Origin of the sequence: Sorangium sp. So ce426, assembly GCF_051475585.1 — a bacterium.
GTDB lineage: Bacteria > Myxococcota_A > Polyangia > Polyangiales > Polyangiaceae > Sorangium > Sorangium cellulosum_B.
Genome location: NZ_CP150341.1, coordinates 8,323,704 through 8,785,076, shown reverse-complemented (window position 1 = coordinate 8,785,076; position 461,373 = coordinate 8,323,704). Strand labels below are relative to the sequence as shown.

Annotated in this window: 350 protein-coding genes, 1 other RNA gene and 1 riboswitch (1 of these 352 cut by a window edge); of the genes, 186 read left to right on the top strand and 165 right to left on the bottom strand. The window is 72.0% G+C overall.

Annotation, left to right across the window (positions count from 1 at the left end; genetic code table 11):
- Window positions 1-46 carry the 3' portion of a 16S rRNA (guanine(527)-N(7))-methyltransferase RsmG gene (gene rsmG / locus WMF44_RS32655; RefSeq protein WP_437293960.1) on the top strand. Its footprint begins 674 nt before the window's first position, so the window shows 46 of its 720 coding nt (coding positions 675-720); its start codon lies off the left edge, out of view; its stop codon occupies window positions 44-46.
- 68 nt (window positions 47-114) lie between these two features.
- Here the strand turns inward: rsmG and WMF44_RS32650 are convergent, their stop codons facing one another.
- On the bottom strand, window positions 115-3,195 hold the full coding sequence (locus tag WMF44_RS32650) for an MYXO-CTERM sorting domain-containing protein (protein WP_437293959.1): 3,081 nt from the start codon (window positions 3,193-3,195) through the stop codon (window positions 115-117).
- A gap of 439 nt (window positions 3,196-3,634) precedes the next feature.
- Here WMF44_RS32650 and WMF44_RS32645 point away from each other — a divergent pair, with 439 nt between their 5' ends.
- Window positions 3,635-4,831 (top strand): small-conductance mechanosensitive channel, encoded by a 1,197-nt coding sequence (locus tag WMF44_RS32645; RefSeq protein WP_437293958.1) that lies wholly within the window; start codon window positions 3,635-3,637, stop codon window positions 4,829-4,831.
- On the opposite strand, the gene WMF44_RS32640 is transcribed toward WMF44_RS32645, so the two are convergent.
- The 7 genes from WMF44_RS32640 to WMF44_RS32610 all read right to left on the bottom strand — a co-directional run bounded on the left by WMF44_RS32640 (window position 4,828) and on the right by WMF44_RS32610 (window position 10,999).
- Window positions 4,828-6,120 carry a lactonase family protein gene (locus WMF44_RS32640; protein WP_437293957.1) on the bottom strand — a complete coding sequence of 431 codons (1,293 nt, stop codon included), beginning with the start codon at window positions 6,118-6,120 and terminating at the stop codon, window positions 4,828-4,830. The two genes, WMF44_RS32645 and WMF44_RS32640, sit on opposite strands and share 4 nt — an antisense overlap.
- 156 nt (window positions 6,121-6,276) lie before the next feature.
- Window positions 6,277-6,957, bottom strand: coding sequence for an NrsF family protein (locus tag WMF44_RS32635; protein WP_437293956.1), 681 nt, complete (start codon window positions 6,955-6,957; stop codon window positions 6,277-6,279).
- Entirely contained in the window at window positions 6,947-7,630 is a 684-nt protein-coding gene (locus WMF44_RS32630) for an RNA polymerase sigma factor (RefSeq protein WP_437293955.1), read from the bottom strand. Before WMF44_RS32630 ends, WMF44_RS32635 begins: the two co-directional genes overlap by 11 nt.
- Window positions 7,627-8,577, bottom strand: coding sequence for an HvfC/BufC N-terminal domain-containing protein (locus WMF44_RS32625; protein WP_437293954.1), 951 nt, complete (start codon window positions 8,575-8,577; stop codon window positions 7,627-7,629). Before WMF44_RS32625 ends, WMF44_RS32630 begins: the two co-directional genes overlap by 4 nt.
- Window positions 8,574-9,464 carry a DUF692 domain-containing protein gene (locus WMF44_RS32620; protein ID WP_437293953.1) on the bottom strand — a complete coding sequence of 297 codons (891 nt, stop codon included), beginning with the start codon at window positions 9,462-9,464 and terminating at the stop codon, window positions 8,574-8,576. The genes WMF44_RS32625 and WMF44_RS32620 overlap by 4 nt, the downstream gene beginning before the upstream one ends.
- 31 nt (window positions 9,465-9,495) lie before the next feature.
- A complete protein-coding gene (locus WMF44_RS32615; RefSeq protein ID WP_437293952.1) occupies window positions 9,496-9,924 on the bottom strand; it encodes a hypothetical protein in 429 nt (142 codons plus the stop codon).
- Between the two features lie 235 nt (window positions 9,925-10,159).
- Window positions 10,160-10,999: a hypothetical protein gene (locus tag WMF44_RS32610; RefSeq protein WP_437293951.1), complete on the bottom strand. Its 840-nt coding sequence runs from the start codon at window positions 10,997-10,999 to the stop codon at window positions 10,160-10,162.
- 312 nt (window positions 11,000-11,311) lie between these two features.
- On the opposite strand from WMF44_RS32610, the gene WMF44_RS32605 reads away from it, so the two are divergent.
- Together WMF44_RS32605 and WMF44_RS32600 are read left to right on the top strand one after the other, a co-directional pair.
- Window positions 11,312-11,947: a hypothetical protein gene (locus WMF44_RS32605; protein WP_437293950.1), complete on the top strand. Its 636-nt coding sequence runs from the start codon at window positions 11,312-11,314 to the stop codon at window positions 11,945-11,947.
- Between the two features lie 164 nt (window positions 11,948-12,111).
- A complete protein-coding gene (locus WMF44_RS32600) occupies window positions 12,112-12,480 on the top strand; it encodes a hypothetical protein (protein ID WP_437293949.1) in 369 nt (122 codons plus the stop codon).
- A 122-nt stretch (window positions 12,481-12,602) separates the two neighbouring features.
- Here WMF44_RS32600 and WMF44_RS32595 read toward each other — a convergent pair whose 3' ends face one another.
- From WMF44_RS32595 to abc-f, 3 genes are all read right to left on the bottom strand, one after another.
- Window positions 12,603-12,860, bottom strand: a complete 258-nt coding sequence (locus WMF44_RS32595) for a hypothetical protein (protein ID WP_437293948.1) — start codon at window positions 12,858-12,860, stop codon at window positions 12,603-12,605.
- A gap of 91 nt (window positions 12,861-12,951) precedes the next feature.
- Window positions 12,952-15,519: an ATP-binding protein gene (locus WMF44_RS32590; RefSeq protein WP_437293947.1), complete on the bottom strand. Its 2,568-nt coding sequence runs from the start codon at window positions 15,517-15,519 to the stop codon at window positions 12,952-12,954.
- 122 nt (window positions 15,520-15,641) lie between these two features.
- The gene (gene abc-f, locus WMF44_RS32585; protein ID WP_012238670.1) at window positions 15,642-17,264 is read right to left on the bottom strand and encodes a ribosomal protection-like ABC-F family protein; all 1,623 of its coding nucleotides are present in this window, start codon (window positions 17,262-17,264) and stop codon (window positions 15,642-15,644) included.
- A gap of 282 nt (window positions 17,265-17,546) precedes the next feature.
- Between abc-f and WMF44_RS32580 the strand changes: the two genes are divergently transcribed.
- Entirely contained in the window at window positions 17,547-17,903 is a 357-nt protein-coding gene (locus tag WMF44_RS32580) for a Spx/MgsR family RNA polymerase-binding regulatory protein (protein ID WP_044966189.1), read from the top strand.
- Between the two features lie 3 nt (window positions 17,904-17,906).
- On the opposite strand, the gene WMF44_RS32575 is transcribed toward WMF44_RS32580, so the two are convergent.
- The 4 genes from WMF44_RS32575 to WMF44_RS32560 all read right to left on the bottom strand — a co-directional run bounded on the left by WMF44_RS32575 (window position 17,907) and on the right by WMF44_RS32560 (window position 23,848).
- A complete protein-coding gene (locus tag WMF44_RS32575; RefSeq protein ID WP_437293946.1) occupies window positions 17,907-18,626 on the bottom strand; it encodes a hypothetical protein in 720 nt (239 codons plus the stop codon).
- A 46-nt stretch (window positions 18,627-18,672) separates the two neighbouring features.
- On the bottom strand, window positions 18,673-19,791 hold the full coding sequence (locus WMF44_RS32570) for a hypothetical protein (RefSeq protein WP_437293945.1): 1,119 nt from the start codon (window positions 19,789-19,791) through the stop codon (window positions 18,673-18,675).
- Window positions 19,792-19,848: 57 nt separating this feature from the next.
- Window positions 19,849-21,402, bottom strand: a complete 1,554-nt coding sequence (locus WMF44_RS32565; protein ID WP_437293944.1) for a serine/threonine protein kinase — start codon at window positions 21,400-21,402, stop codon at window positions 19,849-19,851.
- Between the two features lie 382 nt (window positions 21,403-21,784).
- The gene (locus tag WMF44_RS32560) at window positions 21,785-23,848 is read right to left on the bottom strand and encodes a hypothetical protein (RefSeq protein ID WP_437293943.1); all 2,064 of its coding nucleotides are present in this window, start codon (window positions 23,846-23,848) and stop codon (window positions 21,785-21,787) included.
- A 218-nt stretch (window positions 23,849-24,066) separates the two neighbouring features.
- On the opposite strand from WMF44_RS32560, the gene gndA reads away from it, so the two are divergent.
- On the top strand, window positions 24,067-25,599 hold the full coding sequence (gene gndA / locus WMF44_RS32555) for an NADP-dependent phosphogluconate dehydrogenase (protein ID WP_012238664.1): 1,533 nt from the start codon (window positions 24,067-24,069) through the stop codon (window positions 25,597-25,599).
- Between the two features lie 27 nt (window positions 25,600-25,626).
- Here gndA and WMF44_RS32550 read toward each other — a convergent pair whose 3' ends face one another.
- The 3 genes from WMF44_RS32550 to WMF44_RS32540 all read right to left on the bottom strand — a co-directional run bounded on the left by WMF44_RS32550 (window position 25,627) and on the right by WMF44_RS32540 (window position 28,815).
- The gene (locus WMF44_RS32550) at window positions 25,627-26,115 is read right to left on the bottom strand and encodes a hypothetical protein (RefSeq protein WP_437293942.1); all 489 of its coding nucleotides are present in this window, start codon (window positions 26,113-26,115) and stop codon (window positions 25,627-25,629) included.
- Between the two features lie 272 nt (window positions 26,116-26,387).
- On the bottom strand, window positions 26,388-27,530 hold the full coding sequence (locus WMF44_RS32545) for a hypothetical protein (RefSeq protein ID WP_437293941.1): 1,143 nt from the start codon (window positions 27,528-27,530) through the stop codon (window positions 26,388-26,390).
- Between the two features lie 136 nt (window positions 27,531-27,666).
- The gene (locus WMF44_RS32540) at window positions 27,667-28,815 is read right to left on the bottom strand and encodes a hypothetical protein (RefSeq protein WP_437293940.1); all 1,149 of its coding nucleotides are present in this window, start codon (window positions 28,813-28,815) and stop codon (window positions 27,667-27,669) included.
- A gap of 126 nt (window positions 28,816-28,941) precedes the next feature.
- Here WMF44_RS32540 and WMF44_RS32535 point away from each other — a divergent pair, with 126 nt between their 5' ends.
- The gene (locus tag WMF44_RS32535) at window positions 28,942-29,604 is read left to right on the top strand and encodes a hypothetical protein (RefSeq protein WP_437293939.1); all 663 of its coding nucleotides are present in this window, start codon (window positions 28,942-28,944) and stop codon (window positions 29,602-29,604) included.
- 224 nt (window positions 29,605-29,828) lie between these two features.
- Here the strand turns inward: WMF44_RS32535 and WMF44_RS32530 are convergent, their stop codons facing one another.
- Window positions 29,829-30,443, bottom strand: a complete 615-nt coding sequence (locus WMF44_RS32530) for a hypothetical protein (protein WP_437293938.1) — start codon at window positions 30,441-30,443, stop codon at window positions 29,829-29,831.
- A 100-nt stretch (window positions 30,444-30,543) separates the two neighbouring features.
- Window positions 30,544-33,045, bottom strand: a complete 2,502-nt coding sequence (locus WMF44_RS32525) for a M1 family aminopeptidase (RefSeq protein ID WP_437293937.1) — start codon at window positions 33,043-33,045, stop codon at window positions 30,544-30,546.
- 125 nt (window positions 33,046-33,170) lie between these two features.
- Between WMF44_RS32525 and WMF44_RS32520 the strand changes: the two genes are divergently transcribed.
- From WMF44_RS32520 to WMF44_RS32510, 3 genes are all read left to right on the top strand, one after another.
- On the top strand, window positions 33,171-33,374 hold the full coding sequence (locus tag WMF44_RS32520) for a hypothetical protein (protein ID WP_437293936.1): 204 nt from the start codon (window positions 33,171-33,173) through the stop codon (window positions 33,372-33,374).
- A 194-nt stretch (window positions 33,375-33,568) separates the two neighbouring features.
- Window positions 33,569-34,831 (top strand): hypothetical protein, encoded by a 1,263-nt coding sequence (locus WMF44_RS32515; RefSeq protein ID WP_437293935.1) that lies wholly within the window; start codon window positions 33,569-33,571, stop codon window positions 34,829-34,831.
- Between the two features lie 20 nt (window positions 34,832-34,851).
- The gene (locus tag WMF44_RS32510) at window positions 34,852-36,318 is read left to right on the top strand and encodes an OmpA family protein (RefSeq protein WP_437293934.1); all 1,467 of its coding nucleotides are present in this window, start codon (window positions 34,852-34,854) and stop codon (window positions 36,316-36,318) included.
- A gap of 110 nt (window positions 36,319-36,428) precedes the next feature.
- Here WMF44_RS32510 and WMF44_RS32505 read toward each other — a convergent pair whose 3' ends face one another.
- The 5 genes from WMF44_RS32505 to WMF44_RS32485 all read right to left on the bottom strand — a co-directional run bounded on the left by WMF44_RS32505 (window position 36,429) and on the right by WMF44_RS32485 (window position 43,071).
- Complete coding sequence (locus WMF44_RS32505) at window positions 36,429-37,466, bottom strand: hypothetical protein (RefSeq protein WP_437293933.1); 1,038 nt, start codon at window positions 37,464-37,466, stop codon at window positions 36,429-36,431.
- Complete coding sequence (locus tag WMF44_RS32500) at window positions 37,444-38,964, bottom strand: protein kinase domain-containing protein (protein WP_437293932.1); 1,521 nt, start codon at window positions 38,962-38,964, stop codon at window positions 37,444-37,446. Before WMF44_RS32500 ends, WMF44_RS32505 begins: the two co-directional genes overlap by 23 nt.
- A gap of 111 nt (window positions 38,965-39,075) precedes the next feature.
- Window positions 39,076-40,107 (bottom strand): TOMM precursor leader peptide-binding protein, encoded by a 1,032-nt coding sequence (locus WMF44_RS32495; protein ID WP_437293931.1) that lies wholly within the window; start codon window positions 40,105-40,107, stop codon window positions 39,076-39,078.
- Window positions 40,108-40,138: 31 nt separating this feature from the next.
- Complete coding sequence (locus tag WMF44_RS32490) at window positions 40,139-40,912, bottom strand: SagB/ThcOx family dehydrogenase (protein ID WP_437293930.1); 774 nt, start codon at window positions 40,910-40,912, stop codon at window positions 40,139-40,141.
- 11 nt (window positions 40,913-40,923) lie between these two features.
- The gene (locus WMF44_RS32485; protein ID WP_437293929.1) at window positions 40,924-43,071 is read right to left on the bottom strand and encodes a TOMM precursor leader peptide-binding protein; all 2,148 of its coding nucleotides are present in this window, start codon (window positions 43,069-43,071) and stop codon (window positions 40,924-40,926) included.
- Between the two features lie 1,075 nt (window positions 43,072-44,146).
- On the opposite strand from WMF44_RS32485, the gene WMF44_RS32480 reads away from it, so the two are divergent.
- Window positions 44,147-46,024 carry an amidohydrolase family protein gene (locus WMF44_RS32480; RefSeq protein WP_437293928.1) on the top strand — a complete coding sequence of 626 codons (1,878 nt, stop codon included), beginning with the start codon at window positions 44,147-44,149 and terminating at the stop codon, window positions 46,022-46,024.
- A gap of 54 nt (window positions 46,025-46,078) precedes the next feature.
- Here the strand turns inward: WMF44_RS32480 and WMF44_RS32475 are convergent, their stop codons facing one another.
- Entirely contained in the window at window positions 46,079-47,167 is a 1,089-nt protein-coding gene (locus WMF44_RS32475; protein ID WP_437293927.1) for a serine/threonine-protein kinase, read from the bottom strand.
- An 888-nt stretch (window positions 47,168-48,055) separates the two neighbouring features.
- On the opposite strand from WMF44_RS32475, the gene WMF44_RS32470 reads away from it, so the two are divergent.
- The 3 genes from WMF44_RS32470 (at window position 48,056) to WMF44_RS32460 (ending at window position 51,456) form a co-directional block, all read left to right on the top strand.
- Entirely contained in the window at window positions 48,056-49,333 is a 1,278-nt protein-coding gene (locus tag WMF44_RS32470) for a hypothetical protein (protein WP_437293926.1), read from the top strand.
- Window positions 49,334-49,524: 191 nt separating this feature from the next.
- A complete protein-coding gene (locus tag WMF44_RS32465) occupies window positions 49,525-50,160 on the top strand; it encodes an MBL fold metallo-hydrolase (RefSeq protein ID WP_437293925.1) in 636 nt (211 codons plus the stop codon).
- Between the two features lie 177 nt (window positions 50,161-50,337).
- On the top strand, window positions 50,338-51,456 hold the full coding sequence (locus WMF44_RS32460; RefSeq protein ID WP_437293924.1) for a branched-chain amino acid aminotransferase: 1,119 nt from the start codon (window positions 50,338-50,340) through the stop codon (window positions 51,454-51,456).
- A gap of 192 nt (window positions 51,457-51,648) precedes the next feature.
- On the opposite strand, the gene WMF44_RS32455 is transcribed toward WMF44_RS32460, so the two are convergent.
- The 7 genes from WMF44_RS32455 to WMF44_RS32425 form a co-directional block, all read right to left on the bottom strand.
- Window positions 51,649-53,043 carry a sigma-54-dependent transcriptional regulator gene (locus WMF44_RS32455; RefSeq protein ID WP_437293923.1) on the bottom strand — a complete coding sequence of 465 codons (1,395 nt, stop codon included), beginning with the start codon at window positions 53,041-53,043 and terminating at the stop codon, window positions 51,649-51,651.
- Between the two features lie 173 nt (window positions 53,044-53,216).
- On the bottom strand, window positions 53,217-53,648 hold the full coding sequence (locus WMF44_RS32450) for a response regulator (RefSeq protein ID WP_437293922.1): 432 nt from the start codon (window positions 53,646-53,648) through the stop codon (window positions 53,217-53,219).
- Between the two features lie 72 nt (window positions 53,649-53,720).
- Window positions 53,721-55,322, bottom strand: a complete 1,602-nt coding sequence (locus WMF44_RS32445; protein ID WP_437293921.1) for a protoglobin domain-containing protein — start codon at window positions 55,320-55,322, stop codon at window positions 53,721-53,723.
- A 14-nt stretch (window positions 55,323-55,336) separates the two neighbouring features.
- The gene (locus WMF44_RS32440; protein WP_437293920.1) at window positions 55,337-55,873 is read right to left on the bottom strand and encodes an adenylyl-sulfate kinase; all 537 of its coding nucleotides are present in this window, start codon (window positions 55,871-55,873) and stop codon (window positions 55,337-55,339) included.
- Window positions 55,870-56,985, bottom strand: a complete 1,116-nt coding sequence (locus tag WMF44_RS32435; RefSeq protein WP_437293919.1) for an aminoglycoside phosphotransferase family protein — start codon at window positions 56,983-56,985, stop codon at window positions 55,870-55,872. Before WMF44_RS32435 ends, WMF44_RS32440 begins: the two co-directional genes overlap by 4 nt.
- A 305-nt stretch (window positions 56,986-57,290) precedes the next feature.
- Window positions 57,291-58,382: a D-xylose ABC transporter substrate-binding protein gene (gene xylF, locus WMF44_RS32430; protein WP_437293918.1), complete on the bottom strand. Its 1,092-nt coding sequence runs from the start codon at window positions 58,380-58,382 to the stop codon at window positions 57,291-57,293.
- A 77-nt stretch (window positions 58,383-58,459) separates the two neighbouring features.
- Window positions 58,460-60,124, bottom strand: coding sequence for a glycoside hydrolase 5 family protein (locus tag WMF44_RS32425; RefSeq protein WP_437293917.1), 1,665 nt, complete (start codon window positions 60,122-60,124; stop codon window positions 58,460-58,462).
- Window positions 60,125-60,488: 364 nt separating this feature from the next.
- Here WMF44_RS32425 and WMF44_RS32420 point away from each other — a divergent pair, with 364 nt between their 5' ends.
- Entirely contained in the window at window positions 60,489-61,601 is a 1,113-nt protein-coding gene (locus tag WMF44_RS32420) for a sterol desaturase family protein (protein ID WP_437293916.1), read from the top strand.
- A 37-nt stretch (window positions 61,602-61,638) separates the two neighbouring features.
- On the opposite strand, the gene WMF44_RS32415 is transcribed toward WMF44_RS32420, so the two are convergent.
- Window positions 61,639-65,592 (bottom strand): protein kinase domain-containing protein, encoded by a 3,954-nt coding sequence (locus WMF44_RS32415; protein ID WP_437293915.1) that lies wholly within the window; start codon window positions 65,590-65,592, stop codon window positions 61,639-61,641.
- A gap of 1,523 nt (window positions 65,593-67,115) precedes the next feature.
- On the opposite strand from WMF44_RS32415, the gene WMF44_RS32410 reads away from it, so the two are divergent.
- From WMF44_RS32410 to WMF44_RS32390, 5 genes are all read left to right on the top strand, one after another.
- A complete protein-coding gene (locus WMF44_RS32410) occupies window positions 67,116-68,594 on the top strand; it encodes an amidase (RefSeq protein ID WP_437301639.1) in 1,479 nt (492 codons plus the stop codon).
- A 210-nt stretch (window positions 68,595-68,804) separates the two neighbouring features.
- A complete protein-coding gene (locus WMF44_RS32405; RefSeq protein WP_437293914.1) occupies window positions 68,805-69,467 on the top strand; it encodes a hypothetical protein in 663 nt (220 codons plus the stop codon).
- Window positions 69,468-69,747: 280 nt separating this feature from the next.
- Complete coding sequence (locus WMF44_RS32400; RefSeq protein ID WP_437293913.1) at window positions 69,748-70,869, top strand: ADP-ribosylglycohydrolase family protein; 1,122 nt, start codon at window positions 69,748-69,750, stop codon at window positions 70,867-70,869.
- A gap of 134 nt (window positions 70,870-71,003) precedes the next feature.
- Window positions 71,004-72,419 carry an AAA family ATPase gene (locus tag WMF44_RS32395; RefSeq protein ID WP_437293912.1) on the top strand — a complete coding sequence of 472 codons (1,416 nt, stop codon included), beginning with the start codon at window positions 71,004-71,006 and terminating at the stop codon, window positions 72,417-72,419.
- Entirely contained in the window at window positions 72,379-73,173 is a 795-nt protein-coding gene (locus tag WMF44_RS32390; RefSeq protein ID WP_437293911.1) for an HNH endonuclease, read from the top strand. Before WMF44_RS32395 ends, WMF44_RS32390 begins: the two co-directional genes overlap by 41 nt.
- Here the strand turns inward: WMF44_RS32390 and WMF44_RS32385 are convergent.
- Window positions 73,088-75,511, bottom strand: a complete 2,424-nt coding sequence (locus WMF44_RS32385) for an NACHT domain-containing protein (protein ID WP_437293910.1) — start codon at window positions 75,509-75,511, stop codon at window positions 73,088-73,090. The genes WMF44_RS32390 and WMF44_RS32385 overlap by 86 nt on opposite strands.
- Window positions 75,512-75,658: 147 nt before the next feature.
- On the opposite strand from WMF44_RS32385, the gene WMF44_RS32380 reads away from it, so the two are divergent.
- The gene (locus WMF44_RS32380; RefSeq protein ID WP_437293909.1) at window positions 75,659-76,543 is read left to right on the top strand and encodes a helix-turn-helix domain-containing protein; all 885 of its coding nucleotides are present in this window, start codon (window positions 75,659-75,661) and stop codon (window positions 76,541-76,543) included.
- A 99-nt stretch (window positions 76,544-76,642) separates the two neighbouring features.
- Complete coding sequence (locus tag WMF44_RS32375) at window positions 76,643-77,137, top strand: VOC family protein (RefSeq protein ID WP_437293908.1); 495 nt, start codon at window positions 76,643-76,645, stop codon at window positions 77,135-77,137.
- Between the two features lie 62 nt (window positions 77,138-77,199).
- Here WMF44_RS32375 and WMF44_RS32370 read toward each other — a convergent pair whose 3' ends face one another.
- On the bottom strand, window positions 77,200-77,808 hold the full coding sequence (locus WMF44_RS32370) for a response regulator (protein WP_437301638.1): 609 nt from the start codon (window positions 77,806-77,808) through the stop codon (window positions 77,200-77,202).
- Window positions 77,809-78,944: 1,136 nt separating this feature from the next.
- Here WMF44_RS32370 and WMF44_RS32365 point away from each other — a divergent pair.
- The 3 genes from WMF44_RS32365 to WMF44_RS32355 all read left to right on the top strand — a co-directional run bounded on the left by WMF44_RS32365 (window position 78,945) and on the right by WMF44_RS32355 (window position 81,048).
- Window positions 78,945-79,868, top strand: coding sequence for an undecaprenyl-diphosphate phosphatase (locus WMF44_RS32365; RefSeq protein WP_437293907.1), 924 nt, complete (start codon window positions 78,945-78,947; stop codon window positions 79,866-79,868).
- 457 nt (window positions 79,869-80,325) lie between these two features.
- On the top strand, window positions 80,326-80,754 hold the full coding sequence (locus WMF44_RS32360) for an RNA recognition motif domain-containing protein (RefSeq protein WP_437293906.1): 429 nt from the start codon (window positions 80,326-80,328) through the stop codon (window positions 80,752-80,754).
- Between the two features lie 108 nt (window positions 80,755-80,862).
- The gene (locus tag WMF44_RS32355) at window positions 80,863-81,048 is read left to right on the top strand and encodes a hypothetical protein (RefSeq protein ID WP_437293905.1); all 186 of its coding nucleotides are present in this window, start codon (window positions 80,863-80,865) and stop codon (window positions 81,046-81,048) included.
- Window positions 81,049-81,130: 82 nt separating this feature from the next.
- Here the strand turns inward: WMF44_RS32355 and WMF44_RS32350 are convergent, their stop codons facing one another.
- Window positions 81,131-81,532, bottom strand: coding sequence for a hypothetical protein (locus WMF44_RS32350; protein ID WP_437293904.1), 402 nt, complete (start codon window positions 81,530-81,532; stop codon window positions 81,131-81,133).
- Between the two features lie 348 nt (window positions 81,533-81,880).
- On the opposite strand from WMF44_RS32350, the gene WMF44_RS32345 reads away from it, so the two are divergent.
- The 4 genes from WMF44_RS32345 to WMF44_RS32330 all read left to right on the top strand — a co-directional run bounded on the left by WMF44_RS32345 (window position 81,881) and on the right by WMF44_RS32330 (window position 88,016).
- Entirely contained in the window at window positions 81,881-82,954 is a 1,074-nt protein-coding gene (locus WMF44_RS32345; protein WP_437293903.1) for a DUF72 domain-containing protein, read from the top strand.
- Between the two features lie 48 nt (window positions 82,955-83,002).
- The gene (locus WMF44_RS32340) at window positions 83,003-86,251 is read left to right on the top strand and encodes a hypothetical protein (RefSeq protein ID WP_437293902.1); all 3,249 of its coding nucleotides are present in this window, start codon (window positions 83,003-83,005) and stop codon (window positions 86,249-86,251) included.
- Window positions 86,252-86,320: 69 nt separating this feature from the next.
- The gene (locus WMF44_RS32335; protein WP_437293901.1) at window positions 86,321-87,424 is read left to right on the top strand and encodes a deoxyhypusine synthase family protein; all 1,104 of its coding nucleotides are present in this window, start codon (window positions 86,321-86,323) and stop codon (window positions 87,422-87,424) included.
- A gap of 25 nt (window positions 87,425-87,449) precedes the next feature.
- The gene (locus WMF44_RS32330) at window positions 87,450-88,016 is read left to right on the top strand and encodes a hypothetical protein (RefSeq protein WP_437293900.1); all 567 of its coding nucleotides are present in this window, start codon (window positions 87,450-87,452) and stop codon (window positions 88,014-88,016) included.
- Here the strand turns inward: WMF44_RS32330 and WMF44_RS32325 are convergent.
- Genes WMF44_RS32325 through WMF44_RS32310 form a run of 4 tightly spaced genes read right to left on the bottom strand, consistent with a single transcriptional unit; the run spans window position 88,013 to window position 92,002 of the window.
- Window positions 88,013-89,173, bottom strand: a complete 1,161-nt coding sequence (locus WMF44_RS32325; RefSeq protein WP_437293899.1) for a homogentisate 1,2-dioxygenase — start codon at window positions 89,171-89,173, stop codon at window positions 88,013-88,015. The genes WMF44_RS32330 and WMF44_RS32325 overlap by 4 nt on opposite strands.
- Complete coding sequence (locus WMF44_RS32320; protein WP_437293898.1) at window positions 89,173-90,324, bottom strand: 4-hydroxyphenylpyruvate dioxygenase family protein; 1,152 nt, start codon at window positions 90,322-90,324, stop codon at window positions 89,173-89,175. Before WMF44_RS32320 ends, WMF44_RS32325 begins: the two co-directional genes overlap by 1 nt.
- Window positions 90,325-90,362: 38 nt before the next feature.
- Window positions 90,363-91,028 (bottom strand): maleylacetoacetate isomerase, encoded by a 666-nt coding sequence (gene maiA / locus WMF44_RS32315; RefSeq protein WP_437293897.1) that lies wholly within the window; start codon window positions 91,026-91,028, stop codon window positions 90,363-90,365.
- On the bottom strand, window positions 91,025-92,002 hold the full coding sequence (locus WMF44_RS32310) for a fumarylacetoacetate hydrolase family protein (protein ID WP_437293896.1): 978 nt from the start codon (window positions 92,000-92,002) through the stop codon (window positions 91,025-91,027). The genes maiA and WMF44_RS32310 overlap by 4 nt, the downstream gene beginning before the upstream one ends.
- Before the next feature lie 136 nt (window positions 92,003-92,138).
- Here WMF44_RS32310 and WMF44_RS32305 point away from each other — a divergent pair, with 136 nt between their 5' ends.
- The gene (locus tag WMF44_RS32305) at window positions 92,139-94,604 is read left to right on the top strand and encodes a substrate-binding domain-containing protein (RefSeq protein WP_437293895.1); all 2,466 of its coding nucleotides are present in this window, start codon (window positions 92,139-92,141) and stop codon (window positions 94,602-94,604) included.
- A 42-nt stretch (window positions 94,605-94,646) separates the two neighbouring features.
- Here the strand turns inward: WMF44_RS32305 and WMF44_RS32300 are convergent, their stop codons facing one another.
- The 3 genes from WMF44_RS32300 to WMF44_RS32290 form a co-directional block, all read right to left on the bottom strand.
- Window positions 94,647-95,000, bottom strand: coding sequence for a DUF1801 domain-containing protein (locus WMF44_RS32300; protein WP_437293894.1), 354 nt, complete (start codon window positions 94,998-95,000; stop codon window positions 94,647-94,649).
- A 172-nt stretch (window positions 95,001-95,172) separates the two neighbouring features.
- On the bottom strand, window positions 95,173-95,955 hold the full coding sequence (locus tag WMF44_RS32295; protein WP_437293893.1) for a dienelactone hydrolase family protein: 783 nt from the start codon (window positions 95,953-95,955) through the stop codon (window positions 95,173-95,175).
- Window positions 95,956-96,078: 123 nt separating this feature from the next.
- On the bottom strand, window positions 96,079-97,485 hold the full coding sequence (locus WMF44_RS32290) for an NAD-dependent succinate-semialdehyde dehydrogenase (RefSeq protein ID WP_437293892.1): 1,407 nt from the start codon (window positions 97,483-97,485) through the stop codon (window positions 96,079-96,081).
- Between the two features lie 446 nt (window positions 97,486-97,931).
- Between WMF44_RS32290 and WMF44_RS32285 the strand changes: the two genes are divergently transcribed.
- Complete coding sequence (locus WMF44_RS32285) at window positions 97,932-98,777, top strand: hypothetical protein (RefSeq protein WP_437293891.1); 846 nt, start codon at window positions 97,932-97,934, stop codon at window positions 98,775-98,777.
- Complete coding sequence (locus tag WMF44_RS32280; protein ID WP_437293890.1) at window positions 98,774-99,523, top strand: metallophosphoesterase family protein; 750 nt, start codon at window positions 98,774-98,776, stop codon at window positions 99,521-99,523. Before WMF44_RS32285 ends, WMF44_RS32280 begins: the two co-directional genes overlap by 4 nt.
- 70 nt (window positions 99,524-99,593) lie before the next feature.
- Here the strand turns inward: WMF44_RS32280 and WMF44_RS32275 are convergent, their stop codons facing one another.
- The 3 genes from WMF44_RS32275 to WMF44_RS32265 all read right to left on the bottom strand — a co-directional run bounded on the left by WMF44_RS32275 (window position 99,594) and on the right by WMF44_RS32265 (window position 103,472).
- Window positions 99,594-101,180 (bottom strand): DUF6119 family protein, encoded by a 1,587-nt coding sequence (locus WMF44_RS32275; protein WP_437293889.1) that lies wholly within the window; start codon window positions 101,178-101,180, stop codon window positions 99,594-99,596.
- A gap of 385 nt (window positions 101,181-101,565) precedes the next feature.
- Window positions 101,566-103,068: a sigma 54-interacting transcriptional regulator gene (locus WMF44_RS32270; protein ID WP_437293888.1), complete on the bottom strand. Its 1,503-nt coding sequence runs from the start codon at window positions 103,066-103,068 to the stop codon at window positions 101,566-101,568.
- A 92-nt stretch (window positions 103,069-103,160) separates the two neighbouring features.
- The gene (locus WMF44_RS32265; RefSeq protein WP_437293887.1) at window positions 103,161-103,472 is read right to left on the bottom strand and encodes a response regulator transcription factor; all 312 of its coding nucleotides are present in this window, start codon (window positions 103,470-103,472) and stop codon (window positions 103,161-103,163) included.
- Between the two features lie 302 nt (window positions 103,473-103,774).
- On the opposite strand from WMF44_RS32265, the gene WMF44_RS32260 reads away from it, so the two are divergent.
- On the top strand, window positions 103,775-104,425 hold the full coding sequence (locus WMF44_RS32260; RefSeq protein ID WP_437293886.1) for an iron-containing redox enzyme family protein: 651 nt from the start codon (window positions 103,775-103,777) through the stop codon (window positions 104,423-104,425).
- A gap of 32 nt (window positions 104,426-104,457) precedes the next feature.
- Here the strand turns inward: WMF44_RS32260 and WMF44_RS32255 are convergent, their stop codons facing one another.
- The gene (locus tag WMF44_RS32255; protein WP_437301703.1) at window positions 104,458-104,631 is read right to left on the bottom strand and encodes a hypothetical protein; all 174 of its coding nucleotides are present in this window, start codon (window positions 104,629-104,631) and stop codon (window positions 104,458-104,460) included.
- On the opposite strand from WMF44_RS32255, the gene WMF44_RS32250 reads away from it, so the two are divergent.
- From WMF44_RS32250 to WMF44_RS32220, 7 genes are all read left to right on the top strand, one after another.
- Complete coding sequence (locus tag WMF44_RS32250) at window positions 104,596-105,309, top strand: GNAT family N-acyltransferase (RefSeq protein WP_437301637.1); 714 nt, start codon at window positions 104,596-104,598, stop codon at window positions 105,307-105,309. The genes WMF44_RS32255 and WMF44_RS32250 overlap by 36 nt on opposite strands.
- A gap of 38 nt (window positions 105,310-105,347) precedes the next feature.
- Window positions 105,348-106,442 carry a helix-turn-helix transcriptional regulator gene (locus tag WMF44_RS32245; protein ID WP_437293885.1) on the top strand — a complete coding sequence of 365 codons (1,095 nt, stop codon included), beginning with the start codon at window positions 105,348-105,350 and terminating at the stop codon, window positions 106,440-106,442.
- 168 nt (window positions 106,443-106,610) lie between these two features.
- Window positions 106,611-107,741, top strand: a complete 1,131-nt coding sequence (locus WMF44_RS32240) for a metallophosphoesterase family protein (protein ID WP_437293884.1) — start codon at window positions 106,611-106,613, stop codon at window positions 107,739-107,741.
- Window positions 107,738-111,481, top strand: coding sequence for an AAA family ATPase (locus WMF44_RS32235; protein ID WP_437293883.1), 3,744 nt, complete (start codon window positions 107,738-107,740; stop codon window positions 111,479-111,481). Before WMF44_RS32240 ends, WMF44_RS32235 begins: the two co-directional genes overlap by 4 nt.
- Window positions 111,482-111,718: 237 nt before the next feature.
- Window positions 111,719-112,507, top strand: a complete 789-nt coding sequence (locus WMF44_RS32230; RefSeq protein ID WP_437293882.1) for a hypothetical protein — start codon at window positions 111,719-111,721, stop codon at window positions 112,505-112,507.
- A gap of 4 nt (window positions 112,508-112,511) precedes the next feature.
- A complete protein-coding gene (locus WMF44_RS32225; RefSeq protein ID WP_437293881.1) occupies window positions 112,512-115,844 on the top strand; it encodes a helicase HerA domain-containing protein in 3,333 nt (1,110 codons plus the stop codon).
- Between the two features lie 83 nt (window positions 115,845-115,927).
- Entirely contained in the window at window positions 115,928-119,809 is a 3,882-nt protein-coding gene (locus WMF44_RS32220; RefSeq protein WP_437293880.1) for an effector-associated domain EAD1-containing protein, read from the top strand.
- A 131-nt stretch (window positions 119,810-119,940) separates the two neighbouring features.
- Here WMF44_RS32220 and WMF44_RS32215 read toward each other — a convergent pair whose 3' ends face one another.
- The 8 genes from WMF44_RS32215 to WMF44_RS32180 all read right to left on the bottom strand — a co-directional run bounded on the left by WMF44_RS32215 (window position 119,941) and on the right by WMF44_RS32180 (window position 127,227).
- Entirely contained in the window at window positions 119,941-120,777 is an 837-nt protein-coding gene (locus WMF44_RS32215) for a CHAT domain-containing protein (RefSeq protein ID WP_437293879.1), read from the bottom strand.
- Between the two features lie 102 nt (window positions 120,778-120,879).
- Window positions 120,880-121,701, bottom strand: coding sequence for an alpha/beta hydrolase (locus tag WMF44_RS32210; protein WP_437293878.1), 822 nt, complete (start codon window positions 121,699-121,701; stop codon window positions 120,880-120,882).
- Window positions 121,702-121,837: 136 nt separating this feature from the next.
- A complete protein-coding gene (locus WMF44_RS32205; protein ID WP_437293877.1) occupies window positions 121,838-122,653 on the bottom strand; it encodes a metallophosphoesterase family protein in 816 nt (271 codons plus the stop codon).
- A 133-nt stretch (window positions 122,654-122,786) separates the two neighbouring features.
- Entirely contained in the window at window positions 122,787-123,158 is a 372-nt protein-coding gene (locus tag WMF44_RS32200; RefSeq protein WP_437293876.1) for a hypothetical protein, read from the bottom strand.
- A 76-nt stretch (window positions 123,159-123,234) separates the two neighbouring features.
- Window positions 123,235-123,615 (bottom strand): hypothetical protein, encoded by a 381-nt coding sequence (locus WMF44_RS32195; protein WP_437293875.1) that lies wholly within the window; start codon window positions 123,613-123,615, stop codon window positions 123,235-123,237.
- A 274-nt stretch (window positions 123,616-123,889) separates the two neighbouring features.
- Window positions 123,890-124,357 (bottom strand): peroxiredoxin, encoded by a 468-nt coding sequence (locus tag WMF44_RS32190; RefSeq protein WP_437293874.1) that lies wholly within the window; start codon window positions 124,355-124,357, stop codon window positions 123,890-123,892.
- Window positions 124,358-124,486: 129 nt separating this feature from the next.
- Window positions 124,487-125,695 carry a serine/threonine protein kinase gene (locus tag WMF44_RS32185; RefSeq protein WP_437293873.1) on the bottom strand — a complete coding sequence of 403 codons (1,209 nt, stop codon included), beginning with the start codon at window positions 125,693-125,695 and terminating at the stop codon, window positions 124,487-124,489.
- Window positions 125,696-125,796: 101 nt separating this feature from the next.
- Window positions 125,797-127,227, bottom strand: coding sequence for a hypothetical protein (locus WMF44_RS32180; protein WP_437293872.1), 1,431 nt, complete (start codon window positions 127,225-127,227; stop codon window positions 125,797-125,799).
- A 129-nt stretch (window positions 127,228-127,356) separates the two neighbouring features.
- Between WMF44_RS32180 and WMF44_RS32175 the strand changes: the two genes are divergently transcribed.
- A complete protein-coding gene (locus WMF44_RS32175; RefSeq protein WP_437293871.1) occupies window positions 127,357-128,091 on the top strand; it encodes a hypothetical protein in 735 nt (244 codons plus the stop codon).
- Window positions 128,092-128,264: 173 nt separating this feature from the next.
- On the opposite strand, the gene WMF44_RS32170 is transcribed toward WMF44_RS32175, so the two are convergent.
- The 4 genes from WMF44_RS32170 to recA all read right to left on the bottom strand — a co-directional run bounded on the left by WMF44_RS32170 (window position 128,265) and on the right by recA (window position 132,313).
- A complete protein-coding gene (locus WMF44_RS32170) occupies window positions 128,265-129,236 on the bottom strand; it encodes an HDIG domain-containing metalloprotein (RefSeq protein ID WP_437293870.1) in 972 nt (323 codons plus the stop codon).
- 214 nt (window positions 129,237-129,450) lie between these two features.
- Window positions 129,451-130,311, bottom strand: coding sequence for a hypothetical protein (locus WMF44_RS32165; RefSeq protein ID WP_437293869.1), 861 nt, complete (start codon window positions 130,309-130,311; stop codon window positions 129,451-129,453).
- A 297-nt stretch (window positions 130,312-130,608) separates the two neighbouring features.
- Window positions 130,609-131,118, bottom strand: coding sequence for a SixA phosphatase family protein (locus WMF44_RS32160; RefSeq protein WP_437293868.1), 510 nt, complete (start codon window positions 131,116-131,118; stop codon window positions 130,609-130,611).
- A gap of 19 nt (window positions 131,119-131,137) precedes the next feature.
- The gene (recA, locus tag WMF44_RS32155; protein ID WP_437293867.1) at window positions 131,138-132,313 is read right to left on the bottom strand and encodes a recombinase RecA; all 1,176 of its coding nucleotides are present in this window, start codon (window positions 132,311-132,313) and stop codon (window positions 131,138-131,140) included.
- 292 nt (window positions 132,314-132,605) lie between these two features.
- Between recA and WMF44_RS32150 the strand changes: the two genes are divergently transcribed.
- Entirely contained in the window at window positions 132,606-133,910 is a 1,305-nt protein-coding gene (locus tag WMF44_RS32150) for a serine/threonine-protein kinase (RefSeq protein ID WP_437293866.1), read from the top strand.
- A gap of 40 nt (window positions 133,911-133,950) precedes the next feature.
- Here the strand turns inward: WMF44_RS32150 and WMF44_RS32145 are convergent, their stop codons facing one another.
- From WMF44_RS32145 to WMF44_RS32135, 3 genes are all read right to left on the bottom strand, one after another.
- A complete protein-coding gene (locus WMF44_RS32145; RefSeq protein WP_437293865.1) occupies window positions 133,951-136,071 on the bottom strand; it encodes an ATP-binding domain-containing protein in 2,121 nt (706 codons plus the stop codon).
- A 95-nt stretch (window positions 136,072-136,166) separates the two neighbouring features.
- Window positions 136,167-136,781 carry a TetR/AcrR family transcriptional regulator gene (locus WMF44_RS32140; RefSeq protein WP_437293864.1) on the bottom strand — a complete coding sequence of 205 codons (615 nt, stop codon included), beginning with the start codon at window positions 136,779-136,781 and terminating at the stop codon, window positions 136,167-136,169.
- Between the two features lie 73 nt (window positions 136,782-136,854).
- On the bottom strand, window positions 136,855-137,589 hold the full coding sequence (locus WMF44_RS32135; RefSeq protein ID WP_437293863.1) for a tyrosine-protein phosphatase: 735 nt from the start codon (window positions 137,587-137,589) through the stop codon (window positions 136,855-136,857).
- Window positions 137,590-137,660: 71 nt separating this feature from the next.
- Here WMF44_RS32135 and WMF44_RS32130 point away from each other — a divergent pair, with 71 nt between their 5' ends.
- Window positions 137,661-138,200 carry a hypothetical protein gene (locus WMF44_RS32130; RefSeq protein ID WP_437293862.1) on the top strand — a complete coding sequence of 180 codons (540 nt, stop codon included), beginning with the start codon at window positions 137,661-137,663 and terminating at the stop codon, window positions 138,198-138,200.
- 151 nt (window positions 138,201-138,351) lie between these two features.
- Window positions 138,352-139,494: an ArsA family ATPase gene (locus tag WMF44_RS32125; RefSeq protein ID WP_437293861.1), complete on the top strand. Its 1,143-nt coding sequence runs from the start codon at window positions 138,352-138,354 to the stop codon at window positions 139,492-139,494.
- 86 nt (window positions 139,495-139,580) lie between these two features.
- Here the strand turns inward: WMF44_RS32125 and der are convergent, their stop codons facing one another.
- Window positions 139,581-141,323, bottom strand: coding sequence for a ribosome biogenesis GTPase Der (gene der / locus WMF44_RS32120; protein WP_437293860.1), 1,743 nt, complete (start codon window positions 141,321-141,323; stop codon window positions 139,581-139,583).
- Entirely contained in the window at window positions 141,320-142,252 is a 933-nt protein-coding gene (era, locus tag WMF44_RS32115; RefSeq protein ID WP_437293859.1) for a GTPase Era, read from the bottom strand. Before era ends, der begins: the two co-directional genes overlap by 4 nt.
- 603 nt (window positions 142,253-142,855) lie before the next feature.
- On the opposite strand from era, the gene WMF44_RS32110 reads away from it, so the two are divergent.
- Both WMF44_RS32110 and WMF44_RS32105 read left to right on the top strand, forming a co-directional pair.
- Complete coding sequence (locus tag WMF44_RS32110) at window positions 142,856-145,438, top strand: glycosyltransferase family 39 protein (RefSeq protein ID WP_437293858.1); 2,583 nt, start codon at window positions 142,856-142,858, stop codon at window positions 145,436-145,438.
- A gap of 130 nt (window positions 145,439-145,568) precedes the next feature.
- On the top strand, window positions 145,569-146,069 hold the full coding sequence (locus WMF44_RS32105; RefSeq protein ID WP_437293857.1) for a TIGR02266 family protein: 501 nt from the start codon (window positions 145,569-145,571) through the stop codon (window positions 146,067-146,069).
- 85 nt (window positions 146,070-146,154) lie between these two features.
- Here WMF44_RS32105 and WMF44_RS32100 read toward each other — a convergent pair whose 3' ends face one another.
- Window positions 146,155-147,138 (bottom strand): zf-HC2 domain-containing protein, encoded by a 984-nt coding sequence (locus WMF44_RS32100; protein ID WP_437293856.1) that lies wholly within the window; start codon window positions 147,136-147,138, stop codon window positions 146,155-146,157.
- A gap of 19 nt (window positions 147,139-147,157) precedes the next feature.
- Complete coding sequence (locus WMF44_RS32095) at window positions 147,158-147,778, bottom strand: RNA polymerase sigma factor (RefSeq protein ID WP_437293855.1); 621 nt, start codon at window positions 147,776-147,778, stop codon at window positions 147,158-147,160.
- Window positions 147,779-148,169: 391 nt separating this feature from the next.
- Between WMF44_RS32095 and WMF44_RS32090 the strand changes: the two genes are divergently transcribed.
- The 10 genes from WMF44_RS32090 to WMF44_RS32045 all read left to right on the top strand — a co-directional run bounded on the left by WMF44_RS32090 (window position 148,170) and on the right by WMF44_RS32045 (window position 162,534).
- Entirely contained in the window at window positions 148,170-149,075 is a 906-nt protein-coding gene (locus WMF44_RS32090; RefSeq protein WP_437293854.1) for a hypothetical protein, read from the top strand.
- Between the two features lie 26 nt (window positions 149,076-149,101).
- On the top strand, window positions 149,102-151,510 hold the full coding sequence (locus tag WMF44_RS32085) for a tetratricopeptide repeat protein (RefSeq protein WP_437293853.1): 2,409 nt from the start codon (window positions 149,102-149,104) through the stop codon (window positions 151,508-151,510).
- Entirely contained in the window at window positions 151,507-155,808 is a 4,302-nt protein-coding gene (locus tag WMF44_RS32080) for a tetratricopeptide repeat protein (RefSeq protein WP_437293852.1), read from the top strand. The genes WMF44_RS32085 and WMF44_RS32080 overlap by 4 nt, the downstream gene beginning before the upstream one ends.
- Window positions 155,805-157,157, top strand: a complete 1,353-nt coding sequence (locus WMF44_RS32075; protein ID WP_437293851.1) for a tetratricopeptide repeat protein — start codon at window positions 155,805-155,807, stop codon at window positions 157,155-157,157. The genes WMF44_RS32080 and WMF44_RS32075 overlap by 4 nt, the downstream gene beginning before the upstream one ends.
- 8 nt (window positions 157,158-157,165) lie before the next feature.
- Window positions 157,166-157,420, top strand: a complete 255-nt coding sequence (locus tag WMF44_RS32070) for a hypothetical protein (RefSeq protein ID WP_437293850.1) — start codon at window positions 157,166-157,168, stop codon at window positions 157,418-157,420.
- Window positions 157,421-157,429: 9 nt separating this feature from the next.
- The gene (locus tag WMF44_RS32065) at window positions 157,430-158,068 is read left to right on the top strand and encodes a hypothetical protein (RefSeq protein ID WP_437293849.1); all 639 of its coding nucleotides are present in this window, start codon (window positions 157,430-157,432) and stop codon (window positions 158,066-158,068) included.
- A 190-nt stretch (window positions 158,069-158,258) separates the two neighbouring features.
- Complete coding sequence (locus tag WMF44_RS32060; RefSeq protein ID WP_437293848.1) at window positions 158,259-159,704, top strand: AgmX/PglI C-terminal domain-containing protein; 1,446 nt, start codon at window positions 158,259-158,261, stop codon at window positions 159,702-159,704.
- A gap of 213 nt (window positions 159,705-159,917) precedes the next feature.
- Window positions 159,918-160,493, top strand: coding sequence for a hypothetical protein (locus tag WMF44_RS32055; protein ID WP_012238568.1), 576 nt, complete (start codon window positions 159,918-159,920; stop codon window positions 160,491-160,493).
- Between the two features lie 95 nt (window positions 160,494-160,588).
- The gene (locus tag WMF44_RS32050; RefSeq protein WP_437293847.1) at window positions 160,589-161,941 is read left to right on the top strand and encodes a hypothetical protein; all 1,353 of its coding nucleotides are present in this window, start codon (window positions 160,589-160,591) and stop codon (window positions 161,939-161,941) included.
- Window positions 161,941-162,534 (top strand): polysaccharide biosynthesis/export family protein, encoded by a 594-nt coding sequence (locus tag WMF44_RS32045; RefSeq protein WP_437293846.1) that lies wholly within the window; start codon window positions 161,941-161,943, stop codon window positions 162,532-162,534. The genes WMF44_RS32050 and WMF44_RS32045 overlap by 1 nt, the downstream gene beginning before the upstream one ends.
- 49 nt (window positions 162,535-162,583) lie before the next feature.
- Here the strand turns inward: WMF44_RS32045 and WMF44_RS32040 are convergent, their stop codons facing one another.
- Window positions 162,584-163,483, bottom strand: a complete 900-nt coding sequence (locus WMF44_RS32040; RefSeq protein WP_437293845.1) for a PPC domain-containing DNA-binding protein — start codon at window positions 163,481-163,483, stop codon at window positions 162,584-162,586.
- Window positions 163,480-165,501, bottom strand: coding sequence for an OmpA family protein (locus tag WMF44_RS32035; protein ID WP_437293844.1), 2,022 nt, complete (start codon window positions 165,499-165,501; stop codon window positions 163,480-163,482). Before WMF44_RS32035 ends, WMF44_RS32040 begins: the two co-directional genes overlap by 4 nt.
- 185 nt (window positions 165,502-165,686) lie before the next feature.
- Here WMF44_RS32035 and WMF44_RS32030 point away from each other — a divergent pair, with 185 nt between their 5' ends.
- The 3 genes from WMF44_RS32030 (at window position 165,687) to WMF44_RS32020 (ending at window position 168,241) form a co-directional block, all read left to right on the top strand.
- A complete protein-coding gene (locus WMF44_RS32030) occupies window positions 165,687-166,346 on the top strand; it encodes a Maf family protein (RefSeq protein WP_437293843.1) in 660 nt (219 codons plus the stop codon).
- Complete coding sequence (locus tag WMF44_RS32025; protein WP_437293842.1) at window positions 166,343-167,893, top strand: hypothetical protein; 1,551 nt, start codon at window positions 166,343-166,345, stop codon at window positions 167,891-167,893. The genes WMF44_RS32030 and WMF44_RS32025 overlap by 4 nt, the downstream gene beginning before the upstream one ends.
- An 84-nt stretch (window positions 167,894-167,977) precedes the next feature.
- On the top strand, window positions 167,978-168,241 hold the full coding sequence (locus WMF44_RS32020) for a hypothetical protein (protein ID WP_012238561.1): 264 nt from the start codon (window positions 167,978-167,980) through the stop codon (window positions 168,239-168,241).
- Here WMF44_RS32020 and WMF44_RS32015 read toward each other — a convergent pair.
- Window positions 168,222-169,280 (bottom strand): RluA family pseudouridine synthase, encoded by a 1,059-nt coding sequence (locus tag WMF44_RS32015; RefSeq protein ID WP_437293841.1) that lies wholly within the window; start codon window positions 169,278-169,280, stop codon window positions 168,222-168,224. The genes WMF44_RS32020 and WMF44_RS32015 overlap by 20 nt on opposite strands.
- Window positions 169,281-169,345: 65 nt before the next feature.
- The gene (locus WMF44_RS32010) at window positions 169,346-169,906 is read right to left on the bottom strand and encodes an SMI1/KNR4 family protein (RefSeq protein WP_437293840.1); all 561 of its coding nucleotides are present in this window, start codon (window positions 169,904-169,906) and stop codon (window positions 169,346-169,348) included.
- A 737-nt stretch (window positions 169,907-170,643) separates the two neighbouring features.
- Here WMF44_RS32010 and WMF44_RS32005 point away from each other — a divergent pair.
- Entirely contained in the window at window positions 170,644-172,593 is a 1,950-nt protein-coding gene (locus tag WMF44_RS32005; RefSeq protein ID WP_437293839.1) for a MopE-related protein, read from the top strand.
- Between the two features lie 80 nt (window positions 172,594-172,673).
- On the top strand, window positions 172,674-173,201 hold the full coding sequence (gene sixA, locus WMF44_RS32000) for a phosphohistidine phosphatase SixA (protein ID WP_437293838.1): 528 nt from the start codon (window positions 172,674-172,676) through the stop codon (window positions 173,199-173,201).
- Between the two features lie 24 nt (window positions 173,202-173,225).
- On the opposite strand, the gene WMF44_RS31995 is transcribed toward sixA, so the two are convergent.
- Window positions 173,226-174,260, bottom strand: a complete 1,035-nt coding sequence (locus tag WMF44_RS31995) for an AAA family ATPase (protein ID WP_437293837.1) — start codon at window positions 174,258-174,260, stop codon at window positions 173,226-173,228.
- Window positions 174,261-174,390: 130 nt separating this feature from the next.
- Here WMF44_RS31995 and WMF44_RS31990 point away from each other — a divergent pair, with 130 nt between their 5' ends.
- Complete coding sequence (locus WMF44_RS31990; protein ID WP_437293836.1) at window positions 174,391-175,935, top strand: flavohemoglobin expression-modulating QEGLA motif protein; 1,545 nt, start codon at window positions 174,391-174,393, stop codon at window positions 175,933-175,935.
- A gap of 60 nt (window positions 175,936-175,995) precedes the next feature.
- On the opposite strand, the gene WMF44_RS31985 is transcribed toward WMF44_RS31990, so the two are convergent.
- Together WMF44_RS31985 and WMF44_RS31980 are read right to left on the bottom strand one after the other, a co-directional pair.
- Window positions 175,996-176,844, bottom strand: coding sequence for an RNA polymerase sigma factor (locus tag WMF44_RS31985; protein WP_437293835.1), 849 nt, complete (start codon window positions 176,842-176,844; stop codon window positions 175,996-175,998).
- 191 nt (window positions 176,845-177,035) lie between these two features.
- Window positions 177,036-177,827 carry an enoyl-CoA hydratase/isomerase family protein gene (locus WMF44_RS31980; protein WP_437293834.1) on the bottom strand — a complete coding sequence of 264 codons (792 nt, stop codon included), beginning with the start codon at window positions 177,825-177,827 and terminating at the stop codon, window positions 177,036-177,038.
- Between the two features lie 84 nt (window positions 177,828-177,911).
- Between WMF44_RS31980 and WMF44_RS31975 the strand changes: the two genes are divergently transcribed.
- The 5 genes from WMF44_RS31975 to WMF44_RS31955 all read left to right on the top strand — a co-directional run bounded on the left by WMF44_RS31975 (window position 177,912) and on the right by WMF44_RS31955 (window position 183,951).
- Window positions 177,912-178,178: a phosphopantetheine-binding protein gene (locus WMF44_RS31975; RefSeq protein ID WP_044969499.1), complete on the top strand. Its 267-nt coding sequence runs from the start codon at window positions 177,912-177,914 to the stop codon at window positions 178,176-178,178.
- 25 nt (window positions 178,179-178,203) lie between these two features.
- Window positions 178,204-180,516, top strand: a complete 2,313-nt coding sequence (locus WMF44_RS31970) for a beta-ketoacyl synthase N-terminal-like domain-containing protein (RefSeq protein WP_437293833.1) — start codon at window positions 178,204-178,206, stop codon at window positions 180,514-180,516.
- The gene (locus WMF44_RS31965) at window positions 180,513-181,436 is read left to right on the top strand and encodes a hypothetical protein (RefSeq protein WP_437293832.1); all 924 of its coding nucleotides are present in this window, start codon (window positions 180,513-180,515) and stop codon (window positions 181,434-181,436) included. Before WMF44_RS31970 ends, WMF44_RS31965 begins: the two co-directional genes overlap by 4 nt.
- On the top strand, window positions 181,433-183,343 hold the full coding sequence (locus WMF44_RS31960; protein ID WP_437293831.1) for a beta-ketoacyl synthase N-terminal-like domain-containing protein: 1,911 nt from the start codon (window positions 181,433-181,435) through the stop codon (window positions 183,341-183,343). Before WMF44_RS31965 ends, WMF44_RS31960 begins: the two co-directional genes overlap by 4 nt.
- 122 nt (window positions 183,344-183,465) lie before the next feature.
- Window positions 183,466-183,951 (top strand): hypothetical protein, encoded by a 486-nt coding sequence (locus WMF44_RS31955; RefSeq protein WP_437293830.1) that lies wholly within the window; start codon window positions 183,466-183,468, stop codon window positions 183,949-183,951.
- 5 nt (window positions 183,952-183,956) lie between these two features.
- Here WMF44_RS31955 and WMF44_RS31950 read toward each other — a convergent pair whose 3' ends face one another.
- From WMF44_RS31950 to asnS, 4 genes are all read right to left on the bottom strand, one after another.
- Window positions 183,957-184,871, bottom strand: a complete 915-nt coding sequence (locus WMF44_RS31950) for a patatin-like phospholipase family protein (protein WP_437293829.1) — start codon at window positions 184,869-184,871, stop codon at window positions 183,957-183,959.
- Between the two features lie 41 nt (window positions 184,872-184,912).
- The gene (locus WMF44_RS31945; RefSeq protein ID WP_437293828.1) at window positions 184,913-185,539 is read right to left on the bottom strand and encodes a hypothetical protein; all 627 of its coding nucleotides are present in this window, start codon (window positions 185,537-185,539) and stop codon (window positions 184,913-184,915) included.
- Between the two features lie 100 nt (window positions 185,540-185,639).
- Window positions 185,640-186,377, bottom strand: coding sequence for a class II glutamine amidotransferase (locus tag WMF44_RS31940; RefSeq protein ID WP_231864318.1), 738 nt, complete (start codon window positions 186,375-186,377; stop codon window positions 185,640-185,642).
- Window positions 186,378-186,955: 578 nt separating this feature from the next.
- Window positions 186,956-188,296: an asparagine--tRNA ligase gene (gene asnS, locus WMF44_RS31935; protein ID WP_437293827.1), complete on the bottom strand. Its 1,341-nt coding sequence runs from the start codon at window positions 188,294-188,296 to the stop codon at window positions 186,956-186,958.
- A gap of 64 nt (window positions 188,297-188,360) precedes the next feature.
- Between asnS and WMF44_RS31930 the strand changes: the two genes are divergently transcribed.
- Window positions 188,361-189,200, top strand: a complete 840-nt coding sequence (locus tag WMF44_RS31930) for a PDZ domain-containing protein (RefSeq protein ID WP_437293826.1) — start codon at window positions 188,361-188,363, stop codon at window positions 189,198-189,200.
- 15 nt (window positions 189,201-189,215) lie between these two features.
- Entirely contained in the window at window positions 189,216-189,743 is a 528-nt protein-coding gene (locus WMF44_RS31925; protein WP_437293825.1) for a TrmH family RNA methyltransferase, read from the top strand.
- 42 nt (window positions 189,744-189,785) lie between these two features.
- Here the strand turns inward: WMF44_RS31925 and WMF44_RS31920 are convergent, their stop codons facing one another.
- The 3 genes from WMF44_RS31920 to groES all read right to left on the bottom strand — a co-directional run bounded on the left by WMF44_RS31920 (window position 189,786) and on the right by groES (window position 192,400).
- Window positions 189,786-190,319, bottom strand: a complete 534-nt coding sequence (locus WMF44_RS31920; protein WP_012238541.1) for a GNAT family N-acetyltransferase — start codon at window positions 190,317-190,319, stop codon at window positions 189,786-189,788.
- A 128-nt stretch (window positions 190,320-190,447) separates the two neighbouring features.
- Window positions 190,448-192,076 (bottom strand): chaperonin GroEL, encoded by a 1,629-nt coding sequence (groL, locus tag WMF44_RS31915; protein WP_437293824.1) that lies wholly within the window; start codon window positions 192,074-192,076, stop codon window positions 190,448-190,450.
- A gap of 33 nt (window positions 192,077-192,109) precedes the next feature.
- Entirely contained in the window at window positions 192,110-192,400 is a 291-nt protein-coding gene (gene groES / locus WMF44_RS31910; RefSeq protein ID WP_012238539.1) for a co-chaperone GroES, read from the bottom strand.
- 506 nt (window positions 192,401-192,906) lie between these two features.
- Between groES and WMF44_RS31905 the strand changes: the two genes are divergently transcribed.
- The 11 genes from WMF44_RS31905 to WMF44_RS31855 all read left to right on the top strand — a co-directional run bounded on the left by WMF44_RS31905 (window position 192,907) and on the right by WMF44_RS31855 (window position 208,118).
- Window positions 192,907-193,458: a hypothetical protein gene (locus WMF44_RS31905; protein ID WP_437293823.1), complete on the top strand. Its 552-nt coding sequence runs from the start codon at window positions 192,907-192,909 to the stop codon at window positions 193,456-193,458.
- Window positions 193,458-194,123, top strand: a complete 666-nt coding sequence (locus WMF44_RS31900) for a hypothetical protein (protein ID WP_437293822.1) — start codon at window positions 193,458-193,460, stop codon at window positions 194,121-194,123. Before WMF44_RS31905 ends, WMF44_RS31900 begins: the two co-directional genes overlap by 1 nt.
- A gap of 155 nt (window positions 194,124-194,278) precedes the next feature.
- Entirely contained in the window at window positions 194,279-195,115 is an 837-nt protein-coding gene (locus WMF44_RS31895; protein ID WP_437293821.1) for a response regulator transcription factor, read from the top strand.
- A gap of 335 nt (window positions 195,116-195,450) precedes the next feature.
- Window positions 195,451-197,391: a hypothetical protein gene (locus tag WMF44_RS31890; protein WP_437293820.1), complete on the top strand. Its 1,941-nt coding sequence runs from the start codon at window positions 195,451-195,453 to the stop codon at window positions 197,389-197,391.
- 72 nt (window positions 197,392-197,463) lie between these two features.
- Window positions 197,464-198,468 (top strand): AAA family ATPase, encoded by a 1,005-nt coding sequence (locus tag WMF44_RS31885; protein ID WP_437293819.1) that lies wholly within the window; start codon window positions 197,464-197,466, stop codon window positions 198,466-198,468.
- 18 nt (window positions 198,469-198,486) lie between these two features.
- On the top strand, window positions 198,487-199,440 hold the full coding sequence (locus tag WMF44_RS31880) for a DUF58 domain-containing protein (RefSeq protein ID WP_437293818.1): 954 nt from the start codon (window positions 198,487-198,489) through the stop codon (window positions 199,438-199,440).
- A 2-nt stretch (window positions 199,441-199,442) separates the two neighbouring features.
- A complete protein-coding gene (locus WMF44_RS31875) occupies window positions 199,443-201,350 on the top strand; it encodes a vWA domain-containing protein (RefSeq protein ID WP_437293817.1) in 1,908 nt (635 codons plus the stop codon).
- Window positions 201,347-204,169 (top strand): VWA domain-containing protein, encoded by a 2,823-nt coding sequence (locus WMF44_RS31870; RefSeq protein ID WP_437293816.1) that lies wholly within the window; start codon window positions 201,347-201,349, stop codon window positions 204,167-204,169. Before WMF44_RS31875 ends, WMF44_RS31870 begins: the two co-directional genes overlap by 4 nt.
- A 117-nt stretch (window positions 204,170-204,286) precedes the next feature.
- The gene (locus WMF44_RS31865) at window positions 204,287-205,336 is read left to right on the top strand and encodes a homocysteine S-methyltransferase family protein (RefSeq protein WP_437293815.1); all 1,050 of its coding nucleotides are present in this window, start codon (window positions 204,287-204,289) and stop codon (window positions 205,334-205,336) included.
- Window positions 205,337-205,409: 73 nt separating this feature from the next.
- Window positions 205,410-206,741: a glutamate--cysteine ligase gene (locus WMF44_RS31860; RefSeq protein ID WP_437293814.1), complete on the top strand. Its 1,332-nt coding sequence runs from the start codon at window positions 205,410-205,412 to the stop codon at window positions 206,739-206,741.
- A gap of 63 nt (window positions 206,742-206,804) precedes the next feature.
- Window positions 206,805-208,118 (top strand): hemolysin family protein, encoded by a 1,314-nt coding sequence (locus WMF44_RS31855; protein ID WP_437293813.1) that lies wholly within the window; start codon window positions 206,805-206,807, stop codon window positions 208,116-208,118.
- A gap of 1,709 nt (window positions 208,119-209,827) precedes the next feature.
- Here the strand turns inward: WMF44_RS31855 and WMF44_RS31850 are convergent.
- Entirely contained in the window at window positions 209,828-211,744 is a 1,917-nt protein-coding gene (locus WMF44_RS31850) for a HEAT repeat domain-containing protein (RefSeq protein ID WP_437293812.1), read from the bottom strand.
- Between the two features lie 795 nt (window positions 211,745-212,539).
- Between WMF44_RS31850 and ltrA the strand changes: the two genes are divergently transcribed.
- From ltrA to WMF44_RS31820, 6 genes are all read left to right on the top strand, one after another.
- On the top strand, window positions 212,540-213,838 hold the full coding sequence (gene ltrA / locus WMF44_RS31845; RefSeq protein WP_437293811.1) for a group II intron reverse transcriptase/maturase: 1,299 nt from the start codon (window positions 212,540-212,542) through the stop codon (window positions 213,836-213,838).
- 122 nt (window positions 213,839-213,960) lie between these two features.
- Window positions 213,961-214,905, top strand: a complete 945-nt coding sequence (locus tag WMF44_RS31840; protein ID WP_437293810.1) for an XdhC family protein — start codon at window positions 213,961-213,963, stop codon at window positions 214,903-214,905.
- Entirely contained in the window at window positions 214,902-215,540 is a 639-nt protein-coding gene (locus tag WMF44_RS31835; protein ID WP_437293809.1) for a nucleotidyltransferase family protein, read from the top strand. Before WMF44_RS31840 ends, WMF44_RS31835 begins: the two co-directional genes overlap by 4 nt.
- Window positions 215,541-215,643: 103 nt before the next feature.
- A complete protein-coding gene (locus WMF44_RS31830) occupies window positions 215,644-217,992 on the top strand; it encodes a xanthine dehydrogenase family protein molybdopterin-binding subunit (protein WP_437293808.1) in 2,349 nt (782 codons plus the stop codon).
- Complete coding sequence (locus WMF44_RS31825) at window positions 217,989-218,471, top strand: (2Fe-2S)-binding protein (protein WP_437293807.1); 483 nt, start codon at window positions 217,989-217,991, stop codon at window positions 218,469-218,471. The genes WMF44_RS31830 and WMF44_RS31825 overlap by 4 nt, the downstream gene beginning before the upstream one ends.
- Complete coding sequence (locus WMF44_RS31820) at window positions 218,468-219,373, top strand: FAD binding domain-containing protein (protein ID WP_437293806.1); 906 nt, start codon at window positions 218,468-218,470, stop codon at window positions 219,371-219,373. Before WMF44_RS31825 ends, WMF44_RS31820 begins: the two co-directional genes overlap by 4 nt.
- Here the strand turns inward: WMF44_RS31820 and WMF44_RS31815 are convergent, their stop codons facing one another.
- A complete protein-coding gene (locus tag WMF44_RS31815) occupies window positions 219,374-219,577 on the bottom strand; it encodes a hypothetical protein (protein ID WP_437293805.1) in 204 nt (67 codons plus the stop codon).
- A gap of 478 nt (window positions 219,578-220,055) precedes the next feature.
- On the opposite strand from WMF44_RS31815, the gene WMF44_RS31810 reads away from it, so the two are divergent.
- Window positions 220,056-222,437 carry a TonB-dependent receptor family protein gene (locus WMF44_RS31810; RefSeq protein ID WP_437293804.1) on the top strand — a complete coding sequence of 794 codons (2,382 nt, stop codon included), beginning with the start codon at window positions 220,056-220,058 and terminating at the stop codon, window positions 222,435-222,437.
- 54 nt (window positions 222,438-222,491) lie between these two features.
- Here the strand turns inward: WMF44_RS31810 and WMF44_RS31805 are convergent, their stop codons facing one another.
- The 6 genes from WMF44_RS31805 to hisF form a co-directional block, all read right to left on the bottom strand.
- Window positions 222,492-223,979 (bottom strand): HTTM domain-containing protein, encoded by a 1,488-nt coding sequence (locus tag WMF44_RS31805; RefSeq protein WP_437293803.1) that lies wholly within the window; start codon window positions 223,977-223,979, stop codon window positions 222,492-222,494.
- A complete protein-coding gene (locus WMF44_RS31800) occupies window positions 223,966-225,417 on the bottom strand; it encodes an imelysin family protein (protein WP_437293802.1) in 1,452 nt (483 codons plus the stop codon). The genes WMF44_RS31805 and WMF44_RS31800 overlap by 14 nt, the downstream gene beginning before the upstream one ends.
- Before the next feature lie 184 nt (window positions 225,418-225,601).
- Window positions 225,602-227,287, bottom strand: a complete 1,686-nt coding sequence (locus tag WMF44_RS31795; RefSeq protein ID WP_437293801.1) for a hypothetical protein — start codon at window positions 227,285-227,287, stop codon at window positions 225,602-225,604.
- Window positions 227,288-227,522: 235 nt separating this feature from the next.
- On the bottom strand, window positions 227,523-227,906 hold the full coding sequence (locus tag WMF44_RS31790) for a TerB family tellurite resistance protein (RefSeq protein ID WP_437293800.1): 384 nt from the start codon (window positions 227,904-227,906) through the stop codon (window positions 227,523-227,525).
- A gap of 170 nt (window positions 227,907-228,076) precedes the next feature.
- Window positions 228,077-230,497, bottom strand: coding sequence for a hypothetical protein (locus tag WMF44_RS31785; RefSeq protein WP_437293799.1), 2,421 nt, complete (start codon window positions 230,495-230,497; stop codon window positions 228,077-228,079).
- Window positions 230,494-231,306 (bottom strand): imidazole glycerol phosphate synthase subunit HisF, encoded by an 813-nt coding sequence (gene hisF, locus WMF44_RS31780; protein WP_437293798.1) that lies wholly within the window; start codon window positions 231,304-231,306, stop codon window positions 230,494-230,496. The genes WMF44_RS31785 and hisF overlap by 4 nt, the downstream gene beginning before the upstream one ends.
- A gap of 203 nt (window positions 231,307-231,509) precedes the next feature.
- Here hisF and WMF44_RS31775 point away from each other — a divergent pair, with 203 nt between their 5' ends.
- The gene (locus WMF44_RS31775) at window positions 231,510-233,525 is read left to right on the top strand and encodes a zinc-ribbon domain-containing protein (protein WP_437293797.1); all 2,016 of its coding nucleotides are present in this window, start codon (window positions 231,510-231,512) and stop codon (window positions 233,523-233,525) included.
- The gene (locus WMF44_RS31770) at window positions 233,522-234,787 is read left to right on the top strand and encodes a hypothetical protein (protein ID WP_437293796.1); all 1,266 of its coding nucleotides are present in this window, start codon (window positions 233,522-233,524) and stop codon (window positions 234,785-234,787) included. Before WMF44_RS31775 ends, WMF44_RS31770 begins: the two co-directional genes overlap by 4 nt.
- 91 nt (window positions 234,788-234,878) lie before the next feature.
- Here the strand turns inward: WMF44_RS31770 and WMF44_RS31765 are convergent, their stop codons facing one another.
- The gene (locus WMF44_RS31765) at window positions 234,879-237,107 is read right to left on the bottom strand and encodes an alkaline phosphatase D family protein (protein WP_437293795.1); all 2,229 of its coding nucleotides are present in this window, start codon (window positions 237,105-237,107) and stop codon (window positions 234,879-234,881) included.
- 225 nt (window positions 237,108-237,332) lie between these two features.
- On the opposite strand from WMF44_RS31765, the gene WMF44_RS31760 reads away from it, so the two are divergent.
- The 4 genes from WMF44_RS31760 (at window position 237,333) to WMF44_RS31745 (ending at window position 241,679) form a co-directional block, all read left to right on the top strand.
- Window positions 237,333-238,766 carry a DUF6986 family protein gene (locus WMF44_RS31760; RefSeq protein WP_437293794.1) on the top strand — a complete coding sequence of 478 codons (1,434 nt, stop codon included), beginning with the start codon at window positions 237,333-237,335 and terminating at the stop codon, window positions 238,764-238,766.
- 56 nt (window positions 238,767-238,822) lie between these two features.
- Entirely contained in the window at window positions 238,823-239,164 is a 342-nt protein-coding gene (gene uraH, locus WMF44_RS31755; RefSeq protein WP_012238509.1) for a hydroxyisourate hydrolase, read from the top strand.
- Window positions 239,165-239,403: 239 nt separating this feature from the next.
- Window positions 239,404-240,630 carry a formylglycine-generating enzyme family protein gene (locus WMF44_RS31750; RefSeq protein ID WP_437293793.1) on the top strand — a complete coding sequence of 409 codons (1,227 nt, stop codon included), beginning with the start codon at window positions 239,404-239,406 and terminating at the stop codon, window positions 240,628-240,630.
- 611 nt (window positions 240,631-241,241) lie between these two features.
- On the top strand, window positions 241,242-241,679 hold the full coding sequence (locus tag WMF44_RS31745; protein ID WP_437293792.1) for a CHRD domain-containing protein: 438 nt from the start codon (window positions 241,242-241,244) through the stop codon (window positions 241,677-241,679).
- A gap of 97 nt (window positions 241,680-241,776) precedes the next feature.
- On the opposite strand, the gene WMF44_RS31740 is transcribed toward WMF44_RS31745, so the two are convergent.
- From WMF44_RS31740 to WMF44_RS31730, 3 genes are all read right to left on the bottom strand, one after another.
- Complete coding sequence (locus WMF44_RS31740; RefSeq protein WP_437293791.1) at window positions 241,777-243,330, bottom strand: allantoicase; 1,554 nt, start codon at window positions 243,328-243,330, stop codon at window positions 241,777-241,779.
- On the bottom strand, window positions 243,309-244,664 hold the full coding sequence (allB, locus tag WMF44_RS31735; protein WP_437293790.1) for an allantoinase AllB: 1,356 nt from the start codon (window positions 244,662-244,664) through the stop codon (window positions 243,309-243,311). The genes WMF44_RS31740 and allB overlap by 22 nt, the downstream gene beginning before the upstream one ends.
- Window positions 244,665-244,750: 86 nt before the next feature.
- Window positions 244,751-245,632 carry an MBL fold metallo-hydrolase gene (locus tag WMF44_RS31730; protein WP_437293789.1) on the bottom strand — a complete coding sequence of 294 codons (882 nt, stop codon included), beginning with the start codon at window positions 245,630-245,632 and terminating at the stop codon, window positions 244,751-244,753.
- A 364-nt stretch (window positions 245,633-245,996) separates the two neighbouring features.
- On the opposite strand from WMF44_RS31730, the gene WMF44_RS31725 reads away from it, so the two are divergent.
- The gene (locus WMF44_RS31725; RefSeq protein WP_437293788.1) at window positions 245,997-246,821 is read left to right on the top strand and encodes a DUF3025 domain-containing protein; all 825 of its coding nucleotides are present in this window, start codon (window positions 245,997-245,999) and stop codon (window positions 246,819-246,821) included.
- Between the two features lie 85 nt (window positions 246,822-246,906).
- Here the strand turns inward: WMF44_RS31725 and WMF44_RS31720 are convergent, their stop codons facing one another.
- Together WMF44_RS31720 and metH are read right to left on the bottom strand one after the other, a co-directional pair.
- Window positions 246,907-247,713: a class I SAM-dependent methyltransferase gene (locus tag WMF44_RS31720; RefSeq protein WP_437293787.1), complete on the bottom strand. Its 807-nt coding sequence runs from the start codon at window positions 247,711-247,713 to the stop codon at window positions 246,907-246,909.
- Window positions 247,714-247,831: 118 nt separating this feature from the next.
- On the bottom strand, window positions 247,832-251,611 hold the full coding sequence (gene metH / locus WMF44_RS31715) for a methionine synthase (protein WP_437293786.1): 3,780 nt from the start codon (window positions 251,609-251,611) through the stop codon (window positions 247,832-247,834).
- Between the two features lie 276 nt (window positions 251,612-251,887).
- Here metH and erpA point away from each other — a divergent pair, with 276 nt between their 5' ends.
- A complete protein-coding gene (gene erpA / locus WMF44_RS31710) occupies window positions 251,888-252,211 on the top strand; it encodes an iron-sulfur cluster insertion protein ErpA (RefSeq protein ID WP_437293785.1) in 324 nt (107 codons plus the stop codon).
- Window positions 252,212-252,667: 456 nt separating this feature from the next.
- A complete protein-coding gene (locus WMF44_RS31705) occupies window positions 252,668-253,519 on the top strand; it encodes a sigma-70 family RNA polymerase sigma factor (RefSeq protein ID WP_012238497.1) in 852 nt (283 codons plus the stop codon).
- A 66-nt stretch (window positions 253,520-253,585) separates the two neighbouring features.
- Here WMF44_RS31705 and rnpB read toward each other — a convergent pair.
- Window positions 253,586-254,050: RNase P RNA component class A (gene rnpB / locus WMF44_RS31700), an RNA gene on the bottom strand.
- A gap of 195 nt (window positions 254,051-254,245) precedes the next feature.
- Entirely contained in the window at window positions 254,246-255,103 is an 858-nt protein-coding gene (gene proC / locus WMF44_RS31695; RefSeq protein WP_437293784.1) for a pyrroline-5-carboxylate reductase, read from the bottom strand.
- Window positions 255,104-255,377: 274 nt separating this feature from the next.
- Between proC and WMF44_RS31690 the strand changes: the two genes are divergently transcribed.
- Window positions 255,378-256,862 (top strand): Do family serine endopeptidase, encoded by a 1,485-nt coding sequence (locus WMF44_RS31690; RefSeq protein ID WP_437293783.1) that lies wholly within the window; start codon window positions 255,378-255,380, stop codon window positions 256,860-256,862.
- Between the two features lie 159 nt (window positions 256,863-257,021).
- On the opposite strand, the gene WMF44_RS31685 is transcribed toward WMF44_RS31690, so the two are convergent.
- Window positions 257,022-258,251: a lysylphosphatidylglycerol synthase transmembrane domain-containing protein gene (locus WMF44_RS31685; protein ID WP_437293782.1), complete on the bottom strand. Its 1,230-nt coding sequence runs from the start codon at window positions 258,249-258,251 to the stop codon at window positions 257,022-257,024.
- Between the two features lie 315 nt (window positions 258,252-258,566).
- Between WMF44_RS31685 and WMF44_RS31680 the strand changes: the two genes are divergently transcribed.
- Window positions 258,567-259,691 carry a 6-phosphofructokinase gene (locus tag WMF44_RS31680; protein ID WP_437293781.1) on the top strand — a complete coding sequence of 375 codons (1,125 nt, stop codon included), beginning with the start codon at window positions 258,567-258,569 and terminating at the stop codon, window positions 259,689-259,691.
- A 230-nt stretch (window positions 259,692-259,921) separates the two neighbouring features.
- A complete protein-coding gene (locus WMF44_RS31675) occupies window positions 259,922-263,152 on the top strand; it encodes a response regulator (protein ID WP_437293780.1) in 3,231 nt (1,076 codons plus the stop codon).
- Window positions 263,153-263,186: 34 nt separating this feature from the next.
- Here WMF44_RS31675 and cdd read toward each other — a convergent pair whose 3' ends face one another.
- Entirely contained in the window at window positions 263,187-263,651 is a 465-nt protein-coding gene (gene cdd / locus WMF44_RS31670; RefSeq protein ID WP_437293779.1) for a cytidine deaminase, read from the bottom strand.
- A complete protein-coding gene (locus tag WMF44_RS31665) occupies window positions 263,648-264,499 on the bottom strand; it encodes a purine-nucleoside phosphorylase (protein WP_437293778.1) in 852 nt (283 codons plus the stop codon). The genes cdd and WMF44_RS31665 overlap by 4 nt, the downstream gene beginning before the upstream one ends.
- A 107-nt stretch (window positions 264,500-264,606) precedes the next feature.
- On the opposite strand from WMF44_RS31665, the gene WMF44_RS31660 reads away from it, so the two are divergent.
- From WMF44_RS31660 to WMF44_RS31650, 3 genes are all read left to right on the top strand, one after another.
- On the top strand, window positions 264,607-264,987 hold the full coding sequence (locus WMF44_RS31660) for a hypothetical protein (RefSeq protein ID WP_437293777.1): 381 nt from the start codon (window positions 264,607-264,609) through the stop codon (window positions 264,985-264,987).
- Between the two features lie 334 nt (window positions 264,988-265,321).
- Window positions 265,322-266,263: an RNA polymerase sigma factor gene (locus tag WMF44_RS31655; protein WP_437293776.1), complete on the top strand. Its 942-nt coding sequence runs from the start codon at window positions 265,322-265,324 to the stop codon at window positions 266,261-266,263.
- Entirely contained in the window at window positions 266,260-267,534 is a 1,275-nt protein-coding gene (locus WMF44_RS31650) for a FecR domain-containing protein (RefSeq protein ID WP_437293775.1), read from the top strand. Before WMF44_RS31655 ends, WMF44_RS31650 begins: the two co-directional genes overlap by 4 nt.
- An 8-nt stretch (window positions 267,535-267,542) precedes the next feature.
- Here WMF44_RS31650 and WMF44_RS31645 read toward each other — a convergent pair whose 3' ends face one another.
- On the bottom strand, window positions 267,543-267,848 hold the full coding sequence (locus WMF44_RS31645; RefSeq protein WP_012238486.1) for a PilZ domain-containing protein: 306 nt from the start codon (window positions 267,846-267,848) through the stop codon (window positions 267,543-267,545).
- 73 nt (window positions 267,849-267,921) lie between these two features.
- On the opposite strand from WMF44_RS31645, the gene WMF44_RS31640 reads away from it, so the two are divergent.
- Window positions 267,922-269,121 (top strand): hypothetical protein, encoded by a 1,200-nt coding sequence (locus WMF44_RS31640; protein WP_437293774.1) that lies wholly within the window; start codon window positions 267,922-267,924, stop codon window positions 269,119-269,121.
- A gap of 61 nt (window positions 269,122-269,182) precedes the next feature.
- Here the strand turns inward: WMF44_RS31640 and WMF44_RS31635 are convergent, their stop codons facing one another.
- The 3 genes from WMF44_RS31635 to WMF44_RS31625 form a co-directional block, all read right to left on the bottom strand.
- Window positions 269,183-269,746: a hemerythrin domain-containing protein gene (locus WMF44_RS31635; RefSeq protein ID WP_437293773.1), complete on the bottom strand. Its 564-nt coding sequence runs from the start codon at window positions 269,744-269,746 to the stop codon at window positions 269,183-269,185.
- A 175-nt stretch (window positions 269,747-269,921) separates the two neighbouring features.
- Window positions 269,922-272,102, bottom strand: coding sequence for a hypothetical protein (locus WMF44_RS31630; protein ID WP_437293772.1), 2,181 nt, complete (start codon window positions 272,100-272,102; stop codon window positions 269,922-269,924).
- A 111-nt stretch (window positions 272,103-272,213) separates the two neighbouring features.
- The gene (locus tag WMF44_RS31625; RefSeq protein ID WP_437293771.1) at window positions 272,214-272,618 is read right to left on the bottom strand and encodes a PilZ domain-containing protein; all 405 of its coding nucleotides are present in this window, start codon (window positions 272,616-272,618) and stop codon (window positions 272,214-272,216) included.
- A 59-nt stretch (window positions 272,619-272,677) separates the two neighbouring features.
- Here WMF44_RS31625 and WMF44_RS31620 point away from each other — a divergent pair, with 59 nt between their 5' ends.
- The 3 genes from WMF44_RS31620 to WMF44_RS31610 all read left to right on the top strand — a co-directional run bounded on the left by WMF44_RS31620 (window position 272,678) and on the right by WMF44_RS31610 (window position 276,526).
- Complete coding sequence (locus tag WMF44_RS31620) at window positions 272,678-274,426, top strand: class I adenylate-forming enzyme family protein (RefSeq protein WP_437293770.1); 1,749 nt, start codon at window positions 272,678-272,680, stop codon at window positions 274,424-274,426.
- 52 nt (window positions 274,427-274,478) lie between these two features.
- Entirely contained in the window at window positions 274,479-275,579 is a 1,101-nt protein-coding gene (gene dnaJ / locus WMF44_RS31615; protein WP_437293769.1) for a molecular chaperone DnaJ, read from the top strand.
- Between the two features lie 101 nt (window positions 275,580-275,680).
- Window positions 275,681-276,526, top strand: a complete 846-nt coding sequence (locus tag WMF44_RS31610; RefSeq protein ID WP_437293768.1) for a pyruvate, water dikinase regulatory protein — start codon at window positions 275,681-275,683, stop codon at window positions 276,524-276,526.
- 19 nt (window positions 276,527-276,545) lie between these two features.
- Here the strand turns inward: WMF44_RS31610 and larE are convergent, their stop codons facing one another.
- Window positions 276,546-277,406 carry an ATP-dependent sacrificial sulfur transferase LarE gene (gene larE / locus WMF44_RS31605; protein WP_437293767.1) on the bottom strand — a complete coding sequence of 287 codons (861 nt, stop codon included), beginning with the start codon at window positions 277,404-277,406 and terminating at the stop codon, window positions 276,546-276,548.
- 100 nt (window positions 277,407-277,506) lie between these two features.
- On the opposite strand from larE, the gene WMF44_RS31600 reads away from it, so the two are divergent.
- Window positions 277,507-278,331 carry an OmpA family protein gene (locus WMF44_RS31600; protein ID WP_437293766.1) on the top strand — a complete coding sequence of 275 codons (825 nt, stop codon included), beginning with the start codon at window positions 277,507-277,509 and terminating at the stop codon, window positions 278,329-278,331.
- 80 nt (window positions 278,332-278,411) lie between these two features.
- Here the strand turns inward: WMF44_RS31600 and WMF44_RS31595 are convergent, their stop codons facing one another.
- Together WMF44_RS31595 and WMF44_RS31590 are read right to left on the bottom strand one after the other, a co-directional pair.
- Complete coding sequence (locus WMF44_RS31595; protein WP_437293765.1) at window positions 278,412-280,880, bottom strand: fused MFS/spermidine synthase; 2,469 nt, start codon at window positions 280,878-280,880, stop codon at window positions 278,412-278,414.
- A 102-nt stretch (window positions 280,881-280,982) separates the two neighbouring features.
- Complete coding sequence (locus tag WMF44_RS31590) at window positions 280,983-281,534, bottom strand: hypothetical protein (protein ID WP_437293764.1); 552 nt, start codon at window positions 281,532-281,534, stop codon at window positions 280,983-280,985.
- A 108-nt stretch (window positions 281,535-281,642) separates the two neighbouring features.
- On the opposite strand from WMF44_RS31590, the gene WMF44_RS31585 reads away from it, so the two are divergent.
- Window positions 281,643-282,899, top strand: a complete 1,257-nt coding sequence (locus tag WMF44_RS31585; protein ID WP_437293763.1) for a M14 family metallopeptidase — start codon at window positions 281,643-281,645, stop codon at window positions 282,897-282,899.
- A 9-nt stretch (window positions 282,900-282,908) separates the two neighbouring features.
- Here the strand turns inward: WMF44_RS31585 and WMF44_RS31580 are convergent, their stop codons facing one another.
- Entirely contained in the window at window positions 282,909-284,108 is a 1,200-nt protein-coding gene (locus WMF44_RS31580) for an MFS transporter (protein ID WP_437293762.1), read from the bottom strand.
- Between the two features lie 194 nt (window positions 284,109-284,302).
- The gene (locus WMF44_RS31575; protein WP_437293761.1) at window positions 284,303-284,893 is read right to left on the bottom strand and encodes an N-acetyltransferase family protein; all 591 of its coding nucleotides are present in this window, start codon (window positions 284,891-284,893) and stop codon (window positions 284,303-284,305) included.
- A gap of 32 nt (window positions 284,894-284,925) precedes the next feature.
- Between WMF44_RS31575 and WMF44_RS31570 the strand changes: the two genes are divergently transcribed.
- Window positions 284,926-285,114: a hypothetical protein gene (locus WMF44_RS31570; protein ID WP_437293760.1), complete on the top strand. Its 189-nt coding sequence runs from the start codon at window positions 284,926-284,928 to the stop codon at window positions 285,112-285,114.
- 104 nt (window positions 285,115-285,218) lie between these two features.
- Here the strand turns inward: WMF44_RS31570 and WMF44_RS31565 are convergent, their stop codons facing one another.
- A complete protein-coding gene (locus WMF44_RS31565) occupies window positions 285,219-290,225 on the bottom strand; it encodes a hypothetical protein (protein ID WP_437293759.1) in 5,007 nt (1,668 codons plus the stop codon).
- 511 nt (window positions 290,226-290,736) lie between these two features.
- Between WMF44_RS31565 and WMF44_RS31560 the strand changes: the two genes are divergently transcribed.
- Window positions 290,737-292,812 (top strand): protein kinase domain-containing protein, encoded by a 2,076-nt coding sequence (locus WMF44_RS31560; RefSeq protein WP_437293758.1) that lies wholly within the window; start codon window positions 290,737-290,739, stop codon window positions 292,810-292,812.
- Window positions 292,813-293,001: 189 nt separating this feature from the next.
- Here the strand turns inward: WMF44_RS31560 and WMF44_RS31555 are convergent, their stop codons facing one another.
- A complete protein-coding gene (locus tag WMF44_RS31555) occupies window positions 293,002-294,111 on the bottom strand; it encodes a THUMP domain-containing class I SAM-dependent RNA methyltransferase (protein WP_437293757.1) in 1,110 nt (369 codons plus the stop codon).
- A 321-nt stretch (window positions 294,112-294,432) separates the two neighbouring features.
- Here WMF44_RS31555 and WMF44_RS31550 point away from each other — a divergent pair, with 321 nt between their 5' ends.
- Complete coding sequence (locus tag WMF44_RS31550; protein WP_437293756.1) at window positions 294,433-294,762, top strand: SPW repeat domain-containing protein; 330 nt, start codon at window positions 294,433-294,435, stop codon at window positions 294,760-294,762.
- 186 nt (window positions 294,763-294,948) lie between these two features.
- Entirely contained in the window at window positions 294,949-295,686 is a 738-nt protein-coding gene (locus WMF44_RS31545) for a pyridoxine 5'-phosphate synthase (protein ID WP_437293755.1), read from the top strand.
- Between the two features lie 96 nt (window positions 295,687-295,782).
- Here WMF44_RS31545 and WMF44_RS31540 read toward each other — a convergent pair whose 3' ends face one another.
- The 5 genes from WMF44_RS31540 to WMF44_RS31520 all read right to left on the bottom strand — a co-directional run bounded on the left by WMF44_RS31540 (window position 295,783) and on the right by WMF44_RS31520 (window position 306,984).
- Complete coding sequence (locus tag WMF44_RS31540) at window positions 295,783-301,233, bottom strand: AAA family ATPase (protein WP_437293754.1); 5,451 nt, start codon at window positions 301,231-301,233, stop codon at window positions 295,783-295,785.
- 21 nt (window positions 301,234-301,254) lie between these two features.
- Window positions 301,255-302,718, bottom strand: coding sequence for a hypothetical protein (locus tag WMF44_RS31535; protein ID WP_437293753.1), 1,464 nt, complete (start codon window positions 302,716-302,718; stop codon window positions 301,255-301,257).
- Window positions 302,719-302,887: 169 nt separating this feature from the next.
- A complete protein-coding gene (locus tag WMF44_RS31530; protein ID WP_437293752.1) occupies window positions 302,888-303,973 on the bottom strand; it encodes a hypothetical protein in 1,086 nt (361 codons plus the stop codon).
- An 88-nt stretch (window positions 303,974-304,061) separates the two neighbouring features.
- Window positions 304,062-304,601, bottom strand: a complete 540-nt coding sequence (locus WMF44_RS31525; protein ID WP_437293751.1) for a hypothetical protein — start codon at window positions 304,599-304,601, stop codon at window positions 304,062-304,064.
- Between the two features lie 430 nt (window positions 304,602-305,031).
- On the bottom strand, window positions 305,032-306,984 hold the full coding sequence (locus WMF44_RS31520) for a protein kinase domain-containing protein (protein ID WP_437293750.1): 1,953 nt from the start codon (window positions 306,982-306,984) through the stop codon (window positions 305,032-305,034).
- 182 nt (window positions 306,985-307,166) lie between these two features.
- Between WMF44_RS31520 and WMF44_RS31515 the strand changes: the two genes are divergently transcribed.
- The 7 genes from WMF44_RS31515 (at window position 307,167) to WMF44_RS31485 (ending at window position 316,426) form a co-directional block, all read left to right on the top strand.
- Window positions 307,167-308,822, top strand: coding sequence for a sigma 54-interacting transcriptional regulator (locus WMF44_RS31515; RefSeq protein ID WP_437293749.1), 1,656 nt, complete (start codon window positions 307,167-307,169; stop codon window positions 308,820-308,822).
- Between the two features lie 487 nt (window positions 308,823-309,309).
- Window positions 309,310-310,758: a pectate lyase family protein gene (locus WMF44_RS31510; RefSeq protein ID WP_437293748.1), complete on the top strand. Its 1,449-nt coding sequence runs from the start codon at window positions 309,310-309,312 to the stop codon at window positions 310,756-310,758.
- 159 nt (window positions 310,759-310,917) lie between these two features.
- Window positions 310,918-310,986: riboswitch (guanidine-III (ykkC-III) riboswitch) on the top strand.
- A gap of 21 nt (window positions 310,987-311,007) precedes the next feature.
- Window positions 311,008-311,325 (top strand): quaternary ammonium compound efflux SMR transporter SugE, encoded by a 318-nt coding sequence (gene sugE, locus WMF44_RS31505; RefSeq protein WP_012238459.1) that lies wholly within the window; start codon window positions 311,008-311,010, stop codon window positions 311,323-311,325.
- Between the two features lie 54 nt (window positions 311,326-311,379).
- Window positions 311,380-312,405 carry a dipeptidase gene (locus tag WMF44_RS31500; protein WP_437293747.1) on the top strand — a complete coding sequence of 342 codons (1,026 nt, stop codon included), beginning with the start codon at window positions 311,380-311,382 and terminating at the stop codon, window positions 312,403-312,405.
- A gap of 80 nt (window positions 312,406-312,485) precedes the next feature.
- Window positions 312,486-313,250 (top strand): class I SAM-dependent methyltransferase, encoded by a 765-nt coding sequence (locus WMF44_RS31495; protein ID WP_437293746.1) that lies wholly within the window; start codon window positions 312,486-312,488, stop codon window positions 313,248-313,250.
- A 38-nt stretch (window positions 313,251-313,288) separates the two neighbouring features.
- Window positions 313,289-314,539, top strand: a complete 1,251-nt coding sequence (locus tag WMF44_RS31490; protein ID WP_437293745.1) for an NAD(P)/FAD-dependent oxidoreductase — start codon at window positions 313,289-313,291, stop codon at window positions 314,537-314,539.
- 90 nt (window positions 314,540-314,629) lie between these two features.
- The gene (locus WMF44_RS31485; RefSeq protein WP_437293744.1) at window positions 314,630-316,426 is read left to right on the top strand and encodes a serine/threonine protein kinase; all 1,797 of its coding nucleotides are present in this window, start codon (window positions 314,630-314,632) and stop codon (window positions 316,424-316,426) included.
- Window positions 316,427-316,456: 30 nt separating this feature from the next.
- On the opposite strand, the gene WMF44_RS31480 is transcribed toward WMF44_RS31485, so the two are convergent.
- Genes WMF44_RS31480 through WMF44_RS31470 form a run of 3 tightly spaced genes read right to left on the bottom strand, consistent with a single transcriptional unit; the run spans window position 316,457 to window position 320,396 of the window.
- A complete protein-coding gene (locus WMF44_RS31480; protein ID WP_437293743.1) occupies window positions 316,457-317,326 on the bottom strand; it encodes a hypothetical protein in 870 nt (289 codons plus the stop codon).
- A gap of 2 nt (window positions 317,327-317,328) precedes the next feature.
- Window positions 317,329-318,213 carry a hypothetical protein gene (locus WMF44_RS31475; RefSeq protein WP_437293742.1) on the bottom strand — a complete coding sequence of 295 codons (885 nt, stop codon included), beginning with the start codon at window positions 318,211-318,213 and terminating at the stop codon, window positions 317,329-317,331.
- An 8-nt stretch (window positions 318,214-318,221) separates the two neighbouring features.
- Window positions 318,222-320,396, bottom strand: a complete 2,175-nt coding sequence (locus WMF44_RS31470) for a TonB-dependent receptor (protein WP_437293741.1) — start codon at window positions 320,394-320,396, stop codon at window positions 318,222-318,224.
- Window positions 320,397-320,696: 300 nt separating this feature from the next.
- Between WMF44_RS31470 and WMF44_RS31465 the strand changes: the two genes are divergently transcribed.
- Genes WMF44_RS31465 through WMF44_RS31455 form a run of 3 tightly spaced genes read left to right on the top strand, consistent with a single transcriptional unit; the run spans window position 320,697 to window position 323,487 of the window.
- The gene (locus tag WMF44_RS31465; RefSeq protein ID WP_437293740.1) at window positions 320,697-321,569 is read left to right on the top strand and encodes an MbnP family copper-binding protein; all 873 of its coding nucleotides are present in this window, start codon (window positions 320,697-320,699) and stop codon (window positions 321,567-321,569) included.
- 5 nt (window positions 321,570-321,574) lie between these two features.
- Window positions 321,575-322,795 (top strand): MbnH family di-heme enzyme, encoded by a 1,221-nt coding sequence (locus WMF44_RS31460; protein WP_437293739.1) that lies wholly within the window; start codon window positions 321,575-321,577, stop codon window positions 322,793-322,795.
- Window positions 322,792-323,487, top strand: a complete 696-nt coding sequence (locus WMF44_RS31455) for a hypothetical protein (RefSeq protein WP_437293738.1) — start codon at window positions 322,792-322,794, stop codon at window positions 323,485-323,487. Before WMF44_RS31460 ends, WMF44_RS31455 begins: the two co-directional genes overlap by 4 nt.
- Window positions 323,488-323,535: 48 nt before the next feature.
- Here the strand turns inward: WMF44_RS31455 and WMF44_RS31450 are convergent, their stop codons facing one another.
- Complete coding sequence (locus WMF44_RS31450) at window positions 323,536-324,495, bottom strand: hypothetical protein (protein ID WP_437293737.1); 960 nt, start codon at window positions 324,493-324,495, stop codon at window positions 323,536-323,538.
- Window positions 324,496-324,807: 312 nt separating this feature from the next.
- Between WMF44_RS31450 and WMF44_RS31445 the strand changes: the two genes are divergently transcribed.
- Genes WMF44_RS31445 through WMF44_RS31425 form a run of 5 tightly spaced genes read left to right on the top strand, consistent with a single transcriptional unit; the run spans window position 324,808 to window position 329,662 of the window.
- Window positions 324,808-325,398 (top strand): hypothetical protein, encoded by a 591-nt coding sequence (locus tag WMF44_RS31445; RefSeq protein ID WP_437293736.1) that lies wholly within the window; start codon window positions 324,808-324,810, stop codon window positions 325,396-325,398.
- A 58-nt stretch (window positions 325,399-325,456) separates the two neighbouring features.
- Complete coding sequence (locus WMF44_RS31440; RefSeq protein WP_437293735.1) at window positions 325,457-327,235, top strand: OmpA family protein; 1,779 nt, start codon at window positions 325,457-325,459, stop codon at window positions 327,233-327,235.
- 3 nt (window positions 327,236-327,238) lie between these two features.
- Window positions 327,239-327,760, top strand: coding sequence for a Rab family GTPase (locus tag WMF44_RS31435; protein ID WP_437293734.1), 522 nt, complete (start codon window positions 327,239-327,241; stop codon window positions 327,758-327,760).
- Window positions 327,760-328,899, top strand: coding sequence for an ATP-binding protein (locus WMF44_RS31430; protein ID WP_437293733.1), 1,140 nt, complete (start codon window positions 327,760-327,762; stop codon window positions 328,897-328,899). Before WMF44_RS31435 ends, WMF44_RS31430 begins: the two co-directional genes overlap by 1 nt.
- A gap of 4 nt (window positions 328,900-328,903) precedes the next feature.
- On the top strand, window positions 328,904-329,662 hold the full coding sequence (locus tag WMF44_RS31425) for a response regulator (RefSeq protein ID WP_437293732.1): 759 nt from the start codon (window positions 328,904-328,906) through the stop codon (window positions 329,660-329,662).
- A gap of 64 nt (window positions 329,663-329,726) precedes the next feature.
- On the opposite strand, the gene WMF44_RS31420 is transcribed toward WMF44_RS31425, so the two are convergent.
- The 5 genes from WMF44_RS31420 to WMF44_RS31400 all read right to left on the bottom strand — a co-directional run bounded on the left by WMF44_RS31420 (window position 329,727) and on the right by WMF44_RS31400 (window position 335,241).
- Window positions 329,727-330,515: a high-affinity nickel-transport family protein gene (locus WMF44_RS31420; protein WP_437293731.1), complete on the bottom strand. Its 789-nt coding sequence runs from the start codon at window positions 330,513-330,515 to the stop codon at window positions 329,727-329,729.
- A gap of 117 nt (window positions 330,516-330,632) precedes the next feature.
- Entirely contained in the window at window positions 330,633-330,875 is a 243-nt protein-coding gene (locus WMF44_RS31415; RefSeq protein ID WP_231864310.1) for a hypothetical protein, read from the bottom strand.
- Window positions 330,876-331,029: 154 nt separating this feature from the next.
- Window positions 331,030-333,753, bottom strand: coding sequence for a vWA domain-containing protein (locus WMF44_RS31410; RefSeq protein WP_437293730.1), 2,724 nt, complete (start codon window positions 333,751-333,753; stop codon window positions 331,030-331,032).
- Window positions 333,754-333,967: 214 nt separating this feature from the next.
- Window positions 333,968-334,594 carry a JAB domain-containing protein gene (locus tag WMF44_RS31405; RefSeq protein WP_437293729.1) on the bottom strand — a complete coding sequence of 209 codons (627 nt, stop codon included), beginning with the start codon at window positions 334,592-334,594 and terminating at the stop codon, window positions 333,968-333,970.
- Window positions 334,591-335,241, bottom strand: a complete 651-nt coding sequence (locus tag WMF44_RS31400) for an RNA polymerase sigma factor (protein ID WP_437293728.1) — start codon at window positions 335,239-335,241, stop codon at window positions 334,591-334,593. Before WMF44_RS31400 ends, WMF44_RS31405 begins: the two co-directional genes overlap by 4 nt.
- Window positions 335,242-335,406: 165 nt before the next feature.
- On the opposite strand from WMF44_RS31400, the gene WMF44_RS31395 reads away from it, so the two are divergent.
- Window positions 335,407-335,685 carry a helix-turn-helix domain-containing protein gene (locus tag WMF44_RS31395; RefSeq protein ID WP_437293727.1) on the top strand — a complete coding sequence of 93 codons (279 nt, stop codon included), beginning with the start codon at window positions 335,407-335,409 and terminating at the stop codon, window positions 335,683-335,685.
- Window positions 335,686-336,042: 357 nt separating this feature from the next.
- On the opposite strand, the gene WMF44_RS31390 is transcribed toward WMF44_RS31395, so the two are convergent.
- From WMF44_RS31390 to WMF44_RS31380, 3 genes are all read right to left on the bottom strand, one after another.
- Entirely contained in the window at window positions 336,043-336,672 is a 630-nt protein-coding gene (locus WMF44_RS31390; RefSeq protein ID WP_437293726.1) for a tyrosine-type recombinase/integrase, read from the bottom strand.
- Window positions 336,673-337,127: 455 nt separating this feature from the next.
- Window positions 337,128-338,102 carry a hypothetical protein gene (locus tag WMF44_RS31385; protein ID WP_437293725.1) on the bottom strand — a complete coding sequence of 325 codons (975 nt, stop codon included), beginning with the start codon at window positions 338,100-338,102 and terminating at the stop codon, window positions 337,128-337,130.
- Complete coding sequence (locus WMF44_RS31380; protein ID WP_437293724.1) at window positions 338,099-338,242, bottom strand: hypothetical protein; 144 nt, start codon at window positions 338,240-338,242, stop codon at window positions 338,099-338,101. Before WMF44_RS31380 ends, WMF44_RS31385 begins: the two co-directional genes overlap by 4 nt.
- A 583-nt stretch (window positions 338,243-338,825) precedes the next feature.
- Between WMF44_RS31380 and WMF44_RS31375 the strand changes: the two genes are divergently transcribed.
- The 4 genes from WMF44_RS31375 to WMF44_RS31360 all read left to right on the top strand — a co-directional run bounded on the left by WMF44_RS31375 (window position 338,826) and on the right by WMF44_RS31360 (window position 343,077).
- Window positions 338,826-340,712, top strand: a complete 1,887-nt coding sequence (locus tag WMF44_RS31375) for an N-6 DNA methylase (protein WP_437293723.1) — start codon at window positions 338,826-338,828, stop codon at window positions 340,710-340,712.
- A 298-nt stretch (window positions 340,713-341,010) separates the two neighbouring features.
- On the top strand, window positions 341,011-341,736 hold the full coding sequence (locus WMF44_RS31370; protein ID WP_437293722.1) for a hypothetical protein: 726 nt from the start codon (window positions 341,011-341,013) through the stop codon (window positions 341,734-341,736).
- Entirely contained in the window at window positions 341,726-342,847 is a 1,122-nt protein-coding gene (locus WMF44_RS31365) for a ComEC/Rec2 family competence protein (protein WP_437293721.1), read from the top strand. Before WMF44_RS31370 ends, WMF44_RS31365 begins: the two co-directional genes overlap by 11 nt.
- Complete coding sequence (locus WMF44_RS31360) at window positions 342,844-343,077, top strand: hypothetical protein (protein ID WP_437293720.1); 234 nt, start codon at window positions 342,844-342,846, stop codon at window positions 343,075-343,077. Before WMF44_RS31365 ends, WMF44_RS31360 begins: the two co-directional genes overlap by 4 nt.
- A 136-nt stretch (window positions 343,078-343,213) precedes the next feature.
- On the opposite strand, the gene WMF44_RS31355 is transcribed toward WMF44_RS31360, so the two are convergent.
- The gene (locus WMF44_RS31355; protein WP_129347919.1) at window positions 343,214-343,567 is read right to left on the bottom strand and encodes a hypothetical protein; all 354 of its coding nucleotides are present in this window, start codon (window positions 343,565-343,567) and stop codon (window positions 343,214-343,216) included.
- Entirely contained in the window at window positions 343,554-344,078 is a 525-nt protein-coding gene (locus WMF44_RS31350) for a DUF6036 family nucleotidyltransferase (RefSeq protein WP_129347918.1), read from the bottom strand. Before WMF44_RS31350 ends, WMF44_RS31355 begins: the two co-directional genes overlap by 14 nt.
- A gap of 349 nt (window positions 344,079-344,427) precedes the next feature.
- Between WMF44_RS31350 and WMF44_RS31345 the strand changes: the two genes are divergently transcribed.
- The 3 genes from WMF44_RS31345 to WMF44_RS31335 all read left to right on the top strand — a co-directional run bounded on the left by WMF44_RS31345 (window position 344,428) and on the right by WMF44_RS31335 (window position 345,945).
- On the top strand, window positions 344,428-344,778 hold the full coding sequence (locus WMF44_RS31345; RefSeq protein ID WP_436603504.1) for a hypothetical protein: 351 nt from the start codon (window positions 344,428-344,430) through the stop codon (window positions 344,776-344,778).
- A gap of 466 nt (window positions 344,779-345,244) precedes the next feature.
- Entirely contained in the window at window positions 345,245-345,724 is a 480-nt protein-coding gene (locus WMF44_RS31340) for a type II toxin-antitoxin system VapC family toxin (RefSeq protein ID WP_437293719.1), read from the top strand.
- Window positions 345,721-345,945 carry a hypothetical protein gene (locus WMF44_RS31335; RefSeq protein ID WP_437293718.1) on the top strand — a complete coding sequence of 75 codons (225 nt, stop codon included), beginning with the start codon at window positions 345,721-345,723 and terminating at the stop codon, window positions 345,943-345,945. The genes WMF44_RS31340 and WMF44_RS31335 overlap by 4 nt, the downstream gene beginning before the upstream one ends.
- 493 nt (window positions 345,946-346,438) lie before the next feature.
- Here WMF44_RS31335 and WMF44_RS31330 read toward each other — a convergent pair whose 3' ends face one another.
- Entirely contained in the window at window positions 346,439-347,320 is an 882-nt protein-coding gene (locus tag WMF44_RS31330; protein WP_437293717.1) for a hypothetical protein, read from the bottom strand.
- 800 nt (window positions 347,321-348,120) lie between these two features.
- On the opposite strand from WMF44_RS31330, the gene WMF44_RS31325 reads away from it, so the two are divergent.
- From WMF44_RS31325 to WMF44_RS31305, 5 genes are all read left to right on the top strand, one after another.
- Window positions 348,121-350,637: a SpvB/TcaC N-terminal domain-containing protein gene (locus tag WMF44_RS31325; protein ID WP_437293716.1), complete on the top strand. Its 2,517-nt coding sequence runs from the start codon at window positions 348,121-348,123 to the stop codon at window positions 350,635-350,637.
- On the top strand, window positions 350,574-356,555 hold the full coding sequence (locus WMF44_RS31320; protein ID WP_437293715.1) for a toxin TcdB middle/N-terminal domain-containing protein: 5,982 nt from the start codon (window positions 350,574-350,576) through the stop codon (window positions 356,553-356,555). The genes WMF44_RS31325 and WMF44_RS31320 overlap by 64 nt, the downstream gene beginning before the upstream one ends.
- A gap of 42 nt (window positions 356,556-356,597) precedes the next feature.
- Window positions 356,598-356,855, top strand: a complete 258-nt coding sequence (locus WMF44_RS31315; RefSeq protein ID WP_437293714.1) for a Tox-REase-5 domain-containing protein — start codon at window positions 356,598-356,600, stop codon at window positions 356,853-356,855.
- 14 nt (window positions 356,856-356,869) lie between these two features.
- On the top strand, window positions 356,870-357,397 hold the full coding sequence (locus tag WMF44_RS31310; RefSeq protein ID WP_437293713.1) for an Imm52 family immunity protein: 528 nt from the start codon (window positions 356,870-356,872) through the stop codon (window positions 357,395-357,397).
- A 451-nt stretch (window positions 357,398-357,848) separates the two neighbouring features.
- Entirely contained in the window at window positions 357,849-358,406 is a 558-nt protein-coding gene (locus tag WMF44_RS31305) for an imm11 family protein (RefSeq protein WP_437293712.1), read from the top strand.
- Between the two features lie 123 nt (window positions 358,407-358,529).
- Here the strand turns inward: WMF44_RS31305 and WMF44_RS31300 are convergent, their stop codons facing one another.
- From WMF44_RS31300 to WMF44_RS31285, 4 genes are all read right to left on the bottom strand, one after another.
- Complete coding sequence (locus WMF44_RS31300) at window positions 358,530-362,171, bottom strand: FG-GAP-like repeat-containing protein (RefSeq protein ID WP_437293711.1); 3,642 nt, start codon at window positions 362,169-362,171, stop codon at window positions 358,530-358,532.
- A 148-nt stretch (window positions 362,172-362,319) separates the two neighbouring features.
- Window positions 362,320-363,846, bottom strand: coding sequence for a hypothetical protein (locus tag WMF44_RS31295; protein ID WP_437293710.1), 1,527 nt, complete (start codon window positions 363,844-363,846; stop codon window positions 362,320-362,322).
- Between the two features lie 8 nt (window positions 363,847-363,854).
- A complete protein-coding gene (locus WMF44_RS31290; protein WP_437293709.1) occupies window positions 363,855-366,494 on the bottom strand; it encodes a TonB-dependent receptor domain-containing protein in 2,640 nt (879 codons plus the stop codon).
- Between the two features lie 238 nt (window positions 366,495-366,732).
- On the bottom strand, window positions 366,733-368,547 hold the full coding sequence (locus WMF44_RS31285; protein ID WP_437293708.1) for a protein kinase domain-containing protein: 1,815 nt from the start codon (window positions 368,545-368,547) through the stop codon (window positions 366,733-366,735).
- A gap of 813 nt (window positions 368,548-369,360) precedes the next feature.
- Between WMF44_RS31285 and WMF44_RS31280 the strand changes: the two genes are divergently transcribed.
- Genes WMF44_RS31280 through WMF44_RS31270 form a run of 3 tightly spaced genes read left to right on the top strand, consistent with a single transcriptional unit; the run spans window position 369,361 to window position 373,566 of the window.
- The gene (locus WMF44_RS31280) at window positions 369,361-371,046 is read left to right on the top strand and encodes an FHA domain-containing serine/threonine-protein kinase (protein WP_012238434.1); all 1,686 of its coding nucleotides are present in this window, start codon (window positions 369,361-369,363) and stop codon (window positions 371,044-371,046) included.
- Window positions 371,047-371,061: 15 nt separating this feature from the next.
- Window positions 371,062-371,706 (top strand): hypothetical protein, encoded by a 645-nt coding sequence (locus WMF44_RS31275; RefSeq protein WP_437293707.1) that lies wholly within the window; start codon window positions 371,062-371,064, stop codon window positions 371,704-371,706.
- A 12-nt stretch (window positions 371,707-371,718) separates the two neighbouring features.
- Window positions 371,719-373,566, top strand: coding sequence for a hypothetical protein (locus tag WMF44_RS31270; RefSeq protein WP_437293706.1), 1,848 nt, complete (start codon window positions 371,719-371,721; stop codon window positions 373,564-373,566).
- On the opposite strand, the gene WMF44_RS31265 is transcribed toward WMF44_RS31270, so the two are convergent.
- Window positions 373,523-374,551, bottom strand: a complete 1,029-nt coding sequence (locus tag WMF44_RS31265; RefSeq protein WP_437293705.1) for an FG-GAP repeat domain-containing protein — start codon at window positions 374,549-374,551, stop codon at window positions 373,523-373,525. The two genes, WMF44_RS31270 and WMF44_RS31265, sit on opposite strands and share 44 nt — an antisense overlap.
- 61 nt (window positions 374,552-374,612) lie before the next feature.
- On the opposite strand from WMF44_RS31265, the gene WMF44_RS31260 reads away from it, so the two are divergent.
- From WMF44_RS31260 to rbfA, 7 genes are all read left to right on the top strand, one after another.
- Window positions 374,613-375,797, top strand: coding sequence for a phosphoglycerate dehydrogenase (locus WMF44_RS31260; RefSeq protein ID WP_437293704.1), 1,185 nt, complete (start codon window positions 374,613-374,615; stop codon window positions 375,795-375,797).
- 390 nt (window positions 375,798-376,187) lie between these two features.
- Window positions 376,188-376,832, top strand: a complete 645-nt coding sequence (gene rimP, locus WMF44_RS31255; RefSeq protein ID WP_437293703.1) for a ribosome maturation factor RimP — start codon at window positions 376,188-376,190, stop codon at window positions 376,830-376,832.
- A 30-nt stretch (window positions 376,833-376,862) separates the two neighbouring features.
- Window positions 376,863-378,506 carry a transcription termination factor NusA gene (gene nusA, locus WMF44_RS31250; RefSeq protein ID WP_437293702.1) on the top strand — a complete coding sequence of 548 codons (1,644 nt, stop codon included), beginning with the start codon at window positions 376,863-376,865 and terminating at the stop codon, window positions 378,504-378,506.
- Between the two features lie 39 nt (window positions 378,507-378,545).
- Window positions 378,546-379,685 (top strand): DUF448 domain-containing protein, encoded by a 1,140-nt coding sequence (locus WMF44_RS31245; RefSeq protein ID WP_437293701.1) that lies wholly within the window; start codon window positions 378,546-378,548, stop codon window positions 379,683-379,685.
- 15 nt (window positions 379,686-379,700) lie between these two features.
- Window positions 379,701-382,829 carry a translation initiation factor IF-2 gene (gene infB, locus WMF44_RS31240; RefSeq protein ID WP_437293700.1) on the top strand — a complete coding sequence of 1,043 codons (3,129 nt, stop codon included), beginning with the start codon at window positions 379,701-379,703 and terminating at the stop codon, window positions 382,827-382,829.
- A gap of 10 nt (window positions 382,830-382,839) precedes the next feature.
- Window positions 382,840-383,235 carry a DUF503 domain-containing protein gene (locus WMF44_RS31235; protein WP_437293699.1) on the top strand — a complete coding sequence of 132 codons (396 nt, stop codon included), beginning with the start codon at window positions 382,840-382,842 and terminating at the stop codon, window positions 383,233-383,235.
- Window positions 383,232-383,603 (top strand): 30S ribosome-binding factor RbfA, encoded by a 372-nt coding sequence (gene rbfA, locus WMF44_RS31230; protein WP_437293698.1) that lies wholly within the window; start codon window positions 383,232-383,234, stop codon window positions 383,601-383,603. Before WMF44_RS31235 ends, rbfA begins: the two co-directional genes overlap by 4 nt.
- A gap of 39 nt (window positions 383,604-383,642) precedes the next feature.
- On the opposite strand, the gene aat is transcribed toward rbfA, so the two are convergent.
- The 4 genes from aat to WMF44_RS31210 all read right to left on the bottom strand — a co-directional run bounded on the left by aat (window position 383,643) and on the right by WMF44_RS31210 (window position 389,255).
- Complete coding sequence (aat, locus tag WMF44_RS31225) at window positions 383,643-384,365, bottom strand: leucyl/phenylalanyl-tRNA--protein transferase (protein ID WP_437293697.1); 723 nt, start codon at window positions 384,363-384,365, stop codon at window positions 383,643-383,645.
- A gap of 61 nt (window positions 384,366-384,426) precedes the next feature.
- Entirely contained in the window at window positions 384,427-385,428 is a 1,002-nt protein-coding gene (locus tag WMF44_RS31220) for a glycosyltransferase (RefSeq protein ID WP_437293696.1), read from the bottom strand.
- A gap of 54 nt (window positions 385,429-385,482) precedes the next feature.
- The gene (locus WMF44_RS31215; RefSeq protein ID WP_437293695.1) at window positions 385,483-386,244 is read right to left on the bottom strand and encodes a hypothetical protein; all 762 of its coding nucleotides are present in this window, start codon (window positions 386,242-386,244) and stop codon (window positions 385,483-385,485) included.
- 86 nt (window positions 386,245-386,330) lie between these two features.
- The gene (locus WMF44_RS31210) at window positions 386,331-389,255 is read right to left on the bottom strand and encodes a carboxypeptidase regulatory-like domain-containing protein (protein ID WP_437293694.1); all 2,925 of its coding nucleotides are present in this window, start codon (window positions 389,253-389,255) and stop codon (window positions 386,331-386,333) included.
- Window positions 389,256-389,588: 333 nt separating this feature from the next.
- Between WMF44_RS31210 and WMF44_RS31205 the strand changes: the two genes are divergently transcribed.
- Both WMF44_RS31205 and WMF44_RS31200 read left to right on the top strand, forming a co-directional pair.
- A complete protein-coding gene (locus WMF44_RS31205; RefSeq protein WP_437293693.1) occupies window positions 389,589-391,016 on the top strand; it encodes a sigma-54-dependent transcriptional regulator in 1,428 nt (475 codons plus the stop codon).
- Window positions 391,013-392,020 carry an ABC transporter ATP-binding protein gene (locus WMF44_RS31200; protein ID WP_437293692.1) on the top strand — a complete coding sequence of 336 codons (1,008 nt, stop codon included), beginning with the start codon at window positions 391,013-391,015 and terminating at the stop codon, window positions 392,018-392,020. The genes WMF44_RS31205 and WMF44_RS31200 overlap by 4 nt, the downstream gene beginning before the upstream one ends.
- 209 nt (window positions 392,021-392,229) lie before the next feature.
- Here the strand turns inward: WMF44_RS31200 and glmM are convergent, their stop codons facing one another.
- The 6 genes from glmM to WMF44_RS31170 all read right to left on the bottom strand — a co-directional run bounded on the left by glmM (window position 392,230) and on the right by WMF44_RS31170 (window position 398,753).
- On the bottom strand, window positions 392,230-393,672 hold the full coding sequence (gene glmM, locus WMF44_RS31195; RefSeq protein WP_437293691.1) for a phosphoglucosamine mutase: 1,443 nt from the start codon (window positions 393,670-393,672) through the stop codon (window positions 392,230-392,232).
- Window positions 393,673-393,980: 308 nt separating this feature from the next.
- Entirely contained in the window at window positions 393,981-395,033 is a 1,053-nt protein-coding gene (locus WMF44_RS31190) for an SDR family NAD(P)-dependent oxidoreductase (RefSeq protein WP_437293690.1), read from the bottom strand.
- An 85-nt stretch (window positions 395,034-395,118) separates the two neighbouring features.
- Window positions 395,119-396,441, bottom strand: coding sequence for a bifunctional folylpolyglutamate synthase/dihydrofolate synthase (locus WMF44_RS31185; protein ID WP_437293689.1), 1,323 nt, complete (start codon window positions 396,439-396,441; stop codon window positions 395,119-395,121).
- Window positions 396,438-397,295 (bottom strand): acetyl-CoA carboxylase, carboxyltransferase subunit beta, encoded by an 858-nt coding sequence (gene accD / locus WMF44_RS31180; protein ID WP_437293688.1) that lies wholly within the window; start codon window positions 397,293-397,295, stop codon window positions 396,438-396,440. The genes WMF44_RS31185 and accD overlap by 4 nt, the downstream gene beginning before the upstream one ends.
- 10 nt (window positions 397,296-397,305) lie before the next feature.
- Complete coding sequence (locus WMF44_RS31175; protein ID WP_012238413.1) at window positions 397,306-397,971, bottom strand: CoA transferase subunit B; 666 nt, start codon at window positions 397,969-397,971, stop codon at window positions 397,306-397,308.
- A 23-nt stretch (window positions 397,972-397,994) separates the two neighbouring features.
- Window positions 397,995-398,753 carry a CoA transferase subunit A gene (locus WMF44_RS31170; protein WP_437293687.1) on the bottom strand — a complete coding sequence of 253 codons (759 nt, stop codon included), beginning with the start codon at window positions 398,751-398,753 and terminating at the stop codon, window positions 397,995-397,997.
- A 261-nt stretch (window positions 398,754-399,014) separates the two neighbouring features.
- Between WMF44_RS31170 and WMF44_RS31165 the strand changes: the two genes are divergently transcribed.
- The gene (locus WMF44_RS31165; protein ID WP_437293686.1) at window positions 399,015-400,346 is read left to right on the top strand and encodes a penicillin-insensitive murein endopeptidase; all 1,332 of its coding nucleotides are present in this window, start codon (window positions 399,015-399,017) and stop codon (window positions 400,344-400,346) included.
- A 151-nt stretch (window positions 400,347-400,497) separates the two neighbouring features.
- Window positions 400,498-401,124, top strand: coding sequence for a hypothetical protein (locus WMF44_RS31160; protein ID WP_437293685.1), 627 nt, complete (start codon window positions 400,498-400,500; stop codon window positions 401,122-401,124).
- A gap of 16 nt (window positions 401,125-401,140) precedes the next feature.
- Here the strand turns inward: WMF44_RS31160 and WMF44_RS31155 are convergent, their stop codons facing one another.
- The gene (locus WMF44_RS31155) at window positions 401,141-402,316 is read right to left on the bottom strand and encodes a hypothetical protein (protein ID WP_437293684.1); all 1,176 of its coding nucleotides are present in this window, start codon (window positions 402,314-402,316) and stop codon (window positions 401,141-401,143) included.
- Window positions 402,317-402,358: 42 nt separating this feature from the next.
- Here WMF44_RS31155 and WMF44_RS31150 point away from each other — a divergent pair, with 42 nt between their 5' ends.
- Window positions 402,359-405,220, top strand: coding sequence for an ATP-binding protein (locus tag WMF44_RS31150; RefSeq protein WP_437293683.1), 2,862 nt, complete (start codon window positions 402,359-402,361; stop codon window positions 405,218-405,220).
- Window positions 405,221-405,300: 80 nt separating this feature from the next.
- Window positions 405,301-405,789, top strand: a complete 489-nt coding sequence (locus WMF44_RS31145; RefSeq protein WP_437293682.1) for an acyl-CoA thioesterase — start codon at window positions 405,301-405,303, stop codon at window positions 405,787-405,789.
- Window positions 405,790-405,805: 16 nt separating this feature from the next.
- On the opposite strand, the gene WMF44_RS31140 is transcribed toward WMF44_RS31145, so the two are convergent.
- The 3 genes from WMF44_RS31140 to WMF44_RS31130 form a co-directional block, all read right to left on the bottom strand.
- The gene (locus WMF44_RS31140) at window positions 405,806-406,543 is read right to left on the bottom strand and encodes a M15 family metallopeptidase (protein WP_437293681.1); all 738 of its coding nucleotides are present in this window, start codon (window positions 406,541-406,543) and stop codon (window positions 405,806-405,808) included.
- Window positions 406,544-406,729: 186 nt separating this feature from the next.
- Window positions 406,730-407,125: a VOC family protein gene (locus tag WMF44_RS31135; RefSeq protein ID WP_437293680.1), complete on the bottom strand. Its 396-nt coding sequence runs from the start codon at window positions 407,123-407,125 to the stop codon at window positions 406,730-406,732.
- 39 nt (window positions 407,126-407,164) lie between these two features.
- Window positions 407,165-407,461, bottom strand: a complete 297-nt coding sequence (locus WMF44_RS31130) for a hypothetical protein (RefSeq protein WP_437293679.1) — start codon at window positions 407,459-407,461, stop codon at window positions 407,165-407,167.
- A gap of 555 nt (window positions 407,462-408,016) precedes the next feature.
- Between WMF44_RS31130 and WMF44_RS31125 the strand changes: the two genes are divergently transcribed.
- The 3 genes from WMF44_RS31125 (at window position 408,017) to WMF44_RS31115 (ending at window position 411,808) form a co-directional block, all read left to right on the top strand.
- Window positions 408,017-408,688, top strand: coding sequence for a DUF2378 family protein (locus WMF44_RS31125; protein WP_437301636.1), 672 nt, complete (start codon window positions 408,017-408,019; stop codon window positions 408,686-408,688).
- A 796-nt stretch (window positions 408,689-409,484) separates the two neighbouring features.
- Window positions 409,485-409,931 (top strand): gamma-glutamylcyclotransferase family protein, encoded by a 447-nt coding sequence (locus tag WMF44_RS31120; protein WP_437293678.1) that lies wholly within the window; start codon window positions 409,485-409,487, stop codon window positions 409,929-409,931.
- A 116-nt stretch (window positions 409,932-410,047) separates the two neighbouring features.
- The gene (locus WMF44_RS31115; RefSeq protein WP_437293677.1) at window positions 410,048-411,808 is read left to right on the top strand and encodes an ATP-binding protein; all 1,761 of its coding nucleotides are present in this window, start codon (window positions 410,048-410,050) and stop codon (window positions 411,806-411,808) included.
- A 66-nt stretch (window positions 411,809-411,874) separates the two neighbouring features.
- On the opposite strand, the gene WMF44_RS31110 is transcribed toward WMF44_RS31115, so the two are convergent.
- Window positions 411,875-412,906 carry an isocitrate/isopropylmalate dehydrogenase family protein gene (locus WMF44_RS31110; RefSeq protein ID WP_437293676.1) on the bottom strand — a complete coding sequence of 344 codons (1,032 nt, stop codon included), beginning with the start codon at window positions 412,904-412,906 and terminating at the stop codon, window positions 411,875-411,877.
- 165 nt (window positions 412,907-413,071) lie between these two features.
- On the opposite strand from WMF44_RS31110, the gene WMF44_RS31105 reads away from it, so the two are divergent.
- Window positions 413,072-414,130, top strand: coding sequence for a serine/threonine-protein kinase (locus WMF44_RS31105; RefSeq protein WP_437293675.1), 1,059 nt, complete (start codon window positions 413,072-413,074; stop codon window positions 414,128-414,130).
- A gap of 153 nt (window positions 414,131-414,283) precedes the next feature.
- Here the strand turns inward: WMF44_RS31105 and WMF44_RS31100 are convergent, their stop codons facing one another.
- Window positions 414,284-415,150, bottom strand: a complete 867-nt coding sequence (locus WMF44_RS31100) for an oxygenase MpaB family protein (RefSeq protein WP_437293674.1) — start codon at window positions 415,148-415,150, stop codon at window positions 414,284-414,286.
- Here WMF44_RS31100 and WMF44_RS31095 point away from each other — a divergent pair.
- The 11 genes from WMF44_RS31095 (at window position 415,149) to WMF44_RS31045 (ending at window position 427,632) form a co-directional block, all read left to right on the top strand.
- Window positions 415,149-415,316 carry a hypothetical protein gene (locus WMF44_RS31095; RefSeq protein WP_437293673.1) on the top strand — a complete coding sequence of 56 codons (168 nt, stop codon included), beginning with the start codon at window positions 415,149-415,151 and terminating at the stop codon, window positions 415,314-415,316. The genes WMF44_RS31100 and WMF44_RS31095 overlap by 2 nt on opposite strands.
- Window positions 415,317-415,498: 182 nt before the next feature.
- Window positions 415,499-415,843, top strand: coding sequence for a sigma-70 domain-containing protein (locus tag WMF44_RS31090; protein ID WP_437293672.1), 345 nt, complete (start codon window positions 415,499-415,501; stop codon window positions 415,841-415,843).
- Window positions 415,844-416,103: 260 nt separating this feature from the next.
- Complete coding sequence (hpf, locus tag WMF44_RS31085; RefSeq protein WP_012238397.1) at window positions 416,104-416,472, top strand: ribosome hibernation-promoting factor, HPF/YfiA family; 369 nt, start codon at window positions 416,104-416,106, stop codon at window positions 416,470-416,472.
- A 533-nt stretch (window positions 416,473-417,005) separates the two neighbouring features.
- A complete protein-coding gene (locus WMF44_RS31080) occupies window positions 417,006-417,485 on the top strand; it encodes a PTS sugar transporter subunit IIA (RefSeq protein ID WP_437293671.1) in 480 nt (159 codons plus the stop codon).
- Window positions 417,482-418,786 (top strand): HPr(Ser) kinase/phosphatase, encoded by a 1,305-nt coding sequence (gene hprK, locus WMF44_RS31075; RefSeq protein WP_437293670.1) that lies wholly within the window; start codon window positions 417,482-417,484, stop codon window positions 418,784-418,786. The genes WMF44_RS31080 and hprK overlap by 4 nt, the downstream gene beginning before the upstream one ends.
- Window positions 418,783-419,847 (top strand): RNase adapter RapZ, encoded by a 1,065-nt coding sequence (gene rapZ, locus WMF44_RS31070; protein ID WP_437293669.1) that lies wholly within the window; start codon window positions 418,783-418,785, stop codon window positions 419,845-419,847. Before hprK ends, rapZ begins: the two co-directional genes overlap by 4 nt.
- Window positions 419,844-420,128, top strand: coding sequence for an HPr family phosphocarrier protein (locus tag WMF44_RS31065; RefSeq protein WP_437293668.1), 285 nt, complete (start codon window positions 419,844-419,846; stop codon window positions 420,126-420,128). Before rapZ ends, WMF44_RS31065 begins: the two co-directional genes overlap by 4 nt.
- Window positions 420,125-422,095, top strand: coding sequence for a phosphoenolpyruvate--protein phosphotransferase (gene ptsP / locus WMF44_RS31060; protein WP_437293667.1), 1,971 nt, complete (start codon window positions 420,125-420,127; stop codon window positions 422,093-422,095). The genes WMF44_RS31065 and ptsP overlap by 4 nt, the downstream gene beginning before the upstream one ends.
- Window positions 422,092-424,311: a bifunctional metallophosphatase/5'-nucleotidase gene (locus WMF44_RS31055; RefSeq protein ID WP_437293666.1), complete on the top strand. Its 2,220-nt coding sequence runs from the start codon at window positions 422,092-422,094 to the stop codon at window positions 424,309-424,311. The genes ptsP and WMF44_RS31055 overlap by 4 nt, the downstream gene beginning before the upstream one ends.
- On the top strand, window positions 424,308-425,753 hold the full coding sequence (locus WMF44_RS31050) for a hypothetical protein (protein WP_437293665.1): 1,446 nt from the start codon (window positions 424,308-424,310) through the stop codon (window positions 425,751-425,753). The genes WMF44_RS31055 and WMF44_RS31050 overlap by 4 nt, the downstream gene beginning before the upstream one ends.
- A 73-nt stretch (window positions 425,754-425,826) precedes the next feature.
- Window positions 425,827-427,632, top strand: a complete 1,806-nt coding sequence (locus WMF44_RS31045) for a hypothetical protein (RefSeq protein ID WP_437293664.1) — start codon at window positions 425,827-425,829, stop codon at window positions 427,630-427,632.
- 88 nt (window positions 427,633-427,720) lie between these two features.
- Here WMF44_RS31045 and WMF44_RS31040 read toward each other — a convergent pair whose 3' ends face one another.
- Together WMF44_RS31040 and WMF44_RS31035 are read right to left on the bottom strand one after the other, a co-directional pair.
- Window positions 427,721-428,527, bottom strand: a complete 807-nt coding sequence (locus WMF44_RS31040) for a helix-turn-helix domain-containing protein (RefSeq protein ID WP_437293663.1) — start codon at window positions 428,525-428,527, stop codon at window positions 427,721-427,723.
- Between the two features lie 512 nt (window positions 428,528-429,039).
- Window positions 429,040-430,728 (bottom strand): acyl-CoA dehydrogenase family protein, encoded by a 1,689-nt coding sequence (locus WMF44_RS31035; RefSeq protein WP_437293662.1) that lies wholly within the window; start codon window positions 430,726-430,728, stop codon window positions 429,040-429,042.
- Between the two features lie 297 nt (window positions 430,729-431,025).
- On the opposite strand from WMF44_RS31035, the gene WMF44_RS31030 reads away from it, so the two are divergent.
- The 9 genes from WMF44_RS31030 (at window position 431,026) to WMF44_RS30990 (ending at window position 438,930) form a co-directional block, all read left to right on the top strand.
- The gene (locus WMF44_RS31030) at window positions 431,026-431,505 is read left to right on the top strand and encodes an RrF2 family transcriptional regulator (protein ID WP_049876407.1); all 480 of its coding nucleotides are present in this window, start codon (window positions 431,026-431,028) and stop codon (window positions 431,503-431,505) included.
- 9 nt (window positions 431,506-431,514) lie between these two features.
- Window positions 431,515-432,576 carry a cysteine synthase A gene (gene cysK, locus WMF44_RS31025; RefSeq protein ID WP_437293661.1) on the top strand — a complete coding sequence of 354 codons (1,062 nt, stop codon included), beginning with the start codon at window positions 431,515-431,517 and terminating at the stop codon, window positions 432,574-432,576.
- Window positions 432,573-433,505, top strand: coding sequence for a HesA/MoeB/ThiF family protein (locus tag WMF44_RS31020; protein ID WP_437293660.1), 933 nt, complete (start codon window positions 432,573-432,575; stop codon window positions 433,503-433,505). Before cysK ends, WMF44_RS31020 begins: the two co-directional genes overlap by 4 nt.
- The gene (locus tag WMF44_RS31015) at window positions 433,498-433,776 is read left to right on the top strand and encodes a MoaD/ThiS family protein (RefSeq protein WP_437293659.1); all 279 of its coding nucleotides are present in this window, start codon (window positions 433,498-433,500) and stop codon (window positions 433,774-433,776) included. Before WMF44_RS31020 ends, WMF44_RS31015 begins: the two co-directional genes overlap by 8 nt.
- A 1-nt stretch (window position 433,777) precedes the next feature.
- Window positions 433,778-434,128, top strand: coding sequence for a hypothetical protein (locus tag WMF44_RS31010; protein ID WP_437293658.1), 351 nt, complete (start codon window positions 433,778-433,780; stop codon window positions 434,126-434,128).
- The gene (locus tag WMF44_RS31005; RefSeq protein ID WP_437293657.1) at window positions 434,125-435,075 is read left to right on the top strand and encodes a PLP-dependent cysteine synthase family protein; all 951 of its coding nucleotides are present in this window, start codon (window positions 434,125-434,127) and stop codon (window positions 435,073-435,075) included. The genes WMF44_RS31010 and WMF44_RS31005 overlap by 4 nt, the downstream gene beginning before the upstream one ends.
- The gene (locus WMF44_RS31000; protein ID WP_437293656.1) at window positions 435,069-435,641 is read left to right on the top strand and encodes a Mov34/MPN/PAD-1 family protein; all 573 of its coding nucleotides are present in this window, start codon (window positions 435,069-435,071) and stop codon (window positions 435,639-435,641) included. The genes WMF44_RS31005 and WMF44_RS31000 overlap by 7 nt, the downstream gene beginning before the upstream one ends.
- A gap of 129 nt (window positions 435,642-435,770) precedes the next feature.
- Complete coding sequence (gene sat / locus WMF44_RS30995; protein WP_437293655.1) at window positions 435,771-437,516, top strand: sulfate adenylyltransferase; 1,746 nt, start codon at window positions 435,771-435,773, stop codon at window positions 437,514-437,516.
- Between the two features lie 70 nt (window positions 437,517-437,586).
- Window positions 437,587-438,930, top strand: coding sequence for a hypothetical protein (locus WMF44_RS30990; RefSeq protein WP_437293654.1), 1,344 nt, complete (start codon window positions 437,587-437,589; stop codon window positions 438,928-438,930).
- Between the two features lie 6 nt (window positions 438,931-438,936).
- On the opposite strand, the gene WMF44_RS30985 is transcribed toward WMF44_RS30990, so the two are convergent.
- The 5 genes from WMF44_RS30985 to WMF44_RS30965 all read right to left on the bottom strand — a co-directional run bounded on the left by WMF44_RS30985 (window position 438,937) and on the right by WMF44_RS30965 (window position 445,807).
- Entirely contained in the window at window positions 438,937-440,910 is a 1,974-nt protein-coding gene (locus WMF44_RS30985) for a serine/threonine protein kinase (RefSeq protein WP_437293653.1), read from the bottom strand.
- A gap of 423 nt (window positions 440,911-441,333) precedes the next feature.
- The gene (gene trxA, locus WMF44_RS30980; protein ID WP_012238376.1) at window positions 441,334-441,657 is read right to left on the bottom strand and encodes a thioredoxin; all 324 of its coding nucleotides are present in this window, start codon (window positions 441,655-441,657) and stop codon (window positions 441,334-441,336) included.
- A 223-nt stretch (window positions 441,658-441,880) separates the two neighbouring features.
- Window positions 441,881-442,327, bottom strand: coding sequence for an Rrf2 family transcriptional regulator (locus tag WMF44_RS30975; RefSeq protein WP_437293652.1), 447 nt, complete (start codon window positions 442,325-442,327; stop codon window positions 441,881-441,883).
- A 110-nt stretch (window positions 442,328-442,437) separates the two neighbouring features.
- A complete protein-coding gene (locus WMF44_RS30970) occupies window positions 442,438-444,234 on the bottom strand; it encodes a hypothetical protein (protein ID WP_437293651.1) in 1,797 nt (598 codons plus the stop codon).
- Between the two features lie 112 nt (window positions 444,235-444,346).
- A complete protein-coding gene (locus tag WMF44_RS30965; protein WP_437293650.1) occupies window positions 444,347-445,807 on the bottom strand; it encodes a PLP-dependent aminotransferase family protein in 1,461 nt (486 codons plus the stop codon).
- Between the two features lie 154 nt (window positions 445,808-445,961).
- Here WMF44_RS30965 and yedA point away from each other — a divergent pair, with 154 nt between their 5' ends.
- Complete coding sequence (gene yedA, locus WMF44_RS30960; RefSeq protein WP_437293649.1) at window positions 445,962-447,146, top strand: drug/metabolite exporter YedA; 1,185 nt, start codon at window positions 445,962-445,964, stop codon at window positions 447,144-447,146.
- Between the two features lie 160 nt (window positions 447,147-447,306).
- Window positions 447,307-448,401, top strand: coding sequence for an SMP-30/gluconolactonase/LRE family protein (locus tag WMF44_RS30955; protein WP_437293648.1), 1,095 nt, complete (start codon window positions 447,307-447,309; stop codon window positions 448,399-448,401).
- Between the two features lie 34 nt (window positions 448,402-448,435).
- On the opposite strand, the gene WMF44_RS30950 is transcribed toward WMF44_RS30955, so the two are convergent.
- The gene (locus tag WMF44_RS30950; protein ID WP_437293647.1) at window positions 448,436-448,720 is read right to left on the bottom strand and encodes a hypothetical protein; all 285 of its coding nucleotides are present in this window, start codon (window positions 448,718-448,720) and stop codon (window positions 448,436-448,438) included.
- A 347-nt stretch (window positions 448,721-449,067) separates the two neighbouring features.
- Here WMF44_RS30950 and WMF44_RS30945 point away from each other — a divergent pair, with 347 nt between their 5' ends.
- A complete protein-coding gene (locus tag WMF44_RS30945; RefSeq protein WP_437293646.1) occupies window positions 449,068-451,338 on the top strand; it encodes a hypothetical protein in 2,271 nt (756 codons plus the stop codon).
- A 15-nt stretch (window positions 451,339-451,353) separates the two neighbouring features.
- A complete protein-coding gene (locus tag WMF44_RS30940) occupies window positions 451,354-453,645 on the top strand; it encodes a M20/M25/M40 family metallo-hydrolase (protein ID WP_437293645.1) in 2,292 nt (763 codons plus the stop codon).
- Window positions 453,646-453,745: 100 nt separating this feature from the next.
- On the opposite strand, the gene WMF44_RS30935 is transcribed toward WMF44_RS30940, so the two are convergent.
- The 3 genes from WMF44_RS30935 to WMF44_RS30925 all read right to left on the bottom strand — a co-directional run bounded on the left by WMF44_RS30935 (window position 453,746) and on the right by WMF44_RS30925 (window position 456,551).
- Window positions 453,746-454,558 (bottom strand): fibro-slime domain-containing protein, encoded by an 813-nt coding sequence (locus tag WMF44_RS30935; RefSeq protein ID WP_437293644.1) that lies wholly within the window; start codon window positions 454,556-454,558, stop codon window positions 453,746-453,748.
- 325 nt (window positions 454,559-454,883) lie between these two features.
- Window positions 454,884-455,921, bottom strand: coding sequence for a 1-aminocyclopropane-1-carboxylate deaminase/D-cysteine desulfhydrase (locus WMF44_RS30930; RefSeq protein WP_437293643.1), 1,038 nt, complete (start codon window positions 455,919-455,921; stop codon window positions 454,884-454,886).
- 168 nt (window positions 455,922-456,089) lie between these two features.
- Window positions 456,090-456,551, bottom strand: coding sequence for a PaaI family thioesterase (locus tag WMF44_RS30925; RefSeq protein ID WP_437293642.1), 462 nt, complete (start codon window positions 456,549-456,551; stop codon window positions 456,090-456,092).
- 154 nt (window positions 456,552-456,705) lie between these two features.
- Here WMF44_RS30925 and WMF44_RS30920 point away from each other — a divergent pair, with 154 nt between their 5' ends.
- Both WMF44_RS30920 and WMF44_RS30915 read left to right on the top strand, forming a co-directional pair.
- Window positions 456,706-457,617, top strand: coding sequence for a glutathione S-transferase family protein (locus tag WMF44_RS30920; protein ID WP_437293641.1), 912 nt, complete (start codon window positions 456,706-456,708; stop codon window positions 457,615-457,617).
- 97 nt (window positions 457,618-457,714) lie between these two features.
- Window positions 457,715-459,343, top strand: a complete 1,629-nt coding sequence (locus tag WMF44_RS30915) for a CAP domain-containing protein (RefSeq protein WP_437293640.1) — start codon at window positions 457,715-457,717, stop codon at window positions 459,341-459,343.
- Between the two features lie 29 nt (window positions 459,344-459,372).
- On the opposite strand, the gene WMF44_RS30910 is transcribed toward WMF44_RS30915, so the two are convergent.
- Window positions 459,373-460,062: a hypothetical protein gene (locus WMF44_RS30910; RefSeq protein WP_437293639.1), complete on the bottom strand. Its 690-nt coding sequence runs from the start codon at window positions 460,060-460,062 to the stop codon at window positions 459,373-459,375.
- A 50-nt stretch (window positions 460,063-460,112) separates the two neighbouring features.
- On the bottom strand, window positions 460,113-461,165 hold the full coding sequence (locus WMF44_RS30905) for a GH12 family glycosyl hydrolase domain-containing protein (protein WP_437293638.1): 1,053 nt from the start codon (window positions 461,163-461,165) through the stop codon (window positions 460,113-460,115).
- Window positions 461,166-461,373 lie beyond the last annotated feature (208 nt).

Sequence of the window (461,373 nt, the reverse complement as noted above, 5' to 3'; positions counted from 1 at the left end):
GCTGCGAAAGTCCGGGGAAGAGCCGAAGCGCCATCCCGGGCGGTGATCCCCGGCGGTGTTCCCGGGGCTTCCCGCAGTTCTAACCGGGGCGCCGCGAGCACACGCCTTTGGGGCTCACTCGGAGACCATCGCGCGGGCCTCGCCTTCGAGCGGAGGCTCGCGGCTCCCCTCCCTCGAGAGGGTCGCCCAGAGGCGAACGGCGCGGCCCAGGTACAGCGCAGGGTCGCCGTCGTTCAAGAACGCGCTCAGGCCCACCTCCTGGCGAACGCCGTCCTCCACCTCCCGGAGCCGCACCCATCGCTGCAGGCCGTAGAACGTGAGCAGCTCGCCGGAGGAGGCGTCGTCCACGCCATAGCTCAGGATGCCCTCGGGCGCGCACGCGCTGCAGCGGATGCTGAGCCAGAGATGATACCCTCCCTGGTCGCCCGCGGCGAGCTCGACGGTGGCGCCGGGACCGAGCGCCGCGAACGACGTCGAGCCGCTGCCCACCTCGATCCAGGTCGATCCGCCGTCCCCCTCGGAGGCGGGGTCGCGGGCCGCTTCCGGGCTGGACGCGTCGCCGCAGCCGGCAACGCCGAGCACCACGGCGAGCCCCATGGCGACGCGGGCGCGGCGGCGCGGTGGAAACGGCGCCGTGCGCGCCCGGGCCGGCGCTGGGCGCCGCGGCCGCGACAAGGCGCGCCGCCCCACGGCCAGGCCCAGGAACAGGAGCGCCGTCCACACCGCTGGCGCCGGCGGCGGTCCGCCGGCGGCCCGGCACGAGCAGCCGCCCACCGCGACGAGCCCGCGCGGATCGGTCGCGTCCGATGCCGGTGGGCCGAGCCGCCGGGCGAACACCCGCCGACTCTTGTGCTCCACATCCGGCTCGAACAGCGAATAGACCACGAGCGAAACGCCCCCGCCCAGCGCCGCGATATCAGGCGACCGCTCGCTTCCCGGCTCGGCGGAGACCGCGAAAGGCGCGCTCACGGCGCCGTCCGGCGAGAGCGCGACGCCGTGGACGTCCAGCGAATCTGCCGAGCCCACGGGCTCTTCCCAGACGGTGACGAACCGCTGGCCGTCGAAGGCCAGCTGCACGCTTCGACGCATCGGCCAGGTCCATTGGCACCCCGCGTGCTCGGCGATGCGCAGCGGCTCGGGATCCAGGGCGCCGCCGGCGGCGCTTACCCGGATCATGCCCACCCGCGTGAGGCCGCCGTCCTCCTCGCAGCCACGCCATGCTACAACGAACATCTCGGCGCCGTGGGCCACCGCGAGCTCGGTGACGCGGAACGTGCTCGCGAGATCGACCAGCGCTATCCCGCCGGGATCGAGGATCTCGTCCCCAGGACCAAGCCTCGTCGCACGGATTCCGGGGCTCAGCGCCCCGGGCGACCAGACGAGCAGGCGCTGCGTGCCGTCGAATCCGATCGCGCGGACCTCGTCGACCATGGGGCCGAGGCCATCCCCATCCGAGAGCGCGGTGCGGCGCACCTCGCCCTCGTGGCTCACGCGCACCATCGACCCATCGCTCAGCAGGGCAAACCCAGCCGGGTCCAGGGTGACGGCGAGCCCTCGGTACAGCGTGGCACCACCGAGATCCAGCGGCTCGGGGGACAGGATCTCCAGGGCTGGGGACAGGCGCGTCCCGAACACGTCTGCTTGGTCATCTTCGTGGAACCTGGAAATCCCCACCGAGAGCAGGCTCGAACCGTGCGACAACAGATCCCAGTTCGCCGCCGCGTTCGCAATGCGGGTTCCGCCCTCGTCCACGACGCGGCCGTCCGCCGCGACGCGCGCGGCGAAGAGCGCGTCGCTCTCGCCCACGGCGCGGCCGCGGTCGTCGAGCCACGTGACGACGAATCGCCGGCCGTCGGACGACACCTGGGGTTCCGATTGCGCGTTCGTGCCGCGGCCGAGGCGCAAGGGCGGTGCGTCGAGGAGGGTCCCATCGCTGCTCAGCCGCGCGCCGTGGAGGCCGTTGCGGAACCCGTCCGGGCGATCGTTCTGCCAGATGACCAGAGCGCCCCGCTCCGCGAGCGCGCCGTTCTGCGCCTGCGGTGATACCTGAGTCGGGCCTCCTCCGAGGACCGCACCTGCAGCGCTCAGCCGGCTCACGTGGAGGTAGGCCGGCAGGCCTGCCAGAGCGGAGGAGAGCTCGGGAATGCGCGACCAGAGCACCCTCACGTGCTCGCCGTCGAACGCCGCGTCGTCGAGCACGGGCTCGGAGAGGTCGTCCAGATCGGGCTGGATCAGCGCGCTCGCGGGATCTGCGAGCGTCCCCTGAGGCGTCACACGCCGGGTCCATATCCCTTCCTGACCGGACCAGGCCACATGGTAGTTCGCGCCGTCGAATGCGACCCGCGGGCCCGACGGTGTCCAGGGAAACACCGGAACCGTGTCGACGAGGAAGCCCCCCGGATCGAGGACCTCGCCTGCCACGCTGACGCGGGCCGCGCGGATCTCGCCGTCTTCACGGCTCTCGCCCTGCTGCCAGACCACGAGGTAGCCCGCGCCGCCGAACGCGACGTCGGCTGAGCCGCCCTGGGAGAAGCTGGCGACGACGGCGCTTCCGGGCGGACTCGCGTCGCCGGTCGGGGCGAAGCGCGAAGCGCGGAGCTCGCGAGCGCTGCCGCCCGGCTCGTAGAATGTCTTCCCGACGATCAGAAAAGCGTCCCCGTCCGAGGCGAGCGCGATCTCGCCCAGGGGCTTCGGGCCCAGCGGGACGACGAAGCCTCCCGGATCGAGGACCTCGCCGGCGCTGGTCACCCGCACCGCGCGCACGGTGGGTGTCGCGTCGACGTCGCTGCGCGCCGAGAAGAGCACGAGGAAGCGCTCGCCATCGAAGGCGATCTGCGGGTGATGTCCTGTGCCCAGCGCGAAGCCGAGGGGGTCGGGCACGGCGCCGTCCGCAAGGACGCGCGTTGCGTAGATGGGCTCATCGCGGTCGGGCTCGCCGGTGGTCCAGGCGGCGAGGTAGGCAGCTCCGTCGAAGGCGGCGGCCTTGTAGCGACCGTACCACGCGCTCGGATGGGCCGGGATGACGGGAGCCGGCCCCTCCACCGGCGGACCGAAGGCGAGCTCGGGAGACACGGCCGGCGACTCCAGGGGCGCCGCTGCTGCAGGCGCAGCCGCCAGGAGGAGCGCGAGCACCGCGGCCCAGGCGCCGGAGAGCCAACCCGTGCCGGGAGGCGCGACGATTCGAGATCCGCGCATACACCTTCCTCGCTCGACCGCTCGCCGCGACCGAGGCAGTCGGAGATACGATAGGTTCGCGCAACAGCAGATCGCCCGTGGGACTTTTGTTCTCGGGCGCGACGCTCTCCCTCACTTTTTGTCGGAGATGGTGAGCCTCATGAGCGCTGTGCGCACAGGCATCGGCGGCGCAGAGCTCGCTTGCCTGTGGTGCGCGTAGGTAATGCGGTGCGCGTAACGCGTGAGTAGAACAAGTCGAGCCGGATCGAGGACGTCTCTCCCGAAGCGCTGCAGAGGCGCCTCTCGGCGGTGCAGCGACCCCGACGCGCCCCGAGCCGGCCGTGTGCCGACGCCGCGCGCAGCATCGTCGACCGCAGCGAGAGCCGCAGTCGGCCATGCCCGTGACGATGGCTGAGGGGTTACGCCGGTGCGGCGCTCGTGATACACGTCATGATTGACGATGCGTGCGAAGGTCCGCAAGCTTCCGCTCGTCCTCGGCCTGCTCGCCTTGGTGGCCACGCCGCTCGCCACCCGCCTGCTGGTCCACGGCGACATGCCCGACACGTGGGGCGTGTTCCCACCGCCGAAGAGCCCAGGTGTACCGGGCTTCAGCTGGTTCGTGTTCGGCCTGGGCGTCGCCCTGGCGCTGCTGATCCTCGGCTTCTTGTGCGCACCGCAGCGGTTCGGGTTCGCCGCGCCGGCGGCGACCCGGCCCGCGCGCGTCCGGCCGGTCCCGTTCCCGCCGTGGTGCGCGCCGGGCGCGCTGCTGGCGGTGGCCTCGTGGGCGCTGATGTGGGGCAAGCCGCAGGAGGCGGCGGCGCTGGTGCCGTTCAGCTTCGTGCCGCAGTGGTGGGGCTTCATCCTCGCGCTCGACGGCGTGGTCTATCGCCGCACCGGCGGGGTCTCGCTGGTGTCGCGGCGGCCGGCGGCGGTGCTGGCGATCGCGGTGACCTCGTGCGTGTGCTGGTACTTCTTCGAGTACCTCAATTACTTCACGCGCTCGAACTGGTATTACCCCAACGACGCGATCTTCTCGCGGCGCGGCTACCTGGCGTGGTTCGGCCTGGCCTTCACCACGGTGCTGCCGTCGATCTTCGTGGTCTATCAACTGCTGACGACGATCGCGCCGCTGCGGGCTCGCTTCGAGCGTGGGCCGCAGATCGCGCTGTCGCGCGCGGCGGTCCGGCGGCTGTCGTGGATCGGCCTCTCGTCGCTGGCCGCGCTGGTGCTGTGGCCCGCGCCGCTGTTCCCGCTGCTGTGGTTGAGCCCGCTGCTGGTGCTGGCCGCGGCGGTGTCGCTCGCGGGCGGTTGGACGCCGTTCTCGGCGATCCGCGGCGGCAACTGGGCGCCGGTGGTGTTGATGGGCCTGGCGTGCGCGCTCAACTACCTGGTCGGCGAGATGTGGAATTTCTACAGCACGCCGCGGAACCCCAACTTCTGGAAGTACGACGTGCCCTACGTGAACGTGCTGCACGTGTTCGAGATGCCGCTCCTCGGGTACTTCGGCTATCTGCCGTTCGGCATGTTGTGCTGGGTGTGGTGGATCCACAACGCACATCTCTGCGGCGTCGATCCGGCGATCGACGTGGTCGCAGGGTCCGGGCCGACGCTCGCTCGTCCTCCAGCGCCGGGGTCCGAGAGAGGGCGCTCCGCCTAGCGGTCAGGCAGGGCCACGATCCCGACATAGGTGGGCTCGGGGACCTCGGTGACACGCCCTGTCGGCTCGAGGGCGCCCGTCGCCTCGTCCACGCGAAACGCGACGATGTTGCTCGAGTCCTGGTTCGCGACGAGCATCAGCTTGCCTGTCGGCGCGATCTGGAAATGGCGCGGCGTCATGCCCTGCGTCGAGGCATGGCCGGCGGGCGTGAGCGTGCCCCGCTCGGGATCGACAGCGAAGATGGCGATGCTGTCGTGGCCGCGGTTCGAGCCGTACACGAACCTGCCCGACGGGGACACCTGGACCTCGGCGGCGCTGTTTCCCTTGGTGCTAACGCCGTCGGGCAAGGTCGAGACGGTGGCCAGGGTGGTGAACGTCCCGCGCGACGCATCGTAGCTCAGGGGGGTGATCGAGCCGGCAGACTCGTTGATCACATAGGCGAACCGGCCGTTCGGGTGGAACTCGAGGTGTCGAGGCGTCGTGTCCGCGGGGAGCGAGAGGGCTCTCGGGTCGTTCGGCTCCATCTGGCCCGTTTCCGCGTCGAAGGTGAGCTGCGTTATCTCGTCGAGCCCGAGGTTGGTGACGAACGCAAACCGGTTCGCCGGATCGGTCATGGCGTGGTGCGGCCTCGTCCGGCGACCGAAGGACACGTCGAAGGCCGCCTGGCCGAGCGCGCCGTCCTGGCCCACGGGGAGCACCGCCGCCGTCCCGCCGCCGTAGTTGGCGACGAGGACGAAGCGCCCGGAGCGATCCGTGGACAGGTGGGCTGGGCCCGCGCCCTTCGAGGACGTCCTGTTGATGAGCTCGAGCGTCCCGCCCTGGGGATCGATCCGGAACGCGCTGACGGCGCCTGACAGCTCCCCGTCCACCTCGTTCAGCTCGTTCGCCGCGAAGAGGCGCTGGTGCGCGGGGTCGACGGCGAGGAAGGTCGGGTTCATCTCGGCGTCGAGCGGGCCCTGCACGGCCGAGAGCGCGCCGTCGGCGCCGTCCAGGCGGAAGACGAAGAGGCCCTCGTGACCGCCGACATAGACCACGAACGCGCGTTCGGCCTGCGAGCCGCCGCCCGCGCCGTTGCCGCCCGCGCCGCCGCTGCCGCTCGCGCTGGTGCCGCCTGCGCCGCCGCCAGCCGTGTCGCCGCCGCTCGCGCTGGTGCCGCTCGCGCCGTCGCCCTGGCTCGCGCCGTCACCGCCGCCGGCGGTCACGCCCGTCGTGGCGCCGTTGTTCGCGGCTCCGGATCTGCCGCACCCGAGCCACAGTCCTGCCGCCAGAAAGAGGAGCGCGCGCTGCATCGACCTGGTTTCTCCTGCCTCCCGCGTTAGGCCTGGCCAGCGCCGCGGCGCAAGCGCCACGGCGTGATCTTCGTCGCGGCGCGCCGCGGCAGGTTCGCGGCGTTCACGCCGCCTCGTGGCGAAGGCCGGGGAGGATGCGCGACGCGGCGCGGCGCCTCAGGCTCGCCCGCGCAGCGACCCGGCGGCGGCGCCGAGGAGCGCGCCGAACGCGATCGGGAGGCCGTGGGCGAACGCGATGTGGAGGAGATCGTCGATGTCGCAGTGCGTCCCGATGCCGACCACCACCCCGAGGCCGCACAGGGCCCCGATCGCGGCGCCACGCCACGCCGGCGCCGACAGAAACGAGCGGCGCAGCACGAGCGCCGCCAGCGCGAACGGCAGGACCGCCGTGCCGACGGCGCTGGCGACGCACCGGAGGTGCTGATCCAGCGGCACCGGCGGATCGGCCACGGGCGAAGTCGCGACGGCCGCGGCCAGGAACCCGGCCGGCACCGCGACGACGAGCGTTTGGATCGCCCTCACACCGGCCGGCAGGCCCCGGGCGCGCGGGCTCAGCGCGAGCAGCAGGCCGAGACCGGAGAGCACCGCCGTGACGGCGAGCGGCACGGCGACCCGGAGAGAGGGGAGGTCGTCGCGGAAGCCTTCCCACCAGCTCACGAGCAGGATCCAGCCGAGCCCGGCCAGGAGCGCGCTCCAGGAGCGGCGCTCACGCGTCGGGCGCGTCAGCGACGGCTCGGCCGGCGCCTCGGCCACGACGGGCGGCGGGCGGGCGGCGAGGTGGGCCGCGAAATCGGGGATGTCCTTCAGCCCGCTCGGCAAGTCGCGCTCATTCGACATTGGCACCTCCCCGGACGCTCCCCTGGCCCTTGCCCCGGCGGCGCTCCTCCGCGCCTCCTGGTTCCGCCTCGGGCCGCCGCTTGAGATCGTCGAGCGCCGCCCGCAGCGCCTCGTAGGCGCGGAACGCGCGGAGCTTCACCGCGCTCGTTGTCGTCCCGAGGACCGCCGCGGCGTCCTGCACGCTGAGCCCCTCGTACCGGATGAGGATGAACGCCTCGCGCTGCGACGCCGGCAGGCCCGCCAGCGTCCGCTCCACCGCCCGCGCCGTCTCGGAGGCGATCGCGACCGCCTCGGCGTCCGCGCCGCGCGCGTCGGGCGGCTCCGCGCCCGGATCGCTCGGGAGGCGCTCGGTGCCGCGGTGCTTCTGGGCGCGCGCGTGATCCAGGTAGACGTTGCGCGCGATGGCGTAGGCCCACGGCGCGACGGCGCCGCCGCGGGCGAAGCTCGACCGGGCGCGGTGCATCCGCAGGAACGTCTCCTGCGTCAGGTCGCCCGCGAGCGTCTCCGAGCCGCTCATCCGGGTGAGGTACGCGAGGAGGCGCGCCGCGAGCGCGCGGTGCAGCTCCGGAAACGCGCGCGCGTCGCCGCACGCGTACCGGTCCATCGCTTCGTTCAGGGCGAGCTCATCCATGGCGGTCTTGACGGCATACACCGTCTGCGCGCCGGCGATCATCGCGACGGCCCGAGGAGCGCCCCGCGCTCGGCGAGGTCGCTCAGCAGGGCGGCGGTGCTCTCCAGCACCGGCCCGTCGACCGGGTGTCCCAGCGCGGCGCAGCCCGCGACGACGGCCTCCCCGAGCGCGGCGCCCGCGAGGAGGCGGCCCAGGATCTCGGCCGCGAGCGGCGTGAGCTCGAGGAAGCGCACGTCGTGCGCGGCGTCGCGGTACACGAGCAGGCGGGTGGGCTCGCGGGCCGGCTCGTCGCGCGCCGACGCGTCGCCCTGCAGCCTGTGGACCGCGTGCTCGTAGCGCACGAGCGCGGCGGCCCGCTGGAAGCGCGCCCCCCGGTCGAGCGACAGCGCCTCGCCGAGGGGCCCCGGCGCCTCGTCGCCCGGCGTTCCCGGCGTCTCGTCGCCGAGCGGCCCTGACGCCCCGCCCGCGCCGGCCTCCTCGTCCTGCTCGGCGCACGCCGCCGCGAAGGCGGCCAGCTCGTGGCGCGCGAGATCCGCGAGGTACGCGGGGACCTCCGCATCCCCGGCCCAGCGCGGCGCCGCGAAGCCCACGAACTCGAACGCGACGTCGCGGAGGTAGCGCGACCGGGGCGGCTCCGCCTCGATGAAGCGCGCGACGTCCGCCTCGAACCGCGCGCCGAGCCGCGCCGCGGTCCGCGGGATCCCGGCGCGGATCGCGCCCGTCAGCCCGCGGCGGATGAGGCTCCGGTAGAGCAGCAGCCGCTTCGGCGGGAGCGCCGCCATCGCCTCGAGGTCCGGCCCCTCGAGCCCGGCGCGGGCGAGCCACGCGCGGGGATCGGCCGCGATCGCCTCGCCGTCCGGCGCGATCACGCTCCGCTGGAGCGCCCGCTCCAGCGCCGCGAGCTCCGGCGGCGGCGTGTTCGACGCCTCGCCCGCCTCGCAGGTCTCGCCCGCCTCGCCCGCCTCCCGCACCTCGCGCGCCCCGCTCACGCTCGCGCCTCCCGCGCGGCGAGCCCGCGCCGGTACGCCGCGTCGACCTCGGCGAGCTCGGCGAGCAGCGCGCCGAGCGGCGGCACGTCGTTGTCCCGCTCGAGCACGACCGGCAACGGCCCGGTCCGCGCGACCGCGCGGGCGAGCAGGTCGAGCACCGGGGCGATGGCCGGCGCGCCGTGCGTGTCGACGAGGACCTCCGCGTCGGCGCGCCATTCGTGCCCCGCGACGTGCATCGCGGCCACGCGCTCGGGAGGGATCTTCTCCAGGAACGCGACCGGGTCGAAGCCGTGGTTCCGGGCGTTGACGTAGACGTTGTTCACGTCGAGCAGGAGCCGGCAGCCGGCGCGCTCGAGCACCTCGACGAGGAAGTCGGCCTCGTCGAGCGAGGCGCGGCCCGGGACCAGGTAGTAGGTGATGTTCTCGATCGCCATCGGGCGCTCGAGCCGCTGCTCCGCCTCGCGGATGCGGGCCGCGGCGTGGGCGGCGGCCGCGGACGTGTGCGGGAGCGGCAGCAGGTCGTGGAGGAACGCGCCGTCGACCCCGGAGAAGCAGAGGTGATCGCTGTGGAAGGGGGGATCGAGCCGCTCCAGGAACCCCCCGAGCGCGCGCAGGTAGCCCGCGTCGAGCGGATCGAGCCCGCCGACGGACAGGGTGAGCCCGTGCGTCAGGATCGGGCGGTGCTCCCGGACGCGCTCGATGGCGGCGGGGAAGTAGCCGCCGCGCCGCATGTAGTTCTCGGGGGAGAGCTCGAAGAAGGGGACGGGCAGCGCCGCGTCGCGCGCGTAGCGATCGGGCGCATCGGGCGCGTCGAGCGCCGCGAGCACCTCGTCGAGGAACTCCCATCGGAGCCCGAGGCCGACGCCGGTGAGCGCGCTGCCGGTCATGGGGGTACGGGGAGGGCGCGGGAGGCCGCGATCAGCCGCAGGTGCCCTGGCCGCAGCCCGCGTGGCCGGGCTTCTTCGCGGCGGCGCCCGCCTTCTTGGCGGCGGGCTTGGCCGGGGCGGCGGGGGCCGGGGCCGCGGTGGGCGGCGCGGGCGGCGCGGCCGTGGCCGCCGGGGTGGCCGTGGGGGCGACCTGCGGCGAGGTCGCGGCGGACTGCGCGTCGCTCGGCGGCGCGGGCTCGGCCGGGGCGGCGGGGACGTTCGCGCCCGCGGCGGCGTCGCCGGAGGCGGCCTCGGTCGGCGCGGGCGCCGGCGCGGGCTCGGCCGGGGCGGCGGGGGCGGCCTGCTCGGCGGGGACCTCGCTCGCGTTGACCGGCGCCTGCGCGCCGGCGCAGCCGCTCATCACCATGGCGCCGGCGCTCAGCGCGGCGAGGGTCTCGTAAATGCTCTTCTTCGACAGCATCGTGTGGCTCCTCTGGTTCTCGTCACGTCGGGCCTGCGCCCTGCGTTGTCGTCTCGACGGGCCTGCGCCCACCGTTGTCGTCTCTGACGGGCCTGCGCCCTGCGTTCTCGTCACGTCGGGCCTGCGCCCTCCGGCGGGCGAGGCGTCATCCGGCTTCCGGCGGCTTCCGGACCGCCGTGTCATCTCAGAGCCGCTGCGTCGCCGCAACGGCCCACTTGCGGGCGGCGCCCCGCGCTCACCGCGCGCCGCCGTCCGCTGCCGCCGCCGGCGCCGTGGGGGCCGCGCCGGCGGTCGCTGTCAGCTCGAGCGTCACCATGGCCTCCTTGGCGACCTTGGGCGAGAGCACCTCGAGCGTCTTCTGGGCGAGCTTGCCGAACGCCTCCCGCGGGCGGACGTCGTGCTCGGCGAGCCCCACCGGGAACGGCTTCGCCGTCTTCACGGTGACGCTCGCGGGCCTATCGCCCTCGTACCTGAACGTGGCGACGAGCTCCACGGTCCTCGGGGACTGCCGCTGGTGCAGCAGCAGGTCGCCCGACGCCGTGACGGTCACCGTCCGCTCCGCGCCGGACAGCTTCGAGAGGTCCTTCTCGCCGGAGGTCGAGATCGACCGGATCGCGAACTGGGCCTTCTCGTTCTTCGCGCGGACGTCGTCGGGCGTGTCCTTCGAGATCTCGAGCCAGGTGCGCGCGTGCTGGTTCTGCAGGTCGCTCTTCTTCTCCTCGCCGGGCTTGCCGTCGTCGCCCACGGCGGTCTGGAAGAGCTCGATCGTGGAGAGGTCGACCGTGATGAGGCCCGTCGTCCTCGTGACGTCGGCGGGGTCGACCTGGAGCGTCCCCGCGGCGGCGCCCGCGATCCGCCCGCGGATCTTCTCCTGCGGCGCATCCATCACGAGCTCGACCTTGCTGCCCGCGCGATCGATCGCGAAGGCCGCCGCGGCGGGCGCCTTCGGCTCCGGCGGCTTGAGCTCGGTCGCGGCGGGCGCGAGGCTCGGCTGCTCCCCCTGGCACGCGGCCGCGGCCAGGCCGGCGGCCGCGAGCGCGAGGAGGAGCAAGGTCCCTGTCCGGATCGTCTTCACGCTCGCCTCCTGGATCTCTCGGGTTGTTGCGCGCCCGCGCACGAGGGCGCGCGGCGGTCTCCACTTGAACAGGAAGACCAGCGTCCGGGAAGGGAGATCGAGGTCATCGCCCTCGCTCGCCCGCCCGCTCGGCGTCTCGGTTCCATGAGTCCCATGTCCGAGCTACGTGCGAGCGGCGCCGCGGTTTCGGCGGCGGCCGGCTGCGCGGCGCAAGGCGGAGCCCGCCGGGCCTGGGCTGCACAGCCGCGTGTGGCCTGCGGTGTGCACGAGGCGGTCGTCGAAGACGGAACGAGCCAACCGGAGACAACTGCAATGAGCACGCGACGACTCGCGGCGGCCGCCATGACCGCCGCCGGAATGATGGCGCTCGCCGGCGCGGCGGAGGCGCAGGGCGCGGCGGGCCGGGATCAGCAGGTCCGGCCGACAGGCAACCTCCCTCCGGCGGATCAACCGCTCATCCGGCGCATCCCGGAGCCCACCGTCGCGGTGGAGGGCGGCCTTGGCGTGCTGGGCTTCCTGGGGGGCGCCGCGGGCATCGGGCCGAGCTGGAACGTCCGGGTGACCGGGAGCATGTCGCCCCGCGTGGCCGTCGAGGCCAACTACACCGGCTCGGTGAACGAGCGCGCGATCGTGGGGAAGTCGCTGGTGATGACCTCGCTCGACGCGGGTCTGCGCTACAACATCCTGCGCGCCGACGAGGCGGTCGTGCAGCCGTTCGTCGTCGCGGGCGTTGGCTACGTGGGCTGGGCGGGCCGCGGCGGCGACGCGTTCGCGCTGTCGGTGCCGCTCACCGCGGGCGTGGAGCGGCTCGTCACGCGCAACGTCAAGCTGGGCGCTCGGTTCAACTTCCGCCCTGCGTTCTTCGACGATCTGAGCCTCGGCGGCGCGAGGAGCCAGACGGGCGGCGACACGTGGGCGCTGCTCGCGCACGGCGGCGGCGCGTTTTGACCTGGCCATCGGGTCTCGACCTGGGCCGCGCCTGCGGGACGGGGCGAGCGCGGGCCGGGACCCTGTCGTCCCGTGGACGTGGCGTGGAGTACGCTGCCGCCCGCTCGGGCGGCGACCCGCCTTCGGGGTCCCGCGGCCGGGCTTGATCCACGGAGAACGACGGCATGAACACGCGCAGCCACTCGCCCCGCCGGGGCCTGAGCCTCTTCTTCACGGGGCTCGCGCTCGTCTCGAGCGCCGCTTGTTCCAGCAAGCAGCCGGCGACCCAGGGGACGTCGACGGTCGCGGCGGGCGAGCGGCGGGAGGACGACTGTTCGACTGGGCCGCTCCTGGAGTGTCCCGAGGGCCAGCTCGACGGCTGCGCCAACGGGACCACCACGGAGCATCGATGTGTGGACGCGGGGCGGGGGAGGTGCCTCGATATCCGGGCTGCGCTCGTGAAGTGCCTGGACGGCGAGATCCTGACGCACGACGGCTGCCCCGAGCCGGCCTACATGCAGCGGTGCGCGCCCAGGTCCGCACAGGTGCCTTGAGGTGGCGCGGTCGTCGTCTGAAAAGCTCCGTGGTCGACTCGATTTCTTCTCGCTGTCCGCGGCGCTCACCGGTCGCCCTGGTGTCGCGCCCGCCGGCCGGGCGGATCAACCCTGCTTCCCCGCTACCCCGACGCGCGTGGCGACCTCGGCGCGGAGATCTTCGTCGTCGAGATGATCGGCCCCCCCGCGTACGAGCCGGCGCCGCCTTCGCTGCCCCAGCTATCGACCTCGTCGGGCGGAGTGTCCTCGGGCTCGCCAGAGGGCGTGATCGGCCCGCGGACGCCCGGGACATCCGCCTGCGGAACAGGCCGCTTCTCCTCGCTGACCTCGTGCGCGAGGCGCGGGTCGCCCGGCGGATCGTGCGTCGTATCGACTCCCATGTCTCCTCCTTCCCGAGGGCTCCTGGGACCGGCGCGCTCGATCGTCCACTCCTCCCCTGCGGCGGCTGTCCCGTCTGCCCGCCGCCCTGGCTCACCCCTCGTCGATGACGGGGATCGTGAACCTGAACGTCGTCCCCGCCCCCACGCGGCTCTCCACGTGGATCGTCCCCCCGTGCGCCGCCACGAGCTCCCGGGCGATGGCCAGCCCGAGCCCGGTGCCCTTGTAGCCGTTCCGCTGGCCGCGCCAGAACCGCTCGAAGAGGTGGGGCACCTCGTCCTCCGGGATCCCCGGCCCCGTGTCGGCCACCGAGAAGACGACGTGCTCCTCCCCGCGCTCGCACCGCAGCGTGATCGCCCCCTGGGCGCCCGTCACCTGGAGCGCGTTGCTCAGGAGGTTGGTGAGCACCTGGAGCACCCGATCGCGATCACACGTGACGAGCGGGACGTCGTCGGCCGCCACGACCCCCAGCTGGACCCCCTTCTCCTGGGCCTGCGACTCGAACGTCTCCACCGCCTCCCTGCCGATCTCCCGCGGATCCTGCGGCTGCCGGCGCAGCGCCAGCCGGCCGGCGCGCAGGCTCGCGAGGTCGAGCAGGTCATGGATCAGCCGATCCATCCGGTGCGCGGAGCGCTGGATCGCCTGGATCGCCTTCGTGTCGCCCTTCTCTCCCCGCGTCGCCGCGCGCTTCGTCATCACGGCGGCCGCCGTGAGGATCGCGCTCAGGGGGTTCCTGAGGTCGTGGGACACCGTGGCGAGCACGTTGTCCCGGAGCTCGATCGCGCGCTGCGCCGCCTCGTACAGGCGGGCGTTGTCCGCCGCGAGCGCCGCCCGCTGCGCCAGGTCGTGCGCCACCGCGAGGTCCGCCTCGTCGTAGACCCGGCCGGACCCCGCCGTCGCCAGCGTGATGCAGCCGAAGGTGCGGCCCCGCGCGACGAGCGGGACCACAAGGGCCGACGTGATCCCGAGCGCCCGGACGAACCGCCGGAAGGCGCCGTTCTCGTCGAGCGAGCCGACCAGCGGGTGCGACAGATCCCCGATGAGCTCCGGGCGCTCGCTGCAGAGGGCCCGCTCCAGCAGCGCCACCAGCGGCGGCGGGGGATCCAGCTCGCGGAAGAGCGCCCGCGCCCTCTGGAGCTCCTCCGGGCGCGCGTGGGTCACCGTGATCCCGCGCGACTGCTCGAGGTCCGGGAGCGTCTGGATGACGCACCAGTCCGCCAGCTCGGGGACCGTCAGGTGCCCCACCCGGTCGAGCGTGCCCTGGAAGTCGAGGGTGTCGCTGAGGGCGGCGCTCGCTGCGGCCAGGAAGCGCTCCCCCCGCTCGGCGCGCGTCCGCTCCGTGATGTCGAAGAAGGTCACGACGGCCGCCATCACGCGTCCGACCGGATCCCGGACCGGCGCCGAGCGCACGAGGATCCGCCCCTGCGCGCCGTCGTCGCGGACGATGTCGATCTCCTCGTCGATCACGACCTCGCCGGTCGTGATCGTCCGCGCGAGAGGCCAATCCCGGGCCTCGTACGGCCTGCCCGACCGAGGGTCGGAGCCCCGGCAGACGGCGTATCCATCGATGTTGCGGATGTCGAGGAGGGGCAGCCCGAAGATCGCCCCGGCCTGGGGGTTCGAGAGGAGGATGCGCCCCGTCGGCGGCTCGGCGATGACGAGCCCCGCCGGCATCTGCTCGACCACGGTCGCGAGCAGGGCGCGGGCGTCGTCCGCCTGGCGCCGCGCCGCGCGCTCCTTCGCGACGAGCTGCGCCTGCACGATGATGCCGGTCGCCCGGCTGGTCATCGTGCGCAGCATCAGCGCGTCGTCCTCGGAGAACTCCTCGGCGTTGCGGGAGCCGAGGATCGCGACGCCGATGGAGTGCCCTTCGTGGATCAGCGGCACGCCGTAGACGGCGCGCAGCCCCCTCGCCCGGATCTCCCGCGCGGTCACGGGCAAGCCGCCGGCCGCGGCGTCGAGCGACGTGGGCCCGCGCAGCGCGAGGACCGCGCGGGCGAACTCCCGCGCCGCCTCGAGCGGGGGCCCGGGCAGCGGCCCGTCGTCGATGCCCGCGGTCGCGTGGACCTCGAGGGCGTCACCGTCCCCGAGCAGGACGAGCGCCACGTCCACGGCGGCCGCCGCCTCCCGGGTGGCGCGGAGGAGCGCCTTCAGGAAGGTGTCCAGATCGCTGCTTCCGAGCGCGGCCGTCGAGATGGCGTCGAGCGCCTGGAGCAGGCGCACGCGCGCCGCCTGGTAACGGGACACCGCGTCGGCGATCGCCTCGTCGATCGTCCCGTTCAGCTGGATGAGCTCACGCCCCCCGTCGCCGCCGTCCCGCTCCCAGAGCTCCAGGATCACGGCGCGGAGCGCCGCGTACTCCATCACGACGTCGGCGAGATCGTACCCGTGGGCGAGCCGGCTCAACGCGTGGAGCCCAGGGAGCCCCCGGTGCTTCCGGTCGACCGCCGCCGCCGTGCCCGCGCCGCGCGTGCCCTCGGCGATGTAGGCGAGGATGTCCGGCAGGTGATCGGTCGGCCTCGGCGCCGGCAGCCGCCGCGCCGGGCTGAGCGCCTGGACTCGGTACTTCCAGGCATCCAGGAGCGCGTCGTGGTGGCGCTGGATGAAGTCGGAGAGCCGCTTTGGGTTCGGTCTACCGAGCAGATCCATCGGGGACCTCACGATAGCGCGAATCCTTGAGCGCGTGTTCACCTAGCACCGACTCGAATCGACGAAATCGACGAGAGAGCGCCGCTCCCGGGCGGAGCTTGCTCGCCGCGCGCGACGCGCGACGTCGGCGCGGGTCAGCTCCGGATGCCTGGCGCCTCGTGTCCGCTCTGGGCGACATACTCCAGGTATCCCCCGCCATACACGCGCGGCCCGTCGGGCAGGAGCTCCAGGACGCGGTTGGACAGCGCGGCCAGGAAGCGGCGATCGTGCGAGACGAAAAGCATGGTGCCCTCGAACGAGGAGAGCGCCTCGACGAGCATCTCCTTGGTCGCCATGTCGAGGTGGTTCGTCGGCTCGTCGAGCACGAGGAAGTTCGGCGGATCATAGAGCATGATCGCGAGCACGAGGCGCGCCTTCTCGCCGCCGGACAGGATGCGACAGGGCTTGTCGATGTCGTCGCCGGAGAAGCCGAACGCGCCGGCGAGCGTGCGGAGCGAGCCGATCGAGGCCTGGGGGAAGCTCGCCACGATGGACTCCCAGACGGAGCGGGTCGGGTCGAGGAGCTCCATCGCGTGCTGCGCGAAATACCCCAGCTTCACGCTCGCGCCGACGTTCACGCCGCCTGCGTCCGGGGCGGAGGCCCCCGCGACGAGCTTGAGGAGGGTGGATTTGCCGGCGCCGTTGACGCCCATCACACACCAGCGCTCGCGGCGTCGGATCAGGAGGTCGAATCCGTCGTAGATGGAGCGCCCTCCGTACGACTTCTTCACCCCGCTGAGCCGCGCCACGTCGTCGCCCGAGCGCGGCGCGGGCTTGAACTCGAAGCGGATCGTCCTCCTGCGCTTCGGCGGCTCGACCTTGTCGATCTTCTCCAGCTTCTTCACGCGCGACTGGACCTGCGCCGCCTTGGCGGCCTGGGCCTTGAAGCGCTCGATGAAGCGCATCTCCTTCGCGAGCATCGCCTGCTGGCGCTCGTACTGCGCCTCGGCCTGCTGCTCGTTGATGGCGCGCTGCTGCTCGTAGAACTCGTAGTTGCCGGAGTAGCTGGTGAGCTCGCCGCCGTCGATCTCGATGATCTTGGTGACGATGCGGTTCATGAACTCTCGGTCGTGCGAGGTCATGACGAGCGCCCCTGCATACTGCTTCAGGTACCCTTCGAGCCAGATGATCGACTCGATGTCGAGGTGGTTGGTCGGCTCGTCGAGCAGGAGCGCGTCGGGCCTCATGAGGAGGATGCGGGCGAGCGCGACGCGCATCTTCCACCCGCCCGAGAGGGCGCCCACGTCGCCGTCCATCATGGCCTGGCTGAAGCCGAGCCCGGCGAGGATCTCGCGCGCCTTGGCGTCGAGCGCGTAGCCGCCGAGCTCTTCGTAGCGGGCCTGGGCCTGCCCGAAGCGCTCGATCAAGCTCTCCATCTCATCCATCCGCTCGGGGTCGGCGAGCGCGGCCTCGAGCTCGCGGAGCTCCGCGGCGACGTCGGAGACCGGGCCGGCGCCGTCCATGGTCTCGGCGACGGCGCTCCTGCCCTTCATCTCGCCGACGTCCTGGCTGAAGTAGCCGACGGTGACGCCGCGATCGATGGCGACCTGGCCGCCGTCGGGCGCCTCCTCCTTGGTGATCATCCGGAAGATGGTCGTCTTGCCCGAGCCGTTGGGCCCCACCAGGCCGACCTTCTCGCCGCGGTTCACCGCGGCGGAGGCCTCGAGGAAGAGGATCTGCTTGCCGTGCTGCTTGCTGATGGAGTCGAGACGGATCACGAGGCGCGCTGCCGCTGGGGGCGGCTCCTTTCCGCGCCCCCTATACCAGACGGCCCGTCGCGCGATGCGGCATTTCGTCCGCCGCCGTCGGCGCCGGCGCGCGCCATGCACCGACCGCGGTCAATCGGTGAATTGCTCGTCTCCGGGCGCATTCCAGGCGCATTCCGGGCGCATTGCACAGGAGCCCCTTTTTTTCTCTCCTGCTATGCGCGCGCTTTCCATCTCCTTTTTCATGCTCATCCGGGCTTGATGTCGCGCGGTCGAGGGGGCAGAAGGCGCGGCATGAGCAAGGTCCAGATCCTCTCTTATGCCGGCTGCAGCACCTGCAAGCGAGCGCTGAAGTGGCTCGGCGAGCGCGGCGTCGACGTCGCCGTGCGCCCCATCGTCGATGAGCCGCCGACGGCTGCAGAGCTCGCCCGGTGGGTCCCAGCGAGCGGGCTCTCGGTGCGCCGGTGGCTCAACACGAGCGGGCAGAGCTACCGCGCGCTCGGCAAGGCGCGGGTGGACGCCGCGAGCGACGACGACGTCACGCGGTGGCTCACCGAGGACGGGAAGCTCGTGAAGCGGCCTGTGCTGGTGAAGGGAAACCGGGTGCTCGTGGGCTTCCGCGAGGACGACTACGCCGCGCTGTTCGGCTGAGCCTCAGGGGGCCGAGGTGAAGCGGCCTCCCCGGACCTGGCTCAGCTCGAACGAGCTCTCCGGGTCCAGGTTGTTGTCCGTCGTGCCGTTGCGCGAGCGGCGGATCACGACGTCCACGTCGCAGCTCTCGGGCTCCCGCGAGCTGGTCGCCTCCAGCTCGCCCGCGTCGATGGTGTACGTCCCCGGGTCGCCCCCCACATCGAACGTCTTGGAGAAGATGCAGTCGCCCTTCACGTCGATCACCATGTCGTCCCCGGACGCGCTCGGCGCCCAGGCGATCGTGAGGTCCTCGCCGCGCGGGACTGGCTCTCTGGGCAGCGCCTCGAGGTCGAACGGCTCGGGGAGCGTCCCCACGTTGTTCGTCGCGTCGTCGTCGCCCTCGTCGTCGCGGTCCAGGAGCACCTTGATCTCGGTGCCTCCCGCGCCGACGTTGACGGCGGCCTCGTAGACGCCATCGCTCTCGGCGGACATCGCGACCGCCTCGCCGTCCACGGTCGCCGAGATCCGATCTCCCGCGCTCAGGATGATGTACGTGTTGCTCTCGTCGCCGCCGGCCTTGAGGGTGGCCCGCAGGGTCGTGGACGACGCGCTCTCGGCGATCGCCTCCAGGGTCGCCGAGATCCCCCCGGTCTTGATCTGCTGCGAGTCGAGCGTCTCCGTGCAGCCTGCGAGCAGACCGGAGGCTGCGACCGCGAACATGGCCATCGTGGTCTTCGTGATCATGAGTTGCCCTTTCCTCCCCGCCTCACCCGCCAGGGCGCGGGCTGGTTCACCACTGGCTGCGCACCACGACGCCGCCGCCGGTCGGTCCCGCGAGCAGCGACCAGCTCACCGCGCCTGCGGGGTGGCGGGGCGCGGCGCCGGCCTGCGCGCCGGTGGTCGCGCTGGCCTGCGAACCGGACGAGGAGGGCTCCGTCAGGAAGAGCACGAGCGCCGTGCCGGCCAGCGCCGCCCCGGCGCCGAAGCCGATCGTGCTCACGAGCCCCAGGTCCTTCGCGCGCTTTCCAGCGGCCTTCCCTTCGGCGGTCTTGCATACCGCCCTGCCGGAGCCGACGTCGTCGCAGTCCTCCTCCGCGAGGCGGCTCTCGCTGAGCGCCATCGCTCCCGTCACGCCCCCGGCGATCAGCCCGCCCAGGCCGAGCCCGCCCGCCACGTACGCCAGCACGCGCCGGCCGCTGGTCCCGGCCGGCGCCGGCGTCCGCGACGCGCCCTCGTCGCGCTGCGACGGCGGCAGGGCGGACGGATGGGTGGGCGGCTGATCCGCCGGCGTCGCGGGCGGCGCCTCGGGGAGCTTCACCTCGAGCTCGATCGTCTTCTGCTCCGACTTCTCGATCGTGAACCGCACCTCGTGCGTGGGCCCGCCGGGCGCCCTCGTCGTCACGACGTGCTCGCCCGGGTTGACGGGGAGCGCGATCCCGAGCGAAGGCCCCTCCAGCGTGATGCCGTCGCGCTGGACCAGCGTCCCGGCGGGCGCGTCGGCCGGCAGCGACAGCGTGAGCTGTGGCACGAGCGGCACGAGCGCGTCGCGCTGCTCGAGCACGAGCTTGTAGCGATCGTACTGCTTGAGCTGCTCGGACTCGGACAGGCGGGAGTAGAACGAAAGGAAGTCGTTGTAGCGCGCGACCGCTGTCGCGGTGCGCCCCCACTTGGCCTCGCACTCGGCGAGCGTGAACAGCCGCCCTGCGCGAGGATCGAGCCGGTAGCTCTCGGTGAGGGCAGGGCAGCCGGTCTGGTACTTCCCCGCCAGCATGTCCGCGAGGCCGCGGTTGAAGAGCGACTCGGCCACGGCCACGGCGTCAGGCTGCGCGTTCGCCGGCGCGGTGACAGCAATGCACAGGAGTCCGATCAAGACGGACCCGGGCCAGAAGGTTCGCATCGGAGGTAACATGAGATACCTCCTTTGGGACCGCCCCAGGCAAAAAATCAGCGCGTTGTGGGGCCGCGCTCAGTCTGCCCCGTAGAGCGACTCCCGGGGCTTCGCCGTGGGGGCGGCGGGGGAGGAGGCGGCCGGCGCGATCTTGCGCCAGGCGCCGGGCGGCGGCGCCGGGGTGCGCGGCGGCGCCGGGGCGCGCGGCGCCGGCGAGGCCTTTGCGTTCGCCAGCACTTCGGGATCGATGGCCAGGCCGCCGTCCGCGGGCGGCGCGGAGGCGGAGCTCGCGGGCGGCGCGGAGGCGGAGCTCGCTGGCGGCGCGGAGGCGGAGCTCGCTGGCGCCGCGAGGTCGGTCGAGCTGGGCGTGCCGGCCGCCTCGGGACGGGCGGCGCCCGGAGCGGCATCCGGCGGCGTGGAGGGCGGCGCGACGGCCGCCGCCTGCGCCGCCTGCGCCGCCTGCGCGTGCTCGGCGGGGCCGGGGGCCGGGGACCCGCCCCTGCTGAACGCGGCGAGGGCGATGGCGCTGCCGCCGACCAGCGCGATGGCCGCGACGGCCAGCGCGGATCGGCTCCGCGGCCCCGCGGTGGTGCCGGCGCCGGTGCCGGTGCCGACCCGGGTCTCCACGCCCGTGCTGGACGACTGGGCGGCCACGGGCATCGACGACGCGGGCCCCTGGCTGGCAGGGCTCATCCGCGGGAACGGCGTCTCCAGCACGGCCAGGCGCGACGACCTGACCGTCATGGGGGCGATGTCGAAGACCTCGGCGAGCGCCTCCACCGTGGACGAAGCGGTCGGGAAGCGCGTCCCGGGGTCGCGCGCCGTCGCCTTCGCGAACCACGCGTCGAAGCCCGGGGGCAGCTTCACCCCCTCCTTCTCCGCGCGCACGGAAGGGGGCTCCTGCGGGCCGTGCATCGCGATCACCGCGAACGCCAGCGAGTTACTGTACTCGCGCATGTCGTTCAGCCAGTAGGCCTTGCCGACGAGGGTCGTGTACGCGATCATGCCGAGCGCGAAGAGATCGACCGCCCGCGTGATCGTCTCGCCGCTGAACTGCTCGGGCGCCATGTAGAGCGGCGTCCCGAGGGCGGCGGTGTTCGCCCCTTCGACCGCCGTCTCGGCGACCAGCTTTGCGATGCCGAAGTCAAGCACCTTGATCCGGATCTCGTCGTCGTCGTCGCTCGCCGCGAGGAAGAGGTTCGCGGGCTTCAGATCGCGGTGGACCACGCCGGCCGCGTGCGTTTTGTCCAGGGCGTGCGCCGTCTGGCGCAGGTAGGCGATGGCGTTCTCCGGCGGCAGGCGCCCGCCGCGGCGGATGCGCTTGCTGAGCTCCTCGCCGCGGAGCAGCTCCATCACGAGGAACGGCATGCCGGTGTCCAGGTCGATCCCGGCGTCGAACACCTCGACGATGTGCTCGGTCGCTATGCGCGCGGCGATGCGCGCCTCGAGCTTGAACCGCGCGTGGAACTCGGGGTTCTCGGCGAGGTGCGGGTGCATGACCTTGAGCGCCCGCCGCCGATCCGTCTCGACGTGGACGACCTCGTAGACCGCCCCCATCGCACCCGTCGCGATGCTGCGCACGACGCGGTACCTACCAGCGAACAGCATCCCCTCGTTGAAGTTCAGCGACATAGTCTCACCCGCGTCGAACGAGGTTACACCACCTGGTCGGACGACCGCACTCGTTAACTTGCAGACCTTACAAACTTGTGGGCCGTAAGACTCCCCACATGAAACTCCCCCAATGTAGGGCGCGTTCGTTAGGTCTGCGCACCAGGTAGTACCCTGCGCTGATTGGCGCCGTTCGCGCGGGGCCCCGACCGTCGTCGCAGGTCGTCGCTCGTCGTCGCTCGTCGTCGCGAGAAGATCCCGTGATTCCGTGGCTTACGGGGCTCTGCAGCGGTGAAGCGGCGGATGAGGCGGATGCGGCGCCCGTCCGTTCTGATCGTTTTTCACGACAGACACATCGACATCGTCCGATGCACGGGCGGAGCGCGGGGCGCCGCCTGTCCCGTCAGAGCACGAGCACCGCGAGCAGCCGGGGCCCGTGGAACACGTCGAACCCGCCGATATCGAGCTTGCGACCGATCGTGTAGATCGTCTCGTCTCCGCGTCTGGTCGCGCGGATGCTGGATATGATACCCTGGCCGATCGCCTCCACGTTGTAGGACAGCTCGGTGAGCAGGCGGAGCCGGCTGAGGTACGAAGTCAAGCGGAGCCGGAGCCCCACCGACACGTTGCCGGAGAGCGCGATCATCGTCGCCTCGTCGACCTCGCGCGGGGCGCCGGGGACCGCGGGATCCGCGGAGAAGGCGTAGCGCACCGGGCCGGCGCCGCCGTAGAGGCCGAGATCGCCGAACGGCGCGAGCCGCGGCCACTCGCCGTTGCCCATCCGCACGCTGAAGCCGCCCTGGTAGAACCGCGACGTCACGCTCTGGGCGGGGCTTTGCCGCTCGAAGACATAGACGTCGCCCTCGCCCGCGTCCCGCTCGCGGAGCGCATAGAAGATGCGCGGGAGCTTGTAGTCGATGTACCTGAAGCCCGCGAGCAGCTCCTCGAGGTAGAGGTCGTCCGCGGCCTCCGGGAAGAGCTTCGTCACGTCGAAGCCGACGTCGATCTGGCGGAGCAAGAGCTGGAAGGGCGCGCTGGCGACGGCGCCGGCGTCGCGGTCGGTCGCCGGATCGACGGCGAGCTCGGTCACGTTCCCTGCGGTGAAGCGCGCGATCTTGAGGCTCGTGCTCACGCCGGCGAGGTCGGCGCCGATGTCGAAGACGTCGCTCGCGAGGCCGTTCAGCCCGAGGAGCCTGCCGAGCGAGCCGTCGTACTGGATGTCGCCGCCCGACGAGAACAGCCGGTCGGTCTTGAAGCCGGCGTTGAGGCGCGCGGCGTCGCGCGCGTGGTCGAAGTCGTACGTGAGCAGCGCCCGGCCGCCGACCATGAACACCGGATCGACGTCGTAGGCGAGCCGCCGCGTCCTGCCCCGGTAATCGTTGACGCCTCCGGAGGAGCCCGCGCTCGCGAGCTGGTGGAAGAACAGGAGCTCGACGTCGCCCTTCAGCTTCAGGTGGACGGCGTCGAGGCTGATCGCCCGGCCCTGCTCGAGAAAGCCCTCCTGCGCCTCGAAGCCCGCCGTGTCCTCGAGCGGCGTCCGCGCCGGCGCGGAGAGCGCCTCGGCGCAGGCGGAGAGCGCCGCGCGCTGCTCCTCGAGCACCCTGGAGATCGCCTCCGCGCGCGCCACGGCGGCCCTGTAGCCGGGCTCGTCCCGCGCCACCCGCCGGGCCTGCTTCACGACGTACGGCGCCACGGCGAGCGACTCGATGTGCATCCGCAGGACGAACGACAGCACATGGAGGGCGTCGCGCGCGATCGTCCGGGCGGGCTCCTGCCCCGCGCTCGCCGCGCGGAGCGCGGCGGCGGCGAGCGCGACGTCCCGCTGCGCTCCGGCGAGCGCCCGCCGCCGCGCGCCGGCCCTCGCCTTCGCGGCGGCGATCTCGGGCGTGTCGGGGGCGCCGAGGGGCCTCCCGGCCGAGAGCCGCTCGACGTTCCGCTCCTCGGCGGCGAGCGCCCGCGCGTGCTCGGCGAGCGCCTGCCACGCGGCCGGCAGGCGGCTCACGGCGCTCGCCTCGCGCGACGGCGCCGCGAGCGCCGCGAGCGCGTCGAAGAGGCGCGCGAACGCGGGCGGCGCGCCGCGCTCGCCGCGCGCGCGTCGTCGAAGAGGCGCGCGGGCGAGCGCCTCGTCGAGCTTCGCGCGGTAGAGCTTGGCGAGCGGGACCTCGTGCTCTCCGTCGTAGGGGGGCGTCTTCTCGAGGCGCGCGCGGAGCCGCTCGCCCTCGTCGTCGTCGAGGCGGAGCGCCGCGATCCACGCGTCCCCCGGGGAGTACGGGGTGCTCGAGAGGACCTCGTCGGCGAGCCAGGCCGCTCGCTCCAGATCCGCGGCGCGATCGTCGATGATGGCGCGGCGGGCGTCCTCGTTCGCGAAGGCGCGGGCGGCGCGGGCGTTGTACGTGGCGGGCCCGCAGGCCGAGGCTGCTGCGGAGGCGAGGAGCAGGAGGCCTGCGAGCGCCGGGCCCGGTCGCATCGGCGAGAGCCTACCATGGCGTGCGAGCGCACTGGACGCCGCGCCGCCGGCCTGCTCAGAATGCGCGCCCGTGGCTCCCAGCCGACCCAGCGAGATCGACGGCGCGCGGGCCTGCGGCCTGCGATTCGCGGCTCGCGGCTTGCTGACCCGCCGTCCTGGCCGCGCAGCACAGCGGTCGCTGGCGGCGAAAGAGCCACGTGTGAAGGAGAAGAACCGGGATGAATGATGCCACATCCAGCTGCGACATCGGCATGATCGGGCTGGCCGTCATGGGCGAGAACGTCGCGCTCAACATGGCCGACCACGGGTTCAAGGTGGCCGTGTACAACCGCACGGTGCAGGTCGCGAAGGACTTCGTCGCGAGGAACCCGAGCACGCCCGGCGGCCTGGTCTGCTGCGAGACGCTGAAGGACTTCGTCCGCGCGCTGAAGAAGCCGCGCAAGGCGGTGATCCTGGTCAAGGCCGGTCCGCCGGTGGACATGGTGGTCAAGCAGCTCATCGAGGCGGGCGTGGAGCCGGACGATATCGTCGTCGATCTGGGCAACTCGCTCTGGACCGACACGATCCGCCGGGAGCAGGAGTACGCGAAGCAGTGCAAGTTCTTCGGCTCGGGCGTCTCCGGCGGCGAGGTGGGGGCGCGCTTCGGCCCCTCGCTGATGCCCGGCGGCGATCCCGCGTCCTGGCAGCACCTGGAGCCGATCTGGCGCGCGATCGCCGCCAAGGTCGATCCGGCGACCGGCAAGCCGATCGAGGGCGCGTCCCCCGGCAAGCCGGTGGAGGGCGGGGTCCCCTGCACGGCGTACATCGGGCCGAACGGCGCGGGCCACTACGTGAAGATGGTCCACAACGGCATCGAGTACATCGACATGCAGCTCATCTGCGAAGCGTACACGCTCCTCGACGGGCTGCTCGGGATGTCGAAGGACGAGATGTCCCGGGTCTTCTCCGAGTGGAACAGCGGAGATCTCGACTCGTACCTCATCCAGATCACCGCCGATATCCTCCAGCAGAAGGACCCTGTCCAGAAGGACAAGCCGTTCGTCGATTTCGTCCTCGACACGGCGGGGCAGAAGGGCACGGGCAAGTGGACGAGCAGCAACGCGCTCGACATGGGAATCCCTGCGAACGCCATCGCGGAGGCGGTGTTCGCGCGTTGCCTCTCTGCGCTGAAGGACGAGCGCGTCGAGGCCTCGAAGCACCTCTCTGGCCCGACCCCGACCCCGGTCGCGGACCGGCAGGGGACGATCACGGCGATCCGCGACGCGCTGTATTGCTCGAAGATCTGCGCCTACGCGCAGGGCTTCCAGCTCATGGCGGCGGCGCAGGCGGAGTACAAGTGGACGCTTGATTTCGGCACGATCGCGAGCATCTGGCGCGGCGGCTGCATCATCCGCGCCCGCTTCCTCCAGAAGATCACGGAGGCGTACACGCGCAATCCTGGCCTGACGAACCTGCTGCTCGATCCGTACTTCAACGATCAGATCAAGCAGGGGCAGGCGAACTGGCGCAAGGTGGTGTCGATCGCGGCGCAGAACGGCGTCTGGGCGCCTGCGTTCATGTCGGCCCTGTCGTATTACGATGGGTACCGTGCGGCTCACCTGCCTGCAAACCTGTTGCAGGCGCAGCGAGACTACTTCGGGGCGCACACCTACGAGCGCACGGATCAGCCGCGCGGCAAGTTCTTCCACCTCGACTGGCCGCACCCCTCCCGTCCTCAGCTGGACATCAAGGGCACCGGCGGCGGGCACTGACGCCCCGCGCGACTCCCGTCCCTCGTCTCAGGTGAGGCTGATCCGCGGCCGCAGGTTCTGCTCGCGCAGGAACGGCTCGATGTCGTCGACGATGTCGAGCTGCACCCCCGCCAGGCTCATCGCCGCCGCGATCGTCTGGATCCCCATGCGCCCGAGCTTGTTCATCTCCGGGGGCGGGCGGACGACGATGTGCTCGATCTTGTCGCGCACGTTGAGACCCCACTGGGTCAGGATCATGCGCGCCTCGCTCTCGTACCGCACCATGAGCGTCATGTCGTAGATGAAGAACGCCCGCTCCCCCGGGCGCATGACGCTCACGAGCTTCTGGTACGCGTCGACCGAGATGAACCGCGCGGCCTCACCGGTCGCCACCGTCTCCCGCAAGAGCTGGACGACCATGCCCGCCGGCTGCGTGATCCACACGCCGACGCTCCCGGTGTCGTCGAGCAGGTGAGGCTGCCTGCGGAACGCGAGTCTGCGGTTCGACGGGAGCATCTCTCTAAAGACAATAGCCATTCCGGCCACCGGGGCCCGCCCGCGACGACCGGAAGCGCCCCACCCGCCCGACCGGTCCGGTCGAGCCGAAGCGCGCTGTTGTTTCACACATCACCGGACGAGCTCCTCCCATGGGGTCAACGCTGCGTCATGGTGGTCGCAAAAAACGGATTCGGCCAGAAATGTGTGATCCTGCCGCCTCGGACCCCCCACGGGGACGCTGCACGGCCAGGCGGACGCCGGCGCCCCCGGCGCGGCGCAGCGAGCGGCGAGGGGAAGCGGCGCGCGGCAGCTCAGGCGAACAGCGCGGCGCAGGCCGACCCGATGAGGTTGACGTGCTCGAGCCGGGCGATCCGGGGCTCGACCTGGGAGCCGACGAGGGCGCGCAGCGTCTCCTGCACCCGCGGCGCATAGCGGGGATCGCCCCAGAAGAGGCTGCCCTCCGCGAGGATGCCGACCCCAGGAGGGCTGTCGAGCACGTCGGTGACGGCCGCGAGCCCCGCCGCCACGAGGTCGGCCGAGCGCTGGAGCAGGTCGCCAGCCACCCGCCGCGCCTCGTCCGTGCCCTCGTCGCGGAGCCGCACGAGATCCGCGGAGCTCGTCAGCGGAGCATGGTCCGGACACAGCCGCCCGAAGAGCCGGGGCAGGTAGGCCCCGGACACCGCCTTCTCGAACCGCTGCGCGCCGGGGTTCTCGGAGCTCGCGTCGAGCTCCGCGTCGAACGGCTGGAGGTGCGGAGGGTTGAAGTTTCCGTTCTCGAGGTTGACCGCCATCGGCGCGACGAAGTGACCCGTCTTGAGCTTCGGGATCCGGCCGGCGGGGAGGAACGTGGCCATGTTGGTCCCCGTCCCCACGATGAGCCCGATGAACGCCGCGGGCTGCGACCCGCCGTGCGCGAAGGCACCCCCGAGCAGGCTCGCCACCGTGTCGTTCAGCACCCGGACCGGACCGGGCCGGAGCCTCCGCGCGCCGAGCGCCCGGCCGAGCCGCTCGCCCACGCTGGTGCCCTCGACCCCGGCGACCTGGACGCCCTTGGTCCAGCGGAGCAGCCGCGCGTCGAGCGACGGCAGCGTCTCCGACGGATACGAGAAGCAGTACCCCACCGGCAGGCCGTGCACGGCGCCCAGGCGCTCGACCAGCTCCGCCTGCACGTCGAAGAAGGCGTCGCCCGTGATCTCCGGCCCGCCCGGGAACTTCGCAGGCACGGGCCCGGCGACGATGCGCGACTGGCCTCCCGGCAAGAGCTCCACGATGGCGGCGCGCAGGTTCGTGCCGCCGGCGTCGACCACCACGGCGCGGCCCATCATCCCTCCCGGCGGCGGCGCGAGATAGGCAGGGAGCGCGGCGATCTCGGTGCCGGGCGTGGAGAGGCCGAAGACGACGCGCGCCGCGAGCGTGCGGCGGATGTCCTGGAGCTCGGTGAGCGAGAGCTTCATCGGCGGAATGCTTACCCTCAGGCCCCTGAGAAGGAAATAACTTTGCAAGCGGCGCAAGTGAGGCTGAGCGTGCTTGGCGTCGGCCTCGCCCGGACGGCAAGCGGCCAGCGCCTCGCCGCCGCGATTGCGCTCTGCGTCACCTGGAGGAGGTCGCTGGAGAGCGGTTGTCGTCCACACCGAAGACGACGGGATAGACCACCGTGGCAACGCTCTTGCGGTCTGCGGCGGAGGGGAATCGGAGGCCGCGGAAGACGTCGAGCACGCAGCCGACGACCTTGGCGTCGCGGAGCGGGGGAGCGGGCGACGACGGCGGCGTCGCGCCGGGCGAGGGCAGCGCAATGAGGAGCGGCGCGTCCTCGGGCGGGCGGTCGGCGTCACCCGCGTAGGTGACCTTCCCTTCGCCATCGACGACGAGGTGTACGGGCAGGCGCCCTTGGAGCTTGGGGTTCAGGCGAAGGCCCTTTTCAAAGCAAGCGCGCATCTCGCCGAAGCGCTCCTGGACGACGCTCCGCACGACGTGAGGCGGGATGTGGGCTTTGCCCTTGATCGGGTCATAGGGGTTGCTCTTGCAACGGGCGGCGATGCCCCTCACGGCCTTGGCGTCCTGGTCGAGCTCCCTCTCCAGGCCGGCGCGGGCGACACCTGCCTTCTTGCGGTCGTGAGCGCCGAGCGACGCCTGGAGCTTGCGGGCCGCGGCGCCGGTCCGGGCGAAGCTCTCCCGGATGTCCTTGGCGCCCTGGGCGAGCTCCGGATCGGAGGCCTGGACCGCGGCCGCGCGGGCCCAGAGGTCGAGCCGATCCGCGATCCTTCCGAGCACGTCGGGCGGCGTGTTCAGGTCGGATTGCCGGAGCACCTCGATCATCCGCGAGGCTTTCTGGACCTCCGGGCCGAGCGCCTTGCAGTCGGCCTCGATCGAGCGCGCGGCGCTGCCTTTCCCGGGCAGCGGGATCGGGGCGCGCTCCTTCACGGGCGGTCGGGCGTTCCCAGCGGAGCGGACAGGCGTGCTCGCCTTGTCGGACAGCGGGATCGGGGCGCGCGGCTTGGGGGCCTCGGGCGCGGTGTCGCGGGCGCGCGTGCTCCTGGGCGGGCGCAGGGCGGCGCGCTCCTTCTCCTCGGGCGAGCGCAGGGTGGCGCGCGCCTCGCGGGTCGAGCCCTCCGGGACGGCGCTCGGGGCGGCGACCCTGGCGTGCGTGGGGTCGGCGTCGGCGGCAGGCTCTCTCCGCGGCGCAGCCCCGCAGCCCAGCAGGGCATGAACTCCGACGAGGACGAGCCACGCGCTTCGCATCCGTTCCTCCGAGGTGCGTCCGACGTACGGGCCGCCGTTTTGATACAGTACACCGGTCCGAACATCGCTTGCAGGCGAAACGGCGGGGCCTCCCAGGAGGTGGACAGGCAGCGCAGGGAGTGTGACGTGAACAAGCGCGAGAAGAACGGCCGTGGGGGCGGGAAGGACGATCACGGCAAGGGCGGGGGCGAGCTCGCGGAAGCGGCGCATGCGCTCGAGCGCGAGCTCGTCCGCTTCGAGGAGCTCGCGGAGTCGGCGCGGCGGCTTTCCCTCGACACCCGCAAGGGGATCGAGCGCGCGGCGAAGTCGACGACCGAGGCGGCCGAGGCGCAGCAGCGGGTGAGCATGGCGCTCGGGTCGCTCATCGCGGCGATCGCGGCGGCGCGGGATCGCCACGAGGCGACCGCCACGGCGCTCGCGGCGCGCGGCGAGGAGATCAAGCGGCGGGCGGAGCAGCTCGGGGAGCTGTTCCAGCGCTTCGCGGCGCTCGGGGAGGAGGGGCGGAGCATCAACCAGCTGGTTCAGGAGACCGCGGCGCGCCAGCGGGAGGCGACGACGCCGGAGCAGATCCACGAGGTGGTGGCGGCGATGGACGAGGTGGAAGGGCGCATGGGGCGCCTCGCCGACGAGGCGCGCGCCCTCGCCCAGGCGGCGACGGCCGCGGGGATCGTCGACCTCGCGGAGCAGGCGGACGGGATGCGGCAACAGGTGACCGCGATGCGGAACAAGGTGGGGCTCCTGCGAAAGGGGATGCTGGCGCGGCTGGGCGGGGGGCCCCAGCCAAACTAGGGGGCGAGGCGTCCTCGGTGGGGAAAGGGGGCGAATTACGATTGGAGAGGAACGGCTAGCGCGACAAACGGGTTGAAGCCGCACGCAAACAGCGAGAAGTTGGGACGCCAGAAGACGCCAAAACACGCCAGAAGACGCCAGAATTTATTGTTTTCTTGGCGTCTTCTGGCGTGTTTTGGCGTCTTCTGGCGTCCCATTTTATGCTTGCCAAGCTGATCGGCGTTCTACGCGGACGGCGAGCGGCAGAGCGTGAAGTAATGGTCGAGCGAACGCTCGCCCTTGAACGCCGCGCCGATGGACACGTCCTTCGAGACCCGACGCATGAAATCACGGGTTCCGTTGTAGACGAAGAACTGGAGTCCTTTGCTGTTGGGGACGACCCGGGGCCAGCCGTCAGGTACAGGGCCGTCAGGGACCTGGAAGTAGTCGATCACGATGCCGCCACGCTCCTGCCACGCAGGATTGCCGGCCGTCGGGACCGCGACGAAGAAACCCGGGCCAATCCAGGGACGCGTGGAACCCTCGTTGTAACCGAAGAGCCGCGCGCTGCCGTCCTCGGGCAAGGCAAAACGCTTCTCGAAGAAACGGAATGTGGACGGGAGAGGAAGGCTGTTCCTGCCCTCGTGACGAACCGCCACGCGGCGCGGGGTGCCGTCCGGGACGAAGAAGTCGAGCGTGAGCGGGGGGGCGTGGCTCGCGGCGGCATAGAGCGCCCGCTGATCCACGCGCGTCGTGGTCGACAGGGCGCTGCGGCGCTCCTCGTGCGTCAGGCCATCGAGGTGCTCGGCGATGCGAGCTATCGGGGCGTTCTGGCGAAGAAGTTGGACGAGCTCCGACATGGGCAGCGGAGCATAGCAGCGTTCGGTTACCGCGCAGAGGGCCGGCCTCGCCACGGAGCGAGGCCGGCGGGGGGAGATGGGATGTCGTGGCGAGCGCGCGTCAGAGGCAATGGACGGGAGAGCGCAGCAGATCGGCGGTGGTGTCCGTCACGCCGGCGCCCTCGATCCCCGCGGCGAAGCGGCGGAAAGCCTGCTCGTCACCCCTCGTCAACGTGAACGCCGCGCAGACGGCGGCGGGGTGGGCCGAGCGGGCCGCGGGCGAGCGGAGCACCCGGGCGAGGCCGTCCAGGGCTCCCTGGTTGCCGGCCGCCGTGGGCGCGGCGGAGGCCACCACGGCGCGGAGATCCGCGGCGAGGACGTCGGCGACATCGGTCGCGCCGAGCACGCCGGCGAAGAAGGCGCGAAAGTCCGAGAGGGCAGCCGGGTCGAGCCCGTCCACGTACGTCGCGAGGTGCCGGATCGCGAGCACGCGCGCGCGCACCGAGCTCGCCATCGTCGCGACCCTGCCCCACGCGCGGAGCGCCGCCTCGGGCGGCAGCTTGAACTTGGACAGGTACTGGAGCCGCACGTCGGAGACGCCGCCCGAGGCGAGCCCGGTCTCGAGCGCGGACCAGTCCTCGGCGAACAGCGCTTCGGGGGACACGACGGCGCTGCACGACGCGTAGCTTCCGACGTAGTCGAGGCCGTAGCTGTAAGGCGCTCCAGCGAGGAGGCCGGTGAGCACGCTCGACCACGCGCCGCGGACGCCGGCGTCGAGGCCCGGCGCGCACGCGACGTCGCACGCCGCGGCGAGCGATACCGCCCGGGCCGCCTCGCCGTCGAGGCCCTCGACGAACGCCTCGAACTCCTCGGGCGCGAGCCCCTCGGGCAGGCCGTCCTGGAGCGCGGCGAGCTGGTGCGCGCCGCCCACGTCGAGGAAGCGCGAGACGCCCTCGGGGCCCGCGGGGACGCGGCGCGGGGCGAGCGTCGCGGCGTAGGCCTCGAGATCGCGGTCGGTGCTCAGGAAGACCCACTCGGGGTGGCGGTCCTGCGGATCGACGACGAGCAGCTCGCCCGGGCGCGCGGGCGCGACCTCGACGCGCTCGCCGGGCGTGAGCGTCTGCACGCGGGCCGGGCCGTCGCCGGCCACCCACGCGAGCTCCAGGGGCGCGACGAGCGCGCCCTCCGGGTCGTGCACCGTCACGAACGCCCCGCCGGAGGGCGCGGGGTCGACCGTGAGCCACGGGAGCGCCTTGGCCACGACCGCGCGCCGCGCGCGCGCGGCCGCCTCCGGGCCGAGCGCCGGCGCGAAGGCGTCGAGGAACGCGTCCGTGCCGATGGTCCCGAACCGGCGCTCCTCGAGCACCCCGCGGAGCGCCGACCAGAACGCCTCCTCGCCGGCGAGGCTGCGGATCTGGGTGAGCAGCCAGGCGGCGCGGCCGTAAGGGCCGCTCGTGTACTTCTCGCCCGGCGCGAGCGACGGATCGCGGACGGCGTCGCCGTCCCGGGGGCCGAGCTCGTCGCCGTTCAGCGTCCCCGCGCCGCTCTCGTCCGTGTAGACGCGGACACCCTCCTGCTCGAGCAACGTCGCCATGCCCTCCTTGATCCAGAGGTCGTCCCAGGTCTCCACCGTCACGAGGTCGCCGAACCACTGGTGCGAGAGCTCGTGCGTCGTCAGCAGGAGATCCGAGGCGAGCGCGGGCTGCGTGCTCCGCTCCTCGCGCTGGAAGCTGATGCTCGCGTGCTCGATCCCGCCCACGGAGAAGTCCGGCAGGAGCACGAGCGCGTATTTCTCGAAGGGGTACGGCCCGAGCAGCTCCTCGAAGCGGCCGATGGCGCGCGCGAGCTCGTCCACCATCCTGCCGTGATCGCCCGGCAACCCGCGGCGATGCCACACAGCGATGGGGAGATCGCCCTTCGTCCCGCGCTCGACCTCGAAGTCGCCGATCGCGAACGCCATGAGGTAGGGCGGCAGCGTGTAGGCGGTCTCGTACCGGACGAGGCGGCCCGACGCCCCGAGATCCTCGTCGCCGACGAGATCGCCGTTGGCGATCAGCGCCTCGCCGCCGTCGACGCGCATCGCGATCGAGAAGATGGCCCGGTCCGAGGGCGCGTTGTGGCAAGGCATCCACCGCGACGCGCCGAGCGGCTCCGACACCGTGTAGACGGCGCGCACGGCGACCGGATCGCCCATGCGCGCCGGCACCGCCCGGAGGGCGTCGCCGGAGAGCGCCTCGTAGTCGATCTCGAGCGCGATCGGCGCGCCGCTCATCGCCTCGGGCTCGCTCGAGAGGTCGATCGCGAGCGCCTGGCGCTGCGGATCGAGCGCGTGCGGGAGCGCCCCGCCGCCCTTCCGCCGGACCTCCTTCACCTCGGCGACGGCGCTGTCGAGGACCACCGTCCTCGGGCCGTCTCCGGTGAGCGACAGCGTGAGGCCCAGCGTCGCCACGAGGCGGCTCCGCTCCCAGTCGAACTCGCCCCGGAGGTCGTAACGCTCGACGTCGAACGCGCTCCCCTCGAGCGGCGCCGGGCCCTCGCCCGAGCACGCGGCGGCGAGCGACCCAAGCAGCAGGCAAGCCACACGGAGCGCTCCGGGGCGGTGTTTCTGGAGTGTGCAGTGCATCGCGGTTCCTTCGATCGGAAGAGGGATTCATCTCGCGCGGCCAGGCGCCAGCGCTCGGACCCCCCGAGCCCACGGCGGCGCAGCGACGCGTAACTGACCGCGGGACAGTTACAGAACCCGGGCGCGTGGCCAAGCCAGGTGATCGCGCCGGAGGCCCCGGCGAGCCGCTCGGTGATGAAAAGAAGGGGCGCTCGGTCGCCCGCGTCACGGCCGCTCGTCGCTCCGGGCCGCCGCGCGTGGAGGCCGCGCCTCCGGCGCGCGCGATCGCGCTCTACCGTGCTCTGCCGTGCTCTCCGCGCTTCGTGCGCGCGGGCAGGGAGGAGCGATGATCAGCTGCCCAGTCGGCACGGAGGGTGAGCGCATCGACATCGCACCGACGGTGAGCGCTTCTCCCCCGTCCCGCTCGCGCGCGAACGACGGTGGGGATGCATGGTATTGCAGTCGCGCACCCTTGCGCACTCTGGGCGCGAATCGCCTTTCATTTGTAAGGGTTGCGGCGACCTGTGCGAGGATGCTCCCCGCCATGGCACAACACAAAGATGGGTGCGCGCGGGGGCGCTCGTGGGTCGCGCCCCTGGCTTTGGGCGCGGCGCTCGGCGTCGCGCTCCTTCCGAGGAGCTCGTCCGCTCAGACGTGGACGGGCGGGCGGACGACGCCGGTGCTCGACGAGATCGTCGCGATCGACAGGACCGGGGAGCCGAGGTGGCCCTACGGCGAGGAGGACGTCGCGGGCGACGGCGAGGCCTTCGACGCGCCGGAGCGATCGATCGACTTCCGGTCCGCGTACGCGGTCGCCGCCGCCGGGCGGTTCTGGGTGCGCGGGTACGTGTCGGAGACGACCGCGATCAGCGGGGAGGCGACGCTCTTCGTGTTCATCGACACCGACAGGAACCGGCAGACCGGCGGCACCGCCGCGACGGCGGGGATCGACGACCGGTTCACGAACGACGGGTCGCCGGGCGGCTACGAGGTCGTGCTCGGCGTGAAGGGCGACGGCACGCTCGTGAGGGTCTGGTCCTTCTCCGGGGCGTCGGGGCGGTACGAGCCCGTCGACGTGACGGACGCGCAGGTCGCGACCGAGGCAGGGACGGACATGGACCCCCTGCTGATCAACGACGCGACGCGGGGGTACGCGCAGGCATCCATCGCGCTCGACCTCGTGGGCGTCGGCGTGGCGTGCGAGGCGAACCTGTACTTCCGGTCGGTGAACGACGCGGCGGCGCTCGGGCCGGGCGATCTCGACATCGGCCTCTCCGCGCCGTGCGTGGCCGGCGACGCGGACGGCGACCGCGTGCCCGACGTGATCGTCCCGCCCTCCGGCTGCACGCGCGACGCGGACTGCGCCGGCAGGGGCATCTGCGTGGACGGCGACTGCATCCTGCCGGTGTCGTGCGTCGACGATGTCGACTGCGACGCGGACGAGGACTGCTCCGCGGATTACCGGTGCGTCCCCACGCCCGGGAATACCTGCACGTCGAACGCCCAGTGCGGCGATCTCGTGTGTGCCAGCGGGCAGTGCGGCCCGTGCTCGCCGGGCTCGTCCGAGTGCGGCGCGGGCCTGCGCTGCGCGCCGACCGGGCGCTGCGTCGACGGCGGGGCGTCGAGCGGCGCGGGCGGCCCGGGCGAACCGGATCTCCTGCCGGGTGATGCGGTCCAGGGCGGCGCCTGCGCCTGCGCGGCGGGGCCCGCGCCGTACGGAGGGGGAGCCCTGTCGCTGCTCGCCGCCGGCGGGCTCGCGCTCCGGTTGCGGAGGCGCCCGCGCCGCGGACCCGGAGCCGGCCGATGAAGCCGATGAAGAGGAGAACCATGCGCGCACCGATCCTCGCCGCCATCACCTGCGCCGCCTGCGCGGTCCTCACCGCCGCGACGCCCGCGTCGGCGCAGAGCACGGACATCGACGTCGAGCGCTTCAAGCCGGCCGTCACCCACGACGCCTTCGTCGTCACGGAGGGCTCCGGCGTCCGCGAGCCCGGCGATCCATGGGCGTTCGGGCTGTTCCTGAACTACGCCCGCAACCCGCTGATCGTCGCGACGGGCGACGGCGAGGTGCGCAGCCAGATCGTGAGCGGCCGCCTGGGCGCCGATCTCATGGCGTCGGTCACGATCGCCGAGCCGTTCGCGATCGGCCTCGACATCCCGTTCTTCCTCGCGCAGTCGGGCGAGGGCTCTCCGTCGTTCGCGGGCCTCGGCGACATCCGGCTCGTGCCGAAGCTGCGCCTGCTCGACGACCGCGACTCCATCGGCCTCGGCCTCGTGGCCGAGCTGCGCGTCCCGACGCACACCGGAGACTTCGCGGGCGGCGCGCGCAACGTCGTGTTCTGGCCGCGCATCGTGCTCGATCACCGGTTCGCGCCCGGCCTCAGGTTCGGCGTCAACGCGGGCGTCGCGATCCGCGAGGGGACGACGTACGCGAACGTCGAGGCGGCGAGCGAGCTGACGTACGCCGCGGCGCTCGGCTACCGCTTCGGCGGCATCGACGGGAAGGTCGAGATCGGCGCCGAGGCGAACGGCGGCATCGGCATCGCCGCGGACGACCTGAACGAGGAGGAGACGCCGCTCGAGGCGCTCGGCTACGTGAAGATCAACCCGAGCGAGGAGTGGGAGATCACCGCGGGCCCGGGGATCGGCGCGCTGGCCGGCTACGGCGTGCCGATCTTCCGCGTGTTCGCGGGCGTGAAGTACACGCCGACCTCGCACGACAGGGACCACGACGGCGTCGACGACGAGCGCGACCAGTGCCCCGACGTCCCGGAGGATCGCGACGCCGACTACGACAGCGACGGCTGCCCCGAGGAGGACGCCGACGATGATCACGACGGCGTGCCGAACGCGGACGACGAGTGCCCGGACGAGAAGGAGACGATCAACGGCGTCGAGGACGACGACGGCTGCCCCGACGAGGGCGAGCCGCGGGTCGCGTACGAGGAGGGCCAGTTTGTGATCCGGGACACCATCCGCTTCCGGACCGGTTCGGCCGAGCTCGAGCAGGACTCGTACAGGACCCTGGATCAGGTGGCGCTCGTCATGAAGGCGAACCCCGAGATCGAGCGGCTGCGGGTGGAGGGGCACACCGACGAGACCGGCACGCCCGAGCTGAACCAGGAGCTGAGCGAGCAGCGCGCCGAGACGGTCCGGAAGTACCTGATCCGGAAGGGCGTCAGCCCGGGCCGGCTCACGGCCGAGGGCTTCGGGTCGGACAGGCCGGTGGCCGAGGGCACCGACCCGGCGAGCCTGGCGAAGAACCGCCGCGTGGAGTTCGTGATCGACGAGTGAGGCGCGCTCGCCCGGGAGCGGCGCGTCGCGCCCTCCCGGGCACGGCGGCTGGCCCGTATCGGGGCCGGCCGCCGCCCGCGGCGCGCCGCGGCGCCGGGCGCTGCCAGGCGTCAGAAGCGGCCGTGGATCGCCAGCCCGCCGCCGGCCGTGCCGACGGCAGGCGCGACAACGATCCTCGCCGCCGCGGGCTCCGTGTCGCCGAGCGACGTCACGAACAGCGCGACGCCGGCCGCGAGCCCGACCCCGCCGACGATGAAGCCGGCGGTGGACAGCTTCGCGGCGCTCTTGGCGTCCTCGACCAGCGCCACGCCGCGGGCGTCGCAGAGCGTCTCGGTCCGGCAGTGCTCGTCCTGGGCCCGGTTCCACCGCGAGCTGGCGAGCAGCCCGAAGACCGAGCCGGTCACGACGCCGGCGACGCCGACGCCGCCTGCCACGAAGGCGAGGGTGCGGCGGGTGCCCGCGCCGCTGTCTCCGTCGCCGCCAGCGGTCGGCTGGAGCGGCGCGGCGAGCGGCCCGGGCTGCGCGCCGGGCGGCGGGGTCGCCGCTGTCGCCGCGGGGTCGTCCTCGAGCGGCGGGACCTCCACGGTGACGACCTGGCCGGGGCCGGCGGTCTGCGCCTCGACCGAGAATGGCCTCTTGCCTGGCGCGGTCGCCTCGACGCGGTGCTTGCCCGGATCGACAGGGAGCGGCGCGCCCCACGCGCCGGCGTCGAGGACCGCGCCGTTGCGCTTCACGACGAGGCCGTCCGCCGGCGTGGTCACCGTGATGGCGAGGCGCTCGAGCTTCTTCTCCAGATCGGCCGCGCGGCGGGTCGCCTTCGCCTCGCGGTCCGCCTGGCCGGCCCGGCTCGCCATGTCCGCCGCCTCGCGGAACGCCGCCCAGGCGCTCGCGCTGCGGCCGATCTGCTCGAGGCAGTCCGCCAGGTTCCACTGGGTGCCGTAGCCCGGGTCCAGCCGCTGGCTCGCCGCGAACTTGGGGCACGCCTCGGCGAGCTTGCCCTGCGCGACGAGATCGCGCCCCTCGCGGAAGAGCGCCTCGGCCGCGGCCGCCTGATCCGCGGACGGCTCCGCGCGGGCGACACCCGCGGAGAGCGACAGGAGCGCGGCGACACACCACGCGACGCGGCTATTTCCTCGATGTCTCGTCATCGTCATTCCTCGGGGGCCTCTGGGGCGGCGGCCTGGCCGCAGGCGGCCTCGGCGCGGGCGGTCGAGCGACGGCGCTCGCCGGCGCCGACGCGGCGGCGCGTCCGGTCGCCGCGGCGGAGGGCGGCGCCGCGGGCGTCGACGAGGCCGCGGCCGGCGGATCCACGGGCGTGTCGGCGCGCGGCGGCTCGGCGCTGGCGGACGGCGTCGGCCTGGCCTCGACGCCGGCGGACGGAGGCGGCGGCTCGGTCTCGGCGCGCGCTGGCGGGGCCGGCTCGGCCGAGGGCGTGGGCGCGGCCGGCGGCGCGCTGCGCACAGCGAGGTAGACGCCCGCGCCGCCAGCGAGCGCGGCGGCCAGCACGCCGCCGGCGATCAGGGCGACGGGCGGGCGCGACGCCGGACGCTCGGGGCGGCTCGACAGCCGCACGCTCGTGGCGGGCGCCGTGGCCGACAGCGCATACGGTCCGGATTGCCCGCCCGGCGGGCGCCCCGCGGCCTCGAAGGGCGCGGCCGACGCGCGCGGCGGGGTCAGCGCAGCGCCGAACGGCGCGCTCGAGGCGTGCTGGGGGGCCGAGATGGCGCCGAACGACGCGCGCGACGCGCGCGTGGCGGCGTCGAGCGGCACGAGCATCGCCTCGACGATCGCCTCGCCGCCCGGCAGGAACGCGCGCAGCGCCGCCGCGAGCTCGCCGGCGCTCGCGGTGCGGCCCGCCGGATCGATCACCAGCGCCCGGTGCACCACGCGGGCGACCTCCAGCGGCACCCAGGGCGCGATCTCCTGGATCCAGCGCACCGGGGTCGTGCAGATGGCCAGGACGAGCTCTCCGAGGCCGGTCAGGTGCTCGTTGGGCCGATGGCCCGAGAGGGCGTGGTACAGGCTGATGCCGAGCGACCAGACGTCCGAGCGCGCGTCGATGGCGCCGTTGCCGCGCGCCTGCTCGGGCGACATGTAGAGGGGAGAGCCGAGGAGCGCGCCGCTCTTCGTCATCCCGCCGTTGCCGAGGCTGTTGTCCGTCACCTTGGCGACGCCGAAGTCGAGCACCTTGATCACGCGCTGGCCGCCCTGCTTTTTCGCGAGGAACAGGTTGGCCGGCTTGACGTCGCGGTGGACGATGCCGGCCTCGTGCGCGCGCTCGAGCCCCAGGCACGCCTGCAGCCCGATGCGGAGCGCGAGATCGACAGGGAGCGGGCCGAGCCGCTCGATGAGGGCCTGCACGTCCTCGCCCTCGAGGAACTCCATCGCGATGTACGGCGCGCCGGTCTCGCGGTCGCGCCCGGTGTCGAACACCTGCGCGATGTGCTCCGACTCGACCGCGCCGACCGCGCGCGCCTCGCGCTGGAAGCGGCGGACGAGCTCGTCGTCCGCCGCCTGGCCGAGGATGACCTTCACCGCGACGCGGCGGCCGGTGCCCGCGTGCCGGGCCTCGTAGACGGCGCCCATCCCGCCCTGGCCGAGCAGCCGGAGCATCGTGTAGCGGTCGTCGAGGGTCCGACCGATCATGGCGCGAGGCCCGGGCCATGGGCGCCGGCGGCGGGCGCGTCGGCGATGCGGGAGGCGGCTGGAAGGGGAGGCCTCTTCACGGCCGCAGGCTAGAGCACCCAGAGCCCCGCGTCATCCCTCGCCGCACACCTTGCACCAGGGCAACCTCACGAGCGTGTGGTGCGATGTCTCGAGCGTCGCGAGGTCCTGGATCAGGAACCTGCCCCCGAGCCTGGAGGGCGTGTACGCCGAGAGCACCTTGAGGGCCTCCATCGCCACGAGGTGGCCGAGCAGCTGACCCATCGTGCCGGCGTGCGGCGCGGGATCGGCCAGGGAGCGCGCCGCGAGCGAGGGGCTCAGCGCCTCGGTCGTCGCGCAGATCCGGCACGCCGTCTTCCCCGGGAAGACGAGCGGGCCCAGGACGGCCGTCGTCCCCGCGAGGTGCGAGAAGAGCGTGGCGATCCCTGTGCGATGGCCGAACCGCGCGACGCGCTCCAGCAGCTCCGCGTCGTCGCCGCGCACCGCCGCGACGAGGAGGTGAGGGCGCCCCTCCGGCGAGAGGAGGCCGTCCCCCTCCAGCGCGGCGGAGGAGCTCTCGTCCACCCGGCAGAGCGGCGCGTGCTCGCGGATCAGCGCGGCCACGGCGCCGCGGCGGGGCGCGCCGAGCGCCGCCTCCCCCCGCGCGCGGACCACCGCGACGTCGCGCGTGCCGACGGCGCCGCCGTCGATCAGGCGGAGCGCGGAGACGCCCGCCCCCGCGAGCGCCAGGGCGGCCGAGGCCCCCCAGGGCTCGAGGCCCACCACGAGCACGCGCGCGTTCGCGATCCGCTGCGCCGCCTGCTCCGGGGCCGACGACCACTTGCGGAGGAACTCGCGCTGCCCGTGCAGGCGCTCGCCGGACGGCGCCCCCGCGGGCACCGGCTCGACCAGCCCGCGCGCCTCGAGCAGGTCGAGGAACGCCGTCACGCTCTGCCGCGAGTAGTCCGCGAGCGCCTCGACGAGCGCCTCCCGGTCGCGCGACCCGTCGAGCAGCGGGACCATCCGCTCGACGAACGCGCTCACGTCCAGGCCGGTGAGCTGGAAGGTGCCGAGATCGGAGCGGAGGATGACGCCCATGTCGGTGGGCGTGATGCTGGCCGAGCGGCTGAGTCGAATGCTGGGCATGGTGCTCTCCGACGCTTCTGGTTCAGGCGCGCTAAGGCCCGCTCCGGCCCCCGGCCGGCGCGGGCTGACCGACGCAGACGATGTACATCGTGTCTTCCTCGGCCGGCAGCGCCAGGAAGGCCTTGAGCTCCTCATCGTAAAATCCGCCGATCGCCACCGGGCCGAGGCCCATGGCCGTCGCGACGAGATAGAGGTTCTGGCCCAGGTGCCCTGCGTCCAGCCACAGGAATCGATATCCGCGCTGGCCGTATTTCCACATCGTGCGGAACGGCACCGCGGTGATGATGACCACGACATTGGTGTTCAGGATCATGTCCTGACCCACCGTGAGATCCACGAGCGTTGCGTGCGCGAGGCCTGTCCGGCGGAGCTCGAGCTCGTGCGCCTGGGCGTCGTAGTGGTACAGGCCGTCCGGGACCCCCTCGACGGCCTGCGTCGCGACGTAGATCTCGAGCGGATACCGGCCGCCGGCCGAGGGCGCGGGGCGATCGCAGGTCCACGCTCCGTCGACATTTCGCGCGCCGCGGACGCCGTAGCTCGCGTGAAGGAGCCGCCCGAGCGTCTCGATGGACATCGGCCCGAGAGAGAACTCCCGGTGTGACCGCCGCTGCTCCAGCACCCCGCCGAGCGGGGCGTCGATCGCGAAATCGCGCCCGGGCAGCGGCGTGCGCGCCGCGCCGACGTAGGTCCGGAAGCGGAGCGGCTGGAGATCCCCGTCGAACGGCGGCTCCAGCGGCCGCGACCTCACGTGGGAGGACTGGAGATGATAGAGCCGCGCAACGTCCGCCTCTTTGCTCCTTGCCATGGTGTCCTCTCTCAGGCCATCGGGTGAGGGTCAGGGTTGATGCCGTGGGGGGTCATCGAACGGAGACGCGGATTACCGAGCTGAGCGAGCTGGTGGCCGAAATGGATCTGCTGGAAATCGGGCCCGAGGGCCCGGGCGACACGGAACGGGGTCGCCGCGAGGTCGGGCGACGTCACGTCCACGATCGCGATGCGCAGCCCCGCGGCCTGCACGCGCCGGGTGAGCTCGGACAGCGAGACCTCGTCGGGCTCCTCGAGCTCGGCGGCGGTGACCGTGCCTCCTTCGCGGAGGAAGGCGAAGGCCGCGGCGCGGCGCGCGGGGAGGTAGTATATCGCGTGATCCTCGAGCGTGAGAACGTCCTCCGGACGCTCCGGGACGACGAGCGCCTCGCCCGTCATCAGGCGGAAGACGTAATTGCCTATCTGGCCTTGCTCCAGGATCGCTTTCCTGATCGCGTTGAGGGGGCTCAGGTGGGCGGAGATCGAGACCACCGCGCCGGGCCAGCGCTTGCCGTCGCCGTAACCCACGCACATCACCACGGGGACCGAGATGCCCGCGTCGAGGAGATACAGCTCGATCCGGGCGCCGCGCTCCTCGAGCTGCCGGGCGATCTCGTGCAGCTCGGGGTCGAGCGAGTCATCGGGCAAGATCCGCCGCCCGGGCCGGCGAGCGAGCCACGAGATCATGAAGGCGTCGCGCTCGATGAGCTCGAGCGCGGCCCCCATCGCCGCGCCCTCGAGCGTCGCGCCCGCCGCGAGCCCGTTCGAGGTCACCTGGCAGAAGTGCGCGTCGTGTCCTGCGCAGTAGCCGTAGTAGGTCGGGAGCGCCGGCACATACACGGGCGCGCCCGTGTCCATCCAGCGCCCGAGGGCCCAGTCGATGGGCGCGGCCGGATCGACCCGCGCGTAGCGGAATCCGGGCGTTGCGTACTGCTCCTCGCTGTAGAGACAGAGGCGCTCGGGAGCGATGAAGTCGCTCTTCATCCCGGTTATCGAGGAGCGAAGGAGCTCCTTTCGGTCGACGAACTCGGCGGAGTAACGCTCGACGGCCTCACCGGTCGCCCTGATCAGGGCCTCGACGGCCGTGACGCCCTTCCCGGTGCCGACCTGCGGCTCGCTCGAGCGGTGGGCGTGCGGCGAGCCGTCGGTGTAGTCGCAGAGGAACGCGGTGGCCGTAATGCACGCTTCGGGGGCGAGCGCCGGGCTCGTCGCGTCCAGCGTGAGGCGGTGGACGATGCCCGCCCGCGCGTCGACGACGCCGGCGAGCATCCGCCGGAGCGCCGCGGGGTCGGGTGCGTCGCGTAGGTGGGCGCTCGATCCCCGACGTGCGCTTCCGGTGCGGAGGGCCTCGGCGGCGCCGCCGCAGACCCGGCACCAGGGCATCTGCAAGACGGTGTGGAGCGACGCCTCCGGGTCGACCAGGTTCTGGACGATGAAGCGGCCCGCGAGCCGCGACGCGGCGCGGTTCATCAGCAGATCGAGGGCCGCGAGCGCGACGGCGTGGCCCAGGAACGCCGGCATCGGGGCGAGGTAGGTGCGCGCGCGGCGCTCCGGACGGGCGGCGAGGAGCGACGCGTGAAGCGCGCGATCCGCCTCTCCCTGCGTGCTCACCGCGAGCCTGCGCAGGCGGCAGCAGTCCCAGCACGCGGTCTCGCCCGGCACGACGGCCGGTCCGATCACCGCGTCGAGCCCCTCGAGGTGCGCGCTGAGCGACAGGACGGACGCCGCGTGGGCGAAGCGGGCGACGCCCTGAAGGACGAGCAGATCATCGCCAGAGACGCAGGCGAGGATCAGGTCCCAGCCGGTGTCCTCCTGGACGATCGGGCGATCCGCGGCGGCGAGCAGCGTCCCGGGCGTGATCGCGCAGCCGGGGGCGAGCCGCGACAGGGCGACGGAGAGCGCGCGCGCTCGACCCTTTCCGAGATCCGCCTCGGCGAAGGGGCCGAGATCGTCGGCCGTGACCTCCCTGTCGTCGAGGACGTGGAGCGCGCCGACGCCCAGACACGCGAGCTCGGTGGCCGCGACGGCGCCCCACGGTTCGAGCCCGACGACGAGGACGCGTGATCGCGCGAGCTCCTCGCGCGCTTCCGCCGACGCAGGCGGGGCGGTCCCCTCGAGCGAGGGCGCGGTGATCGCTGAGCTGGGCAGTTGGGTGGCCACGCGAGATCTCCAGGAAAGCGCAGCGCGGCGGCGCCTCGACGAGCGCCGTCCTGCACTTTCGGTAAAGAGGTTCAATTCTGGTGCTCGGGGAGCGGCGCTCCGACAAGCAAAGGAGAGAAGAAGCTCGCAAGCTCACCACGACCGCGCGACGTCGCGCGGTCGTGGTGAGCCGGGGAAGACGGGATGTTGCCTTTCTCGAACTCTCGCGCTCCTCGTCTTCCTCCAGAGCTCTATCGCTCGGCCTCGACGGCCTCAGGGCTAGCTACAGCGGCACCTGCACCCGCCGCACCTGCACCCGCCGCACCTGCACCCGCCGCAGCCACAGCCGCCGCAGCCGCCGCAGCCGCCGCAGCCGCAGTGGTAGTTGGCCGGAGTCGCTGTTGCCATGTCGTCCAGCCTGGCCGACAAATCGTTGATGGCGTTGCGCAGCTCCTTCACGGTCACTTCCAGATCTTTCGGAGAATTGTTTTCGATTTTCGAATCACTCATCGCAGAGCCTCCCACGAGTAGGTGAGGCACGCAAAGGGTCTTCGTCAATACGGTGGCTCGTCGCCGGGCGACGGAAGTTCGGTTGGACTCTCTATCATTCCAGGGCGCTCCGATCCGTGGACAGCACGAGAGATGCCGCCTTCAAAGGAGGGCGTCGCGGGCTCCTTTCTCTCGCTCGCCCCACTCAGGCCGCTCTTCCGGGTGGCCTGGATCGCCGCCGGAGCAGCAGAGAAGGCCGGAACAACATCGAGCGTGACTCCCTGCGCTCCCTCCGTGCGCCCGGGCGGCTGGACTTCCGGGACAGGCCCATCTGTCAAGCTGGCCCGCGATCTGGAGCCGTCCTCCGCTCGGGCCGGAGATGCCCAAGGGCCGTCGGGGACAAAGCGCCTCCCTCGAGCAGCCCGCCTCGATACGAACAATCCTGGATAACGCGGCACGCTGCGGGCGCGCGTGCACCGCGCCGTGCGCGCCGCTCCATTCGATTGCTTTCGTGCGCTGTGTCCGGTACGCGGTCTGCCGCTTCTCGGGTGCTCCTGGCGCCCATCGATAACGGAGTGTCATGCGTCGTACTTCGCTCGGACTGGCGATGGCTCGTCTCGCTTTGTGGTTCGTCGCTGCGTCAACGTGGCTCGCAGGCTGCGGCGTCGCGGAGAGCCCCTCGACGCCCAGCGCGGCCGAGGTGGGGTGTGCGGGCTGCACCGTGCTGAAGGGAGGCATGGTGTTCGACGGCACGCGCGCGGCCAGGGCAACGGTGGTGATCGAGGGCGACAGGGTGAAGCAGGTCGTCTTCGGCGACGCCGAGCCCCGCGTCGAGGCTGGAGGCGGCGAGGTCGTGGACGTCGCTGGCAAGACGGTCCTCCCCGGGCTCATCGATCTCCACGTCCACTCGCTGAGCGTCGCCGGGCCCTATGCTTATTATGACGGCGACCTCCACCTCGAGGACCACACGAAGGCGATGCTCCGGGCGGGCGTCACCTCGTACCTCGACCTCGGCTCATCCCAGCACGTCATCTTCGAGCAGCGATCGCGCATCGACGCCGGCGACCTCCTCGCGCCGCAGCTCTTCGCCGCCGGGCCCCTGCTCACGCCGACCGGAGGGCACCCCTGCTATCAAGGCAGCCCGCCGGGCGACTACTGCGTCTTCATCGACTCGCCCGCCGACGTCGACAAGGCCTTCGAGGCGCTCCTCCCGAGGGCACCCGATTTCATCAAGATCGTGCTCGAGGGGGGCGGATCGCTGCCGCTCCCGCGCCTGACGCGCCCGTCCGTGGCGGCGATCCAGGAGGCCGCCGCGGCCGCGGGCGTCCGGGTGATCGCCCACGCGACGGGGGCCCCGGACATCGAGGCCGCGCTCGACGGCGGCGTGACGCTCTTCGCGCACGTCCCGGACGAGGACCGAATCTCACCGGACCTCGCGCGGAGGATGGCCGCTGCCGGGGCCGTCGTCGTCCCCACGCTCGCGGTGGCGGACGGCCTGTACCGCACGGCTCACGGAGCGCTGACCGAGCTCGACGACCCCGCCCTCGTCGATGACGTGCCGGCCGGCGTGATCGCGGCCCTGCGTGATCCCTCGTTGCTCGCGGAGCTCAGGACGGCGCATTTCCTGGAGCTCGTGAAGCGGCGGCGCGACCATGCGATCGCGAACCTCGTCACCTGCTACCAGGCCGGGGTCACCATCGCCGCCGGCTCCGACGCCGGCAACCCGGGCGTCTTTCACGGGCTGAGCCTGCGCCGCGAGGTCGCGCTCCTCGTCGAGGCCGGGATGCCGCCCCTCGCGGCGCTCGCCGCCGCCACGCGCGCCGCCGCGGACGTGCTCGGGCGGCCCGATCTCGGGCGCCTCGAGCGAGGAGCGCTCGCGGACGTGCTCGTGGTCGACGGCGATCCGCTCGCCGATGTCCGCGCGCTCGAGCGCGTGTCGCGCGTCTACAAGTCGGGCGTCCTGCTCGATCGCGAGGCGCTCGCGTTGCCGCGCAAGACGAGCCTCGCGCGGGAGCCCAGGACGGGCGCCGGCCCCGGCGAGGCGTGCCTCGCCGCGTCGGAGTGCGCGCCCGCGCAGTCGTGCAACCCGGCCCAGGTCTGCGCCGCGACCTGCAGCGCCGCCTCGGACTGCGCGCCGGGGAGCGCGTGTTTCCTCGATGGCGGCTCGTTCACAGGGGGGGCCTGCATCGACGGCGACGGCTGCGATCTCTTCGCGCAGGACTGCGACAACGGCGCCGCCTGCGTGTTCTGGGGCAACGGCTCGACGTCGTGCTGGAACGCGGGCGCGGGCTCGGACGGGCAGCCGTGCGACGCGTCGTTCGCGTGCGCGCCCGGCAGCATCTGCGACCCCTCGAACACCTGCAGAGCGCTCTGCGATCCGCGCGGCGAGCGCGCCGCGCCGTGCCCGGGCGGCGAGCGGTGCGTCGATCACACCGCGCTCGCAGGGCTCCCCGTGGGGACCTGCGAGCCGGCCGGGCGCCGCTGAGCGCGCGACGACGTCAAGCGCCGCTGAGCGCGCGCGCGACGACGCCGCGCGCGCTCAGCGCGACGCGAGCAGCCAGGCGATCACGCTCCCGATCGTGAAGAACACGATGCCCGCGCCGGCGATCACGGCCCGCGACGTCCGCCGCTCGATGAAGCTGGCCGCGGCCCGGAGGCTGGACGGGGCGGCGAGGGCGATGCCGCTCTCGGGCGCGCTCATCTTCTGGATGGCGGCGTCGAGCGCCACGAGCACGGCGCGCGCGTGGGGGAAGCGGTCGTCCGGGTCCTTGGCGAGCAGGCGCATCACGACCGCCTCCAGCGCGGGCGGGACGACGACGCCAGGGGAGCGCTCGGCGATCGGCGGCGGCACGGCCGACCGGTGCTGCGCGAACAGCGCCGACGGCTCGACCGCCGTGAAGGGGTGCTTGCCCGCGAGCATCTCGTAGAGGATGACCCCGAGCGCGTAGAGGTCGGCCCGCCGGTCGACAGAGCGCATGCCGAGCGCCGCCTCGGGCGCCATGTACGCCACCGTGCCGAGCAGCACGCCGGCGTTCGTCAGCGAGCGGCGCGAGCCGTCGTCGGTGATGGAGAACTGCTCGATCGGCACCTTGGCGAGGCCGAAGTCGATGAGCAGGACGCGCTCCTCCGGCCCGTCGAGGACCATGACGTTGAGCGGCTTCACGTCCCTGTGCACGATCCCGAAGTCGTGCGCCGCGTTGAGCGCGCTCGCGAGCTGGCGCGCGATGTTCGCCGCGCGCAGCGGGGGGACGGGGCCCTGGTCGATGAGCTTCCGCAGCGTGATGCCGCGGATGAACTCCATCACCATGAACCACGCGCCGTCGTCGAGCTGGTTGATCTCGTAGACCGCCGCGACGTTCGGGTGGAAGATGTGGCGACCGGCGAGCGCCTCGCGCTCGAAGCGCTCGATGAGCTCCGGCAGCTCCTCGGCGTCCGGGTGGAGCACCTTGACGGCCACGTCCTCGCCGGTCGCGAGCTTCTTTGCCCTGAAGACGGCGGCGATGCCGCCCATCGCGACGAGCTCCTCGAGGCGATAGCGGTGGACGAGCGTGCGCCCGACGAACGTCATCGCGCGCTCTCGCGCCGCGGAGCTCGCCTGGCCTCCCGCGATGAACACGGACTCGCTCATGCGTTCGCGCCTCCAGGCCGAGCCGCGCGCGCGGCGTCGAGGAGGAGGAGGAGGCCGCGGCGCAGGGCACGCACTGCCGCGCCGCGCGCTCCCCCGTGACCGCGCGCCGCGCGGCGGAACAGCGGATCCACCCTGGATGACATCGTACGTTCACACACGCGGCGTCCGGAGGGTAGCGCCCCTCCGCGTCCAGCGCCATCTTCCCGGTTGGGCGCGGGGGCGAGGCGCTCGCGAGGGAGCGGGCGGGCGGCGCCGAGGCTGGAGCTCACGAAGCGCGCGTGAGCCAGGCCTCCCGAGCGGCCTTCGGGAGCTCGCGCCCACCGCCGCGGCCGCACGCGCGCGCTCTCTCTCTCGAGATTCCACCGCTCCGCCGTGATCGTGAGTCGCCGGCCTGCGCCGTCTCCTGCGCTGATGGCGCTGCCTCATCGTGTCTCCGGCCGGGGCGTGCGGAGACCCCTCATCGCCTGTGCCTCACGGCCGCGCGGCGTGGAGCGCCGGCCGCGCGAGGTGCGGAGTCGCGCGCGCGGCCCCGGCGTGGCGAGAGCCCGTTGCGCGCTGGGCGGGGCTCGCCCGTCGCCGGCGGAGCACGACCACTTGTCGGTAGATCCAGCGACATTGCCGGAGCTCCAGCCGCGCGCGCCCGCAGCCGCGCCCGCCCGCGGCGGCCGAACCAGCACGACCACATGCCCGCGCGCGCCGGGGTCGAGCCTGCTGTCCTGCCACGCGCGCCCTCGCCCGCCGCATCGCCGTCATTTGCCCCCGGATCCGCACGAGGCATGCCCGCGCGTGCGCGGACGAATTAGGTTTGAAAACACATCAAGTTCACAGATGCGTTTTTTCGGCAGGCTCGTGTAGCCTGTATGGGTGGAGGTTTCCATGCACAGCACAATGCGTCGCACCGTTCTCCTCGGGCTCGTTTCCGGACTCGCCGTAGCAGCTTGCTCCACGCCTGACGCGTCGAACCTCTTCACTCCCGGCGGGTCCGGTCCGGGGACCACGGCTTCCGCGGGAGGAGGCGAGGGCGGCGCGCCGGGCACGGGGGGCGCGGCGGGCGTGGGCGGCCAGGGGACCGGGGGCGAGCCGGGCGTGGGCGGAGCGACCGCGGGGAGCGGCGGGAGCGGGGGCGTGGGGCCCATCATCGACGAGCCGCCGGTCTGCGGGGACGTTTACGTCGATTGCGACGCGGATGCCGAGAACAGCTGTGAGGTCAACGTGACGAACGACGCCCTCCATTGCGGCACTTGCCCCGTCGACTGCGATGGCACCTGCCGGGACGGCACGTGCATCCGCACCTCGATCCACATCTCGGGCCAGCGGGATCCGCTGTTCCTCGCCGTCGCCAACGGCGTCGTGTTCTGGACCAACGGCGAGCAGGGCATGGTCAGGCAGTGGACGCAGGGCGAAGCCGTCGCGATCAACATCGCCACCGCGCAGGTCCAGCCGGCCGATATCAAGGCCGACGCCACCCACGTCTTCTGGGCCAACCAGGGCGTGGCCGGCGAGAGCGACGGTCAGGTGATGAGGGCGCGGGTCGGCGGCCAGGAGGCGCCGGTGGCGATCGCCGCGGGGCAGCCCGATCCGTTCGGCATCGCGATCGACGAGGAGTTCGTCTACTGGACGAACCGCGAGCGCGGCGGCTCCGTGGTCCGCGCGCGGAAGGACTCGGACGGCAACGGGCCGTTCACCGTCATCTCGGACCGGGGCGGGACGACCCACGCCCTCGCGGTCGACGCGACGCACGTTTACTGGACCGTGCGCGACGAGCGGGGCATGGTGATGTCCGCGCCCAAGGACTCCACGGGCGAAGGCCCGTTCACCACGCTGGCGGCCGATCAAGGCCAGGTGCGCGAGATCGCCGTCGACGCGACGCACGTCTACTGGACGACCAGCAGGACCGGCAACGTGATGCGGGTGGCCAAGACCGGCGGAGAGCCGACGGTGATCGCGAGCGGCCGGGAGAACCCGAGGGGCATCGCCGCCGACGCGACGGGCGTTTACTGGACGGACCCCAACTCACCGAACGTCATGAGGATGCTGCCGAACGGCATCATCGGGGCGGTGGCGGCCGGCGAGCCGTCGCCCTACGGCATCGCCCTCGACGCGACCCGCGTCTACTGGACCAACGGACTCGGAACGAACGGCACCATCGTGAGCGCCCCGAAGTAGCGGCCGCGGGAGCGCGCGCGGGATCGAGCACCCGAGGTCCGCGAGGATCCGAGGTCTCCGCGCGTCCTTCTGCGCCGCGGCGCCGCGCGCTCCGGGCGGCGCGCGGCGGTGGTCGATCGGCGCTCGCGGCGCCGCCTCGGCGACGATGTCGCGCGTGGAGGTCGGGGCTCCGCGTGCTACAAGCTCGCCCTGTGCTGCTCGAGACGTTCTCCGTCGGTCCGCTGGGGTGCAACTGCTCGATCCTCGTCGACCCTGTGAGCAAGGGCGCCGTGGTCATCGACCCCGGGGGCGATTTCGACACGATCCGCGCGCGCGTCGAGCAGGCCGGGGCGAAGGTCGCGGCCATCGTGCACACGCACACCCATATCGATCACGTGGGCGCCACGGCGCCGCTCCAGCGCTGGTCCGGCGCCGCGGCCCGCATTCACGAGGCCGACCGCTTCCTCTACGACATGCTCCCCGTCCAGGCGGCGATGCTCGGCATTGCGCTGCCGGAGCGGTGCGAGGTCGACGGCGATCTGAACGACGGCGCGGTCGTGAAGGCGGGCGGGCTCGATCTGCACGTGCTCCACACGCCGGGGCACACGCCGGGCAGCGTCTCGTTCCTGGTGCTCGCGGAGACGGGCGCCGTCGCGTTCACGGGGGACACCCTGTTCCGGCGCAGCATCGGCCGGACCGATCTGTGGGGCGGCGACTCGCGGGCGATCGTCTCATCCATCCGGGGCAAGCTGCTCACGCTCGATCCGTCGACCCGGGTCGTCACAGGACACGGCCCCTCCACGACGATCGGCGAGGAGCGCGACAGAAATCCCTTTTTGCGGTCGTGACGCGCCGCCCGCTCGCACGCTCGCTTGCGCGCTTGCTTCACCACGTCGCCGCGGTGCTTTCTCGCGAGAAAGTGCTTGCATCCCGCCAGGATTCTTTCGAAAAATGCCGCGCGACGATGACGCGCGTCGGCCCACTCGAGCCGGGTCGACCGCTGTCCGCCGCGGAAGTCGAGCACGATGAGCACTGAAAGCGCGCCTGCCACGAAGGTCGATCTCGAGATCCTAGCCACGCCGCATCCCCTCGGCGACGCGGAGCGCGCGCAGCGCATGCAGAACCCTGGCTTCGGGCGCGTGTTCACGGAGCACATGGTCGTGATCCCGTACGCGGCGGACAGGGGCTGGCTCCGGGGGCAGATCCGGCCGTACGCGCCGATCACGCTCGATCCTGCGGCGATGGTGCTGCATTACGGTCAGGCGATCTTCGAGGGCTTCAAGGCCTATCGGCAGCCGGACGGGCGCATCAAGACGTTCCGGCCGGAGGCGAACGCGCGGCGCTTCAATAGCTCTGCCCGCCGATTGGCGATGCCGGAGATGCCGGTCGATCTGTTCGTCGGCGCGGTCGACGCCCTGATCCGCCAGGATCGCGCATGGGTCCCCTCGCCCGTGGGCGAGAGCCTGTATGTCCGACCGTTGATGTTCGCCACCGAGGCGGCGCTCGGGGTGAGGGCGTCGCGCGACTACGATTTCCTGGTGATCGCGTCGCCTGCGGCCGCGTATTTCCCTCAGGGCGTGAAGCCGGTGACGGTCTGGATCTCGGAGGATTTCGTCCGGGCGGCGCCGGGCGGCACGGGCGCGGCCAAGTTTGCGGGCAACTACGCCGCGAGCCTGCTCGCGCAGATGAACGCCGCTGCCGAGGGCTGCGCGCAGGTGGTCTGGCTCGATGCCGTCCAGCGCAGCGTCGTCGAGGAGATGGGGGGAATGAACATCTTCTTCGTCTACGAGGAGCGGGGGCGCCCCGTGATCGTGACCCCCGAGCTGACAGGCACGCTCCTGCCGGGCATCACCCGCGACAGCATCATCCAGCTCGCCCGGGATTTCGGCTATGCCGCGGAGGAGCGCAGGGTCACCTTCGACGAGTGGCGCGCGGCGGTGCGCGAGGGCCGCATGACCGAGGCGTTCGCGTGCGGGACGGCCGCGGTCATCACGCCCATCGGCGCCGTGAAGTCCCGCGAGGGGACCTTCTCCATCCACAACAACGAGACGGGCCCCGTGGCGGCGCGCTTCCGCGAGGCGCTGCTCGACATCCAGCACGGCCTCGCCCCCGATCGCCACGGCTGGATGCACGACGTGGTCTGAGCCGCTTCGGAGACGGGCCCACCTCGGCGTTTTCGGTGCTCAGCGCACAGGAGTGCGCTTGCGCGCCGAAAACGCCGATCTGGGCCCGTCTCCTGTGCGGGAGACCGCCGCTCTGCTCGGCAGGGTGCAGAGGGAGACCGCCGCTCTGCTGCCGCTCTGCTCTGGATGGTGCAGAGCAGAGCGGAAGCCGCTCTACTCTGCCGCCGGCGGGCGCTTGGACTTCGCCGTCAGGCCGTATTCGTGCAGGCGGTACTGGATGGTGCGTATGCTGATGTCCAGGAGCTCGGCCGCGCGCGTCGTCGAGCCGTTCGTCGCCTCGAGCGTCGACAGGATGGCATAGCGCTCTATCTCCGCCATGGTGGCGCCCGGGATCCGCAGGGCCCCCTTGGCGACCGGCGCCGCGTCGATGGGGAGGTGCTCCGCGTCGATGCGCGCGTCGTCGCACAGGACGACCGCCCGCTCGATCGCGTTCTCGAGCTCCCGCACGTTCCCCGGCCACCGGTGCGCGATGAGCTTCGCCCGGGCCTCGTCGGTGAACCCCTCGATCTTGCGGTGGTTCTCCGCCGCGAACCGGTGCAGGAAGTGGTTCGCCAGCAGCAGCACGTCGGTGTCGCGGATGCGCAGCGGCGGCATGTCGATGTGGACGACGTTGAGCCGGTAGTAGAGGTCCTCCCGGAAGTGGCCCTCCTGCACCGCCGCCGCGAGATCGCGGTTCGTCGCCGCGATGAGCCGCACGTCGACGGTCACGGCGTCGTTCCCGCCGACGCGCTCGAACGTCCTCTCCTGGAGGACGCGGAGCAGCTTCACCTGCGTCGAGGGGGCGATCTCGCCGACCTCGTCGAGGAAGAGCGTCCCGCCGTGCGCCTGCTCGAACCGCCCGATGCGCCGCTTGTCGGCGCCGGTGAACGCGCCGCGCTCGTGGCCGAACAGCTCGCTCTCGAGCAGGGACTCCGCGAGCGCCGCGCAGTGCAGGGTCACGAAGGGCCCCTTGGCGCGCGAGCCCTTCGCGTGGATCGCGCGCGCGAGCTCGCCCTTGCCCGTGCCGCTCTCGCCGGTGATGAGCACCGTCGCCCGCGCGCCGGCCACCTGCCGGGCCATCCGGTAGACCTTCTGCATCGCCGGGCTCGTCCCGATGAGCCCCTCCACGCCCTCGCCCTGGCGCTCTCGCAGCTGCCGGCGGAGGTTCTCCGCCTCGACCCGGAGCGCGCTCCGCTCGAGGGCGCGCTCCAGCGTGAGGAGGAGCGCGTCGAAGTCGACCGGCTTCGTCAGGTAATCCTCGGCCCCCGCCCGCATCGCCAGCACCGCCGAGGTCACGTCCCCGAACGCGGTGACGACGATCACCGGCAGCGCCGGATCCTGCTCGCGCAGCTTCCCGAGCAGCGCCACCCCATCCATCCTCGGCATCTTCAGATCCGTGATGACGACGTCCGGCGGCCGCTCCGCCGCGACCTCGACCGCCTCGACGCCGTCCGCCGCCGCGTCGACGGTATACCCCTCCTGGCGCAGCAGCTTCTCCAGCCCCGAGCGCGCGCTCGCCTCGTCGTCCACGACGAGCACCCTCGAGCTCTGCCTCTTCTCAGCGTTCATATCGTTCCTTCCGAACATACCGTGTCCGCGAGGCGCTGCGACACTCGTTCGGCGGCGGCGCGGCCGCGCGGCTCGAGGGCGCCGGCGGGGAGGGCCGCGCCGGGGCAGCCGACGGGCGCCGCAGCCGTTGCACGCGGGCGCAAGGCGTTCGCCAGGCCTGGCGCGCCCCCTGCTCAGGCCGGGGAGGGGAAGGGGGAGCTCGGCCGGGTCGCGCTGGCGAGCGCGGCGTCCGCGGTGGCGCGGAGCTCGTCGCTCAGGGCGATGTAGTCGATCGGCTTCGTGTGTACAACCGCCGCGGGCTCCAGCCCTCGCCCGAGGCGCGCCACGAGGTCGGGATACCCGGTGAAGAAGAACAGCGGGAGATCGGGCCGGAGCGATCTCGCGTAGCGCGCGACCGCGATTCCATCGGCGTGGGGCATCCGGAAATCGGTCACCAGGATGTCCGGGATCGGACGGCGGGCCAGCCGCGCGATGGCGAGCGCGCCGTCGGTCGCCAGCTCCACCCGGAAGCCGTCCTCTTCGAGCAGGCGCTCGAGGAGGCGAGCGCTCTGCACGTCGTCGTCCACGAGCAGGATCAGCGGTTGTTCGGTGCTGCGCGGTTCCACGCCCGGATCTCTACCAAGTTGCGTGCCAGCCCTCGGGCGCAGGCGCGCGCGGCCACAGGAGAGCGGCGGAGGTCAGCCGGAGCGGCGCAGCGGGAGCGTCACGCGGAAGAGCGTCTTCCCCGGGCGGCTCTGGAACTCGATGGTCCCCTCGTGATCGGTGACGATGCGGTGGGCGATCGCCAGCCCGAGCCCGGTGCCGTTCGGCTTCGTCGAGAAGAAGGGATCGAAGATCGGCGCGTCCGGGCTCGCGATCCCGGGGCCGTCGTCCTCCACCTCGACGACGGCGTGGCGCGGCTGCCGCCGCGCGCGGAGGGTCACCGTGCCGCCTCCGGCCGCGTCCACCGCCTCGATCGCGTTGCGGAGCAGGTTCAAGAGGACCTGCTCGATCTTCGCGGGATCGAGGTCGAGCACGATGTCGGTCGAGGGCAAGTCCACCTTCACCGCGGCCTGCGCGCCGGCGCCGTCCGCCGACGCCGCGACGCGCGCCGCCCGCTCGCAGAGCGGGACGACGGGCGTCGGCCGGAGGTGCAGCGGCTGCGGCCGGGCGAAGTCCAAAAACTCGCTGACGAGCGCCGAGAGGCGGCGGATCTCGTCGCGGACGACCTGGATCGCCTCGAGCGTGTCCGGGTCCTTCAGGCCGGCGCGCGCGAGCCCCCGCTCGAGGAAGGTCACGTGGAGCTGCGCGCCGTTCAGCGGGTTCCTGATCTCGTGCGCGAGGCCGGCCGCGAGGGTCCCCACCGCGGCGAGCTTCTCGCTCTGGCGCACGCGCGCGGCGAGCGCGTTCTCGTCGGTCGTGTCCTGCCCGATCGCGAACAGCACCACCTCGTCGTCGGCCGCGGAAGGGGCGTACGCGAGCTGCCAGCGCAGATCGCGGATCTTGCCGGAGCGCGTGCGCACGATGCTCTCCAGCAGATCGACGCTGGGGCGGCGGCCCGCGGCGACGTCCTCCACGAGCGCGCCGTGATCCGCGCGGATCTCCTCGGGGAGGAGCGCCTCGACGAACGGCGCCCCGAGCACGTCCTCGCGCGCGAGCCCCGTGATCCGCTCCGCTTCCCGGTTGAAGAGCCGCACGATCGCCTGCGCGTCGAGGCCCACGACGAGGACGCGGGCCAGCTCGACCGCGCTCTTGTACCGGTGCTCCGTGCGCGCGAGCGTGCGGCCGACCTCCTCGCGGTCCAGGCGCTCGGTGCGCTGCGCGCGCGCGAGGAAGTCGTCGCGGTACGTCTCGAGCATGATGGCGAGCTCGAGATCGAGCACCTTGCTCACCGCCGCCCTGACCGGGATCACCTCCGCGCCGAGCGCGCCCTGGGCGATCTCGTGGAACGCGAGCCGGATGAGCGTCATCGCCGTGAACATGTACCGCTGGGGGAGGCCGACCCGGACGTGGATCCGCCCGATCTTCGCGCTCTCGTCGAAGTACGCGCCGTCGTAGGGCCCCGTGCAGATGCGCGTCATCCAGCGGACGAGCGATCGCTTGAGCCGCTCCACCTGCTCCTCGCCGGTGAAGACGTCGTGCGCGCCCTCGTGCTCGCGGATGCGATCGTAGAACTCGTCGGCGATGCGGGGGAAGTGCGGCTCCGCGTGCGCGCGGAGCGCGGCGAGCCAGCGCTCGTCCTCCTCGCTGAAGCGGACGTACCGCTTGATCTCGTCGAAGAGCGTCTCCTGCGCGGGCACGGTGACCGTGTCTATCACGGCCCCGCCCCCGCCCCCGCCGAGGCGGACCAGGATCTCGCGCGCTCGAGCAGCGCCGCGAGCGCCGCCTCGTCCTCGCCGCCGCGCGCGACGAGCTCCGGCGCGAGCGGCGCCTCGTAGTCGGCGCCCGCGCCCGGGAGCGCGCCGATCTCCCCGGCGCCGGCCGCGCGGTAGAGCCCCTTCGGGTCGCGCTCCCTGCAGGTCGCCGGCGCGACGTCCACGTAGACCTCGATGAGCCGCGGCGCGAGCGCGCGGGCGCGCTCCCGGTAGGCGCGGCGGTGCGCCGTCGCCGCGACGATCACGATCGGCCCCTGGCGCGCGAGCAGCGCCGCGAGGCGCGCGAGCGTCTCGTAGAAATCGTCGCGAGCGCGCGGGTCGTAGCCGGGCCGCGGGACCAGGGCGTCGCGCACCTCGTCCCCGTCGAGGACGCAGCTCGCCCGCCCCTCGCCGAGCAGCGCCCGGTGCGCCCGCGCGGCCAGCGTGGATTTGCCCGACGACGGGAGCCCCGTGATCCAGACGACCCCGCCGCTCACGCGAAGAGCCCCTCGGCGTCGTCCGGATCGAAGCGCGGGGCGTCGAGGGCGCGCTCCACGAAGGAGAGCAGCGCGTCCCTCGCCCGCGCCGTGACCGCGGGGTACCAAGCTGGGTTCGCCAGCACGAGCGCGCGCCACGCGAGGAACGGCGCCGCCACGTCGAGCAGCCCCGCGGCGCCGCTCGATCCGAGGTAGACCTCCCAGAGCCGCCGCCACAGCGCGCGGAAGCCGCCCTCCCACGCGCCAGGCGCGTCCAGCGCGAAGAAGACGTAGTTGATGGCGAGGCAGGTGACGTCGTCCGCGGGATCGCCCTGCGATCCGCGGCTCGTGTCGAGCAGCGCGAGCCGCGACGACCCGTCGAACACGATGTTGAACGGGTGGAAGTCGCCGTGCGTGCGGGCCAGCCGGTGATCCCGGCCGCGGAGCTTCCATCGCCACGCGACGCAGCGCCGCTCGATGGCCTGGAGCCGCTCGGGCGGCGCGCCGGGCACGTCGTCCGGATAGCCGTCGATGATGCCGAAGATGCCTTCACCGAGGCCCACGAGATCGCGCACCGCGCGGCGGTAGCTGCCCGGCTGGGCGCCGGGCGCCGCGTGGAGCGCGACGAGGTACCTGGCGAGCGCCTCGCAGCGCGCCAGATCCTCGGGGCCCGCGCGGCGCTCGCCGGCGATCCGGCGCAGATCCGTCGCGTAGACCTGCCCTTCCGCGTACGTGGTCAGGAGATAGAACTCGCCGGCGTCGCGCAGCGACACCAGGCGATGGTCGTGGGTCAGCGCGCCGACGTCGACGACCTCGACGTGCGCCGGGATCGATCCCGCGGTGTCGAAGGCGAGCAGCGCCTCCGCCGCCCGATCCGATCGCCGGTCGTGTCCGAACGGGTCCGCCGTCGACGTGTGCAGGACCAGCCGCTGCGTCGAGCCATCCGGCCTCATCACCGTGATCCGGCGGGGGACGCCGTAGCCGGCGGACTTCTCGGTCCGATCGTGGTTCGAGCCGGCATCCGGCCCCAGCGTGGCGATCTCGACGACCTGCGCGCCCGGCACGACGGCCTCGACGAGCTGGCGTATCGGGCGCGAGAGATCGGTCTCGGACAGGGCTGCCTGCGCGCGCATGGTCTCCTCGAGGGGGCGGGGTGAGATCCCGACGGGGTCGCCGGAACCGCGAGAGCGGCAAGAAGCAGGCCGCCCCGCCGATGCGCCGGGCCCTACAGCGCGGGGCCATGGCCGGCGCGCTGCGTCGGCCGGGGCCGGCGGCGGTGGGCGCGGGCAGCGCCGGGCGGGCTCGCAGGACGTGCGTCACCGCGCGAGGCGTGCGCCGTCCCGTGTCGATCGTCGGTGGGTGGAGCGGCGTGGTCTCCCGGCGAGCGACGTGTTCCTGGTGGGGTCGCTCGCCGGGGCTCGGATGTCCCGATGGAGGCCTACTTGGCCGCCGGCCACTGGTCCTTGGGGAGGTCCTTGTAGACGTCCTCGACCTTGTGGAAGCCGTCCGCGATCACCGTCGCGGCGAGGTTGTCCTTGTCCACGGCGACCGGCGTGATGAGCACGCTCGGGACGTCCTTCTTGCCGTTGTTGACCGTCTGCGTCTTCTCGCCGACGGGCTCCTTCTTCGCCAGCTTGACGGCGAGCTCGGCGGCCTTCTCGGCGAGCAGCTTGAGCGGCTTGTAGACGGTCATGCTCTGGGTGCCGGCCGCGATCCGCTGGCAGGCGGCGAGCTCGGCGTCCTGTCCCGAGACGCCGACCTTGCCGGCGAGCTTCTGCTCGCCGAGGGCCTGGACGGCCGCGCCCGCGAGCCCGTCGTTCGACGCGACGACCGCGGTGACGTTGTTGTTGTTCTTGGTGAGGGCGTTCTCGGTGATCTTGAGCCCCTCGACCGGCTGCCAGTCCTTGGCCCACTGGTCCGCCACCGTCTTGATCTCGCCCTTGTCGATGAGCGGCTTCAGGATGTTCATCTGCCCTTCGCGGAAGAGCTTCGCGTTGTTGTCGGTCGGGGAGCCGCCGATGAGGATGTAGTTCCCCTTCGGGAACTTCTTCACGAGGGCATCGGCCTGGAGCTCGCCCACCTTGACGTTGTCGAAGGACACGTAGAGGTCCAGGTCGGAGTCGAGGATCAGCCGGTCGTACGCGATGACGGGCACCTTCTGCTTGTGCGCCGACTCGACGATGGTGGCGGTCGTCTTGGCGTTGTGGGGCACGACCACGAGCACGTCGACGCCCTGCGTGAGCAGGTTCTCCGCTTGCGAGTTCTGGAGGGCGTCGTCGCTGTTCGCGGACTGCACGAGCACCTGGGCGCCGAGCGCCTCGGCCTTCGCCTTGAACAGGTCGCGGTCGCGCTGCCACCGCTCCTCCTTCAGGGTATCCATGGAGAAGCCGATCGTGATCTTGTCTTTCTTCTTCTCCGGGCCCTTGGCTTCCGCACCCTTGGCGGCCGTTGCCTCGGGCTTGTTCGCGCTCGCGCCGCCTTCATCCGGCTTCGAGCAGCCGGCCGAGAACGCGAGCGAGAACAACGCCATGAGAAAGGTGGAGCGACGAATCAAGGTGACCTCCGCGTGAGATGAATGGGATAGGGGCTCTGTGTTGGCCGCCGGCGCTACTGCGTCGAGTTGAGCTGGTCGGCGTAGCTCATGATAAGATTCAAGGTTTCCGTGTCGTCATCGTACACCGAGTACCACCCCTGGAGCTCATGGGGCGGATCGCCGATGTAGTCGTTCCCGAGGAGCCAGTAGTCGTTGCCGTCGTCCGACGGCCTCCCGACCCCGGCCCAGGCCCAGAAGTTGACGCCGGCGAGCTCCGGGTTCTCGACGACGGCGTCGAAGATGGAAGCGTAATACTCGTTCCGCTTGGCGACGGGCGACGAGACCGGCTCGGACTTGTCGTCCCGGGCGAGCCCGAACTCCTCCACGACGATCGGCTTGTTCAGCTCCCTGGCGTGCGCGAGCTGCGCGTCGATGTACCCGTTGCTCTTGGTGATGGCGGCCAGGAGCCCCTTGTCGGCGGCGCTGTCCATCGGCAGCGACGGGTCGTACCACTCCCAGTTCTCGGGCCACACGTGGAAGGTGAGGTAATCGATGCCGGGCACGTCGTGGAACGCCCTGTAATCGCTGTTGGCGTAGTCGCCCCAGTTATAGGACAGGTCGCCCTCCGAGCCGATGGAGACGAGGTGGTTCGGGTCGATGTCCTTGATGAACTTCGCGTTCCTCTCGACCCAGAGCTTGAAGAGCGGGCCCCAGCCCTTGAACGATCGCGGCTCGTTCCCGAGCTGCCACGCCATGATCCCCGGATGGTCCTTGAGCTTCTCGATCAGGACCTTGGCCCGGCTGAAGTAGAACTCCTGGGCCTTCTTGTTGCAGAAGAACAGCGACGAGAGATCCATCTGGTCGGGCCACGGGTTCGTGCTCGGATCGAGCGTGCCCGAGTGAGGGACGGCCCACGCGCCGATGGCCACGGCCTGGCAGTCCTGGCCTGTGCCCTCCTGGAACCGTATCGAGCCGGCGAACGGCACGTGGTGGTCCGCCGCGAGCAGGGCAGCGCCCGTCGTGGGGTGGGTCAGGCCGACCTGGTACGCGCTGAAGTCCTCTCCGCAGGAGAGGGTCGGCTGCTCGTGAGCCCACTTCATGTACTGGGGCATACCGCCGGACCAGTGCCAGAAGTCGTTCAGGGTCATCACCGCCTTCATCCCGCGGCTGTGCATCTCGTCGAGCACCGTCACCAGGTTGTCGGCGAACGCCTCGAGCTGCGCATCGGCGCACGGTTTGTCGGACGATGCCGGAAAGATCCGTTGTGGGCCGTACTGCTGATCGTTCTGCTGCGCCGCGGGGATGTCGCCCTCGCTGAGCGCCATGATCCTGAGGTTCAGGGCGCCGTGGGCCTCGAGGATGTCGAGCTCGGTGCGCAGGCGCTCGCGGCTGATGTAAGGAGCCGACCAGAAGTTCGTGCCCATATACCTGTACGGTTTCCCGTCGAGCGTGAGCTTACTACCTTCGGCGCGGACGTAGCACTTTTCCGGTTGCTGGGCGCAGTCGAGCTCCTGGCCGCCGCCGGTTCCGTCCCCGCCGCCGCCGGTGGCGTCGCTTCCGCCTGTGGCGCCGCTTCCGCCGCCGCCGGTGGCGTCGCTCCCGCCTGTGGCGCCGCTTCCACCGCCGCCGGTGTTGCCGGACCCGCCCGTGCCGCCGGAGGGCGCGGGGTCCGCCGGGTCGGAGGAGGAGCACGCGGCGAGGGAGAGCAAACCCAAAGCGAGCAAGAAGGTCTTCTTCATGGTCGGTTCCTTATGTGGTTCGAGTGTCGTTCCTCACGGATGGCCGAGCCCTGCCGCCCGGAGCGCGCGTCCGGTTCGCAGGGATCTGCCGAGCTGCTGCGCCACCGTCGCGGGGTGGCATCGCCGGCGGCACCGGTGAGCTCCCCCTGATTCCGCGACGATACAAATCTCCGCTCCGGGTGGTCGCTCGCGCGCCGGCGTGGCTCGTGGCAGACCACTTAAACGGTTCAGCGTCAACAGGGAAGAGGTCGGCTGGTGTGGCGCCTCTCGCGTGGTGCGTCTCCGGGCGCGGCGCGGGGGTTCCAGGCTAGACTGGGCGGGCGTGAGCCGAGCCGCCGCGCGGCGGCTCCATGGAGGACGGGGGATGTCGCCGAGCTTGATCCTGTTCGCGGTGCCGGCCTTCTTCGCGCTCATCGGCGTCGAGCTCTGGCTCTGTCGCCGCCGCGGGCGCCGCGACTACCGCTTCTCCGACGCGCTCGCCAACCTCTCGTGCGGGGTCGGGCAGCAGGTCATCGTCTCCGTCGTGAGCGGCGGAGTCCTCGTCCATCTCTTCCTGTTCGAGCGCGCCGCGCTCGCGCGGCTGCCGGAGGGCGCCTTGTGGAGCTGGGCGGCCTGCTTCGTCGCGGTCGACTTCTGCTACTACTGGGCGCACCGCGCGAGCCATCGGGTGAACTTCATGTGGGCCGCGCACGCGGTCCACCACCAGAGCGAGGACTACAACCTCTCGGTCGCGCTGCGCCAGAGCTGGCTCCAGCGGGCCTTGTACTGGCCGTTCTTCTGGCCGCTCGCCGTGCTCGGCTTCCCCACGGGGATGGTCGTCACGACGTATACGCTGAACATCCTCTATCAGTTCTGGATTCACACGCAGCTCGTCGGCCGCCTCGGTCCGCTGGAGTGGGTGCTGAACACGCCATCTCATCACCGCGTGCACCACGGCGTCGACTCCGCGTATCTCGACAGGAACCACGGCGGCGTGCTCATCGTCTGGGATCGGCTGTTCGGCACCTTCTGCGCCGAGGGGGCGGCCCCGCGGTACGGCGTGGTCCAGCCGCTGGCCAGCTTCAGCGCGCTGCGCGCCAACGTCGACCCGTGGCGGAGGCTCGCGCGCATGGCGGCGGCGGAGCCGCGCCTCTCCGGCAAGCTGCTTGTCTGGCTCCGGCCGCCGGAGTGGCGGTCCACCGCGACTGCGCCCGACGGCGGCCCGCTGCGCACCGACCCGGATTACGTCCTTCACGACGTGGCGCGCCCCCGCCGGGCGCGCGCGCTCGCCGCGGCGCTCTTCCTCGCGGCGCTGCTCGGCGCGATCGCGTACCTCCACGCGTCGCCGGCCATGGCCGCGGGCCCGCTGTGGGCGGGGGCGGCCGTCCTCCTCGCGGCGCTCGCGGCGGTCGGAGCGCTGCTCGACGGGCCGAGCCTGCCGGCGCAGGGCGCGGCGGCCGCGAGCTCTCCGAAGGAACTGCCGATCTCGCCGGCGTGAGCCGCCTGTGTACCTCCGTCGTGAAGAGCGACAGACGCTAGACGCCTCGTCGTCCCGTGGAGCCCCCCTCGTCGACCCACGCGCGCGCTAGCTCGAGCGTGCGTGCGTTCTCCTCGACGCGCTGGAGGAACTGCTCGCGCCGCGCGGCGTCGTCGAGCTGGGCGGCGGCATCGAGGAGCCTCGTCCGGGCGTGCGCGATGGCGGTCCGGGCCGCCGGGAGGTCGCCCGCCGCGAACAGCGCCTCGGCGTGGACAAGGCGGGTGAACGCCTCGCCCTCCTCGACCATGCCCAGCCGATCGAGCAGCGCGACAGCCGCGCGCGCCTCGGCGAGCGCCTCGGAGGCCTCGCCGCGCGCGAGCAGGACGGCCGAAAGCGTCGCCCGCGCCAGCACGACGACCGGGCCTATCCTCTCCAGCTGCGCCACGGCGCGCCGGGCCTCGGCCTCGGCGCCGGCGAGATCGCCCGCGCGCATCAGGCACCCGGCGAGGTAGGTGCGCGACGCGCCCGCGAGCCGGCGATCCCCCTGCGCCTCCAGGAACGCGATGGCCTTCCTCAGGGCCTCGCGCGCCTCGTCGAGCGCCCCCAGGCGGCAGAGGGGCGCGCCGAGGGTGCTCCACGCGACCGCCATGCAGCCGTCGAGCCCCATGCGCTCGGCGTCCGCGAGCGCGGCGCGGAGGATGGTCTCCGCCTCGGCGTACGCGCCGAGCTGGTGCTCCTGGAAGCCGAGATCGAGCCGGCAGAAGCAGGCCAGGCGCAGGTTCCCCGCGCGCTCGTGGGAGGCGATCGAGCGCGCGAACAGCGCCCGGCCCGAGCCGTGCCGGCCCGCGTACAGCTCGCGCCAGCCGCGCTCGCGGAGGACGACCCCGCTCACGGCCGGGTCGTCGCAGAAGCGCTCGGCCGCGGCGTCGATGAGCGCCTGGAGCGGCGTGGCGTGCGCGTAGAGGCCGCTGATCGTCAGGTAGAGCGCCGTCCCCGCGGACGCCGCGAGGAGCGGGCCGGTCGCGCCCTCTCCGGTCCAGGCGTCCACGAGATCGCCGCTGAGGCTGGCGAGGCGATCGTGCTGCCCCAGCCGGGCCAGCACGACCGCGGCCTCGCGCACGGCGGCGTACCAGGGCGCGCTGCGCCGGGGCAGCTCCTCCACCGCCATCGTCGCCCAGCGCGCGGCCTCGACGAGCTCGCCGCGCCAGTGGTGCGCCTCGGCCCGGTGCAGGAGGACCTCGCCGCGCGCCTCGCCGCTGATGCCGAGCTCGATGGCGCGCCCGGTCGACGAGAGCACCACGACGAGGTCGTTCGCGGCGAGCGCCTGCGCCGCGGCCTGGTGATAGAACGCGGCGGCGCGCAGCGGCTCGCCGCCCCGATCGAAGTGCTCCGCGATCACCGCGGCCGAGGGCTCGCCCGCGCGCTGGAGCCACTCGCCGGCGAGCCGGTGGCCGAGCGCGCGATCCTGGTCGGTGAGCATCCCGTAAGCCGCCTCGCGCACGAGCGCGTGGCGGAAGACGAGCTCCCGCTCCCCCTCGAACCTCGCCTCGTCGCGCGCGCCGATCCATTCCAGCCGCTCGAGGCGATCGAGGTGATCCGGGAGCCCGGAGACGCCGCCAGGGCCGCCGAGCAGCGCCTCCACCGCGCCTCGCCAGAACACCCGCCCGAAGATGCTCGCCGCGCGCAGCACCTGCCGCGCCGCGCTGTCGAGGCGCTCCAGCCGCGATTGCACCATCGCCAGCACCGTCTCCGGAAGCGCGCCCTGGCTCCCCTCGGACGTCGCCCGGATGAGCTCCTCCAGGTAAAACGCGTTGCCGTCGGCCTGCGCCACGAGCTGCGCCACGGTCTCGGCGCTCACCCCGTCGCCGAGGACCTGCCGCACGAGCCGCGCGCCCGCCCGGGAGCTCAGCTCCTTGAGCCGGAGCTCCTGGAGATCCCTGTGGGCCCAGAGCCCGGGGAACAGCGTGTACACCTCGGGCCGCGCCAGGGCGAGCACCAGGAGGGGCTGGTCCACGAGCCGGCGCAGGGCGTCGTTGATGAACTGGACGGTGGGCAGGTCGCCCCAGTGCAGGTCCTCCAGCACGAGGAGGAGCGGCTGCGTGGCGCACGCGGCGGAGGCGAAATCGAGCCAGGCCCTGCGCATCTGATCGCCCATCAGCGGGGCGTCCTTGCGGGCGGCGCGGAGGGGCGCGCTGTCCTCGTCGGGGAACGGCGTGCCCAGGAGCTCGCCGAGGAACTCCGCCACGCGCTGCGCGTCGGCCGCGCGGACGCGCTCGGTCACCCGCGCGAGCAGCTTCTCCCGGCGCGCCTCGATCGGCTCTCGGTCGCGGATCCCGCACGCGCCCTGGAGGGCCTGCCGCAGCATCCCGAACGGGGCGCCCTTGCGGAGCGGGTCGCCGCGGCCGATCCAGACAGCGACGGGCTCGTCGCGCTGCCGGACGCGGCGGATGATCTCGTAGGCGAGGCGCGACTTGCCGAGCCCCGCCGGCGCGGTGACGAGCACGGCGCGCGCCCGCGACTCCTCGATGCACCCGGCGAGGAGGGCCTCGAGGGTGGCCACCTCCCAGTCGCGCCCGACGCAGGCCGTGGGCTTGCCGAGGAGCATGCGCGCGCCGCGGGCGAGCGGCTCTTCTCCCCGGAGCCACAGGCCCGCCTCGGTCTCGACGACCTCGAAGCGGGCGTCGAGCAGCGCGGCGGTCACCTCGTCGATGGCGATGGGCGCGATGGGCGTCCCGCGTCCTGCCGCCGGCGCGCCCGGGAGCGCCGCCGTGGGCTGCGCCAGCATCCGGACGGCGCGGTCGATCACGTCGCCGACGGGCCGGCCGCCCGTGACCTCCACGCGGCCGGTCGTGAGGACCACCGGCCTGTCCCCGCCGGCGGCGCGGAGCAGGAGCGCGCAGCGGGCCGCCTGCGCTGCCTGATCCGTCGCCACGCCCGCTTCCAGGAGGATCACCAGGATCGACCCGTCCGCCAGGAGCTCCAGGCACGCGCCGAGCGCCTCGATCTCCCGGCGCAGCTCCGGCGACACGACGGCGACCACCGTCTCGGAGTCGGCCCGCCCCGGGGAAGCGGCGAGCCGCGGCCCGGGTCCCATCAGCGCCACCGAGAGCACGCGCCGCTCCTTGTGGGTCAGCGAGGACTGGCGGCGCTGGTTCGAAGGCGGCGGCTGCGACGGCGCGCGCGCCAGCGGCGAGACGCCCATGGCCTCGAGCGCCGCGGCGATCTCCGCGCCGTCGCGGGGGCGGTCGTCCGGGTTTTTGGCGAGCATCCGGGCGCAGAGCGCGTCGAGGGCGGGGGGGACGCCGGGGCAGAGGGAGCTTATCCGCGGCACCTCATCGAGGAGGATCTTCGCGAGGACGGCCATCAGGTGAGCCCCGCAGAAGGCCGGCTGGCCGGTGAGGCACTCGAACAGCACGCAGCCGAGCGCGAAGACGTCGGCGCGCGTGTCGACGTCCTGCCCGCTCCGGGCCTGCTCTGGCGCCATGTACGCCGGGGTCCCGAGGAAGGCGCCTGTCCGCGTGAGCCGCGTGGCGTCGGGGATCCCGGCGATGCCGAAGTCGAGCAGCTTCACGCGCGCGGCGTCGCCGTTCACCAGGAACAGGTTGCTCGGCTTGAGATCGCGGTGAACGATGCCGCGCGCGTGGACCGCCGCGAGCGCGGCGGCGGCGCCCACCGTGAGCGCGATCGCCTCGTCCACGGTGAGCACCCGGCGCTGGAGCCGCTGCTCGAGATCCTCGCCGTCGAGCCACTCCATGGCGAGCCACGGCGCGCCCGAGGCGCCGAGCCCGTGCGCGACGTAGCGCACGATACCTGGGCAGGAGAGCTCCGCGAGCACCCTGGACTCGCGAGAGAGGCGCGATTCGTCGCCGGATTTCTGTTCGTCGAGGCACACCTTGACGGCCACGACCTCGCCCGAGCGCCGATCGACCGCCTGGAAGACAGCCCCCATGCCGCCGGCGCACGCCCGGCCCACGATCTCGAAGCGGCCTCCGAGCACTTCCCCTGGTTGCATCCCCTCGAGTATCGGCGTCCTGGGCCGTGAAAGTCCACGGCGAGCGCCGGGGCTCGCCGCCGAGGCCGACATTGGAGCAGGCGCGCAGCGTCGCCCCCGTGTCCGTGGCCAGCCCCACCGCCGTCGGTCCAGCAGAGGGCGAGGAGCCATGGGACGAATTCTTGTGAAGGATTCTGAGTCCTCTCTCCCCTCAAGGACTGACTCCGTTCCCCGAGACCGGTGTTCCGATCGTCGCAAGCGGCCCAGATCAAGTGACGACTTCTCTGACATGGGGGGACGACGTGTGCCGGTGCGCGCCGCGCGGAGCTTGGCTCTGCAGCATCGCCCCGCCGGGGGCGAAGCCGGGCCGACGTGGACGAGCGTCCGCAGGCTGTGGAGTATGTATAAGGAGGAGGCCCCTTCGATGGGTGCGTGAGCTGTTGATTGGGTGTCGCTTTCCAAGGAGAGCGGAACCCATGGTTCTAAAGAATGCTCTCCCACCCCGGGGGCAGGCCTCCGCTGACCGTCGGCTGGCCGAAGCGCCTTGAACGACGCGTGCCCGCCCCGGGCAGCGGCCGCCTCGACGAGCGTGCCCCTCCGCGCATCGCTGGGCCGCTGGGCGACGCGCAACGCCCCGTGTCAGATGGACGGGACCGACGTCGCCCCGCCCCCGGCGACACCCGCACGCGCCCCGAGCGGTTTGCGCCATGATGATGACTGCCGGTCACAAGGCTGCTCCGTCGCTGCCGGCGAGGCGCCGCCCCGACGGCTGCACGCTGCACGGTGCGTGCCAGCAAGCCGCGGTGCAGCGGCCAGCGGGGCCAGCGCGGCCAGCGCGGCCAGCGCGGCCAGCGTGGCTAGAGCCAGACGTGGAGCACAAGGGAGGCAGCGAGAATCCCAAACTATTCAAAAAATTCGAACATCAACTTGCCACCGAACCCCGACTTGCTATATCTTACATGAAGTATGATGCGCCTAGCTCTCGCATATTCTTCATCTTTGTAGGAGAGCGACCGCATTCGAGGCGCGTTACTTCTGTCTCTGTGTCACCTGCTTGGCTGGTAAAAAGCCACGAAGAATCTTCTGCTCAAGGCCGCTGTACATCCTAGCTAAATTGGCTCTCGACGAACCGTCGAGAGGGTGCGAGCCAGTCGGTTCGCTGGACGGGTTGGTGTTGTCATTGTCACGGGTTGGCGGTTCGTCCGGAGCGACGGGCGCCATCACATGGCCTTGAACGAGCGGAGCGCGACGATTCCATGCCTCGTCGAGCTCTGGTCCGCTGCACTCGTGCGACTCGAGCTCGAGGCTCCGAATCGGCACCCGACGGCGGAGGTTCATCCGGCATAGGGTCGATATCCTGAAGTGAGAGGGAGCAGTCCATCGTGAACAAGAACATTCTGTCTGGCGCTGCCTTGGTAGCAGCCATTTTCGTTGGTATTGCCGCAGGGGCTCCCAGCACCACCTATGGTGCGACCGCCCCCGTCGGCGTTCCCGCTATCGACGTATCTGAGCTGACGATCTCGAAGGTGCAGCTGGCGTACGTGATGCGCCGTTATACGGCGGAGGCGCTGACGAACGCGTATCTCGCGAGGATCGCGCAGTACGAGTCGTCCTACAACGCGTTCACCTCGATGAACCCGAACGCCGTCGCGCAGGCGCGCGAGATCGACAGGAAGCGGAGGATCGGCGTGCCCCTCGGCCCCCTGGCCGGGATCCCCGTTGTCATCAAGGAGTCGATGGATCACGTCGGCTTGCCGTCGACGGCGGGCTGGGCTCCGCTCAGCTCGCAGGTCGCCGGCGGCGTCGATCTGCTCCCCATCAAGAACTCGGTCGTCGTCGATCGGTTGATCGCCGCCGGGGCCATCATCCTCGGGAAGACGAACATCCCGGCCTTCAGCGACGACGGCACCCGGGCGAACAGCAGCTGGGCGGGGCCCACCTACAACGCCGTGGACCCGACCCTGGTGCCCGGGGCGAGCAGCAGCGGCACAGCCACGGCGGTGGCCGGCAACTTCGCCGTGCTCGGCCTCGCGGAGGAGACGGGGGGATCCATCCAGAACCCTGCGGCCGCGCAGAGCCTCGTCGGCATCAAGCCGACGTTCGCGCTCGTCCCCACGGCCGGCGTCGTGCCCCTGGCCGCCAGCACGAGAGACGTGGTGGGCCCCATCGCGCGGACTGTCCGCGACGCCGCCATGGTGATGGATATCCTCGCGGGCTACTCCCCGGAGGACCCCAAGACGAGCCTGTCCAACGGACACCTTCCCGCGGGGGGCTACACGAGCCAGCTGAGCAAGACCGCCCTCTGCGGAAAGCGAATCGGCCTGTACGGCTCGGGGTGGCGCAACGGCGGCCTGTCTCCCGAGACGCAAGCGCTGTACGCGCAAACGATCGAGGAGCTGGAGGACGAAGGCGCGATCGTCGTCGCAGATCCCTTCGCCGGGAGCGGCTTCGCCGATCTGGCCTTGCCCGGTGAGCCCTACGACATGCGAGGGACGGAGTCTGTGGCCTACGACTTCCAGCGCTACCTCAAGGGGGTCAAGGTCGGCGGGAATATCGTCGGCTCGATCGACGGACTGGCGGCCCTCACGGGGATATCTCCGTTCGATCCCGTCGGCGGGCCGCTGTCCTGGTACGTCGACGAGCTCCCCGTGCTGGCCGCCTCGCTGCTCTTCCCCGAGGACGCGCCCGATCTGTCTGGCTTCTGGGCCCTGCGGGACCAGTACGTGAACGTCTTCAATTCCGTGATGGCGACGCACGATCTGGACGGCCTCGCGTTTCCGCAGACCTATGACACGGTGCCGGAGCTGTCAGGCTCGGACACGTATCCCGCGACGACGGAGTCCGCGATCAACATCGCGGGCTTGCCCGGGGTGGTCGTGCCCGCTGGTCAATACAGCGACGGGGCTCCCTTCAGCCTGATCTTCGTCGGCCCTCACTGGAGCGAGGCCGAGCTGCTCGGGTTCGCCTACGATTACGAGCAGGCGACTCAACACAGGATCGAAGCTCAGCTGACCTCGTGGTGAGCTCGCGCCTCGCACCTCCGGCGCTGCCGGGGGTGCGAGGGACGATGCCCCCCAGGGACGCGAGGAAGCCGGCGGCACAACCGGAGGACGGTGCCAGGGCGCCAAGGCGCACGCTGGCACACCCGCGGCACAGGTTGCGTGTTGCACCGTCGTTTTGCCGCGGTTTTGGTCTGCCATCCGGTTGGCGCTGGTCGTGCAATGGTGGACGCCATGACGACGAAGAACGCTTCCATGCTGTTGGTCCTGGCGCCCCTCCTGCTGGCCGCCTGTGACGTGAGCTTCATCGAGGGCGCGATGAACGACGGCGGCGCGAGCGACCCCGCCGATCCGCCGGGCGAGAGCGGCTCGATCGACACTGCGGGCAGCGGCAGCTCCGGGGGCGACGCCGAGCCAGGTGATGCGTTGCCGGCTGTCGCCTTGACGCGCGCTCAGATGGAGGTGCTCTGGGACCGGTACTGGGAGAGCCAGGGTGACGTCGGCGGCAGCAGCAGCGGGTCGGGCGGCGGCCCCGCGCTCGATCCCGATGACCTCTTCCTTCGTGCATCGGATCTCGGTGTCTCGTGCGGCTCCCCGACCACGCATCTCACCTGCGGCGGGCACTGGGCGCTGAGCATCGTGCTGCCCAGCGCCTACCAGCAGGTCGGCGTCTACGATCTCGAGGATCCCGCGCTCGTCAGCTATAGCCACATGAGCGAGACGGGCGAGCCCTACTCTCCGCGGCCGGACGACTGCCCGTGGGGCGGCGGGTCGTTTGGACCGGGCACGCTCGAGATCCTCTCCATCGACGAGGCCGAAGTGCGCTTCCGCCTCAGCGTGGGCTCGCTCTGGGAAACCGATCCCAGCGGCGAGTACACAGCTCCACGCTGCCCCTGAGGCGCAGGCGTCCTGGGGGGGAGGCGCCGCTGCGTTCGCCGCGCTCGCCGGCCTCGCGCTCGCGCGGCGGCGCCGGCGGGCGTAGCCAGCCACGCGCGCGGAGCGCCGAAAGCGCCGAGGAGGGCCCGTTCCGGAGCGGGTTGCCGCGGCTCTCGCGACACGGTGTCGATCAGCCTGTCGAGGGACTGCCAACCTGGCGAGCCGCCACCCTGGCCAGGGCGGGTGAAAGCGCGGCTCTCCGCCGCGCTCTCCGGGCACGGAACGTGAAATACGTGTTCGCATGGCCATCGAGACGATACCCATCGATCGCGAGGACCGCCTCGCCGGCGTCCTCCTCGGGACGGCGGTCGGCGACGCGCTCGGCCTGCCCAGAGAGGGCCTGTCGCGCCGCCGCGCCGCTCGCCTCTTCGGCGCGTCGCCAATCGAGCACCGCTTCGTGCTCGGCCGCGGGATGATCAGCGACGACGCCGAGCACGCGTGCATGACGGCCCAGGCGCTCCTGGCTGCGCCGCGGGACACGGCGCGGTTCGCGCGCGCGCTCGCGTGGCAGCTCCGCGGCTGGCTCGCCTCGCTGCCGGCGGGCGTCGGTTACGCCACCTTGCGGGCGATCCTCAAGCTGTGGCTCGGGTTCTCGCCGGAGCGGAGCGGCGTCTTCTCCGCGGGCAACGGCGCCGCGATGCGCGCGCCGATCCTGGGGGCGGCCCTCGCGCTCACGCCTTCGCGCATCGATTCCATGGTGCGCGCGTCCACGCGCCTCACGCACACCGATCCACGCGCCGAGGAGGGCGCGCGGATCATCGCGCTCGCGGCCGCGTATGCCGCGGTGCGCGCGCCCGAGCAGGTGAACCCGGCCGAGCTGCTCGCGCTGCTCCGCGAGCGCGTCGCGGACGAGGAGCTCCGCCGCAGGCTCGAGCGCGCGGCGGAGCTGCTCGGCCGGCGCGCCTCGGCGGAGGACTTCGCCGCGGCGATAGGCCTCCATCAGGGCGTGAGCGGCTTCATCGTGGACACCGTTCCAGCGGCCCTGTTCTGCTGGCTCGCGCACCCGGGCGATTTCCGCCGCGCGGTGGAGGACGTGATCCTGCTCGGCGGCGACGCCGACAGCACGGGCGCGATCGTCGGCGGCCTCGCGGGCGCGACGGTGGGGGCGCGCGGGATCCCGCGAGCGTGGCTCGACGGGATCGCCGAGTTCCCGCGGTCGATCGCGTGGATGCGGCGGCTCGGCGCGCGGCTCGCGCGGGTGTTCCGGGGCGAACAAGGGGAGGGCGCCGCTGCGGGGGAGGAGCGAACCGCCCGAGCGGAAGGGCCACTCGGCCTCTTCTGGCCGGTATTGCCGCTGCGCAACCTGGTCTTCCTGGCGCTGGCGCTGGGCCACGGATTCCGGCGGATGCTGCCGCCTTACTGAGGTGGGGCGATGGTCGTGGCGGCATTTGCGCTCCCCGTGCCTTCGAGCCCATGCGCCGCTGAGCGGGCGCCCTGGCTTCATGAAGCTGCGCCGGGAAGCGCGCTCTCTGCGGTGCTTCTGGCTATAGTCGGCGGGTGACGAAGCGTCGCACGCAGGCCAAGTCGCCGCCCGTGCCCCCGATGGGGGCGGGCACCGTTGAAGGATCACGGCTCGTCCTCGAGAACGTCCGCTGCTTCGTGCACAGCGAGGTGCCGCTCGGGGCGCAGGTCACGGTCATCATCGGGCAGAACGGCTCCGGCAAGACGAGCATCGTCGAGGCGCTCGCCTCGCTCGCGCCCGGCGACGGCGAGGGGCTCGACCGGTTTCCGCTGCGCCACGGCGGGTCGGCCGGGTCGATCGCGCTCTACGGTGCCGGCCCCGAGCCGATCGCGCGCTGGACCGATGGGGCAGAGCGCTCCCAGCGCGCGCGGCTCCCGCGTGGGCACCACGTCTTCGGTTACGGGCAGTATCGCGCGCTGCGCCCGCCGGTCAGGCCGCGCCAGGCGACCGGGCCCGCGCTCCTCGGTCCGGAGTGGGAGCAGGCGCTGGCCCGGGCGCTCCCGTCGCACCTCGAGGACGCGCTGCGCCGCCCGGCCACGCGCACGCTCGTCGACTTCGACGAGTACCTCTTCCGGGACCTCGCCGCCTACGTCGCGCTCCTGGAGGAGCGCGGCGAGTACGACCCCGCTGCGCGGGTGGTCTGGACGCGGCTCCACGAGTGGCTCGTGGGGCTCGACAGGCGCATCGAAGACGTGGAGATCGTCGAGCAGGAAGGGCGCCGCGTGGCGGCGTTCCGTCGCTCGGGCGTGGCGCTCTCCATCACGGAGCTCTCCGACGGCTACCGCGCGATGCTCTCCGTCGTGCTGGATCTCGCGATCCGCTACGCGCAGCTCTTCTCCGCGCTCGACGACCCGCTCGCGGGCGAGGCCATGGTGGCCATCGACGAGGTCGACCTGAACCTGCACCCGCGCTGGCAGCGGCGGATCATCGACCAGCTCACGGGCCTGTTCCCGCGCACGCGCTTCGTGCTGACCACGCACTCGCCCGCGGTGGTGCAGGCGGCCATCGACGACAGGGAGCGCGAGATCCAGATCCTCGTGCTGGACGAGATGCCGGGCGAGGGCACGACGGTGCGGCTCTTGACGAAGGGTGATCTTGAGCGGCTCGACGGTGCGGAGGTCGACTCGGTGATGGTGGACGACGCTGTCTTCGACGTCCCCTCGCGCCTGTCGCCGACGTACGAGGCGCTGGAGCGGAAGGCCGCGGAGCTCCGGCGGAAGGTCGAGGGCGGCACGGCGACGGCGCGCGACCGGCAGGAGTTGCTCGAGACGCTGGACCAGCTTCAGGGCGTGCTCGCGCGGGAGGAGGAGCGGGAGGGCAAGGGGCCGCTGCTCTCCGAGATCGCGCGGACGCAGATCGCGCTGCTCAGGCGGCTGGATGCGCAGCTTTCCGCGAAGGGAGGGGGACGGCGTGATCCGGCTCCGGCGAAGAGGCGTAAAGCCGCCCGCTGACTGGCGAGAAACGGTCGACGCGGCGTTCCCGGACGCGGCGGCGTTCTGGAAGAAGGCGCGGGCCTTCGAGAGGCTTGCCGAGCAAGGGGCGAAGCGGAAGAAGGGGTTCACCAGCTACGCGCCGGAGGTGCTGCCGGCTGACGAGAAGGGGAAGCCGGAGCTTCCGCCGGTCTGGCGCGCCGATGAGCGGGTGCGGCAAGCGATCGCGGGGATGTCCCACGGATTTTGCGCTTACTGCCAGTCTCCGGTGAGCTCGAATCACCCCGGGACGAAGGGGGAGGAGAAGCCGCCGGGGCAGGTCGAGCACTTCCGGCCCAAGGCGCGCTTTCCCGCGCAGGCGTACGACTGGAAGAACTATTTCATGGCGTGCATGGCGTGCAACGGCGCGAAGCACGACAGGTGGCCGGCCGGCGGGTATGTCCGCCCCGACGAGGGCGACCCGGGCAGCCGCTTCGTGTTCGCGGAGAACGGCGAGATCGCGGCCCGTGAAGGCGATGAGCAGGCGAGGCGCACCGTCGAGGACTTCGGCCTGACGCGTTACTGGCTCACGCAGCACCGGGGAACGGCGATCCAGTGCCATCTCGACTTCGTGAGGAGGTTGATGCGGTGTTCTGGAATCGAGCTTCAGGACGTGCTGATCAAGCGGCCGGTGGCGTTCTCCGAGGCGATCAACCAGAACGTGCGGCGCGTCTGGGCGAGCGGGCGGCGGAAGCGGAAGAAGCCCTCGCGTGGGCGGCCTTGGCGCGGGCGATGAGCGCTTCGAGCTTGGCGCGCTCCTGGGGGTTCCGCTCCGCTTTGCTGAACTGCCGCAGAACCGAAATGGCGCTTGGGTCAGCCGGGGGCATGGCGTCGAGGAAGGCGGAGAAAGCTGCCTCCGAGACCCTGACCAATATCACCACAAAGAGAGCGGCGCACTCGGCCAGCGTGTAGGTCGCCTCTGTCATCTTGTGAAGGACTGGGAACGGACGACGGGTCTGGCTCGGGTCCTTGAGCAATTTGATGATCGCCCTGGTCGCTGGCTCATAGCGCATGTAGGCAAGCGCCATGACGATCGATGCTCTCCCTTCCGTGCTCGTCTTGTCGAGCAGGCGAAGAAGCACCGGTCCAGCAACTTCACCGAGATGGTGAAGCGTCTTGACCTCCGTCGGGCTCGCCGGCGGTACAAGCCGTGCCACGCGCTTCTCGATCTCCTTCCGCAGCGCCTGCCTCACCTCGACGGCGGTCTCTGCGCATTGCGCAGCGAGCATCGTCCCTTCCGCCACGCCCTCGCCGTCCTTGTCGAGAAGCCCGCGGATGATCCGGTCGGCGTGCGTCCCTGGAAAACCGGCTGCGAGGACGATGACCTCATGCCACCACTTGTCTTTGTAGTTGCGCAGAAGCTCGTCGTAAGCGTGCGCGTTCACGAGCTCCATCGCGGCGAGGTACTCCTGGAACGTCAGGTGCGAGAACGCGAACGACCCCGGCGCCCGCTCCACGAGCACGCCGTTGCGGTCGCGGATCTCGGCCACGATCGAGGCGGCTTCCTCTTCCGGGCGGCCGAGATCCGGCAGGTGCGCCGCGAGCCGTCGTACGACCTCCTCCGCGGGCAGCTCCGCCATGCGCGCCCTGTGCATGGAGAGCCCGAGCCGGGCGAGCAGGGCGCGCTTCGCGTGCGCGTCGAGCTTGCCGATGGCGGCGCCCTCCGCGAACTTCGCGCGATCCCACTCGTAGAGCAGGACGTTGGTGATGGCCTCGTAGAGGGCGACCCGCCGCTCCGGGATCCGCTGCCCGAGGAAGCGGTGGACGACGCAGATGACGGAGCAGAGGAGGGGAGTCTCCGCGAGCTTCTCGATCGCCCGGCTCGCCCGCACCCGCTCTTTCAGATCGTCCGCGGCGGCGCGTGCGTCGATCTCGGCCTGTTCACGTGGCTTGTTGAGGCTCAGCTCGGCCGCCAGACACCATCGGTCGATGAAGACGGCGACCTCGTCGCGCGTCATCGGCAGGAGGCGTGCACGCGCAAAGCTCCTGGGTGCGGTCTCACCCCTGCCGGGGGCGGCGACCGGCCTCGTCGTGACGACCACCGAGGTCCCGGGATGTGCGTCGAGCGTCGCCGTGAGCGTTGGCAGCACCTTCCCTGTCACCTCGGCCCGTGCCTCGTCGAGGCCATCGACGAGGAGCAACGCTCGACCGCGTCGGAGCGCCGCTTCCACGAACCAGGGCTCTACGCCGGCCGCGCGAGCGATCCCCTCCGGGCTCGCTGTGGCCTCATGAATGGCTCGCACCGGTACGAGAAAGGGAATGGATTCAGGCCCGCGCCCTGGAATGGATGTGGCCAGCTCACCTCGGGCGGCGCGCGTGGCCAGGTACGCGAGGAGCGTCGATTTGCCGCTGCCCGGCTCGCCGACGATCAGGAGCCGCGGGTGGTCCACGAGCGCGTCCGTCGCGAGCACCCGTGGCCGCTCCAACACGCGCAGCATGGCGCTGGCCGCCTCGGCTTCCAGCGTCGTCGCTTCATCCTTTGGTCTCTTGCCAGTTGTTTTTCTGGGCTTCGCCGAGCGCACTGCCTCGGACGGTTCCTCGACGTGCAGCGGCACATAGGCGATATCGAGATCCTGCCGCACGCGCGCGCTGAGCTGGAGCCCACGGATCTCGATCTGCCCGTATCTCGTCTCTACCTCCCGCCGGTAGGCCCGCTCCGCGGCCGCGAAGCGCGCTTCGTCGTCACCGCGGGCTGCCGCATCGAGCACGGCCCGTTCCTCCGCGCAGCGGATCTCGAACGCATCCGCCTCCGGAAACGCATCCTCGAAGCCCCTTTGCGCCCACCGCTCCACGAGCGAGCGCAGCTCGCCGCGCAGCCCCTCCGGGACCGGGTGATTCCCGCGCGCCTCGAGCGCATCGAGCAGCCGCCGCCTCGCCCGCTCGCGCCGGTTCTTGCGGACCATCTCGGGCAGGTCGCCGCTCGCCCGAGGGGTCTCCGGCGCGTCGGCGAAGATCGCGTCGAGCACCGCCTCCTTGGACGCCGCCGTCGTGGGTGCCACCTTCGAGCGGCGCTTCGCCCCGACGGTCTTGCCTCGCCCCGCCCGGGTCTTCGCCTCTCGTACGGCCGTCGTCACGAGCCGGCATCCTAGAGATCGCCCTCCCCACCGTCCAGCCGCCGAGCGCTGCGCTCCTTCCGGGCCGCGCCTCGCTGGCTACGCCACGTGGCTGGAACGGCTTCCTCACGCCTCCGCCCATGGCATGCTGCCCCTCCGGGCCGCCCCATGCGCTTCGTCACCTACACCCCGCCTCCCCCCCTCGGCCGCTTCGTCCGCCTGCTCTGGTACTACGCCGCCCCCGAGCTCCCCGACCTGCTGGAGCGGGTGCTCCCCACCGGCGCCATGAGCCTCCTCATCAACCTCGCCGAGGACGAGCTGCGCTGGTACGACGGCGCTGCCGAGGACGGCGCCGCCGAGCACGTCGCTGCCGACGGCGGCGCACCCGGCCCCCGCGCCCCAGCCCGCTGCCACCGCCTCTCCGGCATCGCCGTCTGCGGCGCCCACGCCGAGCACTTCGCGATCGACGCGGCGGAGCAGCGCGCGATCGTGGGCGCGGAGCTCTCCCCGGGCGGCGCGGCCCCGTTCTTCGGCCCGGACGCCGCGGCGCTCGGCGGCGCCCACGTCTCGCTCGACGCGCTGTGGGGCCGCGAGGCCGCCCTCGTCCGCGAGCGCGTCCTCGAGGCGAAGACCCCCGAGGAGAGGCTCCGCGCCCTCGAGTCCGCGCTCGCGTCGCGCCTCGTCCGCCCGCGCGGGCCGCTCGAGCGCGATCCCGCGGTCGACTTCGCGCTCGGCGCGTTCGTCGATCCCTCCCGCGCGTGGACCGTGGCCGACGTGACAGGGCAGCTCGGGATGAGCTCGAAGCGGTTCATCCAGAGCTTCACCGAGCGGGTCGGCCTCACCCCGAAGCGTTATTGCCGCGTTCAGCGCTTCCAGCAGGCGCTCTCCGCGATCGAGCGCGGCGAGCGCGTCTCCTGGGCGGGCGTCGCGGCCGCGTGCGGCTATTACGACCAGGCGCACTTCATCCACGACTTCCGCGCGTTCGCCGGCCTCACGCCCACCGAGTACGTGACCAGGCGCCGCGAGCGGAACCATGTCCCGCTCGACGGCTGACCGCCTGCGCTGGCCGAGCCGGCGCTGCCAGCTCGGCCGGCTCGGCAGGCCGGCACGTTTTTACAATACCCGCTCCGGCCGCGTGGGCATCCTTCGCCCATGACCCAGCGACCCCACCCCATCGCCCCGCCCCCGTACCACGCCGTCGTGCCGCACATCGTCGTCGCCGGCGCGCCCGACGCCATCGCCTTCTACAAGAAGGTGTTCGGCGCGACCGAGAAGCTGCGCCTCGCCGACCCGAAGCTCGGCGGCGCCATCGTCTGCGCCGAGCTCGTGATCGGCGACTCCGTCATCAGCGTCGCCGACGAGGCCCCCCAGTGGAACGCGCGCGGCCCGAAGGCGCTCGGCGGCTCGCCGATCGTCCTCACGCTGAACGTCGAGGACCCCGACGCGGTCGCCGCGCGCGCCGTCGAGGCGGGGGCCAAGATCATCTACCCGATCGCGGACCAGTTCTACGGCCGGCGAGAGGGCAGGATCGAGGACCCGTTCGGGCACCAGTGGATCCTGTCGGCCGTCATCGAGGACGTCTCGGTCGAGGAGATGCAGGTGCGCATGGCGAAGTGGTGGGAAGAGCAGGGCCCGAGCGGCGCCTGACCCGCGCCGCGACGGCCGCGCCGCCGCGCCTCCGCCCACGACGCGGCGGCGCGGCCGCAGGCTCACCGGGCCCATCGCTTCCGGGCGCGGGGCGCGGACGCGGCGGCCCTCGACGGCTCCGGCTCGTGCGGCAGATCGTGCGGCGTGGCGCCGCACGTCACGCAGGCCTCCAGCCTCGTGGATCTCGGCGCGTGCGACGACTCCGGCGCCATGCCGGCGTCGGGCCAGCCGCACGACACGAGCTCGCTCCCGGCGTCCGTCGGCGTGAGCGAGTCCGCCATCGAGTGGACCGAGCGCTTCATCTCGGTGAGGCGCGCCAGCTGAAGGACGAGCGCCGTGAGCCGGGCCGGATTGAACGGCTTGAGCAGGACGTGGTGATACACGGCCTCCTTCGAGCGCGTGTACTCCTCGGCGCCGGTGATGAGGAGACAGCTCGTGTACACGGGCATGTTCGCCACCCTCCGGAGCAGCTCGTCCCCTTTCATCCCAGGCATCACCACGTCGGAGCAGACCAGGTGAAACTCCCTGGTCTCGAGCAAGACGAGCGCCTGCTCCGCCGACGTACATTCCACGACGTCGACGTCCCCGGAGAGGACCGCGGAAATGGACCTCAGCGCCCTTTCGTCGTCGTCGACGACGAGGACGCAATACTTTCGTCGGGAAGACGAGATCGTGGCGTCCCTGTGCTGACCCTGCGAAGAGGTGCGATGGACTCTTACGGTCGATGACACGGTGGCTGCCTCCCTGCGACGATCGCGGGCCCGCATCTCCTGCCGCTGTGCCGCGGAAGTGCGCGAGCGCGCTTGCGTGGTGTCGATGGCCTGCACGGCGGCACCCCCCGGCGCCGACGGCCTGTTCTATCGAGGTGTACACGACGATGTTTGTTCGAGTCAACCGCGCAACATGCCCTCTCGACAGACCAGCACGAAGATCTCGAGTTCCGTTCGACCTGCTTGGACGGTGTCGCGGAGGCGCTCGGGACGTCGAAGATGCAACGCGAACGGCCCAGTTCAGCGCGGCTGCGGGCGCCCGCCGCGGGTCACGATCGCGATGCACGGTGGAAACAAATGTGCATTGTTCGAATCTTCACATGGTTATTGTGTGAGCTGTGGTACTCGCGGTGCCCTTCCTCTCTCCTTCGCTCGTCTTCGCGCGGCTGGCACTTACGGGTTGATCGGGACTTCCCTGTTTCTGTCGGGACTTCCCCCTGTCCCAGGTGCTCTGTTCGTGGGGAGCTGGCGTTTTCGTGCTCTGCAGCTTGCGTCAGCCCGTGCGATCGCCCGCGTCGAACCGTGGGGCGAACCGCGGTGGCGACGGGCAGGTGCCTCGATCACTCCTGTTGAGTCCGCCGAGCGATGGCTCGTGAAACGGCTCGTAATCGACGCGGACGGGGGCAGAGGCGATCACCGCTGTGCTGCTGGCGCCCTCTCCGCTCGTTGGCCCAGGTGAGCGCCGACTACGACGCTTTCTTCCACGTCCTCCATGCGCGGCCGCGATCACCGCCGCGCGCGGCTCCGGAACGCGCGGCTCTTCGCGCCTTGCGCGGCCATCGCCGGCGAGATCGTCCCCGCGAGGACGACGCGCACGTCGCGGTCGAGCGTACCCCCGCCGGCGCGTCCCGCCGCCGGCGCCGATCGCCCGCGTGGCTGGCGGCGCGGCGCTCGGAGGCCCAGCCTCCACGGGATCTCGCGCCGACGGCCGGCGCCCTCCGCCGCGCCGCCTCCGCGGCGCCCCGATCCCGCCACGCAGCCCGATCCCGTGCACGCTCTCGAGCACCTCTCGCCCGCCTGAGGGTAGACTCGGCGCAATGTTCTGGTTCGATGCCGTCCTGCTCGGGGTCCTCGAGGGCCTGACCGAGTTCCTTCCCGTCTCGTCCACCGGTCATCTCATCCTGCTCGGCGCGTGGCTCGGTCACCAGAGCGAGGCGGCGAAGACGCTCGATATCGTGATCCAGCTCGGCGCGGTGCTCGCCGTCGTCGTCTATTTCCGCGAGCGCCTCTCGACCACCGTGCGCGGCATGGTCCGGCGGGATCCGGACAGCCTCCGCCTCGCGCTCGCCCTCGCGTTCGCGTTTCTCCCCGCCGCCGTGGTCGGCCTGCTCTTCCACAAGGCCATCAAGGCGCACCTGTTCGGCCCGGGGCCCGTCGCGGCCGCGCTCATCGTCGGCGGCTTCCTGATGATCGGCGTCGAGTCGGTCCGCCGCCGCCGGCCGGATCAGGGCGCCCCGCGCGTCGAGGACGTCACGCTCCAGCGCGCGCTCGCGATCGGCTTCGCGCAGTGCTTCTCGCTCTGGCCCGGCGCGTCGCGCTCGATGACCACCATCGTCGGCGGGCAGCTCTCCGGCCTCAGCACCGCCGCGGCCGCCGAGTTCTCGTTCCTCCTCGCCATCCCCACGCTCGGCGCCGCGACCGTCTTCGATCTCGTCAAGAACGGCCGCGCCTTGCTCGACGCCCCAGGCGGGATCGTGGCGCTCGTGGTCGGGCTCGCCGTCTCGTTCGCCGTCGCCCTGCTCGTGATCGCGGTCTTCCTGCGTTACCTGAAGCGTTATGGCCTCGCGCCGTTCGGCTGGTACCGCGTCGCGCTCGGCGCCCTCGTCCTCTGGCTCTGGATCGCCAGCCGCTCCGCCCCCGCCGAGGCCGGCGCCGCCGCGGCCTCACCCGCGCCGCGGGGGGACGTCGCGGCGGCAGCGGACGGCCTCGCCCGTACCGGCGATCACCCGAGCCGCCCGTAACCCTACAGCCAGCTGGCGCGGCGAGGCGCGCAGGAGGCCGCGTGGAGCCGGCGCGCCCGCGCGAGGCGCGAGGCGCGAGGCGCCGCGAGGCGCGAGGCGCCGCGAGGCGCGAGGCGCGAGGCGCGAGGCGCGAGGCGCGAGGCGCGAGGCGCGAAAACGCGAACACGCGAACACAGACGCGCGGTGGCCTCGACCACGGACGGCCCGCTTGCGAAGGACGGCGCATCGGGCTAGGATGCTTCTTCTCACGAACGTCCCTGGCCCTCGATACGACGCTTTCCTGTTTCCCTCTCGTGAGGGAGCCTGCAGCTCGCTCGGACGACTGGACGACGCACCGTGTGACCGCGCGGGAGTTCCGCGCGGCACGTCTCCGTTCGATCCGTTACGGCTTCGTCGGATGGCAGGCCGAGAGCGCCGCAGTGGCGCACCAGAAAGCCGTAAAAAAAAGCAGGATGGCATGGGAAATCGTCTCTACGTAGGAAACCTTTCGTTCAGCACCACCCGCGAGACCCTCGAGTCCGCGTTCGCCGCAGCCGGCGAGGTCCGTGAGATCGCGATGCCGACCGACCGCGAGACGGGGCAGCCGCGCGGCTTCGCGTTCGTGACCATGGGCTCGGCCCAGGCCGCGAACAGCGCGATCTCGCAGCTGAACGGCGCGGTCCTCGACGGCCGCGCGCTCAAGGTCAACGAAGCGCAGGAGCGCCCGGCGCGCGGCTTCGGCGGCGGCGGCGGGGGCGGCTTCGGCGGCGGCGGTGGGGGCGGTGGGGGCGGCTTCGGCGGCGGCGGCGGCGGCTTCGGTGGCGGCGGCTACGGCGGCGGCGGCGGCGGTGGCCGCGGCGGTCGCGGTGGCTCCGGCGGCCGCGGCGGTCGCGGCGACCGGTACTGATCGCGGGCGCGGCGCGGCGCCGCTCGTGCGCCGCGCCTGCGCCTTCAGGACGCACCGCGAGGTGCTGAAGAACGCGCCGCCCGGAGGCGCGGAAAGGCCTGGCTCCCTATGCAGCAGAAACAGGCAGCAATGAAGCGGCAAAAAGAACGCGCCCGGCAGGAAAAGCAGCGCGAGAAAGACGCGAACCGTCTCGCGCGCCGCAAGGAAAAGGGCCCCGGCGACGGCGGGGCACCGGGGGAGGATCCGGACATCGCCGGGATCGTCCCGGGGCCACAGCCTCCCATCACCGAGTGAAGCGCGGAGCGTGAGCCGAGGCGCGGACAGCGCCTCGGCCGCCGCTCGCGGCGTACGCCGTCCCGGGCGATAAGCGCCCGCCCTACGCCTCGGGGCTACGGTACGTGGCCGTGGCGACGTAGCGGAGGACCCGGGAGCAGCACTCGCCACCACAGCTCCCTCGACAGGCGCATTCCCCCTCGAACCGCGGCGTGCGCGAGGCGAGGCCGCGCAGGATCTCCTGCGTCACGTCGTAGCCGCCGTTGTCACACGACGAGTACGAGCACGGCATTTCGAACAGCGCATGCGCATGCTCGACAACGACGCGGCGAATGTACTGCGTCTCATTCATGGCCGAATTGGGCCGGGTCTCGCGAATTTCCAGATTCAGGCTCGTGAGCTGCGGCACCTTCTGAAGGAGCTTGCCGGCCGCCTGCTCTCGCTTCTCGCGGAGCAGCATGCGCTCCTCCCGCTCGATATTCCGGCGACGATTCGCTGAATACATCGATCACCTCTGTCCTGCCGGGCAGGAATATATCAATCCCCCTGGCCCCTGTTCAGTATAGCGCAGGCGACCGGTCGGCGCATGCACAATCTGGGCTCTCCACGTTGTCGGCGTTCTGTATTCGTGGCCTCATCCACGGCGAAAGAGCGTGACGAGAGCGTGACGGAAGACCGCCTGGAGCAGGATCTGGCAATCCGGGAGCTCGTCGAGCGGGCGGGAGCGTACGCGCACGACCCGCAGTTGCGCACGACGGGAGAGAGGACCTTCGTGAGAGGCAATGAGCACTTGCCGCCGTATCTCCGGGCGCGCGGTTCCATCGCCGCAAAGAGGCCTTAGGTTGCCCCCGATATGCACGAAGAAGCCCTGCGCGACCCGCAGCGGTCGCCTTCAGAGGAGGCTCCACACCAGCAGGAGCAGCGGCTCGCGCGCGCCGCGGCGCTCGCGGCGTGCGCGCCTGTGCCCGCCCGCATCGGCAACGCCCTTGCCGGGACCGCCGGGTGGACGGACCCGACCCTGGTGAAGAGCCACCGATTCTACCCGAAGGGCGTGTCGAGCCCGGCACAACGGCTGAAGTTCTACGCGTCCCAGTTCCCCGTGGTCGAGGTCAACTCGAGCTATTACGCCCTCCCGGGTCCGGGGACGGTGGCGCAGTGGGTCGAGCGGACTCCGCCTGATTTCGTGTTCAACATGAAGGCGTTCGCGCCGCTCACCCAGCACCCCGTGGAGCCCGTCCGCCTCCCCCCGGACGTCCAGGGCGCGCTGCCAGCCTCGCTCTTCGACCGGCGGCGCCTTTACCCGGCAGACCTGCCGGCCGAGGTCAGAGACGCGCTCTGGGAGCGCTTCCGGCTGGCGCTCGATCCGCTGCGCCAGGCGGGCAAGCTGGGGTATGTGCTCTTCCAGTTCCCTCCGTGGTTCACGGCGACGCGCGGCAACGTGCGTGTCATCGAGGATTGCCGGCGGCGCATGGACGGGCTTCCGTTCGCCGTCGAGCTCCGGCACGGGTCATGGGGCAAGCCTGGACGCATCGAGCGCGTCGCGGATCTCCTCCGAGATCTCGGCGCGTTCTACGTCATCGTCGATGAGCCGCAGGGCAAGGACAACAGCATGCCTCCCACCGCCCTCGTCGCCGATCCTCGCCTCGCCGTGGTGCGCTTCCACGGCCGGCGCGAGGAGACCTGGGACGCGCCCGTCGGCGTGAACGAGAAGTTCAGGTACGTCTACGATCCCGTGGAGCTCGCGCCCTGGGCGGAGACCGTCGCGCGGCTCTCCCAGGAGGCAGAGCAGGTCCACGCGATCTTCAACAACTGCGTGTCCGACCATGCCGTGGTCGGCGCCAGAGGGCTCATGGCCCTCCTCGCCCGCAGGGCAGCCGCGCTGGCAGACGAGAGCGCCCCGGTCCCGGCAGGCCCGGCCGTCCACTGAGCCTCGCTGCGCCGCGGCGGCCAGTGAATCACGGTAGTCTCAGCCCTGATGATGCAGTCCAGAGCGGCGGGCGCTCCCCGCCTCGCAGCGCCACCGCGCCCGTCGCGGCGCGCGGCCGCGCTCCTCGCTGCGCTCGCGCTCGCCCGCTGCGGCGGAGCGCCGGCCCGACCCGCGCCGCAAGAGCGCGACGCGCCCGCGGCGGCGCGCCCCCCGCCGCCCGCGCCCATGCCCGCCCGCTGGGTCGACGCGAGCGGCGCGACAGCGATCGGGCCCCGGGTCGTCGGCGGCACGCTCGCGCTCGTCGGCGGCCAGCGCGTCCTCGTCGGGGCCGACGGCGCGGCGCGGCCGGAGACCGCGGCGTGCCCCGAGCCGCTGATCGAGCTCGCGCTGGTTCCGTCCGCGACCGGCCCGCGGCTCGTCGGGCGCGGAGTCCACGGTGTCTACCGGTTCGATGACCCGCTCGGCGCGCCCGCGATCCTCGCCCGCTCCGAGACGGACCTCCAGCGCATCGGCGGCGGGCCCGCCGTCGTCGCGGTCTGGGATGCCATCGCCGACTCCCCGATCTTCCTCGACGTCGAGACGGGACAGCCACGCGCGCTGCCGGGCTTGCCCGCACTGCCGCTGCGCGCCCTCGCGTTCCGCGACGCGCGGCACGGCGCCGGGCTCTTCGAGGCGGCGGGGCTCGCGGTCACGGCCGACGGCGGCTTGTCGTGGCGCCCCGTCGCGCCGTCGCCGGGCGGGGACGGCGTGGACGGCGACCCCGCCGCGCTGCTCCGCGTCGCCGACGTCCGTCTGCGCGACGGCGAGCTGATCGCCGTGACGCAGGGCAGGGCCTCGTCGCCCGGGCAGCGCGAGGCGCGGATCCTGGTCGCCGAGGCGCGGCTCGGGCCCGCGCCCGCGCCCGCGCCCGCGCCCGCGCCCGCGCCCGCCGCCGACGACGACGACGACGACGCGCCCGAGCCCGGCCCAGGCGCGCCCCTGCTCCGCTGGATCCGCGCGACGGGGCGCCACCCGCTCGAGGCGGCGATCTCGAGCGGCGCGGCGTGGACGTCCGCCGCGATCACGGCGAGCCACGGCGTCCTCGCCCGCGTGGATCTCGCCACCGGCGCGCTCCACGAGGTCGCCCCCTTCGGCTGCGGCGACTGGCTGAACGTCTGCGGCGTCGGCCGCGCGGGGCGCGCGGCGTGGGTGGCCTGCGCGCTCGGCGAGGGCGGGACGGACGGCCGCCACGATCCGTTCGGCGTGCTCCAGGTCAAGGCCGACCGCCCTCTCGGCAGCGAGCCCCCCGTCCTCGTGCGGAGCGGCGAGGCCGAGCTCCGCGTGTCCCCGAGCGGCGGCGCCCTGCTGCTCGCGCCGTGCGACGCGGAGGACGAGGGCAGCGTGTGCGTGCGCCAGCCGAGCGGCCGGTGGAGCACGGTCCGCCCTGGCGCGGACGTCCGCTGGCGCGGCGCCGGCGCGCTCGCCGACGGCCGGATCGCGATCCTGCGCGGGCTCTGGGACAGCGACGTCGCGCCCCGCGACGAGCCCGCGCCGCGCGGCGACGGCCGCGAGGGCGCCTCGCCCGGCGCCCATGTCGCGGTGATCGACGCCGGCGGCAGGGAGGCTCCGCTGCTCCCGCTCGGCTGGCTGCGCGGCGCGGGCGACGACGTCAACGTGGTCAGCCCGATCGAGGAGGGGCAGGACGGCGCGCTGTCGTTCGTGGTGGCCGACGAGGCCGGAGAGCTCACCGCCGTCGTCCTTTCCCCCGGCGGCGAGGCCTCGCGGGCTCGCCTCGCCGGGGCCGCGCACGCCGTGGTCCACGCCGGCCGCGGGATCGCCGTCGGGGAAGGGAAGGTGCTCGCGTCGGATGACGCCGGCCGCACGTGGTCGCCGATCGAGGTCCCACCCCAGGCCGCGGCGGAGATCGCCCGGAGTGGCGACCTGCTCGCCGAGCCCGGGATGCTGGCCGTGAACGAGGCCGGCCTGAGGATCTCGACCCACCTCCGCGTCGGCTGGGGGCCGCCGCTGCCCGCGCAGGGAGCGCCGCCCCGCGGCCCTGCGCTCGGGGCCGCGCCGCTCCTGCCGCTCCGCCCGCCGCCGTCCCCGGCGCTGCCGGAGCGCGCGCTCGCCTGCACGACACAGCCGGGGCCGCCGCTCTCGCCAGCGGGCGTGCCGCCGCCGCGCAGCACCCAGGAGGCGCTCGCGCTGCTCACCCGCGACATGAAGCCCGGAGCGGACGGCCAGCGGCGCGTCTCGTCGGTGAGCAACAGGCGCTGGGGCCAGCTCTCCACCGTCGCCGCGCTCGAGGTGCGCTCGCCCGACGGCGCTGCTGCCAGAGGCGCCGGCGCCGATCTCCAGGCGCGCGGCGCCTCCGCCGCGCCGCGGGCGACGTGGACGCTGCGCTGGCTCGACCCGACCGAGCTCCAGGCCAGGGTCCGCTCGTGGACGGGCCCGGCGCCCGAGGGCGTCGGCCGGGACGCGATCCTCGCCCGGTTCGCGGCGTCCGGGGGCCGGATCCTGTTCGGGGTGCGCGCCTCGGGCCGCGACGTGCTGATCCAGGTGAGGCCGGGCCGCGGCGCCGAGGTCGCCGAGGTGCCGCTGGAGCTGATGCCCGAGGCGGAGGTCGCCTTCAGCGAGGCGCCGGATGGCCCCGTCGCGTGGCTCCGCGGGGCGTCGCTCATCGCGTGGTCCTTCGGCGAGGCCCCGCGGCCGATCGCCTCGCTCGCGAACCTCGGCGAGCCCGCGCTGGGGCAGCCGACGAGCGCCGGGGTGCCGCTCTTGCTCAGCTTCCACGGCCTGACGCTCGGCCGGACGGTGCCGATCCCGCCTGCCGCGACGACGGCGCAAGGTGCGACGGCGAAGGCCCCGCCGCTCCTGCCGCTCGACGGCTGGGAGATCGTCCCCAATGTCCGCACCGAGCTCACCCGCATGCCGGCGTGCGCCGCGCGCCCGCCCGGCGCGCGCTTCCTGCTCGATCGGGCGAGCGCGTTCGCGACGATCGATGGCCGCCGCGCGCCCGCGAGCACGGCTGTCTATGACGTCCGTGTGTCGGGTCGTGACGTTTGCGTGGCGAAGATCGCCGCGCTGATGGATCTGGAGCGGCGGACCGACGGCCAGCCCAGCGCTGGCCCGCTCGCGTTCGTTCGCGCCGATCTCGCGGCCCGCCGCGCCGAAGGCAGCGATCGCGGGATCGGCCATGGCGCCGGGAAGCTCGGCGGAATCGGCAGAACGGAGGGCGCGGCAGCGGGCAGACCAGCGGGCGGACCCGCGGACAGATCCGCGCGCCGCCTCGCGTGCTCGCTGCCCGTCCGGCCCTGAGTTTGCCCCTCTCGCGGGGAGCTTCACGCTCGACGGCCCACCCCCCGCGCGGGTATATGTTCGCGCCCTATGTCCTCTCCGAAGCATCCTCGCCCCTCGCACCGCCAGCTCGGCGACGGCGTCGAAGACCAGCTCGTCCCGCTCGCCGCGCTCGACCCGCTGAAGATCGATTCGTTCGACGATCTGCTCCGCGCGATGAGCAGGACCGCGTTCAGCGGCCGCGCGCTCGGCGAGGCGTGCGACGTGCTCGAGGCGATGGTGCGCGACGAGGACTGCCTCGTCGTGGCGACGTTCTCCGGCGCGATGACGGTCGCCAAGATGGGCGTCGTCATCGTCAGGATGATCGAGGCCGGCATGATCGACTGCATCATCAGCACGGGGGCGCTCATGGCGCACGGGCTGAGCGAGGCGGTCGGCCTGACCCATTACAAGGCGAACCCGGGCATCTCCGACGAGACGTACTTCGAGAAGGGGTACAACCGCGTCTACGACACGCTCGAGATGGAGAAGAACCTCAACGCGATCGAGGTCTTCGTCCGGAAGGAGCTCGACAAGCTGGACCCCGGCTCTCCCTGGTCGAGCGAGATCATCTGCCGCCAGCTCGGCAAGGCGCTCGCGGAGATGGGCGACTCGCCGGGCGTGCTCCGGAGCGCGTACCTCCGCGACGTCCCCGTCTACGTGCCGGCCTTCACCGACAGCGAGATGGGCCTCGACGTGGCGACGTGGATGCTGCGCAAGGTGAAGGCGGAGCACGGCGACAAGCCGGGCTTCGACCTGTGGCGCGAGGCCGTGCCGCCGCCGTACAATCCATTCCTCGATCTGCTGAGCTACGCCCGCCTGGTCCGCAAGAAGAAGCGCCTCGGCATCTTCACCATCGGCGGCGGCGTGCCGCGCAACTGGGCCCAGCAGGTCGCGCCGTTCTACGACATCGTCGGCGATCGCCTGGACATCGAGGTCGATCACCCGCGGTTCCAGTACGGCGTCCGCATCTGCCCCGAGCCCGTCCACTGGGGCGGCCTGTCCGGCTGCACGTACTCCGAGGGCGTGAGCTGGGGCAAGTTCACCCCGCCGCAGGAGGGCGGGCGCTTCGCCGAGGTGTACGCGGACGCCACGGTCGCGTGGCCGCTCCTTGTGCGCGCGCTGCTCGAGCGGCTCGGCAAGATGCCGAAATGAAATAGAGTAGGGCGAGGAGGTCACCGTGCTCGCCCCCAAGCGCCGCTCGCCGCGCACCCACTGGGTGCTCCTCTCCCTGGCCGCCGCCGGCGGCGCGCTCGTTTCCGCTGGCTGCCCTTCGCCCGAGGAGCGCGCCTGCGACCGCATCTGCGATTGCTCCGGCTGCAGCGAGGCGAGGTACCTCGAGTGCGTCGGCAAGGCGGAGACCGCGCGCGCGGCCGCGGTGAAGGCGAGCTGCACCGGCTCCTTCGACGACTACGTGGCGTGCGTCGAGGAGGAGCTCGAATGCAAGGACGAGAGGTACCTGTTCGACGGCTGCGACAGCCAGCGAGACAGCCTCCGTGGCTGCGGCATCTCCATCTTCCGCAGCGTCTGCGAGGACGCCAACGACGTCTTCATGGCGTGCGGGCTGGGAGTCCCGTTCTCGACCAACCCCGACGACTGCGTCGGGTCGATCGTGTGCAACGCCCGCTGCATCATCGGCATGTCCTGCAATGGGCTGAACGGGATCGATTTCGAGGAGTCGCAGCGCTTCAACGAGTGCACGACCACCTGCTTCAGCATGCCCCAGGGCCCTGAGCCCCCGCGCTAGGGGCCCGCGATGAAGCTGTCCTGGTAGCCCGGGTCCTCCACCGCGAGCGCGGCCGCGGTGGCCGAGAGCGGGCGGATCGTGTCGAGCATGACCGCGAGCTCGCTCGTCTCGCGGGCCCCGAGGCTCGCCTCGTACGCGCCTGGGTGCGGCCCGTGCGGGACGCCGGCCGGATGGTGCGAGATGCTGCCGGGGCCGACGCCGCGGCGCGAGGTGAAGTTGCCGCGGCAGTAGAACAGGAACTCGTCGCAATCGACCGACGCGTGGGGGTACGGGCAGGGGATCGCCTCCGGGTGGAAGTCGGTCGGGCGCGGCACGAAGCTGCAGACGAGGGCGCCGCGCGCGGCGAACGTCCCGTGCCAGTCCGGAGGCAGGTGCACGAGCCCGACGCGCGCCTGGAAGCGCTGGATGGGGAACGCGAACGGGTACACAGCCCCGTCCCAGCCGACGACGTCGAGCGGCGAGCGCTCGAGGGTGAAGCCGTGGAAGGCGCCGCCGCGCTTCACGACGAGCGCGCGGAGGCCCTCGTCGAGGGGGCCGACGAACGTGGGCCGCCGGAAATCGCGGTGCGAGTACGGCGCGTCCATCCGCAGCTGGCCGACCTCGTTGCGCCACTTGCGCGGGAGGTGGATGTCCGCGGCCTCGATCGAGAGCCACCGCTGGGGCGCGGCGTCCGGGAGGAAGCGGTAGAAGAGCCCCTTCGGGATGACGACGTAGTCGTCCTGCTCGAAGCGGAGATCGCCGAGCATCGTGCGCAGGACGCCGCCCCCGTGGAAGACGAAGAACAGCTCGTCGGCGTCCGCGTTCGCGAAGTACACCGGATCGGCCGCGTCCGGCTGGACGAGCCCGATCACCACGTCGTCGTTGAAGAGCAGCGGCACGCGGCAGTCGACGGCGGGCCCGCCCCGCCGCGGCAGATCCTGCGACCGGTAGTGCCGCTTCGCGAGCGGGCGCGCCGGCGCGGCGACCGGCAGCGCGAAGCCGTGCGCGGCCTCCGCGACCCGGTGCTCGTGCGGCCGGCGCTCGTGGTAGGCGATCGTGTAGGGGCCGTCGAAGCCCGCCCGCGTCAGGCACTCCTCGTAGCGGAGATCCCCCGCCTCGCTGCGCAGGGCGATGTGGTGCTTGGGCGGGACGATCCCGGCGACGACGCGATCGAGCATCAGCCGTGCCCCCCCGCCTTCTGCTGCCGCTCGATGCTCTCGAACAGCGCCCGGAAATTGCCGGCGCCGAAGCCGCGGTCCCCCTTGCGCTGGATGAGCTCGAAGAAGAACGGTCCGGCCTCGGGATCGCGGTGCGTGCCCGACGACTCCTTGAGGAAGATCTGGAGGAGGTACGACCTCGCGCCGTCGCCGTCGACCAGCACCTCGAGCTCGCGCAGCGCCGCCACGTCCTCGTCGATCTGCCCGATGCCGAGCCGCTGCAGGCGCTCGGGAAGCATGTCGTAATAGGCGGCCGGGGTCGGCATGAACTCCACGCCCCGGCCGCGCATCGCGCGCACGGCGGCGAGGATGTCGTCGACGGCGAGCGCCACGTGCTGCACGCCGTCGCCGCGGTGCTCCTCGTTGAAGACGTTGATCTGCGAGCTCTTGAAGTGCGGCCGGTAAGGCTCGTTGTTCGCGAACTTCACGCCCGAGGCCGGGTCCCACATCACGGCCGAGCGCAGGCCCGAGCCGTGGTTGGCGTCCTTCGCGACGTCGTTCGTGTGGAACGCGATCTGCCAGAACGGCTCGAGCCCGAGCACGTGCTCCATCCAGAGCAGGGCGGGCGCCATCGTCTGGAAGTTCGAGGTGATGTGATCGAACCGGGTGATCCCGAAGCGGTTCTCGCCGCCGCGCGGCGTGTCGTAGGCCACGCAGCCGGGGAACAGCGCGGGGTAGCCGCGCCGCTCCACGAAGCGGAAGGTGGTGTCGCCGAACGGCGTCGTGATCGAGAACGAGGCGAAGGTGCCGCCTGCCTCCGTCACCCGATGCACCTCGTCGATCGGCGTACCCCCGCGGCCGTCGAGCAGCCGGAAGGCGCGGTCGACGTCCTCCACCTCGAAGATGACCGTGCCCACCCCGTCGGGGTGCTTGCGCAGGTAGCGCCACGCCCGCCCCCCCTCGCCGGCGGGCTCCGAGCAGACGACGACGCACTCGCCGGCCTGGAAGACGACCGAGCGCTGCGCCGCCGCCGCGGTGAGCTCCGGCGAGCTCGCGGCGATCTCCTGGAAATCGAGCTTCTCCGTGTAGAACCTGCGGCTCCGCTCCAGGTCGCGCACGTAGTAGTGCAGCGCCTCCACGCGCTTGATGCCGATCGACTCCACCTTGGCCATCCGGGTCCTCCGTCGCGAGGGGGTAACGCAGGGGCGAGCTAGGCGACCGCGTCGACCTGGCGGTCGGCGTGGGCGGCCTGGAACGCGGGCAGATCCATGCACGCGGCCTCGATGCGCGTGAGGGTCGAGAGCGGCGCGAGGTCGACCTCGTAGCGCCGCGCGTTGTAGAGCTGGGGCACGAGGAACACGTCCGCCACGGTGACCTGGTCGCCGACGCAGAACCGCCCGGAGAGCTCGCTCGCCGCCGCCTGGAACGCGGCGAGGCCCGAGGCGATGAAGCGCCGGCCGAAGGCCTTCTCATCGCCGCCGAGCTCGTCCCTCACGTACTTCAGCGTGGCGGTGTTCTGCATCGGCTGGGTGCCGGAGTTGATCATCTCCACGAGCTGCCGCGCCCTGGCGCGCAGGTACGGATCCGCGGGCAGGAGCGGCGGCGCGGGGAAGAGGTCCTCCAGCAGCTCGATGATGGCCACCGACTGGGACACACGACGGACGGCGCCGCCCTGCTCGAACTCGAGCAGGGGCACCTGCGCCATCGGGTTCTTGGCCCGGTACTCGTCGCGGAGCTGCTCGCCGCCGTCCCGGGCGAGGTTCACCGGCCGGTACGCGTGCTCGACGCCCTTGTGGGCCAGCGCGATGCGCACGCGCCAGCTGCACGAGCTGCGCCAGTAGCCGTAGAGCGCGAGCGCCTTCACCGCGGCGCTCATCTGGCCACCACCCGCTGCGCGATGCGCCCGAAAAGGCTCTCTCCCGCGCGATTCAGCATCTCGATCATGATCGTGTCTCCTGGCTTCATGAACGGCGTCCTGGCCGCCCCGTCCGAGAGGATCTCGAGCATGCGCCGCTCGGCGAGGCAAGAGACGCCGCGCGCCGGGTCCTCGTTGGAGACGGTGCCGCTGCCGAGGAGCGTCCCCGCCGTGAAGCCGCGCGTCCTGGCGATGTGCTCGATGAGATCGAAGAACGAGAAGTGCATCTCCGGGCCGGCCTCGGGATCGCCGATGAGCGCGCCGTTGTAGGTCGAGCGGAGCCGCAGGTGGACGCGCCCGTCGCGGAGCGCGTCCCCGAGCTCGTCGGGCGTGATCGCGAACGGCGAGAACGCGGTGGCGGGCTTGGAGCAGAAGAACCCGAACCCCTTCGCGAGCTCGGCGGGCACGAGGTTGCGCAGCGTCACGTCGTTGGCCAGCAGGAAGAGGCGGATGTGCCGGTGGGCCTCTTCGCGGCGCGTGCCCTGCGGGGTGTCTCCGAGGACGGCGCAGACCTCGGCCTCGAAATCGAGGCCCCAGGCCTCGTCATGCAGGACGATGTCGTCGGTCGGGCCGAGGAGGACGCCGGAGCCGCCCTGGTACACGAGCGGATCGGTCGTCAGCGTCTCGGGGGGCTCCGCGCCGCGCGCCTTGCGCACGAGCACGATGTGGTGGATGTACGCCGAGCCGTCGATCCACTCGTAGGCGCGCGGAAGCGGCGCAGCGAGCTCTTCCGCGACCAGCGGCGCCACGGCCGCCTCGCCGCGCTCGACGTCGGCCGCGATGCGGCGGAGCGCGGGCTCGGCGCGCTCCCAGTCGTCGAGCGCGGCCTGGAGCGTGGGGAAGGCCTCGCCGGCACGCGTGTAGGCGAGGCCGTCGCGGCGGACGACGATGAGCGTGCCGTCGCGGCCGGGGCCGCGGAGAGAGGCGAGCTTCATGCGGGGGCGAGCTCCTCGTGGTCCTACGGTGGTCCCATCGTCTCTGCTTGACAAGCACGAGCCCGCTCACGCCTGCTACGGGATGCGCCCGCACGCGCGCTGCGCGGCGAGCGAGCGAGCGGCTGAACGGATTTGCATGACTACCGGACTGGACGTTTTCTCGACCCTCCACGACCTTGTGCGGCGAGCCATGGAGGGCCTCCCCGGCGCGCGGCGCGGGAGCCTGCTGATTCGCACCGGCCGGCGCCTCTCCTGCAAAGCGATTGTCGGGCTCGACGGCCTCCTGCCGGGCCGGGTGAACATGCCGTCCGACGGCGGGGCGCTCAGCGCGTCGGCTCCGTTCGGCCCCGCCGCGGCGCCCGAGGCGGCGCACGGCCCGTGCCTCGTCCCCGCGGCCGCGTGGTACGAGGCGCACCTGCCCGAGCTCGCGGAAGCGCCTGGCTGGCCGCTCGACGGCGTCCACGTCCACGTCGTACCGGTGCCCATGTTCGGCGCGCCGGGCGCTTACCTCGCGCTGGAGCAGCCGGACGCGGCGCCGCTCTCGGGCCCGTGGCGCGCGCTCGTGGAGTCGATCGCGGTGAGCGTCGGCGTCGTGCTCGAGCGGCGCGGCCTCTTCGAGGAGAAGGCGCAGAGCGCCCAGGAGCTGCGCCTGCTCGAGGAGGTGCTGAGCTCCGTCGCCGAGTCGGTCGATCTCCTCGAGCTCATCGAGACGCTCGCGGACGGGATCCGGAGCGTGCAGACCGGCCCGCGGTGGAGCACGATCGATCTCGCCGTCCTGGAGGACGCCGGGGGCGAGGGGCGCGTCGCCGACGGATGGCGCGGATCCCACGACGCGAGCGGCGCGCGAGGCCTGCCGATGATCCGCGTCTACAAGGCTCCCCGCCGGCCGCTGACGGCGTACTGGAACAACCTGCGGGACGGCGCGCTGGCGGCGGGGCGCGATCTCCGGGTCGGGGTCGAGTTCAGGAGCGTCATGTCCGCCGGCGCCGCGGCTCAGGAGGCGCTCCTCGAGGAAGGGATCCGCCGGCGGGTGGACGGGATCGCGATCGCGCCCATCGACCCCGTGGCCCTCGAGCCGGCCATCGGCCGCGCGATGGCGGCGGGCATCCCGGTCATCACGATCGACACGCCGGCCGCCCCGGGCAGCCGGTCGTTGCTCTACGTCGGGACCGACAACCGGGCCGCCGGGAGGATCGCGGGCGAGGCGATGCTGCGGCTCATGCCGCAGGGAGGCGAGATCACCGTCCAGGCGGAGTCCTTCGCCGTGCCGAACGCCCAGGGGCGCATCGAGGGGTTCCGCGAGGCGATCGCCGGCTCGTCGGTCCGCGTGGCCTCGCTCTCGGAGAACCTGTTCGACGTGGAGAGCGCGATCGCGCTCGCCGTCGACGCGGTGCGGTCGAACCCCGGCCTCGCCGGCGCCCTGGGGGTGTGCAGCGAGAACGGCCCCAGCCTGGGGCTTGCCTCGATGAGGCACGGGCGATCCGGCGATCTCAAGGTGGTCGCCTTCGATCTCGTCACCTCGACGGTCGCGATGCTCCAGGACGGCGTGATCCACGCGGCGATCGTGCAGCGCGAGTACGACATGGGGTACCGCGGCGTGCAGGCGCTCTACGAGATGGCCACGCGCGGCGTCCCGGAGGCCCTCGCGGATCTGCCGGCGTCGCGCTGCATCGACACGGGGGTCGACCTCGTGACCCTCGAGCGCACGCCCTTCTCGAGCGCCCTCTCGGATCACCTCGCCTCGAGCTCCGCCCGCAGGATCGCGAGCCGCAGGCTGGGCGCGGGGGGGCACGAGCGCGCGCTCGATTTCCTGGTGATCGGCATGGCCCAGCGCGAGACCCTCGTCGACGATGAGCGCGCGCCCGTCACGGCCGACTCGCTCGTGGGCCGGGTGATGCGCTCGTGCAGCTCGCTCGTCATCGACACCGCGTCGAGCGAGCACCAGCACCTCCGCGACGTCGCCGAGGCGCGCCGGAGCGGCGCGCGCACGCTGGTCGGCGTGCCGCTGCTCTCCCGGGAGGCGGTCCTCGGGGTCCTCGTCCTGGCCAGCCCGCAGCCCGACGCGTGCTCGGCGACCGACCTGGCGCTCATCGAGCGGGTGGCCGCGGTGGCCGCCGTCGTGATCGAGAACGCGCGGCTCCTGTCGCGGATCAAGGAGCGGACGAGGGCGCTCGAGTCGCTGAGCAGCCGCCAGGAGGCGCTCCTCGAGACGATCGCCGCGATGTCGAGCCCGGTGGTGCCGATCGCGCGCGGCGTCCTCGTCATGCCGATCGTGGGCGCGCTGGACACGCACCGCTCCGGCCGCTTCATCGAGGCGATGCTGAGGGAGATCTCCGAGCACCAGGCGCGCGTCGTGATCATCGACGTCACCGGCATGGCGGTGGTGGACGCGAGCGCGGCGAACCACCTCGCGCAGGCGGCGCGCGCCGCCGGGCTGCTCGGGGCCGAGGTGGTGCTCGTCGGGATCGCGCCCGAGGCCGCGCGGCTCATGGTGGAGCAGGGGCTCGATCTCGGGGCGATCGTCACCCGCTCCACGCTGGAGCTCGGGTTCTCGTACGCGCTCGGCAAGACGGGCGGGCGGGTCGTCCACGGGCGCCGCTGAGCCGCGGGCGCGGCCGTCGCGCAGCGGCGCTCCGCGCGATCCTCACCGGCCCCGGTGGAGCGCGACGGCGGCCGCGACCAGCGCTGCGATCGCGGCGACGTCCACGTCCTTGGCGGAGCGGATATGGAGGTTCCTGGCCTGCTTGGCCTCGCCGGTGAGCAGGCCGTTCGGATCCGGCAGATCGGCGCCGCGCTCGAAGCCGAGGGTCACGCCGAAGCGCTGCGGGGCGAGCCAGCAGATCTTGTGTTGGTCGCCGCCGCCCATCCGGAAGCTGACGAGCCGCCAGCCTGCATAGACGTGCTCGTGGACGTCGGGAATGATGCGGAGGAGCAGCTTGCGCACGCGCAAGGTCAGCTGTTGCGCTGCAGGGGGGTACTCGCTCAGCAGAGCGGCCACGGCCGGATCGTCCGACACAGTCAATGACGGTAAGTCGACGTTCACCGAGACGCAACCGGCTGTACCTCGTCGCGTGGCGTGGCGTGGCGTGGCGTGGCGTGGCGTGGCGTGGCGTGGCGTGGCGTGGCGTCGCGTGACGTTCCGGCCTGGGCATGGCTTTTGTCGCGGGCGATCAGGGGTGGAGTCGCTCGCGGAGAAAGGCGAGGACGCGCGAGAGCGCCTCGCGCGTCGGGTGGCCCTCGCGGTCGACCAGATCGGCCGTGAGGACCGAATGGGCGGTGCGCGGGATCCCATGTGGGTTGCCTGGGGACGAGTCGATCTCGATCCCTTCGAAGCCGTCGCCGAGCTCTGCCCGGAGCCGGTCGAACCGCTCCTTCGGGCACAGCGGATCGCGGGTGAAGCGGAGCCCGAGCACCGGGGTGCCGGCGGCGACGCGCTCCTTGACGGTGCGGAGGCCGTCATCGGAGAGGTGGAGCCCGGCGCGGTGTTCGCGGGGGACGGGGATGGGCAGCGACGGCTGGCTCAGCACGGGCGCCGCGATGGCGGGGTCGACCATCAGCGCCAGCGCGAAATTGCCCGTTACACACATGCCGATCGCGCCGACGCCCTTGCCCCCGAGCTCTGCGTGGACGACGCGGCAGAGCGCGCGCAGCCAGCCGGTGATCGGGCTCGCCTGCCTGGAGGCGAGGACGTGGAACTCGCGGCTGATGCACACGCGGGCCGACTGCTCGACGATGTAGAGGGGCGTGGCCGGCTTGCCGGGCGCCCCGAAGAGGTGCGGCACGAAGACGGTGAAGCCGGCGTCCGCCACGCGCTCGGCGAACGCCGCGACCGGCGGGGTGATGCCCGGGATCTCGTGCATGACGACGACGCCCGGGCCCGCGCCGCGGCGGTAGACCACCCGCGCCACGCCGTCGTGGGAGAACTGCGTCTCGGTGAAGCCGGGGAGCGACATGGCCGCCATCATCGCCCGTCGCACGACGCCGCGGAAGCGGCGGCCGGACGGCTGGCGAGCGGCTCACCCGGCGATCGCCCGGCCGCTCGATCGCGCCGTCCTCCGGCCGCTCCGCTCCTCGGATCACTCGGATGCTGGCAGGCCCCTCGGCCGTTCGTCCTTGGCGATCCAGACGGTCTTGACGTTCACGAACTCGCGCAGGCCGTACGAGGAGAGCTCGCGGCCGTGGCCGGACATCTTGATGCCGCCGAACGGCAGCCGGGGGTCGGACACGACCATGCCGTTGATGAACACCTGGCCGGCATCGAGCTCGTTGATGAGGCGCTCGCGCTCGTCGGCGTCGCGGGTCCAGGCGCTCGCCCCGAGGCCGAACCGGGTGGAGTTCGCCATGTGGATGGCCTCGTCGAGGTCGGTGACGCGGAAGACCGCCGCGACCGGGCCGAAGAGCTCGTCGTCGGCGGCGGGGGAGGGGCGCTGGACGTCGGTGAGCACGGTCGGCGGGAAGTAGTTGCCCGGCCCCCTCAGCCGCTTGCCTCCGGTGAGGAGGAGCGCGCCCGCGGCCACCGACGCCCGCACCTGCTCCTCGAGCTCCGCGGCGATCTGCGGGGTGGCGAGCGGCCCGACGTCGACCGACGGATCCATCGGATCACCGACCCGCAGGCGCCGCATGGTCGCGACGAAGCGCTGCTCGAACTCGGGCGCGATCGACTCGTGCACGATGAAGCGCTTCGCCGCGATGCAGGACTGGCCGTTGTTGATGATGCGCGCGCGGATCGCGGTCCCCACGGCGGCGTTGAGGTCGGCGCTCGGCAGGACGATGAACGGATCGCTGCCGCCGAGCTCGAGCACCACCTTCTTGAGGTGCTTCCCGGCGTGGGCGCCGACGCTGCGCCCCGCGTTCTCGCTGCCGGTGAGCGTCGCGGCCGCGATGCGCGGGTCGGCGAGGAGGCGCGGCACGACGTCGGTCCCGGTGATCAGCGCCTGGAAGACCCCTTCCGGGAAGCCGGCCCGGCGGAGGATGTCCTCGATCGCGAGCGCGCAGCGGGGGACGTTCGAGGCGTGCTTGAGGAGGCCGACGTTGCCGGCGACGAGCGCCGGCGCGGCGAAGCGGAAGACCTGCCAGAACGGGAAGTTCCACGGCATGATGGCGAGCACCACGCCGAGCGGGTGGAAGGCCACGTAGCTCTTGCCCGCGTCGGTGGCGACCTCCTCGGGGGCGAGCAGGCGCTCGGCGTTGTCGGCGTAGTAGCGGCACGCGGTCGCGCACTTCTGGGCCTCGGCGATGGCGGAGCCGATGGTCTTCCCCATCTCGAGCGTCATGAGCTGCCCGAGCTGCTCCTTCTCGCCCTCCAGGATGTCGGCTGCCCGGCGCAGCTTCTGGGCCCGCTCGGCGACCGGGGTCTTCCGGAAGCCGCGGAACGCGGCGTGCGCGCGCGCCACCTTCTGCTCCAGCGCCGCTGACGAGAGCGGTTCGAACGTCTCGAGCGTCTCTCCGGTCGCTGGATTGATCGTCGCGATGGCGGTGTTCACGGATGTGCCTCCTCTTCGAGCGTCGGGGGCCGCGGCTCGTCGCCAGCCAGCTCGGGGCGCGCCGAGCGGTCCCGGCAGGCGAGCTTGAGCCAGACCCGCCACGTCATGCAATGGTCAGCGAGGACGAGCCCGCTTCTCTTCCTTCGTTCGTGTCGCTCCGGCGTCTTCCGACGTGGTCCGCGGGGTCCAACGCGGGTCCACGCGGCCCTCGCGGTCCTCGCATGTTCCGGGCGCGTGAGGGGGGAGGGGGGTCGCCATCGCACGTCCTGTTCATTACGCAGAGGGGGATGGCCCGCAGCGGATCCCCTGTCGCAGGCGACGCGGAGCACGCGCTTTCAGCCCGGGCGACGCGTGCCGGTGAGCGCGCGGCGCTCGCTCCTCCGGCCTTCGACGACCCTGCTCGCCAGCTCTCCCGCGCGGGCGAGCTGGAGGTGAGGGTGAGGGCGATGGACGCCCTCCTCTGCGCCGGCGTGCCGTTCATGGTGGCGGGGGCGTATGCCTTCTTCGCGTACACGGGCATTTTCCGGGACACGAAGGATCTCGACGTGATGCTGGACGAGCGGGAGGTGCCGGCGGCGTTCAGGGCGCTGGAGCGGGCCGGCTTCGAGACGGAGCTCATCGATCCGCGGTGGATCGGCAAGGCCTATGCGGGCGATCGCTTCATCGATCTCATCTTCTCGTCGAGCAACGGCCTGGCCGTGGTGGACGCCGGCTGGTTCGAGCACGCGCGCCCGGCCACGATCCTGGGGCACTCCTGCCTGATCGCGCCGGTCGAGGAGATCATCTTCACGAAGGCGTTCGTGGACGAGCGGGAGCGGTACGACGGCGCCGACGTGAACCACCTCATCTATGCGTGCGGGGACGAGATGGACTGGGAGAGGCTCCTCGCCCGGTTCGGCCCCTACTGGGAGGTCCTGCTCGCGCACCTGACGCTCTACCGCTTCGTCTATCCGGGCGCGCGGAGCCGGGTGCCCGGGTGGCTCGTCGACGAGCTCTGCCGGCGCACGCTGGAGCAGATGCGGGCCGGCGACGCGCCGCTCCGGGTCTGCCGGGGGAACCTGATCAGCAGGCAGCAGTACATGCACGATTACGAGAAGCTCGGGCTCATGGTGGGGCCCGCTGCGTCCGCGTCCGAGGCGGCGTGGGGGTCGCTGTGCCGGAAGCGCCGGCGGTCTGCGGCGGGGCGGCCTCGCCTCGGCAAGGGGAAGCCGGGCCGTGACGGGGCTCCGGGCGGCGCGGAGGGGCCGAGGGTGGAGGTCGAGGCGGCGCGGGTCCGCAAGCCGGGATCATGAGCGCCGCCGTCGCTGGAGGGAACGGGGAGCCGGGCAAGCGCCGCATCGCGGCGTCCTCGGATCTGCACTGCCGGCCGGAGCACGGCGCCAGGATGCGCGAGCTCGTGAAGGCGGTGAACGCGGAGGCGGAGCTGCTCGTGCTGTGCGGCGATCTCACCGATCGCGGCCATCCCGAGGAGGCGAAGGTGCTGGCCGACGCGCTCGCCGGGCTCTCGATGCCGTGCGCCGCCGTGCTCGGCAACCACGATCTCGACCGGGGGGCGGGCGCCGAGATCGCGAAGCTCTTGGGCGACGCGGGCGTCGAGGTGCTCGACGGCGATCACCTGATCATGCGCGACGACATCGGCGTTGCCGGCGTGAAGGGCTTCATGGGCGGGTTCGGGAGCGCGACGCTCCAGGCGTTCGGCGAGGGCCCGCTCAAGGCGTTCGTGCAGGAGGCCGTGACCGAGGCGCTGAAGCTCGAGGCGGCGCTGTCGCAGCTCGACAGCGAGAAGAAGATCGTGATCATGCATTACACGCCGATCCTCGAGACGACCGTCGGCGAGAACGTGGAGATAAGGCCGTTCCTTGGGACGAGCCGCCTCGCGGCGCCGATCGATCTGTACGGCGCCGACGTGGTCTTCCACGGCCACGCGCACCACGGGGCGCTCGAGGGGCACACGTCGAACGGGACTCCGGTCTACAACGTGGCGATGCCGCTGCTCAAAAAGCTCACCGGCAAGCCGTTTCTGCTGTTCGAGGTGTAGCGGGCGAGCGCCGGACGAGGGAGTCAGACGGGGCCGGCTGCCTCGTCGAAGCGCGACTGTAGTAGCAGGGTCATGGTACGTCGATTCTCAGCAAGGAGACCTTGTAGCCCATTCGTCGCAAGATCCTCGCTGCGTTTGCGAGGTTGAGCTGGCTCAGAAACGGGAGAGATGCGGGCCAGTTGGACGTGCGCCTGGTGATGACGGCATATACGACCTCGAACGACGCGGCGTTGAACGTGGGGGCCGCGAGCAGGGCGGCATGGGCGGCATGGGCGGGGCGGCTCTTCAGCAGCGAGACGATCTCCTTGCGGTACCCCTCGTCCCAGATGAGCGCCTCGGCCGAGGCAATGCCTTGCGAGAACAGGTGGCTGAGCGTCGAGGACCGGGTCTTCCTCTTCACGTGCACGAGCTGTCCAGTGAGCGTGAGAAGGTCACAGCATTCAATCGGAGCGTTGGCGCCAGTTACTCGCTTGTTCCCCCGATCGAGGAGCGCGATGTCCTTCATCGTGGCGGACACGCGCTTGTTGTAGTCGTTCTCTATCTCGTTCGGCTTCGCCGCGGGCAGCTTCAGGCCGGAAGCGGGGATATGCTTGATGTCGCTCTCTATCTGGCGCGCGTAGCTTTGCTCGATGACGTACCACTCTCCGGCCGAGAGTGCGTAAAGGTCGCCCTTGTATGCCGCCTCGTAGACCAGCGAGTCATAGACGGACCATTTTTCTCGGGTGGCATCGGCGTCGGTGTACTTTGCTCCTATGCGATCCTTCCTCAGTTTGCTGATGGAGAGCGCGCCTGTGTCTATCGTATCGAGGTAATGCGTGAGATCCAGGTCTGTGTGATCGTTCGCGTGGCCCTCGGTGGAGTAATTGAAGGCCGCGAACCGATCCCAGTCGATGGGCTTCGGGGCGGCGAGGTAAGCGCTCCCCGCAGTGCCGGTGCGTAGATCCTGGACGAGTAGCTGGTCGAGCTCGTCTCCTAAGGCGGAGTCGCGAATCTTTCGAACGTGGTCGACGAATGCGAACTCTTTGAGGTAGTCCTTCTTGCCGTACTCACGAAACAGCTGGTCGCATTTGGCGCCGAGCCCGGTAAAATCGAACTCCGCGTTGATGGAGAGGGCGTCGCTGCCCGTGACCTGCCTGCCGATGTTCGGGTCTCTCGGCCGACCGGTGACGGATCGCATGAGATCCCGGGTGACGTCCAGCCCGAATGTCGACAAATGGGAGCCCAAGCTCGCTTGACGTCTCGTGTGCAACGTCAGGTCTTCCATGGTGTGCATGTCGACGCTGCGAAGCGCGGCGGGTTCGACCGCGTTGAGGGCCACCTTGAGACCGAAATCTCGCTCGATGAGCTCCTGGCGCAGGAGGTTGCTTCCATACCCGAAGCTTATCGCGAAGAACCGGTTGCTGGTCTCCACGATCAGCACCGCGGACGAGGATGCGTTCTCCAGGGAGAGGGGTGACATAGCCCCTTCGTTGAGCAGGTCGACCCAGGCGGGCTGCTTGCGTGAAGGCTCGGCGGGGAGGAATAGGGACCCTTTGAAGCCGATGTTCTTCTTGAGGGGGTGTTTGGTCAGCGACGTCGGGGCTCGAAACGCGTCTTTGGCGGCGGCCAGGCTCGGCTTGAGAAGCCTGATGTTCAAGGGGCGGACCTTCGATTTCATGGCGCTGATCCTTGCCGTTCGGCGTCGGGAGTTGCGTGCTTCGCCTGCCGCATGGGTCGCGTCGGACGGCGTGCACTACCGCAGCTTCTTTGCATAGTGTGTTTCGCGTGAGTGTCGATGAATGTGTGTAGACCTCGTCCGCTGCGCGCGAGGAGCTTCGCCGGCACACGCCGGGCCGAGCGCTCGACCCCAGGCAGGCGCATGGCGCCGGCACGTTCCGGGATCTGGCGCGCTCCGCGTACTTTGAACAGTATGTCCTCCGTTCGGGCCGTTCCCACACGCAGATCTGCGTATGGCTTAGATCGCCTGGCCCGACTACCATCCCTAGGAGTCGAGCGGGCGACGCGCGATGTCAGTTGTCGGCGCCGCCCCCCTGCGGCGCCGCTCACCCGCCGTGCATATGGAACACGAGGTGCTCGGCCAACCACCCCTGGCCCCACCGAGCGAGCACCAGGCGGCGACCCTCCTCCAGCGCGGCAGAGTCGGGCATGATCGCCTCGTCGAGCGTCGGCTCGACGAGGTGGCCGCTGCGGTGCGCGGATGGACCCACGTGCAGCAAGACCTGCTCGAGCCCGCCCGCGCCGTGGAGCTCGATCTCCAGCACCGTCGGCTTCGAAGCGATCAGCGCCTTGCCTTCGACGAGGACGCTCGGCGCCGGTGAGTCTCCTCGCCGGTGGGTGACCAGCACGACGCTGAGCCTGCCGGCGCACCTCGAGGTGACCTCGATCCGGACCCGATCGCCGCTGGCGAGGGAGAGGATCTCGCCGGAGCCGGCCGGGATCCATGTGCCCTGACGGTAGCCCAGGACCGCTGACGTCGCCGGCGGCCATACCGCCACGACGCCCCGCGCGACGGTCCGGATCAACCCGTGTCGCTCCAGGAGGTCGACGTTGTTGTCGAGCGTGCGCCGGTCGCGCGCTCCGAGCACCGCCTGGACGTCGTCGAGGGAGAGCGGCTCGGGGAAGACGTCGAGGAGGCGGCTCGCGAGATCCTGCGACCCTTGTCGAGACACGGCGGCTTTCGGACGGGGCCCGCGCGCCGCGAGGTCGTGGATCATCCCCGCATAGCGCCTCCGGTCGTCCAGGGACGGGCTGACGCTCGGCGCGAACGCGGTGAGGCGATCCGCGCTCTCGGGCGTCCTCCGGCGCGCCCACTCGGCGCGGATCCAGCGCTCCACGTCCTCGACCTTGTCGAGCTGGCAGCGCTTCACGAACGTGCCGAGCTCACGGATGTTGCCAGGCCACGCCGCCGGGTGGTCCGTCAGGCGCCCTACCGCGGCCAGCACGTCGGCCGCGCGCTCCGGAGACAGGGGCAATGTCTTCAAGATCTCCGTCGCGATCCGCGAGGCCCGCTCCGGATCGTCGCGCAACGGGTCGAGGGCGATCGGGAGGACGTTGATGCGGTGATAGAGATCTTCGCGGAAATGCCCCTGATTGCACATCTCCAGCAGGTCCCTGTTCGTCGCCGCGATGAGCCGGAAGCTCGCGTGGAGGTCGTCGACGCCGCCCACCCGGCGATAGGTGCGCTCTTGAAGCAGCGTGAGCAGCTTGACCTGAACGGCGAGCGGGAGCTCCCCGATCTCGTCGAGGAAGAGCGTCCCGCCGTCCGCCTGCTTCACGATGCCGTCCTTGGTCTGGAGCGCGTGCGTGAACGCCCCGCGCTCGTGGCCGAAGAGGGTGCTCTCCTCGAGTCCCTTCGGGATAGCGCCGCAGTTTTGGGGGAAGAACGGCTTGCCCCGGCGGGCGCTCCGCTCGTGAATCCACCGCGCGAGTGCGCTCTTGCCCGAGCCGCTCGGACCGGTGATGAGCACGTCGTCATCCATCATCGCCAGTTTCAGCATCCGCCGTGTGAGCTCGGGATCCAGGTCGAGCTCGGCCTTGTGTTTCATGAGGGTCTCCTGGGCATCGCGAGAGACGCCGCCGGTGTCGGCGAGGAGCGTAACAGCCCCGGCGATCCGACGCGCGGCGACGTCGGGGGAGGTCAAGCGGCACCGGAGCGCGCGTCCTGTAGCGACCGATAAGCGACGATGAGCTCGAGGCGTGAGTGGACGCCGAACGCGCGGTAGATCCTCTCCGTGTGCGTCCGGACGGTCCCCTCGCTCCGGGCGAGCTGGGCGGCTATCTGCTTGTACGACAGCCCCGTTCCGACGAGCAGTGCGACCACGTCCCGCTGGCGAGGCGTGAGCGCCGGGCTCCCCGAGGGATCGGCGGGCGCGCGCCGGTTCTCGCTGCGCGCTCGGAGGTTGCGGCGAAGGCTGGCAGAGAAGGTTCCGTTCGGTCTCATCGACGGCATGGCTGTTCGCTCCCGGGCGCCGCGCGGCCGACCCGCCGGCGCCGCTCTCACCCCCGATGGTGAGTTGCACGGCCGACGGAGACCATCCCCCTGTCGGGGTAAGGGCGCGTGGCCTGCGAGCGCGCCGCGAGCTGCTGCAACCTGCAGCAAATCGGGCCCCCAGCGCCGCCTCCGTGAGTGTGTAACCACTCGATTTTAATGGTTTTTGTCGATGGCTCGCCGGCTGCTCCAGCGCCCCTGCGACGGCGGGCGGGGCGGGCCCACGGAGGGCTCCCGCTCCGCCGTCCTGGAGGCATCACGCCATGAAAGATCTCGTTTTCCGTCTCGATCGAGAGGCCGACAAGCTGATCGAGAGCCTCGATGAGCACCCGGTCGCGCGGACGCTCTTCGCCGGCACCATCACCGCCAGGCGCTACGCGGCTTACCTCGATCAAACCCAGCATTACGTCGGGGTGGCGCGCGAGCTGCTCCGCTCCTCGGCGGAGCGCCTGGTGGTCACGGGCCGGCACCCGTCGCTCGCGCGCCTGTTGATCGAGAAATCCGACGAGGAGGCCGGACACGAGGTGTGGGCGCGGAACGATCGCGCCGCGCTCGGGCTCGGGGCGAACGAGGCGGGTCCGAACGTCGCCGTCCAGGCGTACATCTCGACGCACCGCTTCGAGGCGCAGCAGGGGTGCGGCGCGGCCTTCCTCGGCACCGCGTACGTGCTCGAGGCGCTGTCGGCGCGGCGGGCGCCCGTCGCCGTCCAGAACCTCCTTCGGAGGAGTCGTATCCGCGGCGTCGAGGGGGCCGTGACGTTCCTGCGCGGGCACGCCGAGGCGGACGGCGACCACATCGACCGGCTCGCCGGCGTCCTGCGCGGCTTCACCGCGACATCGGACGCCGAGGCGATCGTGCGCTCGGCGCGCCGAACGCGGCAGTTCTTCCCCGGATTCTTCGCGTCGCCTGGCTGAGCCGGCGGCGCTCGACGACATCGAGCGGTCACTCAGACGGGGGCGCCGCCGGCGACCCCGCCTGTCCGCTCCAACAGACCTGTTGCGGAGGAGCCATGAAGAAGCAGATTGGTGCCGGAATCGCCGATACTGAGGGGAAGATCGCGGATGCCCAGCGCGTCCGGTATCATGTGTTCGTGACCGAGAAAGGTCTTGTGGATCGTCACGCCGCCATGCTCGGACGGGAGATGGATGGGTTTGATGATCTCGAGACGACGCTCCACTTCATCGCCTACGTCGACGGCCTCCCGGCGGCGACGGCGCGCCTCATCCGCCCGAACCCGGATGTGGCCCAGAGGATCGGGCAGCCGCTCGGGGTCGATCTCGCCGCGCGCTACGACCTCGGCCCATTCGTGGGCGGCGACGTCTCGGTCGCGGAGGTGTCGCGGATGTGCGTCGTCCCGGAGCACCGGGGCGCGGCGGTGCTGCGCGCGCTGTACCTCGCCATGGTGTGCGAGAGCCTGCGCGTCGGGCTCACGCACTGGGTCGGCGCGGGCAACGCGGAGACCGACGCGCTGGAGGACGCGGAGATCGCCTACCGGATCGCCGAGCGCGACGGCCTCGTGAGCCCCCGGTGGCGCGTCGTCTCGAGGCCGGGGGCGAGCGCGTCGGGACCTTCGGTGCGGCCGTTCTACACGCCGGCGGAGCGCGCCCGGGCGCGCTCCGGCGACCTCCAGGGGCTGCGGCTGCCGCGCACCCTGTCGACGTTCGGGCGCCTCGCGGCGCGCTACATGGGGCGGCCCATCCGGGAGCGGAGCTATACCGTGTGCTCGCTGCCGCTCGTCGTCGACCTCGCCGACGCCGCGCGCACCGAGGCGTTTCAGCGCGCCCTCGACCGCCGCTGAGCTGCCGCCGCGCCGCGGGCCCGTGGTACTCTGGGCCCATGGCGAACGGGATCTCGCTCAGGAGCCACGATCTGCAGAAGATGCTGGAGATCAGCGCCTCGCTCGTCGCGGCGCGCGATGTGCCCAACCTGATCGAGGACACCTTCTCACCGCTCCTGTCGCTCGTCGGCGCCGACCGCGCCGCGCTGGCCACGACGTCGCTGGTGCGCGAGGCCAAGCTCGATTGGGTCCAGAAGGGCCTGCCGCCTGCGTTCTTCGGCGCCTACGAGAGGATGGAGACCTCCGACTTCGTGCTCGGCGCAGTGCAGTCGAACCCGGGCGTCGTCCTGCGCGACGACCAGATGATCGACCGGAGGTCTTTTCATCAGAACGAGCTCTACCAGTGGGCGCGCGCGCTGGACGCGCCGATCGAGCAGGTGATGGCCGTCATGTTGCCCGTCGGCGCCGGCTTTCAGAGCGGTCTCTCGCTCTACCGGGCTCGGCCGTGCCCGTTCTCGCGGCGAGATCAGGCAGTGCTGCAGGGGCTCACACCGGCGATCACGAACGCTGTCCGCAACTGCTGGTCGTCCGCCAAGGTGGCACGCTGGGACGAGGTCCTGGCGGCGCTCCTCGAGCAAGAGGACCGCGCGCTCATCCTCGTCCGATCCTCCGGGTGGGAGCTCGACCGAACGGCGGGGGCCGGCGGGCTGCTCGACAGGTGGTTCGTGCCCGCCGAGCGCGTCACTGGCAGGTTGCCGCGGCCGTTGCTCGACGAGCTGGCCAAAGCGGGGCGCGCGAGGAGCGCGGGTGACAAGAGGGCGCGGCCGTGGAAGAGGGAACGACGTGGCGTGAGCCTCAGGGTGAAGTTCCTCGCCTTGTCCCAGCCGATGGGCGAGCCGTCTTGGGTGCTGGTGCTCCGCGAGGTGCCCGATGTCCCGCCCCTGCCCGAGCCGCTCGCAGCGAAGCTCACCGAGCGCGAGCGCGCCGTGGCCGCCAGGGCCGGCTGCGGCTGGGACGACAAGACGATCGCCAGGGACGTGCGCAACGAGCCAGAGACCGTGAAGAAGCAGCTCAAGAGCATCTACGACAAGCTTAATGTTCGGGACCGCAGGAAGCTGATGCTGCTCGTTCACGAGGCGTGGTTCGCCGCGTGACAGGTCCCTCGCACGGCGCGCCCGCGCGTCCGCGCCACAGGCCCCGTACGCAACTCTGCCGATGGCGCTGATCGCGGGATCGCGGTCAAACCACGGGGTCCGTTCGAGGCGTGAGGCGCCGGCTCCACGGTGGGGTGGCGCGCTCCGCGTCGAGCGCGTCGGTGCGCCATGCGTCCATCCACCCGCTTCATCCACACCGCTGACTGGCAGCTCGGCTTTCGCGCGGGCTTCATCCCCGGCGACGCCGGCGCGCTCGTGCGCAAGCAGCGCTTCGAGACGCTCCGCGAGATCGGCAACGTCGCCCGCGAGACCCAGGCCGAGTTCATCGTCGTCGCCGGCGACGTCTTCGAAGACCACGGCCTGCGCCCGGCGACGCTGCACGGCGCCTTCGAGGCCATGGCCGAGATCCCGGCGCCGATCTACCTCCTTCCTGGCAACCACGATCCGCTCAGCTCGGACGCCCTCTATCGCAGCGAGCTCTGGCGCCGGGAGTGCCCGCGCCATGTCCACCTCCTCGGCTCGCGAGAGCCGGTGATCGTTCGCGAGGGCGTCGCGCTCCTCGGCTGTCCGCTCTTCGAACGGCACACCCTCGGCGACGTCACCCAGCACCTCACGCCGGAGCTCGGCCCGCGCGATCACGTGCGCATCGGCGTCGCCCACGGCGGCATCAAGGAATTCCTCGATCGGGTGGTTGGCGACGGCGGGCGCGTCCACAACGCCATCCCTGCAGATCGCGCGTCCCGCGCGCGCCTCGATTACCTCGCGCTCGGCGACTGGCACGGGCGCCTCCGCATCGACGCGCGCACCTGGTACTCGGGTACGCCGGAGGCCACGCACTTCACCGAGAAGGACCCGGGCAGCGTCCTCGTGGTGGAGATCGACGCCCCCGGCGCGGCGCCGCGCGTGACGCCGCGCCCCGTCGCGGGCCTCGTCTGGGAGAGCGCCGAGCGCCACCTCGACGGCGCCGCCGATCTCGTCGGCCTCGAGCGTCACCTAGACGGGTTCGCCCGCAAGGGGACCACGCTGCTCGAGCTCACGCTGACAGGGGCGATCGACGCGCCGACGCGAGCCCGCCTCGACGAGCTCATGGAGGCCGCGCGCCACCGCTTTCACTTCCTGAGGGTGCGTGATGAGCGGCTTCAGACCGTCGCCCGCGAGGCGGACGTGGCGGACCTCCCCGCCGAGGGGTGGCTCGGGCAGGCGGTCGCGCGGCTCCGCGCGCCGATCGACGGGACCTCGGAGGTCGAGCGCGCCGAGGCGTTGCGCCTCCTTCTCCGCCTCTACAGGGCCGCGTCATGAACAAGGGGATCAAGCTCCTCCGCCTCGGCGTGCAGGACGTCGGCAACCTCGTCGGACGGTTCGAACTCGGGCCGTTCTCCCCCGGGATCAACGTGATCGGCGGCCGGAACGAGGCGGGCAAATCCACGCTCGTCAGGGCGCTGCGCGCGGCGCTCTTCGAGCGGCACGACTCCGAAAACCAGCACGTTCAGTCGCTCAGGACGCGCGGGACGCGGAACGCGCCGGAGATCTGGGTCGAGCTGGAGCTCGGCGGCGAGCGGGTCAGCGTGCACAAGCGATTCCTGGAGAGGCCGGTCGCCGACGTCCACCTCCACCGCGATGGCACCGAGGTCCACGGCGCGAGCGCCGAGGAGCTGCTGCTCTCGCAGCTCGAAGGACGGCGCCCCGGCAAGCGCGACCGGTCGCGGAACCACATGGGGCTCTGGGGGCTCTTGTGGGTCGCGCAGGACGAGAGCGCGTCGGCGGATCCGGGCGGTTCGCTCGATGAGCACGTGCGCGGGGCGCTCTCGGACGTTATTGGCAGGCAGGTCGGCCAAGTGCTCGGCGGCAGGCACGGCGAGCGACTCCGCACCCGCGTGATCGAGCACGCCGCGCTGTTCATGAACGCGAGGGGCCCGACGGGCGAGTACCGAGCGGCGCAGGAGAGGCTCAGGGCGGCCGACGAGCGCGTGAAGGGGATCGTGGAGGCGAAGGCCGCGGTCGAGGAGCTCGCGCGGACACACGCGGAGCTCAGCGAGCAGCTGCGCGACGCCGAGCGGAAGCTCCCGGAGCTCGAACGAGAGCTCGATGTCGCCGTCGCGGCGGAGCGCCGCGTGCGCGCGCTCGAGGAGAGCGCGCGCGACGCCCGCGACCTCGTCGTGACGGCGGAGGCGAGGTGCCAGGCGGCCCAGCGGGAGGTGGAGACCCGCGCCGCGCTAGCAGGCGAAGCGGCGGAGCTGGACGCGGCGATGGCCGCTTGCGACGAGGATGCCGGCGCGCTCGCGCGGACGATCGCGGGCGCGGGGCGCGAGGCCGCCTGCGCGCGCGAGGCGGCCCGCGCCGCGTGCGAGGCCGTCCGCGAGGCGCGGGCGGCGCTGGACGGCGCCGTCGCGAGCCTCGACTGGTCGCGCCGGCGTGACGAGGCGGCGCGCGTCGCCGGCGACCTGCGCGCGGCCGAGGAAGTGGCCGCCGAGCTCGCGGCAGCGTCCCGTCGCCTGGAGGAGGAGGCGCTCGACGAGCGGCTGCTCGAGGAGATCGAGGTCCTCACGGAGAGGACGAGGGCCGTCCGCGCTCGGCTCGAGGCCGAGGGGACGCGCATCGTCGTGCTGACGGCGGACGGGCGCCGGAGCGTCCACGCGGTCGGCGCGGCGTCGACGATCGACGTGCCCGGGATCGGGCGGCTGGAGATCGAGCCGGCCCACCCTGGGCTCGCGCAGGCGCTCGCGGAGGCCGAGAAGCAGCGGGCGGCGCTCGAGGAGGCGCTCCGTGCGCTCGGGGTCGCGGACGTGGCGGAGGCGCGGGCAAGCAGCGCGGCGCGCGCCGAGATGGCGCGGGAAGACGAGACCCTCGTCGCGCTGAAGAAGAAGCTGGCGCCGAAGGGGCTCGACGCGCTCGAGCTCCGGGTGAACGCGGATCGCGCCCAGCGCGCGCGGATCGAGGCCGCGCTCGACGAGGCGCTGCGAGCGGAGCGCGAGCGCGAGGAGAGCCTGCGCGCCCTCGCCGAGCACCGCATCGACGCGGCGGCGCTGGATGCGCTGAGGGCGCGGGAGCGGGACGTCGCGGTCCAGCGCGCGTCGTGCGACGCCATCGCGACGCGCGTGGAGGTCCGCGCGCTCGCCGACCTGCGGATCCGGCTCCCGGGCGCGCGGGAAGCCAGACCCGTGAGCGCCGGCTCGTCCGAGGCGTTCACGTCGGCGGTGCGCACGACCGTGGTTCTCGACGACATCGCCGAGATCACGCTCGAGCCGCGCGGCAAGGACCTCGCGAAATCGCGGGCGATCCTCGAGCGGAGCGAGCGCGAGCTCTCCGCCATGCTCCAGGCGCTCGGGGTCGCCGACCTCGAGGGCGCGGCGCAGGCGGCCCGGACCTGGACGCAGCTCGACGCTGCCCGCGAGCAGGCGGAAGAGCGCCGCGCCAAGGCGGCGCCGGACGGCATCGAGGCGCTCCGCGCGGAGGTCGACAAGGCGCGCAGGCGAAGCGCCTCGTCGGAGAGGGCATTCACCGAGGCGAGGGAGGCCTTCGCGAGCCACGCGCGGATCGAGGTCGCGCTGGCGCAGAACCCGATCACCGGGGAGGCGCTCGCGCGGCTCGTGACCCTCGAGCGCGCGCTCGCCACGGCGGAGGCCGCCGTCGTGCGTCGGCAGGCGCACGTGCGCGCGGTCGCCGGTCCGATCGCCTCGGCGTCCCAGCGCGCGTGGACCGTACAGCGCGAGATGCGCCCCGAGCCGGTGGGAGGGGTGGTGTGGGAGATCGTCCCGGGTGAGGTCGGTCGAGAGCTCGACGCCGACGGGGTCGAGAGGCGGCTCCGCGAGGCGCTGGGGCGGTCCGCCGTGGCCGACGTCGGGGCCGCGCGCGCGCGCTTGCAGGCGAGAATCCTCACGAGCGCGCGGATCGCCGACCTGCGCGGGCGGCTCGCAGGCGTGGCGCCCGACGGGCTGGACGCGCTGCGAGCGCGCGCCGCCGCGCTCGTGGGCGTGGACGCCGCTCCGGCGGCGCCCGCCGGAGGGGATGCGGCGAGAGAGCGCGGCGCGCTCGAGCAGGACGTGGACGTGGCCCGCGAGGCGCTGCCCCCGCTGCAGGCGCACGCGGAGCGCGCCGCGGAGGCGCTGGAGCGCGCGGAGAGCGCGGTTCGCGCGCGGGAGCAACGCCTCCGCGAGGTCGTGGCGACCCGGAACGAGAGGGCCGCACGGCGCCGCGTGGTTGCCGAGCGGCTCGCCGGCCTGCGGGAGGCTGTTACCGACGCGGCCCTCTACGAGCGGGCAGACGTCACGCGCTGGGAGCTCGCCCGGGCGCGCGAGCGCGCGGAGCGCGCCGCGACCGAGCTCGCGGAGGCAATCCCCCAGATCGCGCGGGACGAGGTGCCCCGCGCGAAGGGCGCCATCGACGCGCACAAGCGGCGCTTCGCCGCCCTGTACGACGAGGAGCTGCGACGCCGGACGCTGCTCGAGAAGGCGTCCGGCGACGGGCGGTTCGAGGTGCTCCGGGACGCGGAGGCCGAGCAACGGGACGCCGCCCAGGAGCTCGCCCGGATCACGCGGGAGGCGAACGCGGCCCGCCTTCTTCGCGCGGTCGTGGAGGACGCCTACCAAGCGTCGCAACGCCTCTTCCTAGCGCCCGTCGTGGAGGAGGCGAAGCCGTACCTCGCTCGGCTGAGGCCCGGGACCGAAATCGAGATGACGGGGGATCTCAAGCTCGGCAAGATCAAGCGCCGCGGCGAAGCAGAGGAGTTCGACGAGCTGTCCGGCGGCACGCGAGAGCAGCTGTCGGTGATCGTGCGGTTGAGCCTTGCCCGCGTGATGGCGAGGGACCAGCGAGCGCTCCCGCTGATCCTGGACGACACGATGGGTTGGACCGACGACGCGCGCTTCCTGTCGATGGTGCAGATCCTCCGGGACGCCGCGAACGAGCTGCAGATCATCTTGCTCACGTGCCATGGATCGCGCTTCGATCGGTTTCAGGCGTCGTATGCCGTCGATCTCGACCAGCTGCGCGAGGCGCGCCAGCTGGCGGCCGAGGCGCCGGCGGCGCGCCGTGCTCCTTAAGGCTGGTGAGCGCGCGGGGCTCCGCATCGATGGACGAGCGTGTCTCGGCCGCAAGACGCAGGTTGCGTTACAGCGCGGACGGATATGGTGCGGGCCCGCATCGCCCAGGCTCGTTGCGCTTTGGCCGCGAGGTGTCGTGATGGGTGTTGAGCTTTTCGGCGAGCTGGGCGATGGCAGTTCCCGGCCGTGAGCCGTAGGAGCGCTCGCGGCGCTGCAGACCGTGAACCCCGAGGGGCCATGACGACGAAAGCAAACGCGCCCAAGAGACGCGCGACCAAGAAGCGAACGCGACCCGCGCCGAAGAAGCAGGCGGCAAGCGACGTTGAGCGAGCGAACGGCGGACTGACGGGGAAGCAGGTGTTTGCCCTCTGGGTGCTGCTGCTCACCGGCGACGGGAAGCCCCTGTCGCAGCAGAAGGTGAAGCTCGACAGGGCCGCGTTGAAAGGGCTCGAGGGCGCGCGGTTGATCTCGATTGAGCCTGGCATCCGAAAGAATGACCCGGCGCATGGCGCGAAATTTCACGTAACGGACGAAGGTTGGGCATGGGCGAACGGCCAGGGGCTCGCGGCGGTATTCGCGCGGACCGCGTCCGCGGCGACGGTGCTGGAGGCGCTTCTCGCCAGGCTCGCCAGGTACATGGAGGTCCACCGCCTCGCGCTCGATCATCTGCTGCGGCCGCGGCTCGCCGGGCCGGAGGCGACAGCGAGCACCTCGACACGGCACGAGACGCCCGGCGCGCCGGCGCCGCGCGCGGCCGAGCCCGCGGCGCTCGAAGCGCCGATCCGCGCGGCGTACCTGCAGGTGACGGGCGGGGTCCTGAATGAGTTCGTCCGGCTCGCGCAGCTCCGCGCGCAGCTCGGCGATGCGCCGGCCGACGCTGTCGACGCGGCGCTCCGCCAGATGCAGCGGCAGGGCGGCGCGGTCCTGTATCCCATCGACGATCCGCAGCGGATTCTCCCCGAAGACGACGCGGCGGCGCTCCAGGTCTCCGGCGAGCGGCGTGATCTGTTCTGCATCACGAGGTGATCCGATGGATGCGTTGAAAGCGTTCGAAGCGATCGATTTTCAGTCCACGCAGAACCTCGACAGCGTCTGGCAGGATCCGCGGTACGATGTCCCTTCGCTGCACCAGAGGGGGCGGCGCGAGGTGCTCGCCAAGGTCCGTTCGATGGCTGATAGCCAGGAAACGGGCTCGCCGCTCGGCTGGGTATTTGTCGGTCCCGCGGGCATCGGCAAGACGCACATGCTCTCCGCGATCCGGCGGGAGATCTTCAAGGTGCCGGCGAGCTTCGTCCTGGTCCACATGACGGACGTCCACGATTTCTGGGAGACGGTCCTCCTCGGCTTCATCGATTCGCTCCAGCGACCTGCGGGCGCGACGGACCGCACGCAAGGGCAACTCATCGTCCAGCACATCGCCGCGCAGGTGCGCGGCGGCGACGGTTCGGCCATGACGCGAGAGCTGGCCGCGCTTCGCCCGCCGAAGCTCGTGAATGAAATGGACGCGCTGGTGCAAGGTCTCGGGCGCGCGCACCGGGCGCAGACGCTCAAGCATGCCGACACGCTCCGCGCCCTCGTGCTCCTCAACTCGGACGATATGGAGCTGTCGAACCTCGGATACGCCTGGCTGCAAGGCCACGGCGTCGACGAGAGCGACATGAAGAAGTTCGACTTCAACATCCGCGAGAAGAGGCCGAGCGCGGTGGTCGAGGGCCTGTCCTGGCTCACCAGCCTGCGATGCCCGACGGTCATCGCCATCGATCAACTGGACGCCATCGTCACCGAGCACCACCTGCTGGCCGATGCGAGCAGCGTTCCGGACGAGCACACAGCCCGGCAGATCATCTCGCGCAACATCATCGAGAGCGTAGGGCGCGGGCTGATGGAGCTCCGAGACGTGACCCGCCGGACGCTGACGGTCGTGGCGTGCCTCTTCGAGACATGGGAAAAGATGAAGGCCACAGCGCTGAAGTCGACGACGCATCGCTACGAGGACCCGCGAATCCTCGTGAACCTGTCCGACGTGGCGATGGCCGAGGATCTCGTGAGCGCGCGCCTGGACGACGGCTACAAGCGGGTCGGGTTCACGCCTCCTTATCCCCGATGGCCTTTTGCGCCGTCTGCGTTTGCCTCCATCTCCGACGGGGGGAAGTCGCCGCGCGATCTGCTCCGCCGCTGCGAGCAGCACCGCCGCAAGTGCCTCGATGACGAGCGGGTCAGCGAGCTCAGGTCGTTCGTGACCGAGGAGGCGCCGCCGCGGAGCACGAAGGTCGCGCCCGCGGTCAGCGAAGCCACTTTGCGCGAGCACGCTTGGCTCGATGTGGAACTCGAGCGCCTCCGCACGTCCGTCAAGAGCCTGAAGGGGGTCACCGACCCGGAAGGGGAAGACGAGCTGGGAGACTTGCTGCGTGCTGGATGCGAGCTCGTGGTCGCCGAGCAGACGCACGACCCTGCCGTGGAGATCGTGATCGACGCCCCGAGCGGCGAGCAGCGCAACTATCCGGCGCTGCACGCTCGCGTGCGCCAGATCTTCACCGCTGACAACGACCGCGAGCGACACCTTTGCCTGCGCGCGCTCACGCGGGACAACGCGATCGCCTTCCAGGCGCGGCTCACGGCGGCCATGACCGCGTCCGGCATCGACCGGCAGATCGAGTTTCGCAAGCTCGTTCTGGTGCGCAACGCCCCTGTGCCGAGCGGCGCGAAGACGACCGCGCTGATGGCGAAGGCCCGCTCCGCAGGAGCCGAGTTGACCGCTGCCAACGAGAGCGATCTGCGCATGCTGGCCGCGCTGGTCGCGTTGCGGGGGGACAAGCGCGTGAAGCGCGACTCGTTCGATCCGTGGCTGCGCGAGCGCCGCCCCGCCTCTCAGCTCGCGCTGATGAAGCCGGTAGTCGACTGGCTCGCGCGCTCACCGCAGGCCGCCGCGCCTGCGAGCGCGGTGCCTGCCGCTCCGGCGGCCGGTGCGGCGCCTGCTGCGGCGCCAGCCGCACCCGGGTCCCCGCCGGGCTCCGCGTTCTCCACGACCGCCGCGACTACGGTCGTCGCGACAGCTGCCGTGACCGTGTCCGTGTCGCAATCGGCAGCTCACGTGGGACACGCGTCGCCGGCGGCGCGGCCGGTCGTCGCGGTCGGCCATCAGGTCATCGGTGAGCGGCTGGGCGCGCTTCAGGTGATCCCGGCCGAGGACCTCAAACAGCACGTGGTCGTGCTCGCCGGCGCGGGATCTGGCAAGACGGTGCTGCTCCGACGCCTCATCGAGGAGGCCGCGCTGCTGGGGATCCCGTCGATCGTCGTTGATGGCGCCAACGACCTGGCCCGTCTCGGCGAGCCGTGGCCCGAGCGCCCCGGTTCGTTCACTGGTGAGGATGCGGAGAAGGCGGCCCGCTACCATGCGCAGACAGACGTGATCGTGTGGACGCCAGGGCGGTCGAGCGGCAATCCGCTGCACCTCGGCCTGATCCCCGACTTTGCCGCCGTCGCGCACGACCCCGACGATCTCACCCAGGCGATCGCGATGACCGCCTCCACCCTAGCCGCGATGGCGGGAAAGAAGGCCGATGAGAAGGCCCGCGCGATCCTCGGCGCCGCGCTCCGCTTCTTCGTCCAGGAAGGCGGCGGCGATCTCTCCGCCTTTCTCGACGTGCTGGGCGACCTGCCCGACGCGGCGAGCCTCAAGATCTCGACTGCCCGCAAGGTCGCGACCGCCCTCACCGACTCGCTTCGCGCCGCCGTGCAGACAAACCCGCTCCTCCACCAGGAGGGCGAGCCGCTCGATCCCGGCGTCCTCTTCGGCGTCGGCTCCGGGCGCCCTCGCGTCTCCGTGCTCAGCCTCGTCGGCCTGCCGGGGCTCGATGCGCCGCTCCAGTTCGTCAACCAGCTCGCCATGACGCTGTTCACATGGGTGAAGAAGAACCCTTGTCCGCCGGATCGGCCGCTGCGCGGGCTGCTCGTGATCGACGAGGCGAAGGACTTCGTGCCATCGCAGGGCTCGACCCCGTGCAAGGAAAGCCTGATCCGGCTGGTGGCGCAGGGGCGCAAATATGGGCTCGGCGTGGTGTTCGCCACGCAGGCGCCCAAGAGCATCGATCACAACGTGATCGCCAACGCGAGCACCCAGCTCTATGGCAAGGCGAGCTCCTCGGCGGCGATCGAGACCGTGGAAGAGCAGCTCCGCGTCCGCGGCGGCACCAAATTCGACGTAGCGACCTTGCCCAAAGGACGATTTTACCTGGCGGGCAACGGCATGGTGGCGCCGGTCAAGGTCGCGGTGCCCATGTGCCTCTCGCACCATCCCCCCTCTCCTCCAGACGAGAATGGCGTCCTCCGGCGCGCGCAGGCGTCGCGGACGCGGCTCCAGTAGGCGAGGGCGCAGGTCAGGGACAGCGGCCCACGCCCTCGAAGACGTGACGAGTCGCAGCGAAACGATCGAGCGAAGGTACTGGCATGGGGACGAAGAGGAAGTGGGACCACGCGCGGATCGAGAATTTTCAGAAGGCACTCCTCGACGCGTTTCCGAACCGTTCCGCGCTCGAACAGCTGGTCTGGTACGGTCTCGGCGAGCAGCTCGATTCGCTCACGTCCGAAAGGAGCCTGCAGACCGCCGTCTTCGAGCTCCTCAAGTGGGCGAGGGCGCAAGGGAGGCTCGACGCGCTGCTCGATCAGGCCCGCCGAAAGAACCCCGATAACCCGGAGCTCCGCGCCTTCGTCGAGGAGAAGGTCCCGTTCTTTGTGCCCTTCCGCCAGGAGGGACCGCTCCTCGGCCGCGACGCGGATCTCGAGCAGCTTCACCATGTCTTGACGAACGGCATCGCTGGCACCCAGCGCGCGGCGCTCGTCGGAATGGGTGGCGTCGGCAAGACGCAGCTGGCCCTCGAGTACGCCCACCGTTACCGGAACGATTACCCGGGAGGTGTCTACTGGGTGAACGCGGCGGCGCCCCTCGTGGCCGAGCTCGCGAGCCTCGCGGAGAGGCTCGATCTCAGCGATGACGCCACCTCCGAGGCGGAGCGACCCGGACGCAGGGTGCGCGCCTTCGAGCAGCACCTCTCGGACAACCCCGGCGCGCTGGTGATCTTCGATAACATCGTGGATCCGCTGGCGCTCCGCAAGGCCGCGGCCGGCATCGTCCCCTGGGAGCTGCCGTGTCGGCTTCTCGTCACGACGCAGCGGAACGACCCCGACGCGGGCTTCGAGACGGTGGCGCTTAGGGAGCTTCGCGAAGACGACGCCGTCCGTCTGTTGCTCTCCAGCCACGCGCGGCGGAGCCTCCTCGAATGCGAGCGCGGGGAGGAACGCGGCGTGGCGCGGGCGATCTGCCGCGCGCTGGGACACCTTCCGCTGGCGATAGCCCTGGCGGCGGCGTACCTCGGCAAGTCGCCCGGTCTACCGCTCTCCGACTACTTCGCGCGATTGCGCGACGAGGGAGCGCTGGTCACGGCGGACGCCTCGAGGGGATCCGCGTTCCGCTCCACGCTTCAGAACGAGGCGATGGTGACGGTCACGCTGCGAGCCCAGTGGAATGCGATCGCCCGCGCCGAGGCCCATGAGGTGCTCAAGGCAGCGGCGCTGATCCAGCGCGCGGCGCACGTGTCGTGGGCAACGCTCGCGCACCTCACGGGGCTGTCGAACAAGGCGAAGATCGGTCACATCGCGGCGCTCGAGGAGGCGCTGAACGAGCTCTTCGCGTGGTCGCTCGCCGAAGACGCGTCCCACGGGGGGGCGCCGGGCGACAGGGCGATTCGGTTGCACCCGCTCGTGCGGGACTTCGCCTTGAGGCAGATCCACGACCAGGGGAGGTTCGCCGCGAGCTGTGCGCGACGGCTCGGCAAGGCGCTCGGGGATATCGGCCGGATCGAGGCGGAGGTCCGAGAGCGGGGGCTCGACGCCGTCCTTGCCGATCTGCGCCTGGGCGAGGCCCTTGCCGCCCCCGACGAGCGGGAGCGTTTTCGGCGGCTGCTGCGCCCGCTGGATCGGGTGGCGCACTGTCTGCGCCGGTGGACGCCCGAGCACGGGGCTGGTTTTTTCCTCCAGCAGGTCCGCAACGTCAGCTTCGAGCTGGACATCGGAGAGGTGCAGGCGCAGGCCGAGGCCGTCCTGCAAGAGCGCGGAGCGATGTGGCTGCGTGAGCGGCTCCGCACCAGCCGCGAGTCCGACGCCCTGGTGCGAACGCTGGCCGGCCACACCAGGTCCGTGTGGGCGGTCGCCCTGCTGCCCGACGGCCTATCGGCCATTTCCGCGTCGCACGATGGGACGCTCAAACAGTGGGACATCTCGAGCGGTTGCGAGCTCCGCACGCTGGCTGGCCACCCTGCGCACGTGAACGGCGTGGCGGTGACCCCTGACGGGCGCCTCGCGGTCTCGGTATCAGAGGACGCCACGCTCAAGGTGTGGGACCTCGCGACCGGGCGTGAGCTCCGCACCTTGCGCGGCCACACAAAGCCGGTGAAGGGCGTGGCGATAACGCCGGATGGGCGCTTCGCCGTCTCGGCGTCGGAGGACGCCACGCTCAAGGTGTGGGATCTCGCGACTGGAAGTCCAGTCCGCGTGCTCTCCGGTCATTCCCACATCGTCAACGGCGTGACGGTGACGCCGGACGGACGGCTCGCCGTGTCCGCGTCGGAGGACTGCACGCTCAAGGTGTGGGATCTCGCGGCCGGCCGCCTCCTCCACATGCTCGAAGGTCATGTCGACGGCGTCCTGGCTGTGGCGGTGACGCCGGACAGTCGTCTCGCGGTCTCTGCGTCGGCAGACAGTACGCTCAAGGTGTGGGATCTGCGGCGCGGCCGAGCGATTGGTTCTCTCGAGGGGCACAGGAGCTGGGTGAACGGCGTTGCGGTGACCTCGGACGGTCGCTGCGCGGTCTCCGCGTCGTCGGACAACACGCTGAAGGTCTGGGAGCTGTCGAGCGGACGAGCGCTCCACACGCTCGAGGGGCACGCTGAGCCCGTGACCGCGGTGGTGGTGACGCCGGATGGTCGTCTCGCGCTGTCCGCGTCCCATGACAACACCCTGAAGGTGTGGGAGCTGTCGCGCAGCCGCGAGGTCCGTGCCCTCGAGGGGCACGCGGCCGAAGTGTCGGGGATCGCTGTGACGGCCGACGGACGTTGGGCGGTCACCGCTTCGTGGGACCGCACGTTGAAGCTCTGGGAGCTATCGACCCGCCGCCTCGTGCGCACCCTGGAAGCCCACGCTGCGCTCGTGATGCGGGTCGCTGTGACGCCCGACGGGCTCTTTGCGATCTCGGCGTCGGAGGACAAGTCGCTTGGCGTCTGGGAGCTCTCCACCGGCCAGCATCGCTCGCTCGCCGGCCACACGTGGGGTGTGACGGGGGCGGCGGTGACGTCCGACGGGCGCTTCATGGTCTCGGCGTCGCGCGATGGGTCGCTCAAAATCTGGGAGCTCTCGACCGGCCTTGAGCTGAAGACGCTCACGGGGCACGCCGCCGGCGTGAACGCAGCGGCGGTGACGCCCGACGGGCGCCTCGTCATCTCCGCGTCGGAGGACAAGTCGCTCATCGTGTGGAGCCTGTCGAGCGGAGCTGCGTTGTTCGAGCTCCTCGGGCACACGGCGAGCGTGACCGGGGTGGCGGCGACGTCGGACGATCGCTTTGTCATCTCGGCGTCGGAGGACATGACGCTCAAGGTGTGGAACCTCGAGACGCGGCAGGAGGCGTGCACGCTCAGAGGCCACACGGCGATCGTGACCGGCGTGGCCGTGACCCTCGATGGCCGATTGGCGATCTCGACGTCGGAGGACACCACCCTCCGCGTCTGGGATCTCTCGGAAGAGCGCTGCATCGCCTTGGTCGAGGCGCACACGCCCCTCCTCAGCTGCGCGATCACCCCGGACGGCCGCACGTTCCTCGCCGGCGATGGCGCGGGCGGGCTGCACGTCCTCGACTGGATCGATCCTCCAGCAGACCCGCCCGACGGAGGCGATGCGCCGCCCGACCCGGGGCCCACCGACGAGGTGGAGCGCCGGCCGCGCCCCGCCGCCGCTCCGGCGATGCCGTCGCAACGACGTTCCAGGGCAGCTCTCCTGCGAGATGCGTCGCTCAAAGACGGCGCCGGCGACAAGCTGGCCAAGGGCGGAAAGCGAGCTGCCCCGCCGGGGCGCGAGCTCTCGGCAGACGAGGTGCGAGCCCGTGTCATGCAGGCGATGCGCAGCGACAGCGATCTCGATGCCTTTTGTTCCGACCACTTCCCCTATGTCTATGAACGGTTCACGAACGGGATGGATCGCGTCGCGAAGGTCACGTGCCTGCTCAATCACGCGGCGCGAAGGCTCATCATCGAGGCCTTGCGGAAGCGTCGCCCGAAGAAATGAACGAGGGCAGCGAGGGGCGACGGCGCGAAGCGCCCGAGGACGGCCGCCCGGCGGCGGGAGGTTTCGAGAGGCGCTCTCGGTGACCACGCGACGATCGAGGGGCGGCACATCGCCCATCGCCCCAGTGGACGCTATCTCTTGAGCCTTCGCTTGTCGACGTCGACGCCGCGCTTGAACCGCAGCACGGGCGTTTGTCCTTCACGAAGGGGCGAAATCTCGAGCGCGATGCGAGCGAGCCGGAACGCCGCCCCGATCGGCTCTCCGAATGAGAGCGCTTCGTAGAACGTCTCGGCGAACGTTGCCGCTGCTTCGTCGCCGATCGCTTGGCGCATGCCGATAGCGCAGGCGACCTGCCTGACCAGCGCCCCGGCGAGCGGCTCCGTATCGCACGCGTTGAGGACGACGAGCTGCAAGCGGCGCTTGAGGATGCGGATCAGGCTCACGAGCGCCTTCGCCTCTAGAGGCGCGATGTTTCCGTTATCATCCTCGAAAAGGAGCCGCGCTCTGCCGGAGCCGTGGCCGGAGAAGTGCAGCACATGCGGCTCCTCCTCGAGGAGCAACCGCTGAAGCTCGCTGCGCCGGACCGCCCAGCGCGGCGCGATCTCGATCTCGTTGACGCGCCGAGGTTTGCCCGTGCGGAGCCGGTCTGCGATCCGCCGCGCCTCGCGGCTGAGGTCGAGCTGGTCCGTCGATGTCGGGTTGGAGGCGAGATAGAGCAGCTTGATGGGGCCGTCCTCGGCGGGCTTCGCCGTCGCCTTTGGCGATCGTTCGAGGAGCTGCAGCTGCTTTGCGAGCACCTCCGGGTCCGCGTAGTCGAGGAGGATGTTCGTCTTGCGTACCCGGTCCATCCCGTCCGTGAAGCGGCCGCTCGCCTCGGGGAATCGGTCGCCGGCGAAGCTGTCGAGATCGGCGTCGCTCCGAAGGAGCCGTGTGATGCGTGCGCGTAGATCGAGACGGGTCAGCGGCATCGTGGTCGCGAGGAGCTTACCGCGGAGCCCGCGCCGACCGCCAGCGCGCGCGGCTGGCGTCGCGCCGCCCGCGCTTCGTCGGATGGCGCACCAGCGCGCCGGTCAGCGCTTGGAAAGGAAGTCGCGGATGGCGCCGAAGTAGGCCGGCGCGAAGAGGAGGATATCGTTGTGCCCGGCGCCGTCGATGAGGTGCAGGGCTTTCCTCTCGTGGGGGACGGCCGCGTGGTTCTCGCGGGCGTGGTCCGGCGGGAGCAGCCTGTCGCGCGCGCCGTGCAGGACGAGGACTGGGATCTCGACGTTCCTCAGGAGCTCCTGGTTCGAGAAGCGGCGGTGTGCCTCGTCGCGCAGATCGCCGAGGTCGATCTCGAAGAGGGCGAGCAGGTGCCGCACGTCGCTGAACCCGCTCTCGAGGAGGAGCGCGCCGTACGCGTCGCCGCGGTGCGCGGCGATGCGCGACGCCGGTGAGCTGCCGAGCGAGCGGCCGAAGAGCACCGGCTTCGGCGGCTGTTCGAGGCCTGCGGCGCGGCTCGTCTCGGCGAGCTCGCGCAGGAAGAAGTCGGAGACCTTCAAGGGGTCTTCATGGAGCGAGCGCAGTGTCGGCTGCCCGCCGCTCCAGCCATAGCCGCGGTAATCGACCATGAAGAGGTTGAGCCCGATGCCATGCCAGCCCTCGGCGATGTCGTCGTAGTCGGGGACGGTCTCGCCATTGCCGTGGAACGCGAGCACGGTCGGATTGCCCGGGTCGGACAGGTGCCAGCGCGCGCCGAGCGTCACCCCGGGGGCGACGGGGATGTCGTAGTCCGTCGCGCCGGCGGGTGGGCTCGTGTTCACCTGCCTGGGATAGAAGACGTCGGCGGCGCGAGGGTTTGCGTCGAGCGCGCGAAGGAGCTCGTCGAGCTGGCTGTCGGGGTCGTTCGTCGGCATGGCTCACCGTTCTGCCGCGGTCGGCGGAGATAATGGCGTGCAGGATACATCGTGTCGGGGCCGGATGGTCCGTGGGATGGACGCCCGCGAGGGCGGTGGGGCGGCGGGGAGCCGGGGCGCGCGGCGCGATGGTGGCCTACGCGGTCGCGATGACGCCTTGCACCGCGGGCTCGCCGTACTCGGCGCCGCCGGTGTGCACGACGAGGTTCGGGAGGATCTCCGCCACGCCGGCGCCGTGGGTATGGCCGCAGAGCACCTCGATTCGCCGCTCCGGGTATCGCACGGCGGCCTCGCGGATCACCTCGCCTGTGGCCTTGCAGGTGAAATGGGGGAGCCAATCGTCGTTGGAGATCTGGCCTTCGTGCCAGCAGGCCTCCTTGAACGGGGGGACGTGCGTGGCGACGATGACGCGCCGGTACCGCTCGAGGGCCAAGGGCAGGACGCGGCGCAGGTACTCCGCGGCCTCGTCGCCGAGGCGGTGGAGGGCCTCTCTCCGGCGGCGCCGGCCGAGAGAGGTGAGCTCCTGGATGAGCACGTAATCGTTGAGCATGACGGGCGATCTCTCGTAATTGCCGAGGCGGGCGTCGGCCCAGCCGTCGTGGCCGACGAGGGCGGTGTCCGGGCCGAGCTCGACGTGGGGGATCGACGGGAGCCACCTGAGCCAGGGCGAGGTGGCCGAGAGCTCGGCGGCCATCGTGCGCACGGCGGCGATGCTCCCGCGGTAGAAATCGTGGTTGCCGAGGACGAAGTAGAGCGGGCGCTCGATGGTCTGGGCGACGGTCTCGAGGAGGGGGCGGAGGCTCGCGGCTTCGGCGATGTCGCCGGTGAAGAGGACGGCATCGGAGGCGGTCGCGGCGAGGGTAGCGCAGAAGGCGGTGAGTTCCTCGCGGGAGAGGAAGTTGAGGTGGACGTCGGTCGCCCAGGCGAGGCGGAGCGGGGTCGGCGCGGCCATGAGATCAGGATAGGCGGGCAGGGGAGGGGGAGCCAGCGAGGTGGCGCGATCTCGCATCCCCGTTCCACGTTCCGGCCAGCTGCGCCCCGCCGCGAGGGCTGGGCGCCGCTGCCGATCCTGTGCATTCATGGCGTCATGGCGATAGCCCGCCTGTCCCGTCCGCCTCCAGCGAGTCCGCGAGCGCGCAGCGCGCGAGCCCTGCCTTCTTGGCCTCCTCGCGCAGCATCGCGCCCTGCTCTGCGGCGCCTTTCACGCTGAGCATCGCGCGGAGCTCGATTCCATCGGGGCTCTCCACGTGCTCTCCGATCCACGCCGACCGCATTTGCCCGACGCTGATCGGATCGGCCTCCGGGTCGAGCCCGGCTCTCGTGTCGACGTCGCACATCATCGCGACCGCCTCGGGGAAGGTCTGCCCGCCGGGGGCCGGGGCCTTCGCCTCGGGAGCTGAGCTGCAGGCGGAGAGGGAGGTGAGGAGGAGCAGGGGAAAGAGCAGCTGGGGGCGCATGCTGCCTTCGACAGGAGAGGGCGCCTGGCCTTGGCAGCGATGCCATCGCCCCGGTGCGCCGCCCTCCGGCCACCGGCTACTCCCCCGTGCCCCCGTCCACCGCCGGGACGAGCTCGATATCGACGTTCTGAGGCACGAAGCTCTCGCACTCCTCGTTCATGACGGGCGCGAGCGTCTGCTCGAAGTCGTCGTAGCCTGTCCCCGAGATCTTCACCCACGTCACCCCGGCCGTCCACAGCTCGCAGACGAGCGTCTCCAGCGCTTCGGGAGGAGGCTGCGCGCGATCGACGGCGCACACCAGGTTGGCCTCGTCGAGCGTCTTCCAGGTGGTCGGATCGCTCAGGACGAAGATCGGCTCGTCCGCGGCGCTCCACGCGATGTGAACGGTGGTGTCCGGCGGGACGGTGGCGCCCCTCGCGCGCACGGTGATCGTGAACAGCGCCTGTCTTGGCCCCATCGGACAGCCGCTGGCGTCGCCCGTACTCGATCCGACGGACCCGCCGCCCCCCGCGCCTTTACAGGCGCTCACCACGGAAGCGCTCGCGATCGCCGCCGCGGCGATCGCCGCGAAGACCGTGAGCGATACGATTCGACCGGGAGCAAAAGGAGGGCGTGGTGCCACAAGGGCGACAGGGTAGGGGCGACATGCCAGCAAATCCAGCGTGAGCAAGTTTTTGCGCAGGTGGAGCGCCCTTCTGTGTGCGCGCTGCTCTCGCAGGCGGTCGCGGCGTTCAGGCCTGGGCCTTGAGCTCCGCGATGTCCTTGAGGAGGGCCTGCTCGTGCCCGTCGGGCTTCACCTTCAGGTACGTCCTTCGCAGCACGCCCGACGGATCGATGACGAATGTCGTCCGGTCCCAGTACAGGGTGCCTTTCCACTCGCTCTGCCCGACGCCCGCGGCCTTGAGCAGCTCATGGCGCGTGTCGGCGAGCAGGTCGATGGTGAACGAGAACTTGTCGCAGAAGCTCTTGTGCGACGTGACGTCGTCCTCGCTGACGCCGACCACGGCGATGTTGGCCTCGTCGAAATCGGCCTTGGAGGCCGTGAACGACTTGCCCTGGATCGTGCATCCCGGCGTGTCGTCCTTCGGATAGACGTAGAGGACGAGCCATTTGCCCGCGAAATCCTCGAGCTTCACGGTCTTGCCGTCCTGGTTCGGCAGGGCGAAGCGCGGAAACGGCTTTCCAATCTCGACGCTCATCTTCTCTTTGCCTTTGCTGTGGGCCGGAGGAACGCTTCCCCTGGCCGGTGACGGGTCATGGGATGGGACGGATGGGGCAGCGCGGCGGCGCGGACGTCACGTCGCTGGTCTGGCCTACCCACGCGCGATCTAGCGCGGAATGAGCCCCCGGAACCAGGCCGTCACCGAGGAAGAGGACTCGTCCTGGTGGAGCGAGTCCGGGCCTTCCAGCTCGTCGGCGAGCCCCCCGAGCGGCCCCTCGCTGCGCGGGGGCGGCGAGCTCGGGTGCTCGTCCCCGTGCGCCAGGATCGTGGCGCCCTCCAGGGTGGGCAGCAGGCTCAGGCCGCTGCCGCCGGCGGTCGTCTCCTTCGTGAGCGACTTGAACTCGAGGAGCATCATGTCGATGAGCTCGGCGATCTTCTGCGTCCCGTCGACCGCCCGCGCCGGCCCGCCCTTGGCGCGCTCCACCAGCGAGGCGACGTCGTCCTCGCTCACCGGGCGGCCGTAGCGGTAGAGGAAGCGGGTCAGGTCGCGACCGAGCTCGCGCGCCGACAGGTAGCGAGCCCCCGGGTCGCGGGCGAGCGCGCGGCGGATGATCTGCTCCAGCTCGCGCGGCACATCGCTGTTGATCTGCTGGAGCGAGGGGATCACCGCGTCGCGCACCAGCCGCACCGTGATGTAGTCGGAGTCGCCGAGGAACAAGCGGCGCCCGGCGAGCATCTCCCAGAGGATGATCCCGAGCGCGAAGATGTCGACGCGCTGGTCGACGCCCTGCTCGAGCACCGTCTCCGGCGCCAGGTAGCCGAACTTCCCCTTGATGATGCCCGCGTCGCTCTCGGCGAGCTGGCTCGACGCCTTCGCGAGCCCGAAGTCCACGATCTTCACCTCGCCGTAGCGGGTGATGAGCACGTTGGCCGGGGTGATGTCCCGGTGCACGATCTGGAGCGGCTTTCCGTCCGCGGTCGCGAGCTCGTGCGCGTAGGCGAGGCCCTGGCACATCTTCGCGGCCATGAAAGCGGCGACCTCGACGGTCATCGGCCGGCCGACCTTCTTCTGGTGATCGAGGAGGGCCCTCAGGTCGGCGCCGTCCACGTACTCCATGACGATGAAGTAGGTGCCGTCGCCGACGCCGATGTCGAACACCGACACGACGTTCGAGTGCGAGAGGTGCGCCGAGAGGCGCGCCTCGTCGAGGAACATCGCGATGAACTGCTCCTTCTTGCTGAGCTGCGGCAGGACGCGCTTGATCGCGACCTGCTTCTTGAACCCTTCGATCCCCGCGCTCTCGGCGACGAAGACCTCCGCCATGCCTCCGGAGGCGAGGCGCTTGATGACCCGGTACCGCTGCTGCTCGGACATGCCCTGTCTGTCGTCCTCCCGCCCCGTGCCGCCTGGCCCTCCAGTCTAGCGGCTCGGGGCCCGCCGCGGATCAAATCCACGAGGCGGCACGCGCCCTCGGGTCACCGGAACGTGGCGAGCGCCGCGACCGCCGCGAAGGAGAGCCCGACGAGCGCGGCGAGGGCGAACGCCGACAGCAGCGGCTCCGCCCGCACGGCGGCGAGCAGCCTGTCGCGATCCTCCCTGGACAGCGGCGCGCCATGGGTCCCGTCCTTGCCCTCGCCGCCCGATGCGGCGGCGACGTGCGCCTCCAGGCGGCGCCGCGCGGTCCTGGATCGCAGCGCGAGCAGCAGCACCTGCGCCACCGCGGACGCGGCGAGGACCACGAGGCCAGCGCGCCGCGCATGCGAGGCGCGGGCCCGCTCGCGCGCCTCGGCCGCCGGCATCCCGTCCGCGAGCAGCTCCACGCGCCGCGGCGAGGCGGACGCCGCCGCGGACGTCATCGGCCAGGCCACCGTGCCCGCGCCCTGCTCGTAGGGGTCGCTCGCGACAACGGCCCAGTCCGCCTCCCCGGGCGCGGGGCTGTCCGGGAGCGTCACCCGCCCCGAGAAGAAGCCCGCCCCGTCCGCCGCGAGCGGGACGATCGTCCCGAGCGCACGGCCGCGCGCACCTCCGATCGAGACGTAGGCGCGTGGCCTCGGCGTCGGGGAGATCAACCGGAGCTCGGGCCGTTCGCCATCGAGACCGCCCGGATCGAGCCAGAGGGCTCCCGGGATCACGGGCAGCTTCCCTTCCCAGGTGCCGCTCGCGATCCGTGTCCCTGGCGGTGGGCTCCCCGGGTGGGTCGCGCGGAGCGTGAGCTCGACCGCGTGCGCCAGCGGCTTGAGCGTGAGCTCCGCGGCGCCGCGCGCATCGGCCGCGATCTGCGCCAGACCGCTGCCGCGCCCCTCGAGCTCCGCCCCGACGGCGCTCGCCTCGAGGTGAGCCCCTGCCGCGGGTGTTCCGTCCTGCGTCTCGATCGCGACCCGCACCCGCTCCGGGAACGGAGCCGCAAGGGCACCCCGCGCCGCCGTGACCTGCAGGCGGAGCTCCCCGTGCGCCGCGCCGGGCAGCGCGGTCGCGTGCGCCGCGCCTGGCAGCGCGCTCGTGTCCGCCGCTGCGAGCGGCGGCAGCAGCGGGAGCTGCCGCTCCAGGAGCGTGCCGCTGCCCAGCGCGATCCGCACGGTCACCGGCTCCCGCAGCCCCGCTGGCGCGCGCAGCAGCGCCTCGCCGATGCCGTCCTCGTCGAGCGAGCCGGTCCACCGTTCGAGCGGCGCCCCTGCGGACACGGCGCTCACCTCGATCTGCGGGATCGCCGCCGCATCGTCGGCGCCGTGGAGGCGGCGCACCCCTTCGACGCGGAGCGCCAGCGCCTCGCTTCCAGCGACTGGCGCCCCCCACACCCGCACGCCGGTGGCCATGCGTGGCGAGCCTGGCCCCAGGATCGCGAGGGCTGCGAGCCCGATGCCCAGCGCGGGCAGGACGTACGTCGCTGCGTTGGGCATCGAGAGCATCACTGTCCCAGCATACCTCTCCGTCCTTGCCGCGCGGGCGGGGGCGGCTCCCGTCTGGCTGCTCGCGCGGAGCGCTGGCTTGGCTGAGCCCCTTTGCGTCCGGGCGTCTCCTCCGATAGGAAGCCGCCGATGGCAGCCGACAGACCGGTGAAGCGCAAGCGCAAGGGTTCGGGGACCACGGGGCAGGGCGGTGAGGTCGTGTTGCGGCAGCGGACCGATCCGCGGAGCGAGCGACGCTTCGAGCCGAAGGCGTCGCTCGAGCTCGGCCTCACGATGCTCGGCATGTCCGTCGCGGCGCTGCTGGCCGGGGCGGGTGTTTACGGCCAGTGGTTCCGGGGCGAGGAGGCTGGGGCGCATCCGGCAGCCACGTACCTGCTCCTCGGCGCCTTGCTCCTCGGGGCGGCGGTGGGGCTCTTCGGTCAGTGGTCGATGAAGGCGCTTCGTGTCGGTGATGCCGGGGTGGGGCTGGAGAGCGGGCCTGGCGAGATCGAGCGCATCGGCTGGAACGATGTCACGGGCCTGTTGCTCACGGAGACCGCGCTCACGGTCCAGGGCAGCGGCACGGCGATCGCCATCCCGCTGCGAGCGCACCTCCCGGCGGCCGCGCGCGCGCTGGCCGAGGCGAGGGCGCGTATCCCCGCGCGAGCGGCGGACATCAAGGAAGGCGCGCTGCCTCCGCCCGACGATGCCGCCGGCGAGGTGCGCCCGCTGGAGCCGCCGCAGGTCGCCGGCCTCCGCTGCAAGGCGACCGACAAGCTGATCGCCTTCGAGGCCGACGCTCGCCTCTGCGGCCGTTGCGGCGAGCACTACCACAAGGACGGCGTCCCCCCGCGCTGCACCACCTGCGAAGCGCGCCTGCGCTGAGCGGTCGCCCGCTTCGGATACGGGCCCATCTCGGCGTCTTCGGTGCTCAGCGCACCGGAGTGCGCTTCCGCGCCGAAGACGCCGATCTGGACCCGTCTCCTGTGCGGGCGACCGCTCAGCGCCTGCACTTCGGCGCGAGCGGTCGCCTCCCTGGGCCCCTCTGCGCTACGCCCTCAGATCCCGAATCGCGCCGCGTGCTCGCGGAGGAACGCGATGTAGACGTCCGCCTCCTGGTGCGACGCCACCTCGCCCGACTCGACCGCTTCCTCCAGCGCGCGCTTGATCTCGCCGATCCGCCGCGACGGCGGCAGCCCGAACGCATGCATGAGGGCGTCGCCGATGCCGCTCGGCAGCGGCGGCACCACCGCGTCCTCCGCCTGGACCTGGAGCACCCGCTCGGCGAGCTCGCTGATCTGCTTCAGCCCCTTCCGCTTCTTCTCGGGCCGCTTCGTGGTGATGTCCGCCCGCGACAGGTCGAGCACGTCCTTCAGGCAGCCGCCCATCTCCTTGGCGAACCGGCGCACCGCGCTGTCGGTCCACGACGCGTCGTACTGGCTCGCCCGGAGGTGGTGCAGGATCAGGAAGCGGATGCTGTTCTTCAGCGCATCCTCCTTCGTGAACAGCGGCAGCCGCCGGTCGATCTTGTCGAACATCCGCGCGCCGACCTCGGCGTGACCGAAGAAGTGGACCTCGCCCGTCGGCGAGATGGAGCGCGTCCTCGTCTTGCCGATGTCGTGGAGCAGGGCCGCCCAGCGGACCTCGAGCCTCGGGACGGCCTGACGCACCACCTGCTTCGTGTGCTTCCAGACGTCCTTGTGGCGCCACTCCCCGTCGCCGAAGCCCACCATCGCCTCGACCTCGGGCAGCATCGCGGCGAGGGCGCCCGACTCGAGCAGGGCGTCGAGCCCGGCCTCGGCGTCGTCGCTCATCATGACCCGGTCGAGCAGCTTGCGGACATCGGGCAGGTAGGCGGCGGCCGCGGCCTTGAAGTCGGCGGGTCGCCCGGAGATCACCCTGGACGAGGCGCGTGGCTCGGCGCCCGCTTCGGGCTGCTCGACCTCCGCCTTCTCTGCTCGCTGGACGGCCCACTCGAGGGCCTCCATCGCCCGCTTCGGGCTCGCTTCCTGGGTGAGAATCTCCTGCACGCTGGCCTTCCACACTTTCGAGGTTACGGGGTCCCCCACGGGGCGCCGGCTGGCGCGGCCCGAACGGGGGTTCGCCGGTTTAGAGCCAGCCGCACCTTCGCGCAATGGTTCGTCGCGTTCGTCGCGTTCGTCGCGTTCGTCGCGTTGGTTGCGTCGGTCGCGTCCGTCGCTCGACACGCCGCCGGATGACGTGCGTCCGCAGGCGATGGATGCGTCAGGTGCGGAGGAGCCGCCCCACGTGGTCCTGCTCCCAGGCGAGGGAGCGCTCGTAGTCGCGGAAGAGCCGCTCGCGGGCGAGGAACTGGGGCGGATGGAGCATCCGGCGCCCGTTGCCGTGGCTCGCCGGCATCACGTGGTGGAGCATCTCGTGGTAGATGACGTAACAGATGAAGTAGCGGGGGACCCAGGGCCGGTCGAGCACGGGGTGGATGCGGATCAGCCGCTCGACCGCCGAGTAGCTCCCGAGCTTGATGGTGCGCCGCGGCTTCCGCGCCTTGGTCCGCTTGCCCCAGGTGATCAGCGCGTCGACCCCGCCGCCGAAGTACCCGTGGTTCAGCTTCTGGAACAGGATCAGCAGGTCGTGCGTCCGCCCCTGCGTCGAGAGCGGCGTGCTCACCGGCCGGCTCGCCCGGATGCGGTGGCCGTTCTCGTCGATGTACTGGCCGACAACGAGCGAGGCGGCCCGGTCCTGCGTCACGACATACCGGACGAGCGCCTCCTGGACGACCGCCGGCGCATCCAGGAACATGTGGTGGACGCGCGCCTGCAGGATGCCCTCCCGGAGCGAGGAGGAGATCATCTGCCGGTAGTTGTCGGTCACCGAGAGGAGGACCGGCCGCTTCTGGGCCAGCTCCAGCCGCCGGATGAGCGCCTGGCGCGCCCCCTCGTGCACGTAGATGTGCGGCTGGCCCGGCGGCAGATCGATGTCGATCGGATGATGACGGGGGTCCGGCACCCGGACGACCGCCCGGGCGACACGCGGCAGCAGGGAAGTACGCGCCGCGCCCTTCCCACCGCTGCGCGACAGACGGCCTGGAGGGGGTTGAGCGAAGGGGAAGGCCATCTGTCCCGCCATCTCAATCCTCCTTATTTGGGCGTATTCTCGGGTGGGATCCTTGTCAAGCGAGCGGCCGAGAACATCGAAATCATTCGGATTTGTGACTATGTAAGCGGGTGGCCGGCCCCACCGGAGGGAGACGGACGGCGCCCCGGCCGCCGCTCGCCGGTGATCTGGATTTCCTTTGCAATTTCATGTGTTTGTAGTGAAGGCCACGAGCGCCTGCGCCTGTCGGGCCGCCTTCCGCCTCGGACGCGCGTCTTCTGCTCCTGCTCTCTCTGCCGCCATGAGAGGGCGCCGTGCGCACCGCCTCGCTCATCGCGAGGCGAGCGCCCGGGGATCGAGGATCTGCGTCATGCGCCAGCGGCCCTGCGCGCGCTGGGAAGGCTCCGGCTCGAGGGCGACGACCAGGGCAGTGCAGAAGCCGCCGGGGAGCAGCGCTGTCGCGCCCCGGCCGGGCGTGTCGACGAGCGTACGGACGAGGTGCTCCACGTTCGGCTGGTGCCCGACGAGCAGCGCGTCGGCGCCGCCTCGGGCGAGCGCGGCGACCAGCGAGCTCGGGAGCCCGGCCTCGAGCGCGAGCTCGTCGCGGAGCTCGACCTCCGGCGCGCCGCAGATGGGCGCCGCGATCTCGGCGGTCTCTCTCGCGCGCGCGAGGGGGCTCGCGAGCACCAGCGGCAGCGGGGCGCCGCCCCGGAGGCGGTGGAGCTCGAGCGAGACCCGCGCCACGCGCTCGCGGCCCTCGGGGGTGAGCCTCCGGTCCGCGTCGCGCCCGCTGGTCGCCCGCTCCTCCGCCGGGCCGTGCCGCATCACGTAGAGGTGCATGGCGTCGATGGCGCCGGCGTCAGTTCGTCTTGCCCGGAGGACGGCGGGCGTCCTGGCCGGACGAGGCTGCCTCGCCGCGACCCTTCGCCTGCGCGGGGGCCTCGGCCGCGGCTCCGCCCTTCGGTCCGGGGCTCGCGGCGCCGTTCGTCGGGGCCGCCCCGCCGACGCGCGAGATGCCGTGCTTCGCGAGGACCATCGACTCGATCTTGTCGAGCACCGCCGGGTGCTGCTCGAGGTAGGTGCGGGCGTTCTCCCGGCCCTGACCGATGCGCTCGCCCTGGAACGAGAACCAGGAGCCGCTCTTCTCGATGATGCTCGCCTCGGTCGCGAGGTCGATGACGTCGCCGCTGTGGCTGATGCCCTGGCCGTAGAGGATGTCGAACTCCACCTCGCGAAACGGGGGAGCCATCTTGTTCTTCACGACCTTGACGCGGGTCCGGTTGCCGACGACCGCCGGCTCCTTGCCGCCCGCGGCGGCCTCCTTGATGGCGCCGATGCGGCGGATGTCGAGCCGGACCGAGGCGTAGAACTTGAGGGCGTTGCCGCCGCTCGTCGTCTCGGGGCTGCCGAACATGACGCCGATCTTCATCCGGATCTGGTTGATGAACATCAGCAGGCACTGCGAGCGCGAGGTCGTGCCGGTCAGCTTGCGGAGCGCCTGGCTCATCAGCCGGGCCTGGAGGCCGACGTGGCTGTCGCCCATGTCGCCCTCGATCTCGGCCTTGGGGACGAGCGCGGCGACCGAGTCGACGACGATGATGTCGACGGCGTTCGAGCGGACCAGCATGTCGGCGATCTCGAGCGCCTGCTCGCCGTAGTCGGGCTGGGAGATGAGCAGCTCGTCGGTCTTCACGCCGAGCTTCTTGGCGTAGTTCACGTCGAGGGCGTGCTCGGCGTCGATGAACGCCGCCGTCCCGCCCGCCCGCTGGACGGCCGCGATGGCGTGGAGGGTGAGGGTCGTCTTGCCGCTCGACTCCGGCCCGTAGACCTCGACGATGCGGCCGCGCGGGTAGCCGCCGATGCCGAGGGCGATGTCCAGGCCGAGCGAGCCGGTCGCCACGGCCGCGACCTCATCGTGCAGCGTCTGCCCGTCCTTGAGGCGCATGATCGCCCCCTTGCCGTACTCCTTCTCGACGCTGGCGATCGCGAGCTCGAGGGCGGCAGACTTCTGCTTGGTGTTCTTCTCGTCACTCATGCGTACCTCGGGAGGGAGCGATAGGAGGGGGGCAACGGCGGGGGACCGCGGAGGTGGACCCACGACGCGCAGGGCAACAGTTTCCGGCAGCTTTACTGTCCGGTTGTTCAGGAAGCAAGACCCCCGCATCCCGGATAGGACCGAAAACGTCCGAGCAGCGGGCTGGCCCGGCAGGCGCTCTGGAGGGCGGTGATGTCGCGGTCGGAAGCGGTTCCTGGTTGAGGTCGAGTCTCACAACCAGGGCAACAATCGTGATCGTCGCACACCAGGAGCACTGGCGGGCTCTTCAACTGTGGGCCACATCTTCCACGTGGGGGGCGGGGGGCGCTTTTTCCCGGGGTTTTCCCTGGGCCGGTACGAGCTCGTCCTGCGGGTGGCCGCAGGCGACGTGGGTGAGGTCTGGGCGGCGCGTCTGAGGCGGGAGCACGGGTTTCAGCGGCTCTTCGCGATCAAGGTGCTTCGCCCGGAGCTCTCGCCCGATCCCGACGCAGTCCGGACATTCCTCGACGAAGCCGCGCTGGCCGCGCGCATCAGGCACCCGAACGTGGTGCCCGTCGTGGATCTGGGCGAGACGGACGGCACGTTCTTCTATGTCATGGAGTGGGTGAGCGGGGAGCCGCTCTCGTCGGTGCTGCGCGCCGCGCGAGGGCGCCCGGCGCCGGTGCTCGTCGCGGCGAGGCTCGCCTACCAGATCTGCGCGGCCCTCGACGCCGCGCACGAGCTGCGGGACGAGGGCGGCAACCCCCGGGAGCTCCTGCACTACGACGTCTCGCCGGACAACGTCCTCATCACGTCCGAGGGGCTCGTCCGCATGGTCGATTTCGGCATCGCGAAGCTCGAGGAAGGGCGGATGTCCGAGCGACGGCCGCAGTCGCTGCGCGGCGACGGCGGGCGCGCTTCGGGAGCGGGCGCGGCGGGCGGCGAGGGGGGCGCGTTCCTGTTCCGGAGCAGCGCGCCGTACATGGCGCCGGAGCACATCCGGGGGCAGCCGTGTGATCGGCGGTCCGATCTCTTCGGGGTCGGGGTGCTCCTCTACGAGCTCCTGTCGGGCGCTCATCCCTTCCAGGCCGACGACAGCGAGAGCACGATGACCCACATCGCGAGCGAGCGGCCTGCCGCGCCGCTGTCGTCGCGGGCGGTCCCGTCCCGGCGCGGGTTCGCGGAGCGCCTGAGCGCGCCGCCGCCGCCCGAGCCGATCCCGCCTGCGCTCGATCGCCTCGTCTCCGAGGCGCTCGCCAAGTCGCCCACCGCGCGCACGGCGACGGCCGCGAAGCTCATGCGCGCGCTCGAGGAGGCGATCCCGGGCGCCGCGAACCCGGGCAACGACGCGCTCGTCGCCGGCTGGCTCGGACAGATCCTGGGCGACGCGTCCCACCTCCGCACGCAGCAGCTGCGCGCCGCGCTCGAGTCGCTCGATCCAGGGGACCGCTCGGCCGACGACGAGGTGGAGCCTCCGCCCGCCCCGCGGCGCTGGCTGCAGGCGCTGCTGGTGTTCGGGGCCGCCGTCCTCGGGGTCGCGCTCGCCGGGACCGCGGCGGTGAGGGACAGCCCGCTCCCTCCCGCCGCCGTCTCCGCGCCGGCCGGGCCGCGTCCATAGGCGCGCCGCCGCGAGCGTCAGCCCGCCCCCACGACGAGCGTCAGCTCGCCCCCACGTCGCCGAGGAGCGGCGACCACGCCGCTCCGGAGATGAGCCAGAGCTGGTGCGACGTCCGCGTCACCGCGACGTGGAGCCGCCGGCGGGCCTCGTGGTTCATCGGGTACGCCGCCGCGGTCGCGTCGGGCACGACGACGTAGTCGAACTCGAGCCCCTTCGCGCTGTCCACGTCGGTGACGTCGATGCCCGGCTCGAACGAGAACGCGCCCTCCAGCACGAGCCTCGCCTCCGGCAGGTCCGCGATCAGCGCGTGGAGCTCCCGCGCGGCGCCTGCGTCCCGCGCGATGACGGCCACCGAGGCGCGGGGCTCCCGCCCGATGAGGTCGCGGAGCGCGCCGGCGAGGAACAGGTGCGCCTGCGCCTCGCTCGGGAAGCGGAAGAGCCCGACCGGCGCGCCGTCCCGGGCCGCGCGCGCGGGCGCCTCGGGCGCGAGCTCGCCGAGGAGCCGCCGCGCGAGCTCCGCCACCGGCCGCGGGCACCGGTACGACACAGCGAGGCGGCAGGTCGCCGCGTCGCCCACGCCGAGCGCCGCCCGCGCCGCGTCCCACCCGGCGAAGCTCGAGGTGGTCTGCTGCGCCTCGTCGCCGGCGAGCGTGACGCTGCGCGTCTCGCCAAGGAGCTTCCCCAGGACGAACAGCTCGAACAGCGAGAAGTCCTCGGCCTCGTCGAGCACGAGGTGCGACCACCCCGCCCCGTCCAGGCCGCGGCGAGCGGCGCGAAGGAAGAGCAGGATCGGCAGATCGTCGACGTCGAGCGTCCCCGCGAGCTCGTCCGGCGTCCCTTCCGCGATGGCGCGGCCGTCGAGCGCCCGCTTCCTCTCGGCCACGGTGATCGAGGCGAGCTGCCGGTCGAGCGGCTCGGCGATCTGCAGCAGGGTGTGCCGGACGGTCTCCTCGACGGCGCTCCTCGGGAGGTCCCCGCCCGAGGCGGCGACGACGCCCTCGAGGAACCCGCGATCCGTGAAGACGTCGGCGAGGCGGCGGCGCAGCCGCGGGAGCGTCGTGTTCGCCGCGGCGAGCCTGGCGAACCGCTCGCGCAGCGCACTGTAGAGCGCCGGGTGGCGCTTGAGGCTGGAGACGAGCGCCGGGGGATCGTCGCACAGGGCGATCGGCTTGCCGAAGACCTCGCGCGCGGTCGCCGACGACCAGGCGTCGAGCGTCTTCACCTGGGCTTCCCCGGCGCCGAGCGGCGAGAGCAGGCGGCGCGACAGCCGCGCGAGGCCCTCCTCGGGGACGACGACGTTCATGGCCGAGAGCGGGCACCGCGCCGGATCGAGCGCGGCGATCCGGGCGAGGCGGTGCAGCGCCACGGTCGTCTTGCCGCTCCCGGCGCTGCCGAGCACGAGGAGCGGCTGCTCGGGGGGCGCGCACACGGCGGCGTACTGGTCGGCGTCGAGCAGGGCGGTGACCTCCGCGGCCTTCGCGTTGTCCGTGGCGCCGGCGCCGACGCCGAGGCTCCCGGGGCGGGCGGCCGTGCCCGCGCCGCCCGGCTGCATGGCGAGCGCCGCGCGCTCCGCGAGGGACCATCGCCCGTCGCCTCGCCGCGTCAGGACGAGGCCGTCGCCCACGATCCGGGTGAGGGCGCCGCGCTCCACGACGACGATGCGGCGCGCCTTCACCACGCCCTCGGCCACGCGCCCCGGGAAGGCCTCCTCGTACTCGTCGCCCTCGCGGTACCGGTAGAAGATCTGCGCCACCGGCGCGACGCGCCAGTCGAGGATGCGCACGTCGGCCGACGGATCCAGGAACGTCGCGTGGCCGAGCAGGTAGTCCTTCGCCCCTTTGCCCTCGTCGACCCGGAGGTGGGCGAGGTACGGGCAGAGCGGGTCGGGCAGCGCCTCCCTGGGCTCCTGCTCGATGAGCCGCTGCCGCACGCTCATCTCGAGGAGCACCGCCGGCAGATCGTCGGCCGAGGCCGCGGCGGCCTCGTCGCGGAGCTCCCGGAGCGCCGCGACGGACCTGAGCTCGCGCGGCGCGCGCCCGGCGACGCGCGCGGCGCGCTCCTGCGCCCTGTCCAGCGCGGCGCGCACGCGCTCGAGGAGCGTGGCCTCTTCCTCGAGGACGGCGCGCGCCTCGACGGGCAGATCAAGCGTGCTCTCCAGCATGATGGGCCTCCTTGCGCCCCTCGCCTCCGCGAGGGGTCGATCTCGATGGGTGAATGGTTCGTTCACTTTTGAGGCGAGGCGAAGCGAAGCGAAGCTTACGCGAAGAAGCTCCTGAGTCCGGCAAGGTGGTATTTCGAGTAACCGTGGACCGCTTCCCGGATGGCGTCCTCGTCCTCGAAGCGGGCGAGGGCGTTCACCATCGCCCTGACGAAGCCCTGGTAGATCTGGTCCAGGTTGAACCGCATCACCTCGGTCACCGAGAGGCATGGGTCGAGGGCGCGGAAGTGCTCGATCGCCAGCGCGATGAGGCGCTCGACGGTCTCCTCGAAGAACCGCTCGTACCTGGAGCCGCCGGCGCGCCCCAGGAGGATCACGACGCGCAGCCTGTTCTCGATGCAGAAGCGGAGGAGCTCCTCGGAGATCAGGTGGTAGGCGGCCGTCGGCGGGAGCGCCCGGACGTCCTCCACGCCGTCGAGCGCCTTCACGCGGCGGCGCAGCAGGAGCGTGAAGGCGCGGGCGAAGCCGTCGTCGACGATCCCGTAGAAGAGCGCGTCCTTGTTCGCGAAGTACCGGTAGATGTTGCCCGTCGAGACGCCGGCCGCCCGGGCGATCTCGGCCATGGTCGCGCTCTCGTACCCCTTCCGCGCGAAGATCGTCAGCGCGGCGGAGGTGATGCTCTCCTGGACGTCGTCTTTGAGGTACTGCGCCATGGCGAATAATGAACGTGTCGTTCGCTTATAGCGATGGACGGCGGCCCGTCAAGCGAGCGGGTGGATCACGGCCTCAGGGGTCGACGGTGCCTTCGAGGATCGCGCGCGGGCCGTCGATGAGCATGAAGCTCGCCTCCTCCTCGCCGACCCTGGCGAAGAGGGCCTTGATGCCGTCGCTCACATCGGGGACGTCCTTTGCGGCGTGGGCGTCGCTGCACGCGGCGTAGTAGTAGCCGGCCTCGAGCAGCTGCTCGGCGGCCCGGCGGGGGGTGCGCCCGTACTTGCCGGTGAGCGCCGCGACGTCGAGGAGGAGCACCGCGCCCGCGTCGAGCAGCGGATCGAGCGAGGAGATGTCGTCGAAGACGGGCTCGTAGCGCTCCGGGTGGGCGATGACGGGGCGGAGCTTGCGGCGGCTGAGATCGAAGAGCCGCTCCGCGGCCCGGGCGGGGAAGCTCCGGGTCGGGAACTCGACGAGCGCGGCGCGGCCGCCCGGGAAGGGGAGGGCGCTGCCGTCGAGGAGGCGCTGGAAGACGATGTCGTCGAAGAAGTGCTCCGACGAGAGATCGAGCGCGGGCAGGTCGCGCGCGCCGGCCGCGGCCCGCAGCGCGGCGCAGGTCGCGTCGTAGGCGGCCTTCAGGCCCTGCCGGGTGTTGTCGAACATCCCGGGGCGCATGTGCGGCGTCGCCACGACGGTGTCGAACCCGGCGCCGCGGAGCGCGGTGAGGAGGGCGAGGCTCTCCTCGACGGTGCGGGCGCCGTCGTCGACGCCCGCGACCCAGTGGGAGTGCAGATCGATGAAGCCGCGCATCGTCGCTCCGAACTTAGCAAAGTTGGCCGCCCGCGTGCGCTGCGACCATCCTTCGCGTCGAGGAGGTGTTCGTGTCGCTCTCGTTATCGAACCAGCAGCTTGTGCCTCAGCTCGCGTCGGACGGCTGCGCTGGCGGCCAGCGCGGCGGCAGGCCGGGGGGCCGCGCGGAGCGCCCGGTCGATCCCGGCGCGCCCTCGGTCGAGCAGGGCACACCGGCCCAGGATGAGGGGATCCCCACCTCCGAGCGGCGGCGCCGCCGCAGCGAGGATCCGGTCACCGCGCTGCACTACCAGCTCTCGACGACCCGCGCCGAGGCGAACCTGGACGTCGTGGTCCTCGTGGACGACAGCGGCTGCCTCGTCGCCGGGGCGGGCGCGTGGCCGGCGTGTGAGGAGCTCGCCGCCTACGCCCCGCTCCTCGCCAACCCGGACGCCGTGCAGAGCGCGGCGGTCGGCTCGCGCATCGCCACGCTCACCGCCGACGTCGAGGTCCAGAGCCTCTCGGTGTCGGGCGGCGAGGTGCTGCTCTGCGGCCGCGGCGGCACGGCGGAGCGTGGCGCCTCCATTGCCCGGGCCGCTGCGGGGTGCCTGCGCATCCTCCGCGCCGCCTGAGCGGCCGCCGGGCGCTCGCGCCCCCCCGGTTCGTGCTACAAGGGGCCGCGGCCTCAGGTCGCGCGCAATGCCCGGCTCGCTCGCACCCCCTCGGAACAGCCCGCCCGCCGCCGACGCGTCCCTTCAGGCAGACCACGCCGGTCTGGCCCCGTTGCTCGCCTCCCGCAGGGTGATCCTCTGCGTCGGCTGCGGCGGCGTCGGCAAGACGACAACGACCGCTGCGCTCGGCCTGGCCGCCGCCCGCCGCGGCAAGCGCGTCCTCTGCCTGACGATCGATCCGGCGCGCCGGCTGTCCCAGAGCCTCGGGCTCGAGGAGATGACGACCGAGGCGCAGACGATCGAGCCCGCCCGCTTCGCCAGGGCGGGGGTCGACGTGCCCGGCTCGATGACGGTCATGATGCTCGACACGAAGTCGACCTTCGACGGCCTCGTCGCGTCGCTCGCCCCCACGCCCGAGCAGCGCGACCGGATCCTCGGCAACGTCCTCTACAAGTACATCTCCACGTCGCTCGCGGGCACGCAGGAGTACATGGCGATGGAGAAGCTCTACGCCGTCAGGAGCGACCCGAGCTACGACCTCGTCCTGCTCGACACGCCGCCCACGGCGAACGCGCTGGATTTCCTCGACGCGCCGGAGCGCCTCGTCGGCGCCATCGACGGCGCGGCCACGCGGTGGTTCGTGCAGGCCTTCCAGAGCTCCGGCAAGCTCTCGCTCAACCTGCTGGCGCGCTCGACCGCCGCGGTGCTGCGGGGCATCGGCAAGCTGACCGGCAGCGGCTTCCTCGAGCAGATCGCGGCGTTCATCAGCGAGATGAACGCGGTCTTCGGCGGCTGGAAGCAGCGGGCGGACGCGGTGGCGTCGGCGCTCCGCGGCCCCGACGTGGCGTACGTGCTCGTGACGACGCCCGATCCGCTCTGCGTGCGCGAGGTGCTGTACTTCGCCGATCGCCTGCGCGAGCAGCAGATGCACCGCGACGCGTTCGTCGTGAACCGCGTCCACCCGGTGTACGGCGCGCTCCCCGGCGTCGGCGAGATCGCCGCCGCGCTCGACGGGAGCAGCCTTGCGCTCTCCGCCGGCGCCGCGGCGCGCCTGCTCCAGGCCGCCAAGGACGAGAGCCGCATGGGCAAGCTCGATCAGCTGAACCTGATCGCCCTCGAGGCGGCGCTCGAAGACGAGCAGAGCGCCGGCAGCGTCCGCGTCGACGTCCCGGCGTTCCCGTACGACATCCACGACGTGGCCGGCCTCGCGAGGATCGCCGACGTGCTGGCGCCGCTGCCCGGGGCGGCGGGGTAGCCAGGGGCAGCTCGTCGGTCCTTCCGGCTGCCCCGGGGTGACGCGGAACGGCCCGTGAGGAGGCAGCTGGGCTGCCCCCCCCCGGCCTACCCCCGCCGCCTGCGCTCCTTGTACTTCACGCGGACCGGCACGCCCTCCAGCGCGAACGCCTGTCGGAGCTGGTTCGCCACGTAGCGCCGGTAGCTGAAGTGGAGCTTGTCGGGATCGCTCGCGACGACGACGAACAGCGGCGGCGACGTCTCGGCCTGCGTGACGAAGAACAGGCGGGGCGCGCGCCCGCCGTGCGTCGGCGGCGGGTGCGTGAGCAGGATCTGCTCGAAGAAGCGGTTGAGCTCCCCGGTGGGCACGCGCTTCCGGTAGGCGTCGGCCACCTGGGCCACGCTCTCGATGAGCTTCGCCACGCCGCGCCCGCTGCGCGCGCTCACGTGCGCGATCGGCGCCCACGGCACGAACGAGAGCTTGTCGCGGGCGTCCTGCTCCGCCTTGGCGAGCGCCTTGCGATCGAGCAGATCGATCTTGTTGAGGCCGATCACGACGCCGCACCCGCGATCGACGGCGAGGCCGAGGATCTTCGCGTCCTGCTCGGCCACGCCCTCGGCCGCGTCGCAGAGCAGGAGCACGACCTCCGCCCGCTCCATGGCGCGGATCGCGTGGATCACGCTGACCGCCTCGACGGCGCTGTCCTCCTTCGCCACCTTGGACTTGCGCCGGATGCCGGCCGTGTCGATGAGCAAGAACCGCTTGCCGTCGCGCTCGGCCAGCGTGTCGATCGGATCGCGCGTCGTGCCCGGCTGCGCGTCGACCAGCATGCGCTCCTCGCCCGCGATGCGGTTGACGAGCGACGACTTCCCCGCGTTGGGCCGCCCGATGATGGCGATGCGGAGCGCCCCCTCGGCCGACTCCTCGGGCGCCGCGGGCTCCTTGGGGAGCGCCGCCTCGATGGCCATCTCCAGATCCGAGATGCCGCGGCCATGGAGGGCGCTGATCAGGATGAGCCGCTCCATCCCGAGGCGGTACAGCTCCGCCGCCTCCACCTCGGCCTTCGGCGAGTCCGCCTTGTTGGCGACGTAGATCACGGGCTTGCCCGCGCGGCGCAGCAGGCCGAGCTCGGCGTGCTCCGACGGCGTGACCGGCGTCACGGCGTCGAGCACGCACACGATGACGTCGGCCTCGGCGATGGCGAGGTCGATCTGCCGCTTGATCCCCTGCCGCATGGGATCATCGCTCTCGGGGTCGAACCCGCCGGTGTCGACGAGCGTGAAGCGCCGTCCCCGCGAGGTGACGTCGCCGTAGTGGCGATCGCGGGTCACCCCGGGCTCGTCGTGCACGATCGCGACGCGCTTGCCGACAAGCCGGTTGAACAGCGTGCTCTTGCCGGTGTTGGGCCGCCCGACCAGCGCCACGATCCCGGCCGACGGGGGCGGCGCAGGCGCATCGGCCGCGGCGTCCTCGGCGGCCGCGATGACCTCCTCGGCCAGGTCCGCCGCGAGCTCCTCCCTGTCGTGCGCCGCCTCGTGGCCGATCGGCTCGGCGAGAGCGCGGGCCTTGCTCGGGCCTGAACGGCTGCCCTTCTTCGATCCGGCGGCGCTCTTGCCGGGCGCCGCCGCCTTCTTTCCGGGAGCAGCAGCGCCCTTGCGGGGGGCCGCTGCGCTCTTTCCGGGAGCGGCAGCGCCCTTGCCGGAGGCGGCAGCGCCCTTCCTGGGAGCGACGCCGCCCCTCTTCTTCTCGGTCTTCTCGGGCGCGTCGCCCTTCTTCGCCGTCCGCCCGCCTCCGGCGGCTCCCTGGCTGCGCTTGTTCGATCTGGAAAGGGCTGGCTTTGCCGCGCTCACGAGGTCTCTCCCTTGTTGTAACCGAGCTCGTCCAGCCGCTCCCGCGACTCGCGCCACTCCGGCGTCACCCGGACCCAGAGCTTGAGGTTCACCTGACGGCCGACGAGCTCCTCTATCCGGAGCCGAGCCTCCGTGCCGATGCGCTTCAGCTGCTCCGCGCCGGCGCCGATCAGGATCTTCTTCTGCCCGGGCCGCTCCACGTGGATGGTCGCGTCGATGTGCAGCGCGCCCTCGCCTGTCGGCTCGACGTAGCGCTCGATCTGCACGGCGCTCGCGTGGGGCACCTCGGCCTTCGTCGCGCGCAGGATCTGCTCGCGCACGTACTCGGCGGCGAAGAAGCGCGTCGGCCTGTCGGTGAGCTCATCGGGCGCGAAGCCCCAGTCCCCCTCGGGGCAGAGCTTCGCCACCTCGTCGAGCACGCGCTGGATGCCGTCCTCGCGCAGCGCCGAGATGGGGACGATCGCCGCGAACTCCCGGACCTTGGCGAACGCGTCGAGGAGCGGCAAGAGCAGCGCCTTGTCCCGCATCCGGTCGACCTTGTTGAGCACGAACACCACCGGCGCCTCGCTCCCCAGGTCCGCGAGCAACGTCAGATCGCTCGGGTGCGGCGCGAGCGGCGGGCCGTCCTCCCCCTCCTTCACGCGCCGCGGCAGGCGCGCGGGATCCGGCGCTTCGGTCACGAACACGATCACGTCGGCGCCCCGCGCCGCCTCGCGCGCCGCCTGGTTCATCACGCGCCCGAGCTCCGTGCGCGGCCGGTGCAGGCCGGGCGTGTCGAGCAGCGCGATCTCCGCCGGGCCGTGGTGCACGACCCCGAGGATCGCGTCGCGCGTCGTCTGAGGCGTCGGCGAGACGATCGCGAGCGGATGGCCGAGCGCCGCGTTCAGCAGCGTCGATTTGCCCACGTTGGGGCGCCCGACCAGGGCCACGCGCCCGGATCGCCTCGGCAGCGAGGCGTCGGTCTCCTCCGCCCGCCTCGGCTCGGCCGCCTTCCTGCGCTGCTGCTGCGCGGCGCCTCGCCCGCCTGCCGTCCGGCCCGTCCGCTCAGGGAGCTGTCGCCCCTTCGCGTCGCCACCAGGGCGGGATCCACGCCCCGCCTGGCCGCGGGCCGCGCCGGACGAGCGCGCCGTGGGGCTTCGCTTCTTGCTCGTCCGGGGCTCTTCGCCGGACGGCGCTCCCCGGCGGCTGCCTTCGCTACCTTTCTTGGCAGGACGGGGGCCACCGGCGGCCGGGGCGGGCTTCGGCGCCTGCGGGCGCGCTTTCGCGCCCTGGGGCGCGCTCTGGGGACGGGCTTTCACCACGCCGCGCGCGATAGCAGACGCCCAGGGGGGCTACAAACGCTTCCCCACGATCCGTGGTCACGCGCGCGCGAAGGCGGTAAGGGGATGCCCTGCATGTCGAGCGTCCACCGAGGGGACCCACAGGGCGGAGCCCCGCCCGCCGCCCCCGACCCGCACGCGAGCGGAGCCCCGCCCCGCGCCGAGGTGCCCCCTCTCGAGGCGCGCTCGGCTGAGATCGGTGACGCGCCGGCCATGGACCGCGGCCGCGCGGCCGCCGGGAGCGGGCGCGCCGGCCTCGCGAGGCTCGCGGCCGTCGCGCTCGCGGCCCTCGCGCTGCTGCCGCTCATCGGCAAGAGCGGCATCTGGGACCCCTACGAGCTCGACCGTGCCGACCTGGCCCGCCGCATCGCCATCCACGTCTTCGGCGCGCGCGGCGTGGATCTCCCGGACGCTCCCGGGCAGCTGCCGACCCTGACCGATCTCGGCATGGGAGAGCTCGGGTTCACCTCGATGGCGCTCGGCTTCCGCGTGTTCGGTCTGCACGACTGGGCCGGGCGCCTCCCGCTCGCGCTGTGGGGGCTCGCCGGCGCGCTCGTGCTCTACGAGTTCCTCGCCCGCCTCGTCGATCGAAGGGCCGGCCTGTACGGCGTCGCGGTGCTCGTGACGATGCCGCTCTACGTGATGCAGGCGCGCACCCTGCTCGGCGACATCGTCACGATGGCCGCGCTCACGATGGCGTTCTGCGGGCTGACCGGCGCGCTGCTCGAGGGCGGGCGAGGGGCGCAGCGCGGCGCCCTGCTCGCGCCGGCCGCGTGGCTCGCCGTGGGGATCCTCGGCGTCGTGGCCGGATACCTCAGCCGCGGCCTGCTGATCGGCGTCGCCGTCCCCGCGCTCGGCGCCGGCCTGACCTGGCTCCTGCTCCGGACGTCCGGCGCCTGGCCCGCGCCGGAAGGCCGGGGGCCCACGCCGGGCGACCTCGTGGGCGCCGCCGCGCTGGCGCTCGGCGTCGCGGCGGCGGCGCAGGGCGCCCTCGTGCTCGCGAGCTCGAGCGCCGGCGAGCCGCTGCCCCGCGCCCTCGGCGTGGCGCTCCTCAAGAAGCCGCCCGTCGAGTCCACGTTCGATCTCACGCTGCGCCAGCTCGGCCACGCCCTCTTTCCGTGGAGCGCCTTCCTGCCGTTCGCCGTCGGCCGGCTCTTCCGGGCCCCCGCCGCGGACCGAGCGGGCGAGATCGCCGCCCCTCTCCTCGATCGCGAGGCCGGCGTCCGGATCGCCCTGATCGTCACGTCTGCGCTCGCCTACGGCGCCTTCGCGGTCCTCGCGCCGCACGCCGGGGCGCTCCCGTTCAGCGGCCCCGCGCTCCTCGCCGCCATCGCCGCGCTCGCCATCCGCGATCTCGAGCGCGGCGCCCCCTCCTCGCGAGCGCTCGCCGTCGGCTGCGCCGTGCTCGCCTTCGTCCTCTACCGCGATCTCGTCACCTCACCGGACAGGGCGCTCAGCGTCTTCTCGGTCGACAAGCCCGTCTTCCCGAAGAGCTTCGAGGGCGAAGCGGCCTCGGCGATGCGCCTCGTCCTGCTCGCGTTCGCCGGCCTCGTCTCGCTCACCTGGTTCGAAGAGCAGCCCCGCGAGCTCGATCGCAGCTTCAGCGCGTGGGCGCGGCGCGTCCTCGACGAGGTGAACGCCGGCGCCGCGGAGCTCGCTCGCATCTGGAACGGCAACCTGCTCTTCCTGCTGATCGTCCTCGAGGCGGCGCTCGTCGGTGTCGGCGCGATGCTCTTCGTCGGCAAGCGCATCGGGTGGGGCACCGTGGCGAGGATGCCGAACCACCTCGCCGCGTACGGGATGAACGCCTGGTGGGCGCTGCCCATGCTGATGGCGGCGAGCCCCGTGCTGCTCCTCGTGGCGCGCGACGCGTTCCGCCACGCCGTCGCGCGCGCCTCCCTCCCGCGCGCCGTCGGCACGCCGCTCGCCGGCCTCGTCGCCGGCTTCGCGCTGAGCTTCTGGTACTATCCGGCGCTCGCGGCCCAGCTCTCGCCGAAGGAGGTCTTCGCGTCCTACGAGTCCCTTCGCAAGCCCGGCGAGCCGCTCGCGATGCTCGGCGTCCGGAGCCGCACGGCGGCCTATTACCAGGGCGGCGAGGTCACCTCGTTCACCGATGTCCTGCAGGCGTTCGACTGGCTCACCGCCGCGGGGAGCTCGGGGGACGGCGCCGCCGCTCCGGTCGCCCCCGCCGCTCGCCGCTGGCTCGTCGTGAAGTCCGACGATCTGCCCCGGTTGAACAGCCTCTTTCGCAAGCGCTACCGGCGCAACCTGCCCGTCCTCGACGGCCGCTCCAGCCAGATCCTCCTTGCGTCGAACGAGCTCGGGGGCAGGCCGAACGAGAGCTGGCTCGGCCGTATCGTCCTCGACGAGCCCGCCGCGCCCGAGAACCCGCTCGACGCGATGCTCGAGGATCAGCTGGAGGTGCTCGGCTGGGAGCTCACCGACGACGACGGCCAGAAGGTCTCGAGCGTCGTCCCTCAGAAGAGCTACCACCTGCGGACGTACTTCCGGGTCCACCGGCCGATCACCGGCAACTGGAAGATGTTCGTTCACATCGACGGGTTCCAGCGTCGATACAACGGCGACCATCCCGTGATCGAGGGGCGCTACCCGCTGAGCCTGTGGCAGCCGGGCGACGTCGTCGTGGACGACCACGAGCTCCGGCTCGAGCCCAACTTCACCCCGGGCGACTACACGCTCTACTTCGGCCTCTTCGCCGGTGAGACGCGCTTTCAGGTGACGCGCGGGCCGGAGCACGAGGACCGCATCCGCGGCGGCGTCATCCGCGTGCGGTGAGCTGCCCTCGTGGGGATCCCGACGCATGCGCGCGCTGCGCGCCTCGTCCCGCGCGGCCCGGCGACGCACGCGTGCTCCTCCTCGTCGAGCGCCCTCGACGCGCGTGCGGAAAGCGGCTAGTCGCAGACTCATGACCGGGGGCCGTCGGGACTCAAACCATCCGCCCGACGCGCCGGGCGGTACGCCGCCGTCCTGCGCGCAAGCCGGCGCCTACGGCGACGCGCATCGCCCCGGCGAGGACGCCGAGCTCGAGGTCCCCGCCTCGGATTCGCTCGACCGACGCTCCTCCGAGCGCCTCGACGTCACCTGGCTCGTGGACTGCGAGACCGACGACACGTTCCTCTACGCGTCCATCACCAACATCTCGGAGATGGGCATCTTCGTCCGCACGACGCAGCCTCTCTCGATCGGCACGCGGCTCACGCTCCGCTTCTCGCCGCCGGGGACCGACGGCTCGTACGTGCTCGAGGGGACGGTGCAGTGGATCAACGAGGTGCGCCCCCTCCACGACAACCCGAACCCGGGCATGGGGATCCGCTTCGTCGATCTCACGCCGGACGATCGCGAGCGCATCGTCGGCACGATCAGGACGATCGCCTACATCCGCGAAGCGCCGGTGAGATCGAACTGACGCTGGCGCCGCCGCGGCGCGCGGTGAGGTCGAGGCGCGGCGCCGGGGACGGCGGAGGCGCGGCCGCGCCGGCGCCCGCAATCCGTCAGCGGGACGTCGCGGCGTCGGCGGGCGCCGCCTGCGCGGGGCCCGCTGCACCTTGCTCCTCGGCGTTGCGCGGCGGCGCCGCGGGCATCGCCGCCTTGGGCGCAGCGCGCCGCGCGGCCGCGGCGGGGGCGGCGGCCGCCGGCGCCGAGTTCTGCGCCTGCGCGCCGGCGGCGTTCGCCTCGAGGTCCGCGAGCTGCTGCTCGGCGCGGTCGCCGTAGCCCTTCGCGGAGCGCAGCGCGAGCAGCAGCTCGCGCGCCTTCGCCGTGTCGCCGGAGGCCTGGTAGCACCGGGCCGCTTCCCACATCGCGGCGTGCGCGGACGGCGTGCCCGGGTACTGCGCGCCGACCTCGTCGAGCTTGCCGACGGCGGCCGCGCAGCCCGACTTGCGTTGCAGCGCTTGCGCCTCGTGGAGCGCGGCGCTCGCGCCGTCGTCCGCGGACGCACGCGCGCTCTTCTCCTTCGCCGCCTCCGCCCTGGGCGCCTCCGCCTTGGCCTCGGCCGAGCGCCGGCCGTCGCCTTCCTCCATCGCGACGGCCGCGGGGGCAGGCGTGGCGGCGCGGGGCGCCTCGTGCTGATCCAGCGACGCGGGCTGGCCCCACTCGGTGACCCGCACCGGCGCCACGCCCGTCTTCGGCCGCAGCAGCAGCAGGCTCGATCCGATGACGAGCACGAACAGCGCCGCCATCGCCAGCTGCGGCCGCATCGCGTGGCTGCCGGCCCAGGCCAGCGCGCGGAGCGCCTTGCGCCGGAACGGCGTCTTCTTCTGCGCGACCTCGACGGCGTCGAGGATCCGCGCCTCGAGCTCCTCGCTCGGCTCCTCGAACGGCAAGGCGCCGACGTTGCGGGCCGCGCGCAGCCCCGCGAACGCCGACGCGCACCGGGCGCAGCCGTCCATGTGCCGCTTCATGGCCGCATACGTCAGCTCGTCGAGCTCGTCGTAGAGCGCGTCCATCACGTGCTGGTCGAACTTCTCGCAGTCCATAGACAGCTCTTCCGGAGCGCTAGCGCAGCGCCCTCGCGTAATCCTCGTACTCCGAGAGGGCGTCCTGGAGCCGCTCCAGGGCGTAGCGCATCCGGCTCTTCACCGTGTTCTCGGGCACCCCCACGATGTGGGCGATGTCCTTGAAGGGCACGTGCCCGATCTCCCGGAGCAGGAAGACCTCCCGCTGCTCGTGCGGGAGACCCTCGACCGCGCGGACGATGCGCTGCCCCATCTCGGTCCCGATCGCGACCCGGTCCACCGCGGCCTGGGGCGCCGGGTCCGCGGTCCGCTCGCCGAGCGTCGGGCCGTCGCCGCCCTCCCCGGAGCCCTGGTCGAGCGACGGGTGGCGCCGGAGCGACATCTTGCGCAGGTGATCGATGCAGACGTTGCGCGCGATGGCGAACGCCCAGGTGGTGAACCTGGCCTCGTGCTTGAAGTCGGAGGCGCTCTGCACGATCTTCACGAACACATCCTGCACCAGATCCTCGGCGATCGCAGGCCCGCGGACCTGTCGCAGGATGAAGTTGTAGATGGACGTTTTGTGCCGCCGGACGAGCCCGGCGAACGCCGCGCGGTCGCCGCCCTGGAAGCGCATCATCAGCGCTTCGTCCGTGACCTCCTCTCGAGAAATCGGGACCATCCTAGCTCCCGGAGCGGCCGAGCCTCTGCGGCGCTCCTTCGGCGGCCCGGGCGGCGGGGTGTTCGCGGCGGCGGCCGCGGCGTCGGATCGGACGCGCGGCGCGGCCCGAAGATCTGAGGAGCACTCCTTCCCCTGACACAAGCGCACCTTAGCGGATCCGCCCCCGAGCGAGCGAGCCCCCTTCGCCCGCAGCGGCCGCGGCCGGGGAAGGGCAGGGGGATGGGCGCGCGCTGACCTCTACGCGCGCCGCGAGCGACGGGAGCCTGCGCCGGGGGACGAGCAGGCGTCCATGTCGTTGCGCTCGGAAGCCCGCCGCCACTAGACTCCCCGGCACCGGGCGTGAGGTCGCCCCCCTCTGCCGACGAGGGTTCAACCACGAGGTTACCTTTCGATGCGACTTATCAGGATGCTGGCTGTGGGGGTGGGAGCCTCGTTCTTGATGTCGATGCCCGCCTTCGCGCAGGCCCCGGGCGGCGCGGCGGGCAAGGCCGCCGCTCCCGCCGCCTCCGTGGCGCCGGCGGCCTCCACAGCGCCGGCTGTCCCCGCAGCGCCCGCGCCGGGCAACGGAGCGCAAGCGGCTCCTGCGCCCGCTTCCGCGACGGTCGCGCCGGCTGCGGGGGCGGCGGCGCCCGCCGCGACGGTCGCCCCCGCTGCGGGCGCGACGGCGGCGCCCGGCGCGACGGCTGCCCCGGCGAGCGCCCCGGCTGCGGGCGCGGCCGCCGCTCCGGCGATGGATGGTCCGACCTACGCGGTGCGGCTGCGCGATCTGGAGCAGCGCATCGACGAGCTCAAGGAGCAGATCCGCCGCAGCCACACGCGGCTCTCGCTGCTCAGCGACACGATCCTCTCCGGCGGCGGCGCCGGCTCGCGCGCCTCGATCCGCTTCAACAACGAGCTGTCGTCCGCGTTCCGCGTCACGCGTGTGCTGATCGTCCTGGATGGCGCCGTCCAGTACAACAAGACCGATCAGTCGGGCGCCCTCGCCGAGCAGACGGAGATCCCGATCTTCAACGGCTCCGTCCCGCCGGGGGATCACACGCTCCAGGTGCTCGTGAACCTGCAGGGCAACGGCTACGGGGTGTTCTCCTACCTCCGGGGCTACCGCTTCGAGGTGCGCTCCAGCCATTCCTTCACGGCGGTCGAGGGCAAGACCATCAACCTTCAGGCGGTCGCGTTCGAGAAGGGCGGCGTCACGACCCCGCTCGAAGAGCGGCCAGCCGTCCGGTTCGTCGAGAAGATCGTGAGCGGCCTCTCGGATGCTCCCGGGCAGCCGTCCGCCGCCGCGGGTGGGAAGTAGGTTCGAGCTCGTTAGGACAAGCCACCATGACCTGGGACACCGGATCGCGGGTACTCCCTGCCTTGCTTGGCGTGCTCGCGCTCGGCGCGGCGACGACCGCGGCCCCCGCCGACGCGTGGGCCCTGGACGCTGAGCGCGCCTACACGAGCGCCTCTCAGCAGATCGGCAGCGTCACCTCCGGGCTCGGCGCCATCCAGGCGGCGATCCACAAGTCCCGCGGCGAGCAGCGCACGCCGGCCCAGCGCATCGCGGATGCCCAGCTCCTGATGGGCTCCAGGGATTACGAGCGGGCGGCGAACGTGCTGAACCAGGTGGTCGAGAAGTACCCCGACCATCCGACGGCGTTCCCGGACGCGCTCACGCTGCTCGGGGAGACGTATTTCCGCTCGAAGCAGTACCTCTCGGCCCGCCGGGTCTTCCAGCGGATCGTCGCGAGCGGCGCCGAGCCGCGCTTCGCCACCTACCAGGCGAAGGCGCTCGGCCGGCTCGTGGACATCTGCCTCCGGATCAAGGACTACGACGCGCTCGACGCCGTCTTCGCGTCGATGAACAGCGTCCCGGCCTCCACGGCGGGGAGCGCCCTCGCGTACGCGCGCGGCAAGGGCCTCTACGTGAAGAAGGACTTCGGCGGCGCGAAGGCTTCGCTCGGCGCGGTCGACCCGCAGAGCGAGTACTTCCACCAGGCGAGGTACCTGCTCGGGCTGATCGCGGTGAAGGAGGCGACGCCCCCGCCCGAGCCGCTCAAGGAGGGCGAGGCGCCGCCGGCGGTGCCCAAGACCCGCTACGTCGCCGCGATCGATCTGTTCCAGAAGGTGACGCAGCTGCCGGCCGACACCCCGGAGCACCGGCGCGTCATCGACCTCGCGTGGCTCGCGATCGGGCGGCTCTTCTACGAGGCCGACCAGTGGTCCCAGGCCGTGCAGGCCTACGGCCACATCGACCGCGTCTCGCCCGAGTTCGGGACGATGCTCTACGAGCTCGCGTGGGTGTATGTCCGCCTGGGCGACGTCGATCGCGCCCAGCGATCGCTCGAGATCCTCGCGATCGCCGAGCCGGACAGCCAGAACATCGCGGACGGCTCGCTGCTCCGCGGCGACCTGATGCTGCGCGCGGGCCGCTTCGAGAAGGCGCTGAAGGTGTACGAGGGGGTCCGCGCCACCTACGACCCGATGCGCGCGCGCGTGGACGCCTTCCTCGGCTCGACGAGCGATCCCGCGGTCTACTACGACAAGCTGAGCCAGGAGCAGATCGAGGCGCTCGACACGACCACCTCGCTCCCGCCGCTCGCGGTGCAGTGGGCGCGCGAGGCCGAGGACGGCCCGGCCGCGTTCGCGGTGATCGACGACGTCAACCACTGCCGCGAGCTGATCAAGCAATCGAACGAGCTCATCGAGAAGCTGAACGCCGTCCTCAGCTCGCCCAACCGGGTGCGCGCGTTCCCGGAGCTCAAGGCCGGCGAGGAGAAGGCGCTCGCGCTGCTCAACCGGGTCGCGCTGGCGCGCCTCGCGCTCGGCCAGGGCATGGATGACGTGGAGGACGACTCGCTCTCGGGCGAGATCGGCGGCGCGCGCGCGAGGCGCAGGGCGCTGGAGAAGCGCCTCGCGCGGGTGCCCGTCACGGACGGCGACTTCCAGGATCGCGAGGCGCAGGCGCTCAAGCAGTGGAACACCCAGTCGCAGCGCCTGCAGCAGCTCACGCTGCAGATGGACTCGCTGCAGGCGACGGTCAACGGCCTCCGGCGGCTCCTCCGCGATGGCCCGCACGCCGGGGTCGTCCGGGATCCCGCGAGCATCGCCCGGTTCGAGATCGAGCTCGCCCAGAACGAGCGCGACCTCGCGCTCTACCGCCAGCAGGCCGACGTGCTCCGCAAGCAGGTCAGCGCGGGCCGGGTCCAGGTCGGCTTCGGCGATCAGCGCTTCATCGAGGACGCGCAGGTGCGCAAGGCCCACCGCGACGCGTTGACGCGCGAGGTGGAGCTGGCCGCGGCGGGCGCCGGCGGCGCGGAGCTCGCGGCGTACGCGCAGCGCATCACGCCGGTGCTCCGCGCCGGCGACGCGGCGGACGCGAGGGTCGAGGCGGCGCTCCGCGACATCGAGGGGGAGGTCGCCCAGAAGTCCGCGGGGCTCCGGCAGATCGTCGGCCGGGAGACGGCGAACGTCGTTCACTACTCGGTGCAGCTCGATGGGCTCGACCGGGAGGCGCGCCTCGTCGTCGGCGAGGTCGCGATGCGAAACTTCGGCCTCGTCCGCGACCGGCTGAAGAACATCATCCTGCGCGCCGACGTCGGCATCACCGAGGAGGCGTGGGAGGTCCGCGAGGAGCAGATGACGCGCGTTCGCAGCCTGCAGGTCGAGCGCGCCCGTGAGGATCGGGTCCTCAAGGAGGAGCTCAACGAGGTCCTCGACGACAGCGGCGATCCGGAGGACGAGAAGTGAGCAAGGAGCGTGGTGGCGCGAGCGCGCCGCAGATCTCTTTCGCGCCGCTCGGCGCTGCGCGAGCGGGGCGCCGTCGCCCGCGCGGCGCGCTCGGGTTTGCCAGCCTTGCCCTGGTGCTGGCGGTCGCGCCGCTCGCGCTCTCTCAGCCGGGGGGCCAGCCAGCGCCGGCGGCGTCTGCCGTCCCCGCGGCTGCGCCGACCACGCCTGCGCCTGGCGCCACGGCTGCGCCGACCGCGTCTGCGCCTGGCGCCACGGCGCCGGCTGCGCCGGCGGTGCAACCCTTCGCGCCGCCGATGTCGGTCGGGCGCAAGCAGGCGCCGCCGCCTCCTCCTCCGACGCCGGCCCAGCTGGCGGCGCTCGCCGCGCTCGAGAAGGAGGCGGCCGCCTACGAGAAGGCGGCGCGCGACTACCGGAGCGCCATCACCCGCATCGTGCAGCACCACTACGAGGACAGGCGCCGCCGCATCCTCTCGTCGCTCGACCGCGAGATCGAGATCGAGAGGAAGGGGCTCCGCGACGCCCGGGAAGAGGCGATCCGCCGGCTCGAGGTGTTCGTCGAGCGCTACAGCGGCCCCAACGCCCACCCCGAGAACACGCCCGACGCGATGTTCCGCCTGGCCGCGCTCTACGAGGAGCGCGCGCGCACCGACAACGACGCGAGCGAGGATCTCAGCGTCGCGCTGCTCCCGGCCATCGCGCTCTACAAGCGCGTCATCCGCGAGTTCCCCCAGTACCGTGAGCTCGCCGGGATCTATTACTACCTCGGCCATGCGCTGAACGATTCGGTCCGGTTCCCCGAGGCGCAGCAGGTGTGGCGCTCGCTCGTGTGCCACGACAAGTATCCCTATCCCGTCGAGACCGACCCGAAGGATCCGACGCGCGACACCATCGGCAAGCTCCCGCAGGACCACGACAGCGATTACTGGACCGGCTGGGAGGCGCGCCACCCGACGCCCATCGGGTCCACGCCGGGCGGCCGGGCGCTCCCGCGCAAGGGCGCGCGGGGGCGGGCGCCCGTCACCGAGGACGAGACGGCGTACGTCGATCCGTATCCGGACGAGTGCCAGCCGATCCCGCAGAAGACGGCGCTCGGCGCGGAGCCCCGTTACATCGCCGAGGTCTGGTGGCAGATCGGCGACTACCATTTCAACGAGATCGACCGCGCCGGCGGCCCGTTCAACTACAACAGGGCGGAGTCGGCGTACCGGCAGTCCATCAAGTACAAGAAGCCCCCTGTCCACGGCGTCGCGATGTACAAGCTCGCCTGGACGTACTTCAAGCAGCAGCGTTACGAGACCTCGGTACGCCAGTTCATCGAGCTGCTCCGCTACACCGACGAGCAGGAGAAGCTGACGGGCGATCCCGGCGCGGATTTCCGCGCGGAGGCGTACACCTACATCGCCGGCTCGCTCACATACCTCGACTTCGTCGGCCCCGGACCGGACGAGCCCTACGTCCCGCGGAACGACGTCCTCGACGTCGAGACCGACCCGCGCATGGCCGAGCAGAAGATGCGGATCGCCATCGAGCGCGTCCAGGATCCCAAGCTGATCCCGCAGGATCAGAAGTGGACGGTCGAGATCTACAAGGCGCTCGCGCTGGAGTTCAAGGAGCTCAATCAGTATCGGAACACGCTCGAGGTGAGCGAGATCCTCCTCAAGAAGTGGCCGATGCACCGCGACGCGCCCGTGATCCAGAACCAGATCGCGGACATCTACGACACGCTCACCTCGCAATCGCGCGAGGGGACGGCCGAGCGGGCGATGAACTCGGCGAAGGCGCTCGAGGCGCGCACGAAGCTCGCCCAGTACGTCGGGACGACCCCGTGGGTCGAGGCGAACAAGGACGATCCCGAGGCGATCCAGACCGCCGAGCGGCTCGTGCGCGGCGGGCTGCGCCGCGCCGCCGCCGATCACACCAACGCCGGAAGCGCGCTCGTGCAGCAGGCGCTGACGGTCGGCGACAAGGAGACGCGCGACCCGATCTTCGAGCGGGCGCTCGGCGAGTACCGCCTCGCCGCGCAGGGCTGGGCCGGCTACCTGGCCCAGGACGAGAACGCCCCGGACGCGTACGAGAGCCGGTACTGGCTCGCCGACGCGCACCACATGGTCGTTGTCATCACGGTGGCGATGGATCGCTCGCCCGCGACGCACGAGATCGAGCAGGCGAGGAGCTCGGCGGTCGGCGTGCGGGACTCCAACGAGGACGACAAGTACCTGCAGCCCGCGGCGTACATGGTCGTCGACACCGCCCACCAGGCGCTCCTGGATCGACACAAGCTCTTCCAGCGAACGAGCGGCGCCGAGGGCATCGAGCCGCGCGAGAAGGTCAAGATCGTCGGCGAGGGCGACCAGCAGCGCGTCGTCGCCGAGCCGCTGCCCCCCCAGGTCCAGGCGGCCGTCACCGCGCGGGACGAGTACATCCAGCGGGTCCCTCCCGTGCTCGACGCCCCGAAGAACATCGACCTCTACGCGTTCCAGGCGGCCGACTACTACTTCCTTTACGGCCAGTTCGCCGAGGCGCGCAAGCGGATGGAGCCCATCTACGAAGCGCAGTGCGGCAAGACGGAGTTCGGCTACAAGGCGTGGGAGCGGCTCACGACGATGTCGAACCTCGAGAACAACGTCGAGCAGAGCCGCAAGCTCGCCGAGGCGGCGCTCACGCGGAGCTGCGCCGTCAGCGAGGAGCAGAAGCTGAAGGAGGGCGACATCGCCCGGCCGACGATCTCCCGCGGCTATTACATCGACGCCGCCCGGGCCTTCGAGAAGGCCGAGAAGATGCCGGACGGCCCCGCGCGCGTCGCCGCCTGGCGCGAGGCCGCGGCGCTCTACAAGGTCGCGCTCGAGAAGGCGCCGGCCCGCGACGAGGCGCCGGAGGCCGCCATGAACGGCGCTTACTGCTACAAGCAGGTGGGCGACTACGACCAGGCCATCGCGATGTACTCCCTGTTCATCAAGGAGTACGGCAGCGAGGAGAACCTGTCGAAGCTCGAGAAGGGCGATCCGGGCGCGAACCCTCCGAAGAGCCCCGATCCGAAGCGCTACGCCGACCGGGTGAAGTACCTGAAGCAGGCCTACGACGCGCTCTCCGCCGCGTACGTCCTCTTCTTCAACTACCGCAGCGCGGCCGAGACCTACGACACCATCGCTCGCAACGGCCGGTTCGAGCAGGCGGCGCGCCGGGACGCCGCCAGGAACTCGGTGCTGCTCTACGCGAACATCGGGGAGCGCGACAAGATGACCGCCTCGCGCGCCACCTTCATGAGCCTGAACCCGCCCCCCGAGCAGAAGGCCGACATCGATTTCCTCGTCGCCTCGGCGGACCTGAAGGCCTGGGACGAGCGCGGGGCCGACGAGGGCCCGAACCGCGCCGCCCGGACCAAGGCCACGCAGTCGATGGAGGCCTATTACGCGGCCAACAAGAACAACCCGGCCGCGAGCGGGTATGTCGTCCAGGCGGCGTACCATGCATCCAAGATGCGCGCCGCCGGCGGCGATCCGAAGGCGCGGGACTGGTGCAAGAACACCATGACGGCGTTCACGTCCTTCCGGAATTCGGCGACCGGCGACAAGGTGAAGGCCCTCGGCTCGGTGCAGGCCGACATGGCGGCGGAGTGCGCCTACAAGGCCATCGACGATCGCATCAAGGCCGAGTTCGATTACGACACCGGCCATCACCGCTACGAGGGGGTCATCGATCAGGTGAAGCGGGCCTTCGAGGCGGATATCACCAAGGCCAACGACAGGTACTGGAAGGAGCTCCAGGAGGTCATCACCGCCTACGAGTCGCGGCCGTGGTCGGTGGCCGCGCGCGCGCGGCAGGGCTCGCTCTACGATTCGTGCCGCACCGGCCTTTACAACGCCCGCCCGCCGGGGCTGAAGCTGTACACGGACAAGGAAGAGAAGCTGCTCAAGCTCGCCGAGACGAGCGATCGCGAGGATCTCCAGGAGACGGCCGACGCGCTCCGGCAGAACCGGCGCGAGCAGTGGCGCGCGGCGCGCGAGCGGCTCCTCAACGATGCCGACAAGGCGATGGTCAAGTTCTACGTCGAGTCCGTCGTCTGGGCGAAGGCGTGGAAGGTCCGGAATCCAGCGGTCGACCTCGCGATCCAGCGGCTCGCGTTCTTCACGGACATCCTCGGCGACGCCAAGCTCCGCGAGTGGAGCCAGGGGGTCATCGATCCCGAGACGAAGCGCCCGTTCGAGTACAAGGATGGCCTCTTCCTCCGGACGCGGCCCGGCATGACCCCGCCGCTCGCGCCCGACGGCCTCCCCCTGCCCCTGCCGGTCGTCCCATGATGCGCCGCCTCCCTGTCACCCTCTTCGCCAGCCTGCTCGCGGTCATGTCGCCGTTCGCCCTCGCGTCCTGCGGCGAGGAGGCGACGCCGCCGCCCAAGGTGCCCACGGTCCCAGCGGGGCCCGCCGCGACCGCGCCCGCCCAGGCGCCGTACGGCATGAACGACATGCCGAGCTCGGCGCGCCCCTACGATCTGCCCGCCCAGACGGCTGCGCCGGCCATGAACGCCCGGGCGGCGGCGTTCTATCAAAGCGGCCTGCAGGCGTTCGCGACCGGGGATCTCGTCAACGCGAGGGCCCAGTTCGGGCAGGCGACGCAGGCCGATCCGCGCGCGCACCAGGCCTTCTATTCGCTCGGCGTGGTGCAGGAGCGGCTCCGCGACGCGGGCGCCGGCGCGAGCTACCGCCAGGCCTTCACGATCGTGCCGGACTACGAGCCCGCCATCATCGCGTACGCGATGCTGCTCGCCAGGAAGAACCAGCTCGGCGAGGCCGAGCGGCTCCTGAACGAGAAGCGCGGCCAGATGCCGAAGTCGGCGGCCGTCGCGGCGACGCTCGCGGAGGTCAAGTCGCTCCAGCGGGATACCGGCTCTGCCCAGCGGATCGCGCAGGAGGCGCTGAAGATCAACCCCGACTACCGGCCGGCGATGGTGATCATCGCCCGCGATCACTACAGGAACCGGCGCCTCGATCTCGCGCTGTACGCGCTCCAGGCGATCCTGGACGGGTTCGAGCCGGTCAGCGAGAACCCGCCGCGCGACAGGGACAACGCCGAGGCGCTGCTGCTCCGCGGCCTGATTTACCGGGAGCAGGGGCAGCGCGCCGCGGCGATCGAGGAGTTCCGCAAGGCGGTGACGCGCCGCCCCGATCTCGTCGAGGCGCGGGTGCAGCTCGCGACCTACCTGCTCGAGGCGGGCAACGCCCAGGAGGCGCTGCCGCTCCTCGAGGGCGCTGTCCGCTTCGATTCCGAGCACGTCGCCGCGCACCTCAACCTCGGGGACGCGTACCGCCTGATCGAGCGCTACGCCGACGCGAAGCGCGAGTTCGACTGGGTGCTCGCCCGCGACCCGAACCTGGCTCAGGTCCACTACGACCTCGGCCTGCTCTACCTGTTCGCCCCCGCCGTCCCCGGCATGACGCCGAAGCAGCAGGTGGCGGAGGCGATCAAATCGCTGACGAGGTTCCAGGAGCTGCGCAACAAGGGTCAGCGAGACGACTCGGAGGAGCTCCTGAACCGCGCCAAGCTCAAGGAAGGGGAGCTGAACGCGGCCGCCGCCGCGGCTCAGCCCGCGGCTCCTCCTCCTGCCGCCGCGCCGGATGGAGGCGTCGCCGACGCCGCGACCGACACGTGAGGGAGACCATGAGCATGTACAAGGCACTTGCGCTGGGTTCGGTCCTGCTCGCGATCCTCGGCCACGGCGCGCCGGCGAGCGCGCAGGAGAAGGGCAAGCAGCGCGGGGTCATCACGCTCGCGGAGGTGACGATCACGGGCCGCATCCAGAAGCCCATCGCGGCCGTCGACGTCAGCCGGATCCAGCCGAAGCTCACGCTCGCCGAGCTGCGTCAGCCGTTCCTGGACCGCATCGAGCAGGCGATCTTCAAGGAGCCGTTCTAGGCGGCCGGTGTGTCCGCCGTCGCCGTGCTCTTGAGCGCGCTGTCGATCGCGTCGAGCGCCGCCTGCGCCGCGATCTCGTGGAAGCACCCCGCGCAGGTCGCGCGCGCGACCGGCGGCGACCTGATGTCGCTCGCGCGCTCGCTCCGCGCGCTGCCCGGTGAGGCGCGGCTTTTGGAGCTCGCGAGGCGGTCGCCGCCGGAGAGCTGGGAGCGCCGCCTCGCGCTCGAGGTCATGGCCGCCGCCGACCCGCACGCGAAGATCGCGGCGGCGAACGAGCTCCTTGCCGAGATCGAGCAGCGGCTCGACGCCGGCGCGGGGTGGCCGCGCGCGGCGGCGCGCCTGTCGGCGCTCGCCGCGCTGCTCCTCGCCACGCTCTCGTACCTCGCGCAGGCCGGGCCCTCGGTCATCGCGCTCGTCCTCGGCGCGGGGGGCGCCGGCGCGATCGCGTCCGCGGCCGCTGGGGGGGCCGGCCGCGCCGCTGCCGCGCGAGGTCGCGAGGCGATCGACGCGCTCGTGCGGGTCGCCCTGGAACCACTCGATAGCGCCGATAGCGCCGATAACGTCGATAGCGCCGATAACGTCGCTGGGGTCGGGGCCCTCCGGCGCCCTTCCGGATCGCCCCGACGCTCTCGCCGGGCGCCCCGGTGAGCGCGGCGCGCTCTCCTGGACCGCCCCGAGCTGTCCGTGTACCCTCGCAAATTATGGTGCCCTCCGCTGCGCGGCGCGTCGCTCGCGGACCCGGGCCCGGGGCCTGCCGGGCCCCGGAGCGCGGCTCCGCGAGCCGCGCGCGATCGCGATCGGCGCCCGCTTCGTCCCCCCTCTCCCGGAGCCCTTTGGAATGACCCAGCAGCACCCGCACCCCACCCCGTCGCGCCCCGGGCAGCCCGGGCAGATGACCGCGGTCATGCGGGCGGTCGCACCGGTGACCGGCCCGAAGGTCCTCAGGATCGGCCTGGTTCAGGGGGGGAAGGTGATCGAGGAGCGCGTCATCAAGCAGCGCACCCACGTCACCATCGGCCCCAGCGAAAAGAGCATGTTCGTCATCCCGAGCAAGAGCATCCCGCCGAATTTTCGGGTGTTCGAGCTCGTGGGGGGCGAGTACTCCCTCAATTTCCTGGACGGGATGACCGGTCGGGTCGCCTTCAAGGGCGGCGTCTCCGAGCTCTCCGCGCTCAAGTCGTCCGCCAAGCGCGTGGCGGTCGGCAATGTCCAGGCCTACCAGGTCCAGCTCAGCGAGGAGGCGCGCGGCAAGCTCGTCGTGGGGGAGACGACGTTCCTCTTCCAGTTCGTCGCGCCGCCGCCGGTGCAGCCCAAGCCGCAGCTGCCCGTCTCTGTGCGGTCGGGGATCGCGAACGACATCGACTGGACGACCACGATCATCGCCGCGTTCTCGTTCCTGTTCCACTTCGGCGCCGTGGGGTCGATCTACTCCGACTGGATGGACCCCGTTGTCGACGATGAGATCGACGTCGCGCAGCTGCTCGAGTCCGTGAAGCAGCTGCCCCCGCCGCCGGTGGAGCAGCCGAAGGAGGACGTCGAGGCGCCGGCCGCGACAGCGGCGCCTGCTGTCGAAGCGCCCAAGGCCGCTGGCGGTGGGAACAAGGGGGCGGCGGCTGCCAGCCCGGGGAAGGGCTCTGGCGGGATGAGCGACGCGCGCGCGTCGGCGCTCTCCAACGAGCTCGCGCAGCTCGACATGCAGATGCTGGGCGCGCTCAACTCGAGCGGGAACGCGACCGCCAGCGTCCTGAGCTCGGGCGACGTGCCCACCGGCTTGCTCGAAAACGCGGCCGCCTCGGGGGCCGGCGTCGGCAAGGGCGGTGTGGCGGGATTGAACATGGGCGGCGCCGGGGGTGGCACTGTGCGACCTGGCGCGGCCGGCGGTGGTGGCCTCGCCACGATTGGCAACACCGGGACCAGCGGCCCTGCGACGGCCGGCTCGGCACAGACGGTCAAGGGGCCGGTGGGCAACGCCCAGGTGGGCGGCGCCGCGGTCTCCGGCGGGAGCGTCTCGAACGCGCCCTCCGTCGTGGCCGGGATGACCGCCGGCTTCCGTCGTTGCTACAACAAAGGTCTTCAAGAGGACCCGAGCATGAAGGGGTCGGTCCGGATCACCGCGAAGATCGGCCCCAACGGCGAGGTGCTCTCGGCGACCCCCTCCGGCGGCGGCGGGCTGTCCGGCACGGTGGTCTCGTGCGTCGTCGCGCGCGTCCAGAGCGCGCAGTTCGCGCCGCCCGAGGGCGGCGGCGCGACGGTTGTGATTCCTGTCACTTTCGTGAGCCAATAGCCCCCGATGCTTTCCGGGTCCGTGGACAAGACGCAATCCTCTCTCCTCGCTTGCACGTGAATGGCGTGCTGACGTCGCGCATCGAACCGGGGAGAGCGCCGTACGGGTGCTCCCGACGGACGCGCGCTGCTGGCTGCTCGGCATGTTCATTGCGTTTTGACAATTACGTCTACCCGCACCTATACTGCGCGGGTCTGACTTCCGGAGGCTTCGATGAAGCGTGAACAGATCCCTGGCTTCGCCGCAGTGGCGCTGATCTCGGTCGTGGTCGGCCACGGGATCGCCGCTGCGCAGGCGCAGACGGCGCCTCCGCCGGACGCCTCCGCCGGCCTCGCGCGTCAGGTGACGCTCTCGCCCGCAGAGCAGCTCGCGCAGAGCGAGACCTACCTCGCCCGGATGGACGGAGCCCGCACGTCGGTTCGTCGCCAGCTGGAGACGGCCCGGTCGCAGCGTGACGTCGTGAAGACGCTCTGTCTTGACGACAAGCTGAATCAGATCGATGTCGCCATCCGCTCCGCCCGCGAGCGGCGGCAGGGCCTGGAGCTCGCCGTGAACCGGCGTGACGTCGATCTCTCCAACCATGAGTTCACGATCCTGACGGTGCTGCGGCAGCGGACCGAGCAGCTGACGGCCGAGGCCAACCAGTGCATCGGACAGGAAGCGGGCTTTATCGGCGACAGCGCCGTGACGGCGACGATCGATCCGAACCTCCCCAAGGACGATCCCTCCGAGTATCCCGTCAGCCAGATCATCATCGAGCCGCCTGCGTGCAGTAGCTGTTTTCGGTAGGCGACCGCCTCTCTCGGATTGCCACTGCCCAATAGGCGATGAAACTTCGTGAAACCATAGCCGCTGCCGCAGTCACACTCACTCTGTCCCCGGCGTTGGCCCTGGCGCAGGATCAGCCGTGGCTCAAGGATCGGCGCTACACCGAGGGCATCGGGATACGCACCGGCGATCTCGAGCTGCATCCCGGGGTCGCTGCGGAGTTCGGCTATGACTCCAACTTCTTCCGCCGGGACGAGAGCGACGATGCTGGCCTCGGTGATGAGGGGCCTGTCGGCTCGTTGCGGCTCCGGATCACGCCGTCGTTTTCGCTCTCGACGCTGAGCCAGCAGCGCCACGAGGTGACGCCCGACGCGCCGCCGCCAGACGTCGAGTTTCGCGCCGGCATCGCCGCGACCTATGAGGAGTTCTTCCCGGTATCCGGCAGCGAGGTAGGGAAGGACCGGCTGAGTGATCAGCGGAACATCGGCGGCCTGCTCGACGCCAAGCTGACGATCCTGCCCCGGCGCCCCTGGTCCGGGATCCTCGATGCGTCGCTCGGCCGGACCATCGCCTCTTCGGATCTCGGGATCTCCAACCAGAGCTTCCGGCGCGTCCACGCCGACGCGGGCGCCGAGCTCGTGTGGACGCCGGGCGGGGGGCTGCTCGACTGGCGGCTAGGCTATCGCTTTCTGGGCACGTTCTTCGAGGTCGATGAGTTCGACAGCCTGACGAACTTGCACCACACGATCCGGACGCGGGGCCGCTGGCGCTTCTTGCCCCGCACCGCGCTCATCTACGACGCGTCGCTCGGGTTCGTGAATTACCCGAACCAGCCGAGCCCGCCTGCCCAGCTCTCCTCTCATCCCCTGCGCGCGCAGCTCGGTATCAACGGCCTCGTGACATCGTCGTTCGGTCTCCTCGCGATGGCCGGCTGGGGCGCGAGCTTCTACACGTCAGACGGCCAGGCCGAGGTGCACGACTTCGACAGCGTCATCGGCCAGCTCGAGCTGAAGTGGTACCTGACGCCGAACCCGTCGGCCGATCCCGAGGCGGCGACGCTCGCGCTGTCGTCGCTGTCGGCCGGATTCACGCGCGATTTCCACGACAGCTATGTCGCGAGCTACTACGAGCGCAATCGCGGGTACCTCAAGCTGACCTACTTCTTCGGTGGGCGCTTTCTCGTGATCGCAGATGGCGGCGTGGCAGCAAACGTGTATCCCGAGATCCCGGAGAGGAGCGGCAGCGTCACCCTGCCGCACGGCCCCTGGACAGATGTCCGCATCGATGCCTCGCTGTTCGGCGAGTACCGGATCGGGGACTCGCTGGGCATCAACTCGACGCTACGTTACGGCAACAACATCAGCAGCACCGCGCTGACGACTCCCGACCAGTCAAACGTCAATCCCCCCGACAACCACCTCGGATGGCAGCAGTTCGAGGCGTACCTGGGCGTGCGCTGGTTCATGTGATGCGGCGTCCTGGCCGGTGGACCGCCGCCGTGCTCGCGCTGGCGCTCGCCGCGTGCTCCTCGCGAGCGCCCCAGCCAGCGAACCTGCCTGCGCCGGTGGAGGCGACGACCATCGGGGTCGGCGACGTGTTCGAGCTCCGCATCGTCGGAGAAGACAAGCTGCCCTCGACGTTCACCGTCGCGCCGGATGGCACCGTCGACTTCCCCTACGTGAAGCGGCTCAAGGTGTCGGGCCTCGAGCCTCAGGAGGTCGCGGAGCTCGTGCGCGCGAAGCTCATGGAGGGGCAGGTCCTCACCGATCCCAGCGTGAGCGTGAGCATCAAGGAGTACAACTCGAAGCGGGTCGAGGTGCTCGGCGAGGTGCAGAAGCCCGGGTCCCTGCCGCTCCAGCCCGGCATGACGCTGCTCCGCGCCATCTCGATGGCGGGGGGGTTCAACAGCATCGCGGACAAGGATCGGGTCACGATCCGCAGGAAGTCTCAGGGCAAGACGGTGTTCACCACCGTCTCGGTCGAGGACATCATCGACAACAAGATCCCCGATGTGCCGCTCCAGGCAGGGGACTCGATCCACATCGCCCAGCGCGTCTTCTGAGCGCGCGGGCGCCGTCCGCCACCTCTCGACCGAGGTGGCGCGGTCGCTCTCAGTTCTTCCGCGCGAGGCGGAACTGCTTCCTGCCTGTCGCCGCGTCGACGGTGGGAGGCTCGATGCGGAGCATCGTCAGCGAGACCTCGCGCACGCGGCCGTCGCGCTCCTGGCGGAGGCGGATCCGCTCGCCATCCGAGCTGATCACGGTGCAGTCGCCGAAGTGAAAGTGGGTCACGCTGTCGCCCACTTCCGGATAGGGCTCGTCCTCCTGGCGAGGACGGGCCGGGCGCTGCGGCAGCGGCGCGGCGGGGAGCTCCGCGGGGCCCGTCGAGGCCGCGCGCGGCGGCTCCACGGGCGCCGGAGGGGCCGCGCGCGGCGGCTCGATGGCGGGCGCCGGGGGCGTCGCGCGAGGCGGCTCCGCGGCGAGCGCCGGGGGCGTCGCGCGCGGCAGCTCCGCGGCGTGCGCCGGAGGCGCCAGGCGGGGCGGTTCACCCGCGAGCGCGGGGATGGCGGACGACTGGGTCGCGAGCTGCATCGTGCCCGTTCGATCGTCGAACACCCGCACCAGGGGCAGATCGTCGAACGCCGTGACGCGGAGCTCGAGCCCGTAGACGCGCGCCCACACGAGCTCGCCGGCGGCGAGCTGGAGGCCGACGCCCGACTCGCGGGCGAGCGTGGCCGACAGCCGGAGCGAGGTCTCTCCCTGCTGGAGCGCGATGTTCCCCGAGAGCGCCACGACGTCGCACGGGCCGTCGAGGACGCGCGTCTTCGCGTAGGTGCGGGAGGCTTGATCGAACAGCGCCACTTCGGCCTTCTCCAGCGAGCCCACCCCCTCGATCCAGCCGGCGCGCGCCTCGGCCTCATCGAGGGCGCGCACCAGCGCTGCAGGGAGCTCTTCGCCCCGGTCGAGGCGGATGATCAAATGGCGGGCACGGCGTGCCTCGAGGACATTCATCGCTGTTTCTTCTCTCCGGTCGTCGAGGGGGCTGCGCCCGGAGCACCCGGGGCTCCTTCAGAGCGCCGAGCGCGGGTCGCCGTCACCTCGATCTGGGGCGCGCCAGGCGCGCGCTTGGATGATGGGTCGCCTGCGGCGGCGGTGATCCGGTCCGCCGGCAAGCCCGCGGTTGCAAGGAGCTCCTTGACGGCGCTCGCGCGCGCGCCCGCGAGCTCGAGGGCGCGCGCGGACTGATCGCCCTGACGATCGGCGTAGGCCTCCACGATGACGATGTCGAGGGGCATGCGCCCGCGCATGAGCTGGGCGATCATGCCGAGCTGCGCCGCGAGGGCCGGCGGCACGCGGGCGCTCGCCGCCGGGAAGCGGGCCAGGCCGTCGAGGACGACCTGATCGCCGGACCATCGCGGCAAGGACCTGCCGGCCGGCTCAGGGCAGCCGTCGGCGTCGTTCGTGCCGTCGATCGTCTCGGCGGTCATGGGGCACGCGTCGGCCGCGTCGGCCACGCCGTCCTCGTCGTTGTCGCGCTCGGGGCAGCCGTCGTCGTCCTGGAAGCCGTCGCGATCCTCGGCGACGAGCGGGCACTGATCGCTGGCGTCAGGGACCTGGTCGATGTCGTTGTCGGGATCGGGGCATCCGTCGTCGTCCTTGAAGCCGTCGACGTCTTCCGCGCCCATGGGGCACGTGTCGCGCGCATCCAGGATCCCGTCGCCATCGTTGTCGGGATCGGGGCATCCGTCGCTGTCCTGGAAGCCGTCGCGGTCCTCGGCGTCGTTCCGGCAGGCGTCGGCGTCGTCCGGGACGCCGTCGCTGTCGTCGTCCGCATCCGGGCAGCCATCGCCGTCCTGGAAGCCGTCGATCGTCTCGGGCTCGTCCCGGCACCTGTCGCGACCGTCGGGGATCCGATCGCCGTCGTTGTCGGGATCGGGGCATCCGTCGCCGTCCCGGAAGCCGTCGCGATCCTCCGCGACGAGCGGGCACTCGTCGTCGCGATCGAGGACGCCGTCGGCGTCTGCATCGCGCCCCGTGGGCGCATAGCGGAGCCCCAGGTTGAACCGGAAGCGCGGCGCGGTGAACGCGCCGCCGGAGGCGAACGGGATGGCGCCGCCGCCGCCCGCGGACAGCGAGACGTCGCCTGCGAGCAGCGGGGCGCTCGTGGCCGAGAGGATCCACTCCGCCGGCACAAGCGCCGGGGCTCCGGCGGGCTGCTCGGCGAGCGTGTAGAGGGCGAACGCCTCCGCGGACGCCGTGAGCCAGCGGTCCGGGAGCACGTCGACCGAGGCGCCGAGGGCGCCGAGGAGCTGTGGGCCGACCTCGGCGTCGATCAGCGTGCTCGATCCGCGGAGCCGGGCCCCGACCTCGGTCGCGAGCAGGAGCTTGCCGAGCCGGTACGCTGCGGTGACGCTCGGCGCGAGCGTCACGGTCCCGGCGCTGGCGAACACCGACCCATCGCCGGTCGGCACGCCCAGATCGAGGCGCGCTGCCAGCGAGAAGCCATCGAGCGGACCACGCTGGGCCGGCGGCACGATCGCGAGCGCGGCGCCCAGGCGAGCGTCGCGCATCACGCTGCGCTGGAGCTCCGTGCCGGTGCCGAGGACGTCGGAGAAGCCCGCCCCGTCCTGGTACAGGGTGACGGGAGCGGCGACCGTGACCTCGAGGCGATCGGTGAGCCCGAACGACGCCAGGAAGGTCGCGTCGACCATGTTGTCCAGCGCGTGGATGACCGTCCCCTCGGGGTCGGGCGAGGCGGTGCGCAGGCCCACTGGCCGCGACAGGTAGCTCGCCACGAGGCCGAACGAGGCCTTCGCGCTCGGAGCCGTCCCTGTGCTCCCCACGGCGAAGAAAGGGCCGCCGCCCGCGTGAGGCCAGAGGTTGTCGGCATCGATACAGCCCGACAGCCCGCTGGCCGGCGCGCACTCGTCCGCGCGCACCGGCGCCGGAAGGAGGGTCGCCATGAAGACCCCGGACGCCACCAGCAGCGGGAGGCTCGATCGTGCAGGCTCCCTCCGGTTGGCGCGCATCGCGCCCGACCCTCTACTACTGCCGGGGGGAGAGTCAAAAGAGCAATCGACGCGTCGCGATGCGCTGGCGTCCGACGCTGGGTTTGCGTCGGATTGCGCCGGATTGCGTCGTGCTCCGCGGTCGCGCTGGCGCCGTGCTAGGACCACGCCCGGCCGGGGCCGGCGCCGCCGGCGTCCGCACGACCATGATCGACGACTCCCACCCGCTCCTGCTCGGCTCCGGCTCGCCGCGCCGGCGAGAGATCCTGACCACGCTCGGCCTGCCTCTCCGCGTCGCGGCAGCCGAGGTCGACGAGGCGGGGCGCGCCGACGAGGACGCCGCTGCCTACCTGGAGCGCGTCACCCTGGCGAAGCTCGCGGCCGCGCGGCGCCTGCGCCAGGCGGCCGGGGCGGGCGCGATCCTCGTGGCCGACACGTCGGTCATCCTCGGCGATTCCATCCTCGGCAAGCCGCGGGACGAGGTCGACGCGCGCGCCATGCTCCGCGCCCTCTCGGGCCGCGAGCACCAGGTCTGGACGAGGTTCGCGATCGCCGGCGGCGATCGGGCCGACGTCACGACGGCATCCGCCCCGGCCCTCGCCGAGGCGCTCCACGCCGAGACGGTCGTGACGCGGGTGCGCTTCCGCGAGCTCGACGACGGCGAGGTGGCGTCGTACGCGGCGACCGGCGAGGGGCTCGACAAGGCCGGCGCCTACGCGATTCAGGGGATCGGCGCCTTCGCCGTCGCGCGCATCGACGGCTCCTATTCGAACGTCGTCGGTCTGCCCGCGTGCGAGGTCGTCGCTGCGCTGCGGGCCACCGGCTTGCTTGCGCGCTTCCCGCTGTCGCTCGCGCGCTCGTCATGAGCGACGGCGCCTCGGTCGCCGCGCGCCGGCGCGATGCGGGCGCGATCTTCGCGCTCGCCCTCGCCGCGCGGCTCGCCATGGTCGCCTGGGCGGCCGGGCGCTTCCCGCCCACCGCCGACGGGGCGTACTACCAGCGCATCGCCGAGCGGATCGCGGCGGGGCTCGGCTACACGTGGCTATGGCCGGACGGCGTCGTCACGTACGCCGCGCACTACCCGGTGGGCTATCCGGGCGCGGTCGGCGCGCTGTACGCGCTGCTCGGCGCGCACCCCGCGGTCGCGATGCTGCTGAACGCCGTGCTCGGCGCGCTCGCGGCGCTCGCCGTCCATCGCCTGGCGGCCCGCGCCGCGCCGCGGTCGCGCGCCGTGCCGGCGCTCTCCGGCGGGCTCGTCGCCCTCCACCCCGGGCTCGTGGCGTATACCCCGGCGCTCATGACCGAGGGCGTCACCGGTTCGCTCGTCGCCTGCGCGGCGTGGGCGTCCGCGAGGGCGCGCGAGCGCCGCCCCGCGCTGGCCCCGTTCGCCGTCATCGGGCTGCTCATCGGCGCCGCCACCCTCGTCCGCCCGCAGGCGCTCCTGCTCGCGCCCCTGTTCGCCGGCCTCGCCCTCTCGGGCTCTCCGCCTGCTGGCGGTCCCCGGCTCCTCCCCTCGTTCGCCGCGCGCGCGGCGCCCGTCCTGCTCGCCGTCATCGTGGCGCTCCTCGTGTGCGCGCCCTGGACCGCGCGCAACTGCCTGCGGATGAACCAGTGCGCCCTGGTGAGCGTGAACGGCGGATGGAATCTCCTCATCGGAGCGGACCCGGCGTCCACCGGCGCGTGGGCGCCGGTCCAGGTCCCCGAGGCGTGCCGCGAGGTCTTCGACGAAGCCGGCAAGGACGCCTGCTTCGGCCGCGAGGCGCGCCGGTACATCGCGGAGCACCCGGGCGAATGGCTCGGGCTCGTGCCCAGGAAGCTCGCGGCGACGTTCGACTACTGCGGCGCGGCCGGGTGGTACCTCCACGCCTCGAACCCGTCGGCGTTCAGCGAGGCCGACAAGGTCGCGCTCGGCGCCGTCGAGACCGTCTTCGAGCGCGTCGTCCTCCTCGCCGCGCTCGTGTGGGCGGCGCGCAGGCCCGCGCAGGCGCCCGGCGCAGCTCGCCGCCCCTCGCTCGCGCACCGCGCGCTCGACGTCGCTCGGCTCGCGCTGTTCGCGCTGGGGGTCGTCGCCGCGCTGCACGTCCATGCATGGGTGGGCTACCTCGCGCTCCTCGGCCTCGCGCTGCTCAAGGGCCGCGCGCTCCTCCGGGCGCCGGTGCTCGTGGGCGCCGCGCTCGCCGTCCTCGCTGCGACCGCGGCGACGCACGCCGTGTTCTTCGGTGCCGGGCGCTACGCGCTGGTCGCGTTCCCGCTCCTCTCGGGGCTCGCCGCCCTCGCCGCGGCGCGGCAGGAAGCGGAGGAAGCGGAGCGGCCTGCCGCCGGCGCGCCCGGCGCGACCACCCACATGCGCGCCGCGCCCCTCGCGCCGCCGCGCGGGTGGGGGGGCGGGTCGTCGGACGACGAGCTACTTTGACAGCGCCGCCTGGGCTGCTGCATCCTAGGCCCCCGTCGGCTCGGGAGCGCGTGCCCCCGGCTGGCGAACCTGGAGGAGAGACGGATGCCCTTGATTGAAACGGAAGAGGCGGCGCGCCGCCTCGCGCGCGCCATCGCGAGCGATCTCTCGCTCTACAACGAGGAGAAGATCGTGCAGGGCATCCAGCAGGATGACCTCTTCACGGTCCTGTCCGAAGAGATCGAGGAAGGGCGCGCCCTCTACAAGAGCCGCGTCTCGCCGGACCTCTACCAGAAGAACTTCTACGACCGCGCCCTCGTCGACATCCTCATCAAGTCCAAGGGCCACATCAAATCGAAGATCTGGTAGCGAGCGCCCGCAGCTGGTCGAGCGCCTTGCGCATGTCCGCTGGCAGCGCGCTCTCCCAGCGGACGGGCTTCTGCGTGACGGGGTGGATGAACCCGAGCACGCGCGCGTGGAGGGCTTGCCGGCCCAGCTCCTCCGCGATCGCCCGTACCGCCGGCTTCTTCGGCGGCTTGCCGTAGAGGGGGTCTCCGAGGACGGGTGTCCTGCCGCGCTCGGCGAGGTGCACCCGGATCTGGTGGGTGCGGCCCGTCTCGAGCGAGCACGCGACGACGGTCGCGGCGTCGCCGAGCCTCTCGAGCACGCGGACGTGCGTCACGGCGCGGCGCGGCGCGGCGACGTGTGAGCCGGGCGCGCCGGCTCCGGAGCCGGGGGCGCCCGCGCCGCCGCGGATCCACGACGTGAACCGGAGCCTGTCGGTCGGGTGCCGGCCGTGGAGCGTGTCGTACGTGGCGTCTCGCGCCTCGCCGGCGACGATCGCGGCGTACTCGCGCTCGATCGCGTGCCTGGCGAACCGATCTTTCAGCGCCTCGCGGGTGGGCTCGTCCTTCGCGACCACGAGCAGGCCGCTCGTCCCTCGGTCGAGCCTGTGCACGATCCCCGGGCGGACATGGCCCATGGGATCGCGCGGATCGGCGGGCGCCAGGGCGAACCCGGGCAGGGCGAGCAGCCCGTTGACCAGCGTGCCGGACGCGTGGCCGCGGGCCGGGTGCACGACGAGCCCGGCAGGTTTGTCGATGACGAGCAGGTGCTCATCCTCGTACACCACCGCGATGGCCACGTCGGGCTCGGCCGCGGTGGGCGAGGGCGACGGCTCTTCGGGGCGGACCTCGACCAGCGCGCTTGCGCGCACCGCCACCGACGCGCGCGCGGGCTCCCCGTCGACGAGGACCCGACCGGCGGAGATCCACCGCTGCACCGCCGCGCGGGAGGCCGCATGGCCGGCGCGGTCGAGCAGGTGGACGACGAGCTTGTCGAGCCGGTCACGAGGATCGCCGTCATCCACCCGGAAACGGAAGTGGAGCGCCCCTGCACCGGCAGCCATCGCGTTCGTCACGGACGTCGTTCACGGCCGAGCGGCGCCAGGGTGAGGGCGTCGCGGCCGCGCGATCAATACTCCGTGTCGCCCTCGTCGTCCTCTTCGGCGGACCCGAGCTCGGGGTTGAGCGCCACGTGCGACTCGAGGTCCTCGAGCCGCTGCGATTCGCGCAGCTTGATGAGGCCGCACTGCTCGGCGAGGTACAGGTCGAACGCGGTGTAGCGCGGGAAAACCCGGACGTTCGTGTCCTCGTTGTCGAGGCCGAGGATGACGAGCTCGCCGTCCCGCCTGGCCTCCCCGAGGTAGAGCGCGTTCCATGGCTGACCGGGGAGGTTGGGCAGCCTCACGACCTTGGCCCGGAGCCGCGATTCGGTCCAGCCGAGGTCGGTCTTCGCCTCGGCCAGCTTGCGGACCGAGGTGAGCTTCGGTCGAGGCGCCGACGGGTCCTGGCCGAAGCGATGCCGCCCCTTGAACCGCGGGCCCAGGCTATCGAGCGTGAAATCGAACTCGAGGAACGCCCGCAGCGTGGGCGGCAGCTCGACCATCAGCCTCGACTCGAGCGCATCGAGAGCCGCCTGGCTCGCTCCCACGGCGGTATGGCTGGAAGGGCGCTTCTTCAGTTGCGCGATCACGCGATGCACAAGCTCAACGCCACGTTCGATCGGTGCCATGTATCCACGGGCCGCGGTTGCGCGGTGTTCTTCAGGACCCAAAGGGCCTCATTGGGGCCTCGTCTCTGGGCCCCGGCTGTTGCAGGCTCATCGCGCGCTCGGTCGGCTCTCTACATCGGCCGACCGGGTGCGCATCCCTCTATGGTGCCTACCGGTCCGGTCCGCTCGATGTCAACCGGCGATCGCACCGCGGTCGATCATTCCTCCTCCCCCTGAAGTGATCGCCTGGTTTCCCGTTTCCCGTCACCCTCGTCTCGAGGAGCGCGGTCCGCCTCTCCCGCGTGCGCTGAAGGCGCGCCGCGCGCGCCAGATCAGGACGGAGGCTGCGATGAGCACCACCGCGGCGCCGATCCCCAGGATGACCCATTGTGGCGCAGGGTAACGCCCGCGCTGAAGACCAGGAGGCGGCCGCTCGTACTCGATCTGGAGCTGCGCGCCCACCGGCCCTCGTTACACGCGGATGCTCCGACCCGCAACTGATCCCGTGGCGCGAGCTGGCCGGCTCGGCGTGCAGGCCAGCTCGTGAGCAGCCCTGGCAGCTGCTCGGGCCGACCGCGCAGAGCGAGGAAGCGCGCTCCAGATCAACGCCTCGCCGAGCGGCCAGCGCCAACGGATCAGAACTTGCTTTCCTGGAAACTCGGGGTTGTAAAGTGGACCGAAGCGCGGGCACCGTGCGGCCGGTGCGAGAGGGGTGAGAGATGAAGCCGGGCTCTTCAGCGTGGGTCGAGGGGGCGCTTCCGCGGCCTTCCCGGGTTCGACGGTACCTCATCGTGCTCGGCGCATGGGCGGCGCTCGGCGTCCTGGCGGGAGCGTGCGGCCGTACGAGCCTCCCCGACCTCTCGAACACCAGCGCTGGAGGCGGCGGCTTTGGCGGCGCGACGAGCGGCAGCATGTCGACCTCATCGAACGGAGGCGAGGGCGTCGGAGGCTTCGACGCGTGTGGCGGCCCCACGGACTGTGACGACGGCGACGACTGCACGAGCGACGACTGCGCAGACGGGCGCTGCGATCACCGCCCCCGCGACGACGATCGGGACGGCGTCGGCCCGACGTTCTGCGGCGGGAGCGACTGCAACGACCTCAACCCGTCCGTCTTCCCGGGCGCGCCGGAGATCTGCACGGACGCCGCGGACAACGACTGCAACGGCGTCAGCGACTGCTTCGATCCCGCGTGCGCATCAGGCGAGGTCTGCGGCTGTACCCCGAGCCCTGGCGGCGAGCGCTGTCAGAACGGCGTCGACGACGACTGCGACACGATCGTCGACTGCTTCGACGCGGACTGCTCGGGGACGCCGGCCTGCGGCTGCTCCACCTCGGAGGCCGGCAAGTGCGGCAACGGCGCCGATGACGACTGCGACCTCGCCTTCGACTGCGACGACGCCGACTGCGCCTCCGAGCCGCTCTGCGCCTGCAGCTCCCAGCGCGAGCGCTGCGACAACCGCGAGGATGACGACTGCGATCTCCTCGTCGACTGCGGCGATCCGGACTGCCGCGGCGTCTTCCCTTGCGCGTGCGAGCCGCCCGGCTCGCCGGAGCGGTGCGAGGACGGCGCCGACAACGACTGCGACGGGCGCGTCGACTGCGCGGATCCGCAGTGCGTCTCCGCGCCGGCCTGCGCGCGCTGCGTGCCGGAGATCTGCGACGACGGCGTCGACAACAACTGCGACGAGCGCGTCGACTGCGCGGACAGCGCCTGCGCCTTCGCGCCGAACTGCGAGCCGACGCCGGAGCGGTGCAACAACCACGTCGACGACGACGGCGACGCCCTGGTCGACTGCCAGGACCCGGACTGCGCGAGCAGCCCCGTGTGCGTTCTCGAGCAGGCCAACTGCCTGTCGCCGAAGCGCATCCCCGGGACTGGCACCTACACGGGGGACACCACCGGGCACGTGAGCGAGACCCGGGGTGAGTGCGGCGGCGACGCCGGCGAGGCGGTCTTCTTCTTCGTGCTCACCGCGCCGTCGCGCGTGCGCGTCGACTCGCGCGGGTCGGCCTTCGACACGGCGCTCTACGTCCGCACGGGCGTCTGCAGCTCCGGCCGGGAGATCGGCTGCGACGACGACAGCGGCGGGTCGCGGGCCTCCCTGCTCGATTTCAGCATCCTGTACCCCGGCACCTATTTCGTCTTCCTCGACGGCTTCACGATCGATCCCGCGAGCGGACCGAACGAGGGCCCCTTCGTGCTCAACGTCGAGATCACCCCGAACCCGCGCGAGATCTGTGACGACGACCTCGACAACGACGGCGATCACTACGTCGACTGCGCCGATCCCGGCTGCGCCGCCTTCGGCTCGTGCCGGGGCTGCGCGAAGGGCGGCGCGCCTGGCCCCGAGCTCGGGACCGCCGCGTGCACCGACGGGATCGACAACGACTGCGACGGCGCGCTGGACTGCGCCGACGAGGACTGCAGCGCGAGCGACGTCTACGTGACCGAGTGCTGCAACGGCCTCGATGAAAACGGGAACGGGTTCCCTGACGATTTCACCTGTCGATGCGCCTCCGATGCCGATTGCGACGAGGGGCAGATCTGCTACACGCACACCTCGTTCACGTGCGGTTTCCCGTGCGAGAACTTCAGCGGGAGCATCTGTCCCTTCGTGGCGCCGGGCTCGCACTGCAACGATGCGACCCATCAGTGCGAGTTCTGATGGGCGTCGAGGTGGCGCCGCCGCCTCTTTCGCGCGCGCGGCGCTCCCCGGCTGGCGCTCGTCCGGGCTAAGGTCAGGCCATGGAGATCCTGATCATCCGCCATGGCCATGCCGTGGATGACGCGCCGGACCTCGGCGACGCAGGTCGCTGGCTGACGGGCAAGGGGCGCAAGCTGACCCGGCGCGTCGCCAAATGGCTCGCGAAGCAGAAGGACCGCTGCCCTGGGGTGATCTGGACGAGCCCCCTCGTGCGCGCCGTGCAGACCGCGGAGATCATCGCCGAGGCCGCCGGGCTGACCGACGAGGTGTCGGTGGTCGCCGAGCTCTCTCCCTCGCGCGACACGGCCGAGATCCTCCGCCGGCTCTCGCAGCACCAGGGGGCGCAGCCGCTGGCGCTGGTGGGGCACGAGCCTTCGTTGTCGGCGCTGGTGACGTCGCTGCTCGGCGACGGCGGCTGGGCGGGCCTGAGCCTGAAGAAGAGCGGCGTCGTCGCGGTGAGCTGGGACGGGCGCGGGCCGGGGACGCTGCGCTTCGCGCTGGATCTGAAGGCCATGAAGGCGGTCACGCCGGTGAAGGAAGCGCAGCAACAGGCGCCTCGCGCCCGGTGATGCGCGTCCGCGCCGCGGCGCCGCTCAGCGCACCGATCTCTCCACGGCGCTCAGCACGTCGACGTCGCGGACGCCGTCCGCCTCGGCGCGGTACGACAGCACGATCCGGTGCCGCAGCGCCGGGATCAGCAGCGCCCTCACGTCGTCCACGTCCGCGGCTGCTTCGCCGCGGAGCGCGGCGCGCGCCTTGGCCGCGATCACGAGCGCCTGGCTCCCGCGCGGCCCCGCGCCGTAGCGCACGTAGTCCCGGACCTCCTGCGCTGCGCGCTCCGCCCCCGGCCGCGTCGCCCTGGCGAGGCGCACCGCGAGGTCCACGGCCTCGTCGGTCACCGGGATCCTCGGGACGAGGCGCCCGATCGCCAGCACCTCTCTCGCCTTGAGCACCGCCGCGATCGCCGGCGGCTTCCCCGAGGTCGTCCGTCGCGCCACCTCGCGCTCCTCGGCCTCGCTCGGGTAGGTGACGTGAATCTCCATCAAGAAGCGGTCGAGCTGCGCCTCTGGCAGCGGGTAGGTCCCTTCCTGCTCGATCGGGTTTCGCGTCGCGAACACCTGGAACGGGTCGGGGAGGGCGTGCGTGGTCGTCCCGACGGTCACCTTGCGCTCCTGCATCGCCTCGAGCAGGGCGGCCTGCGTCTTCGGCGGCGTCCGGTTCACCTCGTCCGCGAGGACGAGGTTGTGGAAGATGGGGCCGGGCTGGAAGCGCAGGCTCCGCGACCCGTGCTGCTCGTGCAGCACGTCGGTCCCCGTGATGTCCGCGGGCAGCAGGTCAGGCGTGAACTGGACGCGCCCGAAGCTGAGGTCGAGCGCCCTCGCGAGCGACGACACGAGCAGCGTCTTGGCGAGCCCCGGGACGCCGACGAGCAGCGCATGCCCGCGCGCGGCGAGCGTGATCAGCATGGCCTCGACGACATCGTCCTGCCCTACCACCGCCGCCGCGATCGCCGAGCGGAGCCGCCTGGCCCCCTCCGCCGTGCGCTCGAGGAGCGCGGCGTCCGAGAGGGCGGTCGATCCCTCCTCGGCGGTCGTCTCGGCGTCATTCCTGTGCTCGGGATCGCTCATACGGGCAGGGCTCGTACCCCGAGGCCGCGATGCCGACAAGGATCCGGCGAAGCCGGCTGTCCGCGCGGCGCTGGTCCTGGCCCGTGGAGGTTTGCTCGGACAGGTGAGCCGGTGTTAGCAATCGATCGCAATGGCGCAGAGCTCTGAGGCCCGGGAGAGGAGAGGGGCGTACGCGGCGGACGTGGAGGCGCAGCGCGAGCTCGAGGCGAGCGAGCCGGCGGGCGAGCCGCGCAGCGGCAGCGCTGGCGCGGCGGAGGACGGCGCGGGAGCGGCCGCGACCGGCGGCCAGGGCGGCCCTGGGGAAGGCGGCGCGGAGAGCGGTGAAGCGCCGTCGGCGCCGCTCGAGTCCCTGAGCTTGCACGACGGGCCGATCCCGCACGCGCCGCTCCCGCCGATCGCGGGGCCGTGGCGTTCCTACAAGGAGATCCTCGCGACGCTGGCCCAGCGCGTGCTCGATGCGCAGCGGCCGATCCGCATCCTCCAGGCGCTCCGCTGGGAGGCGGACGTCGAAGAGCAATTTGTCCGCTCGAAGCAGCGCGAGCTGCCGCAGGTCGCCTACTCGGACGACCTGGGGTTCGACCCGGAGGCCAAGCAGCGCGAGCTCGAGGAGATCCTGCGCGACGCCGAGCGGGAGCTCGGCAAGCGCGATCGGCTCGGCCAGATCCTCCGCGCGACGGCGGACGAGTACCGGAAGGTCGTGAGCATGCTCACCGGGCGGGGAACGAAGGCGTTCTACGCGCTGTCCCGCGAGCTCTACGGATCCCCGAAGGACAAGCTGCCAGACGGAAAGACGAGCGTGCGGGACATGGGGTTCGTGCTCTACGACCTCCTGACGGCGATCGGCGGTGAGCGCCTCGGCCCGTCGCAGCAGCGGGAGATCACGGCGGAGATGGCGGCGCTCGATCTGAACGCCCGCTTCGACCGCTTCTTCGGCGGCGCGTCGATCCGCGTGCAGGTGGACGACTCGCTGCTCGCGGACGCCGCCGCCGGCAGCGACTACGTGAAGATCCGGAGCGGCGCGATGTTCGCCAAGAGCGATGTCGACATCCTCGAGGCGCACGAGGGGTGGGTGCACGTGGCGACCAGCTTGAACGGGCAAGCTCAGCCGGTGGCGCGCTGGCTCGCGAAGGGGCCTCCGCGCACCACGGCGGTTCAGGAAGGCCTCGCCGTTCTGTTGGAGATCCTCACCTTCAGGAGCACTCCGCGTCGCGCGAAGAAGCTGAACGACCGCATCCTCGCGGTGGACAAGGCGGAGGACGGGGCGTCGTTCCTCGACGTGTTCGAGTGGTACCGCACCGAAGGTTACGAAGAAGACGAGTGCTTCCAGAATGCCAGGCGCGTCTTCCGCGGCGGCGTGCTTGCGGGAGGGGCGCCGTTCACGAAGGACGCCTGCTACTGCAAGGGGATCGTCCTCAACTACGCCTTCATGCGCGCGGCCATTCAGCACGATCGGGCGATGCTGATTCCCTTCTTGTTCGTGGGGAAGGTCGCGCACGAGGACGTTCCTGTCCTCCATGCGCACGTGACCGACGGGATCATCCGCCCGCCCCCGTATCTCCCGCCGATCTTCGACGACATGAACGGGCTGGCGATCTGGATATGCTATTCTTCCTTCTTCTCCCGCCTGGGAGGGACGGCGCTCGCCGAGCACTACGGCAGGATGCTGGAGCGCTGAGAGCGGCCGGCCCCGGGGCCTCGGTCGCGCCGGCCTCCTTTCGGTGCGCGCGGCGGTCGCCTACGGAGCTGGCGCGGCGCAAGCCGTGGGGGCCGGGCCCCCCGCGTGCGCCTCGGCGATCGCGCGCGTGACCGCGAGCCAGATCCTGCGCCGGGTAGCGTCCGGCACCTCGGGGATGAGCCTGGCGGCGCTCATGAGCGACTCTTCGTCCGCCCCGCGGGAGCGCTCGGCGACCTGGAGGCTCAACGGATGATGGAGCGCGCGTCGGTCCTCGGCGTTCATGCGCTTCACCGCCACGCGGAAGTCTTCGCGGGCCAGCCGGAGGCGGTTGCGCACCGTGTTCTCCTTCACGTCCAGGTCGCGCGCGATGTCGGCGGTCGCCACATCGAGCAGATCGTGCATGATCAAGACCACGCGTCGCTCGGTGTCGATCCCACCGAGCAGCCTGCCGACGAGCTGGCCGCTTTGCTCGCGCGCGAGCAGCTGTTCCGAGGTCAAGCCGGGGTCGGCGAGCTCGAACGGCCAGCTCGCCCCGGCGCCGGCCGCGATCTCTCGGCGGCGGTGGGCGCGCTCGCGGTAGTGGCCGACCTGTCGCCAGGCGATGCCGAACAGCCAGCGCCTGAGGGGCTCGCCGAGCGGGCTCGCCGTTTGTGGCGCCCCGCGTTCCAGGCCTGGGGCGTGGCCGCAGGGGGGGTGTCTGGTGCGCGCCTCGTCTGAGCAGCGCCTCGGATCGAAGCGATCCAGCGCGTGATACGCGGCGATCATGACGTCTTGCAGGACGTCGTCGACGTCGCGCTCTGCCACCCCGAGCCAGCGGAGCGCTTGTCGGAGAAATGACAGCCCAACAGTGTACACGGTCTCGAAGCTGGGCCGCTCCAGAAGGGGCCCATGCTCAACAAGCTGTTGCATGCCTGAACTTACGTGCAGCAGCCCTCTCTGATTTGAAAATCGTCCACCCCTACGACGTCGCCGCCAAAAATGTAAATTTTATTACATTCGAGGCGGCCTCAACCTGGGTCCGGCTGCGCACGGAGAAGAGCGGCGAGGCAGCGCATTGCTCGACGTGCGGCGTGCGCTCATTCGCTCATTCGCTCATTCGCTCATTTGCCTTGGAACACCGGCTTCCGCTTCTCCATGTACGCGGCGAGCCCCTCGCGGGCGTCCTCCGACGTGAACAGCTCGGCCTGGAGCTCTCGTTCGAGGGCGAGCCCCTGTTCGAGCCCTACCTCGAAGCCCGTCTGAACGGCGCGCTTGATGCGCCCGACCGCCAGCGCCGCGCGGTCCGGCAGCGTGAACGTGTGGCTGTACGCGAGGACCCGGTCCATGAACTCGTCGTGGGAGGCCGTCTCCCAGACGTCATTGATCAGGCCAACCGCGAGCGCTGTCTCGAAATCGAACGTCTGCCCCTCGCACATCAGCTGGATCGCCCGGGATTTGCCGATGAGCCTGGCCAGGCGCTGGGTGCCTCCGGTGCCTGGCAGGACGCCCAGCGCGACCTCGGGGAGGCCGACCTTGCCGGCGCCCTTGCGGGCGATGCGGAGGTCACAGGCCATCGCGATCTCGAGACCACCGCCGACCGCGTGGCCGTTCAGCGCGGCGATGCAGAGCTTCGGCGTGTGCTCGAGGCGGCTCAACGTCTCGTTCGCGTGGAGACAGAAGTAGTATTTGAACGTCGGGTCCGACTCGCGGAGCATGTTGATGTTCGCTCCTGCGCAGAAGAACTTTTCGCCGTGCCCGGTGATGACGATGACATGGACATCGTTGTCGAAGCGGGCCTCGAGGATGGCCGCGTCGAGGTCCTTCATCATCTCGTGGGTGTAGCCGTTGACGGGCGGATCATTGAGCGTGAGCAGCGCGACGCCTGCAGAGGTGGCGTAGTCGACGAGGGCCATGGGCGCTCTTTACCAAACCGTCAGAAAAAGCGCTGCCCCCTGGTGGAAAGGCGCGGAATTGTGCTACCCCGCAGGGACGTGCTCATGAACGCGCAGGACGTGCGGCAGAAGTTAAAAGAACTCATGGTCGAGGAGCTGAACCTCGAGGGGAAGACGCCGGCCGACATCGACGACGCCGCGCCGCTGTTCGGCGCGGGGCTGGGCCTCGATTCGCTGGACGCGCTCCAGCTCGCCATGAGCGTGGAGGAGCGCTTCGGCGTCCGCATCCCGGAGGGCGACGAAGCGAGGCCGATCTTCGCATCGGTGGACGCGCTCGTGGCCCACATCGTCAAGTCGACCGCGGCGGCGTGAACGCGCCGCAGAGAGCCGTTCGGGCGTGCGCATCTGGGTGACGGGCATCGGGGTCGTCTCGCCCCTGGGGCGCGGGGCGAGCGAGACGATGGACCGGCTCATCGCAGGAGAGCGGGCCTTCGCGCCGCTCTCCTTGTTCGAGATCCCCGGGACGCGCGGGCGCATCGCCGCGGAGGTCCGCGACCTCTCCCCCGAGGAGGTCGCGCCGCCCGGCGAGGCGGAAGGGTGGTCTCGCACCGACGCGATGGCCGTGCTCTCGGCCCGCGAGGCGCTCGGACACGCGGGCATCGACCCGAGGGCCGTTCCCGTCGACCTGGTGGTCGGCGGGACGACCGCCGGGATGTTCGAGACGGAGGACTTGCTCGCCTGGCTGTCGCACGACCCCAGCGCGATCGCCCCCCTGAAGCGGATGCTCTCGCATCCCCTCTCCTCGACGGCCGACCACGTCCGCGCCGCCGTCGGTCCGTTCCGTCGGGTGAGGAGCGTCTGCAGCGCCTGCTCGAGCGGCGCGAACGCCGTGTTGCTGGGCGCGGCCTGGCTCCGCGCCGGCCTCTCCACCCGCGTGCTCGCGGGGGGCGCCGACGGCCTGTGCCGGCTGACGTACACCGGCTTCGGCGCGCTCGCGGCCGTCGATCCGGAGCCGTGCCGCCCGTTCGATCGGCGGCGCGCCGGTCTGAACCTCGGCGAAGCGGCGGCGTTCCTGCTCCTCGAGTCCGAGGACGCCGCGCGCGCGCGCGGGGCGGAGCCGATCGTCGAGCTCCGCGGATGGGCGACCGGCGCCGAGGCGCATCACATCACCAACCCCGAGCGCGAGGGGCGCACCGCCGCGCGCGTCATGCGCGACGCTCTCCGGTGCGCGGCGCTCACGCCCTCGGATCTCGATTACGTCAACGCGCACGGCACCGCGACGCCGCTGAACGACGTCATGGAGAGCGCCGCCCTGCGCGCCTGCCTCGGCCCCGAGGTGAACCGCATCGCCGTCTCTTCATCGAAGGGGCAGATCGGGCACACGCTCGGCGCAGCGGGCGCGGTCGAGGCCGCGATCACCGCCCTCGCCATCGCGCGCGGCGTGATGCCCCCGACCGGCGGCCTCGAAGAGGTCGATCCGGAGTGCCAGCTCGCGCACCTGAAGGAGGCGCGCGAGGCGCCGATCCGGTCGGCGATGTCGAACTCCTTCGGCTTCGGCGGCACGGACAGCGTGCTCGTGCTCGCGCAGCCAGGCCGTTTTCCTCCGCCGCTCGACGCCGGCATCGCGCCCCGGCGGCGCTCGGTCGTCGTGACGGCGGCCGCGACGATCGGCCCGCTCGGCGTCCTCGCGTCCCGCGGCGGCGCCGCGTATCTCGAGCCTGGCCCTCCGCCAGCGGAAGGGGCCATCCCCTTCAACACGGCCGCGCACCTCGATCTCGCGCGGGCGAGGCGGCTCGACCGCGCTGGCCGGCTGACGACGGCCGCGATCCTCACGGCCCTCTCGGAGGCCGGGCTCGGCGGCGCGGTCCAGGCCGAGGCCGGCGCGGGCGATCCGGCGGCCGACGTCGCGCCGAGCCGCACCCTGCCTGGCGCCATCGTCGGCGCGTCCTTTGGCAGCGTCGACGCCTCGACCGCCTACATGCGGCGCATCTACGACAAGGGCGCGAAGTACGCGAGCCCCGCCGATTTTCCGAACCTGGTCCCCTCGTCGCCGGTCGGGCATGCCTCCATCTACCTGGGCCTCCGTGGCCCGGTGTTCGCGATGGCCGATCTCGGAGCGACAGCGGAAGCGGCCATGGTCACGGCCATCGAGCTCATCACGGCCGGGGAGGGGGAGGCGCTCGCCGCGGGCAGCGTCGAGGAGACGAGCCCGATGATCGAGCGGTGCCTCGGTCCGATCTGCTCGCAGGTCGTCAGCAGCGGTGTCCGCAGCGAGGGCGCTGCCGTGCTGCTCTTCGAGAGCGCCGCGCGTGTGCGTGAGCGAGGGGCGCGCCCGGTGGCGGTCGTGTCCTGGTGGAACTCCTGGCGGGGTGACGGCGTGGGGATGCTCGCGGGAGCGCCAGCGCCGGCGCGCCTCGGCGCTTCGGTAGACGTCGCCCTGCGAGCGCAGGCCACCGTCCCGTCGCCAGCCGCCGTGTTCGTCGGACGAGAGGAGGAGCGCCTCGTCGCCTGCCTGCAGGGCTCACCGTGGGCCGAGGTGCGGCGCTCCACGCTCGCGTCGCGCTCGGGTGATCACGAGGGCGCCGGCGGGTTCGCCGCTGCTGCGGCGGTCGCGGCGCTCGCCAGCCGCGACCTCGCGAGCGTGCTCGTCGTGGGCGGCGCACCCGACCGGGGATACGCCATCCTGCTGGTCGCTCCCGGCGACGCGTGACGACGTCGCCGCCCGCTCCCCGCCGTCGTTCGCGGCACCTCGTCAGCGCCGGGGGCCTCCTGCTCTTGCTCGCGAGCCTCCCTGCCTGCGCCGCGAGCGCGCCCTTCGATCGCCGGCACGGCGGCGCGCTCGACGCCGAGCTAGCGCGCCTCCTGCCTGGCCCATCGGCGGGCACGTCCGCTGCGCGGCTCGACCCCTCCGCGTGGCGAGAGGGGCGCGAGCGCCTCGCAGGTCTCCGCCGCGAGGTCGAGGGGGCTGGCCCGCGCACGCTCCGCGTCCGCCTGGCATTGCGGGAGCCGCGCACGGGCCACGTGCTCGAGGCGCGCGGCGCGATCGCGGTCGCCCCGCCGGCGATCGAAGGGCGCGCACGCGCGGCGGAGAGCGACCTCCTCGAGCCCGAGGGCGCGCTGCGGATGATCCTCCTCGGCCCGGGCGGCACCACCGCGCTCGACCTGTGGGCCCGCGGCGATCGCTTCCGTTTCGCCGTCCCCGCGCTCGATCTGCTGAGGCGCGGCGACGCATCGACGCCGCGGACCGCGCTCCGCGGTCTGCCGGTAGATTTCCTGCGCTGGTGGATGCTCCACCCGGCGGCGGGGACGCTGCTCTGGTACTCGCGCGCCGAGAGCACGGAGTCCTTCGTCCTGCGCGACGGCGACGCCGTGATCGATCTGCGGGTCAACGACCGCGGCGTGATCGGCGCGCGCCGCACCACGTGGTCGACGGGGGAGGGCGCCCGCCGGCGCCGGCTCGACGAGGAGGTCGTGATCGCCGAGGGCATGGGCTGCGGCAACGTCCGTTACGCGCAGGCCTCGACCGGGCTGCTCATCACGGTGATCTGCGAGGCCGAGGAGCGGGATCGCGCGCCGGATCCGCGCGCGTTCGTCGATCCCGACGCGCTCCGGCCGGGGGGCGGCTCATGAGCGACGCCTGCGTCATCGCCTCGGGCGCTGTCTCGGCGCTCGGCCTCGGCCAGCTCGCCTACCGCGTCCCTCGGGCTGGCGAGCCTGCGCCTGTCGCTATCGCGCGCGACGCGGAGCTGGCTCGCGCCGGCCTGCTGCGGCCCTTCGCCGCGCGCGCCCCGGCGGAGCTCGGCGTCGATCCAGGCGCCGATCGCGCCACGGACCTGCTGAAGGCGGCGCTCTCACAGACCCTCGCGGCGCTGGAGGGCGTGCGTCCTGGCTTTCGTGGCGAGCGCATCGGCATCGCCCTCGGCACCTCCAGCGGCGGCATGCTCACCGCGGAGCGGTTCTTCGCCGCCCGCGCCGAGGGGGCCGACGCCGGATCGCTCGCCGCGCTGGCCTCGCGCGCGACGTATTTCGCGCCGTTCAACGACGCGCTCGCGGCGTTCGGGCTCGAGCGGACGCCGCTGCGCACGCACCTGCTCGCGGCGTGCGCGGCGAGCACCCTGGCGATCGGCCTCGGTCTCCGCTGGCTCGATCGCGGCGCCTGCGATCTCGTGCTCGCCGGCGGCTACGACGCCCTCAGCATCTTCGTCGCCGCCGGCTTCGAGGCGCTCCGCGCGACAACGGCGTCGAGGTCGCGCCCGTTTCGGGTCGGCCGTGACGGCATGGCGCTCGGCGAGGGCGCCGCCGTCGTCGCCCTCGTCCGCGAGGATCGTCTCCGCGGCGCCCCGGTGATCGTCCGCGTCGCCGGCTTCGGCGCCTCCACGGACGCGGTGCACATCACCGCCCCGGATCGAACCGGCTCGGGGCTCGCGCGCGCCGGCGCCGCGGCGCTCGCCGACGCCGGGTGGCCTGCCTCGCGCGTCGGTCTGATCAGCGCCCACGCCACGGCGACGCCTTACAACGACGCGATGGAGTCGCGCGCGATCGCCGCGATGCTCTCGCCGCGCGGCGCCGCGGAGGGCTCGGACGCGCTGCCGGGCGTGGATGCGCCTCCTCCGGTGGTCCACCCGTTCAAGGCTCAGATAGGGCACACGCTCGGGGCCGCCGGCGTGCTCGAGGCGCTCGCCGCAGCGGCCGCCCTCCAGGCGTCCATCGCTCCACCGGCGGCCTCCGAAGGCGAGCTCGACCCCGACGCGCCGGCTCACCTGCTCGAGCGCGCCGAGCCCCGCCCGCTCTCTTCGGCGCTCAAGCTCTCGGCGGCGTTCGGCGGCGCCAACGCCGCCCTCTTGCTCACGTCCTCCGCCAGCGGGCGCCGCCCGCGGCGCCCGCGCGCCGTGGTCCTCCGCGCGCACGCGCACGTGACGGGCTCCGATCTCGGGCGCCTCGCCGAGGCGACCGGCATCGCGCGCGACCGCCTCGCGCGCCTCGACGCGCTCTGCCGGCTCGGGCTGACCGCGGTGGCAGCCCTCGCCGCCCTCGTCGGCGCCGATCGCTTGCGGGGGGCCGGCATCGTCGCGGGCCACGCGCTCGCCACGATCGACACCAACGAGGTGTACGACGCCCGCCGGCGCGCCCGCGGAGCCCGCTTCGTCGAGCCGCGCCTCTTCCCTGCGACGTCGCCGAACGCGATCGCGGGCGAGTGCGCCATCGCGTACCAGCTCACCGGGCCGAGCTTCGCGGTCGGCGCCGGGCTCGGCGGCGCGCTCGAGGCGCTCCGCGCCGCGGCCGATCTGGTCGCGTCCTCGGACGCCGACCGCATGGTCGTCCTCGCGGCCGACGACGCTGGGCCGGTCGCGCGCGAGCTGCTCGGCCTCACCGGCGCCCAGCACCGCGCGCTCGCCAGCGGCGCCGTCGCGCTCCTCCTGCAGGCGGATCCCGGCGACGAAGAGCGCCTGCGCAAGGTCGATCCGGACCTCCCTGTCGACCACGAGGGGCCGGTCGGCCATCTCGCCCTCCTCCGCTGGCTCGAGGAGCACGCGTAGCGGCGCGCCCGTCCCCGTCATCCTTGGTGATCGTGATCGCTTCGCTTGCCGATCCGCGCCTCGATCTGGCAAGGTTCCCAGCTGGAATCAGCTGCTTCCCCCGAGCGTTGTCCTGCCTGCGTATGTTCTGCCGCCAAACAAAAGCTGTCGCTTCGCTCCTCGTCGTTGCTTCGGCCGTCCTCGCCGGGTGCGCGACCCACTACATCCCGAACACGGACGTGGAGGACAACGACGACAACCGCAAGATCATCTCGTTCTGCGAGAAGTATCGCAACGCGGTGGAGAGCAAGGACGTGGGCGAGCTGCTCAAGCTCGCGTCGCCCAAGTACTACGAGGACGGCGGCAACATCGATGCGGCGGACGACCTCGATTACGCTGGCCTGCGCGCGTACCTCACCGGCAAGTTCCAGGACGCTCGCGCCATCCGCTACGAGATCCGCTACCGGCGCGTCCTGAAGGGTGATGACGTCATCTACGTCGACTACACCTTCAGCGCGAGCTACCGCATCCCGGGGGGCAAGGGCGAAGAGTGGCGCCGCAAGGTCGACGACAACCGGCTGGAGCTCGTGGAGTACCAGGACGGGTTCCGCATCGTCGCGGGGATGTAGCCGCTCTAGTTTAGAGCGCTCTTCGAGGAGGGGGCGTCGAACACGCCCTTCTCCTTCGCGGCGGCGAGTATGCGGAGCGCAGTGCGGTAGCCGCGCAGGACGAGCGGCTTGGCGGCGAACCGGTTCATGTAGCTGTACCGGCCGATCGCGGGCGCCACGTCCAGGAAGGTGACGCTCGGGTAGAGCTTGGAGAGGAGCTCGACGCCGCGGCGCTCCTTCTCGGCCAGAAGGATGCTGAGCGACTGCCGGACGACGCTGGGCGCGCCGCTCCTCGCGATCGAGCGCTGCGACTCGTCGCGCTCCTCGGGACGGTAGATGTTGGAGATGATCACGATGTTCGCGCCGGCATTCACGGCCACGTCGGCGGAGAGCGTCCGGATCACCTCGCCGCTCAAGTGATAGCGGCCGTTGATGCGGTAGGGCCGGAACAGGCCGGGCACGCAGCAGCTGGCGGCCACCGCCTGGCTGATCGGCGTGGCCTCGTCGTAGCCCGGGCCGAACACGACGCGCTTGGCGCTGTCCACGTCCACCGCCGTCACGTAGACGGCGTGCGGCAGCTGCCGGAAGTCGTTGATCGGCAGCGTCCGGCGCACGTAGCGCTCGAGCCTGTCGATCGAGAACACCCCCGAGCAGAGGTATCCCGGGTCGAGCAGATCGCGCAGGGCGGGAGCGCCGAAGAAGCTCGACACGTGGAGGCGAGGCCCGCGATGACGTCGTCGCCAGGGGAGGCGGTAGGCGTCGAGCAGCACGTCGAGCGGGATGTCTTGCCCGTACGTCGCGCTGACCAGCGCGCCCGCTCCCGCGCCCACGTAGATCTCTGGATGGATGCCCAGCTCCTCGCAAGCCTTCAGCACGCCGAGGTGCGCAAGGCCTCGCGCCGCTCCCCCGGAGCCCACGAACGCGATCTTGAGGCGGCTCATCGAGCCCCGATCTTGTCGGAGATATGGCACAAGCGCAAAGCCTACTGTAATTGGAAGTTCTCGAGCAGCCGATAGATCCTGAATCGCGGACCGTCGCGGCGCAGCCAGACGACGATCTCGTCGCCGAGCAGGCGATCCGTGGCGACCCGCGCGGTCGCGATCGGCACGCGGATCACGACGTCCTGGTCGTCGAGCGTCTCGGGCTGGATCGCGGGGTGTTGCGGCGTCGCGAGCACGTCCTCCGCGCGGAAGATCTGGAGCTCCGACTCCCGATAGACCGGCTCTCCGGCGAGCTTTCCGTACTCGAGTCGCCGGAACCGCTGCTCCCACCAGAGCCCGGCGCTCGGCGGCTGCCCCGATCCGCCCGAGCCGGTGTGGATCGCGAGGGCATCGCGCGTCAGCAGCTCGCTCAAGGCTTCGCTGTCCTCGGCGACCACCCGCCGGAAGAACTCGTCCACGACGTCCAGCGCGGCGCCGATGCCGAGAGGCGTCCGGAGGGTCACGACGCTGTCCTCGACGTCTGCCTGGTTCGTCGGTGGCGGCGGGGCGCTCGCCGGATCGAGCGCCACGCCGTCGGGGCGGCGGCGCTCGTCAGAGAGCTCGGCGGCGGTGGGAAAGGAGGCCGGTCCTCCGCGGCCGCACCCCAGGAGCGACCCGCCCGCGATCACGGCGACGAGCAGCGATGGACACGCTCGCGACGGCCGAGAGGCGTCCGGAGCGCCGGCCGGCGGCGCATGGGCCCTGGCCTCCTGCGGGCCCTCCGGGCGTTCAGATCGGCTCGATCGCGGGAGCATCGGCGCGGGTGAACGTCACGATCGCACGCTCGCCAACGTGGGTCCACCCCGCGGGAGCCTGGTCGTCATCGAAGTCCGACGCGACGAGCGTCAACCGGCTCGCGGCATAGTCGGGCATGCGCATCCGGCCGAGCCCGCCGTCGCTGAGCAGCCGCTCCATGTCGTCGCTGCCCTGGTAGATGCGGTACGCCATCGACGTGCCGCCGTGGGCGGCGAGCAGGTACTCGGGGTTCGTGACCACGATGTTCATCGCGCTCGGCCCCGCCCCTTCCTCCGCGCAGAGCCGGTCCACGAGCGCGATGGAGGACCGGAGGGCCGTCCGCGCGCTCGCCGCGTCCACGTTGGGTCGATCGAGCTGGCCGCTGTCGTGGAGGAAGGACAGGAACAGGTGGAAGAGGAGCTCGCTGTCCGTTTCGCCGCGAACGTCGCGCTGGAGAAACTGCGGCAGCGAGTCGCTCAGCTGGTTCCGCAGGCGGGCGAACCCTTCGACCGTGCCCGTGTGGGCGAACAGCCACTGCCGATAGCGGAACGGGTGCGTGTTCTCGGTGCGCAGGCTGCCGACGGTCGCAGCCCGGACATGCGCCACGAGGATGTCGGCGCGCACGTCCTTGGTCATGTCGGCCAGGCTGATCTCCGGTCGATCATCGATCGGCCGGCGCTTGAGGAGAATCTCTCCTCCCTGGTAGAAGCCGACCCCCCAGCCAGGGATCACGCCCTCCCTTCGGCGAACCGTGAGGGCACGTTCTTCGAGCTCGATCGCACGCGCGCCGAGATCCGGACGGTTACCGATAAAGCCGACGAGACGAGCCATAGCTTTGTCCTCGCGAGTTGGGTCGGGGAGGCGGGGGCAGGGTCCGGCTCGCCGGTAGAGCGCTCCCTCATCTGCAAGCAGGGGTGGCTCCGTCGGTCGGCCGAGTGAGCGTGGGTCGCGGGTTGCGCCCTATGCTTTCTTGATACGACAGAGTCGCCCTGCAAGCGGAGCAAAAACGGATCCCCAGCGGCGAGGCGGGGCGCGGGCACGGCCTGACCACACTGCCCGCCGTTGTCGCGCGTCGCGTGGGCGTGGGCTTGCCGATCGCGTTACCTCTTACTCACGCTCCTCGCACAGCGTCGCGATTCCGACGCGTGGGTGCGCGCGAGGAGCGGCTAGCCTCGTCTGCTCCCACGCTTCCACGCTTCCACGCCCCCCACGCGTCGGCTCGCCGCGTCGGCGCCGTGGCGCATCGCGCCGTGAACGAGGCGCTGCGAAGCGGCGCCCAGAATTTCCGGCAGGATCTCTGACGCGCGGCACTAAGGCGAGAGCCGATTCAGCATGCGCGGGAACGGGATCGTCTCGCGCACGTGCGGCAGACCGCAGATCCAGGCGACGCTCCGCTCGACGCCGAGCCCGAAGCCCGCATGCGGGAAGGTGCCATACCGGCGCAGATCCAGGTACCAGCCGAACGCCTCGGGGGGCAGCCGATGCGCCTCGATTGCCCGCTCGAGGGTGGCGAGATCATCCTCGCGCTGCCCGCCCCCGATCACCTCTCCATAACCTTCCGGCGCCAGGACATCGACGCAGAGCGCGAGCCGGTCGTCCGTCGGATCGCGCTTCATGTAGAAGGCTTTCACCTGAGCCGGATAGCGGTGAATCATGACGGGGCGATCGTACCGGCTGGAGATGATCGTCTCGTCCTCGCCGCCGAGGTCCTCTCCCCAGGGAAAATCCGGAATTTCGGCCTCTCCGGCCATTTTACGTTTCTCCGCGCGCGCCTCGTTCAGGATGGCGACGGCCTCGTCGTAGCGGATGCGCGGGAACGGCTTCTTGACGGCCTCGAGCTTCCCGACGTCGCGCTCGAGCACCGCGAGCTCGGGGCGGCGCCGCTCGAGGACCCGCTCGACGATGAAGCAGAGGAAGTCTTCCGCGAGGTCCATGTCGCCCGCGAGGTCCATGAACGCCACCTCGGGCTCGACCATCCAGAACTCGGCCAGGTGGCGTCGGGTCTTCGACTTTTCCGCGCGGAACGTGGGCCCGAAGCAGTACGCCTTCCCGAACGCTGCCGCCGCCGCCTCCATGTAAAGCTGCCCCGACTGGGTGAGGTACGCCTTCTCGCCGTGGTAGTCGGTCTGGAACAGCGTGCTCGTCCCCTCGCACGCGTTCGGCGTGAAGACCGGCGCATCGACGAGCGTGAACCCGCGCCCGTCGAAGAAGTCGCGGATGGCCTGGATGATGGTGTGACGAACGCGCAAGATCGCGTGCTGCCGCTTCGATCGCAGCCAGAGGTGGCGGTGATCCATGAGGAAGTCGGTCCCGTGCTCCTTCGGGGAGATCGGGTACTCGCCGGCGGTGGGGCCGAGCACGCGGAAGCCGGACGCGGCGATCTCGTAGACCCCGGCGCGCTTCGGGTGCGCCTTCACCTCGCCGACGACGTCGATCACGCTCTCCTGGGTGACCTTGTCGGCGGCCGCGAAGACCTCGTCGCCGACGTCGCTCTTGGCCATCACGCACTGGACGGTGCCGAAGCCGTCGCGCAGCTCGAGGAAGTGGAGCTTGCCGCTCGATCGCTTGTTGTAGAGCCATCCGCGGAGCACGACAGTGCTGCCGACGTGCGCGCTGAGGTCGCTGGTAGCAATGACGGGCTGATCCTGCATGGGCGCCCGAAATAGCACGGTTTAGTTGCGGCTGACGCCGGCTCCGGCCAAAAATGGCGCCATCTTGGTCCTCCAACGGCATCGCGCGCTCTCGCTCTGCTTGCCCGCGTTCCTCCTGCTGCTCGCCGGAGGTGGCACGCCGCTCGCCGCGGGCGGCTGCTCGGCGCTCTATCCCGAGCTCTCGGCCCGCCTGCACGAGCCTCCTTCAGACCAGGAGCTGCATCCTCCGCCGCCCGAGAACGTCCGATGGCTGCGGGTCGTCCGGGCGAGAATCCCGGAGCGCACTCGGGACGGCCGAGCCTGGGATTCCGGCGCCGGTGACCTCCCGGACCCCTATGTCCGCGTCTTCGTCAACGGCGCGGAGATCTTTCGGACGGCGGAGCAAGCGAACACGCTCGAGCCGACCTGGCCCGAAGGACCCAGCGGGAACTTCGAGATCATGCCCGAGGACCGGCTCCGGGTGGAGGTCTGGGAAGCGGATCCGCTCATCGACAAGCCGATCGGGGTGCGCGACATCGGCCGTCCGAGCGATACACACCGAGCCGCAGGGGAGATCGAGATCCAGCTCGACGCGGGCGGCTCGCTCACGCTCGCGTTCCAGCCGGCGCACGCCAGGTTCGGCCTCGGGCTCTGGTACCAGCTGCATTCCGGCTCGGCATTCATCTCGCGGACGATGGAGGGCGGGCCTGCAGAGCGCGCCGGGCTCCGCAAGGACGACGAGGTGCTGGAGATCGCCGGGCAGCCAGTGCGGCGCATGTCCGTCGCGGCGATCCGGGGCGCGCTCGACGCCGTGCCGCGCGCCGGGCTCGTGCTCCTGGTCAAGCACGCCACGGGCACGACCGAGCGGATCAGGGTCCACGAGGGGCCCATCTATCCGCTGTTCGATCGCTTCGCCGCCGAGTAGGGGAGCCAGCGCGCCGTGAAGATCCCGCCCTTCGGGCTCACCACCCGGGAGATCCGCGAAGAGCTCGCCCCCTTGCGGAACGACTTCTCCGTCGCCGTCTGCCGCGCGAAGAACCCCTTCAACATCGGCGCCATCATCCGCGTCGCGCACTCGTTCCTTGTGCGGGAGATCTTCCTGATCGGGACCGAGCCCTACTACGAGCGCGCTTCGATGGGCATGCAGAAGTACGAGACCATCGTCGAGTGCCCCGACGAGGCGAGCTTCCTCGAAGCGGCGCGCGGCCGCCCGCTCATCGGCGTGGAGCGCGATCACGCGCGGCGCACCTTCTGGGAGGCGCCGTTCCCCCGCGGGCTCGTGTTCCTCTTCGGCAGCGAGGATGACGGGCTGCCGCAGGCGCTGCTCGACGCGTGCGAGGACGTGATCGCGATCCCCATGTACGGGATCAACCACTCGTACCCGGTGGCGATCGCGGCGGGCATGACCCTGTGCGAGTGGGCTCGGCGGCGCGATCCGCGCGGCGGCGTGAGCCGCGCAGGAGGGTGAGCGGCGCCGAGGCGGGCCGCCGTCCACGGGGACGGAGGGGCGCTACTCGGGGTAGCGCTCGAAGACGAGGAGCTCGCCCAGGAGGTCGTGATCGAGCGTTCCAGCAGGGCGCATCCCGAGCTTCTCGATCACCCGGAGCGACGCGCGGTGCCAGGCCGGCGTGGTCGCGATGACGCGCCTCACGCCCGGCTGCTGCAGCGTCCAGTGCAGGACGGCGCGCGACCCCTCCGTCGCGTAGCCTTGGCCCTGGGACTTGCCCTCGACGCCGTAGCCGATCTCCACCGTGCCGGTCGCGTCGGGCCGGCCGTTCAGCACCACGCTGCCGACGACGACGCGCTCCTCCTGCCCGCGCGTCACCATCAGCCGCGTGCCCCACAGGAACGCCTCTGGATCGTCGCGCAGCCGGTCGAGCGGCGAGCTGAAGGCGCGCTCGACGAGCGCGCGCCCGGGCCAGGCGCCAGGGAAGCGCGCGCCGGACAGGGCCTCGGCCTCGGCGCGATCTCCGCGGATGACCGCCTCGAGCAGGGGCAGCGAGACCGGGGTGAGCGCCAGGCGCTCGGTAGTCAGGGTGCTCATCGCGAACCTGCGCCGGATCAGATCATGCGCCGCGGCCCGCCGGAAGTCGAAATGGCGAAGGGCCGACTTCCTGAGGAGGAAGTCGGCCCTCGCCCGCCGGGCTTAGCGGTCAGCGCGGCGCGCCGCGATCAGAAGTCGTGGCCGTGGCCCGCGTGGGCGCCACCAGCCGCCGCCTTCTCCTCCTTCGGCCGCTCAGCGATGAGCGCCTCGGTGGTGAGCATCAGGCTGGCGACGCTGGCCGCGTTCTGGAGCGCCGACCGGACGACCTTGACCGGATCGATGACGCCCATCTCGAGCAGGTTGCCGTAGTCGCCCGACGCCGCGTTGTAGCCGTACGAGTCCTTGCCGTCGCGCACCTTCTGCACGACGATCGAGCCCTCTTCCCCGGCGTTGGCCGAGATCTGGCGGAGGGGCTCCTCGATGGCGCGGCGGATGATGTTCACGCCGAACCGCTGCTCGTCGTTGACCTTGAGCTTCTCGAGCGAGCTCTGCGCGCGGATGAGCGCCACGCCGCCGCCCGGGACGATGCCCTCCTCGACGGCCGCGCGGGTCGCGTGGAGCGCGTCCTCGACGCGGGCCTTCTTCTCCTTCATCTCGGTCTCGGTCGCGGCGCCGACCTTGACGACCGCGACGCCGCCCACGAGCTTCGCGAGCCGCTCCTGGAGCTTCTCGCGGTCGTAGTCGCTCGTCGTGTTCTCGATCTGAGCGCGGATCTCCTGCTGCCGGGCCTTGATCTTGTCCTTCTTGCCCTGGCCGCCGACGATCGTGGTGTTGTCCTTGTCGATGAGGACCGTCTTCGCGCGGCCGAGATCGCTGATCGTGACGTTCTCGAGCTTGAGGCCGAGCTCCTCCGCGATCACCTGGCCGTCCGTCAGGGTGGCGATGTCCTTCAGCATCTCCTTGCGGCGGTCACCGAAGCCCGGCGCCTTGACGGCCGCGCAGTGCAGCGTGCCGCGGAGCTTGTTCACGACGAGGGTCGCGAGCGCCTCGCCCTCGACGTCCTCGGCGATGATGAGGAGCTGCTTCTGGCTCTTGGCGATCGCCTCGAGCACCGGGAGCAGGTCCTTCATGTTGGAGATCTTCTTCTCCGAGATGAGGATGTAGCAGTCCTCGAGGTTCGCCTTCATGGCCTCGGGATCGGTCACGAAGTACGGCGAGAGGTAGCCGCGGTCGAACTGCATGCCCTCGACCACGTCGAGGGTCGTGTCGGCGCTCTTGGCCTCCTCGACCGTGATCACGCCCTCCTTGCCGACCTTCTCCATGGCGTCGGCGAGGAGCTTGCCGATCGTCTCGTCGCCGTTCGCGCTGATCGTGCCGACCTGCGCGATCTCCTTCGCGTCCTTGGTCTGCTTGGCGGAGCTGCGGAGGTGCTCGACGATCGCCTCGACCGCCTTGTCGATGCCGCGCTTGATCTCCATCGGGTTGTGCCCGGCCGCGACGAGCTTGGAGCCCTCGCGGTAGATCGCCTGGGCGAGCACCGTCGCGGTGGTCGTCCCGTCGCCGGCGATGTCGCTCGTCTTCGAGGCGACCTCGCGGACCATCTGGGCGCCCATGTTCTCGAAGCGGTTCTCGAGCTCGATCTCCTTGGCGACCGTCACGCCGTCCTTGGTGACCGTCGGCGAGCCGAAGCTCTTCTCGATGACGACGTTGCGCCCCTTCGGGCCGAGGGTGACCTTGACCGCGTCGGCGAGGGCGTTGACCCCCGCGAGGATCATGCTGCGGGCGGACTCGTTGTAGATGATTTCCTTGGCTGCCATGGTGTCTCTCCTAAGTTCCTTCTGTCGCCCGCGTCACTTCTCGATCACGCCGAGGATGTCGTCCTCGCGGAGGATGAGGTGCTCCTCGCCGTCGATCTTGACCTCGGTGCCCGAGTACTTGCCGAAGAGGACGCGATCGCCCTCCTTGACGTCGAGCTTCCGCACGGTACCGTCCTCGGCGACCTTGCCGTTGCCGACGGCGACGACGGTCCCCTCGATCGGCTTCTCTTTCGCGGTGTCGGGAATGTAGAGACCTCCCTTGGTCTTCTCTTCTTCCTTCACGCGCTGAACGATCACGCGGTCCTGGAGCGGTCGAATCTTCATCTTTGCAAGTCCTCCGGGGACGAGCGCCGCGTCCCACGAACGGCGGACCCAGCCGGCGCAACGGAGCGCGCCGGAAGGCCCCCTACGATTGCAGTCTGGGCACTTTGCTAGCACTCACCTGTGGCGAGTGCTAGCGAGCGCGCGGAAGATAGCCACCCCCTGGAGGGTGTCAAGAGTGGTCCCAGGCCGGCACTTTGCGCGTTGGCAGCCAGGCGCGGAGGTGGCTGTAAGTTCTGGAGATCGCAGGGGAAGGTGCGTTGCGCAAGGCTGGGCCCGGCGGAGCCCCTCGGCTAAAATGCCCTTATGAGGGCAAAGCTGCGGCAGCACAGTGACGCGATGCCCTCAGGGCCTCCAGCCCGAGGGAGGCCGTCAGGACGTGTCTGGTTGACCTGAGCGCGCGGTGGCCCGGGTTACGTCGGTATCCAGGGCACCCGCATAAGTGAGGTGCCGCTGTGAGCCAAGCGATCTCTCTCTCCCCGAGCATGACCCGCTATTTCCAGGAGGTTGTGGACGAGGCGCTCCGAGTTCGGAACGTCGCTGCCACCGAGGCGGCGTCGAGCTACCTCGTCGGTCTGCTCTGTGCTTTTGCTCACCCGGACGAGCATGCCGAGTCTGCCTTCAACCAGCCCCTGACCTTTCTTCTGCGCGACGCGCTGGAAGCCTCCGGAGCCGAGCGTTTCCAGCGGCTGCGTAACCTGGGAGACAGCGTGCTCTACGTGGTCGGCTTCTTCGGCGGCCACATCGAGCTGAAGGGGGTCGATCGCGGCTACGTGGTCGGGGTCGGGTCGACCGCCTACCACCATGCGGCCGCTATGCTGCGCCTCAATGCGCGCGTCGGCCAGGGGCCCGATGTTCTTTCGGAGATGGCCGAGAAATTCGAGCGGTTCGTGAGCGTCCTGAACGATGTGGCCGACGGCACGCTCGCGTCGGGGGCTCGGGACGAGCGCTCGGTGCTCCGGCTGTACGAGCGCTGGGTTCGTACGGGATCGAGCCGCCTCGCGGATGAGCTCGGGGCACGAGGGCTCGTGCCGAGCCGTGGTACGGGCGGGCTCAACTGATGCAGGGGGCGACCTTCCCGTCCCGGATCCAGCAGCACCTGGCGCGCACGTATGCGCTCGATGACGCGCCCGCGGTCGACGATTTCATCCGGCTGACGGACGGGAGCGCGCGCGAGGCGCTGCTGATCCGGCACGCCGACGGGGATATCGAGATCGCGCTGCACCTGCCCCGCCGGGCGATCACGCGGGGGCGAGAGCGGACGTTCGACGAGATCTGCCAGATCGTCGAGGGCGTGAGCCACTTCCTCTATGTGGCCGAGCGGGCCCGCAGGGAGCTGCCGGCGACCCAGCTCGAGCTCGAGCTCCAGGCCGAGGTCGACAAATACGTGCTGCTCGTTCATGGCGATCTGGCGGACGAGGTCGAGCCGCCAGGCCCGCCGCTCCGGCGCCGCCACGAGGCGGCCCCACCGGGGGCGGGGCGCTTCGAGCCCGAGCGCGCCGCGCGGATCCGCGCCCATCTCTTCGAGCGGGTCACCTTCATGGATCCACCGGGCACGGAGACCGGTGATCGCTACCGGATCGCGAACGATCTGGCGGCGCGGTTCGCGGGCCGACTCGAGTCCGAGTTTGCCCGCCACGGGCGTCATGCCGAGCTGCTCGCGGCGCTGCGACGCTTCTATGCGGCGGGGCAGACGGAAAAGATCGCCCTCGCGCGCGCCGCGTGAGCGCATCCTCCCGAACGCTCGGGATCGCTCGGGAGGACGGGGACGGGCGGGGACGGGCGGGGACGGGCGGGGACGGTGAAGCGCGCTCGCCGCGGCCGCGCGCTCTCGTTCTCTCTTGACCGGTTCGCGCGCACGTACTCTCATCCGCATCCACGATGCCTTCCGCGAGCACGATGCCGCCCCGTGTGCTGGTGGCCGAAGACGAACCGGCGATGTTGAGCCTCGTTGCGCGTCACCTGAGGAACCTAGGGTTCTCTGTGATCGAGGCTTCCGAGGGTGATGCCGCCTGGGAGCTCGCGCGTGAGCACCAGCCGGATCTGGTGATCCTGGACGTGATGATGCCCGGCATGAGCGGCTGGGAGATCTGCAAGCGGCTGAAGAGCGACACGTCGGACGGACGGCCGTTCGCGAGCACCGGCGTCATCATGCTCACCGGGATCGGCGAGAACCTGAACGAGATGACCTCGCCGCTCTTCGCCGCGGACGCCTGGTTGAACAAGCCGTTCGATTTCGCGGATCTGGACGCGCGGGTGCGCGAGACGCTCGCGCGTTATGCGAAGCAGGTTCCCGATGCGAACGGCGCCAGGGCTCAGGCAAGCGCGGTTGGCGAGGAGCCTGAAGCCGCGGCGCAGCCGCCTTCCAGAGAGCGGGCGACGGGGGCGAAGAAGTCGGCGGCAAACGGTGCCATGGCGAGCACGGCGGCTGCGAAACGATCGGCCGTGACGAAGAAGCCGGCCACCAAGGCGGCGAAGAAGCCGGCCGCGACGAAGAAGCCGGCCACCAAGGCGGCGAAGAAGCCGGTCGCCAAGGCGGCGAAGAAGCCGGCCGCCAAGGCGGCGAAGAAGCCGGTCGCGGCGAAGAAGCCGGCCGCCAAGGCGGCGAAGAAGCCGGTCGCGGCGAAGAAGCCGGCCGCCAAGGCGGCGAAGAAGCCGGTCGCGGCGAAGAAGCCGGCCGCCACGAAGGCGGCGTCCAAGAAGAAGTCGATGAAGTGATCCAATCCGAGGCGGGCGCCGTGCGCGGCGGCCCGTCACCTTGTTCCCACGCAACGTACGCGTGCCGCTGCCGAGCCGGGCGCAGAAGAGCCGTCCGATCAGCGCCCCGAGGGAAGACCCCCACCCACCACCGGCAACGCGCATCCATGCCGGCGGCGCGCTGAGCGCAGAGGCTGCCCTGCACGGGAATCATCAGGGCTCGCCGCGCGTCATTCCCTCGTACGTCGCGCGGAGCCTCCCAGGAACTTTCGGGCGCCTGACCCGTCAGCAGGTACAATGCTGCGACGTTTCCCCTTCGAGGGCCCCCGCGGGGGGCGCCCGGAGCGCTGAGCACCGTGAGCGACTCTCGCACGAAGCAACTGGACCGCATTCGCAGCGCCGCGCTCGCGGTCGAGCTGAGGCTCCGGTTCGGGCGCGCGCTGCGCGCGCTGCCGAGCGCGCTGACCCTCGCGCTCGCGCTCGCCGCCGGGACGCTCGCGGTGCACAAGGCGCTCCCGGCGTACCTCGGCGAGCCGCGCGCGCGCCAGCTGCTCCTCGGCGCGGGGCTGCTCGTGCTGGCCACCCTCGTCGTGGCGATGCTGCGCCGCCTGCCTCCCCGCGCCGGCACCATCGCCCTCGATCGGCACCACGGCCTCCACGACCGGCTGACGATCGCGCTCGCCTTCGACGCGCTGCCCGCAGCGCAGCGCACCCCCCTGATGGAGGCGGCGATCGACGACGCCTGCGAGCACGCCGCAGGGCTGCGCCCCGCTGGCGCCGCGCCGCTCGCGCTCCCTCGCGAGCTCTGGACCTCCGCCGCGGTGGGCCTCGGCGTGCTGGCGGTGGCGCTGCTGGAGGTGCGCACCCCGCGGAAGCAGGCGCCCGTCGCGGCGACCATCGACGCGCTCACCATGTCGCCCGACGACATCGAGCTCTTCAAGGACGCGGCCAAGGCGCTCGATCGGCAGGACCAGGGCCCGGAGATGAAGTCCGCGGTCGAGCGGTTCAACCAGCTCATCGAGGACATCGCCAACAAGCGCCTCGATCGCACCGAGGCGTTCCGCCGCATGGAGGCGCTCGAGCGAGAGCTCCTCAAGGGCGCGGAGGCCGACCTGAAGGCGCTCGAAGAGGCGCTGAAGGAGACGGGGCTCGACCTCAAGAAGAGCGATCTGGCGAAGGGCGTGGGGGAGTCCCTCGAGAAGAAGGATCTCGAGAAGGCGAAGAAGGACCTGAAGGAGCTCGCCGAGAAGCTCCGCGACAAGAAGAAGAAGCTCGACAAGGCCGAGATCGAGCGGCTGCGCAAGGCGCTCGCCGAGGCGGCGTCGCGCCGCAAGGAGGCCCTCGCCGCGGTCAACGAGAAGCGCGCCGAGGCGCGCGAGCAGCTCCTCAAGCAGAAGCAGAAGGCCTCCGCGAACGATCAGCAGAGATCCGAGCAGGAGAGGCTGCTCAAGAAGAAGGAGCGGGAGCTGGAGCGGCTCGACCGCGAGGCCGAGCAGAAGGAGCGGACCGGGCGCCAGCTCGACCGGCTCGATCGCGAGCTCGCCAAGGCCGCCGAGGATCTGATGCGCGACCTCGGGATGTCAGCGGACGATCTCGAGCAGGCGGCCGAGGACATCAACCGGATGCAGCAGGAGGAGATGTCCGAGCAGGAGAAGGAAGAGCTGCGCCAGCGGCTCGAGGAGCTCCGGGAGCTCGTGCGCCAGCAAGGGCAGGGGGGCAAGCAGCGGATGGCCAGGATGCTCCGCTTCGGGAAGCGCGCGCGCGGCAGCCAGGGCGGCGGCGAGGAGCAGCAGGGGCAGGGCCAGCAGGGGCAGGGCGACGGCGAGCAGGAAGGGCAGGAGGGCCAGCAAGGCCAGGGCGGTCAGGGCAAGGGCGGGCAAGGCCAGGGGCAGGAGCTGGTGATCGGGCCCGGCGGCAAGAAGATCCTGATGCCCGGCGGCGGGCAGGGGCAGGGGCAGGAGGGGCAGGGGAGCGGCCAGGGCAACAGCAACGGCGGCAACCAGCCCGGGGGTGACGGCGTCGGCTCCGGCCGCGGCGGCGAGATCGCTGGCAAGCGCACCGACCCGAAGATGGGGACCCAGGACGTCCAGGCGCAGGGGCTCGACACGCAGCAAGGGCCCTCGAACAGCGAGGTGATCCTCAGCGCGGCCGAGCGGGGCTTCAAGGGGACCGGCTACAAGAAGGTCTTCACCGACTATCACACGGTCGCAGAGCAGCAGATCAACAAGGATCAGATCCCTGATGGATACCGGTTCTACGTGAACCGGTATTTCCAGCTCATCAGGCCGCGCGAGTGAGTCGAGCCGGCGGCTCGAACGCGACCGCGCCTCACCAGGCGCCCCGCGACAGCGGGCGCGAAGCAGGAAGTCATGGCCGAGAAGACGAAGGAAGCAGCGCGGGCCGAGGTGGACGAGTTCCGCGCGAGCATCGGAGAGCTGCGCGAGGAGGTGGGGAAGGTCATCGTCGGCAACCGCGAGGTGGTCGACGGCGTGCTCACGTGCATGCTCGCGGGCTCGCACGCGCTGCTCGAGGGCGTGCCGGGGCTCGGCAAGACGATGCTCGTCCGCACCATGGCCGAGGCGCTGGACCTCCAGTTCTCGCGCATCCAGTTCACGCCCGACATGATGCCCGCGGACATCATCGGCACCACCGTCATCGATGAGAACGCGGGCGGGCAGCGGTCGTTCTCGTTCCGCAAGGGGCCGATCTTCGCGAACATCGTCCTCGCCGACGAGATCAACCGGGCCACGCCGAAGACGCAGAGCGCGCTCCTCGAGGCCATGCAAGAGCACCGGGTCACGGTCTCGCGGCAGAGCTACACGCTGGAAGAGCCGTTCTTCGTCCTGGCGACGCAGAACCCCCTCGAGAGCGAGGGGACGTACCCGCTGCCCGAGGCGCAGCTCGATCGGTTCTTCTTCAAGCTGCACGTGCCGTTCCCCAGCCGCGACGAGCTGAACTCGATCCTCGAGCGGACGACCGGCACCGACGCGATCGAGGTGCGGCCGGTCCTGAACAAGGAGCGGATCATCGCCATGCAGCGGCTCGTCCGCGAGGTGCCCGTGGCGAAGCACGTCCAGGACTACGCGGTGCGGCTCCTCCAGGCCACCCACCCCGCCGAGGGAGGCAGCCTCGACGAGGTGAAGCGGTTCGTGAAGTTCGGCGGGTCGCCGCGCGGGGCGCAGGCGCTGCTGCTCGCCGCGAAGATCCGCGCCCTCTTCGAGGGGCGGTTCGCGGCGTCGATCGACGACGTGCGCGCGTGCGCGCTCCCCGCCCTGCGGCACCGCGTGCTGCTCAACTTCGAGGGCGAGGCGGAGGGCGTGAAGACCGACGAGGTGCTGCAGGCGATCCTCAAGCACCTTCCGGAGAGCAAATGAGGCGCCGTCGAAGGTAGCATGGGGCTCTTCGACGCGTTCAAGAGGGCCGCCGCGCCGCTGCGCCGCTTCTCCGCGCTCTCCGCGAGCGCCCCCGACGAGGAGCTCTTCGACGACGAGTTCCAGCGCAAGCTCGACTATCTCGCGATGGTGAGCCGCCGCGTCTTCTCGGGGGCGATGCGCGCGGAGCGGCGGACCAAGAAGACCGGCTCCGGGGTCGAGTTCGCCGACCACCGCGACTACGCGCCCGGCGACGATTTCCGGTACCTCGACTGGGCCGCGTACCAGCGCTTCGACCGGCTCCTCATCCGGCTCTACGAGGAGGAGGAAGACCTCTCGATCTACTTCATCGTCGACACCTCGGCGTCGATGGCGTTCGGCGACGGCGAGAAGCTGCGGCACGCGAAGCGCCTCGCCGCGGCGCTGGCGTACGTGGGGCTCGCCAACCTCGACCGCATCGCGATCGTCACCGCGACCGACGAGATCAGCGGGCGCATGCAGTCGACCCGCGGCAAGGCGCGCATCTTCAGGATCTTCCGCTTCCTCGGACAGGCGCGCGCCGAGGGCCCGACCGACCTCGGCGAGGCGATGAAGACCTTCGTGGCGCAGCACAAGCGGCGCGGCCTCGCCGTGATCCTCAGCGATCTCTACGATCCGGCGGGCTTCGAGCGCGGCATCAACGTCCTCCGGTACAACCGGTTCGAGCCGTTCGTGCTCCACCTCGTCGACGCGCGCGAGGCCCGGCCTGCGCTGCGCGGGGACGTGCGCGTCTACGACTGCGAGACCGGCGACGAGCGCGAGGTCACGGTGACCCCCAAGGTGCTCGAGCGCTACGCCGAGGCCTACGAGCAGTACCTCGACGAGATCCGCCGCTTCTGCACGTCGCGGCAGGTGAGCTACTTCCGCGCGGACGTGTCCGTCCCCTTCGATGAGCTGATCCTTCGCGTGTTCCGCAGAGGCGGCTTCCTCCGGTAGCGATGCTGCATTTCACCGGCGTTCCGCTGCAGACACTGCTCCAGATCGGCGCCCTCGCCGGGGCCGTGGTCGTCGTCTTCTACATCCTCAAGCTGCGGCGGCGGCCCGTCGCGGTCCCCTTCTCGAGGATCTGGGAGCGCATCCTCCGGGACAAGGAGGCGACGAGCCTGTTCTCGCAGCTGAAGCGGCTCCTGTCGCTGCTGCTGCAGCTCGCGCTCCTCGCGCTGCTCCTGCTCGCGCTGGGAGATCCGCGCCCGCAGGCGAACCTCGTCGAGGGGCGCAATATCGTCGTCCTCATCGACGCGAGCGCGAGCATGCAGGCCATCGACGTCGCGCCCTCGCGCATCGAGCTCGCGAAGGAAGAGGTCAGGAAGATGGTCCGCGGCCTCTCTGGCAGCGACCGCATGCTGCTGGCCCAGATGGACGCGGCCATCACGCCCCTGTCGACGCTCACCGGAGAGATCTCGGAGCTCGAGGCGGCCGTCGCGGCGGTGAGGCCGACCGACGCCACCGCGGACTTCGCGCGCGCGCTCCGCTTCGCGAGCGACACCCTGAGCGGGCTCCCGTCGCCGGAGGTCATCGTCGTGAGCGACGGCGCGCTCGGCGAGCCGACCGACGCCGGCGGACAGGTGCGCCTCGGCGACATCAAGCTCTCGTACCTGCCGGTCGGCAAGGGATCGAGGAACGCCGCCATCACCGAGTTCTCGGTGCGGCGTTACCCGCTCGACAAGAGCCGCTACGAGGTGATGCTCGAGGTCACCAACACGAGCGACGAGCCCCTCGATCTCGAGCTGTCGCTGCTCGGCGACGGCCAGCTCACGGATCTGACGCGCATCCGGCTCAAGCCCAAGGAGAAGCTGCCCCGCTTCTACCCGAACCTCTCCGGCGCGTCGAAGACGCTCGAGGCGAAGCTCGCGCTGGCCGACGGCAGCTCGGACGACCTCCCCGCGGACAACCGCGCCTACGCGCTCCTCCCCGAGCGGCGCCGCGCGCGCGTCCAGGTCGTCTCCGCGGGGAACATGTTCCTCGAGGCGGCGCTGCTCCTCGACGAGTACCTCGACGTGACCTTCGTCGATCCGCAGCGGTACCCGGCGGCCTCGTCGTTCGACGTGACCATCTTCGACGGCGTGGCGCCGAGCGTCGCGCCGGGGAGCGGGAGCCTGCTCTACCTCAACCCGACCGGGACCAGCGTCCCGTTCGAGGTGGGCAAGGAGGTCCTGGACGACGACCCGAACTACCGCCTGGGCTTCGACGAGCTCGACGCGAAGCACCCGCTCCTGCGCTACACGGCGCTCAGCGACGTGAACGTCGCGCGCGCCCACGTGCTCAAGGGCAACAAGGAAGACAGGGTCGTCGGCCGGAGCTACAAGGGGCCGCTGCTGCTCGAGGGGCGTCGCAGCGGCGTGAAATTCGTCGCGCTCGGCTTCGACGTGCGCGAGAGCGATTTCCCGCTCCGCATCGCCTGGCCGCTCTTCCTGCTCAACGCGATCAACAACTTCGTCGAGGAGGACACGAGCTACATCTCCTCGTTCCGCACGGGCTCCGTCTGGCACATCCCGGCGTCCTCGTCCGCGGAGGTGGCCAGCCTGGAGCAGCCCGACGGGACGACGCGCGCGGTCCCCATCCAGGAGGGGCGCGCCGTGTTCCTCGGGCAGCACGCCGGCTTCTACACGCTGCGCGTCGGCGCCGCGGGCGCGCCGGAGGAGAGCATGTTCGCCGCGAACCTCTCGGCGCCGGAGGAGAGCGCGATCGCCCCGGCCGCCGAGCTCAAGGTCGACGGCCGCGGCGCGGGCGCGGTGAGCGAGTTCAAGATCGGCGTCCGCCGTGAGCTCTGGGTCTACCTGCTCGCGGCGGTGCTCCTCGTGACCGCGATCGAGTGGTTCACGTACCACAGGAGGGTGACGGTGTGAGCGCGTTCCGTGGTCGCAGGCTGCGCATCGCCGCGTGGGCCATCACATGCGCCGCCCTCGGCGGGATCCTGTTCTGGGCGTACCGGAGGTATGTCCTCCTGCACCCGGATCCGACGCTGACGTGGGTGCGCGAGGGGGTGACGTACGAGCTCCTCAACCCGAAGATGCTCGGCGCGATCCTGCTCGCGCCCTGGTTCGTCGGGGTGCTCGCGGGATCCCTCGCCGACCTCCCCCTGCCGCAGCGCGTGCTCTCGGTGCTGCTGCGGGTCGCGTTCGTCGCGCTGATCGCGCTCGGGCTGTCGCGGCTCGCGAGGTCCGCGACAACGGAGAAGGTCGCCACCATCTACCTCATCGACGTCTCCGAGTCGGTCACGGACGAGGCGCTCGACGACGCGCGAGCGGCGCTCGACAGGGCGTTCGCAGAGAAGCCCGAGGACGGCGTCATCAAGGTGATCACCTTCGCGCGGCGGCCGCGGCTCGCCGAGCGCGCGGCCGGCGAGGCGGCAGGTCGCGAGGAGGAGCGGCGCGCGCCGCCCATCGCCCGCCACGCCGACGCGAACGGACAGCGCGGCGATCTCGGCGCGGGCTCGAACCTCCAGGCCGCGCTGCAGCTCGCGTACGGGCTGTATCCGCCCGGCTACCTCAAGCGCGCCGTGCTGATGTCGGACGGCGTGCAGACGGACGGCGACGTGCTCGCAGAGGCCAACCGGGCGCGCGACGTCGGGGTGCGGCTGTTCTCCATCCCGTACCGGCGGCCCGCGCCGCCCGAGGTCGCGGTGCGAGAGCTCAGGATGCCCGACCGGGTCAAGGTCGGGGAGACGTTCGAGATCCACGCCGACATCTACGCCAGCCGCGCCACCAAGGCGCGCGCGCGGCTCTACCAGGGGGAGGCGCTGAACGGCCTCGAGGGCATCCGGGACCTCGAGCTCAAGGCAGGGCCGAACGACGTCGTGTTCAAGAGCGTCGTGCGCATCGCGGGGCAGGTGACCTACGCGCTCGAGCTCGACCAGATCGCGGACGACAAATTCAAGGAGAACAACCGGTACGCGACCACCATCGACGTGCCTGGGCGCCCGTCGGTGCTCTACGTCGAGGGGACGCCGCAGCACGCCGGCCCGCTCTCGAGCGCGCTCACCGCGCAGCAGCTCGACGTCGACGTCAGGCCGCCGGCAGGCTTCCCCGGCTCCCTCAAGGAGATGGAGCGCTACGACTTCCTGATCGTGTCCGACACCCCGAAGGAAGCGCTCAGCCTGCAGGGGCAGGAGATCATCGAGAGCTACGTGCGGGATCTCGGCGGGGGGTTCCTCTTCGCCGGCGGCGAGTCGGGGTACGGCCTCGGCGGCTGGTACCGCACCACCATCGAGCGGATCCTGCCCGTTCGGATGGACAACGAGCGAAAGAAGGACATGCCGAGCGTCGCGATGGCGCTCGTCATGGATCGCTCGGGATCGATGACCGGGCTGCCGCTCGAGATGGCCAAAGCCGCGGCGAAGGCGACAGCGGGGGTGCTGTCGTCGGACGATCTCATCGAGGTGATCGCGTTCGACTCGGCGCCGACGCGCTACGTGAAGATGCAGCCCGCGCGCAACCGCTCGCGGATCGCGGGCGAGATCGCGCGCATCCAGCCGGGCGGCGGGACCGAGATCTTCTCCGCGCTCGACGCCGCCTACCAGGACATGACCGTCACGCAGGCGCGGAAGAAGCACGTCATTCTCCTCACGGACGGCAAGGCGTCGACGGGCGGCATCCGGGACCTCGTGTCCGCCATGATCGCCGAGTCGATCACCGTGACCACGGTGGGCCTCGGGAACGACCTCGACGAGCAGCTGCTCAAGATGATCGCCGACGTGGGCGGGGGGCGCTTCCACGCGGTCCCGGATCCGAACAACCTGCCGCGGATCTTCACCAAGGAGACCGAGATGGTGGCGCGCGCCGCCGCCGTCGAGGAGTGGTTCCCGGTGACCCAGGTCGGCGACGCGGCGTTCCTCCGCGGCGTCGACGTCCGCACGGCGCCCAACCTGCACGGCTACGTCTCGACCAAGCTGAAGCCGCCGCCCGCCCAGGAGCTGCTCACGAGCGACACCGAGGAGCCGATCCTCGCGCGCTGGCGCGTCGGCCTCGGGTGGACGCTCGCCTGGACGACCGACGTCAAGGCGCGCTGGGCCGTCGAGTGGCTGAGGTGGCCAGGCTTCGAGAAATTCTGGGGGCAGCTCGTCCACGAGCACATGCGCCAGAAGCACCGGCGCGAGCTCGACATGAAGGCCGAGATCGTCGACGGAGAGCTGCGCGCGTCCGTCGACGCGTTCGGGGCCGACGACCGGTTCGAGAACAACCTGACCTCCCGGCTCAGCATCATCGGGCCCGAGCCGGGCGGCGCGACGCGGGTCGTCGACATGCGTCAGACCGCGCCGGGGCGCTACGAGACGGCGCTTGCGCTGGATCGGTACGGCTCGTTCCTCTTGCGGGCGGAGCACCTGCGCGAGGCCGAGGACGGCTCGCTCCGGCCCGTCGCCGTCAGCTACGGCCACGTCTCGAACCCGTACCCGCGCGAGTACGCGAGCTTCGAGCCCGAGCTCGCGATCCTCGAGAAGGCCGCGACGTCGACCGGCGGGGCGGTCGATCCGAGCGGCGTGGCGGCCATCTTCGACCCGGCGGGGGAGAAGGTGACGTTCCACGAGGAGCTCTGGCAGCAGTTCATCTACGCTGCGATGGTCGTGTTCCTGCTCGATCTGTTCGTCCGCCGGGTGCGGCTCTTCGACCGGAAGTTCGTCGCGCGCCGGGGCCGAGGGGTAGGGGGCCGGCGCCTCCCGGCCACATGACGGCCCATGGCAAAGCGGAGGCCCTCATGACGGCCGATCCCCCGTTCTTCCCCGGCGCCGCGCCGAGCGCAGGTGCGCGTCCGTCAGGTTGTCCCCGACTCCGCTGCGTGGAACGCTGTGCTCCAGCCCGCTGGCCTGCACCATTTCGCGACGCGGAAGGGCCGTCTTGGGCTAGTTTCCCCTTATAGACCGGTGGTAGAGGAGCCCTGGAAAGCAGCGAAGGACGTGAATGCGCTCGAGGCCTCCACCTCTCGGCCTCCCGTGGGTCGTCCGCTCATCATCAGCGGCGATCCGCTCGCTTCGCTCCGTGGACGAGGCACCGCGGTGTCCTCCACCACCGCCCTCGGTCGGCTGCTCCGCGAGTCGCCGCGGGCGATCGCTGAGCTGCACGAGCAGGAGATCGCGCTGGGGATCGACGTGGTCCGGGCGCTCACGTCCGCGACGACGACGCGCGCCCTGGCGCCCATCGGCATGGCGTTCCGCGCCGCCGCGCTGACCGGAACCGCGGTCGAGCTCGCCACAGAGGCGGCGGGCGGGGCCGCGCGCCGCGTGGCGGTGGCGGGTATCCTGGGCCACACTGCTGCCGCGCCCATGGCCGACCGGATCGCGGAGGATTACGCCGTCCATGCGGCCAGGCTGGCGGCGGCCGGATGCGAGATCCTCGTCGCGTGCGGCTTCGATCCAGCCCAGGCAGCGTGCGTCGGCCCCACGGTCGCGCGGCTCGCGCGCCGCGCGGCGGTGGTCAGCGCCAGCACGACGCAGCTGGCGACGTGGGCGCTCGTGGAGCTCGACGGCGCAGGGCGCACCGCCGATGGCGAGGGCTTCGAGGAGGTCGCCCGATCGGCCCTCGACAGCGGCGCGGACGCGCTGCTCTTCGAGGTGCCGTCGGTCGAGCTCGGGCTCAATGTGCTCCGGCGCCTCGAGGGCGTCGCGCATGAGGTCCAGGTCGGCGTGCTGCTCGGCGCGGAATCCGCGCAGGCGGACGGCACCGACCGCGTCGCGCCCGCCGAGATCTGCGATGCTTGGGCGGCGTCGGCGGCGCGGCTCATCGAGGCGGGCGCGCGAATGCTCGGGGGAGGGACGGGGACAACGCTGGCGCACCTGGGCGCGCTCGCGAAGATGCTCCGTACGACGCAGCGCGCGCCCCTTCTCAGGCGCGCGCTCTAAGCGAGAACGAAACCCAACCGGAAACGTGATGATGGCCGATGCAAGCCACGGGAGTGAGTCGAAGTCTCAACCGTTGGAGACGTTCGACGACCTGCTGTTTCCCTTTCACGAAGCCACGAAGCCCGAGGCCCTTCACCGGATCGGCGCCGAGGCGGAGAAGTTCGGGGTCGACGCCAGGACGGGCGCTGCCATCCCGTACGAGGGCGAGCGGAGCGTCCTCAACGTCCTCCAGGCGCTCGTCGAGCGGCACGGGTGGACACCCGAGCACGAGACCCCCGGCGGTCCGCTGATCGCGCTCGCCCGGGCTGGCGCCTCGGTGACCCTCGAGCCAGGCGGGCAGCTCGAGCTGTCCGGAGCGCCCCTCGAGAACATCCACCAGATCTGTATGGAGATGAGCGGGCACCTCGCGGAGCTGCGCGACATCTCCGCCGAGCTCAAGCTGACCTGGCTCGGCATCGGGTTCCACCCCTTCGCGTCGCAGGCCGATCTCTCCTGGGTGCCCAAGGCGCGCTACGCGATCATGCGGCGCTACCTGCCGACGCGCGGCGCGCACGGCCTCGACATGATGCGCCGCACCGCCACCGTGCAGGCGAACTTCGACTACGCCAGCGAGGAGGCGGCGATGCGCGCGCTCCGCGTGTCGCTCCGGCTCTCCCCGCTCGTGACGGCGATGTTCGCCAACTCCCCGTTCTACGAGGGGGCGCTGTTCGGCGGGCGGAGCTACCGCGCCAAGGTCTGGCTCGACGTCGACGCCGCGCGGCAGGGGCTGATCCGCGACGTGCTCGAGCGCGGGCGCCGCTTCTCGGATTACGTCGCGTGGGCGGTCGACGCGCCGATGTTCCTCATCAAGCGCGACGGCGAGGTGATCGAGAACACGGGGCAGACGTTCCGTGACTTCCTGGAGCGCGGCTTCGAGGGGCACCGGGCCACCCGCGGCGACTGGGAGATGCACCTCAACACCCTCTTCCCGGAGGTCAGGCTGAAGCGGACCCTCGAGGTCCGCGGCGCGGACTCGCTGCCGGCCAACCTCGTCTGCGCGCTCCCGGCGCTCTGGGCGGGCATCCTCTACGACGCGCGCGCGCTCGACGAGGCCGACGCCCTGTCCGAGAGCTTCAGGTTCGACGAGCTCGAGGCCGTGCGCCCGAAGATCGCCGAGCGCGCGCTCCGCGCCACGTTCCGCGGCAAGCCGCTCGCGGCGCTGGCCGAGCGGCTCGTCTCGATCGCCTCGGGCGGCCTCGAGCGGCGCGCGCGCCTGAACAAGAACGGCAAGGACGAGCGCGTCCACCTCGATCGGCTCAGCGCGCTCATCGCCAAGGGGCAATCCCCGGCCGATGCTCTCGTCGATGGACTCAGCAACGACGACCCGGGCCTGCGAAGCAAGATCCTCGAACGTGCGAGGATCTAGCCGCGGCTCGTCGCCGAGGAGGCGCGGGGCGGCGGGCGCACCGGGGGGAGGACGGCGACCGGCATGACGTTCGTCTACCTCCTGGGCACCGCGCTCCTGGTGCTCCTCAACGCGTTCTTCGTCGCGTCCGAGTTCGCCATCGTCAAGATGCGGCCGACGCGGCTGGAGCAGCTCGTGCGCGAGGGGGACGCGCGGGCCCGGCTCGCGCTGCAGATGTCGCAGCGGCTCGACGCGTACCTGTCCGCCAACCAGCTGGGCATCACGCTCGCGTCCCTCGGGCTCGGCTGGATCGGCGAGCCGGCCATCGCCCACCTCATCGAGCCGTTGCTCGCGCCGCTCGACGCCTGGTCGGGGGTCGGCGCGCACGCCATCGCCATCGGCATCTCGTTCATCCTGATCACGGCGCTCCACACCGTGATCGGGGAGCTCGCGCCGAAGTCGCTCGCGATCCAGCGGACCGAGAAGGTTACGCTCTGGGCGGCGAGGCCGCTGCACGGGTTCTTCGTCCTGATGTGGCCGGTCATCTGGGTGCTCAACTCGATGGCGAACGGGTTCGTCCGCCTCTTCGGGCTCCGGCCTGTGGGCGAGGAGGAGATCGCGCACACGTCGGAGGAGCTCCGGCTGCTCTTGACGAAGAGCCCCGCGGGGCTCGATCCGGCGCTGCGCAGCATGCTGGTGCGCATCTTCGACCTGCGCCGGCGCACGGCGAGGCACGTGATGTCGCTCCGCTCCGACGCGGCGACGCTGCGCGCGAACATGACGATCGACGAGGCGGTGCGGATCGTGGCCGACGCGGGGTACTCCCGGTACCCGGTGCTCGACGAGCAGGGCAAGAACGTGCTCGGCTACCTGCACCTGCGCGACCTGTTCGACGTCCTGAGCCACCGCCGCCGCGCGGCGCGCGTCGCCGAGCTGCTCCGCAAGCCGATCTTCGCGCGCGAGAACACCTCGGTCGAGCGCCTCCGCCTCGAGATGCAGGCGCGCCAAGTGCCGGTGGCGATCATCACGTCGGCCTCGGGCGAGTTCATGGGGCTCGTGACGATGGAGGACCTCATCGAGGAGATCGTCGGCGAGATCCGCGACGAGAACGACGAGGAGGTGCCGCCCATCCACCGCCGCGGCGGCGGCATCGTCGACGTCGACGGCCGCGTCCTGCTGACGGACCTGGAGCGCGACGGGCACATCGTGCTGCTGCCCGAGGTGAAGACCGTCGAGACGGTCGGCGGCTACATGCTCGGCCGGCTCGAGCACCCACCCGAGGCGGGCGAGCGCGTCGAGTGCGAGGGTTACACGCTCGTGGCGATGGATGTCGCCGGCCGGCGGGTACGGCGCGTCCGCATCGTCCCGACCGACGCGGCCGGGGGCGAGCGGTCATGACGAGCGCGGCTCCCCGCGCCGCGGATCCGCGCGCCGGCGCCGTCCGTCAGGGGCGCCGCCTCCGAGCGTACGCGGCGAGGCGCGCTCCCTGGAATCGGTCGCCCCGGGGACGAACGGCGCGCGGATCCAGGTACAAACTTCGGCGGACAGGTACTACCCTGGCTTCGTAAGTGGAAACGCTTGCAACTCGGATCTTGCGCGATGGCCCGCTGAACGAGCTCGACGCCGTCGGCTGGGCCATTCGTCTTGCGAAGCGGATCGAGGCGCTTCACGCCCTCGGCGTCGCGCACGGCGCGATCTCGCCGGAGTGCGTGCTCACGACCGCGGTCGATCGCACCTCGAAGGCGATCCTGGCCGACCTGCGCCAGACGCCGAGCCGCATCGCGTACCAGTCGCCCGAGCGGGTCGGGGGCGGGACGCTCTCGGCCGGCGACGACGTGTGGGCCATCGCGGCGACGCTCTACGAGGTGCTGACCGGGGCGAGCGCCTTCGGCGGAGGGAGCGACGCCGAGACGCGGCAACGGATCTCGGGCTCCTCGCCGGCGCCGCTCGCCGTCTTCGACGTGGGCGACGACGATCTCCAGCGGGTCCTCGACGACGCGTTCCAGCGCGATCGCTCCGCGCGCACGACGAACGCCGCCGCGTTCCGGCGCGCTCTCGAGGAATGGCACCCCGATCCCGCGGTGCGCACGCTGCTCCCGCTCGACGACGAGGACGCGACGAACGACGAGGACGACGACGAGGTGCGCACGCTGATGCGGGTCTCGCCGTTCAGCTCGAGCCAGCTCGACGAGGTCATCGCGCAGCGCGCGGCGGCGGCGGCCGCGGGTCAACCGGCGCCGCCCCTCCCGGCCGAGCGCGCGCGGCCCCCGGCGGCGCAACCGGGCGCGTCGGCCCCCAGGCCGGGCGCCGCCCCGATCCCCAGGGCGCCCGCCGCGGCTCCGGCCGCGCAAGGGCGCGCCCCGGTCGCGCGAGCGCGCGTTCCGGGCGTGGGGGCGGTCCCGGTGACGCAGACGTCCGGCGACGCCCGCGAGGGCTCGGAGCCCAGGATGGCCACGCGGGAGGCGACGCCCCTGAACCTCCGCGGGCCCGCTGGGCCAGCGGCCGCAGCGCCTGCGCGCTCCGGAGGAGCGGCGCCCGCCGCGCTCCGCGCGCCCGACGCGGGGCGGCCCGCGCCAGGCGCGGCGCCGCCGGCTGGAGGGCCTCGAGAGCCGCCCGCGGTCGCAGCGCCAGCGCCGGCGTTCCCGGGGCGCGAGCGCCCGGACGCGGAGCCCGAAGCTGTCGCGAGACCTCGGCCCCGGAGCGGCGAGCTGCCTTTCCTCGGCGATCTCGACGGGGACATGCTCGACGAGCCCACGCTCGATGCGCCCACGGTCGTCGACGACCGCGACGATGACGATGACGACGTCCCCACGCGGTCGCGGGAGGCTCCCACGCCGGTCGTGCCGCCCCCGGTCGACGCGACGCCGATGCTCGGCGCGCCAGAGGCGCTCGCCGATGCGGCGGCGGCAGGTCGCTCCGCTGCGGCGCCGCTCGAACGAGCCGCGGGGGCGCCCGCGGCCGCGTCGTCCACGAGGGGCGGCGCGCTCCTCGGGCCGGGCTCCGCCGCGGCCGGCGCGCTCAGCCCATCGCAGCAAGCCTCGGCGGCCACGCACGGCGCCGTCGCCGCGCAGCAGAGCGCGGCGCCCGCTCAGAGCCCGGCGCAGGGCTCAGCCGCGCCGGCTCCGTCGCCCCTCGGCACGGCCGGCGGCTTCGACCTGATCACCGACGCGCCGCCCGACCGCTCGGGGCGGCTCGGGATCATCATCGCGGTGGTGGTGGCGCTGCTCCTGGCGGGGGGGGCGATGCTGTTCGCCGCGCAGCTCGGCCTGCTGGGGGCCGCGCCCACCGCGCCCGGCAGGGGGGCGGTCGAGCCGGTCCCCGCGCTGGCCGTCGCGCCGATCGGGGCTCGCCCGCGGCCGGAGCGCTTCCTTGTGGAAGCTCTGGATCTGCGCGTCGAAGCCGCCCATGTCCACGCGCAGGAGCACCTCGGGCCGGAGGCCTGAGCGGCGCGCGGCGGCCTCGGTCCGCTCGGGGAACGGCGAGATCCACACCATCCTGCCGCCCGGCGCGAGCGCGCGCGCGGCGCCCTCGACGAAGCGATCGAGCATGGCGTCGAGATCTCCCGTGCGCTCGACGCGCCGCCCGAGGGGCGGGTTCGTCAGGATCAGCGTGGGCGCCTCGCCCGGGGGCGGCGCGCCGCCCGCGTCGCGCTGGAGGAGCTCCGCGCCCCGCGCGCCCGCGGCGTCGAGGTTCTCGCGCGCGATCTGCAGGGCTCGAGGATCGCGATCCGAGCCCACGAGCCGCCGGTACGGTCCGAGCAGGGCGCGCTCGCAGAGCTCCAGGCCCGAGCCGACGAACGGATCCCAGACGACGTCGTCGCCGCGCGCCCCCGCGATGCGCGCGAGAGCGGCCGCGATCGTCGGGTGCGACGCCGCGGGCACGTCGCCCCGGCGGTACGCGAACCGTGGGTCGGGCAGGCGCGGCGCGAGCTCGACCCGGACACGGCCCGCGCCCTCGTAGACGACCACGTCCCACGTGCTCTGGGTCGGATCGTTCACGAGCTCCGGGGCCTCCGCCTCCACGGCGGCCGCGGCGCGGAACACCGCCGCCCGGCGCTTGCCGCCGCCGGCCCAGTCGATGCGGTAGCGGATCGCGCCCTGGGTGAAGCGGCGCAGGATCTCGCGCGCCTCCCGCGAGAGCAGCCGCTCCGCGACCGCCGCGGCGAGGTCGGCGCCCTGGTCGAGCTTCCGCAGCGGCAGCGGGAACGCGAACGACAGCATCGTGCGCGCCCCGAACAGGGCGTCGAGGCGGCCGCTCAGCATCACCTCGACCCGCGCGCCGCCGCACGGATCGCTCCGGAGCTCGGGGACGAGCGCCCCGCCGGGAGAGCCCGCGCCGAGCGCCGCGAGCTCCTCGGCGAGGATCGCCTCGAGCCCGCGCCGGCAGCGCACCGCCACCCGCAGGGGGCGCTCCGGCGCGCGATCGCCGGCGATCTCGGACGGCTCGCCGCGCGTGAGGGTCCTCCTGGCCAGGAGCTCGGCGCGCGCGCGCACGCCGGCGATGTCGTCGCCGTCGAGCTCGGCCAGCGCCTCGAGCGCGGCGCCGCCGCCGACCTTGCCGAGCGCGTCGATCAGCGCGCGGCGGACGTCGGGCGAGCGCTCGCTGCGCGCCGCCTCGGCGAGCGCCTGCTCGACGAGCGCTCGCCCGGCGTCCGCCGCGCGCGGCTTGCCGAGCGCCACCGCCGCCATGCGGCGCGTGCGGCGATCGTCGTCGCCGAGGCAGGCGAGCAGGTAGTCGCGCGCCCGCTCCGAGACCTCGGGATCGATCGGCCCAGCGGCCATCAGCTTGCCGACGAGCCGGGTGAGCGGCGCGCGCAGCGCCGGCGGCGCGCCGGCCGCGCGCTCGAGCGCGGCGGGCAGCGCCGCAGCGCCGGCGCGCCGCAGGGCCCGCTCCGCCAGCTCGGCGGGCTCATCGGCCGTCTCGAGCAGATCCATCAGGGCGGCGAAGTGGCGGCGGCCCGGCGTGAAGCCCGGATCGGAGAGGGCGCGCTGGAGGTCGGGGTCGAGCGTGGCAGGGGGGGGCATCGTGGCTTGTAACTCCGCGTTTTTATGTGGATCCCGGCGGTCACAGCGGGCCGGGATCTCGGGGGACGCCTGCGCCGCTCTCCGAGCGCGCTCGACTTTCGGTACAAGCGCGGCGTTCCAGCAAGCTCTTTCGGCGCCGGGGCTCTCGGCGCTCTCGTTTTCGGTCGCCGGGTCGCTAGAGTCTCAATCATGGTGCGCCGTGACGAGCTCGATCCCGGGCCCCGTTCGCGGGGTAGGGGAGCGATCTCAGGCTGCACGTCTCCAGCGGGTGCGAGTCCCGCCCGGGTAAGCGCCGGAGCGCCCGGTAGCAGGCCCCAGACTGACGGGGGAGACCCCGCGGTCCGAGCGGGGCGTCGAAAGCCTCCACGGAGGGAGCAAGAACGCGGGCCGCAACATGAAGTGAAGCCTGCCGCCTCGACAGACAAACAACGAGGGAGCCGAGCCGCGCATGCCACGGCGAAGGCCATGCCCGACGCGCCGCAGTCCGGAGCAGAACGCGCGACGGGTCCCTCCGGGGTAGAGGGCGCAGCACGCGTTCAAGGAGAGGTGCGGAACACGGGAGACCCGTCTGCGTTGCCGTCGTCACGGCAAGGTGGCTCGTATAAGCCGAAGGTGAAATCGAGCGCTGCGCAGCGGGAGTCCGAGGGGGCCGTAGTACCGTTGATGGCCGCGACGAACAACGCGGCCGGAGGGAGAGGCCCCTGCGGTGGTCGCGTCGGTCGAGGAGGTAAGCGCGAGGGCATGGCCGGCAGGACCGGTCCCAACCACCCCCGCGGGCGCGAGCCCGAGGACAAAGTGCGACAACTCCAACGCCGGCTGTGGGTCGCGGCCAAGCGGTATCCGGGGCGCCGGTTCCACGCGTTGTATGACCGCATCGCGAGGGGTGACGTCCTCGTGGAAGCGTGGAAGCGGGTGAAGCGGAACCGAGGTGCGGCAGGCGTCGATGCCCAGACGCTCGCCGATATCGAGCAGCACGGCGTGGAGCGCTTCCTCGAAGAGCTCGGCGTCACACTGCGAGCAGGTACGTACCGGCCGGCAGCGGTGCTGCGCCGGTACATCCCGAAGGCCGATGGGAAGAAGCGGCCGCTAGGCATCCCGACGATCCGGGACCGGGTGGTGCAGATGGCGGCGAAGCTGGTGCTGGAGCCGATCTTCGAGGCGGACTTTCGCCCGAGCTCGTACGGCTTCCGGCCTCGCCGCAGCGCGACGCAGGCGCTGGAGACCCTCCGCAAGCTGGGAGCTCGCAGAGGCAACCACGTCCTGGACGCGGACATCCGCGACTACTTCGGGAGCATCGACCACGACAAGCTAATGAAGCTGGTCGAGCGACGCGTCTCGGATCGGCGGGTGCTCAAGCTGCTGCGGCAGTGGCTCCGGTGCGGGGTGATGGAAGAGGGGCGGGAGGTAGCGACGCTCTCGGGGACACCGCAGGGCGGCGTGATCTCTCCACTGCTCTCGAACATCTTCCTGCACGTGCTCGATGTAGCGTGGGAGCGCCATGGTGCCCATCTGGGCACGCTGGTGCGCTACGCGGACGACTTCGTGGTCATGTGCGCCACGAGGTCGGCGTGCGAGCAGGCCGAGAGGCGCGTGCGCGAGGTGCTCGCGCGGCTCGGGCTGGAGCTACACCCGGATAAGACGAGGCGGGTGGATCTCTCCTTGGGCAAGGAGGGCTTCGACTTCCTCGGCTGCCACCTGCGCAAGCGCATGAGCGGGCCGATCTGGGAGCAGTCACGCCGGCGCGTGTACTTCCTCCAGCGCTGGCCCTCTCAGCGCAGCATGAAGCGGGTGCGGCAGCGCGTGAAGGAGCTGACCGGTCGAGCCCGGAACGGGGTGAAGGACGTGCGGGTGCTGATCCGCGCTCTGAACCCGGTGCTGCGCGGCTGGGGCAACTACTTCCGCACCGGGAACGCGACGGGCAAGTTCAACCAGATCGACGGCTACGTGTGGCGGCGACTCCGCGACTTCCTCAAGAAGCGCAAGGGGCGCAACCTGCGCGCGGGTGAGGCCGAGGGTTGGACATGCGACTTCTTCGTCGAAGGTCACGGGCTCCACCGCCTGCGCGGGACCGTCCAGTACCCGGAGGCTGCGTAATGCAGCGGCCCGAGAGACCACCGGTAAGCCGTGTGCGGGAAATCCGCACGCACGGTTTGAAAGGGGGTCTTGCCCTTCATCGCCCGGTTTCACGGCCGGGCAGGAGAACGTAGGATCTACCAATGCTGGATCTGAGCCAGGTGATCCCGAGGACGGCGTTCCCGCACGACGTGCTTCGGGCGGCCCTGGACGCGCTCGAGGCGGGGCGGCGGGTGGTGCTCGCCTCGGTGGTGGCGCGGCACGGCTCGGCGCCGTCGACGCCGGGGCAGAAGCTCTGCCTCATCGACGATCTCACCGCGATCGGCACGATCGGCGGCGGCGCCGTCGAGCGGGCGGCGCTCGGCATCATGGGGCGCGCGCTCGACGAGCTCGCCAGCGCGCCGAAGCTCGAGACGTTCCGCCTGGGCCCGACGCTGGGCATGTGCTGCGGCGGCTCGGTCGAGGTGCTCATCGAGCCGTTGCTGCCCGCCGTGCACGTCCTCGTGATCGGCGCCGGGCACGTGGGCGCGTTCGCCGCGCCGCTCCTCGCGTCGCTGGGCTTCCGCGTGACCCTCTGCGACACGCGCGCCGCCGCCGCCGACCCCGCCCGCGTGCCGGCGGCGGCGCCGCTCGCCCGCGCGCCGTCGGCGTACGACGATGCGCCGCGGGATCTCGCGCCGGCGCCCGGGGAGCAGGTGCGGCTCGTGCTCGCCGAGCACGACGACCCGGAGGTGCTGACGGGCCTGCCGAGGGAGCTCGGCGAGGCGGCGGCGCTCGTGATGACGCACGACCACGCCCTCGATCAGGAGGCGCTCGCGTGGGCGCTCGCGCGCGGCTTCGGGTACGTGGGCGGCGTCGGGAGCCGCGCGAAGGCCGCGCGAACGCGCGCGCGGCTCGAGGCGAGGGGGGTGCCGGAGGGCGACGTCGCGCGGGTCAGGATGCCGGTCGGCATCGACATCGGGGCGCGCACGCCGGCCGAGATCAGCGTCGCCCTGGCCGCGGAGCTCGTCGCGTGGCGCGCGGGGCGGCAGCGCGCTCGATGGTCATCGGCCGGCACGACGTCCGCCGGAGAGGAGCAGGCTGGATGAATCGAGTGACCACGATCGTGCTCGCCGCGGGCGCGGGCAAGCGGCTCGGGGGGCCGAAGGCGCTCCTGGCCTGGCCGTCATCGACGAAGGGCGGGGCCGAGCGGCCGCTGGCGATCGCCCACGCGGAGGCCCGCCTCTCGGCCGAGAGCGCGCGGGTGCTCGTGGTGGTGCGCAGCTCCGTCTTTCACGCGCTGCTGGCCCATGTGCAGCCGGGCATCGACCTGGTCTCGTGGTCCGCGCCGGACGACCTCGGGCCGGCGGGCTCGCTGGCCGTCGCCGCGCCGCGCATCGGCGACGCCGACGCCGTCATCGTGACGCCTGTCGACGTGCCCCCCGCGCGCGCCGCGACGGTGGCGCGGCTGCTCGCCCGCCTCGAGGCGGGCGCCTCCCTGGCGACGTCGCCGCTCGCGGTGCGGCCGCGGCACCTCGGCCGCGGCGGGCACCCGGTGGTGCTGCGCACCGAGGCGCTCCAGCGTTACCTGGAGGCCGATCCGCCGCCGCTCCGGGATCACCTGAGGGCGCTGGGCGACAGGTGCGTCGATGAGGAGGTGGACGATCCAGGGGTGCTGCACGACCTGAATGTGCCCGTCGACGTGATCCGCGTGCTCGGGGGGCCGCCGCGCTTTCTCGCCTGAAGGCGGCCGGCGATCGTCCAGCTGCGCGGGCCGCGCCCCACGGCGCGCTCGGGTCGACGCCTCCCGGGGGACCGGGCTATCGTCGGTGAGGAGGAGCATCCGAATGGCGACGAACCCTCCAGCGTCAGCGAGCACCGTGGGGAGCAGCGTGCCCCGTACGGACGGCCCTCCCAAGGTCACGGGGGCGTCGCGCTACGTCGACGACATCCCGGCGATGCCGGGGGAGATCTTCGGGCGCACCGTGCGGAGCCCCGTGCCCCGCGGGATCCTCCGGGGGGTTCGCTTCGACCCCGCGTTCGACTGGAGCGACGTCACGGTGGTGCTCGCCGAGGACGTCCCGGTCAACGTGGTCGCGCTGATCCTGGACGATCAGCCGATCCTCGCCGCCGGCAGGGTGAACCACGCCTACGAGCCGATCGCCCTGCTCGGCTGCGCGGATCGGCTCAAGCTCGCGCGGGCGGTCCAGGCGGTCACGCTCGACATCGATCCCTTGCCGCCGGTGCTCGACGCGCGCGCCGCGCTCGAGGGCGAGGATCTCGTCTGGGGCACCGACAACGTCTTCAAGCGCTTCCTCATCACGAAGGGGCGCGCCGACGTCGACCGGGAGCGCGGCGAGGCCGAGATCGACGCGGCGCTCGCTCGCTGCGACGTGGTCGTCTCCGGCACGTACGCCACGCACCACCAGGAGCAGCTCTACATCGAGCCGCAGGGGGTCGTCGCGTGGTGGGACGAGGCCGGCGCGCACGCGATCGGCTCGCTCCAGTGCCCGTTCTACGTGCACAAGGCGTTTCTGAAGGCGTTCGGGCTCCCGCCCGAGCGGATCCACGTCACGCAGTCGGTGACCGGGGGCGGCTTCGGGGGCAAGGAGGAGTACCCGTCGGTCATCGCGCTCCACGCGGCGCTCCTCGCGAAGAAGAGCGGCCGCCCGGTCCGGATGATCTACGACCGGACCGAGGACATCGAGGCGACGACGAAGCGCCACCCGGCCTCCTGCGAGATCACGAGCGGCTGCGACCGCGACGGGGCGCTCCGCGCGCTGAAGATCCGGATCCTCATGGACGGCGGCGCCTACGCGACGCTGTCGCAGGTGGTCCTGTCGCGCGGCGCGCTGCACGCGACGGGCGCCTACCGCTGGGACGACGTCTGGATCGAGGCGACCGCGGTGGCGACGAACACGCCGCCGAACGGCGCCTTCCGCGGCTTCGGCGCGCCGCAGACGATCTGGGCGATCGAGCGGCACATCGACCGCGTCGCGCAGGAGCTCGGCTGCGATCCGCTCGATCTGAAGGCGAAGAACGTCCTGCGCCCCGGCGACTCGACGGCGACCGGCCAGGTGCTCCGCGCGAGCGTCGCGGGCGAGGAGTGCGTCGCCCGGGCGATCGCGGCGAGCGGCTACCGGCAGAAGCGCGCGGCGGGGCCGATCGTGCGCGGGCGGGTGGCGCGCGGGATCGGGCTGAGCGTGTTCATGCACGGCGCGGGCTTCACCGGGGCGGGCGAGCGCTTCCTCAAGGGCAAGGTCGCGCTGGATCTCGCGCCTGGCGGCCGCCTCCGCGTCCGCACCGCGTCGACGGACATCGGCCAGGGGACGGAGACGGTGTTCCGGCAGATCGCCGCGGACGCCGCGGGGCTGCCGATCGATCGGGTCGAGTTCGCGGTGCCGTGCACGACGACCGTGCCTGACTCGGGGCCCACCGTGGCGTCGCGCACGGTGATGGTGGTCGGCTCGATCCTCGAGGCTGCGGCGCGCGATCTGGCGGGCCGCGTGCGCGCGGAGCAGGATGCGGCGCGGGCTGCATGGCAGGCGAGCGCCCCGCAGGGCGGCGCGGCCGGGGCGCCGCCGGCGCTGACCTTCGAGGAGGCGGCCGACCGGCTGCTCGCGCGCGAGGGGCAGGTGACGTCGCTGAAGCAGTACGAGCCGCCCGGCTTCGTGCGCTGGGACGACGAGGCGTACAAGGGCGACGCGTACCCGTGCTTCGGCTGGGCGTGCGACGTGGCCGAGGTCGAGGTGGACCTCGACACCTTCGAGGTGACGGTCGTCGACTTCTGGTCGGCCGTCGACGCGGGCAAGGCGATCCACCCGGTCATGTGCACGGGGCAGATCGAGGGCGGCAGCCTCCAGGCGATCGGCTGGGCGCTCTCCGAGGAGATCGTCTGGCAGGACGGCAAGATCAGGAACCCGCGGATGAGCAACTACATCATCCCGACGTCGCTCGACGCGCCGCCGTTCCACGTCGTCCTGGTCGAGGAGCCCTTCCCTTTCGGCCCGGGCGGCGGGGCCAAGGGCATCGGCGAGCTGCCGATGGACGGCGCCGCGCCCGCGATCGCCGCGGCGGTGGAGCATGCGACGGGGATCGCCGCGCGCGCGCTGCCGCTCACGCCGGAGCGCCTGTTCGAGGCGGCGCGCGCCGCCGCAACGCCGCGGCAGGCGGCAGGGGGAGGGGATCGCGCATGAAGGTATCGCTCGTCGTCAACGGCTCGCCGCGCGAGGTCGATCTGCCGCCGCTCTCGCGGCTGCTCGACGCGCTCCGGGGGCCGCTCGGGCTCACGGGCACGAAGGAGGGGTGCGCGGAGGGCGAGTGCGGCGCGTGCACGGTGCTGCTCGACGGCGACCCGGTGAACGCTTGCCTCATCGCGATCGGGCAGTGCGAGGGGCGGCACGTGACGACGGTCGAGGGCCTCGCCTGCGCCGGACACCTGTCGCCGCTGCAGCGCTGCTTCGTCGAGGAGGGCGGCGCGCAGTGCGGGATCTGCACGCCGGGCATGCTGCTCTCGGCGGAGGCACTGCTCGCGCGGAGCCCGGATCCGTCGGAGCTCGAGGTGCGCGAGGCGCTCGCCGGCAACCTGTGCCGCTGCACCGGGTACCAGCGGATCGTCGAGAGCGTCCGCGCCGCCGCCGCGCTGCGCCGCGGCGGGGGAGGGGCGGCGCCGTGAGCCTCGCCGATCTGCGCCTGTTCGAGATGCGGCACGTCGCCGGGCTCGGTCCGCTGTGCGAGATCGTGGCGGAGCGGGCCGCGCTCGGCGCGCCGGTCACGCTCCTGGCCGGCGGCACCGACTGGGTCGTCGAGCAGGAGCTCAGGCCTCCGCTCGAGGTCGCGGCAGGGAGCCCGGCGGCGCCGCTCGTCGTCGACGTGTCCCGGCTCTCGGAGCTGCGAGGCATCTCGCTCTCCGGCGACACGCTCCGGGTCGGCGCCGCGACGACGTACCTGGAGCTGCTCCGGAGCGACGCGATCGCCGCGCGGGCGCCGCTCCTCGCGCGGATGAGCCGCGACGTGGGCGCGGTGCAGATCCAGGCGCGCGGCACGCTCGGCGGCAACCTGGCCACGGCGTCGCCGGCCGCCGACGGCGTCGCCGCGCTCGCCGCCTACGACGCGACCGTCGTGGTGCAGAGCGTCCGCGGGGAGCGGCGCATCCCGATGAGCGCCCTGCAGACGGGCTACAAGCGCACGTCGCGCGCGCCGGACGAGGTGATCGTCGCCGTGGAGATCGCGCTGCCGGCGCCCGGGTCGCCCTGGTACTGGCGGAAGATCGGCGCGCGGCGGGCGCAGGCGATCTCGAAGGTCGCGCTCGCGGGCGTGGCCGAGGTGCGATCCGGGCGCGCCGCGCGGCTCGGGCTGGGGATGGCGTCGGTCGCGCCGACGACGGCGCTGCTGCCGAGCGTGCGCGCGCTCTGCGTGTCCCGTCCGCTCGCCGAGCTCACCGCGGCGGAGATCGACGCGGCCGTCGCGCAGGACATCTCGCCCATCGACGACCTGCGCTCGACGCGCGCCTACCGGGAGCACTGCGCCTGCGGGGTGGTGCGGGAGCTCCTTCGGCAGCTCGGCGCGCCGGTCTGATCATTCCATCCAGTCGAGCTGCGCGGCCTCGGGCCTCCGGCTGCGCCCGCCGGGGAATGTCGGCCGCTCGTACGACGGCGGCGGGAGCGGAGCCTCCGCGTCCATGTCGTGGCAGCGCGCGCATCGCCGCGGGGTGGTGGTGCCGGCCTGGAAGATGGTGACGCAGCCGCAGGCTGGGCAGATCATGCCGATGTCGTAATTCATGAGCACTCCTCGACGACGAACGCTCCGGGGCGGTCCGAGCGGCGGGAGGATGCGCTGAAGGGGCGACGTGGTTGCGACGGCGCGGCAACATCGCGTGGAAGCTTCGGCCCTGCAGGGGCGGCCTCTCTCGGACCGGCGGAGACCTTCCGTGGCTGCGCGGACGGCGGTGCGCGCTCCTTGTCGTCTGCGCTGCCGTCTGGCGTGAGCGCACGTCGGCCTGCGCTGTTCAAGGGCTACTCGATGCTGACTTTCATTTGTAGTAGGCCCCTGTTGACCGCGCGTTCGACACGCCGCGAGCCCACCGAGCTCGCGATGCGGTTTGATTCGGTGGATTCGTAATATATATTACATGTCAACGCAGACCCGTCCCTTCCGGGCCCGTCTTGGGCTCGCTGTTCCCGTGCTTCTGATCACCGTGGCCGGGGTCGCTCATGCGCAGTCTCCTGAACCGAGCTCGGAGGCCCCGGGGGATCCAGCGATGCCGGGAGCGCCTCCGGGCACGGGAGCGCCGGCGGCGGGCCGGGACGCACCTGCACCGGCGCCGGCGGCGCCCCCCGGCGATGCGCCGGCGGCGCCTCCCGGCGATGCGCCGGCGGCGCCTCCCGGCGATGCGCCGGCGGCGCCTCCCGGCGATGCGCCGCCGGGGGACCAGCATGCTGCTGCGCCAGCGCCGGCGGCTGCTCCCGGCGATGCGCCGGCGGCACCCTCCGATGGCGCGCCGGCGGCGAGCCAGGAAGGCGCTGCACCGGCGCCGGCGGCGCCTGCAGGCGATGCGCCGGTGGAGGTGACGGTCGCGGGCACGCGCGTGACGCGGACCGCGGGCTCGGCTCATGTGATCAAGAGCCGCCAGCTCGAGCGCTTCGAGCACGACGATCCCCACGCCGTGCTGGTCAGCGTTCCCGGCGTGTACGTGAGGGGCGAGGACGGGCTGGGCCTGCGGCCGAACATCGGTGTTCGCGGCGTCAACCCCGATCGCAGCAAGAAGGTGACGCTCATGGAGGACGGCGTCCCCATCTCTCCTGCGCCGTACTCCGCGCCAGCCGCTTATTACTTCCCGCTCATCACCCGCATGTCGAACGTGCGCGTGATAAAGGGGCCAGGGGCCATCGCCTATGGCCCGCAGACCGTGGGCGGCACCGTGGATCTCGTCACCCGCTCCGCCCCGTCGCTCGCGTCGGGCGCGCTCGATCTCGCGCTGGGCCAGTACGGCTACGGCAAGGCGCACGCCTATCTCGGGACGAGCGACGGTCAGATGGACTTCCTCGTCGAGGGCGTGCACCTGCGGAGCGACGGCTTCAAGGAGCTCCCGAGCGGCGCGGACACAGGGTTTTACCGCAACGAGGTGATGGTCAAGGGCAGCTACCTCGTCGACCCGGCCGCCCGCATCAAGAACGAGCTCCGCCTCAAGCTCACCTACTCGGAAGAGCTCTCCAACGAGACGTACCTCGGCATCACGGACGGGGATTTCGAGGAGGACCCGCTCCGCCGTTACGGGGTGAGCGCGCTCGACCGCATGCGCAACCACCGGACCGCGCTCGCCTTGACCCACGTGCTCGAGCCGTCGCGCGACCTGTCGGTGACGACGACCGTGTACCGGAACGACTTCTCGCGCGTGTGGCGCAAGGTGAACGGCTTCCGCGGGGCCAACCTGTTCGACGTGCTCGCCGCCCCGGACACGCCGCAGAACGCGGTGTACTACGCCGTGCTGACCGGGCAGCTCGACAGCTCGACGCCGGGCGAGGCGCTGCTCATCGGCCCCAACGAGCGCGACTTCGTGTCGCAAGGCGTGGAGACCCGCGTCCGCTGGAACGTCGCCACGGGGCCCGTCTCGCACCGCGTCGAGTACGGCCTGCGCCTGCACCACGATCGGGTCGAGCGCCGCCACAGCGAGAACGGGTTTCTCGTGCTCGGCGGCGCGCTCGTGCCGGACGGCGGACCGACCGTCGTGACCCAGTTCAACGAGGCGTGGACCGAGGCAATCGCGCTCCACGCGAGCGACGCGATCACCTGGAGAGCGCTCACGGTGACGCCCGGCGTCCGGATCGAGCTCATGCGCTCTGCCCTCGTGGATCGCGCGGCCGGGAGCGAGCAAACGCGGCTCGCGCAGGCGCTCCTGCCCGGCGCCGGCGCCTACCTTGCGATCACCGAGGCGCTCGGCCTCCTGGCCGGGGCCTACCGAGGATTCAGCCCCCCGGCGCCGGGGAGCGACGAGCACGTCGAGCCCGAGCTCAGCGTGAACTACGAGGGCGGCGCTCGCTTCGCCGACGGGCCGCTGCGCGCGGAGATCATCGGCTACTTCAACGATTACTCGAACATCACGGATGTCTGCACGCTCTCCAGCGGCTGTCTCGACGCGGATCTCGATCGCCAGTACGACGCGGGCGAGGCCCGGATCTATGGCATCGAGGCGTACGCGGAGCACGAGGTCCCGCTCGGCCAGCTCAAGCTGCCGATCACCGCGGCCTACACGCTCACCCGCACCGAGTTCCTCTCGAGCTTCGCCTCGGACGACCCCATCTTCGGCCGCGTCGTGAAGGGAGACGAGATGCCCTATGTCCCGCGGCACCAGGCGAGCCTCTCGGTCGGCGTCGAGCACGAGCGCGCCGGCGTCGCCGTGGGCGCCACCTACATGTCCGCCATGCGGGAGAAGGCCGGCAGCGAGCCCATGTCCCGGGCGCTCGCCACCGACGAGCAGCTCCTCTTCGACGCGAGCGCCAGGGTGCGTGTCGTCGGGCCGCTCGTGCTCTACGCGAACGCGCGGAACATCCTCGGCTCCCAGGTCATCGTGTCGCGCCGGCCCTTCGGCGCCCGGCCGAACGCGCCGCGCTGGATCCAGGTCGGCGCCAAAGCGTCGTTCTGACCTGGCGTCCGACGTTGCGTCGCGCGTGGAGCCCGACGGGGACGCGCGCGCCGATCAGAGGGGGCGGATGTGGGGGGGAGGCCCCTCGGGAGCTGGAAGGATGTAGGGCGCCGGGCCGAGGCCGTCGCTGACCACGGCGAGATCGACGCCGGGATCGATGAGGCGCGCGATGCGGCGGCCGTTGAGCGAGACGAGGGCGTCGGCGCGCACCTCCACCGGCCCGCGGCCGCGGCGCTCGAAGTCCTCGCGGATGTGACGGGAGAGCTGCAGGATGAGATCGGGCTGGCCCGCCATCTCGCGCTCCTGCAGGCGCGTCAGGTACTCCCGCGGGCTCACATGCCATGTCCGGCCGGTCCGCCTGCTGCGGACGATGAAGGTGACGCTCCCGTTCTTCTCGCGCACCATCACGCGCCAGGAGAAGCGCATCCCCTGCTCGTGCCAGCGCACGTTCCCGCCGTACGCGAGGAAACGGAGCGGCATCGCGAGCTGAACCGCGCAGTACGCGGCGCCCAGCGCGAGCCCGAGGGCGCGCAGCGATCGCGAGGGCGGCGCCGCCGGGGGGAGGGCGGGTTCGTCTGTGGTCGGTTGCGGCGCTTGCGGCGCTCGCGGCGCGCCGGCGCCGCCGTGGGCGGGGAGCGCGCGCGCTCGGAGCCGGGAGAGGAGCCGCCGGGGCCACTCCGGGGGGAAGAACACGAGCGCGGAGAGGACCATGATCACCGGGAACATCCCGATCGGAAACAGCGCGCGCGTGACGACGTGGAACAGGATCACCGCGGCGTACGCGAAGGGGCGGAGCCTCCGGCAGAGGAGCAGCCAGACGATGCTGGTGTCGAACAGGAAACCCGCCCAGCTCATGAGCGGCGCGGCCCACGGGTGCGTGAAGAGCGGGCCGAGGACCGGCATGTCCGTGCGCGAGCCGAGCCAGATGCGGAGCGGCTGCGCGTGCAGGAGCCAGTCGGCGTGGGCCTTGGCGAGCCCCGCGAACGTGTACACGACGCCGACCTGGAAGCGCAGCAGGTAGAGCCACGCAGCGGAGACGGAGCGCTCGCTGCGCCGCGAGAGCAGCGCGTCGATGGACCAGGCGCGGTGCGCCGGCGACGCCGCGAGCAACAGGCCCAGCAGGCTCGCCAGGTAGTAGTGGTTGAGGTACGTCGTGACGTCGATGAGCTGCAGGTAGGTGAAGCCGACGACGAACAGGGGCGCCGCGACGCGGAACATGAAGCCGAGGGCGAGCGCCAGGGCGAGCGCCGCGAGCGCCCAGAACAGGGCGTGCATCCCGGCCGGCGAGAGCGGCTCGACCCACGCGAGGCCCCAGTACTTGAAGTGAAAGCCCGGCTTGACGAAGAACTCGTCGATCCACCCATACGCGATGAAGCGCGCCATGCTCACGCACATCGTGAGCCCGAACAGGGCGCGGAACGCCGCGAGCCAGGCGATGTCGATCGGGCGAAACAGCGCTCGATGCAGCCCCGCGGCCGCGCGCGACCACGCCGCCGCGAGCCCAAGGGGGCCCGCGCGGCCGGGGGGCTCAGTCGTTGTCACCTTCCGACGACTGGGGCAGCTCGAGGTTCAGCGCGCTGACGAACTCCGTCTTGAGCAGGTCCGTCAGGGCCTTCACGGCGGTGTAGACCGACTCGACCTTCGCCCGGTCGGTCGAGAGCGCCTGCTCCAGCGGCAGGTCGAGCGCGTCGACGGCCGACTGGGCGCCCGACAGCGCCTGCAGCATGCGATCGGCGAGATCGGCGGAGCCCGCCGCGCGCAGCCAGTCGTCGAACCCGACGCCCTCGCCGCCCTCGCCGCAGCCCTGGAACAGGCGCCGGAAGCCGCGCAGGTTGGCCTTGAGGTGCGCCGCCGAGGCGAGGGCGAAGCGCGACTCCAGCGCCTCCGGGCAGGTGGGCGTGACGCAGTCCTCGGTGAAGCCGAGCGGGCGCCCGAGCTTCCAGTCCTTCAGCTCCTTCTCGATATAGAACATCGCGTCGCTCACCGCGTTGAGCGCGTCCTGCTCGGTCGCGAAGACGGGGCTCCCCTGGCCGGCCCGGGTGAGCTTCTCCCGGAAGCTCCCCGCCTCGGGCGCCCAGGCGCGCGCGAGCGCGCCTGCCTGGGCGAGCACGTCCGCCGCCGCCGCCGCCGCGTAATCGGCCTTGCGCTGCGCGAGCTCTCCCGCGGAGAGCGCCGCCCAGGTGCGGTTCGCGTTGATGGGGGAGAACTGCGTGCAGGCGTTGTCGCCGCCGCCGTAGAAGACGAGGTACTCGAACGCCGCGAGGCCGCGCCCGTTGATGAGCGACGAGGAGAAGCTCGGCTGCGCATAGGCGCGGCTCACGATCTGCTCGTCGACCTTGCACCGGCTCACGAGGGGCCAGGAGTAGATCTGATCCCGGAGGTCCTGTCCTCCGGGCTGCGTGGAGCTCGCCGCGGGGCCGAAGCGGAAGAGCTCCGCCTCCTGCCAGACCGTCATGGCGGCGAGCCAGGCGTCGCGCGCGGCGGCGGCGCTCGGCTCGCCCGGGCCGCGGGCGAGGGCCGCGGCGCTCTCGTGCAGCGCGCGCGCCTGCGCCTCGAACTCGCAGGCGCGGTTCAGCGCGCAGTCCGCCGCCGCGGTGATCAGCTTGGCCTTGCTGAAGGGGCCTTCCGCGACGGGGACCGGGGGGCACACGTCGCCGGGGACCGGCTCGCCGCCCCCCGCGCCCCCGGCGCCGCTGGCGCTCCCGGCGCCCCCCGCGCCAGCGGTCGTGGCGATCGCGGAGGAGGCCGCCGTGGTGCTCGTGGAGCCGCTCCCGGTCGAAGGCTCGGGGGTGGACCCGCCGCTGCCCGGCGGCTGCGCGACGCCGGGCCCCGCGCCCTGGCCCGTATAGACCACCTCGTCCGGGGGCGGCTTGCGGCACCCGGCGGCCGCGGCGACGCCGACGAGCGACAGCAGGAGCGCTGTCGAGAGGCGGCGGCCCGCCCTCCGGGCGCGGTTCATTGTCGGCCTCACGCTGTTCATGCAGCCTCTCCGAGATACGGGCGCTCGCCCGGGGCCCGCCGGCGTCGCGGCGGCCCCGAGCTCGTTTCGCGCGAGAATCGTCCGTCGTACCCCCGCCCGTCAACACGGAGGGAGCGCTCCCCGCCTGCCTGCACGGCGCGGCGGGGGGCGCCTCCCAGCGCGAGTCGAGTCGGTCGTGTGAGCGTCAGTCCCTCTGCGCCGGGACCGGCAGCAGGACCAGCGTCGCGTCGTCGTCCTCGGGCCCGTCGCCGTCGGACCGGTACCCGGCGGCCGCGAGCCATGCGCCGTTCGGCGACAGCGCGACGCCGTAGAGCGAGTCGTCGGGGCGATCGAAGCTGTAGCGCCGGTAGCCGTTCGGATCGAAGCGCGTGTCCAGGGCGCCGTTCTTGTCGAACAGGGCGATCATCCCGTCGACGTTGCCCGTCGCGGGGGTGGCGCTCCCGACCATCACGACGCGATCGTCGGGCAGGGCGAGGAGGTTGCGCCCGCGGTCGTTGTCGCCCGCCACGTCGAGGAGGACGCCGCCGCCCACGCCCCAGGAGGGGTCGAACCCGCCCGTGGCCGTGACGCGGAAGGACACGAGATCCACGGCCCCGCTCTCCTCGGAGCGCCCGTAGCCGGTGGTCACGTACTTGCCGTCCGACTGGCGAGCCGCGCCGTAGGCCTCGGCCATGCCGAGCGGGAACGGCGCGAGCCTCACGACGCCGTCCGACGAGAAGGTCGTGTCCGGGGTGCCGTCCTGGTTCAGCCGCAGCAGCACGATCTGGTTCCTGCCGCCCACGCTCGTGTAGCCGGAAGAGAAGATCTTGCCGTCGGCCTGCACGAACCCGTTGCGCGGGTTGTCACCCAGGTTCAGCCCGTCGACGTCGAGCGTGTGGACGCCCTCCGTCGCGAACGTGGTGTCCAGGGCGCCGTTCGCGGTGAGCCGCACGATCGCGCGATCCCGATCGGCGCGAGCCGCCGCCTTCTTGCTGGCGAAGAGGACCAGCCGATCGTTCGCGTCGCGGTCGACGCCCCAGAGCAGATCGCCCGTGTTGCCCTCGCCGGCGCCGAGATCGTGGATGGCGATGCCCTCCGTGCCGAAGGTCGTATCCAGCGTGCCGTCGGTGTTGAACCGCACGACCGCGAGATCCGCGTCCGACGGCGTGGCGCTCGGGTCGTGCTCGACCTGGCCGGCGAGCACGATCTTCCCGTCCGACTGCAGGACGATGCCGCGCGCGGTCTCCGTGGTCTTGCCTGCGACCACGTTGACCCTCGCGACCCCGTTCGCGCCGAAGGTCGTGTCGAACGAGCCATCGGTCTTGAAGCGCGCCACCGCCATGTACGTGTCGCCCGCCACGGCCACGTGCCCGGCAGCGTAAGCCCTGGACGCGGCGTCGAACGCGACGGCCCAGAAGCGGTCGTCCGTGGCTTCGTCGAGCGCCACGACGCCTGCGAATCCGGTCGACCAAGGCTCCTCGCCGGTGTCGCCGCCGCCGGTGCCGCCGCCCTCGCCAGCGCCGCCGCCGCCTGTGTCGCTGCCGCCGGTGCCGCCGCCCTCGCCGGCGCCGCCGCCGCCTGTGTCGCTGCCGCCGGTGCCGCCGCCCTCGCCAGCACCGCCGCCGCCTGTGTCGCTGCCGCCAGTGCCACCGCCCTCGCCAGCGCCGCCGCCGCCTGTGTCGCTGCCGCCTGTGCCGCCGCCCTCGCCGGCGCCGCCGCCGCCGCTGCTGCTCGTCGAGGGAGCGCCGCCAGCGCCGCCGCCCCCGGAGTTCTCTGGGTCGCCGGAGTCATCTCCGCACGCAGCCACTCCGCCGAGCAGCACGCACCAGGAAAGTCCGAACGTCGCGAGCACGGTCCGCTGCGCGGACAACCAGGTTCTCTTCACAGGCATGGTCGGCAACCCCTTCGTGAACATGAAAATGAAAGTCGTTATCTTTGTTGGATATCGTCTTGCATGCCGTCCACGCTGTCAAGAGATTCTGCTGTCGCTATCCCGCCAGGGCCTTTCCTTGCTGGAAATACCGCCTGGAGGTGAAGGTGTGGCGGTGGTGCGGTGGGTGGGGGAAGCGCGGCGGGAGTCCCGGCGGCGGCCGGGCCAGCTACGTTCAGGCGCCGCGAAGGCTGCGTCAGAGCAAGGTCAGGAGGCGTCGGGCGCGGGCCTCGGCCGCCTGGATGATCTCCGCGGACTCCGGCTCGGGGAGCTCGAGCTTCTTGCTCAGCGCTGCGATGTACTGCTTCTCCGCGTCGTGCTGCTCGCCGTCGACGAACGTGAGCAGCACGGCGTGCTGCAGCAGCGCGCGGCGGTCGTCGCCGCCGAGCTCGCCGAGCGGCACGTCGTCCAGGGTCCTTCGCTGGGAGGCGTAGGCGCGGATCTCCTTCGCCTGGTCCTCGTTCGCCTCGAACGCCGCGATCAGCCCCTCCACCATCTCGCGCTCGGCCTCGTGGAACTCGCCGTCCGCCCACGCCACGCTCACGAGCGACTTCACGATCGCCATGTTCTGCTCTTGCATGGCGACGAGTGTCGTCGCTCCCCCGGGGCAACGTCAATCGCGAGGGGAGCGACGGCCACCCGCTTCGGAGACGGGCCCACCTCGACGTTTTCGGTGCTCAGCGCACCGGAGTGCGCTTGCGCGCCGAAAACGCCGATCTGGGCCCGTCTCCTGTGCGGGTGACCGCCGCTCTAGAGCGCTCCCCGCGCGAGCGGCTCCGTCAGCGAGGCGAAGACCTCCGGCCGCAGCGTTCCAGCGAGCCCGGCGCAGAGCAGGGCGAGCGCGAGGAGCGCAAGCCACAAGGACAGACCTCGCCGGCGCGGGGCCACCAGCGGCACAGGCGGCCTGGTGGCGGCGTCCGTCGGGACGACCCGAGCGGATTCGGGGGGGGCGAGCTCGGATGCAACGGGGCTCAGCGCCCCGGCGAGCGGCGGGCGCGCGCCGGGGATTGCGCGCGCGGAGGTGCCGGAGACAGCAGCGACCGGCGGCGGCGTGAGGGTGAGGTCGAGGCCAGCGAGCGCCTTCATGCTGCGCGCCGCGCGGCGCTGCGTGCTCTGCTCGGACTGCGCGACGAAGCGCGCGACGAGCTCGTCGACCCGGGACGCGCCTGCGCCGACGCCATCCGCGGGAGGGCGCGCGCTCCGGGATCGCCGCGAGGCGTTCCACACGATCGCATCGATGGGACCGAGCTCCGCCGGGCACGGCGTCTCTTGCGGCTCTGCGTCGGCGGGAGGCTGCGCTGACGCTGCATCCGCGGGCGCGAGGTCAGCGGGGGGCTGCTCGGGCGGCAGATCGGCGGGCGGCTGCGCTGACGCTGCATCCGCGGGCGCGAGGTCAGCGGGGGGCTGCTCGGGCGGCAGATCGGCGGGCGGCTGCTCGGGAGGTGCTGCGTCTGCGGGCGGCTGCTCGGGAGCCAGATGAGCGCACGGTTCCTCGGGAGCTGCTGCGTCCGCGGACACTTCCTGGGGCGCTGCGTCCGCGGGCGGCGCGCCGGCGTGCGCGGTTTCCGGGCCGTCGGCATCCGCCGCCGGCAAGGCCTCGATCGGCGCGGCCGGAGCCGTCGGGTGCGGCGTCGCCGGAGCGTCGTCGTCGCGCTGCGCCGGAAGGGGCCAGGGCAGCGTGTGGCGCGCTGCTGGCGTCTCGTCGAACGGCGCGACGGCCGCTCGAGGAACCGCGGGCACGACGAGGTCTGCCCGACGAACGAGCGGCCAGGTGCCATAGGCCGGTGTGACCTGGAGCGCCGCGTCCGCCGCCATGAACTGGATGGCGGGCGCGCGCGACGTCTCGATGGACTCCGGGACCTCGCTCACGCTGGCAGGCGCGTCCGCCATGTGCGAGAGCGCGGCCCCGTCGGCGGCCTCCCGTTCCTCCCAGACGGCCATGGCCACGGTCGGCGTCGGCTCCTGCGAGAGCGGCGCGACCTCGGCGGGATCCGGGGAGACCTCGACGAGGATCGAATCGGTCGGCGTCGGTTCCCGGGAAGACAGCGCGACGGCGGCGGGACCAGGGGTGAAGTCGACGAGGAGCACCTCGATCCCCTCGGGGCTCGTGAGCGCTTCGCTGCAGGCAGAGGGGCCGCTGACGACGAGCGATGGCGCGGGCACGGGCCGCGCTTCTTCAGGGGCGATCTCCGCCGCGGCGCGCGCGCGCGGCGCCACCGGCGCGATCGTCCGGGCAGGCTCGATGAGCTCCGGGATGGCCGGGATCTCGGCCGGCGCTGCGGCCTCATGGATCTCAACCACCGCCTGCACGACGGTCGGGGTCGGCTCCGGCAGCGCCTCGACCTGCTCGCCGGCGTCCGCAGGCGCTGGCGGGTTCTCGGGACACGGCGCGACAGCTACCGCCCCGGCAGCATCGCCCGCGCTCGCAGGCGCCGGGAGCGCCACCCCGGCGATTGCACACGCGACGAGCCCGGGGCTGAGCGTGAGCTCCACGACCGCAGGTGCGACCGGGCCGGGGCTGAGCGTGAGCTCCACGATGGGATTCGGCAGCGGAGCAGCGGGGGCGTCGCCGCGCGCGGCGGCGGGGGCGTCGCCGCGCGGAGCAGCGGGGGCGTCGCAGTGCGCGGCAGCGGCGATCGCATCGCGCCGCGCTTGCTCCGCTTGCGGCGGCGGCGGCACCTCGTCCGCTTCCGGCGCCGCAGGCCTCGCCTGGACCTCCGGGCGCGGGCGCCTCAGCCGGCCGGCCTCCTTGGCGCGCAGCGTCTCACGGGCGAGCCGCGCCAGCGCCCGCCGGGCGGCGTTGCGGTTCACCGGGATCAGCGCGGCCTCGAGCTCCCGCGCGACGGCTTCCGGGTCCTGCTCGTGCGCGGGGCGCGGGCGCGCCGTCGCCGTGAGGTTGGGCATGCTGCCGGCGGACGCGGCGAGGAGCCGGGCGAGCAGGTCGCGGAGCAGCCGCGCGGCCTCGGCCGGCGCCACCGCGTCGCCGCGCGTGCGCACCGTGACGGTGCCCTCGGTCGTGAGCAGCACCGCGCGATCGTCGAGCCTGAGCGGCAGGCGCGACGTCGCGTCGCTGACGGCGAGCGCGAGGTACCCCGAGGTCTCCGGCACCAGCGAGGCGCTCCGCGCGTGCGCCGCCGCGACGACCTCCTCCAGCGTGACGCAAGCGCTCACGAGCGCCCCCGGCCCGCCGCGTCGCCCGGCTCGCCCGCGCGCGCCGGCCTGACCGGCACCCCCGCCGCCTCGAGGTACGCCTTCGCTTCGCCGATCGTGTACTCGGCGTCGTGGAAGATCGACGCGGCGAGCGCGGCGTCGGCGCCTCCCTCGACGAGGCCGGCGCGCAGGTGATCCAGCGTCCCGACGCCGCCCGAGGCGATCACCGGGACCGGCACGGCCCGCGCGATGGCGGCGGTCAGCAGGAGGTCGTAGCCGTCCCGCGTGCCGTCGCGGTCCATGCTCGTGACGAGCAGCTCGCCCGCGCCCGCTCGCGCGATCTCCTCGGCCCACGCGACCGCGTCGCGCCCCGTGTCCCGGCGGCCGCCGTGGGTCACCACCGTCCAGGCCACGCGCGAGGGATCCGCGATCCGGCGCGCGTCGATCGCCACGACGATCGCCTGCGCACCCCAGCGGTCCGCGGCGCGCCGCACGAGGTCGGGATCGTTGACGGCGGCCGTGTTGATCGCGACCTTGTCCGCCCCCGCGTCGAGGAGCGCCTTGATGTCCTGCTCGGACTTGACGCCGCCTCCGACCGTCAGCGGCGTGAACAGCACCTCCGCCGTGCGCGCCACGACGTCGAGGATGATGCCGCGCTTCTCGTGCGACGCGGTGATGTCGAGGAACGTGATCTCGTCCGCGCCCTCGGCGTCGTAACGGCGGGCGGCCTCGACCGGATCCCCGGCGTCCCGCAGCCCCACAAAGCGGACGCCCTTCACGACGCGGCCGTCCTTGACGTCGAGGCACGGGATGATGCGCTTCGCGAGCATACGTCCCGCGTTAGCCTACCTGCCACGTCAGGGCCAACTGTTGCGCTGTGCGCCCGCTCCGGCGCCGCGGCGGGGGGCGTCCTCGCGCGCCTCTCGCACCTCTCGCACGTTTTGCCGGCATTTCCGGCCGCCGGGGAGGCGCCGCGCGCCGGCCGCAGCGCCCGGAGCCTGACCGCGCCGCGGTTCCTCGCTACCATGGCGCCATGCACTGCCCGCACTGCGGGAGACCCGTACCCGAGGGCTCGATCGCGTGCCCGCACTGCGGCGCCGCGCTCGCGCCGCCGGGCGGAGCGGCCGGCTATTACGGCATGAGGCCCGCGGCCCGCACCATGGTCGGCGTCACGCTCCCCGACCTGCTCCGACAGACGCCGTCCGCCCCCGCCGCTCCGGGCGGCGCGGGCCCCGGCCAGGCCGCGCTGCCGCCCATGGCCGGCGGGCCGGCCGCCGCCTCGCGCACGATCGTCGGTATGCCCGCCGCGATCTTCGGGGCAGCGCCGGCGCCGGCGCAGGCCGATCCGCGCCTGGCCGGGGGCACGCTCGTCGTCGGGACCCCGGCTTCCGTGGCCCCGGGAGCGCGCCTCGACGCGCACGCAGCGCCGGCCGCGCCGCTCCACGCAGCGCCGGCCGCGCCGCTCCATGCAGCGCCGGCCGCGCCGCTCCACGCAGCGCCGGGCGAGCTGCGCCTCGACCACACCGTGCCGATCGTCCCGGGCGTCGCGGCGCCGCGCGCTCCGGTGCCGCTGCCCGCCGTGTCGCGGACGCTGGTCGGCGTCGCCCGGCCGGGCATCGCGCCGCTCGCGCCCGGCGCCTCGGCCGACCCCGAGCCCGATTCCGAGCTCGACGCGCGCTACCAGCCGGCCGGAGAGCTCGGCGCCACGATCGCGCCGGCGCGCTTCCGCGCCCCTCCGCTGCAGAACCCGGCGCTCATGCGCCCCCATCGCCTGAAGCAGCGGCTCCCGCCGCCGAAGGGCGAGAGGCGCCCGCGCACGTCGCGCCGGGCCGTCGCTGTCGTCGTCGCGGGCGGCGTGCTCGCGCTCGGCGCGGTCCTGTTCGCGCTCCTCTGGCCGAGCGCGCCCCCGGTGACCGCGCGCGCCCGCGCCGACGCCGGGGGCCGCGAGGTCATCGAGCTCCGGTGCGACAGCTGTCCGGACGGCACCGCCGTCTCCATCGGCGAGGGGCGCGCGACAACCGCCGGCCGCGTCGCGCAGATCCCGCTCGCGAGCCCGCTCTCCGTCGGCGAAAACCGGATGAAGGTCGCCATCGACCGCCCCGGCAGCGGGCGCGACGAGACGGTCGGCGTCTCCATCCACGTCGCCTACCGGATCCGGCCCGACCTCGGCACCCTGCAAGGCGAGCGGCCCTCGATCCAGGTCGTCGTCGAGGCGAGCAAGGGCACGCAGGTGACCCTCGACGGCAAGGAGGTTGCGCTCACGAGCGGCCGGGCCATCGAGTCGATCGACGTCACCGACGCGGTCGCGGGGCCCTCGGACGAGACGAAGACGCTCAGCCGGCAGGTGCCGTACACCGTCACGCCGCCCGACGGCCCGCGCGAGCAGGGCATGGTGAGCGTCGCGGTCGGCATCGTCCCGCTCACCATCGAGTCGCCCGGCCCGAGCGTGGTCATCGACAAGGAGAGCTTCGTGCTCGCCGGGCGCACGGCCCGCGGCGCGCAGATCTTCGCCGGCGCGCACCCGATCGCGGTTCGCCCCGACGGCACCTTCGCGCACGTGATGAACGTCTCGTCCGTGGGCGCGACCCAGTTCGAGGTGCGCGCGAAGATGCAGGGGATGGCGCCGCGCATCGCGAAGCTCGCGGTGCGCCGCGTCGACCGGCTCGACACCGCCGCGAAGGAGTTCGCCGGCCGCGGCCCGATCGGGTACGCCGAGCTCGCCGCCGGCGGGAAGGACCCCATCGGCAAGCCGATCGCGCTGACCGGCGAGGTCCTCGAGGTGCGCCGGCAGGGATACGCGACGCTGATCCTGCTCTCGATCCCGCCCGCGTCCGGCTGCAAGGAGGGCGGCGCGGCCGCCGCGAGCGCGGGCGCCGCGCCGCGCTCTCCGGAGGCGTGCAAGGTCCGCCTCGTCCATGGCGCCGACAACCCCGCCCAGCGCGGGGACATCCTCACCGCCTACGGCAGCGTCGCGCCGCCGTTCGTCGCGCCGGGCGGCGCCGAGATCCCCGAGGTGCAGGTCGAGTTCACCGTGAAGGGCGGCCGATGAGCGCCGCGCGCGCCACGGCGCCCGGCCCGCGAAGGCCGCGTCGCGCCCGGACGGCGGGCCTCGCCGCGGCCGCGCTCCTGCTCTCCGCCGCGGCGCCGCTCGCCTTCGCCGACGCGGTCGACACGAGCCGGCCGCACACGATCGTCGTCGGCGCGCCCCGCGGCTTCGCCCCGAGCGAGCGGCTCGACGCGCGCCGCACGGGCCGCTCCGCCGCGCGGCTGCCCTTCCCGGCGCGCGAGGCGTGGCGAAAGCAGCTCCGCGGCGGGATCGACGCCGCGCCGCTCGCGGACGCCGCGGGCGATCTCCTCCTCACGCTGACGGTCCCCGAGGTCGTCAAGCTCGGCGCGGACGGCCGGGAGCGCTGGCGCGTGCGCATCGGCGACAGCGCGCCGCTCGCGCCCGCCGTGCTCACGAGCGACGGCACCCTCGCGCTGATCACCTCGTCCGGCGTCGCCGTCGGGCTCACGCCTGCGGGGAGCGTGCGCTTCGCCGTCCCCCTCGGCCTCCGGGGGCGCGACGCCGACGTGACGCCCCTCGCGCTCGACGACGGCGGGCTCGTGGCGGCCCTGGGGCGCTCCCTTGTCGAGCTCGCCGCGGACGGGACCGTGCGCGCCCGCGCCGAGATCGCGGAGCGCGCGACGGGCGCCTTGCTCGCGGGCCCTGAAGGCACGCTCGTGACCACCGAGTCGGGCGCGGTGCTGACCTGGCGTCCGCCCGGCGCGCCGAGGCGGCTCGGCTCTCTCGGGGGTATGCCTCGCCGCGGCGCTGCCCTCGCCGACGCCCGCACGCTGCTCGCGGTCGTCGACGCCCGCCGCCTGGTCGCGCTGGATCTGCCGACAGGGACCGCCGGGGTCCGCGCCGGCGCGGCCTTCAGCGCGCTCGACGGGCCGCCCGCCATCGGCGCCGGGGGCCTGGCCGTTGTCCTGTCGACGACCGGGCTGCTCCTCGGGGTCAACGCGTCGGGCGACGTGGCGTTCCGGGTCGCGATCGACAGGCCTCCTGGGTCCCCACCCGCCGACGGCGGGCTCTCCGGCTTCTTCGGCCCGGTGGACGCGAAGCCGAGCCCGCCGGTGGTGATCGATCGCACCGGCCGCGTCGGCTTCGTGCGCGCGGGCGGACGCGCCGGCGTCGTCGAGGCGGACGGCAATGTCTCCATCGCGGCCGAGCGCGTCTGCTCCGCGCCGGTCGCCGTCATCCCTGCCGGCGAGGAGCGGATGGCGATCGCCTGCCGTGACGGCACCGTGGTGATGCTGGCGCGCTAGCGCGAGCCGTCGCTCGTGCCCGGCGCCGTGTGCCGGCGGCCGAGAGGGTCGGCAGCGCTGACCGCCCAGCTCGGTCGATGGATCCTGCGTCCTAGCTCGCAGTGTCCGGGATCCACTGCTTCCAGGTGCCGTCGTCCTCCCGGTACAGCTCGGACTCGGCCGCCCTCGTCTTGTACCGCGCGATCGTGATCTGTCCGTCGAGCGCCGCCGCGCCGGCCTCGTCGTACAGGGGGGCGGCGAGCGCTTCTTCGGGGATCATGTGCATGCTCACGACGAACTCGTCGGCGTTCGCCTCGACGATACAGAACCCGTTGCTCGTGGCGTTGCTGAAGGCGAGGTACGGATTGGCCTTCTGCATGCTGTCGTCGATGTCCTCCGCCTCCAGGACGTCTTTCAGCGTCGGATGGCTCGCCAGCCGCTTCGCCAGCACCGAGCGGCACGTGGCCGACGAGATCGCGGCGCCGCCGAACTCCACGATCTTGGCCGTGGCGCCCTCCACAGCGGCCGTCCCTGCGAGGAAGGCGCCGAGATCGCCGGTGATCGACACCACGTTGCCCTCGACCGCGGCGAGCATCTCGATGAGCTCGTCCCGCTCCTTGCGGAAGCCGTCCCAGCCGTCGCAGCTCAGGTAGAAGCGCCGGGTGATCGACTCCTGCTCGGGCTCCGCGGGTTGCGTTGTGTGGGCGAGGACGAGCTGTGAAAGGGGGTATTCGGTCCCCCATACCTTCCAGGTGCTCTGGGACTCCTCCATCGTCTTCTGGAACCAGGCTCTCTGCGCTCCTCCCATGACATCCGCGTTGGCGGCGAACGGCAAGTACGGGTCGAAGGCATCCTTGATCACGAAGTAGCGCGACCCGAGCGCGCTGTAGTAGTCCGTCTTTCCGAAATCGGCGTAGGCGAACCCGCTCTCCATGAAGGCGAAGTCGCTCGCCGGGATGGGGGGAATCGGCTCCTTCCCTTGCTCGGCCCTGTGCTCGTTCAGCTTCGCCACGATCTCGTCGACGACCTTGGCGCTGACGGGGCGGAGCTCGCCCTGAGCGAAACCGAGGTTCGGGTCGAATCCGAACAGGACCGCAGCCTCATCCAGCGCCCTCTTGTAGACATCCCAGTCGTCGCCGTTGATGTCCGGGATGTAGCGGCTCGTGTAGGGCAGCAAGTCGGTCAAGCTCTCCCCGAGCTCCGGCTGCTGAACGACGACCTTTCCCGGGAAGGCGTCCTCCGGGATCAGGTGATCCGTGCGGTAGGAGCGGAGATCCGTCATCACGAGGTGGACGTGCTTCCCGAACGGGAAGTCCCGGTAGATGGTGATATCGTCCGGGTACTCGACCGCGCTGTCGTAGCGGAACTCGTCGCCCTTCGGATCATTCGGGTACTCGGCCGGCATGTACTCGAACCAGGCCTGGTTCGCCGCCTTGCGCCGGTACTCGTCCGTCTCCGGCTCTCGGCCGTCCAGGTAGACCGCCGTCGCGCCGTGGCCATCGTCGGAGAACTCGTGATCGCCCCAGACAGCGATCATGGGAAAGAGCTCGTGTACCCGCTGCAGCGCACGGTCGGACCGGTACGCCTTGTAGAGCTCCCGGTAATTGCTCAGCGACTTGGCGGCGTGGTAGGCCGCGCCCTCCGCCGGCTGGAAGGCGATGGCGCCGTCCACGTCGGAGAAGGAGATGCCGCGCTGCCCCGGGGGGGCCTGGAGGCTCGGGTCCCCGGTCGTCTCGTGGATGTAGCCCCCGAGGTGGACGACGAAGTCGAGCTCCTCTTTCGCCAGGGCCACATAAGCGTTGTAGTAGCGACCGATGTAGTCCTGGCCGGACACGAAGGCGAAGCGCACCGGCACGTCCGCGCCCGGCGCGGGCGCCGTCCGCGTCCGCCCGACGCGCGAGCTGACGCAGCCTTCTCCTGTCATGTAGTAGAAGCGGTAATAGTACGTGGTGCCGGGGCTCAGGCCGTCCACCTTGACCTTGACGCAGTGATCGAACTCCGCCCGCGCGGTCACGCGGAGCTGCGTGCTGCCCGACCCCGCCGTGGCCACGTTGTCGGAGCTCGGCGTGAGCACCACGAGCTGCGTGAACCCCTCGTCGAGCGCGACCACGAGCGCCAGGTTGAGATCCGACTGCGGCTGCTTGCTATCGATGAGCCGGGTCCACAGCACGACGCTATCGTGCCGCGGATCGCCGGAGGCCACCGACTGCGGGAAGAACGCGTCATCCTCGTGCACGTCGCATGCGCCGGTGGCGTCACCATCATCGGAGCAGGCAGTCGGCACGACGACCGCACCAGCGGTCACCAGCGTGGCGCGAAGAAAGTCTCGGCGTCTCATCATCGATTCAAGTCCTCCAACGACGGATACACCCCGAGCGCTGCGCGCGCAACGGCGGCGCCGGTGCCGCCGTTGCGCGCGCAGCGCCGCCGCCGCGCGCGGCGCTCCTCGCGCTCGCTCGAGCGGCGCGGGTCGCAGCATGGCGCCTCCTCGCGAGGAGCGCGAGCGCCACTTGACGTGCCGAGTCAGGCGGCATCTCGTGTGCGCCCTACCCGCTGAAGGCACACCATGTTCCAGACGAGCCTCTCCTCCGAAGCCCTGCGCGGCGCGCTCTCGCGCCTCCGCGGCGGGCGTTCTGTCTTCGACCCCACGGGCGCGCGCCAGCCGGTCCACACCGTCTACGGCGGCGCCCACCTGTTCAAGGCCGACACGGCCCGGAAGCTCGGGGCGGTGGCACTCCGCGCCGTCGAGGAGCACGCGCCCGACTTCGCCGCCTTCGCGCGGGCGATCGGCCTGCCGGGGGCCGAGGGGCTCCCGGAGGGGCGCGCCGACGCCCTCGCCCTCGCGGCCGCGATCGAGGCGGGCGCAGGCGCGGCCGAGGGCGCCTCCGGGGCTGCGCGGCTCGCGCACGCGGTGCACGCGCGCGTGCTCGACAAGCTCCGCCGCGAGCCCGTGGAGGACCTGCGCATCGATTTCGAGGACGGTTACGGCGTGCGCCCCGGAAACGAGGAGGACGCGCACGCCGCCGCGGCCGCGCGCGAGATCGCCCTCGGCATGGCCGCGCGCAGCCTGCCTCCGTTCCTCGGGATCAGGATCAAGCCGCTCGGCGACGGGTGCGCCGAGCGGAGCCTGAGGACGCTCGACGTCTTCTTCTCGGCGCTCGTCGCCGCGTCGGGCGGCGCGCTCCCGCCCGCCTTCGCGGTGACGCTGCCGAAGGTGGTCGCGCCCGAGCAGGTCGCCGCCCTGGCCGACGCCCTCGACGCGCTCGAGGGCGCGCTGCGGCTGCCGGCCGGCTCGATCCGGATCGAGCTGATGGTCGAGACGCCGGCGTCGATCCTCGGCCCGCGCGGGGAGATCGCGCTGCCCGGGCTGGTCGAGGCGGCCCGCGGGCGGTGCGCGGCGGCGCACTTCGGGGCCTATGACTACACCGCGAGCTGCGAGATCACGGCCGCCCATCAGCACCTCGCCCACCCGGCGTGTGACTTCGCGCGGCACGTGATGCAGGTCGCGCTGGCCGGCTCCGGGCTCTGGCTCTCCGACGGCGCGAGCAACCTCCTTCCCGTCGGCCCGCACCGCGCGCGCCCCGGCGGCGCGCCGCTCACGCCGCAGCAGAGCGAGGAGAACCGTCGCGCCGTCGTGGGCGCGTGGCGGCTGAAGTACGGTCAGGTTCGCCGCGCGCTCGAGGGCGGCTACTACCAGGGCTGGGACCTCCACCCCGCGGAGCTGCCGGTCCGCTACGCCGCCACGTACGCCTTCTTCCTCGAGGGCGTCGATGCGGCCGCCGCGCGGCTGCGGAGCTTCGTCGAGCGGGCCGCCCGGGCGACCGTCGCCGGGACGGTGTTCGACGACGCCGCGACGGGGCAGGGGCTCCTGGGCTTCTTCCTGCGCGCGATCGGCGCGGGGGCGATGACGGAGGGCGACGCGGCGGAGAGGACCGGCCTCACGCCGGACGAGCTCAGGGGCCGATCCTTTCAGGCCATCGTGGCGCGCCGGAGCGCGTGATGGGAGAGCACCGGAATGGCCCGGGTCGCGGAGGGCCCGAGCGGCGAGGAGGACCGATGAGCGCGATCACGACGCACGTGCTGGACACGTCACGAGGCTGCCCGGCGAGCGGCGTGCTGGTGGTGCTGGAGGTCGGCGACGACGGCGGCTACCGGGAGGTCGGACGGGGCACGACCGACGGCGACGGCCGGCAGAAGGGGCTGCTGCCGCCCGGCGAACGGCCCCTCCAGGGCCGCTACCGTCTCACCTTCCACACAGGCGCCTATTACGCGGCGCTCGGATGCGAGAGCTTCTATCCCACGGTGTCGATCCTCTTCGAGATCCGGGACCCGGCGCAGCACCATCACGTCCCGCTGCTGCTCAGCCCTCACGGCTACACCACGTACCGAGGCAGCTGAGCGCGCATCCGCGCGAGAGCGCCGTCCCGCGCGGCGAGCGCGACGCGCGCCTGCCGTCCGTGGTGCGCCTGGAGGCGCCGCGAGGTCGACGGCCGGGCGGGGTGAAGGAGGTGTCCCACATGATACGCTGGCGGGTGCCCGTCGGTGGGCGACTGTGAGGGTGAACGGTGGGCGCTCTACGGATTCGTTCGGGTGAAGCTCGGGATCGCCGGCGCGGGGCTGGCTGGCTGGCCGTCGCGATGGCCACGCTCGGGCCGGGCTGCGAGCAGAAGGTGCGGAGCTTCGTCGATGGCGACGGCGGCGCTGGCGCCGCTGGCGGCGGAGCAGGCGGTGGGTCGGGCACGGCGGTCGGTGGCGGCGGGGCTGGCGGCGGGGCTGGCAGCAGCGCGACGGGGGCCGGTGCGACCGGCGGTGGCGCGACGGGTGGCGGCGCGACGGGTGGTGGCGCGACGGGTGGTGGCGAGGCCGGTGGCGCAGCGACTGGCGGCGGTGACGCGGGCGGGGGCGGGGGGACCCCTGTCGAGTGCTCTCCCGACGAGGCGCGGTGCGCCGGCGATCTCATCGAGGTGTGCGGCAGCGACGGGCGGTGGGGTCTCGCCGGTTGCGCTGGATGGTGCGGCGCGGGCCGGTGCATCCTGCCGCCGAGCTGCCGCCTAGGCGAGAGCGGGGCGGGCGAGACCTGCGGGCCGGAGCGGAACCAGCCCTGCTGCGCGAGCCTGCGCGTTCCGGGTGGCCGGCACGACCGGAGCAACGACGCGGCGTATCCGGCGGAGGTGAGCGACCTGCGCCTGGATCGCTACGAGGTCACCGTCGGACGGTTCCGCAAGTTCGTCGAGGCCTATCCCGCGAGCCGACCCGCGGCCGGCGCTGGAGCTCACCCGGCGATCCTGCGGAGCGGCTGGGACGCTGCGTGGGACTCCCGTCTGCCCGCGAGCCAGGCGGCGTTGAGGGACGACTTGAAGTGCAACCCGGGATTGCACTCGTGGACCGACGACGCGGGCGGGACCGAGCTCAAGCCGATCAGCTGCGTGAGCTGGTTCGTCGCGTTCGCCTTCTGCGCCTGGGACGGCGGGCGGCTCCCGACAGAGGCGGAGTGGGACTACGCGTCGGCTGGCGGGAGCGAGCAGCGGGCGTATCCGTGGGGCAACGCGTTTCCGAACTCGACCTACGCCGTGTTCGACATGACGGGCAGCGCCGTCGTCGGATCGAGATCGCCGAGGGGTGACGGCCGGTGGGGGCAGGCCGACCTCGCGGGGAACGTGTGGGAGTGGACCCTGGACTTCGAGGGGACGTACCCCCAGCCGTGCCGTGATTGCGCGAACGTCGAGCGCGGCTCCGCGCGGGTGATCCGCGGCGGCAGCTGGTGGCAGCCCAGACCGGAGGACCTCTCCGCTCGCTTGCGGACCGGCTGGGACCCGACCGATGTGACGGACGCGCTCGGCGTGCGCTGCGCCAGGAAGCTGTAGCCCGCGCCGCCCTTCGTGGGGCCGGCGCCCCGGGGAACGGGCGAACGCGCGCCGTTCAGGGAGAGATGAGGTAGATGACCGAGAAGGCCACGAGGAGCGTCGTGAACGCGAGCGCGATGAGCTTGGGCATGGTCCAGTCGTCGTTGTCGGTCTTCGAGATCTCTGTGCTCATCGTGTGCCTCCGCCGTGCTCTCCGCGCGCCTCGCGCGCGTCCGTCTCCTGGCAGAAGGCGGACTCGTCGTCAACCCTGAGCCCCCGCCCGCGACGGACCGGGCGCGCTCATGCGGATGCCTCCACCGCGGCTCTGGCCGCGCCCGCGGCCTCTCCGCCCGTGTGGAGCACGGGCCGCCTTGCTGGAGCACGGGCCGCCTTGCCACCTCGCGCAGGCGACGCCGATTCCCCGCGTCGTGCGCCGATCCGGGTCCGCTGTCCGCCTCTATCTCTCTCCAGCGCGCCTCGGCGATCGGGGCGAGTCGCCGTGTCCGTCGCGGCCTCCTCGCCGCCCCTGCGATCGACCGACGTGCGGGGCGGCTCGCGGCGCGTGGGCGGCGTCGACTTTGCTCTTCGTGGCGCCCTCGAATCGCACATCCCGTGATGTGCAGGAGGGAGACATGCAACACCTCACGATGCTCGCGCTGGGCGCCGTCCTCCTCGCGGCGGCGCTTGCGCGCGCGGCGTTGCCTGAGCGCCCGGTCCGCTCGCTCACGGCGGCGCTCACGGGGCAAGACGAAGTGCCCGGCCCCGGCGACCCGAAGGGGAGCGGCACGGCCCACGTCACGCTCGATCTCGACCGCGGCGAGGTCTGCTTCGACCTCGCGGTGGCCGGCATCGCGCCGGCGACCGCGGCGCGCATCCACGAGGGCTCCGCCGGCCGCGCGGGCCGCGGGATCATCACGCTGATGCCGCCGACCGGCGGCAGCTCCAGCGGCTGCGTGAGCGCAGCCCGCGACGATCTGAGCGCGTTGCTCGGAGATCCGGAGAGGTATTACGTCGCCGTGCGCACCGCCGATTTCCCCGACGGCGCGCTGCGAGGACAGCTCTCGCGCTGAGCGCGCCACGCTCGGACACCCGATCGCCCGGACCCCCGGCGCGCCGGCGCCCCCCTCGCCCGACGCGCTCCCTTCTCGGAGGCCGCGCCCCGGGGCTTTACCCGCCCCACAGGAGCTTCTTCAGCCGGATCGCCGTGATCTTCCGCTGCTCGTCCGCGGCGATGGGCAGCTCCTGCTCCGGCGTGTGCTCGATCCGCGCGCGCAGCGCCTCCAGCATCTCGTCCGCGCTCTTCCCTGTGGCGCAGACGATGTAGATGAACCCGAACTTCTCGTCATAGGCGCGGTTCAAGCGCGCGAGCGCCTCCCGCGTATCGACCGCCGCGGCGCTCATCCCCGCCTGTTCCTGGCTGGAGAAGCGCCTCGCCGTCGCGCTCGCCTCCGCGGCCTCCGCCTGCGGCCTGGTCTCTCCGATGCGGGGGTGCGCGCGGAACGCCTCGATCCAGTCCTCCGGCGCGAGCCGCGCAAACGCCTGCGCCGCCGCCGCGGAGAGGTGCTCCTCGTCGCGGAACGGGCGCGCCGCCGCCACCTGCGACGCCCACGCCGACGCGCCGCACGCCACGCGGAGCTCCGCCTCGGCCTCCGGCTCCGTGAGCGCGTTGAGCCAGCGGAGCCGCTGCTCGGCCGCACCGCTCCGGGTCGCCTCGCCGAAGATCCGGAGCCGGCTCACGCCGCCGTCAGGATAGATGTTCAGGCGCACGTGCGTGAACGGCCCCGTCGCGCGGAGCTCTTCCTCGAAGAGATGACGCGTGTGCGCCTGGAGCTTCGTCCGCGGCACGATCTCCCGCCACTCGCCCGCGCCGGCGAGCTCCGCCGCGGAGCGCCCCGCGGCGTCGATCCCCTCGATCATGCAGCTGTCGGGGTAATTGCCCTTGAAGTGGTTCGTGTCGACCTCGATCCGCGCGATCTCGCCCTGAGCCGCGAGCGCCACGAGCGCCCAGTCGTACCCGGGCCCCCTCCGGCGCCGCGTCTCCCAGCCGTCTCCCATGTTCGCCGCCCGGCCGGGCATGATGAGGTTGTGGCGCACCCCGAAGAACATGTCGCTGCACGAGAGCACGCGCCCGCCGTTCTCCGCGGCCGCGAGGTCGATCTCCGCGCCCGGGCGGCCCTGCCGGCGAACGTCGGGGAGGGCGTCGCCGTGCACCCGGAGCCGCGCCACGCCGCCGTCCGGGTAGATGTTCAGGCGGAGGTGCGTGAACCGCGAAGCGCTGGTCAGCTCGAACGCGTTCTGCGCGTCGCCGGCCAGCGGCGAGCGCGGCAGGATCTCGACCCAGTGCGTCCGTGGGTCGAGCAAGTCCTCGACCCGCGCGTCGGGCCGCGCCGCGCACGCCTCGATGGAGCAGTGCTCGGGGTAATTGCCCCGGAAGAACGCCGTATCGACGATGACCCCGCGGAGGATGCCTGGCAGCCCCAGCCGGACGAGGCACCAGTCGAACCCGGGAGTCCGGCGCCGGCGCGTCTCCCAGCCATCCATCCACTTCCCGCGATCGGTGTACTCGTGCTCGAGGAACACCGCTTTCCCTGCCTTGAGCAGGTTCTCCTTCGGCGCGAAGAACTCGTCGTTCGCCGCGAGCACCGCGCCGCCCAGGCGCTCCGAGGCCAGATCGAGCGCCTCCGCGAACGCCGGCCCCGTCACCCCTCTCGCTTCAGCCATCGCCCTCTCGCCTCCGCGGGGAAGCTCCCGCGCTCATGGACCTTCTCGCCGCGAAGGTAGGTGGCCTCCACGACGCCGTGGAGCTCCTCCCCGGCGTACGGCGTCACCTTGTGCCGGTGCTGGAGGATCGGCGGCTCGACCCGGAAGCTCGCGTCGGGATCCCAGATCACCAGATCGGCGTCGAACCCGCGCGCGATCTCCCCCTTGCGGCGCAATCCGGCGAGCCTCGCGGGCCCGCGGCACAGCCAGTCCGCGAGCCGCTCGAGCGGGATGCCCCGGCGGCGGGCGTCGGTCCAGACGATCGACAGGCCGAGCTGCAGGCTCGAGATCCCGCCCCAGGCGGCGTCGAAGTCGCCGGCTTCGAGCCGCTTGAGCTCGGGGGTGCACGGGGAGTGATCGGAGACGACGAGATCGATGAGGCCGCCCGCGAGCGCGGCCCAGAGCTCCTCGCGGTTCTGCCGCTCCCGGATCGGCGGAGCGCACTTGAAGGGCGTCGCGCCGTCCGGGATCTCCTCGGCGGCGAAGTGCAGGTAGTGCGGCGTCGTCTCGGCGGACAGCGCGGCGCCGCCGTCGCGCGCCCGCCGCAGGACGTCGAGCGCCGTGGCCGACGAGAGGTGGACCACGTGCGCCGCCGCGCCCGTCGCCTGGCAGAGCGACGCGAGCTGGGCGATCGCCTCGTCCTCCGCCTCTCGCGGGCGCGAGCGCAGGTAGGCGGCGTACGTGCGCGGGTCCAGGCCGGCGATCGCCGCGCGCGCCGCGTCGATGGGGCCGGGGAGCTCGGCGTGGACGAGCAGCGGCGCCCCCGTGCCCGCGAGCACCTCGAGCGCCGCCCTGAGGTCCGCCTCGGCGACGTGGCCGAACTCCGCCACGCCCGAGTCGACCATGAAGCACTTGAAGCCGAGCGCGCCGGCCTCGAGCAGCGGGACGAGCTCTCCCGCGTTGCCCGGGACGGCGCCGCCCCAGAAGCCCACGTCGACGAGGCACCGGCCCTCCGCCGCGCGCGCCTTCTTCTCGAGGTGCGCGACCGTGGTCGTCGGCGGGATGCTGTTGAGGGGCATGTCGACGAGCGACGTGACGCCGCCCGCGGCCGCCGCGCGCGTCGCCGTCTCGAAGCCCTCCCATTCGGTCCGCCCGGGCTCGTTGATGTGCACGTGTGCATCGACCAGCCCGGGCATCACCACCGCGCCCTGAGCGTCCACGACGGGGCAGCCCTCCGGCAGCTCGTCGTAGCCGGCGACGGAGACGATGGTGCCGCCCTGGATGTGCACCGAGGCCGGCCGCACGGCGCCCCCGGTGACCACCCGCAACCCGCGAACGATGAGGTCCGGCGTCATCAGGGACGCGATCGTACCACGGCGCCCGGCGGCCCGAGGCGGGCCGCTCGCCTGCGCGCGCGCAGGCGCGTGGGCCTGTCCGCGCGTCACGCCATCTTCATGCGATCGATGAGCTCGGCGAGCTCGGCGCGCATGGCGTTCTCGGAGGGAGCGCGGTGCCGGCGGAGGTGGCCTGGCAGGACCCACGTGAACCGGTGCTGGAGGAGGCGCTCCATCGAGCGGATCTGCTCCGCCCAGGAATACCAGCAGACGTCGCGCGACGCGTGGAGTCGCCCGAGCTCGCCGGAGAAGAAGAGATGGTCCCCGGTGAAGAGGTATCGGTCCCGGAAGAGGAGCGCGACGCTGCCCCGCGTGTGGCCCGGGACGGGGATCAACGTGAGATCGGGCGCGAGGGCCACCGGGTCGAGCCCCTTGATCTTCACCTCGGCGAGCGCTGTTCCGTCGTCGATGTCGTCCTCGTGGATCACGCGGTCGCACCCGAAGTTGTCGCGGAAGATCCGGTGATCGGCGACGTCGTCGCGGTGGGTGAGCACCAGGGTCCGGACGCCGCCGAGCTCGCGGATGCGCTTCATGAGCGGCCTGGCGGCGCGGGGCGAGTCGACGAGCACGTTGCCCTCGGGTCGCAGGATGAGATAGCTCGCCGCGCCAAAGGAGGATGACGCGGTATAGCCGCAATAATGGACATCCTCGTCGATCGGCTCGGGGAAGGAGAATGTCGCGGCGGCCATCCCCGGCGCCGGTGCGGAGGTGCCGATGGAGGCGGTCGGACACGACACCAGCGCCATGGCCGCGCGGAGGTGCTCGTCCGGCGTCGCGGGCTGGCGAGCGACGACGCTCTGCTCGACGGCGGGCGAGCGCGCGAACACCGAGGGAGCGAGCTGGCGGCATACGTCGCAGTCGATGCACGACCGGTCGACGAAGTAATCGCCGGGGGCGTTCTCTGGCAGGCGGTCCTCGAGGCGAGCCATCTCTTTATCTCAGGATGACACGCGGGCGGCGGGCGTGGGGGCAGATCCGCTGCGGCGACGTCCTTGGCGAACGGCCATCATTCCAGGTTTGGCCAGGTTTGGCCAGGCTCGGCGCGATCTCTCGTTGCGTGATGGCTGCATGAGGGCGAGCATGGATATCCAGGGAAGCTGGGTGAGTTGAGACAGGGAGTCTCGGGATACCGGCGCTTTGCTGACCCGCTCTCTGCGCTTGGTCCACCGCGGGCCTGCCGGGCGGCCGGTGGCCCTGGTCTCCGCCTGTGGCCGCCGCCTCGCGATCAGCGCGTCCCGGCGCCGCCTTGCGCGCGGCTTGAGCTCTCGCCGCGGTGCTCCTACGCTGCGCCGCGTGAGCGCCGCCGGCCGAGCTGCGCCGCACCCGAGCGGCGCGCCAGGGAGCACCCCCGTCCCCTGGGAGCCGCTCTTCCACGAGAAGAGCCGGCTCTACTGGCCCATCCGCCCTCTGGCCGAGGCGTTCGCGGGGTGCGCCGGCTGGCCGCCGGTCGAGGACTACAACCGGGCGCTCGGCGAGGGGTTCCCCGTGCGCTTTGCGGAGCAAAAGCCGCGGCCTCGTCGGCGCGGGCGGCGCGGGCCCGTCGACCCCTCGGCGCTCTACGATGCGCGCATCCACGTCGAGGGCTGCGTGCCGACGCGTCCGAGGAACTGGCACGACTTCCTCAACATGCTGGTGTGGGGCGCCTTCCCGCGCGCCAAGGCGGAGCTCCATGCGCGCCAGCACCGGGCGATCGCCGCGCGCCTCCGTCCAGGCGCGGAGGCGCTCCCTCCGGCGCGCACGCGCGAGCTGGACGGGCTCGCGCTCCTCGACGAGGGCGGGCTCCTGCTGCTCCACAACAACGCGCGCGAGGCGCCCCTCCTCGGCGATGCCTCCGATCTGGAGCGCTGCGCCGGCGAGGTGCGGGACGCCGTGCAGCGGGGCGAGGCCGCGGCGCTCGTCTTCGGCCACGCGCTGTACGAGAGCCTCCTCCAGCGCGGACCGATGGTCTACGCGATGGTGCAGTCCATCCCGTGCGACGGACCGCTGCCCGCCGCGCCGGCCGCGCTCGTGGCGCTGGCCGACACGCGCCTCGGCGACGTGCTGTGGTCGCCCGACAGCTTCGCGCGCCCGGAGCGCAGCCCGCGCCTCCCCCTGGACGAGCGCGTCCTGTGCCCGTGATGGCAAGTGACGGCAAGTGATGCCAAGTGACCGCCGCGGCCGGAGGACGGCGACCCCCTGAGCGTGCGAGGGGCTCGCCCCGCTCTCAGACGCGCCGTCGCGCCGCGAGCGCATAGACGAGCGGCAGTCGGCGCTCGAACTTCTTCATGCGGAACTGCCCTGGCGGCCCTTCCACCATGTCCGGAAAGATGTCGTAGGGGGACCAGTCGAGCTCGCTCAGGCGCTCCAGCGTGAGGCCCGCGTCGAGGAGCGCCGAAACCACCGTCCCGATCCCGTGGTTGAAGCCGACCTCCTTCAGCACCACGGGCGCGCTCCTGTCGGCGTACGTGCCTGTCTCCTCGGTGACGATCGGCTCCCCGTGTCCGTCGTATGCATAGGTGATCTGCTCGAATGCATCGTCGAAGGTCCACACGAGAGGGTGGAACTCGACGACGTGCAGGACGCCCCCGGGCTTCAGGCACGCCGCGGCCGCGCGCGCCCAGCGGGTCATGTCCGGGAGCCACCCGAGGACGCCGTACGAGGTGAAGACGATATCGAACGTCTCGCCATCGAGGGCCGCGGGGGCGTCGTACACGTTGGCCTCGACGAAGCGCGCGTCCACCGAGAGCTCCTTCGCCAGCCCGCGCGCCGCCGTGATGGCCTCGTCGGAGAGGTCCAGCCCGGTGACGCGGGCGCCCAGCCGCGCCCAGGAGAGCGTGTCCTGCCCGAAATGGCACTGCAGGTGGAGGAGCGTCTTTCCGCGCACATCGCCGACCTGCTCGAGCTCGATCGGCTTGAGAGAGCTCGCGCCGGCCCGGAACGAGCCCAGATCGTAGAATTTCGAGGCCACGTGCACGCGGGTGCGCGCGTTCCAGGCGGCGCGGTTCAGCGCAAACCAGTCGGCTTCGGACATGGGGAGCTTGTTATCACAACGCTCGTCGCGCGGGCCGCGTCGGATCGCTGCCGCGCTCGGATCGCCGCCCCTCTGCTGGAACGTGCGCCCCTGGGCTCATCGCCGCTCCCGCCCGTCGTCACGCCGCCACGACGGCGCTCTCCCCCTCGACTGCCGCCTTCGGGTCATACCCCAGGTTCGGCGACAGCCACCGTTCCACCTCCTCGACCGTCATCCCCTTGCGCTTCGCGTAGTCCGCGACCTGATCCCTGCCGAGGCGCCCCACCATGAAATACCGCGCCTTCGGGTGCGCCAGGTAGATGCCGCTGACGCTCGCCGCCGGCGTCATCGCGCAGCTCTCCGTCAGCTCGATGCCGACTGACGGCGCGTCGAGCAGCGCGAACAGCTTGCGCTTCTCGGTGTGATCCGGGCACGCCGGGTACCCGAACGCCGGCCGGATCCCCCGGTACTTCTCCTCGATGAGCTCCTCGCTCGTCAGCGCCTCTCCCGCGCCGTACCCCCAGTCCTTGCGCGCGCGCTCGTGGAGCAGCTCGGCGAACGCCTCCGCGAGCCGGTCCGCCAGCGCCTTCGCGATGATCGCGCTGTAGTCGTCCCTGTCCTTCTCGTACGCGCGCACGATCTCGTCGAGCCCGAGCCCCGCCGTCACCGCGAACGCGCCGACGTGATCGGCGAGCCCGCGCTCCCGCGGCGCCACGAAGTCGGCGAGCGACAGGTGCGGCCTCACCCCGCCCGCGGCCTTGTCGCCGCCGTCTCCGTCCTCCTCGGCGCCGCCCTGCCCCTTCACCTGCTGCTGGCGCAGCATGTTGAACCGGACGAGCTCCCGCTCCCTCGCCTCGTCCGCGTAGAGCACGATGTCCCGCTGCTCGCCGCTCGCCGGCCAGAAGCCGTAGACGCCCCGCGCCGTGAGCAGGCGACCCTCGATGATCCGCCGCAGCACCTTCTGCGCGTGATCGAACAGCTCGCGCGTCGCCTCGCCGTACTGCGGGTGCTCCAGGATCTGCGGGAACGGCCCCCTGAGCTCCCACGCGGTGAAGAAGAACGTCCAGTCGATGTACCTCGCGACCTCCGCGAGCGGCGCCTCCACCACGCGGCGCCCCGTGAACGACGGCCTCGCGATGTCCTCCGGCCGCCACGCGATCTCGAGCCGCCCCCTGTCCGCCGCGGCGAGCGTCACGAGCGGCTTCGCCCGCTTCCTCGCGAAGAGCTCGCGCAGCCGGGCCTGCTCCTCCCGGTTCTGCGCGTCGAAGGCCGGCCGGTTCGCCCGATCGAGCAGGCTCGACACGACGCCCACGGCCCGCGACGCGTCGAGCACGTGCACCACCGTCCCGCTGAACTCCGGCGCGATCTTCACCGCCGTGTGCTGCCGGCTCGTCGTCGCCCCGCCGATGAGCAGCGGCAGCCGGATCCCGCGCCGCTCCATCTCGCGCGCCACGCTGACCATCTCGTCGAGCGACGGCGTGATGAGGCCGCTCAGCCCGATCATGTCGGCCTCCTCGCGCAGCGCCGCCTCCAGGATCCTGTCCTGGTGCACCATCACGCCGAGGTCGATCACCTCGTAGTTGTTGCACCCGAGCACCACGCCCACGATGTTCTTGCCGATGTCGTGCACGTCGCCCTTCACGGTCGCCATCACGACCTTCCCCTGCGACGACGAGCCCCCGGCGGCCTTCTCGGCCTCCATGAACGGCAAGAGGTGCGCGACGGCGCGCTTCATCACGCGGGCGCTCTTCACCACCTGCGGCAGGAACATCTTCCCGGCGCCGAACAGCTCGCCGACGACCTTCATCCCGTCCATCAGCGGCCCCTCGATGATGGAGAGCGGCCTCTCGTACTTCCTCCGCGCCTCCTCCACGTCCGCCTCGATGAAGTCGACGAGCCCCTTCACGAGCGCGTGCGAGAGCCGCTCCTCGACCGGGCCGTCGCGCCAGGCGAGGTCGAGCTCCTTCTTCTTGCCCTTGCCCTTCACCTGCTCGGCGAGCTCGACGAGCCGCTCGGTCGCGTCCGGGCGCCGGTTGAAGATCACGTCCTCCACCCGCTCGAGCAGGTCCCTCGGGATGTCCTCGTAGACCGCGAGCTGCCCCGCGTTCACGATGCCCATGTCCATTCCGGCCCGGATCGCGTGGAACAAAAAGGCCGAGTGCATCGCCTCGCGGACGACGTTGTTCCCGCGGAACGAGAACGACAGGTTCGACACGCCGCCGCTCACGCGCGCCCCCGGGCAGGTCGCCTTGATGATCCGCGTCGCCTCGATGAAGCTCTTCGCGAAATCGCTGTGTTCCTCGATGCCGGTCGCGATCGCGAGGATGTTCGGGTCGAAGACGATGTCCTGCGGATCGAAGCCCGCCTCCTCGGTGAGCAGCCTGTACGCGCGCTGGCAGATCGCGACCTTGCGCTCCACCGTCTCGGCCTGGCCGATCTCGTCGAAGGCCATCACCACGACCCCCGCCCCGTAGCGCCGCACGGCGCGCGCCTTCTCGAGGAAGTCCTCGGGCCCCTCCTTGAGGCTTATCGAGTTGACGATCCCCTTGCCCTGGATGCACTTGAGCCCCGCCTCGATGACCGACCACCTCGAGCTGTCGACCATGATCGGGATGCGGGCGATCTCGGGCTCGGTGGCGACGAGGTTCAGGAAGGTCGTCATCGCCTGCTCGGAGTCGAGCATGCCCTCGTCCATGTTCACGTCGAGGAGGTTCGCCCCGCCGCGCACCTGATCGAGCGCCACCTCCAGCGCGGTCGTGAAGTCGCCCTTCTTGATGAGATCCATGAACCGGGCCGAGCCGGTCACGTTGGTACGCTCGCCGATCATCAGGAAGTTCGTGTCGGGGCGGATGACGAGCGTCTCCAGGCCGGCGAAGCGCCCGAAGCCGTCGCGCTCCGCGGGCACGGGCCGCGGCGGCAGATCCGCCGTCGCCCGGGCGATCGCGCGGATGTGATCCGGCGTCGTCCCGCAGCAGCCGCCGACGATGTTCACGAGCCCGCTCTCCGCGAACTCCGCGAGCAGCCGCGACGTCGTCTCCGGGAGCTCGTCGTACTCGCCGAACGCGTTGGGGAGGCCCGCGTTCGGGTAGCAGCTCACCCGCGCCCGCGCGAGCTTCGCGAGATCCACGAGGTACGGCCGCATGTCGCTCGCGCCGAGGGCGCAGTTGAGGCCGACGCTGAGCGGGCTCGCGTGCTCCACGCTCGTCCAGAAGGCGTCGATCGTCTGGCCGGAGAGCGTCCTGCCGCTCCTGTCGGTGATCGTCACGCTGAGCAGGATCGGCAGGCGCCGCCCCTTCTCCGCGAAGACCTCCTCCATCGCGACGAGGCACGCCTTCATGTTCAGCGTGTCAAGGAACGTCTCCGCGAGGATCACGTCGACCCCGCCGTCGACGAGCCCGCGCACCTGCTCCGCGAACGCCCGCCGCAGCTCGTCGAAGCCGACGGCGCGGAACGACGGGTCGCTCACGCTCGGCGAGATCGACAGCGTCTTCGGCGTCGGCCCCATCGCGCCCGCGACGAAGCGCGGCTTGCCGGGCGTGCGCGCCGTCCACGCGTCGGCCGCCTTCCGGGCGATCTGGGCCGCGGTCAGGTTGATCTCGTAGGCGAGCGACTCGAGCCGGTAGTCGGCCTGGGCGATCGAGGTGCCCGTGAAGGTGTTCGTCTCGATGATGTCGGCGCCGGCGTCGAGGTACGCGCCGTGGATCTCGGAGATGACGTCCGGCCGCGTCAGCACGAGGAGGTCGCTGTTGCCCTTGAGGTCGATCGCGTGATCGCGGAAGCGCTCGCCGCGGTAGTCGGCCTCGCCCAGGCGGTAGCGCTGGATCATCGTGCCCATCGCGCCGTCGAGGCACAGGATCCGGTGTTCGAGGATCTCCTCGAGGCGCGCGGGGCGTTCGCTTCCGTTCGTGGCTCTGCTCATATTTAATCTCTCAATCCGGATTAGCAGATTGAGTTCTGCCGGGCCTGCCTGCCGGCGTCAAGCGAAGGGGCGGCCAGGGCGCCGCCTGACGCCGCTCCGGCTGAGGCACTGGCGGACATCGCTGAAGGTGCGTATCTTTGACGAGCCCTGAGCACCCCACCCCAGGGCACGGCCGGCCGGGCTCACCGCACGGTTCACCTTCCTGCGGGGGCGAGCGCCCCCCAGAGACAGGACCCGCCGTCCCCCGCCGACAAAGCACGCAGAGGAGATTCCAGGATGATCACGATCACGCAGAAGGCAGCCGAGAAGGTGATGGAGATCGCGACAGCGGAGGAGCTGCTGGGGCAGGGGTTGCGCCTGCGCGTCGTGGGTGGCGGGTGCGCCGGCTTCTCGTACGACCTGTACTTCGAGGACAAGCCGACGGAGTTCGACGAGGAGTTCGAGGACAGGGGCATCAAGCTCTTCATCGACCCGCTGAGCTTCCAGTACCTGGACGGCACGGAGATCGACTACGTGGAAGGCCTCCACGGCTCGGGCTTCAAGTTCAGCAACCCGTCGGTGAAGAGCACCTGCGGCTGCGGCTCCTCGTTCTCCGTCTGATTCCGTCTGATTCCGTCAGGTTCCGTCTGAACACGCGCCCGCCTTCTTCGCGGGCGTCGCTTCCGTCCTGGCTCGCGCCGCTCGTCTACGGAGCGGCCTACGCGAGATGCACACGGGCCGCGTGAGCGCGTCTGCCCGGAGCATCGCGGCCTTCCTGGCTCTCTAGCGCCTTCGGTTTGGCTCGTCCCTCGCTCGGGCGCGCCTCCGGCGCGTGCGCCAGCGCTTCGCAGCCATGGTGTACAAGCTGCCCGCCCGGGGCGGCATGCCAGCTGCATCGCAGCCTGGGTGGGCTGCTCTCTTCGGAATCTCGAACCAACCACTCCGGCGGCAAGTGCCGGCGGAGCGATCAACGCGATCGAGGCCCGGCCCCGGCCGACCTCGACAGCAGGAGACGGGGTCCGGCGTCGGCCGGCCTCACCAACCGAACCGGGGTCTTCGGACCTCGAAGGAAACCCTGTGCAAACGTCCCGAGATCAGGCCAGCGCGGTTTCGCGCTACATCACGCATGTTCGGCAGATCCCGGAGCTGTCGCGCGAGGAAGAAGTCGAGCTCGCTCGACGGTGGCGGGACCACGGCGACGAGCAGGCCGCAGCCGCGCTCGCGCTCGCAAACCTGAGGCATGTTGTCTCGATAGCGATCAGCTACCGGCGTTACGGGATCCCGCTCGCCGACCTCATCGCCGAGGGGAACTTCGGGATCGTCCACGCGATCCGCAAGTACGACCCGGACCGCGGAAACCGCTTCGTGACCTACGCGGCCTACTGGATCCGGGCGTACATCCTGAACCACGTCATCCACTCCTGGAGCCTGGTCGGCGTGGGCTCGGGCCCGCTCCGCTCGAAGATGTTCTTCCGGTTGAGGCGGGAGCGGGCGCGCATCGCGGGCCTCGTGGGCGAGGGGGAGGAGGGAGATCGGCTGCTGGCCGAGAAGTTCGGCGCGCCCGCGGAGAAGGTGCTGGAGATGGCTCACCGGCTGGAGGCCCGGGACGTCTCGCTCGACACGAAGGTGTTCGAGGACGGCGCCCGGTCGCTCGTCGACACGCTGCCCGCGGACGATCAGGACCAGGAGGAGCGCTTCTCGCGCGCGGAGGAGGGGGCCCTGCTCCGGGAGCGGCTGACGCAGGCGGTGGAGAACCTGGACCCGCGCGAGCGGTACATCGTCGAGACCCGGATGATGGCGGATCCCGAGGAGGAGCTGTCGCTCGCCGAGATCGGGCGTCGCCTGGGCGTGTCGCGCGAGCGGGCTCGGCAGCTCGAGGCGCGCGCCAAGAAGAAGCTGCGCGACCGCCTCCAGCCGCTGGCGGCGTAGCGACTTGCCACAGGTGAGCGGCGGGCGAGCACAAAAGCACGAAGCCCCGCCGGGGCGGAGCTTCGTGGTCGCAGGAGACGTAAGCCGAGTTCTGTTGCGCGGGGAGTCGCCCCCCTCGCGCCGGCGATCATTCCTCTAGGACGCGCGTCGCCGCGCGCCTCAAGCAGCCAACCCGGAGGCCTGGGGCGGGCAGCCCTTGCCGCGGCGGCTGTCGCCGTCGCGGACGCCTCCCTACGCGGCCTTGCTCCAGGTGGGGTTTGCCATGCCGCCCTTGTTGCCAAGGGCGCGGTGGGCTCTTACCCCGCCGTTTCACCCTTGCCGCGCGGCGCGCCTGCGGAGGCGCGGAGCCCGGCCCATCCGGGCTGGAGGCTCGTTGCCCTCGCGAAGCGCGCGGCGCGGCGGTCTGTTCTCTGTTGCACTTTCCTCGAGATCGCTCTCACCGGGCGTTACCCGGCACCCTGCCCTGCGGAGCTCGGACTTTCCTCCCGCGGCCGGGTTTCCCCGTCCGCCGGCGATCGCCTGTCCCGCTGCGACGCGGCGAACATAGTCAAGAGCCGGCCGAACGCCAACACCTGAGGTCGGAGAACGGATGGCGCGAATGCACGTCATGGAGCGACGTGCCCTGTGCTTTCAAGGCCGAGCTCCGGCGGTGACACCGCGCGTGGCGCGGCTGCTCCCCCCTGGCTCGTGGTCAGCAGTCGGGGACAGGCCCGCTCCTCGTCGGGTTCAGGTGCGGCGGAGCTTCTGCGCCATCTGGGCGCCAAGCTCGGCCGAGCGGTTGGACGCCGCCTCGACCGCGTCGATCAAGGTGCGGCGGAGGCCGCCTGCCTCCAGCGTGTGGAGCCCCGCGATGGCCGTGCCGCCGGGGCTCGTCACCATGTCCTTCAGGCGGCCGGGGTGCTCGCCGGTCTCGAGCTGGAGCTTGGCGGCGCCGTACACCGTCTGCGCCGCGAGCAGCAGCGCCGCGTCCCGGCCGAGGCCGACCTTCACGCCGCCGTCCGCGAGCGCCTCGATCATCAGCATGACGTAGGCGGGGCCGCTGCCCGACAGGCCGGTCACCGCGTCGAGCAGCGACTCGTCGAGCACGACGACGCGGCCGACCGCCTGGAACAGGGTTCGCGCGATCTCGACGTCGTCGCTCGTGGCGTGGCTGCCGGCGGCGATCGCCGTGGCGCCGGCGAGCGCGATCGCCGCGGTGTTCGGCATGCTGCGGATGACGCGCGCTCCCTCGGGCAGGCGCGCCTCGATGGCGTCGATCGGCACGCCGGCCGCCACCGAGATCACGACGTCCGAGCGGCCGAGCCCCGACGAGATGGGGGCGAGAATGCGATCGACGATCTGCGGCTTGACGGCGATGACGAGGACGTCGGCCCACCGGCAGAGCGCGTCGTTGTCCTCGGTGGTCTCGATGCCGTAGCGCCCGTGGAGAAAGGAGAGCCGTTCGCTCTTGAGATCGCTCGCGCGGATCTGCTCCGGGCCCACGGCGCCCCCCTGGACGAGGCCGCGGATGAGCGCCTCGGCCATGTTTCCGCCGCCAAGAAACCCGATCTTGCGCCCTCGCAGCAGACCCTCATCGCTCGCCATCGCTCGCCTCCAGGAGCGCGCACCCTAGCAGCCTTGCCGAGCGCGCGGCTCAAATCTCGACGGACACCGCCGCGCTGCTACGTGCCGTGCGTGCCGCGCGTGCCGCGCGTGCCGTTACGGACGGGCAGGCAGGCGCGGCGCCCGCTTGCGCGGGCCGAGGAGAGCGCTCTTGTCAGCCGAGGCCGCGGCGTTATTGGTGCGGCGGAATGAACGCAGTCGGTCCCATGTTCGTCGATGGCAAGACGGGACCCTTCGACTGCCCGACGGAGATTTCATGATTCAAGCGGTTTCCTATCGCCCTCGCGCTTCGGCCCTCGCGCTGCTCACGGCGGCGGCGCTGGCCATCGGCGGTTGCGGTCAACAGGCCCACGCCACGCCTCCCTCCACCCAGGCCGCCGCCTCGCCGCAGGCCGCGGCGCCGCCGGTCGGGACCGTGACGCTCCCGCCGACGACGGCGCCAGTGCCGGCCACCTTCGATGTCGCCGCCCTGTCAGAGCGGGTCAAGCCGATGGTCGTCAACATCACGACGACGCATGAGGTCAAGGGGCCCGAGGGGCTCGACCCCTTCCAGTTCTTCTTCGGTCCGCAAGGCGGCGGACGGCTCAACCCGCGGGGCCAGCAGCCGACGCAGACGGCGCTCGGGACCGGCTTCATCATCGACCCGAGCGGCTACGTCGTGACGAACGAGCACGTCATCCACGACGCGTCCGGCGTCCGCGTGCGGCTCGCCGACGAGCGGGAGTTCGAGGCCGAGGTCGTCGGCCGCGATCCCAAGCTCGATCTCGCGCTCCTCCGCCTGAAGGGCGCGAGCGGCCTGCCTGTGGCGCCGCTCGGGGCGAGCGAGCAGCTGCGGGTCGGCGAGCACGTGCTCGCGGTCGGCAACCCCTTCGGGCTCGGCCACACGGTCACGCTCGGCATCGTCAGCGCGAAGGCGCGCGCGATCGGCGCGGGGCCGTACGACGACTTCATCCAGACCGACGCGTCGATCAACCCGGGCAACAGCGGCGGCCCGCTGTTCAACTGGCGGGGCGAGGTCGTGGGCATCAACACCGCGATCCGGGCGGGCGCGAACGGGATCGGCTTCGCGATCCCGATCGACGCGCTGAAGGACGTGCTCCCGCAGCTCCGCGAGAAGGGCTTCGTCGAGCGCGGCAAGCTCGGCCTCCTGTTCCAGCCCGTCACGCGCGATCTCGCCGCGGCGCTCCAGCTCGACGGGCCTCGGGGCGCGCTCGTCGCCGAGGTCGAGCCGGGCGGCGCGGCCGCGCGCGCCGGCATCAAGCCGGGCGACGTGATCGTGAACGTGAACGGCGTGCCCATCCACCACGCCGAGGAGCTGCGGCGCAACGTGGCGCGCAACGCGCCTGGCTCGGAGATCGCGGTGACGCTTGTGCGCGCCCAGAAGCAGCAGCAGGTCGTGGCCAAGCTGGACGCGCTCCAGGACGAGGAGGGCGACGCCGCGGGCCGCGCGCGGCCGAACCAGGGCGCCCGACCCGAGCGCCAGCTGAGCGCCGAGAAGCTCGGCATCCAGGTCTCCGAGGTCCCGGGCGGCGGCGTGCGGGTCGACGGGTTCGCCTCGGGCAGCAACGTCCAGGAGATCGAGGTGGGCGACGTGATCCTCGAGGTGAACGGCGCCCCGGTGAAGGACGTCGCCGGCCTCCGGGCGGCCATCGCCAAGCTCAAGGACGGTTCCGTCGCCCTCCTCAAGGTGCGGCGCGGGAAGCTCGTCCAGTTCGCGGCCGTGCCGATCTCCGCGCGCTGATCCTGCGCCGGGCGTGGCTGGCGCGGCTCTCGCGAGCCGGCCTGCGCCAGCCGCGCCGACCGCGTCACGCCATTCCCGCGTCACGCCATTCCCGCGTCACGCCATTCCCGCGTCACGCCATTCCCGCGCCACCTCATTCCGCGTCACCTCATTCCCGCGTCACCCCACGCCTTGCTGCCGGTCGGTGGTGTCCTCTCCACCCAGCGGCGCCTTCGCGGCGCGCGCCGGCTCCGCGAGCGCGCGCTTCTCCGCCTCCGTCTGCTTCACGCGCTCCTCGAGCACGTCGGTGCCGAGGTAGCGGAAGACGTAGACCCCCCCGACGAACATGCAGAGGAACAGGGTGAGCACCCGCCAGAGGACGACGTACGGCACCACGAACGCGCCGTGGACCCAGGGCGACATGAGCGCGTTCGAGCCGAGCTCGGCGACGCCGCTCGCGCCGGGCGTGGGGGTCATGTAGAGCGCGAAGTTGAGCAGCGTCTGGATCAGGACGACCTGCACGATCGGCGGGCCTACCGAGACGAACGTCGAGGGCGAGGTCGGAATGCCGAGCCCGAGCAGGATGAAGTAGGCGACGGCGAACCGCGAGCAGAAGAAGCCGAACGTGAGCAGCAGCGCGGCGGCGTAGGCGCGCTTGCCGCGGCGCATGTAGATGCGGAAGCCGTGGTGGAACTCGTCCACGCCCAGCAGCAGGCGCGCGGTCGTGGCGCCGGGGGCGGCGAGCGCGGCCTCGGCGCGGGCCCGCAGCCGGGGCACGCGCCGGGCGCCCAGCAGGGCGGCGCGCAGGAGCGTCCCGAGCGGCACCGACAGCGCGCGGACGATCCCCTTGAGGAGCGGCGGGTACGCCGCCGCGGCGATGAGCGCGACGAGGGCCGAGCCGAACATCACGACGGTGAAGAGGAGCAGCCACTCGATCTGCGGGCCCGCCGGCACGACAAGCATCCCGCCCTGCTGCAGCGCGAAGATGGCCACGGCGGACAGGAGGAAGAAGGTGATCGTGCACGAGGCGGTGAGCAGCTCCGCCGTGGCCACGTCGACGAGCCGCATGCCGCCGTGCACGAGCACGGCGGCCTGCGACGGCGCCGCGCCGGCCTGTCCGGGGGTCACCCCGGCGCAGAACATCAGCACGAACTCCGAGGTCACCGCGGTGCGGACGCGGAGCTCGGGCCAGAGGACGCGCCCGAGGGTCCAGATCCTGAGGCCTCCGAACACGCCCTCTTGCAGCGCCAGCACGGCGCCGACGAGCAGCCAGCCCGGGCGCACGTGCGCGAACGCGGCGGCGAGGCTCGCCTGCTTGTCGTGGATCTCGCTGTAGAGGACGTAAGCGAACGACGCGAGCGTCAGCGTGACGATGACCTGGATGCCTCGGATCAGGGTGGCGCGGTTCATACAGGGGCACGCAGCCGGGGTGATCGCATGCGCACGCCCCTATACCCTGTCGCCGGCGCTCGCGACCGTCATGCCTGCGCTCCTCCGGATCGACACCCCTCCCGTGGCGGCCCCGACCACACGGCGCACGCGCGCCGGGTGCGAAGGCCGCTTCGCGCAGGCGCTCCTCGCTCGCCGCGCTCCCCGGGCTCGTCCAGCGGGTCGCGATCGCCGCCGTCGCTCCGTCGCATCGCCACGCGCATGTGTGCCTTTCGAGGTCAGGTCGAGGAGATGTCTATTGCGTCGCCGGGGGCGGCTCGCGATCCTGCAAGCCTCATGGCGGCACGAAAGATCGCTATCAGTACCGGCGGAGGCGACGCGCCGGGGCTCAACGCTGTGATCCGCGCGGCCACGCTCGGCGCGCTCGAGCGTGGCTGGGAGGTGTGGGGGATCCGGCAAGGGTACCGCGGGTTGCTCGACGACGCTCCGGACGGGCTCATCCGCCTGGATCGCGAGCGGGTCCGGGGCATCGCGCACCTCGGGGGCACCATCCTGGGCACCGCGAACCGCGGCGATCCGTTCCACTACCCGACGCCTGGCGAGCACGGGCTCGTGCCGCGGGATCGATCCGAGGATCTCGTGCGGCGGTTCCGCGCGGAGGGGTTCGACGCGCTCATCTCGGTGGGCGGAGACGGCTCCATGCGGATCGCGCACGAGCTGCTCCAGCGCGGGCTGCCCCTCGTCATCGGCGTACCGAAGACGATCGACAACGACGTCTGCTGTACGGACCTCACGTTCGGCTTCGACACGGCGGTCTCCATCGCGACCGAAGCGCTCGACCGGCTCCACACCACGACCGAGGCGCACGAGCGGATCATGGTCGTGGAGGTGATGGGGCGGCACGCGGGCTGGATCGCGCTCAACGCCGGGATCGCCGGCGGAGCCGACGCCATCCTGATCCCGGAGATCCCGTTCCGGATCGAGGCGATCGCCGAGAAGATCCGCCTGCGGGAGTCGCGCGGGCGCCGCTTCTCCATCGTCGTGGCGGCCGAGGGGGCGTGCGCGCAAGGGGGTGAGCTGATCATCAAGGACGCGGGCGACGCGTTCCGCCGCACCGCCGTGCTCGGGGGCGTGGCCGAGCGCGTGGCCAAGGAGCTCGCGGCCCGCACCGGCAAGGAAGCGCGCTCGATGGTGCTCGGCCACCTCCAGCGGGGCGGCGGACCCACGACGGCGGATCGCTTGCTCGCCCTCCGCTTCGGCGCGGCCGCGGCGCGCTGCCTCGTCGAGGACTGCGGCAGCGGAATGGTGGCGCTGCGCTCGAACCGGATCGAGCTCGTCCCCCTCGAGGAGGTCGCCGGCAAGACGAAGACGGTGCCGCTCGACTCGGACACGGTCGTCACGGCCCGTGAGATGGGGCTGTGCTTCGGAGACGAGGCGCCCGGCCACTTCGTCGCGCCCTGATCGGCGGGCGCGCGGGTCTTCCGCTGTCTCCCTGCTCCTCGGCAAGAGTTATGTAGGATTGTGCGGTATCGCCCCCGGGCCGGGCGATTTCCGCTCAGCGCCCCGTCGGCAGGATTGGCAGGCGGACGGCGGCCGCGCGATCTGAGCTGCGCCGCCAGCCTCGTGTTTGACACTCGTTGAAGGGGGCCGATATCTTGGTTTCCCCTCCGAACCCGCGCACACCCCGGAACATGACGAAAGTCCTCGTATTTGAGAGCGATCCGGCGTTTGCCGGGGAGCTCCGCACGGAATTGGGCCGCCTCGGCTGCACCGTTCAGGTGGTCGACGACGGCAACGTCGGCCTGCAGGCGGCCGCGGCCGAGCGCCCCGACCTCATCCTGCTGTCGATCGAGCTGCCGCGCATGAACGGCTTCTCGGTCTGCAACAAGCTCAAGAAGGACGTGCAGCTCAAGGACGTCCCGCTCGTCATCATGTCGAGCGAGTCGAGCGAAGAGACGTTCGAGCAGCACCGCAAGCTCAGGACGCGCGCGGAGGACTACATCCACAAGCCGATCGCGTTCGGCGAGCTCCTCGAGCACATCCGCACCTACGTGCCGATCGACGGGGACGACGCGGAGGCCGATCCGATCATGATCGATGAGGCCGAGGTGCTCGAGGCCGACATCGACGAGGACTCCGGCGATCCCACGATCATCACGGCCGCCGTGGGCTCGGGCGGCGCGCCCGGGAGCGTCGCGCCTCCTCCCGTCGTTGCGCCGTCGGTCCCGCCGCCCGTGCCGAGGCCGCCGTCCGCGGCGCCGCCGCCGCCTGCCGCCGCCACGCCGTCCGCGGTACCGCCGCCGCCCGTGCCGAGGCCGCCGTCCGCGGCGCCGCCGTCTGCCGCGCCGAGGCCGACGTCCGCGGCGCCGCCGCCTGCCGCCACGCCGTCTGCCGTGCCGTCGGCGCCCCCTGCCGCCGCTGCGCAGGATCGCGCCCGGGCGTCAGCTCCGCCGAGGCCCCCGCAGGGCGCCGCGGCGCGGTCGGACGCCCGCAAGTCGGACGAGGACATCGAGGAGTTCATCGGCGGCGCGTTCACCCGGCTGATCCGCGACGAGGAGGAGGAGCGCACCGACGTCAGGCCCTCGGTCGCGCCGTCGTCTCGCACGCTGGCGCCCACGAAGACGCCCGTGCCGGCCTCGGCGCCGCCGCCCGTGAGCTCGTCGCCGGTGGCCGCGTACCGTGCTCCGGTCTCCGAGCGCGGGGCCGCGTACCGTGCTCCGGTCTCCGAGCGCGGGGCCGCGTACCGTGCTCCGATCTCCGAGCGCGGGCGGCTGACCCCTGCGCCGCCCGCGCCGCCTCGCTCCGACGCCGACGCGGCCGAGATCGAGCGCCTGCGTGGCGAGCTGGACAGGTCCAAGGGAGAGATCGTCCGCCTCACCAAGGAAGTCGCGGCTGCGCGCGCGACCTCGCTCCGCCTCGAGGGCGAGCTCTCCTCGGCGAACGACGGCAGCCAGGAGGCGGCCCGCCTGCGGCGCGAGCTCGACGAGCTCAAGGTGAAGCTCGCGTCCGGCTCCGGCGCCGGCTCCAGGCCTGGCGGCGTGTCGAGCCGCGAGTTTTTGGATCTGCGCGAGGCGCTCAACAAGAAGGACAAAGAGATCCTCGCGCTCCGCGACCAGATGTCGCGCAAGGACAAGGAGCTGCTGGAGCTCCGGGATCAGTCGCTGTCGCTCGAGCGGGAGAAGGCCGATCAGGTCGACAGGATCCTGGAGCTCGAGCGCGCGAGCGAGGACCTCGACGGACAGGTCGCGTCGCTCCGCGCGGACAAGGAGCTCGCCGCGAAGCGCGCGGACGACTTCAAGGCGCGCGCGGAGAAGCTGCAGGGGCAGATCGCGGCCCGCGACGCCGATCTCTCGTCGGCCCGGCAGGCGCTGATGGACGCGGAGGCGGCGCACACGGAGGCGCTGCGCGCGGCGGCGGACGAGAAGACGCAAGCGATCGCGGCCGTCGAGGCCTCGGCGCAGCGCGAGCTCGAGGAGAGCGCGCAGGCGGAGCGCGAGCGCTTCGAGCAGGCGGCCGCGGCGCACCGGGCGGAGGTGGAGCGGCTCAACGCCGAGCACGCCGCCCGGCGCGAGCAGCAGGCCGCCGAGCACCGCGCCGCCATCGAGAAGCTGACCGGCGAGCACGCCGGCGCCATCGAGAAGCTGACCGGCGAGCATGCCACGGCGCTGGACCGCCTCCGGGCCGAGCATGCGGCGGCGGTGGAGGGGGCGAAATCCGATCACGCCGCGGCCATGGAGGGGCTGCGGGCCGAGCACGCCGGGGCGCTCGACGCGTCGAGGCGCGAGCACGAGGCCGCCGTCGAGGCGCTGCGGCGCGAGCACGAGGCCGCGACGGAGCGGCGCGACCGGGAGCACGCCGCCGCGCTGGACACGGCGCGGAGCGAGCACGCCGCCGCCGTGGAGCGCGCCCAGGCGGAGCACGCCGCCGCGCTCCAGGGGGCGCGCGACGAGCACGCCGCCGCGCTCGAGAAGCAGCAGGCCGCGCACGCGTCCGCGCTGGAGGCGCTGCGGGGCGAGCACGCGTCCGCGCTGGAGTCGCTGCGGGGCGAGCACGCGAGCGCCCTCGAGGGGCTCCGGGGCGAGCACGCGGACGAGATCGGACGGCGGGATCGCGAGCACGCGGGCGCGCTGGAGTCGCTGCGGGGCGAGCACGCGCGCGCCCTCGAGGGGCAGGCCGAGGAGCATGCGCGGGCGATCGCGCAGCAGACCGAGGAGCACGCGAGGGCGCTCGCGGCCGCGCGAGAGAGCTTCGCAACGCAGCTCGCGGCGCGGGAGCGCGAGCTCATCAAGGAGCGCGAGCAGGCCGTCCGCGACGCCGAGCAGGCCCACGCGAAGCGGGTGGCCGAGCTCGAGGCGCGCGCCGCCGAGCGGCAGGCGCAGCTCGAGGCCGCGCACGCGCAGGCGCTCGCCGACACGCGCGCGGCGCACCAGGCCGAGACCGCCGAGCGGGAGGCCGCCTGGGCGGCGCAGCGGCGCGAGCTGGACGAGGTCGCCCGCGGGCTCTCCACGGAGCTCGGGCAAGCGCGCAGCCAGATCGCGGACCTCGAGGCTCGGACGCAGGAGCTCGATCGGCAGCTGGAGCAGCGCGCGGGCGAGCTCTCCGCGGCCGCCGCGGAGCGCGAGCGCTTGCTGGGCGAGCTCGCCGAGCGGGCGCAATCCATCGAGGCGCTCCAGGGCCGGCTCGCCGAGGCGGAGCGGCGTGGGAGCGAGCTCGGCGCTCAGCTCTCGCAGCGGACCGAGGAGCGCGACACCCTGCGGGCGAACGGCGAGCAGCTCACCGAGCAGCTGGCCGTCGAGCGCGCCCGCCTCCAGAAGGCGCGCTCGAAGTGGGGTGAGGACCGCGTCTCGCTCGAGCGCGCGCGGGAGGCGCTCGCCGCGGCGCTCTCGCAGATCGATCAAGCCGAGGCGCTCTCGATCGAGTGAGCCCTCGGCGCTCCCTGGAGGGCGCTCGGGGTGATCAGCGCGAGAGCGCGGCCGCCCCGAACGCCTCGGGGAGCAGCGCCGCCAGCGAGGTGGTCCGCGGCGCCACGCCGTCGGCCTCGGCGGCGATGAGGCGGATCGGGAAATCCACGGCGAACTCCGCGAGGGTTTGCCTGCACATGCCGCACGGGCTGCCGAGCACGGGCCCGCTGGTGGCGACGGTGAGCGCGATCGGATCGCGCTCGCCGGCCGCGACCATCTGCACGATGGCGGAGCGCTCTGCGCAGATGGTGAGCCCGTACGAGGCGTTCTCGACGTTGCAGCCGGTGAACACGCGGCCGGATCGCACGAGGATCGCCGCGCCCACCCGGTAGCTGGAGTACGGCGCGTGCGCCCGCGTCCGGACGGCGAGGGCGGCCTGGTCGAGCGCGTCCCAGTCGATCGCCTGCGCCGCTTCGGCCGAGGCGAGCGCGTCGCCGGCGTCGCGCGGAGGGCGGCTCACGACGCCGTGCTCCCGGCCGCGACGTCGGCGCCGACGCGGCGGACCCACGCCGAGAGCAGCGCCGTGAACCGGGCGCGCGCCTCCCGGGCGGTCTCCTCGACCTCCTTGTGGTCGAGCTCGCGCTTGGTCAGCCCCGCGGCGAGGTTCGTGACGCACGAGATGGCCGCGGCGGGCACGCCCATGTGCCTGAGCGCGATGATCTCCGGGACGGTGCTCATCCCGACCGCATCGGCCCCGAGCGTGCGCAGCATCCGGATCTCGGCGGGCGTCTCGTACGTCGGCCCGAGCAGCGCGGCGTAGACCCCCTCGCGCAGGGCGACGCCCGCGTCGCTCGCCGCGGTCTTCGCGAGCTCGATCAGCCTGGGATCGTGCGCGTAGGTCATGTCGGGGAAGCGCTTGCCGAGCGCCTCGTCGTTCGGCCCGACCAGCGGGTTCGCTCCCATCAGGTTCAGGTGATCGGTGAGCAGCATGAGATCGCCGGCGGCGAACCCCGGGTTGATTCCGCCGGCCGCGTTGGTCAGGAGCACGGCGCGACAGCCGAGCCGGGCGAGCACCCGCACGCCGAACACCACCTTCGCCAGCGGGTGCCCCTCGTACACGTGCGCGCGCCCCTGCAGGCAGGCGACCTGCACGTCCCCGACGCGGCCGGCGCAGAGGAAGCCGGGGTGCCCGGCGACGGCCGGCCGGGGCATGCCGGGGATGTCCGCGTAGGGCACCTTCACCAGCTCGGCGAGCTCGTCGCCCCAGCCGCCGAGCCCTGATCCGAGCACCACACCGACGCGCGGAGGCGCTGGAATTCGTTCACGAATGACGCGAGCGGCTTCGTCGAGCTCAGGCAGGAGGGTCACCGTGACAAGCTACCCCAGGGCGGCGCAACGTCGCAGAGCAAACGTCGCAGATGCACGGCGGCGCCGCGCGTGATAGGGTCGCCGCCCTTTCGGGGCAAGTGACGACGATGGCTACCAAGATCGAAGATTTCTTGAAGGAAAAGAAGATCGACCCCCGCCGCATCATCGCGGCGTCGGCGAAGATCGAGCGGCTGCAGCCGGAGGATCGGGCGATCCGCCTGACCAAGCGGCTGGCGCGTGGCAGCGAGGACGCCGCCAAGAAGAAGGAGGCGGCCAGCGCCAAGAAGCCGCGCAGCGGTCGTCCCGTGACCGACCGCACGCTGAGCGCCGCGCTGAAGGGCAAGCCGATCAGCGGCCCCGCGAAGACGCGCGTTCTTCGCGCGGTCAACCGGCTCCTGGAGCAGAAGAAGCAGGAGAAGGTCGAGCTGTCGGCGCTCTTCGACCTGCCCAAGAAGGGCGGCGCGGCGGGGGCCGAGGCCGCGGGCTGAAGCCGACGGGGACGACCCGGACGGCGCCGCGATCACGAGTCGCCCGGCTGGAGCGCTCGTCGGCCTGAGGCCGGCGCGGGCTCCAGCCGGGCTCCTTTTTGTCAGGGGCTGAAGGCGCTCGCTACACGCGATCGCGGCGGCGGGAGCCCAGATCGAGCAGGTCGGCGGCGACGAGGGCCACGGTCAGCGATACGGCGATGAAGATCATGCGCCGGAAGGTCGCGCCGATGTGGCTCAAGGAACAACTTTTCTGCGTTCGGCGTAACCGCCGCCCTGGGGGAGCGGCCGTGCGGCGCCATGAATGATCGGGCGGCTCGGCGCATCAGAGCCCTCCGTGCATACCGTGGCGGTCGAGACGGGGGCGCTGTGGGTGCACCTCTCGCGGTCGTTCTTCCGTGCTGACGCGGCTGCGCCGGACGGCCGTGGCGACGACCTGCCCGCGTGCGCTGCCAGAGACGCCCACGCGCCGCTCGATGTCGCGTTCGCGGACGGTGACCGCTCTCGTCGTCCGGCGCTCCTCGTCTCTCCGTCGAGCTCCATGAGCGCCGAGGGGGCGGGTAGGCTTCCGCAGGTGACCGAGCCCGACGACGTGGGCGAGTGGATCCGCCGCTTCCAGAGCGGCGACCCGACGGCGTTCGCGGAGATCTTCCGCCGCTACCGCCGCGACGTCGCGCGCCTCGTCTTCAGGATGCTCGGGCCGACCGCCGACGTCGAGGACGTCATCCAGGAGGTGTTCATCCAGGTGCACCGGAGCCTGGGTGACTTCCGCGGGCAATCGAAGTTCACGACGTGGCTCCACCGGGTGACGGTCAACGCCGTGCTGATGGCGCGGCGCGCCGCGCGCTGCCGGCCGGTGTTCGTGGGCGAGCTCGGCGCCGACATCGAGGTGGACCGCGGCATGCTCCCGGACGAGGACGCCGCTCGCGCTCGCAGGATCGACGCCTTTCGGCGGGTGCTGGAGCGGCTCCCCGAGAAGAAGCGGGTCGTCTACGTCCTGCACGAGCTCGAGGGGATCCCGCCGAACGAGATCGCGGAGATCGTCGGCGCGCCGGTCCTGACGGTGCGGACGCGCCTGTTCTATGCGCGCCGCGAGATCGAGGCGATGATGCGCGCCGAGCCCGCGCTCGCCCAGCTCGCCGCCGAGCTGGCCGAGGGCGGCGCGGACAAGGCGGATGGCGCCGGGCCGGCAGCGGCGCGCGCGCGCGTTTCCGTGGGGGGCGCCGCCGTGGGATACCCCGCGGCGGATCCATCGGCTGTCGACGCGGAGGACGCATGAGCGGCGCAGAGCATTACGACCGGGCACGCGAGCACATGGAGCGGCTGCTCCGCGCCGAGCAGCCGCCCGAGCCGCGCTGGGAGACCATCGAGCGCGAGCTGTTCGCGCGGATCGAGCGGGCCGCTCCGGTCCACCGCGCCGCGCCGCCGCAGCGCTCGCCGCTCGGGCGCGCGCTCGGGTTCGCGGCGGCGGCGGCGGCCATCGCGTTCGCGGTCCTCGCGGCCGGGCGCTCCGCCCCGCCCGTCACGGCGACGTCGGCGCCGCCGCGCGCCCGCGATCTCGCCGAGGTCCCCGCGGCAGCCGGCGGCGACCGGGCGTCCGGCGACCTGGACTTCCGCGCCCTCCGGCCCGGCGACTCCGTCGAGTCCGCGGACCACGCGGTCTCTTTCGTCGATGTCGGCTCGGTGCGCTGGACGCTCCTGCCGGACAGCCGCGCCGTCGTGCGCGCCGTGGGCGCGGCGGGGGTCGGCCACGTGATCTCGCTCGAGCGGGGCTCGGTGCGCGCCGACGTCGTCACGCGCGCGCCCGAGGAGGGGCTCGTCGAGGCGTTCGCCGTCGAGGTGGACGGCACCCGCGTCGCGGTGCACGGCACGCTCTTCACCGTGACCCGTCTGGAGGGCCGCGTGGAGGTCGACGTGGAGCACGGCACCGTCGCGGTCGGCCCTGCGGCGTACCGCGGCGCGACCACCGCGCACCTCCTCGTCGGCCCGTCGCGCGGCACCTTCTCGCTCGACGGCGGCCGCGAGGCGCGCCTCCTCGAGCGCCCCGCGCCGCAGGACGGCGCCGCCGCGGTCGCGCCGCCGGAGCCTGCGCCTGCGCCCGCTCCGCCCCAGCCGGCCGTCGGCGCGCGTCCGCCGGGCGGAACCGCTCTGGCCCCGGCGGTCGTGGCGCGCGCGGAGGAGCCCGCCGCCCCTGCGGTCGCCGAGCCGACGGCGCAGCTGTCGCCGCTGACGACCGAGCCCCCGCCCGCCGCCGCGCCGCCGGTCCCGGAGGCGCAGGAGGCGTCTGGCCCGCCGGCGCTCACGCCGGCCTCCGTGCAGTCGCTGCTGTCGAGCTGCTTCGCGCGGGAGAGCGCGGGCGGCAGGTCCTCGGTCCGCCGATCGATCGTCTCGACGCTGCACGTCTCCGTGCGCCCCGACGGCAGCGTCGCCGCCCTGCGCTTCAACCCGCCGCTCCGGCCGGCGCTGCAGGCTTGCGCCGAGGGCCTCTACCGAGGGCGCTTCGCGGGAGGTTCGAGGCAGCTCGACATCCCGCTGACCATCGACGACTGAGCGCCGCTCTAGAGGGAGCCGAGGAGCTGCGTCAGGGCGTAGGTCTCGCGTGCGCCCATCATGCCGAACTGCACTCCCATCCCCTCAGGGGTGGTCCATCGCACAACCGACGGGATCACGGCGACCTGCTTCAGGCCTTGCAGGGACAGCAGCACCTCGACGGTCGCGCCGAAGGGAGCCGGCGAGCTCGTCTCGATGAACATCCCGCCGAGGCTGAGGTCGCGGCATATCGCGTCGACGCGCGGGCCGTCACCGATCCGGAACGCGATCGAGAGCTCGATTTGCTTGCGCGGGTGCTTCCGGTGATCTCGCACGTTCCTCGCTGGCTAGCTGCGCGGCGCTGAGGCGCGCCGCGTGGGGTATTCTGGAGCGCAGAGGAGACGATCAATGTCGCGAGCCGAGAGCGTCGCTGTCAAGCGCCGGGAGCCGCGCTCGAGTTCTTCTTCGAGTCGCTCGAGTCGCTCGAGCCGCACGAGTCGCTCGAGCCGATCGAACAACAGCGGCAGCAGCACCCCCGCGGTCGGGGTCGCGTCGTCCACGAAGGTCGACGCGGAGGCGCGCCGCGGCTGGAAGCGGCACCTCGAGGGCTGGGAGCCGGGGCTCGTGGCCGTGTTCATCGCGGGCTCCGCGGCGATCCTCGCTGTGCCGCGGTCGGTCGAGCCGGCCGAGCTGCCGCTGCCGCTCACCGACGCGCGAGCCCTCGCGCGCGTGCGAGACACGGACATCACCCGCGCCCGCGAGGCCGAGGAGCTCGGGCTCGACGCCGAGGTGCGCGAGCTCGGCTCCGCCGTCCGCGCGTTCGGGCTCGTGGACGCCGACGCGGATCACACCGAGGCCGAGCTCCTCGCCGCGCGCGCGCGCGTGATCGACGCCGTGGGCCGCGCGCTCGCCCAGGGGGACGAAGCGGTGCTCCGGCTGCGCGCCTACCAGCTGAGGGCGTTCGTCCGCGAGGTGCGCCGCTTCGAGGCGACCGGCGAGGAGTCCGACGAGCTCCGCGAGCTCGGCGGCGACTTCCTCGGGCTGCTCCGCCGAAACGGCTGGCTGGGGCAGGGGGACGCGGCGCAGCGCGGCGGCGGGGAGGGGGCCCGCCGCGTCGCCATGGATGGCGTCGTGCTCGGTGTGCTCTTCAAGAAGCGCTGGAGCGCCATCGTCGGCGTCGAGCGAGCTCCGTTCGCCCCGGGGCTCGACGAAGAGCGCGCGCTGTTCAAGTTCTTGCTCGCGCGCCCGCTCGTCGCCGCGAGGAGCGCGCAGACCCTCCCGGCTCCTCCCGACGAGGAGACGGCGGCGCGCCTTGCGCAGGCGGGCGGGTCGGGGCCGCGCTCGCCCGCGGCGGCGCTCCGCGCCGCGGAGGCGCGGAGCGCCGGGGAGCAGTATCGCCTGAAGAAGATCGACGAGCTCGCCGCGCTCGACCCCTCCTATCCCAGGCACCTCGCCCGCGGCGTCACCCTCTATCGGCTGGGGAGCTTCATGCAATCGGCGGAGGCGTTCCGCAGCCACCTGGAGCAGCACCCCGACGGGGCGTACACCCTTCGAGCGCAGAACTACCTGCGCGCCGCGCTCGAGCGCGCGCGCGAGGAGCAATTCTAGGAGCGGTCTCCCGTCGGCCGCGCCGAGCGGCCACGCCCGCGGCGCATCCCCCGGGGCGGGCCTACGGGCCCCTGCGCATCCCGCCGGGGCGGTATGGGCGCCCGCTGATGCCCTTGGCCGGGTTGCCTTGCCCGCCGCGCCCTCGGCGCGTCTCCATCTCGTTCCAGATCCCCTGCTTGGCCGAGGCCTGCAGGAACCGGCGGGCGGCCGGAAATACCTCCTGCTCCTCGCTCTCCACATGGCGCTGGTGCGCAGCGCGCAGGTCCTCGATGAGCTGGGGGATCGCCTCCACGGCCTCGGGGCCGCCGTCTCTCTCGATCGCGGCGCGCAGCGCGTCGATCGCGCGCTGTTGCGCCTTGTGCTCCTGCCGGAGGCGCTCGAGGGTCGGCGCGATCGCCTCGAGCACCGCGAGCCGCGGGTACAGCGAGCGCTCCTCGTCCTCGCGATGCCGGCTCATCGACCGCTCGAAGTAGGCCACCACGCTGGAGAGACCCTCGAGCGCGGCGGCGCGCCCGCGGGGATCGCTGAGCGCGCGCGCGGCGCGCGCGAGATCGTTCAGGTTCTCTTCCAGGCTCCGGTGAGCGGCGGCGAGCTTCTCGAGCGGATCGATCCGGTCATCGGACATTCATCGATGATCGAACGACAAGGCGCGCGCGTGGAAGCCCTTTATTCCTTCCGCGCGCGATTCGCGCTCCGCGTCGCGCGCTGGTCATCCGACGCACTCGCCACCTGACCAGCGGAGACCGTATCGCACATCCGGCGCCGGTCATCTCCATCCCGCGCGCGATCGCTGGCGCGTTCTACGGAAGGCCCGCGTTGCGGGGCAGATCGAGGTGCAGCGCGGGCGCCAGCATCTCGCGCGCGAGGTGCACCTCGAGCAGGTCGATCACGGGGCTCTTCGACACCGCGCGGAGCCGCTCGTCCGCGCCGGCATCCCCCGCCGCCTTCCTGGCCATCGCGGTGTAAAATTGCGCCTCCACCCGCTGCGCCGCGCTCCGGGCGAGCCTGCCGAGATCCGCGTCGCTGAGCCCACCGTTCGCCCAGGCCGCGAGCTTTCCCGTCCATGACGCGCGGCTCGTCGCGCTGTCCAGCGCGCGGCCCGCGGTGCCGTCGGTCGCGACGCCGAGGGAGCGCTCCAGCAGAAGGACCCAGAGCCCGCCGTAGATGAGATCGTCCTCGTCCACGTTCGCCTCGAGGCCGCGCTTCAGCGCCCGCCGCGCGGCGGGGAGATCGCGCTCCACGAGCGCGCGCCCCACGGCGTCGAGCATCGTGGCGCCGAGCTGCGGCGGCTCGGCCGCCACCAGGGCGAACGCCCGATCGTACGCCCGGGTCGCGCCCTTCTCGTCGCCATAACCGTCGAGGATGCGCCCGAGCAGCCGCTCCGTCCGCGCCTTGGCGCCGGGATCCCGGGCGCGCTGCCGGGTGTCGAGCGCGGCGGCGAGCGCGGCGTCGAGCGACTCCTTCGCCCGGTCCTGCGTGCCGGCGTCGCGGTGGAGCTCGAAGGCGAGCAGGTGCGCCTGGATGATCTCGAGCGGGGCGCTGCGCGCGTCCGGCGCTCCCAGCGCGCGCCGCACGTCCTCGAGCGCCGCCTGGGGCTCGCCGGACTGCCGCTCGGCCATCGCGAGCACCGTGAGCCCGTTGACCGTCGGCTCGGCCGCCGTCGCCGCGCGGAGCAGCGGCAGCGCGGCCACGAGGTTGCCGGCGCGCAGCTCGAGCGACGCCATGAGAGAACGGACGCGGGCGCCCGACGGATCGAGCGCGCCCCCGCCGCGCGCCGCCCGATCGGCGAGCACGAGCAGCGGCCCCGCCGCGCTGTAGGTGCGCCGGGCCGCGTCGAAATCGTCGTTCGACGCCTCCTCCGAGAGCGCGCTCAGCACGAGCCCGAGCGCGGCCCCGAGCGCGCCCGGGCTCGGCCTGTCGCCGAGCGCGCCGGCGATCACGAGCGGCGTCGCCTCGGACATGCCGAGGCGGATCATCACCTGGGAGAGGAGCGTGGCGCTGTCGTAGTTCTGCGGATCGCGCCGGTAGGCCTCGAGGGCCGCGCCCCAGATCGCCCCGTCGAGCAGGTCCTGCCGCATCCCGGTCTCGGCGTCGCGCTCCTGCGCCTCGTGCTGCGCGAAGGCGGCGGCGAGCGCCTGCCACGAGACCGCGTCGTCGTCGGAGGCGGCGGCCTTGAGCCGCTGGTACAGGCCGGGCGGGATCACCCGGCGCACGCTCGTGCGGTCGATCTGCTCGATCGCGCCCTTCGCGTCGCCGAAGCGGAGGAACAGCGCCGCCAGGCTCGCGCCGCCCGACTCGAGCGCGCGCGCCGCCTCGACCGCCTCCTCGCGCTCCGGCCTCGCGCCGCCCTGCCGGTACTCGATGTTGAACTCGATCGCCCGATCGATCCACGCCACGGTGGCGGCGGCCGCGCGCTGGATCGACTCCGCGCGGCCGTCGACGAGGGCGCGCGCGACGGCCGCGCGCTGATCCGCGCCGAGCTGCTCGAGCGGCCCGCCGGTGCGCGTCTCCTTCATCCACTGCTCGAGCGCGGCGAGGTGCTCGTCGCTCTCGGCGCGGGCCCGGCTCCCGCTCGGCAGCGCGGCGGAGCGGAGCTCCATGAGGGCCCGCACCCGCCCCTCGTCGCCGCGCGGGCTGAGCCGCTCGATCGCGCCGGCGATGGCGCGCTCGCCCACGGCGTCGATCATCTCGGCGCGCCCCTCGCCGGGACGGACGAGGGAGAGCGCGCCCAGGACGCTCTCGACGGCCCGGTCGGGCTGACCTGCGTTGAAGCGCCCGGCGGCGTGCGCGAGCTGCCTGCGGACCACGCCGATGAGCAGGCCCGTGCGCTGCGGGCTCTGCTTGCCGTCGCGCACGATCGTGAACAGGCTGGCGGAGAAATCGGCGTCGCGGACCTCGACGGCAGTTACGCGGCCCTCGGCGCCTGGCGGCCCCTTCGCCCCCGGCGAGCTGGAGGCCCCGCAGGCGACGGAAGAGAGCACGAGGGTGAGCGCGGCGAGACCCCGAGCGAGACGGCGCCGAGGGAACAGGGGCGGCAGCGACATTGCGAGCCAGTGTACACGGGGGGAGCGTGAGCGCACCCCTCGGAGGCGCTACCGCGAGCCGTCGCCGAGCTTGCGGCCGAGCAGCTTGGAGGCGAGCGTCTCGCCGAGCTCGCTCATCATCAGCTGCTCGACCACCGCCTCGGTGGCGGCGCGCTCCGCCTCGCTCGCGTACTGGAACTCGATCCCCATCCCCGCCGGAGCCGACTCCGTCGCCTCGGCGGTCGTGACGATCCACTTCACCCGCCCGCGAAGGCGGAGCGGCTCGGCCAGGTTCCGGATCGAGAGGGCGAACACGAACTCGGTGCCGATAGCGAGCGGGCGATCCGTCCGGATGAACGTCCCGCCTTTCGAGATGTTGCGCGTGTAGTCGGCGAAGAACGTGTTGAGCCGTTTGTACTCTACGCTCAGCTCGATCGCGGCACGCTGGGCTGAGCGGCGGTCAGCTTCCGTCACGGGACCCACCCTACCACGGCGCATGCGGGCCAATGCGGGCCAGAGTAAAGTCGCCGGCCATGCGACTCGAAGGGGTCAGGGCCGCGCTGGCGAGCGGGCGAGGCACGATCGACGCGGCGCTCGCCGCCGGGCGGGCGGTGACGCAGGCGGGGCTGCTCGCCGCGCTGCGTTGGCCGGGGCTCAAGGTGCTCGCGCGCGAGCTCGCGAGAGGCAAGGCGAACCCGTCGCTCCTGTTCCGTTTCCACGCCGAGAACAGCCCGCACCGGATCGCGGTGATCGAGCCGCTGAGCCTCGCGCCCCGCGCGGCGGAGCGAGGCGCGGGGCCCCCGGCCGAGGATCGGGTCTACTCCTTCTTCGCGCTGAACGAGGTCATCGATCGGCTGGGCTGCGCGCTCGACCGGCGCGGCGTCGGCCCGGGCGTCACCGTGCTGCTCGCGCTCAAGAACCGCCCCGAGTTCCTGATGTGCCAGGTCGCGCTGGCCCGCGTCGGCGCGTCCGTCGTGGCGGCCTCGTGGCGATCGACCCCCGCGGAGCTCGCCTACCTCGCCGGCCACTCTGGGGCGCGCCTGCTCCTGTTCGACTCCGACATCGCCGGCGTCATCCGCGAGGCCGCGCCGCGGCTCGAGGGGATCCCGCGCGAGGAGATGATCGCGATCGGCGAGCGCGCCCCGGGCTTCTCGCACCTCGACGACCTCCTCGCCGCGTTCGACGATCTCGCCGCCGAGCGGGGCGCCTCGCCGGATCGGAGCGAGCGCGCCGCGGTGGTGATGTACACGTCCGGCACCACCGGCAAGCCGAAGGGCGCGGTGCGCGGCTTCGGCGGCGGCGTCGTCCTGCCGGCGCTCGGGGCCATCGGCGCGACCCCGATGCGCGCGGGGGACGTGCACCTCGCCGTGTGCCCGCTCTACCACCTCACGGCGCTCGGCTTCGTCAACCTGTCGCTCATCGTCGGCGCCACGATCGTGATCCTCCCGGAGTTCCAGCCCGAGCTCTTCCTCGAGGCGATCCAGCGGTACCGCGTGACCACGACGGCGGTCGTCCCGACGATGCTCCACCGCGTCCTCGAGCTCGGCGAGGCGCGGCTCCGCGCCCACGACACGTCGTCGCTCACCGCGATCTTCGTGGGCGGCGCGCCGCTCTCGCCGGCGCTCGCGGCGGAGGTGATGGCGGCGTTCGGCGACCGGCTCTTCAACTTCTACGGCGCGACCGAGACGGGCATCGTGACGATCGCGGGCCCCGGGGATCTGCGCGCCTCGCCGGGCACCATCGGGCGCCCCGTCGCCGGCAGCGAGCTGCTGCTCCTGCGCGAGGACGGGACGCCGTGCCAGGACGGCGAGGTGGGCGAGCTTTACGTGAGGAGCTCGTTGCTGGTCTCCGGCTACCACGGGGACCCAGGCGCCACGCGCGAGTCGACGCGCGGCGGCTACTTCTCCGTCGGCGACCTCGCCCGCCGCGACGCGCGCGGCTGCTACCACCTCGAGGGCCGCAAGCGGGAGCTCATCATCTCGGGTGGCGTGAACGTGTACCCCGCCGAGGTGGAGTCGGTCCTCCACGACCACCCGGCGGTCGCCGAGGCCGCGGTGGTGGGCGTCCCGGATCGCGCCTTCGGGGAGCGCGTGCGCGCGGTCGTCGCCCTGCGCCCCGGCGCGACCGCGAGCGAGGGCGACCTCCGGGCGCACTGCCGCGCGCGGCTCGCGGGCCCGAAGGTCCCGCGCGAGGTCGTCTTCGTCGACGCGCTGCCGCGCAACCCGACGGGCAAGGTGATGAAGCGCGAACTCGCCGGGCCCGAAGGGAAATCAGCGGATTAGGCGGCCCGGTAGCCGCTGTCCCGGGAGGGCGATCGATGCTATTTCGCACGTCGTGCGGGATCCGTACGAAGTATTGGGCGTCGAGCGTTCCTCGACGCAGGATGAAATCAAGAGCGCCTTCCGGCGGCTCGCCGGCCAGCACCATCCCGACAAGAACCCGGGGGATCAGGGCGCGCACGTCCGCTTCAAGGAGCTGAACGCGGCCTACCAGATCCTGAGCGATCCGCAGAAGCGCGCGGCGTTCGATCGGTTCGGCCCCGCCGCCGTCGGCGCCTCCGCCGGCTCGGGGGTCCCGGGCGTGCCCTTCGACATGCAGGACCTCAACCTGGACGCCATCTTCGGCGATCTCCTCGGCGCCCTGGGCATCCGGGTCGGCGACCGCGGGACGCTCCAGAAGGAGGTGCGGATCACCTTCGAGGAGGCGGCGTTCGGCTGCACGAAGGAGATCACCTACGATCGCGTCGAGCCCTGCGGCGACTGCGCCGGCTCGGGCTCCGCGCCGGGCGCGTCGACCGAGCGCTGCGCGGCGTGCTCGGGCCGCGGCCGGGTCCGGATGCAGCAGGGGATGTTCCCCATCGCGATCGAGCGCCCCTGCGGGCGGTGCCGCGGCACGGGGCGGATCGTGACCGACCCGTGCAGGGCGTGCCGCGGCGCCGGCCTCGCGGCGAAGCAGAAGACCATCGAGGTGACGATCCCTCCGGGCGTGGAGAACGGCGCGACGCGGCTCGTGGAGCGCGGCGGCAACGCCGTCCGCTCCGACCGGGGGCCGGGCGATCTGGAGCTCACCATCCGCGTCTCGCCGCACGAGCTCTTCCGCCGCGTGGGCGACGACGTGGTGTGCTCCGTGCCGATCTCGTTCGCGCGCGCGGCGCTCGGCGGCGAGCTGGAGATCCCGACGTTGGAGGGGAAGGGCCGGCTCCGCATCCCCCCGGGCACGCAGCCCGGCGCGGTGCTCCGGATCAAGGGCAAGGGCATACCGCGTCGCGTCGTGGGCGGGCGCGGCGACCAGCTCGTCGAGGTGAGCGTCGAGGTGCCGACGCAGCTCACCGCGACGCAGCGGGAGCTCATCGCGCAGCTGGCGAAGGAGCTCGGCGAGAACGTGCAGCCTCAGCAGGCCACCTTCATGGAGAAGCTGAAGGGGCTGTTTGGTTGACCTGGCGCGCGGCCGCGCGCGATCCTCCGCGCTCTGCTGAACGCCGAGGCACGAGCCCTGCCTCGAGCGCCTGAGCCGAAATGGCGACGGAGGGATCGGACATGGACAAGGCGAAGTTCATCGACGTCCTGAGCGACTCCACCGGAGAGACGGCGGAGAAGGCCGTGCGCGCAGCGCTCCTCCAGTACCCGGACGCGGGGGTGCAGATCCGCCTCCACACCCGGGTGCGCACGCCGGAGGTCGCGCGGCCGGTGCTCGAGCGCGCGGCCCGGGAGGGCGCGCTCGTCGTGTTCACGGTGGTGAGCCCCGAGCTGCGCGAGTTCGTGCACGCGTCCACCGCCGAGCTCAACATCGAGGCGATCGATCTGATCGGCTCGCTCATCGTCCGGCTCGGCACCTTCCTCGACCGGGAGCCGATCAACCTGCCGAGCGCGATGCTCCCGCTGAGCGAGGAGTACTTCCGGCGCATCGAGGCGGTGGAGTTCGCGGTGAAGAGCGACGACGGGAAGGAGCCGCGGAACTTCAAGAGGGCCGACATCGTCCTCGTCGGCGTCTCGCGCACGTCGAAGACGCCGCTGTCGACGCTGCTCGCGCAGCGCGGCCTCAAGGTCGCGAACCTGCCCCTGGTGCTCGGCGTCCCGCCGCCGCTCGAGCTGCTGGAGGCCCCCCAGGATCGGGTCGTCGGGCTGACCATCGGGATCGATCAGCTCTGCGAGATCCGGCAGGCGCGGCTGCGCCAGCTCGGGATGCCCTCCGAGACCAACTACGCGATGCGCGAGCACGTCCGGCAGGAGCTCGACTTCGCGAACCGCCTCTTCGCCGCGCACCCCGAGTGGCCGGTGGTCGACGTCACCAAGCGCGCCATCGAGGAGACGGCGGTGATCATCCTCGAGCACCTGAAGGAGCGCGACGAGCGCGCCAAGGTCGTGCGCTCCTCGCTCGTGTGAGGCGGCGGCTCCAGCGAGCTCAGCTCACGATCTTGAGGGCGCGGCCGACGAGGACCTCGTTGTGGCTGCCGGTCCTGTACCCGCCGAGATCGAGCGTCACGTACCGGAAGCCGTGCCGCTTGCCGGCGGCCACGATCTCGGCGCGCACCGGCGGCTCGGCGGCGCGCGCGAGCTCGCCCGCGTCGAGCTCGATGCGCGCGAGGTCGTCGTGGTAGCGGACGCGGACCTGGCGAAACCCGAGGCCGCGCAGCGCCGCCTCGAAGCCGCCGATCTGCGCGAGCCGCTCGCGCGTGACGCTGGTCCCGTAAGGGATCCGGCTGGAGAGGCAGGCCGCGGCGGGCTTGTCCCAGATGGGCAGGCCGACGCGCGCCGCGCCGGCGCGCACGTCGGCCTTGCTGAAGCCGAGCTCGACGAGGGGGCTCAGCACGCCCGCCTCCCGCGCCGCCTCCAGCCCGGGGCGGTAGTCGCCGAGGTCGTCGGTGTTGGTGCCGTTCACGATCGCCGCGAGCGCCCACTCGGACCGCTTCCGCGCGGCGATCCGGTAGAGCTCGCTCTTGCAGTGGAAGCAGCGATCCGGGTTGTTCGCGACGTAGCGCGGATCGTCGATCTCGGACGACTCGACGAGCCGGTGATCGGCGCCGATCAGCCGGGCGATCGAGGTGGCCTCTTCCTTCTCGGCCGGCGCGAGGCTCGGCGAGACCGCGGTCATCCCGACGGCCCTCGGGCCGAGCTCCTGGTGCGCGACCGCGAGGACGAAGGCGCTGTCGACCCCGCCGGAGTAGCAGACGAGGACCGATCCGAGCTCCCGGAGCCGGGCGCGCAGCCCGGCGAGCTTGGGATCGATGGGCGAGCCCTCGGGCGTGGACGACAGCGCGGACATGGCGATCCTCTTACCATAAGCCGCGTTCCGCGCCGGCCGGCCCGGCGTCCGCCAGGTTACTTGCGGTCCGAGCGCCGGTTCTGACACCCTGCAGGGCGAGATGGACCCGAAGAGGAAGCAGGCCGCCCGCACCTCCCTGCCGTTCGCGCTCGCGGCGGCGCTCGCGCCCGCCGCGTTCGCTGGCCAGGGGTGCAGCGACAACCGGCTGCCGCCGCGGGAGCTGCCGCGCGCCGAGGAGCAGCGGGCGCTCCCGCGATGGTACCCGGAGAAGCCCTGGTCGGAGCAGGGCGGGGAGAGCCAGGTCTACATCGAGGGCAAGATCGTCTTCGACACGAGCAAGGCGACGATCCGGCCGGGCAGCGAGAAGACGCTGGAGACGCTGCTCCAGTTCATCAAGGAGCACCCCGAGGTGACGCGGCTGCGGATCGAGGGGCACACGGACGCGCAGTCGAGCGAGGAGCACAACCAGGCGCTCAGCGCGCGGCGCGCCCTCGCGGTCGCCGACTGGCTTGTCGATCACGGGGTCGAGAGCGACCGGCTGATCGCCGTGGGCTTCGGCGAGTCGCGCCCGCTCGGGCCGAACGAGATCGCGGCAGGCCGCAGCGAGAACCGCCGGGTCGAGTTCCACGTGGCCGAGGTGAACGGGCGCCCCTTCCTGGGGCAGGATCCGTACAGGGGCGGCCTGGCGCTGGAGGTGCTGAGCCTCGAGCAGCGCAAGCAGCGCGCGGAGCAGGCCGCGCAGCTCAAGGCGCCCCCGCCCCGCAAGGGCTTCGTGGCGACGGGCGACGAGATCAAGCCGGTGCAGGTCAAGCCGCGGGCCACGTCGGAGGCGCAGGAGGGCGAGGCCCCTGCGCCGAGCGCGCCGGCCAAGGGGAGCGCGCCGCCGCGTGACGGCGGGGGCGCGGCGCCCGCGGGCGGGGGCTGAGCGACTTCAGGGCGCTGCGCCCGCGGGCGGGGGCTGAGCGACCTCAGGGCGCGGCGCCCGCGGGCGGGGGCTGAGCGACCTCAGGGCGCGAGGTGCCGCGCGCGCGGCGCCCGCGTCCGGTACCGCTCGAGGAGCGCGAGCGTCGCGTCGAGCGACGCGCCGTACGGGAGCACGTTCCCCTTCGGCGTGGCGTACTCGAGGTAGAGGTTGTCGTCCGTGGACACGATCGGCCCGCCGTCCTCGGCCGCGTCGGCGATGAGGCGGTCGAGATCGTCGCCCGAGGTCACGAGGGCGTCGAGGAGGTCCTCGAGCCGCGCGCCGGCGAGCGTCGCCTGGAGCGACGGGCGCGCGTCGAGCCCGGCGAGGCGCGCCCCCGAGGCGACGAGCGGCGCGCCGCTCGCGACGAGGATGCCCTGCGCGCCGCCCACGAACAGCGCGACGTGCGGGAACGCGCTGCGCATCGTCCTCACCACGACGGCGAGCTCGCGCCGCCGGATGTGGTGGAGCTGCACCCACTGCTGCAGGACGCCGCCCTCGGTGAGCCGGGACCGGGCCAGCTCGTAGAACTCGTGGCTGTAGAGGCTCGCGGCGCCCGCGAACCAGACGCTGGTGAGCTCGATGGCGATGAGATCGTAGCGGCCCGGGGCGGCGACGAGCAGCTCGTTCCTGCCGTCGTTGAGCGAGAGGCGGACGCGGGGATCGTCGAGCGCGCGGAGGCTCGGGCCGGCGAAGAAGCGCCGAGACGCCTCGACGATCGCGGGCGAGATCTCGGCGACGTCGATGCGCTCGAAGGGGTAGGCCGCGATGGTGCCGGTCGTCGTGCCGGTGCCCAGGCCGATGACGAGCGCGGCGCGCGTGTCGCGGAGGAAGAGCGAGGGGAAGTGCGCGAACCGCCGCTGCGCCGTCATCTCGGGGCCGTCGTCGCCCTGGAACTTGCCGTTCGTGTACATGGTCGTGACGCCGGCGAGGTGCGCGACCGTGGTGACGCCGCCGTGCACGTCCTCGCGCACGAAGTCGATGCGCTCGGGGCGCGGCCCCATGGCGAAATAGACGTTCGCGCCGCTCGTCAGGCGGGCCATGTCCCAGCGGGGCGCGAGCACGGCGAGCGCCCCGGCCGCCGCGGCCAGCGCGAGGGCGCGGGGGAGCTCCGCCCCGGCGCGCGCGGCGGCGAGGACGGCCGTGAGGGCGAACGCGAGCGCGATCGTCAGGAGCGCGCGCTCGGAGCCGAGCGCGGGCAGGATGAGGTACCCGGTGACGATGGAGCCGGCGATCGTGCCCAGGGTGTTCGCGGAGGTCAGCCTGCCGACGCGCGCGGCGACGTCCGCGTGCGCGGCGGCGCGCGCGAGGAGCAGGGGGAAGGTGGTGCCCATGCAGAGCGTGGGCAGCGCGAGGATCGCGAGGGCGGCGAGCGCGCGGCACGCCTCGCGGCCGGCCCACCCGTCGACGTGCTTGCCCGCGAAGGCGAAGAGCCGCGGGAGCTGGTCCCAGAGCGGGACGGTGGCGGCGAGCGAGAGCGCGGCGGCGGCGAGCCCCCGGGAGAGCGCGCCCTCGCCGTGGCGGCGCGCGAGGGCAGGCGAGCGCGCCGCGCCGGCCGCGAGGCAGACGAGGAAGACGGCGAGCATCAGCCCGAAGGCGTAGGCGCTGTTGCCGATGAGCAGCGCGAGCAGGTGGGTCTGGACCACCTCGGCGGCGAAGACCAGGAAGCCCGACGCGAACGCGAGCAGGAGCAGGAACGGCGGTTCGGCCCGGCCGGCGGCCGCGGGGGGCGGAGCGTCTGCGGTACGGGCCTCGGGGGAGCGCGCGTCGGGGGCCTCGGGGGAACGCGCGTCGGGGGCCTCGGGAGAGCGCGCGTCGGGGGCCTCGGGCGAGCGCGCGTCGGGGGCGGCGGCGGCAGGCGCCGGGCCGCGCAGCCCGGCGGAGATCGCGACGACGCCGAGGACGAGGTTGGCGATCGCCGCGGACCAGAGCGCGCCTCGGATGCCGAGGTGCGGGAGGACCACGTAGGCGCCGGAGAGCGCGCCGGCCGCGCCGCCGGCCGTGTTGATGGCGTAGAGCGAAGCCAGGCGGCGCGCGGCGTCGTGCTCGGCGGGGGGCGCGCCGCCGTCCGGCGCGGCGCCGGCGCGGAGGATGCGCGAGAGCACCGGGAGCGTGGCGCCCATCGCGACCGTGGGGACGACGACCACGAGCGCGGTCAGCGCGGCGCGCGCCGCGGTGAGCAGCGCGAGCGAGTCGGGCGCTGCGCGGGCGACGGCGACGTAGGCCGAGGTCAGCGCCTCGAACAGGAACGGCGAGACGGCGCAGATCGCGCCGACGATGACCTCGAGCGCGCCGTAGACGACGAGCGGGCGGCGCGCGGACGCGGCGTGGCGTCCGCCGAGGTGCGCGCCGAGGGCGAGGCCGCCCATGAAGGCGGCGAGGACCGTGCTCACGGCATACGCGGTGGCGCCGAAGACGTAGGCGAGCAGCTTGGAGAAGGCGACCTCGTAGAGGAGGCCTGTCGCGCCAGAGACGAAGAACAGGGCGGCCACGAGCGGGAAGCGGGAGCGCACGGCCGCGCACGCTAGTACAGGCGCCCGACGAGCAGGCACCTCAGAGCGCCGAGCACGACATCCCCGGCAGGCGGCCGAGGGCGGGCGCGACGCGCCGCCCCGTCACCAGCCGAGCCGCTGCAGCCGCTCTCTGGCCCCCTTCACCCCGAAGATCGTCTCTTCGCCGGGCGGCACCACGGGCGCGAGCAGCGCCGCCGCGAGCACCGCGGTGACGACCAGGGGCGCTCGCGCGTCGTCGCCGGCGATCAGCGGCTCTCGCACCTGCCAGACCCGCCGCGCCCGCGCGAGCAGCGCGTCGAACCCGCGCCCGCCGATCGCCCGCACCCCCGCCGCGGCGGCGGATCGCACGAGCGGCGCGCGATCGAGCGGCACCGTCATGACGAGCACGCGGCTCGGCGTGCGCGGCGTGGAAGTAGAGGAAGAGGAGATGCGCGCGACGTCCACCTCCACGGCGTCGGCCATCGGCGTGGTCCCCGACGGGTACGCCTTCTTCTGCACGAGCGTGAGCTCCGCTCCGAAGAAGACGCGCGCCTGATGTGCCCAGCGGTGCTCGTCGATCCGCGCCTCGGGCTCCGGCGACAGCAGCGTCCACCCCTGGCTCGGAGGCAGCAGCTCGATACGTCCTTCCGCCCACCCGCTGCCGTCGAATTCCATATGCGTGCCCGCTGCCACGGTAATCCCTGGTTTGACCTGGTCCGGATCGCACGAACGCGCGGCCGGTGGTCTATAGTTGGTGCCATCTAGGGTAAAGGTGAGCCCTGCATGCCGAAGTCCGATCAGGCGTCGGAAGAGCAAGGCCGGGCTGCCCTGAGGGCGGCCCTCTTTGTACACCGACGCGCGCCGCTCTCCCGTCTGCTCGCTCGCCGCGGGCTCGGTCCCTACCGCGGGTACGGCGAGCTCCTGGAGGCGATCGAGCGGCTCGCCGACCGCGGGGCGCAGGTCACGCTGATCGGGCGCTCGATCCGGGGCGAGCCGCTGCTCGCCGTTCACCTCGGCGCAGCCAGCCTGGCCGCTGCGCGCGGCGAGAAGCAAGCCGCGGGCCTCCTGGCGCCGAGCGCTCAGGGAGGACACAGCGTTGCGAACGGCGTCTCGCTCCATCCGCTCGATGGAACGCCAGATGGCACGCCGGATGCTAGTGCGGATCCCAATGCGGGTGCCGATGGCAGCCGCGCGCCGGGCGGCGTGGACGACCCGGCGCCGAGCGACGCCACCCTCGCTCAGCTGGCCGAGCGCGCCGAGCGCGCCAGCCTGCGCCCCTCTACGGGAGCCGGCTTGCGCGAGCGCGTGCGGACCACGGTGATCCTGTCCGGGATCCACCCCCTCGAGTGGATCGGCATCGAGGCCCACCTCGCGCTGCTCGATCGCCTCGCGACCCAGGACCTCGGCGGCCGGTCGATCCTCGCCGTCCCGATCGTGAACCCGGACGGGCTCCTCCGCGTCGAGATGAACCTCCGCGCCGGGCGGCACCGGTACGTGCGGGGCAATGCCCGGGGCGTCGACCTGAACCGGAACTTCGACGCGGGATGGTACGAGCGCGGCCTCATCCAGCGCTTCATCGGGCTCCTCTTCTCGCCCGGCAGCCGCCCCGCCAGCGAGCCGGAGGTGGAGGCCATCGCGCACGCGCTGTCGTCGCGCCGGATCGACCGCGCCTTGTCGCTGCACAGCGCCGGCGGCGCCGTGCTGTACCCGCCGGCGCACAGCCTCTGGCCCGTGGCCGACGCCGCCGAGCACCGCGCCTTCGCGCTGCGCGTCGCGCGCGCCGCGGACCGCAGGCCGTACCGCGCCATGTCCTACGTCCGCTTCGCCTGGGGCGTCCGCAAGGTGGGCCTGGAGATCGACTGGCTCCACGATCGCCACGGGGCGCTGTCGCTCCTCGTGGAGTGCTCGCGCGGCAAGCTCGGCCTCCGGCCGTCGCGCCTCGTCGAGCCGTTCGCCTGGCACAACCCCCGGCGGCTCGACGACGCCACGCCGCCGCTCGTCGACGCCCTCCTCCCTTTTGTGAAGGGTGCGCGCGCCTGAGCAGGCCGCTCAGAGCTCGATCGGCTCGCGGACGGGGATCTTCTGCAGGCCGAGGAGGACGCCGAGGGCGGCGAAGGTCGCCGCCATCAGGCCGTAGGCCGCGAGCGCCCGGTGCTCGATCAGCCAGCCGGCGCCGATGGGGCCGATGATCTGCGAGATGCTCGCCAGCGACTGGCTCACGCCGAGCGCCGCGCCCTGCTCGTCGCGGCCGACGCTCTTCGTGAGGAGCGTGGTGATGGCCGGCCGCACCACCGCCGCGCCGAACGCCGCGATCCCCACGAGCGTGAGCAGCACGGGCAGGGTGTACGCGACGCCGAGCAGGCCGTAGCCGACCACCATCGCGCCGAAGCCGAGCAGCGCGAGCCGCTCCTCGCCGTACCGCTTCGCCAGCCGGCCGATCAGGCCGCCCTGGATGCTGCCGCCGATGAGCCCGGAGAAGGCGTAGAGGTAGCCCGTCTCCTTGACGCCGAACGCGAAGCGCCGCTCGAGGAAGAGCGCAAGGCCGCCGATGAGCGTCGAGAAGGAGAGGGAGAAGGCGAAGAACTCGAGCAGCCGGCGGCGCGGGAGCGGCCGGTCGAAGTACCGGCGGAAGGCGTCCCCGCGGCCGAGCGACGCCGGCCGGGCGGCCGCGGCGGTCGCCCCGTCCTGGGCCGCCGGCAAGGGCGGCTTCGCCGGGAGCAGCGTGGCCGTGAGGAGGACCGACAGGAGCGACAGCGCCGCCGCGCCGTACGCCGGCGCGCCGTAGCCGAAGCGGCTCGCGAGCTCCCCCGTGATGGCCGGGCCGAGCAGGAACCCGGAGCCGAAGGCGATGCCGATCAGGCCGAACGCCTTGGTGCGCTCCTCGGGCCGGGTCACGTCGCTGATGTACGCCTGCGCGATCGTCAGGTTCCCGGCCGTGAGCCCGTCGATGATCCTCCCGAGGAACAGCATCCACAGCGAGCTCGCCGAGCCGAGCACCAGGAACCCGAGGAACGTGCCGGTCTGGCTCGCGAGCAGCGTCGGTTTGCGGCCCACCCGGTCCGAGATCCGGCCGAGGATCGGCCCGGAGACGAGCTGACAGACCGCGTAGCTCGCCGCGAGCACGCCGACCACGAGCTCGCTGGCGCCGAAGTGCTCGGCGTAGAACGGGAGGAGGGGGAGGACGAGCGTGAGGCCGAGGACGTCGACGAAGACGGTAAGGAAGATCGGCAGGAGCGGCGAGCGGAGCATGGTGGCTTTCGGTGGCGATGGACTGCGGTGACGGCCGCCGGCGACCGGGCCGGCGATGGCCGGGCCTCCGCGCCTGGACGGCGCTGTCCTCATGACGCATCTGCGCCGCGGCGGGTACCCTCCAGCGCGCGTCCAGCGCTCGTGCGGGGCACGGGCCGGGCCGCGGGCGGGCCCGGGGACGCCCGCGCCGCGGCTCAGCGCTCCGACGGGGCGACCGCGCGCGGGTCGGGAGAGCGGAGCGCGAGGGTCATCTGGATGTCATCCAGGATGGCGCCGTCGACCCGGAACGCGTCCTCCCGGGTGCCGATCGGGACGAACCCCATCCCCGCGTAGAGCCGCCTGGCGCGCTCGTTGTTGGCGAAGACGCCGAGGTCGAGGTACTCGAGGCCCGCCTCGTCGCGGGCCCAGGCGATCGCGGTCTCGAGCAGGCGCCGGCCGTGGCCCTGCCCGGTGTGGGGGCCGAGGATGCCCATCGCGACGACGGCGCGGTGGCCCTCGGAAAAGACGCGGCCGCCGCGGAGCTCGATGTGCCCGATGATGCGCGCCCGCGGCTCGCTCGACCGGAGCAGCCAGGCCCGACCCCAGAGCGGCTCGTCGAGCCTCTTGCCCCAGCGGTCGCGCGCGCTGTGCTCGACCTCGTCGGGGGCGAGCGACGTCGCGATGGCGAAATGGGGCACTCCGCGCCGGCCGGACTCGGCGACGTGCTCGATGAGGTAGGCCGCGAAGGCCCGCGCGTCCGAGCGGTGGGCCGGGGCGATGGCGTGGAGGGCGGGGGAAGGGATCATGCCGCGGCGCGCGCAGCGCCACGGCGAGCGTAGTGCCGCCCTGGCGCCCGCGCGACCTCCAACGGCAGCAGGCCGGGCTCGGCCATCTCGGGCCCGAGGGACGCGGACGGCCGGACGCCGCGCAGGGCGTCACCAACGTGAACGTTTACGTGGTCGTGAACGTGAACGTTTACGTGGTCGTGAACGTGGTCGTGGTCGTGGTCGTCAACGATAGGTCGTGAACGACCACGTTCGGATGTAGGAGAACGCTGCGTGAAGCTTGGTTGACGCTTGTGAGGGGGAGCGCGGGGCCCCGGCGCGAGGCCCCGGCGTGGGGAGGCGCGGATCAGTCGAGATAGATGCCCAGCTGCTCCGGGTCGGCGAGGCCGAACTGGGCCATCATCTTGAGCAGGTAGTCAGGCACCGACTTGTAGCCCTTCAGCTCGTACGCGTAGTGATTCTTGTAGATGGTGAGCTGGGTGCAGCTCTCGTTGATGTTCTGATCACACGCCGGCACCTCCTTGAGCGGGCCGACCGCGGGCACGTCCTTGATCGCCGGATCCGGGATGATGATCGCGGTGCCGTCCGGGTGGTACGTGATCATCGCGCGCCCGTACTTGTTGAAGCCGGGGCCGTAGTTGGCGACATACGCGGGATCCGCGGGGATGCTGTCTGCCGGGTTGCCCGGCTGCGCCTCGTGCCGCGTGTCGAGCTGGTAGCCCTTCGCGGTGAGGGCGTTGGCGTACTCGAGCACGCGCGCCGCGATGCCCTTCTGCACCCACCTGCCGCCGGAGTCCTCGCAGGCCACCCTGTTCTTGCCGGCCCCGAAGAGGCACTCCATGCCGTACGTGCGGGCGTAGTAGACCTGCCCGGACGTCGGGTCCTGCCACTCGATGCGCTGCTGGAAGCCCGGGTCCGCGTCGTTGCCGAGCCGGTAGACGCGCATCATGTCGAGCCAGTTCGTCTTGCCGTTCGCGGGGATGTTCGCGAGCGTCCACGCGATCAGGAACTTCTGCACCTCCCAGCCGATCTGCGGATCGACCGCGATGGTCCTGTCCACGACGGCCGGATCGAAGTCGCCGCCCGTGTAGTTCGAGCAGAGGTTCTTCCCGTTGGTCGGGAAGCAGACCTGCGGCCCCTCGTTCGGCCACCAGCTGACCCAGCCCATCGGGCGCGCCGGGAACTCCTTCGCCAGCGGGTCGGGATCCTTGCTCGCCGTGTCGAGCACCGGGAGGCCGTCCTCGCCGGCCTCGAGGCGAGGCGCGAGCAGCGAGCGGTCGCCGGTGAGGGCGTTGGCGAGCACGCGGCGGTAGCCCTCGGGCAGCACGTCGGCCATGCCGACCGCGCGGAAGCGGGCGTCGTAGAAGTCGCGGCGGGACTGGCTCACGAACCGGTCCTCCGACTCGGAGAGCAGGATGGCCGTGTTGATCTTGTCGTAGTAGCTGCCCGCGTTGGCCGTGTAGTCGTTGTTGAAGTCGCCGTTGTCCTCCGAGTTCCTGTTCTCGAGCGGGTGACCGCCGAACCCGATGTCCTTCAGGTAGCCGGTCGAGCCGTTCGGGATCTGCACCAGCACGGGGGTGTTGGTCGTGCCGCCGAAGCCGCTGAAGTCCTCGCCGGCGCCGTAGTCGTCGCCATCGAGGTTCGAGCGCAGGACGTTCCACTCGGACCACGGGTTGCTCGGAACGTTGGCGTCCCAGTTGCGCAGGTAGTGCGGCCCCTCCTCCGGGCGGGCGAGCTGCCTGGTGAACTGATCGAAGGCCACCGTCGCGGCCACGACGTTCTCCTGGAGGCCGCCTTCGATGAGGAGCGGCCACAGCGTGTCGAACGACAGGCCCTGGTTCGTCGCGAGATCCTGGTAGATCGTCCCGAAGAACCCGATGCCGCCGGCGATGCCGAGCATCTTCTCGTTGTAGCGGCCGTAGGACCTGTCCGCCGCGCCGCGGACGCTGAACGTCGTGAGGTTGCGCCGGAAGTTGTCGAAGATGTGCCTGTTCTCCTGGGTGGTGATCAGGAACATCAGCTGCTCGTACGGGTCGGCGCCGTTGTCGTGACGGAAGACCGAGACGTTGCCGAGGTCGGCCCAGTTGTCGGTCGCGAACGCGTACGGCACGCGGACGCGGCTCTGGGCGTCGACCGCCGGACCGCCGCGGAAGGCGCCGAGCGCGGTCTCGTTGTCCTGCGGCATGCGCAGCTGCTTCCAGCCGACGTAGTCGACCGGCTGCTGGCGGCAGCGCTTCGTCTCCTCGCCGACCGTGACGATGCCGCCGTCGAGGAGCGGGTGCCACTTGCCGTCGAGCTGCTCGTTCCACGCCGCGGGCGGGGTCGCCTCCACGTCGTAGCAGTCGCGGATGACCTCGTACTGCGATTGCAGCTGGGAGTAGTGGAAGTCGTTGACGCTGGGCGCGTTCGTGGCGTTGCCCTTCGCGAACATGCCGTACTTGATGCCGGCCAGCCCGCCGAAGTTGTCCGCGGCGGCGAGGAGCCCGCCGCCGATCCTGCCGCCGGCGAGGTAGTTGCGCTCGCCGTTGTCGTAGACGCTCACGGTGTCGCCGTAGAAGAAGCGCGCGGCCGCGAAGTCGTAGACGCCCAGGCCGACCAGGTCCTGCGAGACGTCGCCCGGGTAGTCCATGACCGTGGAGTGCTGGAACATCCAGATCATGTTCTTCTGCTCTTCGTCCGTGATCGCGTCGAAGTAGCGGGGGCCGACGCACTCCTCCGGGCTCTCGTCCGCCTCACCGGCGCACGCCGCCTTGACCTTTCCGTTCTTCGTCCTGAGCTGCCAGTACTGGGGCCGGAAGAAGAGCGAGGCGTAGCTGCTCACGAAGTTGTGCCGGAGGCCGACGGAGTGCCCCATCTCGTGCGCGATGACCGCGTACTGGTAACGGCGCTGGATGTACTTGAACATCTTCTCGTAGCGCCCCCGCCTCTCGTCGGCCGTCTCCTCGTCGCCGACGGGGAACTTCTCGCGGAGCGCCTCCGCGAGGCCCGTCATCGCCGTGGCCTCGGGGGCCTCGTGCAGGATGCAGGCGCCGCGCTCGGCGAGCGCGTTGTCGTGCATGTGCCGGAGCTGCGAGTGCAGCTTCGGGTTGTTCATCCCGAACGGCGACGCCGCGTCCGCGAGCGGGCCATCGATGGGCAGGCCGGCGGGGACGCCCGCGCGCTTCAGCATCGCCGGGTTCATGAGCTCCGACTCGGCGAGGCTGCCCCGGGCGGCCTTCATGCGGGCGCCCACGACCGCCTGCTGCGGGGAGGGGATGTCGCCCCGCACAGCGATGTCGGCGACCTTCGCCTTCATCGGCTCGATGAGCGCCTTGAGCTGCGGGGAGACGCCCTGCGCGACGAGGCTCTCGTACGCCTCGGGGTCGAGCTTCGTGGCGCTCGCGAGCCGCGACGTGACCTCGCGCTTCGTCATCGTGGGCCCCTGGCCGCCGCCGGAGATGCGGCTCGCCTGGGCCCAGTCGCGGATGTACTTGCCGTCGGTGATCTCGGAGGTCGGGATCTCGCCGTTGATGTAGCGGACGATGTCGACCAGCTGCTGCGCCGCGGAGTCGGTGACGTGGCTCCAGATGTTGATGCTGGCGGCCACCTTCTCGCCGGTGAGCGGGTCGTCCGCGTCGGCCATGATGCCCCAGGGCGACGGCTTCTGCGGCTTGTTGACGATGAGCACGCTGTTGTAGCGGAGATCGCCGAGCCGCGGGGCGACGCGCTCCTCGAGGGGAACGCTCGTGTCGCCGCAGGCGGGGTGATCGCCCTCGATGATGGGGTTGTGGCAGAGCACGATCACGGACGGCTGCGTGACGACGCCTCCGATCGCGAGCGTCGCCGGGTCGCCGCCGCGCCGCTGAGAGAGCTGCTCCACGGCCTGCCTGACCTGGTCGTCGCACGCCGGCGCGTCCCAGCCCAGCTCGCGGCGGCACGCGTTCAGCTTGCGCGTGAGCGCGACGGCCTCGTCGATGTCGTCCTGCTGGCCCTTCCACATCGGGAACTTCGCGTCGCAGTCCTCGCCGCCCGTCTTCCGGCACTCGACGAGGCGCGAGGTCTGGATCGCGGTCTTCATCGCGAGATCCCACTCCTCGGCGGCCCACTGGGTCGCCTCGAAGATGTCCTCCGACGTGTCGCCGCCGACGTACCAGGGGATGACGACGGCCTCGCGCTCCGCGTAAGGCAGCGTGCACTTCTGCTTGTACACGTCGCACTGCGAGCCCGCGCCGGCCGCCGCGCACGCGTCCGCGGTGCCGTCATTGTCCTTGTCGAGGTTCGGATCGGCGTTCACGTCGCCGCCCGGGGCCGTCTCCCGGGTCGCGCAGGCGATCGCGCCCTCCATCGTCTCGGGGTTGTCGTAGAAGTGGCTGCGCTTCCAGAGGTTGTAGCGGGACGCGAAGCGCCGCCACTGGTTGTCCACGATGCCGTAGTTGCGCTCGTAGCCGTAGCGGGAATCGGCGGTGAAGATGCCGAACGCCTGGAACCTCACGCCGTCGAAGTCGACCGGCTCGTAGTCGTTGTCGACCACCTTCTTGAACGACTGCCGGATCGTGATCTCGACCGGGTTGCAGTTGCCGTACGGGTCGGTGCCGCCGGCGAAATCGCCCGGGAGCATGCAGGCCGGGAACTTGTCGATGCCCCAGCCGAGGCTCGAGAGGTCGAGCAGGACGGGCGTGGCGAACGCCTTCGTCGTGACGTCGAAGTAGCCGTCCTCCGCGTCGAACCGCGGGGCGTCGGCGGAGGCGGGATCGCTGACGTAATAGGCGAGCGGCTCGTACTCGACACCTCCGTAGATGCCGAGCTGCGACAGGGTGTCGAAGTTGTAGGCGTCGGTGGCGAGGTTGCGGGACCAGTCGACGCGGAAGTACTCGCGCTCGTACCAGAGCCGGTCGCTCGTGTTCTCGACGATGACGTTGGACTCCTCGCCGGTCGACGGGTTGTACTCGCGGACGATGTCGAAATGCGACTCGATCGCGTAGCTCGCGACGATCTGGCCGTCGTTCGTCGTCTTCTTGGCGAGCCCGTTGTAGGTGTTGCCCTTGCCGTCGGTCCCCTCGATGCGCTCGTAGGCGAGCCGGGCGTTGAGCTGACGCTCGGTGATCTCCCACTTGATCCGGGAGACGGGCTGGGCGTAGGTCGACGTGAAGAGGCCATCTTGGGCGGCGCCGTACCCGACGTCGACGACAGTACCCCGCATGTAGAACTCGGGGTCATCGACGATGTCTTTCAGGTCCCCTCCGACGAAGAAGGTCTTGGCGAGCGCATCGCTCTGCACCCTTCTGATGGACGGCCGCTCCTCGGCGCAGCCCGCCCCCACGACGGTCAGCGCGACGGTGCCGAGGAGCACCGCACGCCTAAAAATTCGATTCATCAACGATCCTCCGGAAGCTGCCTGTCGAGATCGACGCACAAGCTGACCCTTCACGGCGCACAGGGCGCAGCGCGAGGCAGTCCCCTCCAGGCAAGAATGTTGCCAACGCTCGGCAGCGTTCGATCGCGAGCTCTTTCGATAAGTTAAGCACCTGTCGCACATGCGCACCGGGGGTGGCGTTAAAGAGTTAACTGTTGCCGGACGAGCTCGCGACCGGCGCCCGTCTCCGGGGTGACGGCGGTCGGAGCGGTGCTCGGGACGGTCGACGGCGCGGGCGCGTGCCCGCGCGCCCGCGCGCCGCCGGGGGCCGACAAGTCGTCGGCTGTCGAGTTCTTTGGTATGGTCGCCGCGTGCACTCTCCCTCGCATCGGACGCGCGGGTCGCGCGGGCGCGCGGACAGCCATGGGCGCAGCGCTCTCCTGCGCGAGGGGCACGGCCGCCCTGGGGCGGGCATGCGGCGCGGCCGCGCGGGAGCGGGCGAGCGGGGCAGACGCCGGCAGGTGCCGGGCGCATGAGGCATGAGGCGCTCCTCGGCCGCAAGGTGGCCGGGCGGTTCACGATCACCCGCTTCCTCGGCGAGGGCGGCATGGCCAGCGTCTTCATCGCCGAGCGCGACGCCGAGCCCCGCCGGGTGGCGATCAAGATCATGAACCCGGAGTTCACCGGGGACCGCGCGTTCATCCGGCGCTTCCAGCGCGAGGCGAAGGCCGCGGCGCGGGTGAAGCACCCGAACTCCGTCAAGATCTTCGAGTACGGGGTCGAGGGCGCCCTCAGCTACATCGTGATGGAGCTGCTCTCGGGGGACGACCTCTACGTCCTCCTCGAGCGCCACGGCGCGATCGGCCAGGCGCGGGCGGTCCGCATCCTCTCGGAGGTGTGCGAGGCGCTCGCGGTCGCCCACGAGATGGGCGTCGTGCACCGCGATCTGAAGCCCGAGAACGTCATGGTGGTCCCCGATCCCATGCACCCTCACGGCGAGCGGGTGAAGGTGCTCGATTTCGGGATCGCCAAGATCCTCGATACGGGCTCGTCCGGCGAAGCGCCCGAGCTCCTCGCCGACCCGCTGTCCGTCGTGACGCGCGCGGGCACGTTCGTCGGCACGCCGGCCTACATGGCTCCGGAGCAGTGCGGGCTGCTGCCGGTGGATCAGCGGGCCGACCTGTACACGTGCGGGGTCCTCCTGTTCCAGCTCGTCACGGGGCGGCTGCCGTTCGAGGGCGAGACGCCGCTCCACACGGCGACGCTCCACATCCATGCGCCGGTGCCGGCGCCGAGCAGCTGCGCGCCCGGGATCCACCCGCGCCTCGAGGCGCTGATCGTGAAGGCGCTCGCGAAGGAGCCGGCGGACAGGTATCAGACGGCGCGCGAGCTCGGGTACACGCTGCACTGCCTGCTGGCCGAGCTGCCCGACACGGCCGTGGGGCTCGGGCCGATCTCGCGCCGGCAGCCGAGCTCGCTGTTCTCGCGGGACGCGTCGCTGCTGCGGGGGCCGATGTCGCTCCCGCCGTTGACGTCGCTGCCGAGCTCGACGTCCGCGCCGATCTCCGGCCAGGCGCCGAGGGCGGAGCTCTCGATCGAGTCGGCCCGGACGCTCGTCTCCGGGGGAGCCAACGCCGAGGTCGCGCGCCCGCCGCCGGTGGTGCTTCACCACGCGCCGCCCCCCTCGGAGCTCCCGCAGACGCTCGATCCGCAGGCGGTCGCGCCGGGGGCGGACGCCGAGCCGCAGCGCTGGGCCGGGGCGTCGGTGCCGGAGATCTCGCTGCAGCTCCCGTCCTGGTCTCACGGCCCCAGCGAGGCGCTGCTCTCGGGGAACGGCCTGGCCGAGCCGGGCGCGTACGACGACGCGAGCGGGGACGACGACAGCACGCTCACCATGGTCCGCCGCGACGAGCTCCTCGGTCCGGCGAAGGTGCGAGTCCACACGGCGGCCTATGACGAGGGCGACGAGCTCGACATCACCCCTCCTGGCCGCGACGTGAAGGCGACGCTCCGCTCCGCCGAGGACTTCGGGCTGGGCACGCCCGAGAAGCGGGCCGAGGTCGGCCTGGTGCGCGTCGATTCCGTGCCGGTCCCGGCCACGCCGCAGAGCCCGCTCGACGGGGCGGCGGCGGGGGTGTGGGACAGGAGATCGCCGCGCGCCACCAACACGCTCCGGCTTGTCTCGTCCCACCCCCCGGCCGAGAGCCAGATGCCCACGGTGACGCCCGGCGAGCTCCAGGCGGCGAGCCCGCAGGGGTTCGGGGCGATGGGGTTCGGCGCGGCGAGCGCGGAGACCGTGGGGGACTCCGCGGCGGTCGTGCGGAGAGCGCCGGCCGCGGCCGACAGCGCCTCGCCGGCGGCCCCGGCGGCGTCGGTGCCGTTCGAGCTCGCCACGACCATCGCGGAGCAGCGCACGGCGCTGGAGCGCCGCGCGACGATGCCCGATCACGTCGTCGTGCCCCAGGCGCCGCCTGCGCCTGCGCCGGCGCCTCCGCAGGCGCGGGAGCCGAGCTGGCTGGCCGGCAAGCGGGGGCTCATCATCGGCTTCGTCGCCGGGATGCTCCTGACGGCGCTGGCGATGTTCCTTGTGATGCGCCTGCTCTCCTGACGTCTCGCACGTCTCGCACGTCTCGCACGTCTCGCACGTCTCGCACGTCTCGCACGTCTCGCACGTCTCGCACGTCTCGCACGTCTCGCACGTCTCGCACGTCTCGCACGTCTCGCACGTCTCGCACGTCTCGCACGTCTCGCACGCGCCCTCCAGCGCGGCGCGCCCTCTCCGGCACCGCGCGCCGCTTCAGGGGATGTCGTACGTCAGCAGCCGGCACTCGATCGGGCCGTTGAACACGGTGAGCGAACGCTCCGGCCTCCTGCGCATGGCGTGCTCGATGTCCTCGGTGCCGGCGAGGATGGCGACGCGGTGGCCCGCGAGCCGCGACAGCGCCGCCGCCATGTCGCGGTAGAGGGCCAGCGTCCCCGGCAGGCGCTCGCCGTACGGCGGGTTGGTCAGGACGTGGCCCGGCGGCGCGGTCGGGGCGAGCGCGGTGATGGACTGACAGCGGACCTCGATCTGCACGCCGGCCATCCGGGCATTGCCGCGGGTGATCTCGGCGGCGCGGGGGTCGATGTCGGCGGCGACGATCGCGGGGCCCTCGGGCCGGATCCGCGCGCGGGCGGCGTCGCGGAGCTCGGTCGTGCGCCGCGCTGCGGCCTGATCGTGGCACGCCCACCGCTCGAAGCCGAAGCGCTGCGCGCGCAGGCCGGGGGCGATGTCCCGCGCCCAGAGCGCGGCCTCGAGGGCGATGGTGCCGGCGCCGCACATCGGGTCGACGAACGGGCGGGCGCGGTCCCAGCCGGAGAGGCGGAGCAGCGCGGCGGCGAGCGTCTCCTTGAGCGGCGCGCCGCCGATGTGCGTGCGGTAGCCGCGGCGGTGGAGCGCGGCGCCGCCGAGATCGGCGTAGAGCGTCGCGCGGTCGCGGACGAGGTGGAGGAAGAGGGCGAGATCCGGGTCGTCGAGGTCGACCGACGGGCGGGCGCCGACGCGGCGCCGGATCTGGTCGACGATGGCGTCCTTGGTCCGCTGCGCGATGAACTGGGTGTGGGTCAGCGCGCTCGAGCGGCAGGAGGCGCGGACGGCGAGCGTGTGGACCGGGCTCAGGTAAGGGGCCCAGTCGACGCGCGAGACGCCCTCGTAGAGCGCGTCCCCGCTGGGCGCGTCGAAGGAGGCGAGCTCGACGAGCACGCGCACGGCGGTGCGGAGCTCGATGCACGCGCGGAAGCCCTCGTCCGGCGGGCCGGAGAAGTGGACGCCGCCGCGATCCGCGCGGACGCCGCGGAACCGGTGCTCGCGGAGCTCGTCGCGGAGGGCGGGCTCGGTTCCTTTGGCGGCGGTCGCGAAGAAGTCCATGGCGACGGGGCTTCTAGCCGAACCGCCGCGCGGCGGCCCTCATGAACGCGGCCTCTGGCCGCGCGGCCGCTCCCGGGGCGAGGCGCGTGGCACTGGATTCGCACGGCGTTCGCTGAGCTCTGGGGTGTGTGGACCGGGCGCAGGGACGCCGGCGCTCGGCAGGTGGGGTGAGCGGGCTCCGCGGTCGGCGGGCCGAGGCCGCTCGGGGCAGGACGCCTGGCCCGAGGCCGCGGCGAGCGGGCAGAGCGAGGGCGCCGGGGCGTCGCGCGGCGGAGGCGCCGGCACGGCGATCCGCGAGGGAGGGAGCCAATGGAGCATCGGATGGCGGCTTTGCGTGGCATCAACATCGCGCTCGGGATCTGGCTGTTGATCTCCGCGTTCCTCTGGCGCCACGGCCGGGACGAGTTCACCAACACCTGGGTGGTGGGCGCGCTGTGCGTCGTCTTCGCCCTGATCGCGCTCTGGGCGCCCAGGGCGCGTTACGCCACCGCGATCCTGGCGGTGTGGCTCTTCGTCAGCGCCTGGACGATACCGGCGCTGCTGATGGCGACGGTGTGGAACAACGCGCTCGTCGCCGTCGGCATCCTCGTCGTGTCGCTCCTCGCGACCGACGTCGCGGTGCGGGGCTCGCGGGCCGCGCGGCGCGTGTAGGCGCCGAACGGCCGCGCCGCGCGGGGAGCGCCGCCTCGGCCGGAGGGCCGGCCCGGGGGCGCCGACGACGCTCCCTCAGCGGCGCGCTCCCGGCCGCGCGCCGGCGCGCGGCGTGTTCGCCTCGCGGCGTCGATCGTGTATAGCGGCGTCGCGAGCGCCGCGCACGGGCCGGCGAGAGGATGTCCCATGAAGCTCAGCGTCAACGTGAACAAGATCGCGCTCCTGCGGAACTCGCGGGGACACGATGCCCCGAATGTCCTCTCCTTCGCCCGGAAGATCGTGGACTACGGAGCCCACGGCATCACCATCCATCCGAGGGCGGACCGGCGGCACATCACGCCGGACGACGCGCGGGCGGTGACTCGCCACATCACCACGGTGGAGACGAACTTCGAGGGTGATCTCCGCGAGGAGTTCCTGGACCTCACGCTCGAGCTCAGGCCGACGCAGTGCACGCTCGTCCCGGTCACGCCGGGCGAGCTCACCTCGCACCGCGGCTGGGACGTCGCGAAATGGCGCTTCGTCCTCCAGCCCGTGGTGAAGCGGCTCAAGGAGGAGGGGATCCGGACAAGCCTCTTCGTCGAGGCCGACCCGGCGGTGGTGCCCGTGGTCGCGGAGATTGGGGCCGATCGCATCGAGATCTACACGGGCCCTTACGCCCAGGCGTTCGATCGCGGCGATCACCGCGCGGAGCTCGACAAGATCGTCGCGACCGTGAGGGCCGCCGTTGCGGCCGGGGTCGGGATCAACGCGGGGCACGACCTCACGGTGGAGAACCTCGCGCCGCTCGTCCGCGAGGCGCCGCAGATTCAAGAGGTGTCGATCGGTCACCACCTCGTGGCGCACGCGCTCGAGGTCGGGATGAAGCAGTCCGTGCGCGACTACCTCGCGGCGGTCGAGGGGCGCCCCGCGCCGGCGCCGTAGCGGGGCGGGGGGCCGGCCGAGCGCGCCGGCCAGCGCTGCGCCGGCCGAGCTCGCCCCGCCTCGCCGCGATCGCGTCGCCGGCGGCGCCAGCCCTGGTCAGCTCCGGTGTCTGCTCAGCGGATCGACCGCGACGTCATCCACCGGCGCTGCCGCGGACGGGCGGGACGCGGGGCTGCGCACCGGCAGCTCTACGATGAACTCCGCGTGGCGCCCCTTCTCGGTGTTCCCGAGCCGGATCGTGCCTCCATGGCCGTGACGCACGATCTCATAGCAGATGGAGAGCCCTAGCCCGGTGCCCTGCCCGTTGGGCTTGGTCGTGAAGAAGGGGTCGAAGATCCTCTCACGGATGAGCTCCGGCACCCCGGTGCCGTTGTCCCAGATCCGGATCTCGGCGATCGACCCGACCCGGCGCGTCGACACCCGGATGCGAGGTGGCTCCGCCGCGGCGCCCCTCTCCGCGCGCACCCGCTCACCCACCGAGTAGAGCGCGTTGTTGACCAGGTTGATGATCACGCGTGCGAGCTCCTGATCCATCACCTCGACCGGCGGGAGCGAAGCGTCGAACTCCTTCTCGACCACCACGTCCAGGGCGGGCATCGCGGCGAGCTTGCCGACCATCGCGAGCTCGACCGACTTCTCGACGAGCGCGTTCAAGTTCACCGGCTCTCGGGCGCCCGACAGGACACGGGAGTGCAGCAGCATGTTGTTCACGATGGCGTTCGCGCGCTTGCCGTGCTCCGCGATCTTGCTCGTGTTGATCCTCAGCATCGGGAGCACCTCCCTGATCTTCGCCATGACCTCGCCGGTGCGCGGGCCGTCGAGGTGGAGCTCGGTCGAGAGGCTGACGAGCTCATCCGAGAATCGAACGGACAGCTCAGCGAAGTTGTTGACGAAGTTGAGCGGGTTCTTGAGCTCGTGAGCGACCCCCGCGGTGAGGTTGCCGAGCGACGCCATCTTCTCCGCCTGGATCAGCTGCTGCTGGGTCTGCTGGAGGTGCTCGAGCGTCGACGCCAGCGCGATGTTCTTGCGCTTGAGCTCCTCGGTCCGCTCGTCGACCTTCCGCTCGAGATCGTTGTAGAGCCGCGCGTTCTCGATCGAGATCGCGACCTGCGACGAGAGCAGACGGAGCACCTTCAGCCGATCCGAGGTGAAGGTGTCGGTGATGAGGTTGTTCTCGAGATACAGCACACCGACGAGCTGTCCCTGATGAACGAGCGGGGCACAGAGCACCGACCTCGGCTGACAGCGCACGACGTAGGGGTCGCTGACCAGCCGCTCATCCCGCGCCGCGTCGCGCAGCACGACGCTCTCCCGCGTCCTGGCGACGTAGTTCACCAGCGCGTGCGGGAGATCCGGGCTCTGATCCATCGGTATCGACTGCAGCACGGTGACCTCGCCGGACGCGACCGTCCCCTTGGCCTCGATGACGAGCTGGCCGGCTTCCTTGATGAGGAGGACGCCCTTCTCCGCGCCCGCGTTCTCGAGCATGATCTGCATGATCCTGTCCAGGAGCCGACCGAGCATGATCTCGCTGGAGAGCACCTGGGACGCCTTGACGACCGTGGTCAAGTCGAGGTCCTGGGGCGTCGGCGACACCGACACGGCGGTGCCGCTCTGGTGCTTCACCTGCGCCGGAGACGAGCGCATGAGGAGCACGGGATACTGCTCGTCGAGCGCGCGGACCTTGGTGTGCGCGCCCCAGGTGAGATAGCAGCCGCGCGCCTCCTGGAGGTACGTGCCGGCCAGCTGCGGCTTGCCCCTGCTCAGATGGAACAGCGCCGCGCGCTCGCACGCCAAAGCCACCTCGTGGAGGTACTCGCTCTTCCGCGCCGCGGAGATCGCGTCGTCGTAGAGCCTCGCCGCCTGCCTGGATCGGCCCTCCACGCGCGCCTCCTCGGCCAGCACCAGCGCAAGCTTGTGGCGGGCGTTCACCGCGCTGTGCTCGGCCCACTTGTGCAAGATCCGCTTTGCCTTGTCGATCGTGCCGCGCAGGCGGCGCCTGTCCGCGCCGTCCGCGTCCGGAACCAGCGAGAGCGCCGCGAGCGCCCGGTAAAACGCGTGGTGCGGAACGAACGCCGAGCTCGGATCCAGCATGTCCTTGTAGGCCTCGAGCCGCGACGCGATCTCCAGCACCTCGTCATATCGCTCGAACAGGTAGCCGATCTGGAGCGCCAGCAGCAGGTGCTGCGCGCGCTGCATGTCCTCGGTGACGTACGCGTCCGGCTCGAGCGAGTGCTCCTTCGAGCGCAGCGCGGAGGGGTCGGCGTCCTGCAGCTCTCGCGTCCAGCGCAGGGTGATCTGCATGCACTGGATCACCTTCTGGGCGTCGGTCCGCCGTCCGAACTCGAGATACCGGCGCGCCTGCGCGGCCACCTCGGCGATCGGGGTGTCGACCAGAGAGGCCCAGTAGATGTTCAGGCACATGCAGTACGACGCCTGCACCAGGTTGCCGGAGTCGACGGCGCACTGGATCGCCTCCGCGAGCAGATCGAGCGCCTCGCGCAGGTGGGACGAGAACACCTCCAGGAAGCTCGCGATGACGAAGAGCGTCCTGCACGTCACCGATGGATCATTGAACTTGCGCGCCAGGACCAGGGCGAGCTTGCCGTACGCCGCGCCCGTCTTGGGATCGCGGAGCACCGAGCTGTTGAACATGCCGAAGCAGGCGAACGCGAACGAGGAGGCCTCGGTGTTGCCGTAGGTGAGCGACAGCTGCACGAGCTTGAGGATGATGAGCCCGATGAGCTGCTCGCGCTGCAGCAGGTAGGCAGGGAACCAGAGGGTGATGAGCAGACCCATCGCCGCCCGGATCTCCGGCGTCATGCGGTCCGGCAGCTCGCTGAGCTCGCTGATCTGCCTGCCCCGCAGCTTCCATCGAACCTGGGCGAGCTCGAGCAGCACGTCACCGATGTGCGGCTTGGACGACAGCCGTATGCCGAGCAGCTGCAGCGCGAGCAAGCCGGTCTCCACGGCCTGCTCGTACTGGCACAGGTGCAGGAGCTGCGTCACACGGGCGGTGTGCACGGCGACCCGCTCGTCGTCGGCGCGGGCGTTGCGGAGCAGGAGCGCGAACCTCTCATCGGCGTCCGCGAAGCGGGTCATGAGGTAGTCGCACTCGGCCCTCTCGAGGTGCAGCGCGAACGTCAGCTCATGACAGCGGCTCCACCCCTCCGCCCCGACGAGCTCGGTGCCGGCGGCGAGGTAGCGCAACGCCGGTTCGTAGGCAGCGGACGCCTTTGCCTTGCGACCGGCGGTGAGATCGAGCTGCGCGATCTCCTGGCGCTCCGTCGTGTCGCGCACCACCTCGGCGCCGGCGTTCAGGTGATTGACCACCTCGAAGAGCCGCTCCGCGACGCGCTCGGCCGGGAGGCGCTGCCGGAGGAGGCGGCCGATGTCGAGGTGGGTCTTCTTCCGGTCCTGGTCGGGGATGAGCGAATAGGCTGCCTGCTGCACGCGGTCGTGAAGGAACTCGTACGGGACGGCGAGCTCCTCCAGCGACGCATCGAAGGGATCTCCCGGCTCGGCGCCGAGGAGCAGCTTGTACGACTGATCCGTGGGCAGGATGAGGCCCGCTTGCACGGCCTCCCACAGGGCGTCGGCCGTCTCCCGCGGAGAGCGCTCGAACACGATGGACAGGATGTTCGAGTCGAAGCGGCTCCCGACGCAGGCCGCCAGCTTCACCGCGCTCTGCGCCGCGAGCGGGAGCCTCTGCAGCTGGCCGACCAGGAGGTCGACCACGTTGTCCGTGACCCCGACGGACATGAGCTGATCCATGTCCCAGCGCCACGCGCCCACGCCGCGCTCGTCCGAGAGCGCCGGGTCGAACACGAGCAGCCGCTCTTGATGGAGCGTCTTCAAGAACTCCATGACGAAGAACGGATTGCCGTGGGTCTTGCTGGCCAGGAGCGACGCGAGCGGCCCCGCGCGCTCCGCCGTGCACGAGAGGACGTCGACGAGCCACCCCGTGAGATCGTCCTGGGAGAGCGGCGCCAGCGCGAGGCGGGTGACCCTCGTCGCCTCCACCTGGAGGCGCTCGAACGCGCGGCCCAGCGGGTGGCCGTCCGTGACCTCGTTGTCCCGGTACGCGCCGATCAGCAGCAGGTAGCCGCTGGCCGGGTTCTCGCTCAGGTACCGGAGCAGATCCAGGGACGCAGCGTCGGCCCACTGCAGGTCGTCGAGGAAGAGCACGAGGAGGTGCTCCCTCTGGGCGAAGGCCTGAATGAAGCTCTGGAAGACCTGACGAAACCGGTTCTGAGACTCCGCTGGGCCGAGCTGGGGCACGGCCGGCTGCTGGCCGAGGACGAGCTCGAGCTCCGGGATCACATCGACGATGATCTGGCCGTTGGGGCCCAGCGCGCGTCCGAGCCGCGTCCTCCAGACAGAGAGCCGCGCCTCGTCCTCGGCGAGCAGCTGGCGGATGCTCTGCCGGAACGCCTCGATGAGGGAGCTGTAAGGTAGACCCCGGTTGAACTGATCGAACTTGCCGGAGAGGAAGCTGCCGGTCTGGCCGACGACGAGCCTGTGGAGCTCGTTGACCAGCGTCGATTTACCGACGCCGGAATAGCCATGGACGAGCACGATCTCGGTGGCGCCTCGGGCGACGCGCTCGAAGGCGCCCGTGAGGGCGGCGACCTCCGCGTCGCGCCCGTAGAGCTTCTGCGGGAACTGCAGCCTCTCCGAGCGATCCTGCCTGCCTGTCGGAAACGGCGCTATCTCGCCGGCGGAGCTCCACTCGGCGAGGCAGGTCTCGAGGTCGATGCGCAGCCCGCGCGCGCTCTGGTAACGGTCCTCGGCCGCCTTGGCCAAGAGGCGCATGACGACGCTCGACAGCGGGGCAGGCACCCCCGGCCGCACCTCCTCCGGCGGCGTCGGCCGCCGGGCGATGTGACAGTGCACGAGCTCGAGCAGATCGGTGGCCAGGAACGGCGGCCGGCCGGTGAGCATCTGGTACAGCGTCGCCCCGAGAGAGTAGAAATCGGTGCGATGGTCGAGGGCCCGGTTCATCCGGCCGGTCTGCTCGGGTGACATGTAGGCCAGGGGCCCCTCGATCCGGGCGACGCTCTCGATCGTCTGGCTCTCGCGAGGCAGCCGCGAAGCGATGCTGAAATCCGTGAGCTTGGCGCGGCCGGTCTCCCGGTCGAACAGGATGCTTCCCGGATGGATGTTCTTGTGGGTGATCTCCCGTTCATTCAAGGCCTCGAGCGCCCGGCAGAGCTGGATCGCGACGCGGAGGAGCGGCTCGATGTCCAGCCCTTCGGCAGGGATGGCGGCGTGCAGCGGCTCACCCGCGAACTCCTCGAGGACGAGCACCGGCACGCCCTGGTGCTTCTCCAGCCGCTGCACCTTCAGGATGTACGGGCTGTCGAGCATCTGGGCGAGCTGGTGCTCGTGCTTGATGCGCGTGATGTCGAGCAGGGTCGGGTAAGCGACGTGGAGCGCCTTGAGCAGCGCTGGCTGCCCGTCGGCGGATCGGATGGCTCGATAGGTGGCAGTCCGCGCCTCTTCGACGACGGTCGCGGTCACATCGTAGCCCTGGAGGATCTGCATGAGCTCGCCCTTCGCGTGCAGCTACTTCCGCTGCTTCGGCTGAGCGTCGGCCGCGGCCGCGCTCGTCATTCCAGAGGCCTGCCTGTCGCCCGCCGGGGCGGCCTTCGGTCTGGCCTTCGTCGCATAGCTCCACAAGAAATCACCGCTGCCGCGCTCTCCCCACGCGATCTTGTCCTGCGACCTTCCCCTGGCGATCTGCGCGCCGGAGTGGCAGCCCATGCAGCTCGACGTGTGGAACATCCGGGTCGTCTCGGGGCGCAGAGCGCGGTTCACCTCGGCAGCGACCGTGTTGCCTTTCTGCATGTATGTCTCCAGGACCGTGTTCACGAGGTAAGGTCGGTACGGCCGGCCGCCGGACTCGTTCGCGACGGCATCGGGGAGCCTGTCCGGCGGCGACGGCTCGCCCACGCCGTCCGTCGGCCACTGCGTGCCGACGAGCTCGTAGAACTGCAGGGCAGAGCCGTTCTTCTTGAGCTGCGCCTGGACCTCGCTGTTCAGGGCGGCTGTGTCCTCCCGGATCGGCTGCTGCCGGTGCACCTGCGTGCGGCTGACCCACGGCCCCTTCGAGGGCGGCCAGACGCGCTCATCCGGCGGCTCATTGACGGGGCACAGCGGGCAATCCGGATTGTTGAACGAGGGCCTGAGCGGCTTGCCATTGTGCGTCTCGAGCGGGTTGACATCGACGTTGTCGATGTGCTCGAACGCAGCCCAGACCCATTGCTTCTTGGCCGAGAGCGTCTTGATCATGACGTTCGCGCCCACGAGGCCGAACGTCCGCAGCGACGGGGCTGCGCCCGCGCGGACGTACGCCTTCCGGAGGATGAAGCGCCCCTCGAGGTGACTCTCGCTCTCGTCCAGCAGCTTCCACGCGAGCTTGAGCGCGATCGAGGGCGTCTGATCCTCGTTCCGCGGGTTGCCCCAGGGCGCGTCGGGGTTGGTGCAGTCTTCCTCGGGGGTGGCGCAGTATTCCGCGCTGTAGGCGATCTGCCCATCGATGCTGTACAGCGCGTTGTCGTTGAGGTACTTGAACAAACGCTCGCTGTACAGCACCTCGTAATACACCTTGTTGCCGTTCTGGTCCCAGAGGATGAACGAATCGGCCTGTCTGTCGTCCTTCAAGCTCGCGTCCGGAGCGCCCCGCTTGGCCTGCTGCTCGGCAGGGTTCCAGGCGTCGGGCGGGGCGCCGCCCGGCTTGAAGATGTCGTAACTGGTCTTCCAGGTATCCCACCCATGGGCGCCGTCGTCCGCGAGGCGAGGCCGCGCGCGGCCGTCCCTGGTCACCGGCCATGCCATCGCGATGAAGGACTGCCATGCCAGGATGTCGTAGAGACGGTTTCCTTCTGCGTATTTCCCCCTCTCTATGGTTCTTTTTTGCAGCTCGGGGTCGATGTCTCGGGGGAGGGCCGAGCACAGCTTGTCGGTGAAGCTCGGGAACTTGCTCCACAGCTCCGTCCGGCATGTCTCGTCGTCAACCGGTGAGGACACGCCCGTGTCCTCGGGAGGGGAGGGCAGGGGAGAGGGCCTCGGCAGGTGGGCTGTCGCGGTGCACGACAGGTGTGCCGCGCCTGCCAGGATCATCGAGGCCGATCTGTAGATGGAGGACGAAGGGCGTTTCATGGTGCGACGCTCCAGAGTACAGCGTGTGTGTCGGTTCTCAAGCGAGGGAGAAGCAGCGTAAGACACCAAGGTAGGCTTTGGCCGACAGAGCTCGATCCGGGCCGAGGACGATCTTCAGGTCGATCCAGCGGCGCACGCGGGACGGCCATTCGCCCTCCCGGCAGCGCTCGCGCGAGGACCCGGGCCACGCGGTGAGCGCCTCGCGCTGCGAGGGCGTGCAGAGGCCGAGCGACGAGAGGCGCTCGAGCGTCGCGCTCCGGCCCGGGTCCAGCTTCCGGGTCGCGAGATCGAAGAGCTCGATCCCGAGCCGAGGAGCGATGTCGTCTCCGAGGGTGACGTCGATCGTGACGCGCTCGTCACCGACGCGCAGCGCTTCCAGCAGCTCCTCCACCTCACCGGGTTTGCCCGGCCAGCCCACCGCGAGCAGGTAGCCGATGAGCCGGTCGCGCGGCAGCGAGACGTTGAGCTTGAGCGTCGCAGGCTGCCTGGCGCTCATGACGGACAGATGAACGGCGTGGCCGCCGTCCGGCAACAGGGTGAAGCAGCGGAGCAGCGCGGCCCGGGTCGCCGCCGGGACGGGCCCGTCGAGGAGCACGGAGAGGGCCGCCTCGACGAGCCGGAGCCGGCCGCTCGGGCTGAAGTCGCGCTCTGCGTCCGGGGCCTCCAGGTTCGTGAGGGGCCTCGGATCCAGGCAGAGGAGCACGGACGGCTCGACCGGACCACGACGCGCGGCCGGCTGATCGAACTCGAACCAGAGCAGGGGCACCTGCTCGAACAGGAGGGTGCCGGGCGTGGTCCACGCGGCGAGGAGACGCCCTGGAGGGCCCCGGAGCGGATCGGCGCCTTCCGCCGGCGGAGGGCCGCCGGGGGCGACCGGACCTTCGCGGCGCGAGCGCGGGAGCCGGGACGCGAGGACCTCTCTCCCTTCCGCCAGAATACAGGCAAGAAGGTCGACCCGCGCAGCGGCCGCCCCCAGATGACATTCGAGGGTCAGGACCGAGGCGGCGTCCAGCAGGGCCGGGGCGCAGCGGCCGAAGGCGCGCCAATCTCGCGGTGACACGAGCGTCGGGGGGACATGAGGCTCGACGAGCTCCAGCGTCTTCTCCATCGACCGAACGATCATCCAGCGACCTCTCGTCCTGCCGGGCCGTGCCCGCGTGATGACCACGACCGCCGCGGTCGGCCTTCGAGCAGCGCCCGAAGCTACCCGCTCACCAGGCCTTGTACCAGGCGTCTCCATTGAGCTCGGGAACGGCGAGATCCAGCAGGGCCTCGAGCGAACCCTCGTCGGACGGGCCTCTTGCGATGTGGCTGTCGAGCTTCTTCTTCTGCCGCTCGCTCAGCTTGAACTCGCTCATCAGCGAGCTCCTGGATTCGCTCTTGTGCGCTTCATCGTCGGGGTGGAAGCGATTGTAGACCTCCGCGGTGTGCACCAGATGATAGAGGAAGGACAGGAGACCCGGCGTGCGTGCCGCGCCGCTCGCCGACGGGGCAGGCGCCTCGTCGCTCGTGTTCTTGAAGAGCCTCCCGTTGACCTCATCCTTCGTGAGATAGAGGACGTTCGCGACGCAGTCGTCGTCGGGGTGCCCCATGTCGCCGCACTCGTTGAACACCTTCTTCTCGGTAGCGCTCAGGCGAAAGTCCTTCAGCACTTTGTTCTTGTCTGTGTTCACGCTGAGGCCCGTGTACCTCAGGTGATAGAGCAATGACAGGACGCCGGGCGGATATTTCGTTGTCTCTGTGGGCATCATCGTTGTTTCCTCGCGTGCTCTAGTGGAAGGGCGCTTCGCGCGTCGCAGCAGGCGCGCGGTCCGGTGAATCGCGTGTTCTGTGAGCTCTCCAGGGCCGTCGCTCGCTGGAAAGAGCCGCCTGCTCCGAGCCGCTCGATCCAGTCAAGAAGGACATTCGGGATGGAACCGAACCGTCTGCGAACGGGAATTGCACGGCGCGTACCAGCCGTGCGCGCATGTCGGCCGCCCGGCCGACGTGCGGAGATGCGGGCGTTTCCAGGCCGGGATGGGACGGCGGCCGCGGGCGTTCCGTCGAGCGCGTGCGGCAGACTGTCGGCCGACGTGTCGGCCGACGTGTCGGCGGGCGTGCCGGCCGAGGTCGCGGCGCCGTGCCGCTGCCGTGCAGGCGGACATGCCGGCGCCGTGCGGCGACCTGCCGGCCGACACGATGTCAGCGCGGCGCCAGCGCCGGCCTGGTCTCCAGGGAGATCTGGACCGTCTGCTCCCCCTCGAGCAGCGGCCGCGTCACGTCGCGCCCCGCCACCCTGTAGACGGTCGTCGATTCGCCCCTGGGCCAGATGCTCCGCGCGCCGGCGCTCTCGAACTTGAACTCCTGCCGGGCGGCCCGGCAGACCGCCTCGTCGACGAGGATCTCCCCGGACAGCGCTGCGCGCGCGAGGTGGGAGGCGGCGTTCACGGCCTGCCCGAGCACCGTGTAGCCGAGCCGCGCGCACGCGTGCGAGCCGACCTCCGCCGCAAGGACGCTGCCGGTCGAGACGCCCGCGCAGACCCCGTGAGCGTAAGGCGAGTCGTTCCCCGTACGCCGAGCGACCGTCTCGAGCTGCTCGCGCACGGCGACGCACGCCGAGAGCGCCCGGTCGAGGTGCTCCGGCCCGTGGAACACCGCCATGACGGCGTCGCCCACGAATTTGTCCACGATGCCTCCATGCGCCAGGAGCTCAGGGACGATCACCTCGAAGTTGGCGTTGAGCAGCCGCGTGGCCTCGGCGGGCGGCCTCTCCTGCGCCACACGGGTGAACCGGAAGACATCGACGAACGCGACGGTCGCCTCCAGCGCCTCGCTCGCGGCTGCGCCCGCGGACCCGAGCGCCCGGAGCCGCTCCACCAGGGCCGCGTTCGTGAACTTCCGCAGGATATCGTTCTCCTCGTTCGCCTGGGCTTTCTGTCGCTGCTGCTCCGCGGAGCGGAGGGACTTCTCCAGCGTGGTCTCGAGGTCGGCGAAATCGAGCGGCTTGAAGAGGAAGTCGAACGCCCCCCGGTTCATGGCGCGACGGATGTTGGTCATGTCGCCGTACGCGGACACGATCACCGTCCTCGCGAGCGGGTTCACCTCGGGGATGCGCTCGAGCAGGGTGATCCCGTCCATGACCGGCATGTTGATGTCGGCGACGACGACATCGATGTCCGGGTGTCGCCGGAGCTCCTCGAGGGCGCTCTGGCCGTTGTCGGCGAAGATGAGCTCGTAGGCGGAGCTCTTCTTGTTCTGCCGAAAATGCATCTTCAGCAGGAGCTGCATGTCGGGCTCGTCGTCGACGATGAGGATCTTGGCGGGCTTGCTCCCCGCGTCGCACACCGCGGCGAACGCCGTGATGAGCTCGCGGGACGACTGGAATCTCCGGGTCCGGTCCTTTGCCAGCGCGCGCTCGAAGAATCGATCGAACCCGGGGAGCAAGGCGGCGTCGAGCGACGACGGCGGCGGGAACGGATCGGCGCAGATGCTGATGATGAGCCCTGCCAGGTCTTCTGTCGAGAACGGAAAGCGGCCTGTGAGCGCGCGGTAGGCGATGACGCCGAGCGACCAGAGATCGGCCAGGGGGTGGGGAACGGCGCCGCGGACCTGCTCCGGGCTCATGTACGCGGGGGTTCCGATGCGCGTGCCGCTCCAGTCGCGCGCGTCGAACAGCCGCCACCCCACCCCGAAATCGAGGATCTTCACGGACTCGCCGGACGCACCCCGGGCGAGGAAGATGTTCGCGGGCTTGAGATCACAGTGAACGATGCCTGCCGCGCTCGCCGCATCGAGGCCCGAGCTGAGCTGCCGGAGCAATGACAGCACGGCCGCCGCCGGGAGCTGGCGCGTGCGGCGGAGCCGGCTCTCGAGGTCTTCACCCTCGAGCAGCTCCATGACGAGATAGGGAGAACCCTCATCGATTCCGTAGTCGTGCACTTGGACGATGTGCTCGTTACGGAGACGGGCGACGGTCGTCGCCTCCTGCTCGAAGCTGCGCCTCGCGTCGAATGAGACGACGTTCTCGGGCATCATCCGCTTCAGCGCCACCGGCCGGCGGAGCAGCTGATCGAAGGCCTCCCAGACGATGCCCATGCCGCCGCGGCCGATCTCACGCAGCAGCGCGTATCTCCCGCCGACCGTTTGGCCCTTCACAAATGAAAATTAGTACGCGCGAGCGCACATCGTGTCAACTGGCGTTACGGTGTCCGCGCCCAGGCGACGACGGCGCCAAAGCGGCTCGGTGTGCTCGAATGTGCGCGTCGCGCATGGAGGAACCGAACGCCGGCGCCGCTGAGCTTGCAAGTCTTTTCGGTGGGCGCGTATCCTCCCACCCCATGGTGACCGAGCGAACAGGGCTCACCACGATCGCGAACGCGACGACGCTGCACCCCGACACGAGCCCCTCACGGCGGGCATGCACACGCCTCGCTCCGTCCCTGTCCGTCCTCTACCATCCTCGTCTCGAGCGCATCGGTGAGCGCGCCGTCCTCGCAGACCTCGCGCTCCGCGATGCGGTCGCGCTGTCACGCATGGAGCCGTACTTCGGTCCACCGGGTGCGATCGGCGATGCGCCGCTCGGGGATACCCACCTGAGCCGCAAACCCCTGCGCATCATCGCGCTGCCCGACGACGGGATCCGGCTGGACGCGGCGGAGCGCGGCTCCCACGTCGCGGTGGATGGCGCCCCGCTGGAGGGGAGCCGCGATTTCTCGCTCGGCGAGGTGACGCGGGGGGTCGTCATCGAGCTCGCCAGTCGCGTCGTCCTGCTGCTCCACATGGTCGATCCGTCCCCGCGCGAGCCGGGGGAGCGCCTCGGCCTGGTTGGCGATAGCGACCTTCTGGAGCAAACGCGGTGGCATATCCGCCGCGTGGCCGACCTCGGGACTGCGGTGCTCCTCCGCGGCGAGACGGGCACGGGAAAGGAGCTCGTCGCGAGGGCGATCCACCAGGCCGGCAGCCGGCGCGATCAGCCCTTCGTGGCCGTCAACATGGCGGCGATCCCTCCGTTGCTGGCGGCCGCGGAGCTCTTCGGCGCCGAGCGAGGATCGTATACCGGCGCCCTGCGCGACCGTCCCGGTTACTTCGGCTCGGCCGAGGGAGGGACGCTCTTCCTCGACGAGATCGGCGAGGCGCCGCCCGACGTGCAGGCGATGCTCCTCAGGGCCCTCGAGACGGGCGAGATCCAGGCGGTGGGCGCCCAGCAGCCGAAGAAGACGCGCATTCGACTGATCACCGCCACGGACGCCGATCTGGAGGCCAAGGTGGCCGAGGGGGCTTTTCGCGCTCCGCTGCTCCACCGCCTGGCCGGTTATGAGATCGCGCTCCCTCCGCTCCGCGATCGCCGAGACGATCTCGGGCGCCTGCTCCTTCACTTCCTGCGCGAGGAGCTTTCGGCCTCGGGCGACGCGCATCGGCTCGACGCGCCGCGGCCCGACGGCGCCCCGTGGTTGCCGGCGTCCGTGGTGGCCCGGCTCGCGCGGTACGACTGGCCGGGGAACATCCGTCAGCTCCGGAACGTGGCGCGGCAGCTCGTCGTGGGGAGCCAGGGCGCGGCGCGCCTGGAGGGGGCGCCGGCGCTCGAGCACCTGCTCCAGCGGGCAGCCCCGGCGCAGCGGGGCCACGCCGACGGCGATCGCGCGGCCGCGGCGAGAGCGGCGCGGCCGGAGACCGCCACGGCGGCGCGGGCGAGCTCGGGGAAGGGCGCCGGCTGGCGCAAGCCCTCCGACGTGCGGGAAGAGGAGCTGATCGACGCGCTCCGCCGGAGCCGGTGGGATTTCAAGGCCGCCGCCGAGCAGCTCGGGATCTCGCGGACATCGCTGTATGCGCTCGTGGAGAGCTGCCCGCAGGTCCGCCAGGCGAGCCACCTTGCGCCGGACGAGGTCGCCCGCTGCTACGCGGAGTGCGGTGGACACATCGACGCGATGGTGGAGCGCCTCATGGTCTCCAAGCGGGCGCTTCAGCGCAGGATCCGAGAGCTGCGTCTGGCTTAGTCGACCCGGAGCCGGAACGAGAGAGCCGGATCGAGAGGCGGTCAGCGCGCCAAGGGAGACCGCTCGACCGCGACGCCGAGGGCGAGCGTCGAACGATTCCTCTTCTCGGCGCGTCCGGCGGGCGAGCGCGTCTCGGGATGCCATGAGCCCGCTCGTGCGCTGCTCGTGCAGGATAACCAGCATCGCTTCATCTGGCGAGTTGGAATTCAAGAGCGATTCTGATGTGCCCTGTCGCACAGATTGGCAATTGATGATTGCCAGCGGTGAATCGAGTCCTGTAGGGTCATCACAGTACGGCTTGCGGTGAAGAGCGCCGCTCAAGACCTCCTGCGCCAGGCAGCCGAGGGCGGGCCCATCGCGTCGCTGCTCCGCGTCGCCCTGCTTCATCAGGGCACATCGTCGCGCCCAGCGCCGCGCCCACCCTGGGCTTCCTTGCTCGATCCGGCCTTGTTCGGCGCCTGATACGTACGAAAGGGGAACGAGACACATGGCATTCCTTCCGACTTGCTCTTCCATCGGCGCACAGGGGCTCCGCCGCTTCGGCTGCGCGATCGCCGCGGTTTCTGCGTTTTCTGCGTTCACTGCGATATCGATGCCAGCCAGCGCGCTCCCGTCGTTTCCGGGGGCAGAGGGCTTTGGCGCCGTCGCGACCGGCGGGCGCGGCGGGCGCGTCATCAAGGTCACCAACCTGCGCACGAGCGGGTCGGGGAGCCTCCAGGCGGCCCTCGACGCGAGCGGGCCTCGCATCATCGTCTTCGACGTGAGCGGCGTGATCGAAGGGGATGTCGTCATCCGGAACGGCGACGTGACGATCGCGGGCCAGACGGCCCCCGGCGCCGGCATCACCATCCGCGGTCGCTTGACCGCCAGGTACTCCACCGCGGTCAACAACATCATCGCACGGTTCTTGCGAGTCCGGCCCGTGCACAACGGCTCGGCCGGAGAGCAGTTCGACGCGACGCAGATCTCGCGGAACTCGAAGGTGATGCTCGATCACATGTCGATCGCCTGGGGCGTCGACGAGACCGTGGACCTCTATGAGGCAGATGACGTCACGGTCCAGTGGTCCACCATCGAATCGTCGGCGACCACGGGGCATCCAGAGGGGATGCATAATTATGGTCTCATCAACGGCCCTGATGGCCATCGGATCACGCTCCACCACAACCTGTTCGCCCATCACAAGGCACGTTGCCCCGCGGTCGCGAACGGCCCGGCCGACATCCGCAACAACGTGGCCTACAACGTGAGGCACGGGTTCGTGCACCACAACCGGGCGAGCGGCAAGTTCAACATCGTGGGCAACACCTACATCAAGGGGCCGAGCGATCAGCTGATCCCGTTCTACTTCGACGGCAGCGCCGGCGCGGGGCTCAAGTACTTCCTCGGCGACAACTACATCGATGATCCCGGGAAGTTCACGGGCACCGTCGAGAACCCCTGGAAGCAGCCGTACCTCCACCCGAGCTTCAGCAAGCTCAACAAGGCCGAGTCGTACCGCTCGGCGACGCAGTTCAATTTCACGCGGGATGTCCCGGGGTACATCCCGGTGACGACCCAGCGCGCGCAGGACGCGGCTCGGCTCGTCGTCGCGCAGGCGGGCTCGCTGCCGCGCGACGTGGTGACGAAGGGCGTCTTCAAGAACATGGAGCGCCGCGACGGCTCGTGGGGCGCCCGCTACGTGAGCAACCTGATGGACGGGCTCAGCCCGGGGACGGCCCCCGCGGACGCCGACCGCGACGGCATGGCGGACGCGTGGGAGCGGGCGCACGGCCTCAGCTCATCGAACGCGAGCGACCACACCAAGGTGATGCCGTCCGGATACACAGCGATCGAGGAGTACATCAACGAGCTCGCCGCCGCGCTGATCCGCAAGGCGGCGGGCAGCTCGTCGATGCTCCCGGACGAGGGGGAAATCGAGGAGCAGATCGAGTAGCGAGCTCCAGGAGCGCGCGATCGAGGGGACGCGGCGTGGTCCACGCATACCGCGCCGCTCCGCCCAGCGGAGCGGGAGCGGCGTCGACGTTGCGGCCTCGCGACGCGGCGCGGCGCCGGCCTGCCTGTTGCGCAGGCCGTCGCCGCTGCTAGGTTCCCCGCGGCGCTCCTTCAGACAGAGCGTCCCGGACGAGACGCGCCGTACCCGGTCAGGATAAGACGACGCAGCCGCATCACGAGGAGAGTCGTCATGTCCTGGCTGGCGTTGCTCCTGGCAGGTCTGCTCGAGGTCTGCTGGGCTATCGGTCTCAAGTACACACACGGCTTCACGCGCCCGTTGCCAACGGCGCTCACGGTCGGCGCGATCATCACGAGCATCGCGCTCCTCGAGATCGCCTCGCGGACCTTGCCCATCGGCACGGCGTACGCCGTCTGGGTCGGCATCGGCGCGTTCGGGGCGGCGATCGCGGGCATCCTCCTGTTCGGCGAGCCCGCCACGGCCGCGAGGCTCGGTTTCCTCGCGCTGCTCGTCGTGTCCATCCTCGGGCTCAAGCTGGCGAGCCCCTGAGCCCTCGTCGCCCGGCGCGCGACCGGCCGCCTCGGGTCGACTAGCCTTCCCTCCATGCACGGAACACCCGAAGCCCGCGCCCTGCACGCGCAGTACCCCGCCATCGATCTCCACGCCGACAGCCTCATGTGGGCGCGCTGGGTCGGCTACGATCTGCAGGAGCGGCACGAGCCGCCGCTGCCGCTCGCTGCCCTCGGCGGGCACGTCGACGTCCCGCGGCTCCGCGAGGGCGGCGTCGGCGCGCAGTTCTTCGGGCTTGTCTCGCTGCCCATCGGGCAGCGGCGCGGGCTCGCCGCCGTCGTCGAGGAGCAGATCGATCTCCTGGAGCAGGCCGTCCGCGCGCGGCCCGGCCGCCTCGTGAAGGCGCTCACGGCCGAGGACATCGAGGCGGCGAGGGCCCGCGGCGCCGTCGCGGCGCTGCTCGGCGTCGAGGGGGCGCACGCGCTCGAGGGCGACCTCGACACCCTCGCTCGCTTCGCGCGGCGCGGCGTGCGCTACCTCGGACTCTGCCACTTCAGCGCCAACGAGGCGTGTTATCCCGCCTACGGCAGCGGCCGCAGGGATGGTGAAGGCCTCACCGCCTTCGGCCGCGAGGTCGTGCGCCTCGCCGAGGACCTCGGCGTCATCGTCGATCTCGCGCACATCAACCGGGCAGGCTTCCTCGATGCATGCGCGCTCGCTCGCCGCCCACCCATGGTCAGCCACACGGGTATCGCCGGCGCGTTCGATCACTGGCGCAACATCGATGACGAGCAGCTCCGCGCGCTCGCCGATCGCGGCGGGTGCGCCGGGATCATCTTCTGTCCGCGCTATCTCGGCGGAAACGGGCTCGCGCCCGTCGTCAAGCACCTCGTGCACATCATCAACGTTGCGGGCGAGGACACGCCAGCGCTCGGATCCGATTGGGACGGTTTCATCATTCCCACACGTGAGCTGCGTGATGCGGCCCATCTTCCGCTCTTGACGGATGCGCTGCTGCGAGCTGGCTTGAGCGAGCGTGTGATCGCCAAGGTGCTTCGAGAGAACGTGATGCGGATTTTGAGCGACAACCCGCTTCCAACGCGGCTCCCGGTTGCGTAGCCTCTCTCGACGGGCCGTCGGGGTGGGTGGTCCCTCCGGCGCTGCGCGAGATCCTCCTTAACGCGGAGCGGATGCCGGCCATGACTCTCCATCGCCTCGCTGCACAGGGCTACGCGACTGCAGCGGATGCTTACGAGAAGGGGCGCCCGGACTACCCGCGCGGCGCGATCGAGCTCCTGCGCGACACGCTCCGCATCGACGCGACGAGCACGGTGCTCGATCTCGGGGCCGGCACCGGCAAGCTCACGCGCCTCCTGGTGCCCACGGGCGCGCGGCTGCTCGCGCTCGAGCCGGTCGAGGGGATGCGCCGCAAGCTGGGCCAGATGGTCCCGTCCGCCATCCCGCTCGATGGGGTCGCCGAGGCCATCCCCTTGCCCGAGACGTCGGTCGACGCCGCGGTCGCCGCGCAGTCGTTCCACTGGTTTCACGGTGATCTCGCGCTCGCCGAGATCCACCGCGTGCTCCGGCCGAGAGGGCGCCTCTCCCTGCTCTTCAACCTGCGCGACGAGCGCGTCGACTGGGTCGCCCGCATCTCCCGCATCCTCGACCGCCACGGCCGGGATGCTCCGGTACACAGGTTCGGCGCGTGGCGCCGGACGTTCTCCGACTCCCGCCTCTTCGCGCCGCTCGGAGAGCACGAGTTCACCCATACGCAGGAGCTCGACCTCGACGGGCTCCTCGAGCGCGTCGCGTCGATCAGCTACATCTCGGCGCTCCCCCTGCAGGAGCGTTATGCGGTCCTGAACGAGATCCGCGAGCTGGCCGCGAACCACCCGGACCTCGCGGGGAAGAGCGTGTACCTCTTCCCCTACCGGACGCTGGTGCCGCTGTACGAGCGGCGGTGAGCCCGCCGACGGGGGCGCCGTGCTAGAGCGGCCCCCGCATGGCGGCGCATGAAGTCGTGATCGTCGGAGGCGGGCCGGCGGGCGTGAGCACGGCGCTCTTCCTCGCCCACCATCGCCCGGGCCTCGCCGACAGGATCGTTGTGCTCGAAAAGGAGCGCTACCCGCGGGACAAGTCCTGCGCAGGCGGCCTCGGCGAGCGAGCGGACAGGGCGCTCTCGTCGATCGGGGTGACGATCGACGTGCCCTCGGTCGTGGTGCACGGCATCAGCGCGGCCTTCCAGGCCGGCGAGGTCGCGCTCCGCGAGGGCAACATCGGCCGCGTCGTCCGGCGCGCCGAGTTCGATCGCGCGCTCGCGCTCGCCGCGCGGGCGCGGGGCGTCCGGATCGTGGAGGGGGCGCGGGTGACCGGCGCCGCGCTGAGCGAGGACGGCGCCCGCGTCGAGAGCTCGGCCGGGGTGTTCGACGGCCGCGTCGTCGTCGGCGCGGACGGCGTCGGCAGCGTCGTTCGCCGCGCGATGGGGCTGCCGTTCGGCAGGCTGCGCGCGCAGGCCGTCGAGGTCGACACCGAGCCCGTCGCGGGGGACCGGGCGCGCGACCTCCTGCACTTCGAGATGCGGGACCGCTCGTTCGCCGGCTATCTGTGGGACTTCCCCACGCTCGTCGACGGGCGCGAGCTCGTCTGCCGGGGGGCCTACGTGCTGCACGAGGGCGCGCTCGGCGTGGCGCGCCCCGCGCCCGACGCCGAGCGCGTGCTCCGGAGCAGGCTCGAGGCGCTCGGCCTCGACCCGGACCGCTACCGGCGAAAGCGCTTCGCCGAGCGAGGCCTCGACCGGCGGGCCGTGATCGCGCGGCCCGCCGCCCTGCTCGTCGGCGAGGCCGCGGGCATCGATCCGATGCTGGGCGAGGGGATCGCCCAGGCGATCGCGTACGGGGCCCTCGCGGGCGAGTACCTCGCCGAGAAGCTCGACGCCCGCGATCTCGGGTTCCACGACTGGGGCCGGCGCGTCGACCGATCGCTGCTGGGCCTCGACCTGCGCTTCCGGCGCCGGGTGATGCGCGCCTTCTACGGCGCGCCGCGGGAGCGCGTCGAGCGTTACCTCCTCGGCGAGCCGTCGTTCCTGCGCTTCGGCGTCCGGCATTTCGCCGGCAGGGCCCAGCCGGCGGGCGACGCGCTCCGCGCCGCGGCGACGGGCGCGCTCGTCGCGGGCCGGATCGGGATCGAGCGCCTCGTCGCGTCGCTCCCGCCGCGCGCGCGCAGCGCGGGCAGCGCCGACGGCGCGCACGCCTGACGAGGCGGTGAGGCGGCGAGGCGAATCACGCGCGCCGCGCCCGTGAGCCCCGACACCCCCGCGACGGCCACCATGCTAGCATCGCCCGCCATGGTCGCGCCGTTCCAGCCGGCGGTCGGGATGCTCTTCGGAGAGTTCCGGATCGTTCGGCCCCTCAGCGCCGGGGGCATGGGCGCCGTGTACATCGCCGAGCAGGCGAGCACTGGCAAGCTGCGGGCCCTCAAGCTCATGCACCCGCAGCTCTGCGCGGACGCCCGGCTGCGCGAGCGCTTCGAGCAGGAGGCGCGCGTCGGCGCGCTGGTGGAGAGCGATCACGTCGTGCAGGTGATCGGCGCCGGCGTGGACGCGGCCAGCGGCGTGCCCTGGCTCGCGATGGAGCTGCTCGAGGGGGAGGACCTCTCGCAGCGGATGAGGCGCAGCGGCCTGCTCTCGGCGCAGGACGTGCACGAGATCTTCCGGCAGCTCTGCCACGCGCTCGGCGCCGCCCACCGCGCGGGCGTGGTCCACCGGGACATGAAGCCGCAGAACGTGTTCCTCGCGAAGACGCAGAGCGCGACGGCGCGCTGGTCGGTCAAGGTCCTCGACTTCGGCATCGCGAAGATCGCCGCGGAGGCGAGCACGATGGCGACCGCGTCGCTCGGCACGCCCCTCTGGATGGCGCCCGAGCAGTCCGACCCGCGCGGGCAGATCTCGCCGGCGACCGACGTGTGGGCGCTCGGGCTGATCGCGTTCGCGCTGCTCACCGGGCGCATGTACTGGCGCGCAGCGAACGACCCGATGGGCACCGCGATGCCGGTGCTGCTCCGCGAGATCCTCTTCGAGCCGATCGACCCGGCGTCGGTGCGCGCGACCGCGCTCGGGCGCGCCGGCTGCATCGTTCACCCGTTCGACGCCTGGTTCGCGCGCTGCGTCGCGCGGGAGCCGTCGCAGCGCTTCCAGACGGCGCAGGAGGCGTTCGACGCGCTCGGCCCGGCGCTCTTCGTCAACCCGCTCGACCCGCGCAGCGTGCGCGCCGCCGGCGGCGCGATCTCGGTGGTGCCGTTCAGCGCCGCGGCGGCGCTCACCCCGGCGGGGGCTGCCTCGCGCCTGTCGATGACCGGACCGACCGAGATGGCCTCGGACGCGCGGCGCGCGCCGTCGTCGCCCGCTGCTGCGGGCGCCTCGTCGTTGCCCGCCGGCGCGGGCGCCTCGCCGTCGCCCGTCAGCGCGCGCCCCCCGGTGACGCCCGCGCCCGTCCTGGCGAGCAGCGCGCCGCCGGAGGCCCCTCGCAAGCCCGCGCGGTGGGGGCCGCTGCTCCTCGCGTGCAGCCTGGCCGGCGGCGTCGCGACGGCGGCGATCTCCTTTTACGCCGGCCGCGCGCAGGGCGACGTTCGGCTGGTGCAGCGCCTGCCGGTGCCGGCGCGCCCGACGGTGGTCAGCCCGGGCCGCGGCGGCGAGGCGCGCTCGCCGGCGCTGGCGGGCGACGCGAACGACACGAGCGGCGCGGGCGAGCGGCAGCCGTCGCCTGGCCCTCGCGACGCTCCGGCGCCGGCGCCCGCGCCGAGGTCCCCGCGCCCCACGCGCGGAGGCGCCGCGCCGGCGGCGACGGCGACGGCGGCGCCGCAGCCGAGCGCGGCGAGGCCGTTCGATCGCGGCGCGGCCCACGCGGCGCTGCAAGCGAAGGGCGCCGCCGCGCGGATCCACTGCAAGGGCAAGGCGGGGCCGAAGGCGGTGACGGCGCGCGTGTTCTTCAACCCCGCGGGCGCCGTGCAGCGCATCTCGAGCGAGCCGCAGGTCGCGATGACCCCGGCCGGGAGCTGCGTGCAGATGCTGCTCGGCTCCGCGCGCGTGCCGGCGTTCGACGGGAGCGAGCTCCAGGACGTCACGACGACGGTCGGGATCGAGTGATCGCCGCGGGCGAGCCCGCGGCCGGCCCCGTCACGGATCGACGGAGACGCACTCGCCCTCGCCGCGGTAGTGCCCGATCGTGCGCGAGAGCGCCGCGACGAACGCCCCGAGATCATTGATATTTCCGGCGCTGCCCGTCCCGTAGGTGCCCTCCGCGATCGCGACGAGGCGCACCGCGGCGAGCTCCTCCAGGGTGACGGCCCCGTCGTCGTCTGCGTCCGCGGCGGCGATGGGCGCGAACCGGCGCGCGGCGGTCGCGGCCTGGAGGTCGTCGTAGAAGAAGTGGTCGCCGTGGATGGTGAGCTCCACGTCGTCGGTGCCGCCGTTCGTGACGAGGACGCCCTCGGTCTCCTTGCCGGCCTTGTCGCCCTTGCAGTCGGCGTAGCGCGTCGCGAGCGAGAAGGTCCAGTCGAGGCGCTTCTCGACCTCGCCGCCGCCGTCGCTCTTCCGCGCGATCGCCTCGATGTGCACGGACGCCCCCGCCGCGAGCATGAGCGCCTTGTCGTCCTCCGTCGCGCCCTCGAGCGCGGTGTCCGCGTCCACCGGGCCGATCTCGTAGGAGACGGCCTCCCAGGGCTTCGCCTCGAGGTCGTCGAAGGTCACCACCGGCTTCGCGCCGGCCTTGGTGTGGTCGAACAGGATCGAGCCCTGCATGCGCGCTCCGACGTTCCCCTCGCGATCGGCGACGGTGACGTTCCGGACGACGAACAGGAACTTCTCGTACTGGATGCTCCAGCCGTCCGCGAGATCGGCGGCCGGGATCTCCTGCTCGATGTAGTCCTCTCCCCACGTCGAGAACGCCACGCTCCCGGCCCCCGACGCGCCGTCGTCGCCGCAGCCGGCGACCGCCGCCGCGGCGAGCGTCGCCGCCGCAACCCACAGTCCCTTCGTGGTCCTCATCGTCATTCCTTCTCCTCCGGGGAGCCGGGCGCGAACGAGAGCGCGTAGGCCGTCCCCTTCTTGAGGCCCCGCGTGAAGCCGCGCTGGGCCTGGCTCTCGGGCTCGAGGTCGACCGGCGCGCCGCCGTCGCTCGAGGCGACGGCCTCGAAGTCGACCTGATCGAGCCAGACCGCCGGCTTCACGACGAGCGTGACGACGCCGGGCCCGTCGAGGAAGACCTCCTCGAACACGCACCCCTCCACCGACGGCTCGCCGGTCGCGTCGTCGAGCACGTCGGCGGCCAGCGCGCGCGCGCGGAACACCCGCGCGAGCTCCCCCTTCTCGGCGCGGCCCTCGACGGCGACGACGTGCCCGTCGAGCGCCGCGGCGAGCGGGCCCGCGGGCGGCGCGCCGAACGTGAAGCGCGCGGATCGCGCGACGCCGCTCACGGCGTCCGCGTCCGCGAGCGCCGTCGTCCCCTGCAGCAGGTCGACCGACGTCGGCTGCGTCATCTGGCCCCTCGCCTCGCCGGCCTGGTAGTGGCCCGGGTGCGCGTGCGCCTCGGGCACGGCCCACCGGGCGAGCCGCTCCAGCAGCGAGGGGGCGCCGCCCGGCGAGGGCCGCCGCGCCGTGAACGGGGCGCCTTCGAAGTAGTGGAGCGACCCGATCGCCAGGTGCGCCTTCGACAGCGTGATGGTCCAGCCGAGCGCGTTCGTGAACGGCGCGACCGACGCCGCGTCGGGCGCGATCTGCGTCGCCAGGGTCAGGCGCTTGCCGGAGGTCGCGTCGTCGCCTCCGGCGCCGCACCCGGCGGCGAGCGCGCCCGCCGCGAGCGCCGCGGCGAGGCGCCCCGCCGCGGCGAGGGCGGCGCGCCGGCGGGATCGGGTCTGTGCGGTGGTGGAGGTCATCGAGGTCCTCAGCCGATGTAGAGGGAGAGCGAAGCGAGGAAGCTCCGCGGGGCGCCGACGGTCACGTGCCGCGCGGGGAGGAGGTCGGGCGCCGCGCCGCGGCTGAAGCTCGAGGGGTAGACGAACTCGCCGTCGAACCACGCCGCGTCGAGGAGGTTGTAGACGTCGAGCCCGAGCTCGACGCGGTGGTAGCGGACGTGCGCCGTCACGTCGGTGACGAGCGCGTCGTGGCCCTGCTCTCCGAACGGCAGGGGGCGGCCGTGGAGCAGCGTCACGCCCGCGCCGGCGCGGGCCTCGAGGCGCCGGCCGAAGAGCGCGCCGAGGCGCGGCGTCACCGCGAGATCGGCGCGGGCGACGACCTGGGGCACGAAGGGGAGGAGATCGCCCGCCGCGTAGCGCCCCCCCGACGCGGTGAAGGCGGCCCGGGTGTACGTCAGGCCGACGCTCGACACGAGCCACGGCGCCGGGTGCGCCACCGCGTCGAGGGCCACCCCGGTGCGGGCCGTGGCGGGCACGGGCTCGTTGCGGGCGGTCGCCTCGTCGAAGACGAGATCCTCGCTGAGGCGCGTGTGGAACAGCGCCGCCGACGCCCGCACGAGCTCGTCGGCGTAGCGGAGCCCGGCCTCGGCGGAGAGCACCCGCGTGAACGGGGTCCGCTCGCCGTCGCCGAGGCTGCGCGCCTGGGGCGAGCGGAACCCCTGGCCCACGCTGGCGAGCGCGCGGAGCCCGGGGAGCAGCGCCACGTCGACCGTGCCCTTGCCGCCCACGTGGACGCCTTGCGCGCCGCGCGCCTGGGCCCCCTGGCCGACATTGTCGACGACCTGGTACGCGAGGCCGTCGGCGCGCAGCCCGCCGCGCAGCGTGATCCGCCGCGCCGGCCGGATCGACGCGTCGAGGTAGCCGGCGATGTCGGTCGCGCGGACCTTCGCGTCGACCAGCGTGGCGGTCGGCCTGTCGTCGACGGCCGCGAGGCGCCGCTGCGACTGCTCGATCCAGTCGGTGCGCGCGACGACGCCCGCCTCGAACGTGTCGCGGTCGGAGAGCAGCGGGAAGGTGAGCCGGTACGACGCGGTGGCGCCCGCCGTGATCGCCTCGTTGAGCTGCTGGGTGGCGTCGCCGTTCGTGGGGTCCGCGAGGTAGCCGGTGAAGTTCGAGCGCAGCCGGAGCGCGCGCAGCACGACGAACGGCGTGAGCGAGAGGCCCTCCCCGCGGGCGGCGCCGTCGCCCGAGCCGCGCAGATCGACGACGAGCTGCGCCCGCGACGAGTCGCCGCCCTGATCGGGATCGTACGAGGCGAAGCGGTCGACCTTGCCCGACGCGATGTCGCAGAGGCGCAGGACGCCGGCGGAGCCGCAGCGGGAGGCGAACGCCGACGCCATCACCCGCGCGGAGACGCCGGCGAGCGGCCGGTAGACGGCCTGCGCGATGAGCGAGGCCCGGCCGGCGGCGCGGGCGGGCCCGAAGCCGTCGGTCCCGTACGCCTCGAAGGCCGCGAACGTGGCGTCGTCCGCGTTCTCGGGGTGGTAAGCGAGGAAGAGCCGGCGCGCGCCGGACGAGCCCGCGGAGGCGGTGGCGGTGATCCCCGGCTCGCCGTAGGCGAGATCGAAGCGCATCGTCCCGGCGACCGCGAAGTCGCCCTGGCGCGGGTCGTACGATCCGGGCTGCGCGCGGAGCTCGCCGATCACCTCCGGCATCACGAAATGGAGGTCGGTATAGCCCTGGCCGTGGACGTTGGAGACCTCGTTGACCGGCGCGCCCGCGACCCAGATCTCGAGGTCCTGCCCGTGGACCGCGTCGAAGCCGCGGAAGAAGATCTGGTGCGCCTTGCACTCGCCGCTGTGCTGGGAGGTGAACACGCCCGGCACGAGCTGCAGCACGTCGCTCGCCGTCCGGTGGGGCGCCGCCCGGATCTCCGCCTGCCCGCGCACCGACTCCGAGGCGCTGCGCGGCGGCGCCGCGCCCTGCACCACGACCGTGATGGGCGCGGCGCCGGACACGGGGGCAGCGGCGCCCGCCGCGCCGGAGGCGGGCGCCGCTGCGCCGGCGCCGCCGGGGACATCGCCGCCAGCCGACGTTGCCGCCCCGGCCGCGGGCCGAGGCGCGGCACCGTCGCCGGCGCGCGCAGGCGCGGCGGACGTGATGACAAGAAGCAGCGGGAGCGCCGTGCTCAGGGAGCGGATCACAGGTGGGCAGGCCAGTAGCACGATTTTACCGGTTCGTGTTATCCTGCGGACGCGCACGCCCGCCCGGCGGGCGCGCTGGTGGTTTGGTCGACGTCGCAGGCGGCGAGCGCGTTCGTGCGTTCGTCGGCGGCGTCGCTGTCTGCTGGCCGCCGAAGATTGCTCCGGGGCCGTCCGCGAGCCCTCTTCCGACGCCGTATCGACTCGCGCTCTCGGGCGGATCGCGATAGCGACAACATGTCGCATTCAGGCGAGGGGCGGCGCGGCCTATCGTGGCGCGCATAGTTCCCCGGGAGGACGCTCATGGAATCCGGTCTTCGTGCATCACGGCTCTGGTTCCCGCTGGTCGGGGCGGTGCTCGCGCTCACGGCGTGCGGCGACGATGCGCCTGCCGACGGCGCGTCGACCTCGACGATCACTGTCGCGCTGCAGTTCGAAGGCCGCGTCCGCGACGAGGTGTTCTCCTGCAGCGAGACGTACGCTGTCGGCAGCGCCTCGACGGACGTGGGGCTGAACGATTTCCGCCTCTACATCCACGACGTGCGCCTGCGCCGCGCGGACGGCGAGGAGGTGCCGCTCACGCTCGAACAGGACGGGCTGTGGCAGTACCAGGACGTCGTGCTCCTCGATTTCGAGGACCGATCGGGCACCTGCGCCAACGGGACGGAGGAGACGAACGGCGTGGTGCGCGGGACGGTCCCGGCCGGGGACTACGACGGGCTGTCGTTCAAGCTGGGCGTCCCGTTCGACCTGAACCACGGCGACGCGTCGAGCGCGCCGTCGCCGCTCAACCTGACGGGGCTGTTCTGGAGCTGGAACGACGGGTACAAGTTCCTGCGCCTCGACAGCGTCTCCGCGGCAGACGCCAAGCCGTTCCTCGTGCACATCGGCAGCACTGGCTGCATGCCCGGCGCGAACGGCGAGCTGACCGCCTGTGATCGCCCCAACGTCGCCGAGATCGCCTTCGAGGGCATCGACCCGCTCACGACGAAGGTGCTCGTCGATTATGCGGCGCTCGTCGCGGAGAGCAACCTGTCGGGGAGCGCCGACGACATCCCCGGCTGCATGTCGGATCCGTCGGATTCCGAGTGTCTGCCGCTCTTCACCTATCTCGGCATCGACATCACCGACGGCTCGCCGCGCCCCGATCAGCAGTCGTTCTTCAGGATAGACTAGGCGCCATGGCGATGTTCGCTTCGATGCCCGCTCTCCGCCGCTCGGCGATCTCCTCCGCCCTCGCCGCGCTCGCGGCCCTCTGCTGTGCCTGCGGCGACGACGATGGCCCGGGCGGATCGACGGGGGTGGGCGGCGGCGATGGGGGAGGCGGCGCGGGCGCCTATGCGTGGGGGCTGCCGGCGGGCTTTCCGGTGCCCAAGGTCCCCGAGGACAACCCGATGTCGCCGGTGAAGGTCGAGCTCGGCAGGCGGCTGTTCTACGACGTGCGCCTGTCCGGCAACGGCACGTACTCGTGCGGCTCGTGCCATCGCCAGGAGCTCGCGTTCACCGACGGCCTCGCGAACGCCAGGGGCTCGACCGACCAGCTGCACTCGCGCAGCTCGATGAGCCTGGCCAACATCGCTTACCTCACGACGCTGACCTGGGCGAATCCGCTCATCGAAGCGCTCGAGGAGCAAGCGCTCCTCCCCATGTTCGGCGAGACGCCGGTCGAGCTCGGGCTCGCCGGCATGGAGAACGAGCTCCTGGAGCGGCTACAGGGCGAGCCGCTGTACCAGGACCTCTTTCCCGAGGCCTTCCCCGGCGACGACGCGCCCATCCGCCTCGCGAACATCACGAAGGCGATCGCCGCGTTCGAGCGGTCGCTGCTCTCCTACCGCGCGCCCTACGACCGTTACCGTTACGGCGGCGACCCCTCCGGGATGTCCGACGCGGCGCTGCGCGGGATGGATCTCTTCTTCTCCGAGAAGCTGGAGTGCTTCCATTGCCACGGCGGCTTCAACCTGTCGGACTCGGTGGAGCACGACGGCACCACCTTCACGGAGGTGATGTTCCACAACACGGGGCTCTACAACATCGACGGGAGCGGCGCTTACCCGGAGGGCAACGGGGGAGTCTACGAGATCTCCCACAAGGAGGCGGACATGGGCCGGTTCCGCGCGCCCACGCTGCGGAACATCGCCGTCACGGCGCCGTTCATGCATGACGGCAGCATCGAGACGCTCGAGGGGGTGCTCGACCATTACGCCGCCGGAGGGCGGACGATCGAGGCTGGCCTCCCCAACGCCGGCGTGGGAAGCGAGAACAAGTTCAAGAGCGAGCTCATCAGCGGGTTCGATCTCACAGAAGAGGAGAGAGCGGACGTGATCGCCTTCTTGCAAACCCTGACGGACGACGAGTTTCTGAAGGACCCGCGCTTCGCGGATCCCTGGGCGGAGGCGCCGTGAGCCGAAGGCCTCTCCTGAGCCGGGCGCTCCTCGTGCCCGCGCTGGCGGCGCTCGCGTCGGCCGCGATGTACACCGGGGCGTGTGGTCACAGCCACGACCACACGTCGAGCGGGACGTCGACCGACCCGAGCCTGGCCGACGTCATCTTCGAGGGCGGCGCGACCGACGAGGCCCTGGAGGCGCTGCTCGCCGTGGAGCCGAAGGACGAGCCCTCGCAGGGCACGGTGTTCGACGCGCCCGAGGACGGCGCGATGCTCCCCGGCGACGCCGCGCCGGAGCTGACCTTCCACGTCGCGGGCGCGGCGCAGCGAACGGCGCCTCGGGCCGCGCCGGCGCTGCGGCTTCCGGCCGCCGCGGCGCCGGGGGCGCGGGAGCTCGCCGCCCCGGGGGCGTCGATCGTCGCGGAGCTCGGGGCGCTCCTTGGCCCGGCGCGCGCCGCCTGGGCTCACGGGACGCCCATCAACGGGCGCGCTTACTTCCTGGTCTTCACGACGGCGGAGCGCGATCTGCTGCTCCGGGTGTTCACGACCAAGCTGAGCTACACGCCGGACGCGGCGGCCTGGGACAAGCTCCGCGCTGCCGGCGCGCCGATCACGGTCAGCGTGACCAGCGCGCTGTTCGAGAACAACCGCATCGTGCAGGGCGGCGGTCCCTTCAGGGGCGCGCCGGTCACGTTCACCATCCTGCCCTGAGGCGCCCTCCTGCCCTGAAGCTGTCGCGCGGCGCGCGGCGGTGCCGGCTCAGGACGAGCGCGGGAAGATGAGCGTGTACGAGCCCGGCGCGGGGTTGAAGAGCACCGCCTTGTCCGGGTGCTTCTCCCTGTCGAAATGGGGATACCACGGCAGCGCCCGCCAGGACTCCGACTCCTTGATGAACTCGCGGACGATGAGATCGAGCTCCACGTATTTCCCGGCGGTGATCGCGGAGAGCTCCGGTCCGAAGCTCCAGCGCTCTCGTCCAGGGCGCGGGGCGACGTCGTTGTGCAGCGCCCCGCCGTAGGCGATCACCATCTTTCCCGCGGCGTCCTCGCGGCCGAGCAGCGCCTTCGCGTCGGCGGCCGTCAGGCGCGCGATCATCTCGAGCATGGCCGTCACCGCGTCCGGCCCCGCGCGCACGATGGCGTCGATCTCCTGGCAGGAGGGCGTGAGCTGGTGGGGCCGGATGCCGAGCCGCTTCGCCGCGTGGCCGAGCGCGAGGAACTCGTCCTGGTTCTGCGCCGCCTGGCCCTGCGTGACCGTCCGCTGCTCCGCCTCGACCCGCGCGACCTGCTCCTTCTTGCAGCGCGGGTCCACGGCCCAGAGCTCGATGATCAGATCGGAGGCGCGGCCGGCGAGCGCCGGCAGGAAGAGCTCCGTGAAGCGTCGGGTCGTCGAGGGGACGCCCTCCGAGCCTCGCTGCGCGTGCGCCTCGCCCACCGCGAGCACGCGCGGGCCGCTCTCCAGGACGCGGGCGAAGGCCTGGGCCGGCGTATCGAAGGCGAGGCAGCCCAGCGCGCCGCAGGGCGCCGGCGCAGGGGAGGCCGCGGCGGGGGCCTGCGGCGCCGGCGGCGAGGCGGCCGTGGGCGAGCTGGAACCCGAGGCCGCGGCGCTCGCGGAAGGAGCGCTCGCGGAAGGCGCGTCGGCCGAAGGAGCACCGCCGGCCGGAGCGCCGCAGGCCGCGAGGAAGGCCGCGGCCACCAGGGAGGTTCGCGGAGTTCGCATGGGAGCATCTTACCGGGCTCCGAGCGATCCTGTTCAGCGCGGCGCTCCGGAGCAGCCGAGCGGCTCCCCGGCCGAGCCGCGGCCGCCCCCGCGGCCCCCCGAGGGCTACCCGCGCCCACGGTGCTGACCCATGTTGCGCAGCGCGCGACGTGGTGAGCGAGGGGCATCGTGTCCAGACGGAAGAGAAAACCTGGGGGAGCGAGCTCGGTGAGGCGTCGCGAGCGCGACGAAGCGAACCGGGAGCGCGATGACGAGCGAGCTCGGCTCGCCGAACGCGACACGCATGGCACGCACGGAGAGGGGGCCTTGATCATGACCATGAGGACGAGCGGGCGGGCGGAGCACGAAGCCACCGCGGGACACGCAGAGTCCGCGATCACCAACAGCCTGGAGCAGGTGCGCGACATCCTGTGCGGCGCCCAGTTCCGCGAGTTCGCTCGCCGGCTCTCGCACACCGACGCTCAGGTCGCCGCCCAGGCGGAGGAGCTGCGGCGTGAAGCGTGGCGGCGGCTGGACATGCTGGAGGCGCACATGCGCAGGGAGATCGAGGCGCTCGGCGCGTCGATCGAGGCCCAGCGCGCGGCCGCCGACGGCGCGCTCGGCAGCGTCGCGCGCGAGTCGCGGGAGGCGCTCGAGCTGATCGCGCAGCGGGTCCAGCGGCTGGAGGAGCTCGTGGCGCGCACGCAGCGCGAGCTCCGGCAGCAGCTGCTGGAGCAGTCCAAGGCGTTCGTCGACGAGACGCGGCGCACGCGGAGCGAGCTGAGCGCGATGCTCGAGCGCGAGCTGGCCGCCGTGTGGGCCGACGGCGCCGAAGCGCTCGCGCCGGACGCGCCGGCGCGCGAGGCGGCCGCGGAGTCGGAGCGGTACCAGAAGGCGGAGCGCCGCTCGGACGAGGCAGCGTGAGGCGGCCGCGCCGCTCCGGCCAGCGGAGCGGGCGCGGCGGTCCAGAGAAGGAAGAACGATGCGAGAGCCGAGAGCGCGCCGCGAGGCGCCTCCGCCGAGGAAGACGCTCGAAGACCTCCGCCCCCTGCTCGTGGGCCCAGAGCAGCACCGGATCCAGCGGATCGAGGAGCGGCTGGACCAGTCCATGGTCGAGATGGTCGCGGGGGCGCTGCCCGAGGCCGTGATCGAGAGCCGCAAGAGGGGTGAGGCGCTCTCGTGGGCGCTGGAGCCGCTCCTCGCCAGCGCGATCCAGGAGCGCGTGCGCCGGGACCCGGGGGCGTTCGCGGACGCGATCTCCCCCGCCATGGGGCCGGCCATCCGCAAGGCCGTGCGCTGCGCTCTCCGGGCGATGATCCAGCGCCTCAACGAGGCGGCCGCCCTCGGCCTGTCCTGGCGGAGCGTGCGCTGGCGCGTCGAGGCGCGCCGCACGGGGCGCCCCTTCGCGGAGGTGGTGCTGCTCCGCTCGATGGTCTACCGGACCGAGCAGCTCTTCCTCGTCCACCGGGGGACGGGGCTCGTCCTCGAGCACCTCAGCGCCGACGAGATCCCCTACAGGGATCCCGATCAGGTCACGGCGATGCTCACCGCCATCGACGCGTTCGCCCACGACGCGTTCCGGACCGACGCGCGGCTGGAGCGCTTCCGCGTCGGCGATCTGACAGGGTGGGTCGAGCACGGCCCGTCGGCGCTCCTCGTGTCCATCGTGCGCGGCGTGGCGCCGCCCGCGTACGGGCTCGTCCTGTGCGAGACGCTGGAGCGCGTCCACCTCGCGTACGGCGGTGAGCTCGCCGGCTTCCGCGGCGATCGGACGCCGTTCTCGGGCGCCCGCGAGCTGCTCTCGCGCTGCCTCCAGCAGCAGCGCCAGCCGATCCCGCGCCGAGCTCGGGCCGCGCCGATCGCGGCCGCCCTGCTGGCCGCGGTCGTCGCGGCCGCGCTCGCCTTCTCGGTGCGCGCCTCGCGGGAGGATCAGCGCCGCGTCGACGGCTGGGGCGAGGCGCTGCGGCGCGAGCCCGGCCTGCTGGTCACCGCGGCGGAGCGGCGCGCCGGCCAGGTCGTGTTCACGGGCCTTCGCGATCCGCTCGCCGCGGACCCGAGGGCCGTGCTCGAGCGCGGCGGCCCCGTGCCCCAGGAGGTCATCCTGCGCTTCGAGCCCTTCTACTCGCTCCACCCGCAGATCGTCGAGCGCCGGGTGGCGAGCGCTCTCGCGCCGCCGCCCGGGGTCACCCTGGCGCTGCGCGGCGGCGCCGTCGTGGCCAGCGGGGTCGCGCCCCAGCGCTGGATCGAGCGCGCGCGCTGGTCGGCGGCGGTGCTCCCCGGCGTCTCGGGGTTCGACGGCGAGGGCCTGACGGCGCAGGAGTCGATCGACCGCGCGCGCGCGGCGGCGCGATCCCTCGAGGCGATGGAGCTCTTCTTCCGCCGCGGCGCCGCGCGGCTCTCCGGCGAGCAGGCCGCGCGCCTCGACGAGGTCGCGGCCGCTGCCGAGCGGCTGATCGCCCGCGCGCGCGCGGCCGGCATGACCGCCGAGATCCGCGAGATCGGCTACGCGGATCCCGTCGGATCGGAGGCGTCGAACCGAGCGCTCAGCCAGGCCCGCGCGGAGCACGTCGCGGCCGAGCTCGTCGCGCGGGGGATCCCGGCCGATCGCCTGCGAGCGATCGGCGGGGGAACGCGGCGCGAGGTCGTGCCCCCGTCCTGCGCCGGGGGAGCGGCGCGGGCCGAGTGCCTCGCCGTCGCGGACGAGCGCCGCGCGCGCAGCGTGATCTTCCTTGTGGACCTGCACGCGGAGAGCAAGGACTGAGTCATGGCGGAGAAACGCAAGGTCTGCGTGCTGGGCGCGACGGGGGTCGGCAAGACAAGCCTCGTCGCCCGCTTCGTGCGCAGCATCTTCTCCGAGTCCTACCGGACGACCATCGGCGTGACGATCGAGACGCGGCGCGTGAGGTGCGATGAACGCGAGCTCGACCTCATCCTCTGGGACCTGAGCGGAGAGGACGAGTTCCAGGCCGTCCAGACGTCGTACCTTCGCGGCTCCGCCGGCTGGCTCCTCGTCATCGACGGCACGCGGCGCCTCACGGCGGAGACCGGGCTCCGCCTCTACACCGCCGCGCGGACGATCGTCGGAGAGGTCCCGGCCGTCGTCGTCCTGAACAAGGCCGATCTCACCGCGGCGTGGGACATCGACGACGCCACCGAGGCCAGGCTGAAGAGGGCGGGCCTCTGGATCACGAGGACGAGCGCCAAGACCGGCGCCGGGGTCGAAGGCGCGTTCAACGCGCTGGCGCGCGCCATGCTGGCGAGCGAAGCGCCTTCGTTGCGAGGTTGATGGACGTGGACACGTGGCTCCTCGCGGCGCTGGACAAGCTCGTCCTCGAGCGTTTGCACGACGGGACCTTCGTCATCCGCGGCGAGCCGCCGCCGTGGTTCCGGAGGCTCGGGTTCGCGCCGCCGTGGCGCGACGCGCCGCTCCCGATCGATCGCGCGCTGCCCTTCCTGGAGGTGTTCCTCCCCGAGGCGGAGCGGGCCTGGTCCGCGGATGGCGCGCCGGGCGTGCAATCCGACTTCTGGACGCAGATGATCGGCGACGAGGCGCTTCACCTCGAGGCGACGGCGCTCCGCGTGGGCTCGTCGCGGCTGCTCGTGATCACCCGGAACGACGCGCTGTTCCAGGCGCGCCGCCGCGTCCTCCAGCGGGCGCGCGAGCTTCGCCTCGTGCACGAGGCGCTGTCGCGCGAGGTCGAGCGGAAGGATGTCCTCGTCCACTGCATCGTCCACGACCTCTCCGGCCCGCTGAACAGCCTCCTCGGCGCGCTGTCCCTGCTGGGAGAGCAGCCGCTGCCGGAGAAGAGCGGCGCGCTCGCCGCGGTCGCGTTGAAGGCCGCCCTGCGGCAGCGCGAGCTGATCCGGGAGATCCTCGACGTGTTCACCGTCGAGGGCATGGCGTCCGACGCCTCCAGCGGCGACCTCGCCGCGGTGGTCGACGTGTGCGGCACCGTCGCTCGGGTCGTCGAGGCGCTCCTGCCGATGGCGCGCAGCCGGGGGGTGTGCCTGGAGACGCCGCCGGAGCTCGGCTGCGCGCGGCCGTGCGCCGTCGTCGGTGAGGAGCGCAGGCTCGCGCGCGTGGTCTCCAACCTCGTCGAGAACGCGCTCCGGTTCACGCCTCCGCGCAGGTCGGTGCGCGTCGCGGTGCACGATGAGCCCCGGTGGGCTCGCGTGACGGTGGAGGACGATGGGCCTGGCGTCTCCCCTGCCATCGCGCCGCGCCTGTTCCAGAAGTTCGCGCACGGCCACGACCCTGGCGCGGGCAGCGGCCTCGGGCTCTACGGCGCCCGGATCGCGGTGGAGCGGTGGGGCGGGGCGATCGGGTACGAGGCGCGGCCGGAAGGCGGGGCGCGGTTCTGGCTCCGGCTGCGGCGTGTCGGCGCGGCAGGCGAGGCGGGCGGCGGCGAGGCGCAAGGGGAGTGATGCCATGGCCAAGCTCATGCTGGTCGACGATGACTCGGGGACGCTCGCGTGGATGGCCGAGGCGCTGCAAGGCGCGGCGTACGACGTCCGGACCGTGCGCGGCGGGAGCGCGGCGCTGGAACTCCTCCGGACGTGGACGCCGGATCTCATCCTGGCCGATTTCCTGATGCCCGAGATGGATGGCTTCGCCTTCAACCGGCTCGTGCAGTCGCGCGAGCGGGTGCCCGTGATGCTCGTCTCCGTCGTGAACCAGCCGGCAGAGGCGATCCTGCGAGGGGTCGCCGGCTACGTGCGCAAGCCCGTCACCGCGGCGGAGCTCCGCGCCGCCGTCGAGCGCGTGCTCGGCGCCGTCGAGGGGGTAGCCATCCTCGTCGTGGACGACGACGCGGACATCCGGGAGTGCTACCGGCTGATCCTCGAGCCGCGCTTCAGCGTGCTCGAGGCCGAGAACGGGCGCGACGCCCTGGAGCTGCTCGCGCGCGAGCCCGTGGCGCTGGCCATCGTGGACGTCCACATGCCCGTCATGAACGGGGTGGAGTTCATCCGCGCGATGCGCGACGACGCGAGGTTCTGCACGATCCCGGTCGTGGTGCAGACGAGCGACAGGGCGGCCGCGCGCGCGCCCGTCTGGACCGATCTGCACGTGGCGCAGACGATCCTGAAGGACGAGTTCCTCGACTGGCTCATGACCCAGATCGACGCGCACCTCGCGCCGGCGTCGCCGCGCGAGGCCGAGTGCGCCTGGTCGGCCGCGAGCCGGTGAGCGCCGAGCGTCGCTCCTTCGGCGAGCGTCGCTCCTTCGGCGAGCGCGGCTCGCCCGGGCGCCGTCAGCCTGGCGTCCACTGCGGGTTCGCGGTGAACAGCCCGGACCCGAAGCTGATGTCGTAGGCCAGGAACAGGCCGAACCCCACGCTGAGGAGGCTGGCGACGGCGCCGAAGGCGTTGTGTATCCCGCTGGTGCGAGCGCGCGCGTAGGCGAACGGCAGCGCGAGCACCCCGGTGATGAGCGTCATCCCGGCGATCGTGCCCACGCCGAACAGCGCGATGTAGCCGATGCCCCACCGCGGGTCGCGCACCGTGGTGAGCACGAGGAGCGCCACGGCGGCCGAGCCCGCGAGGCCGTGGACCACGCCGATGAGCAGCGGCCGGAGGCTCGCGTAGACGCGCGAGCCGCCGAACACGCGGTCCGCCCAGCCGAGGTCGTGCCGGTGGCCGTCGTGGTGAGCAACATGCGCAACATGCGCAACAGGCGCAGCAGGCGCAGCATGCTCGACCGGAGCGACGTCGGGCGCCGGCGGCTCGCCCCGCCGGACCGCCCGGTAGAGCCGCGCCAGGTGGTACACCCCGAGGCCGATCAGCATCAGGGCGACCGAGAGCTCCATGGCCAGGCCGACGTGCGGCGGCACCACGAGCCCGAACAGCAGGATGCCGCCGCCGATCACCATCAGCGTGAGCGTGTGGCCGACGCCCCACATCGCGCCGATCAGCAGCGCCGTCCCGAGGCTCCGCACCCGGCTCACGACGGTCGCCACCGCGATCACATGGTCCGCGTCGGTGGCGTGGCGCATCCCGAGAGAGAAGCCGAGGAGCAGCAGCGGAAACGCCGAGGCGAGCATGTCCCCTCTCGTAGCACGGACGGCGCGTGTCGTGTCACGCTGTGCGCGGCCGCCTGCTCCCGCCTCCGGCCGGCTCGCTTCGGCCTGTCGCGGCGAGCCCTGTTTCAGCTCAGCATGTCAGTTCGCGCGGTCTCGACTGAGCGCGTCGATGGCCTGCTGCATCCAGACCGCGTCTTCTTCGGCCTGCTTCAGGCCGTGCATCATCTGCTGGCGCAGCACACCCGTGGTCTGACGGATACCTCGTCGAAAGACATCGGCCGCGCGCTCGTGGACGACCTTGAGCCACGGGGCGAGGTCGCGCTTGTCGAGCGGCCCTGGAGCGTCCAGGACGGTGATGCAGGCATCGATGGCCTCGCGCATGGATCGGGACTCGAGCGCGTCGGCGAAAGCGGAGAACTGGAGCAGCGACTCTCGCAGCGCAGCGCGTCCGGTCGATGAGACTCTGTCTGTCATGGCCGCGCTCAGCCTACCACCTGTGCGACGCCTCCGCCCGTGCGCGCGCTGCGATTGCGCGTCAGCGCAGGCGGGATCGCCCCGCCGTCTCCAGCAACATCGCGAGGACGAGCGGATCGCCGAGGCCTTGCTCTGCGCCCATGTGCGCGCGGAGGCGCGACAGGCGCGCCGCGTCCTCCAGGAACAGCGGCTCGCCCAGCCGGGTCGCGGCCTCGTGCAGGATGCCCTCGCGCTCGGAGAGGAGCGCGGCGGCGCCGGCGCGATCGCCGCGCGCCACGCGGGCAGCGGCCTCCGCGAGCGACTCGCCCGCGGCGAAGCCCTGGAGCGCGCGCGTCATCGACGCGTCGACGGACGCCGCGCTGGCGGCGTCGCTGTCCGCATAACGCACCTCGATGGGGATCTCCTCGATCACGTTCTTCCTGGCGAGCCGATCTTTGTACTTCAGCTCGACGGTCGCGACGGCGCGCTTCCCCGCGCCGGGGCCGGCGCTCAGCTTGAGCAGCAGCGCGTGCCGATCATCGCGGGCGAACACGGGCATGAAGAAGCGCATGCCGCCCTCGGCGTCGTCGCGTCGGTCGGCCGCGATCCGGTCCCGCGACTGTGCGGCGACGTCGGCCGCGATCTCCTGGGCGCGGACGCGGGAGGCCTCGGCGCCGTCCAGCCGGCGCGAACCGTAGGCGCGGAGCAGATCGACGCCCGCCTTCAGGCGCACGCGCACCTCGACCGCGGTCGCGACAGGGTCGAGGCGCTTGTCGAGCTCGGTCGATAGCGCGGGCGCGATCTGCTCCGGGTGTCGCAGGTAGTAGTAGCCGCCGGCCCCGTCGCTCGCGATCGCGCTCATGAGCTGGCCGTCGAAGTCGTCGCCGAGCCCGAGCGCGCTCGTCTGGATGCCGCGCTGGAAGGCGTCGAGGGCGAGCCACGCCAGGCGCTCGCTGCGGGTGAGGCCGCTCGTCGCTCGGCCGTCGGAGACGAGCAGCACCACGCGCACGGCGTCCTCGGGGATGCCCGGCCGGCTCGCCTGCGCGTAGCCCAGCGAGAGCCCCGCGCCGATGTTGGTGCCGCCGCCCTCGCGGAGCCCCTCGATGGCGCGGCGGATCGCCGCGCGGCGCGGGCCGACGGGGCCGTCCTCGATCACCACCTCGGCGTCGCTGGAGAAGGTGGTGAGCGAGAAGTCGTCGGCCGGCGCGAGCCGATCGACGAGCGCCTGCGCGGCGCGGCGGGCGCTGTCGATCGGCGCGCCGGCCATCGAGCCGCTCGTGTCGAGGACGAGGTGCACCGAGAGGTGCGGCCGCGCCGCCGCCGCCGCCGCCGCGGAGCGGAGCGCGAGGCGCAGGTGGAAGGCGCCGCCGCCCGGGCCGAGCGCGGCGCGCTCCAGGTCGGCGCGCAGGCCGAGCGCCTTGTCGGGGGCGAGCGGGACCTCCGGGGCGTAGCGGGCGGCGACGTCGCCGACGAGCTCGCGCTCCGCCGCGGGCACGACGCCGCGCGCGAGGGCGGCCTCGAACGCGGCGAGGTGGCCGCCGCCGGGCCTGTACGTGGTGGCGAAGCGGCCGTTCGGATCGAGGGCGACCTCGGGCTCCTTCGCGTAGGCGGCCGCGCTCCGCGCCGGGACCGGCGGCGAGGAGGCGCCGGCGCGCCCGTGGCCGCTCCCGAACCCCTGGCCCGACCCGGCGCCCGCGCCGTGCCCGATCGTCCCGATGGATCCGAGCCCGAGCGGCGCGCTCTCGCCGGCGAGGCCCCCGTAGCCGGCGAGGGGGAGGCCCGCGCCGCCTGCGGGCGACGCGGCGCCGTCGAGCCCCCACGGCGCCGTGGGGGCGCTCGGATCGCCGCCGCCCCCGGCGTTGAGCAGCCCGATCATCCCGAACTCGGCCGCGTCGCGCAGCGCTTGCTGGTGCGCCACGTGGGGATCGGGGCTGTCGCTCGGGCCCTCGACCCCCCACCTGTTCCCCGTCGCCGACGCGCGCGGCGTGGACGACGATTCGTGGCCCATCGACCCTTCCTCGCCCTTGGCTCGCGTCCCTGTGCCGCCCTCCTTCGCGTCGGCGGCGGGCTCGCCCTCGCGCTCGAGCGCCGCGTGCAGCTCGCGCTCGTCGGCGGACGCGAGGTACTGCTGCACGAGCGCGATCCGATCCGCGCTCATGCCCGTGGACGGGTCGACGAGGGGCGGCGCCCAGCGAGCGAGGGCGCCGAGGAGCCCGAGGTGCAGGGCCGCGGAGACGGCGTGGAGGGCAAGGCTCTTCCGGTTCACGAGCGAGCGGCGCACGCGCTCGCCCGCGGCGGCGTCGGCGCGGATCTGGATCCGCACGCCCGCGATCTCGACGTCCACGCGCCCTTGCGCGGGCAGGGGCACGAGCGTGGCCCCGGGGATCGCCGCGCGCGCCGCGCGCTCCACGCCGACATGCAGCTCCCGCGCCTCGGCCGCGGAAAGCGGCGCGCCGCCGGGGGTGAGCGTGAGCGTCCCCGTCGCGGCGCCCGGCAGGACGAAGCCGACGCGCCCGGCGCCGTCGACCTCGAGGAGCGGCGCGCGGCGCGCCCCGAGCAGGCGCCCGGGGAGGAAGCAGTCGCACGGGCGGCCGTCGTCGCGCCCCTCGCCGACGTCGAACGCGCGCGGCGGCGTCAGGTGCTGGACGAAGAGCACGGTCGTGCCCCAGGAGATGACGATCTCCACGGAGCGCACCGGCCCTTCGGCCTCGCCGGCGCTCGCCGCGTCGGGCTGCCTCGCGGCGGTGAGGTTCGGATCGGTGGCGGCGCCGCCATCCGCGGCGTCCGTCGTGTTCGCGCTGGGCATAGATCTCCCCTGTGCGCCGCGCGGAGCGGCGCGCTCACGTCCTCTGGAACCGCGCGGAGGACGCGCGGATCCGCGTCCTTCAGGCGGGCGCTCGGCCGCGCTGGCCGGCAGTCCGTCGTGCCTGCGGAATGACAGCGGCGGCGCGCGGAGGTTCCGGGGGCGAGGGGGTTGCGCTGCCGGTGAGGTGAGGCGGGTGGAGCGCCCCCGCGATGACCTACTCGAGGACGGGGTGGTACCGCCCGCTCGGCGTGACGATGACGTGCGCCTGGAGCGGGACGTTCAGCGCGCAGGAGAGATCGCGCAGCTCCTCGGTCATCGCGTGGTCCTCCGCGGTCGGCGTCGGATCGCCGCTCGGGTGGTTGTGGGCCAGGACGAAGCCGACGGCCGCCATGTCCAGCGCCGTGCGCAGGATGGTCGAGCGATCTGCGTGGAGGGCGTCGTCGACGCCGCGGGCGAGCATGCGCGTCTCGCGCACGCGGCCGTGGCTGTCGAGCGCCGCGATCCAGAGCTCCTCGTGGACGAGGTGCGCGAGCCTCGGGCCGAAGTACCGCGCCACGCGGGCGGCGTCCGTGAGGAGCGCGCCTCGGCGAGCCCGCGCGGCGTGGGCGCGGCGACCGAGCTCGAAGGCCGCGGCGAGCCGGGTCGCGTCCACGAGCGCGATTTGGGTTCGCTCGGCGATGGCCGCCGGAGAGAGGCGACCAAGGGACGGGAGGGCGGCCGTGCCGAGGATGCGCGGCCCCACGGCCGGGATGCCGAGCACCATCTCGATCAGGCCGGCCTCGGTCGCGGTCGGGATCTCTGCCGCCGTCTCGGCGGGGGCGTCGACGGGTGCGCCGCTCATCGGGGCCACCTCCGCCGGCGGGTGAGGGACCGCGCGAAGAGGCGCCGCGCGAGGCGGAGGCGCGTGGCCACCGTCGGCCTCGGGATCGCGAGCTCCGCCGCGATCTCGCGTGTCGTCAGGCCGGCGGCGGTGAGCGTCAGGACCTCGCGGAGCTCCGCGCGGAGACGGTGGAAGGCGCGGAGCAGCCCGCGCGCGACGATGCGCTCCTCCGGAGAGGGTGCTGCGAGGGAAGCGAGCCGGTCGGGATCGTCCGCGGGCACCTCGTGCCGCCGGTGCGCCTTGTCGCGGTGGTGCGACGCCTGGCGCAGGGCGACCGCGGCCAGCCAGGCGCGCAACGCGTCGCCCGGCGGTTGATCGGGGGACGGCCGGAAGCGCCCGGCGCGCATGCTGCAAAAGGCGCCGAGCACGGTGTCCTGCGTGACGTCGTCGAGATCCGCGGCGCGGACGCCGCGGGCGCGCAGCGCGCTGCGGATGAACGGGCCCTGTTCGAGGAGCGCGGCGGCGTCGAGGTAGACGGCGGGGTGCGGCGATTCTCGATGGGGCTTGGGCGGGCGGACGAGCCGGCCGCGCGCCGTGGAGTGCAGGCGGCGGCGTGAGGGTGGATCGATCTCTTGGCCCTGTTCGGGGCGCGGACGTACCGTTTCCATGTCGGACCTCGTTGACGCGGGGTTCGGCCACGCTGCCCGGACGGTTGGCGCCGTCGCGGGCAGCACTTGCTTGTGGGGAGCTTAGGTGGCGCGGCGGGAGCACGCCAACACAAATGAGACATATGAGATTCTATTCCAGGTCGCAGGAGAGACGACGCCTTCGCCATGCCTGATGCCCGGCTGGAGGAGGTGCTCGGCTTCATCGGGGCCAACGTCCGCCGGATCCGCCTGAAGCGCGGCATGACGCAGCAAGAGCTCGCTAGCGCAGCCGGAATCGCCCTCGGATTTCTGCAGAAGGTCGAGCGCGCCAAGACCAACGTCGGGGTGGCCGTCCTCGTGAGGCTGGCCGACGTGCTCGGCGTCCGGCCTGGGGTGCTGTTCCGCCAGCGGGAGCTACCGCCGGTCAAGCGGGGCCGGCCACGCAAGGCACGACCCCGCGCGTAGTGATCCCGAACGTTGGGCAAGCGCTTCGAGGGCGCTGCGGAACGAGGTGGCGCCCACGTCACGTGCGTGGTGCGCGGCATCGCCCATGGCACAGATCCTGGGCCGCCCGCCTGCTTCGGGACGGAGCTGCCCCGGTGGGCGTAGCGATGACGGGATCGGCGAGGGGGATGCCCATCCCGAGCGCGCGGCGTGGACGCCTCGGCCGAGCTCGAGTCGTTCGGTGTGGAACGCGCACGAGCACGCGTTGGTCTCCTTGACAAGGCGGCGCAGCCGTCAGGTACGCTACCTTTCACGATGGGTGGGGCCGGCTCGACGGGGTGGGGGCGGAGCTCAAGGTGCTCCCCGCAGACCCGGCGGTTAGCGGTAAACGCGGCTGATGACGCCGAGAGGGCCGCGGTCGACGATGTGGATGTCGATCATCGTGGTCCGCCCATCTTTGTAGCTGAGCAGCGTCTGGATCGTCCGGATGTCGACGCCCGCCTCGAGAAAGTGGGACGCGAAGCTCTGGCGGAGGGGTCGGCATGTCGCTCGCCTGGCGAGCTCCGCCGCGCGTCCGGCATCGTGCACGGCCCTTTGCACTGCCGATATTTGTCGTCGATCGAGGTCGACGTCTTTGACGCGAATCGAAAGCGCTTCGAGGAGCCGGAGGCCGTTTCCGTAGAGGAGCTCGCCGATGAGCCGAAGAGGCGGGACGAGGTGTTCGAGCAAGGTGAGCGTCTCCTGCCGCGAGAGGACCGAGGGGAGGTGCTTCGGCCGGCGTGCGCGTTCGAGCGCTTCGAGCCGGGGTATCTGCAGGTCGAGAACCCGCTTGTAAAGGAAGAGGCGGGCGCACAGCGCTTGGTTCTGCGTGAATGCCGCGGTGCGGCGTGCGACTGCAAGCTCGTCGAGGATGGCCGTGACCTCTTCCGCGCCCATCTGCCGTGGGGGCTTGCCCCTGTGGAAGCGGATGGGTACCCAGCCGTCGGCACGAATCTTACGCGACGACACGCCGTCGCCGTCCGAGACCTAGCAACGGGAATACGCAGGTACGCAGCGGCGGCCTATCTCCGCGATCCCGCAGATAGGCTGCGAAAGGTCGCGGCCTATCTGCGGGATTGCGGAGATAGGCCATGATGGGCCGCGGCTTATCCTCCGGAGTATGGAGATAGGGTGCCACGGTTCGCGGCCTACATCTGAAAATGCGTAGATATGTCGCACGTTACAGCTGATTGCGACGTTCGGCGGGCGAGCGCCCCTCGAGTCGCGTTGAGGCGCGCACCCCGCTCGCCCAGCAACGCCGAATGAAGCTCACCGCTCTCATCGACGAGGCATGGTTCCACGGCGAAGACGGGACGAAGATCGACGCGCAGGTCGTGGACCCGAACGACGCGGATCTCCTCGCAGCGCTTGCCCCTGCGGTCGCGCGCCGAATCGCGGGCAGCGCTGGCGTTGCCAGCGCAGGCTCATTTTCGCGCGTAGACCGGTACGGCTTTCACGACGTTGCGCAGGAGGAGCTGGTCGAGCAAGCGCCAACCTCGAATGCCGGCCGCGGTGGTAGACGGCGGTTGTGAGTCCATCAAGAAGTCCTCGAACAAATCGTTCCGATTCACGCGGACCTTCCTGCCTTGCGGCGAAACTTGCCGCTGTTGAGCAGCGAGCGACGAAACGTAGGTCGGTTCCTGCTGCATCAGGAACTGCTCAAAATCGGGCAGCAGTGCCTCGATCTCGTACGTGTGCTGTGTCACGCACTTGTAGATATCGCGCTTGAGCAGGGCGATCCTCACGGTCCCGAGGGGAAATACCTTCCGCGCGAAGTGCTCAAGCTGGTCCGCGATCTCTCGGTCCACGCGTCGCGCGATTGGAAGCGCCGCATCGTACGCCTCCACGAACGTCGTCCGCCCCCACGTCACCTCGAGCGACGGATCGAAGAGCTCCCGCCCCCGTGCAAGGAGCGCGAAGACGGCTTCGATCTCGTCCGCGTTGACGATCCCGAAGAGTCGCTTCACATTCACGTCGACAGTGCGCCACTCAGCCTCGATCTGCTCGGAGCGCGCGAAGGTTCGCCGCCGGTAGACGGCGTACTCGACCTTCGTCGCCTTCTTCGGGCTCGACGTTTGCTGCGCCCACGCTTGGGCGAGGGGGAGGAGGTGCCGCCGCATGTCGAGGACGACCTCGTGACGGGTGCGATAGGGGTACGCGCGACAGAGGGCATCCCAGCTCTGGATCTGCCGCGGTTTGCACTGGATCGCGTCGCCGCGCTCAACCAGAGCGCGGAGAGAGCGTGTCACGCTGGACGCATAGCTCGTCCGAATCTGGCCTTCGCGCACCTCCCGATCTTTCCGGGCGACCTCCCACAAGAGCTCGTAGATAGACACCCATGAGGGGGCGCTCGGCAGGGAATCGAGGAGAAGACGATGGAGGCGGCCCAGGCGTTTCACGACTGGGGCCCTCCGCTTCGTCGGAAGAGGCGGCGAACGCTGTGGACCAGCGCCACGGTGGCGCCGATGATCGTCGTCGCGGTGACGAGGGTCGTCGCCACCTCCCTGAGCAGGCCGTTGATCTCGTGCAGGTGTTGCATGGTCCGGAGCATGCGGCGCGCTCTGCGACGCGCCAGGCCGGCGCGTACAGTGGGGCTCCACCTACGGTTCGTTAGGAGCCACGCCATTTACAGCTCCGCCGACGATTTTTGTTGCGATCCGCCGTCAAATGTGATCGCAACGCGGGAGCGAACGTATTCGTCGATCACGGCGCGTCTTCTCTTCGCCGAGGTTGCGCAGCCCCCGAAACCTGCGCTACTGGGCGAGCCGAGTGTGAAAGGCGGGCCGGGCCGCGCCGGCCCAGGAGGCGCGCATCGCGCGGGTTGTCCGCGCGCCGCAGCCTCCCCCGCACGAGGAGACACCGATCCTGATGATCGGTGGCAAATATAAACGCGCAGCCGTCAACGTAGCCGATCCTGAGACGCTCAGCGCGCGCTGTCGGAGGCCGAGCGGTTGACCTCCGGCAGCAATTCCGTTACCCGCGGTAAGTGGATCGAGCGTGATTCACTGATCGCACGCAAGCCCACGGCCCACCATGCGCCAGATCGTTCCTCTCCTTCAGGTTATGTTGGCGCCCCCAGAGGGCAGCCTGCAAGCGGCGGAACGGCGGCCGAGGGCTTCCCGATGAACGTCGCAATGGCCGCGGAGCGTCGACGTCAGCTGGACGCCTTCCAGGTCGCGTTCGGCCACCTCGGCTACGATCGGGACTGCATCCGGTACGACTGGAGCTACAGCAAGCCTGCGGCCAGCAACGGGCACCCCGCCGTCCCGGGAAAGCTCGACGCCGCGCTCTTCCACGATCCGCGCGAGCACGACTACAGCACCATCGCCTTCGCGGTGGAGCTTGGCCGCCAGGACCTCGTACGGAACAAGGCGCAGGGGGAGGCGCGGGCGCGCGAGCTGTTCGAGAGGACGGTCGCTCCGCACGTGGTGCTCGGAGGCTCCACGACGACCGATGTCTGGATGAACTGCCACGGGACCCCGACCCCGATCCTGGACGTCGCGCTCCAGTCCGAAGCAATGATTCATGCGCTGGACCAGCACCGCAGCAAGCTCGAACGGGTCGCGCTTGCGCGGTTGCGGGGCGGGCAGGGAGTCCTCTTCGATCGCTTCTATGAGGCCCGCCGCGAGGAGCTCGCCGAGTCTCTGAACGAGGGCTTCTCGTCGGCGCTCAAGAGCCACCCCGCCTGGAGGAAGAACGACCGGCGGGCACTGCTATCGCGTACTGCCATCGCGCTCCTGGCGGCACGCATCCTCGAAGACAAGAGCTTTCTCGCGTCTCCCACTCCGTACACCGACGCGCGCCGGCTCCTCGATGCTGTAGAAGCGAAGGCGGATGGCTTCTTCTCCGAGGTGTGCAAGGACCTGGACCGGCTCGCCAAAGAGCTGGGGCGGGCGGCGATCGACGCTGCCCTCCGGCCGATCATGGCGCACCTCACCGGGCCGATCAGCTTCTCGCTGGTCACACCGGAAATGCTCGGGCATCTGTACGAGAGCGCCCTGATCCCGCAGCGCACCAAGCGCACCTCCTCTGGAGAGAAGCGGCAGGACAACTGGACCCATTACACGCCGCACACGTTGACCAGGCACATCCTCCGCCGGCTGCCGATCGAGGAGCTCAGGCAGGACCAGCGGCGCGTGCTCGACATGGCCTGCGGCTCGGGGAGCTTCCTGCTCGCAGGCACGGAGCGCCTCTCGGAGCTGTACGACGCCCACGAGGATACGGTCGAGCCGTCCAGGCTCGCACACCTCCAGTCGCGGGTGATCGGGTACGACACGGACGAGATCGCGCTGCTCGTGACGAGGTTGACGTACCTCCTGGCCCACTGGACGAGGTCGGCGACGATGGACGACCTCCCCGAGCCGACGTGCGCGAAGCGAGACGCGATGGACCTCACGCCCGCAGGCTTTGCCGGGGGGCAACCGACCGTCATCGTGGGGAATCCGCCCTTCGAGTCGGGCCGGACGCAGCTCGCCAACCGCTTCTTGGGGAAGGCGATCGAACTGTTGGCACCCGGTGGGTTGCTCGGGATTATCCTTCCGCTTGGGTTCCTCAAGATGACGCGCGAAGGGTGCCCTGGGGCGCGGCGCGAGCTGCTGGGCGCCTGCGATCTTTTGGAGGTGTGGGAGCTACCCAAGCATGCAGTTGGCCTTCAAGCGGACCAGGAGACGTGCGTGGTCCTGGCACGACGGCACGGGGGCGCGGCTCGCTCGGCGGGCGCAACCTTGTTCAAGCAGACCTACTCGAAGGCCGGCGCTGCGGTTCGTGCGGTCAGGGACGACCTCCGTTCGGCGCGGACGTTCGCTGCGTCGGGGCTGCCGGGTCACCCCGAGCGACCGTGGTCGATGGATCCCGACGCGCGAATCATCGCGAGCCCGCTCGGGCTGTGTGGCGGAAGATGGACGGAGCTCCTACGGTGGGGGCGCTTTGCGACGGGTGCACAGGCATTGACACGGTGGGAGGGGCCAGGTTCAGTGCCGAGCCCGGGAAGGGGATGGTCCCGTACATGAGGCATCAATCGCAGCTCCGGCCATACCATGTGTTGCCTTCCGACTGGCGCCGCGGCGTCAACTCTCCGGATTCGAGGTCCAACTATACCCCTCGACCGCGCGTTGTCCGCGCAGGGAGTATTGGCCACTTCTCGGAGGCGCCAAGGTGGTGGCCACGGCCCGCGGATCCCGAGATCAGCGTACGCAGTTCATCGCCGCCTACGATCCTGCCCTCGCCCCGAGTGGTGGAGTCTTCCCCGAACACGACTTCGTGTGTTTGGGCATACGGACGGACCTCTCTCCATGGGCGAAGGGTTTCGTGGCGCGCTACGGGCCACACGCAATCCTCATGTGGCTCTCGGCCATCCTCAACAGTCCACCGGCGCAGGCTTGGATTGGCATGCGCGCCGCGACCCGCGGGTACGGCGTTCCAGACATCAAGAGCCTCCCGCTCCCCGAGTTCGATCCGGAGATCCACCGCCTGATCGAGCAGATCATGAAGCTCCCTCCAGGAGCGCGCTCGTCCCACCGTGCGTGCTGGGAGCTGACGAAAAGCACCGAGCCGAGCGAGCTTACAGCGAGCTTCGAGGAGCTCGCCGGCTACATCAACCATCGCATCGGGCTCTCGTACGGTCTCACGGAGAACCATGTCTCCGACTTGCATTCCTATCTTCGCGAGACGACGGAGCAGTGGGTGGACGCGCCCGCAGAAGCCCATCTGCCCCGCCCCGGTGCTTACCGTCGCATCAGCGGCTCGGTGGCGGCGATCGATACCCTCCGGCAGGAGGTGAGCCTGGACCTCTACCGCTACTCTCCAGAGGGCCCGCTCACCGTACCGCTGCCTCGTCATATCCCTGGCTGGGCGCTCACTCCCGGGGTCGAGTTCACGTGCGCAGTGCCTGCGGAAAGCGTCTCGGCGGGTGACCTGCGAGATCCGTGGCTGCTGCGCGACTTCCGGCCCGTGCCCTATTCCTACATGGACGCGAACGAGCTGGAGCGCCTGATCGGCTACGAGGGACCGGAGGAGCATGCCCATGTCGAGTGACCTGCGCGTGCGTATCCTCGACGTTGGCCAGGGAGACGCCATCGTCGGCCTGCTCCCGGACATGCCGCGCGCTTTCGTCACGGACGTCTACCAGGCCGAGCCCGTGCTCCGCCTCCTGGAGACCGAAGGCATCCAGGAGGTGTTGCTCTACCTGTCTCACTCCGACCGAGATCATACCCGCGGTGCGATAGACCTGCTCAATGGCTTCCCGGGTAGCCTCCAAGGAATCTTCTTCAATCACGATCGGTCGTCGCCGGGGCCGAGCACGGACTACGTGCGCCTGTGCCGCGCGATCGGCGCAGTTTCGCGCGAGGCTGCCCGGCGGACCAAGCGCAACCCTCGCTTCGCTCTCACCACCCAGCTAAACGAGGAGCCACGGTACCTGGCCTGGTTTGGATCCTCCGTCCGCGTCGTGGTCCTGCACCCAGCACCGGATGACCTCGACAGCCTGGTCACTCAAGGCAAGAACGAGATCTCCGGCGTGCTCTTGGTGGAGCACCACCTCCGGGCTGGCATCCGCCGGACGCTGCTCGCCGCCGACGTCCAGCTGACGGGGATCTCGCTCATCCTCGATCGCGCCGGACGGCAACCAATCATGGCGGACGTCCTCAAGTTCCCTCATCACGGCGCCTGGCCCGACAGCCACCCGGGGATGAGCTTCATCCCCGACGTCGCGCAGCGAACCATGGCGGACTTTCTCGCAACGGTCGCTCCGCGCGCGGTGGTCCTGTCCGCTGGGTTCTCCAACCCCCACGGCCACGTCAAGCCCGAGGTGTTCGACGCGCTTCGTGGTCAGCTCGCGGCCTCCGGGCGGCTGACGAAGGTGCTGTGCACCCAGTTCACCCGGACTTGCGTTGGGGCCCGTATGGTCCCGGCGATCCTCGGCACGCCGCGCTGCGCTGGCGACGTCGAGATCCGCACCGGCGACTCCGTGGGCGGCGATGGGCTGACGGTCTCCACCATCGGCGGCGCCCATGTCGATCGCATACGGAATCTCGTAGCTGTCGGCGGCACCCCTCAATGCGCTTTCCTCCCAGCCATCAGCACTCTTGGCCAGCCCACTTCACCCACACCGGCGCTGGTCCCGCCCGGCGAGCCCGTCTCGCGGTGAGGGTCAGATCCCAGGAGGGGAAAGAAGAGGGCCTCACGGAAGGCGAGGCCACCGGCAAGGCGGCCGCAATCCTGGCCTTTCTTGCTGCCCGCGGTATTTCGGTGAGCGCAGATGTCCGCGCTCGCATCTCGACGTGCAGGGATGCGTCGACGCTCGGCCTGCGGATCGCTCGCGCGGCCACGGCGGCATCCGTCGAGGAAGTCATCTCTACGCCCATAAAGAAAGCATGATTCACATCTTTCGATGTAGAGTGGCCACGGAACATGCGGCCGAACAAGCCCATGCTGCTGACCGCGCTTCGCGCGGCAGCAGATGGGCAGACCGTTGGGCGGCTTCCCCCCAAGCGGGCTTCGAGAGCGGGCGCGATCACGCCACCTTCAAGAACTCAGGCGGCGCGAGGATCCCGCGGCGCCGGAGCGGCTCCGGACCCTCCTGCTCGCAGAGCTGCCGAAGCCGCGGCATCGTTCGCGCGGCCTTCACCAGGCAGACAGGGGTGGGTGCCGCCTCGACCGTGCTCGTCCAGGGCGGGGGGGCCTGCCCGGCGCGCGCCGCCAGGAGCTCGGCGACACCGGCCGCGACACCGAGGGCGACCGGATCGAGGTCGGTCGGCGCCGGGATCGACGCCCATAGGATGCCCTGTCGGAGGCTGTCCGCGACCCACTGCCGGGCCACGAGCGCGTCGAACGACAGAAGGGCACGCACCAGGTCACGCAGATCCATGCTCGGCCTCCCAGAGATCACAGAAGGCATAGTACGCCTTCATCTCGCGTCCGGGAACAAGGTGGGGCTCGACGAGCCGCCACACCTCGTCCCGATCGGCGGAGAGCTTCGCGAGAAGGAGGCGCGCGTCGTCGATGTCCACGTCGTCCCGCCACGCGGACAGCTTCATGGCGAGGAGCTGGTGGGGCGCCAGCGCGCGCACCAGAAGCGCCGGCTCGTCGACAAGGACCTCGCCGAGCGCGAGGCCGTGGACATACCCCTTCGCGGCGTCGTTCAGCCAGTCGTCGGGGAGACCGAGGGAGTCCGCGACTCGCTGGACGGCCTTGCGGACGAGCGCCGGATCGATGCGGCTCAGGATCAGGGCATCGACGTCCTTCGTGGCCTCGCGGGCGCCGTACAGCAACACGACGGCCGCACCGCCGACGACCACGATCTCGCAGCGCGTAGACATGTCCGCGAGCTCGTCGGCGAGCGCCACGAGAGCGCGGCGGATGTCGTCACGCGAGAGCATGGCGCCATGCTACCGCGCTGCGCCGCGGAGCGCACGCTGCGACGTCCTCAAGGAGGTCGGTGCCGGCTGCGCCGGCGGCTCCGGCTGCCCTCGTTCACCACCATCTGCGCGAGCGGGGCCGCGAGCGCGTGGTGGAGGGTCCCACCTCATCGTTGCCCTTTCGGCCGCGCCCGCTCGGCGTACGCTCGTCCGCACCTGCCCCCCCCCGCGACCATGCCGCCCAACCAGCCGCTGCTGCTGACGATCGCGCACAGGCGCGCCTTAAGCACTTTAGGTAGTTCCGACGCGGGATGCGACCGTGAACGGAATATGAACGAGATCGCTCGGCGCCACGCTAAACGGAGTGAAGATGAAGATCGAACGGTCACGAAACGTCGGAGCCGAAAATTGCGAAGAGTGTAGGGACCGCGAACCATGGGACAAGACCATCGCTGCCGTCGCGCGCCAATTGGCTGCACACGGCGTGACTTGGCCCGCGTTCGTCATCATGCACGGGCACGACCGTCGGTGCGCGGAAGCGCTGGGCGCGGAGAACTTCGATCGCAGTCACTACATTGTTGCGGTTGATGAAGAAGGCAAGAAAGCAAAGGACGCCTCCGTGTTCGACCGGAAGGACGGGAGCTTCGTCGGGGTGACCAGCGTCATCAACGGCAGTGCCTTCCACCGAGGAAGATCTTCGTGTGAGCGCTGCTCTCGATAGTCGCGTTGAGCATGGGCGGCGGCTGGGGTGGCGGAATGCGGCGAGGTTCTTCGTGACCGATGCCTGTCGCAGCGCAACGGTTCTCTGCGCCGCCCAACTCAGCGATGGAGACCGACGCGGTGGGCTGGCGAGCGAAGCTAGCCTGCCCACCGCGCGGCTCATCGCCAGTCGTTGGGCGGGCAGGCGTGAGCCGAGGCAGTTATGGCTCCAGCGGAGTACGGCCTCCCAGGCGTCTGCCCCTGGAGGGCTCGCGCGGACGGGCCCGTCTCGACGATCGAGGATGCGCGCTCGAGCCCGGATGGGCTCGTCTCGACGACCAGCAGGCCGCCCACTCTCTGAACGGTCCTGATCCTCCCGACTTTTCTGATCAATACGAGGACGTGCGCGGGGCGACCTGGGCGCGCGTGCCTGGGCCTGGTATGCTCCAGGTGCGTCGGCGGGAGCGCGCCTTCGCTAGGAGCCGCCCGTGAAACCGCGCGTCTATGTCGAAACCTCGATCTTGAGCTATCTGACCGCGCTGCCAAGCCGAGATGTCATCCAGGCCGCCCGCCAGCAGGTCACGATCGGCTGGTGGGCGCGGCGAGACGAGTTCGAGCTGTTCCTCTCCGACCCGGTGCTGACCGAAGCGCGCCGGGGCGACCCCGCGGCAGCTGCTCGGCGGCTCGGGGCAGCCGCGGGGATCGCTGTCCTGTCAGGAGCCGAGGAAGCGGAGACGCTTGCCGCGGCCCTCATCAAGCAGGCAGCCATGCCCGCAAAGGCAATCGTCGACGCCGCGCACGTGGCCATAGCGACCGTTCATGGCCTCGATTTTCTGCTGACATGGAACTGCACGCATATTGCGAATGCTACGATGCGGCCACGCATAGAGTCCGTGTGTAGAGACAGTGGGTTTCGACCGCCCGTCATCTGCACACCAGACGAGCTGCCGCCACAGGAGGAGAAATGATTCGCGATGCCATCGTCGATGAAGTTCGCGCAATTCGCGACGAAATTGCGAAGGAATGTGGCTATGACGTTCACGAGCTGTTCAAGGCGTTTCGACGCCTTGAAGCAGGCTGCGCCACAGACCACGTTTCGATCGTTCCGCGTAGCGGTGGCCCGGAGGCCGCCCAACAAGGCAATGCAGCGGACGAGGCGCAGGCGACGACGCCCGCACCTCGCCGCTGATTGCCAAGGCGTCGTTCGGCCTGCGCCCGCCACGGGCGACTGCGCGCCTCGTGATCCGAGCGCGGCGGCCGCACAAGGAGGCCGCCGCGGCGCGGCGCGCATGGCTCGCCGGCCGCCCGCCGTCGCGCGGAGTCGCGAGCCCTCGCGCAGCGGCGCGCCGCTTTCACCGAGCGCGCCCGCGGCGCGCGCCCTCGGCGCAGGCGCGGTCTCCCCGCCGCTCCCGCCCGCGCCGCGCCCAGGCCGAAGACCGGCGCCGCAGCCCCTCGCTGGCGCTCCCGAAACGGCCAGCGCGCGCCGATGAGAACCTGGTGGGGCTCGGCGGCTTCGCGCGGTGCCAGGTGCGGGGCGCGGATCAGATTAACCTGGTCTTCCCGGAGGAGAGCCCGGCCCTGGCGGAGCGCGACCGGCTGGGCGAGGCGCTCCTGCCAGCAGGACCGTGGGGTTGCGGCGGGTCCGCAGCGCTAGCGCGCCGCGTTCTCGATCCGGCGTGGCGTCAGACCGGCGCGCCGTTTGGCTCGGGCGGCGCCGGCTCGCCCGGTGCCGGCTCGGGCGTCGCCGGCTCGTTCGCCGCGGCGACGCTGCCGCGGCGCTTCGGGCGGAGCCGCCGCAGGGCGCTGCGGAACGAGGTGGCGCTGAAGCGGCGCTTGACCTCGGGCATGTCCCAGCAGGCGTTGATGCCGGCGGCGCGCGCCTCGTTCCCGAGCAGCGTGGCATACGTCACGATGGAGTTGCGGAGCACCATCGCCTCTTCCCGGTTGCGCAACCCGAGGATGCCGAGCAGGTCGCGGCCGCTCACCTCGTCGAGCAGCGTGCTGCCTTCGCGCAGGAAGTCCTCGGTGAGGCCGACGGGCGCAAGGCGGGCCTGGTGCTGCTGGGCGAGCCGGAGCAGCATGGCTAGATCGCTGGTCTCCTCCGTGAGCGTGCCGCTCGTGTTCACGTCGGCGAGCTGCTCGGCGACGTCCGGCTCGAACGCGAACGTCTGGTCGGCGAACGCCTTGAGGCGCGCGCGCCAGGGCCGGCTCGCCTTGATCACCTGGTCGATGGGCCGCACCTGATACGCGCCGGTGCGCTTGCCCTCGCCGAACCAGAGGTTCGCCGTGTCGAGGAGCTGGATGGCGCCGCGGAGCAGCGCGCGACGCTCGGGGCCATAGGCCTTGCTCGCGAGCTGCGCCTCGTACTGGACGACGGCCAGATAGAGGTCCCGGAGCTCCGTGACGGTGGTCGAGACGGGTTGACTCGGCTCCATGACCTCGCGGACGATGCGGTCCATCTCGGGGCGCGCGGTATCGAGGAGGGCCTGGAACTCCGCGGGGGTCGCGACCGCGCGGGTTTCCTTCAGGACTGCGTGTTGTTCTTGTGAGAGTTCGATTCCCATAACCTACCTCCAGTGGGGGTGGCGAGCGGGCGAGCGCAACACCACGGTAGAGCTCGTCACGACCCGGGCGGGCTCGGCCGTGCTGAGAGCACGTTGTCGACGCCGGGGGGCTGCGCCGGCGCGCCTGGAGCGCGCCCCAGCAGGCCGGGGCGCGAACCCAGCAGAGCGTGGAACGCGCCCAGCGGGCCGGGGCGCGAACCCAGCAGAGCGTGGAACGCGCCCAGCGGGCCGGAGAGCGCTGCCAGCGTCGCCGAGACGGCCCGGAATCGTGGCAGCAGGTCCGGGGAGCGGTACCAGCGGGTCCGGGGAGCGGTACCAGCAGGTCCGGGGAGCGGTACCAGCAGGTCCGGGGAGCGGTACCAGCAGGTCCGGGGAGCGGTACCAGCGGGTCCGAGGAGGCGTACCAGCGGGCGCTGGCACGCGTCCCGGGTTGCTGGGGGAGCCGCCGGTGTACGAGGAGGCGTACCAGCGGCTGCTGGCACGCATCCCGGGGTCGCCATCGTGCGCCTCGGGGGAAGGAGGCGCCTCGTGCTGGCCAGCGTTACCGTGCCATGGGCGCGACCAGGGCAGAGCTGCCAGGACGCTGCACGCGACCCGGCGTCCGACTGCTGTTCCGTCGAGGCATCAGTGCATCTTCGACGGAATGCCGGCGAGGGCGGACGACGGCGGCGCGCTGCCATCGGTTGTTGTCGGGCGCGTATTGACACTGCATGTGTTTCCGGAGAACCCTGCGCGCGAATTCGAACGACCTTGCGTCGGGAGCTCGTCCAATGGGACACGCGCGCTGTTTCTGTCGTCTCGTGCTGTTCTGTGTGGTGGTGCTGCTGCTCGGGCGGGGGCATGAAGGCCTGGCGCTGGCAGGACCTCCAGCGCGGCGGCTCGTGCCGCTGTCGTCGCCGGGCGGCGGGGTAGCGCTCTCCTCGATTCCCTTCCGACTGCCGAGCGATGGTGTCGGGGGGCTGTCCCTGGGGCCTCGAGTCGATGCGCCGCCGGCCGAGGACGTGGGGGCGCCGTTCGGCGAGATGGTGCTGCCCGACAAGGCGCAGGTGGTGGCGTTCGAGGGCGCCGTGCTGGAGATCCCTCAAGGCGCGGTGGACGAGCCGGTGCGGATCACGATTCGCCCGCTCGACCAGGGCGAGGTGCGTCCGATGGGGCGCGCGATGGTCAACGTCACGCCCGGGGGGAGAGGGGACCGCTTCGGGCCGCACGGGCTCAGGTTCAAGAAGCCGGTGCGGCTGACGTTGCCTTATGACGAGCACGCGATCCCCCCGGGGATGACCGCGCAGCATGTGACGGGCTTCTACTTCGACGAGGCGCTGGGCCAGTGGGAGCACGTCGCGCGGGACGGTGAGGCTGCAAAGGGCAAGCTGGCGAGCCTGACCGACCACTTCACCGACTTCGTGAATGCCACGCTCGCGATGCCGGACGCGCCGGGCACGCGCAGCTTCGATCCGAACAGCATCAAGGGGCTCGCGCTGGGGAGCCCGTTCGCCGCGGTGACGCTGGTGGCGCCGCCGGAGGCGAGCTCCAGCGGCGCTGCGCGGCTGAGCCATGCGATCGAGGTCCCGCCGGGGCGCAACGGGATCGAGCCGGCGCTCGCGATCGCCTACGACAGCGAGCACCGCAACGGTTGGCTCGGCGTGGGGTGGGATCTGCGGCTGTCGAGCATCGAGATCGACACGCGCTTCGGGGTGCCGACGTACGCGGCGGGTGAGGCGCCGCGCTACCTGCTCGACGGGAGCGAGCTCGTGCAAGTCGAAGGCGGCGCCTGCGGCGACCCGTGCCTGTTCCGGCGGCGGGTGGAAGGGCGGTTCGACCGCATCGTGCGGCACGGCACCGGGGCGGCCAGCTACTTCTGGGAGGTGACGGACAAGGACGGGACAACGGCTGTCTATGGCCGCGACGCGAACGCGCGGCTCGATGATCCCGAGCCGGGGCCGGGCCAGCCGCGCAACGTGTTCCGCTGGTACCTCGACGAGGTGCGCGACACGTTCGGCAACCAGATGCGGGTCCGCTATGATCGGGAGATCGAGGCCGGTCCGCCGCCGCGCATCGAAATGCACCCCGCGCGCATCGAGTACACGGCGAACGCGTCACGAGGGGTCGAAGCGGCCTATGCCGTGGACTTCGTGTCCGAGAGCGGGCGGCCCGACGTCATGCTCAGCGGCAGGCCCGGCTTTCTCGAGCAGACCGAAACGCAGCTCTCGCGTGTGGACGTGCGGTTCGGCGACGTCGTGGTCCGCAGCTACGCGCTCCATTACATCGACGGTGATTTCGGCAAGCGCCTGCTGCAGGCCATCGCGTTCCACGGGCGAGGCGCGCGGCAGGCGGGCGGGCAGGTGACGGTCGGCGAGGAGCTGTACCGGCATACGTTCGAGTACTTCACGGCGCCGCGCACCGCGTCCGGCGAGGTGGCGGCGTTCGCGCAGGTGGCCGAGGCATGGGGACATGCCAAGGCGAGAAGCGGCCTGTCGCGCACGGAGGACTCGACCGCGGGCGGCAGCGCGTCGGTGGGGCTTGGCATCGGAATGTTCTCGATCTCGGTCGGCGGGGGCGGCTTTTTCGGCGACGAGACGGTGCGCAAGAGCGTGTTCGACCTCAACGGCGATGGGATGCCCGACTTCCTGGAGGACAGCGGCGATGTCGGGCTCAACCTGCTTCGCGCGGCGTCCGGGAACCATGTGACGGCGGCGAGCGCGCTGGGCTTGTTCGACAGGGATCTCGGCCTGACGGACCGCTCGGGATGGAGCGTGTACGCGGGGCTGAACGTCGCAGCCCTGAGCGGCTCGGTGGGGTACACGCGGAGCAGCACCGAGGACGAGCAGATCGTCACGGACATCAACGGCGACGGCTACCCTGATCTGGTGTCGGGCGGCCCGCTCGGGGGCGTCTACGCCGCGCTCAACGACCGGCGAGGCCGCTTCGGGAGCAAGCAGCCGTGGGGCGCGCTCGACACGAGCGGCGCGCCGTCCGGCCGTCCCGACCTGGCCCAGGCGGCGCGCAAGGACTTGCATCCAGCCGATCCGCTGCTGTGCTGGATCGCGCCGTTCGAGGGAGACATCCGCATCGGCGGGGCGCTGCAGAAGCAGGAGGCGGGCGGCGATGGGGTGCGGGTGCAGATCGTGCGGAGCGGCGAGGCCGAGCCGCTCTTCGACGATGTGCTCGACGGGGACGAGCTGACTCCCTGCCTTCTTGGCGCGCATCGTCGATCCTGGCGCCGCAGCACGTCGGCGCGGGCGCCGGCGGGCTCGGGATGGGCGCGCTGCTGCCCGAGGCGATCCCGGTGCTCGCGGGCGATCGCCTCCGGTTCCGGGTGAAGGCGGAGCTGCCCGATGATCCGGCGCGCATCGCGTGGAGCCCGGTGGTCCGTTACGAGGAGTACACGCGCGTGGACCGGGCGACGGGCGCGCCGCGGCGCGGGCAAGTGCAGTGCGGTGTGCAGCCGAACGGCCGCACCGGCTGCACGCTGCACAACGACGGGCCCGGGGACGCGCCGCTGCCGCTCGCGCTCATCGAGCAGCGGGCGCATGTGTCGATGCCTGTCGCGAGGTGGTCGCATGCGACGCGCCCGCGGCCGTGGATCGCGCCGAGCACGGGGACGGCGCGGCTCGAGGGAATGCTGATCGTGCCGGGGACCTATACCTTCACTCAGCCGCTGACCCTGGTCGTTCAGGGCGTGCATCGGCTGCTCTTCAAGCAGGCGTATTCCGCGCCGAGCGCTGCTGGGACGGCATTCCCCGTGGACATCGACCTGGAGGTCCAGGCAGGCGAGCCGATCTTCGTCACGGCCTTCGCGCAGGTGCCACCCACGGGCGCCGCCCTGCAAGCGACGATCGACGGGGAGCCGGTGTCGCTCGGTTTGTTCGCGCCCGAGGCGGCGGCGAGCGGCGGGTCAGAGGACCCGATGGCCGGCGGCTTCCATGGCTGGTCGGTCGGCTTCCTCGATGGAGATCGCGTGTTCTCGGAGGCGGACATCGCCTTTCCGACGCTCCACCCGGAGCGCGGCTTCACGCTCGCCGTGCCGCTGCCGCAGGGGAGCGCGCCGGTGTGGGGCGCGGCCGCGTCGGAGGCGTTCGTCGGCGGCAGCTTGGTCAAACCATCGATCGTGGGCAGGGTGAGGCGGGGAGACGGTCAGCTCGGCCGGCTGCGCAGCGCGGAGACGTGGAACGCGGAGATCAGCGCCAACCTCGGGCCGCTGGGGGCGGGCTACAGCTTCGGCAGCACCACGTCGGACCTGGACCTCATCGACATCAACGGCGATCGATTGCCCGACAGCGTGACGCGCGAGGGCGCGGTGCTCAACACGGGGCGAGGGTTCGGCCCGCGGGACAGCTGGTCGCTGCCGGAGGCGCTGCGGCGGATCGAGCACCGTGCGATCCGGCTGGAAGGGAGCGCATCGGTCACTGTCGACAGCGAGACCCAGACGATCTCCAAGACGACGAGCGAGGGGCGCTTCGAGGGGTACCTGCACACGCAATTCCGCCTTGGGACGAGCTATGGCCTGTCTGCCACGCACGTGGATCTGGTGGACGTCAACGGCGACGGCCTGGTGGACCAGGTGACGCAGGATCCCGAGAGCGGGGTGATGAAGGTGGCGTTCAACCTGGGGCATCGGTTCGCGGGGCCGGCGCCGCTGGAGCGGGCGCGCTTCGAGAAGAGCGACTTCGATGCGGGGACGCTGCGCGAGACGCTCGGCGACATCTTGAGCGAGTTCACGGACGCGGCCGGGGTGGACGCGGTGCGGCTGGAGGACACGGGCGCGAACAGCGTCGGCGTCGGCATGGACGCGACGGTGGCCGCCGCCGGCGCGGGGTACACCTACACGACGGCGCGGACGGTGGTGGACTTCGCGGACGTGAACGGCGACGGGCTGCCGGACAAGGTGATGAAGGACCCGGAAGAGCCGTGGTTCCGGGTGCAGCTGAACCTCGGGAGCCGGTTCGCGCCGGAGGAGTCCTGGCCCGCGGGGGCGTGGGGCGTGTCGATCGATCCGCCGGAGTACGCGTTCATGGGCGGGGGCGACGCGGTGAGCTTCCGCAGGTCGGAGAGCTACGAGGGCAGCTTCAAGGTCGATGTCTGCTACTTCGTGTGTGTCGGCGGGTCGGTGTTCTACTCGGAAGGCGCCGGCTCATCGCACCTCGCGTTCGAGGACATCGACGGTGATGGGCTGCAGGATCACGTGCTCAAGCGGGACGGCGACGCGACGGTGTACGCGCGGGTCAACGCGCTCGGCAAGACGAACCTCTTGCGGCGGGTGAGCCGGCCGCTCGGCGGGAGCATCGAGCTCGACTACCAGCGCGAGGGCAACCTGGTCGTGCCGAGCGAGGGTGCGCTCGGCGAGATGGATAGGGCGCCTCAGGTCGACATGCCGTCGAGCCAGTGGGTGCTGAGCGAGGTGACGGTGCACGACGGCGTGGAGGGAGCGCCGGGGGTGTACGGGGTGCATGCGTACCGGACGAGCATCGCGACGCACGCGGATGGGGTCTACGACCGGGAGGAGCGGGTCGAGCTCGGGTACGGGCTCGTGACGACGACGGCGCTCGGCGAAGATGGCGTCACGGCGATGTCGAGCGAGGACGTCGAGTATCTGAACCACGACGTCTACCGCCGCGGGTTGGTCGCGCGCTCGACGCTGCGCGACGGCGACGGGCTGCTCTATACGGTGAACGAGGTCGACTACGCGCCGCCGCCCCAGGGGCTGGAGCCCGGGATGGGCTGGTTCTTCCCCAGGGAGACGGAGAGGAGGAGCGCGTTCTACGAGGGGACGACCGACGACCCGAGCGCGCCGCACAAGAGCACGCGCGAGACAAGGGTCTTCGACGAGCTCGGCAACCTGATCGCGCTGCACGCCGACGGCGAGGCCGATACGCCGGACGACAACGTGCATCAGCGGGTGGAGTACACGGAGCCTGGCTCGGCTTACATCGTGAAGCCGGAGCTCGTCGAGACGACCGATGAGCAGGGTCGCGTGCTGCGCCGGCGAACGGCGACGTACTGGCCGGGGACGGGCGCGCTGCGGACGGTCACGAACGTCATCTCCGGCGGCAAACGGGCGGATGGGACGACTTACGCGAACGCGGAGGCCACGTGGAGCTATGTGTTCGACGATTTCGGCAACCTCGAGACATCGACCGACCCGAACAATTACAAGCTGACGTACAGCTATGATGAGGTGACGCACAGCTACCGCACGTGCGCGAGCGATAGCTTCGGCTACCGTTCGAACAGCGTGCCGAATCTGCTGTATGGCACGGTGGCGCAGGAGACCGACGTCAACGGGCACACGATGGTGCACCGGGTGGACGACTTCGGGCGGCTCACCGAGGTCTGGGGGCCGAGCGACCTGGCGGAGGACGGCGAGGACGCCGGGCCGGTCGGGTGCACGCCAACGACGGTGTACGATCCGGAAGCGCTCGTGGGCGAGGGCGAGCCGACGATCGGGTTCGAGTACGCGCTCCAGCCCGACCAGACCGCCGCGCTGCCGGCGTGGGCGAAGACGAGCCACAAGGACGTGGAGCACCCGGGCGATCCGATCGTGACGATGACGTTCGCGGATGGGCTGGGGCGCGTGCTGCAGACCAAGAAGGACCACGAGCGGGACACGGGCACGGGCACCGAGGTCGGGATGACGGTCAGCGGGGCGGTGGCGTTCGACGCGCTCGGCCGCGTGGTGGAGCAGGGGCAGCCGGGCTTCAGCGCGGAGCCGGACACGGCGTTCGTGAGCCTGGCGCTGCTGCGGCCGACGCTCACGCGGTACGACGCGGTCTCGCGTGTGCGGGAGGTCGCCCTGCCGGACACGAGCGCGCTGGACGGTTACGCGCGGACGGCGATCGAGCACGACCTGGTGGCGCTGGAAGGACGGCTGCTCTTTCAGGAGATGGTGATCGACGCCAACGCGAAGATGCGGAACACGTACCGGGACGTGGGGGGGCGGATCGCGGCGGCGGAGGAGTTCAACCGGATCCAGGGGGTGGAGACGCGGATCGTGACGCGTTACCAGCACAGCCCCCTCGGGGAGCTCGTGCGGGTGACGGACGCGCGGAACAACGCGACAACGGCGACGTACGACTCGGTGGGCCGGATGGTGACGCTGGTGAGCCCCGACGCGGGCCGCACGGAGTGGCGCTACGATCTGGTCGGGAACCTTCGGGCGAAGCAGACGGCGGAGCTCGCGGCGCGAGGGCAGCTGATCCGGTACGAGTACGACTTCAACCGGCTGCGGAAGATCGACACTCCGGTGACGCAGGACGTGGTTTACACGTACGGCGAGCCGGACGACGCCGGGGATGAGGAAGGCAACCGAGCGGCGCGGCTGGTGGAGGAGACGAGCTCGGCGGGCAAGCGGAGTTTCCGTTACGATCGGTTCGGCAACACGGCGGAGCTGACCTCGGAGTTCCCGCGGCTGCGGGAGCCGCACCGCGGGCCGTACCAGGCGACGATGAAGTACGTGTTCGACGCGCTGGGGCGGATGCAGGAGCTCCACTTCCCCGGCTCGGGCGAGGAGGTTGTGCGCTACGGGTACGACCGAGGCGGCGCGGTGGTGTCGGTGGTCGGAGAGAACCAGCGGGTCCATCCGCAGCACCCGAGCGAGCCGAGGACGACGGAGTACCTGAGGCACATCGGGTACGATGAATTCGGGCAGCGGGTGCGCGTGGTGGCGGGCAACGGGATCGAGACGAAGTACCGCTATGACGAGTCGACGCGGCGGATGACCGAGGTCAACGCGGACCACCAGAGCGCGCAGATGCGGTCGATGGGGCGATCGCCGAGGCCGTTCCAGCGGCTGCGGTATCGGTACGACCTCGTCGGCAACATCCGGGAGCTGAACAACGAGGTGCCGTTCGACGAGTCGCTGGGCGGGGCGGTGATGGTGGCGCGGACGCAGCAGCGGTTCGCGTACGACGACCTGAACCAGCTGACGGAGGCGTCGGGGATCTACCAGGAGCGGGGAAACGAGCAGCAGCGGTACACGCTGGGCATCGACTACGACGTGCTCGGCAACGTGACGACGAAGCGGCAGGAGGTCGCCCAGTACGGGCGGGTCGGGCCGAACAACTGGCAGATGCAGTACCCGATCCGGGAGAGGACGTACCGGAACGAGTACCGCTACACCGGGCCGAGGCCGCACGCGGCGACTCAGGTGGACGAGTACGTGCCGGCGGAGTCGCAGCCGCGGCTGAGGGAGCTGTCGTACGACGCGAACGGCAACCACAAGCAGTGGAAGTACCGGGGTAACCTGCAGCGCACGCTGAGCTGGGACGAGGACAACCGGCTGGTGTCGGTGAGCGAGAACGGGCAGGAGATGTCGCGTGCGCTGTACGACGGTGCGGGCGAGCGGCGGGTGCATCGGCACGGGGCCGCCGGGGAGGAGGAGACGGCGTACGTCGATCAGCACCTCGTGGTGCGCAACGGGGTGATCGCGACGAAGCACCTGTTCGCGGGGGAGACGCGGATAGCGAGCAAGATCGACGCGGACTACTACCAGAGGCCGCCGGTCTTGTACTACCACCCGGACCACCTCGGGAGCACGCAGTACGTCACCGACCGGGACCAGGCGCTGAGCCAGCACGTGGAGTACCTGCCGAGCGGGGAGCTGTGGGCGGATCAGACGGATTCGCGATACCAGAACAGGCAGCCGTACCTGTTCACCGGCAAGGAGCTCGATCTGTCGACGGGGCTCTACCACTACGGGGCGCGGAGCTACGAGCCGAGGCTCGGGGTGTGGCTCAGCCCGGATCCGGTGCTGGCAGGGTACATGGCCGGCCGGATCAACGGCGGGGTGTACAGGCCGATCAACCTGGGGCTGTACACGTACACGTCCAACAACCCTGTGGTCCTCGTCGATCCGACCGGGAAGTTCGATGACGCGACGCGGAAGTTCATTGCCACGGTGCTCGCGGCGGCGGTGCTCGAGCCGACGCCAGTCGGAGAGATTGTTGTTGCTGCTGCGTCCGTGGTAGGATCTATCGGCTACGGGGGCTATCTAATCTTTGAGGCTGCCGCGAGTGGGAATCTCCCCAAGCCAGCCGAGTCGTTCCCCATACCCGAGGACACGCCCGAGGACGTCGCTGCGCCGTCGCTGCCGCCGGCAGCGGGAGGCGGCGGGGCGAAGGAGCCCCCGAAGCCCCCTGCGGCTGTTGCGGCGGAGCCGCCGAAGAAGCCGGCCGCAGGGGGTGTGAACGGCAGTTGGGTGCGCGCTGCCGAGTCCATGTCTGGGCGAGCTGCCGCCTACTAGGCCCGCTTCGGGCGCGCGGGCGAGGCGTTTCAAGTCAACGGCGTGAAATTTGACGGAATCGTCAACGGCGTCCTCCAGGAAGCGAAGGGGCCGGGATACGCGGCGTTCGTGCGAAACGGGACGTTCCAGCCATGGTTCCAGGGCGCAGAAGCGCTCGTCTCACAAGCTCAGCGTCAGGTTACGGCGGCCGGCGGGGCTCCGATCCAGTGGCACTTCGCCGAAGAGGCGGCGGCCAATGCAACCCGGACCCTCTTCAACCGAGAGGGTATCAAAGGAATCCAAGTTCTATTTACTCCATAGCTCTGGTGGTGTCTATGTTTGTCGCGGCATACTGGTCACAACGCAAGGAATCGAAGGAGTCCGCTTCTGAGCGGATGGCGAGGTTCTTGGGCGCTCTCTCAGGCCTGGGAGAGGAATTTTCGACCTGGTTCAGCAAGGGAAGAAGCCGAGCGGCGGCGCTGCAGTCCCCGGTTGCAGTGGACGCCGCATCGATCGCGAGAAGCCTAATTCCGAACCGACGAGATGTAGATCGTCAGCCAATACCGGATTTGGGATTCCGGTTCGCGGTGTGGAATGGATCGAGAGCCTCGCTCTCGGCGACCATAGGCTGTTGGAACCAACACGTTAGGAACGCGGTTGTTCTCGACGTCGGCAGCGACGATGCCCGCAGCGAAGACTGGTATCGGACCGTACTGGGTGAGATGATCCATGCTTTCGACCCGGATCATGCCGTGGTGACGAGCGACTCTTACTTGGCCAAGCGGGGCGCCGGCAATCCTTGGGAGGCCGGCATGTTCACCTACCATCGAGGAGGCGCCATCGAGGTGCACCCCTTCGAGTGAATTCTCGAGATGTGCGCATCCCGCGGGGACCCTCATTCTTCGCGGAGCCGGGAATCCATCGCCCGGCGGGTTGGTTGATGCGGCATTCCGACGTGGCAAGCGCCACCGTCACGAGCGCGAACAACGCATTGAAGCAGGCTGGTGTCTCTGGCCCGACTCGCATTCCGTGGGGACGATAAGATGCCTACTCCCGAGATCGAAGAATTTGCTAGGACTCTCGTGCAGCAGGTTAGGGATGCCGCCCATGGCTGTAAGGCGAGCGAGAATTTGGAATAGACGCAGGACGAGCGACCGCAGATGTTACCACCAAGAGCGGCGTCAAGCAGGTCCATCGTATGCTGGGCAACGACGGCCTGTCGCTCGACACCGTGTTCGTGCGCTGGGTCGAGTTGGATGCCATCCGAACTGAGGCAGCAACGGCGGGATCCGCCCTCAACAGGTTGCTCGTACCATGACGCGTTACTTCCAGCTTCGCGACGATGTGACGATCCGCGGCCGTTGGCATCTGTCCGACGTGCTCCTGCCGACTGGAGCGGAGCCGCTTTTCGACGCAGGCGAGCCCGTGCGTGATTCTGGGCCGCTCAGGGGAACCGTATCTCACACTGGTAGCGTCTTGGATTTCACGCTCACAAGCTTCAACGTCCCCATTGCGACAAGCAGCCTCGCGCACGCTGTCAGCAACATCGCGAGCTCCGACCTGCAGTGCCTGCCGGTGGAAATCGCTGGCCAGGCGGGCATGATGGTGTTGAACGCCGTCCGTGTGGTTCGGTGCATTGACGAGACGCGGTCCGAGTTCGTCAAGTGGACCAAGCACGATCATCGCGCTGATCTCGCCGGACAATATAGACAGGTTACGAAGCTCGTCCTGGCTACCGACGCCATTCCGGCGGACGCGCACTTCTTCCGTGTCGAGGGGTGGCTGGTTGCTCTCATCGTCTCCGAGGCGGTCAAGGAAGCTATGGAGCGAGTGGGTTGCCTCGGTGCCAAGTTCCTCGAGTTGCCGACATGAGCGTGTGGACGATCTGCGTTCACCGCCCGCGCACCTCCGCGGTGTCCCCGCCCGGCAGGGGCCCACGCTTTGCCTGCACGTGGACACCACTGGGGGCGGGCTTGGTGACCTGATCCGATCCCGCTACGCCCTCCGCCGCCTCCGCCACAGCGCCACCGCCCCGACCAGCGCCGCGCTCAGCGCCGCGCCCGCGCCCGCGCCTCGAGCGCCGGACGCGCGCCGCGGCTCGGCGCCCGCGGCCTCGCACGCGCAGCCTCCGCCCAGCTGGAGGATGAGCGGGGCCTGCTGCGGGCCTTCGCACAGGTCCACCGTGAGCGGCCGCGGCGCCGTCCGCACGACCCCTTGCCTGAGCGGCGTCTCGAGGTTGCCCGTGTTCTGGTTGTCGTGATGGAGGCTCTCCCAGGCGATGAGCGCGCCCGTCGTCGCCTCGGTGTGCCAGGCGAAGAGCCAGCCGTCGCGGGTGCCCACCGCGATCTCCAGCGTGCCGTCGCCGTCGAGGTCGCCCACGGCGGGCGTCGTGGTGATCGACTGGCCGGTGAACTTCGGGAACCCGCGCGGCTCCCGGCCGCACCCGTCGAAGGCGTGGAGGAAGTAGCCGCTCGATCCGCTCAGCACCTCGGGGTAGCCGTCGCCGTTCAGATCGACGACCGCCTGGCTGCCCGAGATCGCGTAGTCCTCGAGCACGAACGGGGCGCGAGGCAGCATCGCGCCCGACCTGCCGCTCCAGACGGCGAGCAGGTGAGGCCCCGGCTGCGTCGCCCCCTGCGCGCCCGCGAGGGCGAGCGCGGCCGCCTTCGAGGCGCCCGCGGCGATGACGTCGGGGGTGCCGTCCTGATCGATGTCGCCGAGCGCAGGCTGCGACAGCAGCGGGATCATCGTCCGGGCGCCGGCGGCGGGCGACAGGGGGCCGAACGTCGGGTCGAGCCCGGCCGGCGAGCCGCCGCTCGCCCGCGGCAGCGCGCCCGCCGGCGTCGCCAGGAGCTCGCGCTGCTCGCCGGGTGAGGCCGGGAGGACGAGCGGCGGCGCGCCGTTGCCCTGGACGACGCCCGCCAGCGCGCCGTCGAACCGCCCGACGACGCCCGAGGCCGTGATCCCCTCCGCGGCGAGCGGGGCGAACGAGCGCGACGGCACCGTGATGGGCCACCCCGCGAGCACGGGCCCGGAGGGCGCGGTCGTGCCCCGCCCATCGATCACGTACACCGCCCCGGCCTCGCCCTCCTCGCCGAGCCGCTCGCTCGACGCGACCAGCAGATCCGGCAGCGCGTCGCCGTTGAAGTCGGCCACGGCGGGCGTCGCGAGGAGGCGGCTCCGCGCCGGCTCCTCGGCGAGCGGACCCGCGTAGTGCACCTCGACGGGAAAGCCGCGCAGCGCGTTGCCATCCCTGTCGAACGCGTGGACCGTGCCGTCGAACGCCGCCTGGATCACGTCGAGCCGCCCGTCGCCGTCGAGATCGGCGAGGACCGGCGAGGCGAAGGCCCCGCGCGCGATCCGCGCGGCCGCCGACATGCACGGCGCGCTCGCCGGAGCCCCGGGATCGAGGGGGCAAGAGGGGATCTCGGGCAGGCGTATCGGCCACCCCCGTCGGTCGCTGCCGTTCGCGCCGATGACGTAGATCGTGCCCGGCCAGGTGGAGATCGCGATCTCCTGCCTGCCGTCGCCGTCGAGGTCCGCGATGGCGGGCGCGCTCAGGATCGGCTCGCGGCCGAGCTCGCTGTTCACCTTGCTGTACGCCGGGGCGCCGAGGTAATCGGGCGTGGCCGGGGACGCCGGCGGATCGAGCAGGCCGTCGATGGCGTCGGTCATGAACGGGAACCCCGGCAGCGGCTGCGGCCCCTTGGGCGTCACCTTCAGCACGTGCAGCGCGCCGCCGGCCGTCGGGTAGACGAGCTCGCGGACGCCGTCGCCGTCGATGTCGGCCATCTTCGGGCTGCCCTCGCCGCTGTCGCCGATGCGGACGGGGAAGCCCTGGACCAGCGTCGGATCGCTGTCGACGTGGATCGTGCGCCGCGCCTCGCTCTCCACGTCGCCAGTGGCGTAGCGGGCCCTCGCGCGGACGCGCACCGTGATCGCGCGATCGTCCTCGCCGTGCGGGCTGTCGGGGTCGCGGAGGTGGGACGTGTCGATCGTGCGCACGTCGAGCGAGGCGAGCGGGCCCTCGGCGCCCGTGACGACCGTCGGCGCGACGTTCGTCTCCTTGTGGATCACCTTGAACTCCGCCGCGAGCGGCTGCGCGCCTGCCGCCCACTCGACCCAGTAGTCGTAGGCCATCGCCCGCTTCGCCGAGATGGTGCCCTCGATCGGCACCGGGCCCTGGACCTGATCCTTGTAAGCGACCTCGAACCACCGCGGCGACGTGATGTCGACGGCGGGCGGCACGCGCCCCTCGAGGAGCGCCTCCACGGCGCGGTTCGCGTTGACGCGGCCGTGGCCGAACCGCTGATCGAACCCCGCCTGCGAGAAGCGGTACAGCGACCCGGGCTCCAGCGACTCCGGCACGGCGATGTCGTCGGCGGTCGCGACGAGCAGGCCCTGCACCTCCCCCGGGGACAGGGACACGCCGCGGTCGAGGGCGACGGCGTAGAGCAGCCCCGCGACGCCGGCGAGCTCGGCGGTCGCGTCGCTCGCGCAGCCGGGGCTCGACACGGCGAGCACGTTGTTGCCGCCGAAGCTCGAGCACGGCGACGCGTCGATGAACGTGGTCGACGTCGCGACGCTCTGGCCGTCGTGGCGGACGGCGCTCACGGGCAGCGCGTGGTTGCTCGTCGCCGGCACGCTGTGGTGGCGCGAGCCCTCGTTGCCCATCGACGCGACGACGAGCGTGCCCTGGGCGTGGGCGTAGTCGAGCGCCGCCTGGACGAAGCCGGTGTTGTCGACCGCGGTCACCGGGCACTGCACGACGTTGGCCCGGCTGTCGGCAGCGTAGAGCAGCGCCTTCGCGAGATCCTGCGCGTCGGCGACGTGGCTCTCGCCGACCCGCAGCGGGATGAGCCTGCACTGCGGGCACACGCCCGCCCCGCCCAGCTGGTTGTTCGTCTGCGCGGCCGACGTCTTCGCGCCCTCGGTGCCGTGGCCGTTGCGGGCGTCGTCGAACGGATCGTTGTCGTTCTTGAAGAAGTCCCAGCCCGCGATGTCGTCGACGTAGCCGTTCTGATCGTCGTCGCTCCCGTCCGAGAAGTTGAGGATGAGGTCGCCGGCGTCGAGCTGGCCGTTCCCGTTCCGATCGCCGTGCGGCCGCCCCTCCGACGCCGCGGGCGTGAGCTCCGGCGTGTCCCTGTAGTCCGCGACGGAGAAGACCCCGTCGCCGTTGCAGTCGAAGCCCGCGAGCGCGCCGTCGCCGCCGCACGCCGCGCCGTCCGCGTGCCGCGGCTTGTGGGCCGCGAGCTCGCCCTGGTTGAGCCACACCTTCTCCAGGAGATCCCCCTCTCCCCAGAAGATCCCGGAGTCGGCGACGGCGATCCTGACGCGCGGGTCCCCCTGGGTGAAGCGCCAGGCGAGATCGATCGCCATGCCGGCGGCGGACTCCTCCGGCCGGACGTACCCGCTCGGGGCCGGGATGAACGAGTAGAAGCCCCACTGCCCGCTCTGCGTGACCGACGTGCCGTAGTCCGGGTCGTTCGGCCAGTGCTCGGGCTCGGCCATGTCCGCTGCGCTGGCCCACTCGGGCGGGGGCCATCCGCCGGACGCGTCGGATGGAACGAGCACGCCCGCCGTGGCGCCGCCGAGCGCCCCCAGAAGAGCAAGCGAGGGAAAGCAAGTGCAGCGCATGCCGAGACCCTACCATCGGTTCGCGCGCGCGAGGCAACCGCCGCCTCCAGCAGGAAACCGGCGCTTTCACCGCGCCCGGGCCCGGATCGCGGCGGCCTCCGCGCCGCGCGCGATCCGACACCGCCGCGGCGCTGCGGCGTTGCGACGTTTACCGCGCGCAGGCCGCCGGCGTCGGGTGCTCGGCGCAGTACGCGCTGTCGTCCGGCGGGCCGATGCGCAGCACGACGCTCTGCGACGCGAGGCGCGGCCGCGCGCCGCAGACGTCGGCGGTCTCGGCCTCCGACGGCGCGCACACGCCGGCCTCGTTGGGCACGGTCCAGGCCTGACCGGTGCCGTAGATGAGGCTGAGCGCGTAGCTCCCCTCGGGCAGGCAGCCGAACGCGACCTCGATGGTGCGGCCGAACTGCCGGCTCAGCGCTGCCTCGACCCGGGCCACGTCCCGCTCCGCGATGATGTCGTTGCCTTCCTTGTCGGTCCTGTGGCTGAGCACGAGCACGCCCCCCCGCTCCGGCTCGGTCGGGTGCATGCACAGCGCGGCGGGCCGGACGCCGATGAGCGCGCTGTCCCGCGGCTCGTTCAGCGGCTCCGGGCCGAGCGTGGCCGTGGTCACGAGATCGTCGTAGATCGTGAGCCCCTGGAGGAGCACCGCGGGCGCGGCCTGGCTGGTCAGCGGCTCCTCGTCGTCCTGCTTCGCGAACACCGAGATCGGGAAGAGCGCCGGGATCAGGGCCGAGTCGGGGACATGATCGTCGCCGTCGATCGCCCCGTCGCCGTTCACGTCCTGCCGCGCGTAGGTGAGGGTCGGCGCGGGCTCGCCGCCCACCGGCAGCGAGAGCGGGGGCTTCGCCGCGCGCGCGACCTCGCTGTCCGGCACCCCCGCGGCGAGCCGCAGGCGCAGCAGCGACGCCTCGGTGCCGGCGGGATCGGCCGGGCTGAACGTCTCCAGCTGGAAGTCGGAGGCCATGACCACCTCGCTCGGGCTCTGCGTGACGCCGGACGCCGGCGCGAGCACCTCGGCGACGTGGAAGAGCGGTCGCTCCAGCGGGAGCGGGAGGCCGAGGGTGACGGCGATGCCGCTGACGCGTGTGCCCGTCTCGGGGATGGGGGCGGCGATCGTGATCGCGCGGTACCGCGGGGCCGCGCCCTGGAGCACCTCGGTCGCGTTCTCGATCGCGCCGCCGGCCACGTCGCCCCGGGTCGGCAGGTTGGTGATACCGAAGGTGGGGTCGAAATTGCCGTCGTGGTCGTAAAATCCGCGGACCTGGTAGGTGCCGGCGGCCAGGGGCGAGAGCCTCCAGGGGACGCTCACGGTGACGGGCGGCTCGTCCGGCTCGGGGCAGTGGAGCGCGCCGTCCTCGGAGCGATCGAGCGCGGCGCCGAGGCCTCCGAAGAGCTCGTCGCCGGGGATCACGTCGATGCTCGCGGCCGAGGTGCCGAGCCCCTCGGGCGGCGGTAGCAGGCGCGTGTCGAAGCCGAGCACGATCGCGGCGCCGACGACGTGGCCGTCCTTCGTGCAGGGCCGGGGTCCGGCGTACGTCACCGTGCCGTCGAGCACCCCGGCGGGGCCGCTCTGGTCCGGGAGCGGGACGAAGACCTCCACGTCGTCGCAGGCCGGGAGGGCCGCGAGGAGCGCGCCGAGCAGGAGGAGACCGGTGCGGGGGCTGGGTCGGAGCATGGCCTTGCCTAGAGCGAGTAGCTGAAGAATCCCATGAAGCGCCGGCCGATGCGGTTGCCGAACGGGTGCATCTGCAGCGCGTTGTCGCCGAGCCCGTCGAGCGCGTTGAACACGGTCGCGGAGATCTCGGCGCGGTCCAGGAAGCGGTAGCCGACGCGCGCGTTGAGCAGCGTGTACGCGGGCAGCGCGTACTGCTTCGTGGCGATGACCGTCCCCGTCGGGACCTGCTCGGCCCACACCTGCGAGGACTGGTAGTGAAACGTGACCTCGCCGTCGACGCCGATCGGCGTGCGGACCTGGACCCCTGCGTTCACCTTGTGCCGGCTGGTGCGCGCGTCCTCGAGCGCGTCGCGCCCGTCCGGGCGCGTGTGCACCGAGCGGTTGAGCGCGTAGTTGGCGAAGATGTCGAGCCCCTCGGTGGGGTAGACGCGGCCGCCGAGCTCGCCGCCGAAGACGTGGTAGACGTCGCTCTGGTTCTCGAAGCCGCCGAAGCCGGAGGTGTACCTCCCCGTCTCCGGGTTCAGCCCCCCGGACCCGTGGGCGCGCTGCGAGAGGGTCGTGCGCTGCGGCTCGGCGAGCACGATGAGATCGCTCACGCGGTTGTAGTACGCGGTGATCTCGAACTCGAAGTAATCGCTCTGCTGGTTCAGGTAGCTCGCCTCGGCGGTGATGATCTGCTCGGGGTCGATGGGGCGCTCGGAGCTGCCCGGCGTCCTCGAGGTCGAGAGGAGCTCGAGGCCGGGCAGCGCGAGCTGGATGGGCAGGTCGACGTAGGCCTCGAGCGACGTGGGCGAGCGGAACGCCGTCGAGCCGGAGAGGCGGATCGCCTGGCGCTCGGTCGGCTTGACGATGACCGAGCCGCGCGGCGACGGGATGAGCCGCTCCAGGTAGGGCACGTAGTCGAGCCTCCCGGAGGCGACCAGCGTGACGCGCTCGCCGAGCTTCATCGAGTCCTGGAGGAACACCGAGCCCTGGTGCTCGAGCGGCATGTCGTCCGCGAGGTAGCTCCACGAGGTCGCCTTGAGCCGGTAGCCGAGGCCGATGTGGAAGTCGTGCACGACGGGGGCGGGCGCGCGGAGCGTCTTCACGAACTCGAGCTCGGCGTTCACGACGTGCTGCTGCGGCCGCCCCGCGAACAGGGTGTGCCCGAGGTAGGCGGCGTTGAGCAGCGAGTACCCGTCGAGGTTCGAGTAGTACGTCCGCGCGTTGACGTTCTCGCTGCGGTACGCGACGGCGACGTCGGCGTTGGCGACCTCCAGGTTGTAGTCGTTGAAGGGGCCGATGCCGTAGATGTCGAGCTCGCTCCGGGCGTAGCCCGCGCCCACCGTGAGCTCGCGCTGCGGCCCGAGCCGCTGCGAGGTCCGGAGGTCGATGCGGACGTTCTGCGCGCCGAGATCCTGGCTCTGGCCGCTCGTCGCGAGGTCGATGCGGTCGTCCGCGACCTCGCGCGACCACCGGGGGTAGCGGGTGTAGCCCGCGGAGAGGCGGTACGCGAAATCGCCCTCGCGCGCGGAGGCCCACACCGAGGCGTAGCCCTGCCGGTGATCGCCGTAGCCCGCGCGGAAGCCGCTCTTCCCGACGCCGGGCTCGAACGTGATGATGTTGACGATGCCGGCGAAGGCGTCGGCGCCGTAGAGCGCGGAGCCCGGGCCGCGCACCACCTCGATGCGCTCGATCTGATCCACGTCGATCGAGAGCGCCTCCCAGAAGGTCGAGCCGAGCACGTCGTTCTTGACCGTGCGCCCGTTCACGAGGACGAGGATCTTGTTGGCGAGGCGGCTGTTGAAGCCGCGCATCGACACGTTCTCGTCGCCGCCCGTGATTTGCATGACGTCCATGCCGGCGACGCGCCGGAGCAGCTCGGGGATGCGCGTGATCCCGGAGAGCCGGATGTCCTGCCGGGTCACGATGGTCGTCGAGTTCGGGGAGTCGAGCGGGCTCTGGGCGCCGCGCGAGGCGGTGACGACCGTCTCCTGGTAGACGTCCTCGGTCCGGGCCGCGCCGACGATCCTCGCGGCGTCGCCGGGGGCCGCCTTCGGGCCCGGCGCTGGCGCCTTCGTCGCGGCCGTCGCGGGCGCGCCCTGCGCGGCGGGCTCCCCGGCGGGGGGCGGCGGGGCGGGCGCCTCGCCTGGGGTGGGCTGCTGCGGCGCCGGCGGCTGCGGCGCGGGCGCCGGCGGCTGCTTCGGCTCGGGGATCGCCGCGGCGCGCCGCGCGGCGAGGCGCTGCTCCAGCTGCTCCACGATCCGCGTCACCTGCTCGCGGTCCGCGGGATCGCTCGCGATGTACTCGCGGTAGGCGGCGAGCGCCTGCTCGATGTGGCCGGCCTCGGCGTGCGCGCGCGCGATGTTGAAGGTGACGTTCGGGTGGGGGAGGATCTCGTTGGCCTTCTGGAGCTGCCGGATGCCCTCGTCGAACTGCTTCTGGGCGATGAGATCCATGCCTGCCCGGAAGTGGCGGCGCGCCTCGGTGCGGGCGTCGGCGAGCGCGCCGCGCGCGGCGGTCATCGCGCCGAAGGCGACGGCGCAGGCGAGGAGCTTCCGCTGGAGCGCCGTCGCGCGGCGCGGCCGCGCCGCGCGGGCGTCGTCGGTCGGGTCGAGCGCCGGGACGTCGTCGCGGCGGCGGTGCGAGCAGGAATCGGAAGACGACATGAGTTCGCCCTGTCCTCAGCGGGGCCGGGGAGCGACGGCGATCCCGGCGAGAGCTCGGGAGCGCTGACGGCGCTGCTCCCCCACATCACACCGAACACTTCATCGACGGGTCCACGCGAGGAGCGTCCGGTGAGCTCCTCGCGCGAACGCGAAGCCGCCGCGGCCATGGTAAGAGGCCGCAGCCGCGAAAGCGCGGCGACTCTACCAGAAGAGCGGCCGGGGCGCGTCCGCGCCCTCGTCAGTAGGGGTTGCTCTTGTACGGCTCGGGCTCCTGGGTGTTCGCCCTGGGCCTGTTCGGGGTCGCCGGCGCCGGGATCGCGTCCGGGTCGAGCTTCGCGCGCACCTTCTCCTCGGCGCCGGAGACGTGCACCGTGGCGGGCTTGTAGCCCGGCTTCTCGAACACGAGCTCGTGCTCCAGCGCGAGCGCGGCTGCGGCCCCTCGCCAGACGATCTCGCACGGCGTCTCGGCGCAGAGCTCCTTGTTGCCTTCCCTGACGGCCGCGCCGGGCGGCGTGCTCTCGATGTGCAGCCCGCGCGCCGCGGGCGCCGGCGCTGTCGCCGCGGGCGGAGGAGGGCTCACCGCGCCCTGCTCGCGCGCCGCCGCGCTCGTGTGGGCGACCGGCGCGCGCGCCAGCAGGGCGGCGGCGACGCCGACCCCGGCCGCGAGGACCGCGGTGAGCGCCCAGGGCATGACCTTTCGACCTGGGCTCGCGCCGGTCTGGATGGCGGAGAGCCCCTCCGCGGGCGGCGCTGGGCGCGACCCCATCGCGTCGGTGATCGACGGGGGGACGAAGACGGGCGCCGCCGGCGGCTTGAGGGCGCTGTCCGTGGCGAGGGGGCCTGTATAGGTGGCGGGTGAGCTCGCGGGGGGCGACGAGTACGGCGTGGAGAGGCCCGGAAAATCGCTCGTCGTCGAGAGCGGAGCGGCCGATGGGCGCGGCGTGGCCGGCGGGCGCGAGGGCGCCGATGGGTACGGCGTGGCCGACGGACGCGAGGGCGCCGATGGGTACGGCGTGGCCGACGGACGCGAAGGCGCCGACGGGTACGGCGTGGCCGACGTGTACGAGGGCAGCGACGCGCGGTAGCCCGTCGCGCCGGACGGCATGGGCGGGTTCTCGCCCGTGTCTCGCGTGGAGATGCCGCCTGCGGTGAACTTGAGCGCGTTGACGAGCTCGTTCATCGAGGAGAAGCGGTGCGCCGGGTCCTTCTCCAGGCAGCGATAGACGATCCCCTCCATCGTCTGCGAGATGGAGAGCTGCGGGTTGTGGGCCTGCATCGGCGGGATCTGGTCGTGGACGTGCGACATGAGCGTCCCGACGCCCGCGCCCTTGTCGAAGGGCACGTGGCCCGACAGCATCTCGTACATCATCACGCCGAGCGCGTAGATATCGGTGCGCGCCGAGACCTCGCTGCCGGTGATCTGCTCGGGCGCCATGTACTTGGGCGAGCCCATGAACAGGCCTTGTTGGGTCAGGTCCTCGCCGCTCTGGGTGTCCTTGACGAGCCCGAAATCGAGCACCTTCACGTGGTCGTGCTCGTCCTCGTGATCGACGAGCAGCACGTTGCCCGGCTTGAGGTCGCGGTGCACGACCCCGAGCCCGTGCGCCTCGCGGAGCGACCGGCAGATCTGGCGCGCGATGTGGGCCGCGCGCGCCTCGGAGAACGGCCCTTCCTCGCGGAGCACGCGGTGCAGGGTCTTCCCCTCGATGTACTCCATCGCGATGTAGTAGATATCGTCGTCGCTCTGGCCGTAGTCGAACACGGTGACCGTGTTCGGGTGCGTGAGCTTCGCCGCGATCGACGCTTCGAGGAAGAAGCGCCTGTGGAACTCGGGATCGTGGTCGCCCTCGTACTTGGGGCTCAGCACCTTGAGCGCGCAGATGCGGCCGAGCGGCGCCTGCTCGGCCCTGTACACCTTCCCCATGCCGCCGCGGGCGATGACGCTGACGATCGTGAAGCGGCCGTTGATGACACGCCCCAGCAGCGGGTCTGTCGCGGCAGCCCTCGAGACCTTCGAGCTGCCGGTTACCTCTCGCTGTCGGCTATCAGGCATGTCGCGCCTCTCCTCGGGCAGCGGGAGGAGGTGAAGATTGGACACACAGCAGCCGCCTCGGGAGCAGTCTGACTGAGGCGACTCTGAGGTGTCAATCTGCAGTGCCACGATACAAGCAGGGAATGCGTGGAGCGTGGTGCGCTGCCGTCCGTGCGGTCGTCGAGGCGTGACGGGCCGCGCGAGGTTGAACGTCGGTGACGACAGCGACCCGACCCTGAGCAGGGAGCCGCGTTCCGTGTGAGGCCGCCGATCCAGGCGCGGTTCGCGTCGTCGGTGAAGAGAGCGCGAGAGCGACGTGCCTGCGATCGAGAGGCCCATGAGCGGAGCCGGGGAGCTGTCGGCGCGCACGCGACCGCCCTCGCGCTCCCGTTCGCGCCCTCGGACGGCGTCCGTCGGACGATGTCCTTCGCGTCCTCTGCACCGTCGGCATCGTCCCGGACGAACATCGGTCCGCTGGGCCGTCCCCACGCCGTCGCGGAGGAGCCACTCTTCTCGCCCGTCCGGTAGGTGGGACGTGGCTTCGACGGCTCGCTGGCCCGGCGCACGTCACGCCCGCGCCGGCGCGAGCGTGACGTGCGCCGGGCTGGCCGAGCCGCGTAAACAAATCAGCCGTCATCGTCAAGAGATCCCGGCGGCCGGGACGTTCGGAGGGGCGATCTCGGCCCAAATCAGCGGGGAAGCGGCCGCCGCAGCGCTGGGTTTGGCCTCTCCCTCCGAACGACCGTTGCGCTCGACGTTCAGATGGACGACGCTGTGCGCCGCAGCCGGTGTCGGGCACGCTCCGGTTCGCGCTCCTTTTATCCACCGCGGGCCGTGACCAAGACACCCCCTCCTCCCATCACTGCCGGAACGGTCATCAATGACCGTTACGACATCCGTCAGAGCCTCGGTAAAGGCGGCATGGGCGAGGTCTTCCTGGCCTTCGATCGCTCGACGCAGCAGACCGTGGCCCTCAAGGTGGTCCGCGAAGAGTCGCGCATGCCAGGCGACGACGAGGCGCTTCGCCAGGAGCTCCTCCTCGCGCGCTCGGTGGGCCACCCGAACGTCTGTCGCGTGCACGACCTCGCGCCGAGCCCGTGGGGCCCCATCCTCGTGATGGAGCAGATCCCCGGGCAGACGCTCCACACGCACATCCGCAAGCGCAAGGCCCAGGGCGGCTACTCGGCGGACGAGTTCCGCAAGATCGCGAGCGAGGTCTGCAACGGGCTCGCGGCCATCCACGCGCAGGGCCTCGTGCACGGCGATCTGAAGCCGGGCAACGTGATGGTCTCCGAGGGCCGCGCGGTGATCCTCGACTTCGGCTTCGCCCAGGAGCGCGCGCGCGCCTCGGCGCGCCGCCCTGGCGCGCCGCCCGACGGCGGCACGCCGAACTACATGTCTCCCGAGCGGCTGCGCAACGGCGGCGCGAGCCCCGAGGACGACGTGTACGCCATGGCCTTGACCCTCTGGGAGATGTGGACCTGCCGCGTCCCGGAGCCCGGCTACAAGCCGCGGGTCAAGACGATGAAGCAGCAGATCATGTTCGACGTGCCGGCGGGCCTGTCGATCGACGAGGTGCGGCAGATCTTCCGCGGCCTCAACGAGGACCCGTCGATGCGGCCGCAGGCGCGGCACATGCGCTTCTTCAACCCGTCGCAGCTGACCACGAGCCCGATCCAGCTGCCGCGCGAGCGCCTCGATCCCGGCCCGCCGCCGGGCGGCGCGCTCAAGCTGAACTTCACCCCCGGGGCGCAGTCGCTGCTCGTGACGTACGCGACGAACGCGCCCGAGATCGTGGGCTCCCTGCTGCCGCTGCACGACACGAAGCTCGCGCTCGGCCGCCGCAGCGATCAGAGCCTGTGCGTGCCCGAGGCGACCGTCTCGGGGGCGCACGCGATCCTGAAGTGGCAGACGGGGTCGTGGTTCATCGAGGACCAGGGCAGCACGAACGGCAGCTACGCGGACTTCAACTACGAGCGCAAGTCGCAGGTCTCGCTGCTGCACGGCGGCGAGGTGCAGGTCGGCGAGTGCCGGATGAAGCTCGTGACGTTCGGCCCGGACTCGCCGCAGCACCGGCGCGCGAAGCAGTACCTCGCGAAGCGCGACGGCCTCACCGGCCTTCTCGTGCGCGAGCACCTGATGAAGGCGATCGACGAGGACGGCCTGTTCGCCGACTGGGCCGAGGTGCCGATGCAGGTCGCGCGGTACGAGCTGCGCGGGCCGAACCGCCAGGTCAGCGAGCGCCCGACCATCCTGGAGATGCTCGCCCTGCGGAAGGCGGCGCAGCGGGTGATCGATCTGACCGAGATGCTCCTGCTCAGCCTCACGCCGGCCGTCGCGGGCCGGACGGGGCCGCTCAAGTTCGTGGTCTCGATCGTGGGTCCGAGCATCGACGAGGCCCGTCACGTGGTCGAGCAGGTGGTCGCGCAGGTCCAGGGGATGCTCCCGGAGACGCTCGAGCTCGGCGCGACGCTGGTGAAGGGCGAGCCTGGGCGCCCTGCGCGGACGCTCATCGATTGAGCCTGAGCGTGTCCGATGAACAGCCGGCCTCCGTTCCCTTCCACCTCCAGTCCGCCCTCTCAGCCCTCGCCGTACCGCTACCTCGGTCGCGGCGGCAGCGAGCGCCCCGTGCGGCTCCAGATCATCATCGCGCTCGTCGCGGGCCTCATCGTGGTGGCGGTGCCGCTCTACCTGTGGCGGCGCCCGAAGCCCGAGTCGATCCCCTCCGCGGACGCCGCGACGGCTGACGCAGGCACCTACGCCTGGGACGCGGGCGCGCTCGCCGACGCGGGCGCCGGGCTGTCCGAGGGCGTCACGCTCTCGCCGTTCACCACGCTCAAGTGCCAGAACCCCGGCCCGGGCACCACCCCGCCCGAGCGCTGCGATCACGTCACCTTCTTCGAGGACGGCCTGTCGCGCGCGATCCGCGACAACGTCCAGTGCGCCCCTTCCGGCAAGGCGAGCATCACGGTGAGCTTCGTCCTCGAGATGGATTTCCGGCGCAAGCGGACGAACCTCTACGTGGGCAAGTCGACGACGGTGAGCCGCGCGAAGACGAAGGAGCTGCTCCGCTGCGTGAAGCGGGCCATGCCGACGCCCGAGTGGGGGACGATCCCGCACCAGTACGTGAAGTACAAGATCAACGTCATGGCGACGTACCCTGCCAACGAGTCCTTCTGAGGCGAGAGGCTCGTGCGTAGCGCATCGATCGTGCTGGTGCGCTGCGTGTTCCCTGCCCTCGGGGCGCTGCTCGCGCTCGAGGCGCAGGCCCAGCAGGGCGGGAAGGCGGCGGCCGCCGGGGAGCAGGGGGGGCCGGCGGCGCCCGCCGCGCCGGCTCGGCGCGAGGGCTATTCGAGCTACGAGAGCGCCACCATCGAGCGTGTCCTGTCGCGCCTCGGCGCGACGCTCGAGCCTGCCCCCGAGGGCAAGATCGTCGAGGGGATCGACGTGGTCCCGCTCGAGGTGATCGAGGACCGCGATCCTGCGCCGGCCTTCCTGAACTGGTTCCACGCGCTCTCGCGGCCGCACGTCATCCGGCGCGAGGTGCTGCTCGCGGTCGGGCGCCCTTACGAGCAGGCGCTCGCCGACGAGTCGGCGCGCATCCTGCGCGACCTGCCCCAGCTGTCGCTCGTCCTCGTCTTCGCCGTGCGGGGCGGCGCTCCGGATCGGGTGCGGGTCGCCGTCGTCACCAAGGACGTCTGGAGCCTGCGCCTCAACTCGGACTACCGCATCGCCGGCGGGCAGCTCGAGTACCTGTTCCTGCAGCCCAGCGAGCAGAACCTGCTCGGCGTCCACCACGCCGTCGCGGCGCAGCTCGGGCTCGATCCCGGAGCGCTCTCGCTCGGCGTCACCTACACGATGCCGCGCATTGGCGGCAGCCACGTGCGGCTGTGGACCGAGGTGAACGCGATCCTCGACCGGGAGACCGGGGAGTTCGAGGGCACGAGCGGCGAGCTCGGCTACGGGCAGCCGCTCTACGCGACGCAGGCGGAGTGGGCCTGGGACCTCGAGATCTCCTGGCGCGACGAGGTGACCCGCCGCTTCGTCGGCACGAAGCTCGCCACCTTCGACGCGGCGGCCACGCCGGGGGACGATCGCGTCCCGTACCGCTACCGGAGCGATCTCCTGGTGGGCAGCTACGCCGTCACGCGCAGCTTCGGCGGCGGCGCGTCGAGGTCCTCGACCGTGAAGCACGACGTCTCGGTGGGCATCGAGGCGAGCCGCAAGGTCTATCGCCTCGACGCGCCCGGGGGCCTCGCCCCTGCCGCGATCGCCGAGTTCGAGGAGCGCGTGATGCCGGTGAGCGACACCCGCGTCGCGCCGACGTTCAAGTACGCGACGTACTCGACCCGCTTCTTGCGCGTCCTCGACTTCAACACGCTCGCGCTGCAGGAGGACTACCGGCTGGGGCACGAGCTCGCGATCCTGATCTATCCGGTCACGACCGCGCTCAACTCCAGCCGGAGCTTCGTCGGGATCTCCGCCGCGGCCGCGTACACCGTCGCGCTCGGCGACGGCCTCGCGCGCGCCGTGGTCGAGACCGTCACCGAGCTCGACGGCTCGCAGATCTTCGACGCCTCCATCGAGGCGCGCGCGCGGGTCCACACGCCGAGCTTCGGCGTCGGGCGGCTCGTGTTCGACGTGCGCCTGTTCGACCGGTACAGGAACTACCTGAACAGGAAGCTGGTCCTCGGCGGCGACACCCGGCTCCGCGGGTACCCGACGGCGGCGTTCATCGGCGAGGACGTGCTCTCCGCGAACCTGGAGCTCCGCACGCGGCCCCTCGAGATCTGGTCGTGCCAGGTCGCGGGCGCGGCCTTCTTCGACGCCGGCGACGCCTTCGACGGCTTCGACGATCTGCGCCTCAAGCAGTCGGCTGGCTTCGGGGTGCGGGCCCTCTTCCCGCAGCTCAACCGCGTCGTCATGCGCGCCGACTGGGGGGTGCCGCTGACGCGCGGCTACAAGGAGCCTGACGCGCTCCCCGGCGACATCCTCGTCACCTTCGAGCAGGCGTTTCCGATGCTCCCTGCGGACGAGTAGGGACGCCTCCGGCGCCGGGCGGCGCCGGAGGACCGCCCGCGGCCGCCGCGACGCGCGCGCGGTGCGCCGAGAACGCGCCCCGGAGCGCTGGCGTCACCGGCTCTCGGTCGAGCGTCGCGAGCGCCTCGGCCGCCGGCCTGCCCGCGAGCACCGCGTGCCAGGCCCGCTCGAGCGCCCCCCGCAGGCGCGCGGCGTCGTCCTTCGGCGGCTCTTGCCGCTTGCCCTGGCCGGCCGTCTCCGAGCCGGGGCCTTCCGCGCGCGTCGCATGGAACGCCCGAGCGACGCTGCCGCGGTGCGTGTAGCGATCTCCCTCGAACCCGGCGACGTCGAGGAGATCGGGCGCGATGGGATCCCCCTCGCCGAGCGGGATCCGGCCGGCGAGCTCCAGGGTGCCATCCTGATCGACGTCGAGCGCGAACCGCGGCGGCGCCGCGAGCTCGACGGCGTACCGGGCCGCGCCGAGCGGCTGCACGGCCCAGATCTCCAGCTCGCCTTCCTCGTTTCTGAGCACGACGTCCGGAGCGCCGTCTCGGTTGAGATCGGTCCCGGAGCGGAACGCCCCGAGCTGCTCCGTCGCCTCCGGCTCGTGGCCGGGGAGGAGCGACGGTATCAGCTGGGTCGCCTGCCTGCGGTCCACGCGCCCGCTGTCGAGCGGCCCCGCGGCGATGACCACGCCGTGCGGCGTCGCCACGCGGACCGCCGAGGTGCGGCGCCCGAGCGCGTCGGTCCCGCTGTAGCCGCGCACCACCACCTCGCCGCCGCGCCGTAGCGCGCCGCGGAGCTCGACCTCGAGCTTCAGCCCGAGCTCGGCGGCCTCCACGTCGATGGCGTGCAGCCGAGCGTCGAGGTCCGGGGGCGCGACGAACGCGCCGAGCGTCGGTCTGCCCGCTGCACCCCAGGGAGAAACCTGATGATCGCTGGCGCATGAGCTGGCGCAACTGACGCAGACGACGCAGACGACGCAGACGAGGCGTAGAACGCTCATCGTCAGCGAGAGCTTTTCTGTTACGGTTCCCGTCCGCATGCGCCTGCTAGTAGCCGACAAAATGGACCTCTCGGCTCTGGAAGAGCTCAAGGTGCTCGGGATCGAGATCGAGTCCCGGCCGGAGCTCACCAGAGACACGCTGCCGGCGGCCCTCGACGGGATCGGCATTCTCGTCGTTCGTTCCACCGAGGTCACGGCGAAGGCGATCGCGTCCGGGCGGCAGCTCAACCTGATCGTGAGGGCAGGGGTCGGCGTGGGGACGATCGACGTCGCGGCCGCGAGCGCGCGCGGCATCTACGTGGCGAACTGTCCCGGCAAGAACGCGACCGCGGTGGCAGAGCTGACGATGGCGTTCATCCTCGCGCTGGACCGCCGCCTTGTCGATGCGACGTCGGAGCTCCGGGCCGGCCGCTGGGAGAAGGCGAAGTACTCGGTGGCCCGTGGCCTGTTCGGTCGGCGGATCGGGATCGCGGGGCTCGGCGCGATCGGCCGTGAGGTGCTCCTGCGCGCCCGCGCGTTCGGGCTCGAGCCGCACGCCTGGTCGCGCTCGTTGACGCCGGGCCGCGCCGCCAAGCTCGACGTCAGCTATGCGCGGACCCTGGAGGATCTGGCTGCCCGCTCCGACATCTTCACCGTCCACCTGACGGCCACCCCGCAGACGCGCGGCATCGTCAGCCGGAGCGTCCTCGAGGCGCTCCCCGACGGCGCCATCGTCGTGAACGCCGCGCGCCCCGAGGTGATGGACTACGCCGCGCTCGAGGAGCTCATCCCGCGCAAGGGGCTGCGGGTCGGTCTCGACGTGTTCGCCACCGAGCCTGACAAGAGCTCGGCGCCGTTCGAGTCGCACCTCCTCGGGCGAGGGCTCGTCTACGGCACCCCGCACATCGGCGCGCAGACGGAGCAGGCCCAGCGCGCGGTCGCCCTCGAGACGGCCCGGATCATCCGCGCCTTCATGACGGAGGAGGAGCTGCCCAACGTGGTCAACATCTGCGCCACGTCGCCCGCCCGCTACGCGGTCGTCGTCCGGATGATGGACAAGGTCGGCGTCCTCGCGAACACGCTCAGCGTCATGAAACGCCACGGGATCAACATCGAGGAGATTTCAAACACCGTCTTCGAGGGGGCCACTGCGACCTGCACGAAGATGCGGGTCTCCGGCCGGCCGAGCGAGGCCTGTCTGAAGGAAATCGCGGCGTTCGAGGAGGTCCTGCACGTCGATATCGTCGCGCTGCCGAATCTGGCATAACGCTGGCGGACCCGGCGGGCGCGTCGCGTGACCGCCGCGCGGCGGGGAGCGCTCCAGCGCTGACGCGCCGCTGGCCCTCGCGAGGAAGCGAGGAAGCGAGGAAGCGACGACGCGACGACGCGACGACGCGACGACGCGACGACGCGAGGAGGAACCGGCGGGAGATCTCCGGCCGTGCAGGGGCGGTTTGCCCGTATCCCCCCTTGCATGAAGGCCCGCATTCGACTAGGTTGTCCGCCGACAACTAGGCGGATCCGCGAGCCGGGTTCCCAGTTCGGGGAATCGGCTCTTTTTTTTTGGCGCAGAGGCACCGGGCACCCTCGCTCGGGGCCGATCGCGCTGGGAGGACCTGGATCCGCCGAAAGTGACGTCTCTCACATGCAGCAACCCATGGAGCCTTCGACCAGAGCCGTGTTCGATCTCGGGCGCGTTCGCGACGCCGTCGCGCCGGTGCTGGCCTCGCATGGGATCACGCTCGTCGATCTGGAGTGGATCACGGAGCGGGCGGGCTGGACGCTGCGGCTCACGATCGAGCGCGAGAACGCGGACGACGCGGACCACGCGGGCGACGCGGGCGGCGGGGTCACGCTCGAGGACTGCGCGGATGTGTCGCGCGACGTCTCATCGGTCCTCGACGCCGAGGATCTCATACCCAACCATTACAACCTCGAGGTCAGCTCGCCTGGCCTCGACCGGCGGCTGCGTACAGCGGCCGAGTTCGCTCGTTTCATCGGCAGGACAGCGAAGGTGAAGCTGGCGCGCCCCGCGCCGGACGGTCAGCGGTTGCTCCGGGGCGAGCTCCTCGAGGCTCCGGAGGGGCAGGTCGCGGTGCTGGTCGACGGCAAGCGGATCGCGGTCCCGTTCGCGGATGTCGTGGAGGCGCGCCTCGTCTTCGAGCTCACGGCGCAGCCAAAGAAGGGGCAGCGGCAGGGCAAGGAGCCGGCTAAGGAGTCGGGGCAGAAGAAGCAGCTCGCGGAGGCGGCTCCGCGGTCGGGCTCAAAGCGGAGCGAGCGCGGCTCCGAGAAGCGCAAGTAGAGAGAAGAAAGATCAGGAGACAGGGACGTCATGGCAACGATGGCAGCGATGCCGACCTCGGAGACGAGCCTCGGCAGCATCCTCGATCAGGTCGCGAAGGAGAAGGGGATCGACAAGAAGATCCTCGTCGAGACGATCGAGGCCGCGATCTTGAAGGCCGCGCAGAGCGTCTTCGGCCCCACCCGCGAGCTCGAGGCGCGCTTCAACGAGGACACCGGGCAGATCGACCTCTTCCAGTACATGACCGTGGTCGAGGCCGTGACGGAGCCGGAGCGCGAGATCTCCATCACTGACGTGGACAAGCTGAAGCTGGACGCGACCCTGGGCGAGGAGCTCGGCTTCCAGGTCTTCTGGCGGCCCGAGGACGCGGAGAAGGCGCGCGATCAGGACAAGGAATACGGCGACATCCTGAAGCTCAAGCACGGCCGCACGACCTTCGGGCGCATCGCCGCGCAGACGGCGAAGCAGGTCCTGCTGCAGCGCGTGCGCGACGCCGAGCGCGATCTCATCTTCAACGAGTACAAGGATCGCAAGGGCGAGCTCATCCGCGGCATCGTGCGGCGGTTCGAGAAGGGCAACAACATCATCGTCGACATCGGCCGCACCGAGGGCGTGCTCACGTTCCGCGAGCAGACGCCGCGCGAGACGTACCGGCCCGGGGACCGCATCGTGGCGTACGTGAAGGACATCGATCGCGAGGCCCGCGGCCCGCAGGTCATCCTCTCTCGCTCCGATCCACGGCTCGTCGAGAAGCTCTTCGAGGCCGAGGTCCCCGAGATCTACGAGGGCATCGTGCGGATCGTGTCGGTCGCCCGGGAGCCGGGCGCCCGCTCGAAGATCGCGGTGACCAGCCGCGACGCGGACGTCGACCCGGTGGGCGCGTGCGTGGGCATGAAGGGCTCGCGCGTGCAGGCGGTCGTCCAGGAGCTCCGCGGCGAGAAGATCGACATCGTGCCGTTCGATCGGGATCCGGCGCGCTACGTCATCGCCGCGATCCAGCCGGCCGAGGTGCACAAGGTGATCGTCGACGAGGCCGACGGGCGCATGGAGCTCGTGGTCCCGGACGAGAAGCTGTCGCTCGCGATCGGGCGCAAGGGCCAGAACGTGCGGCTCGCCGCGCAGCTGACGAACTGGAAGCTCGACATCATCAGCGAGACCAAGTTCAAGCAGATGGAAGAAGAGGCGATCTCCGCCCTGCAGCAGATGGACGTGGTGACGGAGCAGATCGCCAAGTCCATGTACCGGCTCGGCTTCCGCGCGCTCGAGGAGGTCAGCGAGGCCTCGGTCGAGGAGCTCGCGGCCATCCCGGGTCTCGGCGGCGTCGAGGCCGCCGATCGCATCAAGTCGCAGGCGGACACGACGATGGAGCGACTGCGGCAGGAGCGCATCCGCTCCGCGAGCTCGCGCACCGAGCCGCTCACCGACCGCGAGCGGCTGATGTTCATCCGTGGCGTCGGCGATCGGACGGTGGTGTTGCTCGAGGAGGCCGGGTACCGCAGCGTCGAGGACGTGCTGCGGGAGGACGAGGATCGGCTGGCGATCCGCACCGGCCTCGGCATCAAGAAGGCGCGCGCCATCAAGCAGGGGGCGCGGGATTTCGTTGAAAGCGAGCAGAAGGTGCTCGATGCGGCGCGGGCGGACGTTCGACGCGCCGCAGAAGTGAGGCACGCGTAGGCTGCGAGGAGAAGTAGAGGGCCGAGGATGGGATCAGCGGTGAGCAGACAGAGCGACGCGGGTGAGCGTGAGCCCTTCGAGAAGGGGCGAGTGCGCACGTGCGTCGGCTGTGGGGAGCGCGTCGGCGTCGACGACGTCCGCGGCGCTCGTCCGCTCGTCCGGCTCATCCTTGGTCCCGGCGGTGTGGTCGCGGTCGATCCGGGCGACGGCGGGTTCGGGCGGGGCGCACACGTCCACCCGCAGCAGGGCTGCCTCTCGGCGGCGGTCGCCCGGGGGCTCGCCCGCGCCGCGAAGGGACGTGTCCACGCGATCGTGGGGGCCGCTGGAGGAGGCGCCGAGGGCGTCGACGATCAGGCGCAGGGCGTCGAACCGCTCACGACCGTCTCGCTGGCGCGGGCGATCCGAGAGGCTACCGAGCGCCGGCTCCAGGGGCTCCTCCGTGCCGCCGTCCGCTCCCAGAGCGTGGCGATGGGCGCCGACGCGGTCGTAAGGTCGTGCGTGCGGGGCGAGGCCGCGCTCGTCCTGGTCGCGTGCGACGCGGCGGCAGGCGCGGATCTGCCGGAGGTCAGGCGCGCCGTCGCCGAAGGGCGCGCCGTCGCGTGGGGCAGCGAGCAGGGGCTCGGCGCCCTGGCGGGCGGCCCGCGCGAGCACGGCGTTGGCCTGATGGCGATCTCATCGGCGTCGATCGCCGCTGCCGTCGCGAACGCAGCGCACGTCGTGGACACGTGCGCGCGCGTCGAGCGGGGCGAGGACGCCGCGGAGGGCGGACGCCGCGGCGCCGGTCGCAGGGGGCGGCCTTCGCGCAGCGCGGCCGCCCGATCGGAGGAGGGCGGGAGCCCCGAGCAACGGAAGGCGCCGCCTGGCCATGCTGGCCTCTCGCGTCGCCGCGCGCCGGGGACGTCGGGCGTGGAGCGCGAGAACCCCGGGGCCGGGGTTCTCTCGGCGTCCGAGGATGTCGGGGGAAGAACCGGCAGCCTGGAGGGCGCGCTCACCAGCCGCGACGAGCGGCGGGTGCCGGAGAGTGGGTCGGGTCGGCTTCTTGCTACCGCGCCGGGGACGGGGGGAGGCGGCGCGGTCGGGGGCAGGGCGGCGGTGTCCGGACCTACCGGACGCGCCTCGACGGTGGACAGAGTGGCCGCAAATCGTCGCCCGCGCGGATGGGTGAGGCGGATTGGTTAACGTGGAGCGAGGTGCATGAGCAAAGTCCGGGTCTACGAGGTCGCCAAGCAGCTGAACATGGACCAGAAGACGCTGGTCGCGCTCTTCCAGTCCATGGGTATAGGCGACGTGCGCAATCACATGAGCGCCGTCGAGTCCGACGTCGTCGAGCGGGTGAAGCGGCACCTCGAGCGGCAGAAGTCGCCTGAGGTGGTGGAGGAGAGGATCCGCCCCACGGTCGTCAAGCGCCGCGCACGGCCCGGGGCCGAGCCCGAGCCGTCCTCGCCAGGCCGTGGGCCTGACCTGTCGGAGGCGCCCGTTCGCGCTGCTCCGGAGCCTGCGCCCTCTCGGCCTGCGGCTGAGCCCGCTCTGGCTTCGTCGCCGCCCGAGCGCGCCGCTCAGGAAGAAGCGCCGCCCCGTCGCCCCGTTGCGCCGCCCGCCGCTCCCGTCGCAGCGCCCTCGGCGCCGGCCCCCGAGCCGGTCGTCGCCGTGAGCCCGCGCGAGCCTGCTCCCGCACCCGCGCCCAATGCGCCTGCCCCGGCGATGCCGCCTGTTGCGGCTGCGCCCCCTGCGCCGCCGCCCCCGGCGGCTCCCGCTCCCGCAGCAACCGCGCCTGCCGCGGCGTCCGTGGCCGCGGAGGAGACGAAGGTGACCTCGCCCGAGCCGAAGCCTGCGCCGCCTGTCGCGGCGCCGCCTGCCACCGCCGCCGCGCCGGCGCCCGCCCCCGTCGCGGCCGCGCCCGAGGCGCCAGCTGCCGCCCCCGCGCAGGCGGCTGCGCCCGCCCCGATCCCTGCGCCTGCCGCAGCGCCCGCAGCAGCGGCGCCTGCCGCAGCGCCTGCGCCTGCCGCAGCGCCTGCGCCTGCCGCAGCGCCTGCGCCTGCCGCAGCAGCCGCAGCGCCCGGAACAGCCGCGGCGCCGACGCCGGCCCGGCCGCAAGCCGCGCCCTCGGCGCCTGCTCCCGCGCAGGGGGCGTCGCGTCCGACGTCGCCGCCGCCCGCGCCGCAGCGGCCTGCAGCTCCGGCCGCCGCCCGCCCGGGCGCTCGGCCGACCACGCCGCCCGCGCCGGCGCCCGCGGCCAAGCCGGAAGAGCCGGCCGGCACGCCGGGACAGGCGCCGCGTCGCCCGTCCTCGCCGCCGAAGACCGGCATCGAGGTCTGGCAGGGGCGCCCCGGCGTCACGATGCCGGCTGCACGCACCGGCACGCCGCCGGCGCGCCGCACGACCTACGACCCGCGCGCCAACGCCCAGCAAGCGCGCCCTGGCGGTCCCAGCTTCGGTCCGGGCGGCCGGCCCATGGGCGGTCGGAACACGCGCCCGGGGATGTTCGGGCGGCAGCGCCCGGGAGGCGGCGGGCTCCCGCGAAAGCCGGTCCAGGTCTCCACGCAGGAGATGGCCTCGCACAAGAAGGTCATCAAGATCGAGGAGCAGGTCACGCTTCAGCAGCTCGCCGCGAAGATGAGCCTGAAGGCGACGGACGTGCTCATGCGGCTCCTGTCGATGGGCATGACGGGCGTGAACATCAACAGCACGCTCGACGCCGAGACCGCGAAGATCCTCGCCAGCGAGTTCGGCTGGAGCGTCGAGGACGTGGCCGTCAGCGAGCAGGACACGCTGACCGCGGCCATGCAGGCCGGGGCCGACACCGACGAGGAGGTCGAGATCCGGCCGCCCATCGTCACCGTCATGGGCCACGTCGACCACGGCAAGACCTCGCTCCTCGACAGGATCAGGAAGGCCACGGTCGCCGAGGGAGAGGCCGGCGGGATCACCCAGCACATCGGCGCTTACCGCGTCGAGACGCCGCGCGGCACGATCGCGTTCCTCGACACGCCGGGCCACGAGGCGTTCACGGCGATGCGCGCCCGCGGCGCTTCGCTCACCGACATCGTGATCCTGGTGGTCGCGGCCGACGACGGCGTGATGCCTCAGACCAAGGAGGCGATCTCGCACGCCCAGGCCGCGAAGGTGCCGATCCTCGTCGCGGTGAACAAGATCGACAAGCCGGGCGCCGACGCCGACAAGATCAAGCGCGACCTCGCGGCCCTCGGGCTCCAGCCCGAGGAGTGGGGCGGCGAGACGATGTTCTGCGCCGTGTCGGCGAAGCTGGGGCAGGGCATCGACCAGCTCCTCGAGTCGGTCCTGCTGCTCGCCGAGGTCCAGGACCTCCGCGCCAACCCGAAGAAGCGCGCCAGCGGCACCGTCATCGAGGCGCTGCTCGATCGCGGCCGCGGCCCGGTCGCGCGCGTCATGGTCCAGGACGGCACGCTCCGCACGGGCGACATCCTCCTGGCCGGCGCCGCGTGGGGCAAGGTCAGGGCGATGACCGATGAGCTCGGGCGCTCCGTCGCCGAGGCCGGCCCCGCGACGCCCGTCGAGGTCCTCGGCCTCAACGAGGTGCCGAGCGCGGGCGATCCCGTCCACGCCGTCAAGGACGGGAAGACCGCGGAGGAGATCGCCGAGACACGCCGCAAGAAGGCGTCGAAGACGCTCATCCCGCAGGATTCGCGTGTCTCGCTCGAGTCCATCACGAAGAACCTGCAGGAGGCCGATCAGCTCGAGCTCAAGCTGATCATCAAGGGCGACGTGCAGGGCTCGGTCGAGGCGATCATCCACGCGCTGGCGAAGCTCTCGACCCAGAAGGTGAAGGTCACGATCGTGAACGGCGCCGTCGGTGGCATCACCGAGGGCGACGTCAACCTGGCGGTCGCGTCGAAGGCGATCATCGTCGGCTTCAACGTCCGGCCGGCCGGCAAGGCGGGCGCTCTCGCGGAGAACGAGGGCGTCGAGATCCGGCTCTACAACATCATCTACAACGCCGTCGACGACATCCGAAGCGCGATGGAGGGGCTCCTCCCCGCGACCAAGGTGGAGAAGGTCCTCGGCCGCGCCGAGGTCCGCCAGGTCTTCAAGATCACGAAGGCGGGCACGGTCGCCGGCTGCATGGCCATCAGCGGCTCGGTCAAGCGCACCGGCGAGGCGCGCCTCATCCGGGACAACGCCGTCGTCTGGACGGGTCGCCTGTCGGGGCTGCGCCGGTTCAAGGATGACGTGAAAGAGGTGGTCGAGGGGTTCGAGTGCGGCATCTCGCTCGAGGGCTACTCGGACATCAAGGAGCGCGACATCATCGAGAGCTTCGAGATCGAAGAGGTCAAGACGAAGCTCTGAGCCTCATCCGATGTTCGTGGGTGTACTCCGTCTCCGTCTCGATATCGTCGGGGCCCGCTCCCTCAAGGACAAGCGCAGCGTTGTGCGCTCCTTGAAGGAGCGGGCGCAGAGCCGGATGCGCGTGTCGATCGCCGAGGTCGGCGTGCTCGACGATCCGAGGCGGGCGACGCTCGGCGTCGCGGTCGTCTCGAACTCGTCGGTCATGTGCGACAAGGTCCTCGCGGACGTGGCCGCGATGGCGGGGTCGCTGCCGCACGCCGTCCTCACGGATCGGGCGACCGAGATCGTGCCGTTCGGCGATGGAGGTGCTGGGGTGCAGGGCGGCATCGAGCAGGCGCTCGGCCGTGACGATGGAGATCTGGGAGCGTCCTCGGACATGTTCGAGGACGCAGAGGACGACGAATGAGCGGCGTGGTGAAGCGGGCGACGCGGGTCGCCGAGCGGCTCCGAGAGGACCTGTCCAACCTGCTCCGGGATCTGCGTGACCCGCGGATCGCCGGCGTGCTCGTGTCGCGCGTGGAGATCACCGACGACCTGCAGAGCGCGAAGGTCCACGTGCGCCACGAGTTCGGCGCGGAGGACGCCGCGGCGCGCCGCGCCCTGCTCAAGGGGCTGGAGGCGGCGTCGGGCCGGCTGCGCAGGGACGTCGCCCGCACGATGGGGCTGCGCGTGGTGCCGACGCTGCGCTTCTTTTACGACGAGGGGCCGGACGCCGAGCGGCGGATCGAGGAGCTGCTCCGAGAGATCAAGGACGGCTCGGGCGGCGAGCGCTAGCGCGGGGTAGAGCGGCGCGCGGCCGGAGCTCGGGCGCGATCACCGCGAGATGAGGCGCTCGATCGCCTGCGCGGGCTCGAGGTCGAAGCGCCACGGTCCCAACCTCGTCGGGGCGTCGAGGGCCACCTTCAGCGCGCCGAGGAACTCGCGCCGCGGCCACTCCATGGCGCCGAATCGCTCCAGGTGGTCCGTGTACACCTGGCAGTCCACCAGCGCGAAGTCCCAGGCGACGAGGTTCCCGAGGAGCGTCGCGAACGCGACCTTCGAGGCGTCGGGCGCGCGCGCGAACATCGACTCGCCGAAGAACATCCGCCCCAGCGACACGCCGTAGAGGCCGCCGACGAGCTCGCCGTTCGACCACGCCTCGATGCTGTGCGCGACCCCGGCGGCGTGCAGCGCCGTGTAGCCGGCGATGAGCTCCTCGGTGATCCACGTGCCGTTCTGCCCAGGGCGCGGCGCGGCGCTGCAGGCCTGCATGACCCGCTCGAACGCCGTGTCGGTCCGCACCTCGATCTCGCCCCGGCGCACCCGCTTGCGCAGCGAGTGGGGGACGTGCGCCTCGCGCGGCGGCAGGACGAAGCGCGGATCCGGGGAGAACCAGAGCAGCGGCAGCCCCTCGTGGGGCCAGGGGAAGATGCCCCGCCGGTAGCCGGCCAGCAGCCGCTCCGGCGAGGCCTCGCCGCCCACGGCCACGATCCCCTCCGGGGTCGCGCGTTCTGGCGGAGGGAAGTCGAGCTTGCTCGTGAGCACCGGGACCCGCATCGCTGTGGGATCCAATCCTCCCAAAAGAGCGCGCGCTTGCAAAGCGTCGCCCGGCGCGCGCTCAGGAGGCGCACACGTAGTCGGAGCCCTCGACGAAGCCGCGCGCCGCGAGGTGGCCGCGGATGAGCGCGCGCGCCCCCCGCGCCCCCACGGCGACGACGACGGTCTCTGCGCCGCGCTCCAGCCGCGACGGGTCGACGATCGGCGCGCCCTGCGCGATCCGGCCGATCTTGCGCGGATCGATGTCCACGAACCGCGCGGGCGCCACGCCGTTCCGGGCGAGCGCCCTCGCCAGCCGGCGGCCCGTCTTCCCCGCGCCCCACACGGCCACCGGGCGCGCTGGGCCGAGCTTCCTCGCGAGGTAGTGCGCCTTTGCCTCGAGGAACCTCGCGATCGCGTACCGCGGATCGGCGAAGGTGGCGCGCCCCTCGCGGTGCCGCCAGCGCAGGCCGACCTCCGGGAGCTTCGCCATCCGCGCGCCCGCGGCGTCGAGGCGCAGCCACAGGTCGTAGTCCTCCGCCCACGGGACCTCCCGGAACCCGCCCACCTGCTCCAGCGCGCTCCGCCGCAGCATCACCGACGGGTGGCACAGCGGGGACTCCACGAACATCTCGCGCGCGTGGTCCTCCGGGGTGACGATCGAGTTCAGCCAGTCGACGTAGCGCAGCATGCCCTCGCCGATCGGCCCGGCGGCGAACGCCTCGACGCGGGCCCCGACGACGTCGAGCCGCGGATCCCGGAGGAGCGTCGCCGCTTGTCGCGCGAGCCGCTCGCCGACCGAGATGTCGTCGCCGTCCATGCGGGCGAGGAGCTCGCCGCGCGCCGCCTCCGCCGCCCGCGAGAGCGCCTGTGCGATCCCCACGCCGCCCGTCGCGACCTGCAGGACGCGGCGATCGCGCTGCGCGATGCGCGCGACCCTGGCAGGGCCGCCGTCCGTCGAGCCGTCGTCCACGGCGACCACCTCCAGGTCGACCGCGCGCTCGGCGAGCACGCTCTCCAGCGCCTCCTCGATCGTCGCTTCCGCCTGCCGGTACGGGAGCAAGACGGAGACGAGCGGCGCCACGCGGAGACCATGGCGGCGCGCCCGCGCAGCGTCCACAAGAACGGGCGCGGACGCCTAGCGCTTCTTGAAGTCGCCGAGGTGGGTGATGTACCAGCGGCCCTGCCACGAGATGATCGTGTGGACGTCCAGGCTCGCCGGCTTCCCGTCGATCTCGTACTTCAGCTTGCCGTGAAAGGAGCGGTAATAGCCGATCTTGTTGACCTCGTCCCCCGGAGGCACCCACTTCGGCTTCGAGCCCACCACGAAGCCGACGAACCGCGCCCTCTCCCAGCTCTTGCGCTTCCGATGCATCGACTTCACGTCGTTCACGTAAGCGGCGTGGAGGTTGTCCCAGTACTTGCCGGGGTCCTTCACGTCCTTGAGCGGGATGAACGGCTCCTTGGGGAACCAGAAGGGCTCGGCCAGCGCTGGCTCCTTCTTCACGATGGCGTCGAACAACGCCCTGGCTCGCGCCGTGAGCTCCTCGCTCTCGAGCGCCGGCAGGATCTTGTTGTCCGCGCGGGCGGAGGTCGCGGCGCTCGCCTCGGCGCCTGCGCTGGGCTCCGCTCCTGCGCCGGGCGACGCGCCGGCCGCGGGCGCCTCGGCGGCCGCGCGATCGCTCCCGTCCTGCGGCGGCTCCGGCGCGCTTGCGTCCTCGGGGCGAGGCGCTGGCGCCACCTCGGCCGCGCTGGTGCCTGGCGTCGCTGCTGCCGCCGCGGGCGCGGCGCCGACCGAGGAGGGCCGGGCGCTCTCGGCTGGCCGGGCATCGGGCGCCGGGGTGGGCGCCGCGCAGCCCGCCACCACCGCCAGCGCGGTCGCGATGACCTGCTTGATCATGCGCGTGCCCTATCGCAGCGCCCCGGCGCCGACAAGCGACGCCGAGGCGCGGCCGGATGCGGGGCCCGCCCGGCGGCGGACCTGGCTCACTTCTCCACGATGATGAACTGAACGCGCCTGTTCTTGGCCTTGTTCGCGGGCGTGACGTTCGGCGCGACGGGGCGATCCTGGCCATAGCCCTTCGCGAGCAGCCGCGAGCCGTCCACGCCGGCCCGGATCAGCCAGGCGCGCACCGCGTTCGCCCGCGCCTCGCTGAGCGTCTGGTTGTGCTCACGCCCGCCCGTGTTGTCGGTGTGCCCCTGGATCTCGACCTTGCGGATGTTCGGATTCCGCTGGAGCACGTCCGCGATCTCCTCCATCAGCGCGTTCGAGTCGCCGAGGATCTTCGCCGAGTCGGTCTCGAAGTGGATCTGCCGCGAGATCTTGATCTCGTTGCCCAGCACCTTCACGAGCGAGATCTTCGGCCGCTTGTTCACCGTGAGGGCGGCGCGCGTGTCCTCGCTCGTACGGACGTCGGCCTGGTTGACGTGGTTCATGTAGCCCTGCGCCTCGACCTTGAGCGTCACCGCGCCGGCCGGCAGGTCGGGGAAACGGAAGGCGCCGCTGCCGTCGGCCGTCGCCGTCTGCTCGCGGCCCGCAGCGTCGACCAGCCGGATCGTCGCGCCAGCGACCGCGTCCCCGCTCTCCGCGTCCTTCACCGTCCCGACGATGTTGCCCGTCTTGGGCAGCGCCTCGAGGGAGCAGTCGACGTCCACGAACGTCGGCCCCTGCGGCTGTGCCGGGCTCGGCGCAGCGCCAGGCCCTCCCGGCTGCGGACCGAAAGGCCCGGGCTGCGGGCCGAAGGGCCCAGGCTGCCCGGGCTGCGGTCCGAAAGGCCCAGGCTGTCCGGGTTGCGGACCGAAGGCGCCGGGCTGCCCGGGCTGCGGACCGAAAGGCCCAGGCTGTCCGGGTTGCGGACCGAAGGCGCCGGGCTGCCCGGGTTGCGGACCGAAAGGCCCAGGCTGTCCGGGTTGCGGACCGAAAGGCCCAGGCTGTCCGGGTTGCGGACCGAAGGCGCCGGGCTGCCCGGGTTGCGGACCGAAAGGCCCAGGCTGCGGGCCGAACGCCCCGGGTTGCCCCGGCGCTGCCCCGCCAGGGAGGATCGTCGCCTGGCAGGTGCCGGGCTTGTACCCGTTCGCCCGGATGTTGAAGGTGTACGTCCCCGGATCGAGGTGCCGCGTGAGGAAGCGGCCGTCCGGCCCTGTCGCGTACGGCGGCTGAGCCGCGCCCTCGATCGTCACGATGGCGTCCGCCACCGCCGCGTCGGGCTTGTTCTGCTCGTGCACGAAGCCGCGCGCGAAGGTCTGCGGCGCCGGCACGAGCTGCGGCGGCTCCTTGATGATCTGCGGCGCGGGGGCCGGCGGCGGCTCCTTCTGCTTCGTATCGTACGCATAGCCAATCCCGAGATAGAGCGTCCACGGCGCCTGAGGCGCGACCTCCTCGATGAACACGGAGGTCGCCGACAGGCCGAGGTCGAACGCCGCGTGTCCGGAGAGCCCGCGGAACGCCTTCTCGAACGGCGTCACCCGCACGCCGAGCGACAGCCGAGACGGCGCCGCGGCGTAACCCGGTCCGCCCTGGTTCTGCGGGTCAGGAGACGCGAAGTCGTCGAGCCCGAGGCAGACGTCGCCGCGCGACACGGTCTTCGTGTGGCACTCGTAACCCTGCCGGTTCACCGGGATGTCGAGGGTGTACTCCAGGTAAGGCTGCACCTTCGGCAGCGGCACCTCGACGCCGAGGTGGGTCTGGAAGAAGTCGACGCGGTTGATGCCGAGCCCGAACCGCTCGACCCGCGAGATCGGCTGCCGCTCGCGATCGTCCGTGAACGCCTTCGCGCGCGCCTTCTCGATCTCCTCCACGAGGACGCCGGAGTTGTCGAGCTTGTAGCCGAGGTTCACGTTCACCCGCAGCGGGAACCCCTTGCCCTGCGGCTTGCGCAGATCGAGCGACGCGAGCCCGCGGAAGACCGCGCTCGTGCCGCCGCCGGCGAGGCCGACGCTGCCGGTCCCGTTGAGCAGGAGCAGCTGCGCCTCGCCGCCGAAGGAGAACGGCTTGCCGATCTTCGTGGGGGTGAACGCCTTCACGCCGAACGTCGTGTCGCCGAGCACCTGCAGCAGCCGCGGACGACCCTGATCGTTCGCGTTCGCGAACGTGCGGATCGACGCGTACCCCTCGAGGAAGGGCAGGGGGGTCGCGTTCAGCGCGAAGAACGCTCCGACGTGGCTCGCCGAGTCCTCCTTCGCGTCAGGACCGCACGTGATCGGGTGACCGGCGAGCGTCGACTCCGCCGGATCGCAGAGGAAGCCGCTCGTGGAGAACCAGTCGAGCAGGAACGACACCCGGAAGGTGCCCGGCGCGCCCGAGCCCGCGTACGACGTCCTGAGGAGGCCGGTCGAGCCCCACAGGTTCGGCTGCGCGGTGAGGGAGAGCGCCCGCTCCTCCTCGTCCCACCCGGTGGATGTCGGCGCCTTCGCGCTGGCCTGGAGGCCCTGATCACCGACCGACGCCTGCGCGCCGAAAGAGACGCTCCCGTCCGGCGGCGGTTGGCCCGGCGGCGGCCCGAACTGCGGCGGAGCGTCGCCGGGAAAGCCGGGCTGCGGCCCGAACTGCGGCGGAGCATCGCCCGGAAAGCCGGGCTGGGGCCCGAAGGGGCCGGGCTGACCGGGCTGAGGCCCGAAGGGGCCGGGCTGACCGGGCTGAGGCCCGAAGGGGCCGGGCTGACCGGGCTGAGGCCCGAAGGGGCCGGGCTGGCCGGGCTGGGGCCCGAAGGGGCCGGGTTGCGCGGAAGGTTGCTCGGGCCCGAAAGCGCCGGGCGGCTGCGCGGGCTGGCCTGGAATCGGCTGAGGTCCGAAGGGCGGCTGCGGCTGCTGCGCCTCGGCAGCGCCCGCGAGCGTGAGCGAGCCGACGAGCGGCAGCGCCGTGAGCGCAGCGCGCCGGGGCCTGTCGGCAAACACCTTCCGAAGCGTATGCATCGAGCCTCACCCGCGAGGTCGAACAAGGAAACGCCCGCCAATCGGGACGGTGGAGACCTCGCGCGCGGCCCGTTGTATCACTCCGGGCGGCGCGTGAAACAGCGGTTTTCGCTGGCAGCAGCTCCGCGACAGGCGCGCCGCGCGGCTCGATAAGTACGGCACACCGCGCGGTGGTGCCGAGCCTTTCGGCCTTCTCTGCGCGAGGCACGGCGCCGCGCCGGCGCCTCGGTCGCAAACGTGCTCGACCGGAGCGCCCGCGGTCCCCGCCGCCGCTCGGCCGGGGCCGAGCAGCCGTCCAATTCCGCGGACGCGCATGCTAGGAAAGCCATCACCATGGCATCCCGCGGGCGCATCCTGATCGTCGACGACGAGGCCAACGCGCGCGCGGCGCTCTCGGAGATCCTCCGCGAGGAGGGGTACACGACCGAGACCGCGGCCGACGGCTTCAAGGCGCTCGGCAAGCTCGAGGAGTTCGCGCCCGACGTGGTCCTGACCGATCTGAAGATGCCTGGGCTCGACGGCATCCGGATGATGGAGAAGGCGCAGCTCGCGCTGCCGGACGCGACCTTCGTGGTGATGACGGCGTTCGGCACCATCTCGAGCGCGGTCGAGGCCGTGAAGAAGGGCGCGTACAACTACCTGACGAAGCCGCTCGATTTCTCGGTGCTCGCGGTCGTGGTCGAGCGCGCTGTGGAGCGGGCGCGGCTCCTCCAGGAGAACTCGCGGCTGCGCGAGCGGCTGCGCGAGCGCAACGCGTTCGGGCACGTGATCGCGAGCCACCCGAGCATGGCGAAGGTCCTCCGGCTGGTCGAGCAGGTGGCGCCGAGCCGCGCGAGCGTGCTGATCGTGGGCGAGACGGGCACGGGCAAGGAGCTCATCGCCGAGATGATCCACCGCGCCAGCCCGCGGGCGAAGGCGCCGCTCGTCCGGCTGAACTGCGCCGCGCTGAGCGAGTCGCTCCTCGAGAGCGAGCTGTTCGGCCACGAGCGCGGCGCCTTCACCGGCGCCGTCGGCCGCCGCGAGGGCCGCTTCGAGCAGGCGAGCGGCGGCACCCTGTTCCTGGACGAGGTGAGCGAGATCCCGCTGGCCACGCAGGTGAAGCTCCTGCGCTTCCTGCAGGAGCGGACGTTCGAGCGGGTGGGCGGCAACGAGACGCTCAAGGTCGACGTGCGGATCCTCGCCGCGTCGAACCGCGATCTGCGCCAGCGCATCGCCGAGGGGGTGTTCCGCGAGGACCTCTATTACCGGCTCAACGTCGTCACCCTGGAGATCCCGCCGCTCCGCGAGCGCCGGAGCGACATCCCCGAGCTCGCGACGTTCTTCCTCGGCCGCTATGCGCAGGAGAACGGCAAGCGCATCGAGGGCTTCACCGACGAGGCGCTGTCGGCGCTGACGTCCTACTCGTTCCCCGGCAACGTGCGCGAGCTGGAGAACGCGATCGAGCGGGCGGCGGTGCTCTGCGACGGCGCGCGCATCGAGCTCCGGCACCTGCCGGCGCAGATGTCGTCCGAGCCGGCCGAGTCCGTCGACGCGATGCCGCGCGTCCCGGGCAGCACCATCTACGACCTGGAGCGCTACGCGATCCTGCGCACGCTCGAGGCGTGCAAGGGCTCGACCTCGAAGGCCGCGACGATCCTCGGGATCAGCCCGCGCAAGATCCAGTACAAGCTGCACGAGTACAGCGCGGCCAACGCGCGCGGCCGGGCGCGGCCGGCAGACGGCGCGCCCGGCGAGAGCCCCGAGGGGGAGGAGGGCGCATGAGCAACGCAGCCGAGCGCATCGTCGAGCCGGGCGACCAGGGTGCCGCGCCGGCCAGCTCCGCCGAGGAAGGGGCGCCGGAGGGCGAGCTGCTGATCGACGTCCGCGGCCTCCTGAAGACGTTCCGGGTGGGTTTCTTGCGCCGGAGGGCGGTCGAGGCGGTCAAGGGGGTGAGCTTCGACGTCCGGCGCGGCGAGATCTTCGGCTTTCTCGGGCCGAACGGGGCTGGCAAGACGACGACGATCAAGATGCTGACGGGCCTCATCGCCCCGACCGGCGGCGAGGCGTACCTGTTCGGCGCGCGCGTGCCGTCGCCCGAGGCGCGCCGGAAGATCGGCTTTCTGCCGGAGAACCCGTACGTCTACCCCTACCTCACCCCGCGCGAGTTCGTGGAGCTCTGCGGCCGCCTCTCCGGGATGCGCGGCGCGGCGCTGCGCAGGCGGGCGATGGAGGTGCTCGATCAGGTGAAGATCGCGTACGCGGCGGATCGGCAGGTCCGCCGGCTGTCGAAGGGGATGCTTCAGCGCACGGGGCTGGCGGCCGCGCTGGTCGCCGATCCGGAGATGCTGATCCTCGACGAGCCGATGAGCGGCCTCGATCCGGTCGGCCGCAAGGAGGTCCGCGATCTCATCTTCGCCGAGCGCGACCAGGGCCGGACGATCTTCTTCTCGACGCACATCCTGAGCGACGTCGAGGCGATGTGTGATCGCGTGGCGATCCTGCGCGAGGGCCAGGTGGTGGTGAGCGGCGCGATCCGCCAGCTGCTGCGGGGCGACGTGCTGCGCACCGAGGTCACGCTGGCGGGCGCGAGCGAAGGCCTCCTCGCCGATCTCGGCGCGAAGGGCTTCGCGACCACGCGCCGTGGCGACGTCGTGGTGGTCGACGTGGAGGGCGAGGCGCGCGTGCGCGAGGCGCTGCGGGCGTCGCTCGCGGCGGGCGCGCAGGTCGTCGAGGTAGCGCCGCGCCGCGAGACGCTAGAAGATCTCTTCATGCGCCGCGCCCTGTAGCCAGCGCCGGGGCCTGTCCCCAAGACAGCCGTAGGCCCCCGGAGGGGGTGTCCTCTGCGCGGGGTGGGGGATGGGCCGATGTTTGAGGCGCACAGATGGGTCATCCGGCATCGCCGGATGACCCATCTGTGCGCCGAGTTCGGCGGGGCCCCCACCCCGCGCAGAGGACACCCCCTCCGGGGGCCGGGCAGCCCTGGCTACGCTCCTGGTTACGCCGATGCCCCAGCGACGTCCTGCTTGGCCGCCTCGATGATCTCGAGCGCGTACGCCCCGATGGTCGACGCGTCCTCGCCCTCGACCATGACGCGGAGCTTCGGCTCCGTCCCGCTCCAGCGCACGAGGATGCGCCCCTTGTCGCCCAGCGTCTTCTCGATGCGATCCACGGTGACCCGCGTCCGCTGCATGCTGTCGAGCGGCAGCCGCGTCGCGAACGTCGCGTTCTCCAGGACCTGCGGCACCCGCTGCATCGCCTTCGAGGCGAGCTCGCTCAGGGGCTTGTCCTCCTCCATCATGATGGCGAGCACCTGCAGCGCCGCCACGATGCCGTCGCCCGTCGTCGCGTGGTCCAGGAAGATGAGGTGCCCCGACTGCTCGCCGCCGAACGAGTAGCCCCCGTTCCGCATCGCCTCGACGACGTAGCGATCCCCGACCGCCGTGCGGACGACGTGCCCGTTCTGGGCCTTGAGCGCCCGCTCGAGCCCGAGGTTCGACATCACCGTCGTCACGATCGTGTTCCGCGGCAGCTTGCCGGTACGCAGCATCCGGAGCGCGCAGAGCGCCATGATCGCGTCGCCGTCCACGACCTCGCCGCGCTCGTCGACCATGATCACCCGGTCCGCGTCGCCGTCGAGCGCGATGCCGATGGCCGCGCCGCGCTTGAGCACCTCGGCCTTCACGTGCTCCGGGTGCAGGGCGCCGGTCTCGCGGTTGATGTTGCGGCCGTTCGGCTTCACGCCGAGCGCCGTCACGTTCGCGCCGAGCTCGGTGAACACCGAGGGGGCGACGCGGTACGCCGCCCCGTGCGCCGCGTCGACGACGATCTTCACGCCGTCGAGCGAGAGCGCCGTGGGGAACGTGTTCTTGCAGAACACGACGTACCGCCCGCGCGCGTCGTCGAGCTTCACCGCGCTGCCGATCCCCGCCCCGATCACCCGCGCCTCGTCGAGCTCGTGGCTCTCCATCAGCCGCTCGATCTCCTCCTCCGCGGTGTCGGGCAGCTTGTAGCCGTCGGGCCCGAAGATCTTGATGCCGTTGTCCTGATACGGGTTATGGCTCGCGCTGATCACGACCCCGGCGTCGGCCCGCATGCTCTGCGTGAGCTGCGCGACCGCCGGCGTGGGGATCGGCCCGCTCAGCATCACGCGCCCGCCCATGGCGCACACGCCGGACGCGATCGCGGTCTCGAGCATGTAGCCGGACAGGCGCGTGTCCTTCCCGATCACCACCCGCACCTGCCGCGACTTCCCGTGGCTCGCGACGAACGCGATCGCGCGCCCAAGCCGCAGCGCCATCTCGGGGGTCATCGGCGGCTGGTTCGCCACGCCGCGCACCCCGTCGGTGCCGAAGAGCTTGCGGCCTGCGGCCTGCTTCTGCGGTTCGCCCGTCGCCGACGGAGCGCCCTCCCTAGGATCCTTCTTGGTGTGCTTCGGCACGGTCCCTCTCTGTGGTGTGGGGCTGAGGAGACCACCCTTAGCAACCTTTGCCAAGACGGCCTACGGCCAATCGCCGCCGCGGCGACGTTGGCGCGGCCTGCATCGCGCGGCTTTGTGGCGTGGCCGCTATCGTGCCGCGTCTGCGCCGTTTTGCAGCGCGGTCGCTATTGCGCCGCTTTTTGCAGCGCGGTCGCTATTGCGCCGCTTTTTGCAGCGCGGTCGCTATCGCGCCGCTTTTTGCAGCGCGGTCGCTATCGCGCCGCTTTTTGCAGCGCGGTCGCTATCGCGCCGCTTTTGCAGCGCGGTCGCTATCGCGCCGCTGCCGGCGGCGCCTCGTTGTTGCGCCGAGCTGCCTCGTTGCTCAGGCGCAGCAAGACCGACCCTTGCGCCGGCGTGCGCAGGTCTCGGCCCTTCGTCGTGCCCTCGCCGCCGCCCGGCGGCGGAAGGAGCGCGTTGATGAGGCCCATCAGCCTCACCGTCGCCTGCGGCGCGATGCCGTGCGCCCAGCTCAGCAGGTGCGACGACAGCCCGAGCTTCACCTCGGTGCGCCCCTCGCGCGCCGCCGCCACCACCCGCCGCGCCGCGCGCCGCGCGTCGATCGTCGCGATCGGCAGCGACGAGGCCAGGCCGAACCAGCCGAACTCGTGCTGCGGGCTGCCGCCGAACGCGGCGTTGTAGATCGACCCCGTGCGCATCGGACCCGGGATCACCGTCGTGACGCGCGGGCCCCTCGCGCCGCCGTGCGTGAGCTCCGCCTGCACGCTCTCCGAGAAGCCCATCATCGCGAACTTCGACGCGTTGTACCCGAGCAGGTGCGGCACGGCGACGCGCCCGCCGATGGACACCACGTTCACGATGCGCGCCGCCCGCCCATGCCGCCTCAGGTGCGGCAGCGCGCGCAGCGTCGCGTGGACCGCGCTCCAGAAGTTCGAGCGCATCGCCTCGTCGAGCTCCTCCACCCGGAGGTCCTGCATGGGCGCCACCTGGATCACGCCGGCGTTGTTGACGAGCACGTCGATCCGGCCGAACGCCCTCGCCACCCCGTCGATGAACGCCTCGGCGGCGACGCGGTCGCCGAGATCACACGCCGCCGCGTGCACCTCGACGCCGAGCGCCTGCAGCCGCTGCTCCGCCCGGTAGAGCGCCTCCGCGTCGCGGCCGGCGATCGCCACCCGGGCGCCGTGCCGGCCGAACTCCTCGGCCAGCAGCAGCCCCAGACCGCGAGAGCCGCCCGTGATGACCACGACCCGGCCGCGCAGATCGAGCCGCCGCAGGGCGCGGAACGCCGTCCGCGCGAGCGCGGCCGCCACGAGGGCCGCCGCAGAGAAGAGCACCGGAGAACGCCGCTTCCTGAACGCCATGCCGCGGAGGACGGCATCGCGCGTGCCACCCGCCGCGCCCCGGCGGGCAGCGACGCGCCTGCACAGCGCGCCGCTCGCGCCCGCTTCAGAGCGTGACGACCGGATCCGCCACGATGCCGAGCAGCGCCGAGCGCACCTCGCCGACCAGGTAGATCGAGCCGGCCACGACCACGAGCCCGCCCGGCGCGGCGGCCTCGATCGCGCGCGCCACCGCGGCGCGCGGATCGCCGATCGCCTCGCCCGGCGCGACCCCGCGCAGCGCGTCGAGCGGCGCCGCCGCGCGGCCCTTCGGCGTCACATAGAGCCGGCGGCGCGCTCGGGGCGCGAGCACCTGTAGCATTTCGCCCCACCCCTTGTCGGCCATCGCCCCGAACACGAGCGTGGTGAGCGCCGCCCCAGGACCCTCCTCGTCGAGCCACGCCGCGAGCGCCTGCGCGCCGTGCGGGTTGTGCGCACAGTCGAGCAGGACACGGGCGCCGCCCGCGTCGATCCGCTCCAGGCGACCGGGCCAGCGGGCCGCGGCGAGCCCACCCGCGAGCGCCCGCTCGACCTCGGGCCACCGCCCGGCGAGCTGCCACGCGACGCCGCACGCCACGCCCGCGTTCTCGGCCTGGTGCGCGCCGCGGAGGCCGAGCTCCACCTCGATCTCGCGGCGCCCCGGCCCGGCGACGCGCGCCGCGCCCGCCCCGCGCCGGCCGCGCCCCACCGCGATCTCGCCCGCGCGCCCGCCGCGCTCCGCCGGCGCGACGCGGAGGCGAGGCCCGGCGCCGATTGCCTGCGCTGCCGCCTCGATCGCGGCGTCGGCCTCCGGATCGAGGGGGCCGAGCACCGCGGGCGCGCCCGCCTTGAGGATGCCCGCCTTCTCCCGGGCGATGTCCGCCAGCGTCGGGCCGAGCACGGCCTCATGGTCGAGCGCGATCGACGTGATCGCCGTGCAGAGCGGCGCCGAGATCACGTTCGTCGCGTCGAGCCGCCCGCCGAGGCCCACCTCGAGGATCGCGAGGTCGACGTCCGCCTCGCGGAAGGCCACGAACGCGGCGACCGTCAGCGCCTCGAAGAACGTGAGCGGCGAGGGGACACGCTCGAGCGCGGCGGCGAGCGCGCGCTCGAGCGCCGCGTCGCCGATCATCTCTCCCCCGACGCGGATGCGCTCGGCGAAGCGAGACAGGTGCGGCGACGTGTACAGGCCGGTCCGGAGCCCGGCCTCGCGCGCGATCGACTCGACCATCGCGCACACGCTGCCCTTGCCGTTCGTGCCGGCGACGTGCACCGCCGGGAGGCCTTCGTGGGGATCGCCGAGCGCGGAGAGCGCCTCGCGGACCCGGCCGAGCCCGAGCTCCATCCCCCGCGGCGCCTGCTGCCCGAGCGCCTCGAGCAGCGCGGGCAGCCGCGGCGCCGCCGAGGTCATCGCCGCGCCCGGCGGCTCGCCGTGAGGTGCTGGAGCAGCGTCCCGATGTACGCCTTCATCTCGGGGCGCGGGACGATGGCGTCGACCATCCCGTGGTCGAGCAGGAACTCGGACCGCTGGAAGCCCGCCGGCAGCGTCTGCCGGATCGTGTTCTCGATGACCCGCGGGCCGGCGAAGCCGATGAGCGCCTTGGGCTCGGCGATGTTCGCGTCGCCCAGGAAGGCGAAGCTCGCCGCGACGCCGCCCGTCGTCGGGTGGAGCAGCACCGACAGGAACGGCAGCCGCGCCTTTCGGTACCGCTCGAGCGCGGCCACGCTCTTCGCCATCTGCATCAGCGAGAGGATGCCCTCCTGCATCCGCGCGCCGCCCGACGCCTGGAGGAGCACCACCGGGAGCTCCTCGCGCGTCGCGCGCTCGAACAGGCGGGTGATCTTCTCGCCGACGACCGAGCCCATGCTCCCGCCCATGAAGGCGAAGACGAACGCGCCGTAGGCGATGTCGCGGCCGCCCAGCCTGCCGCGGCCGATCTCGATCGCCTCCTTCGCGCGGCCCTTCTTGTGGAGCGCCGCGACGCGGTCCCGGTAGCTCTTGCCGTCGCTGAACCGGAGCGGGTCGTTCGGGACGAGGTGCTCGTCCCACGCGGCGAGCTCGCCGTCGTCGAGCAGGAGCCTCCGCCACCCGTCGGCGTCGAGCTTGTGGTGGTGGCCGCACTGCGAGCACACCTCGAAGGTGCGCGCGAGCTCGGCGGCGTCGTGCGTGTGCGAGCAGCCGTCGCAGCGACGGAACACGCCCGCTCCCAGCGAGCGCTTCTCGCTCGCGTCGGTCGTCGGCAGGGTCTTTTCAGGCCAGGTCATCGGCGAGCCCTCAGGCGCTCCGCAGGTCCATCTCGTTCACGTCGGAGGGGACCCGGAGCGTTGGTTGTGTCTTCTCCTGCACCTCGCGGGCGCTCACGCCGGGCGCGAGCTCGCGCAGCACGAGCCCCTCGGGCGTCACATCGAGCACGGCGAGATCGGTGATGATCCGGTGGACGACGCCCCGCCCGGTGAGGGGCAGCGCGCACTCGTTCAGGATCTTCGGCGCGCCGTTCTTCGCCGCGTGATCCATGATCACGACGACGCGCTTCGCGCTCACCACGAGATCCATCGCCCCGCCCATCCCCTTCACCATCTTGCCGGGGATCATCCAGTTGGCGAGATCGCCCTTCTCGGAGACCTCCATGGCCCCGAGGATCGCGAGATCGATGTGGCCGCCCCGGATCTGCGCGAACGACTCGGCGCTCGAGAAGATCGCGGAGCCGGCGAGCATCGTCACGGTCTCCTTGCCGGCGTTGATGAGATCCGGATCCTCCGCGCCCTCGATCGGGTACGGGCCGATGCCGAGCAGCCCGTTCTCGCTCTGGAGCACCACCTCGATCCCCGCGGGGATGTAGTTGGCGACGAGCGTCGGCATCCCGATGCCGAGGTTGACGTAGTAGCCGTCCTTGAGCTCCAGCGCGGCGCGCTGCGCGATCTGTTCCCGCGTGAGTCCCATCGTGTCCCCTGTCCCCGCGCCGCCTAGGCGGCCGGCGCCTTGCGCACCGTCCGCCGCTCGATCCGCTTCTCGAAGCGCTCGCCCTGGAAGATCCGGTGCACGAAGATCCCGGGCGTGTGGATGTGGTCCGGGTCGAGCGAGCCGACGTCGACGAGCTCCTCCACCTCGGCGATCGTCACCTTCGCGGCCATCGCCATCATCGGGTTGAAGTTCATGGCGGTGTGGCGGTAGACGAGGTTGCCGAACCGGTCGCCCTTCCAGGCCTTCACGAGCGCGTAGTCGCCGCGGATGGCGGGCTCGAGCACGTAGTCGCGGCCGTCGAACTTTCGCACTTCCTTCTTCTCGGAGTACCGCTTCACCGCGCCGTCCGGGCCATAGAGCACGGGCAGCCCGCCCTCGCTGATGGCCGTGCCCGCCCCGGTCGGCGTGTAGAACGCGGGGATCCCGGCCCCTCCGGCGCGGATGCGCTCGGCCAGCGTGCCCTGCGGCGTGAGCTCGACCTCGAGCTCGCCGCTCAGGTACTGGCGCTCGAACTCCTTGTTCTCGCCAACGTACGACGAGATCATCTTCCGGATCTGCCGGTTCTGAAGGAGGATCCCGAGGCCGAAGGCGTCGACTCCGCAGTTGTTGGACACGACCACGAGATCCTTCGTGCCGAGCTGCCGGAGCGCAGCGATGCAGTTCTCCGGAATGCCGCAGAGGCCGAAGCCGCCCGAGAGGACCGTGGCGCCGCCAGGGATGTCCCTCACGGCATCCAGCGCGCTCTTGTAGACCTTGTCCATGGCCGACCGAGAGGTAGCCCAACTGGCCGCGAGGCAAAAGCCTCCGCTGCCACCGCGACATGCCGTGGCGCCGGCGCCGCAGCGCGGCACAGGGGCCGGGCGGCGCCGGCCGCGGCGCGGCGTCACGAGGTGATCCGCGCTTCTCGGCCGCTCTACCGGCGGGCGACGGGAACCTCGCGTGTGTCCGGGGTGCATGCGGCGCTCGTGCCATGCGGCGCCGGCTTCTTGGCCCGGCCCGCCGAAACCCCGTAACGGACCGGTGTGCCTCGACCGCTCTCCGTGCTGTTCACGATCCTGGCGCTCTCCCTGTCCGGCTCCCAGACGGCCGCCGCGGCGCCGGATGCGCCGGCGCGCTCGCACGCGCGCCCCACCGCGGAAGCAAAGCCGCGGGACGCCGCTGCAGCCAAGGCGCGCGGGGCGACGAAGCGCGCGCCGCGCGCGCGGCTCGCGAAGGACGAGAGCAAGGGCCACCGCCCCCGCGCCGGCGACGCGGGCCCGCGATCGTCGGGGCCGGCCAGGGAGAAGGCCGCGCCCAAGGCGCCCGCCTCGTCGGTCGGCCATCCCAACGAAGGGCGCCTCGAGGGCGGCGTGCGGCTCGACACCTCGCGCAAGGACATCCGCGTCGTGCCCGCCTATGCCCGCGCCGACGTCCGCTGGGGTCTACCGGCGCTCGTCGGCATGATCGAGCGCTCGGCGCGCGGCGTGGCCAAGCGCTTCCCGGGCGCCGTGCTCGACGTCGGCGACCTGTCGCGCCAGCGCGGCGGCGAGGTCCACCGCCACAACTCCCACGAGAGCGGCCGCGACGTCGACCTCGGCTTCTACGCGCTCGACGCGCGCGGCAAGCAGGTCCACGCGCCGATCTTCCTCCGGTTCGACGCCCGGCTCGCCTCGACCAACGTGCCCGGGGCCCGCTTCGACCTGCCGCGCAACTGGCTGCTCGTCCAGCACCTGCTCACCGATCCTCGCGCCCGCGTGAGCCACATCTTCATCTCCGATCCGCTCCGGTCCGCGCTGATCGCCCACGCCAAGCGGATCGGCGTCTCCCGCGCGCTGATCGTCCGCGCGCAGCTCGCGATGATGCAGCCCACGGGCGCCGAGTCGCACGACGACCACATGCACGTGCGCATCTCCTGCCCCGCGGCCATGCGCGGCAGCTGCATCGAGCTCGCGAAGAACGCCCCCTCCCGCGCCCCCTCCCGCGCCCGCGCCCGCGCGCGCACGGCAAGGAAGACGGACAGGGCGCTCCGGACTCCGCCTCCGCCCGCGCGCGCGGAGGCCGCGCGCCCGCCGAAGGCCGCCGCGGCGCCCGCGCCGGAGCGGCCCCGCGCCGACCGGCGCGACCCGGCGCAGCCCTCGCGCCGCGACGACAAGCGACCTGAACGGGAAGCGCGCCGCGCCGCCCCGCATGCCGCCGCGGACGACAAGGCGCTGCCGCTCGCCGCCACGCGTGCGGCGGCACAGCAGCCCATGGGCGGCCTCGATCTGTCGTTCCTGCGTCCCGCTGCGTCCGAGGCGGAGATCGAGGCAGATTCGGACGGCGCCGACGCGAGCGGCGCGCTCGACGACAGCGGAGCGCTCAAGATCACGGACTGATCCGCCGCGCGCCGTTCACTACAAAAAAGCGGCAAAAGAGCCGGTAACGCGACGCATCGCAGGAAGTTCCGCAATCTCCGACCGGGGCGCCATCGCGCCTGGACCCCGAGAGAAGACCTCGGGCAGACTGGGGCGGAGCAAAGGGGTGTTCATGCCGCAAGAGGACTCCCACGCCTCGATTCCCACGCTGCCGTCCGCGGCATCGCTCGTCGCCGGCGATCACGAGCGCCGCGCGCTGCTCGCGGCGCTCACGTTCGTCGGCAGGCCTCCCCGGAGCGCGGCGGCGCTCGCGATCTGGTTCGAGAAGCACCTCGTGGCAGCCGGGAGGATGCAGCGACCGGGCTACGTGACCGAGGGCTTCTCCAAGCAGGTGGCGCTCGGCCCTCAGGCCCCGGCGGCCCCGGATGTGTTCGAGATCGAGCAGCTCGTCGACGCGGCGCGGCTCCGGGTGCTCGCCTCGCTTCGCGCCTTCGTGCCGCCCGCCGCGGACGATCGCTTCCTCGCGGCGGCCATCGACAGCGGGCGCGTGCGCCGCGACGGAGGCCTCGGGCCGTGGGAGCCGTGCCCGCGCGAGGAAGACCTGCTCAGCGACATCGTCCTCAGCCTCTTCGCCGCGGACATCCTCAACTTCCGCGAGTTCCACGACGCCTATCTCTGCGTCTGCAAGACCTGCTTTCGCATCGACTTCGACCCGAGCCAGGCCGGTCGCACCGGCTGCCCCGAGCACGAGCCGACCGTCACGGTCAACGTGATGCGCCGCAGCCGGCCGTCGCTCTGACGCGTCACCCTGAGGCTCAGAGGCAGCCGAGGCGGCACTTGGACGCCTGCTCCAGACAATCCGACAGGCAGCCCTGGTAACGCTGGTACTGCGTGCTCTGCGTGGGCTCTTTACCGCACTGCGTCGCCCTGCACGCCTGGTGTCGCCGCTCGCACGCCCCGACGCACCCGGCATTGCCGCCGGCGGGCGCAGGGCCGGTCGCGGCCGCCGCACGCGGCCCCGCCCCTGGAGACGCCGGCAGCGCGCCCGGCGCCTGTGCGGCAGGCGGATCGCTCCGCTGCGCCGGCGTCGCCCGGTGCCCCGCCGAGGCGGGCGACGGCCCGCAGCGCTCGAAGGCGCGGCGCATCACGTCCTCCGCCGAGCCAGGCGGGATCTCGCACGCCCGCGCCAGGCTCTCGATCCCGTGGTCGATCGCGGCGGCTGCGCGTGACGCGACCCCGTCCGGCCGCGCCGCTGGCGGTGGCGCGCCCTTCTGCGCGGCGCTCGCGGACGCGGCGCTCCCGCGCGCCGCGTCGTCGCCCGGCGCGCTCGACGCCCTGCCGATGAGGAAGGCCACGATGAGGCTGGCCGCCACGAGCCCCAGGGCGGTGAGCGCGAGCCGCGAGTCGATGCGGCGCGGCCGGCGCGCCGGCGCGCCGGCGGGCGGGGAGCCGGCCGGGAGCTGCGCCGGCCCCGCGGCGCCGGGCGGCCGCGCATTCGCGGGCTGCGGCCCGGTGACGTTCGGTGTCCGCGGGGTAGGCGTGATCGCCGGCGGCGCCAGCGTCGCGACCTCCAGGGGAGGTGATGGGACCACCATCGGCGAGAGGTTCGGCAGCGGCGCCGGCCTGGGGATGTCGGTGTGCGCCGGTTCGCTCGACGCGGCGGACGGCACCGTCGGCGTGTCGGGCCACTCCACGAGCGGCCTCGCGACGCGGAGGCGCTCGACGAGCGGCCCGAGCTCGCGCCGCTGCTCGAAGCGCCGGACGAGCTCGTGCGCCGCTGCCTGGATCCCCCGCTCCCAGGGGATGTCCGGCACGCCGAGCTCCTCCGCGAAGCGGCGCAGCTCGGCCAGGCTGAAGCAAGCCGAGATGCGCCCGCGGATCTCCGCGGCGCTGCGCGCCGTGCTCACCGACGTCCCCGTGCCCTCGCCGTCCACGCCCGGCAGCTTACCGCACACGCCACCGAAGCCGAACCTGGTATAGGCTCCGGACATCGTGTCCGGCGCTGCGGCACCCGGGGACGTGGAGGCCAGGAGATGAGCCGAGAGGACAGTGCAATTGGCGCGGCGCCGCCCGCCCTCGCGCCGCTGATCGGGCGCGAGGCGGAGCTGTCGGCGCTGGCCCGCGCGCTCGACGCGGTGGAGCAGGAGCGCTCCACGCGGACCGTGACGCTCGTCGGCCCGCCGGGCATCGGCAAGAGCAGGCTCGTGCGCGAGCTCCTCGAGCGGCGGCGCCAGGGCTCCGCCGCGCTGCGCGTCACCTCGGGCAGCGCCGGCGACATGGCGTCCGCGTACGGCGTCTTCACGCGGCTCCTGCGCGCCCGCTTCGGCCTCTCCGACGGCATGGACAAGGACGCGGCCCGCGCCGAGGTCCGCTCGCAGGTCGCGCACGTGATGGGCGACCGCAAGGTCGGCGACGTCATCTACTTCCTCGGCCAGTTCATCGGGCTCGCGTTCGGCGACAGCCCGCTCACCCGCGCGGTGCAGGACGATCCCGCGCAGGCCGACCTCATCCGCCGCGCCGTCCTGAAGGCGTTCCTCGAGGCGGACGCCGTCCACGGCCCCCTGTGCCTCATCTTCGAGGACCTCCACGCGGCCCACGACGACTCCCTCGCGCTCCTGCGCTACCTCATCGAGTACCTCACGGGCCCGGTCCTGATCGTCTGCGCCGCCCGCCCGGAGCTGCTCACCCGCCAGGACGACTGGGGCAAGGTCGGCGACCGGCGCCACGCGCTCCTCGAGCTCACGCCGCTCGGCGAGGCCGCCGCGGCGGAGATGGCGAGGGCGCTGCTCGCGCCCTGCGCGCCGCGCGGGAGCGACGATATCGTCATCATCGACGTCGTCGACGTCGACGACGTCGTCGACGTTAGGCGCGCCGAGCCGCACTCCCAGCCGGGCGTACCGTCGGAGCTCGTCGAGGCGGCCTGCTCCTTCGCGAACGGCAACCCGGCGCTGCTCGAGCAGATGGTCGCCATCTGCCACGAGCAGGGCGTGATCGAGGAGCTCTCGCCCGACTCCGCGGGCGGGCCGCGCTGGCGCGTGCACCTCGGGAAGCTGTCGACGGCGCGCCTGCCGATGACGGTCGAGGACGCCGTGAACGTCCGCCTCGCCGCGCTCGATCACGACGGCCGGCAGCTGCTCGAGCAGGCCGCGACGATCGGCCCTGTGTTCTGGAGCGGCGCGCTGTTCGTCCTCGGCAGGGCCGGCAGCCAGGCCCCGGACCTGTGGGGGGAGGAGCAGAGCGACAAGGATCTCGACCGGATCAACGCCGCGCTGCGCTCGCTGTGCGACCGCGGCTACCTGCGCAAGCAGAGCGAGTCGAGCTTCGCGGGCTCGGACGAGTACGTGTTCGTGCACGCCAAGGAGCGCGAGGCGCTCCAGAAGCGGATGAGCGCCGCGGCCCAGCGGCGGTACCACCACGCGATCGCCGAGTGGCTGGAGCAGCAGGTGGCGGTGCGCGCGAGCGAGGAGCTCCTCGCCGAGCTCGCGACGCACCGCGAGCGCATCGGCGACGCGGTGCGGGCGGGGCTCTCGCTGCTCGACGCCGGGGACGTGGCGCGCGGGCGCTACTCGAACGCGAAGGCGGCGGAGTACTACGCGCGCGGGCTCTCGCTGCTCGGCGACGCGCACGTCGCGCGGCGCATCGACGCGCTCCACGACTACGGCGACGTCCTCCAGCTCGCCGGGCGCATCGACGACGCGCTCGCCGCGTTCCGCGAGATGCTGACGCTCGCCTACCGGCTCGACAACCGGCGCAAGGGCGGGGCCGCGCACAACCGCATCGGGCGGCTCTACCGCGACAGCGGCTCGCTCGACGAGGCCGGCAAGCACCTCACGACAGCGCTCCGCCTCTTCGAGGGCGCGCGGGACGAGCGGGGGATCGCCTCGACGATCGACGACATCGGCAAGCTGCACTGGCTCCGGGGCGAGTACCAGGAGGCGCTGAAATGGCTGCGCGACGCGCTCGCCCGCCGCGAGCGGATGGGGGATCGCCGCTCGATCGCGCTGTCGCTGAACAACCTCGGCCTCGCCCTGCAGGACTCGGGCGAGTTCAAGCAGGCGCTCAACACGTTCGAGCGGTCGCTCGCGATCCGGCGCGAGATCTCGGACCTGCTCGGCGTCGTGATGAGCCTGAACAACCTGGGCATGATCGCGCAGGACCAGCGCGATCACCGCCACGCCCTCGAGCTCTTCGAGGAGGCGCTGGAGGTGGCGCGGCAGGTCGGCGATCGCAACCGGACGGCGCTGATCCTGACGAACATCGGCGGGACGCTCTACCGGAGCGGCGATCCCGACGAGGCGGTGCGCGTGCTGCAGCAGGCCGAGGAGCTCTGCGACGAGCTCGGCGACCGGCTCGGCCTGGCCGAGGCGCGGCGCGCCCTCGGGAAGGCCTACATGCTCCGGGGCGATCTGGAGAAGGCGCGCGACTCGATCAGCCGGGCGGTGGACCTGTTCGCCTCGGTCCGGAGCAAGGTGCACCTCGGCATCGCGCTCCGGACGCTCGGCGAGATCACGGCGGCGGGCGGCTGGGGCAGCGCGCACACGAAGAGCGCGCGCGCCTATTTCGCGCGCTCGGTGAGCATTTTCGAGGAGACGGGGAACGAGCTCGAGCTCGCGCGCACGTTCCAGGCCTACGCGCGGTTCCTGACGACCGATCGCAGCTTCGTGGCGAACATGGCGGCGCGGCGCGAGGCGGTGGCGATGAACGAGAAGGCCGAGGCGATCTTCGCGCGGCTGAAGGTCACGTCGGTGCGCCTGGAGGACGAGCCCACGCTCCCGACGGGCCCGCCGGGCCAGTCGGTCCCCACGAAGTCGTCGGTCAGCGCGAGCCCTGGCCGCTCGCAGGCCCCCGAAGAGCCGTCGTTCCCGAGCCCGGGCAGGGCCTCGACCTCCAGCTGAGGCCGGGCGACCTCCAGCTGAGGCCGGGCGGGCCGGCGTGCTCTGGCGCGGGGGGGCGCCCGTGATACGCATGCCGGGTGATGAAGGCCCCGCACGAGAAGCGCGTCTCCGAGTCGGTCACGACGATGACCGAGTACGTCCTGCCGACGCACGCGAACGCGCTCGGCTCGATCTTCGGCGGGCAGGTGCTCGCGTGGATCGACCTGTGCGCCGCCATCTGCGCGCAGCGGCACACAGGCAGCGCGGTCGTCACCGCAGGCATCGACGACCTCTCGTTCGATCACGGGATCAAGGTCGGTCAGGTCGTCCGCCTGGCCGCGCGGGTGACGGCGACCTTCCGCACGTCGCTCGAGATCCTCGTGTCGGTCGAGGGGGAGGACGCGATGACGGGCGCCATCTGGCCCATGGTCACGGCCTTCGTGACGTTCGTGGCCGTCGACGCGTCGCTCAGGCCGACCTCGGTGCCGCCGATCCTCCTCGAGACGGACGACGATCGCCGCCTCGCCGAGGCCGCGGCGGAGCGGCGCGCGCGGCGGCTCTCGCGGCGCGGGGGCGGCCGCGGCGCGTGAGCGTGATCGCCGCGCGCTACTTCTTCTTGAACCGGTCGGGATTCCCGAGGAACTCGAAGTGCATCGTGTCCTCGAGGTCGTCGTGGCCGAGCCAGTCGAAGCCGTAGCGCTCGAACGCCTTGATCCAGCAGCGGGACAGGGCCGTGCGCTCGTAGGCGGTGCGCTTCTTCTCCTGGCACAGCGGGCTCGTGGGCCACGGGTCGACGCAGCCGCAGCACGGGTTCCGGTCGGGATCGATGTCGATGGCGATGCCGAAGAGGTGGTTCGAGATCTCGGCGCCGCGGTAGCTGTTCGCCGTGCGGAACCCGCCGACCGCGCGCGGCGTGTAGCGGCGGGACTTTCGGGTGCACGTCGAGCGGATCCGCTTCTCGACGCAGTGGAGCGCGGGCGCGATCTTCTCGTGGATGGAGAGCGGGAGGCCCATGAACTTCACGGTCGTCGCCTGGGAGTGCGCGCTCTCGGAGTTGTGGCGCCGCGTCTCCTCGGTCTCGACGTGGCCGTAGTGCTCGGCGAGGTAGCGGACCGCCTTGGCGTGCTTCTTCGGGTTGAGCATCCCCTTCTGGACGAAGGTGCGCCGCTTCAGGAACTTCTGCGGGCTCTGGACGCGGCACTCGTAGCTCTTCGCCTTCTTTCCCCGGGCCGGCTCCTTGGCTTCCGCGACGGGCCCGCCGCCGAGCCCCAAGGGGCCGGCCGCGAGCAGGGCGATCGCTGCTGCCACGAGCAGGTGCACCCGTGTCCGTCCGTTCGCGTTCACGGCCGGAGGTTAAGCAGGCCGCGTCAGGCGCGGCAAGGACTTGCCGTAAAAGCCTGTCAGGAGAAGCACCGTCAGGGGCACGAGCGCACTCTTGCGGCGGGCGGCGCCGCGTCGCTCGCGATCGCACGGTCGGTGTCGGCTCATGGGGTGAGCTGCGGCGAGCTCATGAGGTGAGCCGCGGCGAGCTCATGGAGAGGTCCAGGGCGAGCAGATCTCCACGAGGACGCCGTTCGGATCGCGCACGTAGGAGACGCGCTGGCCCCACGGCTTGTCGTGGGGTTCCGACACGGGGGCTGCGCCGGCCTTCACGGCGCGCGCGAACGCCGCGTCGACGTCCTCGCTGGTGACGATGATCTCGAACCCGGCGGGGCGCTCGCCCGGCCTGTTCTTCGCGAGCTCCGGGAGGCCCTTCTGGGCGAAGTCCTCCTGAACGAACCCGAGCGGCACCCTGCCCTTCAGCTCGCAGTATTCGTTGTCGCTGGAGACGAAGCTGCGCTCGAAGCCGAACGCGCGCTCGTAGAACGCCGCGGCCTCCACCGCGTCGGGCACATAGACGATCACGCCACCCAGTCCTGTGTTCATGAGATCCTCCTCGGGGGTCCTGCCCCACGCGCCGGCATCCTAGGGCGGCGCTGCTGACAGCGTCCGGTCAGCAGCCTCTCTCGATGGACGGCGCGAGCGAGGCGCGGAGCTCTCGCGCGTGAACCCCTCACCACGCTTCGATGGATGGCAGAGCGCGACGCCTGGTCGAACCAGAGGCTGCCCACGCTCGACGCCGAAGTGCGGCTTCTGCGCGGCGAAGTGCGGCTTCTGCGCGGCGGAGTGCGGCTTCTGCACGCGCCCCACGTCCAGGTCGAGCGCGTGGGGAGCGCGCAGGTCCACCTCGACGCCCACCCGGTTCATCGTGGGCAGGCGCACGCGATGCTCGCCGCCGCTCGACGGTTCTTCAGGGCCGAGGTGCGTCCATGGCGAGCGCGGAGCTCTCCGCGCGCTCGGCGCTCCCGGTGCGTCAAGGCGAGCCTCACGGCGCGTCGAGGCGAGTTTCGAGGCGTATCGATGCGAACCTCAAGGCACATCGAGGCGAGCCTCGAGGCATATTGACGCGGGCCTCACGGCGCGTTGACGCGGTGTTCCTTCCGCTCGGGGCGCTGGCGGGTGTGTGCCGCCGCAGACGCGTGGGGCGGCCTGAGCGGAGATGAACACCGTCCCGGTCGTCTCCGCGCGGTTGCACCGCTGAACCAGCGTTTCATCCATGCAAGGGAAATCTGGCATGAACCCCCTGTTCACGCGGTGACTCGTTCGGTGAAGGGTCGGCATGGCCGTTGCTAGGTGTGTCGTGTGCCCTTCGCTGCGGTGGTTGCCGCAAGCGGCCTTTGTGTTGAGTCTTTTTTTTGCGGCGAGCTCCCTATGAAAGAGGTCCGCAGCGACCAGCGCCGGCAAGCGAACGAGACGCCCATCCCCAAGAGCGGTGTCATGCGCGCCGTGACCCGAAGCGTCGCGCCGCCGAGCGCACCGTCCACGGAGGGGCTGCTTGTCGGGCCGAACGGAGCTTCGTTCGAGGTGCGTCCTTCCGATCCGCTCCTCGGCAACATCGACATCGACGCCGTGGTGGCGGGGGTCCCCGAGTCCTACGCGATGAAGGGGATGTTCTTCAACGCGCTGGCGGCGACGCTCGGGGAGCGTTTCGCGCAGGTGGTGTCGACGCTGTCGAGCCCGCCGAGGGGTGGGCTCTACCTGCCGTTCTCGGACTATCCGACGCGCGACTTCTTGCGCCTCTACGACGCGGCTGCGCGACTCTCGCACCCGAACCGGAGCTCGCGGGAAGGCTACCGTCGCCTCGCGCGGCAGCAGGTCGGGGCCTTCAGGGAAAGCGCGCTCGGCCGGATCACGATGCACCTCGCGACCGACCCGGGCGCCGCGCTGATGCGCTACACGGGCAGCCTTGGCGCTCTCGTGAAGGGGCCGCTGGCCAGGGCGCGGCAGCTGGGGCCGTCGGAGGTGCAGATCGACATCAGCAGCCACCGCGGTACGCTGGAGTACCCGCTGGGGAACTTCGAGGCGCTCGTCATGGGGTACGGCGCCAAGCCGACCATCTCGGTCGAGGTGCGGGGGGCGGAGACGCTTCAGTTCCTGGTCAGCTGGTAGGCCCCGAGCTGGTGCCCGCGCCGGCGGGAGGGTCCACGCGGCGGGGGCGGGTGGGCGCTCGGCCATCCGCCAAGACAGGGGGCGAGGCGCTTGCGCTGAGAACACCACCCGGCATGTCTCCCTTCGGGTCATGCCGGCTGGGACGTTATGGTGCGCGCCACACAAGGCGCGCCTGAGACGTGGAGCCCGCTGCGACCTTATGGCACCTCGGTCGGTGCTCGACGCGCCCACCCGCCCCCGCCGCGTGGACCCTCCCGCCGGCGCTACGGTGGTGGGGGGAGGGGGAGCGAGGAGGCCCGACGTCGATGCGCGTCTTCCGGTAAGGCCGGTGCATCAGGGCGGGCAGTTCAAGATCTATCGAATCACGGCGAGTGGAGTCGGCTCGCGGGCGTCTCAACGGAATCGGCGACCATAAAGATCATCGTTTCGACACGAGCTGATCGAGAATCGATGTTGATCGAGGTCGCCTCTCGAGACGGGGAATGCTCGGCTGGATGAAAGCCGCATTCGCGCCGGGCAGGTGAATATCGGGCTGCTGCGTAAAATTGCGCTCGAACTCTCATCGAACGCGAGCGTCAAGCGAGCATGGGACACTGTCGACCGCGGTGGATGCGCCTTGGAATTGACGGGTCCTCCACAAGAACCGCAGCTCTCCAGAGGCGGGCAGGTGCAAGATTCCTCTGGGGCTACAGTTTTGCCGCGGCTCGCCAGCGTCGCTCCGAGCAGCCTTGCGCTCGCGCCCTCGCTTTGCGAGCGTCGGAGCCGGGCGGCAGAGCCCATCCCGAGGACCACGCCAATGACGACCCATGAGATGGTGCTCTTCGTTTACGATAACCTCATGAAGGGCGAGGAGCAGCACGAATGGCTCGCGACAGCCCGCCCGCTCGGAGAGGCGACCACGACCCCCGAGTACGCGCTCGTCGATCTGGGCACGACCGGCGCCCTCGTCCAAGGCGGGTTCGTCGCCGTGACCGGCGAGCTCTACGCCATCGCGCCGGCCGCGCTCGCCGCGCTCGACGTCCACCGGGGACACCCGATCTTGCACCGGCGAGCCCCCATCCGCCTCGCCGGCGGGCGGGAAGCCCAGGCATACCTCCTCTCGATGGAGCAGGCGGCCGGGTGCCGGCGCGTCCGCGAGGGCGACTGGCGGAAGCGCCGCGGCGCGCCCGGCGCCGTGCGGGCCCGGGACAACAGCCCGCTCGTGAGCTGGGCAAAGCGCCGCTTCGACCCGCCCCCCCGATGAGAGCCACTCACGCAAGCCTCCGCCCGCTCGGCCGCTCCGCTCGACCGGTACGTCAGCCCGTCCGCTCGAGCGGCACCTCCGCCAGCAGGTGCTAGGCCAAAGGCCTCGAGGGACGCGTGACGACGATCTCGGCGAACGACCAGCTCTCCGCCGCGAACGGAGAGCTCGCTCCCGCGGCCCAGCTGGCAGAGGCGGTCGTCGAGGCATGCGCTGCGCTCGCCGGGAAGCTCGGCCCGCAGCAGATCCACGATACCATCGTCCAGCAGGCGGTCCGGCTGCTCGGCGCCGACATCGCGCTCCTCCACGGGGCGCGCTCGCCGGCCGAGCGGGCGCTCCACGTCCGCCTGCTCGCCTCCTCCGGCCTGCCCGGCGCGCTCGCCGGCGCGCTCGACGATCTCACGAGCACCCCGTCCCTCGTCCTGCGCGCCGCAGAGAGCTGCCGCATCGAGCACACCGCGGCGGACGCGGCGGCCATCGAGCGCCTCTTCGACGTCCGCGCCATCGACGCCTGCCTGAGGCCGTGCTGGGTTCTGGCCGCGCCCCTGCTCGGCGCCGGGCGGCCGCTGGGCGTCCTCACCTGCGCCTTCGGCGGACGCAGCCCGCCCCCGCACGAGCTCATCCCGCGCGTCCAGGCGCTCGGCGCCCTCTTCGCCCTCGCCCTCGGGTCCGTCGAGCGCGAGGGCGAACAGCGAACCGAGCGCCACCACCGCGGGCTCGACGACGCTGGCGGCGCGAGCTCGCCGGCGCAGCAGCGCGCCGAGGCCCTCCTCCGGGACGCCCAGACCGCGCGCCGGGAGGCAGAGGACCGGCTCGCGGCGGAGCAGCAGTGGCTGCGCAGCATCATCGAGGACTTCCCCGTTGCCATCGCCGTCTTCGATGAGCGCGGACGACACTCGCTCGTCGCGAGCCGCCGCTGCAAGCAGCTCTGCGCCGGCCCTCACCCCCTCACGGCGTTCGGGGCCGCCCAGTACGCGCGCCTGTGCGAGCCGACCGGACGGCCGCTCTCGCACCACGAGATGCCCCTCGTCCGCGCGGCGCGCGGCGAGGGGACGATCTGCGCCGAGCTGTACCTCCAGCGGGCCGACGGGAGCACCATCCCCGTCGTGGTGAGCGCAGGCCCCGTACGCGACGACCAGGGTGAGATCCTCGGGGCCATCGCCAGCTACGAAGACGTCACCCATTTCATGGAGCGCGAGCGGCTCCGCGAGGAATGGCTCTCCATCGTGGCGCACGATCTCAAGCAGCCGCTCACCGCGATCGCCGCGTGCGCGGGCATGCTGTCGCGCCGATCCGAGGACGCCAGGATCCAGGCGTGGAGCGGGAAGATCCTCGCCAGCGTCCAGCGGCTCGAGCGGATGACCGGGGACCTGCTCGACGCCTCCAAGCTCGAGGCGCGGCGCTTCTCCCTCGAGCGGCGGCCGACCGATCTGCGCGCCCTCCTCCACGCCGCCGTCGAGCTCGCGGCTGCGGAGCGGCCGGACCGCGCCGTCGTGCTCACCGCCGACGAGGACGTGCCGCCCGTCCACGCGGACGCGGCGCGCATGGACCAGGTGCTCGGAAACCTCCTTCTCAACGCCGCCAAGTACGGCGACCCCGACGCGCCGATCCGCGTGACGCTCTCTCTCCGCGACGCCGAGCTCGAGGTCGCCATCGAGAACCGCGGGCCCGGGATCTCCCCGGACGAGCTGCCGAGGCTGTTCCAGCGCTTCCAGCGGCTCTCGTCGGATCCATCGAGGAGCCGCCCGCCCGGCACGGGCCTCGGGCTCTACATCTGCAAGGGCATCGTCGAGGCGCACGGAGGCAGGATCTGGGCGCAGAGCGAGCCGGACGAGACGACGTCCTTCCACTTCACGCTCCCGCTCTCGCGCGGCGGCTGACCCCGCGGGCCGCCGCGGCCTGCGCCGCGGCGAAGGCGCGAGATCAGCCGTGACGACGTCGCCCGCTCAGCCGTTCTTGATGCGCGCCACGATGGCGTCGGTGAGCGCCTTCGTGTCCGCCTTGCCGCCGAGATCGCGGGTGCGGACCCCGTCCTGGTTCAGCGCCCCGTCGATGCCGGCGCGCAGGCGGACGGCGAGCTCCCGGTGGCCCACGTGGTCGAGCATCATCGCGGCGGCGAGCATGAGCGCGATCGGGTTCGCCACGCCCTTGCCGGCGATGTCCGGCGCCGAGCCGTGCACCGCCTCGAAGATCGCGGCGTGCTGGCCGATGTTCGCCCCCGGCGCCATGCCGAGGCCGCCGATGAGGCCCGCGATCTCGTCCGAGAGGATGTCCCCGAAGAGGTTCGTCGTGACGATGACGTCGAACTGCCACGGGTTCAGCACGAGCTGCATCGCGCACGCGTCCACGATCCGCTCGTCGGTCGCCACGCGGCCCTCGTAGCCCTTGCCCACCTCGCGCGACGTCTCCAGGAAGATGCCCGTGAGCGCCTTCATGATGTTCGCCTTGTGGACGATGGTGACCTTCTTGCGGCCGTTCTTCTCGGCGTAGTCGTAGGCGAACTCGGCGATGCGGCGCGAGCCGACCCGGGTGTTCACGCCGGAGCCGATCGCCACCGCCTGCTCGTCGCTGCCGATGGGGATGTAGTGCTCGAAGCCCACGTAGAGGCCCTCGAGGTTCTCCCGCACGAGCACGATGTCGATGTTCTCGAAGCGGCCGCCCGGGATCAGCGTCCGCGCGGGGCGCACGTTGGCGAACAGCTTGAACTCCTGCCGCAGGCGCACGTTGGACGAGCGGTACCCGCCGCCGATCGGCGTCTCGAGCGGCCCCTTGAGCGCGAGCTGCGTGCGGTGGATGCTGTCGAGCGTGGCCCGCGGCAGCGGGTCGCCCGCCTCCTTGACGCCGGCCATGCCGGCCACGCACGTCTCCCATTCAAAAGGCGCGCCGAGCGCGTCGAGGGCGCGCAGCGTCGCGTCCACGATCTCGGGGCCGATGCCGTCGCCGGGGATGAGGGTCGCAGGGTGCTTCTGTGAGGTCACGGGCTGTCTCTCGATCTCGGGGTGAATCGTCGCGTCGACGAGGAAAGGCGCACGCATAGCCGAGGTGCGCGCCGCGATCCACCTCGCCGGGAGCGGCGCCGCGCGCCGCCCGCCCGCAAGTCCCTTGAGGATCCCCGCCCCCGCCGCCATCATGACCCGGGTCCCATGATTTGCCCGCGCTGCCACCGCGCGTACACCGATCGCTCGTACGGCTTCTGCCCCGACGACGGCGCGCGCCTCGTCCAGTCGCTGTCGGCCGCGCCGCCGCCGGCGCAGCCGACGCGGCAGTTCGGCGCCGTCCTCGAGGATCGCTATGTGATCCAGGGCTTCATCGGCGCCGGCGGCATGTCGCGCGTGTACCTCGCGGCGGATAGCCGCACGAAGGAGCAGGTCGCGATCAAGATCCTGAACCGGAGCTTCGCCGCCGATCGGGGCCAGCGCGAGCGGTTCCTCCGCGAGCTCGAGGTGGCGGCCGAGCTCGGGCACCCCAACATCGTCCGGGTCCTCGACGCGGGCGAGCGCAAGGACGGGTCCCCGTTCATCGTGCTCGAGCTGCTCACCGGCGAGTCGCTCGGCGTCCTGCTCCGCCGCGAGGTGGCCGTGAGCGAGGCCGTCGCGCTCCCGCTGATACGGCAGGCGGCGTCGGCGCTCGCCTCGGCGCACGCGGCCGGCGTCATCCACCGCGACGTGAAGCCGGACAACCTGTTCCTCGTCCGCGCCGCGGGCGGCCCGCGCGTGCTCAAGATGATGGATTTCGGCTTCGCGAAGCTGAAGACGGGCCCCACCACCGCCGCCGGTCTCGTGCTGGGCACGGTCCCCTACATGGCGCCGGAGCAGGCCCTCGCCGATCCCATCGACGGCCGCACCGACATCTATGCCCTCGGCGTCACCATGTTCCGCATGCTCGCCGGCCAGCTGCCGTTCTCCTCGCCGGACGACGTGGTGGTCGTCGCCCAGCACGCCTGCACCCCGGCCCCCCGGCTCAGCTCGATCCGGCCCGGCATCGATCGGCGCCTCGAGGCGCTTGTCGCCACCGCGCTCCGCAAGGCCCCCGGGAACCGTTACGACTCGATGCAATCGCTCCTGGAGGACGTCGAGCGCATCCTCGGCGTCCGCCCGGGCGAGCCGATCGGCGCGCCGCTCAGGACGACCCCGGACGTCTACGAGCCGGTGAACCGCGCTGCCCGGGAGGCGCTCAAGTTCCTACGGCGCCAGCTGCCTTGAGCCGGCAGGCAGCCTTGAGCCGGCGGGCAGCCTTGAGCCGGCGGGCAGCCTTGAGCCGGCGGGCAGCCTTGAGCCGGCGGGCAGCCTTGAGCCGGCGGGCAGCCGCTCGCCCGGCGCGGCGCCTGGGCTCGTCGGCCCGTGGAGCTGCGCTCGTCACCGCGCGCCGAGATCCTCGATACGGTAGCCGTCCGGGTACGTGCGGTTCCTCAGCCGAGTGAGCAGGCGCGGCGAGCGCCGGCGCGGCATGGCCCGCAAGAGCGGGCCGCGCGCGCGGAGCGCCGCCTGCACGAGGTTGCGCAGCCCGGGCGGAGGCCGCGGCAGCCCGACGGCGTCGAGCATACGATCATCGATCATCGCATGGATGACCGGCGCCCCGAGCGGCCATAGCGCTCTCGGCAGCGCCCAGCCCAGCACGAGATCCCGCGTCGCGACGGCGAGCTTCCGGTTGTCCTCCGAGAACCGCAGGTGCTCCGCCTCGTAATCGAGGTTGAACCGCTCGAACGCCTCGTAGCTCGGCGGGATATCCTTGATGTTCATCAGCGTCCCGACCTGCTTCCAGTAGTGGTAGGCCGCGAGCTTCTCCTTTTCGAGCAGCGCGCGCCAGGCGAAGCGCTCGTTCCAGCGGATGGGCTCGAAGATGAACGTCGACAGCGTGTACAGGTACTCGTCGTTCGGGATGGCGTAACGCCCGTGCTGCCGGTTCATGCGCCGCAGCGCCGCCCGGCCGCGCTCGCTGTCGTATCCGTTCTCCAACATCTCGGAGAGGATGAGGACGGTGTCGTCGTAGCGCTTCTGGGCGCGCTGGAGGAACTCCCCTGTCTGCACCAGGAGAGGTGTGCCCTTGGCGATCCCGAAGACACGGAACAGCGCGAGCTCGAGGGCGCGCTGCGTGTCCCACGGGAAATCATAGCACGTCGAGAGAAATGCGATCTCCTGATGATCCTCGACCGGATCCAGGTTTGCTTCGATATGGTCGCGGATCGCATAGCGCGATCGCGATTCGGGAGGGGCCCAGCGCATGGAAGATCTCCTGATGTGTATCCGCCCGATGACGCGTCCATTTCTATCATGCATCGCGCATCCTGGCGGAAACATCGCTGAACAGATGAAGCCGTCGATCGTGGCGAGCGTGGCGACACGAGGTGAGGTGCGGTCCACCGTGGCGCGCCGTGATGACGAGGTGTGATGCGGCGGCGGGCCCGCGCCGGGCGAGCCGGCTGGCCAGGCTCCGCGCGGCGAGGCCGCGGGGAGGGCCGGGCAGCGCGGCGCCGGGGCGCTCGATCAGCTCGGTCTCGCGCTCGGCTCTCGGACCCGCTTTCGCCCGCGCGGGCGCGTGCGCGGCCTGCGCGAAGGTGGCACGCTAGCGCCGTGCCGCCTGTCATCGACGACATGATCCAGGAGCTCCTTACACGCCATCGGTCGACCGGTCGGGTGGACCTCAACGACATCGCCGAAGTCGTCGACCGCCGGGCGGTCTCGTACGAGGAGGTCGAGTACATCATCGACCGGCTCGAGTCCGAGGGCCTCCGCGTCGCCGAGCCGCTCGATCGGGGCGATGTCGAGGTGCTCCGCGCCGTCCTCGCGAGCGCGAGGCGGCTCGCGACCGAGCTCGGGCGCACACCCACGATCGGCGAGATCGCGCTGACCTCGGGCCACGCCCCGCACACGGTGCGCCGGGCGCTGGAACAAGCGGGGCGTGCCAAGGCTTGTTGAACTTGTTGAAGAGGAGGCGCGCTGGCCGCGCAGGACGCAGCGCGGCAAACCACGGTGACGCGCGGGCACGACGAGGTGCGCGAGAGGTGGCAACCCGGGGCGAGAAACGCAGAAGCGGAACGGCGCCAAACAAAACGAAAGCGCTGCGCCGTTGAGTGAAGACCAGAGCTCTACATCAGTGTTACGATGGAGATGGAGGGGTGCTCTGTAGCCGTAGTCGATTGTTTCATCTACGCATCAGGGAAGGAAGGCTGGACCCGATGAACATCACGATCACGTTCCGCCATATGGTGGGTACCGACGCCGTGAAGAATTACGCCCATGAGAAGGTGGCCAAGCTCCAGAAGTTCCTTAGGCAGGCGATGACGGCGCAGGTCACCCTCTCCGTCGAGGGTCTGACGCACGTCGCCGACGTTCGCCTCTCCTCCGGCAGTCTAGCCTTCCATGCGACCGAGCGGGGTGAGGACATGTACGCGTCGATCGACATGGTCCACGACAAGCTCGAGCGGCAGATCCGGGATGGGAAGGGTCACACCATCGCGCGGAAGCGCGGCGGCACGAGCGCCGGCGAGTACGCCGTCGAGGTGGAGCGCGAGGCGGTGGCCGCGACGGGACGCACCCGATCCTGAGCCGCCGCGCGCGTCGCGCCTCGGCGACGCGCGACGCGCGAACCGGAGCGAGGGCAGCCGCGCGCCTCAGCGACGCGCGCGGCGCGCTCCCATCCTGTGAGCCGCCGCTCGCGGGCGCGGCGCGCTCCCTCCGCGTGAGCCGCCGGTCGCGGGCGAGGCGGGGCGCTCCCTCCGCGTGAGCCGCCGGTCGCGGGCGAGGCGGGGCGCTCCCTCCGCGTGAGCCGCCGCGGCGGGCGCGGCGGGCGCGGCGGCGACGCGCGCTCGTCTCCATCAGCTCACCCGTGCGCATGCCCAACCTGCCGGGGGGCCTGCCTGGAGCGGCGCGGCGGTCGCCCAGCGATCGCGACGTGAAGTAACGCGAAGAACGCTCCCTCCAGGGCCGCTCGTCGCGATAGCGTCCTTGAGTCGCGTGCCCGAAGTCCCCGGGGTACGATGGCGACATCGGCTCGCTTGGCCCTGGCCGAGCGCCGCGCCGACCGTGCCACGTGCGCCGTTCCAGAGCCCTCTCACCTCGCCCGAGCGCCGAAATCAGCATGCAAGTCCGCGACATCTTGACCGCGCACCAGGTATCCGTCGCCAGCGAGCAGGAGGGGGTCGTCCGCTCCAAGACGGACGCGCTCCGCCGGCTCGCCGCCCTGCTCGCGGCAGGGCAGCCGGGGGTCAAGGCCGATGAGATCGCGCGGGTGCTCGGCGAGCGCGAGCGCCTGCAGTCCACCGGCGTCGGGAGCGGCGTGGCCATCCCCCACGGCGCGATGGAGGGCGTCGATCGGCTGATCGGCGCGGTCCTGATCTGCCCGAAGCCGATCGACTTCGACGCGATCGACGGGGCGCCGGTGTCCATCCTCGTCGCCGTGATCGGGCCGAAGCGCGCCACGGGCGAGCACCTCAAGACGCTGGCGCGCATCTCCCGCCTGCTGCGGGACGAGACGTTCAGGCGGCGGCTGCTCGGCGCCTCGACCGGGCGCGCGGCGTTCGAGCTCATCGCCGCCGAGGAAGGGAGGTCGGTGTCATGAGCGGCCCGCGCAGCGGCGGACAGGAAGGGGAAGGGGGCGGCCGGATGCCCCCCTCGACCCGCGGCGGCCGGGCGGACCGCCCCGCGATCGCGGTGCGGAGCCTGATGGCCGACGAGGGGCTCGGCATCGACCTCACGCTCATCGCCGGCGCCGCGGGCCTCGACCGGCCCATCATGAACACCCGCATCCAGAAGTCCGGGCTCGCGCTCGTCGGCCACTTCCACGGCATCGTCCCGACGCGGGTGCAGATCCTCGGGCAGACCGAGCTCTCGTTCCTCCACAAGCTCTCCCGCGAGGACCGGCTCCTGTCGCTGCGCGGCTTCTTCGAGCTCGGCCTGTGCTGCGTCATCCTCACGCAGGGCGACCAGCCGTTCGAGGCGAACGGCTCCGGCATCGGGTTCGTCCCTGTGCCGGAGCTCGCGCAGTGCGCCGAAGAGAGCGGGACGCCGCTCGTCGTCTCGGCGGTGCGGTCGAGCGCCACGATCACCGCGCTGCACGCGCTGCTCGACGATCGCCTGGCGCCGCGACTGCGGCTGCACGGCGTGCTCGTCGACGTCTTCGGCGTGGGCCTCCTTCTCATGGGGTCGAGCGCGATCGGCAAGAGCGAGTGCGCGCTCGATCTCGTGATGCGCGGCCACCGGCTCGTCGCCGACGACGCCGTGGAGTGCGATTACCGCCCTCCCGGCATGGTGTTCGGCGCCCCGGCGGAGCTCCTCCGGTACCACCTCGAGGTGCGTGGCCTCGGCATCCTCAACGTGAAGGACCTCTTCGGGGTCACGTCGATCCGCGAGCGCAAGCGGATCGACGTCGTGGTGAAGCTGGTCGAGTGGTCGAGGGACACCGAGTACGATCGCCTCGGGCTGGACGAGCGGTACCACACCATCCTCGGCGTGAAGATCCGGGAGCTCGTCATCCCGGTGCGCCCGGGCCGCGACATGGCGTCGATCCTCGAGGTCGCCGCCCGCAACGAGCTCCTGAAGAACGCCGGGTTCCACGCGGCCCGCGAGTTCTTCGGCAACGTCGAGGGCGAGCTGCTCCGCGAGCGCTCGCCGGAGGAGTCGTCGATCCCGCCGGCGGCGAGGCTCGCGGAGGAAGGCGCCTCGCGGAGCGCCGCGCCGCCCGGACCGCCCCGGCCGCCGCCACCGCCGCCGCCCGGCCGCGGCGTGGACGCGCCGAACCCCCCGAGCAGCGCCTTCCGGCCGCCCGCGGATCGGGGCAGGCCGCCCCTTGATCGCCCGAGCTCCGGGTTCAGCCCCACGGAGTCGTCCGTGAGCCTGCCGCGGCCGAGGAGGCGAGGGTGAGCAACGGAGGCGATCAGCAGCAGCAGCACGGCCTGCACGGGCCCGACGGCGCGCCGGGGCGCGTCGTCGTCGTCACGGGCCTCTCCGGCGCGGGCAAGTCGACGGCGCTCCACGCCCTGGAGGACCTCGGCTTCTTCTGCGTGGACAACCTGCCCACGTCGCTCGTGCAGCCGGCGGTCGAGGCGTGCGAGTCGGGCGGGATCACCCGGATCGGGCTCGGCATCGACGTCCGGGTGGGCTCCTTCCTGGCGGGCGCCACGGCGGCGCTCGACTCGATACGGACCGGACGGGACGTGGTGATCCTCTTCCTCGACGCCTCGGACGAGACGCTGCTCCGGCGCTTCAGCGAGACGCGGCGCCCGCACCCGCTGACGACCGGCGGCAGCGGCGCCATCGCGATGCTCGACGGCGTGCTCCTGGAGCGTGAGCGGCTCGCGTCGCTGCGGGCCAGGGCGACCATCGAGCTCGACACGACCCGGCTGTCGACGCACGACCTGCGCCGCGTCGTCATCGAGCGGCTGCGCCCCGCGAAGGTCGAGGTGCCCCGGATGTCCACCCGGTTCGTCTCGTTCGGTTACAAGTACGGCATCCCGCTCGACGCCGATCTGCTCTTCGACGTCCGCTTCCTCGACAACCCGTATTTCGTCCACGGCCTCCGCGAGCTCACGGGGAACGACGAGCCGGTGCGGGAGTACATCCTGAAGAACCCGGATGCCCTCGAGTTCATCTGCAGGACAGAGCAGCTCCTCTCGTTCTGCATGCCGCGCTACGCCAGCGAAGGAAAGAGCTACCTCACCGTCGGCATCGGATGCACCGGCGGCCGGCACCGCTCCGTCGTGCTCACGAACGCGCTCAGCGACAGCCTGCGGCGGAAGACGGGGCTCCCCATCACGGTCGTGCACCGGGACGTCGCCCGGGTGAGCACGAGTGGTGTACCCTCGGGGGTGGGAGAGGGCATGGCCGGGGCGCCCGGCGTGGATCTCCGGCTGGCGCAGCCGGGAGCGACCCCGTCGGAGCCTCGCCCGGCGTCGGACACGAGCGTGACGGGGGGCGAGCGGTGACGACCGAGGCGGTAACGAGGCGGTTCACCATCATCAATGTGCGCGGGCTGCACGCGCGCGCCGCGACGAAGCTCGTGCAGCTCGCGGGGCGCTACGACTGCGAGATCTCGCTGACCGGGCCGGACGGGCAGGCGGCCAACGCGAAGAGCGTGATGGGTGTGCTCCTGCTCTGCGGGTCGATGGGCACCCAGATCGAGGTGAGCGCGACGGGCGATCAGGCCGCCGACGCCGTCTCCGCCATCGGCGAGCTGATCGCCGGGCGCTTCGGAGAGCACGAGTGACGCGCGGCCCGAGCGCGCTCTCGTCGGACGCCCCGGACGAGCATCCCGCCCCGGCGGACGCCGTCCGGAGCGGCTCGGCGGCGTCCGGCGCCCGGGTCGACTCGATGCCGCCCGGCGCCCGGACGGAGACGCTGCGGGGCATCTCTGGGTCCCCCGGGGTCGCGATCGGCGCGGCCGTCGTGATGGGCGGGCACCGGACGAACCACCCGCGCCGCCGCGTCGGCTCCGGCGAGATCGCGGCGGAGCTCGAGCGCTTCGAGGCCGCGGTCGAGCGCGCGCAGGACGAGCTGCGCGACATGGCGAAGCGCATCGGCGACCACCGCGCCGAGGCGTCGATCCTCGAAGCCTACCTGCTGATGCTCGGCGACGAGGCGCTCGCCGACGCCGTGAAGCGCCAGGTCATCGAGGAGCGCCGCTGCGCCGAGTGGGCGGTGGCGACCGCGTGCGAGGCGATCGCCGGCCGCTTCGCCGCGCTGGACGACCCGTACCTGCGCGAGCGCAGCCACGACGTCCTGTTCGTCGGCGAGCGCCTCCTGCGCGCGTTCAGCCTCCCGCCCCAGGAGCCTCCGTCCTCGCGCGACACCTCGCCCCTCTCCACGCGCAGCCTGATCGAGCTGCAGAACTCGATCGCCATGCCGGCGACGTTCGGCGCGGCGCTCCCGCGCTTCTCCGGGCCGACGATCCTCATCGCGCACGACCTGTCGCCGGCCGACACCGCGGCGATGGTCGACGAGCCGGTCGTCGGCTTCGTCACCGAGGTCGGCACCCGCACGAGCCACACCTCCATCATGGCGCGCGCGCTGGAGATCCCGGCCGTGGTCGGCGTCAGCGACGTGCTGCAGCGCGTGATCACGGGCGACATCGTGGTGATCGACGGGCTGCGCGGCACGGTCGTCGTCCGCCCCGGCCCGGCCGAGCTCGCGGACGCGCGCGCCCGCGCCGAGCGCTACGTCGCGCTCGGCAAGGAGCTCTCGGAGTCCAGGCACCGGGCCGCCCAGTCGAAGGACGGCGTCAAGGTGTCGCTCCGGGCGAACGTCGAGCTCCCGGCCGAGGCGATCCTCGCGCGCGACCAGGGCGCCGACGGCATCGGCCTCTACCGGACCGAGTTCCTCTACATCGACCGCACGTCCCCGCCCTCGGAGGACCAGCAGTTCGAGATCTTCCGCGCGGTCGTCGAGGCGCTCCGCCCGAAGCCGGTCACGCTGCGCACGTTCGACATCGGCGGCGACAAGTTCGTCTCCACGTTCCAGGTGCCCCCCGAGATGAACCCGATGCTCGGCCTCCGCGCGGTCCGGCTCGCGCTCTCTCGCCCCGACGTCTTCCTCGAGCACCTCCGCGCCATGGTGCGCGCCTCCGCCTACGGCGACGTGCGGATCATGATCCCCATGGTCGCGGGCCTCGGCGAGCTCCGGCAGGTGCGCGCGCTGCTGCACCGCGCGCAGGAGCAGGTGCGCGCCCGCGGCCAGGCGTGCGCCGACGAGATCCCGCTCGGCGTGATGATCGAGGTGCCCTCGGCGGCGGTCATGGTCGACCATTTCGCGCGCGAGGCCGCGTTCCTGAGCCTCGGGACGAACGATCTGATCCAGTACGCGCTCGCGGTCGACCGGACCAGCCGCTCGCTCGCCTACCTGGCCTCGCCGTTCGATCCGTCGATCCTGCGGCTGATCACGAAGGTGATCCAGGCAGGCCAGGATTTCGGCAGGCCGGTCTCCCTCTGCGGGGCGATGGCGAGCGATCCGCTCGCCGCCCTGCTGCTGCTCGGCCTCGGGCTCCGCGACTTCTCGATGGAGGCGGCGGCGATCCCGGAGATCAAGGAGACGCTCCGGCGCATCACGGTCGCCGAGGCCGAGGCGGTCGCGGCGGAGGCGCTCGCCTGCGCGACGGCGGAGGAGGTCGAGTGCTGCGTCGCCGCCGCGTTCGCGCCGGACCTCTACGACCTGCTCACGGGAGAGCGCGCCACCCGGTGAGCGGCGCGCTGGGTGCGGTGGGGCCGGCGCCCGCGGTGCCGGTCGCGTCCGGCGTGGCGCGCGCGCTGGCCGCCTGCGCTGTGGCGCTCGGCCTGTGCGCGGCGGGCTGCGAGGAGGAGGCGCCGCCGACGCGGCTCGTCGGGCAGGTGCACCTGACGCTGCTCCACACGTCGGACATCCACTCGCGGCTCTTCCCGTACAACCTGCAGCTCGGCCAGGTGGACGCGGGGCTCGGCCTCGGCGCGGCGGCCTCGATCGCGAACGTCGGCGGCGCCGCGCGCATGTCCCATCTCCTCGGGCGCGAGCGCGCCCGGTCGTCGCGCGCGCTTCACCTCGACGGCGGCGACTGCTTCCAGGGGGCGCCGATCTTCAATTTCTACTCGGGAGAGGCGGAGATCCGCGCCCTCGGCGCCATGGGCGTCGACGCCATGATCGTCGCCAACCACGAGTTCGACCGCGGCGCGCTGAACCTCGGTATCCAGCTCCAGCAGAACGCCGGCTTCCCCGTCCTCGCGGCGAACTACCAGCTCGAGGACCCAGCGCAGCCCGGCGCCTCGCCGCTCGGCGCCATCCTGCAGCCGTTCACGGTCTTCGACCTCGAGGGCGTCAAGGTCGGCGTCGTCGGGATGGGCAACCTCTCCAGCCTGACGTCGATCTTCGAGGCGCCGAACCGGCTCGGCGTCACCCCGCTGAACACGACCGAGGTCGCCCAGTTCTACGTCGACCTGCTCCGCCCCACGGTGGATGTCATCGTCTTCGTCACCCACCTCGGCCTCGACGGCGACGAGCGGATGATCGAGACCACGACGGGCATCGACGTCGTGCTCGGCGGGCACAACCACGTCGTCCTCCAGCCGCCGAAGCGCGTCCGCGACTGCTCGCGGTACTACGACGAGGAGGAGCAGCGCCACTACATCCTCCTGAACGACGAGCGCTCGCCCGGGGAGGGCGCGAAGCGCCGGCGTTACTGCGCGCCGCGCGACGTGCTGCTCGCGCACTCCGGCGCGTTCGCGAAGTTCGTCGGGCGGCTCGACCTCGTGCTGTCCAGGGACGCCTCCGAGCTCGGGGGCGGCTACGACCCGCTGAACGGCTTCGAGGTGCTCTCGAACCGGTACGAGCTCTTCCCGGTGACCGAGGGCGTGCCCGCCGATCCGATCGTCGCCTCGGTGCTCGAGCCGTACGCGCAGGGGCTCGACGCGCTCGCGAACCTCGATCTCCTTGTCGGCTACGCGCCGGGCGGCTCCCGCCGCGCCTCGGCGAGCGGCGGCGACTCGCCGCTCGGCAACCTCATCGCCGGGGCGATGTGGCTGCGCCTCGGCATCCAGACCGATTTCGCGCTCACGAACACGACGGGCATCCGCGCCGACCTCGTGCCCGGCCCGGTGACGGTCGAGCAGATGTTCAACGTCTTCCCCTTCGACAACTCGATCTCGAAGTTGCAGCTCTCCGGCCTCGAGGTGCAGGAGCTCTTCGACTTCGTGGCGCGCCGATCGAGCGGCCGCGGGTGCGTCTCGCAGGCGCAGATCGCGGGCGCGCGGGTCGTCATCGACTGCGCCGCGCGCTCGGCCGACGGCGCCGCGTCCGGCGTCGCGACCCACGTGTACATCGGCGCGCGCCAGCCGGCGATCGCGTGCCCGAACGGCGACGCCGACTGCCCGGGCGGCGAGGTGGGCAGCTGCGACGTCGAGGCGAGGCGCTGCTGGCAGCCGCTCGATCCGATCGCGACCTACGAGCTCGCGACGTCGAGCTACCTCGCCCAGGGCGGCAGCGGGTTCCGCGTGCTCCAGCGCAACACGACGCAGCTCGACACCCAGGTGCAGCAGCGCGACGCGCTGATCGACGCCATCCGCGCGGGCAGCCCGTGCGGCGCGGACGGGCGCGGCGAGCTCGCGTCGTGCCAGCGGGACGCCGACTGCGCGGGCGCGGGCGAGGGCTTCGTCTGCGCGTGCCCCGAGTCGGTGGTCGAGGGGCAGGCGTGCAAGACCGGCGAGGCGCCGTGCTCCCGGGGCGCGTGTGTGCTCGCGCGTTGCCGCGATGACGTCGCCGCCTACCAGCGCGACGTCTGCGCCGAGGCGCCGACCGACTGGGTGCGGGAGCAGTGCGAGAGCGCGCTCGCCCCGTGCAGCGCCGCGGGCGAGCAGTGCAAGTACCTCGCGTGCGTCGACCGGCGGCTCGGCAACTTCTCCGACGGCCGCTTGCGGATGGTGGGCCAGTGACGCCGCGGGCGAGGCGCTGGGCGGCGCTCGCGGCCGCCGCGCTCGCCGGGTGCGGCAGCGACGGCGGGCCGCCCCGGGGCGTCTCGAGCTTCTGGGTCCAGGTCGTGCAGGTGAACGGGGAAGCGCCCCCCTCCGCCGACGCGCCGCTGCCGGCCAACCGCGGCGACACGGTGGACACCTGGTCGTTCAGGATCGAGGCGCGCGACGCTGCCGGCCGGCGGACGCCCTTCGACGGCATGGTCAGGCTGAGCGTCGATCCCGGGGCGGTGCTCGACGTCGAGGCGGCCGGCGAGGGCGTCGCGGTCGGCCGCAACATCCGCCTGCGGGACGGCGTCGCCGAGGGGAGCGCCCGCGTGACGGCCGTCTACGGGCCCATCCGGCTGTGGGTCGAGGACCTCGGCTACCGGCCCGCGTCCCGGGGCGACCGCCCCGCGTGCGCCAACGGCGTCAACGACGACGCGCCCGGCGACGCGCTCGTCGATTTCCCCGCCGATCCCGGGTGCGCCTTCGCGGACGACGACACCGAGGAGGGCGGCTCCTTCAGCGCCGGTGTCTCGAAGCCGGTCGCCTACGCCTTGCCGCGCATCGCCGACGTGCAGGGCGGCGGCTCGGCGACGCCCTACCCGTCCGAAGCGCTGCGGATCGACACCGCGGCTCCCCAGCAGGTCGTCGTCACGCGGGTCTCGAGCGACGGCTTCTACGTCACCGATCTGGCCGGCCAGGGCAGCGGCTTCAACCACCTCTTCGCGTACAATTTCAGCACACCTGCCAACCTGCGTGTCTGCGATCGGCTCGAGTACCTGGCGGGCACCGTCGACGAGTTCTTCGGCTTCACCCAGCTCTCGTTCCCTTCGTACGAGATCGCGCGCGCGCAGGGAGGAGCGGAGTGCCTGGTCCCGGAGCCGACGGTGCTCGACGGGCCGACGATCGCCGGCGACCTGGCCATGGAGCGCCTCGAGAGCGGGCTCGTGCGCGTCGAGGGGTTCCACATCGGCGAGCGCTTCGGTCCGAGGCCCGCGAGGGGCAACGTCTTCGCCGCGGAGCAGTCGAACTGCGATCTGAACGGCGACGGGCAGGTCGATTTCGACAGCCAGGCCGAGAGGAGCTGCGCGAACGCGTGCTCGGACGACCCCGAGTGCAGCGAGTGGACGAGCTACGCCGCGCGCGGCAACTACAAGATCACGGACGGGTCGAGCAGGATCCAGATCCAGACGGGCACGGTGAGCGCCTTCGATCCGCCGTCGCACCGGGGCGAGGTGATCGACGCGGTGACTGGCACGCTCCGGAGCTTCTCGGGCGGCTCGCTGAACTGGACGATCGAGGCCCGCTGCCCGGACGACCTCGTCTGCGGGGCGCCCGGCTGCGCGCCCGCCACGAAGCCCTCGAAGGAGGCCTGCGTCCGGACGCGCAGCCTCGACGACGACGACGCGGAGACCAACTAGCCACCTCCTCGCCTCCGCCGCGGCCGCGCCGCGCCCGCCGGAACACCCAGGCCCAGGAAATCCACCGCCCGCCATGCACCGAAGCGCGCTCCTCGCCCCTGCTGCCTCCGCGGCCTTGCTGTTCACGCTCGCGCCGCCGGCGCTGGGCCAGCCGCAGCCGCCGCCAGCGCCGGCGGCGCCGGGCCCGGACCAGGCCGCGCCGGCCCCGGCGCCCGACGCGCCAGGCTCGGACCAGGCCGCGCCGGCCCCGGCGCCCGCCGCAACGCCTCCGATCTCGCAGCCCGCCCCCGCGCCCGCCGTCCCCACCCTCCCGCGGATCGAACCCTACCTCCCGCCAGCGGCCACCGAGCCGCCCGTCCGCGCGGGGGACGCGATGGACACGCGCCTCACGTGGACGCTCGGCGACGACGACCTGCTCCACGACACGGGCCAGGTGCAGCCGCTCTCGCCCGACCTCAGCGTCGGCGATCGGAAGCGATACCGGCTCTTCTTCGACAACCTCAACTCCCGCTTCAGCGGGCGCGAGAACCTGACGCACCTCGCGCTCTACAAGCGGATGCCGGGGTTCATCGCGCGGCTGGACACCGAGGCTTCGGTCGTCCTGCGCGTCGATCTCGCCGCGCTGTCGAGGAACAACAACAACCTCAATCAGGCGTTTTACGACGCCGGATCGTTCATTCGCGCCTTCTATCACATAGGCGGCAGGGCAGACGGGAAGACCGGCGTCGGTGTCACGCTCTGGCCCATCGACACGGACCGGTTTCGCCTCGGCTATCTCTACGAGATCTCGTGGGGCGGGACGAACGCCTCCATCAACCAGTCCATCTTCCCGCGCATCACCGGACCCGCGCCCGGCGCGAAGGTCCAGCTCGATGCCGACCGGTTCAGCGTGTACGCGGGGTTCAAGATCGCGAGCCTCACCCAGGTCCAGGAGGTGCTCACCCCCGGCACGAGCGAGACCCAGGAGATCCCGATCGCTCAGACCAACTACGGCTTTCTCCTTGGCGGGGAGGCCGATCTCCACCCCCACGTTCACGTCGACCTCGGCGCCGGCTACTTCCAGCAGGGCAGCTTCGACTTGCCCGACGTCGCCGGCGACCCGGTCTACACCTACGGCGCCTCGGCCCGGATCGTCGCCCACGCCAGGAACGAGCCCATCCCGCAGTCGATCGACTTTCTCCTCTATCGCAACGACCCCGACAAGCCGCAGATCCTCTTCAAGCCCGAGGCGTACGCGCCGGGCAAGACGACATGGGCGGTGATCCTCGAGGCGACGAACCTCTTCCAGAACCTCAAGGACTTCGAATCTGCCGGCGCCACCACCCACCAGCCGGCACGCGCCGGCGCCCTCCAGGCGGTCGTCAAGTCCGGGTACGCGCGCGCGAGCGTCACGGGCGTCTACCGCGACCTGCCGTTCGTGCTGCGCAACCAGCCGAGCTTCATCCCCTTCCAGACGATCCCGAAGACCGCCCAGACATCGACGGCCGACGAGCTGTTCTTCGCGCTCGCGGCCGATTACCACCTCGCGTCCGCGCGGCTCACGCCCGGCCTCGGCGTGGGCCTGCAGTTCCCCGCCGCCTTCAGGACGATGTCCATCGACGCCATGAGCGCGGTGATCGCGCGCACGTCCGTCGTCCGGGAGCAGGGCAATGTGTCGATCCTCCCCTTCAACACCTCCGCCACCCCGATCTTCCAGCTCCGCGCGAGCCTCACGTGGGATATCAGCAACATCCTCTCCGCGGTGGCGTGGGCTCACTATGTGCGTGACAACAACGGCACCTTCATGGAGCGCGATCCCTCCGAGGGCACCGTGGCCCTGCGCACCTTCGTGAACCCCGACTTCCTCGGCCTCGGCACGAGCTTCCAGGCCCGCTTCTGATCCGGCGACCGCGCCGCGCGCTCACCGCGCACCCACGCCGCGCGCTCGCCGCGCGCCCGCGTCGCGCGCTCGCCGCGCCTGCCCGCGCTCATCGCGGCTGGAAGTCCTTGAACGCCGCCACGGCCCTCGGCGACGTGCTCACGGTCTCCACGATGCGGAAGCCGCCGCGCAGGTAGAAGCCCTCGAAGTGCAGCACGCTCTCGCCCTCGGCGGGCTCGATCTCCCAGTAGCGCGAGCGGTCCTTCGACGTGCCGAGCACCGCGATCCGCCGCCACCCCGCCGGGATCATCCCCGTCCACTCGGGGCCGCGCTTCTCCGACAGCTCGAAGTCGTCGCGGCTGTGCTTCACCCGGAAGCTCGCGTCCGGCCCCGAGCCGATGCGCGCGTCGAGCGTGGCCCCGGGCGGTCCCTTCGCCATCTGGTCCTGGCGCCGCGGCCCCCGCTTGCTCACGCGGTAGCCCGCCACCGACTGAGGATCGAGGTAGTAGGTCCCCCCTTCCTTGCTCGCGCGCAGCCGCCCCGCGTAGATCGCCTGGCGCACCGCGCTCTCCGAGATGCCGAGCTGGTGCGCGGCGTCCGGCACCGTCATCGTGAAGCGCGTCCTCGCCGTGACGACCGCCGAATCGGGCGGCAGCCGCTTCCGCGCCACGCAGTCGAGCATCACGTGGAAGGCCGGGTCGCGGTACACGTCGGCGGTCGCGACGCTCCGGCCCGCGACGGCGGTCCGGTCCAGCAACGGGTTCTCCGGGCCGAGCACGAGATCGAGCAGCTCCGCATCGGACACCGACGGATCCCTGGCCGCCGCCAGAACCCGGGACAGAAAGGCGCCCAGCTCGCCCGCCGGCGTCGGGAACTCGACCGTCTCGCCGGACAGCAGCGTGTATTGCGTCTTCATCTCGCCTCTTCGCAGCTCGCAGCTCGCAGCTCGTCGTGTGCGCTTGCCCACACCGCGCGCCGCACGCGTGCCCGGGCCCACGCGAGCCCGATCCGTCCAGGAGGCGGACGAAGTCCCACGCACGCGCCGGAGGCGCGCGCAGGCGGATCTCACCCCAGCGGGGACGCCGCGCCGGCGGAGTCCGCCTCGATGGACGGGCCCGCCCGCACGTCGCCCGCGTCGGGCACGCGTTCAGCGCCGCAGCTACGCATTACTGTAAGCCCGTTCAGGTTGTCCCGTCTAGTGCCTTCTCAGACCGCTAGGACAAATGCCGTCCGCTTCCAGGACGGCCGCGCGTTCGCAACCGTCCGAAACCAAACGTTAATTCTGTATGATCAGAACGCGGCGCGACCACGGAAAAATCGTCGAGGGTCGCGAACGGGGCGCGGATCGCCGCGCCACGCCCGCCTCGAGCTGGCGCCGCGACCGGGTCGCCGGAGGGATCTGTTCAGTGGGTAGGCCCCACCTTTTGTTCAGGTGTCCGGCCGCTGTCGCGTCTCGGCGAGGGCCTCGATCGTATCGCGATCGTGGTCCCGGATGCAGTCGACGCCGTTGCGCTCGAACTGGATGGCGGCGGCCAGCGCGGTCCGGCTTCGCTCGCGGTCCATGGCCCACGCGGCGTGTCGCACGAGCAGGGCGAGCTGCAGCGCCCGGCCCAGGGTGATCGCGACCCGGCGGGCGCCCGCCTCGAGGCCGGGGCGGTCGGCGGCGGCCATCTCCTTGATCCACGCGCGGGCGTGCGACACCGCGCGCGACGCGGACGTCTCGGCCTCGGCGAGCTTGGGCTCGACGACGCCGGTCAGGAGGCGCGCCACCTCGGCCGCGAGGATGTCGAGCGAGCCGTCCTTCAGGATCACCCGCAGCGCGTCGAGGGCGAGCACGTTCGTCGTGCCCTCCCAGATCGTGAGGACCTGCGCGTCCCGGAGCAGGCGCGGCAGCCCCGTGTCCTCGACGTAGCCGGCCCCGCCGAACGCCTCGAGCACCTCGCTCAGCACCGACACCGCCTGCTTGGCGGTCGTGAGCTTCGCGAGCGGGATGATCAGCCGCAGCAGCTTCGCCTCCGAGTCGGTGAGCGAGCCCGTCTCCTCGCGCCCGAGCAGCTCGATCGCGCGGAAGGTCAGGTGGAAGGCGCCCTCGAACTCGGCCTGGATCTCGGCGAGCGTGTCCATGTGCAGCGGCTTCTCCGCCAGCGTCGCGCCGAACTGGACTCGGCTCTGGGCGTACGAGCGCGCCAGCGCGAGCCCCCGGCGCATCCCGGCGATGGCGCCGATCGCGTTCCAGGTGCGCGTCACGTTGAGCATCGGCGCGATCGCCCGGACGCCGTTCGACAGGCCCGCCACCGGCGTGGCGAGGACGCCGTCGAGCGTGAGCTCGGCGGTCGGCACCTTGCGGGTGCCGAGCTTGTCCTTCAGCCGGTTGATCAGCACGCCGTGGCGGCGCCCCGCCTCGCCCGCGAGCTCCACGTAGAAGAGCGCGAGGCCGCGGCTGCCCTCCGGGTTGCCCTCGGGGCGCGCGAGCGTGAGCGCCATCTCCGACGTTGTCGACGAGGCGAACCACTTCGTCCCGTGCAGCCGGTAGGCCCCGTCGGGGCCGAGGCGCGCCGCCGTCTCGCTCCGCCCCACGTCCGAGCCGCCGGTGCGCTCGGTCATCCACTGGCCCGAGGTCCACGCGGCGGCGGGGTCGCGGCTTGTGAGCCGGGGCACCGCGCGGTCGATGAGCGCGCGGTTGTCGCTCGCGAGCAGCGTCCGCGCGGCGCCGTCCGTCATCGCGAGCGGGCACGTGTACACGTCGCTCGACGCGTCGAAGAGGTACGCCAGCGCGAACTGATGGACGCGCGAGAACGCGCCGTGCGCCCGCTCGTAGGCCGTCGCGACGACCCCCCGCTCGCACGCGATCCGGGCCGCCTCCTTCCAGAGCGCGGTCACCTCGACGTGGTCGACGCGCCTTCCCCAGGCGTCCCACGACGTGAGCTTCGGCTCGTTCGCGCGATCGGCGAGCTGCAGCTGGTACAGGCGGCCGCCGGCGAGCTCGCCCATCTCCCGCAGCGAAGGCGTTATCGACGCGGCCACCTCGCGCGGCAGGGCCCGCGCGAGGTAGGACCGCAGCACGCGGTCGTCGTCGTACTGGTTCCCGAGTGTGGGGGGGTCTTGATAGAAAGCCACCGGCCGACTCCTAGGTTGGTGCGCCGCAACCCGAACCGTGCGACGCCCGCGCGCCGATCACGTTCCGCGCGCCCCTCCGTGCACGCGCGGCGACTCGCAGCCTCGATAGAGCTCGAAGCTACTGAACCCGTCCCACCCGGTTCAACAGGAAGCCGGAGGCTGCGTCGCGCCGACGCGGCGAACGGTGAACCTCTGCTGGTAATTTCGCCGCGTCGCCCGGTTTTTGTGGGCTGTTCGGGTGCTGTGTCGCACGGAAAGAAGCGGAAGTCGCTGAATGTGCAGTTCTTGACTTCTCCGATGTACCAATGCATATGGCTGGCGGTGAAGCTCTCGAACAAGGGTCGCTACGGTGTGCGCGCATTGTTCGATATCGCATTCCACAACGACGGGCGGCCGACCCAGATCCGCGAGATCTCCGAGCGGGAGCTCATCCCCGCGCGCTTCCTGGAGCAGATCTTCCAGGACCTGAAGAAGGCCGGGCTCATCAGCTCGAAGCGGGGGCCGCGCGGCGGCTACCACCTCGCGCGGCCCGCGAGCGAGATCAGCCTGGGCGACGTCGTCCGCGCCCTGGAGGGGCCGGTCGCCGTGATCGCGCCGGATGACGACGGCAGGCCGGAGGGCTCGCCGCTCGACCCGCCCACGGCCGTGTTCCACGATCTGGCGCTCGCGATCGAGCGCTGCTTCGACTCGGTGTCGATCGCCGACGTCTGCGAGCGCGGCGTCGAGCTCGGCGTGCGCCGCAAGGGGCGGCCGGAGCGCTCGACCTACGTGATCTGAGCCGACACCATGAGCAGCCCCGAACGATCCGCACAGTCCACCGGCGCCCCCCGCGCCCCCGCGGAACCCGCGGACGGCGCGGCGCGGCTCCCGCCGCTCCCGTCGCACCCGCGCGTCGTCGACAGCCTCCTCGACCTCGTGGGCGACACGCCGCTCTTCGAGATCCGCCGCGTCGACGCGGCGACGCCCCGGGGGCGCGTCTTCGGGAAGGCCGAGCAGCAGAACCCGGGCGGCTCGCTGAAGGACCGGATCTGCCTCGCGATGATCGAGGGCGCCGAGGCGCGCGGGCTGCTCGGCGCGGGCGGCGTGGTCATCGAGCCCACGTCGGGGAACACAGGGATCGGGCTCGCGATCGTGTGCGCGGCGAAGGGGTACCGCTGCATCCTGACGATGCCGGCGAGCATGAGCCTGGAGCGGCGCCAGCTGCTCGAGGCCTACGGCGCGGAGGTCGTCCTGACCGAGCCCGAGGCGCAGATGGAGGGGGCCATCGCCCGGGCGCGCGAGCTCGCGGCGGACATCCCGGGGGCGCTCATCCTCAGCCAGTTCGACAACCCCGACAACCCGCGCGTCCACGCGGAGACGACCGCCCGGGAGATCCTGCACGCGATGGCCGGCCTCGACGCGCCGGGGCGGCCCGGTCCCCGGCAGTCGCTGACGATCGACGCGTTCGTCGCCGGCGTGGGGACGGGCGGGTCGGTGAGCGGCGTCGGGCGGGTGCTCAAGCGGATGCGCGCGGCGACGCGCGTCATCGCGGTCGAGCCCGAGTCGTGCGCGACGATCTCGCGCGGCGAGCGCGGGCCCACCAAGATCCAGGGGCTCGCCGCCGGGTTCGTCCCCGCGAACTATGATCCGCGCGTGGTGGACGAGGTGCGGACGGTCAGCGATCGCGCCGCGTACGACACGAAGGTGGCGCTGGCACGGCAGGAGGGGCTGCTCGTCGGCATCAGCGCTGGCGCGGCGGTGCGCGTCGCGCTCGACGTCGCCCGCGAGCTCGGCCCCGACGCCAGCGTGGTGACCGTCCTCTGCGACACCGGCGAGCGTTACTTCAGCCTGGACGAGTATTTCCGATGAGCGGCGGCGGCGAGGTGATCCGCGGGTGCGTCCTCCTCGTCGGGGCGGGGGGGATCGCCGCGCCCGCCGGGCTCGCGCTCGCCGCCGCCGGGGTGCGGGAGCTCCGGGTCGCGGACGACGACCAGGTCGAGCTGACGAACCTGCACCGTCAGATCCTGTTCGACGACGGCGACGTCGGGCGGCCGAAGCTCGATGCGTTCGCGGAGGCGCTGCGCCGCCGCTTCCCCGGGCTCCGCGTCGATCGCCGTCACGGCCGCTTCACGCCGAGCGCGGCGGCGGGGCTGATGCCGGGCGTCTCCGTGGTGGTCGACGCGACCGACAACTTCGCGTCGCGGTTCCTGATCGCCGACGTGTGCCGCCTCACGAGGACGCCGGTGGTCCATGCCGCCGCGATCCGCTGGCGCGCGACGGTGATGGCGGTCGCGGGGGAGGGGGCGCCCTGCTACCGCTGCCTGTTCGAGGACCTGCCGACCGGGGACGCGCCGGATTGCGCCACGGCCGGGGTGGCTGGCCCGGTGTGCGGCGTGGCCGGCGCGATCGCGGCGGATCGCGCGCTGGCGATCCTCGCGGGCGACGCGTCGATCTTCGGCCGGATCGCGACGTACGACGGCCGCACGGACACGCTGCGCAGCGTCCCTGTCTCCGCGCGGCCCGCCTGCGACCTGTGCGGAGCGCGCGCCTCGATCGCGACGATCGACGCGTCCCGCTACGTCGTCGCGTGCGCGGCCGAGAGCGGATCCCCGACCCACGTTGAAGGGGACCGCGAGAGCGGATCCCCGACCCACGTTGAAGGGGACCGCGAGAGCGGATCCCCGACCCACGTTGAAGGGGACCGCGAGAGCGGATCCCCGACCCACGTTGAAACTGAAAAGGACCGCGAGAGCGGATCCTCGACCCACCTCAAGACTGGAGAGCAAGACCATGGCTGACACCGCGACCGTCCGCATCCCGACCCCGCTCCGCACGCTCACCGGCGGCCAGGACGAGGTCAACGCCGCCGGCGGCACCGTCGGCGAGCTGATCGAGAACCTCGAGAAGAGCTACCCCGGCATCCGCGACCGACTCCTCGACGAGAAGGGCGTGCGGCGCTTCGTGAACATCTTCGTGGGCGACGAGGACATCCGCTTCCTCGACGGGCTGAAGACGCCCGTGAAGGGCGGTGACCAGGTGGCGATCGTGCCCGCGATCGCCGGGGGCTGAGGTGGTCGACCCGCGCTATCTCCGCCAGGTGTTGCTCGCGGAGATCGGTCCAGAGGGACAGGCGAGGCTCGGGGCGGCGACGGCGCGCGTGCGCGGCGGCGGCAGCGACGCGCCGCCGCTCGCGCACGAGGTGGCGGAGCGCTACGCGCGCGGCGCCGGCTTCGGCGCGCTCGCGGACGGCGCGATCGACCTCGCCGCGCTCGCGCCCGCGGACCTCGTCGCCTCGCCCGCCGCGCGCGCCGTGCTCGCCGGCGCGCGCGCGGCGCTCGCCGAGATGCGCGCCGCGCTGGCGCTGGGCACCGCCGCGGGGAGCGCGGGGCAGGGGAGCGCGGGGGAGGTCGACCCGTCATGAGGCACTCGCTCGCCCGCTCCAGCCGCCTGGGGTCGGTCGTCGACGCCGTGGGTGACACGCCGCTCTTGCGCCTCTCGCGCGTCGGCCGCGACACACCGTCGGTCGAGGTCTACGCCAAGCTCGAGTTCGCGAACCCCGGCGGCTCGGTGAAGGATCGCGCCGCGCTGCGGATGATGACCCGCGCCGCCGCGGACGGGCGCCTCACCAGCCAGAAGACGCTCATCGACTCGACGAGCGGCAACACCGGGGTCGCCTACTCGCTCTTCGGCGCGGCGATGGGCTTCAAGGTGGCGCTCGTCATGCCGTCGAACGTGTCGAAGGCGCGCAAGGACATCGCGCGCGCGTTCGGCACGGAGCTCATCTTCAGCGACCCGATGGAGGGCTCCGACGGCGCGATCCGCCTCGTGCGCTCGCTGGTCGAGAAGGAGCCGGAGCGGTACTTCTACCCGGATCAGTACTCGAACGAGGACAACCCGCTCGCCCACTACCACGGCACGGCGCGCGAGATCCTGGAGGCGGTCGGCGACAGGATCACGCACTTCGTGGCCGGCATCGGCACGAGCGGCACCATCGTCGGGACGAGCCGGCGGCTGCGCGAGCACCACCGCCCGATCCGCTGCGTCGCCGTGGAGCCCACGGAGGCGCTCCACGGGCTGGAGGGGCTCAAGCACCTGCCGAGCTCGCTCGTGCCCGCCATCCACGACGAGGGCGCGTACCACGAGACGATGCGCATCGCGACGGAGGACGGCTGGGACATGTCCGATCGCCTCGCGCGCGAGGAGGCGCTGCACGTGGGGCACTCGGGCGGCGCGGCCGTCTTCGCGGCCTTCGAGATCGCGAAGCGCCTGCACCGCGAACAGCAAGGGGGGTGCGTCGTGGCGATTGTCCCCGACCGGGGTGACCGCTATTTTGCGCCCATGAAATGGGAGAAGCGTTACGTATGGTGATGTCTCCACAGCCGTGGACCGCCGGCGGGGTCGTCCTCAAGGCGAGCGTGCTCAAGGCGGTCGAGGACGAGGCGCTCGCGGGCTACGCGCGCGACGAGGAGGCCTGCGGGTACCTGAAGGGGCCCGCGGACGAGCCGCTGCTCTGCGACGAGCACGTCCGGATGGACAACATCGCGAACAAGCTCCACGCCGTCGATCCGGAGCGGTACTTCCGGACGGCGCGGACGTTCTTCGATTTCAACGGCAAGCGCTTCTCCGACGCCGTCGAGAAGGGCGCCTCGGCGGGGCGCCCGGTGAAGGTGCTCTATCACTCGCACCTCGACGCCGGCGCCTACTTCAGCCCGACGGACGCCGCCATGATGAGCGGCGGCGAGCCGCCGGCCGAGGAAGGGGGCCAGATCGTGATGGGGCCCGGGCCGGCGTTCCCGCTCGCGTTCCTCGTCACCAGCGTGCGCGGCGGCTCCGGCGAAGGGCGCCCGGAGGAGGCGCCCCGCATCGCGGAGCACCGCCTCTTCGTGTGGGACGGCGGCGCCTTCGTCGCGTCGACGTTCTCCGTCGTCGATTGAGCTCATCGCGCCGGGGCGCGCGCCGACGCGCTCTCGCGCAGCCCTCCTCCGCTCGTTGAGGGGTCTGCACCCGAGGCCCGGAGCGGCCGAGTCCGTAGTCGTCACTTGATCATCGAAGGAGTTGCCTAAATGTCAGGTTTTGTTGTCTGGTTCACCGGTTTGAGCGGCGCCGGCAAGAGCACGCTCGCGGCGATGCTCTCGGCCGAGCTCCGCGCCCGCTCCGTCCACGTGGAGGTGCTCGACGGCGACGAGGTGCGCACCAACCTCTCGAAGGGCCTCGGGTTCTCGAAGGAGGACCGCGATACGAACATCCGGCGAATCGGATACGTGGCGAAGCTCATCGCCCGGTCGGGCGCGTGCGCGATGACGGCCGCCATCAGCCCGTACAAGGCGATCCGTGACGAGCAGCGGGCCCAGATCCCCCACTTCGTCGAGGTGTTCTGCTCCTGCGAGATCCCCGTGCTCGCCGAGCGCGACGCGAAGGGGCTCTACAAGAAGGCGCTCGCGGGCGAGATCAAGAACTTCACGGGCATCGACGATCCGTACGAGGCGCCCGAGAGCCCCGAGGTGGTCGTCGACACCGGCAAGGAGACGAAGGAGGAGAGCCTCGCCAAGATCCTCGCCAAGCTCGAGGAGCTCGGCTACGTCCCGCGCCGCGGCGCCGCGGTCGCCGTGTCCGGCGCGGCCGCCGCGGGGGCGGCCGCGGGCGGAGCGCGCGGGCTGATCGCGCCGCACGGCGGCGAGCTCGTGAACCGGTGGGTCGAGGGCGCGGCGAAGGCGTCGCTCGCGGAGCGGGCGAAGGGGCTGCCGGTCATCGAGCTCGACGAGCGGACCGAGAGCGACGTCGAGATGATCGCGATCGGGGCGTTCTCGCCGCTGCGCGGCTTCATGAACTCGAAGGACTACCTGCGCGTCGTGCGCGAGATGCGGCTCGAGAGCGGCCTGCCGTGGTCGATGCCGATCACGCTCGCCGTCTCCGAGCAGGCGGCCGAGGGGCTCCGCGTGGGCTCCGAGGCGGCGCTCCGCGCGCGCGACGGCCGCATCGTCGCGGTCATCGAGCTGAGCGACAAGTGGCGGCCGAACAAGGAGCTCGAGGCGCAGGAGGTGTTCCGGACGACCGAGACGAAGCACCCGGGCGTCGCGTACCTGATGGGCACGGGCCCCGTGTACGTCGGCGGCGAGATCCGCGTGCTGGAGCGGCCCGTCGACTCGGCGTTCCCGGCGTACGACCGGGGCCCGGCGACGACGCGGGCGTACTTCGCCGAGAAGGGCTGGCGCCGCATCGTCGGGTTCCAGACGCGGAACCCGATCCACAGGGCGCACGAGTTCATCACCAAGACGGCGCTGGAGATCTGCGACGGCCTGATGATCCACCCGCTCGTCGGCGCGACCAAGTCGGACGACATCCCGGCGGACGTGCGGATGCGTTGCTACGAGGAGCTCATCGCGAAGTACTATGTGAAGGACCGCGTGCTCCTCTCGATCTACCCGGCGGCGATGCGCTACGCGGGGCCGCGCGAGGCGATCTTCCACGCGCTGGCTCGCAAGAACTACGGCTGCTCGCACTTCATCGTGGGGCGCGATCACGCCGGCGTCGGCAGCTACTACGGCACGTACGACGCGCAGGAGATCTTCAATGCCTTCAGCCCCGGAGAGCTCGGCATCACCACGCTCAACTTCGAAAACGCGTTCTACTCGACGGTGGTCGGCGCGATGGCCACGGCGAAGACGGCGCCTGGTGATGCGTCGACGCAGGTCAACCTGTCCGGGACGAAGGTGCGCGAGCTGCTGCAGCGCGGCGAGCTGCCGCCGCCGGAGTTCTCCCGTCCGGAGGTCGCGCGCATCCTCATCGAGTCGATGCGCAAGTCGTCGTAGCCGCGAGCGCCTGAGGGCCGCGGCGGGCGGCGCCGCCGAGCGGGGCCGCGCGGCATCCGACGGGGCGCGTGTGGCGCGGGCCGCGCGCGCCGCGGCCCTCTCGCTCCTCGCCGCGCTCGCCGGCGTCTCCGCGGGGACGCCGGCGCGCGCGGATCTCAGCGACGACGCCGCGCGCGTGGCGCGGATGTGGTCGCTCTCGGGCGCGCGCGTCGCGCGCCTCCCCCCCATCTTCCTCGAGCACGGCCGCGCCCGGGTCGTGGCGATCGATCCGCCCGCCGGCCCGGCCCGCGCGGCTGGCGCTGCCGGCGCGGCGGCGGACGAGTGCCTCACCGCCGCGTTCCTCGCGCCGCGCACGGCGGAGTTCACGCTCTCGCCCGAGGGGCCGTCGGGCGGCGTCTCCGCCCTCGAGGGCCTCGTCCAGCAGCTGCGCGGCGCGGAGCCCGAGGACGACCGCCGCGTCCCGAGCGTCGCCGGGGTCGCGGCCATCACGCGGTGCGGAGCCGAGCGCGAGGGGCTGCGCCGCGTGGCGATCGAGGTGCTCTCGACGCGCAGCGCGTTCGACGTCGTCGTCGCCGCGTCGAGCGGGCCGCTGGAGCGCGTCGAGGCCATCCTGCCGGAGCGCGCGTCCGGGCCCGTCGCGCCGCGCGGCGACCCCGGGCGGCCCTCCGAGCCGGGGCCGCTCGACGCCCGGGTCGCGCGGGCCGCGCGGCGCGCGCTCGCGGAAGGGGCGCCGCGCGTCGCTCCGACCGACATGCGCGCCTCGTCGATCGGGACGGGGCAGTTCTCGGTCAAGCTCCCCGAGGGCTGCCACCGCCTCGACCTGATGGCCGAGGTGCCGAGCGCCGCGTTGCGCCGCGCGACCGACCTCGACGCCGAGGCGCGCGAGGGGACCACGGGCAGGCTGCTCGATCGCGACAGGTCCGACGCGCCCGACGCGCGGCTCGATTTCTGTCTGGGCGAGCAGGGGGTCGTCGAGGTGCCCTTCCTCGGGGCCGCGGGGCCGGTGAAGGTCGTGCTGTCCGACGCGCAGTGGCCGATGTCCGCGTTCGTGCCGGGGCACTTCGGCGCGCGCGCCCGGGGCAACCTGGCCGCCGCGCTGCGCCGCCGCCACGCGCCCGCGCCGCGCGCGCAGGTGATCGCCGAGGCGGTCGGCGCGCAGGGCGACACGCTCGTCCCGGTCCAGGTCGAGCCGGGCCGCTGCTACTTCGCGGCGGCGGCGCTGGCCCGGGGCGAGCTGCGCGCGCTCCGGATCTCCGTCGAGATCGGCGACCGCGCCGGGCGCGACGACGCCGGCGAGAACGGCGAGAGCGCCGGCGTGGCGTTCTGCTCCGAGATCGAGGAGAGCGCCGCCCTCCGCGTGTCCGCGCGCGGCGGCTCGCCTATCTGGGTCGTCGCGGTCTGGCCGATGGACTGACCCCGCTCACTCCGCGGTGCGGGGGCGCCTCGGGCGGCGGCGTGGGGCCTGCTCCAGGCCTGGGCCGGCCGCGGCGCCGGGCTGGGCTCGCTCCGGCAGCAGCTGGCGGAGCTGCCAGGCCTGCAGGAACGCGCGCCGCTCCGCCGCGCGCAGCGCGTGCTGGTGCTGGCCCATCATGAACGCCGGCACGACCAGCATGAACAGGGTCGTCAGCGTCAGCGCCGTCATGGTCGCGATCTTCGAGTGCTCGACGGCCTGCGGCAGGATGACCATCGCGCCGCCCGCGAACTCGTACGAGCGGGGCAGGACGCCCGAGTACTCGATCCACGCGGCGGCCAGCACCGCGACGCAGCTGGTCACGACGACGGCGACGCGGTAGGCCGTCCGGTACGTGAACGAGTTCGCGTACGTGAGGATGACGAGCAGCATCGGCATGAAGAGCAGCGGGCCGAAGCCGCGCCCGATGCACAGGAAGCTGAGCACGTTGAAGACGAAGCCGGCGTAGGCGTACCACTCCGCGGACGGGCGGTGGACGACGCGCGCGGCGAGGAACTTCATCAGCGCCGCCAGGGCGGTGAAGCCCAGGATGAAGGCGAAGACCTGCCACTCCCGGATGCCCAGCCACACGGCGGCGACCAGCGTCGCGATCGCCGTCGCGAGCAGCTCGGCGCGCATGCCCGCGCGCAGCTGCAGCCGGTGCCGCGCCGCCGCGGCCGCGTCCAGCTCGGCGAGCACCTCCGCCGGCATCTCGCGCGGCGGCTCGGTCAGGACGCGCCGGAGCGTCTCCAGGGCGCGCTCGTTGGACGGATCGAAGGCGAGCGCCTGGCCGACCTCGCTGAGCAGCGCCTTCCGCGCGCCCTCGGCCTCCTTGCCGCCGGCGAGCGCCTCCGTGACGCGCTCCTCGGCCAGCCCCGCGTGCCGCGCCGCGAGGTCGCGGCGGAGCTCCACGTCCTTGTCGCCGTCGAGGAACCGCTCGACCGCCTCGTAGAGCGCGCGGGCGGACGGGTAGCGCTCGGAGGGCTCGCGCCGCGTCGCCGTCACGCAGATCGCGTCGAGCTCCGGCGGCACCTCGCGCTCGGGCGCGCGCACCGACGCCCGCGCGTCGGCGCCGTGGAGGAGCGAGTCGAGCATCTCGGTGCGGTCCTTCTTCGGGTGCAGCGGCTTGAGCGTGAGGAGCTCGAAGAGGATCGCGCCGAGCGAGTAGATGTCGCTGCGCACGTCGAGCGTGTCGACGCACCCCTGCGCCTGCTCCGGCGACATGTACCCGAGGGTCCCGAGCACGTCGCCCGGGATGGTCCGCGTGCTCATGGGATCTTCGCCCATGTCGATCGTCTGGAGCGGCGTGTCGATGAGCTTCGCGACGCCCCAGTCGAGCAGGTACACCTCGCCGAAGTCGCCGAGCATGATGTTGGCGGGCTTGAGGTCGCGGTGGAGCACGCCGCGCGAGTGCGCGAAGTCGACGGCGATGCAGACCGACGAGAAGGCGGTGAGCAGCCTGCGGCGCGAGAAGCTCTGGAGCGCCGTCGGGTCGCCCTCGCGGAGCTCGTTCAGGATCCTCGCCAGCGTGAGGCCCCGGAGGCGCTTCATCGTGAAGTACGCCGAGCCCTTGTTGTCCGCGCCGAGGTCGTAGACGGGCACGATCGACGGGTGCTCGAGCTGGCCCTGCACCCGGGCCTCGCGGAGGAACCGGTGGCGCAGCGTCGTGTCGCCCTGGTGCTCGGCGCGGATGACCTTCATGGCCACGTCGCGGCCGATGCGGCGGTCCCTGCAGAAGTGGACCTCGCCCATCCCCCCGACGCCGAGCAGCGACCGCATCTCGTAGCGGGGGCCGTCGCTGGACAGATCCGTGAGCTCCGCGCGGGCGCGGCCGAGGCTCACGGGGGTGGGGCTCTGGCCGTGCGAATCTCCGCCCTTCCCGCGAGATTTTCGCATCTCGGGGAGCTGCTCGAGCGTCTCGAAGTCGTCGTCGAACAGGGCCATGGCGTCCGGGAAGCCAGGCTCGGTCGCGCCGTGCCAGAAATACCCACATCGGCAGGGCTCCGCGTGGCGACCCTCGACCGCCTCGACGGACGGCAGCGAGCGGCGTTGCGGAGTGCTGGGCTTCCTCGGACGAGAAAATCTCGTATCGGGTGGTCATGTCAACGGGATGCTGCGTCCGTAGAAGACGGCCGGCGCGCAACGCGACGGCGGCGCGCCGCGCACATCCCGTGCGGTCGGGGTGAAGGCGGGAGCCGCTCGCGAAATGAAGGTCGATGTCGGGGGTCCAGCGGTCCTGGCGCGCGCTGTGGTGGCGTCTCCGTCGCGCAGGGGGCGCGATGTGGGGCGCGTCACGTCACGGCGCGGACGATCGCCGGCGGAGGCTCGAGGTGCGCGATGCGCTCGAGGTGCTCGCGCTCGGCGCGCTCAACGTCCGAGGAGCGCGAGCAGCGTCTTCTTGTTCGTGAGGCCGACGTGCCGCCCGACGGGCTCGCCCTTCTGGAAGGCGACCACCGTCGGCAGGCCGCGGATGCCGAACCGCTGCGCGGCCTCGGGCGACGCGTCGACGTCGAGCTTGACCACCTTCACCTCGCCCGCCGTCTCGGCGGCGATCTCATCGACGATCGGCGCGAGCCGCTTGCAGGGGGCGCACCAGGATGCCGAGAAGTCCACGAGCACCGGCGTGTCCGTCTGCAGGACCTCCTGCGCGAAATTCAGGTCGTTGACTTCGATGACATGGCTGCTGCCCATGGCGCTGTCCTTTCGGTTGTCTCGGGATTGAGCGGGCCCTGGCCGCGATGTGCCGGCCCGATGCCGGCCCGATCCTCGACAGCCACGCTCGCTCCAACTGTTATACGCACGGTTTCAGTTTCTGCCAGGGGAGCGCCTTGGCCGCCCGCAGGGAGGGCGGCCACGCGTGTGTGCCGGGCAGGAGGCCGGCGCGGCGTCGCCGCGCGGCCAGGCGCCTCCGCGATCAGCCGGCCTTGACCGGCGCAGGCGCCGGGCGGCCGAGGTGCTGCGCCCGGAGCGCGATGTCCGCGACGGTCTTCTGCGCGAGGCCGCGCAGCAGCCCTGCGTTGGCGGCCTCCGCGACCTCATCGAACGCCCGCTGGATCCCCGACCCGATCGGGCACCTCGCGTTCGGCTCGCACGGGCTCGGCGCGATGGCGCCTTCCGGCTCGACGGCGGCGTACACCTCGCTCAGCCGGATCTTCTTCGCCGGCCTCGCCAGGCGATAGCCGCCCGAGCGGCCCTCCCGCGCCTCGATGAGCCCGGCCTGCGACAGCCGCGCGAGGATGCGCCGCAGGAAGGCCGGGTTCGTGTTGATGCTCGCCGACAGCGCGTCGCTCGCGCAGCTCTCGTCGGACTGGGCGAGCAGCGCGAGGGCGTGCGTGGCGATGGCGAAGCGACCCGAGGACATCGAACGGCCCCTCGGCCGTCATCTGAGGGCTCGGGGGGGTCCGCTGTCAAGGCGCGGCGGGCGGCCTGGCGCTCGTGCGTTCGCGCGCTCGCGCCTCGGCGCCTGCTCGCTCAGCGAGACCTGGGCGAGGTGCGGATCAGCACGAGGGCGTCTCCCTTGCCGTCCGCGAGGCGCAGCTCGATCGACGCGGGGACGGCCGCCGGGCCGGCGCAGCGGCTGTCGGACACGACGTGCCGCGCCCTGGCGAGCGAGCTCTCGCCCGTCGAGGTGTCGACGAGCCGCAGGTCGACGCCCGCGCCGTCGGCGTCGAGCGCCACGATCACCTCGGCGCACGTGTTGGCCGGGATCGGGAGCGGGAGGATCTTGAGGCGCGCGGCGTCGAGCCCCACCGCCTGCGCGCCGGCCGCCCCCGCGGCGTCGGCGGGGCCGGCGGCGCTCAGGCGCCCGAGCAGCCTCGCGGCGGCGAGCGGATGGGCGACGAGCGCCGGCGGGGCCTCGGGCTCCTTGCGGACCTCCACGGCGAACGGGCCAGGCTGCGCCATCGACTCGACGTCGACGCGGGCCGGGCCGCCGCGCCCGCAGGTGAAGAGCGTCGCCCGGGCGCCGCCACGGGCGCGGCCGAGGAGGGCGTGGCCCTCGCTCCAGAGCTCCGCGAGCACGTCGGCGAGCGGCTTGCCGGCCAGCACGTCGATCCGCGCGCAGCCGGCCGGCAGCTCGATCGGCAGCGTCGTCCGGCTGCCGAGCCGCGCGGCCCCTGTCGACACGCGCGGCGCGCCGTGGCCCCGGCCGGCGAGCGCGCGGGCGTGGTCCGCCCGCGCCTCGGCGAGGTCGCGGCCCTCGGTCACGCGCTCGATCGGCGTGGCGCCGGAGATCTCCGCCTCGGCGCCCGGCTGCGAGCGGCCCACGACGACGGCCACGAGGCCCTGCGTGCCGCGCGAGCGGATCGCGATCGAGAGATCGACGGAGACCGCCGAGCAGAGCAGCAGCGAGCGATCCTGGCCCCGCTCGCGCGCGCGCGCGACGACCCTGCCGGTCTCGTCCTCGGCGACCACCTCGAGCGAGGCGACCTCGTCGCTCGGCGAGACGAGCACGTCGAGGCAGCGGCCGCCGTCGAGGGTGGCGCCGATCCGGCTCGCGGTCCTCGATCCGACGGGCAGCGCGACGCGCCGGACGTCGTCCCAGCGCGCGCCGACCGCGGCGCGGCGCGCCCGGATCTTCGCCTCCAGGCCGGGCCACGACTCGAGGCGCCCGCTCTCGTCGCCGGACCTGCCGCGCGCGCCGACGGCGCGCGCGACCGCGTCGGCCGCCTTGACCGGCACGCTCTGCACGCCGACGCTCACCGCCCCGGCGCCCGACATCACGCGCGCCATGACATAGAGCCTCCGCGGGTGCGGCGGGCAGACGAGGATGGACGCGCGCGCGTCGGCGGCCTCGTCCGTCGAGAAGGCGCTGCCGTCGTCCTCGAAGGCGAACAGGTCGACGTCGCTGATCGTCGGCGAGACCCGCGCCATCGCGAGCATGCACTCGCCGGCGGGCACCTCGACGAAGGCGCCGAGCCGATCGCCGTCGGACGCCATGTCCGCGCCGATCACCCGCAGCGCGCTCGCGCCCGCCTGCGCTGCGCGCTGGGCGTCCCCGCCGAGGAGGGTGCTGCCGTCGATGCGATCCGGCAGCGCGCGCAGCGTCTCCGGCGGCGGCGCGCCCGGCGAGGCGATCGCCCCGGCGCCGCAGGCGGGCAGGACGGCGAGCGAGGCCGCGAGCGCCCAGGCCGCGAGGGCGAGCGATGGAGCCGCGGCGCGGGCGGGCTCGGACGGGCGGCGCGCACGCAGGATCGGGAGCGCAGGCCGCGGCGCGGGCGTCGGCGGGGGCGCGGGCGAAGGAAGGGACGCGGGATGTCGGGGGCGCAAGGGCGTGGGCTCGTCGGGGCGGGCGCTCGATCGAGAGGGAAGGTTCTACTTCAGCGCGGGTACGGCATCCAGGGCGCGCCGGCCGCCGCCGGGGCCGCGGCCGTCCACCGCGTCATCCCTCGGCTGTCTCGGCGCAGATCCGCCCGAGCGTCCGGACCGCGTGCTCGCTCAGCTCCGTGAACGGGTAGCCGCAGTTCACCCGGATGTAGTTCGAGAAGCGGTGCTTGGCCGAGAAGATCGGCCCCGGCGCGACGCTGATGCCGTGCTCGAGCGCGCGCTCGTGCACGTCGAGCGCGCTCGTGCCGGGCGGCAGCTCGACCCAGAGCACGAAGCCGCCGGCGGGGCGCGAGACGCGGGTGCCGGGCGGGAAGTGCTCGGCGATCGCCTCGCTCATGCGCGCGACCTGGGCGGCGAGCCGGCGCCGGAGCGTCCGCAGGTGGTGGTCGTACCCGCCGATCTCGAGGAACTCGGCGATCGCCATCTGCGGCAGCGTCGCGGTCGCCACGCTCTGCGCGAACTTGAGCTGCTCGACCTCGTCGAGGAAGCGGCCGGGCGCTGTCCAGCCGACCCGGTAGCCCGGCGCCACCGTTTTCGTGAACGACGAGCAGAGCATCACGAGGCCCTTCTTGTCGAACGCCTTGGCGGGGCGGGGGCGGACGTCGCCGAAGTGCAGATCGCCGTAGATGTCGTCCTCGATGAGCGGCACCTCGCGGCGCGCGAGCATCGCGACGAGCCGCTCCTTCGCCTCGTCGGGCATGGCGCTGCCGAGGGGGTTGTTGAAGTTCGGGATCGCGAGGCACGCCTTGATGCGGTGGCGGCCCAGCATCTCCTCGAGGACGTCGAGGTCCATGCCGGTGCGGGGGTGCGACGGGACCTCGATCGCCTTGATGCCGAGGCTCTCGATGAGCTGGAGGAGCCCGTAGTACGCCGGCGACTCCAGCGCGACCGTGTCGCCCCGGCGGGCGACAGCGCGCAGGCAGAGGTGGAGCGCCTCCATGGCGCCGACCGTCGTCACGATGTCGTCGGGGGAGAGCGCGACGCCCGACTCGACCGAGCGCCGGGCGATCTGCCGCCGCAGCGCCGGCAGGCCGGGCGGCGGATCGTACGAGACGCCGGCGCCGCCCGCGCTCCGCGCGATCGCGCTGAGGATCCGGTTCAGCTTGTCGGTCGGCAGGAGCTCCGGGCTCGGGCACGCCGCGCCGAACGGGACGATGTGCGGGTCCCGGCACGCCCGGTAGACCTTGGACACGAGGCTCTTCACGCTGACCCGCGTGGCGGTCGTGCAGGGGCGCGCGGCCCGGGGCTCGGGCAGCGCCGTGCCCCGGCGGGCGCGGACGTAGTGCCCCGACTGCGGGCGCGCCTCGATGAGCCCGCGGTTCTCCAGCTGCATGTACGCCTGCAGCACCGTCGCGACGCTGACCCCCTGCTGCCGACTGAGCCGCCGCACCGACGGGATCCGGTCGCCCGGCCGCAGCGCGCCGCGCGCGATCAGATCCGCGATGTGCGCGGCGACGCGGTCGTAGAGGTGGGCCTCGTCATCTGCTTCCGCTTCGATGGGCGCCTGCACCTGCACGAGACGAAGTGTACAGCCGGGCGGGCCCTGCGGTACCGGTACAGCTGCCGGGCGTGAGGACCAGCACAGTCGCCTGTTCCGGAAACTGTACCGGCCTCAATTACCAACCGACTGCCTCTGTACCGGTCGCTCGCCTGGCCCCACCCTCCGGGGCATGAAATTGACCTCACTTGTTTCGGAGCCGCCATCGCGCCTCCTGGAGCCGTCGCGGATCGAGCTCGGGAAGGGTCGCCTGTGGACGCACCGCTTGCGGGGCGGCCCGGTGCTCCTGAGCTGTACCGCCGGCGCGGTCTGGATCACCCGCGAGGGGGAGCCGGAGGACGTGGTGCTGGAGGCCGGCTCCAGCTATGGAGGCGAGGGGCGCGGGCTCCTCGTGGTGGAGGCGCTCGAGCCGGCGCAGATCGCGGTGGCGAGAGGCGAGGCAGGCAAGACGCTGCGCGCGGCGCTGGCGAAGGCGCGGGGGAGCTGGCTGGTGCTGCTCTCGCTCCTCGCGCTGTACGTGATCTGGGGCTCGACGTACCTGGCGGTCTCGGTCGCGCTCGAGACGATGCCGCCCTTCTTGCTGGCCGGGACGCGCTTCATGACGGCGGGCGCGCTGCTCTACGGCGTGCTCCGGCTGCGCGGCGCCCCTCGCCCGACGCTGCGGCAGTGGGGCGCGGCCGCGCGGGTCGGGGTGCTGCTGCTCGTCTTCGGCAACGGGTTCGTCGTCGTCTCGCAGCAGTGGGTGAGCTCGGGCGTCGCCGCGGTCGTGGTGTCCACGATGCCGCTCTGGCTGGCGCTCTTCGCCACCGCGCGAGGCAGGGGCGCCGCCGGCGGCGCGCCCGCCGGCGCCCCGGCGGTCTCCCGGCGCGAGTGGATCGGGCTCCTCGTCGGGTTCGCGGGCGCGGCGCTCCTCCACCTCGGCGGCGATCTCCACGCGGCGCACGCCGGGGCCCTGCTCATCTTGCTGGCCCCCGTGTCGTGGGCGCTCGGCTCGCTGTACAGCCGCTCGCTGCCGCTCCCGGAAGGGCCGATGGCGGTCGCGGCGGAGATGCTCGCGGCCGGCGCGGTGATGCTCGGGGTGAGCGCGCTCTCGGGCGAGCACCTCGCGGCGGCGCCCTCATCGCGGTCGCTCCTCGCGCTCGCCTATCTGGCGGTGTTCGGATCGATCGTGGCCCTCAGCGCGTACACGTACCTGCTGCGGAGCACGCGCCCGGCGATCGCGACGAGCTACGCGTACGTGAACCCGATCGTCGCCATCGCGCTCGGCGTCCTGCTCGGCGGCGAGCGGGCCTCCGCGACGACCTGGGCCGCGGCGGCCATCGTCGGCGCCGGCGTCGTCATCGTCTCGCGGCGCTAGGCGCGCCGCGACGCGCCGCGCTGCGCTCACCGGCCACACCCACCCCCACCCCGCTCCGACGGCGCGTCGCGCCGGCCGCCTTCGCGCCCCGGGCGCGCGCCGTCGACCGTAGGCAATGCGGGGGGCGGCGTGTAGTGTGCGCGGCGAGGAGGCGAGGTAGATGAAGAGAGGGTACCGGCTGCTCGGCTGGGCGCTGCTCCTGTTCGGGGCGCCGTCGGCGTGCAGCGGCGGCCACGTCGGCGCTGCGTCGAGCAGCGGGGCGAGCGCGGGCGCCGGCGAAGGCGGCGGCGCGGCCACGAGCACCGGAGAGGGCGGCGGCGCGGCGGTGGGCGCCGGAGAAGGCGGCGGCGCGGCGGTGGGCGCCGGCGAAGGCGGCGGGGCGGCCGTCGGCGCGGGCGCGGGCGCGGGGCCGAGCGGCGAGTGCGCGGCGCTCGCGCCCGGACCCTTCGAGCCGGCGCTGGTCACGGACGTGTTCAGCGGCAGCGAGGACTTCGTGTTCGACGGCCGGGGTTACCTCGTCGCCAAGCGGGGGCCGAACCTCATCCGCTTCGACGCCACGGGCCGGACCACGAACTTCGCGTCTCTGCCGGGCCCCGTGCCCGGGCTCCGGTACCGGCCCGACGGGACCCTCGTGGCGGCGCGGCCGGAGCTGGGCGCCGTCGTCCAGGTCTCGGCGACCGGAGCGGTCGACGACTACGTGACAGGCCTCACGGACCCGAACGGCCTCGCTCCGGACGCGCTGGGCAACGTCTGGGCGACCGACCTCGCGGGCGGCCGGGTGATTCGCATCAACCCCGATGCCACGATCGACGAGATCGCGAGCGGCGCCCCCGAGGTGAGCGAGCCGAACGGAATCGTCTTCGACCCGGCGCGATGGGCGGTTTTCTACACCAACTCCTCTGCCGGCGAGATCCGCAAGATCGACCTGAACAACCCAGGCGAACCTCCCTCGCTCGTGGTCACGGTCGCCTCGTCCGTGCTCGAGGGACTCGTCCTCGATACGTGTGGTCACCTCTACACGGTCGATGACGAGAACCGGACGCTCCATCGCGTGAGGCTCGACGCGGGCGGCGCCGCCCTTGGGGAGGCGGAGCTCCTGGCGCGCTTCCCCACCGGGGTGGCCAATGCGCAGTTCGGAGCGGGCCCGGGGTTCGATGCGAGGACCCTTTACGTCGGAGGCGCAACCGGCTCGATCTATGCTGTTGCCGTCGGCATCGGCGGCGCGCCGGTCCCCGCGCCGCCAGAAGCGCCGTGATGGACGCTCCCCGGCGGCGCGCTGGAGGCGGGGCTCAGCGGGCGCCTTCCGCTGCGGCCACTTCACCCTTCTTGAGCTTCTCTTGAAGCTCGCCGAGCTTCCCCGCCGATCGTTCGAGGGCGCGCGCGGCGCCCTCGAGCGCGATCCGCCCGTAACCGATGGCCACCCCTGCCCAGGAGGTGCTCAGCTCGCGCAGCGTCTCGACGAACGGCGGCTTGACCGGCGCCCCGCCGCTGGCGTCCGCCGCCTGCGCGGGCCCGGCGCTCCCGTTCACGCTGTTCTCGGCCTTCGGCTCCGTGATGCTCTGGGTCTCACTCATGGTCTGCCTCCCACTTCGGTATGTCCCCCCGCGACGACCGCGGGCGTACAGAAATGATGAATCCAGCGTTGACCCCCGTGCCCCGCGCGTCGCCCGCTCTCGCGGGCTCGCCAGACGCGATGTGCACTGGAGCGAGGGGCGCCCCGCCGCACGGCCGTGCCCGCGAACAGAGCCACCTCGTGGCTTCGTCGGAGGCACAATCGCGACGCCACGACACTGCGACGCGACGCGTTAACTGTCAAGGCCTCATGTCGATTTTGTTGCCGTCGTTTTTCCCTAGGTTGTTTGATGAGGACGCTGCGGCGGCCATCGCGTTCGCTCGGCAGGTCAAGGAAGGGAGTCACCCTATGTCGCTCGCGCGCTGGAACAAGGCCACGCCACCAACGCTGTTGTGGCTTCTCGTGGTGCTGTCGCTGCTCGTCGTTCCGTCGCTCTCGATGGGGCAGGCGCCTGACGCGCCGACGGCGGCGCCTGCCGCGGGCCCGGCGCCAGCGACGCCCGCGGCGAAGAGCGCCGCGGCGCAGGCGCAGGCGCACGGGCCGCCGCCGGACTCGTGGGCTGGGCAGCTGGAGATGCTCTCTCGCTGGGTCGATCAGCGCGGCGGCTCGGGGGGCTGCGAGGAGCGCTGTTACGCGCTCGATCGGCTGCGCATCACGGGCGCGGTGGGCGAGGGGCCGCTCCAGTTCGAGCTCTCGGGCGGCGTGCTCACGGACCGCCCCGTGGCCGTGCCGCTCTTCGGGCCGCCGGCGCACCTCCGCATCGAGGCCACGCTCGACGATGGACGGCCGGCGTCGCGCCGCGAGGCCGCGCCGATCAGCTTCGAGGACGACCACTACTACCTCTGGACGGCCGCGCGCCGCTTCGTGCTCCGGGGCAGCCTGTGGCTCGAAGGCGACCTCACGCTCCTGGTCGCCGGTCCGCTCAACACGCTCGAGGCCGACATCACCGGCGGCTCCGTCGCCGAGGGCGCGCGGCTCTCGGGGCTCCGCGGGGCGACGCTCCACTTCACCCCCGACGGCGGCGCGGGGGGCGAAGCGGGCGCGAGCGCGGGCCCCACGGTGTTCCAGCTGTCGCGCGCGGTGCGGGTCGGTCGGGAGATCGGCTTCGAGTACCGGCTCGTCATGCGGTCGGGCAGCGACCTCGGCGTCGTGCGCCTGCCGCTCGCGTTCGGGGAGAAGGTGCTCGACGTCGCGGGCGCGAGCGGCTTCCGGGTCGAGGGCGGCGAGCTCGTGCTGCCCACCTCGGGCCGCGCCGCGGAGATGAAGATCTCGGGCACGCTCCCGAAGGTCGGGGCCTTCTCGCCCGATCCGCGCTCCGCCTACGAGTGGTGGCTCTTCGAGTCCGACGCCGAGCACCGCCTCACGGTGAAGGGCGACGCGCGCCAGGTCGACGCCGCCGAGTCGCCGATCCCGCGGACCCAGGCGACGTCGCGGCTCCTGCTCGTGCAGCGAGGGCAGCGCGTCGAGGTCGCTGTCGAGCCGCTCTCGGGGGTCGAGGTCCTCGCCGCGGTGGTGCGCGACCACCGCCGCACCCTGGTCCTGACCGAGCGCGGAGACCTCGTGGCCGACGACGCGCTCACCTACGAGAACAACGGCATCGACTACCTGACCTACGCGCCGGGCGGGCGGCCGATCTACCTCGCCACCGACGGGAAGGCGCAGCGGATCATGCACCAGGGCAAGGCCGCGGAGGAGGTGCTCGTGCCGCTGCAGACGGGGAGCCACACGATCCAGGTGCAGTCGCTGGCGCAGGCGGCGGTGCACTCGCTCGGAGGGACCCTGGAGCTGCCGATGCCGGGCTACCCGCTCACCGCGAGCGAGGTGGCGCTGACGGTCGGGCTGCCCGATCGCGTGGTGCCGCTCGCGCTGCTCGGCGGCGACCGGCCGGTGTGGTTCGCGGACGCCGGCGACGCCTTCGCGGTGGCGGTCGGCTTCGTGGCCGCGTGGATCGCCGTCCGCCCCGGCGGGGCGGCGAGCCGCGGGCGCGTGCGCGCGCTGCGCGCGCTGGGCGGGGTGCTCATGGCGGGCCTGTGGTTCCTGGCGCCCGCCACGTTCGTGGCGCTGCTGGTCGGCATCGCGACGGCCCTGGCGGCGTGGCTCGCGGGGCGGCTCCTCGGAGGCCGCGGCCGCGCCGCCGCGATGGTGGTGCTGCTCGGTCTGGGCGGCCTGGCGCTCCTTGTCGGGCTCTTCGCCGTCTCGGCGAGGAGCTACAGGGCGGAGCGCTGGAACTCCACGTACAGCGAGTCGGCGGCGCCGGCGCCCGCCGCCGTGCGCAGGGCCAAGGACGACGATCTGGCCAAGGGCGGCGGCGCGCTCGCCCCTGGAGGCGCGGTGCTGGAGGGGGTGACGCCGGTCGCGCTGTCGCTCCCGGACTACGAGCGGACCGTTCGAGCGCGCCGCGAGCTCGTCACGCGCGAGCGCGCCTTCCGCCCCGTGCTCGTCTACACGACCTCCTCGGCGCTCGTGCCGCTCGTGCTCCTGTGGCTGGCCGGGGTCACGGCGCTCCTCGCCGCGCACCGCGCGCCGCTCACGGAGCTCTACCGGCGCGCGGCCGCGCGCCTCGCGCGCAGGCCCGAGGACGAGCTCGCCCAGGGCGAGCCCCCGGCGCGGGTGCGCTGAGGCCGACCGACCGCCATGGCGTGGTCTCCTCGCCTCGCCGCGGCCCTCGCGCTCCTCGCGCTGGTCGCGCTCCGCATCGCGCAGCTGAGCCCTCCCGACGTCGTCCCGGCGAGCGCGCCGCCCGAGGTGTTCTCGGCCGAGCGGGCCAGGGCGCACCTCGCGCACATCGCGGCCGAGCCGCGCCCCACCGGCTCGGCGGGCCACCGGCGGGCGCGCGACTACCTGCTCGCGGAGCTCTCGAAGCTCGGCGTGCAGCCCGAGGTCCAGCGCGCCTCGGTCCTCGGCCGGCAGTGGGGCCTGCCGTACGACGCGGCGCACGTCGAGAACATCGTGGCGCGGCTGCCGGGCGCGGACAGCACCCGGGCGGTCGCGCTCGTCGCGCACTACGACTCGGTGCCCGGCAGCCCGGGCGCCGCCGACGACGGCAGCGGGGTGGCGGCGCTCCTGGAGGCGCTGCGCGCCCTGAAGAGCGGTCCCCCGCTGCGCAACGACGTGCTGCTCCTGTTCACCGACGCGGAGGAGGGGGGCGTCCTCGGCGGCAAGGCGTTCATGGACGAGCACCCGCTGCGCGGCGAGGTGGGGATCGCGCTGAACTTCGACGCCCGCGGGGCCGGCGGCGTTGTCGCGATGTTCGACACCGGGCCCGGCGACGCCTTCCCCGTCCGCGAGCTCGCCAGCGCCGCGGGCTACCCGGTGGCGTCGTCGCTCTTCCCCGAGGTCGCGCGGCGCATGGGCCACAGCACCGATCTCAGCGTCTTCAAGCGGGCGGGGATCCCCGGGCTGAACTTCGCCTTCAGCGACGGCGCCGCGCACTACCACGCCCCGTCCGACACCGTGGACAACCTCGACCTCCGGAGCGTGCAGCACGCCGGCGACTACGCGCTCTCGCTCGCGCGGCGCTTCGGCGCGCTCGACCTGCGGGATCCCGGGCGCGGAGACGCGGTGTACTTCAACACGTGGGGCGCCCACCTCGTCTCGCACCCGATCGGCTGGACGCTCCCGATCGCCGCGCTTGTCACCTGCCTGTTCGCGGGCGTGGTGCTCCACGCGGTGCGGCGGCGGGCCGCCTCGCCGGGCCGGATCGCCGCGGGGCTCCTCGCCTTCCTGGCGCTGCTCCTCGGCGTCGCCGCGGCCGTGGGCGGGCTCGCGTGGATCCTCCGCGGCGTGCACCCGGCCCTCCGGGTGATGCCGTTCGAGCCGTACAACGCGCCCGCGTACCGGCTCGCGCTCGCGCTCGCCGCGCTAGCGGCCTCCGCGGCGGGCTACCGGTTCTTCCGGCGGCGGCTCGGCGCGTGCGAGCTCGCCCTCGGCGCGCTGCTCCTGTGGCTGGTGCTCCTCGCGGCGGCGAGCCTCTTCATGCCGGGCGCGAGCTTCTACTTCGCCTGGCCGCTCGCGTTCGCCTTGCTCGGGCTCGCTGCGGTGACGATCCGGCGCGGCGACGCCCCGCCCACGCTCGCGGGCGCCGCGATCCTCGTCGCGACAGCGGTGCCGGCGGTCGCGCTGGCCGTGCCCGGCCCGTACCTGTTCTTCGTCGCGCTGGGCCTGCCGAAGGCGGCGGTGCCGGCCCTCGCCGTCGCGCTCGTCTTCGGGCTCTTCCTGCCGCACGCCGAGCTGCTCGGCGGCGACCGCTCGCCGCGGCTCTCGCTCGCGTTCGGCGTCTCCGGCCTCGCGGCGCTCCTCGTCGCCTGCGCCACCACGGGCTTCACCGAGGCGCGGCCCCGACCGGCGAGCCTCGCCTACGCGGTCGACACCGCCGCCGGGGAGGCCCACTGGCTCTCGGCCGACCGAGACCTCGACCCGTGGACCGCCGCGTACTTCCCGGACGATCGCGGGCAGGCGCCCTCGTTCGCCGTGCCGTTCGTGCGCGTGACGCGCCAGGCCGAGGCGCCGGCCCTCGCCCTCCCGGCGCCCTCGCTCACGGTGCTCGGCGACGTCCGGCGCGACGGCGTGCGGGCGCTCCGGCTCCGCGTCGCCTCATCCCGCGGAGCCCCCTGGCTGTTCGCCGAGGTGACGTCCCCGAACCGGGTGATCCGCGCCGAGGTGGACGGAAAGGGCGTGGAGGAGCGGGGTCGCGCGGCCGACGCGAAGCGCGATGTCCGCTGGGGGTTCACCTACATGGGTTTGCCGCAGGGAGGTATCGAGTGGTCGCTGGAGGTCGAGGACTCCGGGCCGATCGAGATCCGGCTGATGGACCAGACCTACGAGCTCCCGCGCGAGCTCGTGCGCGGGCCGCGGCCCAGGGAGATCATGGGCGTGCCGTACCGCCTCGCCGATTCGACGTTCGTCAGCGGGTCGTTCCGGCCTTAGCCCCGGCGGGCTGGCGGAAGCGGGCCCGCCGCCCTCGCTGGGCAGGAGAGGTGGAGCGGGATCCGTCGAGCGGATCAGTCCAGCGGATCAGTCCAGCGGATCAGTCCACAAAGATGGGTTCGCAGTTCGTGAACGCGAGCGTCGACTGGATGGTGAAGTTCGATTCGGTCGTGTGCCGCTCGGCGTGGAAGAAGTCGAGCGCGTACTCCTGCCCGGGCGTGATCCCCAGCTCGTTCGCCATCGCGTCGAGGTCGAGCCTGTCGTCCTGCGGGCCGTGGAGGCCGCCCAGATCGATGGCGAGCCGGTTGTTGATGAACACCCAGAGATCGTCGTCGCCGGAGAACCTGAACTCCTCGCCGCCGTTGTACACGAACGTCATGTGGAGCTCGAACGTGAAGTGGAAGTTGTGCCGTCTCCCCTCGTTCCCGAAGCCCTGCTCGTCGATGGGGAAGAAGGCCCGGTTCTCGTAGGTGGCGATGCCGTCCGCGCCGACGACGGGCGTGATCGTGAACTCGATCGGCATGTTCACGCCGTCGACGTCGCGGTACCACTGGTTGAACTCCGCGGGCCCCGTCGTGTGCGCGGTCCCGCCGTCATGCGCATAGACGGGCTTCTGATCCGGGCCCAGCTCGCGCTCGACGATGCCTTTCAGGCCCTGGCCCGTGAAGGTCTCGAAGTCGGGGTGCCCCTCGCCGTCTTCGTAGGCGCGGAAGTCGCGCACGATGCCCGTGAGGCTCGCGTTGCACCCGTCGCCGCTGCCGCTGCTGCCGTTCCCGTTGCCCGCGCCCGCCGACACACCGGACCCGAAGTCGCTGCCGCCCGTGCCCGAGCCGTACCCGGCGCCGGCGCTGTTGCTGGAGTCGCTCGCACCATCGGTGCTGCCCCCACACGCGACCCCGGCCAACACAAGCATGGTTGCGAGCGGAGCACACCAGTTCGACTGTCGCGGCCTAAGCATGTAAAGACTCCTTCTGTGGGGGATATCGCGCGTGGTCTGCGCGTCCGTTGTGCGTGGTTTGCGCATGTTTTGCGCGCTGTGTGCGCGTGGGCCGCGGCGTTACGAGCGCCGGGGTGGGCGGTCGCCGAGGGCGCAAGCGAGACAGCGATTCTATCTCGTCGCAATGGCGGTGCGATCCAGAAAATTGCCGCCGTGCGCTGGCAGCACGAGGCCGAAGCGGAGAAAAGTGCAGCCGAGCGACAGCGCACGAGCGCCGGGGAGGCGCCGAGATGTAGGTCGTTTATCGAGATCCGCCGCCGCAGTGGGCGCCGAGGCGCCGCGACAGCGCGGCCGGGAGCCGCTCGCAAAAGCCGTCGTGTCGGGGCAGGGGCTCGCGCCGCGCGGTTTGCCAGAACAGCACCGGGCCGAGCCGGCGCTCCCGCGCGTGCGCCATGAGCGCGGCCATGGCCTTGCCGGTGTAGACCGGCTCCAGCGAGATCCCCTCGGCGGCGAGGGCGTCGCAGGCGGCGAGCGACGCGGGCGTGGGCGATCCGTACCCGCGGCCCAGGTAGCCGTGCACGATGTCGATCGGCGCCGCGGGGGGCACGGGCGCGACGCCCCGCCGCGTGAGCGCGGCGCGGAGCTCGGTGGTGAGGGCGCGGAGGCGGAAGCGCGAGGCGAGGAGGCGCTCGACGACGGCGACGGCCACGACCCGCGAGCGCAGGCCCCCGAGCGCGAGCCCGACGGCGAGCCCGGCGGCGGTGCCGCCGGAGCCGAGCGGCACGTAGACGCGCGCGGGCTCGGGGAGCTCGCCGGCCCGGATCTGCGCGCCGAGCTCGAGCGCCGCGCGCGCGGCGCCCAGCATGCCGAGCGCCGACGTGGCGCCGAGCGGCACGATCGCCGCGCCGTCGTCGTCCAGGGCGCGGAGCGGCAGGAAGAGCGACGGGCGCGCGAGCGCGAGCTCGACGCGCGACGGGTAGAAGCGGATCGAGGCCGGGCCCGAGGCGGTGAACGCGAGGTTGTCGAGCACGCCCCTGGAGAGGTCGGTCCAGAAGAGGTGCGCGTGCACCCTCCGGCCGAGCCGCTGCGCCGCGGCGACGAGCGCCGCCACGTTGCCCGAGCCGATGCCGCCCGCCGCGGACCACGCCGCCGCGGTCGAGAAGGGCGGCGCGGCGAGCACGTAGTCGAGCTTCCGCATCTTCATCCCGCCGTGGAGGGGCTCGCAGAGGTCGTCCCGCTTGACGCCGAGGAACTCGACGCCGAGCGCGGAGGCGAGCCGCGGCAGCGCCGTGACCGGCGAGGGCGCGCCGATCCAGCCGAGCCGGGGAATGGAGTCCATGATCCGAAGGGCGGCTGCGTCGCGCAACGGGGGCACCTCGCGAAGGGTGTAAGGCGCTCGGGCGATCGGGCAATCGGGCGAGCGGGCAATCCGGGGGTCAGGCGAGCCGGCGATCGGGCAATCCGGGGTCAGGGGGAGCTTTCGGTCAGGCGCTCGCGCGGCCTTCGATCACCCGGGCGTGCCGGCGCGCTGCCCCGCGAGCGTCGCGTCCGGCTCCAGGACGAGGAGGCGCACGCGCCCCGAGGCGCAGAGCCGGCCCTCCTCGTCGTAGACCGAGCCTTCCCAGACCTGGGTGCGCCGCCCGCGGTCGAGCGGGCGCGCGGTGGCGCGGAGCCGCCCCGACCGGACCGCGCGCAGGAAGCTCGTGTGGTTCTCGAGCCCGACGACCGAGCGGCCGTCCGGCAGGGCATGGAGCGCGGCGCCGATCGACGCCAGCGTCTCCACGATGCCCGCGTGGACGCCGCCGTGGACGATGCCATACGCCTGCCGGTGCTGCGGCCCGATGTCGAGCTCGGCCGCCACCTCGTCGCGCGTGGCGCGGATCAGCCGGAGACCCATGGCGCTGATCCAGCCGTCGATGGCCGCGTCGTTCAGCGCGGCGGCGAAATCCTCGGGTTCCCCTTCGGCCATGGCGGCAGCGTAGTACAGGCCTTGCCGGGAGCTTCCGGCGATTTCTCCGCGGGCGCGCGGGATCGCAAGATCCTCCAAGAGCGGCGCGGGCCGCCCTCATTAGGTTCGACAGCGAACGCCGACCCGAAGAGGTCGCCAGCGCACGAGGTCGTCCATGGCCGAGCTCATCTTGCATCACTATCCGTTATCGCTCTTCGCGGAGAAGATCCGCCGGATCCTCGCGTACAAGAAGATCGCGTGGAGATCGGTCGAGCAGCCGATGATGGCGCCGAAGCCGGAGCTGACGCCGCTCACGGGGGGATATCGGCGGATCCCGGTCTTGCAGATCGGCGCGGACATCTACTGTGACACGGCCTGCATCGCGCGGCGCCTGGAGCAGGTACGACCGGAGCCTTCCTGCGTCCCGCCGGGCCAGGCGGGGCTGGTCGAGCTGATCGAGGACTGGGCGGATCATCGGTTGATGTCCCAGGCCGTGCCGCCGGTGGTCGTGGAGATGTTCGCTGTCCTGCCGCCCGGCATCCTGGCCGATCGCGCGGCGATGTCGCCGGCGCTCAGCAAGGAAGCGATCTTCCAGGCGGCGCCGCACGCCCTGAGCCAGGCGCTGCTGTCGCTCGATCGGCTGGAGGCCCAGCTCCGTGGCCGGCCTTTCCTGCTGGGCGACGCGTTCTCGATCGCGGACGCGGCGTGCTTCCACCCGGTCTGGTTCCTGAACCGGAGCGCCAGGCTGTCTGCCGCGATCGAGGCGCGGCCCGCGCTCGCGGCGTGGTTCGCGCGCATCGAGGCGTTCGGCCCCGGCGACGTCCGAGCGATGACCGCCGCCGAGGCGCTCGCGGCGGCCCGCGCGTCCGAGCCGGCCGACGTCGCCGGCGGGGAGACCGCGGCCGGAGAGGGCCTGTCGCCGGGAGACGCCGTGACGATCACGGCTGACGATTACGGTCCAGAGGAGACCCGGGGCGTGGTCGCGCGGCTCTCGGCCGCCGAGATCACGATACGACGCCGCGAGCTGGACGTGGGGGAGATCGCGGTGCACTTCCCGCGCGCCGGATATCGCATCAGGAAGCTCTGAGCCGCGCCGTGCGCCCGGGCCAGCGCGCTCAGCGTGCCGCCGCGGTCCTCGCTCGTTCCACGTGTCAGAAATCCCGCAGGGAATCTCGGTGCGCCACTTGGATCGCCTGCTTGGCGGCCTCTCGCTCGCGACCTCGCCGGGCGTCGATCGGGCCAGGCTCCTGGACCGATCAGCGCGAGCGCCACGCGCGGCTCGGGGCATCGCCGGACTCGCCCGAGCCGCGCGAGAGGAGACGGGCACCGGAACGATTGACCCAGGGACGAAGGGCCGATTAAATTCAGCGCCAATGAAGAGCCTGGGGGTCTTCGGGCGCGCCGCGCGAGCGATGCAGCGGCGCTCCCTACAGAGAACCGCGGGGCAGGTCCTGCTCGGCCTCATCTGGGTTGCCGGCTGCGGGGCCGGCGCAGCCGTGATCCCAGGGCGCGTGCTGCCGGAGAATGCAGCCGATCTCCTTCGCGCTGCGCCGGGCACCTACCAGCCGTCGCCCGCGCAGATGCAAGGATTCTCGGGCGGCGACGAGCTTGGCCAGATCCTCGAGGGCGCGGTGCCCCCTGCGGCGCACGCCAGGTTGCGGCATGACCTGGCGCTCGACTGTCTCGCTGGCGCCACGGCCGAGGTGTACATCGAGGCGAACCGAGGACCGGTCAAATCGCTGAGACAGTGGCTCGCCTGGAAGTGCGGCGTGGCCTCCGCCAAGCTCACATGGCGGGTCGACGCAGCGCGCGGGCACGACAAGAGCGGGCGCCTCGATCGACGGCTCGCCGCGTTCGCGCGCCGGTTATGGGCGCTGCATCCAGCGGCTAGCGCCTACGGTGTCGCGCGGCGGACCCGGGGGCAATGGGGAGTCCAGGGCGTCGTGGTCGACAGCGGCGGGGTCGTGTTGGCCCCGACGCCGAAACGCTTCTCCCCCGGAGACACCCTGGCCCTCGACCTGCGCGCCCCTCCCAGCCTGGTCGATGCCGCGTTCTACATCGACGCGGAGGGGGGCAAGGTGACAAGACAGAGCGCCCGGCCCGGGCCGGACGGGAAGATCACGTTGCGTCACAAGCTGCCCATGAAGCCCGGACGCTACTTCGTCGAGCTGAACGCGGTTCAGGTCACGAGACCCGACGTGGCTCCCGACGAACTCTGGCATCGGGCAGTCTTGCTGTTTCCCGTCCATGTCGGGGTCACCGAGCCGGCGGCGCCCGACAGCTTCATCCTGAACCCATCGCCCAATCCGCCGGACCGCGCGACCTGGGCGGATGCGATCGTGGCCGCGTACAACGCGGAGCGGCGTCGGTTCGGCCTCGCGCCGCTCGCTCTGGACCCAGCGGTGGGCGCGATCGCGGCGAGGCGGAGCGAGTTGACCGCGCGCGCGGACGAGGTGTTGCCGCCAGACGATACCCTCGCTGCACAGCTGAAGGCGAACGGGGTATTGCCAGGGAAAACCTGGCAGTTCACGGGGAGCGCTGAGTTCATCTCCGAGCACGTGGCCGTGATGCTTCAGAACCCTTCGTCGAGGTATGCTCTCCTTTCTCCCGGGGCGACCCGGATCGGGATCGGCATCACCGCCGGCGCTCCTCCTCCTGCCGAGGATCCGTCTTCCGAGGAACCATCAGGCGAGGTGCCCAGCTGGTATGTCGAGCTCGTCGTGAACGAGAGACCGGCGCAACCAGGTGAAGCGCGACCAGCGCAGCCAGTTGAATCGGCGCAACCAGTTGAATCGGCGCGACCGGCTCAATAAGCGCGACCGGCTGGGAAAGCGACGCGGAACTAGCCGCCCGTGATCGGCGTCGCGCGCCGGAACGCGCGCATGTGGAACTCGCGCTGCTCGTCGGGATAGATGTGCTCCTGCCCGATCGGGCAGGCGCGGCGCGACAGGCACCCTCCGGTCATGCACGTCGCGCCTGGCCCGGCGTCGAGGTGGCCGACACACGCGGCGACATCGTAGCTGCCAGGGGAGAACGCGGACACGGGGCAGGCGCTCAGGCAGGGCTTTCCGGCGCACGAGACGCAGGGGCTCGCCAGGTCCTCGCGGGGCGGGAGCGACAGCCGCTCCGCGAAGACGAGGGCGGCGCGGTACCCGTGCCAGAGGCCGAATCGCGGGTGGATGAGGATGGCGAGGGGGGACGGGGACAGCGCCTCGGCCTGCTGCGCCCAGCGCTGGAACGGCCAGTAGGGAGGGCCGGTGAAGGGGAACAGGGCCGTCGCGCCGAGCTCCGCCGCGAGCGGGGAGACGACCGCGACGGTCCAGTCGTCGAGCGCGAGATCGGGGGCGTCCCTGCGGGCGCGCGAGAACGCGCGCCACATCGACGGGCCGGCGTTGCCGAGCAGGACGAGCGTCCCCGCGGGGAGATCGCCCGCCGCCGGCGCGCCGTCGCCCTCGCGCGGGTGGAAGCCGCCGCGGAGCGGGAGGCCAGCGCGCTCGCAGCGCGAGGAGAGATCCGGCCAGCTGATGGGCATCGCGGCGCGCTTAGGACGCCCGGCGCCTCGCGGCAAGCGAGCCGTGGCGCTCAGTTCACGTCGACGTAGAAGTCGAGGCTCTTCAGGTTCGTGATCGGGCCCTCCCAGATCTCGAACCCGACGGCGACCGCGTTGACCGTGTTGCCGGGCACGCTGATGCCGCGCGTCTGCGCGTCGCGCACGAAGTCCATCACGTCGAACTCGATCTCCGAGCTGTCTTGCCCCTCGGCGCGCACCCAGTTCACGATCGGCAGGCCGTTCACCATGCCGTTCCAGATGTTCCACTTGCCGGGGACGTTCGCGACCTCGATGCCCTGGTGCGCGGCGTTCGGCTGCCCGGCGGGCTGAAAGCGCGTCGGATCGCGCAGCCACACCATGAGATAGCCCTGGAGCTGCGTGCCGTTGCCCATCCAGATGTCGAACGCGGCGTTGTACTGGCCCTCGTTGCCATTTTTCTCCCACCGCCAGCCGGTGCGCAGGCTCTTGATGGAGCTGCTCGGCGCCGGCAAGCCGCAGTCAGGCACCTCCCTCACCGAGTAGCGACCGCAAAAGACGGTCGGGTACGAGGCGGGCTGACCCATCGAGCCGGCCGAGCCGCTCATGCTCTCCACCGTGAACGACGTGCCTTCCCACGAGACGGTGTGGTTGCCGAAGCCGGGGCCCCAGCCGTTGGTGATGAGCACGTACGGCGTGCCGTCGCGCGAGACGAGGCCCGTTTCGTACCGCTCGCTCGATTTGCCGGAGCCCTCCATGGCGCCGTTGCCGAGCTCGGAGCCAGGGTTCGCGCCGCCGCCGGTTCCCGCCGTGGTGCTGCTCGCTTCGCCGCTACCCCCGGTGCCTGCCGCCGCGCCGCCGCCGGTTCCCGCCGTGGTGCTGCCCGCGCCGCCGGCGCCGGTGGTGACGCCGGCGCCGCTGGTGACACCGCTGCTGCCCGACGTCGAGCCGCCGCTGCCGCTCGCGGCGTCGCCCGTCGAGGCGCTCGCGCTGGGTAGCCCGCCGGAGCTCGCCGCAGCGCCGGGGTCTCCGTCGTCAGCGTCAGAAGATCCAGAGCAACCGGCGGCGAGAGCCGCCGTCAGCGTGAGAAGCGCAAAAGATTCAGCCAAGGTATGTGTACGCATGGCGCGCAACATACACCTGCATACAGGCGCACGGCGGTGCGCGGCGCCGCCGTGCGCAAAAAAGCAGCGCGTGACTTGAACAATTGCAGCAACAGCGATGGCGTCACCACGCGACTCGAAAAATGCGGCGTGCGCCGCGTCATGCGCTTCGTGGACTTGACGTCGCTCCGGCGACCTCGACGCTTTGCGTGTT

Excerpts from the sequence above, each read along its gene's own strand:
- WMF44_RS32500 (WP_437293932.1), bottom strand. The coding sequence starts at position 38,964 with ATGATCGGTCGGACCCTCGACGACCGCTACACGATGCTCCGGCTGCTC.
- WMF44_RS32190 (WP_437293874.1), bottom strand. The coding sequence starts at position 124,357 with ATGAGCGTCGAGATTGGAAAGCCGTTTCCGCGCTTCGCCCTGCCGAAC.
- WMF44_RS32280 (WP_437293890.1), top strand. The coding sequence starts at position 98,774 with ATGAGCGCCGCCGTCGCTGGAGGGAACGGGGAGCCGGGCAAGCGCCGC.
- WMF44_RS32220 (WP_437293880.1), top strand. The coding sequence starts at position 115,928 with ATGGGGACGAAGAGGAAGTGGGACCACGCGCGGATCGAGAATTTTCAG.
- WMF44_RS31475 (WP_437293742.1), bottom strand. The coding sequence starts at position 318,213 with ATGACCTCCACCACCGCACAGACCCGATCCCGCCGGCGCGCCGCCCTC.
- WMF44_RS32455 (WP_437293923.1), bottom strand. The coding sequence starts at position 53,043 with ATGAACGCTGAGAAGAGGCAGAGCTCGAGGGTGCTCGTCGTGGACGAC.
- WMF44_RS31415 (WP_231864310.1), bottom strand. The coding sequence starts at position 330,875 with ATGCGCGAGGCCATCGATGCCTGCATCACCGTCCTGGACGCTCCAGGG.
- WMF44_RS32145 (WP_437293865.1), bottom strand. The coding sequence starts at position 136,071 with ATGCTGGAGAGCACGCTTGATCTGCCCGTCGAGGCGCGCGCCGTCCTC.
- WMF44_RS32305 (WP_437293895.1), top strand. The coding sequence starts at position 92,139 with ATGACTACCGGACTGGACGTTTTCTCGACCCTCCACGACCTTGTGCGG.
- WMF44_RS32205 (WP_437293877.1), bottom strand. The coding sequence starts at position 122,653 with ATGGCCGCGCCGACCCCGCTCCGCCTCGCCTGGGCGACCGACGTCCAC.
- metH (WP_437293786.1), bottom strand. The coding sequence starts at position 251,611 with ATGAGCAGAGCCACGAACGGAAGCGAACGCCCCGCGCGCCTCGAGGAG.
- WMF44_RS31300 (WP_437293711.1), bottom strand. The coding sequence starts at position 362,171 with ATGCGCTGCACTTGCTTTCCCTCGCTTGCTCTTCTGGGGGCGCTCGGC.
- WMF44_RS31350 (WP_129347918.1), bottom strand. The coding sequence starts at position 344,078 with ATGCTCTCGCGTGACGACATCCGCCGCGCTCTCGTGGCGCTCGCCGAC.
- WMF44_RS32275 (WP_437293889.1), bottom strand. The coding sequence starts at position 101,180 with ATGAAATCGAAGGTCCGCCCCTTGAACATCAGGCTTCTCAAGCCGAGC.
- WMF44_RS32335 (WP_437293901.1), top strand. The coding sequence starts at position 86,321 with ATGTCCTCTCCGAAGCATCCTCGCCCCTCGCACCGCCAGCTCGGCGAC.
- WMF44_RS31975 (WP_044969499.1), top strand. The coding sequence starts at position 177,912 with ATGAACGCGCAGGACGTGCGGCAGAAGTTAAAAGAACTCATGGTCGAG.
- WMF44_RS31295 (WP_437293710.1), bottom strand. The coding sequence starts at position 363,846 with ATGCTCCGACCCAGCCCCCGCACCGGTCTCCTCCTGCTCGGCGCGCTC.
- WMF44_RS32565 (WP_437293944.1), bottom strand. The coding sequence starts at position 21,402 with ATGTCGCTGAACTTCAACGAGGGGATGCTGTTCGCTGGTAGGTACCGC.
- WMF44_RS31335 (WP_437293718.1), top strand. The coding sequence starts at position 345,721 with ATGATTCGCGATGCCATCGTCGATGAAGTTCGCGCAATTCGCGACGAA.
- WMF44_RS31775 (WP_437293797.1), top strand. The coding sequence starts at position 231,510 with ATGCACTGCCCGCACTGCGGGAGACCCGTACCCGAGGGCTCGATCGCG.
- WMF44_RS31800 (WP_437293802.1), bottom strand. The coding sequence starts at position 225,417 with ATGAACAGCGTGAGGCCGACAATGAACCGCGCCCGGAGGGCGGGCCGC.
- WMF44_RS32320 (WP_437293898.1), bottom strand. The coding sequence starts at position 90,324 with ATGGCCAAGGTGGAGTCGATCGGCATCAAGCGCGTGGAGGCGCTGCAC.
- WMF44_RS32045 (WP_437293846.1), top strand. The coding sequence starts at position 161,941 with ATGCGGCGTCCTGGCCGGTGGACCGCCGCCGTGCTCGCGCTGGCGCTC.
- nusA (WP_437293702.1), top strand. The coding sequence starts at position 376,863 with ATGGCAACGATGGCAGCGATGCCGACCTCGGAGACGAGCCTCGGCAGC.
- WMF44_RS31600 (WP_437293766.1), top strand. The coding sequence starts at position 277,507 with ATGGACCCGAAGAGGAAGCAGGCCGCCCGCACCTCCCTGCCGTTCGCG.
- WMF44_RS31765 (WP_437293795.1), bottom strand. The coding sequence starts at position 237,107 with ATGATGAGACGCCGAGACTTTCTTCGCGCCACGCTGGTGACCGCTGGT.
- WMF44_RS31540 (WP_437293754.1), bottom strand. The coding sequence starts at position 301,233 with ATGCAGATCCTCCAGGGCTACGATGTGACCGCGACCGTCGTCGAAGAG.
- maiA (WP_437293897.1), bottom strand. The coding sequence starts at position 91,028 with ATGAGCGCCGCGGTGAAGGCGCTCGCGCTCTACGGCTACTGGCGCAGC.
- WMF44_RS31260 (WP_437293704.1), top strand. The coding sequence starts at position 374,613 with ATGGACCTCTCGGCTCTGGAAGAGCTCAAGGTGCTCGGGATCGAGATC.
- WMF44_RS31920 (WP_012238541.1), bottom strand. The coding sequence starts at position 190,319 with ATGAGCACCCTGACTACCGAGCGCCTGGCGCTCACCCCGGTCTCGCTG.
- aat (WP_437293697.1), bottom strand. The coding sequence starts at position 384,365 with ATGCGGGTCCCGGTGCTCACGAGCAAGCTCGACTTCCCTCCGCCAGAA.
- xylF (WP_437293918.1), bottom strand. The coding sequence starts at position 58,382 with ATGGCGTTGTTCTCGCTCGCGTTCTCGGCCGGCTGCTCGAAGCCGGAT.
- hpf (WP_012238397.1), top strand. The coding sequence starts at position 416,104 with ATGAACATCACGATCACGTTCCGCCATATGGTGGGTACCGACGCCGTG.
- WMF44_RS32105 (WP_437293857.1), top strand. The coding sequence starts at position 145,569 with ATGACCGGGGGCCGTCGGGACTCAAACCATCCGCCCGACGCGCCGGGC.
- WMF44_RS31020 (WP_437293660.1), top strand. The coding sequence starts at position 432,573 with ATGAGCGGCGGCGGCGAGGTGATCCGCGGGTGCGTCCTCCTCGTCGGG.
- WMF44_RS31200 (WP_437293692.1), top strand. The coding sequence starts at position 391,013 with ATGAGCAACGCAGCCGAGCGCATCGTCGAGCCGGGCGACCAGGGTGCC.
- WMF44_RS31900 (WP_437293822.1), top strand. The coding sequence starts at position 193,458 with ATGCAGGGGGCGACCTTCCCGTCCCGGATCCAGCAGCACCTGGCGCGC.
- WMF44_RS31770 (WP_437293796.1), top strand. The coding sequence starts at position 233,522 with ATGAGCGCCGCGCGCGCCACGGCGCCCGGCCCGCGAAGGCCGCGTCGC.
- WMF44_RS32490 (WP_437293930.1), bottom strand. The coding sequence starts at position 40,912 with ATGGCAAGGAGCAAAGAGGCGGACGTTGCGCGGCTCTATCATCTCCAG.
- WMF44_RS31575 (WP_437293761.1), bottom strand. The coding sequence starts at position 284,893 with ATGATCCCTTCCCCCGCCCTCCACGCCATCGCCCCGGCCCACCGCTCG.
- WMF44_RS31205 (WP_437293693.1), top strand. The coding sequence starts at position 389,589 with ATGGCATCCCGCGGGCGCATCCTGATCGTCGACGACGAGGCCAACGCG.
- WMF44_RS32540 (WP_437293940.1), bottom strand. The coding sequence starts at position 28,815 with ATGCGAAGCGCGTGGCTCGTCCTCGTCGGAGTTCATGCCCTGCTGGGC.
- WMF44_RS32340 (WP_437293902.1), top strand. The coding sequence starts at position 83,003 with ATGATGCAGTCCAGAGCGGCGGGCGCTCCCCGCCTCGCAGCGCCACCG.
- WMF44_RS32475 (WP_437293927.1), bottom strand. The coding sequence starts at position 47,167 with ATGAGCGAGTCCGTGTTCATCGCGGGAGGCCAGGCGAGCTCCGCGGCG.
- WMF44_RS31080 (WP_437293671.1), top strand. The coding sequence starts at position 417,006 with ATGCAAGTCCGCGACATCTTGACCGCGCACCAGGTATCCGTCGCCAGC.
- WMF44_RS31395 (WP_437293727.1), top strand. The coding sequence starts at position 335,407 with ATGCCTGATGCCCGGCTGGAGGAGGTGCTCGGCTTCATCGGGGCCAAC.
- WMF44_RS31610 (WP_437293768.1), top strand. The coding sequence starts at position 275,681 with ATGGACAAGGCGAAGTTCATCGACGTCCTGAGCGACTCCACCGGAGAG.
- WMF44_RS32545 (WP_437293941.1), bottom strand. The coding sequence starts at position 27,530 with ATGAAGCTCTCGCTCACCGAGCTCCAGGACATCCGCCGCACGCTCGCG.
- WMF44_RS32110 (WP_437293858.1), top strand. The coding sequence starts at position 142,856 with ATGGACCGCGGCCGCGCGGCCGCCGGGAGCGGGCGCGCCGGCCTCGCG.
- WMF44_RS32575 (WP_437293946.1), bottom strand. The coding sequence starts at position 18,626 with ATGATCACGAAGACCACGATGGCCATGTTCGCGGTCGCAGCCTCCGGT.
- WMF44_RS31290 (WP_437293709.1), bottom strand. The coding sequence starts at position 366,494 with ATGTCGTCTTCCGATTCCTGCTCGCACCGCCGCCGCGACGACGTCCCG.
- WMF44_RS31120 (WP_437293678.1), top strand. The coding sequence starts at position 409,485 with ATGACGACCCATGAGATGGTGCTCTTCGTTTACGATAACCTCATGAAG.
- groES (WP_012238539.1), bottom strand. The coding sequence starts at position 192,400 with ATGAAGATTCGACCGCTCCAGGACCGCGTGATCGTTCAGCGCGTGAAG.
- WMF44_RS32070 (WP_437293850.1), top strand. The coding sequence starts at position 157,166 with ATGAGCATGTACAAGGCACTTGCGCTGGGTTCGGTCCTGCTCGCGATC.
- hisF (WP_437293798.1), bottom strand. The coding sequence starts at position 231,306 with ATGCTCGCGAAGCGCATCATCCCGTGCCTCGACGTCAAGGACGGCCGC.
- WMF44_RS31460 (WP_437293739.1), top strand. The coding sequence starts at position 321,575 with ATGGCGATGTTCGCTTCGATGCCCGCTCTCCGCCGCTCGGCGATCTCC.
- WMF44_RS32415 (WP_437293915.1), bottom strand. The coding sequence starts at position 65,592 with ATGCAACCAGGGGAAGTGCTCGGAGGCCGCTTCGAGATCGTGGGCCGG.
- WMF44_RS32175 (WP_437293871.1), top strand. The coding sequence starts at position 127,357 with ATGGCAGCCGACAGACCGGTGAAGCGCAAGCGCAAGGGTTCGGGGACC.
- WMF44_RS31795 (WP_437293801.1), bottom strand. The coding sequence starts at position 227,287 with ATGCCTGTGAAGAGAACCTGGTTGTCCGCGCAGCGGACCGTGCTCGCG.
- WMF44_RS31790 (WP_437293800.1), bottom strand. The coding sequence starts at position 227,906 with ATGCAAGAGCAGAACATGGCGATCGTGAAGTCGCTCGTGAGCGTGGCG.
- WMF44_RS31170 (WP_437293687.1), bottom strand. The coding sequence starts at position 398,753 with ATGGACAAGGTCTACAAGAGCGCGCTGGATGCCGTGAGGGACATCCCT.
- WMF44_RS30910 (WP_437293639.1), bottom strand. The coding sequence starts at position 460,062 with ATGCCCATCAGCTGGCCGGATCTCTCCTCGCGCTGCGAGCGCGCTGGC.
- WMF44_RS31355 (WP_129347919.1), bottom strand. The coding sequence starts at position 343,567 with ATGGATCTGCGTGACCTGGTGCGTGCCCTTCTGTCGTTCGACGCGCTC.
- cysK (WP_437293661.1), top strand. The coding sequence starts at position 431,515 with ATGAGCAGCCCCGAACGATCCGCACAGTCCACCGGCGCCCCCCGCGCC.
- WMF44_RS31500 (WP_437293747.1), top strand. The coding sequence starts at position 311,380 with ATGCACGGAACACCCGAAGCCCGCGCCCTGCACGCGCAGTACCCCGCC.
- WMF44_RS31380 (WP_437293724.1), bottom strand. The coding sequence starts at position 338,242 with ATGCAACACCTGCACGAGATCAACGGCCTGCTCAGGGAGGTGGCGACG.
- WMF44_RS32215 (WP_437293879.1), bottom strand. The coding sequence starts at position 120,777 with ATGCCGCTGACCCGTCTCGATCTACGCGCACGCATCACACGGCTCCTT.
- WMF44_RS31825 (WP_437293807.1), top strand. The coding sequence starts at position 217,989 with ATGAAGGTATCGCTCGTCGTCAACGGCTCGCCGCGCGAGGTCGATCTG.
- WMF44_RS31835 (WP_437293809.1), top strand. The coding sequence starts at position 214,902 with ATGAATCGAGTGACCACGATCGTGCTCGCCGCGGGCGCGGGCAAGCGG.
- WMF44_RS30950 (WP_437293647.1), bottom strand. The coding sequence starts at position 448,720 with ATGAGTGAGACCCAGAGCATCACGGAGCCGAAGGCCGAGAACAGCGTG.
- WMF44_RS32595 (WP_437293948.1), bottom strand. The coding sequence starts at position 12,860 with ATGGGAGTCGATACGACGCACGATCCGCCGGGCGACCCGCGCCTCGCG.
- WMF44_RS31885 (WP_437293819.1), top strand. The coding sequence starts at position 197,464 with ATGGCCGAGAAGACGAAGGAAGCAGCGCGGGCCGAGGTGGACGAGTTC.
- WMF44_RS31365 (WP_437293721.1), top strand. The coding sequence starts at position 341,726 with ATGTCGAGTGACCTGCGCGTGCGTATCCTCGACGTTGGCCAGGGAGAC.
- WMF44_RS32620 (WP_437293953.1), bottom strand. The coding sequence starts at position 9,464 with ATGACCGGCAGCGCGCTCACCGGCGTCGGCCTCGGGCTCCGATGGGAG.
- WMF44_RS31305 (WP_437293712.1), top strand. The coding sequence starts at position 357,849 with ATGACGCGTTACTTCCAGCTTCGCGACGATGTGACGATCCGCGGCCGT.
- WMF44_RS31955 (WP_437293830.1), top strand. The coding sequence starts at position 183,466 with ATGTTCTGCCGCCAAACAAAAGCTGTCGCTTCGCTCCTCGTCGTTGCT.
- proC (WP_437293784.1), bottom strand. The coding sequence starts at position 255,103 with ATGGCGAGCGATGAGGGTCTGCTGCGAGGGCGCAAGATCGGGTTTCTT.
- WMF44_RS31095 (WP_437293673.1), top strand. The coding sequence starts at position 415,149 with ATGGAAGATCTCCTGATGTGTATCCGCCCGATGACGCGTCCATTTCTA.
- hprK (WP_437293670.1), top strand. The coding sequence starts at position 417,482 with ATGAGCGGCCCGCGCAGCGGCGGACAGGAAGGGGAAGGGGGCGGCCGG.
- WMF44_RS31895 (WP_437293821.1), top strand. The coding sequence starts at position 194,279 with ATGCCTTCCGCGAGCACGATGCCGCCCCGTGTGCTGGTGGCCGAAGAC.
- WMF44_RS31375 (WP_437293723.1), top strand. The coding sequence starts at position 338,826 with ATGAACGTCGCAATGGCCGCGGAGCGTCGACGTCAGCTGGACGCCTTC.
- WMF44_RS31105 (WP_437293675.1), top strand. The coding sequence starts at position 413,072 with ATGATTTGCCCGCGCTGCCACCGCGCGTACACCGATCGCTCGTACGGC.
- infB (WP_437293700.1), top strand. The coding sequence starts at position 379,701 with ATGAGCAAAGTCCGGGTCTACGAGGTCGCCAAGCAGCTGAACATGGAC.
- WMF44_RS31495 (WP_437293746.1), top strand. The coding sequence starts at position 312,486 with ATGACTCTCCATCGCCTCGCTGCACAGGGCTACGCGACTGCAGCGGAT.
- WMF44_RS32525 (WP_437293937.1), bottom strand. The coding sequence starts at position 33,045 with ATGCACTGCACACTCCAGAAACACCGCCCCGGAGCGCTCCGTGTGGCT.
- sugE (WP_012238459.1), top strand. The coding sequence starts at position 311,008 with ATGTCCTGGCTGGCGTTGCTCCTGGCAGGTCTGCTCGAGGTCTGCTGG.
- WMF44_RS31720 (WP_437293787.1), bottom strand. The coding sequence starts at position 247,713 with ATGTCCGAAGCCGACTGGTTTGCGCTGAACCGCGCCGCCTGGAACGCG.
- WMF44_RS31525 (WP_437293751.1), bottom strand. The coding sequence starts at position 304,601 with ATGATGCCCACAGAGACAACGAAATATCCGCCCGGCGTCCTGTCATTG.
- WMF44_RS31435 (WP_437293734.1), top strand. The coding sequence starts at position 327,239 with ATGGCGGAGAAACGCAAGGTCTGCGTGCTGGGCGCGACGGGGGTCGGC.
- WMF44_RS32225 (WP_437293881.1), top strand. The coding sequence starts at position 112,512 with ATGGATGCGTTGAAAGCGTTCGAAGCGATCGATTTTCAGTCCACGCAG.
- WMF44_RS32605 (WP_437293950.1), top strand. The coding sequence starts at position 11,312 with ATGAGCACGCGACGACTCGCGGCGGCCGCCATGACCGCCGCCGGAATG.
- WMF44_RS31145 (WP_437293682.1), top strand. The coding sequence starts at position 405,301 with ATGAAGGCCCCGCACGAGAAGCGCGTCTCCGAGTCGGTCACGACGATG.
- WMF44_RS31685 (WP_437293782.1), bottom strand. The coding sequence starts at position 258,251 with ATGAACCGCGCCACCCTGATCCGAGGCATCCAGGTCATCGTCACGCTG.
- WMF44_RS31550 (WP_437293756.1), top strand. The coding sequence starts at position 294,433 with ATGGCGGCTTTGCGTGGCATCAACATCGCGCTCGGGATCTGGCTGTTG.
- WMF44_RS31135 (WP_437293680.1), bottom strand. The coding sequence starts at position 407,125 with ATGAACACAGGACTGGGTGGCGTGATCGTCTATGTGCCCGACGCGGTG.
- WMF44_RS31660 (WP_437293777.1), top strand. The coding sequence starts at position 264,607 with ATGGCTACCAAGATCGAAGATTTCTTGAAGGAAAAGAAGATCGACCCC.
- WMF44_RS31620 (WP_437293770.1), top strand. The coding sequence starts at position 272,678 with ATGCGACTCGAAGGGGTCAGGGCCGCGCTGGCGAGCGGGCGAGGCACG.
- WMF44_RS31545 (WP_437293755.1), top strand. The coding sequence starts at position 294,949 with ATGAAGCTCAGCGTCAACGTGAACAAGATCGCGCTCCTGCGGAACTCG.
- WMF44_RS31155 (WP_437293684.1), bottom strand. The coding sequence starts at position 402,316 with ATGTCCGGAGCCTATACCAGGTTCGGCTTCGGTGGCGTGTGCGGTAAG.
- WMF44_RS31565 (WP_437293759.1), bottom strand. The coding sequence starts at position 290,225 with ATGAATCGAATTTTTAGGCGTGCGGTGCTCCTCGGCACCGTCGCGCTG.
- WMF44_RS31990 (WP_437293836.1), top strand. The coding sequence starts at position 174,391 with ATGGCGCAGAGCTCTGAGGCCCGGGAGAGGAGAGGGGCGTACGCGGCG.
- WMF44_RS30975 (WP_437293652.1), bottom strand. The coding sequence starts at position 442,327 with ATGTCCTCGGGTCGCTTCGCCATCGCCACGCACGCCCTCGCGCTGCTC.
- WMF44_RS32460 (WP_437293924.1), top strand. The coding sequence starts at position 50,338 with ATGAGCACTGAAAGCGCGCCTGCCACGAAGGTCGATCTCGAGATCCTA.
- WMF44_RS32350 (WP_437293904.1), bottom strand. The coding sequence starts at position 81,532 with ATGTATTCAGCGAATCGTCGCCGGAATATCGAGCGGGAGGAGCGCATG.
- WMF44_RS32530 (WP_437293938.1), bottom strand. The coding sequence starts at position 30,443 with ATGTCGGAGCTCGTCCAACTTCTTCGCCAGAACGCCCCGATAGCTCGC.
- WMF44_RS32075 (WP_437293851.1), top strand. The coding sequence starts at position 155,805 with ATGATGCGCCGCCTCCCTGTCACCCTCTTCGCCAGCCTGCTCGCGGTC.
- rimP (WP_437293703.1), top strand. The coding sequence starts at position 376,188 with ATGGAGCCTTCGACCAGAGCCGTGTTCGATCTCGGGCGCGTTCGCGAC.
- WMF44_RS31555 (WP_437293757.1), bottom strand. The coding sequence starts at position 294,111 with ATGGACTTCTTCGCGACCGCCGCCAAAGGAACCGAGCCCGCCCTCCGC.
- WMF44_RS31410 (WP_437293730.1), bottom strand. The coding sequence starts at position 333,753 with ATGCCCAGCGCGAACACGACGGACGCCGCGGATGGCGGCGCCGCCACC.
- WMF44_RS31400 (WP_437293728.1), bottom strand. The coding sequence starts at position 335,241 with ATGGAAACGGTACGTCCGCGCCCCGAACAGGGCCAAGAGATCGATCCA.
- larE (WP_437293767.1), bottom strand. The coding sequence starts at position 277,406 with ATGTCCGCGCTGTCGTCCACGCCCGAGGGCTCGCCCATCGATCCCAAG.
- allB (WP_437293790.1), bottom strand. The coding sequence starts at position 244,664 with ATGACGCCGGACCTCATCGTTCGCGGGTTGCGGGTGGTCACCGGGGGC.
- WMF44_RS31485 (WP_437293744.1), top strand. The coding sequence starts at position 314,630 with ATGGTCGCGCCGTTCCAGCCGGCGGTCGGGATGCTCTTCGGAGAGTTC.
- groL (WP_437293824.1), bottom strand. The coding sequence starts at position 192,076 with ATGGCAGCCAAGGAAATCATCTACAACGAGTCCGCCCGCAGCATGATC.
- recA (WP_437293867.1), bottom strand. The coding sequence starts at position 132,313 with ATGAGTGACGAGAAGAACACCAAGCAGAAGTCTGCCGCCCTCGAGCTC.
- WMF44_RS32165 (WP_437293869.1), bottom strand. The coding sequence starts at position 130,311 with ATGGCGGGACAGATGGCCTTCCCCTTCGCTCAACCCCCTCCAGGCCGT.
- asnS (WP_437293827.1), bottom strand. The coding sequence starts at position 188,296 with ATGCAGGATCAGCCCGTCATTGCTACCAGCGACCTCAGCGCGCACGTC.
- WMF44_RS31585 (WP_437293763.1), top strand. The coding sequence starts at position 281,643 with ATGCCGAAGTCCGATCAGGCGTCGGAAGAGCAAGGCCGGGCTGCCCTG.
- WMF44_RS31275 (WP_437293707.1), top strand. The coding sequence starts at position 371,062 with ATGAACAGCCGGCCTCCGTTCCCTTCCACCTCCAGTCCGCCCTCTCAG.
- WMF44_RS32495 (WP_437293931.1), bottom strand. The coding sequence starts at position 40,107 with ATGCCCAGCATTCGACTCAGCCGCTCGGCCAGCATCACGCCCACCGAC.
- WMF44_RS31830 (WP_437293808.1), top strand. The coding sequence starts at position 215,644 with ATGGCGACGAACCCTCCAGCGTCAGCGAGCACCGTGGGGAGCAGCGTG.
- WMF44_RS32195 (WP_437293875.1), bottom strand. The coding sequence starts at position 123,615 with ATGGGGCCAAGACAGGCGCTGTTCACGATCACCGTGCGCGCGAGGGGC.
- WMF44_RS32240 (WP_437293884.1), top strand. The coding sequence starts at position 106,611 with ATGCGTCCATCCACCCGCTTCATCCACACCGCTGACTGGCAGCTCGGC.
- WMF44_RS31185 (WP_437293689.1), bottom strand. The coding sequence starts at position 396,441 with ATGACCTCGGCGGCGCCGCGGCTGCCCGCGCTGCTCGAGGCGCTCGGG.
- WMF44_RS32570 (WP_437293945.1), bottom strand. The coding sequence starts at position 19,791 with ATGTTACCTCCGATGCGAACCTTCTGGCCCGGGTCCGTCTTGATCGGA.
- WMF44_RS32230 (WP_437293882.1), top strand. The coding sequence starts at position 111,719 with ATGACGACGAAAGCAAACGCGCCCAAGAGACGCGCGACCAAGAAGCGA.
- WMF44_RS32360 (WP_437293906.1), top strand. The coding sequence starts at position 80,326 with ATGGGAAATCGTCTCTACGTAGGAAACCTTTCGTTCAGCACCACCCGC.
- WMF44_RS30985 (WP_437293653.1), bottom strand. The coding sequence starts at position 440,910 with ATGGCCCTGTTCGACGACGACTTCGAGACGCTCGAGCAGCTCCCCGAG.
- WMF44_RS31265 (WP_437293705.1), bottom strand. The coding sequence starts at position 374,551 with ATGAGCGTTCTACGCCTCGTCTGCGTCGTCTGCGTCGTCTGCGTCAGT.
- WMF44_RS32015 (WP_437293841.1), bottom strand. The coding sequence starts at position 169,280 with ATGGCTGCCGGTGCAGGGGCGCTCCACTTCCGTTTCCGGGTGGATGAC.
- erpA (WP_437293785.1), top strand. The coding sequence starts at position 251,888 with ATGATCACGATCACGCAGAAGGCAGCCGAGAAGGTGATGGAGATCGCG.
- WMF44_RS31015 (WP_437293659.1), top strand. The coding sequence starts at position 433,498 with ATGGCTGACACCGCGACCGTCCGCATCCCGACCCCGCTCCGCACGCTC.
- WMF44_RS32480 (WP_437293928.1), top strand. The coding sequence starts at position 44,147 with ATGGCTCGTCTCGCTTTGTGGTTCGTCGCTGCGTCAACGTGGCTCGCA.
- WMF44_RS32035 (WP_437293844.1), bottom strand. The coding sequence starts at position 165,501 with ATGCGCGCCAACCGGAGGGAGCCTGCACGATCGAGCCTCCCGCTGCTG.
- WMF44_RS31445 (WP_437293736.1), top strand. The coding sequence starts at position 324,808 with ATGACCATGAGGACGAGCGGGCGGGCGGAGCACGAAGCCACCGCGGGA.
- WMF44_RS32635 (WP_437293956.1), bottom strand. The coding sequence starts at position 6,957 with ATGTCGAATGAGCGCGACTTGCCGAGCGGGCTGAAGGACATCCCCGAT.
- WMF44_RS32510 (WP_437293934.1), top strand. The coding sequence starts at position 34,852 with ATGCGCGCACCGATCCTCGCCGCCATCACCTGCGCCGCCTGCGCGGTC.
- WMF44_RS31745 (WP_437293792.1), top strand. The coding sequence starts at position 241,242 with ATGCAACACCTCACGATGCTCGCGCTGGGCGCCGTCCTCCTCGCGGCG.
- gndA (WP_012238664.1), top strand. The coding sequence starts at position 24,067 with ATGAATGATGCCACATCCAGCTGCGACATCGGCATGATCGGGCTGGCC.
- WMF44_RS31030 (WP_049876407.1), top strand. The coding sequence starts at position 431,026 with ATGTACCAATGCATATGGCTGGCGGTGAAGCTCTCGAACAAGGGTCGC.
- WMF44_RS32355 (WP_437293905.1), top strand. The coding sequence starts at position 80,863 with ATGCAGCAGAAACAGGCAGCAATGAAGCGGCAAAAAGAACGCGCCCGG.
- WMF44_RS31285 (WP_437293708.1), bottom strand. The coding sequence starts at position 368,547 with ATGCCTGATAGCCGACAGCGAGAGGTAACCGGCAGCTCGAAGGTCTCG.
- WMF44_RS32365 (WP_437293907.1), top strand. The coding sequence starts at position 78,945 with ATGTTCTGGTTCGATGCCGTCCTGCTCGGGGTCCTCGAGGGCCTGACC.
- WMF44_RS31310 (WP_437293713.1), top strand. The coding sequence starts at position 356,870 with ATGTTTGTCGCGGCATACTGGTCACAACGCAAGGAATCGAAGGAGTCC.
- WMF44_RS32090 (WP_437293854.1), top strand. The coding sequence starts at position 148,170 with ATGCGACTTATCAGGATGCTGGCTGTGGGGGTGGGAGCCTCGTTCTTG.
- WMF44_RS32285 (WP_437293891.1), top strand. The coding sequence starts at position 97,932 with ATGGACGCCCTCCTCTGCGCCGGCGTGCCGTTCATGGTGGCGGGGGCG.
- WMF44_RS30930 (WP_437293643.1), bottom strand. The coding sequence starts at position 455,921 with ATGGACTCCATTCCCCGGCTCGGCTGGATCGGCGCGCCCTCGCCGGTC.
- WMF44_RS32040 (WP_437293845.1), bottom strand. The coding sequence starts at position 163,483 with ATGAATGTCCTCGAGGCACGCCGTGCCCGCCATTTGATCATCCGCCTC.
- accD (WP_437293688.1), bottom strand. The coding sequence starts at position 397,295 with ATGACCTGGCCTGAAAAGACCCTGCCGACGACCGACGCGAGCGAGAAG.
- WMF44_RS31190 (WP_437293690.1), bottom strand. The coding sequence starts at position 395,033 with ATGGCGTTCAGGAAGCGGCGTTCTCCGGTGCTCTTCTCTGCGGCGGCC.
- WMF44_RS32025 (WP_437293842.1), top strand. The coding sequence starts at position 166,343 with ATGAGCGACGGCGCCTCGGTCGCCGCGCGCCGGCGCGATGCGGGCGCG.
- WMF44_RS31810 (WP_437293804.1), top strand. The coding sequence starts at position 220,056 with ATGCCGGGAGCGCCTCCGGGCACGGGAGCGCCGGCGGCGGGCCGGGAC.
- WMF44_RS32630 (WP_437293955.1), bottom strand. The coding sequence starts at position 7,630 with ATGATCGCCGGCGCGCAGACGGTGTATGCCGTCAAGACCGCCATGGAT.
- WMF44_RS31815 (WP_437293805.1), bottom strand. The coding sequence starts at position 219,577 with ATGAATTACGACATCGGCATGATCTGCCCAGCCTGCGGCTGCGTCACC.
- WMF44_RS31175 (WP_012238413.1), bottom strand. The coding sequence starts at position 397,971 with ATGGGACTCACGCGGGAACAGATCGCGCAGCGCGCCGCGCTGGAGCTC.
- WMF44_RS32030 (WP_437293843.1), top strand. The coding sequence starts at position 165,687 with ATGATCGACGACTCCCACCCGCTCCTGCTCGGCTCCGGCTCGCCGCGC.
- WMF44_RS31420 (WP_437293731.1), bottom strand. The coding sequence starts at position 330,515 with ATGCTCGCCTCGGCGTTTCCGCTGCTGCTCCTCGGCTTCTCTCTCGGG.
- WMF44_RS32425 (WP_437293917.1), bottom strand. The coding sequence starts at position 60,124 with ATGAAGAAGACCTTCTTGCTCGCTTTGGGTTTGCTCTCCCTCGCCGCG.
- WMF44_RS32345 (WP_437293903.1), top strand. The coding sequence starts at position 81,881 with ATGCACGAAGAAGCCCTGCGCGACCCGCAGCGGTCGCCTTCAGAGGAG.
- WMF44_RS32085 (WP_437293853.1), top strand. The coding sequence starts at position 149,102 with ATGACCTGGGACACCGGATCGCGGGTACTCCCTGCCTTGCTTGGCGTG.
- WMF44_RS31855 (WP_437293813.1), top strand. The coding sequence starts at position 206,805 with ATGACGTTCGTCTACCTCCTGGGCACCGCGCTCCTGGTGCTCCTCAAC.
- WMF44_RS31530 (WP_437293752.1), bottom strand. The coding sequence starts at position 303,973 with ATGATCGTTCGGTCGATGGAGAAGACGCTGGAGCTCGTCGAGCCTCAT.
- WMF44_RS32055 (WP_012238568.1), top strand. The coding sequence starts at position 159,918 with ATGAAGCGTGAACAGATCCCTGGCTTCGCCGCAGTGGCGCTGATCTCG.
- trxA (WP_012238376.1), bottom strand. The coding sequence starts at position 441,657 with ATGGGCAGCAGCCATGTCATCGAAGTCAACGACCTGAATTTCGCGCAG.
- WMF44_RS32410 (WP_437301639.1), top strand. The coding sequence starts at position 67,116 with ATGCGCCGTTATACGGCGGAGGCGCTGACGAACGCGTATCTCGCGAGG.
- WMF44_RS32295 (WP_437293893.1), bottom strand. The coding sequence starts at position 95,955 with ATGTCGCTCCCCGGCTTCACCGAGACGCAGTTCTCCCACGACGGCGTG.
- WMF44_RS31950 (WP_437293829.1), bottom strand. The coding sequence starts at position 184,871 with ATGAGCCGCCTCAAGATCGCGTTCGTGGGCTCCGGGGGAGCGGCGCGA.
- WMF44_RS32505 (WP_437293933.1), bottom strand. The coding sequence starts at position 37,466 with ATGACGAGACATCGAGGAAATAGCCGCGTCGCGTGGTGTGTCGCCGCG.
- WMF44_RS31560 (WP_437293758.1), top strand. The coding sequence starts at position 290,737 with ATGAGGCATGAGGCGCTCCTCGGCCGCAAGGTGGCCGGGCGGTTCACG.
- rbfA (WP_437293698.1), top strand. The coding sequence starts at position 383,232 with ATGAGCGGCGTGGTGAAGCGGGCGACGCGGGTCGCCGAGCGGCTCCGA.
- WMF44_RS31680 (WP_437293781.1), top strand. The coding sequence starts at position 258,567 with ATGGCGGCACGAAAGATCGCTATCAGTACCGGCGGAGGCGACGCGCCG.
- WMF44_RS30955 (WP_437293648.1), top strand. The coding sequence starts at position 447,307 with ATGAAGAGAGGGTACCGGCTGCTCGGCTGGGCGCTGCTCCTGTTCGGG.
- WMF44_RS30940 (WP_437293645.1), top strand. The coding sequence starts at position 451,354 with ATGGCGTGGTCTCCTCGCCTCGCCGCGGCCCTCGCGCTCCTCGCGCTG.
- WMF44_RS32210 (WP_437293878.1), bottom strand. The coding sequence starts at position 121,701 with ATGCCGACGAACGACCCCGACAGCCAGCTCGACGAGCTCCTTCGCGCG.
- WMF44_RS31005 (WP_437293657.1), top strand. The coding sequence starts at position 434,125 with ATGAGGCACTCGCTCGCCCGCTCCAGCCGCCTGGGGTCGGTCGTCGAC.
- WMF44_RS31210 (WP_437293694.1), bottom strand. The coding sequence starts at position 389,255 with ATGCATACGCTTCGGAAGGTGTTTGCCGACAGGCCCCGGCGCGCTGCG.
- WMF44_RS31640 (WP_437293774.1), top strand. The coding sequence starts at position 267,922 with ATGTCGCGAGCCGAGAGCGTCGCTGTCAAGCGCCGGGAGCCGCGCTCG.
- WMF44_RS31440 (WP_437293735.1), top strand. The coding sequence starts at position 325,457 with ATGCGAGAGCCGAGAGCGCGCCGCGAGGCGCCTCCGCCGAGGAAGACG.
- WMF44_RS31690 (WP_437293783.1), top strand. The coding sequence starts at position 255,378 with ATGATTCAAGCGGTTTCCTATCGCCCTCGCGCTTCGGCCCTCGCGCTG.
- WMF44_RS31980 (WP_437293834.1), bottom strand. The coding sequence starts at position 177,827 with ATGGCCCTCGTCGACTACGCCACCTCTGCAGGCGTCGCGCTGCTCACG.
- WMF44_RS31510 (WP_437293748.1), top strand. The coding sequence starts at position 309,310 with ATGGCATTCCTTCCGACTTGCTCTTCCATCGGCGCACAGGGGCTCCGC.
- WMF44_RS32270 (WP_437293888.1), bottom strand. The coding sequence starts at position 103,068 with ATGAAACACAAGGCCGAGCTCGACCTGGATCCCGAGCTCACACGGCGG.
- WMF44_RS32100 (WP_437293856.1), bottom strand. The coding sequence starts at position 147,138 with ATGGACTGCGAGAAGTTCGACCAGCACGTGATGGACGCGCTCTACGAC.
- WMF44_RS32325 (WP_437293899.1), bottom strand. The coding sequence starts at position 89,173 with ATGCTCGATCGCGTCGTCGCCGGGATCGTCCCGCCCAAGCACCACATC.
- WMF44_RS32180 (WP_437293872.1), bottom strand. The coding sequence starts at position 127,227 with ATGCTCTCGATGCCCAACGCAGCGACGTACGTCCTGCCCGCGCTGGGC.
- WMF44_RS32645 (WP_437293958.1), top strand. The coding sequence starts at position 3,635 with ATGCGTGCGAAGGTCCGCAAGCTTCCGCTCGTCCTCGGCCTGCTCGCC.
- WMF44_RS31450 (WP_437293737.1), bottom strand. The coding sequence starts at position 324,495 with ATGCGAACTCCGCGAACCTCCCTGGTGGCCGCGGCCTTCCTCGCGGCC.
- WMF44_RS31840 (WP_437293810.1), top strand. The coding sequence starts at position 213,961 with ATGCTGGATCTGAGCCAGGTGATCCCGAGGACGGCGTTCCCGCACGAC.
- WMF44_RS31330 (WP_437293717.1), bottom strand. The coding sequence starts at position 347,320 with ATGGGAATCGAACTCTCACAAGAACAACACGCAGTCCTGAAGGAAACC.
- WMF44_RS31985 (WP_437293835.1), bottom strand. The coding sequence starts at position 176,844 with ATGCAACAGCTTGTTGAGCATGGGCCCCTTCTGGAGCGGCCCAGCTTC.
- WMF44_RS31880 (WP_437293818.1), top strand. The coding sequence starts at position 198,487 with ATGGGGCTCTTCGACGCGTTCAAGAGGGCCGCCGCGCCGCTGCGCCGC.
- WMF44_RS32375 (WP_437293908.1), top strand. The coding sequence starts at position 76,643 with ATGACCCAGCGACCCCACCCCATCGCCCCGCCCCCGTACCACGCCGTC.
- WMF44_RS32060 (WP_437293848.1), top strand. The coding sequence starts at position 158,259 with ATGACCCAGCAGCACCCGCACCCCACCCCGTCGCGCCCCGGGCAGCCC.
- WMF44_RS31465 (WP_437293740.1), top strand. The coding sequence starts at position 320,697 with ATGGAATCCGGTCTTCGTGCATCACGGCTCTGGTTCCCGCTGGTCGGG.
- WMF44_RS32600 (WP_437293949.1), top strand. The coding sequence starts at position 12,112 with ATGAACACGCGCAGCCACTCGCCCCGCCGGGGCCTGAGCCTCTTCTTC.
- WMF44_RS32310 (WP_437293896.1), bottom strand. The coding sequence starts at position 92,002 with ATGAAGCTCGCCTCTCTCCGCGGCCCCGGCCGCGACGGCACGCTCATC.
- WMF44_RS30925 (WP_437293642.1), bottom strand. The coding sequence starts at position 456,551 with ATGGCCGAAGGGGAACCCGAGGATTTCGCCGCCGCGCTGAACGACGCG.
- WMF44_RS31425 (WP_437293732.1), top strand. The coding sequence starts at position 328,904 with ATGGCCAAGCTCATGCTGGTCGACGATGACTCGGGGACGCTCGCGTGG.
- WMF44_RS32380 (WP_437293909.1), top strand. The coding sequence starts at position 75,659 with ATGCGCTTCGTCACCTACACCCCGCCTCCCCCCCTCGGCCGCTTCGTC.
- WMF44_RS32265 (WP_437293887.1), bottom strand. The coding sequence starts at position 103,472 with ATGCCGTCGATGAGACCGAACGGAACCTTCTCTGCCAGCCTTCGCCGC.
- WMF44_RS32615 (WP_437293952.1), bottom strand. The coding sequence starts at position 9,924 with ATGCTGTCGAAGAAGAGCATTTACGAGACCCTCGCCGCGCTGAGCGCC.
- WMF44_RS31750 (WP_437293793.1), top strand. The coding sequence starts at position 239,404 with ATGGCCACGCTCGGGCCGGGCTGCGAGCAGAAGGTGCGGAGCTTCGTC.
- WMF44_RS31730 (WP_437293789.1), bottom strand. The coding sequence starts at position 245,632 with ATGGCTCGCCTCGAGGACCGCCTGCCAGAGAACGCCCCCGGCGATTAC.
- WMF44_RS31740 (WP_437293791.1), bottom strand. The coding sequence starts at position 243,330 with ATGGCTGAAGCGAGAGGGGTGACGGGGCCGGCGTTCGCGGAGGCGCTC.
- WMF44_RS30945 (WP_437293646.1), top strand. The coding sequence starts at position 449,068 with ATGTCGCTCGCGCGCTGGAACAAGGCCACGCCACCAACGCTGTTGTGG.
- WMF44_RS32580 (WP_044966189.1), top strand. The coding sequence starts at position 17,547 with ATGAGCAAGGTCCAGATCCTCTCTTATGCCGGCTGCAGCACCTGCAAG.
- WMF44_RS31875 (WP_437293817.1), top strand. The coding sequence starts at position 199,443 with ATGCTGCATTTCACCGGCGTTCCGCTGCAGACACTGCTCCAGATCGGC.
- sat (WP_437293655.1), top strand. The coding sequence starts at position 435,771 with ATGTCAGGTTTTGTTGTCTGGTTCACCGGTTTGAGCGGCGCCGGCAAG.
- WMF44_RS31320 (WP_437293715.1), top strand. The coding sequence starts at position 350,574 with ATGGGCGCGCTGCTGCCCGAGGCGATCCCGGTGCTCGCGGGCGATCGC.
- sixA (WP_437293838.1), top strand. The coding sequence starts at position 172,674 with ATGGAGATCCTGATCATCCGCCATGGCCATGCCGTGGATGACGCGCCG.
- WMF44_RS32435 (WP_437293919.1), bottom strand. The coding sequence starts at position 56,985 with ATGCGCGCGCAGGCAGCCCTGTCCGAGACCGATCTCTCGCGCCCGATA.
- WMF44_RS31590 (WP_437293764.1), bottom strand. The coding sequence starts at position 281,534 with ATGGAATTCGACGGCAGCGGGTGGGCGGAAGGACGTATCGAGCTGCTG.
- WMF44_RS32405 (WP_437293914.1), top strand. The coding sequence starts at position 68,805 with ATGACGACGAAGAACGCTTCCATGCTGTTGGTCCTGGCGCCCCTCCTG.
- WMF44_RS32560 (WP_437293943.1), bottom strand. The coding sequence starts at position 23,848 with ATGCGACCGGGCCCGGCGCTCGCAGGCCTCCTGCTCCTCGCCTCCGCA.
- WMF44_RS32470 (WP_437293926.1), top strand. The coding sequence starts at position 48,056 with ATGCGTCGCACCGTTCTCCTCGGGCTCGTTTCCGGACTCGCCGTAGCA.
- WMF44_RS32095 (WP_437293855.1), bottom strand. The coding sequence starts at position 147,778 with ATGGTCCCGATTTCTCGAGAGGAGGTCACGGACGAAGCGCTGATGATG.
- WMF44_RS31150 (WP_437293683.1), top strand. The coding sequence starts at position 402,359 with ATGAGCCGAGAGGACAGTGCAATTGGCGCGGCGCCGCCCGCCCTCGCG.
- WMF44_RS31160 (WP_437293685.1), top strand. The coding sequence starts at position 400,498 with ATGCCGCAAGAGGACTCCCACGCCTCGATTCCCACGCTGCCGTCCGCG.
- WMF44_RS32550 (WP_437293942.1), bottom strand. The coding sequence starts at position 26,115 with ATGGCTATTGTCTTTAGAGAGATGCTCCCGTCGAACCGCAGACTCGCG.
- WMF44_RS31635 (WP_437293773.1), bottom strand. The coding sequence starts at position 269,746 with ATGTCCGATGACCGGATCGATCCGCTCGAGAAGCTCGCCGCCGCTCAC.
- WMF44_RS32140 (WP_437293864.1), bottom strand. The coding sequence starts at position 136,781 with ATGGCGCAGTACCTCAAAGACGACGTCCAGGAGAGCATCACCTCCGCC.
- WMF44_RS31235 (WP_437293699.1), top strand. The coding sequence starts at position 382,840 with ATGTTCGTGGGTGTACTCCGTCTCCGTCTCGATATCGTCGGGGCCCGC.
- yedA (WP_437293649.1), top strand. The coding sequence starts at position 445,962 with ATGAAATTGACCTCACTTGTTTCGGAGCCGCCATCGCGCCTCCTGGAG.
- WMF44_RS31995 (WP_437293837.1), bottom strand. The coding sequence starts at position 174,260 with ATGAGCGATCCCGAGCACAGGAATGACGCCGAGACGACCGCCGAGGAG.
- WMF44_RS31405 (WP_437293729.1), bottom strand. The coding sequence starts at position 334,594 with ATGAGCGGCGCACCCGTCGACGCCCCCGCCGAGACGGCGGCAGAGATC.
- WMF44_RS32640 (WP_437293957.1), bottom strand. The coding sequence starts at position 6,120 with ATGCAGCGCGCGCTCCTCTTTCTGGCGGCAGGACTGTGGCTCGGGTGC.
- WMF44_RS32235 (WP_437293883.1), top strand. The coding sequence starts at position 107,738 with ATGAACAAGGGGATCAAGCTCCTCCGCCTCGGCGTGCAGGACGTCGGC.
- WMF44_RS31760 (WP_437293794.1), top strand. The coding sequence starts at position 237,333 with ATGTTCCAGACGAGCCTCTCCTCCGAAGCCCTGCGCGGCGCGCTCTCG.
- WMF44_RS31040 (WP_437293663.1), bottom strand. The coding sequence starts at position 428,527 with ATGAAGACGCAATACACGCTGCTGTCCGGCGAGACGGTCGAGTTCCCG.
- WMF44_RS31430 (WP_437293733.1), top strand. The coding sequence starts at position 327,760 with ATGGACGTGGACACGTGGCTCCTCGCGGCGCTGGACAAGCTCGTCCTC.
- WMF44_RS32005 (WP_437293839.1), top strand. The coding sequence starts at position 170,644 with ATGAAGCCGGGCTCTTCAGCGTGGGTCGAGGGGGCGCTTCCGCGGCCT.
- WMF44_RS32260 (WP_437293886.1), top strand. The coding sequence starts at position 103,775 with ATGAAAGATCTCGTTTTCCGTCTCGATCGAGAGGCCGACAAGCTGATC.
- WMF44_RS32200 (WP_437293876.1), bottom strand. The coding sequence starts at position 123,158 with ATGCGCCCCCAGCTGCTCTTTCCCCTGCTCCTCCTCACCTCCCTCTCC.
- WMF44_RS31515 (WP_437293749.1), top strand. The coding sequence starts at position 307,167 with ATGGTGACCGAGCGAACAGGGCTCACCACGATCGCGAACGCGACGACG.
- WMF44_RS32185 (WP_437293873.1), bottom strand. The coding sequence starts at position 125,695 with ATGTCCGAGCAGCAGCGGTACCGGGTCATCAAGCGCCTCGCCTCCGGA.
- WMF44_RS31490 (WP_437293745.1), top strand. The coding sequence starts at position 313,289 with ATGGCGGCGCATGAAGTCGTGATCGTCGGAGGCGGGCCGGCGGGCGTG.
- WMF44_RS30935 (WP_437293644.1), bottom strand. The coding sequence starts at position 454,558 with ATGCTTGTGTTGGCCGGGGTCGCGTGTGGGGGCAGCACCGATGGTGCG.
- WMF44_RS31675 (WP_437293780.1), top strand. The coding sequence starts at position 259,922 with ATGACGAAAGTCCTCGTATTTGAGAGCGATCCGGCGTTTGCCGGGGAG.
- WMF44_RS31480 (WP_437293743.1), bottom strand. The coding sequence starts at position 317,326 with ATGAGGACCACGAAGGGACTGTGGGTTGCGGCGGCGACGCTCGCCGCG.
- WMF44_RS32650 (WP_437293959.1), bottom strand. The coding sequence starts at position 3,195 with ATGCGCGGATCTCGAATCGTCGCGCCTCCCGGCACGGGTTGGCTCTCC.
- WMF44_RS31045 (WP_437293664.1), top strand. The coding sequence starts at position 425,827 with ATGCACCGAAGCGCGCTCCTCGCCCCTGCTGCCTCCGCGGCCTTGCTG.
- WMF44_RS31000 (WP_437293656.1), top strand. The coding sequence starts at position 435,069 with ATGGTGATGTCTCCACAGCCGTGGACCGCCGGCGGGGTCGTCCTCAAG.
- WMF44_RS31850 (WP_437293812.1), bottom strand. The coding sequence starts at position 211,744 with ATGCCCCCCCCTGCCACGCTCGACCCCGACCTCCAGCGCGCCCTCTCC.
- WMF44_RS30920 (WP_437293641.1), top strand. The coding sequence starts at position 456,706 with ATGGCCGAGCTCATCTTGCATCACTATCCGTTATCGCTCTTCGCGGAG.
- WMF44_RS31650 (WP_437293775.1), top strand. The coding sequence starts at position 266,260 with ATGAGCGGCGCAGAGCATTACGACCGGGCACGCGAGCACATGGAGCGG.
- WMF44_RS32160 (WP_437293868.1), bottom strand. The coding sequence starts at position 131,118 with ATGCACCTCTACGTGATGCGGCACGGCCCGGCGGAGGAGCGGGCGACC.
- WMF44_RS31580 (WP_437293762.1), bottom strand. The coding sequence starts at position 284,108 with ATGCTCCGCTCGCCGCTCCTGCCGATCTTCCTTACCGTCTTCGTCGAC.
- WMF44_RS32135 (WP_437293863.1), bottom strand. The coding sequence starts at position 137,589 with ATGCGCGGCTTCATCGATCTGCACTCCCACTGGGTCGCGGGCGTCGAC.
- WMF44_RS32400 (WP_437293913.1), top strand. The coding sequence starts at position 69,748 with ATGGCCATCGAGACGATACCCATCGATCGCGAGGACCGCCTCGCCGGC.
- WMF44_RS32020 (WP_012238561.1), top strand. The coding sequence starts at position 167,978 with ATGCCCTTGATTGAAACGGAAGAGGCGGCGCGCCGCCTCGCGCGCGCC.
- WMF44_RS31215 (WP_437293695.1), bottom strand. The coding sequence starts at position 386,244 with ATGATCAAGCAGGTCATCGCGACCGCGCTGGCGGTGGTGGCGGGCTGC.
- WMF44_RS32245 (WP_437293885.1), top strand. The coding sequence starts at position 105,348 with ATGGCGAACGGGATCTCGCTCAGGAGCCACGATCTGCAGAAGATGCTG.
- uraH (WP_012238509.1), top strand. The coding sequence starts at position 238,823 with ATGAGCGCGATCACGACGCACGTGCTGGACACGTCACGAGGCTGCCCG.
- WMF44_RS31100 (WP_437293674.1), bottom strand. The coding sequence starts at position 415,150 with ATGCGCTGGGCCCCTCCCGAATCGCGATCGCGCTATGCGATCCGCGAC.
- WMF44_RS32420 (WP_437293916.1), top strand. The coding sequence starts at position 60,489 with ATGTCGCCGAGCTTGATCCTGTTCGCGGTGCCGGCCTTCTTCGCGCTC.
- WMF44_RS31960 (WP_437293831.1), top strand. The coding sequence starts at position 181,433 with ATGAGCGACGCCTGCGTCATCGCCTCGGGCGCTGTCTCGGCGCTCGGC.
- WMF44_RS32515 (WP_437293935.1), top strand. The coding sequence starts at position 33,569 with ATGGCACAACACAAAGATGGGTGCGCGCGGGGGCGCTCGTGGGTCGCG.
- WMF44_RS31345 (WP_436603504.1), top strand. The coding sequence starts at position 344,428 with ATGAAGATCGAACGGTCACGAAACGTCGGAGCCGAAAATTGCGAAGAG.
- WMF44_RS31125 (WP_437301636.1), top strand. The coding sequence starts at position 408,017 with ATGCGCGCCGTGACCCGAAGCGTCGCGCCGCCGAGCGCACCGTCCACG.